393 protein-coding genes, 14 tRNA genes, 3 rRNA genes, 2 riboswitches and 1 other annotated feature (1 of these 413 cut by a window edge) are annotated in these 461373 nt (G+C 51.0%); of the genes, 124 read left to right on the plus strand and 286 right to left on the minus strand.

The window, feature by feature from the left end; all coding sequences use genetic code 11:
• Positions 1–221: 221 nt before the first annotated feature.
• Positions 222–386 carry a hypothetical protein gene (locus NYE29_RS03600; protein WP_179091764.1) on the minus strand — a complete coding sequence of 55 codons (165 nt, stop codon included), beginning with the start codon at positions 384–386 and terminating at the stop codon, positions 222–224.
• A 194-nt stretch (positions 387–580) separates the two neighbouring features.
• Here NYE29_RS03600 and NYE29_RS03605 point away from each other — a divergent pair, with 194 nt between their 5' ends.
• From NYE29_RS03605 to NYE29_RS03630, 6 genes are all read left to right on the plus strand, one after another.
• A complete protein-coding gene (locus NYE29_RS03605; protein ID WP_340894414.1) occupies positions 581–769 on the plus strand; it encodes a hypothetical protein in 189 nt (62 codons plus the stop codon).
• A gap of 157 nt (positions 770–926) precedes the next feature.
• A complete protein-coding gene (locus NYE29_RS03610; RefSeq protein ID WP_340894415.1) occupies positions 927–1835 on the plus strand; it encodes a helix-turn-helix transcriptional regulator in 909 nt (302 codons plus the stop codon).
• Positions 1825–2817, plus strand: a complete 993-nt coding sequence (locus tag NYE29_RS03615) for a hypothetical protein (RefSeq protein ID WP_340894416.1) — start codon at positions 1825–1827, stop codon at positions 2815–2817. Before NYE29_RS03610 ends, NYE29_RS03615 begins: the two co-directional genes overlap by 11 nt.
• Before the next feature lie 50 nt (positions 2818–2867).
• Complete coding sequence (locus tag NYE29_RS03620) at positions 2868–3836, plus strand: hypothetical protein (RefSeq protein WP_340894417.1); 969 nt, start codon at positions 2868–2870, stop codon at positions 3834–3836.
• 75 nt (positions 3837–3911) lie between these two features.
• A complete protein-coding gene (locus tag NYE29_RS03625; protein ID WP_340894418.1) occupies positions 3912–4331 on the plus strand; it encodes a MarR family winged helix-turn-helix transcriptional regulator in 420 nt (139 codons plus the stop codon).
• Positions 4332–4471: 140 nt separating this feature from the next.
• Positions 4472–5140, plus strand: a complete 669-nt coding sequence (locus NYE29_RS03630; protein ID WP_340894419.1) for a hypothetical protein — start codon at positions 4472–4474, stop codon at positions 5138–5140.
• Positions 5141–5250: 110 nt separating this feature from the next.
• Here the strand turns inward: NYE29_RS03630 and NYE29_RS03635 are convergent, their stop codons facing one another.
• From NYE29_RS03635 to NYE29_RS03660, 6 genes are all read right to left on the minus strand, one after another.
• On the minus strand, positions 5251–5715 hold the full coding sequence (locus NYE29_RS03635) for a GNAT family N-acetyltransferase (RefSeq protein ID WP_340894420.1): 465 nt from the start codon (positions 5713–5715) through the stop codon (positions 5251–5253).
• Positions 5716–6088: 373 nt separating this feature from the next.
• Positions 6089–6961: an IS3 family transposase gene (locus NYE29_RS03640; protein ID WP_340899599.1), complete on the minus strand. Its 873-nt coding sequence runs from the start codon at positions 6959–6961 to the stop codon at positions 6089–6091.
• Positions 6958–7254, minus strand: coding sequence for a transposase (locus NYE29_RS03645; protein WP_340893796.1), 297 nt, complete (start codon positions 7252–7254; stop codon positions 6958–6960). The genes NYE29_RS03640 and NYE29_RS03645 overlap by 4 nt, the downstream gene beginning before the upstream one ends.
• 138 nt (positions 7255–7392) lie before the next feature.
• Positions 7393–8232 (minus strand): AraC family transcriptional regulator, encoded by an 840-nt coding sequence (locus NYE29_RS03650; RefSeq protein ID WP_340894421.1) that lies wholly within the window; start codon positions 8230–8232, stop codon positions 7393–7395.
• Positions 8233–8403: 171 nt separating this feature from the next.
• Positions 8404–9372 carry a DUF4367 domain-containing protein gene (locus tag NYE29_RS03655; protein WP_340894422.1) on the minus strand — a complete coding sequence of 323 codons (969 nt, stop codon included), beginning with the start codon at positions 9370–9372 and terminating at the stop codon, positions 8404–8406.
• On the minus strand, positions 9369–9893 hold the full coding sequence (locus NYE29_RS03660) for a sigma-70 family RNA polymerase sigma factor (protein WP_340894424.1): 525 nt from the start codon (positions 9891–9893) through the stop codon (positions 9369–9371). Before NYE29_RS03660 ends, NYE29_RS03655 begins: the two co-directional genes overlap by 4 nt.
• 195 nt (positions 9894–10088) lie before the next feature.
• Between NYE29_RS03660 and NYE29_RS03665 the strand changes: the two genes are divergently transcribed.
• A complete protein-coding gene (locus tag NYE29_RS03665; RefSeq protein ID WP_340894425.1) occupies positions 10089–10268 on the plus strand; it encodes a hypothetical protein in 180 nt (59 codons plus the stop codon).
• A gap of 36 nt (positions 10269–10304) precedes the next feature.
• Here the strand turns inward: NYE29_RS03665 and NYE29_RS03670 are convergent, their stop codons facing one another.
• Positions 10305–10466 (minus strand): aspartyl-phosphate phosphatase Spo0E family protein, encoded by a 162-nt coding sequence (locus NYE29_RS03670; RefSeq protein ID WP_081965701.1) that lies wholly within the window; start codon positions 10464–10466, stop codon positions 10305–10307.
• Between the two features lie 225 nt (positions 10467–10691).
• Complete coding sequence (locus tag NYE29_RS03675; protein WP_340894426.1) at positions 10692–11108, minus strand: MarR family winged helix-turn-helix transcriptional regulator; 417 nt, start codon at positions 11106–11108, stop codon at positions 10692–10694.
• A 270-nt stretch (positions 11109–11378) separates the two neighbouring features.
• Here NYE29_RS03675 and NYE29_RS03680 point away from each other — a divergent pair, with 270 nt between their 5' ends.
• On the plus strand, positions 11379–12512 hold the full coding sequence (locus tag NYE29_RS03680; protein ID WP_340894427.1) for a stalk domain-containing protein: 1134 nt from the start codon (positions 11379–11381) through the stop codon (positions 12510–12512).
• A gap of 53 nt (positions 12513–12565) precedes the next feature.
• Positions 12566–13345, plus strand: a complete 780-nt coding sequence (locus tag NYE29_RS03685) for a TatD family hydrolase (protein ID WP_340894428.1) — start codon at positions 12566–12568, stop codon at positions 13343–13345.
• A gap of 49 nt (positions 13346–13394) precedes the next feature.
• Here the strand turns inward: NYE29_RS03685 and NYE29_RS03690 are convergent, their stop codons facing one another.
• From NYE29_RS03690 to NYE29_RS03710, 5 genes are all read right to left on the minus strand, one after another.
• Entirely contained in the window at positions 13395–13964 is a 570-nt protein-coding gene (locus tag NYE29_RS03690; protein WP_340894429.1) for a histidine phosphatase family protein, read from the minus strand.
• A gap of 607 nt (positions 13965–14571) precedes the next feature.
• Positions 14572–15846 carry an MFS transporter gene (locus NYE29_RS03695; RefSeq protein ID WP_340894430.1) on the minus strand — a complete coding sequence of 425 codons (1275 nt, stop codon included), beginning with the start codon at positions 15844–15846 and terminating at the stop codon, positions 14572–14574.
• 94 nt (positions 15847–15940) lie between these two features.
• On the minus strand, positions 15941–17080 hold the full coding sequence (locus NYE29_RS03700; RefSeq protein WP_340894431.1) for a winged helix-turn-helix domain-containing protein: 1140 nt from the start codon (positions 17078–17080) through the stop codon (positions 15941–15943).
• Between the two features lie 171 nt (positions 17081–17251).
• Positions 17252–17929, minus strand: a complete 678-nt coding sequence (locus NYE29_RS03705; RefSeq protein WP_340894432.1) for a YjgB family protein — start codon at positions 17927–17929, stop codon at positions 17252–17254.
• Positions 17930–18089: 160 nt separating this feature from the next.
• The gene (locus NYE29_RS03710; RefSeq protein WP_340894434.1) at positions 18090–24938 is read right to left on the minus strand and encodes a chitobiase/beta-hexosaminidase C-terminal domain-containing protein; all 6849 of its coding nucleotides are present in this window, start codon (positions 24936–24938) and stop codon (positions 18090–18092) included.
• A gap of 286 nt (positions 24939–25224) precedes the next feature.
• On the opposite strand from NYE29_RS03710, the gene NYE29_RS03715 reads away from it, so the two are divergent.
• Genes NYE29_RS03715 through NYE29_RS03725 form a run of 3 tightly spaced genes read left to right on the plus strand, consistent with a single transcriptional unit; the run spans position 25225 to position 28412 of the window.
• A complete protein-coding gene (locus NYE29_RS03715; protein WP_340899600.1) occupies positions 25225–25776 on the plus strand; it encodes an RNA polymerase sigma factor in 552 nt (183 codons plus the stop codon).
• A complete protein-coding gene (locus NYE29_RS03720) occupies positions 25760–26098 on the plus strand; it encodes a hypothetical protein (RefSeq protein WP_076113697.1) in 339 nt (112 codons plus the stop codon). The genes NYE29_RS03715 and NYE29_RS03720 overlap by 17 nt, the downstream gene beginning before the upstream one ends.
• Positions 26088–28412 (plus strand): hypothetical protein, encoded by a 2325-nt coding sequence (locus tag NYE29_RS03725; RefSeq protein ID WP_340894438.1) that lies wholly within the window; start codon positions 26088–26090, stop codon positions 28410–28412. Before NYE29_RS03720 ends, NYE29_RS03725 begins: the two co-directional genes overlap by 11 nt.
• 97 nt (positions 28413–28509) lie before the next feature.
• Here NYE29_RS03725 and NYE29_RS03730 read toward each other — a convergent pair whose 3' ends face one another.
• The 5 genes from NYE29_RS03730 to NYE29_RS03750 all read right to left on the minus strand — a co-directional run bounded on the left by NYE29_RS03730 (position 28510) and on the right by NYE29_RS03750 (position 33499).
• On the minus strand, positions 28510–28950 hold the full coding sequence (locus tag NYE29_RS03730) for an RDD family protein (RefSeq protein WP_340894439.1): 441 nt from the start codon (positions 28948–28950) through the stop codon (positions 28510–28512).
• Between the two features lie 117 nt (positions 28951–29067).
• Entirely contained in the window at positions 29068–30909 is a 1842-nt protein-coding gene (abc-f, locus tag NYE29_RS03735; RefSeq protein ID WP_340894441.1) for a ribosomal protection-like ABC-F family protein, read from the minus strand.
• Positions 30910–31374: 465 nt separating this feature from the next.
• Positions 31375–31866, minus strand: coding sequence for a GNAT family N-acetyltransferase (locus NYE29_RS03740; RefSeq protein ID WP_340894442.1), 492 nt, complete (start codon positions 31864–31866; stop codon positions 31375–31377).
• Positions 31867–31878: 12 nt separating this feature from the next.
• On the minus strand, positions 31879–32322 hold the full coding sequence (locus tag NYE29_RS03745; RefSeq protein WP_340894443.1) for a DUF4362 domain-containing protein: 444 nt from the start codon (positions 32320–32322) through the stop codon (positions 31879–31881).
• Between the two features lie 265 nt (positions 32323–32587).
• A complete protein-coding gene (locus NYE29_RS03750; RefSeq protein WP_340894444.1) occupies positions 32588–33499 on the minus strand; it encodes a L,D-transpeptidase family protein in 912 nt (303 codons plus the stop codon).
• A 206-nt stretch (positions 33500–33705) separates the two neighbouring features.
• Between NYE29_RS03750 and NYE29_RS03755 the strand changes: the two genes are divergently transcribed.
• Positions 33706–34155 carry a hypothetical protein gene (locus NYE29_RS03755; protein WP_256718240.1) on the plus strand — a complete coding sequence of 150 codons (450 nt, stop codon included), beginning with the start codon at positions 33706–33708 and terminating at the stop codon, positions 34153–34155.
• A 100-nt stretch (positions 34156–34255) separates the two neighbouring features.
• On the opposite strand, the gene NYE29_RS03760 is transcribed toward NYE29_RS03755, so the two are convergent.
• Together NYE29_RS03760 and NYE29_RS03765 are read right to left on the minus strand one after the other, a co-directional pair.
• Positions 34256–35224 carry a sugar kinase gene (locus tag NYE29_RS03760; protein WP_340894446.1) on the minus strand — a complete coding sequence of 323 codons (969 nt, stop codon included), beginning with the start codon at positions 35222–35224 and terminating at the stop codon, positions 34256–34258.
• Entirely contained in the window at positions 35221–36276 is a 1056-nt protein-coding gene (locus NYE29_RS03765; RefSeq protein WP_038586865.1) for an SPFH domain-containing protein, read from the minus strand. Before NYE29_RS03765 ends, NYE29_RS03760 begins: the two co-directional genes overlap by 4 nt.
• A gap of 282 nt (positions 36277–36558) precedes the next feature.
• Here NYE29_RS03765 and NYE29_RS03770 point away from each other — a divergent pair, with 282 nt between their 5' ends.
• Both NYE29_RS03770 and NYE29_RS03775 read left to right on the plus strand, forming a co-directional pair.
• On the plus strand, positions 36559–37587 hold the full coding sequence (locus NYE29_RS03770) for an ABC transporter substrate-binding protein (RefSeq protein WP_340894449.1): 1029 nt from the start codon (positions 36559–36561) through the stop codon (positions 37585–37587).
• Between the two features lie 186 nt (positions 37588–37773).
• A complete protein-coding gene (locus NYE29_RS03775; protein WP_340894451.1) occupies positions 37774–39393 on the plus strand; it encodes an AraC family transcriptional regulator in 1620 nt (539 codons plus the stop codon).
• Between the two features lie 24 nt (positions 39394–39417).
• Here NYE29_RS03775 and NYE29_RS03780 read toward each other — a convergent pair whose 3' ends face one another.
• Positions 39418–40113 (minus strand): copper homeostasis protein CutC, encoded by a 696-nt coding sequence (locus tag NYE29_RS03780; RefSeq protein WP_340894453.1) that lies wholly within the window; start codon positions 40111–40113, stop codon positions 39418–39420.
• A gap of 143 nt (positions 40114–40256) precedes the next feature.
• Here NYE29_RS03780 and NYE29_RS03785 point away from each other — a divergent pair, with 143 nt between their 5' ends.
• Entirely contained in the window at positions 40257–40766 is a 510-nt protein-coding gene (locus tag NYE29_RS03785; RefSeq protein ID WP_340894454.1) for a GNAT family N-acetyltransferase, read from the plus strand.
• A 392-nt stretch (positions 40767–41158) separates the two neighbouring features.
• Here the strand turns inward: NYE29_RS03785 and NYE29_RS03790 are convergent, their stop codons facing one another.
• The 5 genes from NYE29_RS03790 to NYE29_RS03810 form a co-directional block, all read right to left on the minus strand.
• Positions 41159–42127: a sugar phosphate isomerase/epimerase family protein gene (locus tag NYE29_RS03790; protein ID WP_340894455.1), complete on the minus strand. Its 969-nt coding sequence runs from the start codon at positions 42125–42127 to the stop codon at positions 41159–41161.
• Entirely contained in the window at positions 42128–42859 is a 732-nt protein-coding gene (locus NYE29_RS03795; protein ID WP_076113685.1) for a ThuA domain-containing protein, read from the minus strand.
• A 343-nt stretch (positions 42860–43202) separates the two neighbouring features.
• The gene (locus NYE29_RS03800) at positions 43203–44279 is read right to left on the minus strand and encodes a Gfo/Idh/MocA family protein (RefSeq protein WP_038586849.1); all 1077 of its coding nucleotides are present in this window, start codon (positions 44277–44279) and stop codon (positions 43203–43205) included.
• A 39-nt stretch (positions 44280–44318) separates the two neighbouring features.
• Positions 44319–45236, minus strand: a complete 918-nt coding sequence (locus tag NYE29_RS03805; RefSeq protein ID WP_340894457.1) for an AraC family transcriptional regulator — start codon at positions 45234–45236, stop codon at positions 44319–44321.
• Between the two features lie 148 nt (positions 45237–45384).
• Positions 45385–45837: a YhcH/YjgK/YiaL family protein gene (locus NYE29_RS03810; RefSeq protein ID WP_340894459.1), complete on the minus strand. Its 453-nt coding sequence runs from the start codon at positions 45835–45837 to the stop codon at positions 45385–45387.
• 281 nt (positions 45838–46118) lie between these two features.
• Between NYE29_RS03810 and NYE29_RS03815 the strand changes: the two genes are divergently transcribed.
• Entirely contained in the window at positions 46119–46727 is a 609-nt protein-coding gene (locus NYE29_RS03815) for a hypothetical protein (RefSeq protein ID WP_340894460.1), read from the plus strand.
• 69 nt (positions 46728–46796) lie between these two features.
• Here the strand turns inward: NYE29_RS03815 and NYE29_RS03820 are convergent, their stop codons facing one another.
• The 3 genes from NYE29_RS03820 to NYE29_RS03830 form a co-directional block, all read right to left on the minus strand.
• Positions 46797–47924: a family 10 glycosylhydrolase gene (locus NYE29_RS03820; RefSeq protein ID WP_340894461.1), complete on the minus strand. Its 1128-nt coding sequence runs from the start codon at positions 47922–47924 to the stop codon at positions 46797–46799.
• A 105-nt stretch (positions 47925–48029) separates the two neighbouring features.
• Complete coding sequence (locus NYE29_RS03825) at positions 48030–49802, minus strand: sensor histidine kinase (RefSeq protein WP_340894463.1); 1773 nt, start codon at positions 49800–49802, stop codon at positions 48030–48032.
• 20 nt (positions 49803–49822) lie between these two features.
• The gene (locus NYE29_RS03830) at positions 49823–51403 is read right to left on the minus strand and encodes a response regulator (RefSeq protein WP_340894464.1); all 1581 of its coding nucleotides are present in this window, start codon (positions 51401–51403) and stop codon (positions 49823–49825) included.
• Positions 51404–51716: 313 nt separating this feature from the next.
• Here NYE29_RS03830 and NYE29_RS03835 point away from each other — a divergent pair, with 313 nt between their 5' ends.
• The 3 genes from NYE29_RS03835 to NYE29_RS03845 all read left to right on the plus strand — a co-directional run bounded on the left by NYE29_RS03835 (position 51717) and on the right by NYE29_RS03845 (position 55235).
• Positions 51717–52580, plus strand: a complete 864-nt coding sequence (locus NYE29_RS03835) for an ABC transporter permease (protein WP_038598724.1) — start codon at positions 51717–51719, stop codon at positions 52578–52580.
• Between the two features lie 44 nt (positions 52581–52624).
• The gene (locus NYE29_RS03840) at positions 52625–53518 is read left to right on the plus strand and encodes a carbohydrate ABC transporter permease (protein WP_038586830.1); all 894 of its coding nucleotides are present in this window, start codon (positions 52625–52627) and stop codon (positions 53516–53518) included.
• A gap of 73 nt (positions 53519–53591) precedes the next feature.
• Positions 53592–55235, plus strand: coding sequence for an ABC transporter substrate-binding protein (locus NYE29_RS03845; protein ID WP_340894466.1), 1644 nt, complete (start codon positions 53592–53594; stop codon positions 55233–55235).
• Positions 55236–55387: 152 nt separating this feature from the next.
• On the opposite strand, the gene NYE29_RS03850 is transcribed toward NYE29_RS03845, so the two are convergent.
• Positions 55388–55912, minus strand: a complete 525-nt coding sequence (locus tag NYE29_RS03850) for an NUDIX domain-containing protein (RefSeq protein WP_340894467.1) — start codon at positions 55910–55912, stop codon at positions 55388–55390.
• 199 nt (positions 55913–56111) lie between these two features.
• Here NYE29_RS03850 and NYE29_RS03855 point away from each other — a divergent pair, with 199 nt between their 5' ends.
• Together NYE29_RS03855 and NYE29_RS03860 are read left to right on the plus strand one after the other, a co-directional pair.
• A complete protein-coding gene (locus NYE29_RS03855; protein ID WP_038586821.1) occupies positions 56112–56849 on the plus strand; it encodes a glycerophosphodiester phosphodiesterase in 738 nt (245 codons plus the stop codon).
• A 4-nt stretch (positions 56850–56853) separates the two neighbouring features.
• Complete coding sequence (locus NYE29_RS03860; RefSeq protein ID WP_340894469.1) at positions 56854–58086, plus strand: SLC45 family MFS transporter; 1233 nt, start codon at positions 56854–56856, stop codon at positions 58084–58086.
• On the opposite strand, the gene NYE29_RS03865 is transcribed toward NYE29_RS03860, so the two are convergent.
• Together NYE29_RS03865 and NYE29_RS03870 are read right to left on the minus strand one after the other, a co-directional pair.
• Positions 58083–58937, minus strand: a complete 855-nt coding sequence (locus NYE29_RS03865) for a GGDEF domain-containing protein (RefSeq protein WP_340894470.1) — start codon at positions 58935–58937, stop codon at positions 58083–58085. The genes NYE29_RS03860 and NYE29_RS03865 overlap by 4 nt on opposite strands.
• Positions 58938–59059: 122 nt before the next feature.
• Positions 59060–59638, minus strand: coding sequence for a histidine phosphatase family protein (locus tag NYE29_RS03870; RefSeq protein WP_076113674.1), 579 nt, complete (start codon positions 59636–59638; stop codon positions 59060–59062).
• Between the two features lie 252 nt (positions 59639–59890).
• On the opposite strand from NYE29_RS03870, the gene NYE29_RS03875 reads away from it, so the two are divergent.
• From NYE29_RS03875 to cysC, 21 genes are all read left to right on the plus strand, one after another.
• Positions 59891–61039 (plus strand): phosphodiester glycosidase family protein, encoded by a 1149-nt coding sequence (locus tag NYE29_RS03875; protein ID WP_076113673.1) that lies wholly within the window; start codon positions 59891–59893, stop codon positions 61037–61039.
• Positions 61040–61179: 140 nt separating this feature from the next.
• A complete protein-coding gene (locus NYE29_RS03880; RefSeq protein ID WP_076113672.1) occupies positions 61180–61878 on the plus strand; it encodes a response regulator transcription factor in 699 nt (232 codons plus the stop codon).
• On the plus strand, positions 61875–62876 hold the full coding sequence (locus NYE29_RS03885) for a sensor histidine kinase (RefSeq protein WP_340894472.1): 1002 nt from the start codon (positions 61875–61877) through the stop codon (positions 62874–62876). The genes NYE29_RS03880 and NYE29_RS03885 overlap by 4 nt, the downstream gene beginning before the upstream one ends.
• A gap of 207 nt (positions 62877–63083) precedes the next feature.
• Complete coding sequence (locus NYE29_RS03890; protein ID WP_340894473.1) at positions 63084–64703, plus strand: spore germination protein; 1620 nt, start codon at positions 63084–63086, stop codon at positions 64701–64703.
• Positions 64700–65803, plus strand: a complete 1104-nt coding sequence (locus NYE29_RS03895) for a GerAB/ArcD/ProY family transporter (protein WP_076113669.1) — start codon at positions 64700–64702, stop codon at positions 65801–65803. The genes NYE29_RS03890 and NYE29_RS03895 overlap by 4 nt, the downstream gene beginning before the upstream one ends.
• Complete coding sequence (locus NYE29_RS03900; protein WP_340894475.1) at positions 65800–67083, plus strand: Ger(x)C family spore germination protein; 1284 nt, start codon at positions 65800–65802, stop codon at positions 67081–67083. The genes NYE29_RS03895 and NYE29_RS03900 overlap by 4 nt, the downstream gene beginning before the upstream one ends.
• A gap of 12 nt (positions 67084–67095) precedes the next feature.
• The gene (locus tag NYE29_RS03905) at positions 67096–67329 is read left to right on the plus strand and encodes a hypothetical protein (RefSeq protein WP_076113668.1); all 234 of its coding nucleotides are present in this window, start codon (positions 67096–67098) and stop codon (positions 67327–67329) included.
• Between the two features lie 10 nt (positions 67330–67339).
• On the plus strand, positions 67340–68437 hold the full coding sequence (locus NYE29_RS03910) for a GerAB/ArcD/ProY family transporter (protein WP_340894477.1): 1098 nt from the start codon (positions 67340–67342) through the stop codon (positions 68435–68437).
• Positions 68438–68593: 156 nt separating this feature from the next.
• Positions 68594–69364 (plus strand): ABC transporter ATP-binding protein, encoded by a 771-nt coding sequence (locus tag NYE29_RS03915; protein ID WP_076113666.1) that lies wholly within the window; start codon positions 68594–68596, stop codon positions 69362–69364.
• The gene (locus NYE29_RS03920) at positions 69339–71285 is read left to right on the plus strand and encodes an ABC transporter permease (protein ID WP_340894478.1); all 1947 of its coding nucleotides are present in this window, start codon (positions 69339–69341) and stop codon (positions 71283–71285) included. The genes NYE29_RS03915 and NYE29_RS03920 overlap by 26 nt, the downstream gene beginning before the upstream one ends.
• Positions 71286–71397: 112 nt before the next feature.
• Positions 71398–72354: a helix-turn-helix transcriptional regulator gene (locus tag NYE29_RS03925; RefSeq protein WP_340894479.1), complete on the plus strand. Its 957-nt coding sequence runs from the start codon at positions 71398–71400 to the stop codon at positions 72352–72354.
• A gap of 127 nt (positions 72355–72481) precedes the next feature.
• Positions 72482–72940, plus strand: a complete 459-nt coding sequence (locus NYE29_RS03930) for an SRPBCC domain-containing protein (RefSeq protein WP_340894480.1) — start codon at positions 72482–72484, stop codon at positions 72938–72940.
• A gap of 259 nt (positions 72941–73199) precedes the next feature.
• Positions 73200–73454: a FeoA family protein gene (locus NYE29_RS03935; protein ID WP_076113662.1), complete on the plus strand. Its 255-nt coding sequence runs from the start codon at positions 73200–73202 to the stop codon at positions 73452–73454.
• Positions 73451–74182 carry a FeoB small GTPase domain-containing protein gene (locus NYE29_RS03940; protein ID WP_038586779.1) on the plus strand — a complete coding sequence of 244 codons (732 nt, stop codon included), beginning with the start codon at positions 73451–73453 and terminating at the stop codon, positions 74180–74182. The genes NYE29_RS03935 and NYE29_RS03940 overlap by 4 nt, the downstream gene beginning before the upstream one ends.
• Positions 74160–75569 (plus strand): nucleoside recognition domain-containing protein, encoded by a 1410-nt coding sequence (locus tag NYE29_RS03945; RefSeq protein WP_340894483.1) that lies wholly within the window; start codon positions 74160–74162, stop codon positions 75567–75569. Before NYE29_RS03940 ends, NYE29_RS03945 begins: the two co-directional genes overlap by 23 nt.
• A 219-nt stretch (positions 75570–75788) precedes the next feature.
• Positions 75789–76634, plus strand: coding sequence for an STM4015 family protein (locus NYE29_RS03950; protein ID WP_076113660.1), 846 nt, complete (start codon positions 75789–75791; stop codon positions 76632–76634).
• A complete protein-coding gene (locus NYE29_RS03955; RefSeq protein ID WP_340894486.1) occupies positions 76631–77911 on the plus strand; it encodes an STM4014 family protein in 1281 nt (426 codons plus the stop codon). The genes NYE29_RS03950 and NYE29_RS03955 overlap by 4 nt, the downstream gene beginning before the upstream one ends.
• Positions 77912–77975: 64 nt before the next feature.
• Positions 77976–78761 (plus strand): STM4013/SEN3800 family hydrolase, encoded by a 786-nt coding sequence (locus tag NYE29_RS03960; protein WP_340894487.1) that lies wholly within the window; start codon positions 77976–77978, stop codon positions 78759–78761.
• 38 nt (positions 78762–78799) lie between these two features.
• Complete coding sequence (locus tag NYE29_RS03965) at positions 78800–80191, plus strand: STM4012 family radical SAM protein (RefSeq protein ID WP_340894490.1); 1392 nt, start codon at positions 78800–78802, stop codon at positions 80189–80191.
• Positions 80188–81060 (plus strand): STM4011 family radical SAM protein, encoded by an 873-nt coding sequence (locus NYE29_RS03970; protein ID WP_340894492.1) that lies wholly within the window; start codon positions 80188–80190, stop codon positions 81058–81060. The genes NYE29_RS03965 and NYE29_RS03970 overlap by 4 nt, the downstream gene beginning before the upstream one ends.
• Complete coding sequence (gene cysC / locus NYE29_RS03975) at positions 81057–81827, plus strand: adenylyl-sulfate kinase (protein ID WP_340894493.1); 771 nt, start codon at positions 81057–81059, stop codon at positions 81825–81827. The genes NYE29_RS03970 and cysC overlap by 4 nt, the downstream gene beginning before the upstream one ends.
• A gap of 1045 nt (positions 81828–82872) precedes the next feature.
• Here cysC and NYE29_RS03980 read toward each other — a convergent pair.
• Positions 82873–84294 carry an aminotransferase-like domain-containing protein gene (locus NYE29_RS03980; protein ID WP_340894494.1) on the minus strand — a complete coding sequence of 474 codons (1422 nt, stop codon included), beginning with the start codon at positions 84292–84294 and terminating at the stop codon, positions 82873–82875.
• Between the two features lie 186 nt (positions 84295–84480).
• Here NYE29_RS03980 and NYE29_RS03985 point away from each other — a divergent pair, with 186 nt between their 5' ends.
• The 4 genes from NYE29_RS03985 to glpX all read left to right on the plus strand — a co-directional run bounded on the left by NYE29_RS03985 (position 84481) and on the right by glpX (position 88265).
• Positions 84481–85431: a DMT family transporter gene (locus tag NYE29_RS03985; protein WP_038586760.1), complete on the plus strand. Its 951-nt coding sequence runs from the start codon at positions 84481–84483 to the stop codon at positions 85429–85431.
• Between the two features lie 343 nt (positions 85432–85774).
• Positions 85775–86395, plus strand: a complete 621-nt coding sequence (locus tag NYE29_RS03990) for a helix-turn-helix transcriptional regulator (RefSeq protein WP_052092453.1) — start codon at positions 85775–85777, stop codon at positions 86393–86395.
• 17 nt (positions 86396–86412) lie between these two features.
• A complete protein-coding gene (locus NYE29_RS03995; RefSeq protein WP_038586753.1) occupies positions 86413–87255 on the plus strand; it encodes a pyruvate, water dikinase regulatory protein in 843 nt (280 codons plus the stop codon).
• Positions 87256–87269: 14 nt separating this feature from the next.
• Positions 87270–88265, plus strand: coding sequence for a class II fructose-bisphosphatase (gene glpX, locus NYE29_RS04000; RefSeq protein ID WP_076114426.1), 996 nt, complete (start codon positions 87270–87272; stop codon positions 88263–88265).
• A 129-nt stretch (positions 88266–88394) separates the two neighbouring features.
• Here glpX and NYE29_RS34510 read toward each other — a convergent pair whose 3' ends face one another.
• Complete coding sequence (locus NYE29_RS34510) at positions 88395–89219, minus strand: general stress protein (RefSeq protein ID WP_445322151.1); 825 nt, start codon at positions 89217–89219, stop codon at positions 88395–88397.
• Positions 89220–89563: 344 nt separating this feature from the next.
• Between NYE29_RS34510 and NYE29_RS04010 the strand changes: the two genes are divergently transcribed.
• The 4 genes from NYE29_RS04010 (at position 89564) to NYE29_RS04025 (ending at position 93103) form a co-directional block, all read left to right on the plus strand.
• Positions 89564–89875, plus strand: a complete 312-nt coding sequence (locus NYE29_RS04010; protein ID WP_076114424.1) for a (2Fe-2S) ferredoxin domain-containing protein — start codon at positions 89564–89566, stop codon at positions 89873–89875.
• A 143-nt stretch (positions 89876–90018) separates the two neighbouring features.
• Positions 90019–90867 (plus strand): AraC family transcriptional regulator, encoded by an 849-nt coding sequence (locus tag NYE29_RS04015; protein WP_340894498.1) that lies wholly within the window; start codon positions 90019–90021, stop codon positions 90865–90867.
• Between the two features lie 210 nt (positions 90868–91077).
• A complete protein-coding gene (mgrA, locus tag NYE29_RS04020; RefSeq protein ID WP_340894499.1) occupies positions 91078–92067 on the plus strand; it encodes an L-glyceraldehyde 3-phosphate reductase in 990 nt (329 codons plus the stop codon).
• A gap of 127 nt (positions 92068–92194) precedes the next feature.
• Positions 92195–93103: an aldo/keto reductase gene (locus NYE29_RS04025; protein WP_340894502.1), complete on the plus strand. Its 909-nt coding sequence runs from the start codon at positions 92195–92197 to the stop codon at positions 93101–93103.
• 112 nt (positions 93104–93215) lie between these two features.
• On the opposite strand, the gene NYE29_RS04030 is transcribed toward NYE29_RS04025, so the two are convergent.
• Positions 93216–93950, minus strand: a complete 735-nt coding sequence (locus NYE29_RS04030; RefSeq protein ID WP_083675959.1) for a ZIP family metal transporter — start codon at positions 93948–93950, stop codon at positions 93216–93218.
• A gap of 85 nt (positions 93951–94035) precedes the next feature.
• A complete protein-coding gene (locus NYE29_RS04035; RefSeq protein ID WP_340894506.1) occupies positions 94036–94551 on the minus strand; it encodes a GNAT family N-acetyltransferase in 516 nt (171 codons plus the stop codon).
• 351 nt (positions 94552–94902) lie between these two features.
• On the opposite strand from NYE29_RS04035, the gene NYE29_RS04040 reads away from it, so the two are divergent.
• Positions 94903–97839 carry an S-layer homology domain-containing protein gene (locus NYE29_RS04040; protein ID WP_340894508.1) on the plus strand — a complete coding sequence of 979 codons (2937 nt, stop codon included), beginning with the start codon at positions 94903–94905 and terminating at the stop codon, positions 97837–97839.
• Positions 97840–98275: 436 nt separating this feature from the next.
• Here NYE29_RS04040 and NYE29_RS04045 read toward each other — a convergent pair whose 3' ends face one another.
• The 4 genes from NYE29_RS04045 to NYE29_RS04060 form a co-directional block, all read right to left on the minus strand.
• Positions 98276–99469 carry an IS256 family transposase gene (locus tag NYE29_RS04045; RefSeq protein WP_340894509.1) on the minus strand — a complete coding sequence of 398 codons (1194 nt, stop codon included), beginning with the start codon at positions 99467–99469 and terminating at the stop codon, positions 98276–98278.
• A gap of 754 nt (positions 99470–100223) precedes the next feature.
• Positions 100224–101189 (minus strand): peptide-methionine (S)-S-oxide reductase MsrA, encoded by a 966-nt coding sequence (gene msrA, locus NYE29_RS04050; RefSeq protein ID WP_340894510.1) that lies wholly within the window; start codon positions 101187–101189, stop codon positions 100224–100226.
• Between the two features lie 62 nt (positions 101190–101251).
• Positions 101252–102049: a hypothetical protein gene (locus tag NYE29_RS04055; protein ID WP_340894511.1), complete on the minus strand. Its 798-nt coding sequence runs from the start codon at positions 102047–102049 to the stop codon at positions 101252–101254.
• Positions 102046–102966 (minus strand): ATP-binding cassette domain-containing protein, encoded by a 921-nt coding sequence (locus NYE29_RS04060; protein WP_076113509.1) that lies wholly within the window; start codon positions 102964–102966, stop codon positions 102046–102048. The genes NYE29_RS04055 and NYE29_RS04060 overlap by 4 nt, the downstream gene beginning before the upstream one ends.
• 146 nt (positions 102967–103112) lie before the next feature.
• Between NYE29_RS04060 and NYE29_RS04065 the strand changes: the two genes are divergently transcribed.
• Together NYE29_RS04065 and NYE29_RS04070 are read left to right on the plus strand one after the other, a co-directional pair.
• Positions 103113–103886, plus strand: coding sequence for a LytR/AlgR family response regulator transcription factor (locus NYE29_RS04065; RefSeq protein ID WP_340894517.1), 774 nt, complete (start codon positions 103113–103115; stop codon positions 103884–103886).
• Complete coding sequence (locus NYE29_RS04070) at positions 103883–105184, plus strand: ATP-binding protein (RefSeq protein WP_340894519.1); 1302 nt, start codon at positions 103883–103885, stop codon at positions 105182–105184. The genes NYE29_RS04065 and NYE29_RS04070 overlap by 4 nt, the downstream gene beginning before the upstream one ends.
• A 26-nt stretch (positions 105185–105210) precedes the next feature.
• On the opposite strand, the gene NYE29_RS04075 is transcribed toward NYE29_RS04070, so the two are convergent.
• The 10 genes from NYE29_RS04075 to NYE29_RS04120 all read right to left on the minus strand — a co-directional run bounded on the left by NYE29_RS04075 (position 105211) and on the right by NYE29_RS04120 (position 111851).
• The gene (locus tag NYE29_RS04075) at positions 105211–105540 is read right to left on the minus strand and encodes a hypothetical protein (protein WP_076113506.1); all 330 of its coding nucleotides are present in this window, start codon (positions 105538–105540) and stop codon (positions 105211–105213) included.
• Positions 105527–105703, minus strand: a complete 177-nt coding sequence (locus NYE29_RS04080; RefSeq protein WP_156130817.1) for a hypothetical protein — start codon at positions 105701–105703, stop codon at positions 105527–105529. Before NYE29_RS04080 ends, NYE29_RS04075 begins: the two co-directional genes overlap by 14 nt.
• On the minus strand, positions 105700–106008 hold the full coding sequence (locus tag NYE29_RS04085; protein ID WP_144024455.1) for a hypothetical protein: 309 nt from the start codon (positions 106006–106008) through the stop codon (positions 105700–105702). Before NYE29_RS04085 ends, NYE29_RS04080 begins: the two co-directional genes overlap by 4 nt.
• A gap of 232 nt (positions 106009–106240) precedes the next feature.
• The gene (gene groL, locus NYE29_RS04090) at positions 106241–107872 is read right to left on the minus strand and encodes a chaperonin GroEL (protein WP_038586705.1); all 1632 of its coding nucleotides are present in this window, start codon (positions 107870–107872) and stop codon (positions 106241–106243) included.
• A 189-nt stretch (positions 107873–108061) separates the two neighbouring features.
• Positions 108062–108343, minus strand: coding sequence for a co-chaperone GroES (gene groES, locus NYE29_RS04095; RefSeq protein ID WP_340894527.1), 282 nt, complete (start codon positions 108341–108343; stop codon positions 108062–108064).
• 494 nt (positions 108344–108837) lie between these two features.
• Positions 108838–109602 carry a twin-arginine translocase subunit TatC gene (gene tatC / locus NYE29_RS04100; protein WP_038586700.1) on the minus strand — a complete coding sequence of 255 codons (765 nt, stop codon included), beginning with the start codon at positions 109600–109602 and terminating at the stop codon, positions 108838–108840.
• Between the two features lie 111 nt (positions 109603–109713).
• The gene (tatA, locus tag NYE29_RS04105) at positions 109714–109956 is read right to left on the minus strand and encodes a twin-arginine translocase TatA/TatE family subunit (protein WP_038586698.1); all 243 of its coding nucleotides are present in this window, start codon (positions 109954–109956) and stop codon (positions 109714–109716) included.
• Between the two features lie 128 nt (positions 109957–110084).
• On the minus strand, positions 110085–110570 hold the full coding sequence (locus tag NYE29_RS04110) for a MogA/MoaB family molybdenum cofactor biosynthesis protein (protein WP_076113505.1): 486 nt from the start codon (positions 110568–110570) through the stop codon (positions 110085–110087).
• Positions 110571–110745: 175 nt separating this feature from the next.
• Positions 110746–111219, minus strand: a complete 474-nt coding sequence (gene moaC, locus NYE29_RS04115) for a cyclic pyranopterin monophosphate synthase MoaC (protein WP_076113504.1) — start codon at positions 111217–111219, stop codon at positions 110746–110748.
• Positions 111210–111851 carry a 5-formyltetrahydrofolate cyclo-ligase gene (locus NYE29_RS04120; RefSeq protein ID WP_340894529.1) on the minus strand — a complete coding sequence of 214 codons (642 nt, stop codon included), beginning with the start codon at positions 111849–111851 and terminating at the stop codon, positions 111210–111212. Before NYE29_RS04120 ends, moaC begins: the two co-directional genes overlap by 10 nt.
• 278 nt (positions 111852–112129) lie before the next feature.
• Between NYE29_RS04120 and NYE29_RS04125 the strand changes: the two genes are divergently transcribed.
• Entirely contained in the window at positions 112130–114085 is a 1956-nt protein-coding gene (locus NYE29_RS04125) for an ABC-F family ATP-binding cassette domain-containing protein (RefSeq protein WP_076113502.1), read from the plus strand.
• A gap of 478 nt (positions 114086–114563) precedes the next feature.
• Here NYE29_RS04125 and NYE29_RS04130 read toward each other — a convergent pair whose 3' ends face one another.
• The 7 genes from NYE29_RS04130 to NYE29_RS04160 all read right to left on the minus strand — a co-directional run bounded on the left by NYE29_RS04130 (position 114564) and on the right by NYE29_RS04160 (position 121287).
• Positions 114564–116138: a 2-isopropylmalate synthase gene (locus NYE29_RS04130; protein WP_340894530.1), complete on the minus strand. Its 1575-nt coding sequence runs from the start codon at positions 116136–116138 to the stop codon at positions 114564–114566.
• A gap of 407 nt (positions 116139–116545) precedes the next feature.
• Positions 116546–116837: a binding site (T-box leader), on the minus strand.
• A gap of 448 nt (positions 116838–117285) precedes the next feature.
• Complete coding sequence (gene tsaD, locus NYE29_RS04135; protein ID WP_340894532.1) at positions 117286–118335, minus strand: tRNA (adenosine(37)-N6)-threonylcarbamoyltransferase complex transferase subunit TsaD; 1050 nt, start codon at positions 118333–118335, stop codon at positions 117286–117288.
• The gene (gene rimI / locus NYE29_RS04140; RefSeq protein ID WP_038586681.1) at positions 118332–118856 is read right to left on the minus strand and encodes a ribosomal protein S18-alanine N-acetyltransferase; all 525 of its coding nucleotides are present in this window, start codon (positions 118854–118856) and stop codon (positions 118332–118334) included. The genes tsaD and rimI overlap by 4 nt, the downstream gene beginning before the upstream one ends.
• Positions 118853–119686 (minus strand): tRNA (adenosine(37)-N6)-threonylcarbamoyltransferase complex dimerization subunit type 1 TsaB, encoded by an 834-nt coding sequence (tsaB, locus tag NYE29_RS04145; RefSeq protein ID WP_340894533.1) that lies wholly within the window; start codon positions 119684–119686, stop codon positions 118853–118855. Before tsaB ends, rimI begins: the two co-directional genes overlap by 4 nt.
• A complete protein-coding gene (tsaE, locus tag NYE29_RS04150) occupies positions 119683–120174 on the minus strand; it encodes a tRNA (adenosine(37)-N6)-threonylcarbamoyltransferase complex ATPase subunit type 1 TsaE (protein WP_445322152.1) in 492 nt (163 codons plus the stop codon). The genes tsaB and tsaE overlap by 4 nt, the downstream gene beginning before the upstream one ends.
• Before the next feature lie 300 nt (positions 120175–120474).
• Entirely contained in the window at positions 120475–120660 is a 186-nt protein-coding gene (locus NYE29_RS04155) for an H-type small acid-soluble spore protein (RefSeq protein WP_076113499.1), read from the minus strand.
• A 402-nt stretch (positions 120661–121062) separates the two neighbouring features.
• On the minus strand, positions 121063–121287 hold the full coding sequence (locus NYE29_RS04160) for a hypothetical protein (protein WP_340894534.1): 225 nt from the start codon (positions 121285–121287) through the stop codon (positions 121063–121065).
• Positions 121288–121403: 116 nt separating this feature from the next.
• Between NYE29_RS04160 and ku the strand changes: the two genes are divergently transcribed.
• From ku to ligD, 3 genes are all read left to right on the plus strand, one after another.
• The gene (gene ku / locus NYE29_RS04165; protein ID WP_076113497.1) at positions 121404–122372 is read left to right on the plus strand and encodes a non-homologous end joining protein Ku; all 969 of its coding nucleotides are present in this window, start codon (positions 121404–121406) and stop codon (positions 122370–122372) included.
• Between the two features lie 36 nt (positions 122373–122408).
• The gene (locus NYE29_RS04170) at positions 122409–123356 is read left to right on the plus strand and encodes an ATP-dependent DNA ligase (RefSeq protein ID WP_076113496.1); all 948 of its coding nucleotides are present in this window, start codon (positions 122409–122411) and stop codon (positions 123354–123356) included.
• A gap of 72 nt (positions 123357–123428) precedes the next feature.
• The gene (gene ligD, locus NYE29_RS04175) at positions 123429–124313 is read left to right on the plus strand and encodes a non-homologous end-joining DNA ligase (RefSeq protein WP_076113495.1); all 885 of its coding nucleotides are present in this window, start codon (positions 123429–123431) and stop codon (positions 124311–124313) included.
• 181 nt (positions 124314–124494) lie between these two features.
• On the opposite strand, the gene NYE29_RS04180 is transcribed toward ligD, so the two are convergent.
• On the minus strand, positions 124495–125403 hold the full coding sequence (locus tag NYE29_RS04180) for a YitT family protein (protein WP_076113494.1): 909 nt from the start codon (positions 125401–125403) through the stop codon (positions 124495–124497).
• Between the two features lie 168 nt (positions 125404–125571).
• The gene (gene cls, locus NYE29_RS04185) at positions 125572–127002 is read right to left on the minus strand and encodes a cardiolipin synthase (protein WP_340894537.1); all 1431 of its coding nucleotides are present in this window, start codon (positions 127000–127002) and stop codon (positions 125572–125574) included.
• Between the two features lie 315 nt (positions 127003–127317).
• On the opposite strand from cls, the gene NYE29_RS04190 reads away from it, so the two are divergent.
• Together NYE29_RS04190 and NYE29_RS04195 are read left to right on the plus strand one after the other, a co-directional pair.
• A complete protein-coding gene (locus tag NYE29_RS04190) occupies positions 127318–128553 on the plus strand; it encodes a M23 family metallopeptidase (RefSeq protein ID WP_340894539.1) in 1236 nt (411 codons plus the stop codon).
• A gap of 13 nt (positions 128554–128566) precedes the next feature.
• Positions 128567–129016 (plus strand): bactofilin family protein, encoded by a 450-nt coding sequence (locus NYE29_RS04195; RefSeq protein WP_076113491.1) that lies wholly within the window; start codon positions 128567–128569, stop codon positions 129014–129016.
• A 75-nt stretch (positions 129017–129091) separates the two neighbouring features.
• Here NYE29_RS04195 and NYE29_RS04200 read toward each other — a convergent pair whose 3' ends face one another.
• The 5 genes from NYE29_RS04200 to NYE29_RS04220 all read right to left on the minus strand — a co-directional run bounded on the left by NYE29_RS04200 (position 129092) and on the right by NYE29_RS04220 (position 139179).
• Positions 129092–129880, minus strand: a complete 789-nt coding sequence (locus NYE29_RS04200; RefSeq protein ID WP_076113490.1) for an ABC transporter permease — start codon at positions 129878–129880, stop codon at positions 129092–129094.
• Complete coding sequence (locus tag NYE29_RS04205; RefSeq protein WP_038598699.1) at positions 129873–130790, minus strand: ABC transporter ATP-binding protein; 918 nt, start codon at positions 130788–130790, stop codon at positions 129873–129875. Before NYE29_RS04205 ends, NYE29_RS04200 begins: the two co-directional genes overlap by 8 nt.
• Positions 130791–130949: 159 nt before the next feature.
• Positions 130950–135545, minus strand: a complete 4596-nt coding sequence (gene gltB / locus NYE29_RS04210; protein ID WP_076113489.1) for a glutamate synthase large subunit — start codon at positions 135543–135545, stop codon at positions 130950–130952.
• Positions 135546–136016: 471 nt separating this feature from the next.
• Positions 136017–138371 (minus strand): YhgE/Pip domain-containing protein, encoded by a 2355-nt coding sequence (locus NYE29_RS04215; RefSeq protein ID WP_340894541.1) that lies wholly within the window; start codon positions 138369–138371, stop codon positions 136017–136019.
• 226 nt (positions 138372–138597) lie between these two features.
• On the minus strand, positions 138598–139179 hold the full coding sequence (locus NYE29_RS04220) for a TetR/AcrR family transcriptional regulator (RefSeq protein ID WP_038586643.1): 582 nt from the start codon (positions 139177–139179) through the stop codon (positions 138598–138600).
• Between the two features lie 394 nt (positions 139180–139573).
• Between NYE29_RS04220 and NYE29_RS04225 the strand changes: the two genes are divergently transcribed.
• Positions 139574–140761, plus strand: a complete 1188-nt coding sequence (locus NYE29_RS04225; RefSeq protein ID WP_340894546.1) for an MGDG synthase family glycosyltransferase — start codon at positions 139574–139576, stop codon at positions 140759–140761.
• Between the two features lie 105 nt (positions 140762–140866).
• On the opposite strand, the gene NYE29_RS04230 is transcribed toward NYE29_RS04225, so the two are convergent.
• From NYE29_RS04230 to thpR, 3 genes are all read right to left on the minus strand, one after another.
• Complete coding sequence (locus NYE29_RS04230) at positions 140867–141550, minus strand: metal-dependent hydrolase (RefSeq protein ID WP_340894548.1); 684 nt, start codon at positions 141548–141550, stop codon at positions 140867–140869.
• A 56-nt stretch (positions 141551–141606) separates the two neighbouring features.
• Positions 141607–142497: a cell wall hydrolase gene (locus NYE29_RS04235; protein ID WP_076113485.1), complete on the minus strand. Its 891-nt coding sequence runs from the start codon at positions 142495–142497 to the stop codon at positions 141607–141609.
• A gap of 82 nt (positions 142498–142579) precedes the next feature.
• Positions 142580–143158: an RNA 2',3'-cyclic phosphodiesterase gene (gene thpR, locus NYE29_RS04240; protein WP_076113514.1), complete on the minus strand. Its 579-nt coding sequence runs from the start codon at positions 143156–143158 to the stop codon at positions 142580–142582.
• A 117-nt stretch (positions 143159–143275) separates the two neighbouring features.
• On the opposite strand from thpR, the gene NYE29_RS04245 reads away from it, so the two are divergent.
• Positions 143276–144232 carry a D-2-hydroxyacid dehydrogenase gene (locus NYE29_RS04245; RefSeq protein ID WP_340894551.1) on the plus strand — a complete coding sequence of 319 codons (957 nt, stop codon included), beginning with the start codon at positions 143276–143278 and terminating at the stop codon, positions 144230–144232.
• Positions 144233–144373: 141 nt separating this feature from the next.
• Here NYE29_RS04245 and NYE29_RS04250 read toward each other — a convergent pair whose 3' ends face one another.
• From NYE29_RS04250 to NYE29_RS04260, 3 genes are all read right to left on the minus strand, one after another.
• Positions 144374–146149, minus strand: coding sequence for a methyl-accepting chemotaxis protein (locus tag NYE29_RS04250; RefSeq protein ID WP_076113483.1), 1776 nt, complete (start codon positions 146147–146149; stop codon positions 144374–144376).
• A 269-nt stretch (positions 146150–146418) separates the two neighbouring features.
• On the minus strand, positions 146419–150705 hold the full coding sequence (locus tag NYE29_RS04255) for a glycosyl hydrolase (protein ID WP_340894552.1): 4287 nt from the start codon (positions 150703–150705) through the stop codon (positions 146419–146421).
• Between the two features lie 408 nt (positions 150706–151113).
• Positions 151114–152523, minus strand: coding sequence for a deoxyguanosinetriphosphate triphosphohydrolase family protein (locus NYE29_RS04260; RefSeq protein ID WP_340894554.1), 1410 nt, complete (start codon positions 152521–152523; stop codon positions 151114–151116).
• 195 nt (positions 152524–152718) lie between these two features.
• Here NYE29_RS04260 and NYE29_RS04265 point away from each other — a divergent pair, with 195 nt between their 5' ends.
• Entirely contained in the window at positions 152719–153492 is a 774-nt protein-coding gene (locus NYE29_RS04265; protein WP_340899605.1) for a polysaccharide deacetylase family protein, read from the plus strand.
• Positions 153493–153613: 121 nt separating this feature from the next.
• A complete protein-coding gene (locus NYE29_RS04270; protein WP_340894555.1) occupies positions 153614–154621 on the plus strand; it encodes a helix-turn-helix transcriptional regulator in 1008 nt (335 codons plus the stop codon).
• Between the two features lie 25 nt (positions 154622–154646).
• Here the strand turns inward: NYE29_RS04270 and NYE29_RS04275 are convergent, their stop codons facing one another.
• The 14 genes from NYE29_RS04275 to NYE29_RS04340 all read right to left on the minus strand — a co-directional run bounded on the left by NYE29_RS04275 (position 154647) and on the right by NYE29_RS04340 (position 167059).
• Positions 154647–155033, minus strand: a complete 387-nt coding sequence (locus NYE29_RS04275; RefSeq protein WP_340894557.1) for a hypothetical protein — start codon at positions 155031–155033, stop codon at positions 154647–154649.
• A 5-nt stretch (positions 155034–155038) separates the two neighbouring features.
• Positions 155039–155422: a hypothetical protein gene (locus tag NYE29_RS04280; RefSeq protein WP_076113478.1), complete on the minus strand. Its 384-nt coding sequence runs from the start codon at positions 155420–155422 to the stop codon at positions 155039–155041.
• A gap of 64 nt (positions 155423–155486) precedes the next feature.
• Positions 155487–155798, minus strand: a complete 312-nt coding sequence (locus NYE29_RS04285) for a hypothetical protein (RefSeq protein WP_076113477.1) — start codon at positions 155796–155798, stop codon at positions 155487–155489.
• On the minus strand, positions 155798–156364 hold the full coding sequence (locus tag NYE29_RS04290) for an RNA polymerase sigma factor (protein WP_340894558.1): 567 nt from the start codon (positions 156362–156364) through the stop codon (positions 155798–155800). The genes NYE29_RS04285 and NYE29_RS04290 overlap by 1 nt, the downstream gene beginning before the upstream one ends.
• A 180-nt stretch (positions 156365–156544) precedes the next feature.
• Positions 156545–157207 (minus strand): molybdate ABC transporter permease subunit, encoded by a 663-nt coding sequence (gene modB / locus NYE29_RS04295; protein ID WP_340894559.1) that lies wholly within the window; start codon positions 157205–157207, stop codon positions 156545–156547.
• Between the two features lie 31 nt (positions 157208–157238).
• Complete coding sequence (gene modA / locus NYE29_RS04300) at positions 157239–158021, minus strand: molybdate ABC transporter substrate-binding protein (RefSeq protein WP_340894560.1); 783 nt, start codon at positions 158019–158021, stop codon at positions 157239–157241.
• A gap of 211 nt (positions 158022–158232) precedes the next feature.
• Positions 158233–159126, minus strand: a complete 894-nt coding sequence (gene nikC / locus NYE29_RS04305; protein WP_038586603.1) for a nickel transporter permease — start codon at positions 159124–159126, stop codon at positions 158233–158235.
• A gap of 11 nt (positions 159127–159137) precedes the next feature.
• Positions 159138–160142 carry an ABC transporter permease gene (locus NYE29_RS04310; protein WP_038586600.1) on the minus strand — a complete coding sequence of 335 codons (1005 nt, stop codon included), beginning with the start codon at positions 160140–160142 and terminating at the stop codon, positions 159138–159140.
• Between the two features lie 13 nt (positions 160143–160155).
• On the minus strand, positions 160156–161823 hold the full coding sequence (locus tag NYE29_RS04315; protein WP_340894562.1) for an ABC transporter substrate-binding protein: 1668 nt from the start codon (positions 161821–161823) through the stop codon (positions 160156–160158).
• 266 nt (positions 161824–162089) lie between these two features.
• The gene (locus NYE29_RS04320; protein WP_340894564.1) at positions 162090–163079 is read right to left on the minus strand and encodes an ABC transporter ATP-binding protein; all 990 of its coding nucleotides are present in this window, start codon (positions 163077–163079) and stop codon (positions 162090–162092) included.
• Positions 163076–164065 carry an ABC transporter ATP-binding protein gene (locus NYE29_RS04325; RefSeq protein WP_340894565.1) on the minus strand — a complete coding sequence of 330 codons (990 nt, stop codon included), beginning with the start codon at positions 164063–164065 and terminating at the stop codon, positions 163076–163078. The genes NYE29_RS04320 and NYE29_RS04325 overlap by 4 nt, the downstream gene beginning before the upstream one ends.
• Before the next feature lie 247 nt (positions 164066–164312).
• Positions 164313–165278 carry a helix-turn-helix transcriptional regulator gene (locus NYE29_RS04330; protein WP_340894566.1) on the minus strand — a complete coding sequence of 322 codons (966 nt, stop codon included), beginning with the start codon at positions 165276–165278 and terminating at the stop codon, positions 164313–164315.
• 242 nt (positions 165279–165520) lie between these two features.
• On the minus strand, positions 165521–166111 hold the full coding sequence (locus tag NYE29_RS04335) for a hypothetical protein (RefSeq protein ID WP_340894567.1): 591 nt from the start codon (positions 166109–166111) through the stop codon (positions 165521–165523).
• A gap of 261 nt (positions 166112–166372) precedes the next feature.
• Positions 166373–167059 carry a M50 family metallopeptidase gene (locus NYE29_RS04340; RefSeq protein ID WP_340894568.1) on the minus strand — a complete coding sequence of 229 codons (687 nt, stop codon included), beginning with the start codon at positions 167057–167059 and terminating at the stop codon, positions 166373–166375.
• A gap of 273 nt (positions 167060–167332) precedes the next feature.
• Here NYE29_RS04340 and NYE29_RS04345 point away from each other — a divergent pair, with 273 nt between their 5' ends.
• Together NYE29_RS04345 and NYE29_RS04350 are read left to right on the plus strand one after the other, a co-directional pair.
• On the plus strand, positions 167333–167821 hold the full coding sequence (locus NYE29_RS04345; protein ID WP_340894569.1) for a hypothetical protein: 489 nt from the start codon (positions 167333–167335) through the stop codon (positions 167819–167821).
• 60 nt (positions 167822–167881) lie between these two features.
• The gene (locus NYE29_RS04350; protein ID WP_038586581.1) at positions 167882–168586 is read left to right on the plus strand and encodes an AIM24 family protein; all 705 of its coding nucleotides are present in this window, start codon (positions 167882–167884) and stop codon (positions 168584–168586) included.
• A 160-nt stretch (positions 168587–168746) separates the two neighbouring features.
• On the opposite strand, the gene NYE29_RS04355 is transcribed toward NYE29_RS04350, so the two are convergent.
• The 21 genes from NYE29_RS04355 to galU (NYE29_RS04455) all read right to left on the minus strand — a co-directional run bounded on the left by NYE29_RS04355 (position 168747) and on the right by galU (NYE29_RS04455) (position 194061).
• Positions 168747–169202 (minus strand): Dps family protein, encoded by a 456-nt coding sequence (locus tag NYE29_RS04355; protein WP_038586577.1) that lies wholly within the window; start codon positions 169200–169202, stop codon positions 168747–168749.
• Positions 169203–169443: 241 nt separating this feature from the next.
• Positions 169444–170916 (minus strand): potassium/proton antiporter, encoded by a 1473-nt coding sequence (locus tag NYE29_RS04360; RefSeq protein ID WP_340894570.1) that lies wholly within the window; start codon positions 170914–170916, stop codon positions 169444–169446.
• A 255-nt stretch (positions 170917–171171) separates the two neighbouring features.
• Positions 171172–173445: a copper amine oxidase N-terminal domain-containing protein gene (locus NYE29_RS04365; protein WP_340894572.1), complete on the minus strand. Its 2274-nt coding sequence runs from the start codon at positions 173443–173445 to the stop codon at positions 171172–171174.
• 217 nt (positions 173446–173662) lie between these two features.
• Positions 173663–174991: a UDP-glucose dehydrogenase family protein gene (locus NYE29_RS04370; RefSeq protein WP_340894573.1), complete on the minus strand. Its 1329-nt coding sequence runs from the start codon at positions 174989–174991 to the stop codon at positions 173663–173665.
• 44 nt (positions 174992–175035) lie between these two features.
• Positions 175036–176379 carry a lipopolysaccharide biosynthesis protein gene (locus tag NYE29_RS04375; protein WP_340894575.1) on the minus strand — a complete coding sequence of 448 codons (1344 nt, stop codon included), beginning with the start codon at positions 176377–176379 and terminating at the stop codon, positions 175036–175038.
• Between the two features lie 28 nt (positions 176380–176407).
• Positions 176408–176956 (minus strand): WcaF family extracellular polysaccharide biosynthesis acetyltransferase, encoded by a 549-nt coding sequence (locus NYE29_RS04380; protein ID WP_340894576.1) that lies wholly within the window; start codon positions 176954–176956, stop codon positions 176408–176410.
• A gap of 3 nt (positions 176957–176959) precedes the next feature.
• A complete protein-coding gene (locus NYE29_RS04385) occupies positions 176960–178039 on the minus strand; it encodes a glycosyltransferase (RefSeq protein ID WP_083675543.1) in 1080 nt (359 codons plus the stop codon).
• Positions 178040–178041: 2 nt separating this feature from the next.
• Positions 178042–179415 (minus strand): O-antigen ligase family protein, encoded by a 1374-nt coding sequence (locus NYE29_RS04390; RefSeq protein WP_340894578.1) that lies wholly within the window; start codon positions 179413–179415, stop codon positions 178042–178044.
• Positions 179416–179438: 23 nt separating this feature from the next.
• Positions 179439–180107 carry a CpsD/CapB family tyrosine-protein kinase gene (locus tag NYE29_RS04395; protein ID WP_038586561.1) on the minus strand — a complete coding sequence of 223 codons (669 nt, stop codon included), beginning with the start codon at positions 180105–180107 and terminating at the stop codon, positions 179439–179441.
• Positions 180088–180837 (minus strand): YveK family protein, encoded by a 750-nt coding sequence (locus tag NYE29_RS04400; protein WP_038586558.1) that lies wholly within the window; start codon positions 180835–180837, stop codon positions 180088–180090. Before NYE29_RS04400 ends, NYE29_RS04395 begins: the two co-directional genes overlap by 20 nt.
• 240 nt (positions 180838–181077) lie before the next feature.
• Positions 181078–182817, minus strand: coding sequence for a hypothetical protein (locus tag NYE29_RS04405; protein WP_076109979.1), 1740 nt, complete (start codon positions 182815–182817; stop codon positions 181078–181080).
• Between the two features lie 36 nt (positions 182818–182853).
• Positions 182854–184227, minus strand: a complete 1374-nt coding sequence (locus tag NYE29_RS04410) for a sugar phosphate nucleotidyltransferase (RefSeq protein ID WP_076109980.1) — start codon at positions 184225–184227, stop codon at positions 182854–182856.
• A 16-nt stretch (positions 184228–184243) separates the two neighbouring features.
• Positions 184244–185488, minus strand: coding sequence for a glycosyltransferase family 4 protein (locus NYE29_RS04415; protein ID WP_076109981.1), 1245 nt, complete (start codon positions 185486–185488; stop codon positions 184244–184246).
• 40 nt (positions 185489–185528) lie between these two features.
• Positions 185529–186656 carry a glycosyltransferase family 4 protein gene (locus NYE29_RS04420; RefSeq protein ID WP_076109982.1) on the minus strand — a complete coding sequence of 376 codons (1128 nt, stop codon included), beginning with the start codon at positions 186654–186656 and terminating at the stop codon, positions 185529–185531.
• Between the two features lie 22 nt (positions 186657–186678).
• Positions 186679–187887 carry a hypothetical protein gene (locus NYE29_RS04425; RefSeq protein WP_076109983.1) on the minus strand — a complete coding sequence of 403 codons (1209 nt, stop codon included), beginning with the start codon at positions 187885–187887 and terminating at the stop codon, positions 186679–186681.
• Positions 187888–187904: 17 nt separating this feature from the next.
• A complete protein-coding gene (locus NYE29_RS04430; protein ID WP_340894583.1) occupies positions 187905–189074 on the minus strand; it encodes a glycosyltransferase family 4 protein in 1170 nt (389 codons plus the stop codon).
• Positions 189049–190362, minus strand: a complete 1314-nt coding sequence (locus tag NYE29_RS04435) for a lipopolysaccharide biosynthesis protein (RefSeq protein ID WP_076109984.1) — start codon at positions 190360–190362, stop codon at positions 189049–189051. The genes NYE29_RS04430 and NYE29_RS04435 overlap by 26 nt, the downstream gene beginning before the upstream one ends.
• 118 nt (positions 190363–190480) lie before the next feature.
• Complete coding sequence (gene gmd, locus NYE29_RS04440; protein ID WP_038586541.1) at positions 190481–191476, minus strand: GDP-mannose 4,6-dehydratase; 996 nt, start codon at positions 191474–191476, stop codon at positions 190481–190483.
• Between the two features lie 20 nt (positions 191477–191496).
• A complete protein-coding gene (locus tag NYE29_RS04445; protein ID WP_076109985.1) occupies positions 191497–192435 on the minus strand; it encodes a GDP-L-fucose synthase family protein in 939 nt (312 codons plus the stop codon).
• A gap of 24 nt (positions 192436–192459) precedes the next feature.
• On the minus strand, positions 192460–193155 hold the full coding sequence (locus NYE29_RS04450; protein WP_076109986.1) for a sugar transferase: 696 nt from the start codon (positions 193153–193155) through the stop codon (positions 192460–192462).
• A gap of 3 nt (positions 193156–193158) precedes the next feature.
• Positions 193159–194061, minus strand: coding sequence for a UTP--glucose-1-phosphate uridylyltransferase GalU (gene galU, locus NYE29_RS04455; RefSeq protein WP_076109987.1), 903 nt, complete (start codon positions 194059–194061; stop codon positions 193159–193161).
• A gap of 709 nt (positions 194062–194770) precedes the next feature.
• Here galU (NYE29_RS04455) and NYE29_RS04460 point away from each other — a divergent pair.
• Entirely contained in the window at positions 194771–195853 is a 1083-nt protein-coding gene (locus NYE29_RS04460) for a glycosyl hydrolase family 28-related protein (RefSeq protein WP_340894587.1), read from the plus strand.
• A gap of 177 nt (positions 195854–196030) precedes the next feature.
• Entirely contained in the window at positions 196031–196399 is a 369-nt protein-coding gene (locus NYE29_RS04465; RefSeq protein WP_076109989.1) for a helix-turn-helix domain-containing protein, read from the plus strand.
• Positions 196400–196934: 535 nt separating this feature from the next.
• Here the strand turns inward: NYE29_RS04465 and NYE29_RS04470 are convergent.
• From NYE29_RS04470 to NYE29_RS04485, 4 genes are all read right to left on the minus strand, one after another.
• On the minus strand, positions 196935–199481 hold the full coding sequence (locus NYE29_RS04470; RefSeq protein WP_340894591.1) for a discoidin domain-containing protein: 2547 nt from the start codon (positions 199479–199481) through the stop codon (positions 196935–196937).
• A 198-nt stretch (positions 199482–199679) separates the two neighbouring features.
• On the minus strand, positions 199680–201194 hold the full coding sequence (locus NYE29_RS04475) for a glycosyl hydrolase (protein WP_340894593.1): 1515 nt from the start codon (positions 201192–201194) through the stop codon (positions 199680–199682).
• Between the two features lie 208 nt (positions 201195–201402).
• A complete protein-coding gene (locus NYE29_RS04480) occupies positions 201403–203811 on the minus strand; it encodes a PA14 domain-containing protein (RefSeq protein ID WP_340894594.1) in 2409 nt (802 codons plus the stop codon).
• Positions 203812–203823: 12 nt separating this feature from the next.
• Positions 203824–203904: riboswitch (cyclic di-GMP riboswitch) on the minus strand.
• A 137-nt stretch (positions 203905–204041) separates the two neighbouring features.
• Positions 204042–205415: a sugar phosphate nucleotidyltransferase gene (locus NYE29_RS04485; protein WP_340894595.1), complete on the minus strand. Its 1374-nt coding sequence runs from the start codon at positions 205413–205415 to the stop codon at positions 204042–204044.
• A 143-nt stretch (positions 205416–205558) separates the two neighbouring features.
• Between NYE29_RS04485 and NYE29_RS04490 the strand changes: the two genes are divergently transcribed.
• Positions 205559–205747 carry a hypothetical protein gene (locus tag NYE29_RS04490; protein ID WP_340894596.1) on the plus strand — a complete coding sequence of 63 codons (189 nt, stop codon included), beginning with the start codon at positions 205559–205561 and terminating at the stop codon, positions 205745–205747.
• Between the two features lie 22 nt (positions 205748–205769).
• On the opposite strand, the gene NYE29_RS04495 is transcribed toward NYE29_RS04490, so the two are convergent.
• The 16 genes from NYE29_RS04495 to NYE29_RS04570 form a co-directional block, all read right to left on the minus strand.
• Entirely contained in the window at positions 205770–207110 is a 1341-nt protein-coding gene (locus NYE29_RS04495; RefSeq protein ID WP_038586516.1) for a UDP-glucose dehydrogenase family protein, read from the minus strand.
• Positions 207111–207114: 4 nt separating this feature from the next.
• Complete coding sequence (locus NYE29_RS04500; RefSeq protein ID WP_038586514.1) at positions 207115–208215, minus strand: glycosyltransferase; 1101 nt, start codon at positions 208213–208215, stop codon at positions 207115–207117.
• Positions 208216–208313: 98 nt separating this feature from the next.
• Positions 208314–209453, minus strand: coding sequence for a glycosyltransferase family 4 protein (locus tag NYE29_RS04505; protein WP_038586511.1), 1140 nt, complete (start codon positions 209451–209453; stop codon positions 208314–208316).
• The gene (locus tag NYE29_RS04510) at positions 209447–210640 is read right to left on the minus strand and encodes a glycosyltransferase family 4 protein (RefSeq protein ID WP_038586508.1); all 1194 of its coding nucleotides are present in this window, start codon (positions 210638–210640) and stop codon (positions 209447–209449) included. Before NYE29_RS04510 ends, NYE29_RS04505 begins: the two co-directional genes overlap by 7 nt.
• Positions 210627–211481: a glycosyltransferase family 2 protein gene (locus NYE29_RS04515; protein WP_038586505.1), complete on the minus strand. Its 855-nt coding sequence runs from the start codon at positions 211479–211481 to the stop codon at positions 210627–210629. The genes NYE29_RS04510 and NYE29_RS04515 overlap by 14 nt, the downstream gene beginning before the upstream one ends.
• A gap of 227 nt (positions 211482–211708) precedes the next feature.
• Positions 211709–213094, minus strand: coding sequence for an oligosaccharide flippase family protein (locus tag NYE29_RS04520; protein WP_340894600.1), 1386 nt, complete (start codon positions 213092–213094; stop codon positions 211709–211711).
• Positions 213060–214553 (minus strand): O-antigen ligase family protein, encoded by a 1494-nt coding sequence (locus tag NYE29_RS04525; RefSeq protein ID WP_445322198.1) that lies wholly within the window; start codon positions 214551–214553, stop codon positions 213060–213062. Before NYE29_RS04525 ends, NYE29_RS04520 begins: the two co-directional genes overlap by 35 nt.
• Before the next feature lie 46 nt (positions 214554–214599).
• The gene (locus NYE29_RS04530; RefSeq protein ID WP_038586496.1) at positions 214600–215373 is read right to left on the minus strand and encodes a WecB/TagA/CpsF family glycosyltransferase; all 774 of its coding nucleotides are present in this window, start codon (positions 215371–215373) and stop codon (positions 214600–214602) included.
• A complete protein-coding gene (locus NYE29_RS04535; protein ID WP_340894602.1) occupies positions 215370–216716 on the minus strand; it encodes an O-antigen ligase family protein in 1347 nt (448 codons plus the stop codon). The genes NYE29_RS04530 and NYE29_RS04535 overlap by 4 nt, the downstream gene beginning before the upstream one ends.
• 9 nt (positions 216717–216725) lie before the next feature.
• Entirely contained in the window at positions 216726–217667 is a 942-nt protein-coding gene (locus tag NYE29_RS04540) for a glycosyltransferase (protein ID WP_340894603.1), read from the minus strand.
• 19 nt (positions 217668–217686) lie between these two features.
• A complete protein-coding gene (locus NYE29_RS04545; RefSeq protein WP_076109995.1) occupies positions 217687–218379 on the minus strand; it encodes a sugar transferase in 693 nt (230 codons plus the stop codon).
• 42 nt (positions 218380–218421) lie between these two features.
• Positions 218422–219309, minus strand: a complete 888-nt coding sequence (galU, locus tag NYE29_RS04550) for a UTP--glucose-1-phosphate uridylyltransferase GalU (protein WP_038586488.1) — start codon at positions 219307–219309, stop codon at positions 218422–218424.
• Between the two features lie 29 nt (positions 219310–219338).
• Positions 219339–219980 (minus strand): CpsD/CapB family tyrosine-protein kinase, encoded by a 642-nt coding sequence (locus NYE29_RS04555; protein WP_340894606.1) that lies wholly within the window; start codon positions 219978–219980, stop codon positions 219339–219341.
• Positions 219964–220704, minus strand: a complete 741-nt coding sequence (locus tag NYE29_RS04560) for a YveK family protein (protein ID WP_340894607.1) — start codon at positions 220702–220704, stop codon at positions 219964–219966. The genes NYE29_RS04555 and NYE29_RS04560 overlap by 17 nt, the downstream gene beginning before the upstream one ends.
• A gap of 409 nt (positions 220705–221113) precedes the next feature.
• Positions 221114–221749 (minus strand): response regulator, encoded by a 636-nt coding sequence (locus NYE29_RS04565; protein ID WP_038586479.1) that lies wholly within the window; start codon positions 221747–221749, stop codon positions 221114–221116.
• A gap of 23 nt (positions 221750–221772) precedes the next feature.
• Positions 221773–223218, minus strand: coding sequence for a sensor histidine kinase (locus NYE29_RS04570; protein WP_340894608.1), 1446 nt, complete (start codon positions 223216–223218; stop codon positions 221773–221775).
• A gap of 1074 nt (positions 223219–224292) precedes the next feature.
• On the opposite strand from NYE29_RS04570, the gene NYE29_RS04575 reads away from it, so the two are divergent.
• Entirely contained in the window at positions 224293–226224 is a 1932-nt protein-coding gene (locus tag NYE29_RS04575) for a glycoside hydrolase family 20 zincin-like fold domain-containing protein (protein WP_340894609.1), read from the plus strand.
• Between the two features lie 80 nt (positions 226225–226304).
• Here NYE29_RS04575 and NYE29_RS04580 read toward each other — a convergent pair whose 3' ends face one another.
• On the minus strand, positions 226305–227384 hold the full coding sequence (locus tag NYE29_RS04580) for a Gfo/Idh/MocA family protein (RefSeq protein ID WP_340894610.1): 1080 nt from the start codon (positions 227382–227384) through the stop codon (positions 226305–226307).
• A gap of 169 nt (positions 227385–227553) precedes the next feature.
• Between NYE29_RS04580 and NYE29_RS04585 the strand changes: the two genes are divergently transcribed.
• Both NYE29_RS04585 and NYE29_RS04590 read left to right on the plus strand, forming a co-directional pair.
• A complete protein-coding gene (locus NYE29_RS04585) occupies positions 227554–228489 on the plus strand; it encodes a hypothetical protein (protein WP_340894611.1) in 936 nt (311 codons plus the stop codon).
• Positions 228490–228593: 104 nt separating this feature from the next.
• On the plus strand, positions 228594–228836 hold the full coding sequence (locus NYE29_RS04590) for an NHLP leader peptide family RiPP precursor (protein ID WP_038598665.1): 243 nt from the start codon (positions 228594–228596) through the stop codon (positions 228834–228836).
• A gap of 18 nt (positions 228837–228854) precedes the next feature.
• On the opposite strand, the gene NYE29_RS04595 is transcribed toward NYE29_RS04590, so the two are convergent.
• Together NYE29_RS04595 and NYE29_RS04600 are read right to left on the minus strand one after the other, a co-directional pair.
• Positions 228855–230717 (minus strand): HAMP domain-containing sensor histidine kinase, encoded by a 1863-nt coding sequence (locus NYE29_RS04595; protein ID WP_340899607.1) that lies wholly within the window; start codon positions 230715–230717, stop codon positions 228855–228857.
• 161 nt (positions 230718–230878) lie between these two features.
• Positions 230879–232738 (minus strand): ATP-binding protein, encoded by a 1860-nt coding sequence (locus tag NYE29_RS04600; RefSeq protein ID WP_340894612.1) that lies wholly within the window; start codon positions 232736–232738, stop codon positions 230879–230881.
• A 323-nt stretch (positions 232739–233061) separates the two neighbouring features.
• On the opposite strand from NYE29_RS04600, the gene NYE29_RS04605 reads away from it, so the two are divergent.
• Both NYE29_RS04605 and NYE29_RS04610 read left to right on the plus strand, forming a co-directional pair.
• Entirely contained in the window at positions 233062–233241 is a 180-nt protein-coding gene (locus NYE29_RS04605) for a hypothetical protein (RefSeq protein ID WP_340894613.1), read from the plus strand.
• Between the two features lie 19 nt (positions 233242–233260).
• Positions 233261–233872 (plus strand): hypothetical protein, encoded by a 612-nt coding sequence (locus NYE29_RS04610; RefSeq protein ID WP_340894614.1) that lies wholly within the window; start codon positions 233261–233263, stop codon positions 233870–233872.
• A 116-nt stretch (positions 233873–233988) separates the two neighbouring features.
• Here NYE29_RS04610 and NYE29_RS04615 read toward each other — a convergent pair whose 3' ends face one another.
• On the minus strand, positions 233989–235215 hold the full coding sequence (locus NYE29_RS04615) for an MFS transporter (protein WP_076110006.1): 1227 nt from the start codon (positions 235213–235215) through the stop codon (positions 233989–233991).
• 140 nt (positions 235216–235355) lie between these two features.
• On the opposite strand from NYE29_RS04615, the gene NYE29_RS04620 reads away from it, so the two are divergent.
• The gene (locus tag NYE29_RS04620; protein ID WP_340894615.1) at positions 235356–236084 is read left to right on the plus strand and encodes a peptidylprolyl isomerase; all 729 of its coding nucleotides are present in this window, start codon (positions 235356–235358) and stop codon (positions 236082–236084) included.
• Between the two features lie 86 nt (positions 236085–236170).
• Here the strand turns inward: NYE29_RS04620 and NYE29_RS04625 are convergent, their stop codons facing one another.
• From NYE29_RS04625 to NYE29_RS04695, 15 genes are all read right to left on the minus strand, one after another.
• Positions 236171–237265, minus strand: a complete 1095-nt coding sequence (locus NYE29_RS04625; RefSeq protein ID WP_076110008.1) for a Glu/Leu/Phe/Val family dehydrogenase — start codon at positions 237263–237265, stop codon at positions 236171–236173.
• Positions 237266–237451: 186 nt separating this feature from the next.
• A complete protein-coding gene (locus NYE29_RS04630) occupies positions 237452–237781 on the minus strand; it encodes a hypothetical protein (protein ID WP_340894617.1) in 330 nt (109 codons plus the stop codon).
• A gap of 36 nt (positions 237782–237817) precedes the next feature.
• Positions 237818–238519, minus strand: a complete 702-nt coding sequence (locus NYE29_RS04635; RefSeq protein ID WP_340894618.1) for a pirin family protein — start codon at positions 238517–238519, stop codon at positions 237818–237820.
• A 167-nt stretch (positions 238520–238686) separates the two neighbouring features.
• Entirely contained in the window at positions 238687–239334 is a 648-nt protein-coding gene (locus tag NYE29_RS04640) for a nitroreductase family protein (protein ID WP_076110011.1), read from the minus strand.
• Between the two features lie 153 nt (positions 239335–239487).
• Positions 239488–239925: an RrF2 family transcriptional regulator gene (locus NYE29_RS04645; protein WP_340894621.1), complete on the minus strand. Its 438-nt coding sequence runs from the start codon at positions 239923–239925 to the stop codon at positions 239488–239490.
• 153 nt (positions 239926–240078) lie between these two features.
• The gene (locus tag NYE29_RS04650; protein ID WP_340894622.1) at positions 240079–240651 is read right to left on the minus strand and encodes a copper amine oxidase; all 573 of its coding nucleotides are present in this window, start codon (positions 240649–240651) and stop codon (positions 240079–240081) included.
• Positions 240652–240877: 226 nt separating this feature from the next.
• On the minus strand, positions 240878–241810 hold the full coding sequence (locus NYE29_RS04655) for a manganese-dependent inorganic pyrophosphatase (RefSeq protein ID WP_340894625.1): 933 nt from the start codon (positions 241808–241810) through the stop codon (positions 240878–240880).
• A 208-nt stretch (positions 241811–242018) separates the two neighbouring features.
• On the minus strand, positions 242019–243134 hold the full coding sequence (locus tag NYE29_RS04660; RefSeq protein ID WP_340894626.1) for a slipin family protein: 1116 nt from the start codon (positions 243132–243134) through the stop codon (positions 242019–242021).
• Between the two features lie 101 nt (positions 243135–243235).
• Positions 243236–243436, minus strand: a complete 201-nt coding sequence (locus NYE29_RS04665) for a hypothetical protein (protein WP_340894627.1) — start codon at positions 243434–243436, stop codon at positions 243236–243238.
• Between the two features lie 200 nt (positions 243437–243636).
• A complete protein-coding gene (locus NYE29_RS04670; protein ID WP_340894628.1) occupies positions 243637–245055 on the minus strand; it encodes an RtcB family protein in 1419 nt (472 codons plus the stop codon).
• Between the two features lie 126 nt (positions 245056–245181).
• A complete protein-coding gene (locus NYE29_RS04675; RefSeq protein ID WP_340894629.1) occupies positions 245182–245427 on the minus strand; it encodes a hypothetical protein in 246 nt (81 codons plus the stop codon).
• A 366-nt stretch (positions 245428–245793) separates the two neighbouring features.
• Positions 245794–246960 carry a group II intron reverse transcriptase/maturase gene (gene ltrA, locus NYE29_RS04680; RefSeq protein ID WP_340894630.1) on the minus strand — a complete coding sequence of 389 codons (1167 nt, stop codon included), beginning with the start codon at positions 246958–246960 and terminating at the stop codon, positions 245794–245796.
• A 635-nt stretch (positions 246961–247595) separates the two neighbouring features.
• A complete protein-coding gene (locus NYE29_RS04685; RefSeq protein ID WP_340894631.1) occupies positions 247596–247733 on the minus strand; it encodes a hypothetical protein in 138 nt (45 codons plus the stop codon).
• A 164-nt stretch (positions 247734–247897) separates the two neighbouring features.
• The gene (locus tag NYE29_RS04690; RefSeq protein WP_156130815.1) at positions 247898–248044 is read right to left on the minus strand and encodes a hypothetical protein; all 147 of its coding nucleotides are present in this window, start codon (positions 248042–248044) and stop codon (positions 247898–247900) included.
• Positions 248045–248192: 148 nt separating this feature from the next.
• The gene (locus NYE29_RS04695; RefSeq protein WP_340894634.1) at positions 248193–248999 is read right to left on the minus strand and encodes an AAC(3) family N-acetyltransferase; all 807 of its coding nucleotides are present in this window, start codon (positions 248997–248999) and stop codon (positions 248193–248195) included.
• Positions 249000–249199: 200 nt separating this feature from the next.
• Between NYE29_RS04695 and NYE29_RS04700 the strand changes: the two genes are divergently transcribed.
• Positions 249200–250183, plus strand: coding sequence for a ring-cleaving dioxygenase (locus tag NYE29_RS04700; protein WP_076110018.1), 984 nt, complete (start codon positions 249200–249202; stop codon positions 250181–250183).
• A 109-nt stretch (positions 250184–250292) separates the two neighbouring features.
• Here the strand turns inward: NYE29_RS04700 and NYE29_RS04705 are convergent, their stop codons facing one another.
• A complete protein-coding gene (locus NYE29_RS04705) occupies positions 250293–251006 on the minus strand; it encodes a hypothetical protein (RefSeq protein ID WP_340894636.1) in 714 nt (237 codons plus the stop codon).
• 100 nt (positions 251007–251106) lie between these two features.
• Positions 251107–251790 (minus strand): YjjG family noncanonical pyrimidine nucleotidase, encoded by a 684-nt coding sequence (locus NYE29_RS04710; protein ID WP_076110020.1) that lies wholly within the window; start codon positions 251788–251790, stop codon positions 251107–251109.
• Positions 251791–251886: 96 nt separating this feature from the next.
• Between NYE29_RS04710 and NYE29_RS04715 the strand changes: the two genes are divergently transcribed.
• Positions 251887–252846, plus strand: a complete 960-nt coding sequence (locus NYE29_RS04715) for an MraY family glycosyltransferase (protein ID WP_179091714.1) — start codon at positions 251887–251889, stop codon at positions 252844–252846.
• Positions 252847–252991: 145 nt separating this feature from the next.
• On the opposite strand, the gene NYE29_RS04720 is transcribed toward NYE29_RS04715, so the two are convergent.
• From NYE29_RS04720 to NYE29_RS04770, 11 genes are all read right to left on the minus strand, one after another.
• Positions 252992–254227 (minus strand): MFS transporter, encoded by a 1236-nt coding sequence (locus NYE29_RS04720; RefSeq protein WP_076110021.1) that lies wholly within the window; start codon positions 254225–254227, stop codon positions 252992–252994.
• 153 nt (positions 254228–254380) lie between these two features.
• The gene (locus NYE29_RS04725) at positions 254381–254854 is read right to left on the minus strand and encodes a MarR family transcriptional regulator (RefSeq protein ID WP_076110022.1); all 474 of its coding nucleotides are present in this window, start codon (positions 254852–254854) and stop codon (positions 254381–254383) included.
• A 649-nt stretch (positions 254855–255503) separates the two neighbouring features.
• Positions 255504–256022 carry a mismatch-specific DNA-glycosylase gene (locus NYE29_RS04730; RefSeq protein ID WP_340894637.1) on the minus strand — a complete coding sequence of 173 codons (519 nt, stop codon included), beginning with the start codon at positions 256020–256022 and terminating at the stop codon, positions 255504–255506.
• A 31-nt stretch (positions 256023–256053) separates the two neighbouring features.
• On the minus strand, positions 256054–256620 hold the full coding sequence (locus NYE29_RS04735; protein WP_076110310.1) for an RNA 2'-phosphotransferase: 567 nt from the start codon (positions 256618–256620) through the stop codon (positions 256054–256056).
• 59 nt (positions 256621–256679) lie between these two features.
• Positions 256680–259295, minus strand: a complete 2616-nt coding sequence (locus NYE29_RS04740) for a polynucleotide kinase-phosphatase (protein ID WP_076110311.1) — start codon at positions 259293–259295, stop codon at positions 256680–256682.
• Entirely contained in the window at positions 259292–260752 is a 1461-nt protein-coding gene (locus NYE29_RS04745) for a 3' terminal RNA ribose 2'-O-methyltransferase Hen1 (protein WP_340894639.1), read from the minus strand. The genes NYE29_RS04740 and NYE29_RS04745 overlap by 4 nt, the downstream gene beginning before the upstream one ends.
• Before the next feature lie 15 nt (positions 260753–260767).
• Positions 260768–261595 carry a nucleotidyltransferase domain-containing protein gene (locus NYE29_RS04750; RefSeq protein WP_340894640.1) on the minus strand — a complete coding sequence of 276 codons (828 nt, stop codon included), beginning with the start codon at positions 261593–261595 and terminating at the stop codon, positions 260768–260770.
• 329 nt (positions 261596–261924) lie between these two features.
• Entirely contained in the window at positions 261925–263970 is a 2046-nt protein-coding gene (locus NYE29_RS04755; protein ID WP_340894642.1) for a DUF6449 domain-containing protein, read from the minus strand.
• Complete coding sequence (locus tag NYE29_RS04760; RefSeq protein ID WP_340894643.1) at positions 263924–264826, minus strand: ABC transporter ATP-binding protein; 903 nt, start codon at positions 264824–264826, stop codon at positions 263924–263926. Before NYE29_RS04760 ends, NYE29_RS04755 begins: the two co-directional genes overlap by 47 nt.
• Positions 264819–265205 (minus strand): GntR family transcriptional regulator, encoded by a 387-nt coding sequence (locus tag NYE29_RS04765; protein ID WP_340894644.1) that lies wholly within the window; start codon positions 265203–265205, stop codon positions 264819–264821. The genes NYE29_RS04760 and NYE29_RS04765 overlap by 8 nt, the downstream gene beginning before the upstream one ends.
• A gap of 196 nt (positions 265206–265401) precedes the next feature.
• Positions 265402–267078 carry an MFS transporter gene (locus tag NYE29_RS04770; protein ID WP_340894645.1) on the minus strand — a complete coding sequence of 559 codons (1677 nt, stop codon included), beginning with the start codon at positions 267076–267078 and terminating at the stop codon, positions 265402–265404.
• A 151-nt stretch (positions 267079–267229) separates the two neighbouring features.
• Between NYE29_RS04770 and NYE29_RS04775 the strand changes: the two genes are divergently transcribed.
• Entirely contained in the window at positions 267230–267847 is a 618-nt protein-coding gene (locus tag NYE29_RS04775; protein WP_340894646.1) for a TetR/AcrR family transcriptional regulator, read from the plus strand.
• A gap of 114 nt (positions 267848–267961) precedes the next feature.
• Here NYE29_RS04775 and NYE29_RS04780 read toward each other — a convergent pair whose 3' ends face one another.
• Positions 267962–269092: a polysaccharide deacetylase gene (locus NYE29_RS04780; protein ID WP_076110315.1), complete on the minus strand. Its 1131-nt coding sequence runs from the start codon at positions 269090–269092 to the stop codon at positions 267962–267964.
• 505 nt (positions 269093–269597) lie between these two features.
• Here NYE29_RS04780 and qoxA point away from each other — a divergent pair.
• The 4 genes from qoxA to qoxD are packed head-to-tail and all read left to right on the plus strand — an operon-like array spanning position 269598 to position 273489.
• A complete protein-coding gene (qoxA, locus tag NYE29_RS04785; protein WP_076110316.1) occupies positions 269598–270614 on the plus strand; it encodes a cytochrome aa3 quinol oxidase subunit II in 1017 nt (338 codons plus the stop codon).
• Positions 270615–270657: 43 nt separating this feature from the next.
• Positions 270658–272601 carry a cytochrome aa3 quinol oxidase subunit I gene (qoxB, locus tag NYE29_RS04790; RefSeq protein WP_038586390.1) on the plus strand — a complete coding sequence of 648 codons (1944 nt, stop codon included), beginning with the start codon at positions 270658–270660 and terminating at the stop codon, positions 272599–272601.
• The gene (gene qoxC, locus NYE29_RS04795; RefSeq protein WP_076110317.1) at positions 272598–273194 is read left to right on the plus strand and encodes a cytochrome aa3 quinol oxidase subunit III; all 597 of its coding nucleotides are present in this window, start codon (positions 272598–272600) and stop codon (positions 273192–273194) included. Before qoxB ends, qoxC begins: the two co-directional genes overlap by 4 nt.
• A gap of 1 nt (position 273195) precedes the next feature.
• Positions 273196–273489 (plus strand): cytochrome aa3 quinol oxidase subunit IV, encoded by a 294-nt coding sequence (gene qoxD / locus NYE29_RS04800; RefSeq protein WP_081965692.1) that lies wholly within the window; start codon positions 273196–273198, stop codon positions 273487–273489.
• A 247-nt stretch (positions 273490–273736) separates the two neighbouring features.
• On the opposite strand, the gene NYE29_RS04805 is transcribed toward qoxD, so the two are convergent.
• The 5 genes from NYE29_RS04805 to NYE29_RS04825 form a co-directional block, all read right to left on the minus strand.
• Complete coding sequence (locus NYE29_RS04805; RefSeq protein WP_340894648.1) at positions 273737–275446, minus strand: methyl-accepting chemotaxis protein; 1710 nt, start codon at positions 275444–275446, stop codon at positions 273737–273739.
• Positions 275447–275645: 199 nt separating this feature from the next.
• Complete coding sequence (locus NYE29_RS04810; protein WP_038586381.1) at positions 275646–276332, minus strand: ECF transporter S component; 687 nt, start codon at positions 276330–276332, stop codon at positions 275646–275648.
• A complete protein-coding gene (locus tag NYE29_RS04815; protein WP_340894649.1) occupies positions 276305–278050 on the minus strand; it encodes an ABC transporter ATP-binding protein in 1746 nt (581 codons plus the stop codon). Before NYE29_RS04815 ends, NYE29_RS04810 begins: the two co-directional genes overlap by 28 nt.
• On the minus strand, positions 277966–278910 hold the full coding sequence (locus tag NYE29_RS04820) for an energy-coupling factor transporter transmembrane component T (protein ID WP_052091827.1): 945 nt from the start codon (positions 278908–278910) through the stop codon (positions 277966–277968). Before NYE29_RS04820 ends, NYE29_RS04815 begins: the two co-directional genes overlap by 85 nt.
• Positions 278907–279209, minus strand: coding sequence for a DUF4430 domain-containing protein (locus NYE29_RS04825; protein ID WP_179091725.1), 303 nt, complete (start codon positions 279207–279209; stop codon positions 278907–278909). Before NYE29_RS04825 ends, NYE29_RS04820 begins: the two co-directional genes overlap by 4 nt.
• A 22-nt stretch (positions 279210–279231) precedes the next feature.
• Here NYE29_RS04825 and NYE29_RS04830 point away from each other — a divergent pair, with 22 nt between their 5' ends.
• On the plus strand, positions 279232–279795 hold the full coding sequence (locus NYE29_RS04830; protein WP_340894650.1) for a hypothetical protein: 564 nt from the start codon (positions 279232–279234) through the stop codon (positions 279793–279795).
• A gap of 177 nt (positions 279796–279972) precedes the next feature.
• Here NYE29_RS04830 and NYE29_RS04835 read toward each other — a convergent pair whose 3' ends face one another.
• The 10 genes from NYE29_RS04835 to NYE29_RS04880 all read right to left on the minus strand — a co-directional run bounded on the left by NYE29_RS04835 (position 279973) and on the right by NYE29_RS04880 (position 304995).
• The gene (locus NYE29_RS04835) at positions 279973–285219 is read right to left on the minus strand and encodes a DUF4430 domain-containing protein (protein ID WP_340894651.1); all 5247 of its coding nucleotides are present in this window, start codon (positions 285217–285219) and stop codon (positions 279973–279975) included.
• A 263-nt stretch (positions 285220–285482) separates the two neighbouring features.
• Entirely contained in the window at positions 285483–286805 is a 1323-nt protein-coding gene (gene ltrA / locus NYE29_RS04840) for a group II intron reverse transcriptase/maturase (RefSeq protein WP_076108941.1), read from the minus strand.
• Positions 286806–287413: 608 nt separating this feature from the next.
• Positions 287414–288706 (minus strand): group II intron reverse transcriptase/maturase, encoded by a 1293-nt coding sequence (gene ltrA / locus NYE29_RS04845; RefSeq protein ID WP_076108940.1) that lies wholly within the window; start codon positions 288704–288706, stop codon positions 287414–287416.
• Positions 288707–289360: 654 nt separating this feature from the next.
• A riboswitch (cobalamin riboswitch) is annotated at positions 289361–289560 on the minus strand.
• Between the two features lie 458 nt (positions 289561–290018).
• A complete protein-coding gene (locus NYE29_RS04850) occupies positions 290019–293159 on the minus strand; it encodes a GAP1-N2 domain-containing protein (RefSeq protein WP_340894652.1) in 3141 nt (1046 codons plus the stop codon).
• On the minus strand, positions 293156–294418 hold the full coding sequence (locus tag NYE29_RS04855; RefSeq protein WP_038586374.1) for a hypothetical protein: 1263 nt from the start codon (positions 294416–294418) through the stop codon (positions 293156–293158). Before NYE29_RS04855 ends, NYE29_RS04850 begins: the two co-directional genes overlap by 4 nt.
• 499 nt (positions 294419–294917) lie before the next feature.
• Entirely contained in the window at positions 294918–295553 is a 636-nt protein-coding gene (locus NYE29_RS04860; protein ID WP_038586373.1) for a hypothetical protein, read from the minus strand.
• Between the two features lie 62 nt (positions 295554–295615).
• Entirely contained in the window at positions 295616–296893 is a 1278-nt protein-coding gene (locus NYE29_RS04865) for a VWA domain-containing protein (protein ID WP_038586370.1), read from the minus strand.
• A 439-nt stretch (positions 296894–297332) separates the two neighbouring features.
• Positions 297333–299738 (minus strand): transcription initiation factor TFIID, encoded by a 2406-nt coding sequence (locus tag NYE29_RS04870; RefSeq protein ID WP_340894653.1) that lies wholly within the window; start codon positions 299736–299738, stop codon positions 297333–297335.
• A gap of 4 nt (positions 299739–299742) precedes the next feature.
• On the minus strand, positions 299743–303132 hold the full coding sequence (locus NYE29_RS04875; RefSeq protein ID WP_038586367.1) for a tubulin-like doman-containing protein: 3390 nt from the start codon (positions 303130–303132) through the stop codon (positions 299743–299745).
• 69 nt (positions 303133–303201) lie between these two features.
• The gene (locus NYE29_RS04880) at positions 303202–304995 is read right to left on the minus strand and encodes a vWA domain-containing protein (RefSeq protein WP_445322199.1); all 1794 of its coding nucleotides are present in this window, start codon (positions 304993–304995) and stop codon (positions 303202–303204) included.
• 246 nt (positions 304996–305241) lie between these two features.
• On the opposite strand from NYE29_RS04880, the gene NYE29_RS04885 reads away from it, so the two are divergent.
• The 3 genes from NYE29_RS04885 (at position 305242) to NYE29_RS04895 (ending at position 308203) form a co-directional block, all read left to right on the plus strand.
• Positions 305242–305394, plus strand: a complete 153-nt coding sequence (locus NYE29_RS04885) for a hypothetical protein (RefSeq protein WP_156130813.1) — start codon at positions 305242–305244, stop codon at positions 305392–305394.
• Complete coding sequence (locus tag NYE29_RS04890) at positions 305387–306310, plus strand: hypothetical protein (protein ID WP_052091822.1); 924 nt, start codon at positions 305387–305389, stop codon at positions 306308–306310. The genes NYE29_RS04885 and NYE29_RS04890 overlap by 8 nt, the downstream gene beginning before the upstream one ends.
• Before the next feature lie 102 nt (positions 306311–306412).
• Entirely contained in the window at positions 306413–308203 is a 1791-nt protein-coding gene (locus NYE29_RS04895) for a hypothetical protein (RefSeq protein WP_340894654.1), read from the plus strand.
• Positions 308204–308300: 97 nt separating this feature from the next.
• Here the strand turns inward: NYE29_RS04895 and NYE29_RS04900 are convergent, their stop codons facing one another.
• The 7 genes from NYE29_RS04900 to NYE29_RS04930 form a co-directional block, all read right to left on the minus strand.
• On the minus strand, positions 308301–308660 hold the full coding sequence (locus NYE29_RS04900; RefSeq protein ID WP_038586356.1) for a DUF948 domain-containing protein: 360 nt from the start codon (positions 308658–308660) through the stop codon (positions 308301–308303).
• Positions 308661–308843: 183 nt separating this feature from the next.
• On the minus strand, positions 308844–309848 hold the full coding sequence (locus NYE29_RS04905) for a phosphotransferase (RefSeq protein WP_340894656.1): 1005 nt from the start codon (positions 309846–309848) through the stop codon (positions 308844–308846).
• 56 nt (positions 309849–309904) lie between these two features.
• A complete protein-coding gene (locus NYE29_RS04910) occupies positions 309905–310141 on the minus strand; it encodes a GNAT family N-acetyltransferase (protein WP_340894657.1) in 237 nt (78 codons plus the stop codon).
• Positions 310141–310527: a hypothetical protein gene (locus tag NYE29_RS04915; protein ID WP_340894658.1), complete on the minus strand. Its 387-nt coding sequence runs from the start codon at positions 310525–310527 to the stop codon at positions 310141–310143. Before NYE29_RS04915 ends, NYE29_RS04910 begins: the two co-directional genes overlap by 1 nt.
• Positions 310528–310569: 42 nt before the next feature.
• Positions 310570–311319, minus strand: a complete 750-nt coding sequence (locus NYE29_RS04920; protein WP_038586350.1) for a WecB/TagA/CpsF family glycosyltransferase — start codon at positions 311317–311319, stop codon at positions 310570–310572.
• Positions 311316–311579, minus strand: a complete 264-nt coding sequence (locus tag NYE29_RS04925) for a hypothetical protein (RefSeq protein ID WP_340894660.1) — start codon at positions 311577–311579, stop codon at positions 311316–311318. Before NYE29_RS04925 ends, NYE29_RS04920 begins: the two co-directional genes overlap by 4 nt.
• Positions 311580–311644: 65 nt before the next feature.
• On the minus strand, positions 311645–312421 hold the full coding sequence (locus tag NYE29_RS04930) for a Cof-type HAD-IIB family hydrolase (RefSeq protein WP_038586345.1): 777 nt from the start codon (positions 312419–312421) through the stop codon (positions 311645–311647).
• Positions 312422–312663: 242 nt separating this feature from the next.
• Between NYE29_RS04930 and thyX the strand changes: the two genes are divergently transcribed.
• Positions 312664–313371, plus strand: a complete 708-nt coding sequence (gene thyX / locus NYE29_RS04935; protein WP_038586341.1) for an FAD-dependent thymidylate synthase — start codon at positions 312664–312666, stop codon at positions 313369–313371.
• Here the strand turns inward: thyX and NYE29_RS04940 are convergent, their stop codons facing one another.
• From NYE29_RS04940 to NYE29_RS04985, 10 genes are all read right to left on the minus strand, one after another.
• Entirely contained in the window at positions 313372–313767 is a 396-nt protein-coding gene (locus NYE29_RS04940) for a MerR family transcriptional regulator (RefSeq protein WP_038586339.1), read from the minus strand.
• A gap of 37 nt (positions 313768–313804) precedes the next feature.
• Complete coding sequence (locus tag NYE29_RS04945; protein WP_340894663.1) at positions 313805–314812, minus strand: alpha/beta hydrolase family protein; 1008 nt, start codon at positions 314810–314812, stop codon at positions 313805–313807.
• A 94-nt stretch (positions 314813–314906) separates the two neighbouring features.
• A complete protein-coding gene (gene dnaN, locus NYE29_RS04950) occupies positions 314907–316043 on the minus strand; it encodes a DNA polymerase III subunit beta (RefSeq protein ID WP_340894665.1) in 1137 nt (378 codons plus the stop codon).
• A 29-nt stretch (positions 316044–316072) separates the two neighbouring features.
• Positions 316073–316306 (minus strand): ribbon-helix-helix domain-containing protein, encoded by a 234-nt coding sequence (locus tag NYE29_RS04955; RefSeq protein WP_038586333.1) that lies wholly within the window; start codon positions 316304–316306, stop codon positions 316073–316075.
• A gap of 247 nt (positions 316307–316553) precedes the next feature.
• Positions 316554–318047 carry an MFS transporter gene (locus NYE29_RS04960; protein ID WP_340894667.1) on the minus strand — a complete coding sequence of 498 codons (1494 nt, stop codon included), beginning with the start codon at positions 318045–318047 and terminating at the stop codon, positions 316554–316556.
• Complete coding sequence (locus tag NYE29_RS04965; protein ID WP_340894668.1) at positions 318044–318682, minus strand: cysteine hydrolase family protein; 639 nt, start codon at positions 318680–318682, stop codon at positions 318044–318046. The genes NYE29_RS04960 and NYE29_RS04965 overlap by 4 nt, the downstream gene beginning before the upstream one ends.
• Before the next feature lie 38 nt (positions 318683–318720).
• Positions 318721–319758 carry an ABC transporter substrate-binding protein gene (locus NYE29_RS04970; protein WP_340894670.1) on the minus strand — a complete coding sequence of 346 codons (1038 nt, stop codon included), beginning with the start codon at positions 319756–319758 and terminating at the stop codon, positions 318721–318723.
• A gap of 43 nt (positions 319759–319801) precedes the next feature.
• Positions 319802–320689: an ABC transporter permease gene (locus NYE29_RS04975; RefSeq protein WP_038586324.1), complete on the minus strand. Its 888-nt coding sequence runs from the start codon at positions 320687–320689 to the stop codon at positions 319802–319804.
• 78 nt (positions 320690–320767) lie between these two features.
• The gene (locus tag NYE29_RS04980) at positions 320768–321556 is read right to left on the minus strand and encodes an ABC transporter ATP-binding protein (RefSeq protein WP_038586322.1); all 789 of its coding nucleotides are present in this window, start codon (positions 321554–321556) and stop codon (positions 320768–320770) included.
• Between the two features lie 127 nt (positions 321557–321683).
• Positions 321684–322103 (minus strand): Na-translocating system protein MpsC family protein, encoded by a 420-nt coding sequence (locus NYE29_RS04985; protein WP_340894673.1) that lies wholly within the window; start codon positions 322101–322103, stop codon positions 321684–321686.
• A gap of 344 nt (positions 322104–322447) precedes the next feature.
• Here NYE29_RS04985 and NYE29_RS04990 point away from each other — a divergent pair, with 344 nt between their 5' ends.
• The gene (locus tag NYE29_RS04990) at positions 322448–323251 is read left to right on the plus strand and encodes an aminoglycoside N(3)-acetyltransferase (RefSeq protein WP_340894675.1); all 804 of its coding nucleotides are present in this window, start codon (positions 322448–322450) and stop codon (positions 323249–323251) included.
• A gap of 32 nt (positions 323252–323283) precedes the next feature.
• Positions 323284–323811: a DUF5673 domain-containing protein gene (locus NYE29_RS04995; protein WP_076110345.1), complete on the plus strand. Its 528-nt coding sequence runs from the start codon at positions 323284–323286 to the stop codon at positions 323809–323811.
• 94 nt (positions 323812–323905) lie between these two features.
• Here the strand turns inward: NYE29_RS04995 and NYE29_RS05000 are convergent, their stop codons facing one another.
• The 5 genes from NYE29_RS05000 to NYE29_RS05020 form a co-directional block, all read right to left on the minus strand.
• Positions 323906–325279: a sensor histidine kinase gene (locus NYE29_RS05000; protein ID WP_340894676.1), complete on the minus strand. Its 1374-nt coding sequence runs from the start codon at positions 325277–325279 to the stop codon at positions 323906–323908.
• Positions 325280–325289: 10 nt separating this feature from the next.
• The gene (locus NYE29_RS05005; RefSeq protein ID WP_340894678.1) at positions 325290–325964 is read right to left on the minus strand and encodes a response regulator transcription factor; all 675 of its coding nucleotides are present in this window, start codon (positions 325962–325964) and stop codon (positions 325290–325292) included.
• Between the two features lie 24 nt (positions 325965–325988).
• Entirely contained in the window at positions 325989–327023 is a 1035-nt protein-coding gene (locus tag NYE29_RS05010; protein WP_340894679.1) for a DUF4097 family beta strand repeat-containing protein, read from the minus strand.
• A 145-nt stretch (positions 327024–327168) separates the two neighbouring features.
• Positions 327169–327825 (minus strand): hypothetical protein, encoded by a 657-nt coding sequence (locus NYE29_RS05015; RefSeq protein WP_076110349.1) that lies wholly within the window; start codon positions 327823–327825, stop codon positions 327169–327171.
• A complete protein-coding gene (locus NYE29_RS05020) occupies positions 327816–328706 on the minus strand; it encodes a phosphotransferase enzyme family protein (RefSeq protein ID WP_076110350.1) in 891 nt (296 codons plus the stop codon). The genes NYE29_RS05015 and NYE29_RS05020 overlap by 10 nt, the downstream gene beginning before the upstream one ends.
• Positions 328707–328960: 254 nt before the next feature.
• On the opposite strand from NYE29_RS05020, the gene NYE29_RS05025 reads away from it, so the two are divergent.
• The 6 genes from NYE29_RS05025 to NYE29_RS05050 all read left to right on the plus strand — a co-directional run bounded on the left by NYE29_RS05025 (position 328961) and on the right by NYE29_RS05050 (position 336008).
• A complete protein-coding gene (locus tag NYE29_RS05025; protein ID WP_340894680.1) occupies positions 328961–329308 on the plus strand; it encodes a hypothetical protein in 348 nt (115 codons plus the stop codon).
• A 234-nt stretch (positions 329309–329542) separates the two neighbouring features.
• On the plus strand, positions 329543–331057 hold the full coding sequence (locus NYE29_RS05030; protein ID WP_340894681.1) for a PTS transporter subunit EIIC: 1515 nt from the start codon (positions 329543–329545) through the stop codon (positions 331055–331057).
• 1 nt (position 331058) lies between these two features.
• Complete coding sequence (locus NYE29_RS05035) at positions 331059–331931, plus strand: PRD domain-containing protein (RefSeq protein WP_340894682.1); 873 nt, start codon at positions 331059–331061, stop codon at positions 331929–331931.
• A gap of 260 nt (positions 331932–332191) precedes the next feature.
• Positions 332192–333649 carry a glycoside hydrolase family 68 protein gene (locus tag NYE29_RS05040; protein ID WP_340894683.1) on the plus strand — a complete coding sequence of 486 codons (1458 nt, stop codon included), beginning with the start codon at positions 332192–332194 and terminating at the stop codon, positions 333647–333649.
• 11 nt (positions 333650–333660) lie between these two features.
• Positions 333661–335223, plus strand: a complete 1563-nt coding sequence (locus NYE29_RS05045) for a glycoside hydrolase family 32 protein (protein WP_340894684.1) — start codon at positions 333661–333663, stop codon at positions 335221–335223.
• Between the two features lie 77 nt (positions 335224–335300).
• Positions 335301–336008, plus strand: coding sequence for a DUF4386 domain-containing protein (locus NYE29_RS05050; protein ID WP_076110355.1), 708 nt, complete (start codon positions 335301–335303; stop codon positions 336006–336008).
• Here the strand turns inward: NYE29_RS05050 and NYE29_RS05055 are convergent.
• Positions 335989–336573 (minus strand): Crp/Fnr family transcriptional regulator, encoded by a 585-nt coding sequence (locus tag NYE29_RS05055; RefSeq protein WP_340894686.1) that lies wholly within the window; start codon positions 336571–336573, stop codon positions 335989–335991. The two genes, NYE29_RS05050 and NYE29_RS05055, sit on opposite strands and share 20 nt — an antisense overlap.
• A 169-nt stretch (positions 336574–336742) precedes the next feature.
• On the opposite strand from NYE29_RS05055, the gene NYE29_RS05060 reads away from it, so the two are divergent.
• Positions 336743–337537, plus strand: coding sequence for a muscle M-line assembly protein unc-89 Uncoordinated protein 89 (locus NYE29_RS05060; RefSeq protein ID WP_340894687.1), 795 nt, complete (start codon positions 336743–336745; stop codon positions 337535–337537).
• Between the two features lie 442 nt (positions 337538–337979).
• Here the strand turns inward: NYE29_RS05060 and NYE29_RS05065 are convergent, their stop codons facing one another.
• Positions 337980–338906 carry an ADP-ribosylglycohydrolase family protein gene (locus tag NYE29_RS05065; protein WP_076110358.1) on the minus strand — a complete coding sequence of 309 codons (927 nt, stop codon included), beginning with the start codon at positions 338904–338906 and terminating at the stop codon, positions 337980–337982.
• 141 nt (positions 338907–339047) lie between these two features.
• Between NYE29_RS05065 and NYE29_RS05070 the strand changes: the two genes are divergently transcribed.
• Together NYE29_RS05070 and NYE29_RS05075 are read left to right on the plus strand one after the other, a co-directional pair.
• Positions 339048–339788: a glycosyltransferase gene (locus NYE29_RS05070; RefSeq protein WP_076110359.1), complete on the plus strand. Its 741-nt coding sequence runs from the start codon at positions 339048–339050 to the stop codon at positions 339786–339788.
• Complete coding sequence (locus NYE29_RS05075; RefSeq protein ID WP_076110360.1) at positions 339785–340501, plus strand: glycosyltransferase; 717 nt, start codon at positions 339785–339787, stop codon at positions 340499–340501. The genes NYE29_RS05070 and NYE29_RS05075 overlap by 4 nt, the downstream gene beginning before the upstream one ends.
• A gap of 109 nt (positions 340502–340610) precedes the next feature.
• On the opposite strand, the gene NYE29_RS05080 is transcribed toward NYE29_RS05075, so the two are convergent.
• From NYE29_RS05080 to NYE29_RS05095, 4 genes are all read right to left on the minus strand, one after another.
• Positions 340611–341609, minus strand: coding sequence for a Gfo/Idh/MocA family protein (locus NYE29_RS05080; RefSeq protein ID WP_076110361.1), 999 nt, complete (start codon positions 341607–341609; stop codon positions 340611–340613).
• A gap of 82 nt (positions 341610–341691) precedes the next feature.
• Positions 341692–342042, minus strand: coding sequence for a DUF1648 domain-containing protein (locus NYE29_RS05085; protein WP_076110362.1), 351 nt, complete (start codon positions 342040–342042; stop codon positions 341692–341694).
• Positions 342043–342091: 49 nt separating this feature from the next.
• Positions 342092–342421 carry a nucleoside triphosphate pyrophosphohydrolase gene (locus NYE29_RS05090; protein ID WP_340894691.1) on the minus strand — a complete coding sequence of 110 codons (330 nt, stop codon included), beginning with the start codon at positions 342419–342421 and terminating at the stop codon, positions 342092–342094.
• 44 nt (positions 342422–342465) lie between these two features.
• Positions 342466–342855 (minus strand): (deoxy)nucleoside triphosphate pyrophosphohydrolase, encoded by a 390-nt coding sequence (locus NYE29_RS05095; protein WP_076110364.1) that lies wholly within the window; start codon positions 342853–342855, stop codon positions 342466–342468.
• Between the two features lie 174 nt (positions 342856–343029).
• On the opposite strand from NYE29_RS05095, the gene NYE29_RS05100 reads away from it, so the two are divergent.
• A complete protein-coding gene (locus NYE29_RS05100) occupies positions 343030–345123 on the plus strand; it encodes a peptidoglycan D,D-transpeptidase FtsI family protein (RefSeq protein WP_083675590.1) in 2094 nt (697 codons plus the stop codon).
• A 262-nt stretch (positions 345124–345385) separates the two neighbouring features.
• Here NYE29_RS05100 and NYE29_RS05105 read toward each other — a convergent pair whose 3' ends face one another.
• Positions 345386–346120, minus strand: a complete 735-nt coding sequence (locus tag NYE29_RS05105) for a YceI family protein (RefSeq protein WP_076110366.1) — start codon at positions 346118–346120, stop codon at positions 345386–345388.
• Between the two features lie 190 nt (positions 346121–346310).
• Between NYE29_RS05105 and NYE29_RS05110 the strand changes: the two genes are divergently transcribed.
• The 3 genes from NYE29_RS05110 (at position 346311) to NYE29_RS05120 (ending at position 348967) form a co-directional block, all read left to right on the plus strand.
• Positions 346311–346991 (plus strand): response regulator transcription factor, encoded by a 681-nt coding sequence (locus NYE29_RS05110; RefSeq protein ID WP_076110367.1) that lies wholly within the window; start codon positions 346311–346313, stop codon positions 346989–346991.
• Complete coding sequence (locus tag NYE29_RS05115; RefSeq protein WP_076110368.1) at positions 346979–348379, plus strand: sensor histidine kinase; 1401 nt, start codon at positions 346979–346981, stop codon at positions 348377–348379. The genes NYE29_RS05110 and NYE29_RS05115 overlap by 13 nt, the downstream gene beginning before the upstream one ends.
• 90 nt (positions 348380–348469) lie before the next feature.
• On the plus strand, positions 348470–348967 hold the full coding sequence (locus tag NYE29_RS05120; RefSeq protein ID WP_340894694.1) for a hypothetical protein: 498 nt from the start codon (positions 348470–348472) through the stop codon (positions 348965–348967).
• A gap of 118 nt (positions 348968–349085) precedes the next feature.
• Here NYE29_RS05120 and NYE29_RS05125 read toward each other — a convergent pair whose 3' ends face one another.
• The gene (locus tag NYE29_RS05125; RefSeq protein WP_340894695.1) at positions 349086–349658 is read right to left on the minus strand and encodes a DUF6612 family protein; all 573 of its coding nucleotides are present in this window, start codon (positions 349656–349658) and stop codon (positions 349086–349088) included.
• Between the two features lie 67 nt (positions 349659–349725).
• On the opposite strand from NYE29_RS05125, the gene NYE29_RS05130 reads away from it, so the two are divergent.
• Positions 349726–351183, plus strand: a complete 1458-nt coding sequence (locus NYE29_RS05130) for an amidase family protein (protein ID WP_076110371.1) — start codon at positions 349726–349728, stop codon at positions 351181–351183.
• A 12-nt stretch (positions 351184–351195) separates the two neighbouring features.
• Here NYE29_RS05130 and NYE29_RS05135 read toward each other — a convergent pair whose 3' ends face one another.
• Positions 351196–351513 carry a YciI family protein gene (locus NYE29_RS05135; RefSeq protein WP_081965684.1) on the minus strand — a complete coding sequence of 106 codons (318 nt, stop codon included), beginning with the start codon at positions 351511–351513 and terminating at the stop codon, positions 351196–351198.
• A gap of 13 nt (positions 351514–351526) precedes the next feature.
• Positions 351527–352084, minus strand: coding sequence for a DUF1273 domain-containing protein (locus NYE29_RS05140; protein WP_076110372.1), 558 nt, complete (start codon positions 352082–352084; stop codon positions 351527–351529).
• A 225-nt stretch (positions 352085–352309) separates the two neighbouring features.
• On the opposite strand from NYE29_RS05140, the gene NYE29_RS05145 reads away from it, so the two are divergent.
• From NYE29_RS05145 to NYE29_RS05155, 3 genes are read left to right on the plus strand one after another with little or no spacing between them, the layout of a single operon-like run.
• A complete protein-coding gene (locus tag NYE29_RS05145) occupies positions 352310–353974 on the plus strand; it encodes a spore germination protein (protein ID WP_076110373.1) in 1665 nt (554 codons plus the stop codon).
• Positions 353975–353998: 24 nt separating this feature from the next.
• Positions 353999–355102 carry a GerAB/ArcD/ProY family transporter gene (locus tag NYE29_RS05150; protein ID WP_076110374.1) on the plus strand — a complete coding sequence of 368 codons (1104 nt, stop codon included), beginning with the start codon at positions 353999–354001 and terminating at the stop codon, positions 355100–355102.
• A gap of 25 nt (positions 355103–355127) precedes the next feature.
• Positions 355128–356288, plus strand: a complete 1161-nt coding sequence (locus NYE29_RS05155) for a Ger(x)C family spore germination protein (RefSeq protein WP_340894696.1) — start codon at positions 355128–355130, stop codon at positions 356286–356288.
• Positions 356289–356463: 175 nt separating this feature from the next.
• On the opposite strand, the gene NYE29_RS05160 is transcribed toward NYE29_RS05155, so the two are convergent.
• Positions 356464–358494 carry a beta-galactosidase gene (locus NYE29_RS05160; RefSeq protein ID WP_076110376.1) on the minus strand — a complete coding sequence of 677 codons (2031 nt, stop codon included), beginning with the start codon at positions 358492–358494 and terminating at the stop codon, positions 356464–356466.
• A 94-nt stretch (positions 358495–358588) separates the two neighbouring features.
• Here NYE29_RS05160 and NYE29_RS05165 point away from each other — a divergent pair, with 94 nt between their 5' ends.
• On the plus strand, positions 358589–359449 hold the full coding sequence (locus NYE29_RS05165; RefSeq protein ID WP_340894697.1) for an AraC family transcriptional regulator: 861 nt from the start codon (positions 358589–358591) through the stop codon (positions 359447–359449).
• 392 nt (positions 359450–359841) lie between these two features.
• On the opposite strand, the gene NYE29_RS05170 is transcribed toward NYE29_RS05165, so the two are convergent.
• From NYE29_RS05170 to NYE29_RS05185, 4 genes are all read right to left on the minus strand, one after another.
• The gene (locus NYE29_RS05170) at positions 359842–361848 is read right to left on the minus strand and encodes a beta-galactosidase (RefSeq protein ID WP_083675585.1); all 2007 of its coding nucleotides are present in this window, start codon (positions 361846–361848) and stop codon (positions 359842–359844) included.
• A 157-nt stretch (positions 361849–362005) separates the two neighbouring features.
• Positions 362006–363313, minus strand: coding sequence for an ABC transporter substrate-binding protein (locus NYE29_RS05175; protein WP_076110377.1), 1308 nt, complete (start codon positions 363311–363313; stop codon positions 362006–362008).
• Positions 363314–363372: 59 nt separating this feature from the next.
• The gene (locus NYE29_RS05180; protein WP_038586231.1) at positions 363373–364206 is read right to left on the minus strand and encodes a carbohydrate ABC transporter permease; all 834 of its coding nucleotides are present in this window, start codon (positions 364204–364206) and stop codon (positions 363373–363375) included.
• The gene (locus tag NYE29_RS05185) at positions 364206–365087 is read right to left on the minus strand and encodes a carbohydrate ABC transporter permease (protein ID WP_038586228.1); all 882 of its coding nucleotides are present in this window, start codon (positions 365085–365087) and stop codon (positions 364206–364208) included. Before NYE29_RS05185 ends, NYE29_RS05180 begins: the two co-directional genes overlap by 1 nt.
• 133 nt (positions 365088–365220) lie before the next feature.
• Between NYE29_RS05185 and NYE29_RS05190 the strand changes: the two genes are divergently transcribed.
• The gene (locus tag NYE29_RS05190) at positions 365221–367044 is read left to right on the plus strand and encodes a cache domain-containing sensor histidine kinase (RefSeq protein ID WP_076110378.1); all 1824 of its coding nucleotides are present in this window, start codon (positions 365221–365223) and stop codon (positions 367042–367044) included.
• Entirely contained in the window at positions 367041–368702 is a 1662-nt protein-coding gene (locus tag NYE29_RS05195; RefSeq protein WP_340894701.1) for a helix-turn-helix domain-containing protein, read from the plus strand. Before NYE29_RS05190 ends, NYE29_RS05195 begins: the two co-directional genes overlap by 4 nt.
• 65 nt (positions 368703–368767) lie before the next feature.
• On the opposite strand, the gene NYE29_RS05200 is transcribed toward NYE29_RS05195, so the two are convergent.
• The 5 genes from NYE29_RS05200 to yicI all read right to left on the minus strand — a co-directional run bounded on the left by NYE29_RS05200 (position 368768) and on the right by yicI (position 374726).
• Positions 368768–368971, minus strand: a complete 204-nt coding sequence (locus tag NYE29_RS05200; RefSeq protein ID WP_340894703.1) for a hypothetical protein — start codon at positions 368969–368971, stop codon at positions 368768–368770.
• Positions 368972–369323: 352 nt separating this feature from the next.
• Positions 369324–370196, minus strand: coding sequence for an IS3 family transposase (locus tag NYE29_RS05205; RefSeq protein ID WP_340899612.1), 873 nt, complete (start codon positions 370194–370196; stop codon positions 369324–369326).
• A complete protein-coding gene (locus NYE29_RS05210; protein WP_340894705.1) occupies positions 370193–370489 on the minus strand; it encodes a transposase in 297 nt (98 codons plus the stop codon). The genes NYE29_RS05205 and NYE29_RS05210 overlap by 4 nt, the downstream gene beginning before the upstream one ends.
• 544 nt (positions 370490–371033) lie before the next feature.
• Entirely contained in the window at positions 371034–372200 is a 1167-nt protein-coding gene (locus NYE29_RS05215; protein WP_076110382.1) for an SGNH/GDSL hydrolase family protein, read from the minus strand.
• A 204-nt stretch (positions 372201–372404) separates the two neighbouring features.
• Positions 372405–374726, minus strand: a complete 2322-nt coding sequence (gene yicI, locus NYE29_RS05220) for an alpha-xylosidase (RefSeq protein WP_076110383.1) — start codon at positions 374724–374726, stop codon at positions 372405–372407.
• Positions 374727–374852: 126 nt separating this feature from the next.
• On the opposite strand from yicI, the gene NYE29_RS05225 reads away from it, so the two are divergent.
• The gene (locus NYE29_RS05225; protein ID WP_038586210.1) at positions 374853–375770 is read left to right on the plus strand and encodes an AraC family transcriptional regulator; all 918 of its coding nucleotides are present in this window, start codon (positions 374853–374855) and stop codon (positions 375768–375770) included.
• A 62-nt stretch (positions 375771–375832) separates the two neighbouring features.
• Here the strand turns inward: NYE29_RS05225 and NYE29_RS05230 are convergent, their stop codons facing one another.
• From NYE29_RS05230 to NYE29_RS05315, 18 genes are all read right to left on the minus strand, one after another.
• Positions 375833–376918 (minus strand): ABC transporter ATP-binding protein, encoded by a 1086-nt coding sequence (locus NYE29_RS05230; protein ID WP_340894708.1) that lies wholly within the window; start codon positions 376916–376918, stop codon positions 375833–375835.
• 14 nt (positions 376919–376932) lie between these two features.
• Complete coding sequence (locus tag NYE29_RS05235; RefSeq protein ID WP_038586204.1) at positions 376933–377715, minus strand: ABC transporter permease; 783 nt, start codon at positions 377713–377715, stop codon at positions 376933–376935.
• Between the two features lies 1 nt (position 377716).
• Positions 377717–378574, minus strand: a complete 858-nt coding sequence (locus NYE29_RS05240; RefSeq protein ID WP_038586199.1) for an ABC transporter permease — start codon at positions 378572–378574, stop codon at positions 377717–377719.
• Positions 378575–378611: 37 nt separating this feature from the next.
• A complete protein-coding gene (locus NYE29_RS05245; protein WP_340894711.1) occupies positions 378612–379685 on the minus strand; it encodes an ABC transporter substrate-binding protein in 1074 nt (357 codons plus the stop codon).
• A gap of 45 nt (positions 379686–379730) precedes the next feature.
• On the minus strand, positions 379731–380900 hold the full coding sequence (locus tag NYE29_RS05250) for an amidohydrolase family protein (protein ID WP_340894712.1): 1170 nt from the start codon (positions 380898–380900) through the stop codon (positions 379731–379733).
• Positions 380901–381148: 248 nt separating this feature from the next.
• Positions 381149–381796, minus strand: coding sequence for a GntR family transcriptional regulator (locus tag NYE29_RS05255; protein WP_076110388.1), 648 nt, complete (start codon positions 381794–381796; stop codon positions 381149–381151).
• A 163-nt stretch (positions 381797–381959) separates the two neighbouring features.
• Entirely contained in the window at positions 381960–384083 is a 2124-nt protein-coding gene (locus NYE29_RS05260) for a class I SAM-dependent methyltransferase (RefSeq protein ID WP_340894714.1), read from the minus strand.
• Between the two features lie 50 nt (positions 384084–384133).
• Positions 384134–384688, minus strand: a complete 555-nt coding sequence (locus tag NYE29_RS05265; RefSeq protein ID WP_340894716.1) for a hypothetical protein — start codon at positions 384686–384688, stop codon at positions 384134–384136.
• 194 nt (positions 384689–384882) lie between these two features.
• Complete coding sequence (locus NYE29_RS05270; protein WP_340894717.1) at positions 384883–386802, minus strand: cellulase family glycosylhydrolase; 1920 nt, start codon at positions 386800–386802, stop codon at positions 384883–384885.
• A gap of 87 nt (positions 386803–386889) precedes the next feature.
• Positions 386890–387894, minus strand: a complete 1005-nt coding sequence (locus NYE29_RS05275) for a carbohydrate ABC transporter permease (RefSeq protein ID WP_076110392.1) — start codon at positions 387892–387894, stop codon at positions 386890–386892.
• Between the two features lie 24 nt (positions 387895–387918).
• The gene (locus NYE29_RS05280; RefSeq protein ID WP_076110393.1) at positions 387919–388818 is read right to left on the minus strand and encodes a carbohydrate ABC transporter permease; all 900 of its coding nucleotides are present in this window, start codon (positions 388816–388818) and stop codon (positions 387919–387921) included.
• Positions 388815–391394, minus strand: coding sequence for a DUF5696 domain-containing protein (locus NYE29_RS05285; RefSeq protein WP_340894719.1), 2580 nt, complete (start codon positions 391392–391394; stop codon positions 388815–388817). The genes NYE29_RS05280 and NYE29_RS05285 overlap by 4 nt, the downstream gene beginning before the upstream one ends.
• Positions 391395–391408: 14 nt before the next feature.
• Positions 391409–392029, minus strand: coding sequence for a YIP1 family protein (locus tag NYE29_RS05290; RefSeq protein ID WP_340894720.1), 621 nt, complete (start codon positions 392027–392029; stop codon positions 391409–391411).
• Positions 392010–393518 (minus strand): gluconolactonase, encoded by a 1509-nt coding sequence (locus NYE29_RS05295; protein ID WP_340894721.1) that lies wholly within the window; start codon positions 393516–393518, stop codon positions 392010–392012. The genes NYE29_RS05290 and NYE29_RS05295 overlap by 20 nt, the downstream gene beginning before the upstream one ends.
• Positions 393519–393531: 13 nt before the next feature.
• A complete protein-coding gene (locus NYE29_RS05300) occupies positions 393532–394416 on the minus strand; it encodes a carbohydrate ABC transporter permease (protein WP_038598596.1) in 885 nt (294 codons plus the stop codon).
• A 22-nt stretch (positions 394417–394438) separates the two neighbouring features.
• Positions 394439–395311, minus strand: coding sequence for a carbohydrate ABC transporter permease (locus NYE29_RS05305; protein ID WP_081966099.1), 873 nt, complete (start codon positions 395309–395311; stop codon positions 394439–394441).
• A 54-nt stretch (positions 395312–395365) separates the two neighbouring features.
• Positions 395366–398287, minus strand: coding sequence for an extracellular solute-binding protein (locus NYE29_RS05310; RefSeq protein WP_340899614.1), 2922 nt, complete (start codon positions 398285–398287; stop codon positions 395366–395368).
• A 152-nt stretch (positions 398288–398439) separates the two neighbouring features.
• Entirely contained in the window at positions 398440–399801 is a 1362-nt protein-coding gene (locus NYE29_RS05315) for an ABC transporter substrate-binding protein (RefSeq protein WP_340894723.1), read from the minus strand.
• Positions 399802–400286: 485 nt separating this feature from the next.
• Between NYE29_RS05315 and NYE29_RS05320 the strand changes: the two genes are divergently transcribed.
• Positions 400287–401291 (plus strand): LacI family DNA-binding transcriptional regulator, encoded by a 1005-nt coding sequence (locus tag NYE29_RS05320; protein ID WP_340894724.1) that lies wholly within the window; start codon positions 400287–400289, stop codon positions 401289–401291.
• A gap of 551 nt (positions 401292–401842) precedes the next feature.
• On the opposite strand, the gene NYE29_RS05325 is transcribed toward NYE29_RS05320, so the two are convergent.
• From NYE29_RS05325 to NYE29_RS05345, 5 genes are all read right to left on the minus strand, one after another.
• Entirely contained in the window at positions 401843–402718 is an 876-nt protein-coding gene (locus NYE29_RS05325; protein ID WP_340894725.1) for a radical SAM/SPASM domain-containing protein, read from the minus strand.
• Positions 402719–402759: 41 nt separating this feature from the next.
• Positions 402760–403746 carry a Gfo/Idh/MocA family protein gene (locus NYE29_RS05330; protein WP_340894726.1) on the minus strand — a complete coding sequence of 329 codons (987 nt, stop codon included), beginning with the start codon at positions 403744–403746 and terminating at the stop codon, positions 402760–402762.
• A gap of 170 nt (positions 403747–403916) precedes the next feature.
• On the minus strand, positions 403917–404690 hold the full coding sequence (locus tag NYE29_RS05335; protein WP_038586158.1) for an SDR family NAD(P)-dependent oxidoreductase: 774 nt from the start codon (positions 404688–404690) through the stop codon (positions 403917–403919).
• Between the two features lie 55 nt (positions 404691–404745).
• Positions 404746–405567, minus strand: coding sequence for an acetoacetate decarboxylase family protein (locus tag NYE29_RS05340; RefSeq protein WP_340894727.1), 822 nt, complete (start codon positions 405565–405567; stop codon positions 404746–404748).
• A 24-nt stretch (positions 405568–405591) separates the two neighbouring features.
• Entirely contained in the window at positions 405592–407532 is a 1941-nt protein-coding gene (locus NYE29_RS05345; RefSeq protein WP_340894729.1) for an NAD(P)/FAD-dependent oxidoreductase, read from the minus strand.
• Positions 407533–407651: 119 nt separating this feature from the next.
• Here NYE29_RS05345 and NYE29_RS05350 point away from each other — a divergent pair, with 119 nt between their 5' ends.
• Positions 407652–408935 carry a PucR family transcriptional regulator gene (locus tag NYE29_RS05350; RefSeq protein ID WP_340894730.1) on the plus strand — a complete coding sequence of 428 codons (1284 nt, stop codon included), beginning with the start codon at positions 407652–407654 and terminating at the stop codon, positions 408933–408935.
• Between the two features lie 240 nt (positions 408936–409175).
• Here the strand turns inward: NYE29_RS05350 and thrC are convergent, their stop codons facing one another.
• From thrC to NYE29_RS05410, 12 genes are all read right to left on the minus strand, one after another.
• Positions 409176–410564 carry a threonine synthase gene (thrC, locus tag NYE29_RS05355; RefSeq protein WP_340894731.1) on the minus strand — a complete coding sequence of 463 codons (1389 nt, stop codon included), beginning with the start codon at positions 410562–410564 and terminating at the stop codon, positions 409176–409178.
• A 120-nt stretch (positions 410565–410684) separates the two neighbouring features.
• Complete coding sequence (locus NYE29_RS05360; RefSeq protein WP_340894732.1) at positions 410685–411179, minus strand: CYTH domain-containing protein; 495 nt, start codon at positions 411177–411179, stop codon at positions 410685–410687.
• Between the two features lie 637 nt (positions 411180–411816).
• Complete coding sequence (locus NYE29_RS05365; protein WP_340894734.1) at positions 411817–413538, minus strand: adenine deaminase; 1722 nt, start codon at positions 413536–413538, stop codon at positions 411817–411819.
• A 22-nt stretch (positions 413539–413560) separates the two neighbouring features.
• Positions 413561–414625: an ABC transporter ATP-binding protein gene (locus NYE29_RS05370; RefSeq protein WP_340894735.1), complete on the minus strand. Its 1065-nt coding sequence runs from the start codon at positions 414623–414625 to the stop codon at positions 413561–413563.
• A 16-nt stretch (positions 414626–414641) separates the two neighbouring features.
• A complete protein-coding gene (locus NYE29_RS05375) occupies positions 414642–415430 on the minus strand; it encodes an ABC transporter permease (RefSeq protein WP_038586142.1) in 789 nt (262 codons plus the stop codon).
• A 4-nt stretch (positions 415431–415434) separates the two neighbouring features.
• Complete coding sequence (locus NYE29_RS05380) at positions 415435–416256, minus strand: ABC transporter permease (RefSeq protein WP_340894736.1); 822 nt, start codon at positions 416254–416256, stop codon at positions 415435–415437.
• Positions 416257–416259: 3 nt separating this feature from the next.
• Positions 416260–417222: a nucleoside hydrolase gene (locus NYE29_RS05385; protein ID WP_076110408.1), complete on the minus strand. Its 963-nt coding sequence runs from the start codon at positions 417220–417222 to the stop codon at positions 416260–416262.
• Between the two features lie 2 nt (positions 417223–417224).
• Positions 417225–418310: an ABC transporter substrate-binding protein gene (locus NYE29_RS05390; RefSeq protein WP_076110409.1), complete on the minus strand. Its 1086-nt coding sequence runs from the start codon at positions 418308–418310 to the stop codon at positions 417225–417227.
• A gap of 299 nt (positions 418311–418609) precedes the next feature.
• Positions 418610–418954, minus strand: a complete 345-nt coding sequence (locus tag NYE29_RS05395) for a hypothetical protein (RefSeq protein WP_038586129.1) — start codon at positions 418952–418954, stop codon at positions 418610–418612.
• Positions 418955–419105: 151 nt separating this feature from the next.
• Positions 419106–419300, minus strand: coding sequence for a hypothetical protein (locus NYE29_RS05400; RefSeq protein ID WP_340894737.1), 195 nt, complete (start codon positions 419298–419300; stop codon positions 419106–419108).
• Positions 419301–419416: 116 nt separating this feature from the next.
• On the minus strand, positions 419417–421573 hold the full coding sequence (locus tag NYE29_RS05405) for an alpha-galactosidase (RefSeq protein WP_340894738.1): 2157 nt from the start codon (positions 421571–421573) through the stop codon (positions 419417–419419).
• Positions 421574–421600: 27 nt separating this feature from the next.
• Positions 421601–424153, minus strand: coding sequence for a beta-mannosidase (locus NYE29_RS05410; protein WP_340894739.1), 2553 nt, complete (start codon positions 424151–424153; stop codon positions 421601–421603).
• A gap of 196 nt (positions 424154–424349) precedes the next feature.
• On the opposite strand from NYE29_RS05410, the gene NYE29_RS05415 reads away from it, so the two are divergent.
• The 6 genes from NYE29_RS05415 to NYE29_RS05440 all read left to right on the plus strand — a co-directional run bounded on the left by NYE29_RS05415 (position 424350) and on the right by NYE29_RS05440 (position 431664).
• Positions 424350–425690 carry an ABC transporter substrate-binding protein gene (locus tag NYE29_RS05415; RefSeq protein ID WP_340894740.1) on the plus strand — a complete coding sequence of 447 codons (1341 nt, stop codon included), beginning with the start codon at positions 424350–424352 and terminating at the stop codon, positions 425688–425690.
• Positions 425691–425814: 124 nt separating this feature from the next.
• Entirely contained in the window at positions 425815–426708 is an 894-nt protein-coding gene (locus NYE29_RS05420) for a carbohydrate ABC transporter permease (protein WP_038586119.1), read from the plus strand.
• A gap of 2 nt (positions 426709–426710) precedes the next feature.
• Positions 426711–427544, plus strand: a complete 834-nt coding sequence (locus NYE29_RS05425; protein WP_038586116.1) for a carbohydrate ABC transporter permease — start codon at positions 426711–426713, stop codon at positions 427542–427544.
• A 24-nt stretch (positions 427545–427568) separates the two neighbouring features.
• A complete protein-coding gene (locus tag NYE29_RS05430; RefSeq protein ID WP_340894741.1) occupies positions 427569–429389 on the plus strand; it encodes a cache domain-containing sensor histidine kinase in 1821 nt (606 codons plus the stop codon).
• A 26-nt stretch (positions 429390–429415) separates the two neighbouring features.
• Positions 429416–430912 (plus strand): response regulator transcription factor, encoded by a 1497-nt coding sequence (locus NYE29_RS05435; RefSeq protein ID WP_340894742.1) that lies wholly within the window; start codon positions 429416–429418, stop codon positions 430910–430912.
• 14 nt (positions 430913–430926) lie between these two features.
• A complete protein-coding gene (locus NYE29_RS05440) occupies positions 430927–431664 on the plus strand; it encodes a spermidine synthase (RefSeq protein ID WP_340894743.1) in 738 nt (245 codons plus the stop codon).
• 58 nt (positions 431665–431722) lie between these two features.
• Here NYE29_RS05440 and NYE29_RS05445 read toward each other — a convergent pair whose 3' ends face one another.
• From NYE29_RS05445 to NYE29_RS05465, 5 genes are all read right to left on the minus strand, one after another.
• A complete protein-coding gene (locus tag NYE29_RS05445; protein WP_038598585.1) occupies positions 431723–432064 on the minus strand; it encodes a nuclear transport factor 2 family protein in 342 nt (113 codons plus the stop codon).
• An 88-nt stretch (positions 432065–432152) separates the two neighbouring features.
• Entirely contained in the window at positions 432153–432794 is a 642-nt protein-coding gene (locus NYE29_RS05450; RefSeq protein WP_340894744.1) for a hypothetical protein, read from the minus strand.
• Positions 432787–433674: a serine/threonine protein kinase gene (locus NYE29_RS05455; RefSeq protein ID WP_340894746.1), complete on the minus strand. Its 888-nt coding sequence runs from the start codon at positions 433672–433674 to the stop codon at positions 432787–432789. The genes NYE29_RS05450 and NYE29_RS05455 overlap by 8 nt, the downstream gene beginning before the upstream one ends.
• A 50-nt stretch (positions 433675–433724) precedes the next feature.
• Complete coding sequence (locus NYE29_RS05460) at positions 433725–434360, minus strand: hypothetical protein (RefSeq protein ID WP_340894748.1); 636 nt, start codon at positions 434358–434360, stop codon at positions 433725–433727.
• A gap of 190 nt (positions 434361–434550) precedes the next feature.
• Positions 434551–434724 carry a hypothetical protein gene (locus tag NYE29_RS05465; protein WP_340894749.1) on the minus strand — a complete coding sequence of 58 codons (174 nt, stop codon included), beginning with the start codon at positions 434722–434724 and terminating at the stop codon, positions 434551–434553.
• A 220-nt stretch (positions 434725–434944) separates the two neighbouring features.
• Here NYE29_RS05465 and NYE29_RS05470 point away from each other — a divergent pair, with 220 nt between their 5' ends.
• Both NYE29_RS05470 and NYE29_RS05475 read left to right on the plus strand, forming a co-directional pair.
• Positions 434945–435697 carry a 3'-5' exonuclease gene (locus NYE29_RS05470; protein ID WP_038586099.1) on the plus strand — a complete coding sequence of 251 codons (753 nt, stop codon included), beginning with the start codon at positions 434945–434947 and terminating at the stop codon, positions 435695–435697.
• A 221-nt stretch (positions 435698–435918) separates the two neighbouring features.
• Positions 435919–436683: a MerR family transcriptional regulator gene (locus NYE29_RS05475; RefSeq protein WP_340894751.1), complete on the plus strand. Its 765-nt coding sequence runs from the start codon at positions 435919–435921 to the stop codon at positions 436681–436683.
• 117 nt (positions 436684–436800) lie between these two features.
• Here NYE29_RS05475 and NYE29_RS05480 read toward each other — a convergent pair whose 3' ends face one another.
• The 6 genes from NYE29_RS05480 to rbsK all read right to left on the minus strand — a co-directional run bounded on the left by NYE29_RS05480 (position 436801) and on the right by rbsK (position 442089).
• Positions 436801–437370: a PepSY domain-containing protein gene (locus tag NYE29_RS05480; protein ID WP_340894753.1), complete on the minus strand. Its 570-nt coding sequence runs from the start codon at positions 437368–437370 to the stop codon at positions 436801–436803.
• 106 nt (positions 437371–437476) lie between these two features.
• Positions 437477–438076 (minus strand): PepSY domain-containing protein, encoded by a 600-nt coding sequence (locus NYE29_RS05485; protein ID WP_340894754.1) that lies wholly within the window; start codon positions 438074–438076, stop codon positions 437477–437479.
• The gene (locus tag NYE29_RS05490) at positions 438073–439437 is read right to left on the minus strand and encodes a sensor histidine kinase (RefSeq protein WP_340894756.1); all 1365 of its coding nucleotides are present in this window, start codon (positions 439435–439437) and stop codon (positions 438073–438075) included. Before NYE29_RS05490 ends, NYE29_RS05485 begins: the two co-directional genes overlap by 4 nt.
• Positions 439434–440126: a response regulator transcription factor gene (locus NYE29_RS05495; RefSeq protein ID WP_340894757.1), complete on the minus strand. Its 693-nt coding sequence runs from the start codon at positions 440124–440126 to the stop codon at positions 439434–439436. Before NYE29_RS05495 ends, NYE29_RS05490 begins: the two co-directional genes overlap by 4 nt.
• Before the next feature lie 237 nt (positions 440127–440363).
• Positions 440364–441128, minus strand: a complete 765-nt coding sequence (aroD, locus tag NYE29_RS05500; RefSeq protein WP_340894761.1) for a type I 3-dehydroquinate dehydratase — start codon at positions 441126–441128, stop codon at positions 440364–440366.
• Positions 441129–441171: 43 nt separating this feature from the next.
• The gene (rbsK, locus tag NYE29_RS05505) at positions 441172–442089 is read right to left on the minus strand and encodes a ribokinase (RefSeq protein ID WP_340899620.1); all 918 of its coding nucleotides are present in this window, start codon (positions 442087–442089) and stop codon (positions 441172–441174) included.
• Between the two features lie 592 nt (positions 442090–442681).
• On the opposite strand from rbsK, the gene glgP reads away from it, so the two are divergent.
• Together glgP and katA are read left to right on the plus strand one after the other, a co-directional pair.
• The gene (glgP, locus tag NYE29_RS05510; protein WP_340894762.1) at positions 442682–444298 is read left to right on the plus strand and encodes an alpha-glucan family phosphorylase; all 1617 of its coding nucleotides are present in this window, start codon (positions 442682–442684) and stop codon (positions 444296–444298) included.
• 436 nt (positions 444299–444734) lie between these two features.
• The gene (gene katA, locus NYE29_RS05515) at positions 444735–446192 is read left to right on the plus strand and encodes a catalase KatA (RefSeq protein WP_340894765.1); all 1458 of its coding nucleotides are present in this window, start codon (positions 444735–444737) and stop codon (positions 446190–446192) included.
• 93 nt (positions 446193–446285) lie between these two features.
• Here the strand turns inward: katA and NYE29_RS05520 are convergent, their stop codons facing one another.
• The 21 genes from NYE29_RS05520 to NYE29_RS05620 all read right to left on the minus strand — a co-directional run bounded on the left by NYE29_RS05520 (position 446286) and on the right by NYE29_RS05620 (position 456688).
• Positions 446286–447239 carry a helix-turn-helix transcriptional regulator gene (locus NYE29_RS05520; protein ID WP_076110432.1) on the minus strand — a complete coding sequence of 318 codons (954 nt, stop codon included), beginning with the start codon at positions 447237–447239 and terminating at the stop codon, positions 446286–446288.
• Between the two features lie 182 nt (positions 447240–447421).
• Complete coding sequence (locus tag NYE29_RS05525; protein WP_076110433.1) at positions 447422–447949, minus strand: DUF2569 family protein; 528 nt, start codon at positions 447947–447949, stop codon at positions 447422–447424.
• Positions 447950–448154: 205 nt separating this feature from the next.
• Positions 448155–448225 (minus strand) — tRNA-Gly (locus tag NYE29_RS05530).
• 12 nt (positions 448226–448237) lie between these two features.
• Positions 448238–448311: transfer RNA gene (locus NYE29_RS05535), tRNA-Pro, on the minus strand.
• Between the two features lie 13 nt (positions 448312–448324).
• Positions 448325–448401: transfer RNA gene (locus NYE29_RS05540), tRNA-Arg, on the minus strand.
• 10 nt (positions 448402–448411) lie between these two features.
• Positions 448412–448486 (minus strand) — tRNA-Gly (locus tag NYE29_RS05545).
• A gap of 7 nt (positions 448487–448493) precedes the next feature.
• Positions 448494–448577, minus strand: a tRNA-Leu gene (locus NYE29_RS05550).
• Positions 448578–448591: 14 nt separating this feature from the next.
• Positions 448592–448667 (minus strand) — tRNA-Lys (locus NYE29_RS05555).
• 9 nt (positions 448668–448676) lie between these two features.
• Positions 448677–448751: transfer RNA gene (locus tag NYE29_RS05560), tRNA-Gln, on the minus strand.
• Between the two features lie 112 nt (positions 448752–448863).
• A tRNA-Asp gene (locus tag NYE29_RS05565) sits at positions 448864–448941 on the minus strand.
• Between the two features lie 4 nt (positions 448942–448945).
• A tRNA-Met gene (locus NYE29_RS05570) sits at positions 448946–449022 on the minus strand.
• Positions 449023–449105: 83 nt separating this feature from the next.
• Positions 449106–449181 (minus strand) — tRNA-Val (locus NYE29_RS05575).
• A 6-nt stretch (positions 449182–449187) separates the two neighbouring features.
• A tRNA-Glu gene (locus NYE29_RS05580) sits at positions 449188–449259 on the minus strand.
• A gap of 18 nt (positions 449260–449277) precedes the next feature.
• Positions 449278–449370 (minus strand) — tRNA-Ser (locus NYE29_RS05585).
• A 4-nt stretch (positions 449371–449374) separates the two neighbouring features.
• Positions 449375–449450 (minus strand) — tRNA-Asn (locus NYE29_RS05590).
• Between the two features lie 3 nt (positions 449451–449453).
• Positions 449454–449530 (minus strand) — tRNA-Ile (locus tag NYE29_RS05595).
• A gap of 57 nt (positions 449531–449587) precedes the next feature.
• Positions 449588–449704: ribosomal RNA gene (gene rrf / locus NYE29_RS05600) — 5S ribosomal RNA — on the minus strand.
• Between the two features lie 76 nt (positions 449705–449780).
• A 23S ribosomal RNA gene (locus NYE29_RS05605) occupies positions 449781–452707 on the minus strand.
• Between the two features lie 245 nt (positions 452708–452952).
• Positions 452953–454508: ribosomal RNA gene (locus NYE29_RS05610) — 16S ribosomal RNA — on the minus strand.
• The 16S, 23S and 5S rRNA genes sit together here with 14 tRNA genes alongside, the layout of an rRNA operon.
• Positions 454509–454818: 310 nt before the next feature.
• On the minus strand, positions 454819–456027 hold the full coding sequence (locus NYE29_RS05615; protein WP_340894767.1) for an Acg family FMN-binding oxidoreductase: 1209 nt from the start codon (positions 456025–456027) through the stop codon (positions 454819–454821).
• A gap of 13 nt (positions 456028–456040) precedes the next feature.
• A complete protein-coding gene (locus NYE29_RS05620) occupies positions 456041–456688 on the minus strand; it encodes a TetR/AcrR family transcriptional regulator (RefSeq protein ID WP_340894768.1) in 648 nt (215 codons plus the stop codon).
• A gap of 271 nt (positions 456689–456959) precedes the next feature.
• Here NYE29_RS05620 and NYE29_RS05625 point away from each other — a divergent pair, with 271 nt between their 5' ends.
• The gene (locus tag NYE29_RS05625) at positions 456960–457085 is read left to right on the plus strand and encodes a DUF4023 family protein (protein WP_076114486.1); all 126 of its coding nucleotides are present in this window, start codon (positions 456960–456962) and stop codon (positions 457083–457085) included.
• A gap of 93 nt (positions 457086–457178) precedes the next feature.
• Here the strand turns inward: NYE29_RS05625 and NYE29_RS05630 are convergent, their stop codons facing one another.
• The 3 genes from NYE29_RS05630 to NYE29_RS05640 all read right to left on the minus strand — a co-directional run bounded on the left by NYE29_RS05630 (position 457179) and on the right by NYE29_RS05640 (position 459416).
• Positions 457179–457874: a hypothetical protein gene (locus tag NYE29_RS05630; RefSeq protein WP_076114487.1), complete on the minus strand. Its 696-nt coding sequence runs from the start codon at positions 457872–457874 to the stop codon at positions 457179–457181.
• Between the two features lie 159 nt (positions 457875–458033).
• Complete coding sequence (locus NYE29_RS05635; RefSeq protein ID WP_076114488.1) at positions 458034–458561, minus strand: GNAT family N-acetyltransferase; 528 nt, start codon at positions 458559–458561, stop codon at positions 458034–458036.
• A gap of 57 nt (positions 458562–458618) precedes the next feature.
• Positions 458619–459416 carry a hypothetical protein gene (locus NYE29_RS05640; protein WP_340894770.1) on the minus strand — a complete coding sequence of 266 codons (798 nt, stop codon included), beginning with the start codon at positions 459414–459416 and terminating at the stop codon, positions 458619–458621.
• 598 nt (positions 459417–460014) lie between these two features.
• Between NYE29_RS05640 and NYE29_RS05645 the strand changes: the two genes are divergently transcribed.
• Positions 460015–461373, plus strand: the 5' portion of a protein-coding gene (locus NYE29_RS05645; RefSeq protein ID WP_340899622.1) for an acyl-CoA synthetase. The gene runs 183 nt beyond the window's last position; the window shows 1359 of its 1542 coding nt (coding positions 1–1359); the start codon lies at positions 460015–460017; its stop codon lies beyond the right edge, outside the window.

A 461373-nucleotide genomic window follows, 5' to 3' on the forward strand; every position in this document is an offset into this window, starting at 1 on the left:
TGTACATTCAACAACTGTTTTCTTTATCGGAAAGTGATTCTGCTTTATGAACAGATAAGTGGAAACGGCTTCGCCGTCCTCAAAAGGACGGTATCCGTTTCAGCGAGAAATAGAAGGATAATTTATAGCGTGAAGCATATCAATTCTTATCTTTCAACAAAAAAAGCCCGCACTCTGCACGGACTCCTCATCTTAATATGTATTCAGTTTTGGGGACAGCTTCATGAATCCTTTAACATTCCTATGATGATAAACGTAGAAATATAGAGCACAAACATAATGGCCAGCACGAGGCGCATCCGGCTTTTGTTCTTCACATATTTATTCATCAAAAACATAATGACAGCTATTGCAGCAACGCTCAGAATTGTGATGATATTGTTCATCCAAACTCTCCTTTACAGTAGATTCTGCTAAGTATATAGGGGAAATTAATTCATTTATATAAAAAAGAGCATAAATATTGTATTTTATCTCATTTATTTGGATCAGGATTTATAAGAGGTACGACATTTTATGTCGCACCTCTTGTTTTATACTACGAAGGTACCATTCAAACTGTGAAATGAGGTTCAAGATTATGCCGAAAACAAAACGGGGCCGCGTACTTTGGAACTTGCCGTCACGGGGGCGGGGGACATGCCCGATCTGTGAAACTACGCGCATTAAACTACTCTATCCAAAAGTGAAGAGCGATGGAACCGGAAATAAGGTATGCAAGCGGTGCAGTAAAGCGCCGCAAGTCAAAGTTGATGCTATAACAGGCTAAGCGTATCCTTAGTCGGGGGTGCCTCTCTCTTTTATGCGTATATGCATAAGACAGGTGCAGGCATCCTTGTTTCATTCCGCCGGGTTCCTTATACTCGAAGATAAACAAACACAGGGCCAAGCTCTGATTCCCATAATCATGAAAGGGAGCGTCTTACTTGAGCCATATCCACCGTATTCAATGGTTCGACCAGCAGATTAAGGCGGGGCGTTATCCGAACAGTAATCATCTGGCCGGGCAGTTCGAAATCTCCAAGCGCCAGGCTCAGCGGGATATCGAATACATGGCCTCTTCCCTCCGGGCTCCGCTGCAATATGTGGCGAAGCAGCGCGGGTATTGCTATAAGGATGACAGCTTCATGCTTCCCTATCTCTATATGACCGATCAGGAAAAGCAGATTCTGAAATATTTGGCTTACCGGTACAGCCGCTATAATTACGAGAATGGAGCGGCAGTACGGCGGATTGGCAGCCTGCTGGAGCGGCTTACCGATGACCAGGAGCCCGGTGTAGAGGCACAGCTGCCGATTTTTACGGTAAATGTACATGTACTGCAGTATATTGAGCTGCTGGAGCATGCCATCAAAGAATGTATAGTTGTAAGAATTGTTCATGATGGGCAGGAGGGTGAACAGGAAATCTGCCCGTTGAAGCTTGTTAACCACTACGATGATGACCATGTCATTGCCAAGACGGCAGAACATAGTCCGCCCCAGCACTTCCGGCTATCCTCCATCCGTTCTTTGAAGCTGACTGAGCGGCGGTTCAATGGAGAAGCCGACGGCGGACTGCGGCAGGAACAGGTCCGAAAGCTCAAGCCTTTTACGGCACAGATCCGCCTGGCTGCTCCACCCAAAGGAGAATCATGGCTCGGATTTCCGGTACATCTTATAGATAAAGACATTTATGAAGTGGATTTTTTCGATCCGGAGATGTTCGTGCAGCATCTGCTCACTACAGAATGGCTGCAAATTTTGGCCCCCCAATGGCTGCAAGTCAAAATAAGCAGCAGATGCCAAGCGATGCTTGATTTGCTGAATCCACAGGAGAATCCAAGTGAACCTTAATAATATTCAGATGAAACGTGAATCGAAGTCTTTTACAGACGCCTTATATGCCATCCTGACAGCCGCGCAGCGGTTTGAAGGACCAAAGTATATGCTCTCCGGGCTTAGCGGCATGGCCTTCAAATTCTCAGTGCACCGCAGGCTTCTGCCTATGTCGGTCACGGCATACGGCCAGTGGGGAAATGAACATGCACCTGCCATTGATAATCTGGGGATTCACACGGCCTATGACGGCGGACGCACAAGGCACAGCTCGTTCGAAGTGTATCAGCAGGCTGCCATCGCTTGGATCAAACAAAGCATAGATGCCGGTGTGGGAGCGTTGTATTGGATTCCGGAGTTCGGGGTAATTCACGGCTATGATGATGCGGATAAGGTATTTTATCTGCAGGACGGCTGGTCCGGGGAGAGCCAAGTGGTGTTGTATGACAATTTCGGCATCAACTTCACCTCCTTCTGGTACTGCCAGGTGTTCGGCAATCAGGTAGAGGTTCCCTTGAAGGATGCGGTGCTCGAATCTCTCCGTCTGGCACTCTATGACTGGGAGACACCTTACAAAACATGGCCGGATAAGGAAATCGCCTCAGGCCGGCTCGCCTATTCATACCTGATTCAAGCCTTGAAGCTGGGAGACTTTGATTCTTCGGGTGCCGCATATATTCTGGATTCCTACGTATACGCACGAAGGGAGATCAGGGATTATTTGCAGGAAGTACATCAGCTGATCCCGGGACTGGATGAAGTTCATCACATATACAGTGAATTGGCAGACCTAATGACGGAAGAACTTGCAGTATCTCTGCCTTCCTTTAATGGAACAGGTCAATTGGCTGAGCACCGTCAAGCCTCATTATGTGCAGCGCTGGCCAAAGCTGAGGCCCTCGAAGAACGCGCAATGGAACGGGTCCGGATTGTGTCCGAACGTTACCCTGACCGCAAACGTTCTATTGTGCCCAGATGGGGCGCACATTCGGCAAGGTAATATTTAAGCGCGTGCTATGAACAAGAACGGCGGAAAGAAGGAATTTATTCATGAGTAAAGTCATTCTCCATTCGCTTCAATACCGCCAGGAATCGCATTCGTTTACAGATGCCCTATACGGTATTTTGACAGAGAAAGGCTGGTTCACTTTGCCGAAATGTATGTTGTCCGGAATGACGGCGGCCTGTTTCCGCTTCTCCGTTCACAGGCAGCTCCACTCCGATTCGGCCACGGCCTACAATTGGATGGCGGAGCATCTTGTAGCTTGTGACCTGATTGGAGTAACCGCCTCCCAAATGGGCGGATTTAATTTCACACCTACCTTTCCTCTCTACCAGCAGCAGGCCATCTCTGATATCAAAGCATGCATTGACCGCGGAACGGGCGCAGTGGTATGGAAAGACCGGTTTGTTATTGTGAACGGATACCATGAACAAAAGCAGCTATTTTATTATTTGGACGGGATAGCAGATTCCTGCCAGGAACTCCCCTTCTTAGCATTAGGGCGGAACCTCTCTCCTTATGCCTACTATCAGGTCTACGAGAAGCAGATCGAGATAGATGTGCTGCAGGCCATTAAAGAATCTTTCATACAAGCGGTCTTCAAAGCGGAAACCCATGACATCATGCTGCCGGAGTCCGGTTATGCATGCGGGCTTGCGGCTTATGATGCCATTGTAGAAGCACTTCGTTCCGGCTGCTATGACGCTGAAGGAGCCACCGAAACATTTTTTGTCTACGCTGCTGCCAAACAAGATGCGGCAAAGTATGCACAGGAAGTCCTGGCGTACTGGCCAGCTGCAAAAGAGATCGCCGCACATTATACCCGGTTGTCGGAAATATTCGAGGCGATCACGCAGGTTGAACTTCATACGCAACCTCTCCCGCCTTCCGGGTTAAAAGAACTAATAACCTTATTCGGCGATGCCAAGGCAGCCGAAACCGCCGCCATTCAGTCGATCCGTCACTTGCTGCGTGAACCCATTGCCAACCGTTTTCACGATATTGGACTGCGCTAGCAGAAGCAGGTACGCTTGACAACAAAGTTATAGCTTCTATATATTTTAAGAACTATAACAAATTGGAGCGTGCCTATGAGCGCAGAAGAAGAGAAAACATTAGCTATCCATCAGGTGATGGATAGAATGGCAGCCGTCCAGCATAAATCCCAGGCCTTCGTTGACAGAATTAACAGGCAGGAATCCTTGACCCAGAACCAAATTATGCTGTTGTTCCAACTGCGGCTTACGGGAAAGCTGAATATCACCGATATCTCTGAACGATTCGTCATTACGCCGGGAGCCGCTTCCTCCATGTGCGATAGATTGGAAGAGGCAGCTCTAATTGAACGGGTACGCACCAAGGAAGACCGCAGAGTGGTCAATATCATACTTACGGAGCAAGGGGAACGGCGGATTCTTGATCTGTTTGACCGTTTCGCTACCGCAGAGCTGGACAAGATTGCCGATACACTCTCCAAAATTCAAATACTGATGGACGAAATTATTGAATAGCTCTCTTATCTGCGCAAGCACCGCCTCAGGCAACTGAAAGGCGGTGCTTTTTGAATGGATTATTATTTCATTGACTATATATTATTATATGTATATATTTTAATTATTAAAATAATATCCGGCAAAAGGGGGCTCTACTCATGATACATCTGGACAAACACACTTCGGTGGCAGATGCGTTGAATCATCCTCCGCTTAAAGTAAGAGGCTCTCTCATCCGCCGGGAGGATATCACCTCTGCCTCCGTAGATGTATTCGGTCACTTGAAAGCGCTGGGCAAGGTTACGACGGGACGGCTGAAAGTGTCTGGAGAATGCTCTATAACAGGTGCCTGTCTTGCTGCAAAGGTAGAGAATTTCGGAAGCCTGCGTTTACACAGCCTGCAAGCCGAACATATCCGTTCCTCCGGATATGTTGCGGCATCGGAAGCAATCCATACGCTGACCTTTCAGGGGGAAGGCGCTGTGCGGGTGAACAGCCTTACCGCGAAGGAATCCATTACGATTCTGCTCGGTTCTTCCTGTACTGCGGATCAGATCAGAACGGACGGAACCCTGATAGTCAGGCGCTCCTCTCTGCTGCTTAAGCGCCTAATGGGACCGTTCCGCAAATTGACTGCCCGCTTGATTCAAGGGGGAGCCATTGAGCTGGAGCACACCACAGCTGAGCTTGTGTGCGGGGAGCAGATCCGGGTTGGACCCGGTTGCGATATTCAGGAAATCCGCTACAGCGGAAGTCTGCATGTTGACCCGAAATCGAAAGTGGGCAGAGCTGTGCATACGAACGGATCTGGAGGGCCAGTATCATGAGCAGCCGCATGGATTCCCGACCCAATGCAGCTGCCTTCCTCGTAAAGGGCTTCACCCTGCTCGATGCCTATGAAGCTGCCTCCGGTATGTGAATTCCTAAATCCTGGAGGTCATCTTTCATACTCAACTATGGTTTCTCCGCTCGAGGCATCCTGAATCTCTCCGATCCGTATGAACCCAAGCTTCTGATAGAGATAATGATTTCTGACTGCCCAAGAGGGCGTGTCCAATGTCCATTTCTGTGCTGAGGGATAAGTGTCAAACAGGAAGCGGAAGGCCTCCTGGCCGTAGCCTTTATTCTGATAATGCGGGTCCATATAGATCCGTCCAAGATGACATTTCTCCCCGCCGGGAGCAGGAAAGACGATCATTCCGCCAATGATGGCATCATCGGCAAGCAGCTTGTAATAGTGGCCCTTCTGCATCATCTCTGCCTGCCAGGCGCTGGAATCATAGCCCGGCGGCCCGTCTTCTTCTTTATTTTGGAACTGGCGCGCGTCCTCGTTGAAGGTTTTCTTCTGTATTTCGGCTAAGGTCTTGGCGTCCTGTGGTTCAGCTAGTTGAATCGTAATCATATATGTTCTGGCTCCTTTGAATTATTCATCTTATTAGTTTAGTTGTGAAAGGAGTAACTGCTGTACCGCTGCAAAAAAAAGGGGTGATGTTTTGTTCCTTCGGTTACTGTATTCGAGGTTCATAGTCAGGGATTCAGCTGACTGGACGACAGTCTTGGATTAAAGGGAAATATGCCCGGAATATTGCGAGAACAGTCTCTTAATTGCATTTTATAGGGAATTCATCCCTATAATTCCATCATAAACACCACATACGACTGGATCCACAGAAATAGCGGGCAACATTCCCGTTCATTGCGAAAAAGTGCTGATTCCCTAAAAATTAGCGGACGTTTTGGACCTCCGTCAAGAAAGTGGACATTAAAAAATGAAATTAGGCTGCTTTTTGTTTGAATCTAGCTGCAAACTGAACCGGCGATACGTAGCCCAGAGCACCATGGATTCGCTTGCGGTTATAAAAAAATTCAATGTACTGGTAGATGCCATCATAGGCTTGTTTCTTCGTTTTGAATCGGGTACAGTACACAAACTCTTTTTTCAATAGGCTGTGAAAAGATTCAATGCAAGCATTGTCGTAGCAGTTGCCTTTGCGGCTCATGCTGGCCTTCATGCGGTATTTCACCAAACGTTTACGGTAGTCGGCTGAGGCATACTGTGAGCCTCGATCCGAATGGTGAATGAGACCTTTCTTTGGGCGTTTGGCCTTGTAGGCGTCTTCTAGAGCGCTCATTACCAGATCTGTGGTCATCCGGTCGTCCAGCCGCCAGCCTACGATTTCCCGGGTGCATAGGTCAAGCACGCTGGCGAGGTACATCCGTCCTTCCCGGCAGGGAATGTAAGTGATATCCGCGACCCAAGTTTGATTTGGTTTTTCGGTGGAGAATTGTTGGTTTAGCAGATTAGGTGCAACCGGTAAGGTGTGGTTGGAGTCGGTCGTGTTTACGCGGAATTTCTTTGCTACACAGGAGCGCAAGCCCAGCTCTCTCATGTATTTCCCTACGGTACGCTCACTGATCTTGTGGCCTTCGCGCTGGAGAAGAATCGTGATTTTAGGACTGCCGTAGCAGCCTCCTGTATCGTTAAAATGATAGGTAATTCGCTGGAGAAGCAACGCCTTTCGGGTCGCTTGTGGGCTTGGTTTTGCCGTTCTCCATTTGTAATAGCCGCTCCGCGATACCTCAAGGACACTGCACATCTTCTCCACACGAAACCGGGAGCGATGATCTTCGATGAACTGAAATCTCAGTTCTTTGGATTGCTGAAGATGTGCACTGCTTTTTTTACGATGGCCATTTCCTCCGCCATATCGGCTAGTTGCTGTTCTTTTTCCCGCAACTGTCGCTCCAGTTCTCGTACCCTTTCGGCGCTGGCCACGGGCTCGTCTGGGAACTGCCGGAACTTGCCCAGCCATTGATGCAGGGTTTTAGCGGGGATATCCAGCTCCTGGGCCAGTTCCGCCACCGTCTTAGTCTGCTCCTGGATGTACTTTACCGTCTGTTTTTTAAATTCATCATTGTAGCTTTTTCGTGTTCCACTCATGTGGACACCTCCTCGTTAATCTCATTATTCCTGTTCTCTTAACGAGTGTCCACTTTTAACTCTAACAGCATTTTTCCCGGTACTTCTGTTGAACGCTTGCGACTCTAAGTATCCAAATTTTACGTTCAACGTTTCTGATTACTCAATGGGAAAATAAAGATCCATCACCACAGATTCCCCGGTCTCCTGTACTTCCTCCAGCCAGTAACGCTCTTTGTCACAGGCTGTTTGGTATCCCCTGCTGTTCACCCAAGCCGCGAGCTTCTTCCAGCCGAGGGGTATACGCTCAAAAGGATCGGCAAAGGGCTCCGTAATCCGCAATATTGCGTACCTGCAGCCCTCCACATGCTTACACGTTATACCTTCAGCCAGTGCCGGAATATCCTGACCCAGTACAACCCAATATTCATACCCCCGCAGACCTTCCTGCTGCTGCTCTTCAGACACAGGAACATCAAAACCAAACCTTCTTGTCCCGGCGCCGATCCCCGTTTTCGCTGACCACTCACTCATAAATGTGATGACCTCCGCCTCAGGATCCTTGCTGATTCTTACGCCGCTGGCGGTAATCATCGTGTGGAGACTGTCAATTCTGACCTCACTTAAATAATCCATTAGAATGCCTCCTGTACTGTGGTTTAAGCTTTCCTCTAACAACGGTTTGGGAGGGATGGAGTAGTTAGCACTCCGGCATCTGCTTGGAATTTGGCCGAACTCCTGCAGAAATGCCCTGCTGAACGCACGCTCAGAGCTATATCCATAGTCCATGGCAATATCTAAAATCCTTCTTCCACGAATCAGCTCATTCATCGCATGGCAAAGCCGTCTCCTGCGGATATACTCCATTAAGGTGACATCCAGATGAATACTAAACAACCTGTGGAAATGAAATTTCGAGAATCCGGATACGCGTGCACAATCCTCAATCGTAATCGGTCCTTGCAGATTCTCTTCAATGTAATCAATTGCTTTCTGCATATACTCCGTATATCCCAAGCCGTTCACATCCTCGTTGCAACGATTACCTTCATTATAATCACCCGGCAAACAGACTACCGGACATTTATTGCTAAGTCCATTTATAGTGAGAAGCATATAAATTATATGTAAGCAAAAAGATCCCCCGTTAAGGAGATCTCCTGTTCCATCTCAGCGGATTGATTCAGCAATCTGCATGATTTCATCGCGGTCTAAACCTTGGGTGCTCAAGCTGTATAATACGCCGTCTGCTTCCCAATCCAAGCTTTTGCTATTCATTAACACTGCGTCGATCCCGTTCACCTTCACCTGCTCGATCTTGCCGTCGGTCGACATCTCATAGGCCGTTTCATGATCAGCATAAGACTGCTGCATCCAGAACTTTATGCCTTTCTTCTCACTGGTGAAGATCAAGTCGACATATTTGCTGCTGATCCCGTCCTTTCCCTTGTAAAGCTCTCCGTGGTCAAAGGCAATCCCTTCAGGTAAATATTCAGGCAGCTTCACTTCAAAAGCAGCGTATTTATTCAGCTCTGCAAGTGTCTTGACGCTGAAAATACCAGCGGCTTTTTCCTTATCCAGCACATCCTGCTCCTGCTGTGTGACAGGTTTGCCATCAACAAAATCCACAATCGGCTCGCCGTCCGCCGTAAAGATCTGCCCCCTCTCTATCTCCTGGTCAAAGGATACTACCGGATGGCCGTCCTTATCATAAATCTTGCCTTTCATCTCTTCCGGAATTTCAGGGATCTGGTCCGGATCCATCTCATTCGCGATGATATGTCCCAGATTAATGGTCTGAAGCACCCGGCTCAGAACCTCCTGTGCAAAGGATGGCTTGACCACAGCTCCGCTTACCGCAAATGCTACAAGCAGCGAAGCCGCAATCATTACCGGCCGTTTGAAGCTGCGGGAAGAGCTCCTTCTGAAACCAGCCTGCACTTTGCCGGTCCGGCTTCTAACCTTGGACCAAACTGCCTGCTGATCCGTATTGCGGCTGAAATCATGTTCGGCCAACACTTGTCCAAGCTCAAGCAGCTCACGGTATTCTTCGGACCCCTTCCATTCACCAGAGCCCGCTTTGTGAACACCGTTATCCATATCCCTCGCAAAACGTTGCGCGGTATCCTTGTTTTTCACAGTTCATCGACACTCCCTATTTCAGATTTGAGTTTTCTCATACTCCGGTAGAGAATTACGCCTACATTACTCTCGGAAATCCCTGTGAGCAGAGCGATCTCTTTATTTTTCAAACCGGCACCGAATTTAAGCGCTACGACATTCCGCTCCTTGACAGCCAGCTTGTTCAGCGCATGATTCAGCCTCGTATTTCGTTCTTCCTCCAGCAGCAAATCCTCGGGGGCTTTTTTGCCGGACACCAGCTCCATAACTGTATCCAGTGAGAACAGACGGGTTCTCTTCCGGCTTCTGTAATAATCGTTCACAACATTTCTGGCGATGGCAAACAGCCACACTTCAAAGGGCGCCTTCTCACCGGAAAAGCTGTCCAGCTTAGACAACGTTTTCTCAAATACCAGGCTCGTCAGATCCTCTGCCGTATAACGGCAGCTGACCCTGTAAGCTATATAGTTATATATCCGCTTATAGTAGGTTTCAAAAATCGTTGTAAACTGCTGGTCTGTCTCTGTATTTTCCTGCATTCTCTCTAGAATAAAAGGCTGTAACAATGCGCGCTCTTGCATCCCTTAAGCTCTCCCTTCCTGCAAAATTTCACTTGGCCAAGTAATTTACTCCAGCTAATACGTGTGTACGCGCAGTTTCATTACAGGATTGGGAATTTATTACGAAACGGGAAAACCAGAAAGAGAAAATTAATCATTTGGGGGATCACCCTCATGGTGCCTGTCTCTCCCTTGGCATCATGGATGATTTCTTTGCTCTATGCGGACTTTGTTGCACATGATGGATTTGCAGGGATTGCGCTGCTGCTGCTGCTGATTCCGCTTTTTTGCCTGGCCGGATTGATCGTTCTGCTTACAGGGATTTTCCACAAAAAAGAAACGGGCACTGTGTAGTTCCCAGCGGACCGTTTCTTTTCCAACAACTATTAATTATACATTATTATCTAATTTAGTATATTTATTGATCAACTCATCCAGTAACATAGATTGTTTAATTACACTCGGGTGCAGCAGGCCAAACTGCTGTTCCATCTGATTTAGTCTGGCCCGCTCCACTTCAATCTGTTTCTGGATGACTTCTATCTCGTTCATTAGCACTACCCCCCGTAAACATTCTAGAGGTTTATGTCAAAATATAGGTGAAGTTATACAATGCATCAACATATAAAAAAACGCCGCTTGCGGTTTAGTTCCCGTTAGGCGGCGGTAAAGAGTCGACAAATATATATTTCAGAGGCGGAAACGGAATTACCGTAAACAGACCGAGGAAGTACAAGAAATATTCTTGTACCGCCTCGGCCCGTCTCCTGCCATTCTTCACAGTTTAATCTTTTCTAATAAGCCTAGCAGCTGCTGCTTCTCTTCCGGTGCGAATTCCTCATAGACCGCTGCCAGCAGCGACTCCGATACGGATTCAAATATCGGCTGAAGCTCCCGGCCTTTCGCCGTAAGAGACAAGCGAAAGATCCTCCCATCTCTTTGATCCTGCTCCCGCTGGACGTATTCCATGCGCACCAGTTTATCCACCAAAGCTGTAATTGTAGATTTGTCCTTATCAATGTAGCAAGACAACTGATGCATCGTTATGTATTCCTGGACAAACAGCTGGTATAGAATATCTCCGTGCGAGGGGGCGATACCTTGAAGATTGTGTTTTTTCAATTCCCGTTCGATGAACTTATTGCCACGCCGGTGAATGCGGCCAATGACCGCGAGTACATTATTTTCATTCATAATCCCATGTTAATTTTAAGCAAAATATGTGTCAAGCCTTTCCCCGTAAAGCCGCACTTCCCGGCGTAGATTTCTTCAATATTCCGCTTCCAGCCGGTGAATCCCTGTCGATCAGGGTGTGATTCCGGGTACCTTCACTACGTTGGCCGCTGGCACCTGACCCATTCGTAACAGCCTTGTTGTTGCTTTGTTAACAGATCGTGATCTGAAAGCAGGTGTTTTAATATATAATAAAATAGACTGGAACGTTTATACTTTGGAGGTTAACCTATGAAAAAATTATTCGGCGCTGCCGCGATCGCCCTGTTTATTGCAGGATGTACGGCTGCGTCTCCTATAGATACTGCTCACGCCGCTTCCCCCTTACTCCTTGCTGTGGATGGACAACCTGCTCTCACACCGCTTCATCCCTTCTATTCCGGAGGAATCTTGTATGTACCCGCAAGAGTCTTGCTCGAATATTATCCCTGCCAATTGATCTGGGACAATGTCCGTAAACAACTGACCCTCAGCGATATCAGCTCCAATACAGTCCTTATACCCGGCAGCTCAGCCATGCAAATCACCTATACACAAACAGACGGCAGCACTGAAGAAATGCAGGAAGGACCCGTCATCGTGAAGGACGGACATAACTATATCCCGGCTGATACATTGTATGATCTTACCGGAGCTGAAAGTAGGCTTGAGACCACAGGGAATACAGTATCCATTGTGCCCGGAAGTGTCAGCACGACGGTTCGGGTTCCCAAGGAGCCGCTTGCCGTTGCAGCGAACAACTCCAAGGTCAAACTATACACCGCGCTAAAGAACGGCGACACTTATAAAGGATTCATACTTGAAGTGAATGGCCGGAAACATAACTTCAATTGGTCGGCTCCAAGAATCCACAACTCTCCGCCCGAGCTTCACTATGCCGATGTCGATAACGACGGGAAGCCGGAAGCAATCGTCATTCTGACGCGGGGTACCGGAACCGGAATTGTTGCGCAGGAGGTCCATGTCGTAAAGCCTGAACTGTGGAAAGAGCTAACCCTCCCTGCAGCAGATAAGGCAGCTGCAGCTGCTATCACCTCCAGTTTAACCATTGATCAGAAGGATGTGCTGATCCGCCTTGAGGTCAAAGGAACGGCACCGTCCAAGCTAACACTGCGGCTTACCGGCCGTGCAACGGATAACGGTTTGGATTATTTCGGCAAGGAGGCAGGAATCGGCGCTGTTACCTATTACCAAGTAGAGGGCGGCAAACTGAAGGCAGAGACCAGTGTAATGGTCGGAATGCAAGAGAGTATAGGAACACTCATGCTGGAGTACAAGGCAGGCGGGAAGGGAATGGAACTGGGTTCAATCAAATTTGAGCCGGATGCTGCCATTAAGCCGAACATGGAGCCTAAGCAGGGGTAATTGAACAAAATCAAGAGTCTGCCGGAGACAACAGAAGGAGGTTCAAGAAACCAATGATAGATGCCCATATCCATCTAGAGCAATATACTGACATGGAGCTGGAGTCCATGTTGCTTGAACTGCCAGGACTCGACATCGAATCGCTGATCGCAGTCTCGATGAACCTGGATTCCTGCATCCGCACGCAGAAAATCGCCGCATTATATCCAGTCCAGGTAAAACCGGCCTATGGCTTCCATCCCGAGCAGCCGCTGCCTCAGGAAACCGAGCTTTACGCACTGCTGGACTGGATTGAACGCCATGCCGGAGAAATGACTGCCGTAGGTGAAATCGGATTGCCCTACTATACACGGGCAGAAGCACTGGAGCGGGGCGAAGCCTTTGAGATGGAGCCGTATATCAGGCTGCTGGATACCCTGCTTGGCCTTGCAGCCCGCCTGAACAAGCCCGTTGTACTGCATGCCGTATACGAGGATACTCTGACCGCTTGCGATCTTCTGGAGAAACACGGCATTACCCGTGCGCACTTTCATTGGTTCAAAGGCCCGGAAGAAGCTATTGTCCGCATGATCGAACGCGGATATCATATTTCCTTCACCCCGGATATTCTCTACGAACCGGAGATCCGCGACCTCGCCCTCCGTTATCCACCCAAGCTGGTAATGGCGGAGACAGATGGACCTTGGCCGTTCGAAGGTCCTTTTGCCGGGAAGCCTACCCATCCGGCCATGATCCGTGAAGTTGCAGCCGCCTGGGGGGCGCTGCATGGTTATTCCGCCTCCCAGGCGGCGGCCATGCTGACTGCGAATACGGCGAGGTTCTATGATTTCTAGATAGATACACGCAAACGGCTGTGTAATTGCCAACAAGTCAGAGCTAGCCCTACAGCGGGATTCTTTCTACACCTGACAATTTCTCACCGGTGAATTCCATCCGGTAAATATCCGGCTTCTTGGTCTGCATCAGAAACTCCAGTCCATAGTCAGCGGAAAAATAACCCATCATTAAGGCCATCACCAGACCATGGGTGCCGATGACTATGTTTTCTCCCGGGTGCTTCCGCAGGATACCCTTAAGGACTTGGACCGCCCGTGCTTGGCATTCGTTATTGGATTCTCCGCCCGGTAAGGCAAAATCCGCGTCTGCATACATCTTTCTTAGCGAAGGATATAATTCGTCTTCTGGCAACGGGCGGTTGCCTTCCATCCAGATTTTTTCTTTCAGAGCTTCATCAGGAACAATTTCCTGGCCCAGTTCTTCTGCTAAATGTGCTATCGTCTGTACCGCACGGACATAAGGACTGCTGTAAAATGCATGGATCCCTTCACTCCGCAATCTTGCCGTCACCTGACGGGCATCTGCTTCACCTTTGGGAGATAACCCGCGTTCCCTCTCATCTCCTCCGGTTTTGGGAGACTCTCCGTGCCGTACCATGTAAATGAAAGTACTCATTTCAAATAATCCTCCTGAAATTGTATTGCCGGCATTGAATTCTTACAATAACTGTAACTGCCTACAAGCCTGCGGCTGAAGCATACGCTTCTCCTAACACTTTCGCCGGGAGAATTCCATGTCCTCCTTCAACAAGAAAAATAGACCAACCAAAGGTTTCTGGATGACCTAATACTACGAAAGAGCCACGCGGGCTTGTTGGATATTTAAGTTGATTATGGGAAGCTCTATAGGGGAAGCCCACAGGAGAAGCCGTAAGTGCACTTTGTACAGTTATATCAGGGATATTTGCACATACGGGAGAGTTAGTTGTATTCTGTACAGCTAGAAATCGGCTAATTTTAGCTGTACGAAATACAATTAAAAGTAAAATCAGGCCCTGGGGAGTCACTTTAGCTGTACGAAATACAACTATAAATCTGCCACCCAGCAAATGAGGCAAAGTGAGAGGTCCAGCTTACCAAAACACAACTAAAATAACTCCAGGCACTGCTGCCCTACTAACTAATTCGTCCGCTGAACCAGCTTAACTACGCTGTCACGCCATTTAGAGCCACTTCCACTTCTATTGAGCACACTTCTATCCAGCACACAAATATCGACCACACTAGCTGACCTGTTCTACGGAACTTACTCTCTCCTGCTTTGCAACTGGCCAAAGCACACGTCCGAACACTATACCGGTCAGACCCAGAACAGCTTGGATGATGCCGAAGTTGACGAAGATTTGACCAGGACCGGCAAGTTCGACCAGCAGACCTCCCAGCAGCGGGGCAACAATCATCACGGCACCGAGGATCGTGCTCTGAATACCGAATACCCGGCCTGTCATATGTGGAGGCGTTTCTTTCTGCAGGCAATAATTAAAGGCCACAATAAACATTCCGTTCCCGATGCCCAGTACGAATCCCAGCAGCAGCACCCAGATTACAGAAGCTCCAGGCTGGAGCAATCCCAGGCCAAGAACTGAACCGCCGATCAGCACATAACCGGTGCCAAGTCTCCAGCCATATCCCGTTCCCAGCTTCAGCTTGTTCATGACGAGGATGATGAGCACAGCCCCCGCACCGGAAGCGGCAACCATCCAGCCCAGCAAGGATTCATTGGTCGGCGAAACCATCCGGAACAAGCTGGTAAATTGAAAATCAACCATCTGGATCGCCAATGCCCCGGTAAGTCCGAACAGCATCGTATTCAGCAGCACTCGGCTGTGCAGCATAAAGCTCCAGCCTTCCTTCCACATGGTGCGAAGCGGAACACGTTCTTCCGGTGACTCGGGAACAGGATTTGTCTCTCCCGCAGGAATGTTTCTTACCGAAAGCAGCAGCAGATAGGAGCAGACACGAAAAATGGCATTCAGTAAAATGCACCACTGCGGCGTGAGCACTGACAAGGCTAATCCGCCCAGCAGCGGGCCGGCAATTTTGGAGCCTTGATTCACAATGCCGTTAAGCGAGGTTGCCTGAAGCAGCTGGTCCTCCCTGACAATACTCCGGGTCATGGACTGCTGTGCAGGCACATTTAACGTAGAAACTGCTGCGCGCAGCGACAGCAAAGGCAGCAGCCAGACCATGCTGGGAGCGAATAATACCAGCACGGTCAGAACCGCGGTGAGCAGATCGCATAACCGCATCAGCTTCAGCTTGTTCATCCGGTCGGCGGCCACCCCTGCCACGGAGCCGAGCAATACGCTCGGCATTGCTATGGCTACCGGAATCAGCGCCAGCATCAGCGGGCTGGCCTGCCAGCGGTAGCCGACAAGCACTTGAATGGCCAGTGTATCAAACCAATCGCCAAAGGTTGCTGTGGCGAAGGCGCTGTATACACGCATGTATACTTTGTTATGCAGCAGGCTGGTTCCCTGCTTAGTTGAAGCCTCCATCTGTCATTCCTCCAGGTCACATTTAGAATCTAAGAATTGTGTAATTCATGATCCTACTGTAACGGAGAATTGTCAGAGAATTATCAGAGAGCTTTCAATATTGCTGCAACACATCCTCCAAAGACTGGGCGAGCCGGTCGAACCCCAATTCCTCAAGCTTGGCTGCAAATTGATTATCATATTTGTGCTGCAACGCTTGAGGAGGAGGGAACATCCGGCAGAAGTGATATATCCGGTACAACGCATGAAGAGGCAGAGGAACGAATCCGGTCATTTCCAGCACCTGCAGCCCTTCATCCAGCAGTTTCTCTGCTTCACGCCACTGCTTGTTGCGCAAACGACATAGTCCTTTGACTATTTTATAGCTGCCAATCTCCCGCAAAAAAGGCTTGTCCAACAATACTCCCTCTATAGCCTCGTCCAGCCGTTCCAGCTCAGCATCTCCGGTTCCCGCCACCAGATGCACAAACAGCTCCACAATCATCGTAACCGGAATGAAATTTTCATAACCGGGTTCAGCAATGACTTGATAGGACCTTTCCAGACGTTCCAGCGCCCTCTCCGGCTGCCCCGCCAAGGTGAACAAATCCAGAATTGTGAGGATCTCCAATTCCACCTGATCAGGCGGAGGCAGCAGTTTTTTCCGGATCACCTGCTCACAGTACGCCAGCTTCGCCTTGGGTTCGCCGGAGAAAAAGTAGAACAGCAGCAGGTAAAAAAGCCGGTCCTTCAAAGGCACCTCTTTCGTATACAGCAGCCACTCCAAATCCCCTTGCACAAAGTGAATAACCATGGAATAATGCGGGTCCAGCTCATAGCCGAGTATGTCCTGCTGACGCGCGAGGGTGAGCATCGATTTGCCCTGGCCGTATACATGAAACTTGCCGAACACGTCACGCATCGTATCGCGCAGCTCCGGATCATGCGTGGTTGGCGTAATCATCACACTGCCCAATCCCGGTACTGCCAGACTATAACCAAAGCCCCGTACCGTCTTGATATCAAGTCCTTTAAGTCCGCGGAGCTTTTTGCGCAGCCGGTAGATATGATCATCCACTGTCCGTTCCACCGGATACTCCAGCGGCCATACTTTATCCAGAAGCTGCTCCCGGCTGAAGGTACGCCCCCTGTTATGGTATAAAAACTGCAGGAGCGCAAATTCCTTAGGCAGCAGCTCGATCATCATTCCTTCGGCCGACACTTTGTATTCGCTCCCGTTTAATTCCAGATGCATAGCTGAACCTCTTTTCCACGGATGAATCTATCACTTTATTATAACAGCCAGCCTTCACACAGCTCCAGCGGGAAAAAGGCAAAAAGAGCAAACCCGCAACTTCCTGCAGGTTTGCTCTTCTTTCTACTCTACCTATCGCGCTTTGCAGCAGCAGTATCTCTTATCCGCAGATTATCCCGCCATATTGTTAACTGCATCCTGTTCGGAAAATACAGAGATATGATCCACGGTGCCGGAGGACTCCGGAATAATAAATTTGAGCTGGTATTCCTTGCCGGCTTGGTAAATGTAGATCTTATCGCTGCCGTTCACCGCAGTGCTGTCCGGCTTGCCAAGTACTTCTTCAATCTGCTTCAGAGTCAACTTCTGCAACTCAGCAGCGCTTGAGCGGACATCGAAGATCCGGCTGCCTTTATTGAAACCAAATACGGCATGTTTGTCGCTGTAGACTGAATACATCCCTTTACCCGCCGAATCCTTCGTGTCCGGCTCTCCCCATGCTGCTTCGACCTCATCTATTAATCCGCTGTGCGCAGCATATTCTACACCCGGCACTTTGCCCTGCTTGGCAAGCTGGAGCAGTTCTTCCAGCTGCTTGCTGCTATCCTGCAGAGCTGCGGCAGAAGACCCTCCAGCTCCAGAGCTTGGTGAAGCTGCCGCTGCCGGCTCCTCGGTTGGAGCAGATGAAGCGCTCGCTTCCGGCTGTGAGGTTGCCGGTACATCCGTACCAGCCGCCGTTGCCGGCGATGCAGAGGCCGCCGCCTGTTGATCAGAGGAATCACAAGCCGCGAGCCCGATCACCCCTGCCAATATAAAGATGCCGGCTATTGCTCTAAATGTTGTTGTCATCTTCTCATCTCCTTGACTGAACTGCTAGTACTGACGGAGGGAATTAGGGAAAGGTTGCAGAGACACCCTAAATCTAAGAACAACTTTAGGCACAAGAAAAAACGCCACTTAGCTGCCTTAGCAGCCAAGTGGCGCAATTCGGAATGTTTTATCCGCTTGCCTAGATTAAATCCGACTGTTGCAGCAACCGCTGAATCATTGCGGCAACTTCGGCTCTTGTGATAGATGCCTGCGGATCTAATCGTGTGGAAGTTCTACCGGAAACAATTCCGGCGGCAACACTGTCTGCAGCACTGCCCACTGCCCATTTCGAAACGCTGCCTGCATCCGTAAAGGAACTCAGCAGCTCTGAAGCCTCTTTATTCTGGAGCTTATCTTTCAACGCGGTGATTTGCATTGCTTTTGCAATCATTGTCATTGCTTGTTCACGGGTGATCTTGTCCAGCGGACGGAAGTTGCCGTCTTCAAACCCGTTGATTAGTTTGTAGGCATACGCTGTCTGCACTGAACTGCTGTACCAATCCGAAGCCTTCACATCCGAGAAAGCACCCGTACCGTTCTCCAGTTTCAGACCTAACCCCCGTACAACGATTGCGGCGAATTCGGCCCGCGTAATCTCTGCAGCAGGATTAAACGCTCCGTTCCCAACGCCGTCAATAATCATGCGTGAGCCCATGTTGTTGACGATATCTTTTGCCCAATGACCGTCCATATCCTTGAATTCCAGCGGATGCCAGATAATCGAGTAGGTGCTGTTGGTCAAGCTATTGACGATGGCAAAATATTGTTGATCAATCTTAGCCACTTTTGTCGGCACATGTCTCACCGATCCGTCCGGCTCAACCACAACCCCGGTTGTAATTCTGTTCGGGTCCACACCATCCGGAAGAGCAATCATCCGCTCTACATAAGCGTTGAACTTCGTTATTTCAACCGTGGTATCCCCGTATTGAGCCCGGATTACAAAATTAAGTGGTGGAGCAGCAAGCGTAAACTCACCTGCAGCCGCCGAATTCTCCACTATTCTCAGCGTATCCGCTGTCGGCTTAGCGATCTCAATTTGAATTTTGATATCTTCAAGGGCAACTGACGCTCCAAGCTGTGTTGAAATAGACTCAATGTTGATTTGCGCCGCAGGAAGCGTGTAGGTGGCATTTCCGCTTTTAAACTCAAGCACCGCCTGCTTTTGTTCCATGCTCTTGATCATTTGACCGCTTAACTCGCCTATGACAATATTAGAACTGCTGATCACCGGAATCGTTATCAGAGCTCCTTGGCCTTCGACTGCCAGCCTTTCTTCCAGCTTCTTCTGATCAATTACGACAGTTGTAACACTCTGCCCGTTCACAGTGGAGGTTGTTGCTGTTCCTGCTCTTTCCACCTTGCCATTAACAAAAACATCAACTCCGTCGTTTGTCACTGGAGTCGTGATTACAGGCGGGTTCTCATTCCCTCCTCCACCAGATGGCGCGGATGGCGCGATTGGCGTAACTTCGTTCGATAGAGCGGATGAGGCACTGCTGCCTGCGCCGTTAATCGCTTTTACCGTAAAAGTATAGGCCATGCCGTTTGTCAGTCCTGTAATTGTAATGGGACCTGTTGTTCCAACCCCCACAATGTTGCCGGGCGAAGCCGTAACCTCATAACCGGTAATTGCACTGCCTCCGGTCTCTGCCGGGGCCGTAAAGCTTACCACCGCTTGTCCATTTCCGGCTACTGCGGTTATATCCGTCGGCGCGCCCGGAACCGTTTTTGGAGTAGCACTCAATTCGTTCGAAGCCGCGCTATCCCCTACTTCATTGGCTGCTTTGACCACAAAATAATAGGCTGTGCCATTATTCAATCCTGTCGCCTTATAGCTGTATACCGAACCGCTGACTGTAGCTATTTCATTGCCATATTCAGAGGAAGAAAGTCTCTGGAATATCTTGTACCCTGTTGAACCCGTAACCGGACTCCAGATCAGGTTGATCTCCCCATTACCGGTAAAAGCGGATTGCAGGAACGGCACACCCGGGATAGGCACCGACGTATCGGTTACTGTAATAACAAGTGTCTGCACTGCGCCCGCTGTAAAGTTGAACGTTAAGCTCGTCGTGCCTTCTGCCAGCGTAGCCAAGTAATCCTTCTGGAGGGTTACTGTGTTGCCTGACACGGTGTAATCACTTCCTGCGGCAAGATATGCCACACCGTTTGAGATGCTGGTGAGATTATTGCCATTCAGCATCATCGTTATTACAACATCCGCCTGTTTGCCCGTATTCTTATCGAAGCTTGCAGTCTTCGGACTGATTGAACTGTTATTGGCTGTTGAAATCGTGTAGCTCTCGCTCAGCACCAAGCTATCCGTCATCCCCGGTTTCACCGCGATGGCCTTAATCGTCTTCGCGCTCGTCAGGGTGATCGCTCCGTTGTACAGCGTACTGCCGATGGTTGGCGTTGTGCCATCCGTCGTGTAGTAAATCAGCGCGCCGATGGTTGTGCTGCTCAGCGTTACCGCCGTGCCGGACGCTAACTCGCCTCCGGCTGGGTTGGCTGTTGGCGCTGCAACCTGCTGCGCCGTAATGGTGTAGCTCTCGCTCAGCACCGAGCTATCCGTCATCCCCGGTTTCACCGCGATGGCCTTAATCGTCTTCGCGCTCGTCAGGGTGATCGCTCCATTGTAGAGCGTGCTGCTGATGGTTGGCGTTGTGCCATCCGTCGTATAGTAAATCAGCGCGCCGCTAGTGGTGCTGCTCAGCGTTACCTCCGTGCCGGACGCTACCTCGCCTCCGGCTGGATTTGCTGTCGGCGCTGCAACCTGCTGCGCCGTAATGGTGTAGCTCTCGCTCAGCACCGAGCTATCCGTCATCCCCGGTTTCACCGCGATGGCCTTAATCGTCTTCGCGCTCGTCAGGGTGATCGCTCCACTGTAGAGCGTGCTGCTGATGGTTGGCGTTGTGCCATCCGTCGTATAGTAGATCACCGCGCCGCTGGTGGCGCTGCTCAGCGTTACCTCCGTGCCGGACGCTACCTCGCCTCCGGCTGGATTTGCTGTCGGCGCTGCAACCTGCTGCGCCGTAATGGTGTAGCTCTCGCTCAGCACCGAGCTATCCGTCATCCCCGGTTTCACGGCGATGGCCTTAATCGTCTTCGCGCTCGTCAGGGTGATCGCTCCGCTGTAGAGCGTACTGCTGCTGGTTGGCGTTGTGCCATCCGTCGTATAGTAGATCACCGCTCCGCTGGTGGCGCTGCTCAGCGTGATCTCCGTACCCGACGCTACCTCGCCTCCGGCTGGATTTGCTGTCGGCGCTGCAACCTGCGCCATAATGGTATAGCTCTCGCTCAGTACCGTGCTGTCTGTCATCCCCGGTTTCACCGCGATCGCTTTAATCGTCTTCGCGCTCGTCAGGGTGATCGCTCCGCTGTAGAGCGTACTGCTGCTGGTTGGCGTTGTACCATCCGTCGTATAGTAGATCACCGCTCCGCTGGTGGCGCTGCTCAGCGTTACTGCCGTGCCGGACGCTACCTCGCCTCCGGCTGGGCTGGCTGTTGGCGCGTCCACTTGCGCCATGATCGTGTAGCTCTCGCTCAGCACCGAGCTATCCGTCATCCCCGGTTTCACCGCGATGGCCTTAATCGTCTTCGCGCTCGTTAGCGTAATCGCTCCACTGTAGAGCGTACTACTGTTGGTTGGCGTTGTGCCATCCGTTGTATAGTAAATCAGCGCGCCGCTAGTGGCGCTGCTCAGCGTTACCTCCGTGCCGGACGCTACCTCGCCTCCGGCTGGGCTGGCTGTTGGCGCGTCTACTTGCGCCATGATCGTGTAGCTCTCGCTCAGCACCGGGCTGTCCGTCATCCCCGGTTTCACCGCGATGGCCTTAATCGTCTTCGCGCTCGTCAGGGTGATCGCTCCGCTGTAGAGCGTACTGCCGATGGTTGGCGTTGTGCCATCCGTTGTGTAGTAGATCACCGCGCCGCTGGTTGCGCTGCTCAGTGTTACTGCCGTGCCGGACGCTACTTCGCCTCCGGCTGGACTGGCTGTTGGCGCGTCTACTTGCGCCATAATCGTGTAGCTCTCGCTCAGCACCGGGCTGTCCGTCATCCCCGGTTTCACCGCGATGGCTTTAATTGTCTTCGCGCTCGTCAGCGTAATCGCTCCGCTGTAGAGCGTACTGCTGCTGGTTGGCGTTGTGCCATCCGTTGTATAGTAGATCACTGCGCCGCTGGTGGCGCTGCTCAGTGTCACCGCCGTGCCGGACGCTACCTCGCCTCCGGCTGAATTTGCTGTCGGCGCTGCAACCTGCGCCATGATCGTGTAGCTCTCGCTCAGCACCGTGCTGTCTGTCATCCCCGGTTTCACCGCGATGGCCTTAATCGTCTTCGCGCTCGTCAGGGTGATCGCTCCGCTGTAGAGCGTACTGCTGCTGGTTGGCGTTGTGCCATCCGTCGTATAGTAGATCACCGCTCCGCTGGTGGCGCTGCTCAATGTCACCGCCGTGCCCGACGCTACCTCGCCTCCGGCTGGATTTGCTGTCGGCGCTGCAACCTGCGCCATAATGGTGTAGCTCTCGCTCAGCACCGAGCTGTCCGTCATCCCCAGTTTCACCGCGATCGCTTTAATCGTCTTCGCGCCCGTCAGGGTGATCGCTCCGCTGTACAGCGTACTGCCGATGCTTGGCGTTGTGCCATCCGTTGTATAGTAGATCACTGCGCCGCTGGTGGCGCTGCTCAGTGTCACCGCCGTGCCCGACGCAACCTCGCCTCCGGCTGGATTTGCTGTCGGCGCTGCAACCTGCGCCATAATCGTGTAGCTCTCGCTCAGCACCAAGCTGTCTGTCATCCCCGGTTTCACCGCGATCGCTTTAATCGTCGTCGCGCTCGTTAGCGTAATTGCTCCATTGTAGAGCATACTGCTGCTGGTTGGCGTTGTGCCATCCGTTGTATAGTAGATCACCGCTCCGCTGGTGGCGCTGCTCAGCGTGATCTCCGTACCCGACGCCACTGCGCCTCCGGCTCCGGTAGGATTCGCTGTTGGCGCATCCACTTGCGCTAGGGATCCGCTTGCCGACATCACCAATTGCGAATTCCCGGAGATAACAATTCCACCATTCAGCTCCATCAGGGCATAAATCGCATTGATATCAATGTCCGACAAATCAACTCCAGCATCCTGCCAGGTAGAGCCCTGGTCTCCTGTGTAGTAAATCCCCGGAACATTGTTGCTGTCGATTGCTACCATATAAATATTGTTTCCCTTTTGTCCCATCATCGTAGAAGCCCCATAGAAACTATAAGTACCAGTTAAAGTTGGGGCGCTCCATGCCGAGAGGTCCTCACTCGTGCGGGAGAATACTTCATAGGTTGTTGAATTATACCCGGTCAGGACATATTTACTTCCGTCATAAACAATATTATTAAAAGCTTCTGTGTGATTAGGATAAGCACCGGAGTGATTTACCCAGGTGTCCCCATCTGTTGAGGTCCAGATACTTGCCTGGTCTACATTACCACTGCTGTCATAGCCATACCCTAAAGCAATAAATTGATTATTATCATAGGTTACGGTATATATGGCATCAATGGATTGCACAGGCAGCACGGGCTCATTCCAGACCACCCCGTCAACCGACGTTTTTATTTTGGGCACCGAACCAGAGCCTGCCCCAACTGCAACAAATTTCCCGTTGCCAAAAGCGATGTCCGTCAAAGATGTGGAATCATTTATACTGCTCCGCACAGTCCACGCTGAACCATCGGTTGAGGTAGCCAGTGCTGCTGTCGTTTGACTCACATCGCCGATAGCCACGTATTTGTTGTTGCCATATGCTGCGGCTGTAAAGGTTCCTGTTCTTGAGGGTAAAGCGGCTTTACTCCATGAAGCCAAATCACCCGAAGTCCATATGGCCCCATCTCCACCTTCTTTGCCAACAGCGACATATTGGGATCCGTCATGGATAACTTCATAAAAAGCTCCCCCCCATTTATAGCTCCAATCCGAGCCGTTAGGGGATACCATCATTCCTTCATTTCCTAGACGGAAATACTTTCCGTTCACGAACATCGAGCTCTGAGTCACAAAATAATTCTTAAACGGCTGCATCGTCCACGTGGTTCCGTTCGTCGAGGTATACACAGCACCATAATTAGGAGCTTCATAGCCGAACATGTAATATTTTGTGCCATCATAAAATCCATTAAACATCTGATTATTATATTGAGAGGAATTCTGCTTAAAGGGGGCACCCAGCAAAGTGAAAGTTGAGAGATCTGTAGAGGTCCAAATATATGCCAAAGGATCTGAAATATAATAGCGGTCCTTCATCCATGTGATCATGTTTGTACCAATAGATGGTCCTGAAGGGCCTGACGGCTGTGCTACAGTCCAGGTTGTGCCATTCGTAGTGGAATATATTTTCCCGTTCCCGGTGCCAATAGCCAGTCTGGATCCATTATTTCCTGCCGTTATTCTCGTTACATAATCGCTAGAAGCAAGGCCAGTAGGGACGACTGAGGTCCAAGTAATTCCGTCTGCCGACGTTAAATATTTCCCCTCTGTTGTGGCGTAGAATGCACTGTTCCCGTTAAATTGAAGAAATTCAACATTCCCTATCCCCTTGCTCACATTGGAGGTGCGCTGCGTCCATGTTGTGCCGTCGGGTGAGGTCAGAATGACTCCCGCGCTCCCGCCTACGACGAATAATCCGTTTCCATAGGCTACCCCGTTAAAAGTGAATGAGCTCGGATCTGCCACTCCAGTGTAGGTGATGTCTGCTTTTGTTTTTACGTTCACCCAGGTCTCTGCATCCGCAGATTTAATAATCGCCCCGTAGTAACCTACTGCGATATACGTATTATTGCCATAGGCAAGATCCGACATTGCACTGGATGGTAAATTGTCGTAGCTTTTCAGCGTAAAAGAATCCGGTGCCGGATTAGCAGCATTTACAGCCTGCGGGTGAAACAAGAACAGCGTTAAAACCCCAAGCAACATCGTTCCAACAGAAAAATAACTTAAACCTCTTTTCATCATTAGCTGCCTCCATTATGTGATCTCGTCTATGAAACTGACAATTTTGTGAACAAACTTAATATCCCATAATTCGACATCCTACGCCTAAATCCTCTAAAAATTAATCATTTAAAAAAATAAATAAAAAAACAGCTATTTGGACAACTCCGCATAGTTGCTTTTGAGTTATTTCGATCTACTATTCAACTCTTATTAAGTATCTCAGGAAAAAATCGCCTGCTTACGCAACCATAACCCACCAGCACGCATCTTAATAGTAAAGGGAGGGGAGCTTCATCTGGATATTATAGAAAGAATTATTGCTAGGGATGAGTCGGCTCTCCGCCTGTTGATGGAGCTTTATGGTGATATGCTGCTCAGAACCGCCTGCCTGCTGCTTAAAGACCAGCAATCTGCCGAAGAAGCCGTGCAGGATACCTTCATTCAGGCTTACGCCAAAATGGTCCAGCTTCAGGATCCGCAGCGGCTAAAGGCCTGGCTGGTTTCCATTGTTGTCAACCGCTGCCGGATGAAGCAGCGGACGTGGAGCTGGCGGAGCATTTTTCCTGCGGCAGAGAGCGGACAATGGATGGAAGAGTCCGGTGCCTCCGCTGGAGCGGAAGAACATTTTATGGTGGAATGGCATCATGTGCGGTTGGTTGAAGCCGTCCGAAGCCTGGATTACATCTATCGTGAAAGTCTGACCTTGTACTATTTCCATGAAATGAGCATCCGCGAAATATCCGCGGAGCTGAATACAGCGGAGAATACGGTTAAATCCCGTCTGGCCAGAGGCCGGATACTGCTTAAGCAGACTTTGGAGAAGGAGGGCATTTCCTATGAATACGGATCGTGAACAAATCAAACAGCGGCTTGATGAGGAGCTCCGTCCCGTCACTTTCACAGGTCATGAACAGGTACTGCGGCAAACCCACCCTCCTACGGGCCGGGCCCGTCTGCTGGCACTGTGGAACAAGGAGCTGGAAATTCCGCTCAAAGCTGTTGGCGCATGCACGGCACTCCTCGTAACAGGAGCACTGCTGTTATATTCACCGCATACCGGTACTGAAACCCAGCAAGCTGTTCAGCAGCCGGGACAACGTGAATTAATCAAAGCCGGAGGCAATATGTACTGGAAAGACATCTATGAGCGGGCGGTGAAACGGTATGATAATTAGATTAAGGGTCAAACATCTGGTGCTGTTTGTGCTGCTGCCCCTCTCTCTGTTGGCTATAGTAGCTGTTGTACTGCCTTTCTCACGATCCGGAACAGGACCCCCCGCCTTAACGGCTTCCACAGCCAAGGATGATCGAATAAAACTTCTCAATACTCTAAATGGCAGCACCGGCAGCAAACGGATGGAGCTGATCCGCACAAAGATCATTGAACCCGGCAATCTGGATACTTCGTACAGCTTCAATGTGTATATCGGAGCTTCGATGACCCAGTCATCACAAAGTGAAAACGAAGAAATTTATTCCCCTCTGCTGCCCGGAGACAGGATCAAATTCCTGCAGGAGTATATTATGCAAGGCCCTGCTGACTATTCCATGCTGAATGCGGTCAAGCAGCTGCTCTATGAGTACGACGTGATTGGCACAATGGATGATGAGGCTGACCAGGCACTGGCAGCTGCGGTGGAGCGGATTAGCAGCACCTCTTCCTTGTCAAAGGAACTGACGCTGATCCGGGCAGAACGGGCACTGAACAGCGGTAATTTCACAGCGGCGGAAGCCCTGCTGAAGCAAGCGGATTTCCTTGTCCAGAACAACGATCTGGAAATGGATGCCCGTACGGCCTGGCTTGGCGGACGACTGCTTTTTGCCCAAGGGAAAAGCCGTGAGGCATTAACTCTGGTTACAACCGCGCTGGAACAATACCGGGTGGGATGGAAAGAACTGAAAAAGGAATATGGCGGGGACGAACTACAGTCAATCCATTCAGGAGAAAGCGGCAATGACAGCAGCGCTGAAGCCTTCGAGCAGGGAACTACTGACAGCGACATCAGACTTATTGCCCTTCGGACGGCACTGCAATCTGCTGTAGATATGGGTATCCATACACCGGCGACCCTACAGGGTACACTCACCAAAAGCGATGGAACCCCGGTGTCGCGGGCCGGCATCTTTCTCCGTGCAGAAAGTGAGGTCCATCATAGTGTTATGCGCAATACCGAACCCTATCAAATCGTTACCGATGAGAGCGGACATTATCAATTCAGAGGGGTTATTCCCGGCTTCTATCAGCTTCAGATCGGCGTCAGCTTTGCCCAGATCGACGGTTGGGCCTGGCCTGTACAGTCTGATGACTGGATTGAAATCAAGCCAGGGGACGATTTTACCGAAAATATCGTTCTGCAGCCGCTGCTTGAACTTAAATCTCCTGTCAATTCACAAGTAGTTACCGGTTCCTCCGTTAAATTTGAATGGGAGCCGGTCAAAACTGCGGCATATTACAACCTGAGCGGCACCGTTAATATAGAAGACGGCTCATTCACTACCATAGTTCGGCAGAACATTAAGGACAACAAGGTATCCATCCCGGCGGAAGAGTTATACGATGCCGGCGGCTTCTCCATCAGCGGCGGCACAGATAACTGGAAAACTATTGAACCGTCCTCCCTGCTTGGGTTCGCAGACCCTGAAGGCCGGTTCTCGTGGACCGTCGATGCTTTTGATGAGCAAGGCAAGCTGCTTACCCGCAGCAACGGCTACCGGCTGAACGATGATACCGTGGGCAATCTGCCTTTCTTCTACTACAAGTCGCGTACACTTACTGCCGCAGACAAGCTTGTTAAGGACAAGAAGCTCGAGCAGGCACTGCAGGCCTATCGCCGGGACTACGCCGCAAATCCGCAGGATGCCCATGCTCTGAAAATGCTGACTCATCTCCTGACAGCCAAAGCCTCCTATGCAAAAGATAAACAAGCGGAGGATGCGACAATACCCTTGTTAATCCAGCTCGTTCAGCTGCGTCCGGATGCCAATTTTACCTTTTCACTTGTAGATCACTACTTTGACCACGCCGACTGGGTGAACTATAACAAATATTACTCCATGTATAATGAGCTTATTCAGGAAAAACCAAGCTCTTATGAGATGGCCATCCATGCCACCGCACTTATGTTTCAGGGGCAATTGGCAGAGGCCCGCAAGCAGTTTGCCGTTGCGCTGGAGGAAGACCTCAGCCACCGCTTTATCGGCAGCTATCTGGCGGCGGAACTAGCCGCCGGCCAGCCGCTCACCTCGGTGCTGGAGCTGGCGAAACGTTATCCTGAGCACGGATATCGAACAAGCGGATACCGCTGGCCTCTGCTGATCTCGAAGCTTCAGTCTGAACGGGAAAAGCAGCCGGAGGTTTTTGACAACCTGCTGCAAGAGAAGCTTGCTTCCTATGTCGCAGGGGAATCGGAGGCATTGCAACAGTGGACCAAGGAGGGTGAGTCTACAGCGCTGAAAAACTTCATGAGGGCTGTTCTTGAGGTTAGTTAAGGAGTTTTCCGGCGATATTCTGCCCCTCTTCATTCGTTGGCATAAGCAAGGGGATAGAGCCGGGTAGTTGAACAACCCGTTTCTATCCCCTTTTGCCTTACTTCAGTTCATCCAGTGCGGCTTTATTTACTACATATGTTCCGGCCATCATATCGTGTAAGGCCCGGTTGTAGCGGGTAACCACAATAATCAGGCAATCGGCAATAATAATAAGGCCCAGAATCTCATTAAGACCATTGTTCAGATTTGCCCAATCGGAAAAATAGCCGGACAACGAAGAAATCATCTTTTCATCAGAAGTTATAACTACTGCAAGCAGCGAGTTGATCAGATAAAGGCTGTAGCGGATCACCGACTGCTTCACCGTAGGATAAGAACCGCTTCCGTTTACAATTCTTGTTTTGAGCAGCAGCCTCCCCGGTGTCCCGCCATACTTCACAACCATAAAAATATTGAACGCTGCCAGTGCCCCCCACTCGATCAACAGCGGAATTAAAGAATTGTAGTTCTCCGCCGACGCAAGCGACCATCTATTCAAATAATAAAACTACTCATTTCAAGCCTGGTTTCCAACGTTTGCTCCATCGAATATTTAACGCTCCCCCTGAAGTGTTTTTACTACTTCTTCATTCTAAGAAATTATTCGCCAAAATATTCAATTTCCCTCCAGCAGCGTCCCGATGGCTTTCCGCAGATTCACAATCTCCGCCATCAGTTCCCGGTTCTCTTCCTCTGTCTCCAGGGCATCGCTCCGCATTAGCCGGGCCAGGCTCATCTCCAGTAACTGCAATTCTCCTTCACGCATCTGCTCCTCAGGGGTCAGCACCCGGCCGCGTTTCTTTGCAGTATATTCCTCATAAGTGCCCGGGAAGAACTGCGGGCTCCGCCCATGCTCCAGCAGCAGCAGCCGGTTGGCGACCTTAGTGTGCAGATAACGGTCATGGGAGACGATAACCAGCCCGCCCGGATAGGCCGCAAGCGCCTCTTCCACCCGTTCCCGGGTGTCGATATCCAGGTAATTGGTCGGTTCATCCAACACCAGCAGATTGCCTCTGCCGAAGTAGAGCCGGAGGAACGCGACCCGGCATTTCTCGCCCATACTAAGATCGCCAATGTGCTTAAAGACATCTTCCCGGGGGAATAAAAAGCAGCCCAGAATCGTCCGCGCCTCCGTCTGCGTCATACCTGGCAATTCCAGCAGGCTGTCAAGTAAGGTCGATTCAGGATTGAGATGATCCAGCTCTTGAGCAAAATACCCGATTTGAGTACGCGGATGTTGGGTCACTTCACCGCCGGAGGGCTGTGCAACTCCTGCGATCAGCTTCAGCAGCGTGGACTTCCCGGCACCGTTCGGTCCCAGAACGGCAAGCCGGTCGCCCCGCCGCAAGGAGAGATTGAAGTCCTCCAGCAGGGCCGGGTTGTCTCCATAGGCACAGCGGATATTGTGTAAGCTCAGCAGCGCATCTCCCTTGAAAGCTTCACTCTCCAGCTTCATGCTCAGCTCGGGTGCTGCTTTCGGCAGCTCCACGCTGTTTTTCTCCAGCCTTGCCAGGCTGGCCTCCTTGGCATGGAGGCGGGAAACATTTTTCTTCGATTTCGAGCGCAGGAAATCGTTCTGCCCGGCGGCGCGGTGCGCCTGCTGGAACCATTCCGCGTAACGGCGGATGCTCTCCAGCAATTGCTCTTTCTCCTGCTCCTGCTTTTTGTATTGCCCTTCAAGCGTGCGGGCCTCCACCGCTTTCTGCTCGCGGTATTCCCTATAGGCGCCGGGATAACGGCGGCAGCCCTGTGGAGTCAGCTCCAGCACAGCAGTAGCTGTCCGGTCAATGAAAGTACGGTCATGGGAAACGTACAATACCGTACCGGGATAGCTCCGTACCCATTCCTCCAGCCACTCCATCGTCTCATTGTCCAGATGATTCGTCGGCTCATCCAGAACCAGCAGCTTGGGCTGCCGGGCGAGCAGCGCAGCGAGCTGAACCCGTGTCTTCTGGCCGCCGCTGAGCAGGCGGTACGGCTGGCTCCATAGCGCAGGATCAAGCTTCAGCTGTCTGAGGCATTTCTCCACCTTGGCTTCCCAGCCATAGCCGTCCAACTGCAGATAGCTCTCATAGATTTCTCCATATTCAGCCACCGCCTCTGCATCGGCACCTTCCGTATCCTGAAGCTGTTTGCCCAGTGTCTCCAGTCTGCATTTAAGCGCAGCTAGCTCTTTCCAGCCGGAGAAAACATACTCCAGCACAGTCATTTCAACTGAAATCTCCAGCTGCTGGTCCAGCACACCCCATTCCTCCGCTGGCAACCCGTAAGAGACACTGCCCTCCTCAAAGGCCAGACGGCCGAGCAGTCCTTGCAGCAGCGTCGTCTTGCCGATCCCGTTGCGCCCGAATAACAGCACGCGTTCCCCTTCTGTGATTTCAAACGACACACCTTCAAATAGGACAATGCCATTCCACTCTTTGCGTATATTTTTGGCTTTTATTAAGGTCTTGGTCATATTTATTCCTCCGCTTCATCAAATACCGAAACTAAAAAAACCGCAGCCAGCGGCCTGCGGTAGAGTTGTGTATGAAGGGGGAGAGATGCCAGGAAACAGTGGTGCGGACGTGGCCTCCCCTGTTTAATTGCAGGGCAAGCCGTCAACACCAGCTTCAATCCTCTATTAGCATCGTATAGGCCCCGAACGACACACGTATCCCTGACCGTACACCCTGCAAGGGCGTCCCGTGGCTTGTGCATAAGCACATCACAAGTTAACTGGTCTGTTGCTGGGAAACGTGTTAGTTATTCATCAGTCGGGTGAACCTCCGTAATTGTCCGAATTTATTATTGGTTACAGTATATAAAGCCTGCCCACGATAAACAAGGTCAAGAATAATTATAGTTAAGAGCTACCTGTGATCAGCATCAACTCCGAGTTGGATCTCCCTATAGATTCGGCCCCTCCTAGATTGAATTAATTCTATAGCTCTTTTTGCATTGCGATCCCTACGAGCTTCTCGCCATCCGGTTTGACCAGTACCTTATATCCGCAGGGGTTGAACCCCTGCTTGCAATAGAACAGCAGTGCTCTTGTATTCGTATTGTGGCAGTATAACTTCATCGTCCGGACTCCATGCTCCTGCTTGGCGGTATCCATCATGGTTTGGATCAGGTAAGCCGCAACCCCTGTGCCCCGGTAGCTTGGACTTACAATCACATTGCCCAGCCAAATTGTATCGCTCTCCTCATCCTTATCATAAAGATTGGCATAGGCAAACGGCTCCGGTGCATCCCCGGATACGATGACTGTCGGACTGTATCTGTTCTCAAGCACCTTCAGGATTTGCTCCGCCGTCAGCGGATAGTGGAATTTGGGGCTTACTAAAAAAACTTCTTCGGCGTCCCGGACAAAAGCACAGATGGAGTCCAGATCCTCCTGTGCTAAAGTCCGGCTGGTCAAATTCAGCGTCATACGGCTCACTCCTCACTTTAGTTGTTTTCCTTGTATCCTCAGACTGAAAGCATCCGCCAGATCACTATTTTTGCCGGAGCATCCAGTCAGCTTATATTCAATCTTCTTACTGGTGACCTCTTTACTGGTTCCTTTGCAGACACTGGTTCTGACTTTACCTTTTGCGTACTCATCGTGGGTATTATCATATATAAATTTCACTGTTTCTCCATCATAGGCAAGATCAATATAGATCGGGTCTGCTTCCTCCGTGTACTGTGTAACCCTGACCTTATCGGAGTGGTTCTCCTCTAAATTGCCGAGAAATTCATCCAGTCGCTCCGCATTGGTAATCATCCCATGGAGGTCTACAACATCTCCGCGTTCCGCAGCTTCGTCAGGACCATAGGAACGGCTGCAGGCCAGCAGCATAGTTGTGCAGATTATAACGTAAAGAGTTGTAAACAAAGCTTTCATCGAAAACCTCCTTTTGCACTTACCTACCTATAACTTCAATATTTATTCTGTAAATCCTGCCCTATCCCCGGTGACAGGATCAGTCGCAACCCTGGTGAATATTTGGACTTCCAAAAAGCGGACACTACCGTTACTCCAGTTCCAAAATTCCTCTTCACTGCTCCTTTCCTTTATCTAAAGTTTTTAAGTTCAATCTATATATGTTAAAAAGACCGCAGCCGGATGCCCTCCCGTCTGCGGTCATACAATTACGATGAACGTTACATTAGTCCGCGAAAGTCACTGTCTGCTCTTTCGGCTTCCAGGTGAACTGCAATCCGAATAGCCCGGTGACGTTGTCCAGCGGAATGAGCAGCCTGCTGCTCTCCAGCCGTGAAGCTGTTATTGCAACCACTTTTCCATTAACTACCGCTTGAGCAGTCTGAGGTTTATGAATCACGGTGCGATCCCCGATGGTAATAATAAGTGCACCGGTCCCTGGCTGAAGTTTCAATGTTCCGCCCCAGAGAGCGACGGATTCTCTTAGAGGTATAAAGACTTTGGAGTCCTCCACTACAAAAGGATCCTTTAGCTTTACACTTTCACCGTGAATGATGAACGTCCCGGCGAACACTTTATGGCCGAGGGTATAACCTGCTTTGGTAGCAATGGTTTCCATATCCGATGAGGAGGACGTAATAATAACGGTTGTATTCTTGGCCACCCGCGGATACAGCCAGTGGATATCGTCATTATGCATCCGGATGCAGCCGGCGCTGACATATTTGCCGATGGAGGATTCATTATTGTTGCCGTGAATGGCATAGGTTGTGCCCATCGTGCCGTTCACTTTCAGTCCGAGCCAGCGGTCACCGAGCGGATTGGCCGGATCTCCGCCGGGAATCTTCTCCTTGTAGTAAGGTCTGTTCTTGACCTTGACCACAATCGGAAAGCTGCCTTCAGGGGTCAGGCTTTTAGTTTTGCCCGTTGCAACCGGAAAAATTTTCTCCAGCTTGCCGCCGCTGAAATAACCGAGTTTGTTTGTCTTCTTGTTGACAATGATCAGCTCTGACGACGCTGCCTTTGCTGCCGCCGCTCCGGTAAAGCAAGCCGTAAACAGCAGCACAAACATTAGCGCCAGCTTGAGACTGCGTGCCCAATAAGCCTTGCACCAGCCGGCCGTATCATGCAGATTCATGTTGCCCCACCTCCAGGTTATGGGTGATTATGGAAACTCATCTACATAGACGAAATCAGGGTTCATTAGTTGCACCGCTGCCTGTACCTATTCGTTCTTGTTTGTCCCATACTCCCGAAAACTGAATAGGTATGAATATTCCGCCGACCCCTCAGAGATAATAAATCCGCAAGTTCAAACTCAAACGCCCAAGGAGGCAAATTACTTTGAATTCAAACCTTTCCAGCCAGATTAGTCATTGCGAGCAAATCATTCAACAGCTTGTGAGCCAGACACAGCAAGCCAGCCAGAATTATCAGCAGCTTCTCCAGCAGGAGCAGCAAAATGCGGTAAGACTGGAAGAACTGGCCCAACGTGAGCACAAGGCGAGTCAAATTATTCAAAATGCGCTGCAGGGCCATAACACAGCCATTCAGCAGCTGCAGCAGGTTACACAGACGCTTAGACAGCTTGAGCAGTCCTCTCAATTTGCCGGAAATACTACAGGCGCTCAAAGCTTTAACCCGTCCTTTAACCCTTCCTATGGTCAACAGCAGCCTATGCATGCGGTGCATACCCCGCTGAACCCGTCGTTCAATCCGATGCCATCGCATACCGGTTCTCCTACCGGCCAGAACTATGGCTCATTGATGAATCAAGGACGGAGCTTTCAATAGGACTTGCTTATCTTTCGAAAAGGCTGTCTCCGGCAGATTATTCTGCTTGAGACAGCCTTTTGTGCTTATCTATACGGCAAATCGGCTGTTGACCCTAGCTTCACACTACCAGTCTTCCTCTTTTCTCAGCCAGACTGATGGTTGCCTCCACCCCGGAATTGAACTCCAGAAAGTCGCTTTCAACTCCATCGCTGAAAATGACTCCGTCCTCCGGCATCTGCGAGGTAATCCGCAGCGGCTGCTGAGCGCCGATCTGCCCGAAGACAACTCCCGCGGAGGTCGTACAGCTGGGGAAAGGTTCCCGCACCGTGAAATAAAGATGCGGATGATCCCAGGCCAGCCGCTGCCCGGAACCGGCCAAGCCAAGTATTGCCTCCGCTTCCGCATCCACTTGCAGCCCGGCTGCGCTGCGGACAATGCCCGTCGCTCCGGCGAGGACGCTCTTGAGCCAGCCGGTGGAACCCATCCCGGTGGAGACAATGATGCCGCTGGAGGACTGCTGCTCGGTTACATCATTCAGTTGAAGCTGGTAACGTGCAGACACATGGGTTTTGCGGCCGATGAACAAATCATTGACGCCGTACAGGCTCTGGCCGTCATTAAGCTCCGCCCGGGCAAGCGTCACTTCGCGCACCTGGCGCTGGCCCCGGAACACCTCAGGCAGAAGGAGCCGCAGATCCTTGACGGTAAACGGCAGCAGTACTCCATCCCAGCGCTGCGGATCGGGATTGACACCGATCAGCGGCTGCTCCCGCAAGTATTTCAGTGTATTGGCTACAAGTCCGTCCTGCCCAAGTACAACCACTGTATCCTCGTCACCGAAGATGAAATTCGGGACATGCTGCCGCTCCAGCAGCTGAACTCTGCCTATGGCGCTCAGCTCAATCACTGCCGTCTCGACCGCCTTGCGGTAATGATGATCCTCGCTGATATAGTCGCTGAAATCCGCACCCAGCCGCTCAATATAGAACTGGGCCTGCTGGATCGTATTGTAGCGGACCACCAGCTCTTCCAGCCGTGTTTTGCGTTTGATCAGAATGGTTTTATTCTCGGACATCCGTCCGCTCATCGCCCTCCCGCTCCTCTCGCCGCACCCGCACCGTTTCCGGCCGATCCGGCCATAATTCCCTGCAGAAGATCCGGGGTAATGTTCAGCTGGCCGATCTTCCCGGCATTCTCAGCCAGTTCCTGGAAGGCGATGGCGATCAGCTTATCCGGCTTCATGCCGACATTGGTCAGTGCCTGCAGCACATTTGGCGATACCCCCTGCAGCGAATTCATGACCGCCGACAGCTCGTAGGCTTTGGCATCCGCTTCCGCTCTTTGGTTGGCCACAGTGAGTTCGATCAGCTCCTGCTTCTTCTCTTCCAGTGCGGTATCGAAGCTGAGCTGCTCTTCCTTCATTTCGTTCTGCTTTTGCTTTACTGAACGCTCTGCATCCAGCTGGGTCTCACGGATCTGCTTCTTCTTCGTCTCAACAGCAATCTCCGTATTCAGCTCATTCTCCTTCACCCGCCGCTCCTGCTCAATGGAGGCATTGCGCCGTTCATACAGCGCATTGTCTGCGCTGCGGAGAATTTCTTCTCTGGCCTGCGCCTCCAGTGCACGAAGGGTCTCCTTGTTCGGAACAATCGCCAGAATCGACAGCCCCATCAGCTCGATCCCCAGCTTCTCAATTTCCGCGTTCCGTTCAATCTCCCCGGTAATGGTCTTGGCCAGACGTTCGCTTGACTGGATGGCTTCCCGCAGGGGCAGTTGCTCCAGCTGCTTCTTGGTCAGCACCTTGGCGATGTTGATGACCCGCTGGGCCAGCTTGCCGGGATCATCGGACAGGTACGTGTTCTTTTTCAAATTGTAGGTATAATTGAGGATTTGTGTGGTCTTGCGGTAATCGACGATCCGGTAGGTCAGCTGGCCCTGGACGGTCACCGTCTGGTAATCGCTCGTAATCTCTTCGAACATAAACGGGACATCAATCGAGGATACCGGCACTACAACAACCGACGTGGTCGGCACGTAATAATGAAAAGAAAGACCGATGCCTTCACGAACGACTTTGCCGTTCTTCACCTTGAGTACATAATCACTGGGCTGGAATTTCACGAATCGGAATCCGAACATAGTCAAAACCTCCCGGTTTATGTTATTAACATTTTGTTATTAACAACAGTTTAGCATGAATATTTGATATTATCAAGTTGTTAATAACATATCGTAACTTAATTTATTTTGAAGAAGCGCAACTAGTTCTCCCCATCCGGGAGCAACAGATTTGTACAAAATGAAAGGACAGTTTGAATTTTGTCCATTGAGTAAAGAACGGGTTTCCTTTAAGATTGGTTTCTAACGAGAATGATTATCATTATTGTTAATCGTTATATATTTCTGGGGAGGCAAGATTCTATGAAAAAGGCAAGACAACCCTTCGCCGCGTTATGTGTCATCTTCGTGATGAGCACCCTTCTGCTCGCGTGCGGAAATTCAGAGGAACCATCTGCCGGCAATGCTGCGGCTAACTCTGCCGGCAGCAATACAGCCGCGAGCGCATCACCTGCTCCGGAGGCATCCGACGCTGGCACTGGTGAAGCTGCAGCGAAAACCCGCTCCTATACGGATTACAAAGGCCATACAGTGGAGATTCCGGTTACACCGAAACGTGTAGTTTACTCCGGAGAAACCTATGGTGACTTACTGGCATTGGGTGTGCAAGCAGTCGGTTATCCGCTTTCGATGGGCGATGGCCAGGTGTTCGAAGACCAATTGAAGGGTGTCGAGGATGTAGGATTCCCGATTAACCTGGAGAAGACTTTGTCGCTTCAACCCGACTTGATTATCTATGCAGGAACGGACGAAGCGGATTTCGAGGCATTGTCCAAAATTGCACCCACTGTAATCTTCGATACTTTCGCCCCGCTGCAGGAACGGATGGCGGAAATCGGCGGACTTCTTGATAAATCGGCTGAAGCGGAAGCCTGGCTGGCCCAGTACAAGTCAAAGGAAACCGCCATGTGGGAGCAATTGAAAAGTGACGGTCTGATGAAAGAGGGAGAAACCGCAGCCGTCTTCACCTATTATCCCGGTGACCGGCTGTTCGTAATGGCCACAACCGGACTGTCGCAGGTGCTGTATGGTGAGAATGGCTTCAAGCCAACCCCCGCGATCCAGAAGGTACTTGACGAAGGTATGGGATTCCAGGAAGTATCTATGGAGGCGATTGAACAATATTCCGGAGACCGGATCTTCCTGCTGACTCCTGTTGCCGATGAAGCCAAGCAATCCACAGAAGCAATGCTGAAAAGTCAGGTGTGGAAAAGTCTTCCCGCTGTTAAGAACGGCTATGTCTACACACAAGACATTATGAAGACATCAAGCGATGCAACTACCCGGGAATGGCTGCTGGGAGAAATCCCTAAATTGCTGAATAATAAATAATTCATCCCTTTTTAAGGGTCCCGGTGTTTAAACGGGGACATATATAAAACAAAGAAGCTTGTCAACGCCAGTTGATAAGCTTCTTTGTTTTATATACAATGTATTTATTGATAATCATTCTCATTATTGAAGGGAGACCGTACCTTGCAGCATCCCTCATCGCCACCTCTCCCTCTTCGCTCGCTATTGTTTCAGCTGTCCAACGCCGAACTGATTATTCAGCCTGCCGACTCCTGCCCAGTACAGCAGACACCACTCTGTCATACGCTTCTTGTCTTTACGGGCGGCAGCGGAGTGCTGCATATTGGCGGCCAGATTGCGCCGCTGAGTGCCGATAAGTGTTACCTGCTGTCTCCCGGAACCTCCTATAGCGCGGACAATCCGGAGATGACCCTGTATTATTACCTTATCTCTTTTACAGCCATTCATGCGGCCGAACTTCCGGAGCGTTATGCCGGGGAGTTGCTGCCGGGCAGACGGGAATTAATCGTTCATCCGTTCACCAGAGTCATCCGCCTGGCGGAAGAACTGGCGATGAAGGAAAACAGCGGCGACGATGTGCAGCACTACAAGCAGCAATTGAAATTTCAGGAACTGCTGCTGCTGCTCTTCGAGCACAATTATCCTTCCGGACAGCTGCCAAGTCCTGCAGAATCTGTGGAAAGAACTGTGGAGTATATGCAGAAGCACTATATGGAGAGCATCACGGTGAAGCAGCTGGCAGAACTTGCGGGCATCTCGCTCTGGCAGTATACTCCGCTCTTCCAAAAGCTTACCGGCACAAAACCGCTCGATTATCTGACCGAGCTGCGCATTCACCATTCGAAGCAATTTTTACTGGACTCCGCCGAACCCCTGCGGGAAATTGCCCGGCAGGTTGGCTTCTCTGATGAATATTATTTCAGCCGCCGCTTCCGCCAGAAGACCGGGGTCACCCCCGGACAATACGCCTATACGCAGCGCCGGAAACCGACGGTCAAGGATTGGACTGGCCATCAGGTGGAAATCCCTGAACGGCCACGACGCATTGTCTATCACGGAGAAACGCTGGGCGATCTGCTCGCGTTAGGCGTGAAGCCTGTCGGCGGAGATGAGGCTTTTGCGCGGAACAGCGTTTATAAGCACCGGCTCAAGAAGCTGGCTAATGTTGGTTTTCCGCTGGACCCGCAGCTGACTGCCTCATTAAACCCCGATCTGATTATCTTCGCCAACGCGGATGAGCGGGCATACCGGGTCGTCTCAAGCATAGCTCCGGCACTGACCTTCGATTCTTTCGCACCACTCGAACAGCGGATGCGGATACTGGGAAGCTGGCTGGGCAAGCAGCGTGAAGCCGAGGCTTGGCTGGCATCCTTCCATGCCAAAAACGCCGCCATGTGGCAGCGTCTTTACGAGGAAACACTCCAGCCCGGAGAGACGGCCTCCGCGCTGATATACGACCACGGAAACCATCTGTTCGCCATGGGAAGGACCGGGCTTTCCAGTGCCCTATATGCCCCTGGCGGCCTACAGCCGACTGAGGTAATCCGGGGCATTCTGGATCAAGAGCTCGGATTCGCCGAGGTCGATCCGGCGCAGCTGCATGCCTATGCGGGAGACCGGATCTTCATGCTCATTCCGGAGCGTAAGGACTCGCGTGAGGCCATGGAGCAGCTGATGCGGAGCCCGCTCTGGAACAGCCTTCCCGCCGTGCGGAAAGGCCAAGTCTATCTGCTAGAGAACGCGAAATGGAACTCTGCAGACGCGTTAACCCGGGAGAAGCTGCTCAATCTGCTGCCCAAGCTGCTAGGCGGTCAGCCGGTATGAACGAAGGAGCTGCCTACATTCAGTTCACTTTCCCCATAGATCCAGAATCGAACGGACTTCCTGCAGCCGCCCGGGATCAATCGGCCGCAGCGGATCGCCTTCTTCTCTTACGGCGGACCCGAAATGCACCCGTTCCACAGCTGTTTCACCCAGAAACTCCCTCAGGCCAGAAGCTGTGAGGCCGCTTCCGGCCAGAATGGAGACGGATTTCGCGGAGGATAAACGCTCAAGCACCGCAATCCTTTCCGCGCCTTCGGGCGCAGTCCGCTGCCCTCCGGAGGTCAGAATATCTGTCACCTGAGGGTAGCGTGACAGAATCTCCAGGGCTTCGAGCTGATCCTCGGCCTCGTCAAAGGCCCGGTGGAAGGTCACCTCCATGCCGTCTGCAGCCTGAAGCAGCTGCTTGAGCTGCTCTTCATCCACCGTCCGGTCGCGGCGGAGCATTCCCATGACCACCGACAGCCCTCCTATGGCGGCAATATGGCGGATGTCGCGCAGCATTGTCTCCACATCCGCCTTGTCATACCGGAAAGACCGGGCATGCGGCCGCACCATGACTCTGACCGGGATGCCCACGGCTTCGCGCACGCCTTCCATCAGCCCCAGGCTGGGAGTCAGTCCCCCCTCCAGGATGCCTGAAATCAGCTCAATCCGGTCTGCTCCATGCCGTTCAGCAAGAACGGCATCATTTACGGTCGTTGCAATGACCTCTAACAGCATTGCTCCACTTCCTCTCCTTGATTATATTCATCCCTGCCTTTTTTCTTTTGTTAATCTACATCCCATAAGTATAATGAGAATGATACAGAATTCATCCTATTGTATTTAGCTGTTACATTTTATTGGTGAAAGGAACTAATCCGATGACCCCTAAAATCAATGTTGTACTATTGGAAACATTACTGCCGGAGACAGAGCTTGAATTGAGCGGGCTGTTGACAGAAGTAGTGGAAGATGGCGCCTCGATCGGATTTCTCCCTCCGGTCACAGCTGAGGAGGCTTCAGCCTATTGGAAAAGCGTCCCTGATCCGCATGTGCTGCTCTGGACAGCAATGGAGGGCGACAAAATCGCGGGTACAGTGCAGCTCCATTTAGCCGCCAAAGCCAATGCCCGGCACCGCGCGGAAATTGCCAAACTGATGGTTCATCCGGAGCACCGCCGCAAGGGCATCGCCGGACTGCTGCTCGATACCGCCGAACAAGCCGCAGCGGCAGCAGACAGAACACTGCTTGTGCTGGATACGCGGGAAGGCGATCCCTCCAACCTGCTCTATCAATCACGGGGATACATCGAGGCAGGCCGAATCCCGAATTATTGCCGGTCAGCCAACGGGCAACTGGATGCTACGGTATTATATTATAAGTTAATTTGAACAAAAAAAGGCACACTCATCTTTGCCAGGGCACATGTCGAAATAGAAGCTATATAAGCTGAACTAAAGAATGATGGCATGCTTACTGATGAAACGCGGGTCAATGGTTTCACCAATACAGTAAGTTAGATTATTAAGTTCACTCTATATAGTAAATAAGCTTGCTCACTTAAGGCTGGATAAAAAAGAACCTGCATCATTGTATAACGTGCAGTATTTTCACTAGCCTGAAGCGATCGGACACCTTCCAACATGTTGCGTGCGTGCAGCGGAATCAAGTGCACCTTTACCCTTCATTCCGCCTTGCAGCTCGCGTGCGGTTAAAATAAAAGCCGGTGTTTCTGCGAATCGCAGAAACACCGGCTTTTGCTATAGACAGAGCTATAATCCCTTTACGCCCACCACATATCCAGTGGCTGGTCGCGGATAAGAATGGACTGCAAATTGGTGACAGCCCGGTAGAATCCTTCATCCACTGACATCAGCGGATCTTCATGCTCAATGCTTACCACATAGTCGTAGCCGTAAGTGCGCAGCGCACTCATAATATCCGACCATTCGGAGATGCTGTGCCCGCAGCCTACGGAGCGGAAGGTCCAGGCCCGGGTCTGGACATCCCCATAAGGCTGCATATCGGTCAGGCCGTACATGTTGATGTTATCCTGGTCAAGATAGGTATCCTTAGCGTGAAAATGATGGATCGCACCTGCCTTGCCGAGAATCTTGATCGCCCCTACCGGATCAATGCCCTGCCACCACAGATGGCTCGGATCGAGATTCGCACCAATGGCATCGCAGGTAGCTTCTCTCAGCTTGAGGATCGTATATGGCGTATGGCACAGGAAGCCGCCGTGCAGCTCGATACCGATCTTGACTCCATGCTCTTCGGCCAGCTTGCCGATTTCCTTCCAGTACGGAATCAGCTTCTGTTCCCACTGCCAGGTCAAAATATCGCTGTATACGGTAGGCCAAGGAGTTACCGGCCAGTTAGGTGCTTTGGCGTCGTCACTGTCCCCGGCAGTACCTGAGAACGTATTGACAACCGGTACGCCCATGAGCGAAGCCAGCTTGATCGACTTGCGCAGAATTTCGTCGCCTTGGCGGGCTTCTTCCTTATCCGGTGAAATCGGGTTATTGTGGCAGCTGAAAGCGCTGATGATAATCCCGCGTTTGGTGAATTGTTCGAGATAGGCCTCGCGGGCCGATTCGCTGGCCAGCAGCTCGTCGGTCGGACAGTGCGCATTGCCCGGATTGCCTCCCGAGCCGATTTCCACGGCATTCAGACCAGCAGCAGCAATTTTATCGAGCATCTCTTCGAGCGTTAAGCTTCCGAATACCGGATCAAATACACCTAACTTCATTTATATTCCCACCTTTTCTCTGATTGGCTCCAAAGCTTCGGAATGGCCGTACACCGGATAATCACGTTTGGTCGGAGCACACCAATTGACGCCATTGATAATCACTTTTTGAATTTCCTTGTTGTAATAGGTCGGATGTGATTCATGGCCCGGTTGGAAATAAAAAATCTTCCCGCTTCCACGCCGGTAAGTCGAACCGCTCGGGAACACATTGCCCCCCTCGAACCAGCCTACAAAGATGAGGCTCTCCGGTGCCGGCACATCAAAATGCGCCCCGTACATCTCTTCCTGCTCCAGGTCGATGTATTCGCCGATGCCTTCGGCAATCGGGTGGCTCGGGTCCATTACCCAGAGACGTTCCTTCTCTTCTGCTTCGCGCCATTTCAGGTCGCAGCTGGTGCCCATCAGCTTCATGAAGATTTTGGACATGTGGCCGGAGTGAAGCACAATCAGCCCCATTCCCTTCAGAACCCGGTTGTACACGCGGCTTACAATCTCGTCGCTGACCTCCTGATGGGCAACATGCCCCCACCAGACCAGCACATCCGTATTCTCCAGCACCTCTTCCGTCAAGCCATGCTCCGGCTCGTCCAGGGTTGCTGTTGCTGTATCAAAGCCTGCTTCCTGCAGGAATCCGGCCAGTTGTCCGTGAATTCCCTGCGGATACACCCGGCGGATTCGTTCCTCCTGCAATTCATGACGGTATTCATTCCATATGGTTACTCTGGTCACTTTGGACACACTCCTAATTTGAGATAAATTCAGGGATATGCTGAGTTATCCGTTAATGCAAAATCGATAAGCATAAAATACATGTGGGACTTTAATGTCCTACGTTTCTTAAAGCGGGAAAATCACCCGCTAAATACATGGCTATGTTCATTTCTCGACACTTAAAGGGAAATTGGCCCTTTAATTCTGCCGGGTTCGGTGAATTTGAAAGATCCTTGAAAATTAGCGTGCTCAATTCCCCTTACTTGTCATCTGGATCTGCCAGACTCTCAATTAGCGGGCCGTTTTCCTGTTAATGTATGAAGCATGAGGCAGGATATCCTTCATTATTACTCAAAATTCTTTAGTCAAAAAACACCGGCATTCCGGTCTCTGACGATTTGTAGATCGCCTCCAGAATACGTGTAACCACCAGCGCCTGCTCCGGTTTCACCACTGGCTCGGTGTCGTTCACAATGCTGCGGATCCACTGCTCGGCTTCAACCACTGCAGGATCATCTCCGGCACCGTCGTAGAAGTCAACGCCAGCCGCATCAAGTCCGATATACTTCTCGAACGTCTTGCCATAAGCCTCTCCGTTAATGCGCAGCCCCTTCTCCATATCCGCTCCGCCTTCCGTGCCGCAGAGCGCGGTCTTGGCTTCGCCGACATCCAGCGTGTTCAGCGCCCAGCTGGCTTCAAGCACGATCGTTGCGCCATTCTCCATCGTAATGAAGCCGATGGCGGAGTCTTCAACGGTGAATTTCTCCGGGTCCCACGGCCCCCAGGCGTTTGCGGCATTTTTGCGGCCGGACAGCTTGTGGTAGGCATTGCCCACGGCATACTTCGGCTTGTAGTTGTCCATCATCCACAGGGTCAAATCAAGAGCATGGGTGCCGATATCGATCAGCGGACCGCCGCCTTGCGCTTCTTCATCGAGAAATACGCCCCAGGTCGGAACCGCACGGCGGCGGATGGCCTTCGCTTTGGCATAATAAATCTCTCCAAGCTCGTTGTTCTCGCATACGGCATGCAGATACGCTGAATCAGCTCTGAACCGGTTCTGATATCCGATCGTCAGCTTCTTGCCGGTGCGCTTCGCAGCATCAATCATCGCCTGGGCTTCCGCAGTCGTCTTGGCCATTGGCTTCTCGCACATTACATGCTTGCCGGCCTCCATGGACGCAATCGAAATCTCCGCATGGGAAATGTTCGGCGTACATACGTGAATCACATCTATGTTTGCATCCTTAAGCAGCTCTCTATAATCGCTGTATACCGCAGCGTTGGCATCTCCGTAATCCGCTTTGGCCTGCTCGGCACGTTCAGGAACGATATCGCAGAAAGCTACCATCACCGCACCTTCCACTTTTTTGAGCGCAGGCATATGTTTGCCGTTCGCGATGCCGCCGCAGCCAATAATTCCAACTTTTAAAGTCATTCTCTCTTAACCTCCACTTGTTGATGTAATATCTCTATCTTACAAATCCGCGGAAGGGCTTTCTTCCTGCAATCTTGCCCTGTTATTCCTGAATATTGTCTTATGGTATTTCAGGGGCGATATCCCCGTCGCTTCCTTGAAAAAATGATGAAAAGTCTTCACGCTGCCAAACCCCGCCGCTTCCGCCACGGCAGACATGGGCAGATTCTGATTGAGCAGAATCCACTTGGCTTTATTCAGCCGGTATTCATTCAGAAAGGCGACAAAGGTCATGCCCGTATTCTTCTTGAACAGCTTGGTAAAATAATACGGGCTGAAGCCCATGTGCCCGGCTACCTCGTTTAGCGTAATCGGTTCCTGGTAATGCTGCTCGACATAGATGAAGATCCGCTCCAGCCGTTCCAGCGTTTCCCGCGACTGAATCTGAGTATCCTCCGAGAACTTGGGCCCTCTGTTGCTTCTATTCTTCGGCACTTCCCGCATAATAACCGTCAACAGCTCGAACAGTCTCGCCTTGATGAGATAAGCATAGCCTTCACGCCGCTGCGTATCCTCCTCGTATATGCTCTCCAGAAGGCCAATCACCTTCGTTGCTACCGCTTCCGGCCAGCTTGAACTGGATTGCTCCATCTCTGTGAACAGATCACGAAGCGAATATTCATTGCTGCCGGGCGCAGTAACCTCCTGGAACAGTCCGAGATCAAACTGGATCACAAACCGTTCACTTTCAGGCGAGGCGAGGAAATAGTGCACATCTCCGCCATTGATAAACTGTATTTCACCCTGTTCCATGCGGATCGGGGTATCATTTATTCCCAGATTTAGTCTTCCCTTGGTGACATAGATGATTTCGATTTCTTTATGCCAATGCGGATATGTGAGATCGTCACCTCCGCAGACTAAACTGCGGAAGGGGAAATGCTTATCCACATCCGGAAGTTCGAGATAAATATTCATTAGCGCGGCTCCTTGTCCGGGTAATTAGCTGTAATTAAAATTTCATTGAACCCCACTTTATCTTATCCCCCGGCAGAGGACACATCAAGAGGCGCAAAAAAGAGCCCCGCGGGGCTCTTTTTCACACCATATTTATATCGAAAACAAATCAGAGTTTAATCTTCAAAACAACCTTCCGCACCGCTTCCTTCTTCCCCGCTTCAATCCCTGTCATATGCCCGTCCTGCGGATAGCAGACGACAAGCGCTCCCGGACCTACGGTTACCGCCGACACCAGCTCGCCCGTAAAGAACACCGCATCTTTCTCGGCGCTGTATTCATCTCTAACCTTAAGCTGCTCAATAACGGAATAACCGATGCGCTCCGTACCTTCAAGAATATAATGCAGATCAAGATTGATCCGGTGGGCTTCCCAGAAGCAGTCTCCGGTGTCCTTGGTCTCGTATTCATTGATGAAATAGAACATTTCTTCATTCACATCATGGCGGCCTGCAGCCAGTCCTGCAAAGTCCGTATCCCGCAGAAACTGCAGTCCACGCTGAATTTTCTCTCCGTAAGCAGCCTCATTCTCCAGCAAATGCCCCAATGTATCCACTATCATGCCCGAAATCCTCCTATATTCTCTTATATATCCCCGTTTTGCGGAATAGAAAAAGAATAGTTGATCTCTCGCGGCAGGTCTATGTATTTGTTCACGTACCCCCGGCATAGATTCTTAATAAGCTCGCAAAACTTAAGTCTATGCTTTCGAAGTGGGTTTTGTTCGAAGTGGATTCAATGAGGTCTAAGCTCACAAAACTTAAGTCTATGCTTTCGTAGTGAGTTTTGTTCGAAGTGGATTCAATGAGGTCTAAGCTCGCAAAACTTTTAGGAGGCGGTATAATGCTCATTATCCTGATGTACATGTTCGCCGCACTGGGTGTAGGCTTGCTGCTGGCGGCAGCGGTGCTGCGGCATAAACTGTCCGATCCTTCGTCTGACTTGAACAAGCTGATCCATACACTGGCTGATTTTAACCTTAAATTCAGCAAGCGGTTCATCACTCCAGACAAATCTCATATCATTGCCCTGGATGAAGGAGGCAAGCAGCTCGCTATCGGCATGTATTCCCCTGACAACCATGAAACGGCCTCAGCTGCACTTTACACCTTTGATGTGATCCTAGGCTCTGAAATTGTTGAGAACGCCCTCACCCTGACCAAAGTCAGCAAAACCAGCCGGATTACCAGCAGCGGCGCAAAGGCCGGCACAGGTAAAATGCTGAATGCTGCCGCAGTCTACGGAACCGCTAACAGACAGGAAGACGGAAAACCCGAGGAAATTATTGAGCTTACGCTTAAAATCTACCTCAGCAGCAAGGATACGCCCGTACTGTCGATTCCCTTTCTTCCAAGGCAGGTACCAGCCAAAAAATCGGACCTGGAATACTCCCAGGCCCTTATGGAAGTACAGCATGTGCATGAGATGATCCGGGATATTGTCTCAGCATAGTTACTGTGCGGTCATCACCGCAGTTGCGTTCTATGCCGGCGGGGTAAAGCTAAAGTTCAACTTATATAGCTACCAGTTTGCGCGCTTATTGATATTCTTCATATCCGTATTCGTCCACTTGCCATAAATGAAAAAAGCCAGATTTGAAATGTCGGGGAAGTTGGAGCGGATTCCCTGTTGTACGTTTTTATACTGGGCATCGGTCCAATCGGTATCTAACGCGGCAATGATTTCGGCATTGCCGATTTTTTGCCGGGTCTGGCTTAGTATACCTTCGCTGTCATAAACCCAGCTTTGCGGAAATTCCCAATCGTCGAAATAGGCCATCGGAGAAACGAAATCCATGTATGGCATAAATTTGGCGGCATCCTGTCCGACTTCCACAAACTCCGGCGGCAGAATATAAGCCCCGAAAAAGAGTCCTGGCGTAATCCCGTCCAAATCGTTTTTCACATCACGCACATACTCCCCAAGCTTGGTCGTTCTCCACTCATTCCACTCCTCCCGTTTCGCATTATCCGAAGCAAAGTTAATGGTAATCGGATCATAGCCGTATTGATTTTTATACTGTGTTCTCGTGTAATCACCCATATCCATGTTGTAATTGTCAAAGCGGAGCCAGTCCAGGACAATGCCATCAACATCATAATTTGCCGCAACTTCTTTGATGATGGAGCGCTCATAGGCTTGCCCACCAGGATGGAGCGGATTCACAAAATATTCAGTGCCATTGGAGCCTGTAAAAGGTTTCACCTTGCCGTCCACAAGCGCGCGCATCTGCCACTCGCTGTTCTTGTCAAAGGCCGCACGGTCGTGGAACTGCGGAATCCATGCCCTCACCTGAATATTCTTTTTATGTGCCTCAGCAATAACATCCTTGACTGCGTCAAAATTGGAGTATCCCGAAGCGACCGGTGCAATCTTGCTCTTATAAAATGCATAGCCGGACGGAACCTCCTCATCCTCATCCTGCTTCACACTCAAATTGATGACGGAAATATTGTTTTTTGCCGCATTGTTCACGAAGCTGACTACATCATTATGGTTTTTGAAATTGGCGCCTGTCCGCACGATGATCTCGGATACGAAGGGTCCTGTTTGGGCAGATGTTGTCTGGGCCGGAACACTCAGCATAAAGCTCAGCAGCAGCGCGGGCAGGGCCATCAGCAAAGTCCGTTTTCTTTTACCTTTAGTCATTGTTTTCTCCGCCTTTCTATAATTAGATGGAGTGCAGATTAGATGTTACGAATTCCTTATTCCTCCTCCTTCCCAGACAGACTGAAAGCTCGGAAAGCTTCTGCCTTATCCCTGTGTCCCGTCGTTGCCGGTGAGCTCTGTATGATGAAAGTAAGGGATAGTGATTTGAACAGTTGTTCCGATTCCAAGCCGGCTGTAGAGAAAGACACCGTATGAATCGCCAAATTGCAGCTTGATTCTCTGGTCGACGTTGCGGATGCCATACCCCATCTTGATCCCGCTTGGAGAGAAAATCTGCCGGATGGTTTCCTTAGTCATACCGATGCCGTCGTCAATCACCTTGAATACAATTCCCTGCTGACCAGCCTCCGCCGTAATGCGGATATGAATGGTCTCCCCGTAAAAAGCATGCTCAAGAATATTCTCCACAAAGGGCTGCAAAATCAGCCTTACAGTATCAAAACCCAGCACCTTCTGGTCAATATCGAAATTAAAGTTGAGATGATCCTCATATTTGATTTTCTGGATGTCAATATAGGTCTGTACATGCTGCAGCTCCTTCTCGACCGGGATCATCGTCCTGCCCTCATTCAGTGTCAGCCTGTAGAATTTCGCAAGGCCGCTGACCATCGAACGGATTTTACTGATCTCACCGAACTGTGCCAGACGGTTTATGGAAGAAAACGAGTTATACAAAAAGTGGGGATTGATCTGTGCCTGAAGAATTTCCAGCTCTGCTTCCTTCTTGTGCAGGTTGGAGAGGTATACTTCCTGAATCAGGCGGTTCATATTCTCCCCCATATTATTTAGTGCCAGGGAGATCTGATTAAATTCGTCATTTCCCCGGTAACTAAGCCTTTTATGCAAATCCCCTTCTTGAAAGGAACGGAGAACAGACACAATTTTGACGACACGCCGGGAAAAATAGCCGGACAGCAGCATACCTGCTGCGGAAAAGAAACCGATCATGATCAGGCAGACGAGAATGGTTACGCTTTTGACCTTCTGGATATCCTGCTCCAAAACTTCATTGGGGATATTGACCGCAAGCGTCCAGTTCAGCTCCTCGACCGGCGCCTTGATTTGCAGATAATCCTTGCTCTCCAGCAGTGGAATTTGCTCGGGTTTCATATTTTTATCCCCTGAAGAAAGGTGGATAATGTCATGATTTTCATTTTCTATATACACTGTACTGCCCTTGCGGAACTTATCATCTTTCACACTTTCAAGAAGATCGGCAAGCTTGACGGTAATCCGGACAAAACCAAATGGACTCGGTGCAGTGGGCTCATACGTGTCCATTAATCTGCGGAGCAAGGAAATATTCCCGTAGGACTCATCATCTTCGATCTGGCGCCACTGCATCGTTACCCCGTATTGCTCCCGGGGAAAACCGCTGAACCAGGGCTTGCCCAGAATCCGCTTTTGGTGAAACAGCTGGTAGAACCTCCCCTTCCGCAGCGGGTCCATCCCTTCGTAAGAATAGTAAACCTCGGGTATAGTCTCATTCTGAATATACAAGGACAGTGCAATGTTGCGGTTAGAGGAATGCACCGTATTTTGCAGCATCGGGATCAAATAGCTCTGCAGCGTCTCAAAGCTGTACCAGCCGTCATCGTAGCGCCTTAAGGAATCCGCCAGTGTGCGGTCATAATACAGTGAGTCCGTCAGCCGCTTGGTATCCTCCACCTTATAACGGATATTATCCTGAATCTGCTGAAGCGTGCCCCGGATATTGGCCTTTGTCTGTGTTCGGATGGATTCAACCGCCGTGTTATAAGCAAAGGCACCGACAAAAGCAACCGGGACAATCAGCAGTACAATATAAGAAATCATCAGCTTGTAGCCGAATGACAGAAACCGTTTCTTTTGCTTCATAGGCCGCTGTTCTCCTTTGTTCAGCACTGCTTACGGTAATCCCCCGGTGTCATCCCATATTTGTCTTTAAACTGCCTGCTGAAATAAGTCAGGTTTTTATAGCCAACCCTTCCGGCCACCTCGAAAATTTTATATTGGGGATTCTGCAGTAAAGTGCAGGCTTTCTCCAGCCGCTTCTCCACCACGTAATCGCTGAAATTAATGCCCGTTCCCTGCTTGAACAGCACCCCGAGATGATTCGGGGAAAAGCTAAACAGATTGCTCACATCCCGGAGTGCGATATTCTGGTCCAGATGCTTCTCCACATAGGCGCAGACCGATTCAAGCAGCTTATTATTTTTCTTTTGCTTCTTTACATGCAGTGTTTCAGAGATTTCAAATACCCTCCGTCGCAGCCAGGACTGGATATCATCCATGGTTTCGAATTTGAACAAAATGTCCAGGTTCTCCATTCGCATGCCCAGCATCTGGAACAGATTCTCGTTCAGTCCTGCCAGATAGGCATCCAGCCGGGAGATAATCTGAATGGCAAAGTTGTAGACGGTAGATTTGGACTTCATCCGGCGGACCAAGGCGAATACATTCTCAAGTTCATCGTGCAGCTGGACAAGCCTGTAATTCGACATTGCGGCAAACAGGGCATCCAGCGTCATTTCGAGACTCTGCACGTCCTCCACGCTGCCTGACTCCAGCTCGGAAAATTGGATCAGACGGCTTTTGCCCGCAAGCATTTTATAATCAAGCGCCTGCTTCGCCTGCTGATAAGAGGTGTGAATTGAAGCGGTGGAAGCTGCTGTGCTGCTCAGGCCTATTGTGATGGTGACCGGAAACCGGAGCCCAATAAGTTCAATTAAACCGCTGAGCAGCGCTTCACATTCCGCCAATTCCTCCATCTGCAGTACAAGCGCACATTCACGGCTGGAAAGCCTGCACAGCGACCAGATCCGGCACTCTGTGCAATAATCCAGTACCGTTTGATACAGCTGATTGACGATCTGCCTCGCCTCCAGCTCGCTGTATGCATTCAGCTTCCAGGCCACATCATCAATCTCAATCACGGCGACCCGCTGCGGAGCAGATGGGCTAATTCCGCATTGCACAAGGACTAGATCATCCATGGTTTCTGCTCCGTCTTGCTGACCATCCAGCAGGCCAAGCAGCCTGTTGTTCTTAAGTACAGGCAAGGTCTTATAGTAATCCGATTCCAGTCTCGACTGCTGGGCCTCATGATCCAGCTGGGCCTTCACCTTCTGCAGCACCTCGATCATTTCTTCATCCTCTACGGGCTTCAGGACATAACTCTGCACATTCAGCTCCATCGCCTGCTTGGCATAGTGGAAGTCTTCGTAACCGCTTACAAATATGATTTTCAGCTGTGGGAGCAGCTGCAATGCTTCACGGGACAGCTCCAGACCGGACATAATCGGCATCCGGATATCGGTGATCAGAATATCAACATGATGATTTCGGATATAATCCAGCGCAGCGAAACCGCTGCTCACCACCGCTGCCACATTCATCTGCAGATCCTTCCAGGGTATAAAGTGCTGCATCCCTCTTAAATCCAGCACTTCATCATCTGACAGCAATACGTTATACATGTTTGACCTCCAATCCGGCCGTGTGATCAAAGCCAACAATTTCTATTGATCACATCATATAACATTTCATTTTTACCGTGTTGCAAAACCTTCATCCTCATTGCAGAAGTCTACAAATCGTTGTTCTTATCAGTGTTTTTGCCGGAACGGTTCCTATACTATGAATTTCAGCAGAGAAATTTGCAAAGGAAGTGTTCAGATGAAAAAAAGCATCGTCACGTCTTCACCACCGGGAGTCCCTCCGGGCGTACGACCGGAAGCCAGCCGCAAATCCTTCTGGTTCAGATTCTCCAGGCAGCTGGATCTTCAACTGATGGTCATCCCGGCAATGATTCTTATCGTGATCTTTTCTTATCTGCCGATGTACGGGGTGCTGATGGCTTTTCAGGATTACGATATTTTTCAAGGATTTCTGCACAGCCCATGGGTAGGCTTCAAGTATTTCCAGATGTTCTTCGAGGCACCCGAATTCTGGACCGTCATGCGCAATACGATTGTGATTAGTGCCCTGAGACTCCTCATCGGATTTCCGGCACCTATACTGCTGGCGCTTATCCTGAACGAAGTGATTCACTCGCGCTTCAAACGGATGATCCAGACCATCAGCTACCTGCCCCACTTCCTGTCCTGGGTCATCGTGTCCGGATTTGTGACCTCCATGCTGGCAACCGATAACGGAAGCGTGAACATGCTGCTGCAAAAGCTGCATTTAATCAGCGAGCCTGTCAATTTCCTGTCCATTCCCGGCTACTTCTGGGCCATCCTGATCGGAACAGGAATCTGGAAGGAGATCGGTTTCTCCGGCATCGTATATCTGGCCGCCATTGCCGGCATCAATCCCGAAATTTACGAAGCAGCCTCCATCGACGGAGCAAACCGCTTGAAGAAAATTTGGTACATTACCCTGCCCGGTATTTCCGGGGTAGTTACGATCTTCATGATTCTCGCAGTTGGCGACATCTTGAGCGCAGGCTTTGAGGACATCCTGCTCCTGGCCAAAAACCCTGTACTTCAGGACGTGTCCGATGTCATTGATACTTACGTCTACCGCGTTGGTATCCGCAACTCGCTTTTCTCCTACGCCGCCGCAGTCGGTTTATTCAAGTCGATAATCAGCGTCTTTTTGCTCACAGTTGCCAATCGGATAGCCCGTAAACTGGGACACAGTCTGTGGTAGTCTTCGGCATCGCAACTACACATTGAAATGCAGGTGATCACGGCATGAAAAACAGTCTTTCTGACAATTTGTTTCTCAGTCTCATTTACTCCATGCTCATTCTCATGGCTTTTGTAATGTTGTATCCGTTCTGGAATTCGATCGTTATCTCATTCAACGTGGGTTTGGACACGACGCGTGGGGGGATCACCTTTTGGCCCAGACAATTCACTCTGGAGAATTACATTGTAGTGTTTCAGGATAAGCGGCTAATGACAGGCTTCCTTATTTCCGTGCTGAGAACGGGGATTGGCACAATTCTATCCATTGCCTGTACATCAATCTTTGCCTATGGCATGTCCAAGAAACAGCTCATGGGACGGAAAGGGTATATGATCCTGTGCATCATCACGATGTACTTCAGCGGAGGATTGATCCCCTCCTTTCTGATTAACCGTGAGCTGGGCCTGATGAATAATTTCTGGGTCATGATTGTTCCGAATATAATCAGCGTCTGGAACATGATCATTTTCCGCACGTTTTTTCTCGAACTGCCGGAAGGCTTGGAGGAATCGGCGAAAATCGACGGCTGCGGCCACTTCGGCATCTTTTTCAAAATTGTCATCCCGATTTCAGGTCCGGTGATCGCCACACTCTCTCTATTTGCTGCAGTATGGCACTGGAATGACTGGTTTACGGCCAGCATTTACATCACTTCCGGGCATCTGCTCCCGATTCAAACGCTGCTTCAGCAAATTCTAAGCTCCAACATTATGTCTGAACAGATGATGCAGACCAATGCAGCCGCTCAAGGCCACATGGCCCGGCTCCAAAGCGTCACAACCAAATCGCTCACCATGTCCACCATGCTGGTAGCAACGGTACCGATTTTGCTCGTTTATCCATTTTTGCAGAAATATTTTACCAAGGGCGTCATGATCGGTTCCATTAAAGAATGAACTTGGATAAGATCGGTGTAGCCATCATAGCTCACGGCTTTTTCATAAAAAACAATCCCATGGGGGTATGAAGATGTCCATTTCAAAAAAATCATTCCTGCTGCCGGTATGTATGCTGGGTATGAGTATCATGCTTGCCGCATGCGGTGGAAACAGCGGTGAAGACGGGGCAAAGCCAAGCAACAACACTGCCGGGACTGATTCATCCCAACCTTTTGTTTTCGGAGAAACACCGCTCACCTTTTCCTTTTTCGGCAATTATGACTGGTATACGATGAATCCTTGGGGCCAGGATCCGGCGACTAAATGGATTCAGGAGAACAAGAAAGTAACGGTCCAGTCGATCCAGTCCGGCGGTGCGGCTCTGCAGAAATTCAATACAATGATCGCCTCCGGCGAGTTCCCGGATGTCATCTGGGGAGACCGCGGAGCCGAAGTAGAAAAGCTGAGAAAAGCAGGAAAGCTCGTTGCACTGGACCCCTATCTTGATAAATATCCTAATCTGAAAAAATGGGCAGGAGAAAAAACAATCAACATGCTCCGCTCCGAAGACGGCAAACTGTACCAATTCCCAAATTGGTACACGAAAAATCCGATGGGCAACGGTGGCTACGCTGTAAATAATAAGATCTACAAGGAACTCGGATCGCCGAAGCTGGAAACCTTTGACGACCTGTATGCCTATCTGAAGCTGGTGAAAGAGAAATATCCTGACATTATTCCATTCGAGGTCGGGATGCTAGGTCAAGGGATAGACTTTCTCTACGCCGGGATGGCGGAAGACCGGAATGTCGGGCAGGTCTCTCTGCGTGTCGTCCCCCAGGGGAATGGGCTGAAATCCCTCTTCAGTGATCCGGTCTACCGCGAAACCATGGTGTTCGCCAATAAATTGTTCCGGGAAAAGCTGATTACCCAGGATGCCATCACGCAGACCCGCGACCAGGTCAAGGAAAAGGTGAATAATGGCCGCATAGCAATCTACGGGGATTTCGATACCACCGTTATCGGCACGGAAGCGAACAGCATGCTGCGCGCCAAAGATCCTGAAGGCGGATACACGATGATCTGGCCTTTGCATAAAGCCGGCGTAGATCCGAAGAAGGTATGGGTCAACGAATTTGATTCTCTTGGCTGGAATGTCAGTGTCATCACAACACAGGCTGAGAATCCAGAAGGCATATTTGCCTATCTGGACTGGCTGACGGGTGAGGAAGGGGAGCGTATTATTTTCTGGGGGCCTGAAGGCATGTACTGGCAGGGCATCAATGAGAAAGGCGCACCCATCTACACAGAAAAATATAAAAATGAAGCCGAGGAGCGTTCCAAGCTCATGGCCATCTGGGATACGTTTCAATGGGCAGGAAATACGGCATTTATTGATGGAGCCAAGGCTGAAAATGAAATGAGTCTGCCTGAGGATAAGCGCGACTGGGCTACGGTCTCCCAAACCACAATCGCCTGGAAGACCTCATTTGATGCCACGGAATTCGGCAATATACAGCCCCTTCCAGATTCAGAAGAGGGCATGATCATGCAGCGTGTAGCCGATATCGCCGATAAGGTGCGGGCTAAAGCCTTGTTCGCCAAGGATGAACAGGAGGTGATCGCCCTGCTAGACAAAGCCGAGCAGGATGCCCAAAAGGCCGGTTATGATAAGCTCCTGAAGTTTGAAACCGGGAAGTGGCAGGACAATATCAAAAAGATAAAAGGGAATTAAACCGTCCCGCTATAAAAAGAACAAGGGTGTTCCCTGCCATGTAAATGGCCGCGGGACGCCCTTTGCTTTGTCAGGATGAGAATGGAAACACATCAATGAATACGGCTGTAGTCAGAAACAATTGGTCCAAGGAATGGACCGAGGCCGCGCGTTTAAGCTTCAGTGAGTTTAAGGAGATCAACCCTGCCTGCATTCAGCTTCTCAATAATCGCCAGCAGAAAGGTCTCTGCCAGACTGTTCTTTTTAATCTCCCGGGCCGCTTCTTCAAATGTGAACCACATCGCTTGATCCACTTCGGCACTCATCCGGCTCAAGTCTTCCGAAGCAGCCATGCTTATAAAGTTCAGCATCAGCGTATTGGACGGCTCAAAATAAAGGCTGCGCATATATTCATAAGCCACGATATCCAGCCCTACCTCTTCCTTTACCTCGCGGATAAGGGTGGCTTCCGCATTCTCCCCTTTGTTGACGTAACCTGCGAGCAGGATGTAATCCGGCCGGTTATACTGCTTGATTAGCAGAATCTTGTCCATCTCTTTGTTCAACACTGCGGTACTGATAGCCGTGCTAAAAACAGGAAACCGGAACATTCCGCATGCCCCGCAAAAAGGGATCAGCCCCTCCCCGCCGCATTCTTTCAAGATCAGCTCAGTTCCGCATTCTATACAATACTTCAAGAAACATCTCTTCCTCTCCAAGTACACTGAATTCTATTCTATTATACAGGTCCAGGGATATGTAATCGCTAGGTAAAATTTTAGGAATTCGCGTTCTGAGGGGATTTTTGGACAGGTTTTTTTTATCTGGTGTGGAATAAGAAGAGTAGCCTGATTCGTCGGGCTCTATTAAAAAAACAACTTGGAGGGACTGCAAATAATGAATCCGCTAATTAACTTTGCGCATCGCGGCGCATCCGCTGTGTGTCCGGAGAATACGATGTCAGCATTCCGCAAGGGCCTTACCCTTGGAGCGACCGGGATTGAAACCGATGTACAGATGACAAAGGATGGCGCACTGATTCTGATTCATGACGAAACGCTGGGCCGCACGACAAACGGCAGCGGGAATGTGAAAGACCACACGCTTAAGGAACTGCTTGACCTGGACGCGGGCTCCTGGTTCGGGGAAGAATTCAAGGGAGAGCTGCTTCCCACCCTCGAAGATCTTCTGGATCTGCTCAAGGATAGCGATACGGTGCTAAATATTGAACTTAAGAACGGGGTCTTTATGTACCCGGGGATGGAGGAAAAGGTTATTGCCGCCGTGCGGGAATTCAACATGAGTGAACGCGTCATATTGTCGAGCTTCAACCATTACTCCCTGGCTCACTGCAAATCGCTGGCACCGGAGATTCGCACCGGGATTTTATATGGAGAAGGCTTGTACCGCCCGTGGGATTACGCAGCTTCTCTGCAGGCGGATGCGCTGCATGCCTATCATTTCGCTGTGTTGCCGGAGTTTGTCTCCGAGGCGGCAGAGCATGGCATCGCCTATCATCCTTGGACCGTAAATGATCCGGAGCGCATGAAAGAATTAATCGCTGCCGGAGTGTCAGGAATCATTACCGATTATCCGGACGTGCTGGACAGACTGCTTACTGCTAAGGGAGAGTGATGGTGTGAAGAAAGTCTGGCTGCTGGGTTTCGGTTTTTTCAGCATCAGCATTACATGGAGTTTGTATAATGCGTTTGTACCTTTTTTCCTGGAGAAATATGTACACAGTGTAGCCTTGATCAGCTTCATGATGACCATTGATAACTATTTCGCCCTGTTTCTGCAGCCATGGATTGGCAACCGCAGTGACCGTACGGTGAGCCGTTATGGGCGCAGAATGCCTTATCTGCTGATCGGAATGCCGCTGGCTGCCGTACTGACGATGCTGATTCCGTTCCACACCGGGCTGTTCACGCTGCTGCTCTTTATGATGCTGATGAACCTGGCCATGAGCCTGTACCGTTCGCCGACCGTCGCGCTGATGCCGGATATTACGCCGGATAAGCAGCGCACCAAAGCGAACGGCCTGATTAACTTCATGGGAGGGATTGGGTCGATCCTGGCGTTTGGCGTCGGCTCATTCCTCTACAAGGCCAGCCCAGCATTGCCGTTCATTGTTGCCGGTCTCATCACGCTGCTCTGCCTGTTCATCGTGTCGCAGTTCATCAAGGAGGAACGGGATGGGGTGAACAAAGAAGCCGGACTAGGTAGCGAAGAAGTCACAGGTCTATCCGGAGATTCGCAACGCAGCGGTAACATTCCACGGATCAAACCTACACGCATCTCCTTAAAAAAACAGCTCGACCGGACCACTGTCTGGCTCTTAGCAGCCATCTTCTTCTGGTTCGTAGCTTATCAAGGAGTAGAGACGCTGTTCACATTGTACGGCAAACATCACCTTGGCCTCAGTGAACAGGCAGCCTCCTTCTCGCTGACGTTCTTTTCGCTGGCCTTCGTAGTGTTTGCGATTCCGAGCGGCTGGCTGGGCGGGCGGTTCGGGAAGAAAAAGATGATTGTCACCGGAGTCTGCGGACTGACGGCAGTTTTTGCCCTCGTGGGATTTGCGGAGAATTTGCTTGTGCTGCGGATTCTGCTGCTCGTTGGCGGGATGTTCTGGGCCTGCATTAATATCAATTCATACCCTTATGTAGTAGCGACAGGCACGGAGGAAAGCATCGGTACACGCACCGGAATGTATTATCTGGTCTCCTCGCTGGCCGCCATCACCTCCCCACCGCTGCTTGGGCTGATGATTGACCTTACCGACTACTCCATTCTGTTCTATGCGGCAGCGGTGAGCATGGCAATAGCCCTACTCTGCCTGTTCCTGATGAAAGGACGCAGCAAATTAAATTAATTGGCTTTGGAGCTGCCTGCCCAATTGACAGATTTAAGCGTGTTGCCCTGCTTGTGTATGGTATATCGGCCCTTTCCGAGCTGCTTGGCGCTGTACATTGCCGAATCGGCTTCCTTCAGCAGCGTCATCGGGTCGATCCTGCCATGGCTCAACGTAATGCCGATGCTGACTGAAACAAACAGTTCATGCCGTTCCAGACTGTAAATGCGGGTCGTTTGCTCCAGAATCTGCATAGCAAGCTGCTCCGCTTCCTTACGGCCGCAGCGCTTGGCGACAATTACGAATTCATCCCCGCCGTTCCGGAAGATATGCCGTTTGCCTTTGGAGGAGAACTGTTTCAGACTGCCGCCAACGGCCTGGAGCAGCAAATCGCCCACATGATGGCCAAGTCTGTCATTGATTGACTTGAATCGGTCCAGGTCAAGGAACAGCACCGCAAGCTGCTCATTCGGTTTGCAGTGGTCCCAGAAGTGATCCATCCCGTTTTTGTTCAAGAGGCCTGTCAAGGTGTCCCTGTAGGCAAGTTCCTTCAATTGCTCTCTTTCGGTCAGGATCTGGCGAAGCTTGGAGAACAGATACGTCAGGGCCAAGAGAGTCAGTGCATACAGTGCCAAGGAGATAAACAGGCTGCCCTCAGCCTGTTTCAACCCGGACTGTGACTGCTTGCCCAGCCAGTGCATTCCGTATAATCCGCCGCTGGCGATCAGTATTATCAGGCTCGTGCGCACAGCACGGGCTCTTTGATTTTTATAGGTGAAATTCCGGGTCAGCCGGAGAAGGCTGTACACAGTCAACGCTGCGATGAGAACCGAAAATAGAGCCAATATATAATTACGGGCTTCTTCCATCATGATGCGCACTCCCTTTTACATGAAAATAAATCTGATTAACAGTAATAAGCGATAAGCTTATTATCGGCAGGCGCAGGCTGATCCTGCATGGAATGTTTTGGAAGATGCCGCATGGATAAGGTCTAGCTCTCCATATGCTTCACACAATTATACAACTCGCAGGTCCAGCCGTTGTCCCCTTTAACAATGCGGGTGATAGAGGTATTCTTCAACAGCACGCTGACATCCAGTCCGGGAACCAGTCCGGTCAGGCTGCTCCGCAGAATCGCGCCGTGGCTGACAATCAGGATATTGTGGCCGGGATGCTTCAATGCAATCTCTTCAATCGCCTTGCTCCCCCGTTGCTTGCCTGATTCATTACTCTCCAGCCCGAGGTCCAGCGACTTCCATTCTGTCCCCCAGCGTTCCACCCGCTCTTGCTCCGTGGTGCCCTCAAGCAGTCCCCCGTTCATCTCCCTAATTCCCGGAATCACTCCCGCTACCTGCAGGCCCAGCTTCGCTGCGATCACCTCTGCCGTCTGTCTTGCTCTCAGCAGGTCGCTTGAGTAGATATAGTCCCAGTGTTCTCCGCTGAGACGCTCTGCTATAGCCTCCGCCTGCTGAAGTCCTTCCTCGTCCAAAGGGTTATCCGTATGCCCCTGTATCCGTCCTTCTTTATTCCAAGCTGTGCTGCCATGCCGAATCAAGCCGATTCTTGTCATTGTTGCTACCCGCCTTTATTAATAATAAGTAAGCTTACTAGATTATAAACGAACAGTCTGGAAGATGCATACGCCACCGGATATAAGAATCATCAGTTGATCACCATTCTGCCTGCACTGAAGCCTAAGTAATTGACGGTTAGACTGCCCTTATATGATAATAAGACCCGGTGCTTCATTCTGGAGCATGTTCCAAATTCATCCTGCATAGCAGATCATGCTGCCGCCACTTAAAAGGAGATACTGTTCATCATGAAAAAAATCATCGCCCTCATCCTTACCCTGCTTCTCCCGCTTTACGTTCTTCCTCCAGCATCATCAAGCGCCTCCGCGGCGCCTGCGTCCAAGCTCGCAGTTTATGTGGACAAGGAGAATCATGCTTTCATTCCGCTGCGTTTCCTGAATGATTTTGCCGGCATCCGGTCGATCCTCACTCCTGGCGGAACGATAGAAATTACAAAGGGCGAGGCTTCCCTCCACCTGATTCCGGGCTCGGCGAAGGCTTCCGTGAACGACAAGGCCGTAACCTTGAGTGAGCCGGTCTTCAGCGGCAGCGGCACGACGTATGTTCCGCTGTCTCTGGTCAGCCAAACACTGGGCCTTCAGCTGAAGTGGAATCCGCAGGCCTCGTCGCTCACGCTGACAGCGGACGAAACTTCCGCCACCTTGCCCGTACTCAGCGGAGCACTCCTTAAAGCGGAATCCCCGGCGGTAGTCAGCGGCAAACGCACCTTTAAGGTCGGCAGCCGCTCCTTTACAGTCCAGACAGTCACCGCTTCCCTGCTCCATCCCTCGGTGAAGCTGGATGTAGTGCTTGCCGGCAACACGGTCGGCAAGACGGAGTCACTTGGCAGCATTGCCAAACGCAGCGGTGCTCTCGTTGCGATCAACGGGACCTACTTTGATGCCTACACTAAAGGGGCATACAAAGTCCCTTATGGTTATATCATCAGCGGCGGAAAGATGCTCAAGAACGGCGCTGGAGAACGGCGGGCCGTATTCGCTTATGACCGCAATCTATTGGCAGAGCTGATTCCTGGTACTGAATTCGCATCGCGCTTCCAGAGCGGGACCATCGAAGGTGCGCTTCAGGCAGGCCCCCGGCTGCTGGTTAACGGGAAGGTAGCGGTGGATGTGACCGCCGAAGGCTTCAGGGATCCCAAAATCCGCACCGGCGGCGGAGCCCGCAGTGCGCTGGGCTTGACGCGCGACCACAAGCTGATTCTTCTGACCACCAGCGGGGCTACCATTTCGCAGCTGGCGCAGATTATGAAGCAGGCCGGTGCCTATCAGGCCATGAATCTGGATGGCGGCGCCTCCAGCGGATTGTATTACAACGGTAAATATTTGACAACGCCGGGACGTCTGATCAGCAATGCGCTGGTCATCAAAACCCGTTAACCCATCCTTCCGCAACATTCAAGCAGCCTCCCGCAGCCGGATCTTTTTCCGGCAGCCCGGGAGGTTGTTTGCGTCTGAATCCTGTTTTGCATAAATTTCCCTTAGCATGTTACTGTAATACTGGACAAAGGAGTGAATTCATGGAAACGATTCTGATTGTCGAGGACGACGCCAAGCTGGCAGACCTGCTAAGCAGTTATTTGTCAAAATATGATTTTTATACCGTTATCGTAGATGACTTCAATAGAGTGCTGGAAACCTTTGAGGAGAACACCCCAAGCCTGGTGCTGCTGGACGTCAATCTGCCCAGGTATGACGGATTCTATTGGTGCCGCCAGCTTCGCAAATCCTCACTCTGCCCCATCCTCTTTATTTCTGCCCGCGACAGCGGTATGGATCAGGTGATGGCGCTGGAGAACGGCGGCGACGATTACATTATCAAGCCATTCCAATACGAGGTCGTGCTGGCCAAAATCCGCAGCCATCTGCGTAGAGCTTACGGCTCTTACGCCCACAGCCAGGAAGAGCGCAAGCTTCAAGCCGGAGGACTGACGCTGTATACGGAGCGTTATGTGATCCAGCACAACGGGCTGTCCGCTGAGCTTACGCAGAAGGAAACCGTCCTGCTGGAAGCGCTCTTGCTGAAAGAAGGGCGCGTCGTCTCCCGTGAACGGCTGTTGGACCTGATGTGGGAGGATCAGCATTTCATCGATGATAATACACTTAATGTTTATATCACCCGTGTACGCAAGAAGCTCAAGGATCTTGGTCTTGACGATATCATAGAAACGATAAGAGGCGCCGGCTACCGGCTGAGCCTCTCCGGAGAAACGCCATGAGACTGTTTCTTAAGGATCACCGGCCGTTGCTGCTCTTCTATCTGCTCCAGATGATCCTCATCCCCGTGCTGTACTGGGTTACGGGCGAATACAGACCCTTCTCGATTGTTTTATACGGTATGGGCCTCAGCTTTGCAGTTCTCATCTTATATCTGGGCTACCGGTATGTTCAGCACTATAAGCTATACACCCGCCTGAGCGGACCCGGCGGAGCTCCGGGGGAACAGCTTATCCCGCTTGACGATGCGCCGCTGCCCGAAGCGGTGACGGAGATGCTGCAGCACAACCACCGCTACTATCTGGACCAGCTGCATTCCCATACCCGGCGGATGGATCAGCATATCGATTTCATCAACCGCTGGGTACACCAGATGAAGACGCCGCTTTCCGTCATCCAGCTTACCCTTCAGGATTTGGAGGAGGATGCTGCCAGCAGCATCCAAGAGGAGTTGGAGCGGCTCCGCAAGGGACTGGAGATGGTTATTTACACCTCCAGGCTGGAACGCTTTGAGGATGATTTCCATGTTCAGCCTCTATTGCTTCGCAAAGCCGTAAGCGAGACCGTCGCCGACAACCGCAGGCTGTTCATCCGGCGGGGAGTCCGTGTAGACATTACCGTTGACGATGGACTCTCTGTCTACAGCGACGCCAAATGGCTGAGATTCATGCTGGCCCAGGTTCTCGTCAACGCCGTAAATTATACTGCCGGGACAGACAAGACAGTAACCATTTCCGCGGAGCAGACGGGAACCGGGAGCGTCTTACAGATTAAAGATCAGGGCATTGGCATCTCTCCCGAAGACCTGAAACGGGTGTTCAATCCTTATTTCACCGGAGAACGCGGCCGCCAGTATCATGAATCCACCGGGATGGGCCTCTATCTGGTCCGTGAGATCTGCGCAAGGCTCGGGCATACGGTAGAGCTGCAATCCCAGCCCGGCGAGGGGACCACGGTTCGCATTACTTTCGGAGGAGCAGTTGATCCTCTTCGCGGCTGAACTACAGCATCCGCTCAGCCTCCTAAGGCTGGCTGGAGCTGCCACAAGCTTCACAACCGGGAGCATTCCGCCCGCCATGACCAAATGGCCGGTAGAGTGCTCTCTTCTTCATGTCTGCTAATCTCATAATGCAGTCAGAATAAGGAATCCGCTCCCAGGGGATAATACAGCAAATCATCCAGAATCCAGCAACGAGGAGGAGTATCGATGCCAACCCATCTGCAGCAAGGCCGCAAAAAAAGAACAGATCCCGCCCCGACTTCCGTGCCTGCACCGCAGCCTCTTCATCCCTCACTTGATATTACCTTGCAGGAGATTACTAAGCGGATCGGTCAAAGCTCCGACGTTGTTTTCCGCAGATTCACTAATGAATCTTTAAGCTCCCTCTCTCTTGCTTTTATATATATCGACGGACTCGTTAATGCGGATGCCGTCAACCAGACGGTGCTGCAGCCGCTGATGGAAATGGTTGCCCCCAAGAGCGGCGCCATTTCAGCTAAGGACGCCTTCAGCCTGATTAAAGATCAGATGCTGCCAGTCGGGGGTGTCAAGGAAGGTAAAACACTGGAAAGTCTGCTCCCCATGCTCTTCGACGGCTATACCCTCATTCTGTTTGAAGGACTTCAGGTGGCACTGGCTGCCGATACCTCCGGCTGGGAGAAAAGAAGCATCAACGAACCAACCTCCCAAGGTGTCATCCGCGGACCCAAAGAAGGCTTCACGGAGAGCCTGCGGACTGGCACCTCCATGCTGCGGCGCAGACTCAAAACCTCCGATCTTAGAATAGAAGAGTATAAGATCGGTCAGCGCACTCAGACCGGTGTGGCGCTTGTCTATCTGGAGGGTATCGCCAGCGAACAGGTGCTGGCGGAAATCCGCCGGCGCTTAAACGCGATTGAAACCGACAGCATTCTGGAGAGCAATTACATCGAGGAATTCATTCAGGATGGCGGACTGACTCCCTTTCCGACCATTCAGAACACGGAACGTCCGGATGCGCTTGCCGGAGGCATTCTGGAGGGCCAGGTCGGAATTATTATTGACGGGACTCCCTTTGCACTGCTTGCCCCATCCACTTTCTTCAATTTTTTTCAGTCAAGTGAAGATTATTATCAGCGTTTTGATATTTCTTCTTTCCTGCGGCTGATCCGGTATGGTGCTTTTTTTGTATCCATGCTGCTGCCGGCCTTGTATATCGCCGTGACTACCTTTCACCAGGAAATGCTTCCGACAACCCTGCTGATCAGCCTGGCCGCCCAGCGTGAAGGTGTACCGTTTCCGGCACTGGCGGAAGCTCTGCTGATGGAAGTGACTTTCGATGTGCTGCGCGAGGCCGGGGTCCGTATGCCGCGCACCATCGGGCCGGCGATTTCCATCGTTGGGGCACTCGTGCTGGGACAGGCCGCCGTTCAAGCCGGACTCGTCTCCGCAGCCATGGTTATCGTGGTATCGTTCACCGCCATCTCTAACTTTGTCATCCCGTCCCTGGCCATCGCCAATTCGATCCGCCTGATCCGGTTTGTCATGATGCTGATCGCCGCTACCCTTGGCCTGTTCGGCATCATGTCCTTTTTGATGGTGCTGCTGATTCATTTGGCCGGACTGCGTTCCTTTGGTGTGCCGTACCTGTCCCCGGTAGCTCCAATGACTCCGCGATATTTAAAGGATATCTTTATCCGCGTTCCGCTCTGGAGCATGACCATGCGGCCAAAGACCAATCTGGGCAAAGAAACACGCAGACAAGGCCCGGATCAAAAACCGCAGCCGCAAGAAGAGGCGCAGAACAATCAGCAAACCAGGCAGCCGCAGGAGGAGGATCCCGCTTGAACGGTAAAATCGGCACCACCCAGGCCGCCATGCTGATCGTCAACACTATCTTGCCGACAGCCACCGTCGTGCTTCCCGTCATCATTGGCAACTACGCGGAGCAGGACGCGCCGCTGGCAATTTTGTTATCGACTCTGGCCGGGCTTGTGTTCGCCACGATTGTCGGGACAGTCATCCGCTACAGCAATGGCGCACCGTTTCTGACCTGGATTGGCGAGAAAAGTTCTCCTGTTGCAGCTACGATTCTGGGCCTATTGATGCTGCAGTTCTACCTGGACACATCGGCTACCATTTTGCGCGAATTCGTCAATTTCATCAAAGACAATGTACTCATCGACACCCCGGTCACCGTAATGACCATCCTGATTCTGTTAATTACGATCTATATGGTCAGGCAGGGCCTTGAGTCCATCGCCAGAGTGAACACCCTCGTACTGCTGCTGTACTTTTTCTTCGTGCCGCTCTATCTGTTCGGGCTGTACCGGGACATGGATGTGCACCAGCTGCTGCCGGTCTTTGATCACTCTCTGGCCTCCTTGACACTGGCCGGCATAACACCGGCTACCTGGATGTCCGAAGTGGCGGTGCTGCTGTTTCTGGCTCCTTATTTGCAGAATCCGCAAAAAGCGCGCATCGCCGGCTGGGCAGGACTTCTCTTCGTTTCTGTGCTGATGATGTTTTCGCTCGTAACGACACTGATGGTGTTCGGGTCCGAATTCATCAAACTCAGCACATATCCGGGTTTTTCCACCGCCGGGGTCGTTCATTTCGGCAGATTTATCGAAAAGCTGGACATTCTGTTCATCTCTTATTGGGTCCTGTCCATCTATCTGAAATTCTCGATCTTTCTGTTTGCGACGGTCGAATGCTTCAAACAAACCTTTCGCGTAAACAGCAATCGGCCTTTTACCGGAGCCTTGGGTCTGATAATCGCTTTAGAGTGTCTCTTTACCTGGCAGAGCGCAGACCAATTGAATCTCTACAACAAGGAAGGGCGTTTCCCGGTCTTCTTCCTGTTCAATGTTCTCGTTCCGCTGGCTGCGGTCCTGCTACACCTGCTCCGGAAACCAAGATCCAAACCAAAGGGGTGGAAAACATGAAGCAGCAGCACACCGAATCCTATTCCGCAACTCCCGCGAGACCTCTAGCTTATGCCGCAAAAAAAACGCTCTGCATTGGTCTCTGCCTCCCCCTCCTGTCGACTTTGCTGACCGGATGCTGGGATGACCGGGAATTGAGTGAGCTGGGCATTACCTCCGGTTCAGCATATGACTGGAAGAATAACGAGTGGAAAGCCACATACCAGGTCATCAACCCTTCTTCCGGTGCCAGCAGCATGGGAGGCAGTGGAGGCGGGAGCACCAGCTCTCCACCGTTTGTCACCTTCTCGGTAAAAGGACAAACGATTATGGACGCGATTGAAAGAACCAATCTGACCAGTACGCGTGAGATGTTTTTTTCTCATTCGCGCATCGCCATCATAGGGGAGTCTCTGGCCAAACACGGCATCAGTCAACTGATCGACATGTTCCTGCGCAAGCAGGACGCCCGGGAAACTGTATATGTATTTCTATCCAAAGACGAAGCCGGAGATATTCTGAATCAGCTGATGCAGCTGACCAAAAATCAGGGAGCCGGTATCCAGCTCATGATTGAGCAGGAATCGAAGCTGCTCTCCTTTTATCCCGGCATCCGGCTGTTTGAACTGGCCATGGCCCTGTCCTCCGAATCCGGCAGTGCCGTGCTGCCGGAAATCCTACTTACCGGTGACCAGATCATGGATGAAACCAGTGAGACTGGACGGACCGACCTGCCTTCACGGCTGGCGCTCGGAAGGCTCGGAGTCTTAAAAGGTGAAAAACTGGTGGGATGGCTTACGCAGAAGCAAGCCTTCGGCTTGTCCTTTCTGACGAACAAAATTGATTCTGCCACCATCGCCTTCGCCTCCCGGCCCGAAATCAGCGACAAACCGGACGCCTCGTTCATCCTCCAGGATTCGACCACTTCCGTTCATCCCGTCTGGGATAAAGATCACTACATCATGGATGTGAACATCAAAGGAAGCGGCGTATTGCAGGAGCTTGGAAGCGTCATGGATTTGAATGAACGGACTTCAATAACGGGGATGGAGCAAGCCATTGAACAGCGCATCCTGGAACTCGTGGGCAACTCATGGAGTGCGGTCAAGACGCTGGGGGCGGACGTCACGGGCTTTGCCGTGAGGATTCACCGCAGTGACCGCAAGCGCTGGAAGCAGATTGAGAAGGACAAAAGCTGGGACCGCATGTTCCAGAATATTGAGATCAAACCGCATGTTTCGATCCAAATTGAACGGAGCGGACTCAGTAACAAATCCTTTAAATCCATCCAGCATAAGTAAAGGAGCTGCTCTATGAAAATAGCGATCACTCTTCTGCTTTATGCCATAGCTTTCGTCTGGGGCTGCACCTGGCTGCGCGGAGAAGGAAGCAAGCTGCACCGGCTATGGTTTGGCTGCATTCTGGTCTGGTGTGCCTATGAGAACATTTGCGGGATTACAGAAACGCCGCATTTCAATATGGCTACCTTATATATTACTTACTTTCAACCCGCCGGCAGATTCATTATCAAGTGGTTAGGAGGCTGATTTCGGAGTTATGCAAAAAAAGGAACAGGTGTCTGCCCTGCAAATTGCGTTTATGATTATGCTGTTCGAGATCGGCAGCACGCCGCTCTTCCTGTTGGGCGGTAAGGTCAAGCAGGATTCATGGCTGGCGATGTGCACAGGCTCGCTGGGCGGGTTCATCCTCCTTCTGCTCCTGCTGTGGATCCAGCACCGCTCGCCCAAGCTGGACCTCATCGGCATGCTTAAATTTCACTTCGGAGGTGTTGCCGGCTCTGTGATCGGCTTGATCTACTGCTTCTACTTCGCGTATCAGTCGATGCGCAATGTCCGCGATCTCGGCGAGCTGACGGCTTTGACTTTGCTGCCGCGATCTCCGCTGCCCCTCACGATGTTCATTTTTGTAATGATTGCACTCTATGCCATTTGGAAGGGTGCAGAGGTTGTCTTCCGGCTGCCCGAGGTGCTGCTCCCTCTGGTTCTCTTCTTTTATTTTCTGATTGTGCTGCTGCTTGGCATTATGGGCTCCATTGATTTCTACCGGCTAAGTCCAGTCAACGAGGGCGGATTCATGCCGATTGTAGAAGCTGCGCTGCCGGATCTTGTCTCCTTTCCCTTCGGTCAAATGATTGTATTCCTGATGTTGTGGTCCCTCTGGGAAAAACCCGGTGTGCCGGTAAAAAATACAGTGACCGCCTATATTGCCATCAGCATCTTTCTCATCTTCATGAACGCGCTGAATGTAGCTGTCCTCGGGCCAACGATTGCAGGGATCAGCCAGCTGCCTTTTTTGAAGACAGTCCGTACTTTATCAAACCTCAAATTTGTGGAACGGCTCGATATTCTGGTAACGACCCAGCTTTTTATCGGGCTGCTGATCAAGATGATGCTCTTCTACTTTTGCGCGGTTAAAGGCATCAGTGAACTGAGCGGCAAACCGGCTAAATGGTGGGTATTTCCCGTAGGAGCGGCAATCTATGGCACTTCCTTTCTGGCGAGGGACTATACTCAGCATATTGCCATCGGCCTGGGGCCAAGCCTTAAGATTGACCCGCTGTTCCAAATCGGTTTCCCGCTGCTGCTCTCAATATCCATTCTGCTGCGGGGATGGTTCAAACGAACATCCTCCTGACAAAAGCGAACATAACCTTAACCGCGCTGTAAGGTAACGTTAAGGTAAAACCATAGCATGCCGGAAGCTCATCCTGTACACTCGGAATCAGAAGATAAGCACCCAAGGGGCAACAGCGGGTGACACTCACGTTTCGGTTAGAAAGGAATGAATTCCATGAATGTGCTCGAAGTCACGGCAATGAATAAAGTATACCCGGGAAAGGTGCTTACGCAGGCTCTTACCGATATTCATCTCAGTATCGAACAAGGTGAATTTGTGGGAATTATGGGCCCTTCGGGCAGCGGCAAAACCACCCTGCTCAACATGGTCTCAACCATTGACCAGCCCTCCTCGGGTGAAGTGAAGATCGGCGGCAGCAATCCCTATCAGATGAACAAAAAAGAGCTGGCTCTGTTCCGCCGCAGAAAGCTTGGCTTTGTGTTCCAGGATTTCAACCTGCTGGAGACATTGACTGTGGGGGAGAATATCGTCCTGCCCCTGACTCTGGACAACCGCAAGCTGTCCGAGATGGACGCGCTGCTGCAGCGGGTGGCCGGGCGCCTGAACATCACGGACATCCTGAATAAGCGGACCTATGAAATTTCCGGCGGACAACGCCAGCGGACGGCGATTGCCCGGGCAATTATAACTTCGCCTGCCATTCTGCTCGCCGATGAGCCGACGGGAGCGCTCGATTCGAACTCCTCCCGGATCGTAATGGAGTCGCTGGAGGACATCAACCGCAAGGAAGGTACGACGCTGATGCTGGTTACGCATGATCCGCTGGCAGCAAGCTATTGCAACCGCATCGTCTTCATCAAGGACGGCAAGCTGGCTGCGGAAATCCACCGCGGCGACAACCGCCAGGCCTTCTTCCAGAAGATCATTGATACACTTTCATTCTGGGGAGGGAATAGTCATGAGCTTTCCTCAATTCGCGTTTAACAATGTGCGGCGCAACGCCCGGGCATATATGGCCTTTTTCCTCAGCAGCGCCTTTATGGTCATGATATTCTTTTCCTATTCGGTGTTCATCTATCATCCTGACGTGACCTCTATTGAGCTTGGGAAAAATTCGGCTACCGGGATGAAAATTGCTTCCTATATTGTCTTCATCTTCGCCTTCTTCTTTGTCCTGTACTCGATCAGCGCTTTCCTCAAGCTGCGGAATCTTGAATTCGGCATCCTGATGATCCTGGGCGCGCGTCCCGGGCAGATCAACAGACTGATTCTGCTGGAAAATATGATCATCGGCCTGCTGTCGATCCTGAGCGGCATGGCCGCCGGGATGCTGCTGTCCAAGCTGTTCCTGCTGCTCAGCACGAATATTATCGGGGTCACAGATATGCCGTTTTATTGGCCGGTAAAGGCACTTGTTATCACTTCCGTTTCCTTTCTGGCGCTATTCCTGACAAATTCAATCTTCACCCTGCTGTTCATCCGCAAGAACCAGGTGCTTGAGCTGCTCAAGGGAAGCGTGAAACCGAAGAAGGAGCCCAAGGTATCCTGGCTGCTCTCGCTTCTCGGAATTGCACTGCTGACAACAGGAGCTATTTCCATCGGGCAGGAGCTGTCTCCAAACACGCTGCTGATCGCTGCCGTCACAGGCATCGCCGGCACTTATTTCTTCTACTCCCAGTTGTCGGTGCTGGGCATCCGCCTGCTGAAGCTGAGCCGCAAACGGCTATGGCGCGGAACCAATCTGCTCTGGATCAACGAAATGAGCTACAAGGTTAAAGACAATGCGCGGATGCTGTTTCTGGTAACGGTTGTCACTTCATTGGCCTGCATGGCTGCAAGTCTTCTTCTATCCATCAGTTCTTCGAACAATACGACGTATTTGAACAGTCCGTTCGCTATCGACTATTCCGTTGACAATGGACACGATCCCGAACCCGGACTGACCACCATTCATGATGCCCTGGAAAACGCCGGATTGCAGTACACTGAGAACAAAGTGGAATTCATCCGGGGCAGTATCCGGGGCCTGAATGATGTGGACCAGTTTGACAACGTTCAATTGCTTCCGGTGTCCGTCTTCAATCAACTGGCGGGGCAAATGGATGTCACCGGAGTCCCTCCTTTGTCAGACGGAGAAGCTGTGCTGCTGCTTAACCCCCAGAATGCCATTTCCGAGTATAACGCCGGAGAGAAGTTTCTGCTCGCAGATCAAGTAAATGTGGAACTCGTCCTGAATCATCTCATCAATCCCCCGGTCATGCCTTTTGGCCAATACAACCAGCCCGTGATGATTGTCAGCGACAGTCTGTATGCAAAAGCTGCCGGTACGGCTAGAGCCAATGATCGTGAAATAAATTACTTTTATAAAATTCCGGCATGGGATGCACTGCTTCCCAAGACCGGGGAGCCGGAGACTGTCATCTCCAGCGAGCTGGTGCAATGGAGCAGGGACAGGAATCATGCGACTGACAACTGGCACACATTCATGAATGCACGGGCTGATAGCTATATGAATACCAAGCAGGGAACCTCAATGGTCAGCTTTATCGGCATCTTTATCGCCCTGATCTTCTCGCTCTCTTCAGCCAGCTTTCTCTATTTCAAGCTGCATACGGAGCTGAACGCAGATATGCGGATGTACCATGCACTCTCCAAGATTGGACTCAGCACCAGAGAGATGTCGGCTTCCGCCACCAGACAGATTGCACTGCTGTTCTATATCCCTATTCTTATTGCAGCCGTGCAGACTCTTGTAGTTGTCCGTCCCGTGCTGAAAGTGATGGATATCACGAATGTTACCGTTCCTGTGCTGATCACATCAGCAGCTTTCCTGGTTGTGCAAACCGTGTATTTCATCATTGTCAGATCCCGCTATATCCATAGTCTGAAGAAGATGATGGTGTAACCCGGAGGCGTTAGGCTACAATGAATGCTGTATCCTAGTGATTGAGAATAAAACGCCGCTGCTTGATTGCAACCAGAGAGCAAAATAACAGGCGTACCGGAGGTTCTGCCCGATGTCCAAAGCCGATCATATGCTGTCCATCCTGTGGATGCTGCAGCAGCGGAGAAGAACCGCTGCCGAACTCGCGGAGGAGCTGGAGCTCAGCATCCGCTCCGTCTACCGTTATATTGACGCGCTCTGTGCCAGCGGTGTTCCCGTAATTGCCGACGCCGGGCCGGGAGGCGGGTACAGCCTGCCTGAGCATTTCAGTGCAGCGCCCCTGTTCTTCGACACCGGGGAACAGAGGGCGCTCGTACAGGCCTCCGCTTTTGCCCGGGGCAGCGGATACCCTTATGTCGCAGCCCTGGACGGAGCGATTGCCAAGCTCAAACGCTACAGCAATGCGGCGCAGCTGTCGCAAATGGAGCGCCACGAAGCCGGCATGGAGATGCTCCATGCACCTGGCGCTGCGCTGCAGCCGCTGCTGGAGGAGTTGGAGGCTTGCATCGCAGGCAGCCTTACCCTGCAGATGGACTACCGCAAGGGAAACGGAGCGGATGTTTCTGCCCGGTCTATAGACCCTTACGGGCTGGTGCTGTGGAAGGGCCAGTGGTATATGGCCGGCTATTGCCATCACCGCCAGGAAATCCGCAGCTTCCGGGTAGACCGGATTGGGGGACTGCGGCGGACCGGGGATGGCTTTGTGCGCCCTGCCGGATTCTCCGCACGCGAGTTTCTGCTGCGCGGCCTGCTTCCCGGCCAGGATAAAGATTCCGCACTCGTGGCTGTCATCATCCAGTCCGCGGAAGCCGTCCTGAATGATCTGTGCAGCCATTGGCTGTTCGGCCATATGCTTGCGGAACGAACCCCGGAGCAAGCCAGCTTCCTGCTGGATGAAGCCTCGTTATACAGCTACGCCCCCTATTTCCTGCTGCCTTACGGCAAAGCGCTTAAGATTCTCGAACCCGCAGCTTTGAGGCAGAAGCTGGCAGCCATCACTGCGGACCTAGCGGATTATTATAAAGAATAATATCTTTTTCCGGATCACTGACCGCAGCTGTCAGTGATTCTTTTGTATAGTGAGCTTATCGCTGAGGCAAACATTCATAGGACTTTGCCGAGGCAAATGAGAACATAAAAGGCAGGAGGAATACAACATGAAAGAACTGAAATATCAATTCTATATCGGCGGAACACCAGCACAGGTGTGGGACAGCCTCGTCTCACCGGATAAAGTACAGCAAATCTATTACGGCAGCACGATCCACTCCAGCTTTACAGCAGGGGAGCCGCTGAAATATATCGGGCCGGGGGCAGATGGCCCCGACACCTTGCATGTATACGGCACAGTGCTGGAATTCTCCCCAGAGCAGGCATTCCGCTTTACCCACAAGGTCGGCCCCTCCTATCTCAAGAGCGGCGAACCGCATGAATCACGCATCTCCTGGCTGCTGGAGCCGGTTGGCGGCTGTACCAAGCTGACGCTGATTCATGATCAATGGCAACCTGATGATCCGTCCTACGGCCCCAGCGAAAGCTCCTGGTGGCAGATTCTCAGCAACATCAAGACCTTGGTAGAGACTGGCAGTACGCTAGATTTTGGAAGCTGGGAGTAGAAGCAGCCGGTTTCCGCCACACCCAATCGAATGTATAGGCACCTTCCTGAGCCATCCCCAACCCTTGGAGAAAAGCAGCAACAGCTGCCTTTCTCCAAGGGTTATTTATTTTTCCCTAAGGAAACTTTTTTGTTGCAAGGACAAAATTATTTACGTATACTAATATTGTGGCAGACTACAAGAATCTAACCCATGTGCATAACATAAATCAATAAATCATACATGCTCAATCATTCTGGATGGAACGGAGGAAAATCTTATGGCCGGAGCCGTAATTCCATTATCTGAAGCTGTGAACGGCAGTACGCTGCGTATCCGCAGCATAGAAGTGCAGGGTGTGCTGAGGAGAAGATTGCTCGACCTCGGGTTTGTCGTCGGCAATGCTGTCGAGGTACTGCGGCGCAGTCCGCTCGGAGACCCTACCGCCTTCCGGGTAAGCAATACAACCATTGCCCTGCGCCGGGAAGAAAGCGCTCTGATTTACGGAGAATTAATCGGAGGTGATGAAGCATGAACCGTTACACTGTAGCTTTTGCAGGCAATCCCAACACGGGCAAGAGCACACTCTTCAATCTATTGACCGGCCTGCGCCAACACACCGGCAACTGGGCGGGCAAGACCGTCATCACCGCCGAAGGCGAGTTTACCCACAAGAACAATACCTACTTGGCTGTAGATCTTCCGGGTACCTACTCCCTGTATTCCAACTCAGCTGACGAGGAGGCTGCAAGGGACTACATTATTTTTGAACAGCCGGATGTGACGCTGGTGGTGCTGGACGCCACTTCGCTGGAGCGCAATCTCAATCTTGCCCTGCAGGTGCTGGAAATTACCGGGCGGGCCGTTGTTTGCATCAACCTGATCGATGAAGCGAAGAAGCTGGGCATTGATATTAACCTGAAGGCCATTTCGAAACGGCTCGGCGTGCCGGTAGCCGCAATTTCGGCCCGGAGTGAAATCGGCATTGAGGCGCTGCTGGATCAAATTGAGCGTGTAGCTACTGGTACTTATACAGCGGAGCCGCTGCGGATTACGTATAGCGATGAGATTGAACAGGGCATTGCTGCGCTCCTTCCTATGGTAGAGCAGACGGTCGGTTCAAGGTATCCGGCACGCTGGATTGCCCTGCGGCTGCTGGATGGTGACGAAAGCCTGCTCGCTTCGCTCAAAGCCAATATGGGACAGAGGAATATTTCCGGATCGAAGGGGGTAGTGAGCCATGGAGTCACCGCATGTCATTAAGGGACCCGATCCGATGGATTCCCTGCTCTCTGCAGCGAAGAATCTCGCAGACAAGGGCGGAATCCGTGATGAAATCGTAAGCGGAATATATGGTGTATCTGCGGGGATCTGCAGAGATGCAGTCACCTACCAGGACAAAAAGAAACTGGGCAGCACTTATAAGCTTGATAATATTGTCACCTCCAAAATATGGGGATTCCCCATTATGCTCGCCGGGCTTGGCCTCGTCTTCTGGATTACGATTACCGGCGCCAACTATCCCTCGAGCTGGCTGGCCTCTCTGTTCGGCATCATCGAAGGTTATTTAACCGCCGGATTCGAAGCGGTGAGCGCTCCGGCCTGGCTGCACGGCGTGCTTGTGCTTGGCCTGTACCGCGGAACCTCCTGGGTTATCAGCGTCATGCTGCCGCCAATGATGATTTTCTTCCCGGTATTTGCGCTGCTGGAGAATTTCGGCTATCTGCCGCGCGTTGCTTTTAATATGGACCGGTTGTTCAAGAAATCCGGCGGGCACGGCAAGCAGGCGTTAACGATGTCGATGGGCTTTGGCTGCAATGCTGCCGCCATTCTCTCCACCCGCATTATCGAATCGCCGCGTGAACGGATGCTGGCCATTCTGACCAATAATTTCGTGCCCTGCAACGGCCGCTGGCCGACCCTTATTCTGCTGTCCTCCATGTTTATGGTGGGGGCTGCTACGACTGGTGCGCTGCGGACCTTCTCGACAGCCCTTGTCCTGATGGGAATCGTAATGGTCGGTATCACGGTAACCTTAACGGTGTCCTGGGTCATGTCCAAAACCGCGCTGCGCGGCGTTCCCACCCACTATACGCTCGAACTGCCGCCGTACCGCCGTCCGCAGATCTGGAAGACGATTGTCCGCTCCTCCAAGGAGAAGTCGCTGAATGTGCTGACCCGCGCAATCGTCGTAGCTGCTCCGGCAGGCATTATCACCTGGATCCTAGCGAATGTGTTCGTTGGCGGAGACAGTGTGCTGAACCATATGGCCGCTTTCTTTGATCCTTTTGCCCAGCTGCTCGGCATGGACGGCTTCATTATGATGGCCTTCATCCTAGGGCTTCCGGCCAATGAAATCGTACTGCCGATTCTGCTTATGGGCTACATGTCCTCCGGTGCTATGGTCGATGTCGAAGGAATCGGCAGCATCAAGGACATCTTCCTGAGCCATGGCTGGACGTGGTTGACCGCGCTCAATATGATGCTGTTCTCCCTGCTCCACTATCCATGCGGCACTACTCTGATCAACATCTACAAAGAGACCAAAAGCATGAAATGGGCAGTGCTCTCGGCCGTCATTCCGCTGGGCATCGCCATTGCAGTCACCTTCCTGGTCGCACAGGCAGCGCGCTTGTTCGGCTGGGTCTGACAGAATTCTTACGCGCCCGGCTTCTCCCGTATACAGGGAGGGGCCGGGCTGTTTTTGTGTATCCGCACATTTCCGGAGAAAGCGGAATTCCCGCTGCTGCTGCAACTGCCTGACAGGCTCCGTTCAAGGCTCCACTCCCGTGCTGTCCCGTAATTTGACTCCCTCCTTCCCAGATGTTAGGGTGAAATTGAAGCCATATTTTTCCGGGAGGGAATGTTAATGACGGAAGTAAAGCTTACTGTCGGGTACGACGAATTTGAAGAAGGTCAAAGAATAGGTACGGAGATTGAACGCTTGAGCGCAAGTCCTGAAGCGGCGCAACTAACCAGCCTCATCATTGGGGATTGGGGACAGGCCTATGAGAACAGCTCCGAGGAGGCTGTGTCAGCCCTTGTGAAATACAGCGGAAGCTTTCCGGCTCTGCGCAAGCTGTTTATCGGGGAGATGGGTTATGAAGAATGCGAAATCTCGTGGATTACACAAAGCGATCTTTCCCCGCTGCTCCCCGCTTATCCGGAGCTTCAATCACTCACCATTCAAGGCGGAAATGATCTGAGCCTCAGCAGTCTGCAGCATGACAAGCTGGAGGAACTGATTATTATTACCGGCGGACTTGGCAAAAGCGTTCTGGCAGAAATCGCCGCAGGACATTTGCCGAATCTGCGCAAGCTGGAGCTGTACCTTGGCGTGGACAATTATGGCTTTGATGGCGGACTGGAAGATCTCTACCCGCTGATCCAGCCGGATAAGTTCCCTAAGCTTACCTATCTGGGACTGAAAAACAGCGAAATTCAGGATGAAATTGCCGCGGCCGTGGCCGATGCACCCATTCTGGACCAGCTGCATACGCTGGACCTTTCGCTTGGAACGCTTAGTGACAAGGGTGCTGAGGCGCTGCTGGCCAGTGAGCGGATTAAAGGCCTGCAGGCACTGAACCTGAGCTATCATTATATGTCGAATGAAATGATTGCCCGCTGGAAGGCAAGCGGCCTGCCGGCCGATGTCAGCGACCAGCAAAAAAGCGATGACGAGGAAGATTGGCGTTATCCTTCCATCACCGAATGATGCAGGAACCGCAGCCGCTGATCCTGCTATGTTGTCCCGGCGACAGGCGCTCGGACGGCATCCAGCAGGCGCGGAGCCGCCTCGGGATGCCCCCGGCCCTGCTCATCCCGTACTCGGAGCTGCTGCGGGGAAGTTCGCTCGCCGAGCTGCTGGAGCAGACGCTGTACTTGCAGACCAGCGGGCGGTCGGGCCTGTGGCCAGAGCCTTCCGGGTCAGGTCCGGCAGCAGCGCCGCCTCTCCTGCGGCTGGATTCACCCGGCGGCAGCTTCGAGATTGAGCAGGGCCTCATTGCCTTGGGCGCACCGGATGCCGGGGAGCAGGATGACTCGCTGCACCCCTTCGGACATCATCCCGATCCCCATCCGCTGAGTCTCCAGGCCGCCGGGCGGCTGAAGGACATGCCCGGCGTGCTGCATCATCCATCTCAATGGTTCCGCGGCTACTGCCGGCTGCTGGCCAGGCTTCAGCGCGAGGCCGCAGAGCTGCTGCCTGAAGCCCGGTGGCAGAACCATCCCGGGGATATTGCCGCCATGACCGACAAACGCCGGACTCAGCAGATTCTGGCTGAGTCCGGCGTTCCGGTTCCCCGGCCCCTGGGCGGCGGACATCCGCCGTCAGACTATGCGTCCCTGCGGGAGCTGATGATCACGGAGCGGATGCACCGGGTATTCATCAAGCTGTCCTGCGGCTCTGCCGCTTCCGGCGTCATCGCCTATCAGATCAATCCCGCTACGGGAGCCGAAATCGCTGTGACTACTATTGGGGTCGAGCAGTATATCACTCGCCCTCCCGTGTACTATAATTCAGGGAAACTGCGGCGTTATACCGATTCCGCTGTCCTGACTGGAATCATCAACTGGCTCTACAGCCATGGCGCGTATGCTGAGCAATGGATTCCCAAGCCGGGCGCAGCCGGAGTTTCGTTCGACATCCGCCAGCTTGTCGTGCTTGGAGAAGCCTGCCATTCCGTTGCCCGGGTCAGCACCACGCCCATTACGAACCTGCATCTGCGCAGCCAGCGGATGTCTCCGGCAGAAGCCGGGCTCACGGAAGAGGTGCAGGAGCAGGTACGGCGTACAGCCGTGCAGGCCCTTGCCGCCTTCCCCCGCTCGGCTGTTGCCGGAATTGATATCCTCGTATCCTCCGGCAGTTCCCGGCGCACTTATGCTGCGGACGTAAATCCTTTTGGCGACTTGCTCTACGATGTGGAATATGACGGCTGCGACACGTATGAATGGGAAATGAAAAAGCTGAATGCCATTGCAAATCATGAATGAGAGACCTTATAGCGTATTGCTATTTTTAATCCATATCTATTAAGAAAGGGCGCTTATAACGGTTATGACAGATATGAATGCCATTGTTGGCACCCATGACATCCTGATGATCACACTGGATACCCTGCGCTACGATGCTGCCGTTCTGGAGGAAGAGAACTGCCCCAATCTGTGCGGCAGCGGTTCCTGGGAGAAACGGCATACGCCCGGCAGCTTCACTTATGCCGCACATCATGCCTTCTTCGGCGGTTTCCTGCCGACTCCCGCAGACACGGACAAAGCTTCGCATGTGAGACTGTTCCATTCCAGAAATACCGGGATGAAGACCCATCCGCACACCTGGCTGTTCGACACGCCGGATCTTGTATCAGGGCTTGCTGCCGAGGGCTACCGTACGGTATGTATTGGCGGGGTTATTTTTTTCACTAAAAAGGTCCCGCTTGCCCGCGTACTGCCCGGTTATTTCCAGCACAGCTACTGGCGGATGACCTTCGGTGTCACGAACCCGCGCTCCACGGAGCATCAGGTGAACCACGCCCTGAAGGTGCTGAACGATACTCCGCCGGATCAAAGGCTGTTCCTGTTCCTCAATGTGTCAGCCATCCACGGGCCGAACCATTTCTTCCTTCCGGGTGCCCGGAAGGATTCCGTGGACAGCCAGCGTGCCGCACTGCGTTATGCCGACGGAGAGCTGGGGCGCCTGTTTGAGCGCTTTCGCGAACGTGGCAATCCGGTCTTCTGCCTGGCCTTCTCGGACCACGGCACAGCCTATGGGGAAGATGGCTATCAGGGACACCGTCTGGCACATGAGACCGTGTGGAATGTCCCTTACCGGGAATTCATCCTCTAGATCAACAGCCGGTTCAACCCGGAAGAAAGGAGAAACGTATGACGTCAACCGGCAATTTCCTGCAGCATCCTAATGACAACGACGTAAGACCGTCTCTCTCTTCGGAGGAGCTTAAGCGCTGGAAAGAGCAGATTACCGCTAACCCTTACCGCAATTATCTCTATTCCTATCCGCACAAGACAGCCTATCGTGAATTCCAGCCTCCTATTCCGCTGGAACAGCTGTGGCTGGAAGAGCCTGCGGATTCTTTTTTTCTCTATATGCATATTCCGTTCTGCGGCGCACGCTGCGGCTTCTGCAACCTCTTCACCCTGCCGGACAAACGTGCAGATGTCCACGCCACCTATGTGGATGCGCTGGAACGGCAGGCAAAACAGTGGTCGGCCTTTACCGGCCATAAGCCGTATGCCCGGTTCGCGATCGGCGGCGGTACGCCAACCCTGCTGGCCGCCCCGCAGCTAAGCCGGCTGTTCCGGATCGCCCGGGAGATCATGGGCCTGGACACCGCCCTTGCTTCAATCTCAGTCGAAACCTCACCCGAGACAATTACGGAAGAGAAGCTCGCCATCCTGAAGGACAATACCGTGGACCGGGTCAGTATGGGCATCCAGAGCTTTGTCGCCGCCGAATCGGCGGCCATCTACCGTCCGCAGAACCCTGAGGTGGTATACCGGGCACTGGAGCTGCTGGGGAAATATCAATTCCCCATCCTGAATCTGGATCTGATCTACGGGCTTCCGGGCCAGAGCGTGGAGTCCTGGCTCTATTCGCTGAATCAGGCGCTCCTGTATGAACCGGAGGAGATTTTTCTCTATCCGCTCTACACCCGCGAGCATACGATTGTGAAGCCGGGAGATCTGCTGCGCCAGCAGGATCTCCGCCATGATTGCTATACTGCCGCTTGCCAGCTCCTCGCAGAGCACGGCTACCGCCAGTATTCTATGCGCCGCTTCGCTAAGGAAACGGCAGGCACCAGCAAAGCCATCCTCGGCTACAGCTGTCAGGAGGAGGGGATGGTCGGCCTCGGCTGTGGAGCCCGTTCCTATACGCGGGAGGTGCACTACGCCTCCCGCTACGGCGTCAGCCGCAAGGCAACGGAGAGCATCATTGCCGATTATGTGTCGTCCGAGTCTTATGACACGGCCGATTACGGCATTGTGCTAAGCCGGGAAGAACAGAAACGGCGTTTCATTCTGAAAGCTGTGCTGCACAGCGAGGGGCTGAAGCTGGCCGACTACAGCGGACGTTTCTCGGCTTCGCTGTGGAATGATTATCCTGAGCTTGACCTGCTGCTTCAAAATGGTCTGGGCGAAGTAGAGGAAGGTATCCTGCGGTTAACCCCTGAGGGTCTGGGCTACTCGGACTCCATCGGCGACTGGTTCATCTCGGGTGAAATCAGGGAACGTATGGAAGGATTTATTTTGCCATGAATGCCGTCCTCTACTACCGTGGGGCCCTCACCTCCTGTAATTATGATTGTCCCTACTGTCCGTTCGGCAAGACGAGAGACAGCGCCGCTACGCTTGCCAAGGACCGCGAGGGATTGGAGACCTTTGTCCAGTGGGCTGCGGAGCAAGGTGCGGCGGGCCACCGGCTGTCGATCTTCTTCAATCCTTACGGTGAAGGACTGATTCACCGCTGGTATAAAGAAGCGCTGATTACCCTCTCCCATCTCCCCCATGTGGACAAGGTGGCTATCCAGACCAACCTGTCGGCCAGCCTGGATTTTATCCCGGAGCTGAACCCGGCCACGGCTGCCTTCTGGGCGACCTATCACCCGGGCCAGGTGCGGGAGGAGCGGTTTCTGGCCCAATGTATGGCTGTCTATAAGCAGGGCATTCCCTTCAGTGTCGGCAGTGTGGGCCTGCGCAGCGCCTTTCCGGCAATTGCCTCGCTGCGGGCCGCCCTGCCGGATGATGTCTATCTGTGGGTGAATGCCTACAAAGACAAACCGGATTATTACACACCGGAAGATCTCGCCCTTCTCGGCGGCATTGATCCGCATTTTCATATCAATACAGTCGACTATGAAAGCTTGGGCAAACTCTGCAATGCCGGCAGCAATGTGTTCTATGTGCAGGGACCCGGTATAGTTAAACGCTGCTATAAGGACAGGGGCGTCATCGGCAACCTCTACCGTGACGGCCTGGAAGGCCTCGCTGCGGAGCGGAGCTGCCGCATGAACTTCTGCGACTGCTATATCGGTTACATCCACATGCCCGGGCTCCAGCTGGAGCAGATTTACGGCTCCGGCCTGCTGGAACGAATACCCTACGGAATCGCGGAGGTGCAGAGATGAGAGCAAATCGCGAAAGTGCTGGAATTGGAGTAGAGTACGAAGATGTCGATTTGGAAGCAGCGCACGAAAGTGTTGAGTTTCGAGTTGAGCAAGAAAGTGCGGGGCGTGGAGCAGATGCTGAAATTGGAGTAAAACACAAAGGTGTGGGATATGGATCAGGTACTGGACTTGGAGTAAAGCACGAGGGCACCGGGTTTGGAGCAGCGCACGAAGTTGCAGGGATTCGTTCAGGTCGCGGTATGACTCTGTGGCTCACCGGCTTGTCCGGGGCGGGCAAATCAACGATTGCCTCGCTTCTGACGGACAGACTGAGGGAACAAGGTCTGGCTGCCGAATGGCTCGACGGAGATGAGCTGAGGCGTGCGCTCGGACAAGGCCTCGGCTTCAGCCGGGAAGACCGGTTCGAGAATATCCGCCGGGCCGTCTACGTGGCCGGTATGCTGAATCGGCACGGCGTCATATCAGTGGTCTCGGTCATCAGCCCTTATGCGGAAATGCGCGACTATGCCCGCCAGTCGCTGCCCGGTTTCGCAGAAGTCTATGTAGATTGCCCTTTAGAAATCTGCGAGTCGCGGGATGTCAAAGGGCTGTATGCCATGGCCCGCCGGGGCGAAATCCCCTCCTTCACCGGCATTTCTGATCCTTACCAGGCGCCTGTCAGCCCAGAGTTAACGCTCCGCACAGCCGAGCAGACGCCGGAGGAAAGCGTGAATGAGTTATGGTCCTGGCTAGCACAAAGCGGGATCCTAACTAAGCTTAATAAATAGACCCAAAGCGCCCTGTCTGCTTGCTCGGACAGGGCGCTTTGGGTCTGGGTGCTTGTGGATGAGGGACTACTGCCTGGGCGCCTGCTTAGTTGAGACACTGTTGCGCTTTTGGAGGCCTGCTTAGTTGAGACGCTGATGCGATTCTCGAGGTCTACTTAGTTGAGGCGCTGATACGCTTCTGGGCGCCTGCTTAGTTGAGACACTGATGTGCTTCTGGAGGCCTGCTTAGTTGAGACGCCGATGCGATTCTCGAGGCCTGCTTAATTGAGACGCTGATGCGATTCTGGGTGCCTGCTTAGTTAAGACGCTGATGCGATTCTGGAGGCCTGCTTAGTTGAGGCGCTGTTGCGCTTCTGGCCGCCCACTTAGTTGAGACACTGATGCGCTTCTGATGGCCTGCTTAGTTGAGACACTAATGCGCTTCTGGATGCCTGCCTGATGGTACGTCTGTGCTATCGCCGCTGTTGTGCTTTCTTCAACTAATCACAGGTGCTTTCGGTGCATTTAGTGTTAACTAAGTCAGACTCCGCTACTGTGGATTTTTTGTTACCTTCCCACACGATCCTGTCTTTTCTGTTCCCTTCCAATTCCAAGCGGACAGGAAAGCCGCTATTGTGCCTGGCTTGGCCTTTTTCCATCCCTTCCGGACTGGAGTGACGTTATTTGCTGGATAAAGCCAATCAGCGGCAGGAAATCAGAAGAATAACGGCGCTGGAGTCCGCAACGCTTCTGAAATGGAGCTTTTACCACAAATAGCGCCGCTGGAGTCCGTCTAGAGTTATACATACTCGGCAGCAGCAGGCTACTATTGAACCCCCGCCGTACAAATCGCTCTACTCCCAAGCTACCTTCTGTGCATCCTCTCACATTTCTCAATACGACTCCGCGTGAACATCACCAAGCAACGCCACGCGCACTTCAATGTACCCTTATCACACACTTCTCCATGGTACCCTTATACACACTTCTCCATGGTGCTCTTATACACACCTGCTCACGCTCTTCTGCATACAACTTCATCATGTGCTTTCATTTACAATCTAGTTCATTTTTCTAATTGTCCGGCAAGCATCACCAGACGCCGGATGCCCTCCCGCAGCACACCTTCGCTGGCAAAGGAATAGCTGAGCCTCAGCCAGGATTTCATTTCACCGAGCGGATCGCAGATTTCTCCCGGTATGAAGGAGATCGACTGTTCCATACTGCGGTCAAACAACGCTGCCACAGAGATGGATTCGGGCAGCTTCACCCACAGGTTCAGCCCGCCCTCCGGCGCTGTCCACTCCCAGCCGGCAGACGCCAGCTCCTCCTCCACAATTTCCTTATGCACCTGGAGCGCAATGCGCAGCTTGCCGAGATGCCGCTGCAGCCGCGGCGAGGTGTAATAGTGCAGGAAAATCTTCTGGTTAAGCAGCGGAGTCCCGTTATCGGCCAGTGATTTGGCGGTAATCAGCCGCTCCATAAACGGATAACGGCAAGCGACCGCACAGATGCGCAACCCCGGAGCGACATACTTGCTGAAGCTGCTGATATAAATGACCCAGCCCTCCGTATCATAGGCAAAAAACGGCGGCGGCGGCTTCTCCCCGAAATACATATCGCGGAAGGGATCATCCTCCACCAGCAGGCAGCGGTACCGCTCGGCCAGTTCAACCATCAGCTTGCGCTGCCGCGCCGGAACGGTATATCCGGTCGGATTGTGATGGGTCGGGTTCAAGTAGAACATCCGCGGCTTGTGCCTGCGCATCAGCTCCTCCACCGCCTCCAGATCATAGCCCTGCGGTGTAATCTCCACTGGTATAAGCCGTGCACCGGCCCGGCGAAAAATATCCATAGCCACGCTGTACGTCGGCCGCTCCACCAGCACATTGTCCATCGGCCCGAGCACAATACCGGCGATCAGATTGATCGCCTGCTGCGCACCCGAGGTGATCAGCAGCTCCTGCGGCGACAGCTGCAGCCGGTGCTGATCGTGGAAATGGCGGCTCAGCGTTTCGCGCAGCTCCTCATCGCCCTGAACAGAGGAATAGGTTCCCATGACCTTCGGATAAAGGTCGAACACCTTTTTCACATAATCGGACAGGAACAGGTTCGGCAGCAGATTCGGATCAATAAGCGCCTGCGAAAATTGGTATTGGACCGGCATCCGCTGGATATCAGATAAGGGATTGGTCAGTGAATAAGTGGATACCGCTGCCCCCTCGCTTGAACCATCGCCCAGCGCCCTGTCGCCCGGAGATACATAATAACCGGATTTGTCTTTCACATAGACCTTGCCGTCCTCAGTCAGCACCCGGTAGGCCTTGAATACCGTCAGCCGGTGCACCTTCAGCTCTTCCGCCAGCAGACGGATCGAGGGCAGCTTATCATGCGCCTTCCATTCTCCACGTTCCATCCGGTTCAGTATGAATTCGCAGACCTGGCGGAACAAGGGATGGCTTTGGTCCGCCCCCGTAGCTTTTTTCATCGTAATCCACCCTCCCTGTGATAACCGCATATTGCAGCCTCTTCTGCAAATCCTCTTTCCCGTATTGTACCTCATTATTCCTCTCATCTGTTCTGCTGTCTGCAATCTGTTCTGTCCCCACCCCTATATGATTAACAAAATGATTCTACTGGGCTGCCATATTAACTTTACAAAGGGGAACTGGATATGATTCTGTTGGCTTACTCTCTTGTCTGTCTGATCTTCGGCACTACCTTTTTAGCGATTAAAATTGGTGTGGATGCCGGAGCGCCGCCTTTTTTCTCAGCAGGAATCCGTTTCTTTATGGCAGGAGCAATATTGTTCCTCTGGATGGTCTGGAAAGGCAAAGCAAGCTTCTCCCTGCTGCTGCGCAAAGAGATGCTGTTCACCGGAGCCGCGCTGACCTTTGGAACCTTCGCCGGGCTGTACTGGGCGGAGCAACATGTATCCTCCGGGCTTGCCGCCGTGCTGTCAGCTACCGGGCCGATGATGATTCTGCTGCTGCAGACCGCTTTGTTCCGTCAAAAAGCTCCGTCGTATTCGATCTACGGCTGTATCATCGGCTTCACCGGCGTTCTGCTGCTGGTTCTGCCCAGTCTGGCGATAGATGTCTCTCCCTTGTGGCTCATCGGCTGCGCTGCTGTGCTGATTGGGGAATGCTGCTATGCGGCGGGGGCAATTTACTCCAAAAAAGTAACCACAACCTTCTCCGAGGTTTCACCCGTCGCGTTGAATGCAGCACAAATGATATATGGCGGAGCGCTCCTGTTCATCCTGTCGCTTTTCACCGAAAATGTGCATCCCGGGTTTCTTCTCTCGTTCAAAACCGCCGGCTCGCTGCTCTACCTGACCGTTATCGGCTCAATGGTTGGACACACCTTGTTCTACTGGCTCGTCGCCAAGACGAATCCCGTCTTTCCGTCGACCTGGCTGTATATTTCGCCGCCGATCGCCGTTGGTGTGGGTCTTGTATTCTACGGGGAAGCTGTAAGCTGGATAACCGTCCTCGGGGTATTCACCATCATTGCCGGAACCGTGCTTGTGAATGCGGGAGCGTTGAAGCAGCTGATTTTCAAACAAAAACCGCCTGCCCCGATTCTTCAAAAAGGAAGCATTGAGGCTCTTCCACAGGAATAAATATTGTATATTTCCTAAACAAGAGAACAGCCTGGACCCCTGAAAAAATAATGGGCTCCAGGCTGTTCTGTTGTTCTCCTTCCCTATTTCCCAACACAGCTCAGTTCATTACCGTTCCTCATGGCTGAAATGAAAATTCAAAAAAAATATTATATATGACATACTATATGTTGCATTATTGATTATTATTGCGTATTATATAACCAAGTTAGGGGATTATATTACCATTAGGACGTCTAATTGAAAGGGGGATCTTGCTTAACAGAACTCCTTTTCTATAGAGGAGCACCTGATTGTATCCGGAAAGTGGAGGAAACCTGTGATTGAACTGACATCCCGTCAAATGCAAATCATTGACATTGTAAAAAAAAGAGCGCCGATTACCGGTGACCAAATTGCGGAAACCCTGAATCTCAGCCGGCCGACCATCCGCAACGACCTGTCCATCCTGGTCATGCTGGAGTACATTGATGCCAAGCCAAAGGTCGGATATTTCCCCGGCAAGAAAGCAGCTCAGCGTCAAGGCAGCAGCTCTCTGCTGCAGGAAACCAGAGTCAGGGATATCCAGAGTATCCCGATTATTATCCGCGAGACGACAACCATTCAGGATGCCGTGGTTACGCTGTTCCTGCAGGATGTCGGCACGCTTATTATTTGCGATGGCGACGGCAAACTGGCCGGTGTCGCCTCACGCAAGGATTTTCTGAAGGTAACGCTCGGCAATCCCGGCGCAGTATCCATGCCGGTGAGTATGGTAATGACCCGCCAGCCCAAGGTAGTAACCGTTTCTCCCGATGACCCGGTGCTTGAGGCCGCGCATAAAATGATTGTTCACGAGGTAGACAGTCTGCCGGTGGTTGTGCCCAGCGGCACGGAGGAAACCGGCCCCAAGCTTGACGTGGTAGGGCGCCTGACCAAAACCTCCATCGTAAAGCTTCTCCTCGATCTAGAAGCCAAAGGATAACGGAGGAATTGAAACGCATGGAGCAATCTTCACACTTCATTACGATCTGCTCAGATTCGATAGGAGATACGGCGGAGGCGGTTGTGCAGGCTGTCATTCACCAATTTCAGAATCAGCGGGTTACCATCAGAAGATACGGCAATGTAAGACATGAGGACGAACTGCGGAAACTAATGGAGGAAACGGCGCAGCTGCAAGGTTTTGTCGCCTATACACTGGTCCAGCCGGAGCTCCGGGAGATGATCCGTGAAGAGGCTGTCCGGCTGGACCTGAGGATTGTCGATATCATGGGCCCGATGATGCAGGCCTTCATCGACACTTTCGACGATGCGCCTCAGGCCCGGCCGGGACTGCTGCATCAGCTCGACGAAGATTATTTCCAGCGGATCGAAGCGATCGAATTCACGGTTGCCAGTGATGACGGACGCGATCTTGGCGCGATGCTTAAGGCCGACATTGTGCTGCTCGGCATGTCCCGCACCTCCAAGACTCCGCTCAGCATTTTTCTGGCCCACCGGGGCAAGAAGGTCGTCAATTACCCTGTTGTCCCCGAGATTGGCCCGCCGCAGCAGTTGATGAGTCTGCCGCCGAACCGGATCATCGGCCTTACGATGAAGCCGGAATATATGCTGAAGATCCGTTCGGAACGCCTTAAGATGCTGGGGTTGCCGGCAGGCTCCCAATATGCCAGCCTTGAACGCATTCAGGAAGAGACGGAGTATGCAGCAGGGCTTTTTGCCAAGCTGGGCTGCCCCGTCATAGATATTACGAACAAAGCCATTGAGGAGACAGCAGGAATTATTATGGGGTATATCTCCGATTCTCCGGAAACACCGGAAACATCCACACTAAAAATGTAATGGAGGGAAAGCATATGGAACGCGAATTGGCACTGGAGATTGTACGGGTAACTGAATTGGGCGCTTTATCCTCGGCCCGCTGGATTGGCCGGGGCGATAAACATGCGGCGGATGATGCTGCTACGACTGCTATCCGTTCCATGTTCGATTCCGTCTCCATTGACGGGACTGTCGTCATTGGCGAAGGCGAGATGGATGAGGCACCGATGCTCTACATCGGAGAACGGGTCGGGAACAAAAGCGGCCCTTCCGTTGATGTGGCTGTTGATCCGCTGGAGGGCACCGAGGTGGTAGCCTGCGGACTGCACAACGCCCAGTCGGTGATTGCCATTGCGGACCGGGGCAGCCTGCTGCATGCTCCCGACATTTATATGGAGAAGCTCGCCTGCGGCCCCGAGCTGGCCGGCAGGCTCAGCCTCGAAGATCCTGCCGGGGTTACGCTGCGCAAGGCCAGCATGATCACCGGCAAATCGCTCTCCGAGCTGACGGTGATGGTGCTTGACCGCAAGCGGCATGAGGAGCTGATCCGCAGCCTGCGCGAAGCGGGCGTACGAATCAAGCTGATCGGCCACGGCGATGTGGCCGGGGCTATCGCCGCCGCGCTGCCGGACAGCGATGTGGATCTGTACATGGGCTCCGGTGGGGCGCCCGAAGGCGTGCTTGCTGCCGCCGCGCTGAAATGCCTCGGCGGAGAGCTACAGGGAAGACTGCTGCCGGAGGGCCCTTTTGAGATGCAGCGCTGCCTGCATATGGGCATCGACAATCCGACACGCATTCTGTCCATGGAGGATATGGTCGGGACGGGCGATGTTATCTTTGCCGCCACCGGAGTCACCTCCGGTGAATTCCTGAACGGAGTCCGCTTCATCGGCAAGGAACGCGCCGAGACGCATTCTGTCATCATGCGGTCACAGAGCCGGACGATCCGTTATATCCGCAGCATCCACTTCCTGCCCGGCAAGGAGATTCCGCAGGGCTACTCGGCCAGACCGAATGCGGCTTTTATGTAAAGAGCCTAACCTGTAGCGCAGAGGATATTCCTTCATAACCTCAAAACAAGGTTTCCCCGGGGCCGAAAAGGATCTTGGGGAAACCTTGTTTTGAGTTATAGTGACCGGAGTTAAACAGGAAACTTTCGCTTAATGCATCCGGCTGTGGTCTCTCAGCAGTTCATCGCTGGAATCGAGCTTCACCTTGCCTGTTTTGTCCACCCGGGCTTCACCAGTCTGCACCTTGTTTTTGGACACATCAGTAGTTCCGGAATATACATTCCCTGTCATTCCCGGCTGGTTCACATCATCCAGCGCCCGTGTTTCAGGAAGATCATGAACAGGAGCAGAATTCATTGTATCCAGCCCCGTATCCTGACGTCCCTCCAGCCCTGATCCGTTAAATGCAGCATCCACTGTGTCTGTTACAGAATTGCGGGCCGTCCCCGTAACATCTCCTGCTGCAATATTATCATCCATATAACGGTCGGCATTGGCTGAATTGTGGCTGCGGAACACAGAATATACCTCTTCGGCCCGTGTATTGTCCGCATCTACCATAACCAGAATACGACCTTCATCTACATAATTATCATAACTTTCCGCTTCATCCTCAGGAATGCCGAGACCAATCAGTCCACCGACCAGTCCGCCGGTTCCTGCACCAACAGCAGCTCCTGCCAATGTCGCGGCAATCGGTCCTGCGGCGAGGATCGGTCCGATTCCCGGTATGGCCAGCGCCCCGATTCCTGCAAGAAGCCCGGTGACACCGCCCAGCAAACCGCCGGTAGCCGCACCGGATGCCATACCCTCTGGCGCCTTGGTGCCCATCTCATTGTTAATCGCGTCAACATCATCTTTGTTTCTGGCAATCACGGAGATATCCTCTGTCAGAAATCCTTGGTTCTTCAAGTCTTCAATTGCCCGTGAAGCTTCATGCTCGGTATAAAATACACCTACTATTTTCTTATTCATAACGATTCCCTCCTGATAGTTAAAGTTTGATGTTGCTTAATCATTCTTTCATAGCTCTTAATTAACCAATCGATCATGCGCTAAACTGCTTTACTTTAAATTCAAAGGAGAGTCCTCAATTATATTTCTCAAACAGGAAATACTCTGGGAAATAAGGGAAATGACACTTTTTGTTCAAACATCCGCTTGGAAAGTTAACTAATCTAACACTAATCTCCCGGATTTATCCTATATATGTAGCCTTTTAGAACAATGCTCTCTACCTCATTACAGAGTTTGCAAAAGAGACTATACTCCTCCTAAAGATACGTCCACAATTCCCACAAGATCGAGGAGGCTTAACCATGAATATGCGTTTAAAGGTGTTAAAAAAACATCTGCTCTTCTGCTGCAGCGAGCACTGCAACAATCAGGAGGTAGAGGATGTTATGCAGGCATTCAAGGAACAGCTGGTAGAGCAAGGCATCCATAAGACGGTTAAAATCAACAAAACCAGCTGTCTCGGGCTATGCGGCAACGGACCGTTTGTTATCGTTTACCCTGACGGCATCTGGTACTACAATGTGACGACAGACGATGTTCCGCGCATCGTGGAAGAGCATCTGGTAAACGGCGAGCCTGTGGAAGAGCTGGTGATGCTGAAAATGGAGGCATAATCCAGCCTGCTCTGCGAGTCCCTCCCCCTCCAAAAGGGGGCTGGGACTTTTTGCGGTTTATCCGCCGTTTCGAATCTATTGTATAATGAGAGCATATCCCGGGCGTTGTCCAGGACAACCTCATACAGGAAAGAGGCTGAAGCATGGCCATATTCAAATATAATTCACAGCGTCCGTTCCGGGGGAATTCCGATCTGCATCTTCATTATTGGGGACGGGAGCAGTGTGCCCCCGGTCATACCGTTGGACCCTGTGTACGCGATTTGTACAAAATCCATTTTATCCACGAAGGTACCGGCAAGGTGGCCGTCGGTGAAGAGACACATACACTTCAGGCGGGTCAGGCCTTTCTGACCTATCCGCATATTGTGACTTATTACGCGGCTGACCTGAATACGCCTTGGAATTATTCATGGATAGCTTTTACCGGAGAAGAAATTGAACACTTGCTGTCCAAAACCTCGCTGTCGCCGGAGCATCCCGTCTTTCCGATGGATGAACTGCTTATGCCCTCACTGTATGATCGGCTGACAGAGGCAGCGGACCGCAGTGACTGCCTGAATCTGCCGCTCAAAGCAATGATGTATGAGTTCTTCTCTCTCCTGCTGAGCAAGGTACCGGCGGCCAAGGATGTATTCCCGATTCCGCGCCAAAAAAGCATTTACGTCGAGCAATGTCTCCACTTCCTGCATGCCCATTACTGTGAAAATGTCACGATGGAGATGATGTCATCTTCCCTTAGGCTGGACCGCAAATACGTATCCGCATTATTTAAACGGACCATCGGCCTTCCGCCGCAGCAGTATCTGCTAAATTACCGGATCGCCAAGGCCTGCGAGCTGCTGATGGAAACCGATTGTACCATCGGTGAGATCTCGCGTTCCGTCGGTTATCAGGACCCGCTGCTCTTCTCCCGCATGTTTAAGAAGGTCAAGGGCTGTTCCCCCAAAGGATACCGCCTCCAGCATGCCGATAATGACATTGTTCTATAAACTTCTTCCTTGCTGACATACGTTTGTCGCCGTGCTTTCGCTACAATAGGAACGTATCCGGAAATGTAGTAAACGCTTCCGAAGCCAGTTTTGTACGAAGTGAGGCAAAGAAGCTGATGCTTACAAAACTTAGTGATGCTTCCGAAGCGAGTTTTATTACGAAGGATGTATGAAAGTAATGCTCCATAAAACTTTTAGGAGGAAAACAAATTGTACAACGCGAATCCTGAACGCTACGACCAGATGAAATATAACCGCACCGGCCGAAGTGGCCTGCTCCTGCCTGCCATTTCGCTCGGGCTGTGGCATAACTTTGGCGGCAATGACGTCTTTGAGAACGGCCGCGCAATGGTCCGGCGGGCCTTCGATCTGGGAATTACCCATTTTGACCTCGCCAACAACTATGGTCCGCCCGCAGGCTCTGCCGAGGAGAGTTTCGGCCAAATTCTTAAGAAGGACTTCACCGCTTACCGCGATGAGCTAATCATCTCCAGCAAAGCCGGATATTACATGTGGCCCGGCCCTTATGGCGAATGGGGCTCGAAGAAAAATCTCGTTGCAAGTCTTGATCAGAGTCTGAAGCGGATGGGCCTTGATTATGTGGATATTTACTATCATCACCGTCCGGACCCGAACACGCCGCTGGAGGAAACCATGAGTGCGCTGGATCTCTTGGTGCGCCAAGGCAAAGCGCTGTATGTCGGCATTTCCAACTACAGTGCCGAGCAGGCGCGCGAGGCCGCTCAAATCCTCCGCCGTCTGGGCACACCTTGCCTGATCCACCAGCCCAACTACTCCATGATGTCCCGCTGGATTGAAGACGGCCTGCAGGATGTGCTTGCCGAAGAAGGCATCGGCACCATCGCCTTCTCGCCGCTGCAAAAAGGCATCCTGACCGACCGTTATCTGAACGGAATTACTGCGGATTCCCGCGCAGCCGGACCCAGCGTATTCCTCTCGGAGAAGGAAATTACCGAAGAGGTCATCGGCAAGGTACGCAAGCTGAATGAACTGGCTGCCGCACGCGGCCAGAAGATGTCGCAGCTTGCCTTGTCGTGGGTGCTTCGCGGCGGCAAAGTCACCTCGGCACTGATTGGCGCAAGCAAGGTAAGCCAGATCGAAGATGCCGTGGCATCCTTGAATGCCCCTGAGCTAAGCGCGGAAGAGCTGGAACAAATCGAAAAGATTTTGCAGGGATAACCCGGAGCTTAATCCTAAAGACGGCAATCGCGTCCATACAGCCAGCAGGCTAGACGGCGCGCGATGGCCGTCTTTTGGCATAGGAATGGTATAATGGACACAAAAACAGCACAGAAAGGGTTGCAGAATGAACAAAAACCGTTTGGGCCAATCCGATTTATATGTAAGTGCCATGGGCCTTGGCTGCATGTCCCTGGGGACCGATGAGACTCATGCTGCGGCGATCATTCACGAAGCGCTGGAGCAGGGCATTAATTTCCTGGATACTGCGGATCTATATGATGAGGGACGAAATGAAGAAATCATTGGCAACGCGGTGCGCCATCGGCGTGCGGACGTCATCCTGGCTACGAAGGTCGGCAACCGCAGAATCCCCGGCAAAGAAGGCTGGAGCTGGGACCCTTCCAAAGCCTATATTAAATCAGCAGTAAAAGAGAGCCTTCGCCGGCTGCAGACAGATTATATCGATCTCTATCAGCTGCATGGAGGAACGATCCAGGACCCCATCGACGAGACGATAGAGGCTTTTGAAGAATTGAAGCAGGAAGGCCTCATCCGTTATTACGGGATCTCCTCGATCCGCCCCAATGTGATCCGGGAATACGTGCAGCGCTCCGCTATTATTAGTGTGATGAGCCAATACAGCATCCTGGACAGACGGCCCGAGGAAGAGCTCCTGCCTTTACTGGCGGAGCATGGAATCAGCCTGATCGCCCGGGGGCCGCTGGCCGGAGGTATATTGACCGAGCAAGGGCGCAGCCGGACAGGCAAGGCGTACCTTGATTATGAAACCGGGGAACTGCCTGGGCTGCAGGAGCATTTGATGCAGCAATCCACTGGTTCCCGTACCCTGACGCAAACAGCGCTTCACTATCCGCTGGGGCATCCAGCTGTGGCTGCGATCATCCCCGGCGCGAGCAGTCTGATGCAGCTGAAGCTGAATATTGCAGCCGCCACGGCCTCCCCGCTCTCTCCTCAGGAGCTTGAGGCCGTCCGTAGCGCAAGCAAACCAAACCGCTACACAGTACACCTTTAATTCAATACACGAAGAAGAGAAGAGGCTATCCCTTGACTGTTGCCGCAGCCGGGATAGCCTCTTCTTCATCAAACTCTGCTGAATTAAGCCAACATCTATAATATCCTCTACGTCAGCCAAAAAACTGTGTAATGTACAGCATGGCGAGCAGTCCGAAGATAAACGAATAGGTGGAGGGCCGCTCATAGCCATGACCATGACTCTCCGGAATCAGCTCCTTATAGACGATGAAGAGCATAGCTCCGGCAGCAAAAGCCAGTCCGTAACCTACGGCATTATTATGCAAATAGCTGGCCGTGCAATACCCGATGACTGCCGACACCATCTCCATAAGTCCGGTTAAACCGGCCATAAACAATGCTTTTCGCCGGGTTGCCTGCGAATTCATCAGGAAGATGGCCAGAATCAGCCCCTCCGGCATATTTTGCGCACCAATGGCAATCGCCACCATAGGACCCAGGCTGGCCTGCTCGCTGGCATAGCTGAAACCTGTGCTGAGACCCTCGGGAATGTTGTGGATGAACAATGCGATCAAAACAAGCAGCGCCTTGGAATCCATGTTGGTGAATCCGGGTTTGTTCTCCACGTCGATATGCGGGATGTTGTTCTCGATCAGATCGAGCAGCAGCACACCGGTAATCAGTCCCAGCGTCAGAGCGATGATCCCCGACTCCCTTATCGCCTGCGGCATTAGGCCAAAGGTAGACGCTGAAACCATAATTCCGGCGGTGAAGGCGACCAGCACATCCTTCCACAGCTCGGAAAGTTTTTTCACAAACAGGATGGGAACCACTCCGAGAACAGTCGCCATCGCCGACAAAAAGCTGCCAAGCAGCGCAGTCGCCAAGTCTTCAACCCCTTTTATGGACAGGACCTCTTAGACAAGCTTATGCTAGCGGCAGCTTTCATTATGTCTGCTTGTTGATTTTTCTCTAGGGTGATGGGATCAGCGGCAAGGTCATCAGGTCCTCGTCCAGATAACTGCCGTTGAGCTTCACCGCATTCCGTTCCGTCCCGTAGCAGGTGAACCCCAGCGATTGGTACAGCCGGATGGCTGGAAGGTTATCTGAGAACACTGCCAAATTAAGGATTTCAAGTCCCGGAGACTGCCTGGCCCTCACAATCAGCTCCGTCATCAGCAAATGCCCCAGCTTCTGCTTCCGTGCCGAGGGACTCACATACATGGCGTATACATTGCCTTTATGGCTGATCTTGTCCCTGCTCTCACGGACAAATGTGACTACACCAACCAGTTCCTCCCGCCCATTAAAGCCGCCAAGCGTGAATTTACCGTCCACCGCATGAAGCCTGGTCCGGGTTGTCTCTATCGGCATTCCCAACTCCGCTTCATAGGAGCTGAGGAAAGCCTCAGGATGGTTCAACAACGACTGCAGCCGAATCTCGCGGTATATTTCCGCATCAGCAGAATTAAGAACTCTTATGTACATAGGGTGTATCCCTCCTCGGCCTGAACTGGAAGATTAATTCCAGATTGTAGGCCATTCCTTTGAATTAGCATAATATATTTTTAATATTTTAAATATAAAAACCTATTTTTCCCTTCGCTTTTGCGCAATTTTATCGTTCAATACGCCTATTTTTTTACAAAAAACTACTTTTATCTACAATAAAAAGCTAATATCACTTAGGTAGACCTATTTTTTTTCAAAGGAGGGTTAGTCTCCTAACATTCACCTTTACAAAAGTACTATTAAACGAAAGCTGGTGTCGTATTGAGAAGGAAGAACAAGGTACGCAGAAATACTCTTATTGTACTATTATGTATTTGTTTAAATCTAATGTCCTTTGGTCAAGCTTTTGCCGCATCCGGTGCTTCCGGGACTTCCGTTGCAGCAAAGGACATATCCGGCCACTGGTCAGAGAACGTCTTAAAAGAATGGCAGCAGCAAGGGTTACTTTCAGGCTATCAGGATGGAACCCTTCAGCCTGACCACAAGATTACCCGCGCGGAATTTGCAGCTTTGATTAACAAATCTTTCGGTTATACAAACACAGCGGAAATTGCTTATAAAGATGTTAAAGCATCTAATTGGTTCTACGCGGATATTGCAAAAGCAACTGCCGCAGGATACATAAAAGGATACACTGATCAGACGTTTAGACCTAACCAGCCGCTTACCCGTGAAGAAATGGCAGCCATTGTGAGCTCTATTCTTAAGCTGAGCGCCACCGATTCACCTGCTGCATTTTCGGATACAGCTGTAGGCCACCAGTGGAGCAAGCTCCAGATTAATGCCATTGCTCAAGCCGGCCTTATGAGTGGAAATGATCAAAAATTCAGACCGCTCGACACAGCCACCAGAGCAGAAGCAGTCAGTGTGCTTGACCGTGCATTGAAGTTTGCAGCGGCCAAATCCTCTGAAAAGGTCGTTTATGACAAAGCCGGGAACTATGGCCCGGAGACAGGTCTTACTACAGTAAAGGGTTCGGTATATATCGAAGCGCCCGGAGTTGTACTGAACAACACGCTTATCACAGGTGATCTGGTGATTGGTGAAGGCGTTGGCAAAGGTGATGTGACGCTAAAGAATGTCACTGTTAAAGGCACCACTACCATTGCCGGAGGCGGTAAAAACAGTATCCACGTAGTGGATTCAGTCCTGGTAACCGTCATTGTCAATAAAAAAGACGGAAGTATCCGAATCGTTACTGAAGGTGCCAGCTCGGTTGAACAGATCACGCTGCAATCCGGCGCGCTACTGGAAGAAGGCAGCGGTACAGGCAGCGGCTTCGGTAATGTCGATCTCTCCGCAGCAATTCCGGCAAATGCACAGGTATCCTTAGCCGGATCCTTCGAGACGGTGGATGTTATGGCAACCTCCATTCAAGTAAACCTGAGTTCCGGTTCGATCGGCCAGCTTCAAGTGGCTCCCGGCGCCGGAAATACGGGAATTGACATTACAGGCGGAGCACGCATCAATGCTCTAATTCTAAATGCCATTGCCAGAGTAACCGGAACAGGCTCCATTGGCACTGCCTCAATCAATGCCAACGGTTCAACTCTTGCCCAGACTCCTGAGCATGTAAACTACGGCAATAATGCTACAGCTGTCATCGGCACTCCGGTTGTTTCCGGAGGCGGCTCATCCGGTGGTTCATCTGGTGACTCATCCGGCGGTTCAAACGGCGGTTCAAACGGCAGCAATCCAGGCACTGTAACAGAGACAGTGTATGGCTTCGAAGGCGTAATTACGGATGTAGACGATCAGCCTGTAGCAGATATGACAATCCATTTCCGTAGAGGCCTCGGAGCAACTACAGGCGAAATCGCAGCAACTGTGGTTACGGATGCGGCAGGTAAATATTTTGCCAATCTGGCCCCTGGAGTTTACACCGGTGAATTATCGAAATCCGGATTTATTACTACTCACGTTGTTGGTGCTTCGCTAAGTACTCATAAGAATATTAACCAGAATGCCACAGCAATTAAAATCCCTGCCAACGACGAAATTCGAATTGTACTCACTTGGGACTTGCTTCCGCTGGATGAAGATTCACATCTGATTGGTGCTGCACCCAATAATAGATCATTCCATACCTGGTACGGCGATAGAGTATATAGTTATAATAATCAAACTTATGCCGATCTGGACCATGATGATGTAGATTCTTACGGCCCGGAGACGACCACCATTCGTAAACGTGTGGATGGAAAGTACACCTTCTTCGTTCACAACTTCAGCGGAAACGGCACAGCCCAAGCGAACACTTTAACCGCTTCCGGTGCCAAAGTAGAAATTTACAACGGCCACAATGCTACGCCTGTTAAGACGTACCACATTCCTGTTACAGACACCAAGATGCTATACTGGTACGTTTTTGATATGAACATATCCGGCAGCGAATTGACCTTTGTGGACAAGAACATGCTGACAGACACGGCTCCAAAGTCTGATCTTGATCAAGACAATGGTCAGGATACTGAGAGTCCTACTGTTAATACAAACTTCCTGAGTGTAGAAAATCATGCCGGTGCCAATGACGTTGTAAATGTGAGAAGCCTTGCACCCGGAGATGTGGTTTCCGTCTACGCAGACGAGATTGACCACAGCCAGTTGTTGCAAACTGCAACAGTGGCCGAAGGCTCAACCAGCGTTAAGCTGACAGGTCTTGATTTCGGTGCAGACAGCACCACTGTCTATATTTCCTTAAAGAAACCGAACCATTCGGAGAGCCATGCTGTACCTATATCTGTCTACTCGGAAGCACAATATGCTGAACTGGAAGCAACGGTCGCCGCTTCATTTAAGGATCAAGTACTGCCTGGCACAATGACTGTGGGAGATGTCGTTTATCTGCCTGATCCACAGCAGCCGCTGCCAAGGGATCTCCGTGTAACTGTATTGAATTATGATGGCCCATCCACAGTGACTGATGATGTATACATCCTAAGAGACTACATGGTATGGTACATGAATTACAACGGCACCGCAGATCCTGTCGACTATAGCATCAAACTGGAATTAAAACGCGACTTTTCCGCGGTTACCAAAGAAATTATTATTACGGTCCCTAGTGTATTCACCGCGCTGCCTGATTCAGTTGAACTAGCCGAAAAAATGCTGCTGGATGGCTCAACTCATCCCCGCCTTGCGGAAGCTGTAACTGCTGCCAAAGCCGTTATAAACAACACCGAAGCAACTGCGGCAGATTGGCTCGAAGCCATAAAAGCTCTTCATGAAATTTTTAATCAGATTGCAAGAGAAAACGAATAGTTCATTAAGCAGATCCAAGTATACGTACAAATTAACACCAAACAGCCAGGCTTCCCGGAGCCTGGCTGTTTGGTGTAGCTATAGCTTCTGCATTTGGTTATAGCTTCTGCGTATTGATATCCGACTTTCGCTGCAATGAGAAATAACGTAATCAAACACCGGGGGGCCCGTAATGCTAGGCAGCACTGGATTATGCAAGTAAAAAGCAGAGGTTCCCCACTTGTATGATTGCAGAAAATGCAGCAGAATTGCTCATTCTCCAGCCAAAAAATGATTCTGCTGCATTTCCTGCAGTAGATTCTAGGCAGGATGAGGTTTTGAGGTAGCGTCAAGAAGTTTGTGTAAAGAGTAGAAGTACCTCCCCGGGTACGGGTTGGGGGTGTAGGTGTTTCTGGGGGAAGGGGGAACCCCGACCCCCAGAAACAGGATTTATCAGTTACTCCTCTCCGGGTGTGGGCAAGGAAGGGTAGCGCGCTTCAAATAGCTCATTTAGCTTCTTTTTGACGGTATCCATACCAAAGCCAGGGACGACCCGTTCTGCATGACGCTCATTGTAGTCTAGCATTTCTAGATACACGATTTTCTCGGCCGCATCCATATTCGTCAAACTGTTCATCGGTTTGAGGCGCTTGCGGATTTCCTTGTTCATTCGCTCAATGGGGTTCGACGTGTAGATCGCTTTGCGGATGGATTCCGGATACTTGTAGAACGTTAGGAGTGTGGACAACTGTTCCTCCCAAGACTGCATTTCCTTCGGATACAGCTTGTTCCACTTGGCCTTGACCGTATCAAAGCTAGCCCGGGCCACTTCCTCATCCGGTGCGGTATACACCGTCTTCAGGGCTTCAATGACATCGGTTTTGTGCTCGATTCGGATTTTGGGGAACGTGGCTCGCACTTTGTGCACGACACAATGCTGCACATCCGCCTGCGGGTACGTCTCTTTAAAGGCAGCATCGAGCCCTGGAAGTCCGTCAAATACACCCAGCAGCACTTCCTGCGCTCCGCGGGTGTACAGGTCTTTAAGGACCTCCCGCCAGCCATTCGAACTCTCTTGACCGCCAACGTAGAACCCCAGGATTTGACGTTGTCCTTCTTCGTCGATACCCATCGCAAAATAGACCACCTCCCCACGGACAGTACCCCGTTTGAGCTTCACGTACAGCCCATCCAGATAGATCACGGAGTAGCGCTTGCTTAACGGTCGTTTCTGCCACTGGTGGATATCGTCAAGGACGGTAGCGGTAATATTGCTAACGGTTGTCGGAGAGTAATGGCTCCCGAACATGCTTTCAATAAAACGGGCTACATCCCGGGTTCCCATGCCCGATTTGTACATCTGGATCACCGCCTCCTCGAGCCAACCGTCCCGCCGCTGGTACGGCTCAAACAGCTGAGTTTGGAAGAGGGCCTGGCGGTCGCGGGGGACCTCCAGACCCTCCAGGTTGCCGTATTTTGTATGCAGATCTCGCGTGTAGTATCCGTTGCGGCTATTGCGTGTACCTGCTTCCTCACTGGACATGAACGCCTGGATTTCGGCACGCATGATGGATTCCATGTTGTCTTTTACAAACTGAGTGACAAGATTTTCAAATAGATTATTCAGCTGGTTTTCGGGTAAAATAGTCATCGAGTAGGGTTCCTTTCTTGGTGGACTTCGCAATCCCGAGAATACCCTACTTTTTTGTTGCCTGACTAGGCTCCAAATCTTGGTACACAACTTATTTTACGCCATCGGTTTTGAGGTAATTTCGAGCAATTTGACTGTACGAAGTACAGCAGAATCCAAATTCCGCAAGCTAGCAGCCGATTCTATTGCACAAAGTACATTAGTTTGAAACCTACATATTCATGCTGCACTTTGCGGCTTGCAGGACAACTCCCCAGCTATGGATGATACATGCTGGACCTGAGGACTGTATTTGAGGGCTATTTTTGAAGGCTGCCTTCGAAGCCTGCATTTGAAGGCTGTGGCTATGCTCAGAAGGATAGTTGTACTCTGTGCAGCTAAAACGCACAAATCAGGCCCCTTCCATGAGTTAGATGTATTTCGTACACTTAAAATTCGCAATTCAAGTCAACTACGCTAGATCGCGCAAATATAAGTGTACGGAGTACAATTATCTGTAATTTGTCTTCAAAACCCCTGAATTTAGTTGTACGAAGTACACTTAGCCGACTTCAACTGCTAATGTTCCTGCACTCACTCCAATTTATACTGCTGCTGTTAACATTACTATTGCTGCTTTCACTCCGCACTTATCACCTAATTACCTAATTGCCTAATTACCTAATTGCCTAATTACCTACTCACCTGCTGATGCTTTAATCCTCCGGCGCCGCTTCCTCACTCCTACTCAATTCCTGCGTCCCTCAATCACCCGCTACTCAAACAGACTCAAATACCGCCCCAGGCCGTTTGCCTCCAGCTCCTCCTTGGGAATAAACCGCAGTGCGGCGGAGTTGATGCGGTAGTGCTGCTTTGTTGGCTCCGGGCCGTCGTGGAACAGATGTCCCAGATAGGCTCCGCTCAGCCTGCTCCGCAGCGCCGTCCGCACTTGACCGCTGCTGTAGTCCGCTTCCCTGCGGATCAGCCTCTCCTCAATAGGTCTGGTAAAGGCGGGCCAGCCGGTGCCGGAAGCGAATTTATCGGCTGAGCTGAACAGCGGATCGCTGCTCAGCACGTCAACATACAGCCCTTCACGGAAATGGTCCCAATATTCATTCTGGTACGGCGGCTCCGTACCCTTGTTCTGCGTGACTTCATATTGCTGCCCGGTCAGCTGCTTACGTAGCCGCTCCCGGTCTTCGCGGTTGTTCCAATGCTGTTCAGCGAATTCACCTCGGCCCGAGCCCTTTAGATACATTTTATAATCCATCGGATGGGTCTTATAGTAATCCTGATGCAAAGCCTCCGCCGGATAAAACGGAGCCGCAGGCAGAATCTCCGTCACAATCGGAGCTTTGAACCGCTTGCTTGCCTTCAGCGCCTCCTTCGAGGCTTCCGCCTTCTCCCGTTGCTCTTCGCTGTGCACGAAGACCGCCGTCCGGTAGGAATAGCCCCGATCCATAAATTGCCCGCCCTTATCAGTAGGATCTATGAGCTGCCAATATATCTCCAGCAGACGCTCATACGGGAATAGCTCCGGCTCATAGGTAATCTGCACCGCCTCAATATGCCCTGTCGTCTCTGTTCCCACTTCCTCATAAGTCGGATTGACTGTATGCCCGCCGGTATAGCCAGACACCACCGAAACAATGCCCGGCAGCTCGTCGAACGGCTTGACCATACACCAGAAGCAGCCGCCGGCGAAGGTGGCGAGTTGTTGTACAGCTTTGTCTCCATTCATCCAGAACAACTCCCTCCGAATTTAGTCCAGGCACTTCATCATCCGTCCATGCTGGAATTCCATTATATATGAATATCCTGCTTCTCCAAAGAAATCAGGGCCACCGGCAAGCAAACGAGAATAACAATAACCGGAATGAGCACCGCTTGAATGTAATCTCCCGCACCCGACAGCAGGATCTGCTCCGAGTCCGCTACATACATCCCGGAAAATTTCATGATTTGCGTCATCAGGGAATGATCCGATACCCATTTCAAGAATGCCGAAGACGAATCCTTGAGATAACCTGTAAGAAGTAAATTACCGAAAATAAAGAAAAAGGTTGCCACCACAGCGGAAGCCGCTTTACGGATCAGCACCCCCAGCATCATGATTACGGCGCAATAAGCCGCCAAATACAAGATATTCAACCCGAAAGTCCTGGCCGCCTGAATGGAGTCGTCTCTTAAGCTCTCCATCCCGATAGGAGATCCGGTAACGAGCGCCGCAGCCAGGTATAAGATGGAGAAGAGTCCGAAAAATTGCAGCAGCCACCAAAAAATCGCCAGCAGCTCCAGCATATATTTACCCATATAATACCCCGGCCGGCTCTGCCCCGAAGCGATTATATTCTGCACCGAACCGTATTCAAAACCTTCTGTAGAGAAAAAGCAGGCATGCATCGGGATAACCAGATATAGGAACAGGGAGAATGAACCGGCGAGCTTTAAGGGCTGCATAGGACTGCTTAATTCATACCCGCCATGGTTCCCGATGATCACAACCAGCAGAATCGATCCCAGCACAAAAACAGCATTGATGCTTTTGAACGCCAGATCTTTTCGCAAATAATAAATTTCAGCCTGCAAAAAATTCCTCATTGACCTTTGCCTCCAATCAGATCCATATAATAGTGTTCCAGATTAGGCGCGGACAGGTTGAACCCTTCAACCGGAATTCCCTGCTGCAGGAGAACCGTCATCAGCTGCTCCAAATCTGCGGCCGCCTTAGGAATTTCAATGGCCCCGGCAGTATTGATGGAGATGTCTTCAAGCTGCAGCTTCTCCTTCAGAAGAGACATAGCAGCAGCCTGATGAGGTGTTGAAATTGTGATCATTGACTGTGCCGATTGCAGTAATTCTCCGGCAGAGACCTCTTTGATCAGCCGCCCCTGATGTATGAACCCGTATTTTGTCGCCAGCAGCTGAAGCTCACCCAGAATGTGGCTGGAGATCAATATCGTTACCCCCTGCTCATGCGCCAGCAGCTCCAGAATCCTCCGCATGTCCACAATCCCCACAGGGTCCAGCCCGTTGATGGGCTCGTCCAGCACAAGGAACTTCGGATGGTTAAGCAGCGCGATGGCAAGTCCGAGACGCTGGCGCATCCCGAGGGAATATTGCGAGGTTTTTTTGCTTCCGGCATCCGTTAACGCTACAGTCTGCAGCACCTCCCCGATTCTTGCTTTATCCTGAATTCCGAAGATCCGGCAATAAAAACCCAGGTTCTCCTCGGCGTTCATATGCGGATAAAGAGACGGCGTTTCAATCAGAAACCCAACCTGCCGCCTGGCACGGATAAGCTCCTGCTTTTCCCGCTGCCCAAACAGTGAAACTTCTCCGCTTGTCGGGTGTACAAGCCCGCCGATCACCTTCATCAGCGTACTTTTTCCGGCACCATTCTCCCCGACAAATCCGTAGATATCCCCCTCTTCAATGGTCATATTCAAATGCTGAAGCGCAAACGCGGAGCCATACTTTTTAGTCAGCTCTCTGGTTTCGAACACAAGCGGTTTCAATCAGAACACTCCTTCATCTCGCTGATATGTCTACTGGGCAACCTTATCATGGGTAAGCGGTCCGGCCACACCGTCTGCTATTTTTAGGCAGGTTATTGTCGTTTTTAAGGAGCACTTCATAACATCTGGCCCGTTTTTCCCTGGAAATGTATAATAGAGCGATAAATACGGAACGGAGTGAAGGCATGATTCATATCGCCGTTTGTGACGACGATCTGCAGGCTGCAGGACAGATTGAGAACCTGATTTTAGATGCCCGGCACCAATGTTCGGAAGAGCTGGAGGTATCCCTCTATTACTCCGGGGAAAGTTTCGCCCAGGCTCTTCAGGACGGAGACCGCTTTGACCTTATTTTCATGGATATTGAAATGGGTGGAATGGATGGAATTACAGCGGGGCAAGTGCTGCGGGAAGATGACGGAAATGATCTTGTACAATTGATTTATATCTCCAGCCATGAGCAGTATCATCTGCAGCTGTTCGATGTGCGGCCGTCGGGTTTTATTAAAAAACCGGTTGATCCGGAAGCATTCATACATAAGCTTATTCCCGCCTTGCAAAAGGCCATACGCACCCGCCAGCAGGGCAAAACCAACTTCCTGCCGGTACAGCAAAAAGGAAAGGAGCTGCTGATCCCTTTTCGGGACATCCTCTATTTGGAGAGCAGCATCAGACGGGTTTCCCTTATCACGAAGGACAGGGAGATCCAGTATTACGGCATGCTTAAGGATGAGGAGCGCAAGCTGCCCGGCGGTCATTTCGTGCGGATTCACCAATCTTACATTGTGAACTTTTTCTTTATTAAAGAAATCAGTGCGAAGAGGGTTACGCTCGTCAGCGGCAAGGAGCTGCCGGTCAGCGAGAAGCACAGCTTATCCGTGCGGAAAGCCTACCTCAGCTTTAGGGGGACGCTCGTATGAATACCATGCTGCGGGAAGAGCTGCTGTATCTCATCACTTTTCCGCTGATTCCTGTAATCCTTCATTATTTCTTCAGCCGCAGCTTCACCTGCCGGATCAAGAGCAAACCTTATCTTGTCCTGATCTACGCTCTCTATATGGCTAGTCATCTCGCGCTGCATCACAGCCAGCTTCCGGACATGGTTCTGCTCACCGCAAATACCGGCTTGATCTTCTTGTTATCACTGCTCTACCGGGGGGATAACCTGTGGAGGGGGTATTCCGCCTTTTTTGTTACGGCTCTCATCTTTCTTGGCGAAGCCGTAATGCCGTTTGCGTATACGGATAACGGATACATAGCAAACCTCTTTCTTTCCAAACTGCTGGTATTGTCACTCGTATACCTTCTGCTGCGGATCACCAAAGGGGAAGGACGCGGTAATTTAGCGGGATGGTACTGGAGTCTGCTGTTGGTCTGCCCTGTTCTGAGCGTTATTACTTTGGTCTCGCTGTCGGACAACTTCTTCTTCCAGGCGTATCCCAACCTGTTCCCCGTGGTACCTACCCTGCTGCTGGCGATCAACTGCCTGATTTTTGTGCTCAGCGACCATATCCTATGTGTGCAGTCCGAGAGAAGCAAACGTCTGCTGCTGGAACAGCAGAACACCTACTATGTTAACCAATATCTGATGACCCGGGACAAGCAGGAGGAAGCCTTCAAATTTCAGCATGACTTCAAAAATATCCTGCTTGGCCTGCGCGCCGGGCTTGCCAAAGATGAAGAAACTTCCGTCCATGAACTGGACCGGCTGCTGGGCACAATTGGACAGCCTGCTGGCAGCTGCGATACCGGAAACCCGGTCATTGATGCGATGATCAGCTACAAGGAGCAGACCGCAGGCAGCTATGACACCCCCTTTCGCTTAGAGCTGAACATTCCGCCGCAGCTTGAGCTGGACACTACGGTGATCAGCGTCATTCTCGGCAATACCCTGGACAATGCAATTGAAGCCTGCCGGGAGACCTTTAATCAGGAGCGTTATGTCTTGATCCATATGCATTATCTGAATGACAGCTTGTTCATAAAAATTCAGAATCCGTATGCCCATGAAATCAGCACCAACCGTTATGGTGAAATCTCTTCGACCAAGGCCGATACACGGTCGCATGGCATCGGACTGCGAAACATCCGGAAAACTGTGGAGGAATGGGGCGGCCTGCTGGATATTTCCTATAACAGCGGTCTGTTTCAAGTCGAGGTCGTTCTGTTCCATATCCCAAGAAAGCTTGATAAAACTATGAGTACAACGATCATATAAAGACAAAAAAACCACCTCCAGGTGGCTTATTTGTCTTTATTGCTCTCCCAAATGTCCTTATGCGTCCAACCTGCATGCACTAGAAGGAGCAGGGTCAGGATCATAACAAACTCTCTGAAACTATTGGAAGTACTCTCTATGTTGTATCCAAAAACAATATTCAACCGGCCCCACATCAGATTGAGGCAGAGCAGCGCGACGGTAATGTAGGTCACCCATACACTGCGGAGGTACAAATTATAACTCCGCTGCGGGCCGCGTCCGATGAAATATTTACTGTAACGGATCACATAGGCGGTGAACACGAAAAATGCAATGGCTTCCAGTGTGAATATAGTTAAATCAATAATTTCCATGAAGGTCATCTCCTCTCTTGCCTAAGCCGGAACGGTGCAGGTCAATAAGGCTTTCGATATCATTCGATTCATAGGCTTCCTGGATTCTGCCTAGTTTTTCAATCTCCCGTTTTACACGACTGGGTTTGATCTCGCTCTTTCTGAATATATCGAGGAGCTTCACTTGTCGACGACCTCCTCACCATTGGTTTTATCGGTGCTCCCTCTTTCTATTAGAAGTTTGACGAGTGTACGATTGTATTGGTTAAGCTGTTTCTCGTTCTCCTCATCGCGTTTCTGATAGTTCTGAATGATCTTTTCCTTACTGGCTAACTGCCTAACGCTCCAGATTAATGCAATAGAGAGAAGGACATTGAGCACGACTGAACCGCTGTTGTCGTTAAATAGGCCAGTCAATGCGTTCAAATCCATCATCATCCCCCCGTTCGTTGTTGGTCTGAGATTCCTGTTGTTTTCGGGTCTAAGCATAATCTGCTCAACCTGTCCAACCTTTCGGCACAAGACATATCATGCTTCGAGCCGGAAGATCGTATATTGTAATCTATTCTTTTTTTATGATTTTGATTGGGTAAAATAGTATTTTGTTAGAATCGCTTCCGTTCCACCTGAACTATTAATCATTCCTGCTGCATCCGGACAACAAAAAAACGGGACCTGTGAAGGTCCCGTTTCTTTGGATAAATAAGGTTGTGTAGACGAATTACATCATGCCGCCCATACCGCCCATGCCGCCCATATCTGGCATTCCGCCGCCTTTTTCAGGCTCCGGTTTGTCAGCGATGACAGCTTCGGTGGTCAGGAACATTGCAGCTACGGATGCTGCATTTTGCAGCGCGTAACGAGTTACTTTGGCAGGGTCAACGATCCCTGCTTCGAACATGTTCACCCACTCATCGGTAGCAGCGTTGTAGCCGATGCCGATAGCTTCTTTTTTCAGACGGTCCACGATTACGGAACCTTCTTGACCAGCGTTTGCTGCGATTGTGCGGACAGGCTCTTCCAAAGCGCGCAGTACAATGTTCACGCCTGTTTTTTCGTCGCCTACTGCATTTACAGCAGCTACAGCAGCATATACGTTCACAAGAGCAGTACCCCCACCGGAGACGATACCTTCTTCAACCGCAGCGCGGGTTGCGTTCAGGGCATCTTCGATGCGAAGCTTGCGTTCTTTAAGTTCTGTTTCAGTTGCAGCGCCTACTTTAACAACGGCTACGCCGCCGGCCAATTTAGCCAGACGCTCCTGCAGTTTTTCCTTGTCGAACTCGGAAGTGGTTTCTTCCAGTTGGGAACGGATTTGGCTTACGCGTGCATTGATGTCCGCTTTGTCGCCGCTTCCGTCTACGATTGTAGTATTTTCTTTGGTTACACGCACTTGACGGGCGTTACCCAGTTGTTCGATAGAAGTGCTTTTCAGGTCCAGTCCAAGCTTCTCGGTGATCACTTGGCCGCCAGTCAGGGCAGCGATGTCCTGCAGCATAGCTTCGCGGCGGTCGCCAAAGCCAGGAGCTTTAACAGCAACAGCGTTGAATGTTCCGCGCAGTTTGTTCACGATCAGCATCGCCTGTGCTTCGCCTTCGATATCTTCAGCGATGATTACGAGCGGACGCGCCTGTTGTACGATCTTCTCAAGCAGCGGAAGAATTTCTTGGGTGCTGCTGATTTTTTTGTCGGTGATCAGGATGTACGGGTTCTCCAGAACAGCTTCCATTTTGTCCGTATCAGTGATCATATAAGGGGAAATATAGCCACGGTCGAACTGCATGCCTTCTACCACTTCAAGCTCAGTCAGGAATCCGCGGGATTCTTCAACGGTGATTACGCCGTCTTTGCCGACTTTTTCCATAGCTTCAGCAATCAGTTGGCCCACTTCATCGTCAGCAGCGGAGATAGCAGCTACTTGAGCGATAGCCTGGGAGTCTTCGATTGGTTTGGCAATATTCTGCAGTTCAGCAACAGCTGCTTTAACCGCTTTGTCGATCCCTTTGCGGATAACCATCGGGTTAGCGCCTGCAGTTACGTTCTTCAGGCCTTCACGGATCATGGCTTGTGCCAGAACAGTTGCAGTTGTAGTACCGTCACCAGCTACATCGTTGGTTTTGGTAGCAACTTCTTTAACGAGCTGTGCGCCCATGTTCTCGAATGCATCTTCAAGTTCGATTTCTTTGGCGATGGTAACACCGTCATTGGTGATCAGCGGGCTGCCGAATTTCTTCTCAAGCACCACGTTGCGGCCTTTAGGTCCGAGTGTAACTTTTACCGCATTTGCCAAAGCATCAACACCGCGCAACATCGAGCGGCGGGCGTCTTCACTGAATTTAATTTCTTTTGCCATTGTGTAATTAACCTCCTAAATTTTTGTGAACGTTACCTCACTGAATTGGCTTCGACAAAAATCACTTCGAAAGCACACGCTTAAGTTATGTGAGCGTTACTTCTTGAAACGGTATCGTGCAAAACTGGCGTTTGAAAGCATCGCTTAGTTTTGTGTAAGTAATTTAGCTATAACTTATGAACGGTCTTCTTAGTCAAGAATCGCGTGAATGTCGCTTTCTTTCATAATCAAATATTCTTTACCTTCGTATTTGATTTCAGTTCCGGCATATTTCGAGAAAATCACGCGGTCGCCTTCTTTAACTTCGAGTGGTATACGCACTCCGTCTTTCAATACACCGCTGCCTACAGCGATAATTTTACCCTCTTGCGGTTTCTCCTTAGAGGAGTCCGGAAGCACAATCCCGAAAGAAGTGGTTTCCTCTTGCTCGCTTGGTTCTACCAATACGCGTTCACCTAGTGGTTTGATCATGAAAAATAGCCTCCTTTGAAATTATGTTGTTTACCTTGAAAACATAGATAGGGTACCGGTGAATCCCAAGGATTCATGCGGCAGTTATGAAAATATCGTCTTAAGCGCAGCTTTTAAGCGCTAATCCCATATTTTCGAGCAGCATTAGCACTCAACCCTCTGTAGTGCTAACAACAATTTTTATGATACTCAACTTGGGGACGGATTTCAAGTCCTTTTACGTAAATTGTGATCTGTTTTTGGGAAAAATATGGTTTCGGAGGTTGTCCGACACATACTCTCTTACATTCTATCCAGCAGAAAATAAAATATGCTGCGGATTGCCAGGGCAACGAACGTTTCTCCGCCATTCGGATACTGAGCCTCGCCAATCTGCTGTTAGTATGGAGTTTCAATAGGATATGCCCTGTATCCCGCTGGCAGAAGCCAGCCCCAACTGCAGCAGCCGGCCACAGCCGCAGAGCAGCCCTGCGGGAGTCTTCTCCCCGCCGGGCCTACTCTTTCCTGACGTAGCGCGCCTCCCGCTCGTTGTCCATAGCCAGCTGCTTGCGGTAAACGAACGCAGACAGAAACACGCTGAACTCATACAGCACCAGCAGCGGGATCGTCACCAAAAAGTCCGAGATGAAATCGGGTGGTGTGATGACCACTGCGATGAAGACGAGCGCAAAATAGGCGTATCTCCGCATCTTACGCAGCCGCAGCGGATTGAGAATTCTCAGCTTCGTCAGGAACATAACAAGCAGCGGCAGCTCAAAGAGCAGAGCCAGCGGAATCACCAAGCTGAACATAAAGCTGAAATACTGTGCGATTCCGTAGGTTTCTTCCAGTCCCATGCCGCGGGTGATCGAGATGGTAAACGACAGCGCCATCGGAAATACAATGTAATAGGCAAAGGCAATGCCCAGCAGAAAAAGGATAAACACATAGGGCACATACCGCAAAGCCGCACTCCGCTCCACTTGCCGCAGCCCGGGACTGATGAAAGCCCACAGCTGATAGACGATGAAAGGCAGGGATACCGTTAGCGAAACTGCCATGGCAATCTTCATGTACATGCCAATGCCATCCCAGAAAGAGAAGGCATGCAGTACAAAACCCTGGGCATGGTCCGCATGGATCAGGTATAAATAGATCGGTTTGGCGACGAACAGTCCGCCTATGAGACCCACTACAAAAACAATCAGCACGTAGATAATCCGCCTACGCAGTTCGGTGAGATGTTCAACTACCGACATTTCTTCCGGTTCCAGAGTCATGACAGACACCACCCAATTGACATATGTATAGCATGATTAATGGCAGAAAAAAAGGGCGTCTTCCCAGTCTGAAACAGAACTGAGAGAAACGCCCCCGCGTAATGGATGGTATTACTCCGGCAGGCGTCTGTCCTGCGGGAGTTCTGTTGCTAATATGTGCGGGGCCGGCGGAACAGGAGCCTCACTCTTCTTGGCCGGCTCAGGTTCGCTGATAATTTCACGCGCCCCGTCCTTAAATTCGCGGAAGGTCCGCCCGACTGCCCGGCCAAGCTCAGGAAGCTTGTTGGGGCCAAAGAGCAATAGCGCTAAAATGACCAGTAAAATAATTCCGGGAGCACCAATACCGTTTAGCATAGTCATTCCTCCTTGTCACTTTGTCCGTTCATGATATCGTTAACAATAAATTAATAATACCATAACTTATGTCACACATCCATCTGTTATCCGGGATGATTTCTGTGACAGGACTGGAATTGACAACTTTATTGACGGTACTGGCCGGTTACCATGAGCAGTGCTTCAGGCAGTTGATCCATAATCGCTGCCAGATTCTCATGGACACCCTTCGGTGTACCCGGCAAATTAACGATCAGCGTTCTCCCGCGAATGCCGCAAATGCCGCGGAACAGCATAACCGAGCGGTTCTTCTGCATGACGGTACTGCGCATGGCCTCAGAGAGGCCGGGCACCTCCCGCTCAATCACACGCCGTGTAGCTTCCGGCGTAACATCACGAATCGCCAGATCAGTTCCTCCGGTAGTCAGCACCAGATCCGCCTGGAAATAATCCGTAAGTTCAATCAAAGCAGCAATAATCTCATCCTGCTCATCCGGCACGATCCGGTACTCAATAATCTCACCGCCGAGCTCCTCTTCCACCAGTTCCCGAATAACCTGGGCGCTCGTGTCTTCCCGTTCGCCCCTGGCCCCCTTATCGCTGGCCGTCAGGATTGCTGTTTTCCACGCCATAGGTTGTCCCTCCCTCTCTATGTATTATGTATGGAAGGCCTGCATTGCGCTGCCTCCTCGCACTTTCCGCCAAGAAGAACGGCTGCGCCGCCCTTTTTAGCAAATAAATACGTCCGCGGGTAATACTCTGAATGACACTCAGGTATCTGTTGTTGCGCTAAGCCTATTGCCACTCCTATGCTTCCAGCGCGTAATCTCCGTTTTTCCCGCCGCTCTTGGATACCAGCATCGTCGGACCGATAATCATGTCCTTTTGCAGCGCCTTGCACATGTCATATACAGTCAGCGCCGCCGCAGAAACCGCAGTCAGCGCCTCCATCTCCACTCCGGTCTTTCCGGTCGTCTTGACGGTTGCTTCTATATAGAGTTCATCTTCGCTGTTATCCGAGAAGCTGATATCAACACCGGTAAGCGGCAGCGGGTGGCACATTGGAATCCAGCTGGAGGTGTTCTTCGCGGCCATAATTCCGGCAACCTGGGCAACAGCCATAACATCGCCTTTGCCGATCTTGCCCGCTTTAATGGCCGCAAGCGTGTTCGGGTCCATCTGCACCTTGCTCCGCGCGACAGCTGTCCGCTTGCTAATTTCCTTGTCGCTGACATCCACCATGCGCGCTCTGCCCTGCTCATTGAAATGGGTTAACTCCACAGCTCCCTCTCCTTCCGGCAATGAATAATGCCGTCTTCCGTAATCAGCATGTCCATATAGGCATCATGGTCATCCATCGGCACTTCCTGCACCAGCTGCTGTCCGTACGCCAGTCCGGCCCATACCGGCGGTCTGGCGGATTCCGTAAGCTCCGCTTCCCAAGCTGCCCGCAAGCGGTCATAGTAGCCGCGCCCGTAACCGAGCCGTCCGCCCCGGGGGTCGAAGGCCAGCCCCGGCACGAATACAACATCCGGCACTCCCTCAGGGCACGGGAGCTCTATAGCGCCGGTAATCGGCTCTTGGATCCCGTAAGCTCCCGGCGCCAAATCCTCCCAGGAAGCTACCGCATGCAGGCTCATCCTTCCGCTGGCCTGAATTACCCGGGGTAGCACTACCTTACGTGCTTGCGCCCAAGCCGCGGTGATAAGCGGACGGGTATCCAGCTCCGAGCGGAACGAAACATAGGCCATGAATGAAGATGCTCCTTCCTGCCGGAGCCATTCTGATGCATGACTGCAGGCCAGAGAAGACCAGAACGTCCTCTGATCCAAGGACAGACTGTCACGGAGGGCGGCTTTCTCCGCGCGAAGCTCCCGCTTCCACTCAGCTAGCGGGAGCTTTTGGCCCGTCATAAGCAGCCGCCTCCTCTTGTTCATATACCTAGCTTATCATAGTTTGTAAACTCAGTTTACCACTCTTCTCCCCGGTTCGCCAAGGTAGCTTGAATCACGTTGTTATACGAATCATCACCCAACTATTTTTCGCTCCAGTACCCGGATTTCCCCTTCGGACGCTGGGGTCTACCTCTCGCGCCGCAAACGCTTTTCATGTAAACTATAGAATAAGTAAGTAATATGGCCGAAGCGTTCAAAGCCGAGGCGAAATAAGCAAGGGCGGAGGTTTCATCGGTATGCTTCTTCAAGCGACAGGAATTACGAAATCATATGGTATACAAAGCGTGCTGGACGGCATCAGTCTGCAAGTAAACGAGAAGGAAAGAGTGGGGCTCGTCGGCGTCAACGGCGCCGGCAAATCCACCTTTCTGCAGATTCTCGCAGGCGAGATGTCTTTTGACAGCGGGCAAATTCATAAATCCAAGGAAACCACAATCGGCTACCTGGCCCAGAACAGCGGCCTCCAGTCGGACAAGACCATTCAGGAGGAAATGCTGGCTGTCTTTGCTCCGCTGATTGAAGCGGAAGCCGAGCTGCGGCAGCTGGAAGCCAGTATCGCCGATCCCCGGCTCGCGGAGGATCCGAAGCGCTATGAGGACCTGCTGGAACGGTATGCCAAACGTTCGGATTGGTTCAAGGACCACGGCGGATATGAGATGAATACGCGGATTCGCAGCGTGCTTCATGGTATGGGCTTCGGTGAATTTGCACCGGAGACACCTATCGCGACGCTAAGCGGCGGGCAGAAGACGCGGCTGGCACTGGCCCGTATCCTGCTTCAGGCTCCGGATCTGCTCATGCTGGATGAGCCGACCAACCATCTGGATATCGAGACGCTCACCTGGCTGGAAGATTACCTGCGCGGCTATGCCGGCGGCATCCTGGTCGTCTCCCATGACCGGTATTTCCTCGACCGGCTGGTCACGACCATCGTTGAAATTGAACGGCATCAGTCCCGGAGATACACCGGGAACTACAGCCGCTACATGGAGCTGAAAGCTGCAGAGTATGAAATCCGCATGAAGCAATATGAGAAACAGCAGGATGAAATCTCGCGGATGGAGGATTTCGTGCAGCGTAATATCGTGCGCGCCTCCACCACCAAGCGTGCGCAGAGCCGCCGCAAAGCACTCGACAAAATGGACCGCCTCGACAAGCCGCTGGGGGATCTCAAGAAGGCCAGCTTCTCCTTCGAGCCTGATTTCATGTCGGGCAAAGAGGTGCTGCAGCTCCGTGACGTCGCTGTGGCCTTCAGCGAAAAATCGGCACCGCTGTTTCAGCACGCTTCCTTCGAGCTGCGGCGCGGCGAAACTGCGGCGCTGATTGGCCCGAACGGGATCGGTAAATCCACGCTGCTGCAGTGCCTGACTGGCACGCGCGAACCTTCGGCCGGAACGGTCAACTGGGGAACAAAAGTGAAAATCGCGTACTACGATCAGGAACAGACCCGGCTGAATCCGCGCAATACGGTGCTGGAAGAGTTATGGAGCGAGTACCCGATGCTGGAAGAAGCGCGAATCCGCACTATCCTCGGCAACTTCCTGTTCAGCGGCGAGGATGTCCTGAAGAAAGTCGCTGCCCTCAGCGGCGGCGAGAAAGCACGGGTAGCACTCTCGAAGCTCATGCTGCGCGGTGCGAACATGCTCATTCTCGATGAGCCGACCAACCATTTGGATCTGGTGAGCCGTGAAGTGCTGGAATCGGCGCTAATCGATTTCGAGGGGACGCTGCTTTTTATCTCCCATGACCGTTATTTTCTTAATAAAATGGCCGAGCGCGTTCTGGAGCTTCACCCCGGCGGCATCGACCAATATCTCGGAAATTATGACGACTATGTCGAGAAGAAGAAGGAGCTTGAAGACATCGCACTGGAGGAAGCCGAACTTGCCTCTGCCAAAGCGTCCCGGAATGCTGACATCGAAGCTTCAGCAGCAGAAAAAGGCACCGCTTCTTCCTATGAAGCCGACAAACAGGCCAAACGCGAGGAACGCAACCGCCAGCGGCGGATTTCCGAGCTGGAAGAGAACATTGCCCGGCTTGAGGAAGACATCGCCCGTGTCGAAAATGAAATGACCAAACCTGAAGTTTATCAGGACTATATGGCGCTTCAAGAACATGAAAGCGACCTGAAGAGCAAGAAAGCAAATCTTACAGAATTATTTAGCGAATGGGAAAACCTTGCTGACGAATAATGTAAATGTGTTAAATAAATATTTTTTAAGTGTTTCTGATTTGTTCAAAAATACTTATCCACAAGCTCATCCACAGATTTCGTGTATAACTCACGCTTCAAAAAGGCCCTTGGGGCCTTTTTTTAGGCGTAAAATCGCTATTTTCGTTGTCAAGGACTTTTTATCCACCGAATTATCCACATTATCCACAATTTCCACAAGAAATGTCCTCTGGAGAAATCAGCATTTTGATGCTTCAAAAAAAGGGCGTTATTGCTGATTTTACACGGTTTTTACACAACTCGGACAGAATATGTGGATAACGTTGTCCACATCTTGACAAAAGATGCATTCGCTAATTTTCTACCTTTTTCGCCAAAAAAATTAGAGGTGCTCCAGCAGTAAAAAGCCCTCATCCTGCTGTGCACAGGATGAGGGCCTTTCCATGTATTCCTCAGTCAGAAAACTCAACGGCCTGATGAGGATTCTTCGCGCTCCTTTAGGATTCCGCGGCCTGAAATTCCGCTGCCACCGGATCAGCCTCTTCCCCGGCAGACAGCAGCGCCGAATTGCACGCAGCAATGTAGGCAATCCCCGCCGCCATTACAATATCCTGATGGATCGCTGTCCCCCGGAATTTGCAGCCTGCCCATTCCACCATAACGGCAGCCTCAGCCTGGGCGTTCTCACCGCTGCCGAGCGAATGCAGCTCCAGACCGTCAAAGCGGATCTGTTCAGTGATGCCTTGCGCGATCGCTGCAATGACTGCCTCCAGCGGACCGTTGCCGGTGCTGGTATGCGAGGTCTCCTTGCCGCTTTTCAGGTGATGCACCGTAACAGCAGCTACACGGCGCGGCGCACTGCCGGCCAGCACCTGAACCTCGCCCAGCCCGTAGACCTGCGCCTGCTGCCCTGTTGTGCTGCTGACCATCCGCAGCAGTTCGTCGTCGCTGACAGCCTTTTGACGGTCAGCGGTCTCCTTGAAGGATTCGTAGAGCGCGTCAAGCTCTGCCGGATCCAGGGCAATACCGTACTTCGCCGCCCGGTCCTTCAGCGCATGTCTGCCGGAGTGCTTACCCAGAATGATCATGCTGCGCGGAATGCCCAGCCGTTCAGGGTCCATGATCTCGTAGGTGCTGCGGTCCTTCAGCAGGCCGTCCTGATGAATCCCCGATTCATGCTGGAAGGCGTTTCTGCCGACAACCGGCTTGTTGTAGGCAATCGGAAAATGCATCGCCCCGCTGATGATCCGGGAAGTATCGTACAGCTTATCGAGAACGATTCCCGTCTCTGCGCCAAGGACGTCCCCGCGGGTTTCCAGAGCCATAACCAACTCCTCCAATGCACAGTTGCCTGTACGTTCACCAACGCCGTTAACCGTGACCTCGATTTGGGTCGCGCCGCCCGCGATCGCTGCCAGGCTGTTCGCTACAGCAAGGCCCAAATCGTTGTGGCAATGGGCACTGTAGCTCACGTTCCCGCCGCCTCTGGCACCCAGCCGCACCCGGCGGAACATCTCTCCGTATTCCTGCGGCAGCGCATAGCCGACTGTATCCGGCAGATTAATAATAGTCGCCCCTTCTTCAATGACCGCTTCCACCATCTCGATCAGATCGTCGATCCCTGTCCGTGCGGCATCCATGGCGGTAAATTCCACGACATCGCAGAACTGGCGGGCATAGGCTGTCATTTCACGGGCGGCTGCAACCACCTCGGGTCTGCTCTTGCGCAGCTGATGGCGCAGGTGAATGTCGGAAGAGGAGATGAACAGGTGAATCCGCCGGCGCTGCGCGTCCCGGGTTGCCCGGACTGCGGCATCGATGTCACCTTTGACCGCGCGGGCGAAGCCGCAAATCTCTACGCCCTCCACCTTGCGGGAAATCGTCTCCACCGCTGCAAAATCACCCGGACTCGAGACCGGGAAACCCGGCTCCAGCACATCGACACCCAGTTCGGCGAGCTTGTAGGCCAATATTATCTTTTGCTCGGGAGTCAGGCTCGCACCGGGGGCCTGCTCACCGTCTCGCAGTGTCGTGTCAAAAATCTGTATACGTTTCTTCACCGGAATAATCATGGAATAACCTCCTGAAAGTGGGTTGCGTAACCGCATCCCCTTAGTGTGAGTATGCATTTTGCTGAGTTGGTCAGCGTGGTGGTCTGAGCTTTTGTATTACATTTTGGAATACATTTTGGATTACATTTTTGTATTGCCGCTTGTATTACATTTTGTCTAACACATTGTCATCCTGTCTGTCTCACACTTTGTCTTCCAGTCAGGTCTTACGTGTTCTTCCCTGGCACTTCCTGCGCAGAACCGCACGTCGACTTGCGGCTCTGCTGATTTCCCGCCCACTGCTGCCGGCAGCAAGTAGAGAGTGGACCTCCCGCAGCATGCGGAAAGCCGTCACTCTCAAACGCCGTTACCGGAGGTGTCCGGTCCCCCGTTCACCTCCTGAACAACGCAAAAACCCGCCGTCTCAATAAAGAGACGGCGGGTCACCCCTCCGCGGTACCACTCTTTTTGACACATAGGCTCCTGGTAATGCCAAGCCCAGCTGCGTCCAGCTCTTCCCCATGTATCGTGTCCGGTTCCATAAGGAACCGGACACGATACATGAAGGTCCGTTAACGGGGACAACCGTTGCGGCGTACCTCATGCCTTTCCGCCGCTCCGCTCCCGGGCGAGATTCAATGTTTTCCGGTGACTGCGTCGCACCACCCCGCAGCTCTCTGTTCACCTTCGTCATCTACTGCTCCCGTTCATTGCGTGTATTCATATTGATTTTGACCTCTGGAACCCTGAAAATCCATACAAAAAAGCCTGCCATCTCATTCAAGAGACGACAGGCTGTTAACCTTCGCGGTACCACTCTTGTTGATATCACGGATCAGCCAAACCTCTGCCATCCTAAGATATCCACTTTACAGCCAAGCAAGATCATCCGGCCTCATAATAATTCCGCCTGTCTTACCCGACCACCCTCTCACGGAGGTAACCCGTAACGGTGTACGAAAGGTACGGCAATCCTGCACGCCGTTCAACACTCCTGTGAACAGGAGGCCCCTGCTTCCACCGCTCCGCTCCCGGACGAGTTCAGGGCTCCTTCGACTGCGTCGCACCTGCCCGCAGCTCTCTTATCCCGGAGTTTCCTTACTGCTTCCATTCATCGCGTTTTGTTTCGTTTAATTGCCTTTGATTATACCCGCGGCTCCAGATGCTGTCAATAGGCGGCTACCGACCACTTCTCCAGCGACAAGCCGGGATCGGCCACCATGTCCAGCGGTGTGTCTCCGTCATGTACCCATTTGACATAGGCCGCCGCGCCGATCATCGCCGCATTGTCGGTGCAGTACACCGGCGGCGGGATGATCAGTTCGATCTTTTCCCTGTCACAACGGGCAATCAGCGCTTCACGCAAGCCTTTGTTCGCAGCAACCCCGCCGCACAGCAGCAGTTGTTTGGCCTCGCAGGCTTTTACGGCACGCACGGCTTTCTCTACAAGCACCTCGACAACCGACTCCTGGAAACCGCGGGCGATGCCGGCAACATCCGGCGTGAGCCCCTTCATCTTGCTCTGATTGACTACATTCAGCACAGCCGACTTCAGACCGCTGAAGCTGAAATCATAGGAATCCGGCTCTAGCCAGACCCGCGGCAGCGGCACAGCTTCCTCCGCCTCCCGGGCCAGCCGGTCTACATGGGGGCCGCCGGGATAAGGAAAACCAAGCGCCCGCGCCACTTTGTCATAAGCCTCGCCTACTGCATCGTCACGGGTGCGTCCAATGATCCGGAATTCCCCTTCCCGTTCCATATTCACGAGTTCAGTGTGTCCCCCGGACACTACAAGAGTCATGCAGGGATACTGCAATTCCTTGACCAGCCGGTTGGCATAAATATGCCCGGCAATATGATGCGTGCCGATCAGCGGCTTGCCCCAGGCCAGCGCAAGGCTCTTGGCCGCAACTACGCCAACCAGCAGCGCGCCTACCAGCCCAGGACCCTGCGTTACGGCAACTGCGGTCAGCTGTTGCGGCTCAACACCCGCCGCAGCCAGCGCTTCTTCGATGACCAGCGTTATAACCTCGACATGCTTGCGTGAAGCCACCTCAGGAACTACACCGCCGAACGCGCGGTGTGTCTCAATCTGGCTTGAAATGATATTCGACAGCACCTCGCTGCCGTCCTTGATAATCGCGACCGATGTCTCGTCACAGCTGGTTTCAATAGCTAATATAAGTACAGGCTGAGCTCCGCCCGTTTCTGTCTTCATTTCAGATCCACGCTTCCTTCCATCATTCCATGCTCCTCGTACTCCGGCAGATCCGCCCACATAATAAGCGCATCCTCACGGTTGTCGGAATAGTAGCCCTTGCGGGTACCCGCGGGCCGGAAGCCTTTTTTTCGATATAAATTCTGGGCTACCTCGTTGGAGACCCGCACCTCCAGCGTAATCGACTTCATGCCTAAATAAGCGGCTGTCTTCATCAGTTCATCCAGCAGCCTGTCCCCCCATTTGCGTCCCCGGTAGGCCTCGAGCAGGGCGATGTTCGTCACATGGGCTTCGTCCACAATTGCCCACATTCCGGCGTACCCGATAATATGGCTCTCCAGCTCCATAACCATATATTTAGCGAAATGATTATGCGTCAGCTCGTTGCGGAACGCTTCCTCGGTCCATGGCATAGTGAAGGCTTCCCGCTCAATTACAAGAATTTCGGGAATATCCTCCAGCTTCATCAGGCGGAAAATAAGCTCGCTACCCTGGTCTCTAATTGGCTCCGATTCCGTCATCTTTTGTTCAGGCTCCCTTCACTGCTCCGGCGCAGATTCGCTTCCGCTTCGGAAAGCTGGGTATAGTTCGGGATTAACCCGTGAATATCGTCACTTCCCGCCAGCAGCCGTTCCTCACCAAGGAAGCCTGTCCAGCGGCCCTCCAGCTCATAAGGTACGGCCCGCACACAACCTTCTTCCATCAATGTACGAAGGCTCTCCTCGCTGCCGTGCAGCTCGGTCTCCCCGACAAACCACAGGATACGCGGCTTTACGCCCTCTGCCGCTGCCTGCTTAAGCCGTTCTTCCAGCTGCAGCACCCAGTCTGCCATAAGGCGGATCGCATCGGGCTCAAGCCGCTTCGGGGACTCATCGCCATTGGCGGCAAACAACGCCGTATATGCTTGGCCCCGGCGCGCGTCGAGCAGCGGAATAATCCAGTCCGGGCCGTTCCCGGCCTTCTCCGGCACCTGTCCTCCGGCTTCCGGGCGCTGCTGCGCAAGAGCGGCGCCAAGGCCGCCCCAGGCCAGTGCATGCAGGCTCGACACGCCCGCTACCGGAACCTTCCAGGCCCAGGCCAGCGTCTTCGCTGCTGTAACCGCAATGCGCGTTCCCGTATAGGAACCGGGTCCGACTCCGACGGAGACTCCTCCCAGCATGTCGGGGGTAGTTCCCGAAGCCTGCAGCGCCTCCTGAATAATCGGCAGCAGATGGACCGAATGGTTCCGCTCCCCGGATGCATTAATTTCATGCAAAAGCCTGCCGTCTCCGGTGATGGCTACACCCAGGACAGCCGTTGATGTATCCAGCGACAAAAACCGCTTGCGCGGCTCTTTATTTTCATTCGTCATCTTTCTTTACCCCACTTCTGGATCAGAGCCCGGCAGACCTCGCCGTAAGGCTCTCCGATTCCGGTAACCGTGATCAGTCGTTCGTCCGGCCCGGCTGTTTCCATGTATATATGCAGATGCCGCGGCGGCATCAACTCTTGTATAATGCTGCTCCATTCCACCAGGCAAACGCCCTGTCCGTAAAAATATTCATCCAGCCCCAGCTCGTCCGCTTCCTGAAGCGAAATCCGGTATACATCCATATGATACAGCGGCAATCTGCCTTCATATTCTTTAATAATTGTAAAAGTAGGACTGTTTACAATCCCTTGTACGCCCAAATGGCGGGCATACCTCTGCGAGAATGCCGTTTTGCCCGCACCCAAATCGCCGTCCAGGCCGATAACCATCCCCGCCGTTGAAGCAGCAGCGACAGCGGCAGCGAGCAGCTCCGTATCCTGCAAGCTGTAAGAACGGTAAGTAAACACCGTTTCAACAATATTGTCCAAGCTGCAACTACCACCTTTTAGAATATACCTTACCGGTAACAATACTCTTAATTATATCGGTATGGTACTGCTACCGCAACAACCTGCTCTACTCCTTTCCCTCGGCAGCAAAGCCCCCGTTGCCGGTCTTTCTTATGCTGCAAGTGCAGTTATCCGTTCCCGGGCGCAGGAAGAGCAGGTTATGCGAGTCCACTTATTCTAACGGTTTCATAATCATGCATCGACAATTTGCCAAATACAAAAAACCGATTGAATAGGGGATACCCTTCAACCGGTTGGGTTCATTGCCTGCCATTAATTCTAACTTCCCTGCTCCTCCAGCCGTTCCACACCAACGGTATGCGTATTGGTCGGCCGAGAGCCGACCTGTACCGTAGCCATGCCATTATCCGCATCAACATGCTCAATCCATACCGGCTCTCCATCCAAATGCACGGAGATCATTTCTTTGGAGGCATAAATAGCCTTCGCCCGCTGTACATCCATTTTTTTGGCTCCTTAAAGTTTTGTGAGCATATGCTCCATTGATTATCATCGTACACAACTATATAAGTTGAACTTTAGATTTACCGAGCCGGCATAGAACGCAACTGCGGTGAATATTTGGACTTCCGGCCGCTGTTGTCTACAGATTTCTTGATGAATAACCGCTCTTAGCGATGGAAATCCGTAAACTTGCTTATGCTTTCGAAGCGAGCTTTCCTGCGGAAAGCTTTCAGGCGGTCACTATCGCTCCTACAGTTCCAAAATTCCCCTCCGCTGCTTTTGCCTCTAGGTAGTTCTTTAGTTCAACTAATATAGCTTCGGGAAGCTTGCTCTTTATTTTTGTAAATATACGTTTTTTCACGCCCTAGCTTGATTCTTTTCCTTCACAACATCACACTAAGGTCAATGTTCCTCTGTCTCCTCCTCGGCAGCAGGCGGCTCACCAATCGTTGCTACCGCATCGAGGTGCTCTGACTCATCACTTAACCCATTGTCCTCCCGTACCGCAATAATGTTCTCCCAATCCACGACCTCTGCCGGAATGTCCTGCTCCGATAAGCTGTCGATCCATTCATTCGGTCCACGCCCCATATAATACCTCCGCTGCGTTCCTGATTCTTTTTTCATCCTTCAAGGTTTGCTGACTTTATTTTTTCCCATGCTTCGCAAAAAATGCATCCGGCTAGAAAAAGCCCCGCCGCCCCATACTAAGCCAAAGCACTTATTATCAGGAGGCGATATCCATGCATACCGTTTGGAAAGGAGCCATCAGCTTCGGGCTTGTACATGTTCCGGTCAAAATGTTCTCCGCCACGGAGGATAAGGACATTTCCCTGCGTTATATCCACAAGGAATGCGGCAGTCCGCTGTCATACGTGCGCAAATGTCCCGTGTGTGACAAGGAAGTAGCCTGGGAAGAAATTGGCAAAGGCTATGAGTATGAGAAGGGGAAATTTGTCCTCTTCGACAAAGAGGAGCTGGATCAGCTTACCGAGGAGAGCAGCAAAAGCATCACCATTTTGGACTTTGTGGATTTAACGGAGATCGACCCGATTTATTTTCAAAAGACCTATTATCTTTCTCCCGATCAGGCCGGGATGAACGCCTACCGGCTGCTGATGGAAGCTATGCGCCAGACCGGAAAGATCGGCATTGCCAAAATTTCCATCCGCTCCAAAAGCAGTCTCGCCGCCATCCGCGTCTTGTCAGACTGCCTGGCGATTGAAACCATCTATTATCCCGACGAGGTGCGGCCCGTCTCCCAGGTTCCAGGCCTGCCGGAAGCCGGAATGGTCAATGACAAGGAGCTGGATATGGCCAAACTGCTCATTTCCCAGCTGTCCACACCGTTCGAGCCGGCAAAATATACCGATGACTACCGCCAGCGGATGCTGGATCTGATCTCCCATAAAATTGCCGGTGAAGAATTCCATATTGCTCCGGCGCGGCAGGAGAGCAATGTAATCGACCTGATGGCCGCGCTGCAGGCCAGCATCGAAGCGGTTCAGCATATCCCGACCGACCCCGGGCCCTCCCCGTCCGGTTCTGCGGCCAAACCGCAAACAGCCGCTGCCAGGAAAAAAAACGCCAAGGCCAAAACAACAGCCGCCGCTCCTGCAGCCGCTGTGCTTAACGAAGCAACCGGACCGATTCCGGTCATTTCACCTAAGCCGAAACGCCGCAGCGCCAAGAGCAAAGACACGGTTTCCTAAGCTTATTCGCTTATATTTCCTTTAGGAGGGGTTGCTATGAAGCTGCAGCCAGTCATTCCATTTGAGCCTGTACTGGCCGCGCAGCTTCCGTCCGGCGGCGAGTGGATCGCACAAATCAAATGGGACGGTGTACGCATGCTTTCTTATTACGATGGCAGCCATGCAGAGCTCATTAACCGCCGGGGCAACCGCCGCACGCCGCAATATCCCGAGCTGGCCGAGCCCCGCAGCTATTGCCGGGCCGGCTCTTTTATCCTGGACGGAGAAGTCATTGCGCTCAGTGGCGGCAAACCCTCCTTCCATGAGGTCATGCGCCGCGATAGCCTGAAGAATGAAGCAGCCATCCGGGCGGTTAGACCGCAGGTTCCGGTTCTATATATGGTGTTTGACATCCTGTATTGCAACGGACTATGGCTGCTCGATCAGCCCTTATCCAGGAGGCAGCAGTACTTAAATGAAATGCTGCTGCCCCATCCCCACGTCCAGAATGTGCCGAGCTATGCCAATCCGGCGGAGCTGTTCTCCGCAGCCCAGAGCGGCAGTCTGGAAGGCATCGTATGCAAGGACGTGAACAGTACTTACGCGCCGGGAGGGAAAGACAAACGCTGGCAGAAGCGGAAAATCATCTCCGATGTAACTGCCGTCGCCGGCGGGGTAACCTTTCGTGACGGGATTGTAAATGCGCTGCTCTTCGGCCTGTACGATGACAAAGGTAAGCTGCATTACATCGGTCATGCCGGAGCGGGCAGAATGACGGCGGCAAATTGGCGGAACGTGACTGCGGCAGCCCACCGCCTCACCGTCCCGAAGATGCCTTTTGCAGCACTGCCCCAGCGCAGTAAGGATGCGGTATGGATCAAGCCCGAGCTGGTCTTCAAGCTTCATTTTCTGGAATGGAACAGCTCCGGTACCTTTCGCCAACCGGTCATCCAGGCACAAGTAGATCTGCCGCCGCAGTCTTGCCGGATAGAGCAGAAGGGGTAATTAGAAACAAGGAATCAAGCGCAAAAATTGTGCACTGTAGCTATGTACGAGGAAGGAAGGGAGGAATCCGGCATGCCGGCAACGATCAAAGGCTCCATTACTGTAGCCGGACAAGAAATTACGATAACGAACCCCGATAAACCATTATGGCCCGAGGCAGGGATTACCAAACGGATCTATCTGGAAAAGCTGGCCGCACTCTCCCCTTATTTGCTGCGCTATTGCCGGGACCGGCTGCTGACGGTAATTCGCTACCCCCACGGCATTTCCGGCATGTCCTTTTATCAAAAAAACGCCCCGGACCCCCTGCCGGACTTTGTCCGAACGGCGGTACAGGACAAAATTAACTATATCGTGCTTCAGGGCTTGCCAGAGCTGCTCTGGCTGGGCAATCTGGCTGCACTGGAGTTTCATCCTTCCCTGCATTATGCGGGAAGCGGGCTTCCCTGTGAATGGATGATTGATCTTGATCCCTCCCTTGAGGTGGAGCCGCGGATCATGGAAGCGGCCGCTACTGTCGGTGAAGTGCTGAAATCACTGGGACTGGCTTCCATTCCGAAGACTTCGGGGGCCACAGGTGTGCAGATCATCATTCCTATTCGGCCTGGTGTTACTTTTGATGACTTGCGCAAGATCGGGCATTTTGTGGGACGTTATGTCACCGAGAAACGCCCCGATCTGTTCACCCTGGAGCGGCTGAAGAAACACCGCGGAGACAAAATTTATTTTGATTATCTTCAGCACTACGGAGGCAAAACCCTTGCCGCTCCTTATACACCGCGTGCCAGACCGCTGGCCACCGTTTCTACCCCCCTCTTATGGGAAGAGGTGCAGCGCAATGTCTCCCCTGCAGATTTTCATCTGCTGAATATTGAGGAACGCCTCAACCGCATGGGCGATTTAATTGTTGGTGTACCGCCTCAGCCGGTAGAGAACATTATCTCCCGGCTCCCTTAATTCTGAAGCAGCAATAAGCCCGCAACTGCCTTTTCAGGCTGCGGGCTTATCAGGCGTCCAGCTTTTGGACGGAAGGTATTATATATGAGAATACGGCGCTGCCAAACGCAACCGCCCTATTGATTACTCTGACTTTCGTAAATATACCTTCCTTCGGATAGCGTTCAGGTTGTGAGAATCGCTAGTGGATTGATTTTTTCTTAAAGCGGCCGCCTTTAACATCATGGATATTGCCAATTGCGATAAAGGCATCGGAATCCCAATCCTCAACAATCGACTTCAGTTTGGCTTCTTCCAAACGGGTGATTACCACAAAAATCACTTTCTTGTTCTCACCGGAGAAGCCGCCTTCCCCATCAAGATAGGTAACACCGCGTCCCAGACGCTCGGTCAGCGCTTCGCCGATATCACGGAATTTATCGCTGATAATCCATACCGACTTGGATTGATCAAGCCCCTCAAGCGTAATATCAATCAGCTTAAACGCAATATAGTAAGCAATTAGAGAAAACATCGCATTATTCCAGCCGAACACGAAACCTGCGCTTGAAAGAATAAACAGGTTGAAAAACATAACTACCTCACCTACGGAAAACGGCAGCTTCTTAGACACGAGAATGGCAACAATCTCTGTACCATCCAGTGATCCCCCGTAACGTACAACGAGTCCTACACCCACGCCGAGAATGACGCCCCCAAACACTGCGGCAAGCAGCGGTTCCACCGTTATGGGATTTACAGGATGGAGCAGCTGAGTACCGATGGACATTACTACTACGGAAAATAATGTGGATAAGGCAAAGGTTTTGCCAATCTGCTTATAACCTATAACCAGAAACGGCAAGTTAAGCAGCGTCAGCAAAATCCCGAGCGGGATGTCAAAAATATCGGACAGCATAATAGAAATACCTGTAATTCCGCCATCAATCAACTGATTGGGAACAAGAAAAATCTCCAGTGCAACAGACATCATACCCGCCCCGAGCACCATCATAATGATCCGCTGGGCCAGTCTGGCGGTCTTCAAAGCCCCCGACTTCTGCGGCTTCTTCTGTTCCTCATTCGTAAAGACATTTTGGCTCACAGTCATAGAACTCCCCCTATAAAAAAGTATAAACAAGAATAATCGAAAGCATAATTGTTAAGCTATACTTTCTTAAATTTCTTCTTATACCTATATTATATCATAAAAGAAGCTCAAATAAGGAACGGAACATGTTCGCGCCTTCGAAAAGTTAGGGTTTTGACCCTTTTTCCGTCATAATAGCGGCGAAAGCAGCTGACAGAGCCCTTGAATCAACTTGACATTTCGTCCCCTCTTGCTGAATTTTGCAGGGTCAATAAATTCGCTATGCTTGAGATCATTCTGGAACGCTGACTTAAGCGAATTAATGATCTCCGGCTGGAGCAGCACGGCGGTAAGCTCGAAGTTGGAGTAGAAGCTGCGCATGTCCAGATTGGCACTGCCCACAGTAGCCAGCAGATCGTCTATGATCATGACTTTGGCATGCATAAACCCCTTTTTGTAGCGGTAGAATTTCACCCCGGCATCCTGCAGATTCTCCAGATAGGATAAAGAAGCATTATAAACCAGCCTGTTGTCTGGTGTGGCAGGGATAATAATTCTCACATCCACACCGCTGAGCACAGCATTCTTAAGTGCCCGGCAAATCGTCGGATCGGGAATGAAATACGGGGAAGCAATCCAGATTCGCTGCCTGGCTGCACATAACGCGGCAAAATACATTTCCAGCGAGGCATCTATTGCTCCATCCGGACCGCTTGCCACAATCAGCACAGACTCCTGTTCTTCACAGCTGTGCTTTGGAAAAAAGCGGGGATGGCTCAGGGCGTCTCCTGCCGCCAATCTCCAATCCTTAAGGAATACGTATTGCAGATTATAAACTGCATCTCCTTCTAGCCGCAGGTGGGTATCCCGCCAGTAGCCCAGCTTGGGATCCTTGCCCAAATAATCATCCCCGATATTCAATCCGCCCGTATATCCTATTAGACCATCAACAACCAGAATTTTACGGTGATTGCGGTAATTAAAGCGGCGGTCCATGAGTGAGGTCAGCGGCGGCAGAAAGAAATGGACCTCTACGCCCGCATTTTTTAAGGTGCGGATAAATCTGCGGCTCAGCTTATGACTGCCGAGGCCGTCGCATAGCAGACGCACTTTTACCCCCTGGCGGCATTTGCGGATCATGACTTCTTGAAACCGCTCACCCGTCGCATCATCCCGAAAAATATAGAACTCCAGATGGATATTCTCCCGCGCCGTTTCCATCGCTTCCAGCATATCCTCATAGGCCTCTTGGCCGCTGGAAAGAATCCGGCACTTATTGCGTCCGGTAACTGGACTTTCCGAGAGCCCGGAGAGCAGATGCAGCAGTTCATCGCGGCCTTCAAATTCCGGGTTGCCGGTGTCTGACGTATTTTTCACAATCTGAATTTTGCCGGAGACATGGGCGCGAATTTCACGAAGCAGCGGCGTGCAGCGTTTGCCGATCCTACGGTTCTGCCAATAATCATGGCCCAAAAAATAATAGAACAACAGCCCGGCAGGCGGACAGCAGAATGTAATGAACAGCCAGGCCAGCGCTCTTTGCGGACGGCGGTGCTCCAGCAGCAGTATTACGGCAATCTGCAGAATAAAAAGGCATAAAATGATTGCAAATATTCTCAAGGCGCACACCTCCTGAAAGTCTATAATAGCTGTCTCCTGCCTGAGCTTCGTACAAGCCGGTTTCGGGCTTTGGCACCCGCATCACTATGTCCTCCATGAAAAACCGGGAATTAGCTGTACCCAAGCCAATTCTAGTACAGGTTTTGCCGTAACTCTCCTTCTTTATTCAACCAAACCGTTGTCATGTTCGCCAGAGGCCTGGAATACATAGAGTAGTAGGACAATTCGGATGAGCCCATTTAATAACTAACACTCGCAGGCACGGAGTTTTAGTTACCACGAGGCGGCTGCCACAAGCCGCAGAAAGGAGTAGCTATGAAGAGTCAGCCCGATCATAACCGGATTACACTGCTCGTCGTCCGCGAAGCCGGACGTCCGGTCAGACAACTTCAGCTATCGAGGCCGCTTGCCCTGGCCCTCCCGGCCGCAGCCGCCCTGTCTATCTCCAGTCTGGTCACCTCCATGCATTTTCATGCCTCCCGCTCGATTGCAGAGCTGGAATCGGAAGCAGCGGCTCTGTCCCTGACTAATCTTCGAATGGAAATGAAGGTCGCTGACAAGGACCAGACACTTCAGCAGCTCCGCAGTCAGGTGACTGAGCTGTCGGAGGAGGCCGAGAACATCAAAGACAAGCTAAAAAGTGTCAGTGAGCTGGAAGCGCAGCTCCAGTCGCTGATTGACAAGGAGAGCAGTTCCACCACTGGAACAGACTCTGGTAAAGGTACAGGCACAGACTCCGATACCGAAAAGACATCCTCCTCCAATGCATCATCAGGGACGCTCTCTCATGCCACAGCTTCATTGGACACCATAGACGGATCTGCTCCAGCCGTTACAACAGCGCTAAATGGTGTGGATTTCACGGCTGCAGCGGTTTCCAATTCTTCTTCGCTGTCTGGTGTAAGCTACCGGATCGGGGCGCTTTCATCGGTACTGGGCAATAAGGCAACCCCACAGGTAGGCGGCGAATATATCGCGGTCTATCAGGAGGATCCCTTGGAGCTGGTCCGGCAAACTAAAGATGATTTTGCCGAAATCCGCAGTATGCTTGAAGAGATGGTGAACAGCATCTCCACCACGATTACCCAGGCCGAGAGGGCAAACAGCGTTCAAGCCAACCTTCAGGCCAAAAAAGCGCTCGCCGAAAAAGCCCGCTTGGCACCGGCCGTGATCTGGCCCACCCATTCCAATGTGATCACCTCAAGCTTCGGCTACCGCTCCGACCCTTTCAAGGGCGTTTCCGCCTATCATTCCGGCATTGATATTGCCGGTGATATCGGTGATCCTGTCTATGCAGCAATGGCCGGTGTGGTCACCGCCTCCGATCAGATGGGTGCAAGAGGAAAATACATTATTATCGAGCATGCGAACGGGCTGGAGACCTGGTATATGCATTTGAACGGAATGACCGTCAAAGCCGGTGACAAGGTCAACAAAGGCGAGCAAATCGGAATGCTGGGCAATACGGGGCGCAGTACAGGTCCCCATCTTCATTTTCAGGTGGTAAAACAGAACAAGGCGGTGAATCCGCTCAATTATGTAAAACCCTAAGGAGGAATTAATAGTGTGGAATAAACCAAAGCAGCAGGCATCCTTTAAGTCTACTGACTCGCTGATCGGTCTTGGAGGTACACTGGAGGGCAAGGTGCAGTGTGATACCAACTTGCGGATTGAAGGCAATTTCAGCGGGGAAATTCAGTGCCAGGGGACAGTGACCGTAGGTGAACAAGGAACGGTCCGTTCCAGCATTAAAGCTCAGGAGATCATTATAGCCGGCAAAGTGTTCGGCGATGTTACCGCCGACCGCCGCCTCACCATGACTGGAACCGGACAACTCCACGGCAACATCCTTGCAGGGACGCTCAGCATTATGGAGGGAAGTGTGCTTAACGGTTCCATAGGCATGGCAGAACAGCCCGCCCCGGAGAAAGCGGGCGGACTGCAGGAGGATAAGAATAAGGACAAGGCAGGTAAACGTGCCTCCAAGGCGCAGAGCAAGCTGGAAGCCGGCTAAACGGTTTGAACCTGTCTAGGCTCATTCCCGCAGCTTCCCATGTGCACCCGCCTCACAGTCCATCTACGTAAGGTCTTAAGCGGCGACATCCCTTTTACGGAACACGATCCAGGAAACCGCCAGAAACAGCAGATAATATACAGCCAGCACGGCGGCAGAGAACCCAAGGGTTACACCGCCAGGACCGGCATCGCTCAATATATATCCCCGCAAATCCATGTGGGTAAAGATCAGATACTTAGCCCACTCATACCTTTCCGGGCTAAAGATGACGATAAATAAATTTTTGGTAAACATAATAAACAAAGACAGACCGATCGCCAGTCCGCTTGCCCGGAATACACTCGATACCATAAAGGCAAGCGCAGCGGTTAGAAACAGCTCAACATAGCGGCAGAGCACATCGAGGAAGGAGTATTCAACCGGACTCCAATTTCCTAAGTTAGACGCTCCCGCTTCCGCTGAAGAGGAGAAGATCAATGACGAACCATAGGCGAAAGCAATTAATATTGCTGTGCTGAGCAGACTAAAGAGGATCATGGAAATATATTTTGAGAGCAGTATTTTGGAGCGGCTCCACGGGCGAATCAGCAAAAGCTTGATTGTTCCCCAGGAAAATTCGCCCGCCACGGAGTCGGATGCAACTACAACCGTGAAGATCGTATTCAGGAAAAAGGCAACGCTCACGGTCGTCTGAAAGCTCTCCCATAGTCCCATCCTGGACATATCACCACTGCTGGTAAAATAGAACAGTGCCGGAAACAGCGCACTCATTAAAGCCAGAATGAACAACATAATCCATGTACGGACACGGCTGTAAATCTTGATATTCTCATTATGTATGAGAGCAGCGAACTCACCCAATGCCTTCACCTCCTGTAATTTCCAAGAATTGATCTTCCAGTGAGCGGGACAGCGCCTTGATGCTGTAGACCTTGATGCCGCCTGCCACCAGCTTCGCATTCAGTTCGGCTACTTCCTCACGGCTCGCCACGACGGCCAGACCGCCTTCTCTCAATACTCCGCGGCCAATCAGGCTAAACGCCGCTTCCGGATCACTCACCTCAAACAGTGTTTCCCCAGCTGGCATCACTGCGTCTCCCACTGTCTTCAGCTGTTTCACATCTACAAGCCGGCCATTCTGGATAATTGCGACACTGTCGCACATCAGCTCCATTTCGGACAACAAATGGCTGGAGACAAACACCGTTGTTCCCTCATCTTGGCAAAGACGGCGCAAATAATCGCGAAGCTCACGGATCCCTTGCGGATCAAGCCCGTTTGTCGGCTCATCCAGAATCAGCAGCTTCGGCCGATGCAGCAGGGCCTGAGCGACACCAAGCCGCTGGCGCATGCCCAGAGAATAGGTTTTTACTTTATCATGAATTCTCTGTCCAAGCCCGACGAGTTCCACAACCTCATTGATCCGCTGCTTGTCTACACCCGGTACCATGCGCGCATATTGGCGCAAATTCTGGTATCCGGTCAAGAACTTATACATCTCAGGATTCTCAACAATGGCACCGATATTGGCTACCGCTTCTTCGAAATGATCCTTGATGCTGCGGCCGCAGATCAGAATGTCTCCCTGGCTGATCGAAATAAGCCCTACCATCATGCGAATCGTCGTCGTTTTGCCGGCGCCGTTCGGTCCAAGAAACCCAAAAATTTGACCGGACGGAATGTCCAGCGTTAAATTGCTGACCAGCGTTTTGGAACCTATTTTTTTGGTGACGCCCATTAGGCTGGCTACAGGCTTCGACACTTCTGCCATATTTGGCATTATTTCACTTCCTTTCATTAGTTTGCATTACTATATTACCACAGCTTACCTTTTTCATGAAAATCAAGAAAAATACATTACATAATAAAGGACCGTACCCTTTCATTACAAAAGGATACGGTCCCTTGTTCTTCGACAATTGCTTAAAGATTAGCCACCGACACGGGCAAGCTCACGCATGTTGGCTTCAAAGGCTGCCATTAGGGCAGCTTCGCCGGTCAAGCCGGTTTGCTCAACTTTGCGGATTTGCTCCATCATCCGTTTGTAATCCTTTGGAATCACCCGGGCAAAATTCGGCAGAGCCGCTTCCCAGCCATCCAGAATCCGTCTTCCCGCGGCACTGTCAGTAAGCTCCGTATGACGGGCAATCAGACTGTGCAGTTCAGCGATTTCGTCCGGTTCTTCGACCCGCTCCAGAAGCACCATTTCCAGGTTGCAGCGTTTGATGAAGTTGTTGTTCGGATCGTATACATAAGCGATACCGCCTGACATCCCCGCTGCAAAGTTGCGGCCGGTTTCACCGAGCACAACTACGCGCCCGCCGGTCATATATTCACAGCCATGGTCGCCCACGCCTTCAACGACGACATTCGCACCGGAGTTACGGACGGCGAACCGTTCACCGGCGATGCCGCTGATGTAAGCTTCGCCGCCGGTCGCTCCGTAAAGCGCCGTATTCCCGATAATAATATTGTCCTCAGCGGCGAAGGTTGCCTTCGGCGATGGCTTAATAATCAGCTTGCCGCCGGACAGCCCTTTGCCCACATAGTCATTGGAGTCGCCTTCGACCGTAATCGTAATCCCCTTCGGCATGAACGCGCCCAGACTTTGTCCGGCAGATCCGCTGAAATGCAGGCGGATCGTATCATCAGGCAGGCCTGCCGCTCCATATTTGCGCGTCAGTTCGCTGCCCAGAATCGTTCCTACCGCACGGTTCACGTTCGTGATTGGCAGCGAAGCTTCAACCACCGTACCGAATTCCAGGGCAGGTGCGGCCAGCTCCAGCAGCTTCGAAACGTCGAGCGTTTCTTCAAGACCATGGTTCTGGCGTTTGCTGCGGTAACGTGTGCTTCCTTCCGGCATTGCCGGAGTATGAAGCAGGCTGCTCAGATCGACGCCTTTCTTCTTCCAATGACTCGAAGCGCGTACGGCGTCGAGGCAATCGGTACGTCCAACCATTTCTTCAATGGTGCGGAAACCAAGCTCAGCCATAATCTCACGCAGATCCTGCGCCACGAACGTCATGAAGTTAACAACATGCTGTGGATCGCCTGTAAAGTTCTTACGCAGATCCGGATTCTGTGTTGCTACACCGACCGGACAGGTATCCATCTGGCACACCCGCATCATGATGCAGCCTACGGCTACAAGCGGCGCAGTAGCGAATCCATATTCTTCAGCACCCAGCAATACAGCTACTGCCAGGTCACGGCCACTAAGCATTTTGCCATCTGTCTCGAGCACGACACGGTCGCGGAGGTTATTCAGCATCAGTGTCTGATGGGTCTCAGCGAGACCAAGCTCCCAAGGCAGACCGGCATGGCGGATAGAGTTCATCGGCGATGCGCCGGTTCCTCCGTCATAACCGCTGATCAGAATGATATCGGCACGGCCTTTGGCTACTCCGGCAGCGATGGTACCGACGCCTACCTCAGACACGAGCTTCACGTTAATGCTGGCACGCGGATTGGCATTTTTCAGATCGTAGATCAGCTCTGCCAAATCTTCAATGGAATAAATATCATGATGCGGCGGCGGTGAGATCAGACCTACGCCTGCTGTGGAGCCGCGCACTTCTGCCACCCATGGATATACCTTGCGGCCCGGCAGCTGTCCGCCTTCACCAGGTTTGGCCCCCTGCGCCATTTTGATCTGAATTTCATCCGCATTCACGAGATAGTTCGAAGTCACCCCGAAACGTCCCGATGCGACCTGTTTAATCGCGCTGCGGCGGGAATCACCGTTGCTGTCCGGAATAAAGCGTGCCGGATCTTCGCCGCCCTCACCGGTATTGCTCTTGCCGCCGATGCGGTTCATGGCGATTGCCAGCGTCTCATGTGCTTCCTTACTGATCGAACCAAAGGACATCGCACCGGTCTTGAACCGTTTCATAATTGATTCTGCCGGTTCCACCTCTTCCAGCGGAACTGGCTGATTTGTCGATTTGAATTGCAGCATGGAGCGCAGCGTCTGATGTTTCTCGCTTTCACCCTGAACAAGCGCTGCATATTTCTTGTACATATTGTAATCGCCGCTCCGCACGGAGTGCTGAAGCAGGTGAATGGTCTGCGGGTTGAACAGATGCTCTTCCCCGTCGCTGCGCCATTGGTACTCGCCGCCGGAATCAAGCACTTTATCGTTGCCGTCTTTGTCGGTGAAGGCGCGGTTATGATGAATCAGCGCTTCTGCCGCCACTTCTTCAAGGCCGATACCGCCAATACGGGAAGGCGTCCAGGTAAAGTAACGGTCGACAAATTCCGAATTCAGTCCGACAGCTTCAAAGATCTGTGCGCCACGATACGATTGAATAGTAGAGATACCCATTTTGGACAGTATTTTCACTACGCTCTTTGTCGCAGCCTTAATGTAGTTCTTCACAGCCTTCTCATGCGAAATTCCGCGCAGCAGGCCCTGGCTAATCATGTCATCCAGACTTTCGAAGGCCAGATACGGATTGACCGCACTTACGCCATAGCCCAGAAGAAGCGCATAATGATGGACTTCACGGGGTTCGCCGGACTCCAGCAAAATGCTGACCTTCGTACGTGTTCCCGAGCGGATCAGATGGTGATGCAGGCTGGATACAGCCAGCAGCGCCGGGATGGCCGCATTCTCGCGGTCCACACCGCGGTCGGACAGAATAAGAATATTATGTCCTTTGGCCATTACGCGGTCAGCAGCCTCATTCATGCGCTCCAGTGCGATACGCAGTCCTTCCGCTCCAAGCTCAGCCGGGAACAGAATCGGAATGGACATCGATTTGAAGCCCGCACGGCGGACATGGCGGATCTTGGCGAAATCCTCATTCGATAAAATCGGCGATTCCAGCGAGATCTGTCGACAGCTCTCCGGTTCTGGTTTCAGCAGGTTGCGTTCCGGTCCGATTGTCGTAGCGGTTGACGTTACCAATTCTTCACGAATTGCATCAATCGGCGGATTGGTTACCTGTGCGAACATTTGTTTAAAGTAGTTGTAAAGACGCTGCGGACGATCCGACAGCACAGCCAGCGGAGCATCATAGCCCATGGAGCCGACAGCTTCGGCGCCGGTTGAAGCCATAGGCTCCAGCACCTTGCGCAAATCCTCAAAGGTGTAGCCGAAGGATTGCTGCAGCTGCTGCACATTGTCATGTTTCGGGTTCGGCAGTTCAGGTGCATCCGGAAGCTCGTCAAGTCCGATCAGATGCTCATCCAGCCATTGGCGGTAAGGCTGCTCGGAAGCAATGGACGCTTTCACTTCTTCGTCAGAAATAATCCGGCCCTGCTTCGTATCCACGAGCAGCATCCGGCCTGGTCTCAGGCGGTCTTTATATAGTACATTCTCTGCCGGAATATCAAGAACTCCTGCTTCAGAGGATAAAATAATCATATCGTCTTTGGTTACATAATAACGGGCAGGACGCAGGCCGTTACGGTCAAGAATGGCTCCGATTTGCACACCGTCGGTGAAGCCCATCGCGGCAGGCCCGTCCCACGGCTCCATCAAGGTGCTGTGGTATTCATAAAATGCCTTCTTCTGCTCATCCATGCTGTCATGGTTGCTCCAAGGCTCAGGTACCATCATCATGGCCACATGCGGCAAGGAACGTCCGCTGAGATACAGGAACTCAAACGTATTGTCGAACATAGCGGTGTCGGAACCGTCCGGATTAACAACCGGCTTGATCTTGCTGAGGTCTTCTCCGAATACTTCACTCTTGAACAGCGACTGGCGGGCGTGCATCCAGTTCACATTCCCCCGCAGGGTGTTGATCTCACCATTGTGGATCATGAAACGGTAGGGATGGGCACGCTCCCAGCTCGGGAACGTATTGGTGCTGAACCGGGAGTGGACAAGCGCAATCGCGGATTCCAGCTCTTGGTTCTGCAGATCCAGATAGAACTGGCCTACCTGCTCAGTTGTGAGCATGCCTTTATATACGATCTTACGACAGGACATACTTGGCACGTAGAAGGACTCACCCTCTTCGGTACCGCCATAGCGGATTGCAAGTTCTGCGCGTTTGCGGATTACATACAGCTTGCGTTCAAAAGCCAATTCATCCTTGACGCCTGCGGAACGGCCGATGAATACCTGACGGACATAAGGCTTCGCTGCCTTGGCAGTTTTGCCCAGCATTTCGTCAAAGGTAGGCACATCACGATAGCCAAGCACCACTTGGCCTTCTTCTGCAATAATGTCGCTCAAGAGCGCCTCGTGGCGGGCCCGGATCTCCTCGTTATGAGACAGAAAGATCATACCCACGCCATAGCGGCCCTGCTCCGGCAGTTCAAAGCCAAGCTTAGCAGCTTCCCCTGCAAAGAAACGGTGCGGAATTTGCAGCATGATGCCGGCTCCGTCACCGGAGTTCGGCTCGCTACCCTGGCCCCCCCGATGCTCCATATTGAAGAGCATAGTCAAAGCGTTACTTACAATATCATGGGACGGTGTGCCTTTAATATGGGCAACAAATCCCATGCCGCATGCATCTTTTTCGAACTGGGGATCATAAAGGCCCTGTTTGCCGGGCAGTTCAGTGTGTCTCATTGTACGCAACCTTTCTATAATAAAGTAGAAGTTATCATCGGAAGAACCCTCTTGCCGATCTGCATAATGGCGGCATCACTTTCACAAAAAATATAAGGAAAAAGCAAAGCGCAAAGCTCTACTTACATTATATTTACAGGAAAATATTTCAGAGAAAAATCTTAATAATTATTCAAGGCAGATTGGTTATATTATTTTATCATCGACCTGACATGAGCGCAATTTAAACTTTTTTATGAGTTTGATTAACAATTGCTTTTGCGGTACAGCTTTAGTGAATAAAAGCGTAAAAAATCTTTACAATGCATAATTATTCATTAAAACCGAATAAGTTCTTATGCAATGAAAACGCTTATTTCGTTTTCTTTCCATAACATGTCATTTTAATGTCGCATATCATTTCCGCAATAAGCAAAGAACGCCCCTTAAGGAGCGTCCTCTGCTTATTGTTATATTATTGCTATTAACCGATTATACAGTCAAAACTTGTTCACTTTTCATAGCAGCTTCACTTTCATGACTGCGGGTCATGAAATAGGTGAACGTAAGGGCCAGGAATACAAGGCCGTAGATCGCAAGCAGTCCTGCATCGTTCCACATTACACCCGTATCTCCCGTGGAAATTACTGCCTTGAATCCTCTGACGCTGTAGGTCATAGGAAGAAGCGGATTGAAGAATTTCATCCAGTTCGGAATCAATTCAAGCGGGAACGTACCTGCACTTGTCGTCAATTGGAAGATAAGGATGACGATGGCTACAAAACGTCCCGGTTGATCCATCCAGGTTACAATCGCCTGGATCATCCACATGAAGGCAAGACTGGTAATGAAGATAAATGCGTAGAAGAGCGGTACATTCTGCACTTCAAGACCCAATCCGTACAGAACAATAACTGCAGCGAGCAGCGCCTGAAGCACACTCATCATCGTGAATGTAAGCGTACGGCTGACAAACCGGTTGAACCGGCTGGCACCGATCACTTCGGAATCGCGCATTGGAATAATAATCGTGCTGATCAGTGCACCTACAAACAGTCCAAGGGACAGGAAGTAAGGCGCAAAGCCTGTGCCGTAGTTTGGCACGGCATTCACTTTAACTTCTTCAATCTCCACAGGCTGGGCGAACATTGAGACCAACGCGTCGGTCTTATTCACCGAACTGGTCTGTGATGCGGCATCGCCAAGCTTCGTTGCAAGTTCTCCTGAACCGGCCTTCAGATCATCAAGACCATCCTTCAGCTGGCCTGCTCCATCGCTTAGCTTCTTCGAGCCATCGGCTACAGAGGTCAGGCCGCTGCTCAGCTGTCCGGCTCCGTTCAACAGTTTCGAAGTTCCGGCTTCCAGCGCCTTGCCGCCATCGGCCAGCTTCGCACCGCCAGCTGCAGCTTCGTCCAGCTTCGCGCCGAACTGCTTCATCCCTGCGGCAAGTGTAGTTCCGCCGGTTTCCAGCTTCGTTGCACCGGCCACGAGCTGTTTTTGTCCTTCCAGCAGCTGCGTGCTGCCGGCATTCAGCTGCTGCGCTCCGTCATGCAGCTGACTGACTCCAGCATCCAGCTGCTCAGAACCGGTATGCAGCTGTCCTGCACCCTGCACAAGCTGCTCCTGTCCGCTGTGGAGCGCTGATGCGCCTTCCACGAGTTGCTGCTGACTTTGATCCAGCTGCGCGCTGCCTTGAGCGACTGCCGTACTTGCAGCCAGCAGCTTTTGCACATCAGGGCTGGCTGCAAGCTGAGGATTCGATTTGGCCAGCTGCTGCAGGCCATCGGCCACTGCTTTGGCTCCCGCGCTCACTTTCGCGCTGCCATCCTTGGAGGCCTTCAGACCGGCTTCCAGCTTCGCACTGCCTTCGACGGAAGAAGTAAGTCCCGCTTCCAGCTTCGCACTGCCATCGACAACCGACTTCGTGCCGGCTTGAAGCTTAGTCGTACCTTCTACAGCTGATGCTGTACCAGCCTGAAGTGAAGCTGCTCCGGTTTCCGTCTTCTTAAGGCCTTCACTCAGTTGTTTGCTGCCTGCTGCAGTCTGTGATACACCAGCCTGCAGTTTCTTGTGTGCAGCGGACAATTGCTGGAGTCCGCCTGCCAGAGTGCTGCTGCCGTTCTGTATGGCGGCGGCACCCGTATTCAGATCGCTCACACCTTTCGTAAGCGGCGCTACACCATCGAGCAGTTTACCTGTGCCCTCGGTCAGTACTACCAGGTTATCCTTCAGCTTCAGCGCGCCGTCATCCAGCTTGCTTGCACCATCGGCAATTTTTGTTGCGCCGTCTCCGGCGTCGCCAAGCCCGCTGGCGATCTCCGTAATTTTATCGAATACGGATTCTGTATAAGCTTCTGTTATTTTGGCCGATACTTTTGTCTTAATATCCTTTACCGCAGTTCCGCCAATTTGGCCGGCAAGGAAATTGAAGCCTTCGTTCGGTTCATAAATAATTTTGGCCGGCTGGGGATCAGTACCCAGCAGGGTTGTTGCATTTGCTGAAAAATCTTCAGGCACAATGATCGCCATATAATAAGTACTGTCGTCAAGTCCCGCTTCTGCCTGGTCACGGCTTACGAAATTCCATTCGAACCCGTCGGTTTTCTTAAGTTCTTCTATCAGGTCATTCCCGGCAGTTAGCTTTGAGCCTTCGTAGTCGGCACCTTTATCTTCATTTACGACAGCGACCGGCAGTTCATTCATTTTACCGTAGGGATCCCAGAATGCTTTCAGGAACAACCCGCTGTACAGCACCGGAACGAATAGGACAACAAACATTGGGATCAGCACTTTAGGATTCTTCAGCACTGCCCCAAGGTCCTTGAAAAACACGGATAAAGATTTCATTCTGGTTCTCTCCTTATAATCGTTTGCTCTCTTTTAAAATGCTATGAATCTTCAACTCTTGCTATTGTATTGAAAGTTACAGTAATACCATATGACTGTTTTCCCCAATTGGTCAGTCCAGAGTAAAAAAAAACCTTTCCGGTTTTTGTTCCACTGCCGCCTAAGTAAAAGAACATCCAGGGAAAGCAGACGGTTGACGATGCCATCCCTATTCCAGCTCCAAACTTTACTTTGCTGTTGCCAGCCCTTCGGACAAGAACAAGTGAAAATAATGTTTGATTTGCTCTTTGTTCAAAGGCACATGCACCTTGTTAAGTTCAGCAGTCAGCACAATGTAAAGTCTAAACATTACAACAGATACGATCTTGGGGTCGCAAGGTTTGATTTCGCCTTGACGAATCGCCTGTTCCACCTCCCGTTTCAAATAGTCAAGCACAACACTCTCGATCTTGTCGAGTCCTTCACCAGCCTGCGGCGTTCCGAAATCGCGACTTTCCTGGGAAAGCTTAATGAACAGCTCGTGTTCGCTTCGAAATTCCAGCAAAGCATCCAGAACCCTGTGCAGGTTATCAAAAAAAGGCTTATCCTTTTTGATTTCCCGCTCGGCGATTTTTTTCATTTCGACAATGACATCACGCAGGATTTCATCGAACAGCTGCTCCTTATTCGTGAAAAAGGTATAAATCGTTCCTTTTCCCACATTCGCAATCTTGGCGACTTGATCCATTGTAGTTGCCTTATAGCCAAATAATGAAAAACATTTCGTCGCGGCTTTAAGCACCTGCTGCCTTCGATCTACCACAGCCACCCGTACACTCCCTTTCCTCGGAAATATCGCTGTAACCGCATTTTGACCAATTTACTAATCCGGTCATTCGGTCATTACTTACTTTAACATGATGCCTCCGCGTTTGCAATACTTTAACCAATGTATATTTTTTTAATTTATTGCAGTGATTTAACTTTCTATTTACGTCTTATCTGTATAATGTAAGAAGAAACGTCTGTCTCGTCTTTGAAAAAGGGCGGTTTCCCTGCGGGAAATGGAAGAATAGAATGGCCGGACACACATAGTCTTATATTATGAGATTAACAGCTAATTTCGCTGTATAATAGAAGAGATGATTATATAGAGGTATCTCCAATCCGCCAAAGAAGAGAACCCGCAATTCTACCTATGAAGGAAAGTAGCAGGTGAACTTATGCGAAAGAAAAGAGTACTGCTGTTTTCGGAAGGCTTCGGTACGGGCCATACAGGGGCAGCCTATGCTCTCGCCGAAGGAATAAAGCTGTTGAATCCGGATGTACAATGCCGGGTCATCGAGCTGGGAAAATTCCTGAACCCTACGGTCGCTCCTTGGATTCTTTCCGCTTACCGTAAAACAGTCAGCAGCCAGCCCAAGCTGGTTGGCATGATGTATAAGACCCAATACAATAAATCACTGAACCGGTTGACGAAGCTGGCGCTTCACCGGGTTTTTTATACACATGCCTTACAGGTTATCGAGCAGCTTAAGCCGGATTTAATTATTTGCACACATCCCATTCCCGCAGCCGTTATTTCGAGGTTGAAGCGGCAGGGGTTGAATGTCCCGCTCTTTACACTCATAACAGATTATGACGCACACGCCACCTGGGTCAACGCTGAAGCTGACCGGTATCTAGTCTCTACTCCGCGGGTAAAATCAATTCTGACCGGCCGCGGGGTATCTCCCGAGCTTGTGACGGTCACCGGCATACCGGTGCATCCGAAGTTCTGGGAGCGTTCCAACAAGACCCAGCTCCGCAAGGAACTCGGGCTCGCCGATATTCCTACCGTGCTCATTATGGGCGGAGGCTGGGGACTCATGTTCGGCAAGGATGTTATGGACTCGCTCACGGCCCGAATGGATGATATCCAGCTGATCTTCTGCATGGGCAGCAACGACAAGCTTGTGGCCAAGATGCAGGCCAATCCCCTGCTAAACCATCCCAACGTGAGGATACTTGGTTACAGCAGTGAAATCAATAAGCTGATGGACGCCTCCGATCTGCTGATTACGAAGCCCGGTGGAATGACCTGCACGGAAGGCCAGGCCAAAGGAATACCGATGCTCTTCTACAGCGCCATTCCCGGCCAGGAAGAGAAGAATTGCCAGTATTTCGTGGAGCTTGGCTTGGCCGAGGTGCTGGATTCGAATGTCGTGGACAAATGGTTCTCCCTCCTGCTGCGTGAATATGCCGGACTGGAGGAGCAACGGAAGCGCCGGCTGGCTCCAGAGCGCCAGCAACCGCATAATTGCGCCTCTACGGTACTGCAGCTGCTGGGCAAACCGGCTGACGGAAAAACCGATTTGCGGGGAGCGCGGACACCGGCCCGCAATGAAGAGGCCGTCTATATTACCCCTTAAGCTCGAATGTTTGCCGCCAGTTCTGCCTGAACTGCAAAGCCAAAAGAACCTCCAATCCATCAAAGTATGGATTGGAGGTTCTTTTATTATACCGTCAGCGGGAGTTTAGATCTCCACACTTTCCCCTGCATGCAGCGGATAGCCCTGAATCCCCTCCTGCCGCAGCCGGTCACAGAACTCTGCGCCATCCTGGGCAATCGCCGGAAATGTATTGTAATGCAGCGGAATTACTTTATCCGCACGAAGCCATCTTGCTGCCAGCAGCGCATCGTCAGGCCCCATCGTAAGCATGTCCCCGATAGGCAGCGCCGCTATATCAATTGCGTTTCGTTCTCCGATCAGACGCATATCTCCGAACAATGCCGTATCTCCGGCATGAAATAAGGTTTTGCCTCCGATGGTCAGCAGAATGCCCGCCGGTTGTCCGGCATATATCCAGGTATCCCCTTCTGTAATGGAGGAGGAATGAAAGGCCTGGGTATATTTCACGGTAACTCCTTTATAGGAATGGCTGCCGCCGGTATTCATGTGTCTGACCTGCGCACCTTTGATGCGGCAATATTCTGCCAGTTCATAGACAGCAAAGATCGGACAGTCGTTCTTCGCGGCAATCTCCAGCGCATCTCCAAAATGATCGGAATGTCCGTGGGTGAGCAGAACCGCATCGACCGAAAGCTCATCGGGTGAGATCCCCGAATTCGGATTTCCCGACAAAAAAGGATCAATAATAACTTTGGCTTCCTCCGTCTCAACAAGCAGCGCCGAATGACCATAATAGGTGATTTTCATAGAGTGATCCTCCTAAAAGTTTTGCGGAATTATGCTTCTAGTTCATTGAAACCAAATTATTTATAAAAGGTATGATTGCCGATGGTCTTAGCGTACTCCTGCGAATGGTGGACCGTCAAATCCTGTGCCAGCTTCAGCGACAAGAAGAAATACGTATCATCCGTCACCTCTTTAACTCCAGAGAGCGCAGCATTTACCGCTTTAATGCTGTCCTTATTAGGTTTGACACGTTTAAGACGCCCGTTTGCCACAGGACTGAACTGGCTTTTCTGATAAATGACCTTGTAAATGGTGTCGGGAAAATTGGCTGACCGCAGCCGGTTCAGAACAACGTTGGCAACTGCCACCTTGCCCTGGTACGGTTCGCCTTCTGCTTCTGCCATAACGATTTTTTGCAGCAGTAGCAGGTCTTCATCGGATACGGCGTAGCTCCAGGTTGCTTGCGCTTGCTGTTCCTGGCTTAATAACTGCGTCCGGGAGAAGAACAATTTAGCGGGGGGATGTTGCTGAGATGCCGTTTTCGCTTGTTTTACGGTCTGGCTCCCCTTGGCTGCCGCCTGTCCGAGCGCTTTCTGCGCTGTTGCCGGCGGTGCCTTCACCACAGTGGCCTTAGTCTGAATGGTTACCTTCTTGGCTGCGCTTTGCGGCTTCAGCTTATCGGGAGTGAACCAATTCACGGCTGGCTTGCTGTTCCAGTTAAGCCTCAGATCGGCAACTGTGGTGTAGAGCATGGGTTTGGGTGATTCGGTTATCCTCTTGACACCGGTTGTGGCAGGATGCGACAGGACAGATGCGGCAGATGCATGGGTTGTCTGTAATTTATTCATTGGTACTGTATTTTTGCCCTCTGATACACGCTCGGAGTTCATCAGGCTTATTGAAGAGAAACACACTAGAATAACGCCAACGAGCAGCGCAATACAGCGATTTTGTTTAAAAATAACCATTTTTCACCTCCTATTTTACGGCACATTCCTATTGTATGTAACCGAAAATGGAAGCTTTGAAAACTTTCTTGTCGATTTTAATTTAGAAAAATGTCAATTTTTCAATCATTTCATACATAGGAATGGCATGCATTCTAGTAGCATACACCACAAAAGCATCTACCGTCCAGTCCTTTTCCGAACAATTGTTCTCCTTTTCTCCTCCACAGTGGCGTAAATCCGGCAGCTCTTCGGCGCTGAAGGGCTGCTCACCCCGGTATTTCCGGGCCAGGGTAATATGGGGATTATACTCCCTTGTCTCGGCTTTAAAACCCAAGCCAGAAGTCGCATTAACCACGTCCCGCTGCAGTTCCGCAAGTCTCGCAAGCTCGCCGGAAACCCCTGCCCAGAGCACCTTAGGCGCATGCGGAAGACCAAAAGTCCCCCAGTTCTCCAAGCTTAATCGAAACGGCTTGCTCTTTCCGGATATTTCCTCGAGCGCTTTGAGAAGTGCAGGAATTTCTTTTCTGGGTGTGTCACCGAGAAACTGCAGGGTAATATGATAATCTTCAGAATGTGTCCATTTTGCAAATTTCAGCTTTGCGGAGCATTTTTCAGACTCTTTTTCCAATAATTCACTCAGGTTTGAAGGGACTTTTACGGCAATAAACAAGCGCTCCATATCTCGCTCGGACCTATTACGCTCCATAAAAATTTCACCTTTCCAGACAGATTTGTTATCCTTATTCTATACATTATCAGCCAATCCTATAAAAAAGTATAACGGGAGGGAACCATCATGACGAAATCCATTGTTTGTTTACAGCCCCTTACATCCCAGCAGCAGAAGCTCATTCTCGATGCCGCCCCAGGTTATACCCTCACACTGGGAAACGCCAAAAATCCGGATTTGGAGCTTCTAGCCAATGCAGAAATTGTAATCGGCTGGGGCAAGGGCATCAGCGACACGCTGCTGCGGCCGGATTCACCGCTGCGTTGGGTTCAGACCTGGTCGGCAGGTGTAGAGAAACTCCCGCTTGATCGTTTGGAGGAGCGCGGAATCCTGCTCACGAACGCCAGTGGCGTTCACGCCGAGCCGATCACAGCTGTAATCTTTGGCTTTATGCTGCTCTTCACCCGTAATTTGCATACAGCCGTACGCAACCAGCAGAACCGCCGCTGGCATTCGGAAGGCAATGAAAGTGAATTAACCGGCAAAACAGCCGTCATTGCCGGCACCGGCTCCATCGGCAGTGAAACGGCAAGAATCGCCAAGGCTTTCCGGATGAAGACCATCGGCATAAGCCGTTCCGGTAAACCGGTTGCCGATTTTGATCAGGTCTACACCACTGACGAGCTGCCTGACGCAGTCCGCCAAGGCGATTTCGTAATCAACACGCTGCCACTCACCGACGAAACACATGGGTTGTTTAATGCGGAAATCTTCTCCAAGTGCAAGCAAGGCACTTATTATATCAACATCGGCCGGGGAGCCACCACCCATACCGAAGACTTGATGGCCGCGCTGAAGAGCGGCCAATTGGCCGGAGCGGGGCTGGATGTCTTTGAGACCGAACCCCTGCCGCAGGATCATCCGCTATGGGGAATGGAGCAGGTGGTGATTACCCCGCATTGTGCCGGCACAACAGACCGGTATGCCGACCGCGTTGTTGATATTTTCACAGACAACCTGCAGTCCTATCTGCAAGATGGCGCCCCTTCGCGCAATAGGGTTAACTATAGCCGCCAGTACTGACGGCAGCTCACTCTATTGACTGGCAGCCAAACAGCGTGCAGTTAACCTTCTACCGTCACGTTTATAATAAATACAAGCAAAAACAGCCCCTCACAGGCACATTTACTCCTTGCGTAAATGAACCCGCGAGAGGCTGTCTTCTTATACCTGAAAGCGCGTTACCGATTCACTAAGCTCGGTCAGCAGTGTTTTCAGTTGCCCTATGCCAGCTGCAACTTCATTGGTGGCGCTGAGCTGCTCGTGGGCCGAAGCTGAGGTTTCCTCCACACCTGCCGCCGATTGCTGGGCAAGCGCTGAAATATGCTGGCTGAACTCGTTCATCGTTTCGCTTGCTGCGGTCATCTGCTGAAGATTACCGCCCATCTCTTCAATGGTGCCGGACATAACATGCACCGATTTGTTGATGTCATCCAAAGCTTCGCCTGTCTCAGCAATTTGCCGGCTGCCTTCTTCTGTCCTCATGACCCCCATGCGCAAATGTTCGACCACCTCTTTGGAGTCCAGCTGAATGCCTTGCGTAATCCCGGTAATTTCCGATACCGTCCGCTGCACATCCTCCGAAAGCTTCCGTACCTCTTGCGCCACAACCGCAAATCCGCGCCCGCTGTCTCCGGCTCTGGCTGCTTCAATCGCAGCGTTGATTGCCAGAAGATGCGTCTGTTCGGAAATGCTGCGGATCGAGCCAACCAGCCGGAAGATTCCCTCATTCTTGCGGTTCAGCTCCTCCACCGTTTCCATGGATTGTGATACGGCTTCGGCGATTTGCCCCATTTGTGCCACTGAGCTCTCCATTAATTGTTTGCCTCTGTCACCCTTTGTCCGCACCTGCCCGGAATGAAGCGACAGATCCGTACCTTTGACTGCAAAAGCCTCAATCAGCATATTCAGATCCTCTATCGCTTTGGATGCTTCTACAGCTGCCTCCGCCTGGCTTCCAGAAGCTTTGGCCAACTCCTCCATAGTAAGGGCAATCTGCTGGCTGCCCTCCTTTGTATCGGAAATATTGCGGACCAGCTCATCCCCCTGCCTCGCGATAATACTGGAAACACTACGGATCTGATTCACAATCTCCAGCAATGTCCGGTTCGTATCGTTTACCGTCCTGGCAAGCAAACCGATTTCATCCTGATTTGCAAGCAAGGTATCCTCTGACGTCAAATCACCGCCTGATATTTGTTGCAAATGAACGGTTACCTGCTTCAGCGGATTGATGATTGTGCGCCGGATAACCATATTAATCAGACCGATCACAACCAGCACTACCACTACAGTAATCAGATTCACAATAATGGAAGTATGAAAAATCTCAACGGAACGCTCGCCCTCTTCAGACGCGGCTTTCTGGCTGAGATCAACCAGAGCATCCATATCGGTCTGCATCGAATTAAACGCCGTAATTCCTTTTTGCGAGACCTCCAGTGCCAGTTCTTCGTCGCCTGAGCCACTCTGCTTGATCGCCTGGTTGTTAATAGTCATAAATTCATCCCATTTATGACTCAGCGACTGCAGCAGCTCCTTCTGCTCCTTGTCCCGCAGCGTATTTCTATAGTTGTTCATAGATTCAGCAACTTTACGGATAAATTGGTCACGTTCCGTTTCCAGCTTCTTTTTCTGTGCAGCATCGGTGCTTAAAATATGCTGCATACTGACCGCCATGATATGTTCGGTGTAATAATTGACATTATGTATTTCTTCCAGAGCAGGGACCATTTGTTCAACAATATTTCCGGTATTCTTTTGCATACCGTTCATTAAATAGAGAGAGGTTCCTCCGATAATCAAGACCAGCAAAGCCAAAACAACGTACCCGGAAGCTATTTTGAAGCCGATGCTTTGCTTCCCCTTGGATGTTACCCCCTTCAATGTCCCATTAACGAATTTGTTTACAGATCCCTTAAGTCCCAGATCCTTTCTCATTTGCGCATCCTCCTCAAACTTTTCCGAAAACCTTACATGTAATTCCATTCTGTTACATTTCATTTTCAAGAATGGGCAAACAAACAGATCTACCTTATATTTCGGCAGATTGAAATAAGAATTTTATATAATGTAAGATATTCATTGCATACTCTTTAGAACATACCAAAAGACCCAAAGCACACCGCATAGGGGCTTCGGGTCTTCTGCAACGCACTGAGTCTGCGGGCTTTCACCTTGAGTCTTTAGCCTTATTCATTTGAAACCGGTTAATCAATATCCGACCCGGCTGCGGCAAGCGTCACTTCCTGCAGATACAACTTCGCTGTTCCTTCGCCGTTTGTGATCCCTTCAAGCTTGATGCCGATCGTCTTTACGGCAGTCAGGTCAACCCCTTCTGCTTCAGCGGCGGACGGCAACGAAATGCTCAAAGTTGTATACCCGCTGGAGTCCACTGTTAAGGGCGCTCCGCTGTCTGACCATACCCAGCCAGCTCCTGTCTTGATGAACAGGCGCGCTTTAGCCGCGCCGCCCGACAGTTTGACCTTTGCGTTTATCGTATGGAGACCCGCAATATTCAGCTTCACCGGATCTACAGCGAGTTCAAAGGAGCCGTTATCAACCTGATCGAACTGAACCCCCACCGCCTGCTCCTCCTCCGAAAATTCCGGAGCTTTGGCGCCCGCTTGATCATCATTTGCCGTCACCCAGCCTGTGATATCTTCAGCGCTTGTGAACTGGTACAGAACTCCAGGTGCATGCGCATCCGGCTGTCCGCCAGTCCCGCCTGACATATCCGGAAGTGCCGGGTCATATACCGCTTTAATATCATCAAAGTATAGAACACCTTCATGGGACTGCCCATCCATAGCGTTCACATACAGATTGAAGTTTTGCACCTGCTTCAGTCTTTCCTCTGTGAGCGCACCGGCTTTACCCCAGCTCATTTCGGTCAATTTCTTCAGGCTTAGCACAACCTGCCCGTTCTGATCCGGAGTAATCACGGGATAGGCTTCGAAATATCCGCCGTCAATGACCAGCTGGACAACCAGCTTGAGCGGCTCTTCCTTTTCCGCGTAAGAGCTGCTGCCGTCGGAAGCAACCCACAGACTGACCGCGTTGTAAGCGGACCAATCCAGGGAACCAAGGTTCTTACCGATTCCTGTATAACCGGCACTATCAATGCTATAGTGCATTTTCAATCCATATCCCCCGGAATTTTCAAGGTCCGCACTTAAGGCTACGCTGACATCGTCGCCGCCAGCTTTAGGGTATTTTGCCGCAAGTGCATCATCGCTTGCACCGTAGGATTCATAATCATCCACCAGCGCATGGTCTGCCACCGGCGCGCGGTAGGTATTGTAAAGGCTGATATCATCAACATAAATAGGCAGAGCTCCTTCAGAGACCAGTCCGCTCCCTACAATGGAAATGGCCAGACCGGTTGCCGCTGCAGACTTCTCGGCATTATCCAAGTCAATGGAGGCAGCAAACCTGTAGTATGACGAGCCGTCCACCGTTACTTTTTCCAGGCTGGATAACGTTTTATAACTGGAATCCATGCCGTACTTGGTATTCCAATCTTCCGGAAGTTGAACGACGCCGCGGATAGCGGCATTTCCGGTTTCATTCTGGGCAGATTCGGGAATCAGCAGATTGAATTTCACACGGCCCACTTTGGCCAGGTCTACCCCGTCCAGTGCCGCAGATGTAAGCTGCAGCTTCAGCTCCTGCCAGGTATCCCCGGAGGCCAATCCTTCCGAGATATTCAGATTCAGCTTTCCGTCTCCGTCCAGAGCCGCATGCTTGAACTCCGTCTTGATCGTCTCGCCGTTTCCGGCCAGACCGGACCAGCTGCCATTGTTCTGGATGAGCTGGAGATCGTCAGCCGTGTTGAACTTGATCTCTTTAACCGGTACCTCGCCGATCTTCACAAATACGGAGATGCTTTGCGTAAGCAGTGTGTCACCCGGTCCATAAGCTTTTACCGTAATGTCGGTGGAACTGCCGTTCAAGCTGGAATCCGGCTGCCAGACCGCAGCGTAATAGCCGTCCGCTCCCAGTGTCATTTCTTGTTCAACTGTGGACTTTCCGATTGTATAAGTGACCTTAACCGGTGTGAAATTTGCCGTTTTCGAACGGATGACTGTCGCGCCTTCAGTTACCGTACCGACATTATTCGGTGTAACGATATGCAGGAACGGTTCTTTCACTGCAGCATTGACCGCGCGGGAATACTTGTTGTCATCCTTCACATCCCCCGCAAAGGCAGTAGCAGCATCATTATAGAAATTCACAAAATCCGGAAGAAGCTCGTGATCGTCTTTATTCGGAACATTCTTGTAAGGAACATACAGATTATTGCCTTCGCCAAAGTTGGCCCAGGTCAGCATGTAGGAAATCTTCGCCGCATCCGGATCCGCCTTGATGGCGTTCAATAACTTCGTAAACCACTGCAGCTCATTATTTCCCGTTGTTTTCATTCCTGCGGCGCTGTATCCGTATTCCGAGAGGGTCACAATCTTACCCTTATCTTGAGCCAGACCGGAAATCATCTTCAAATCTTTCACAAGGCCATTCAGGAAAGACTCGGAACCTGCGTTGTCCTTATTGTCATATTGGTCCATACCGAGAATATCCACATATTGATCGCCCGGATAAGTCGTCAGATATTCACTTTCGTTGCCGTTAAACGGACCATTCGGGGAAAATACATACAGGAAGTTGTGGACTCCCTTAATGTCCCGCAGATATTCAACAGTGTATCGGTACAGCTCTGCATATTCGCTTTTGGTAGTCGTTGCTGCCCCCCACCAGAACCAGCCTCCATTCTGCTCATGGAACGGACGGAACAACACCGGAATCAGGTTGCCGTCGTCATCTTTGAGATTGCTCGCGAAGTCGGCAATCCGGTCGAGATAGGTGTTAAACCCGCTGTTCTTATCACCGCCCGGCAGAATACGCGCCACTACCGATGAGGTTGCCCCCGGGGAATTGCCCGTATCATTAAAGCTGCCGCCAGTCACAAAATTATAAGGATGCGTACTCAGCGTCAAGATGCCGCCCAGCTTATGCGCCTGCTTCATCGCAGCGTTGAGACCCAGCCTGCTGGCTTCATGATTCCCGCTGACTCCGGGAGGAGCTTCGTATCCGTCCAGACTGAGCGTATCCCAGCCAAACACAGCCGGATAATCGCCTACCGAGCTGTACACATCCGAGATTACATTTCCTGCTTTATCCTTGCCGGCAAAAGATACAGTCGTATCATGCTGATGCCCGAACATAATCTGTTTGCCGCTGGTTTCATCCAGATAAGCGAACAGGGATTTCGTTGCGGCGGATGCAGCCGGGTCAGCAATGTTGACGGTAACGGCAGGCGTCCCTATTCCTCCGGTGCTGCCTGAACCATTAGAGCCGGATGTGGTTCCGGTGGTGGTTCCGTTTGTTGTACTGCCAGAGGTCGTAAATCCGCCATTTCTTACAGAGAAGGTTCCATTCGTCAAAGCTTGTCCGTTAAAACTGACAGAAGAAGCACGAACATCAAGCTTGCTGATCGTCCCCTTGCCTGTTACCGCCGTACCGGAAGCGCCGCTGCCGATGACAACCTCAGCAATCTCCGCTTCTGCGCCCAGCTCAAGAATTGCAGCGCTTTCAATAGCCAGCTGACCAATCGTTGTATGGCCTTCAGCAATGATGCCGATTTTCCCGCCCGGACGGTTCAGGTTGACCGACGCCAGCTTGGAGTTGTTGAAATGAATCGAATTCTCACCACCGGAAATATAAACCGCGCCTTGAACAGTTACATTCTCCAGAGCGGCTTCTCCGCTCTCAATGCCAGGGGCCAAATACAGATTCCCCGAGATACGGGCATCCTTTAGCAGTACTCCGCTGCGGTTGATCAGAACATTGCCCTGAATCTCGCCCCCGGCAACAGTTCCAGCCTCGTGATAGTAGCGGCTGACCAGCCTGTCGACAATGCTGAGCACTTCTGCTCTTGTGATAAGGCGGTCAGGCCGGAAGGATCCGTCCGGATAACCGTTCAAAGTACCCTGCAGCGCCTGGATCGCCTCATTCGCATACAGGCTGATGCCGGAACTATCCGTAAAAGCAAGAGCAGCAGCGCTGTTGCCCGGTGTAAGCGAAAAGACCGAAGCAAGCAATACAGCAGTATCCTGGCGGGTCAACTTTGTATCCGCTTTCGCTTTATTGTCCGGGAAGCCTTTATAATAACCGGCCTGCTTCGCTACAGCCAGATTTTTGGCATACCATGCGCCTGCCGGCACATCCGAGAAATTGGATTCGGGCAGGGCACTAAATCCGAAAAGCTTGTTAATAATACTCGTCAGCTCAGCGCGGGTAACATTGTTATCGGGCTTAAAGCTGCCGTCCGGATATCCTTGCAGCACTCCATTCCCCTGCCATTTCGCGATGCTCTCTTTGGCCCAGTGGGTTGCAAGTTTTTCCTTGCGGGCACTGCCGGCCAGTGCAGGTACAGCCATCGAAAACATCATGAGCGCCGTAAGAAACAGCAGGAAACTCTTCTTAAACTTCTTCAAGACTTCATCCTCCTTTTGTGTAAGGGCTTTCAATAATAATGATAACTCCCCGGTAATATTAGCATCATTATAATAAATAAACAATAACAAAATAAAATAAATACATTAAATCTAACCTTTATTCTTCGAAGTTAAAACTTTTCTCGCACCAAAAAACCAAAAACCCCTTAATTAAAAAGGATTGATTAGGTGTTCTAGAAATTAAAATTCAACTCCACTCATTCGTATTATCACCAAATATATAATAACAAAACAATAACAATACACAGCAACGAAAGACCAGAATTCTAAAACAGGGACCATAAATCAAAAGCAAAGACCAGAAAACGCACAAACAGGGCTCTCTGGAGAGCCCTGTTTGTGTTAAAAAGGTAGCGTTCTTAACTTCTTATCCAAGCTTTGCCTGTCCTAGTCCAGATCGTAAATAGAACCGACCTTCAGACCATAAAGCTCATTGTAGATTTTCTCAGCAAAAGCATCTGTCATTCCGGCAATATAATCAATCACCATATGCTCCCACGTCCAGATCGGCCTCTGCGACCGCTGATCCTTCTCAAAGCGCTGCAGCCAGTCGCTCGGAATAATCGCCTTCGACGTTTCAGGATCGAGGAATGCGCCCCAAAGCCGCCGCAAAATCCACTCGCTGCGTTTCTGCAGCCGCTGCACACGCAGGTCGCGAATCATCGTGACCCAGGCGAAGCTTTTGAGCACGCTGACCGTCCGCAGCATGTCCTCATCCTCTTTGCCCTCCTTGATAAAGGTGACCTTCTTCCAGTCTCCGTCATGAATCACGCCTAAGCTGGCGACAAAGGTGCTGACCCAGTAGGCTTTAACCTCACGCCGGGTGCGGGAGTAATCATTTTCGCAGGTCGGCATTTTCTCCATCCATACCCGCAGGAATGAGCTCAGCACCTCTTCAACTTTGGCATGAATAGCCTCCGACTTCCAGCCTTCCCAGAACAAATCCTCCAGCGTGGTAATCTTCTCGACGATCAGCCGCTGGATATAGGCATCATGCATAAAGTGCTCATGGACCTCGATCTTGCCGGCCTTTATGCCATCCTCCAAATCATGGGCGGAATAGGCGATGTCGTCGCAGAGGTCCATAAGCTGGGCTTCCAGCGTCTTCTTGCCTTCCGGCACCCCCCATTCCTTACGGACTTCCCTGATATAATCCCATTCATGAAGATACATGCCTTTCTTGAGTACCGTGCCGGGAAAAGGATACTTGTTGATACCCAGCAGCACTGCGTCGGAAAGGTTCAGGCCGTCGATGTTCTCGCGCTTCTCCAGAAACATGATCAGCCGGAAATTATGGGCATTGCCCTCAAAATGCTCATATTGCCGTTTCAGATTTTCGTGGATCGTCTGCTTCTGCAGCGGACCCGCGCCGGATTTCAGCGCTTCCTCCTCAGTCTTTTTGACCACAAGCTGCTCCAAAATATTATCGAGCACTTCTTCCCCTTTGTGGCCGAATGGCGGGTGGCCGAAATCATGCGCGATGGCTGCACATTCCACCACTTCGGGATCGATTACAAGACCCGGGTTGTCCGCCTGCCCTGTTTCCACCTCCGGGTAAGAGCGCAACAGGCTCTTGGCGGCTTCACGGGCAATTTGCGCCACTTCCAGTGAATGAGTCAGGCGCGTGCGGTAATAATCGCCGGTTCCGGCGCCGAACACCTGTGATTTGCCTTGCAGCCGGCGAAAAGTCGGCGAATGAATCAGGCGCGAATAATCGCGTTCATATGCGGCTCTAGAGGTTTCCAGTCGGGTAATCTCCGGATATTGCCGATGCTCTCTTTTCTCAATAAGTGTCATATCCGCTGCCCCTATCCATTGATCTGTATTTAGTACTTCATTATAAGTCATTTTCGGCAGAACTTTCACTCTAAAATAGAAAGTTGAGCAACTGCCCGGCCGCAGTGAATAGTTTGTAAGGTGCATGGAGCATTCTAAAGCAAAATAACCCGGTTCCTTTGCCACGGGTCATGTATGGAGTGAAAGGTGAATCTTATGAAAACAGGCTGCAGAATAACCTATACCACAATAACAGCATTCATGCTTCTGCTTGGGCTTACTAACAGCGCGCTAGCCAGTCCAAATATTAAAAAACGCTATTATTATGAGCAGCGCGGGGACATGATCTGGGAGGTTCCCACCAGTCAAAAAGTAATAGCACTGACCTTCGACGACGGACCCGATCCTTCCGAGACCACTCAGATTCTGGATGTGCTGCATAAATACAATGCCAAATGCACCTTTTTTGCTATCGGCAAAAAAATCGCCGCCTATCCCGAAGTAGCCAAGCAAGTGATTGCCGAGGGGCATGAACTGGCTAACCATACTTACAACCATGTGTATTTCAAGAAGCCTATTTCCGAGCAGCAGATTCTGCAAGAGCTGGAGTTGACCGAAAAGGAAATCGTAAAGATCTCAGGCAAGCACAGCAGCCTGTTCAGACCGCCTGGCGGCATGTACGATGATACGCTGATTGATGTATCCAACAATATGGGCCTGAAGCCGGTGCTGTGGTCCTGGCATCAGGATACCCGCGACTGGAACCGTCCTGGTGTATGGAGTATCTACAGCAAAGTCATCCGCAATGTAAAAAACGGCGATATCGTACTGTTCCATGATTATGTACACGGACAGTCGCAGACGGGTGAAGCGCTCAAAATCATCCTGCCTGAGCTTGCAAAACGGGGCTTCCGGTTCGTAACCGTTTCCGAACTGATTGAATTATCCGATGCACAGCAGGTGAAGCATGGCCGACATCTTGCTTTTTGAATACTTTTGCCGGCCTTTCCGTGGCTCTTTAATTGCGATTGACCTCAAAATGAGGTAGTCTTGAGCTATTATTATGACTTTATGATCGCTGCTGCAGTCCATCCTTTAGGAGGCTTTATCCATGTCTGAGAACACTTCCTATACTACCGAGGAAATCGCCCGGTTATTGAAGATATCCAAGCTGAAGGTTTATGATTTGATCAAAAAGGGCGAGCTGCCCTCTTACCGTGTCGGTAAGCAAATGCGTGTCGACCTCTCCGATCTGGAGGCCTACAAGCAGAATTCGCGCAGCGGAGCTTCGGCCGGTCTGCCTGCGGGCGATGCAGCCGCACTGCCCCATACTCCCTTTGCGCTGCCGCCAGCCACTTTTACAGCACCGCTTCACTTTTCCCAGCCGCCTGCGTTTACCGGTAAATCCGCCGGAGTCAATGTGGTCATTACCGGGCAGGATATGTCGCTGGACATTCTGGCTACCCACCTGGAGCGCAGCCAGCCCTCCTCCCGGCCGCTTCGTTCCTATGCCGGCAGTCTGGACAGCCTGATTGCGATGTATCATGGGGAGTCCGACATTGTCAGCACCCACCTGCTCGACGGAGATACAGGAGAATATAACCTGCCCTATATCCGCAAGCTGCTTGTCGGCTTCTCCTATGTAGTGGTGCATATGCTGGCGCGAAGTGCAGGATTTTACGTACTAAAGGGCAATCCGAAGGACATCCGTGACTGGTCGGATCTCCAGCAGAAGGGCCTCCGGCTGATTAACCGCGAGCGCGGCTCCGGTGCGCGGGTGCTGCTGGACGAGCAGCTGCGCCTGCACGGTATCCAATCCGCCCAGTTAAGCGGTTATGACACTATAGAGAACAGCCATTTGGCTGTAGCCGGAATGGTGGCACGGGGTGAGGCTGACGTCGGCATCGGCACAGAAAAAGCCGCCAAGATTATTGACGGCATTGAATTCATTCCGCTCATTCAGGAGCGTTATGATCTTGTAATGATCAAGAAGCCGGAGCATGACCAATGGATCGGGACAGTCATCGAAATTTTACGGTCATCGGCTTTCAAGAACGAACTCAGCTCCATTCACGGCTATGACCTTACCGATACCGGAAGGGTCATTTACGAGACTTAAGCGGAAAGCAGCCAGCCAGTAATTCCTACTCGGCTTCAGTGGAATATTTAATTTTATAACTTCCGCTGGTCCCGGTGCCGACAATTTCCAGCTTGTATTTACCGTCCTTTTTAATCTCCACCTGCTCTTCTACAGCCTCATTCGTAGAAAGCTCTTTCACAAGCTCATGATCGGGATCATACAGCTTCATGGACAGCTTGCCTTTATCCACTTTGGAGGTATAGTCCAGCAGCAGAGTTTCCCCTTCTTTGAGCTTCAGCGTCTTTGTTTCCGTACCTGACAGCAGCTTATAGGATGCCTTAATTTGTTTACCACTGCTTGATCCAACAAACATCAGCCTTTTTTCACAGCCCGTAAGCAGCAAAGCAAATGTCAATACTGCGAGTATCAGCAGGCTCCACTTTTTGTTCATTTCATTCACTCCCCGGTTCTAATCATGTGCCCGCAATGCGGGCAATATTCCTCTTTAGCACTCACGCTGCCGTCTCTTTTATGCTGCTGTCTGACCACAAAGTAGATCAGCAGCCCGATTAAATTGGGAATATAGATTACGGCAGTCATCCACAACCAGGTGTTCATCCCCATACGCGAAGCATCCCTGTAGATGAATACGGCTATAGCTCCATTCAAACCAATGAGCAGCAGCACGGCCAGCCCCATAAACAAAAACCAGCCACGGTCCTCGCTAAAGACATCCGACATATAGGGAAACATCCAATATCCCATTAAAGCCAGAGTAAGCAAGAAGCCGGTTGTAAGAACCCAAAAAAGCAATTTGCCAAGCGGCTTATGTCGCTTCATATGCCGTCCTCCTTTGAGAATAATGCGGATGTCTGGTGTCCGCCTGCCCCATATACCTGAAAAGTCATGCCCGGGCTGCTGCACCCGATCTGCCGGACAGGCAGAACAGCAGCGCTGCGGCGGCGGATGTCTGAATGAGACCGAAGGCCAGCAGCAGGGCCAGCTTCCACAGCAGAGGAACAGGACCCGTCAGCACGCAGGCTCCCAGCAGCATTAGCACAATAACTTGAATCACCACGACAGCGATAATGCTTCTTCCCAATCTTTCTGCAGCCGTTATTTTCCGGAGCGTATCCGCAACAAGCCGGGGAGGAGCCAGGGCCGGTTCATTAAAATATTGGCTTAGCAGCTGATCCTGCACTTCCTCTTCATTCATCACGTTTCCTCCTTTACATGCTGCATGGAGGTTTGCAGCAGCTTCTTCCCTTGATTGAGCCTTGACTTGACCGTTCCCACGGGAATGCCAAGCATCTCCGCAATCTCCTCATAGCTGAATTCGTTGTAATAATAGAGAACCAGCGGCGCCAAATACCGCTTGGATAACGCACGCAGCCCCTGCTCCAGCTCGGCGTTCCGTTCATTCCGCAGCAAGGCCTCTTCCGTGAGAGGCGACGAATCCCGGATGTTCAGGAAATCCGCCTGGAAAGACGCCTCACCCAGAAAACGATGCTGGAGTTTTTTCCATCTGCGGTAGCGGTCCCTATGCAGATTGACCGTAACCTGAAACAGCCAGGCTTTAAAGGAACGCTCACAATCATATTTCTCCAGCTTGCGGATGACCCGGACCCACACCTCCTGAAACAGGTCCTCGGCATCCTGGGCATTCAGGGTAAGGTGGCGGCAAAACCGGTACAAATCATCCTTGTATCTGTCGACGAGCAGTCCCAGTATTTCACGGCGGCCGGACCGGCACCCTTCAATGAGTTGTTTATCGGTAATCATGTGCCCCCGCCCACCCTTTCAATTAACATTACGAATGAACTCCAGGCTTTGTTCGAAATTTCACATAATCATTTATTAGCCGTCCTCAAATGTTCTGTTCTCTCTATGATCATAGTAAATAACCTCCGGTCTCACCATGATGCTTGATGGCAAAACCGGAGGTTATCCGCATAGTTCGATTCAAGAACGGCGATTGACAAACATCAGCATAACGGCTGAGATTACGATAATCGAGCCTACCCACATCCAGGCCAGCGTCATGTCGCCGCCGTCGACGGCCACATATATGGCGGTGGGCACCGTCTGTGTACGGCCGGGAATATTGCCTGCTACCATGATCGTAGCTCCAAATTCACCAAGCCCGCGGGCAAAGCCGAGCACATACCCTGCAGCCAGAGAACGGCTGGCAAGCGGCAGCGTTACATAACGCAGCACCTGCAGTTCACTGGCACCCTGCGCACGCGCCGCATCCTCAAGATCCTTTTCCACATCCTCAAATCCGGCCTTAACGGTCCGGTAGACCAGCGGAAACGCCACAACCACCGCAGCAATAACGGCAGCCCCCCAGGTAAAGAGGATGGTATGCTCTGTGAACTGCTCATAGAGCCTGCCAATCCAGCTCCGCCGTCCCAGAATGACCAGAAGCACAAAGCCGACCACGGTAGGGGGCAGAACAAGCGGCAGCAGCAGAATGGTCTCGACCAGACTGTATCCGGGGAACCTCCGGCCCGCCATCTTTTTGGCCGCGAAGGTTGCCAGAAGGAATACGAGGATGCTCGTGATTACAGAGATTTTGACCGAAAGCCAGACCGGGGCGAAAAAATCAGTCCAATTAATCTCCATCCGCTTTCACCCCGCTTAAGTTCGATTAGAATTACTTGGCCAGCTGAAAGCCGTAGCCGGTAAAAATATCACTCGCCGCCTTGGCTTGCACGTAGTTATAGAATACTTTGGCCTCTGCCTGATGTTTGGAATCCTTAACGATCCCGACCGGATAATTGATTGCTTTGTGCACCTGTGCCCCTACCGTAAGGGCGATCTTCACCTTCTTGGAGGTTAGGGCATCCGTCTTATACACAAATCCGGCATCAGCATTGCCTGTTTCCACGTAGGACAACACCTGGCGGACATCCTTGGCGAATACTAGTTTGCTCTGCAGCGTATCCCATATATTCTTTGCGGTCAATGACTGCTGCGCATATTGGCCCGCCGGCACCGATTCCGGTTGTCCGACAGCGACCTTCTTGAACAATTTATCTGTTAGCTGTGTGATTGTTGTAATCTTGGCTTTGGAATCCGAAGGCACAATGAGAACCAGCCGATTCTTTAGAAGTTCCGTATGGTCTGAAATGAGTTTGCCATCCACCAGCGCTGTCATTTGCTTATCTCCTGCTGAGAAGAACAGATCGGCCGGAGCGCCTTGTTCAATCTGCTTCTGCAATGTACCGGAAGCGCCATAGTTAAAGACGAGGTCGATATCAGGATGCTGCTTCTCATAAAGAACGGCAATCTTGTCAAGACTGTCCTGCAGGCTGGCTGCGGCAGATACAATGATTTCGGTTTTCTTCTTCGCCGCCTCTGCCTGTCTCTCAGGTATTGCCGACAAGCCCACAGCAAGCATTACAGTCATGACAACCAACGCTAATTTCTTGAACATTTCCATTCCTCCCATTTATATATCTTGTATATTTAGATGATATTCTAGCATAACTTTTTTCGTTTTTCTATACGTTTGGTTATGTTTGCTTATATTTAGTTATGATTGATACAGATTACACCTTAACATGCATTTCTATTTATAATCGGCTTCATAGCAAAAAAGCCCCCAGGCGTGTAAACGCCTAAGAGCCTCCCTGGACTTCATTATTTTAACTCTTCATCCGCGGATCAAGCACATCGCGCAGTCCGTCTCCCATCAGGTTGAATCCGAGTACAGTCAACATGATGGACATCCCCGGAAAAATGACCGTCCACGGCGCTTTCTGAATGAACTGGCGCGAATCGGAGAGCATCTTGCCCCATTCCGGATCAGGCGGCTGCGCACCAAGGCCAAGGAAGCCGAGGGCTGCTGCTTCGATAATGGCCGTTGCGATGCCCAGCGTCCCCTGTACAATGATCGGCGTCAGGCTGTTCGGCAGAATATGAGTCAGCAGAATACGCGTATTCGTCATCCCGATCGCTCTTGCCGCCGTGATGTATTCCTCCGACTTCAAGCTGAGCACCTTGGCCCGCACGAGTCTTCCATAGGTCGGGATATTAACAATCGCAATGGCAAGCAGCGCATTCCGCAAAGAGGGTCCGAGTATGGCCACAATTGCAATCGCGAGCAGAATACTCGGAAAAGCCAAGAGGATATCAAACATTCTGGAGATCAGCATATCTACCCACTTGCCATAGAATCCGGCCAGAACCCCCAGAAACGTACCGACAATAATAGAACCGATCACTGAAGAGAACCCGACCCAAAGCGAGATACGGGCACCGTACAGGACCCGGCTAAACAGATCTCTTCCCAGATCGTCCGTGCCGAACCAATGGTCAGCCGACGGTGCCTTTAGCCGGTTCACCAGCTCCTGCTCCTTGAAGCTGTACGGCGCGATAAGCGGGGCAAACAGCGCAATCAGCACGAAAAACAAAATAATACAGAGCCCGAGCATAGCCGTCTTGTTTTTGCGGAATGCCCTCCACGCATCATGCCAAGGTCCGGAGCCCTTTTCGGCAGGCACCTTCGGGGGCGTTACATTAACTGTTGCCTGTGCCACAGATTCACCCCTCACTTGTAATTGATGCGTGGATCAACGACGGCATAGAGCAGATCCACAAGCAGATTAATGATTACGAAAATAAAAGCAATAATCAGAATACCGGTCTGAATCACAGGATAGTCACGCGAGCTGATCGCCTCAAATATATATCTTCCCACACCCGGCCAAGCAAAGATCGTCTCTGTCAGCACCGCCCCGCCGAGCAGAGCGCCTGTCTGCAGCCCCACCACAGTCAATACAGGAATCAGCGAATTTTTTAGCGCATGCTTGTATACTACGAGAAATTGCGATAACCCTTTGGCTTTTGCCGTACGGATGTAGTCCGAATTCATTACCTCCAGCATGCTGGAGCGGGTCATCCGGGCGATAATCGCCATCGGAATCGTGCCCAGTGCAATGCTTGGCAGGATCAGATGTTTAACAACCGTCCACAACTGGTCCCAGCGGCCTGCCAGTATCGTATCAATCACGTAGAGATTGGTGATGCTCTCCACCGGATTGCGCTGGTCCATCCTGCCTATGGAGGGCAGCCAGTGTAATTTCAGCGAGAATAACAGCTGCTCCATCAGACCAAGCCAGAAAATCGGCATGGACACACCAATGAGCGCTATAATCATTGCGGTATAATCAAACCATGAATTTTGCCGCCAGGCGCTTAGAATACCGGCATTGACTCCCACAACAGTGGCGAACAGCATACTCGCCGCCGTAAGTTCCAGGGTAGCGGCCAGATAAGGCATAATCTCTTTGGCGATTGGCGTTTTGGTACGGATCGAGGTGCCCAAATCACCTTGCAGCAAATCGCCCATATAATTGAAATACTGCTGCAGCCACGGCTTGTCGAGACCCAACTGTTCCCGCAGCGCCTGCTTGGACTGCTCTGTTGCCTTTTGTCCAAGAATCGTCTCTGCCGGATCTCCCGGAATCGCATGGATAATTGAGAAAACAATGATTGTCATCCCAATCAGCACCGGGATTAAAACCATTACACGTTTTAATAGGTAGGAGTTCAAATCAGCTCACCTACTATTCGAAGTAGATTGTGCTGTAATATTCCGTACCTGTCGGACCAGGAACAAAACCCTTGAGGTTGGCTTTGGCAGCCAGCAGTGGAGTCGTGTGCACAAGCGGAATCCAAGGCGCATCTGCTTTGATGATTTTCTGAGCCTGCTTGTATAGGTCGGAGCGTTTGGCTTGGTCCGTTTCCTTCTGTGCATTGATCAGAACCGTATGCAATTCTTCATTAATATAGAAGGAACGGTTGTTGCCCGGAATTGCATCTTTATCAAGGAGCGTATACAGGAAGTTATCCGGGTCACCGTTATCACCGGTCCAGCCGAGCATGTAGATGTCATCTTTTTCTCCGACTTTTGTGTCGTCAAGGTAAGTAGCCCATTCAGGGGACTCGATTACCGTCTTCACGCCAATTTTTTCCCAATCGGCTTGAATCGCCTCGGCTACCTTCTTGCCGTCAGGCATATAAGGACGGGAGACCGGCATAGCATACAAGGTTACCGGATCCGGCAGACCCTCAGGATATCCGGCCTCAGCCAGCAGCGCTTTTGCTTTCTCCAGATCATATTCATAATCATTCACGGCATCGTTATAGCCCCATAGTGATGGCGGCATCGGGTTAACGGCCGCCGTTGCCTGGCCTGAGAAGAACGCTTCGATAATGGCCTGCTTATTCACCGCATGGTTCAGCGCTTGTCTTACCTTCACGTTGTCAAAAGGTTTCTTATTGAAGTTGAAGCCGAGGTACGAGACATTAAACGGCGGGCGTTCAATCTTCTGCAGCCCGGTGTTGCCTTCCAGTGTGGACAGATCATCAGGGCTAAGGTCTTCCATCAGGTCGATTTCACCATTCTGCAGAGCAGTGAAGCGCGCAGAGTTATCCGGAATGGAGCGGACGATAACTTTGTTCAGCTTAGGAAGCCCTTCTTTCCAGTAGCCCGGATTCTTGTCCAGCGTAATGGAATCATTGTGCTTCCATTCGGTGAACACAAACGGACCTGTGCCTACCGGCTCATTCTTGAAGTTTTCCTTCTTCTCCTTAATGGCTGTAGGGCTGGCAATCCCGAAGGAGGTCATGGCGATATTCTGCAGGAAAGGGGCCTGCGGCTGATTAAGCACAAATTGCACGGTTGTGGCATCAACAGCCTTCACCTCTTTAATGACACGGCTTCCGTCCGGACCGAACATGGAGTCATAGTAGTCAAAGGAATCGCCTTCGAATTTGTATTCACTTGCCGGATCACTCCAGCGCGTGAAGTTAAACACGACAGCCTCGGCATCAAAGTCTGATCCATCATGGAACTTCACACCCGGATGCAGCTTGAAGTTGTAGATTAAGCCGTCGGCTGAGACTTCCCAGCTGTCTGCAAGTGAAGCCTGCACCTCAGAGGTCCCCGGTTTGTATTCCAGCAGAGAGTCAAATACCTGATGGGCAATCTTCAATGATTCACCATCGGTTACGATTGCCGGGTCCAGCGAAGCCGAGTCACCGCCGCGCCCCAATATCAGTGTATCCTGTGACGTTGCCGCAGAATCAGGAGAGCTTTCCGGTGCGGCAGTTGCCGCTGTATTGCCCCCCGCAGTTGATTCTGTGCTTGCATTATTGTTGCCTCCGCAGCCGCTTAACGTTAATACCGCCCCCAGCGTCACTGCCAGTGCAAGACTACTCCATTTCTTCATCTCTAGAAAACTCCCTTCCTTCATTAAAAGTATTAAAGCGTCTATATGGAGCTGCGCCAAAGCGCTGCCATATACCAAGTCCACTAATTGCATTCATGAATGGTTGCTCGCTCTGAATACCAAGTGGAAACGGCTTTGCCGTCCTTTTTAAGGACGGTACCGTTTCAGCGAGAAAATAGAAGGATAAGTTATCATGTGAAACATATAATTTCTTATATTTTAGGATAACTCCTGCCGGAGTCTTTCTAAGATGTCGTCAAGTCTTGTTAAGCCAGCCGGGTGTCAGCAGCATCATATAAATGGCATGCGGTTAGATGCCCTGGCCCGGTCTCGATCAACGGTGGTCTTACATTGCGGCATACGTCCATCACCCGGGGACAACGGGTATTAAAGGCACAACCGACAGGCGCATTGGCCGGACTCGGCACTTCACCCTGCAGAATAATCCGTTTCTTGCGGATATCGGGATCGGGTTCGGGAACAGCCGACAGCAGCGCCTGTGTATACGGGTGCTGCGGTTCGGCATAAAGCTTGTACTTATCGGTAATCTCTACAATCCGTCCCAGGTACATTACGGCGACACGGTCACAGATATGCTTCACCACACTGAGATCATGGGCTATAAATATGTAGGTAAGTCCAAATTCCTTCTGTAAATCCTGCATCAGATTAATGACCTGAGACTGGATGGATACATCCAGTGCGGACACAGGCTCATCCGCTATAATCAGCTTCGGCTGCAGGGCAAGCGCCCGGGCGATTCCAATCCGCTGCCGTTGTCCGCCGGAGAACTGATGCGGGTAACGCTGGAGATGTGCCTTCGCCAAGCCGACCACATCAGCCAGCCGCTCGACAGTATCCCTCCGCTGCCTGGCATCGCCGACACCATGTACAATCATTGGCTCTTCCAGAATACGCTGCACCGTATTCCGCGGGTCAAGGGAAGAGAACGGGTCCTGAAAGACAATCTGCATCTCCCTCCGGCGCTTGCGCATTTCTTCCAGAGTGAGCCTGGTGATATCCTGGCCTTCGAACCAGACCTCCCCTGCTGTAGGCTCGATCAGCCGCAGCAGCGAACGCCCGGTTGTCGATTTGCCGCAGCCGCTTTCCCCCACCAGTCCAAAGGTCTCGCCTTTGTATACGGAGAAGGAAATATCGTCCACCGCTTTGACAGCCCCTTGCAGCTTGTTGAAGAAACCTTTATGAATCGGATAATACTTCTTGAGGCCAATAACCTCGAGCAGGTTCTCGCTCATACAGCATCCTCCTGTTGGCTGTCATGCAGCCAGCATCTGCAGCTGTGCCGGTCTTCCTGCAGTGACAGCTCAGGAAGCGACTCGCGGCAGATGTCCATCATATCCGGACAGCGGGGTGCAAACCGGCAGCCCTGCATATCTTTACTGAGAATCGGCACATTGCCGGGAATGGAATACAGCCGTTCCCGGACCTCGTTCATTCTTGGCACAGACTGTATAAGCCCCCTCGTGTAGGGATGGAGCGGATTCTTAAAAATATCGCGCACACAGCCTTCCTCTACGATCTTGCCGGCATACATAACAGCAACCCGGTGGCACATCTCCGCCACAACTCCAAGATCATGGGTAATCAGCATGACCGCAGTGCCTTGTTCTTCATTCAACCGCCGGATCAAATCCAGAATCTGCGCCTGAATCGTTACATCCAGCGCGGTTGTGGGTTCATCGGCAATGAGCAGCTCCGGACTGCAGGAGATCGACATCGCGATCATCACCCGCTGGCGCATGCCGCCCGACAACTGGTGAGGATACTCATCAATGATCGCTTCCGGCCGCGGTATTCCTACTTTGCGGAGCATCTCGACCGCATGCTCCCGTGCTTCTCTTTTCGATAAGCCGCGGTGAAGCCGCACAGTTTCGATAATCTGCTGACCTACCGTAAACAGCGGGTTAAGCGAAGTCATTGGCTCCTGGAAGATCATCGATACCGAGTCTCCGCGGATCTTTCGCATTTCTTTTTCCCTAAGCGGCACAAGATCCTGCCCTTTTAATAGAATGCGGCCGCCTACAATCCGGCCGGGAGGATTCGGAACCAGCTTCAGGATGGACAATGAAGTGACGCTCTTGCCGCAGCCCGATTCACCAACCACTCCAAGAACCTCGCCCGGATCAATATACAAATCGATGCCGTCCACAGCAGGAACCTCTCCACGATCCGTAAAAAAATGAGTATGCAAATCCTCAATTCTCAAAATTGGCTGGATCAAAATGAACCCTCTCTTCTATTAAAAATTGAACAAAGGTCAAATGACAGACAAGAAAATCTCTCTAAAAGAGAGATTCAACCGCGAATATCTTACATAATAAGTTAGTTTTTAGTATTAAATCGACATAGTTGTTATTTATTGTATAACTTTACTATATAAAACCATGGTAGACAAGGAAAATTTACAAGATTAACTAACCTCATAGGGTTTAAGGGTATAATTAATGACAAAACAAAAAGATCCTGCTCTATTTATAGACCAATAGCCACCTTTCCAGTTGAACCCTCATCATATCCCTATAGTAAAACGGCTCCACAATCTCCGCTTCCTCTTCGAATTTCATGATCCAACGAACAAATCCAATATCCTGTTCAACAGCTACCTTAAAGTGGAGAAAGCGGCTCTGGCGGTCCACCTTGCTCGGCTTTACAAACAACTCCTCATATTTGATCCAATCCATCATCCGTTCCGAAAATTTCACCTTGAATTCGATCTCCAGACTGTCTTGGTCCAAATGCCACTTCTGCTTCATAAAAGACTGCAAATCAAATTGCTCCTTGGAAAAAAAACGGTTCAACGGCCTGACACTCGAAAACCCGTTGATGTGAAAAGCCCGGATCATGCCAAAGCGATGGCAGAAACCGATTAAATGATAGCGGTTCTCCAGCGGAACCAGACAGTACGGATCGATCTGCATCTCCTTCTCTTCATAGGCATTTTCACTGTAATCTGCCTGAAAGCTTCGCTGTTTCATTATAGCCAGCAGAATTTCCGTCAGAAAAGGCGAAGGCTCCCCCTGTGAAGTCCCCCTCTCTGTCCAATGCTGCCCGGCTTCTTTTTTTACGCTTTCCATCTTCTCTTCCCTTTCCGCCTTCTGCTTATATTCCGCAGCCATGATTTTTTCATAGGCGTCTTCAAAATGCGCAGGTAGCAGTGGCTTAATGTCATTCATAATGCCGCGGAGCTGTGAAAATGCGGCCGATTCTTCTTCCGACAAATCTAAAGGATAGAGTGCAAAGTTCCCGATAAAAGCATATCCCTTCCCGTGCCCCAGGTGGGTAATAGGGATATGCATGGCACTTAGCGCATCCATATCCCGGTATATCGTTCTCTCACTGTTGCCGCAGCGTTCCGCCAGCTCACGGGCTAAAATTCCGGGTTTGGCCTGAACTAGCGTAATGATGCGCATCAGCCGGATTAATCGGTCTGTCATTTTCAGTTCCCCTTGATTTATGGTAAAATAGACCCATTATTTTAAATAAATTAGTTATATATATCTAAAAACAGGGATGTAATAACCTCGTTACAAAAATATAATAGAACTATTTTACTATATTACCACATTAATATATCGCTCTATCTGTCAGCTATTCTGGTTTGCACTCAGCGAAATAGTGCAGTTATGTATGTGCCCTAGTTACCGGTTGATGGATCTTAAACTGTGTATTCCTAGAGTCACCAGACCTGAATCCCCACCTCCAACTGCTTGTACACAGCCTCCGCCTCTTTAACCAGCTGCATGTCTCCAGATTGGGTTGCCAGCAGCAGCAGATCATCCGCCTGTCTGCGCAACTTATCATAGGAAGCTGGGTCGGATGTCTTAGAACTTAAGGCCACTGCTTCTTCCATCACCATCGCTGTCTTGAGCAGCTCCAAATGCTTGGCTACATGAAAGCAGCTGACCGTGCCGAGCACATCGGTATGGTGGGTATACTCTAGGCTTAGCTTATGCAAGGGCAGCTCGCGGATGCGTTCCACCGGGGGTTGTTTATATTGCCACTGCAGCCAGAGTGCTTCATGGTTTCCGGCTGGCATCGCCGCCATAGTGAATTCCAGCGCTATATATTTCCTCCCTCCCGCATGTATTTTACCAAGCTTAAGCAGCAGCGATCTGCCTTCCCCTGCCTCCACTACACATCCATAACATGCCTTCAGACTTACATGCGCTTCAAGCCATACTCTCAGTTCAATTTCACGGGCAACGACTTTGCGGCTTTTCTTGCGGGTTTCCACACCTTGGACCATGCCTTCCCACTCGACTAGCAAAACTACATCTCGAGCAGCTCCTGCAAAAATCCGGTTTTGACTCCATGTAAATATGGGCTGGATACTTGCTTGCATATTTCCACCTCTTTCTTTTTTTGGATCTTCTATTAATGTACCAATAATGGCGGACAACTCCTTGTCATGGAATATATGTTCGGACCTAGAATATCGACAAAAAAAGAGCCACTCCACTAAAAAGTGGATTGCCTCTTTGCGAAAGATCGTTCTTTTGTCTAAAGATGACGAAAAATTTGTGTAATTTCACCTATTCCCCAGCTTGCCGTTCCGGCGCTCTTCCTTGAACAAGAAACCCAGTGCCCCTTTGGCGCATAGCAATGAGAATAGAAGAAACAGCACTGCCCAAAAGATGGCCGGCAAAGGAGTCAACCTCGCCAGATTGGCCGCATCCCCTGCACGGGAGGGTGTAAATGCCGCAGACGACACCAGAAAAAGTGTACCCATTACGGATTCCTCAAGTGTGAGAAACGCCAGAAACAAGTAATAATATTTGCTGATCTTAGGCCAGAGAAACATCATTGCCAGATTCAGCGCAATAAACCCGGCCAGCCACATCATGCCGAATCCGCCCCGCACATATAAAATCAGCATTATGAGTGCTATGGCGGTCGATAGCATCAGCCCCCATTGCAGCCGGTTTCTTCTATATAAATAGAACAGCAGCAAAGAGAATAACGAAGCCAGCGGATATCCGGCCAGCGATACCAGTATCGCTTGTGCTCCCGCACCAATGGCCGAATAGGTGACCCCGCTGTGATCGGCGTACAGCTCAATGCGCAGCACACTTCCCGAGAGCAGCAGGGTCATGAGCGCATGGCCGAACTCGTGAACCATCGTATCCAGATTGCGGAACAAGGAAGAGAACGGGATTAACCGTGTCAAACAGGCAGAACCTGCCAGAAACAATAGCGTCTTGAGCCATTTATTCATCACATCAGCCCCTTTCCGTTCAAAGTATACGATAATTTGTACACCTGTGGTAGCAAAACTGAAACCTGAGTGTCTTAAATGCTGTATTACTTTTATGGTTATTGCCGCAAGCCCCAGGGTAAAAAAAGCTTAAGTCCCTTTATATCCATAACTCGGGACAAAAATGTGCTTTATCCGCCAAATGATGCCAAGCTTCCCCTGTAAGGTACCCGGAAGTTGTCCGGCTATGTTAAAATAAAAGTAATATTAGCCTATACCAGGTGGTGATATGTAATGAAAAAACATGTAATGAGCAAATTGATCAAGCTGTTAAGTTCGGCCCTGCTGCTGTTTGGGATAACGGCAGCCCTGCCGGCTCCTGCGGCTCAGGCCAATTACTTCAGCGATATATATAAAGGATTGCAGAATTTCTCGGAATTGCCCGGTGAAGTTAATCAATTGCAGGAAAGCTACCAGCAAACGGTGGATGAGCTCCAGCAGACCAAAAATGATCTGGGCGAAACAACCCAAGCCTTGGGACAGACGCTGCAGGAGATGGAGACGTACCGTACCCAGAACGAGGCTCTTCAGGAGCAGAACCGCCAATTAAGCCTGGTGGTAGATGAATTGAAAAACGACCGTACGGCCCGGGAAAACTACTATAACCGGATTAAAGTTACGGTCATTACCGGGGTTGCCCTTATATTCGGTTATTTCCTGCTCACCCGGCTGCTTCGCTTCGCGATGCGCTACCGGTCCAGAAGAAGCGACCGGCTGCGGTAGTCCGCAAGGAGAGCGCTACCCACAGAAACAAGAAGTCACAGGAACAAGGAAGTGTAAGCTATGAACGTTGATGTCCAGGATGAAGGCGACAGCGGCAGCGGACAAGCCGTTGCCTTTACTGTTGGAGAGAACGAAGAGGTTCATGTGCTGCACCCGCAGCAGATTATTGCTTATCAAGGTCCCTCTTCAGGCCGGGCGGACCGGCTGATGGATGTCAAGGGCATGTACCGCAAGCGCAAGCTGATCCGCTCGGATCTCTCCGGGCCCTGCCGGTTCGTTGCCGCACTCCCTCCAGGCTATCGGATCAAAACGCTGCAGCTCGACGGAAAAAGTGATCTGCTCTATGATTTCAGGCATCTCTTCTTCTATAGTAAAGGGGTTACGATGCAGACCCGGGTGCTCAGCATGAAGAATATGCTCGTGACACGCGATGTCATCAAGGTGAAGTTCTCCGGCAGGGGCAGCATCGGCATCTTAACTGAGGGAACGGTATGCGAAGCCGAGCTGCATCCCTTCGACCCGCTGTATGTGGATGCCGGAAGCGTCATTGCCTACCCCGAGAATGCCAAGCTTGAGCTGACCGTCTACGGCAATCATCTGGCCAGCCAGCATATGAGCTATCATTGGAAGATGACAGGCCACGGACCCGTACTGTTCCAAGCCGGTCGCCAGAGCCGGCGCTTTGAACGCGACAATAATGAGGACGGGATTATCAAACGGTTTCTCCGTGAGGCGCTGCCATTCGGCGGAGTGTTTATCAAGTAGGGATAAATATAAATCTTGATTAACAAAAAGAGTGCCCGTGCGTATCACGCAAGGGCACTCTTTAATTTACAGACAATGCACACAACCCATAAACCCGGCCACAGCTTCTATACCGGGAATCACGGGTTGTTCCTGATTGCTTCTACTTGGTCACTTGGTCTTATGCCAGGTAAGCATTCAGCATCCAGGCGCTCTTCTCAACACTGCTTCTGATACCAATCAGCAGGTCGGCAGTCGGTTGATCGCTCAGCTCTTCTGCTGCCGCGATGGAATGCTTCAGCTCTTCTGCAACAAGGGCAAAATCTTTTACGAGTTGGGTAACCATTTCTTTGGCGCTTTCGCCGCCGACAGCTTCCTTGAGCTCAGAGAGGGCCAGATATTGGGTCATAGTAGAGGCCGGTTGTCCGCCGATAGCAAGCAGGCGTTCAGCCAGCTCATCCACATAACCTGCAGCTTCATTGTACAGTTCTTCGAATTTGGCATGCAGTGTGAAGAATTGCGATCCGCTCACATACCAGTGGTAATGATGCAGTTTCACTCCGAGCAGGGTCCAGTTCGCGGTTTGGCGATTTAAAGCAGCATGCAGTTCAGTCTGGCTCTTTACTTGTGTACTCATTCTAATAGCCTCCTATGGTTTGTATATATGTTATTGTATTTAGACTTGTTCTAAATCTATATACAATATAACATGAAGTTATGCTTTTTGCAACGATTACGACGATTTTGTTGCTGCAAATTCTAGCATAACTTTCTGTTATACTCCTATTATTTGTATCACATTGGAGCAAAAGCACCTATATTGACACAAATCACCTCGCTGCGGCACAAAAGATTACATCAACTACAATAGCCTAAACCTAGGTAGTTTCCGCTTGCGCCGCCTTGCCTTTTCCGCTCCGGAAGATCGCCCGCATCTCGTCGCGTTTGGACTTCGGACTAAGCACGTAGACTGTATCTCCTGCCTGAATGACGGTATTGCCATGCGGAGTGACGATATTCTTATCCCGTATGATCGCCGTGAAGAGAATATCATCAGGAAGCCCCAGCTCTGCAATCTGCATCCCGGCAATCGGCATAGAGGGCTGTATTCCGATATGATTGAATTCCGAGTCCGTCTTGCCAAGGGCCACAAGCTCCATGAGGGAAGGCTGCCCCGCTTCTTCCCGCCCGACCAGCTTCAATCTGGAAGCAAGCGGTGAAATCGTCGTCCCCTGAATAACAGCCGATGTAAGGACGACGAAGAAGACGACATTAAAGAACAGCCGTCCCTGCGGAAGACCCGCCAGCAGCGGATAGGTGGCTAGTACAATCGGCACGGCGCCGCGCAGGCCAGCCCACGAGATCAGAGTTTTTTCCCGGAAAGAGAATTTGGCAAAGAGCAGGCTTATAAATACCCCGGCCGGCCGGGCAATTACCATTAGGATGACAGACAGCAGCAGCCCGTCCCAAGCGATATTAGAAAGCTCCTGCGGGAACACCAGCAGCCCCAGCAGAATGAACATGGCAATCTGCATCATCCAGGCAAAGCCGTGATTGAAGTTCATGATGGTGCGGTGATACATCAGTTCGGAATTCCCCAGCGTCAGGCCAATCACATAGACGGCAAGCAGTCCGCTGCCGTGTACCATGGCTGTGAGGCCATAGGTCAGTACGGCAAACCCTATAGCCATTACCGGATACAGACCGGTGGAATCCAGGTTGATTCTGTTGATCAGATATGCGGCCAGCTTGCCGATGATGATCCCCAGCAGCAGGCCAATCCCCATTTCCCATACAAAAGACAACAGCAGGCTCCAGATGGCAGTATCGGGATGCTGAATCCATTCAATCAGCGATACGGTCAGAAATACGGCCATCGGATCATTGCTTCCAGATTCAGCCTCCAGTGTGGAGGTCAGCCTTTTGTCGATATTTTTGCCGCCCAGAACAGAGAATACGGCGGCTGCGTCCGTTGAACCGACAATCGCTCCGAACAGCAGGCTTTCCGCCCAAGGCACTCCCAGTATGAATTTGGCGAAAACGCCTACTATGGCTGTAGTCAGCAGCACACCCACCGTGGCCAAGGATAGAGCCGGCGCCATAATCGGCCGGATATCCTTCATGCTGGTCTGCATCCCGCCTTCAAACAGGATCACGACCAGTGCAAAAATCCCGGCAATCTGGGTCAGGGATGCATTGTTAAAATAGACAAAGTGGCTGAGTACCATCCCCACCGCAATAAATAATACGAGCGCCGGCATGCCGAACCGTGTAGAGAATTTTGTGGAAAGCACTCCTACAAGCAGCAGCACCGCCAGCAGCATAATAATCTGATCTGCAAGATGAGTCATCGTTTACTTCGCACCCTTCTGATATGAAATCAAGCAGACGTTACCGCTCCTTGTGTTATTTACGTTATTAACCTCAAAAGTCTTTTCTTGAGTCAGCTGCGGTAAAGACTGCCGGGTGCCCTGCTCTGGTCATCTACACTTCCACACTGAATTTATAATGCTCAAACGGCCGTACATCATACATCTCTTCTATTAACTACATAACAAAAGCCTGACCATGAAAGGTCAGGCTTACGACTCATTTAACATTGAATATTATAATTCAAACTCCTCCGTTGAATCTGAAAGGCCGCCATTCTGTGTCCCCTTGTTATTTGCCACGGCAAGAATATACAGTTTATATTTTTTGCCTTTAATAATGGGACTACCGTTGACGTCTATTGTTGATGCTGTAATTACCGGATTCGTTCCGTTAGGAATGATGAAGTTGTAAGAGGAAGCAGTCACCCCAATGGCATCACCCAGGCCAAAACCCTGCTTGGCCGGAACTACTAATACCCGGTATTCAGAAATATTGGTCTCATTGGACGATTTGGTGAAGCGGGCCAGTATTCTGCTGTCGTTCACTTGATACGTGACGTTGGTTACAGAAACCACAGGGGTTTTGGACGACAACGTAATGTCCGAGGATGCCTGGGACAAGACATTAGAACCTGAATAATTCCCACTACCAACAGATAATACATATACTTTATAAGTGGTTCCCTCTTTGATCCAATTGCCGCGCACATCTCTGGAGGATGAATTTAATATTTGACTGGTGCTAATCTCTGATGTGCTCACCGCTGTATAGTTGGAGCTGGATATACGATTGGCTTCGGATACGCTGAAGTTGCTGTAATATGAGGTTGGCACCACCATGATCAGATATTTGCTGATGTACCTTTCGTCCACAGCATGAGTAAAGGATACTTTCATATCCCGTCCATCACCATTGTCGCTAACGTCGCTTACTGTTAGATTAGAAACGGCTCCCATACTGAAGTCAGTCAGCAGCGTAATAACTGATGATGCGCTGGAAAGCACATTTGCACTTGAATTGCTTCCAACCGATAACACGTACACTTGATAACCAGTTCCATTTTTGATCAAATTACCCCGTACGTCTCTGGTTGATGAGGTCAGGATTTGATTGGTGCTGCTTCCTGATGTACTCACCGCTGTATAATTGGAGCTGGATACATTATTCGCTTCAGATACGCTGAAGCCGCTGTAATAAGCTGTAGGTACGACCATAATCCGATACTGGTTAATATTAGCTTCGGCTGTGGGATGGACAAAGGACACTTTCATATCCCGGCCGTCTCCATAGTCATTAACATCACTAACGATGAAGCTTGAGATTCCTGTAGTGGACAACGTAATCGCGGATGACGCAGGAGACAGTACTTGATTGGACGCATTCCTGCTATCTACCGCCATGACAAACACCCGGTAGCTCACACCCGACTTTATAAGGGCTCCATCGACATCCCTGGATCCTGAAGCCAAGACCTGAGAAAGATTATTTCCCGTCTTGCTGACTTGGGTGTAGTTAGAGCTGGAAACTGCGTTTGCTGCCGCCACATTGAAATTTGTATAATTCGCTGCTTTGACTACAAATATCCGGTAAGAATTGACCTTCGATTCATCCGGCAACTTGTTGAAGCTGACGGACAAATCCCGTCCATCGCCATTATCCCCGACATCATTCACTTGTATATTGGTTGGTGCGGATACAATATTATTCACCAACGTAAGCGTTGCAGAACTATTCGAAAGGGCACTGGTATTATTCCCTTTGCCTACCGCCAAAACATAAGCAATATACGGTTGATTGACTTTAATTAATTCACCGCTGATATCCCTCGACCCAGCGTTCAGTTTAAACGCAGGATTAGCTCCGATAGACAATACCGTAGAATAATTGGACGGTGCTATCTGTTGGGCGGATGACAAGTTTAATGTGTTCCCCGCTTTCACAATCAGTACCCTGTAATGATCAACAATGGACTCATCTGCCGCCCGGACGAAGCTGACCTGCAGATCACGTCCGTCACCGCTGTCACTCACATCCTGCAGGACTACATTGGATGCCGGACTTACGCTTCCACCTTTACCTCCGGAAGTCGTTATGGACACAGTTCTCGCTTTGGAATTCCATACCACTTCCTGACCCAGAGCTTCGCTGACGAACCGTGTTGGAACCAGCGTTCTGCCCTTCAAACTTTGACCAGGCACATCCAGGATAACAGGCTTATTGTTAATCGTGGCAAGTGTGGAGCCAAGCTTCAATACAATCGTTGTATCCTCTTTTGTTGCTGTTACTGTTTTTGTCTGCTTATCCCACGTGGTGGTGGCATCAAAGGCTTCAAAAATGGCCCGTAACGGCACCAGCGTTCGTCCACGCACCGATATAGGGGGTTGATCAGTAGGTAAAGGAACACCGTCAATCACAATTTTGATAGGTGCATCTGCCTGAGCCGGGGACTGCAGCAGCATCGGGAACACCAGCAACCCCGCTAAAATCGAAATCCATAACTTCTTCACAAGCTCACCCTCCTGGATAATAAATAATTCCATTTTCTTGACTATCCCTTTGACGCATCAACCGGTCTAAAAGTTTCTCGATTTACTGGTTACAATAAATTAATTCAATTTCCACTCCCAGGCCAAGTATTCAGGGATATGGAAACGCAAAAAAAATCCCCGCCACACTTACGGCAGGGATTCATTTCGTGATCCGGCTGGAACGCCCCTTGCAAAGCTACACGACTTCCGGAATTTCAAACGGCTCCTGAAGCGAAGGCCGGCCTACCGGGTAATACCCGAAGCCCAATCCGCTTACCTGCTGCTCCGAGAAGGCGTTTCTGCCATCAATGAGGACGGTGCCGCTCATGGCTGCTTTTACCTCGGCCAGATTGATCTCTTTAAACTGCCTCCACTCTGTCAGCAGGCACAACGCGTCGCTGTCCTTCGCAGCTTCCAGCGCCGAACTGCACCACTGAATTCCGGAATGATTCCGCAGCCGCCGGAAATTATCCATGGCCACCGGGTCGTATACCTTAGGAGTGGCACCAAGCTGAATGAGCCGGTCGACGATCTCCAGTGCGGGAGCCTCCCGGACATCATCGGTTTCCGGCTTGAAGGCCAGCCCCCACAGCGCGATGGTTCTGCCCTCCAGGCTGCCCAGTGCCTGATGAAGCTTGCTGATGACACTATAGCGCTGTTCTTTATTGACTTCCACTACTGATTTCAGCAGCTTGAAATCATAATGCACATTGCCTGCGATTTGGATCAGCGCCGTTGTATCCTTGGGGAAGCAGGAGCCGCCATAGCCAATACCCGCTCCCAGAAACGAGGGCCCGATTCGTGTATCCAGTCCCATTCCCTTGGCTACCTCCGTGACATCGGCCTTTACCTTCTCGCAAATGTTGGCGATCTCGTTGATAAATGAAATTTTGGTAGCCAGAAAAGCATTGGAGGCGTATTTAATCATCTCCGCACTGCGGATGTCTGTGATCAATATTCTGGTGTTCAGCGGCTCATGCAGTCCGCTCAGCAGCTTGGAAGCACGCTGGCTGTCCGTCCCGATGATAATGCGGTCCGGAGCCAGCGTATCCCGGATAGCTGTTCCTTCACGCAGGAACTCCGGAAGCGAAGCAATATCGAACGGCCCTTCGTATAACTCGCTCAGCAGCTCACGGACTCTGTCATTGGTGCCTACCGGCACGGTGCTCTTCACGCAGACTACTTTATAACCGTTCATGGCCGCGCCGATCTCCCTTACGGCTGCATCGACGAACCGCAGATCCGCTTCACCGCTCGGCAGCGAAGGCGTTCCTACCGCTATAATCACCAGCTCTGCATCCGCCACTGCACCGGACAGGTCTGTCGTGAAGCGGAGCCGGCCCGCTTCCATATTTGTGCAGGACATCTCCCCAAGCCCCGGCTCATAAATCGGAATGCCGCCACTCAGAAGCAGTTCAATTTTCTCCGCATCCTTATCGACACAATACACCTGATGCCCAAGCTCTGCATAGCATACACCTGACACCAAACCGACATACCCTGTTCCTATCACAGTAATGTTCATGTCTCTGCTCCTCATCAAAGTTTTGTGAGCTTAAATAGAAGAACTTATCCCCTGGCGATATCGCCGAGAGCCATCCTCGTCTCCCGCTGCTCCGCCTGTTTGGCAAGTGCCGCCTGCCTGGACAAGGCATGAAGAACCAGCGCAAAGCTGCAGACAAATCTTGTCCCCATTCCGATGCAAATGCTCCACGCGGCGCCGGTTGCCCCATAGACCGGGATCAGCAGGAAGGAGCTTGCGATAATGGATACGCAGGTCAGCAGAAATACCGGAATTTGCAGCTTAATATAACGGGAGACGGTTAAAGCTGCACTGAGACAGCCTGTCATGTACCAGATCGTACTTGCCAGCATGATAATAATGAAGACGTTGTTGTACGCGGCATAATCGGGACTGTAGAGCAGGCTGAGCAGAAACTCACCCATGAAATAGGCAGCGGAAAGACCCGCAAGTCCGAGCAGCAGGCATAGGCCCATGATCTGCAGGAGCAGCCGTTTGAACCGCTGCAGGTTGTCCCGGTAGTAGCGCGACAGCCTCGGACTCGACGCCTGTGTCATTGCATTGACAAAGGTGCCTCCCGCCATCATGATGTAGGCGATCGCAGAATAGTAGCCGAGCGCTTCCTCACCGCCGATATGCTGGAGAAAATAACGCGGAATGCTGCTGTTCAGCGAATCCAGCGTAGCGGTAATACCCAGTGGCAATACAAGCAGGAGCAGCCCCTTGAGCGTAGTCCGCTCCCCTTTCCCGAAATCCTTCCAGAGACTCACCAGGCGGCCCTTCTTCGGTCTCCCTTCCGCCGAACCGCTGTGCAGCATGGCAGCCCCGTTCTTCATGTCGTAGAACAAGAGAATCCCTAGCCAGGCAAGCGCAAGCGCTAGAGCTCCGGCGGCAATGCTTTGGGTCAGATAGACGCTTATCCCAAGCACAAGGACAGAGGACAACCCTTTTAGAATCATGGATTTCCCGACATACTCCATCTTTTCATTCCGCTGGAATAGTCCGAAATAAATGTCCGAGACGGATTCGACCATTTTGGCCGCGCAGACGAACCAGACCACAAGAAGCGTATTCAGGGATAGCGGAATGAATGCAGTAACAGCGAGAATGAGGAGGAATACGGCCGTCATCGACAGCAGTCTGAGTGTTAAATATTGCTGGAATGAATACTGGTTGTTGGCATCAGTAGCCTGGAAATCACGAAGCTGGAAATTTGCAAACAGAATGACCGGAGCCGTAATTGACAGAGCCAGCACATACTGGCCGACCATGGCCGGGCTTCCGAGCTTCGCCAGCAAAACCACCATCCCCCATTGGGATAACGAATAAATTAAATTTCCGGTGAACAGCCACGAAAAGTTTTTGCCGGAGGCCTTCTTCATCATTCTCATTGCTACTCTCCTTTAATGGTGCAGCCTTTCAGCTCGTGAATCGTTCTTTGAAATACACGGCGGGAAATCCGACATGAACCTGGTTCGCGGGAATATCTTTCATCACGGTGCTCCTTGCCCCTGCAACCCCCATTTCATAGATTGTTACTCCGGGGTATACAAAGACATGGCTAGCCACCCATGCTCCGTCTTTCAGCTCTATCGGTTTCGTAATGAGACCGAAATGGGGATCATTCAGCTTATGGCTGCCTGTACACAAATAGGCGTTCTGGGATATCACACAATGGTCACCGATCACGATGCTGTCCAGACTGTACAGCTCCGCATGGTCTCCAATCCAGGAATAATCACCGATCTTGACCTTCCAGGGATACGTGAACTTCGCCGAAGGCCTTATCCTTACCCCTTTGCCTACCTGTGCGCCGAACAGACGCAGCAAAGCGCTGCGGAAGTCATGCATATTGTGCAGCGACACTCTGAACACGGTTGCCTGTATCAGCCACCACAGCATTACTACAGCGCCGCTTCTCCCTCTAACGAACCAGGATTGATCATACTTCGCTAAGTTCATCTTCATTGTTCAGACCTCATCCATAATTAGTTCCAACCGCTTTAGATAGTCCGCTTCCTTATACCTGCGTAGAATCTTACTCCGGTTCTCATCAGCCATTTGCTTCATTCCGCTCCGGTCCTGAAGCAGTCCGGCGATGACTCCGGCAATCGCCTCCGGCGACTGCGGTTCGATCAGAAAGCCGTTCTCCTCGGATACGATGTCGGGAATGCCGGCATGTTTCGTCGAGATAATGGCCAGTCCGTTGCCCATTGCTTCAATTATGGAGATCGGCTGCCCTTCATTGGGATAGTAGGTCGGAAGCGCAAAGATATCGCAGCGCTCCAGCAGCCGTTTCTTGCGCTCCCCGGTTACCACGCCATGGTAAGACACTTTATCCTGCAGCCCGTTCTGCTGAATGTAGGCCAGGAACTCCTCCTCATCCTCCCGATTGAAGAAGCTGCCGGCAAAATGAAAATGAATGTCCCGGTCCCTGAGCCGTTCCGCTGCCATCAACAGATCGAAGTATCCCTTGCTCTTAATGAAATTGCTCAGGTATACCACCTCAAGCGGCTTTCCGGTTTCCATCAGCCTGAAGATTTTGCTCTCATATTCCCATGAGGTTAAGAGCTGGCTGTCCTCAATGCAGTTCTCGCAAATTCTGATTTTCCCGGCATCGACAATCCCGGCAAACAGGCATTCCAGACTTTTGCTGAGGACAATCATCACATCCACTTTCGCGAGCAGTTTCTTGTTGATGGCCCGCTGCAGGGGATTAAACTGGCTGTACAGCTGTCTGAAGTAGCCGCCGTGATAATGAATGACCACTTTTTTGCCCTTCCTGAACAGATTGGCCAGAATAAACATGTCCCGCAGATTGCCCCACTTGGATTGTGAAATGGTAAAGTAAAAAATATCTGTGTCCTGGCGGTTGATCATGCTCATATGAGCAGCAACTTTCTTATTGTCCTTAATATCCACATGGGTAAGTTCGTATTTTTCGTTAAAAAGCCGGGAATTCAGAAGTGTCTCGAGTGCTTTGGACAATCCGTGCACAGGCGGGGGAAATTGGCCGATAATGCAGATTTTCTTCATTATGATCACCTTCATTGTCACTTGGGATAATGTTCTGACCTCCGCAGCTGGACCCACGGGCCCGAATGCATCTTAGCCATCTTTCTTTTATTCTCTGTGCTCTCCGCCTTGCCAATCCGCAGCCGGGACACCTCCTCGCTCTGCAGAATAGCCACCCAAAAGAGCACCTGGATGAAAGCAAAAGAATCAAATTGCAGAAGCGAATACAACAGCAGGACGACCATCAGCTTCGGGAAATTGCCCTTGTGGCTGAGCCTTACTAAAGAGAGCAATAATAAAATCAGCATAATCCCCAGCAGGCCGAATTCCGACAGCAGCCGGGTGTACATGTTATATTGCGGGAGGGTCAGATTGTATTTAGCGTCCCTAAGCTCCTCGTTCTCTTCAAGGGTATCAGCGGGAATATGGTCCAAATTATGCATAAAGCCGTAATAGTAATTCCCCATTCCATACCCGAACCACGGCTTATCGAGAAAGGATCGAAAACCCAGACTGGAGTAAGTGCTTCTGATGCTGAATGAATTATCTTCCGTAATACTGGCAGGATCCTCGTAGATATGCAGAATACGGTAGTAATGATCGGATTTTAATTGAAAGAGATTGTTAACAAACACGATATTCAGCAGAACAGCAGCAGCCGCAAGGTACATCATAAACTTCATGAATAACATCAGGAACTTTTCGGGCTTGCTGGTAACAATGACATACACGACCACAAAAAACAGCAGATCCAGATAATAACGGATAGACAAGGAGAGCAGCGATAACGGGATAAAGATCCATAGCAGGACTTTGTCGGATTTCGTTAAATAATTGTATTTCTTCAGGATGAGATAGGCCGGGAACAGCAGCAGATTGGTATGAAGTCCGATGTAGGATGGCTCCGAGAATGTAAAATGCAGCCGTCCTGCGGTGACGTAAGAATCCCTCTGGACGAAAAAACCGATTACACTGCTTAGCGCGCCGCTATGAAAGGCATACATATATACAAGCTGGAGCAGACCGATTATGACGGCCAGCCAATATCCTCTGAACATCCAGCGGAACAAGGTCAGGAATGAATCCTTGCGGTATTCGCTCGAATGTACATATATTCTGAAGCTCAGATAGATGATAATGCCGGCGGCCAGAGAAACCACTGCATCCTGAAGCCCCGCAAAGGAGTAATTGTTCTGCAGGCCCAGGATTGCGGAGATCAGGACTGCCGATACCAGAACGATAAAGATCCAGATCTCCTTTCTCTGGAACTTCATCCGGATCAGTACCGGAATCTTGAGTACACAATACAGTACGATAAAAATCAGAGAAACCGGCTTGTATGCTCCGCCGAACATATAGGGGAAATTGTCCAGCGGGAGCAATGCAAAAGCGAGATAAATGAAAGCATTCATAGCTATTCTCCTGTACTCTTCTTCTAGTAGATAAAACGGCCGGCATTTTTGCGGTTGACGTTGCTCAGGACGGCCCCAAGCACCCGTGCCTTAACCAGCGCCAGACTCTCTCTGGCCTTAAGCGCAGCGCCATTCTTCACCTTGCCCGGCTTGACTACCAGCAGGACGCCGTCACACTGGGCCGCGATGATCTGGGCATCGCTGTAGGTCAGCAGTGCGGGGGTATCAATCAGGATAAGATCGAACTTCCCGCTAAGCTCAGCCAGCAAATCTTTCATCCGCGGCGAGGTCAGCAGCTCCGCAGGGTTGCCGGAAAGGGGTCCGGCCGGAAGCAGCGTCAATGTTCCGTCAAGCACAGGCACAAGCACTTCCTCCAGCAGAGCCTGGCCATTTAGAACCGCGCTGATTCCCGGGTTTTGCTCTACATTAAATATGGAGTGCTGGGACGGGCTGCGCAGGTCCGCATCAATCAGCAGCACTTTTTTCCGGCACTGCGCGTAAGCCATCGACAAGTTGGCAGCAGTCGTGCTTTTGCCCTCGCCGCTTAATGCCGAAGTAATCATGAGCGTCCGGATGCCTTCATCCTGGTGCGAATAATCAAGAGTAGTCCGCAGCTTGCGGTAGGCCTCGGCAGCCGGGGAATCCAGACTTGGATCCGCAATCAGATAATGCTTAGACTTCGAACGTGACATTCTTCTTCCTCCTCGTCGGCTTGGCTGTATTTCTCGGGGCTGCCACCCGGTCCCGCTGTGTAATCGCCGGGACTGCCGAATACGTAGAGAGACCCAGCACATCGCGGATATCCGCTTCCGTCTTGATCGTATCGTCCAGGTAATCGAGCAAGAACATAAGTCCCGTTCCGATCATCAGGGACAGAACGAGTCCGATAATCATATTGAGCAGCGGCTGCGGTGATGTGGGATCTGGAGTATCAGCCGGATTGGCTTCGCTGAGGACGCTGATATTATCTATTTTCATCACCTTGGGCACTTCTGACTGGAATATGGCAGCCACTGCATTCACAATTGCAGCTGCCTGAGCGTAAGAAGTATCCACTGTCTCCAGGGACATCACCTGGGATTCCTCGACGGCGGATACAGTTACCTTCTTCAGCATTTCATCGGATGTGAGGCCAAGCTGAGGATACTGCTGGACGACCAGATTCATGATCCTCGGCGACATGATGATCTCCTTGTAGGTCGCTATCAGCCGGATGTTGGAGTTGATGGTGCTTAGATCCAGCTTGCCGCCAAGCAGTTCAACCTCCTGCTTGGGGGTTACAATAAGCTTCGTTGACGCCGTATACTGCTTCTCGGTGTATTCATACGTGTATATCCCCGTGGCGGTAGTAATCACAACAACAAGCAGGACCAGCAGCCATAATCGCTTTCGGATTACGGTCCAATACTGTTTTAACTCCACTCAAATTCCTCCATTCGAATTATTAGAACAAATAAACAAATAATAATTATTCAATACGCGACCCACAAGGCATAAACTATTGCTTTAACCCGTTTCCATACCTCTTTACATGCCCGATTTCAACATTCCGCAATTTCAGACAGTCTCTAAGGCTCTCAAAAAAATACCTCGATAAGAGTATTTGTCGACTCAATTATATTCGCTTCGAATAACATTGTAAACAAATAAAAATTTTCAGTTTTACAGCATGCTTTCCAGCATAAACAGTACGTCGGATCGTATGGCTGCAAGCTTCCTCCTGCTGGCAAGGCTGTCAGAAGCATGGCTGCCGAGGAACAGCTGAATGCCCGGCTGTGCAGATACCGGCCGCAGACCATACCAGGACCCGTCCTCCATTATAAATTTGAGCGCGTCATACCGCGGCATATCCAGCGCCAAATGTTTGCCTTTGGCCAGTTGGATATGCTCCCGGGCCCGGAAGTCATACAACTGCTCAACCTTTAATCCGCCCACTACTCTTAACGCATCCTTGCTCAGCCGCCCCATGATAAAGCTCACCCTCTGCCGGCCTTCAAGTCCGCGGTATGTAAGCTCTATCCTGTCATCTGCGAACCAGCCGTGCTCCGCATACAAGTCCAGCAGCTCTTTGCCAAGTGTTCTGCCCCTGGACTTAAAATAGGCTGACATCTCGGCAATCAGCACAGCATACTGAATGGCGTCACTGCCAGCAATGGAGCCCCCGACCGCAAATCCGCCGTCCTCATCGTAACCGAACAGAAAAGGGAGATTGCCCGAGCGGCAAAATTTCCCCAGCGATGCCCCTCCGCCAAAACCTCCGGTAACATTGATCGTCTTAATCCCCTCTTTTCGGGCAATGGCCGAGGCAAGATCACTTGTAAAAAAAGACTTAAGCAGCACTCCACCGGCAGTGCTTCCCCCTCTGTTGTTCTTTTGCCGCAAAAGATAGTGGAGAAGAAGCGCCGCCGTTTCACTGTGGCTTAATACAAGATACTTGCCCATTTCCGTCTTAATGGACAAGGCCAGCTCACTATACTGCGGGTTGAACGCCAGAATCAGATCGGCATTCATCTCCGCAGCCGCCTCATTCGCCAGCCGCCAATCGTACAGCTCAAAGTATTGGGAGGACGACTTCGCGCTCTGCAGCTTCGGGTCCTGAACAACATGTACCGAGGTAAAGCCGGAACGCAGAAGCGTGCTGCGCAGCAGTCCTGCCTCCTCCTGCCCCGGCTGGATATAAAGGATACGCACAGAAGCGCCCATGATTTGATTGATTTCCCGGGAGACTGGAATCCGGTCCACATCTTCCAGATAGGCGCTGGCGACTTCCTCCCCGGTAAAGACAAGCCTGCCCGTACGGGCCGCCTCCTCTACATTCATCAATCCGATATGAAGCCCGTCTTCCCACTGTTCCATGTAACTGGCCACGCGCAGGTTGGTCTCCGTTTCTACCGGCATTCCATGCTCATCGTAAAGGGTGCAGCCGCTGTATCCGGAGGCCTCCCCCCCGCTCGACATGAGCAGACCTCCGGCAGCATGTAAATACCGTACGGCGAAGGCCAGTTCACCTGCTGGAGAAGGCTGGCGGAACAGATAACATTTCACCTCATGATTCGCCAGAACAAGCGCCGCCTGCTCCGCAAGCCCTTTGGAAAAGGACGTTGAATCATAGCCGATGGCTATACCTCTCTGCCCGGCGGCAAAACCGCGGCTTTTGATCTCCTCAGCCAGTCCCCGGCAAACGCGGCGGATCGTAAATATATTCATCCGGTTCGTTCCAACCCCGGTAATTCCGTAAATGCCGTGATCCTCAAGCTGCAAATCCTGATAGAAGCGGTCGATAATTTCTGCAGACTTCAGCTCATTCAGCTCTTTGCTGAGATAAGCGGGCAGCTCTGCATTTTTCCAGCGGTTATAACGCCTCTGAACGATTTCCTCCAGCTGATCGGCGATTGCATGCATGTGTTGGCCTCCTTTGGGTTAGGATGATTCGACTATTCAGGAGGTTTTGAAGCAATGCTGTGACATCTCATCCCATGTAGGATACAGCTCGAGCATCCGGTTAGGTTCCCGTACCTGCCCGCTTTGGACCACTATCATCTCCAGGTCGGCAGAAGCTCTGAGCGTATGCAATGTCTTCATCGGAATATGCAGCACATTGCCCGGGCCGATAAGCATGAAATTCCCGTTCTGCACAAACTCTGCCTCTCCCTTGATAATGGTCCAAACCTCTTCCCGGCTGGTGTGCATCCGGTAACTGAGGCTTTTGCCGCCAAGAATGCATACCCGTTTGGTAACGGCACAGCGTCCGTCCTCATACGACTGGTCATCCAGTATTCTCACCCAGCCCCATTGACGCTCTTCATACATCGGTCCCTGATTATAATCAATGTAGTCCTTGATTCTCGGGCTTTCGCTCTTGTCTGTGACCAGAATCCCATCCGGGCTCACCGCCACAACAATATCGGATAAACCGATAATGGATACGGGGATATCAATCTCATTGATCAGGTGGGTGTTGCTGCAATCCCCGCTGATCGTTCCTCTGCCGATTTGATTGTTTTTCATCTCTTCTGTAAGAGTGTTCCACGTCCCGAGATCCTTCCAGTAGCCTTCATAGGGAACCACAGTGATATGGGCTGCCTTCTCTACCACTTCATAATCAAAGCTGATCTTGGGCAGCTGGTCATAGTGCTCCGACAGCTCCTCGTAGTTCACGGGCAGGCCTTGCCCGCTCAATATATCAATAAGATAGCCGAGCCTAAAGGCAAACACTCCGCAGTTCCACAGGGCGCCCTGGGCAATCAGATTTTTGGCCTCCTCTTCCTGCGGTTTCTCACGGAAATGGCTGACTTTCAGGCTGCCGCCGGAGGAATCCGCACCGCTTTCAGGGATGATATAGCCGTATTTGGAAGAGGGATACGTGGGCTGCACGCCGATCAGTGCAAGATCAGCTCTCGTTGCCGACACAACCTCCTCCAACTGCTTGACGGTATCAAAAAAGCGGTTTTCCACAAACGGGTCCACCGGCAGAATGGCGATCACTTCATCCGGATCCACTCCGATGAAGGAATACAGATAGGCCGCTGTAAGCGCGATGGCCGGGAAGGTATCCCTGCGTTCCGGCTCGATAATCAGAGGCACATGCGGGCCGAGCTGGCTGTGCATCATTTCAATCTGCGATTTCCCCGTAGCTACAAACGTGGATGCACCCAGTCCGCTGCGCTCAATCTGCCCCCATACCCTCTGGACCATAGAGACCATTTCCTTCTCTTCGTTCTCCAGTACTTTGAGAAACTGCTTGGAGCGGGAATCGTTGGATAACGGCCACAATCTTTTTCCGGAACCCCCGGACAATAACACCAGCTTCATGAATTCCCCCACCTTTTTATGAGATTTTTAAAGACAGCAGCAGCTCTCTATAACGTTCAAGAGACAGTTCCCTTCTTAAATACTGTTCCAAATACGCTCTTCCCCGCATCCCGCAGGCCTCCAGCTCTTCACGATCCCATTCATAAAAAGCCAGCACGCTGCGGACAACCTCCTCATAACTGTGAGGCTCGACGAGAAGACCGCAGTTGCTTTCCCGAATCAGCCGATACGCCTCACTTCCGTTCTCAAGGACACCAAGCACCGGCTTGCCTGCAGCCATGACCCCGTAGATTTTACTGGGAACGGAGACCCCCTTGATTCCCTTCTGATTAACTACCAGATGTACATGGGCAGCGTTCAGGGAGTACACCAGATCCTCTTTCGGCTGGTAAGGCAGAAAATAGACCTGCGAGAGTTCGTGCTCCGCCACATATTCCTGCATCTTGGCTTTCACCGCTCCCTCTCCGATAAAGACGAAGGCGAGATTATCGAGATGACGGAAGGCTGCCGTCTGTTTGATCAGGTTCTCCAGATCGTAATAGAGCCCGAGGTTTCCGGAATACATCACAATGAATTTATTCTGCAGGCCATGCTTCTCAAGGAAGCCCTGGACCTGCGGATGTTCCCTGCTTAAGGGAATAATCTCCTGTTCATTCGTCCAATTGTTAATGACGGTATTCTCTGTCACCTTCTTGTTGGCAAACCGTCTCAGCAGGGTCTCCTGCATATCCTGGCCTACCGTAATAATGTGATCCGCCAGCTTGCAGTTCAGGGTGTCCACCCACTGGGCAAGCTTCATCAGCCTGGCATTCTGCATGAAGCCGACCGCCTTCGCCTGCTCCGGGTTGAAATCCTGGATATTATAAATATGCTTCGACCGTTTCAGCAGCTTGCCGATCGTTCCGATCAGCCCCCCGAGGATCGGCGGTTGTGAGATAGTATAGATAAAATCCACGTTTCTTTGCTTCAGCACGGCAACAATGGCATAAAAAAAGTAGGTAACGATATATCGCAGCCTACTCCATTTATTCAGCTTATCGACAACAGGAAGACGGATACGGATAATTTCAATATTCTCCAGGTGGTCGGTAATGAATCTTCTCTTCTCTGTGTTCGCCTCCCCGGAATAGCCGGGCTGCGAAGCAATAACGGTAATTTGAAAGTCATTCTGCAGATGCAGGCACAGCTCGGTCAGCAGTTGGCCGGTGGAAGCATAATCCGGGTAAAAATAATTGATCACGAACACAATTTTCGGCTTCATAGCCTTGCACCTCTCTCGAAATAATCTTAGCCTTACCTTTTTAATGGCTGGGCCGGCTCGCCATCCGGATGGCCCGGACCACTGATTTGGCATAGGTCGTGGGATGCAGCTTCTTCCACATGCTCAGCTTGATCTTCCTGTCTGCTTTTAAATAGGATACATTGTCGAACAGCCACTGCATCGCTTCATCCATACTGGCCGGGTCCAGAGGATCGGCGATGATCCCGTTCTCCTTGTCGACAATCAGATCACTCGTCACGCCGGCATATTTGGAAGCCAGCACGAAGGTGTTGGAGACAAGCGCTTCGTTGACCACAAGCCCCCACACCTCAATCAGCGAAGGGACCAGCAGGCAGTCGGCCGCCGCCAAATATCCGGTCAGCTCCTCCTTCTGTTTGTAGCCCTCGAACAGCACCTTCTCTTCCATGCCGTACCGCCGGACCATTTCCTTCAGCTTCTTCTCATCCGGTCCCGTGCCGATAATCCGCAGCCTCCAGTTCTCTTGGTTCAGCCGGGCCAATGACTGGATAGTCTCCTCCAGGCCCTTCCGCTTGATCAGTTGACCGACAAACAGGAGATTCAGCAGCCCCTCCTCTTCCTTATGGGGCTTAACCGCGAGGCGTTTCCGGTAGTAATAGCGGATATCCACCGTATTGAAGCCGACAGCCATTTTCTCATCCGGAATGCCGTAGTGGTTCAGGCATCTGGCTGAGTCCGAGCCATAGGTTACAAAGGAATCCGCCGAACGGAAATACAATCCGCGCACCGCATTCATCGCCCGGTTCTTCACTCTGCTGCTCTCCAGCGTGCTGCCCCACCAGACTACGAACTTTTTACGGAAGAGCTTGGCGTAGAACAAGCTGACCCAATAGCCAATCGCGTCATAGCTCGTGGTGATAATCACATCGGGATTCAGGCGTACCAGCTTAAAGAATAAGCCCGGGTTGATATGCACCCCGAAATCCATACGCTGAATGAACAAATGGAACCCGCGCAGGCAGCTGTACCGGAATCGCATATCCTGATAATCAATATTCCATTCCCGGTTGGCTTCCTTCTCCTCCAGAAACCAGACCGTAAGATCGATATCCTCCGATGCGTCGATCGTGTTATAGACCGGGATACGGTACGGGGCGATCTGATAGGCTATCAATAGTGTTTTTATCATAAGACCCTACCTTTTCTTGATCCTAACGGATGTATTCCAAAGCGGGTTGAACAAGTAATGCCGCCCCTTCGGGTTGTGGTTCCTCTTCGCCCTTGTACGGGGCCATCAGCAGCAGATAGAGCAGCGGGGCATCCAGCAGCGGTTGTGAGATCAGCGAAGTCAGAATAATGGGAATGACTGCGAGTAAATACCGCCTGCGGTCCCCGGCAGCAAGCGCCGGCACCAGATAGACAAGCATCGCGAGCAGCACGCCGGCCACGCCGATCATGGAAGAAGCTGCTACCAGGTTGATCCCCGCGTTGGGAATACGGGTGTTGTACATGCCTTCACCGAACGGATTGTTCCCGAGCGCTTCCAGCCCTGCTTCTGTAGCCATGGTACGGTCAGAGATGGAAGCGCCATGCGTTTCCGTCTTGTCGTTGATCCCGATAAACGGGGCGTACATGACCACCACATAGGTGAAGCAGAGCAAGACGACGCCTCTCATCACTTTTTTATTCATAAAGAGATACAGCACAAGGTTGGCGAAGAGAATCGCAAGCCCTGCCGTTGAGAACGAAGCGATAATCCCCAGCAGCAGTGTTCCTTTAATCCATAACCGGTTCAGCCGGATGGACTTCAGATTGAACAATGACCAGATCAGGAACATCTGCAGAATGCCCGATTCCCTGAACAGCCCCAGCAGCCGCGGAAACCGGATACCGTCTACGGTGTAAACGCCATACATGACGGTGAAGGGGAAGTAGGTCATCCCTGAGGAGGGATAGTCCCCGATTTGGATCCGGAACAACTCCAGCTGCTCCAGGTGAGTCACAAATACAGCCAGCGCGATCGTCACATAGTAGGACACAATGAATCCAATAAAAATGATCACCATGCTGCGAAAGAAAATATAGTTGGCCCTTGCCTCGCTTAGGATGAAGGCCGCGACGAGAACTACGGTGCAGTTCAGCACTGCAGCTTTCAACACATTCAGCAGAAAGATGGAGTTCATCAGCATGGCGTGGCCCAGCAGGTAGCTGAACAGCAGCAGTACCAGGAACAGCACAAGCCGATGAGGGCCCTGAATGGATATTTTCTTCATGGGATGCACCCGGCAATCAATGAGATGAAACAAAAAGGCAAACATGGCCGCTGCGATTCCCAGTATGGAGTAGCTCTCTCCCAAAGCCGTGGGCTTGATCAAAAAGGCGGTCACCAGCAGGAATCCGATTTTTAAAACAAACGCCATTTACATTATCCTCCCTCCTACCCGGCAAGCTCCTCGAAATACCGCTGCTCGAAAATACCCGGCGACAGGAGCGCCTTATACTCCGAGCTTTGTGATTTCCGGCGGAGTTCATCCATGTTATGTATGGCATAGACGATTTTGTCGCCAAGATCGCTAATATCCTCCGCCCGGAAGCTGACCCCCAGTCCATAACGCTCAATACAGTACCCGATCTCCCCGTGGCTCGGTCCAATAATCACCTTGCCTCTCGCCGCCGCTTCGGTCAGCGGTCCGCTTTGGCCGGAGAACATTTTGCGGTAAGGCAGCACAATGATATCCGCCCGCTCGAAATATAACGGCACCTCATGATCCGGAATATATTCCAAACATAGCTCAACCTTGTGCTCCAGTCCCTTGTCGCGGATGATCTGCTCCAAATCGCCGCGTGTGAAATCCTGCTCCCTGCCTGCGACGAGGATAGAGAACGGCTGGCTGCTTAGTCTCCCGGCTGCTTCCAATAGCAGGTCAATTCCCTTGTCATACCGCAGGCCGCCGAAGCAGAGTAAGGTCGGCACAGACTCCGCAGCGCCTTGGCTGGCATGGGTGCCGGGCGCTTGAACGGTTTCCTGCACCACAGCAGGATGCAGGTTGGGATACACGATAGAGCTTACTCTTGACTGCTCCACGCTGGTTAGTTCCAGCACCTGCTTCCTCAGATAATCCCCGTGGACAATAAGCTTGTCGAGATGTTGACGCCGCAGCAGATTCCTCAGCAGCCTGCGCTTGCTCTCTCTTGGCGGATACCAGTGAAGCGTCGCTGTTATTTTCATCCCCCTCAGCGCAGGAATCAGGAACACCAGCGGAATGATCAGCGTATCCAGATATAACAGATGCAGAACGGACTTATGCTTGTAAGCAAAACGCAGCACCTGCAGCAGAAGCAGCGCACGGACCAGCATGGACGGCATATAACGGTGGTACCGCCTTTCCACCGCCCGCTGATAACTGATCCCTGCTGCCTCAAGCTCCGCCTGCCTGCTCTCCTCCAGTCCACTGGAATAGTATGTGACTTCACTGGAGGGCGCCCCCTTCAATACCCCCTTCATCACAGCCAGATTATATTGATAATGATGTCCGGTATTCAGCAAATCAAAGAACAGGTACTTCTTCTGATGATTCTCTTCAGATGCTTTCCATCGTCCCTTCACGAACCGGTTCCCTCCTTTGACCGCTGCCATTCAGAACCACTTTCTCCACGTAATACAGGGAGAAGACAACCAGCGGTATGCCGACAAATTTGCCCAGGCCGATGCCTATGGCACCATATCTCGGGATCAATAGAACAAACAGACCCATTGTCACCAGTGTGGTGAGAAGTGAAATGGCAGTATTAAGCCTGACGTACCCGGTTCCATTCAGACAATAATAGGGGACTACACCAAGTGCACCCAGAGATACCGACAATACCAGCACCTGGAACAGCACATAATGGGCTTCAGCAAACTCCGGGCTGATCCATAGGGACAGAATCGGCTTGGCCAGCACAAAGGCTGCCAAACCCGCAGCTCCTACGAATGAAATGGCAATGACCAGTGACTGATGATAGGTCCTCCTGATTTCCCGGCGGTCATCACTCTTGGAAAGTGAACTGAATTTAGGCAGTAAATATCCTCCGGCCGCAGCGGGAATTTCATGGATTTTCACTACCACCTGCATGCAAACCGTGTAGTACCCCAGTACTTTGGCACCCAGAAATCCCCCGATAATCAATTTGTCCATCTGGGCATTCAGCGTGCTGATCAACATTTGGCCCCAGGAATAAATCCCGTAATGAAACAGCCTTCTGAAGCTGTCCCGCTCGAAATAGGGAGCAAATCGAAGTCCGGGAAGCGCCTTGCGTGTAACGAAGACATTGCATACCGCCAGCAGCACCGTAAACACGAACATCCACTGCACCAGCAGATACAAGTCTCCATACATGACGGCCAGTATGGTGAAGCCAATCGAGCTTGCCAGGTTGAATACGATATTCACCTTGCTGTTCAGATCGTAACGCTGCTTAGCCATGTAGGCACCGGAAAGAATGCCGTTGATGATCCGAATGCCGATGATTCCGCTAAGAAAATAGGAGACGGACAGCACGGTATCCAGCCCTTCCGCCTTCACCAGCAAAGGAAAAATATAAGTGCCGAACAGAAGAAGAAAAAAACTCGCCGACACCGCCAGAATGACCGACAGCGTAAGCGTTACCCGGAAGAGGGCATTAAATCTCTCTTCGCTGTCACTCTCGGAGCCCAGCTTGATCAGCGCATTGCCGAGGCCGAAATTCGATACCGCCAGCACATTAAGCACCGATTGGATAAGAATCCACAGCCCGTACTGCTGATCACCCAGATGCCTGAGCAGCAGCGGTGTTGAAATGAACAGAACGACAGGAGTAATACAATAAGAAAGCAGGCTGTAAATGACGTTATTGAAATCGCGATTGCGTCTCAACCCTGCCAGCCTCAATCTCAGTGCGGTCACAGAGCACTCACCCGCTTTCAGCCTTCACAATTTGATTAAAGGACGGCAGCGCCGTCCCCTGTTAGATCACCTATGCTGTATCGAAATATTAGTTCACCAAAGTAAAGGCATCGTGGTAGCGGATCTCAGCAGCGACGCGCTTCATATCTTCATCCACCATCATATGAATCAGCTCATGGAAGCCGACTTCTAGCTTCCAGTCCAGCTTGGTTTGCGCCTTGGAGGAATCGCCCAGCAGCAGGTCGACCTCAGCCGGACGGACAAATTCAGGATCGATCACCACATACTGCTCATAATCGAGTCCGGCATACGAAAAGGCCACCTGAAGCAGCTCACGGACCGTATGCATTTCACCTGTCGAAATAACATAATCATCCGGCTCCTCCTGCTGGAGCATCAGCCACATCGCCTTGACATAATCCCCGGCAAAGCCCCAATCCCGCAGGGAATCCAGATTGCCCATCCGCAGCTCGCTTTGCAGCCCATGCTTGATACGGGCAACAGCGTCGGTCACCTTGCGGGTGACAAACTCCAGTCCGCGTCTTGGCGATTCATGATTGAACAGAATCCCCGAGCAGGCGAACATGTCAAAGCTTTCCCGGTAATTGACGGTAATCCAGTGGCCGTACACCTTAGCTACACCATAAGGGCTGCGCGGATAAAAAGGGGTAGTCTCCCGCTGCGGGGTCTCTACGACCTTGCCGAACATCTCACTGCTTGAGGCCTGATAGAATCTGGCCGTCGGCTTCACAATCTTGACCGCCTCCAGCATATTGGTAACGGAAACGGCGGTGATCTGACTCGTCAGCAAAGGCTGCGGCCACGATGCGGCTACGAACGACTGCGCCCCCAGGTTGTATACCTCATCCGGGTCAGCGATTCTCACCGCTTCAATCAGGGAAGCCAAATCGGTCAAATCTCCGGAAATCCAATGAATGCGATCTTTAATAGAGTACACATTTTCATAGTTGGGCGTGCTCGTTCTTCTCCGCAGTCCGAATACCTCATAATCCTTGGAGAGAAGAAATTCCGCCAGATAGGACCCGTCTTGCCCTGTAACGCCCGTAATTAAAGCTCTCTTCATTGATGAATTCCCCCGCATCATTATTTTTTCACAGCATACGTATGTTGAAAATCAGCGTACACATCGTGCAGCCCGTCTTCGAGCCCAATTCTTGCTTTCCATCCAAGGGCATTGATTCTGGATACATCAACCAGCTTCCTTGGGGTACCGTCCGCAACGGATGTGTTGAAGGTGATTTCCCCTTCGTAGCCGGTAACCTTTTTAATCAGCAGTGCAAGGTCTTTGATCGCAATGTCATCACCCACACCGATGTTCACGATATCATTGCCCTCATAGTGCTCCATCAGATAGAGACAGGCTTCGGCCAGATCATCCGCATGCAGGAATTCACGTTTCGGATTGCCGGTGCCCCACACTTCCACCGACGGGCTGCCCTGTTCCTTGGCTTCATGGAATTTGCGCAGCAGCGCAGGCAGCACATGGGACGAATACAGATCAAAATTGTCATTCGGCCCGTAAATGTTCGTCGGCATCACAGAAATGAACCGGGTGCCGTACTGCCTGTTATAAGACTGGCACATGTTGATGCCGGCAATTTTGGCCACTGCGTAGGGCGCATTGGTCGGCTCCAGCTCTCCGGTCAGCAGATATTCTTCTTTGAGCGGCTGCGGAGCCAGCTTTGGATAAATGCAGGTCGATCCCAGGAACATCAGCTTGCTCACCCCGTTACGGTAAGCCGCATCAATGACATGGGTCTGAATGAGCAGATTGTCGCGGATAAATTCCGCAGGTTGTTCGTTGTTAGCTGCAATTCCGCCCACTTTGGCCGCAGCAAGGAATACATACTCAATCTCCTGATCCTCAAAAAAACGGTCCACCTCAGCGCCGTTGCGCAAATCCAGTTCTGTTCTGGAACGGAGGACAAGATTATGAAAGCCCTGCTTCTCAAGTGCGCTGACGATGGCCGAACCGACCAGACCGCGATGCCCAGCTACATATATTCTCGAATGGCGATCCATACGCTTCACCCCGTTATAAATGATTTAGAATGCATTTTTCGATCTCACGAGCTGCCAGGCCGTCATAAACATAATCTTGAGATCCAGGCCCAGCGTTCTCTGCTCAATGTAGAGCAGATCGAGCTCCACCATTTGCTTAAAATTCAGTCCGCTCCGCCCGCTCACCTGCCAAAGCCCTGTACATCCCGGTGTGACCGATAGACGAAGCCGGTCGTATTCCGAGTACTTCTCCACTTCCCGTGGAAGCGACGGCCTTGGGCCGACAAGCGACATATCGCCCTTAAGCACATTTACCAGCTGGGGAAGCTCATCAATGCTTGTTCTGCGGATAAATCTGCCTACCCGGGTCACCCGCGGATCATTTCTCATTTTGAACATGGGGCCGCTCATTTCATTTTGGTTCAACAGGTTCGGCAGAAGCGCTTCCGCATCGGCAATCATCGAGCGGAATTTATAAATCCGGAACAAACGTCCTGCCTTCCCGACCCTGGTTTGACCGAAAAATACGGAACCGCGGGGATCTTCCAGCTTGATAACCAGCGCAAGAATAAGGAAAAGGGGGGACAGCACAAGGAGTGCCGCCGCAGATGCCGCAATGTCAAAGACCCGTTTATTAAATAGATATAATGTCTCCGGCCTGCCTCCGGCACGCCTTACTGCCGGATAGTACCTTTTAGCATACAGGGCCGCTTCCTCTTCTCTTTGACTGGAAGGTATCATCTATTATTCACCTCTTGACTTTGCATACGTACTGGTGTGTTCTCTATCCACAATTTCCCCGAGAGCACTTAAAAGTTCATGCCTCAGATCCTGTCTTCTCAAGGCAAAATCAATCGTCGTCAGAATAAACCCGAGCTTCTCGCCCACATCGTACCGTACTCCCTGAAAGTCATAGGCATATACGCCCTGCTCCGTATTGAGCCTTTGAATGGCATCCGTTAACTGAATTTCACCGCCTGCTCCGGTCTCCTGGCTCTCCAGGAAATCAAAGATGTCCGGCGTAAGCACATACCGTCCCATAATCGCCAGATTGGAAGGCGCCTGGCCTAGAGCCGGCTTTTCCACAAAACGGTCCACCTCGTACAGCCGCCCTCTGGCCCGCAGCGGATCTACAATACCGTAACGGTTCGTTTGATCGGCAGGTACCGTCTGGACGCCAATGACTGATCTCCCAAGGCTTTCGTACTGTTCAATCAGCTGTCTGGTGCACGGAACGTCGCTTTGCACAATATCGTCTCCCAGCAGCACGGCAAACGGCTCATCTCCGATAAAGTTGCGCGCACACCATACGGCATGACCCAGCCCCTTGGCTTCCTTCTGCCGGATATAGTGAAGAGTCACCTGGGAGGAACGCCGCACCTCTTCCAGCAGCTCCAGCTTCCCTTTCTCAAACAAGGTATGCTCAAGCTCAAACGCGATATCGAAATGATCCTCTATGGCGCGTTTTCCTTTTCCTGTAACGATGATAATGTCCTCAATGCCCGCAGCAATCGCCTCTTCCACGATATATTGAATGGTCGGCTTGTCTACGATCGGAAGCATTTCCTTCGGCATTGCTTTGGTAGCGGGAAGAAACCTGGTTCCAAGCCCAGCTGCTGGAATAATAGCCTTTCTTACCTTTTTCATCCCGAACACATCCCTTGTTTCTTTATTGACGAACTGAATTCTTGCAATAAGCGGGCATTTAACCCTTCCTCACGTCACACCCTTGACGATTAACGTCTAAGGTATCAGCACCCACAGCATGACCGAGTGTCTCCAATGATATAGGTACAGGAGGCATTACCTTTGATCCTGCGAAAAATACAGGCAATGATATACGGAATCTCAGCGTTTGTCCGCTGTTGCTGCCGCACCAACAGTTGGCGGGGCACATATGCTAATGAAGGTTGACGTCTGCCGTTCCAAAGAGGACTGGCCTCCCTCTCATGGTTCTCACCGAGAATAAATGTTTAATAATTTAAATAAAGTTATTCATATCGCGACCAAGTAACTAAAAAAAATATTCCTTGCCTAATCTCTATCAAGTGAAAACGGCTTTGCCGTCCTTTTTAAGGACGGTACCGTTTCAGCGAGAAATAGAAGGATAAGTTATCGTGTGAAACATATAAATTCTTATATTTTTAAAAGCGCTTATCCCATTTCCTTTCATGTTCCCTTTCATTCTTCACATATTCTGACATCGAATGATTATCGCCATATATTATTCATTAGGAGTATTTGTCAAAATTATTATATTCATTTAGAATAACTTTGTAAACAACTAATGTTTTCTTTTCAGGAAAAAAAGTTTTTCAAAGTTACTCATAAACCATTTCATTAAGGAGAGGGATTCATGATGCGCTGGAAAATAGCTTTGCCCCTGGTTGCCGTCCTTACTGCAGCTCTGGCTGTGGGACTCATTTGGAATAAGGCTCCGGAGAAAGCCTGGAGCAGCGATACGGGCGCAGGAAGTGTTCAGGCTTTTGCCATTCCGACGTTTAATGTGAAGGACTACGGGGCCGTAGGGGACGGAGTCACCAATGATACGGCGAGTATCGCCAAGGCTGTAAAGGCTGCGCAGGATTCGGGGGGCGGCACGATTTATTTCGACAGAGGGACTTATCTAATCAACTCTATTCATATCCCTGAAAATATATCCGTTCTAGGTGCAGGCAGAAGAGATGCTACCTTGATCCGCAATGATAACAAGGATGAAGCCGCCTTGCGGCTGCTCGGCAAACAGAGTGTTCAAGGCATCGGGATTAAAGCCCGCATTGGCATTATGCCGAACGGGGACGACATCAACATTATCGACGTCAGATTCGAATGCAGCGTTCAAGGGATTCAGAATGCGGTAACAGTCAACCGGCTAACTGTATTTAACAGCCTGTTCGAAAATTCCGGCTATGGCATTCTGTCGAATATAAATCCGAGCTACGAGGTTAAGATCCTGAATACCCGGTTTGTGAATATCAAAGGAGACGGGATTGAAATCAATGCTCCAAGCCGTGACTGGGTCATCGAGAACTGTGTATTTGATACCAACACCAGCCCTTCCCGCTGGGCGGGATTTGGAGTAGGCGTTGCTTTGTCCGCAAAAGACATTGTCATTAAAAACTCCAGTTTTATTCATATCCGGGGACAGGGTGTTCATGTTGAAGATTATGCGGAGGTAACGATTGTCAATTCAATCTTTAAGAACAACGGCTCCGCCAATTATACCGGTGATCCCAAAGCGGATATCGCGGTATTGTCGAATGCAAAGGTGAAAGTGTACAACAGCAAATTTATGGCCTCTACCGTTGGATACAGCAAAGTGGCTATTTATAATACTGATTTGCCTGTGGGGGGAACAATCACCGTATACAACTCCACGTTCCAGAGCAAAACCGTAAACAAACAGGTGACCACTGTTAATTCTATATTTCTCCCTTGAAAATAGAACACTCGTAAAGTACCGGGGGGTATGCGGGGGAGTTTCCCAAGCGGGTTGACGGCTGTAAAAGGGATGGATGTTCGTTCAGTTATGTTTATGGTATAATATCCAAAAATGATTCAATACGAATTACGCCTATATCCAATCATGTTGGAACCCGCAATTGGAGGCATGCAGATGTTTGCTAAACGGTTGAAACAGCTACGAAAAACAAGAAAATTCTCAATGCAGGAGGTTGCTGAAGCGGTTGGCGTCGCCAAAAGTACGTATGCCGGGTATGAATCCGGATACCGTCAGCCTACCCTTGAAAATACTCAACTGATTGCCAAGAAGCTTCACACTACCTCAGATTATCTCATCGGCCTTACCGATAACCCCGACCCCATGGAAATCACGAACAATGCCAGAGAGATCCTTAACCAGCATCAGCTGCATTGGGACGGCGTTCCTTTGGAAGAGCAGGATTTGGAGCTTGTGCGCATGCTGCTGGAGCGGGTAGTTCAGAACAGGGCGGCCGCCGGTTCTGGCGACAATGGTCAACAATGAATCAATATCCATCATAATCACGGCGGTTCCGCTAGTTAAGGGAGCTGTCGTGATTATTTTTTATTCCTGCTCCTCTTGCAATTCTTATGTATACTTCTCTAGTCTGCTGAATACATTTCAACATATTCCTCTGCAGCCTAGTCAAAAATGAGTAAAATGAGTCAAAAGTACTTAAAATATTAGTTTTATCACCGACACATAGTGACATTCTTTTTTTTGAATTAGTAGTAAAGTAGGCTTACATGAATTACCTAATTTTAGATATTCGCGGAGGAGCTTAGTTGATGAGATTAGAATTTTCTATTCGCAGCTTGCTAAACCAGTTAGGAATGAAGCACGAAGGCACAATAGACCTAAAAGAAAGCTTCCACGCGTTGTATAAACACGGACATATCTCCGAAAGTGAATTCATAAATCTTTGCCGCAATTTCGATAAGAACGGAACAGGGCAGTCCTCGGTTTCCTTATAAATTTCTTATAACTTCATGCCCTCATCAGTTCTCTTAAAAATGCGGCCAGCCCAATCCCAGCTTCTCTATTCTCTTGAAAAAATCTGCAGCTCCTGAATGGACCAGTAATTTCCTCCCGAGCCGGTCTGCAGAATCTTGATGTACCGCGCATTCACCTTGGCAAACTCTATCTTGGTCTTCTCCAGCTTCCCTTTTCCGGAAGCTATGCGCTTCCAATTGCTGGCGTCATCCGATACATAAAGCTCATATCCCCGTGGATAATCATAAGAAGATAATGTGTAATCCATTTCCACCGCTTCTATACTATGTTCCTTCCCGAGATCGACCTGCAAATACTCTCCGGAGGCTTGATGTTTACCCGTATCCCAGCGTGTGCGCCGGTCTCCGTCAATCGCATTTCCGGGATAGGACGCCTCGGTATTAACATTGGAGGATGCCTTCCACTGCGAACGGTCCAAAGGAACCAGTCCTGTTGCTGTAATCTGTGTCTTCTCCGACATGACGCTGGAACCAGGTACCCTAACCGCGTACGTATATAATGTTCCTTCCTGCAGCTTGCTGTCGGTGTATTCCGTATCCTTTATCCCCGTTGCGATAACCTTCAGGTCTGTGCCTGAGCCGTCGGCCCGGAGCACTTCATAGCTTGCTCCAGGGGCCTCCAGCCAGTTCAATTTTACGGACAAACCTTTGACTGCAGCAGCTTTAAAGCTCTGCGGTGCAGCATCCGCCACCTCGGAGGATGGCTCCAGGATATACTGCACCGCTTCGCCCGGAGCTAAAGTCTCGGTAAACTCCAGTACAGGTGTAGCACTTTTGCCGGATACATAGCTGCGTGCCGCCTCGTATGAATCACCGCTGCCGAACCGTTCACCTTCATATACGGTTTTCTTCGGCATATTTACTTTCACATGAACCGTCTGCGGTGTATCCTCAAAATTGACGAAATTGACCAGCACCTTGTTGGAGGTGGCTTTGCTTCCGGGTTGAGGCTCAAGTGTTGAGGTATCAACAGCACGTACATATAGCAGCTTGTCGGCTAGATCATCCTTATTGGTAATTTCATAACTTAACGGGGCTCCGTGGGTAGCATAAGCCAGGCTTAGCCTTCTCATAATGCTGACCCGGGAATCCTCGCCTTCTTTGGTATAGTAGATCTCTGTTTTGGCCGGATCATGCTCTTCCAGATTGAATCCATACTTGAACAGACTGAAATTCTTGAAGAAGGCGGCATGCTGGATGAACATATCCGCGTAGCCGATATGACCGCGCATAATCCGGTCGAAGACCGCCGATGTCCGTTCGGCTGCCCCGTATTGGTAAGCATCTACATGTGTGTCTGAAGTGCCGAACTCCGTCGTCAGCATTTTTTTGCCGAGGCCGTCCGCAGTTCCGCCAAAGGTTTTCAGATTCTCGGTAAAGCTTCCTCCATGGCTGAAAATATAGGATTCGCCATAAGAGTGTCCATTCGTTAAATCCGTCACTTCCTCCAGCTCGTTGCGTTGTTCCGAATCACGTTCCCAACCGTCCGGATCGCCGCACTGTTTAAGCGTGCCTTTCTGGTTGCCGCAGGAATCCGTACTATAACTCGGCCAATAGGCCCAACCTGGTGCCACAGTTTGCAGATGGGGAGCTATAGTTTTGCCCTTCTCGTTCAGCCAGTTGGCAATCGCCAGGTTCACTGCCTTCGAACGATTGAACAGGCCGGGTTCATTGTCCACCTCATAATATTGGAAGTACGGGCTGTACTTCTGGAAATAATCAGTCAGTTTCTTCTCGGCGTCATCCGGCAGTGAGCCATCCGCCTTAAGCTTAATATCACCGGTATACAAATACAGCGCAACGGCCTGCATGTTGTAATCCTTGAGCACCTTGTAGTACTCCTCCATATTCGAACAGGAGCGGCCGACATCGCTGGCACAGCTGGTGCGCATAATATTGCCGCTGTAAGCTACTCCAAGCCATTTCATAATATAAGGCAGATGCGTAACTGCGCCTTCGTCAAAATAAAATTGCTTGTTGTTCACCATGGTGCCCGTCAGTGTGTAGCTGCCATGAATCGGCTCCTTGATTGGGGCATTCAGCGACTCCAGACTAAGGTCATCCCAGGTCCACCAGTTGTATTTATCCTCCAAATCGGAGGAATAGATCCCGCGGGCCACCTGCAGCTTTAGTTCGTTGGTTCCAGCCACCAGCTGCTCTTTCGGGATATATAGCTCATACGTTTTGCGGAACGTATATTTGCTGTCTGTACCGGCAACACCTGCAATCTGGATAATCCCCGACAGCTGCCGGTTGGAGAATACGCTCATTTGCGGAATGGATTTATAGGCATCTATGATGCTTACGCGAAATAAGACCCCGTTGACCGGGATCTTATCCAGCTTATACATAATCCTCAGCTCAGGATTAGTGTCGCCTCTAAGACCGGAGGGCACACTTTGGAGCTCCGCAGTCTTGGCCGAAACGGAGGCAACCTTAAATGCCTCCTTAGCGGCCGAAGAGCCGGCAGCCGCAAATTCACCAGCTGTTCCGTCGTGCTTGCCCAGTTGCCACAGCACAGTTCCGTCCGGCAATGCGGGTCCTGCATCTTTCGCTGCGGACAATTTGGACATGTCAACCTCCACCTCGGCCCTCTTCGTCCCGTCATCTCCGAAGATAGAAACAGACAATAGAAACAAGAGGGTTAAAGCTGCGAATTTTAACAGTAGATGTAGAGGTTTATTCTTGTTCTTCTTAGTTCTAGTCCTCATTCCTTGTCCTCGCTTTCTTCCGGGGTGCCTGCCTCACAATGACTTATTGCTTTCATTTCATTATTTGGAAGTCAACGCGCCTTTGGGAATAACCGCCTGCTTCTGGCTTGGGCTCTTCCACATAAGGCGAATACTGGCATCTCCACTGTTCTCGTAATATTCAACCTTGATGTCGTACGAGCTTCCCGCTTCCATGACTATGCTTCCCTCACGGCTGACACCGCTTTGCTTCTTCCAGCTGTCGATGATCAGTTTGCCGTCGATCCATACACGTACCCCATCATCCGAGGAGGCTATGAAATTATATTTCTCATTGTAAACCGGCTTGATTTTGCCGCTCCAGCGCACCGAGAAAGCATCCTTGCCAATTCCTGAAGACGGTGAATCTCCATGCCAGTTGAAGTCGATCTTATTGTCGTTGCGGACCAGAACGGCTTTGCCCGACAGCTCCATATTGTTGAAATATTCTCCCGTCAATCCGGTTCGGGATACCGGGGCCGGGTTATTGTTTTTACCGACCAGCATTAATTTATATTCATCCCGCGACACGGTATAATCATTGCTCATAAAACTCTTAATCTGCTCGAGGTTATTTTTCTCGGTCAGCATTTTTCCCCATGTCATGGTATATACCCATTTACTCTGCGTTCGGGACAATATGAGCGGGTCTGGCAGTTCTCCGCTTTCACCGATCCCGATCGGCTTGCCGTCAGCCAGCTTCAGCAGCTTCTCATAATAAGACTGTCTGTAGTCATTGTTATAAATATCCGCCGCCAGAACGTCAACCTTCCCGGCACCCGGATAATACGGCTCATAGCCATCCGACCACTCATTGGGTGCATTCGGATTCCATACCCACAGGAGATTATCCAGCTTGTGCACATTCGCCAGACGGTTATACATAATATCCCAAAGTTCGGTGAAGTTGTCCTTCTGCCCCCACCAGAACCAATTGCCGTTCATCTCATGATAAGGGCGCCATAACACAGGCACTCCCGCATCGCGCAGGTCTCCCAAATATTCGGCTACCTCATCAAGCTCAGCGATCAGGTTCTTATACTGCGGGGTGCCCGGTGTAACATAAGCATCAAAATCCTCTTGGCTCAGGCTCATATGCACATTAGCCCATTCCGGGGAGGTGCCCGGCAAATTCTGATGGAAGGTCATCGCCACAATTCCGCCGCCCTGGTGCCATTTGATCGCACTCTTCACGACATTCTGGCGCTGCTTCACGATGGTGCCCTCCGGCTGGTTGTTAATCGCTCCCAGCTCATAACCATGCAATACGGCATATTGTCCGCTTGCATTCTTCAGCTTATTGTTGAATTCATCCGGGGTCTCCAAATAGTCATGCTGCCCGGATATCATTCCCTTGCCTCCAAGATCAACCAGATAGCTGAGCAGATCGGCAGCCTCCTCCGAAGCTGAGGGATTGATGGGAGTGATGGCAGCAGCAGGTGTAACTATCGTCCGGGGAACCGGAAGACTCCTCGCTTCTGACCAGGGCAGCAGGGAAAATATTAATATAAGAGGTAAAATCGTATTAAACAGGCGGTACTTGCGGTAAGTGTTCAAATCGTAATCTCCTTTCTCCAGCGAAATGCCGCCACGGCACACAGGATGAGTTCCCTATGCAGGTTCATACATCCCGAGGCCAAATGGGGGCTATAGCTTAGTAGCCCTGCTGATAAGCAGGGCCACTAAGAGTGGACTTTAGGAATTATAATTGTAACGTCTTAACCAGCACCCGCCGGTGAATACAGAAGCTAACCAGTCGCTCTGCTTAGGAAGCGGAAGGAAGAAACAGGGCGCTCGCAGGAACAGTACCCTTCACTTGGCTTGGGCTTTCCCACATTAGACGCGCTCTGGCATCCCCTTGATTCTCGTAATACTCCACTTTAATATCATATAGCTGCCCGGCATTCAGGCTGATGCTTCCCATGCGTTCGGTTCCACTCTGTTTCATCCAGCTGTCAATCACAAGACTGTCATTGACCCAAACGCGGATGCCGTCATCTGAAGTAGTATAGATTGTGTACGTTTCACTGTAGAGCGGCTTAATCTTGCCGCTCCAGCGTACGGAGAAGAAATCGATGCCGATTGCAGCATCCGGGGTGCCTAGACGCCAATTGAAATCAAGAATGGCGTCGTTACGTACAAGTGCCGGAGTGCCTGACAGCAGCATATTATTGAAATATTCTGCCTTTAGCCCATTCTCAGCAGGTGCTGCTGTCGGTGTTGGTGCCGGCGTCGGTACCGGTGTTGGTGTTGGTGCAGGTGTTGGTGCTGGCGCCGGTGTTGGCGCAGATGTCGGTGTTGCTGTTGGCACCGGTGCTGGTGTTGCTGTCAGCGCAGGCGTTGCTGTTGCCGTTGCGGCTGGTGCTGCTGTCGTCGCTAAAGCCGGTTTTGCAACCAGGCTGGGTGTACTGTCCAATTCTGTCTGGCTGGCAGCAGCTGCCCCGGCATTCACAAACAATGCGCTGGCCGGAACCGTCCCTTTGGCTTGGCTTTGACTTTGCCACATTAAGCGGATATTCGCATCACCGGCATTCTCGTAATACTCGACCTTGATGTCGTACAACTGACCGCCTGTTAAAGCGATGCTCCCGGTACGCTCGGCTCCGCTCTGTTTCATCCAGCTGTCAATGACAGCTTTACCGTTAATATAAACGCGGATACCGTCATCCGAAGTGGTAAAAATCTGATAAATCTCACTATACGTTGGCTTGATTTGACCGGTCCAGCGGACAGAGAAGGAATCTACACCGATTGAAGGATCCGGCGAACCCTGGCGCCAGTTAAAGTTAAGCAATGCATCATTGCGCACCAAGGCCGGCGTACCGGAAAGCGTCATGTTTTTGAAGTATTCTCCCTTAAGTCCGCTCAACACAGGCGCTTCCACTGAATCATTAGAGTCAGGCGTTGGCGTTGCCGTCGGCTTCGACGTTGCCGTTGCCGTCGGTGTTGGCGTTGCCGTTGGTGTTGGTGTCGCTGTCGGTGTTGCCGTTGGTGTCGGCGTCGGCGTTGGCGTTGCCGTTGGTGTCGGTGTTGGCGTTGCCGTTGGTGTCGGCGTCGGCGTTGCTGTTGGTGTCGGCGTTGCTGTTGGTGTCGGCGTCGGTGTTGCCGTTGGCGCAGCGGCTGGTGCACTCCAACTCTTATATTTATTCCGGGTCAGTGTATAGCTATCATTCATGAAACTCTTAATCGTAGTTGTGCTATTTTTCTCATAGAGCATTTTTCCCCAGTTCATCATGAAAACGAAATTTTTCTGGGAGAGCTTCAGTTTGGCCGTGCTGGGCATCTCACCGTTCTCACCAATACCTATCGGTTTACCGGCAGCCAGACTAAGCAAACTGTCATAGTACTTATTCATATAGTCGTTATCATATATATCTGCTGCAAGAACATCCACTTTGCTTGCGCCCGGATAGGTCAGCGCATAAGGATCAGACCAGGCATTCGGTGCATTGGGGTTCCATACCCACAACAGATTGTTTAATTGATGAACGTTCACGAAACGGTCATACATAATATTCCACAGTTCAGCAAAATTACTTTTCTTCCCCCACCAGAACCAGTTGCCGTTCATTTCATGATAAGGTCTCCAAAGTACAGGAACGCCCGCATCCCGCAAGCTTTTGAGCGACACCGCCACTTTATCCAGATCCGTGATCAGGCTGGCGTATTCTGTCGTGCCCGGCGTTACATACCTGTTAAATTCCGCTTGGGTGAGCGGCTTCTGCACATTGGACCAGAGGTACGCCGTCCCCGGCAGATTCTGATGAAAGGTCATTGCGACAATGCCGCCGTTCTTGTACCAGTTGATCGCGCTGTTCACCACATTCTTGCGCTGCGATGCAGCCGTACTCTCCGACTGGCCGCTAATTACGCCAAGCTCATATCCGTGAAGAGCAGCATATTCTCCGCTTGTTCCCTTCAACTTGTTGCTGAATTCATCCGGGCTCTCCAAATAATCGTGCTGTCCAGAGATGATCCCTTTTCCGGTAATGGAATAGAGGTTACTAAGCAGCTTGACAGCTTCGGCTGAAGCGTCCGGATTAACCGGCACTGCTGTGCTTGATGAGGCTTCTGCGGTTGAAGGCGACAGCCCAAATCCTAAAGGCACAGCGGTTAACAATACGGCAAGAGACAGCAAGGTGGACAGCAGACGAGACTTACGGTAAGTTTTCAAAATCATCTTCCTTTCGGTAGCCAGGCTGCCACTCTTGCGAAGGCCCTATGGCTTTGCGTCCCTATCTTTCGATTAGGTTTGCCTTTGTCGTTTTGGAAGGATTAATCCCTCTTACCGTAAGTATCGTCCCTATGAAGTTTTTATTTAGAGCATTAATAAAAATAAATTAATAAATGGTTCTAAATGCCTGTTTTGGATTTGCAACAATTGGTTAAATAGATTATTTAGGCCTAAGAGATAAACTGTTGCAAAGCTATATCTTCCCAATCCAAGGTGATGCGGATGTTATCCTCTTCTACCAGTTCCGAACCGGTCTGTACCTCGATAAACTCTACATCCGTCAGCGCAAGAATCGCATGTTTGGTGCCTTCCGGTATACGCACCACATCTCCCGCCTTCACATTATGCATCTTCTCATTAATCACAATGCTTGCTTCACCGCTGACAAATGTCCAGATTTCACTGCGTTTATGGTGCAGCTGGTAACTGATATTTTTACCCTCTTCGATAAAAATCCGTTTGGTCAGCACTTCATTTCCCTCATCGTATTTCACATAATCTATGACCTTATAATGGCCCCAGCGGCGTTCTTCGTACATGGGTCTTTGTTCAAAAGACTTCAGCACTTCCTTGATTCTCGGACTCTCCGCTTTATGGGTAACCAAAATCCCGTCCGGGCTGGCAGCGATAATCAGATCCTTCGCGCCGATCACCGTAATCGGAATATCCAGCTCATTAATCAGGCATGTGCCTTCGGAATCCGCCGTCACGAACCCTTTGCCTACATGATTGCTGTTCATTTCTTCAGTTAGCGTGTTCCAGGTGCCCAGATCCTTCCAGAATCCGGCATAAGGCTGAACTACGATTTTCTCCTCTTTTTCCACCACTTCATAGTCAAAGCTTATGGAAGCAAGCAGTTTGTACTGCTTCTGCAGTTCCTCGTAGTTCAGCGGCAATCCCTTGCGCTGCAGAATATCAAGCAGATAGCCCAAGCGGAACGCAAACACGCCGCAGTTCCAGAGGGCATTCCGGCTGATCAGTTCCTCGGCCTGCTTACGGTCAGGTTTCTCCTGGAAGTGGCTTACCTGCAGATAACCGCTTGCTCCCGCCTCTGCGCTGGTAGGAATGATATATCCGTATTTTTCTGAAGCATGCTCGGGTACTACACCCATCAGCGCCAGGTTCGCTCCGCTCTCCTGCATCGTTTGCTCAAGCTGCACTACTGTATCGAAGAAGGCGGCTTCCACATAAGGATCGACCGGCAGGATGGCCACGGTCTCGCTTGGCGAAACGCCTTCCATGGAATACAGGTAGGCTGCTGTCAGGGCAATCGCCGGAAACGTATCGCGGCGTTCCGGCTCAACGATGATAGGCACCTCGCTGCCAAGCTGGCTTTGAATCATTTCCACCTGACTGCGGCCGGTAGCCAGATAAGCCGAACCCGACATATTAGCTTCCTCCAGCTGCCGCCATACCCGTTGCACCATGGATTCCGGCTCACCCGTCGGGCTCTCAAGTACCTTCAGAAATTGCTTCGAACGTGAATCGTTGGACAAAGGCCAGAGACGTTTTCCTGAACCGCCTGATAGAAGTACCAGTTTCATATGGAACCCTCCTCATTATGTGTTGACGCGAAAATATCGGATTGTTATTGGTTGCTTCAAACGTGAAAAGCATAAGACTTAGCTGTTATGAGAGTCACTGCAAGGAATGTTTGGACTTTCGGCCGCTGTTGTCTGCAGATTTCTTGATTTATACCGCTGTTCGCGGTGGAAATCCGCAGACAAAGGCGGACGCATTCGCTCCTACAGTTCCAAAATTCCTCTCCGTTCCATTCCAACAGCCTAGCTATTCGCTTCACCCGCAGGCGAAGCTCCCTGCTAAAGATCCGGCTATTGCCGCTTGGCTGGCGGCAGGTAAGAGCGAAGTGCTTTAGTAGAGTAGAGCAAGCTTGAGGCTTAGATCGCGCCGGCCACGCTGGCCGAATACCCGCTCAGTCCGCCCATTTGCGGGCGTCCGACGGAATGGTACTCCAGGCCGGTGCCTTCGATCTGCTCCTTGGAGTAGACGTTGCGGCCATCGATCAGAACCTGGCGGCGCATACTGCCCGCCAAGCGATGCAGGTCGATATCCTTGAACTGGCTCCAGTCGGTTAGCAAGCATACGGCATCGCTGCCTTCTGCCGCCTCTTCCGGCAGGCCGCACCAGCGGAGCTGCGGATGATCGTATTGCATTTTGAAGTTATCGGCGGCAATCGGATCATAGAGCTTCACTGTAGCTCCCTCCGCTACCAGCGCTTCGACGATTTCACGGGCAGGTGCCTCGCGTACATCATCAGTATTCGGCTTGAAGGCCAACCCCCAAATTCCGATAACCGCGCCGCGCAGGCTGCCGAGCGACTCATGAAGTTTGGAAATAATCATAAACCGCTGCCCTTTATTCACCTCAACCACCGATTTCAGCAGCTTGAACTCATAGTCCACGTTGCCGGCGATCTGGATCAGCGCATTGGTATCTTTCGGGAAACAGGAGCCTCCATAACCGATTCCGGCCTGCAGGAAGCTTGAGCCGATTCTCCGGTCCATCCCCATGCCTTCCGCCACTTCGGTTACATCAGCTCCCACTTTTTCACAAATGTTGGCGATTTCGTTGATAAAGGAGATTTTGGTTGCCAGGAAAGCGTTCGATGCATATTTAATCATTTCCGCACTGCGGATATCCGTTACGAAGATATTTTCAGTGAAGCCTTGATGAAGCTGGCGCATCGTTGGCTCCAAAAGCGGATTATCCAGACCAATCACAATCCGGTCAGGATGAAGCGTATCGCGGATCGCCGAGCCTTCACGCAGGAATTCGGGAGCGGAGACGATATCGAAGGGATGATTCGTGTGGGAAGCAATAAGATTGCGGATTTTCTCATTTGTGCCAACCGGTACGGTCGACTTGGTCATGATGATTTTATAGCCTTCCATCGCTTGCGCAATTTCTGTGGCTGCTCCCTCAATATACGTTAAATCCGCTTCGCCGCCCGGCAGGGAAGGCGTTCCTACAGCGAGGATGACGATATCAGAAAGGCGCACCGATTCCTGCAGATCCGCCGAAAAGGACAATCTGCCCTCACGGAGATTCATTTCGATCAGCGCCTCAATACCCGGCTCATAGATGGGGGATTCCATCCGGTTTAATTTATTGATTTTCTCCTCATCCTTATCGACGCAGATGACATGATTCCCGTTAAGTGTAAAACATACGCCAGATACAAGACCGACATAGCCGGTACCGATTACTGCCAGCTTCATATAATCATCCTCCTTTAAGAAAATTAACGTAGGCCTGTTCCACATACTGCTTGAACTGGACCATAAACGTCTGTTCATCGAATTTATGCGCATGCCCCATAATCTTGCTGATGTCCCACGCATAGGACTCCACTTCGTGGATAGCCTTCAGCAGATCATCCACTTCCTGATTCTGAAAGAATACGCCATTTACATAAGGGACTATGGTATCCAGCGCCCCTCCGGCCTGATAAGCAATGACCGGTCTTCCTGCGGCATTCGCCTCCAGGGGCGTAATTCCGAAATCTTCTTCTCCCGGAAAAATAAACGCCCGGCATTTCGACATCAGGCCCGTGACCTCTTCATCCTCAAGCCGGCCCAGAAAAGTTACATTATCTTTGGCCATTCCTTCCAGACGCTTACGGTCCGGCCCGTCGCCGACGATATAGAGCTTAAGGCCATTCCGGCTAAAAGCCTCCACTGCCAGGTCGATCCGTTTGTAGGATACAAGCCGGGAGACGATCAGGTAATAGTCGCCGATAGAGCTGGAACTTGTGAAGCGGGCTGTATTTATCGGCGGGAAGATCACATCGGCATCCCTATGGTAATAGTTCTGAATCCGCGTCTTCACTACGGAAGAGTTGGCCACGAACTGGTTTACATTTTTGGATGTCCGCTGATCCCAGGTCTTGAGCCGCTGCATATAGACCTTGAGCAGTCTTTTGAACAGTCCGGAATTCGATTGCCGCTCCATGTACGTGTCATAATCCCAGGCAAAGCGCATTGGCGTATGACAGTAGCATAGATGAAACGTGGATTCGGGAACCTTTATGCTTTTCATAAAAGCACTGCTGGAGCTCAGGACGATATCGTACCCGCTAAAGTCCAAATCACGAATGGCCATCGGATAAAGCGGCAGTACCCCTTTAAAATTGGCCTTCACTCCCGGGATCTTCTGCAGCCAGGAGGCCCGGATATCCGCATCTTTGAGGTTGTCGGTCAGGCGGCTTCCGTTAAAAACCGTCGTGAAGATCGGAGCCTCCGGATACATGTGGTGGAAGACCTCCACAACTCTTTCCGCTCCGCCCATTTGGATTAAGTAATCGTGCGCTATCGCAATTTTCATGTAAATCATCCTCAAAGTTTTATGGAGCAGCATCATCAAGTAGTGAATGCATGGAAGGAACGGTGCCCTTAAGCTTTAGCATTGTCCGGAAAAACAGCTCAGGTTGCGGCGAGCAATCCTTTGTAATAAGCGACGATGTCCTTGACCGTATTCTCGATGACAAAATGCTCTTTTACCCGCTTCATTCCACTTTCCGCCATCCTTCTTCGCTCTTCGGGATGGTTCAGCATCCAGGTGATGGAGTCTGCAAGTACGACTGGGTCTCCAGGCTGGATCAGCAGTCCCGTTACACCGGGAACCACAATCTCTACCGGGCCGCCTTCATTGGAGGCGATTACCGGCAGTCCAGCCGCCATGCCTTCGACGATAACCTGGCCGAATGGCTCGGGGGTAATCGAAGTGTGAATCAGCAAATCAGCAGTTTTCATAAGGCCTTGTATGTCATCCACATGACCCAGCAGTTTGACGTTGGTAAGCCCATCCTGCTGCATCTTCTGAATTAATTCCTGTTTATATTCCTCTTCCCCGAACAAGGCATCACCGGCCAGCCAGAACTGGACACGGCTGTCGTCCTTGAACGCTTTGGCAGCCTCCAGCACGATATGCTGGCCTTTCCAGTGCGCCAGCCGGCCCACCAGCAGGACGTTGAAATCCTTCTGGTCCCGTCTGCCGATGCTTTCACCGATTGCTTTGGCAAAAGCGGAGTAGACCACCAGTGTCTTCTTCGAGCGCGGCAGCTCCAGCGCATTCAGCGTGGAATGGGAATTGGCAATCACGCCATTGGGAAGCAGGCGTGACAGCAGCCGGATCGCCTTGGCGACAACCGGCTTCAGGTACGGGGCACCGATATGGTCCCGGATATGCCAGATCAGCGGCACTCCCGCTTTCTTCGCGGCAACTGCACCGTAGAAGGCCGATTTCAGGGAGTTGGTGTGCACACAATCCACCTTTTCCTGTTTGAGCAGCGGCGCCAGCTTGCGGCCGTAAGCCAGCAGCTTGAACGCCGCAGCCGGAGCGCCGAGATTGACGGCATTTCTGCCGCGGCTGCGGATGCTCTCATCAAGCGGGATGATGCGGACGTCGATGCCTTTTTCCCGCAGACGTTCAGCCAGCGCCCCTTCTTCAGCCAGGATGACCAGCGGCTGAATCTCTTTGCCGATGTTGGTGAGAATGTTGAACAGCGCAACCTCTCCTCCGCTCCACTTGGCGGTGTGATCAATATAAGCGACTTTTAGCATCCTGCAGCCACACCCTTTCCCAATGTTTGAAGGAATACCGATTCCACTTGATCGCCCACATGCTGCCAGGTGTATTTCTCCAGCACATGGTTTCTGCATTCGTCACGGCCGGGAAGCAGCTTGCGGTTGCTGAGCATATGGATCATGCCTTCCGCCATATCATCACTGGTTGAACCCTTGAACAGCAGCTCCGGGCGGAAGCCCTGCAGAATCTCTTTGTTGCCTCCGACCGGAGTAGCCATAACCGGAAGACCGGAAGCCAGTGCTTCAACGGTGATAAGTCCAAAGCCCTCGAGTGCCTGTGAAGGAACCACGAACATGTCAGCAGCCTGGTAGTAGGAAGCCAGTTCATGATCGGGAATGTAGCCAAGCAGCCTGACTTTGTTACTGAGACCATAATCGGAGATTTTTTCTTCCAGCTCTCCGCGTAGCGGACCTTTGCCTCCGATCAGCAGAATCGCGTTCGGGAACCGCTCGGATACCTGCTTCCAGGCTTCCAAAAGCTGCAGCAGCCCCATCCGGTTCATCAGCCGCCGGACCGTCAGTACCGTCGTTGCTCCCTCCGGTAAATTCAGCGTCCGGCGGACAGCCAGCCGGTTGCTGGCAGGGATGAACCGCTCCACATTGGCCGCACCCGGGATCACGATGATTTTGTGCAGCGGCACACCGTGCAGACTGTGCAGCATATCGCGGAAATATTCGCTAAGTACAATGAACTGGTCCGCCAGCTTGTAGGCCTTGCGTTCAATAGATTTGGCAATCGTTGTTTTGACCCGGTGCTTAATGCCCTGGCCTTCGATCTTCATCTCTTCATTCCATGGGCCATGAAAAGTCATGACCACCGGAATCCCCCGCTTCTTCGCTTCCATCGCCGGCCCAACGCCGTAGGGTGCGAAGTGGGTATATAGAATATCAATGCGCCCGCTCCCGCTGCCCATCAAATCTGCAGCTTTACGCTGAAAAGCATCCTTACGCTTCCAGATCGTTTCCTTGGGATCTCCGGCGTTATGAATAATCAGTTCCTTCGAGGTGGATGGCGTCTCCTGACTGCAGATCAGCGCATGCACCTGGTTGCGTGAGGAGAGCTGCTCGCAAACGGATTTAAAATAAGTGTTAAGCCCGCCGGGCTGTAACGAGGGCCAACTGAGGCCTGTCGTCATAATGTTTAATCCGTCACTGTACGGCATAGCTTCTCTCCCCTTTCTTTTCTTTCTCGGCCTGCCCCTGTGCGTTGTGCTGGGCCAGCTTGCCGGAGCTGTTCAATTCGTAATGCTTGAAGCCGACCATGAATTCATACATCACCCAAAATACGGATACCGCGAACCCTGCAATGCCTTTCTTGAACAAACCATGCAGAAAATATTTCTGCAGGAACCGTGCCGGCGGCCGCAGCAGCAGATTTCTCAGCTTAAACGGCTTACCGCTCGCATAAGCGCTCTGCGCTTCCAGGTCGGTGTATTTATTAAACCGGGTTACATGGTCATTGATGCTGCGGAAGCCCTGATGCCAAAGCGTTCCGTTCAAGCGAACCGTCCGTTCCTCCAACACCTCGGGCATTTCATGCACCAGGGAGTTGCGGATGCCGTACTCCTTGCGGTTGTACAGCCGCACCAGATATTCACCCTTATCCAGCCATCTGCCCAGAAAATCACCGATCCGGTATAGCGAGTAAGCTACGCCCCGGTCCGTCAGCGCCGGCTTGCGCTCAAGAATATCCTTCGCCAGCTCATCGCTGACCACTTCATCGGTATCAATCAGGAAGACCCAATCATGGACGGCGCGTTCCACTCCGAATTCTCTTTGCTTCGCGTATCCGGGCCATGGGTTGACGTATACCCGGCAATCCAGGCTTTCGGCCAATTGCACCGTCCCGTCTTTGCTTCCTCCGTCGATTACAACCACCTCGTCGGCGAAAAGTCGGCAGGATTGAATTGCTTTGGATATTCGAATTTCGTCATCCTGAGCAATGATGACAGCAGATATCGGGTAACTCCCCGGGCCGCCAAGCACGCTTGTCACTGAATCCATGAAGGTTTCCTCCTTTTTCAGTCCGGTGTGTTTCGTCGATCCGAGAAATATTTGGGCTTCCGATCACTGTTGTCTTCCGATTTCCTTGATTGGACCGCTGTTCGCGGTTGAAATCCGAAGACAAAGGCGAACGCTAACGCTTCTACAGCTCCAAAATTTCTCTACTCTCCGCTAACACCGTCCATTTTTATTTAGCAGCAGAGCAGCTTGCTTTGTACCGCCGCTCGCTAACTCTGGGTATCCGCGGGTTTTTTATGAATATAGGAATTCATCGTCGTCTTCATCCACTTAATGTCGTCCCCGTTGATCAGCAGCCGCGGCAGCTTGACCTTCAGGTTGTATTTAATATTGAGAATAATGAACAAGAACCGCAGTACAGCCGATGACAACATCGCCACCCCTGCTCCGAACAATCCAAACTTCGGCACCAGCAGGAAGAGCATCGGGATCACCAGGATCAAGCCCACTCCCTGAAGAATGGATACGAATTTCGGTTTGCCAAGCGCCATAAAGACCTGAGCCAGAATCAGTGTGCCTCCGCTGATCGTAACTTCCAGCAGCAGCAGGCGGAATACGGTCAGCGCCGTATTGAAATCCTTCCCGTACAGCAACGGAATAACGAAGGGGGCCACCAGCATCAGGAACACCGCGCCGAGCAGGGTGCAGGTCGTACTGATCCGGAATGCTTTGAAGGTAAGGGCGATCGCCTCCTCCTTCGAGAGCTCAGAGGCCTTTGGAAAAAGCACCACGGTGATCGAGTTCGAGAAGAAGTTGACCATCCGTGACAAGCTCACTGCTACTGCATACAGTCCCAAATCGGCTGGCCGCAGCAGACCGGCAATAATGATCTGGTCGATATAGCCGGAGAATTGGCCGAGCAGGTCATTTCCGTAAGAGCCGAGGCCATACGTGAATAATCTTTTGAAATTCAGGTATGCGTCCTTCAGCTTCACCCTGTAGGTGCGGAGCAGCAAGATTGTCATTCCGATAAACAGCGGTACTGATGGAACCAAGTAAGCCAGTGCCGTAGTAAATGGATTCATATGATCCGTGAGGATCAGAACGCCAATGGCCGCCAGCGTCAGCAGAGGAACCAGATATCGCATCCAGTTAAAGGTCTTGTAATCCCCTCTGAACTGAAATGCCGCGTTGTTAATCTGCGAGATCACAATCAGCGGACACAGGATCATCGACCATTGCGCAAAAACCACCACCTCCGGACTGAAGGATTCCAGCCAGTAGGGTAGGACAAAGATTCCCACTGTCATGGCCACCATGCCAAACCCAAGGCCGATCATCAGTGCCACCCGGTAGAGCACCCCGGCCTCATCCGGATTCTTCTTGGCATTGTAGATCAGCGCCGAGGGAATACCGAAGCTCATACTGAACGCCAGAAACTGGGACCAGTTCACCATAGCTGTCTGTTCCCCGCGGCCTGTCGGCCCGAGATAGCGGGCAGTCAGCACACCCGTCAGCATATTGACCAGCAGAATCAGCACGCTGACGAACATGGTTTTTACGGCTGCCGAGCTGTTGTCCTTGCTCTTTGTGAATTTCTTGAGCGAGGACCAGACTGTGCTAGTGGGAAGTGATTTCGCGTTCAACTGCTGCATGTGGTGTTCCCTTCTTTCTGCTCTCAATAATCTCTTTGGCGCCTAGCCCAAGGCCGATCAGCATCCATATCAGATATCCCTTGAGTCCGGGGAATCCGTTGTCAGACACCAGGCTGACTACCGCCCCCATCCATGCTGCCAGCGATAGCCGGGCATAGGGCTGAAGACTGTCCTTGCTGGTGACTCTGACCACAATCTGTTTAATGACGGCCCCAAGTGCGCCGAAGAAGAATAAGGCGCCCAGTACTCCAAAGGTAAGCAGCAGTGCGATAACGCCGTTGTCCATGTTGCCGTACTCTCCAAGCTCCCCGCCGTTGCCAATCTTTGTTCCTTGGCCTACACTGCCGATTCCCTGGCCAACCGGATTAGCGGCTACCATCGGCAGCATGTTCTGCCATAAGCTGAGCCGTTCATTATAGGAGTGGTCTTCCTGTACGGAGGTAAGTGTCTCCATGCGGGCCACCAGCCCCTCTGCTCCCGGCAGCTTGGGAACGATCCAGATCAGCGCTACGGCGACAAATCCCAGCTGAAGCAGGGTTTTCCACTTCCCTTTGGAAGGAGAAGAGGCGATGTACACCAGCAGCATAACCAGCAGGACCAGCCAGGCGGAACGCACCAGCGTGGTCAGCAGACAGACCACAACGAGCAGGACACCGATCCAGCGCAGCGTGCCTTGCCATCTTTTCTCCAGAATCATCGGGACGAGGGCGAATACCAGGAAGGTCGCCGCCGGTCCGGGAGAATTCAGAGTGGAAAAGACGCGAATTTCCAAGGGATACGGTGTTCCGATGGACATCATATCTGCATTCCTCATCCAGAAAGCGTCCCAGGGAGGAACCGTCAGATATTGGATGATGCCGTAGATCGCCACCAGGACTGCGATATTGGCAAAAGCGTACAGCAGCCGGTCAATATCCTTAGGCTTGAAACGCGTTACCGCGAAGAACGGAATCAGCAGCAGCGGTACGATGTAGTTAGCCAAATCGTATACCGAGCCTATGCCGTTCTTCGCCAGACCGATCAATGCGCCGTAGGCCAACGCTACCGAGAACAGCAGGATGATCCGCGTGGAGGATTTCCGGATTCTGTGGATTTCCTTCAGCACCGGAATCGCAAGTGTTGCTCCCGTCAGCAGAGGCGCCAGGCTGAGCAGGGATACCGAGTGGTATACCCCTTCGTACCAGTCGGCGAAACGCCGCAGCTCCGGGGCCACCGCCCAGATCAGCAGAGTATAGGCGATCAGGTGTTTTGGCTTCAGCAGCGCCAGCAGGAAGGCGGGGAATAGAATCCCTGCCAGAATGACCCCCTGCAGACTGCTGGAAGAACTGAGCTTCGCACTGGCGAAGCCGATCAGCAGCGGAAGCCCCAGGCACATAACGCAGATCAGCGTCATCATGACACCTGACTTCACCGAAGTGAGGGATGGCAATGTCCGGTTGCTTTCATTCTGGCTCATCATCTTCATTTCCCCACCTCCGCCCTACGGCCATCCAAAATTCGTATATTTACTCAAATCTTCCGCCCTTGATCTTATCCCGCTTGCGCAGCTCTTTAAGCAGCAGGACCAGGAACTGGGCATCATCGACAAGATATCTTTTCCACAAGCGCCCCGGTTCCTGGCTCAGACGCCAGAACCATTCAAGCCCTGTTTTCTGCATAAAGTCCGGCGCCCGTTTGACGGAGCCAGAGAGGAAATCAAAAGTCGCTCCCACGCCGATGGAAATCGGCGCCCGGTATGAGGTGTAATGCCGGTAGATCCATTTTTCCTGCTTCGGTGCGCCCACACCGACGAATACAATATCCGGCTGGGTTTCGGTCAGCATTTGGATAATACGCTGATTCTCTTCCTCGTTGTGCTCAAAACCGTAGGAGGGAGAATAACAGCCGACAATGTTCATGCCGGGATAAGCCGCCTTTAAATTCTTTGTCGCCCGCTCAGGCACACCTTCCGCCGAGCCCAGAAAGAACAGCCGGTACTTTCTTTGCTCGAAGGCGTCACCCAGGCGGCTGAAGAGATCTGATCCGGATACCTTCTGCTTCAGCGGCTTGCCCAGCATCTTCGAAGCCCAGATCAGCGGCATTCCATCCGCCACTACGGCACCTGCTTCGGAATACACCGCCCTAAACTCTTTGTCCTTGCGAAGCTTGATTACATGATCGACATTGCAGGTCAGGATGTAGGATTGATTCCTTTCCTTAATGGTCTTGTCGATGTATTCAAGCAGATCCATGAAATCGTAGTTATCGAAATTGACATCGAACATATTCACTTGGTTCATCGTATCACTTCTTTTTGTGGGGAATCGGTTGGCTGTGAAGATCGATACAGGCAGTTCAGGTACCAACAGAACGGAATAATGGATTGGACCGTCGACAGCGTGTTGTCGGAAAAAGAATAAATTAGGAACGCTGCAATAAAGAGCAGATAGTAAGGTTTGACCGGCGGTGCCAAAGCTCTGTAAACCAGAAGAAACACAGCCAATAAGGAAAGCAACAGCAGGATGGCGCCGATATATCCTCCATCGAAATAAAACCGGATGTACTCGTTGTGCGGAACCACAAAGCCTTTGTACAGCGACCCGTCATTGGCTACAGTCACTGCACCGAGTCCTCTGCCCGCAAGGGGCGAATCCTCCGCTTTGTGCAGGAAATATTCCCAGGCCTCCGCCCGTCCCGACAAATCAACACCCGTTTCGGTCGTCCGTTCGAAGGAGCGCTTCTTGATGTTGTCCAGCTGCAGATAGACAGCCGAGACAATCAGGAGAAACGAGCACAGCAGCGGAATCAGATATTGCGTTCTCCCCTTTAAGTACTGACGGGAAATGTCGTAAAAATAGTAGAGAACCATCAAAACCAGGGCTAATATCGGTCCCCGCGTCCCTGTTCCGATCAGAATTAGAAAGTTCAGCGCCAGCATGGTGTAGAAAAACTTGATATGCTGCGGACTCCGTTTCACCTCAATAAATGCGATGCCCACTCCCATAAAAGCCAGCATAGCCAGATGCGCTGGAATGTTCGCCCCCTGTATCCGTATAGCGCCCGTGAACTCGATATCGAGAAATGAATGGATATGAGCCGCCTGCAGCACCACTCCAGCCAGCACGCTGACCAGCGGCAGCAAAGTGATGATGCGGATTTGCTTCTCAGCCACTTCTTTCTTCCAGTTGATCAGGAGAAACACGAAGGGAAGCGACAGACCGATAAAGGCTTTTATGGCAATGGATGAGCTCATCTCCGGCAGCCAGATCGAGAAGCCAAAGGTGATGAACACCAGTGCCACCATGGCCCAGAGCGGAGGACTGAGACGGAACTTCAGGCCATTGACCAGAATGCAAGGCACCAGAAGCATCAGGATAACCAGCTTATAGAGGGAAAGAATTTCAATCCCGAACATGATGCCGTTATACAAGAAGTTAATGGAGATCGCCGTCGTCAACAGAACGAAATAACTGATCAGTTCAGGACGAGAGAGAGAGACAACCAGCAATATAATCAGGAGTACGGCAGCTACCGCAATTGCCGGCTGGTAAATGACCGCTGTTCCGAGGAACAGGGCAGACACCAGGTAGAGCATTCCGTATGGCAAAGCGTTGATTTTTGAGCCCCACCCAAAATTAGTCATTGTCTTCCCTCACCCCGCTGCAGATTGCCTCTTCCGGTTCCAAATCATATGAAGAGTTCCCCGAATGCTCTCCAGCCGGCATCTGTTCAGAAGCTTTCTTCCCTTGCTTCTGGAGAGGATCGAATCCGCCATGATATAGACTACTTTGGCGGCCGTCTTGACCAGCAGGATCAGATTGCCCTTCACACCTTCGCTTTTCATAGCGTTGGATATGCCTTGACTGTAATATCTTTTCATAATCCAATCTTCAGTCAGACGGCCTGCCGGTACGAAATGATCGACCGCCATCTGAGGATGATAGAGAATGGAATGTCCTTCTCCCTGTATTTGACCGAATAACCAGGTCTCTTCACCGGAGAGAAGTGAATCTCCCTTTCTTCCGAGCTCCAGAGGAAACAGGCTGATGTCAAATACAAGCTTACGCATAGCCATGTTGGCTCCGCAGGGATGCAGCCGTTTCGGATATTCCCTCACCCGGTCACCCAGATCTACAATCGTGTAAGGCAGTTCAAACGGCTTAATAAGCCATTCAGGCCGCTTACTTTCAAAGATCGGAGCGATTTTCCCGCCCATGGCCATTACTTCCGGATGTTGTTCAAAACTGTCAACAATCGTTGTTATCCAGGTTCGGCAAGGAATCGCATCATCATCAAGAAAGGCGATGATTGGCGACTTGGAAGCCAGAATCCCCGTATTTCGGGCTGCCGACAACCCCTGTACCGGTTCCAGAAGATAACGGATATCCATCTCTGCTCCTTCCGTCTCCATAAAGCGTTTGGTGACGGACGCCGTATCATCCTTGGAGTGGTTATCCACCACGATAATCTCTGCCTGATGCAGATTCTCCAATGACAGCAGCGATTGAAGGGTCTTGACTAGCAAAACCGATCGGTTATAGGTACAGATAATGATGGAAATCTTAGGTACCTCTCCGTATTCAAGCATCGGCATTCACCCAATTTCCATATTTTTAATAAGCATTTTTGGATCCGAGCAGCATCAGGGCGGTTTTCGCAATGATTTTGAGATCCAGCTTCGTGCTCCGGATCTGGATGTAGGTTAAATCCAGCTGCACCATCTCGTCGAAGCCGACGCTGTTTCTGGCGTTTACCTGCCAATAACCTGTGCAGCCAGGTGTAACTATGAGCCGCTGCTTGTCGTATTCCGAATACTGCGCCACCTCTTCAACGAGCGGAGGACGGGGGCCAACCAGACTCATATGGCCCATCAGCACGTTCCAGAGCTGAGGCAGTTCATCAATGCTCGTCTTGCGCAGAAATCTTCCCGTCCGTGTAATCCGGGGATCATTCTTGATTTTGAACATTGCGCCGCTCACTTCGTTATAAGCCATCAGATTCGCCTTCAGCTCTTCAGCATTAGACACCATAGATCTGAACTTATACATTGGGAACAGCTTCTCTTCTTTGCCTACCCGGGTTTGCCGGAAGAACACTTTGCCTTTCGGATCCTCCAGCTTGATCAGGACAGCAACAAGAGTGAATAGCGGCAGCAGTACGAGAAGGCCAAGAGCGGAGAAAAAAATGTCGATAATCCGCTTCATCACCAGATAGGAATCCATACCTTTATTCCCTTCTTTGGCATGCAGCATGTAAAGTTTCGGCAGGACGGCCTCATAGTCTTCCGGCAGTTTTTGCATGCTCATTTCTCCTCATTCCTCCTAAAGGTTTTGTGGTTCTCCTCATTTTTAGCTAAGCGTGGTTTGTCCGGCCTTGCTGAGCCATTCCGACATGGCATCCATTACCGGATAGCGCAAGTCCTCACTCTGCAGGGCAAATTCCAATGTGGTTAAAATATATCCAAGGCGTTCGCCGACATCATATCTCGTACCATCAAAGTTATAGGCATATACCCGTTCGCTTTGATTGAGCTTCTGGATCGCATCCGTGAGCTGAATCTCGCCGCCAGCACCTTTTTCCTGCAGGTCCAGGTATTTGAAGATCTTAGGAGTGAACACATAACGGCCCATTATTGCCAGATTGGAAGGTGCTGTACCCAGGGCCGGCTTCTCGACGAAGTTGTTAACCCGGTAGAGTCTTCCATCCTGCAGATCCGGTTCAATAATCCCGTAACGGTTAGTGAATTCATCCGGAATTTCCTGAACACCAATCACTGAGTTCTGTGTTTCTTCATATTGGTCGATCAGCTGCTTCAGGCAAGGAACCTGTCCGGTTACGATGTCATCACCGAGCATAACGCCAAAGGGCTCGTCTCCGATAAAACGTCTTGCGCACCATACCGCATGGCCCAATCCCTTTGGTTCCTTTTGACGGATATAGTGTATTTCTACTTTAGAGGAACGCTGAACCTCTTTAAGCAGTTCAAGCTTGCCGTCCTCCAGCAGCCGGGATTCCAGTTCGAACGCATTGTCGAAATGGTCCTCAATTGCACGTTTGCCTTTACCGGTAACGATAATGATATCCTCGATACCGGAAGCGATGGCTTCCTCTACGATGTATTGAATAGTTGGCTTGTTGATGATCGGCAGCATTTCCTTAGGCATTGCTTTCGTCGCGGGAAGGAAGCGCGTTCCTAGCCCAGCAGCAGGGATAATTACCTTTTTTACCTTTTTCATCGCACTTACCTCCTAAAAGTTTTGTGAGCTCATTTACTATGATTCATGGCAATGCCAAGAATTTTGGTTCCGGTCTGATCCATGAGCGTCTTCAGCTTGCGGAGCGCTTCACGCTTCGATTTGCCGTGCCTTGCCACGATGATGACACCGTCCGTCAGCGGGGCCAGGATTCTTGCATCACTGAACTCCACAGCCTGCGGCGAGTCGAGCAGGATAAGATCGAAGCTTGTTTTCAGCTCTTCCAGCAGAGCTGCCATTTTGTCGTTACCCAGCAGATCCGGCGGACTGACAGCGGTAATACCGGCAGGGATCACGGCCAGATTCGCCAAATTTCCGTAAACTGCGACATCTTTGGTTTCCTCAGTGCCGCCCAGATAAGCGGCAAGCCCATGGCTGCCTTCCACTTCAAACACGGAATGCAGTCCGGGATGTCTCAGGTTGCAATCCACAACGGCAACCCTCTTGCCATCCTGAACGAAAGAAACCGCCAGATTGGCCAGAATGGTCGTCTTGCCTTCTCCGCCTTCCGCTGAAGTGAAGAGCAGCACTTTGCCTGCGTTTCCGCCAAGCAGTCCCAGCTGGCGGATATAGGTGCGCAGCGAGCGGAAGGATTCGGAGATATGCGAGGACGGATTCAAGTCCGTGATCAAACTTTTATTCAGCCGCAACATAAGCGCCCTCCCCTACTCTCGAATTAGCATTTGCTGCTTTACCCAAATCACGTTTGCGGATGGTAGGAATGCTTGCAATGACCGGCAGACCCAGGTCGAATTCGGCTTCCTTCTCACTCCGGAGCGTTCCATTGAGTGTTTCCATCAGCAGGATGATCCCTATTGCAGCCATCAGCGAAACTACAAAACTGATGATGATATTCATGTTGGCGCCACCGTTGATCGGTCCGGGAACATCGGTTGGGTCAGCAGGCGTCAGGAATGTTACATTATCAAGCTTCATCAGTGTCGGCAAGCTGCGGATAAACGACTGTGAAACCGCGTTTACTATCCCAGCTGCTTTGCTGTAGCTTTTGTCCTGCACGCTGATATTGATGACCGAGCTTTTCTCTGAAGATTTCACCTGCAGCTTCGACGCCAGCTGGTCTTCCGTCAGATTGAATTCCGGGTGATCCGCTACAACATTCTTCATAATCGTGGGGGATTTCATGATTTCCTTATAGCTCTCGATGAGGTTAAGGCTGAAGTTTAGATTGTTTAGATTGTTGCTCTCGGGTACATTTGCGGTGTTATTGACCAGCAGCTGTCCGGAGGCGGAGTAGACGGGTACGACGAAGTTCTTGCTGACGTAGAAGGTGGTGGCGCAGGAGATTAATACAAACACCATGATTAACCATAACCTTTTCTTTATCAGGTTAATGTAATCCAAAATCGTCTTTTCCACAGTAACCCTCCTTCCGCATTAATTCTGAAAGCAATCATGAAAGTTTCAGATATCTTACTTTTATTCTATCAACCCGTACGACTTGCCACATGGGTCATACCATCACTTTAATCTTCACTTTCGTGTGAGTCCTATTGGCACTTAAGTAGACCACTATGGTATACTTTAGTAGTATGCGCTTGGTAAATTGTAACAACTTATGGAAGGAACCCCTACACCAAGCCACCATATTGCGCTGAAATGTCCAAGAAAAAACGGCCTCACCGTCCTTTTCAAAAGGAAAGCGCAGCCGTTTCCGTGTAAAGTATCCCGGTTCATCTGCAGCTTGGAACCCGGAAGATAATAATTCGCACAAAAAAACACGGACATCTAAGTCCGTGCTCCATTCTTTAAGCCATCATAGCTTATCTTAATCATATGACATTTCATATTTGGTCAGCCCGACTGCATTGGCATACAATGCTGCTTGCGTCCGGTCGGCAACCTGCAGCTTCGCCAAAATTTGGCTCACATGCTTCTTGACCGTAAATTCGCTGATGAACAGGCGCGAGGCGATTTCCCTGTTGCAGGCACCCTGACCCAGCTCAATCAGCACTTCCTTCTCTTTCGGTGTTAATTCATCTGTCGGACTGCTGCCGCTCATCCGCATTTTATCTTCCATTAGGCCGGGGTCATAATACTTTCTGCCCTTATGGACCAGTTGAATCGCAAACAGCAATTCCTCCGGCAGCGCTTCTTTCAGCACATATCCATCAACCAGCACTTCTTCTGCCTTCAGGAAATCCTCCCGGCTTGCCGATGAGGTCAGCAGAATAAACTTGCTGGTCAAACCGTGTGCACGCGCTGCTTTGATTACGTCCAGTCCCGATTCATCGGCAAGCTTCAGATCAATCAGCACAAGATCAGGCTGCGTCTCCTCAATTACAAGAAGAGCTTCTTGGCCATTCGTTGCCTCGCCGGCAAAATGCAAATTGGGCTGCATCGAAATCACAGCTGCCAATCCTCTTCTCACCAAAGGATGATCATCAACAATGACGATTTTCACTAGAACGACCTCCTGCCTAAAATTTATGCATTTTTTAATTCAGCCACACCGACAGGTATCGAAATTAAAATTTTTGTGCCTGCATTCTCACTGCTGGACAATTGAAAATCGCCCCCAAGAGACTGCGCCAGATATTGCATATTCTTCATACCCAGTCCGCCTGTGTTATCCTCAGACTCCGTCAACAGCAGACTCGTATCAAAACCTACTCCATCATCGATTATGGAAAGTCTTATCCATTTTGGCTTAAGTGACAGTTCAACATCCACCCGGCTGGCCGCACCATGACGAATGGCATTGCCGGTCGCTTCAGAGATAATCCGGAAAAGCGCTTTGTGGTAGGGATACGGGAGACTGAAGTCATCGCCCGTGATCTTTAGTTCAATCTCCACATCATTCAGTCTGGACAAGCTCTTCAGATGAGACCTTACCATACCCAGCCAGGTTGGACCACCACTCTTCTTGGAGCTAAGACTGTAGATTGTAATCCTCAGCTCCTTGGCCACCTTGGTCGCCGAATCATGGATGAGCTCTATCTGCTCCTCCAGCTCGGAATCAGACATTTTCGGCCAGGTCTGCTTCAGCGAGTGTGTGGCATAGACGATGCCGAATAAACTCTGTGAGACACTGTCATGCATTTCATCCGCAATCCGGTTCTGCTCATTCGTGATGATCAGCCGGTTCTCGATGACACCCAGCTCATGGCGTTCAAGAATAATTGCACTAAGCTCCGACAGAAACATCAACTGCTGGATATACCACCGGCGGCCTTCAAGGCCTTCCGAGGACTCCAGCTTCACGCCGATCATGCCAACAAAGCGGGTGCTCATTCTCACCGGCATCAGCAAAAAATCTCCGAGCCCCGGCAGGCTCTTGAATACAGGCTCGCGCTGCAATCTCCATTCATGCTCATGCTTCTCCAGCTCCGAGAAAAGAAAACGTTCCTCTTCCTGCTGCCAGCCGGTCTGCCGGCTCTGCGGTGCAGGCTCACCGCTTTTCTTGGCGAACCAGAACAAGGCTCTGTCAAGTTTGGTAAGCTTTACCACATAATCCGTAATAACCTGGCCTATGTTCATGAAGTCATGCTGGCTTGATGTTTCTACGATATGATAGAGCGATTTAATGTGCTCCATGGTTTCATTGGTCCGCGCGTTTGCTTCTTCCCGCTGCCGCTTGATCCTGTTAACCATCTGCATAATTATAACCGTAAGTACCAGTGCTAGAAACAGGTTGCCATTTGCCAATGCAGCTTCAGCTAAAGTTTTTCCGGCAGAATTAAGAAAAACATAACAAAATACAGCGAATATGCCAATATACGCAAGCAGCAAACTCCATCCGAAATAGATGGATAACGAACCCGCAGCGATCAGCACAGGGTTAAGCACGTACAGTCTGAAGGAGCTGTCATATGCACCGGTTAACAGCGTCAGTGCAATAATACCCGCCATTTCTACACTTACAGCTACCATAAGGACACGCGGTTTATTCCGGAACCTCCGGTAATACATAGTGAATAGTTGGGCAAATAAGAACAAAATTATTATTAAAAGGGATTTATTAATTACGGAAGGTCCCGCATGGTCCAGGAGGTACATCAGAGATGTGAGGGACAAAGAAAAGTATCTGTAAAATGCTATCATCCTGTCTTCCGCAGTTGTTTTGATTTTCATCCCACCACCCTATTCTCCATTTTTTGGAAAATTCGAGCTTATTTAAGCTTTGTTAAAAGCATCATACATGAGAAAAATCACAATAACAAGTTTCACTATTTACTGACAGCGTTTTCTTTTCAAATAAATAACAGAATATCATTCATTTTTTTTCGAAGTTTCACTCAGAGATATCCATATTTCCAAAAGATAGCGTATTTACTTTCAAAAATGGGTGGACGGACACGTTAAACAGCCTGTCCGCTGAGGGACAGGCTGTTCGGCTGATATATGAATCAGGTGCATCATTAGGCCAGTCATTCCGCATTATACTCGGCTGCAGCTGGGAAGGATGTATGCAACTCAGTTAGATTACAGATACAAATTTGATAGCGCTGTTCGCCAACGATATGATACCCGGTGGACAGAATGCGTACAGAGCAGTTTTTTTGTACGTCCACCTTATGGAGACTGCGGCAACTGATGCAGTAAAATTCACTCATGGCTTCATCTCCGGCATAACATAGTCTTTAAGAACTATCATAAAAATTACTAATATTATCTAAATAATAGCATTTGATTTTTGTGAGTGTCAATATAAAGCTGCATGATCCGACATTCGTCCGCAACAAAAGAAGAAATATGTCGTCTTATATATAGATACTTAGAATTGCTTAGAAATAAAAAAGATCATTATAAAGCACATAGTTAAACATTACCTTTGCTCCAAAAGTCCCTATACCGTGTCACCTTGCGATCGACGCTTTGTACTGGGTAAGGACTGATTATATAATCCATGACCTTGGACATACTTTGCATTCCTTCCTCTGTTTAGGGGTGATATGGTTGTTAGGAAGATGATCATATTCTACATGAATAAGAGGTGTCCACACTATGCCTGAAATTCGCACTTTACAGCTGCTTCCCCATCCACGGACAATCACGCGCTCAGAAGGCTACTTCCGCCTTCCGGCCAAAGCAAGCATTGTTCTCTCCGGTGAGGCGAACCGTTCCGTTCTCCCTGCAGCCCGTAAGCTTCAGCTTGTCATTTCTCAAGTTCTTCAGCTCAGCCTGCCTTTGTCAGTAGGTACACGTCCGGCCGTTTCCTCCGCATGCAGCTTTAGCTACAACCGCCTGCTGCCTGCAGGCGGTTATGAGCTTGTCATCGAAGAGCATGGAATCTTCATTACTTACAGCTCTCCTGAAGGGGCCTATTATGCAGTGGCAACCCTGAAACAGATTCTGGAACAATCCGGCAGAAACGTGCCCTGTCTGCATATCCGGGATGAACCGGACTTTGCCGCAAGAGGACTGATGATTGATATCAGCCGCAACAAAACGCCCAAACTCGAAACCCTTTACCGGATCGTTGATCTTATGGCCGATCTGAAGCTGAACCAACTGCAGTTATATATAGAAGGTTCTCCTTTTGCCTATGAGTCGTTTCCCCAGGTTTGGGAGCTCGAAACGCCTATAACCGGTGAAGAAATTCTGCTGCTGGATGCTTACTGCCGCGAACGTTATATCGAGCTGGTTCCCAACCAGAACAGCTTCGGCCATATGGAAGGATGGCTGACCCGGCCGGAATTCAACGCACTGGCCGAAAGTCCTGAGGGGTTCATGCTGCCAGACCATATGTATGACAGTGATTTATATCCGGAGGGGCTTTTCATGGAGCCGGGCACCTTCGATACTGAAGACCCTAAAGTACTCGAGCTGCTGGGCACAATGTATGATGACCTTCTTCCTTATTTCACCTCGAATCAGTTCAACGTTGGCTGCGACGAGACTTATGAACTGGGACTTGGCAAAAGCAAAGCCGCGGCAGATGCAGCAGGCAAAGGCACGCTCTACTTGTCATTTCTGCAGAAGATTCATGAGCTCGTTGTGCAGCGGGGCAAAACGATGCAGTTCTGGGGTGATATCATCATCCAGCATCCTGAGCTAATTCCCCAGCTGCCAAAAGACATTATTGCCATGGAATGGGGTTACAGCGCAGACCACCCATTCGAGGCGGACACACTGAAATTCCGCGAAGCGCAAATCCCGTTCTATGTCTGCCCGGGAACCAGCTCCTGGAATTCCCTTACCGGACGCACCGGCAATATGCTCGCCAACTTGCATAACGCCGCTGTACACGGCAAAAACAACCGGGCTATCGGCTACCTCATTACGGACTGGGGTGATTTCGGACATTGGCAGCATCTTCCGGTGAGTTATGCCGGATTTGTCTGCGGCGCTGCGCTGGCCTGGAATGTCGACAACAATCTTAATGCCGATGTTGCAGGGTATCTGAGTACCTCGGTCTTTCACGACCGTTCGGGAAAAATTGGGCAATTGCTGCTCGATCTCGGAAATTACTACAAGCTTGAATCCGGCATTTCCCGCCCCAATGATTCGGAAATGTCCATGCTAATGCGCAGTAATCTGGACAACATGGGGATTGTAAATAAACTTACCGCTGAGCATTTCGATAATTTGGAGCAGTACATCAGCCATATTGAAGATCAGCTTGAAGATCTTACGCTGGAATGCACGGATGCCGAACTTGTCACCCAAGAGCTTAAGAACGGCATTCATTTTGTAAAACATGCCGTGCAGCTTGGCCGCATCAAACAGCTGCTGGCTGCGGGACCTGCCGGAATTGATCCGGCACTGGTGGACCACCAGATCCATGATCTCGACCTCCTGCTGCATCATTACCGGCAATTATGGACCCGGCGCAACCGGCCCGGCGGCTTGGAGAAGAGTGTCGCGAAACTTCTCCGGCTGCGCGGCGAGTATGCACAATTAGCTGCACAACTATCCGGTTCGCAGCCGTTGTAAGCTCATACGATTACATGCCAAAAAGCACGGCAGGCGGAAACATCTCCGCCCAGCCGTGCTTTTGAATTACATCTGCTGCTTCAGCCCTGCTCTGACCACGGCTGGCTATGGGAAGTCACCGTTTCTCCGCTCGCCGCCGCCTGCTCCAGCAGCAGTGCCAAATACTGATCCTGGCATCCTTCGGCCAAACTGTAGAAAGAAGGCCCTCCTTGAACATGTCTCTGCATTCGGACAAGGCTCTCTGCAATGGCAATTTCATCGTCCGTGAGCCTGGCCGGGGCAAATGGATTCCGGTACAGCCATTCGCCGTCTCCCATAATCCCTTTGAGATAAAAGCCCTCCAGGTTTCCCCCATGCCCGGCATCCATCCGCCGCAGCTTGCAGTAGAGCGGCGTATCATAGCTCTGGAGCCAGGACACCTCATCGTTCAACAATTCCCCCCGCTCCCCGCGCACCAAAATCCGGTTGCTGCGGATCCATGAAAAATACTGGTCGCCGGTGAAATCGAACACGCCTAGCCGGGCTCCAAAATCCAGAGTGGCCAGCATCTGCCCCGTCTGAACCATCACCTCGGCAACCGGAGGTCCGCTTCGCTGCGGTCCCTTTATAATAGAAGAACAAAAATTCTGTGCACGAATTATTGGATTCTCGAAGCCGATGCCCAGCAGCTGCCGGATGAGGCTGATTCCGTGATATCTGTGTGCAGCCGATACCTGGGCCTGGCTGATCGTGCCAAGCCTGCCGGAAGCGGCCAGCTTGATTCTTGCCGCATGCATCGGCTGGAACAGATACTGCTCGGCAATCTGGATGACGGCAGAACGGCCCACCCGGTTCCATAGCTCCGTCAGCTGTTCCAGATCGGGCGCCGGCGGCGTCTCCGCAAGCACCGGAATACCCGCTTCCGCCAGCTGGATGATATATGGTTTGCTAACCTCTCGTTTCAGACTAATTACCGCAAAGGAATAAGTACCCGCTGAGATAAACTCTTCAATTGAAGTGTAGACCTTCACTCCCCACTCCCTGCTTAGGACATCGGCTTTCTCCTTATTGCGCACAAACATGGCGCCCACAGCGAATTGTTCCGGCAGCTGTTTGGCAATACGCAGATAGAACTCCGCCCGCCAGCCGCCGCCGGCCAGCCCAAACACAATCTTCTCCATGTCCATCCCCCTTTAGCAATTCCCGATCCGTGGATAAGATGAATTATAGTACTCCATTACTATATCACCCCATAAATTATCATTGAAATCCCAGGTTAGTAGGACTATAATCATGACGGATAACCCCATTTTTTCTAAAAAAAATAAAATATTGACAGGGGAGCAGCCTATGGATTGGCTTCATGAGTACGATGAGGAGCTCCGCGCGGTATTTGGCGATGCCAGTGTCATCATCACAGGATTTCCAGAACCGCTTCGTACACAAGGTTTGGCCTATCTTCATCAGTTTAACGTATTTAAAGCAGGAAGCCACAAAAATTACATATGTTATTTACTCCCGTTCTGGCTGCGCTCAGAATACGGTCTTACGTCAGAGCAAGTGCATCAGATGTCGCTGGGAAACGTCTTAATTATGCTCTATTTCTTCCTGCAGGATGATCTGATGGACAGCAAAGAGCCAACCGCCGCAGAGCAGCTGCCGCTTGCGAACCTGCTGTACGTGGAATTCCTCCATATTTACCGGCCTCTTTTCGCCCCGGACTCCTCGTTCTGGTCCTATTTCAAACGTTATCTTTTTGAATGGGCAGACAGTGTGGCAGGCGAGGCCAGCAGTGACTATTTCCTGAACGACCGTGTCAAAATTGCCCACAAAGCCAGTCCGCTTAAGCTCTGCAGTACAGCCGTCCTGCTACTTTCGGATCATGCTTATCTAATTGCGGATTCGGAAGAGATGCTGCATAAGGTACTGATTACACTGCAGATGCTTGATGATTACGAGGATTGGGAGCAGGATTTGGCGGAGGGCAGCTATAATTGCCTGCTGTCTCTGGCCCGTTGCCAGCTTCAGGAGGGTCAAGGCCCGCTTACAGCGGGGAAGGTCAAAGATTTCATCTTTACGGAAGGCGGGCTGGCGTCCTACGCTGAAACAGCGCTCGCCAACCACTGCAAACTCGCAGAATACCGGCTGAAGGCTCCCCATCTGGTAGCTTTCCACCATGTGCTGGTCCAGAATCTCCAGCATATCGCAGCAGCTATCGAAGCAGAGAAACAGCTTTTGCAGGGAGGAGGACTCAGCTACTGGTTATCCAAAAATAGGAATACATAATAAGCACTGCAACTCTATTATGATCATAGAAATAGCAATAGATTAATATAAAATCCTATGTTATGCTCATGAGGTAAATATAACCATTCAGGGGAAGGGTGATTATTTTGTCAGAAGCAATTCTTAGAAATCAAGTTATTCAGAAAGCATGGGAAGATCCAAGTTTCAAGCAGAAGCTGCTCTCAGACCCAAAAGCAGCCCTCAAAGAAGCACTAGGCATCAATCTTCCCGACCATATTACGCTCAAGACGGTAGAGGAAGGCTCCAATGAGTTCTATCTGGTTATTCCTCCCAGTCCTTCTTCAGGCATACTGAAGACCGACGTTACTACACTCGGTTCTTGGTAGAACATCAGATTTAAGACTTCATAAGGAGTTGGAATCACCCGGAGCTTCTGCCAGCGGCAGAATGATGATGGATTCGGTTCCTGCTCCTTTTTTGCTTATAATGCGGACTTCACCATTCATGGCCTCAATGATGCGGAAAGTGACCATAAGTCCCAGGCCTGTGCCCTTCGACTTGTTCGAGAAATACGGCTCGCCAAGCCGGTTCAATACGCCCGGTTCCATTCCCTCCCCGTTATCCTTCACATGAATATACACCCTGTCCCCTTTGGCATATACCGACATATGGATGGTCCCCTCCTCTCCGAGTGACTCGATGCTATTCTTGATGATATTAATAAAAGCCTGCTTGAATTTGGAGGAGTTGCCCTTCACCCAACAATGTTCCTCCACGTCCAGCACCATCTTGCCCCCGTTCAAATGGCATAGCGGAAGCAAGATGCTCTCGATATGCTTGAATTCATCATGAACATTAAGGATCGAGACCTGCTCGAATTCCGGTTTGGCAAAGGTCAGGAAATCCGTAATGATGTTCGCTGCGCGGTCCAGCTCGCTAAGGGCCATGAACAGAAACCTCTGCTCATCTCCGTTCGATTTCTCCATCAGCAGCTGCAAAAATCCTCGCGTAACCTGAAGCGGATTGCGGACTTCATGTGCTACGGATGCAGCAAGCTCGCTGATAATTTCCATTTTTTCTGAACGCTGCAGTTCATTGTTGAACAGCTCCAGCTCCCGGGAATATTTGACCACCTGCTGATGGTTCAGGGCCAGCCTGCGGCCGAGAATAATAATGAGCGAGAGAATGAACACTACCAGCGCCCATTTCCAGTAGAACAGATCATAATTGCCTTGGCGGATATAATACCATACCAGCTCGGCTACTCCAGTAAAGGCTGCAGTTCCGAAGCCGATGGCAAAAATGATCGCATCCTTATTTCTCTTCAAAGAATAGATAATGACACAGGCAATGAGGAGAATGAATTGAAGGATCATTAGAAATCCGATGATAGTGACTGATATAAAATAGTACAGTTCAACAAAACGGTTATCCGACAGTCCATTGATCACTAGACAAACGATGCAGAATAAAGAATATGCTGTCTGGAATTTGCGGAACTTACGGATGATGCCAAACCTTCCGCCGCCGAATATTTTCTCAAACAGATAGGTCAGCGCAGGCAGAAGCGACAGTAACGCCAAATCCAGAAAGACTATGCTCACCGGACCTAAATAACTGTAAAAGGTATAAATAAACGGGGAATACGTGATCGACAGCACTCCGGTGGAGGCAATGACGATAGATAAAGAGGCCGCTATCGAAAAGTAATCCTTGTTGAGATAAAACGCGCACACAAACAGGACTATCGCCACAAACAAAAAGGCACCGCCCAGAATAACGTCTATAAGCCCGTTTTTGATATAGTCCTTAATCAGAACTCCGTGTTCCCCAATGATCACTTGATCCTTGATCCCGATTCGATCCTTAAGCGTTTCAGTCCATATGTACAGATTCTTCCCGTTGTCCCCACTGCTCAGGGGCACGAGCAGTGAATAATTATCCTTAATATAACTGCGGTCAGCTTCAAAGATGAGGCGATCCTCCACGTACACTTTAACATGCAGTGCATATAACGTATCGATATAGACTGAGGGTGAGACATATTTGAATTCCGGAAGCGCAATTCGTGTCCATATAGAAGAGATACCGTCTGGAAGCTCCGTTGTTTTCCCGCTGGACCCGGCGCTCAGCCACCCTTCTTTATCCGAAACAGGAACCAAATAACCTTTGTCCCCAGCCTTGTTGCCCCATTTGATTTGCCAATTTGTGATTTCTTTAGAAGCATAATGACTTTCCGCTGATACCGTGAGCGAACCGCAGATCATAAAAAGCAAAAAAAATGCTGCTATTATATGTAAACTTTTGACGATCAAGCGCATGTAAGCACCTCAGAAGAAAGTTTCAGAAACAAAGTGTTCTGTATTGGTATTATTTCGCGCTGGCCGTTGCCTATCCCTTCATAAAAACGAAATTTACCAAAAAAATTCTAAATTCTTCCGGCTGATGGCAATTTAACAATCACTTCGGTACCTTCATCTTTTGTACTGTGAAATTGAATGGACCCGTCCATCGCTTCTATAATACGGAAGGTAACCATGAGCCCGAGCCCTGTTCCCTTGGTTTTGTTCGAATAGTACGGCTCTCCCAGCCGGGCAAGTTCGCTAACCCTCATGCCTTCCCCGTTATCCTGCACACTGATAATAATATGCTGACCTGATTTCCAGGCGGTTACTTGAATCAACCCATCCTCCTGAAGCGATTCAATGCTGTTCTTGATTAAATTGATAAAAGCCTGTTTAAACTTGGAGGCACTGCCCTTCACTTGAAGATCGCTTTGCAGGCGGAGCTCTATCTCACCACCCTGCAGATTGGCAAGTGGCATCAAAATGCCGGACACATGCTTCAGTTCCTCCGAGACCTCAAATACATCCACCGTTTCCTGCCCCGGTTTGGCGAAGGTCAGAAAATCCGTGATAATCAAGGAAGCCCGGTCCAGCTCCTCCATGGCCATTTCCAGGTACTCCTTTTCCTTCTTGCCGGAGCGTTCACCCAGAATCTGCAGAAACCCCCGGGTTACCTGCAGCGGATTACGAACCTCATGGGCAACCGAAGCAGCGAGCTCACTGATGATCTCCATCTTCTCCGAACGCTGCAGGTCGTTGTTGAATTTCTCCAGATCCCGGGAATATTCCACGGTCTGTTCATAATTCCGGGCCAGCCTTCTCCCGAGGATAATGATCAGAGAAAGGAGGAACCCAACCACTCCCCATTTCCACCAATACAAGTGGTATCTATGTGTGGATGAAAAGTACAGGATCAGCTCACTAAGCGAAGGAACCGCGAAAATAACAAAGCCTATCGTGAAGATAAGAGCTTCCCGGTTGCCTCTAAGAGCATGAATAACCGCAAGGACCAGCAAGTAAAAGAATTGCAGGATCATCATGATGCCGACCACTTGAACACTCATCAGTCTATACAGGTGGTCCAAGCGGTAGGAAAGTAATGTATTCAGCAGCAGAAAACCGAGACAGAATCCCGAATAAACCAGTTGGAAATTACGAAACCGGACCAGCCACAGGCTTTTTCCACGTCCGAATATCCGTTCAAAATACAATGTAAATGCCGGCAGCAGTGTGAGTAAAGCCAGATCAAAACAAACCTCAATCCATTGGTCATGGCCGTGCAAGACGAGCTGCAAAAAAGGTGAGTAGGTGATCAGCAGCATACCGAAGGAAGCAATAACAAGCACAAGCCATAAGCCGCCCGAGAAAAATTCCAGCCTGAAAAACAGCAGGCACATCAACAGCGCAACAGCCATAAATATTAGGGCCGCACCGATGACAAGATCGATCAGATCCTGTTTAACATAATGGGCAAGGAGCTTGTCATAATTCCCTACCCTGATGCCGCCTTCTATACCGAAACCTTTGCTGCCGCCGCTGCTCCACAAATAAAGCTGGCCGCTTTTATCTTCTGCTGACAAAGGAATCAGCACTTTGCTGCCATTATAATTGACCATATCTGCCGAATCGTAAATAAGAACGTTATTCTTGTAAGCTTTAAGCGTATTTCCATACACTTTATCTATAAGCAATGCCGAATTTGCCGCTGTCGGAGGTAAAGTGAAGCGTATCCAGGCTCCTGTCATCCCTTCATTGGTGAGCGGCCTGGATGAACTTGCTGTCTGCTTTATCCAATCCTCATCAGGTGCAGACGCAGCCTCTTCAACATCCTGTATATTTGAACTTCCCCACTTCAGCTCCCATTCCGGCAAGGCAACGCCTGACCGCTCGTCCCACTCCATGACGATACCGATAGGCACTATAGCGATCAAAAGCAGCAGCATGAATATCGCAACTACTCTCTTTGATGATGGCAACTTCATCTTGGCTCCTCAATAAATCATTAGTGGTATTTATATAGTTCATATGATTCTTATTTTCGACAACCTTCGCACTATACCTGCCTAATCTTGCAAAAAACCTCGAAATAAGTAGTTTACCCTTGGTTACACGGTTAAATGGCGCCTGGATTGAATATATTAAGATCAGGCTGAGAATCTCCTCTATACCCGTTCTGATTTCTAATGGACAGGCTGCGCCGGGGTGTACAGATTCGGCGCCGGATAAACGGGTAAAGAACTATTATAGAAGTCGAGGAGGATAGGCTATGGACAAGAAGGAAGACATCACTGCAGACCAACCCTCTGACGAGGAGGGGCTGGTAACCGAGCGGGATATCGATGAACAGTTCGGCCTGTTTCAGGAAGGGTCATTTCCCGGCGCCCTGCCGGACGACGACCAGCAAGCAGCAATTGACCATGCTGTTCCTAAAAAGGGACAGACTTAAGCAAAGGAGTTGAACGGCTATGGGTAATGAATTTAATAAAACTGAAGCCGATTTTGCATATGAGCGTTATACAAAGATGGGAGAAATCTCCCCGGAGCAGGATATTCCGCTGGAAGAACTACGGCCGCTCGGTACGATTACTGAACAGAGCACAAGCGGCAGCGGCACGGATCAGGAAGATAGACGGCCGCTCGAATCTGCATTTACCAGCCATGAACCTGTCGGTGCCGCTCCCATTGATTTCGATGGCGTAGTGGATGACGGTGCCGATCCGGCGCTCGTAGAAGACCACATTCTGGCTGCTGACATTGGCCTCAGTGCACCTGAACCTGCTCTTCGTCCGCGGGCTGAACGACACGGAGAGATAGCCGCTTCACCGGGAAGCCGGCGGGATGAGCTGCTTGAATCCGATGCCGTCTTCGCCGCCGGAGCTGCAGGACTGACGGGCAGCGTCATTGATTATGCCGGTGACGACGAAATCCTGGACGATGAGGAAGAGGATCAGCCACTGGAGGATATTCCCGACGCCGACGAGCTTCAGCCCGGAACCGCTGTGGACCCTGCCTCACCTCCCCTGGATGTAATGCCCGGGACCGATGTCCTAAACGGATCAAACGGAGAAGAAGAATAATGTAGGACTGACGCCAAGCGCCGCCGGAACTTGTTCCGGCGGCGCTTTTTCCATTAAAAATGGACCAAGCCGACAGCTTATCCTAATCCGCACCTCACTGCAGCGTAATCCGGCTGCTATTTCGGCATCGCTGCCGGTTCTCCAGAATGACGGGCTGCGATGACTTTCGCCTCCAGCTTACGGGTCTTCACCAGCACCGCCGCTACCAGCAGCATCACACCGTTGATGACAAACACCCAGCGGATGGGAATGAACGCGCCAAGCAAGCCGCCGATAATCGGACCGGCCATCGTTGCCAGCTGCGAAGCCGCCTGATTCAGTCCGAATGCCCGCCCGCGGAATCCCGGTTCAATGGTCTGGACTATCATTGCGTTAACCGAAGGAAGCACTCCGGCATAGAACAGCCCATAGGCAAAACGCAGTACCGCAAACTCTACATAACCTGAGACAAAATACTGAAGGATGTTCCCAATTCCCCCGCCGATCAGGCCAATAAACAGGACAAGTCCGAAGCCTTTGCGGCTGCCTATTCTCCCCCATTGCGGTGCCATAATCACAGTAGCGATCCCTACGGCGGAGAATACAATTCCCGAGCTTAGTGTAGCGGTGCTTTTGGAAATGCCCATATCAAGCAAATAAATCGGCAGCAGCGGTTCAAGGATCATTACCGAAAAAGTACTGATGCCGGCCAGCGACAACAGGGTAATAAAGGCGCGGTTGTTTCTCGCCTCCCGGATGTCATCCCTGACCCGTGATCTGGGTGCAGAGCGGTCGTAGTTCTCCTCTTTGGCGAAGAAAGTAGCGATTAGGGCCGAGACCAGAACGATCGCCGCCGAGAACAAAAAGGCGCTGCGGTTGCTGGTATAATAACTCACCACGCCGCCAATGAGCGGTCCGATGATGCTGCCGGTAGCTCCCGCAGTCGACATGATGCTCAGCGCATAACCGGTCTTATCCTCGGGCGTATTGGTGGCCACCATGGCGATGGCTGCCGGAACAAAGCCCGCCAGCAGCCCCTGAAAAATCCGTACAATCAGAAATACATATGGGTCATGGACGAAGAAATTAATTAAGTATAAGGCCGCCAGACTGAAGCCCGAGCGGATCAGCATCGGTTTGCGGCCATATTTATCAGCCAGTGAACCCCAGTAAGGTGAAATCAGCGCACTGGCCAGGAAGGTGATGCCGAAGCTGACCCCCGACCAAATCTCCAAATGACTCGTGACCCCTAATTGGTCACTCAAAAAAATTGAAAGGAACGGAATCGAGATCGAATAGGCCGTACTGCAAAAGAAAACACCCACCCAAAGCACGATCAGGTTCCGCTTCCACGAAAACTGCATGAAGCACACATCCCTTCTGTTATACCTTGGAAGCATCTACCTATTCTACCCCTCTTTTAAACTTGTGCCAATCCCGGCCCTCGCACCTCACTTTGCAAGAAGTGGGACAAAGAAGGTATGATAATGAAGAAGAACATGAGATGAACAAGGAAAAAGGAGAGATTACGAACGTGAAGCTAACAAGAAAAAAAACCGTCATCCTTCTGATGATGATGACACTGCTGCTGATCATTGTAGCCGGATGCGGCAACAAAAATGCGGCAGGCAATACTACAAACAGTGAAGCCAGCCCCGCTCCGCAAAAAGAAGCCGCTGCTGCGGCTACCGAAGGTGTCCCTTCTGCAACAGCCAGCCACCCGGTCGTAACCATAGAGATGGATAACGGCGGCGTTATCAAAGCAGAGCTCTATCCGGAAGTCGCTCCAAATACCGTCAATAACTTCATCTCCCTCATTAAAAAGGGGTTTTATGACGGAACCATATTCCATCGCGTGATTCCCGACTTCATGATTCAGGGCGGCGATCCTGACGGTACAGGCATGGGCGGACCGGATTACAGCATTTCCGGCGAATTCTCCGGCAACGGGTTCACCAACAATCTGCTGCATACAGAGGGTGTTCTTTCGATGGCCAGAAGCCAGGATGTCAACTCTGCCGGATCGCAATTTTTCATTATGGCAGCCGCTTATCCGAGCCTGGACGGAAGCTATGCAGCTTTCGGCAAAGTTACAGAGGGTCTTGAGGTAGTGGAATCCATCGTCAACCTGCCGCGTGACGATTCGGACCGCCCGGAAGCGCCTCCGGTGATGAAGAAGGTTACCGTAGATACGCTCGGCGTCACTTATCCGGAACCGCAGAAGGTACAGTAGCCTTTGATGGTTCATCTGCTCTACAAGCAAAAGCCCATCTCCGCTTAACCGGAAATGGGCTTTTGCTTATTTATTTAGAACAACCTCTATCTTCTGCTGATGGCGTGATGCTCATTCCGCAGGAAAGTGCTGCGGCTTGTGCGAAGCAGAGCAATCCGCTCTTCTGCCAACCGGTCTGCTGCGGCATAAGCCGGTATTCCATTGGCCTGTGAAATCTCCAGCACACGGGTAATGCTGCCATAGATCTTGGCAATTTTCTTATAGGCGCGTTCCTTATTATAGCCGTTCAATTCGTCAGCAACGTTGATTACGCCACCGGCGTTAATGACATAGTCCGGCGCGTAAACAATGCCCTTAGCGTGTAAGGCATCACCATGACGCGGCTCCTTCAGCTGATTGTTGGCCGCACCTGCGACAACCTTCGCCTTAAGCAGCGGCAGCGACTCATCATTTATGGTTGCACCGAGTGCGCAAGGGGCATAAATATCGCACGCTACCGAGAGGATGTCCGCAGGATCAACCGCTTTGGCCCCATAGGCCTCTACTGCCCGGGCCACAGCTTCCTTGTTAATATCCGTTACAATAAGCTGTGCTCCCTCTTCGTGAAGATATTTGCACAGTGTAAAGGACACGTTGCCTACACCTTGTACTGCCACCGTCTTGCCAGCCAGCGAATCACTGCCAAAAGCCGCCTTGGCTGCGGCCTTCATCCCTTGATACACCCCGAAGGCTGTAGCTGGTGAAGGATTGCCGGAGGAACCGTAAGTGGCCGAAATCCCGGTAACATAATCCGTCTCCTGATGAATGATATCCATATCCTCTTCCGTGGTGCCTACATCCTCCGCTGTGATATAACGGCCGTTCAAACCTTGTATGTATCTGCCGAAGGCCCGGAACATCGCCTCGTTTTTGTCTTTTTTGGGGTCGCCGATAATCACCGTCTTCCCGCCGCCGAGATTTAGCCCCGCCACAGCATTCTTGTACGTCATACCTTTGGCCAGCCGCAGCGCATCGACAATCGCCGCTTCCTCGGAAGCATAAGTCCACATTCTTGTTCCGCCCAGTGCGGGCCCCAGTGTTGTGTCATGAATCGCAATGATCGCCTTTAACCCTGATGCCTGATCCTGACAAAACAACAGCTCTTCGTAATCGTCCCGCTGCATTGCTGCAAACAATTCCATTTTGTTCATTTCTCCTATCTCATCTCTTTGGTCGTGTTACGTTTCATAACAAAGCTAGTACACCAGGAGCGGATTGTCAATATCATTTGTCCTCTCTCCGTGGATTTTTTGAAAAAAACGACTTTATCAGACACTAACTTCACCTGCGATGTGATATTAGTAAAAGAAATAGCAGAATTGACACTGCTATTCCCAATATTGGTCGGGCCGGTACTCAATCTCGGACTGGACCGCTATCGTTAGACATCCTGAAAAGGCGTCGTAATCTACAGCGTTGTCGCCTACATAATACCAATGCTTGATAACCGGCCCCTCCGCAGGCTCCTCGAAGCGGAACACATTGAGCTCGGACTTCAGCTCCACCACAGCCGCCCCTTTATCGGAAGCTACCCCGCAGATCGTAATTACCGTCAATTCGCCTTGCGGATCAAACGTATAGGTCGGGCCGTCCGTGCTGCTGACCAGCAAACGTCCTGTTACCGAATGCTTAACCAGTACTCTCTCCTGCTGTGCCATTATATGTCCCTCCTTGTAACTGTACTTCGCAAGCGGCTACGGTAGATCAATCACCATAACCAGGATATTCTCTTCAGCGGCAAGACTTAATGCACTGACCTCTTCAATCCGCGCCGAATCCTCTGGCTGCAGCTCGACATCCCCCTGCAGCTTCAGCCGTCCTTCAATTAGATATATAAAAATGCGCCGTCCCGGCTCCTGTTGAAAAGATAATACCTGGCCGGCTTCCGCCCGGCCGAGATAAATCGTCATATCCTGGGCAATACCCACGACCTCTTCCGAAGGCTCTGCAGCCACCACAGGCAGCAGTTCCCCTTCAAGCTTCGCCGGATCAAAGCGGCCGGTGCTGTAAGAAGGTGCCGTTCCGCGGGTACTCGGCATAAACCACAGCTGCAGCAGCCGTACCGGCTCGCTGTCCGAAGGATTATGCTCCGTATGAATAGCGCCGGTTCCAGCCGACATGCGCTGAATGCCGCCAAAGGTTGTTTCTGCTACATTACCCAGATTATCCTCATGGCGCAGCCTGCCGGAAAGCACGATGGAGACGATCTCCATGTCGCTGTGCGGATGGGCACCGAAGCCCCTGCCCGGCGCGATGGTATCATCGTTGCAGACGCGCATCGGACCAAACAAGGTATTATCGGGATCATAGAAATCACCGAATGAGAAGCTGTGGCTGCCTTGCAGCCAGCCGTGATCGAAACGGTGGGCGGATTGTACCGGATAGACTTGAATCATGTGATCCCCTCCTGAAAGTTTTGTGAGCATTCCTTCATAGATCTGCTTCGAACAAAACTGGCCTCGAAAGCATCTGCTAACAATATTTTAGCAGAAAGCACCGCAAAACAAAAAAACCGGCCAGCTTCCGCTGACCAGCCCCTGCTTCCCTTGACAGGTGAAGCTATTTAACCCTGAAATCCGTTCCAATGGGTAACCTGCTCCAGCGGCAATCTGACGGTTGGCCGTCCTTCCACCGCTGCCTTGCCCAGAGCAATCAGCATCACTGTTGTATAACGCTCAGGGATCTGGAAAAGCGCTCTGAAGCCATCGGGGTTGAAGCCGCCCATAGGCACAGTGTCATAGCCTTTCGCTTTGGCTGCAAGCATAAGCTGCATGGATACCAGGCCGCCGTCAACACGCGCGATGTTGTTCAGCACCTCAACCGGCATGCTGGAATATCCATCCCGGCTTCTCTTCGCCATGGCAGCTCCCACCTCCGGAGTCACATATCCGGCAGCCTCCGCGTATTCGTAAATAGCCTCTGCATTGCGGTATGCCTCGGAATCGCCAAGCACGGCGATAACGGCAGAAGCTTCTACCGTCTGCTGCTGGTTGTTGGCGATAGGGAGCAGCTGTGCCTTCAGCTCCTGATCCGTAATGACGATGAACCGCCATGGCTGCAGATTGGAGGAGGATGGCGCAAGAACCGCCTCTCCAAGAATCTCCTTGATCTCCTCCTCGGAAATCTTCCAGGATGGATCATATTTACGCACCGAATGCCGTTCGCGGATCACCTTGTTAAATTCCACTTCCGTTTTCAATTCCGTTGACATCACACTACTCCTCCTCTTCCTAATCCGGTTTATATTCTGTGTTTATTAACACACAGTTAAAAGCAAAAAAAAATACTCTCCCTGCGGCAACTCATCATGATGCGTTTAACTGTATTTTAATATGCACAGTATAATTCAAATAAATGAATCCTGTCAATAACCTGCTTTGCGCACCATATCGGCAAGCGTATACTGCTCCAGCACGTTAAGCACACTGCGATCCATTTCCTCCAAAACATCTCCGCAGGCCGCCTTCATCTGCTCTCCAAAAGCATTGATGCACATCGTATCTTTTACCGCTTTATTGCGGGATTCCCCCACTTCCAGCGCCAGGTATATTTCCGCAAGCGTCAGCTCCTCCGGGGCACGGTTCAGCAAATATCCGCCATCCCTGCCTTCCCGGGTCACCAGAATATGCTCTCTGGTCAGCTTCGCCATCGTGCGTCTCAACAGCGTTGCCTCCGACGAGAGAAGCTCGGCGATCTCGCAGCTTGAACAGGTGTCGCCTTTTTTCGCCAGGATCACAAGCGCCTGCAATACCAGTCCAAACGATTTATATTGAAGAGCTCCGCTGTTTCGCGTTTTTGTCATTATTCCCGCTCCTTTCGCCACATTCATGTAAGCTTAGTATAGAGCCCATCCCCAATTTTGGCAAAGAGAAAGCCCTGCCGGCATCGCAATACGATCTCGGGAGAGCTTGGCCGTTCGCGGAACCGGAAATTCCTGGATATCCGTACGTTTCGTTTAGATTGTAGAGATTTGGATTTCAGAAACAACCGCCCATTCCTTGGAAGTAGTATCCTTCAAATACACCTGGATCTTATAGTTTCCCTTTGCATTAAAGGTGCTGGAGAATTCAGCGGATTTGAACCAGAAGCTGTCCTTCTTGTCCTTGACCGATGCGGCATCAATATTTTCTGTTTTACCCTCCGGATCGCTGATGATTATTTTCAAATCCGATATATCGGTCTTCAGGCTGTCCACCTGCACCAAGACCGAAAATTTGTTGCTGACACCACTTCTGACCTTTCCAAAGATCTTCCCCTGATCATCAAGCAACGCTATGTTAACATTCGGCTTATAGACACGGACAGCCTTGGCGGATTCGTCCCAGAACATAAGCGCCTGCAGCCCCCCAACCAGCTGCTGGGCCGGCAGATAGGTCTCTCCTTCAACTGATAATCCAGCTTGTTTTTGCAGCACATTGTTCAAATAGACCGCTATATCCGGTTTGCCGGGCGCGGCATAAAGCATGGTTCCGCCTGAAATCATCGTTACACAAAGTGCTGCCAAAACCCTCTTTTTCATCTTCCCCATTCTTGCTCCCCCTCTCTATGACTATGCTGTTTATACCCTTCAGAGGGCAATTAGTTGCATAATATTAGAAAACAGTATAGCCGAACATTTGGTAGATCCAAACGGCGGCAGATGTGCATTGCTAAAAAAACCGGCTGCACCCGTCCTGTTAAGGATGGCACAGCCGGTTTCTCTGAAATCATATGATTAGGAACAGGACAACGTCCAGTCTTCCATGCAATTGTTGTTACAGCTTGGCAATCGTTTCAGTAAGCACTGGCACGATTTGCGATTTGCGGGAAACTACACCCTTCAGAATGGCTTTGTTATCTTCCAGCTTTACATTATAAGCCTGCTCTACAGCACCTGCAACGCGGCCCAGAGCCAAACCTACGGAATCGTTGTTCAGGATATCTGTAACAACGAACAGGAACAGATCAAGTCCTTTGTCAGCAATGATCGTATTCAGCGCGGCTTCCAGCTCTACCTGCTTGGAGAGCACATCGTTCACGTCCACCGCATTTACCTGGGCAATTTCCACTTTGTATTCACCCATTTTGAATTCCTTGGCATCCAGGGAAATCAGTTGTGCAATGCTCTTGTCGCTGAGGTCTGCTCCAGCTTTAAGCATGGAAAGTCCATAGCTGTCTGCATCCACACCGGCAATTTCAGCCAGCTCACGCGCAGCTGCCACATCTTCTCCGGTGCAGGTTGGCGATTTGAACAGCAAAGAATCGGAAATAATGGCGGACAACATCAGACCGGCGATTTCCTTCGGAATCGCTACTCCGTTTTCTTTGTACAGCTTGTTCAGGATTGTTGCTGTGCAGCCAACCGGCTCGGCACGGTAGTACAGCGGATGAGCCGTTTCAAAGTTGGCGATCCGGTGATGGTCGATAACCTCAACAACCCGCACCTGATCAATATCATTTGCGCTTTGCTGCCGTTCATTATGGTCAACCAGAATGACCTGTTTAGCTTCGCCTGCCACATTCTCTACCAGACGCGGAGCTGCCACTCCAAATTGATCGAGCGCAAATTGCGTCTCGCCGCTTACTTCTCCCAGACGAACCGGCTCGGCATCCCAGCCCAGTTCTTTTTTCAGTGCCGCATAAGCAATTGCTGAACAAATCGTATCCGTATCCGGATTTTTGTGTCCAAAGATCAATGTTTTTTCCATTTCCAATCTCCTTACTTTGTTTTTTGTGAGAATAATATACCATACATTGATAGGGACTAGCCAGATTGTGCAGCAGAACTTAAATTTGAGGCCACCATTTATGCTTATAAATTATATGCTTATACAAGAATAACCCGCCTACGAAAAAAGTCCGCTGGCAGGTTATCCGGCAGTCAGGGAAATGAAAATGCAGAATAAAAACGCCGTACTACTGCTTCCCGTCACCGTCATGGATCAGCAGCTGGCCGAGCCTTTCCGCCAGCGTACCTCCGCCGACCAAAGAGACATTGCCGATCCGCTCACTGATTTTCTCCAGAAACTCAAGCTCCTTCAGACGGTATAGCGTTTTGTTCTCGTCCATCAGCTTTGCCGTGTTCAGCAGACTTCGCGTGGAGGCTGTTTCTTCACGCCGGGTGATCAGATTGGCCTGTGCCTTCTTCTCTGCCAGCAGCACGGTATTGAGAATATCCTTGATCTCTCCCGGCAGAATAATATCCTTCACTCCGGCGGAGTGGAACTGTACACCATACCCTTCACTCTGCTCCTGCAGCCGGGAGAGTACAAAAGCCCCCACCTCCTGCTTCATCCGCAGCAAATCATCAAGCTTCAGGCTGCCGACGTATTCACGGAGCACCAGCTGCAGGCTGATATACATTTGTTCCTCCACCGATTTGATCGCCAGCGTCCGCTGCGGATTCACAATCGAATACTGGCAGACAAAATTGAGCCTGAGGCTAACCTTATCCTCTGTCAGCATCTCCTGACCGGTCATATCCATTTGCTGCTGGCGCAGGTCAACGGTTTTTACCGCCACCTTCACCGGACCTCTCCAGAAATCATATTTGCCCGGAGGCAGCTCCCGCTGCAGCATGTTATTGAAATAAAGAATGCCGATTTCATGTGCGGCTACCTCAAAGCTCTGAATCGCATATGGAAAACACGGCAGGATGGAGCGGTCAATCTCCGCCGGAATCTCCGGCTGGCGGCTATCGGCGCGGATGAACCGGTGCGTGCTGAGCTTCGTCCAGAAAGCATGCTGGCCGGGAGGAAGCAAGGTTCGGAATCTTTCGTCCTCATAATGCAGCACATATTCATAATCCGTTACGTTCACAATCTCCAGGTCACGCAGCAGCGCTTCGTCCTGCATGAAAACTTTCAACGCTTTGCCCGGGACGCTGAACGGCTCGCTTAATTTCAACTTTTCGATTTTCTGATCCGTAAAGCCTGTCAACCAGTATGTACCGTGCTCTAAATATTTGTCGTAGCTGCCTTTCTTGAACAATAGTCCGCGTTCATCGGCAGCAATCGTGATTTTATTTAACATTAGTTCCTCCCGAATCCGCCTTGATTCTCTGACTTGAGGCGGTTCCTCTGACCGTCGACCCCGGCAAAGAGATTCTCCCGGTTGCGGCCGCGGAGCCGGTCTTAAGGAGCGGGAGAGGCAAGTTCTCGAAGGAAAGGTTCACGGCATAACATCTTGAGGCCTGCCTGCAGCCTGAAGGTAATGTAGTGTCCTGACCGTCTATCCGTGCCCGTTCCCGGCTCCGGTATCCGCCGGCTGCATAGCAGCGCTTCCGGCGCCTGCCCGAAGGACAGGCCGAGAATCTCCGGCAAAGGTCTACTCATGTGCAATGCTCAAATTTTACCAAAGTCGCTTAAAAGGCGATGGGGATTCGAACCCCGAAGGAGGATAAGTCCCGGATCTGCTCTGCAGTATACCCGGCCATACAATGGCGGGCACTGCGGGATCATCAGAAATCCCCGCTAAGCACGCAGATCGTAAATACCCAAATCTATTATAATTTGTAAGTACCTCATTAATAAAGCTAAATTCCTTTAATCACAGCCATCGGCTTGCACTTCGCGACCACATCGGCTAAATCCGCCCCCGTAATGCTGTCGATGATCTGGTCCACATCCTTATAGGCCTGCGGGCATTCATCCAGAATCGTCTCCAGGGAACGGTGGTTGACGATGATCTCCTCCTCCGTGCCCACCTTCAGCGACTGGCTGAACTCATCAACTGTCACTGCCAGCCGGGTAGCTCTTCTGGAGCGCACTCTTCCCGCGCCGTGGCAAATGGAGTAGAAGTTCTTCAAGCCTTCCTCCCGCCCGAGCATGATGTACGAGGAGGTACTCATGGAGCCGGGAATCAGTGCGGGATGTCCTGTGTCCTTATACACAGGTGTGTTAAGGAAATGGCCCAGCGGCAGCGCACGGGTTGCCCCTTTACGGTGCACCAGCATCGGCTGGCCGCGGTGGAACTCCTTCAGCGCGTAGTTATGCATCAGGTCATACAACACCGGCATTTCAAACTGCGGCCCATACAGTTCCCGGAAAGCTTCCTGCACCCCGAAAGCGATCATATGCCGGTTGGTTACGGCAAAATTCAGCGCAGAGTACATCAGGTTCAGGTAGGCCTGCCCTTCCCGGCTGCTGATCGGCGCGTAATTCAGGTTCGGATCAGGATTACTTACGCCCCACAGATGCATCGCTTCCTTAATGGTTTTCGTATGCTCCCGGCCCACCGTTGCGCCCCAGGCCCGGGAGCCGGAATGAATCATCACGACAACCCCGCCGTCAAACAGCCCCCACTTCGCCGCCAGCTCCTTATGCTCCTCAGCAATCTCCAGATATTGAATCTCACAAAAGTGGTTGCCGCTGCCCAGTGTGCCAAGCTGTCCGTGGGCATTCTTGCGGATTTTGGGCGGCAGCTGCTCCAGCGCCGCATGGTCATAGCGGAAATTACTTTCCTCCACATGCGTGATCCACTGCGGCGAAGGAATATATTTATCGGGCAGGCCATTTAGGCCGTTCCGCACAACCTCCATAATGTCGATGTCGGCATAGTTGCTGTTGACGCGCTCGTTCGTCGGCACATACTTTTCAATCGCTTCAATCAGCTTGCGGCGGACCGCTTTGTCCTGCAAATCCTTCTTGAGCAGCGGTGTGGTGTGTACCCGCATCCCGCAGCCGATATCCACGCCGACAATCGAAGGGGAGACCATACCGTCCTTCATATTCCAGACTGCCGTGGTGCCGATGCAGGTTCCTACGCCCACATGCGCATCGGGGGTGTAACCCATATACTTATTGCGCGGAATCTGCAGGTTGTTATCAGCCATCTCAAAGATTTTGTCTTCAAACGATCCGTAAATTTCCTTGTTGGCGAACACATGCAGCGCTCCGTGCGGAAGCTCCAGCTCATAATGATTGCCGCCATGGGTTTTGCTGTTCCAATTCATTTCATTCTCCTCCTGAACGTAAAGTTTTTTCGACCCCAAAATAAAAAACTGCCGGTTCACGCGGTTCGCCGTCCTCTTCAGGAGCAGCAAAATCCAGCGTAATCCGGCAGCCTCAGCTCTTGTTCCTCATAGCTGCAGCGGCGCAGCCATGCTGCGCTCTGCAATCGGAATCCCCCTTGCCTTACGCCTCGCAGGAGAGATACCGGGAAGATAGATGCCGCCGGACAAGTAAACATAACGCTCATCTCGATGAACAGCATATAGCGGGCAGGCGGGATCCTGCGGCTGCGATAGCTGTAGCGGTTGCTCCTGTTTCTTTTCCTGACTCTGTTTTTTTATAAATTGTTCATGCCAACTCATCTTTGCGTTCATGGTTCTCTCTCCTTTCACGAATGGGTTCAACCGTGCTGGAATGCTTAAATTTAGGGTAAGCTAGCTCATACACAAGTGGAAACGGCTTTGCCTTCCACAAAAGGACGGTATCCGTTTCAGCGAGAAATAGAAGGATAATTTATAGCGTGAAGCATATAAAATTTTATATTTACAAAAAGACTGCGTCCCTCCGCCTCTTCCCCCAGCCGTCAAAAGGCCAGTAGGGTAAGACGAGGGATTACTCCCTCGGACTCCCCGTCAAACCGTGCATGCGGATTTCCCGCACACGGCTTTCCTTCGTCAGTTCCCCATCTTCAGGAGTGAGTTTCCTTCATCCGTCGCCGAATTGCCTATTTCACTCCTGAATTAGGAACGTGTGGTGAGTAAACTTGTTAGAAATACCATCCCCGCCGATTCCAGTACTTTGTTTGGAATCAGCCGGTTTGACACCGTAGATTTCTTTTGGCGCATAAAGGCTCGCACCCTCATTCGCGTCCATTCATCCAGACGTTGAAACTTTTTCTTCACATTCCCTATACCGAAATAATTTCCAAACCCTCGGGTGATTTCGTTTAACTTCTTGAGCATTTCGTTCAGGTTGTTTCCTTGCTGCCTACGGGTTGCGTTTCGGATTTTATCCTTATATTTCTTCACTTTCGCCTCCGGCAAGGTCACATACTCTTTCCGGAAGTCGAATCCCAGAAAACGAAATCCTTCTTCGAAATCCACTACTTTTGTTTTCTCCGGGTGCATCCGCAGTCGCAGGTCTTCTTCCAGTATCTTCTTTGCTGCCAGATACGCCTCTTTTGCCTGCTCCTTCGTCTTGCATAGGATCACTGCATCGTCCGCATATCTGACTACGGCAAATCCCTGCTCCTTCATTCCCCAGTCAAACGTGTTCAGATAGATGTTTGCCAGCAGCGGCGAGATGACCCCGCCCTGTGGAGACCCGATTTCCGTTTCATGGAACTGATCATCTTCCATGACTCCCGCCGTCAGCCATCCGCGAATGAGCGTCAGCACTTTTCCGTCGGTGATTCTCTCTCGTACCTTCTCCATGAGTCCTTCGTGTGGGATTTCATCGAAGAAAGATACAATATCCAGGTCTACTACGTGTTCATATCCGGTACGTTTGGCCCGCTGAATTGTTCGTATGGCTTGATGCGCCGAGTATCCTGCCCGGAAGCCAAAACTATAGTAATAAAAATCCTGTTCAAAGATGGGCTCGATAATTTGACGTACGGCTTGCTGACATACGCGATCTCGGATCGTGGGAATGCCTAGCGGCCTTAACTTCCCATTTTCTTTCTCGATGTAATGCCGTCTCACCGGATCGGGGAAGTAACGCCCTTGCTGCAATAACCTTTGGAGTTCCCTTAGATTCGTGCTCACCTTCTTCTCGTACATCCCGATGCTAACGCCATCGATTCCACCTTTTCCCTGATTCTTCTTCACCGATAGCCAAGCTTCGTACAGATTGTTCATTTGGTACACTTTATCGATTAAGGAATAGTAACGTCTTTTGGGTTTCATTGGTGTTTCACCACCTTTACCGCTACTCACCAAGCTGGTCTTGTTTCCGCTACAGAGGATCGATTCCTTGCTTGTTCCATCCGAGCAACTGCGTGTTAGAAAAAAAAATCAATCGCTCCTGCTGCCTAGAGATGTACTCAGGTCGCCCGTTTGCCTGTATCCCCAAGCGCTCTTTCGCTCTCGGCGGGACGCACCCTCTTGGTCAAACGCTCGTTGGTTTAGGCGCTTACGATCTCCACTCACGAACACTCACAGTCTTTGACGAAGCACGTTCCCTTGGCCTCTGTCTCTCCTCTTTTGAAGTAAGAGCAGGTTATGCGACACCACTTTTTTTTCTGGCGTTTGTCTTCCAGAAAAAAAAAATTCCAGGCGCATACTCATCCGGGTTTTCTCCTCCAGTCTGTTACCAGCTTTCATTGGCCCGGACTTACTCACTACTACGGAACGATCCGCCATCTCGTAGCCCTTCGGCTTGGCTTTCCCTTTCGGTTATACCTCCCCTACCTTGTCCGCGTTTGCGCCAAGGAGACTACGAGACTTCCCTCAGTTATCTGCATCTTCTGTTCCATCCATCCTGACCCTAATCACGTCGATGAGACTTACAGGTCATATCCCTTTGTTTGTTTTCCTGTAAGCTATACGATTCCGTATAGGTTTCCCCGTTTTCTTGGCGGGTCACCCAGCATCGCCGCCACCTCTGGTTCACTGCATTCCGGGCTGGACTTTGCCTGCAGGCCCTTCGGATTCCCCCTCGCGAGAGACACCCTGCCCATCCAACAACTCAGGTTGCCGGACGTCTACTTCGGCTACGGCACTTTAAAGGGTAAAGTTACCGGGTGGATTTGAACCACCTAGATGGTGCGACTGTGAGGCGCACAAGAAAAAGGCTGCGAGATACGCAGCCTGGGTTCCCAAAAACTCTGTGCACAGTTGCAGGTTATGCCTGCATACTGCCGAGCAAGGGGGAGCTGCGCAATACAATCGTATCGTCACTATAGGAGACAAATGATGGCTCATCACCGGATAGAATTCTCTCGCTGAAGCCTGTTTGATCATTCTGTTCAAAGCGATTGAGTATCATCATTGTTCCTGCACCCCCCTGGCCCATTCCGACCCGTAAATTTGTTGCCAGCTTACCATGTTATTCCAGATGATGTCAACTGCTATATAGTTTGAACTTAAGATCGCGGTTGAAATCCACAGACAAAGGTTTTTCAGCCACTATGCAGTCATCAAGGGATCTGACGCTTGGTCTTCGGCAGCGCCTCTGGCACTGCTTCGCCGTTCAGCGGTTCGTTATCCGAGAAGAGATCGGGATTCACAGCCAGCATCCGGCTTAGGATTTCAGTTGTTTCTACTGTGCCGCAGATCATTGCCACGGCATCCCCAAAGCTGCCCTTGCGTAAAGCACCGCCCGCTTGAAGCACCTGCTCCACCTTCCAAAAATGCTGCGACCAGGACAGTCCGCAATGTCTGCGGGAAGGAACGGCGATTTCTTCGCCTTCGGGCGTAACCGTGTAGAGCAGCTCATGGTCATCGGTCATTCTGCCGGGAATATCCACCCATTCCTCGATGCCATGGATGAACGTATTCCGCCGTAAATCGACGCCAAGCAGCATAATGTCGGCTTTGCGGTCGAGCAGCTTACCATAGACTGAATCCCGTGAGCAAGGCGTATCCCGGCTTTCCTCTCCGGCAATGAACGCCTGCGCATCCTTGCCCAGGGCGGCCACGGAATGGGTCGGATGCCAGGAACGGATCACTCCCGGACGGCGGCGGAACAATTCCGGCAAAATCCCGACGCAGACAGGGGAGTTTAATACATCAAATCGCGGATTAGTGGCATTAATATACGACCAGGTGTGTGTCGGCAGCACAAGCAGCCCGTCCTTCATATACTCACTGAGCACATCCAGTACCGTGTCTGCACCTCCCTGCACCTCACCGATGCTTTTTAACGAAGAATGAACGAGCAGTGTCCCCGACGGGTTGATTTCAAGTGCCTTCAACTGTTCAAACAAGCCTGTTTTGGTGTGCATTTTTGCTTCTCTCCTTCACGAAATTGTACAGATCATAAATCCTCTATTGCAAATTAGGTTATTAACTGATAAAATTATAGTAACTTAATAATATTCACAAAAGTTCAAATCTGTATACTCGCCGTTGTGTTCTATCCGATTTCCATATGAACCGAACGATTCCAATACATGCTTAGTCAACTAACAGGAGGTAATATACCATGAGTTTAACATTAAAAGGACTTCACCACGTATCCGCGATTACAAAGAAAGCACCGGAAAATTTCAAATTTTATACCGAAGTGCTTGGTCTGCGCCTGATTAAAAAGACCGTAAACCAAGATGACATCTCCGTGTATCATTTGTTCTACGGGGATGAGCTGGGCAATCCGGGGACAGAATTGACTTTCTTCGAGCTTCCGAATGCTGGACGCAACCGTGACGGCAATAACAGCATCTCTGCCCTTTCACTGCGTGTGCCGGATGATAAGGCGCTTGATTATTGGAAACAGCGTTTAACCGAGTTCAGCGTAGAGCATGATGAAATCACTGAGCGGGGCGGCCGCAAGACATTGGCCTTCCGTGATCCTGAGGGACAGCGTTTCAATCTGGTCTCGGACGAGAACAATCAGGGCGTGCCCGGCGGCAAGCCCTGGGACAAGAGTCCTGTTCCGGCAGAGCATGCCATTGTCGGTCTGGGCCCCGCACATTTAACCGTTGAAACAGCGGAACACACTGCCTTGGTGCTGGAAGATCTGCTTGGCTTCCGCCGCAAAGGCAGCTATCCTTCGCCCGCAGCCGGGCAGCCGGACATCATTGTATATGAAACCGGAGAAGGCGGTTCCGGCACAGAGGTGCATTTGGAGGAACGCAATGACCTTCCCCAGGAACATCTCGGACGGGGCGGTGTACACCATGTGGCCTTCCGCGTGGACAACGAAGAGGAATTAAAGCAATGGATCGAGCGCATCCGCACAGTACAGCTGCCCAATTCCGGGTTCGTTGACCGCTTCTACTTCCGCTCCCTCTACTTCCGCGAGCCTAATGGCATATTGTTCGAGCTGGCTACGGACGGTCCGGGCTTTGCCACGGACGAACCGCTTGAGCATCTGGGTGAATCGCTTGCCCTGCCGCCGTTTTTGGAATCGAAGCGCGCACAGATTGAAGCTCATCTGAAGCCGCTTGATACCCGCCAGCAATCTTAAGCCGGCTGTCTGTTAGTTTTTAAATACTGAGGCACGCCTCTTATATAACAAAGCCGCATTCTCTGTGAATGCGGCTTTGTTCATACTGCTGAATTCTACAGCTGGATATTTAGATTTCCGACCAGGTAACGGTGAAAACGTTATAGCCGGGCTGTGCTGTAGAAGGTCGGCCTGAGATGGAGACCGGGCTGATTCCGCCCAGTTTGCCGGTAATCTTCACAGTTGTTGCAGTTACCGTCTCTGATGCATTTTCCGACCGTTTAATCCGGGCATATTCACTATACACGAACCCCATCGTAGCCAATGTCTCCTGGGTCATATAAGTAAAGGAGGCCTTCATGACTCCGCCCGAATCCGTATCCAAAGTTGTTGTAACCACGGCATCTGCCGGAATCGGAAAATCCTTCGGCAGATTAGCAGGCCGCTTCACACCCGCCGCCGGAGTACTTGTGCCGCTGCCGGAGTTCCCGGAACCCGCAGTACCTCCGGTGCTTCCAGAGCTGCCAGTGCTTCCTGACGCTGCTCCAGTTTCGGCCCCGCTGCCGATTCTCACTTTGGAATTAACCGCATCATAGGCAACAGGCACGTCCAGGGCATCTGCGATGGAGCGGATCGGCAAATACGTCGTCCCCTCATAGGTGATTGGAGCCAAGGTTTTGCCGTTGGCATCCTTCAGCCAGTAGGGAGTTCCGTCCACAACAATACCGAGTCCATGATTCAAGTAAGCCTTGATCTGCTGCAATTTACTTCCTGCGTATACGCCAGCAGAACCGGTTACGGCCATGCCGGCTACAATTGTGGCAATCAGCCATTTTTTATTCATAGCAATCCTCTCCCGTATATTAGAATGATGTGAAATTGAATTTTGCGTCTTAATACTATTTAACACCGGGAGAGCTTTTCAACCTGCTAAGTCTCCAACTTCAGGCGATAATTCCAAGAAGCTCGGACAGATCCCGGATTTCATATGTAGGCTTAATCCCCGCTTCATTGGCTTTCTCCAACGGATTGAACCAGCAGGTGTCGATCCCGTAATTCATTCCGCCCTGGATATCCGATGTCAAAGAATCGCCCACAATCAATACTTTTCCCTTATCCGTAATCCCAAGTTTGGCAAAAGCATAATCGAAAATCCCGGGCTCCGGCTTCTGCGAGCCTGCCTCCTCGGAAATAATAATCTGCTCAAACGTATTGCAGAGTGGCGAACCTTGAATTCTGGACAACTGCACATCTTTGATTCCATTCGTGATAATCGCAAGTCTGCAGCCGGTGAGCTCGCCGCACAGTTCCACCGCCCCCTGAATCAAATAGGTCCCCTCACCCAAAAAACGCAAGTAGACTTCGCTGAAGGCCTCCGGACTGTATTCGAGCTTGTGGCGCGCAAACAACCGGTTGAACCGTTCCACCCTGAGCGCTGCCGAGGTAATCAGCCCCTGCTCCAGATCCTTCCACAGCGCCTGATTGATCTCGCGGTAGCTGGCCGCATATTCCTCCGCCCCCGCCGGCAGCCCGAAATGGGCAAACACATTTAGAAAAGCCTGTCCTTCCGCCATTCCATAGTCAAACAGCGTATCATCGGCATCAAATAAAATAACCTCGTATTTCATAATTCCCCTCCAGTTTTATGTTTCGTCGACAAACGATCTGCTTCTGCGATATAATTTAGACAGACCTGCTTAAAAAAATCAACGGTGGTGATTGTCATTTTATACGTTTTATCGTTTCTGGTGTCATTTTTCATCGTCTATTGGCTGATTCCTCCGCTTAGCAAACTGGCTTTCCGGCTTGATTTTGTGGACAAGCCCCGTCAGGATGTCGAACGCAAAATACATAGGGAGCCCATCCCTCTGACAGCCAGCTATGCCATATTTATCGGATTTTTCATTACATATCTGCTGTTTGCCCGTGACTTCTCACTGGAGACACTAGCCCTGTTCATCGGCGGTGTGCTGCTGCTGACTATAGGCACCATTGATGACTGGTACAAAACCAAGGGCAAGGATTTCCCGGCACTGCCCAAGTTTATCGTACAGATTGCAGCGGCGATCCTTGTTTTTCTCTCCGGTAATGCCTTTACCGGGTTCATTAATCCGTTCTCCGGGGATTACATCTCCCTGCCGGTTATTCTGCAGTTCGTGCTGACGATTATCTGGATCTTCGGCGTAACTACTGTCATTAACTTCTCTGACGGCATGGATGGATTAGCCGGGGGACTCACGGCCATTTCGGCAGTCACTCTGTTTATTGTCGCTGTGACCAAAGGGCAATCTACTTCCGCAATCATGGCCATTGCTCTCGTCGGAGTTACACTTGCCTATCTGCGCTACAACAAGGCACCAGCCAAAATCTTCATGGGCGACGCAGGCGCCACCTTCCTCGGCTTCATTCTGGCCGTGATTGCGCTGGACGGCGCGTTCAAGCAGGCAACGGTGCTGTCGTTGTTCATCCCGATTTTAGCGCTTGGCGTGCCGATTTTTGATAATATCTTTGTCGTCGTCAAACGCTTCATTCAAGGCAAATCGATCTATCAGGCCGACGCCACCCAGGTGCATTACCGCCTGCTCAAGGCCGGTCTTAACCAGAAGCAGGTTGTTGCCGTGCTTTATCTGGTCAGCGTGTGCCTGTCGCTGTCCTCGATCATCCTGTTGCTGATCGAGACTTAACAGACGGCTTATACTCAAACCGCCGGGTTTGCCTGAGCACGAAAATAAGAAAAACACCCTTAAACATGCAGGGTGTTTCAGACTGTAGACCAATAGGGTTTCAGAACTTGTCCCTGAGTTCTGAAACCCTATTATTTTATGTTTTTTACATATTCACCTGCGTTCTCTTATATAAAACTGGTATTGCCGCTGCTATAAGGATCATACCCATAAAAGCGGGTGCGGCAGACCCAAGTGATACATAGATTTGACCTCCAATGACAGGCCCAATCATTCTTGCTAAAGCCTGAATAGATTGGCTCCCCCCTTGAATCCTTCCTTGTTCACTAGAATCGGCAGACTTGGAGAGCATCCCATTAAATGAAGGCCCAAAGATCGAATCACCAAAACCAAATATAAACATGCCAGCGATAAAAAGAGGATAGAGTGAGAACAAAGCAGATAGCGCAATAAGACTGTAGCCTACAATCTCTGAAATCATTCCAAGAACTGCTATCTGTTTATCACTAAGTTTTGTCAAAAGCTTTGGCATTATGAAACCTTGTGAAACGATGTCTTGGGCGCCCATAATTGAAAACACAAGACCGATTAGTGCAGGCTTCCAACTGAAAGTATCCATTGTAAATTGGGATAAAACCGCCTGTAAAGATCCGTTGGGTATCCAAAGTAAAAACGCCGAGACAAGTAGCCTTTTTAAGTTTTTCGTGGAAAGCAGGTTAGCAAGCTGTGTAAATGGATTCAGTCTAACAAAGGTAATCTCTTTCAGTCTATTATTCTTGCCAAGGCTCTCAGGCATAAAAAAGAATCCATAAACAACATTCAATAAAGTTATTATTGCTCCAAAATACATGGGTACAGCATAACCAAACTTGGCAAGTAATCCGCCTAGAGTTGGGCCAATTACGGTGCCTACACCTACAACCGCACTCACCCATCCAAAGTATTTGGTTCTCTGCTCTGGAGGAATGATGTCTGCAAAATATGCGAAAATCGTGCTTATGCTCCCGCCTGTTATACCTTCTATTATGCGCCCGGCAAATAGTACCCATAGAGCTCCGCCTATGCCAAAAATGAAGTACCCGATTGCGGAACCCAAAAGGCATACTAAGAGCAAGGGACGACGGCCATATTTGTCGCTCAAAGCCCCAAGTACGGGGGCCGCAAAAAACACGCAGAGGGCATAAACAGAGGTCAGCAGCGTAACAACTATAGCTTGTTCTCCCGGATTGCTTGTATAAGTCTGCACTAAGAATGGGACGACAGGCATTATGATGCTGAAGCCTATTCCGCAAAGAAACACAGAGATAAGACCGAATATTAAAGCGTGTTTATCTACGGTTTGTTCTGTGTTCTGTTCATTGTGTGATCTAAATATGGACATTAAATCCTCTCCTCAAAAGCCGTTATTTCGTTTCCTTGTCAACAAAATAATATCTCCGTTTTGTTTCCTTGTCAACAAATTAAACAGCAAAAAAAAGGCGGCCCGTTCTCAATAGAGCCCGGCTGCCTGTGGTTTCATTTTCATTATTCCAAGTTATTCCGACTTAAAATCTATACCCAGTTTTTTTATTTCTGCATCTAAATGCCTACTATATTTTTCCACGAAGCTAAGCATACTGTCAAATTGTTCCTCAGTTACCTGCTCAAATATGGCTTTATCCCGCTCTTGAAACTCTTTGTGCAGGTCCTCATGGATTTTATAAATTACCTTCCCTTGCTCAGTAAGCCTAAAATAGATTTCTTTCTTGTTATCCTGCTTCTGGTAGCTTTCGATAAGGCCTTTTTTTATGAGCTTCTTAGTCATTTTACTTATGGCACCGCGAGTCATATAAAAGGACTCCGCAAGTTTTGTTACGTTGGAATCTACATTTTTTTCAATGTATTCGATGCAATGGACTTCAGAAGACTTATAACCCTTAAGACTGTCTTCCATCTTATCCTTATTAAGCCAAACCATCTTGTTATATACGTCCCTGAAGCCCATTATGACCTGTTCTTCTTTGTTCATGGCCTGTCCTCCCACCCGCTCAGTGCATTAACAATATAATATAGTATTTTTTGTTTCTATTTCAACATTGTCAAAATAATTGATTAAATAACCAATACACGAATGGAGGGAATATAGTGTGATTTTAAAACAGATTCACAATGAATTTGACAAAGCAAATAGGGTTTTGAAACAGAAATAATTCGTTTCAAAACCCTATTTGTCTACAGTCTGAAACACCCTTAACCTCCAGGGTGTTTTTTTATTGCGCTGCGTTGCCCCCGCGGTGGCGGGCCAGTTGGCACTGGTTATTGCGGCTGCTTTCCGGGTTGGTGCTGACTGCTGCGACCGGGGTTCAGCTTAGATTCTGGACCCATAATTGTACTTCGTACAACTAAATAGGCAGAAATCACCTCTTGTCACCGTTTAGTTGCACTTCCTGCAATTATAATCGCAAGAAAGGCCGTTACAGACGCATATCCTCATTTATAGCTGTACGGAATACAATTAACGCCTACAGCATGCCAAAACCCTCTTATTTAGTTGTATAGAATACAGTTATCCTAAAACACTTACTTTTGGGATATATCGCCACCTATCATCCTTCCTACCGTCCACCCTCCGATTCCATCCATCCTCACTCCCCGTGTGCTGTCAGACAAACTCTAAGTCAGTCATCCTTATGGGTGAAATCATACAACCTCCGGTAAATAGCCACAATCTCCGGCATCGGCATCCGGACGAGTCCGCTCGACGACGGGGCGACGAACTCGCGCACTCCATCCACTACCGGTTCTATATGCTCCTGAAATCCCCAATCTGCTTTTGGTTTACGGCTGAATTCAGTGTAGACGCCCTTGCCTACAAAGCAGGCTACCTCCGGCCGGTAGAGCGCCAGCTTGGCACGAAGCAACCCCCGCCCCTCGGCATACTCCTCGCGGGTAATATCCTCGGCCCCGCGGGTTGGACGGGCTACAATATTCGTGAAGCCGTAGCCGAGCTTCAGCAGTTCACCGTCCTCCGAGGCATCATAGAGGCGCGGCGTCAGTCCTGACTGCTCAAGAATCCGCCAGAAATTATTGCGCGGATTCGCATAATGATGCCCCAGCTCGCCCGAGCGGAGACTTGGATTGAATCCAATGAAGACGATCTGCAATCCGTGATCCAGGTGATCCGGCACATCTTCCATATCACATTCCTCCTGTACTGGAGATTTGGTGCTATTGTTCTTCCGGTGCACTTAATGGCGCTATGCAGGCGGGTGGAACCGGCTCAGCCAGCCACACCTCATTTCCGGCATAATAGAAGGTTACACCAGACTCTACAGCCTTAACCGTATCCACGGCGAGCAAAACAAGCTTGCCCCTGCGGCTTCCGGCCAGAGTTGCGAAATGCAGCCCCTCCGATAAATGCACATATTGCCTGCCCATCGGCTGCAGCCCCTCTTTTACAATCGCCGGCAGCGCATTCTGGTGAGTGCCATGATAGAGCACGGACGGCGGTGTTCCCGGTTCATAGGCAACTTTGGTGTGGCTGTGTCCGTATCTCGCTTTGACCCGCTCCCCCTCAATGGCGAACCGCTGCTTCTCACTGTTCGTGACCGTTTGGCGGATATCTTCTTCTGTAATATGAGACCACTTCGGGGCTGCGTTTATCACTGCGAGCAATTCCTCCAGCAGACAGGAACCATCCTCCGGATCTAGAAATAGTCCATACTGCTGCGGAGTATGCCGAAGCAGCTTGGTCATAAATTTGCTGAGCGAAACCTCAGCGCTATGGTTTAACATAAATTGCACCTCTTATAATCACTGTATAATCATTTTGTATGGGATTCCATCCCTATAGCTTACAACCGCGGATCCACCGGCTCAGATTCCAGTGCCAAAGCAGCAAGCACACATTCATGAATCCGCTCCAGCGGCTCTTTGCGGATAAAACGTTCCACGGACTCGGCGCTAAGAGCACATTCCATCAGGGCGTGCCGCTCCTTCTTGCCGGTCTTGCGCAGTTTTAACCGTGTCAGATTGTCAGGCTGCAAATAATCGATGCCATATATGATGTGCAGGTATTTGCGTCCCCGGACTTTGATCGCAGGCTGAATCATCGAGCTGCCATTTCGTGATATGAAAAGTTCCGGCTTGATCACGATCCCCTCATGACCATTCTCCGTCATCTCTTCCCACCAGGCGATAACCTCAGCTTCATCGGCTTCACTTGCGACAGTCCGGTATTCAGTCTCCATAAAGAGCGGAGAAACACCGGCAAGTTCGCGGTTTTTCTCCATATGCCAGAGATGGCTATGATCAAAAAAACTCTGGCCGCTATGCGCCAAGGTATGAAAAGGAGCAATCCTGATTCCTTCCAGCCCGCTGACATCCCAGCAGTATTCTTGAAAAGCTTCACGGAATACACGGGCATTCCTCAGCTTCTCGTCCATTTCCTGTACCCAGCCGGATACATCGCGCCCGTTACTCTCCGCTTCTCGCAGCTTCTCCGCAAGATGTCCGCGGTCCATTACGGCGGCTTCTGCGACATGCGCATACTGGGAAGCGATCAATTCACGAGCCTTCAGGTTCCATGGAATAATTTCGGCATCCAGCAGCAGCAGATCCGTATCATGGCGGACAAAATAATCCGCTTTCCGCAAATCGGCATTCAGCTTAGCCAGTACTTCGGACTCCGTTTCCTTGTCAAAGAATGCCCGGCCCGTCCGGGTATAAATCGTACCCAGTGTGGGACGTCCCACATAGGATACTGCCGCTTCCTTGTCGCGAAACAGCATCAGGATAGCCCTGCTGCCCATGTGCTTTTTCTCGGCGATCATTGTTTCCACACCCTGTTTGCGATAATAGGCAAAAGCCTCACGCGGATGCTCCAGGTAAGATTCATCTGCGGATACTGCCGGAGCCGGACTCATGGTCGGAGGAATATAAACCAGGTCCTCCAGCGGAATCGTAAAATGGGAGACGGTATCAATGGCTGCTTTGACGAATTCACCGCGCACAGAAAGTTCACCATAGGCAGCTGTCATAACGGAGTACCCTTCCACAAACTTCCGCAGGTTAGGCGGAGAGAAACGGCCGCGTTCCCAGCGGATCAGCGGGCTGTCCGGGTCCTGGGCGTAATCTCTGTGCGCCTTGACAGCAACAAACTGCTGTTCAGGATACCGGTAAGCCGTCAACGAGCCGCCAAAGACTGCGCCTTGATCAATGTTGACCGTATTCTTAACCAGAGTAGGGTAAGGTCTCGGATCATGCCCCCAGACAATCAGCTCACCGGAGTCATGCTGCACATACCATTCCTTGCGTACAGGAGTGCCCTTCCCCTCACTTCCTTCTGTATCACCGTAGCGGCAAAAGTCCTGAATCCGTTTCGACTGCCTGCCGATAAACTCATCGCGGATTCCGGCATGGGCAACAACCATCCGCCGTATACCACCCCGTCCATACACCAGATGACTGGGGGCGGAGAGCAGGAACTGCTTCAACTCTTCTCTAAGTTTACTAGCCGCAGCCTCACCCTCTGCCAGCGCATACTGCTCCAGCTCGGCGGCAAACTTCTCATCGCCATGGCTTAAGGTAACCTTGCGCCCCCCAAGATACCGGGCAATCTTCCAGCCATGGTTGCTGTCGACCATACGTGAGATTCCGGCGTCGCTGTGCCGCTTCCAGAATCTCAGTGCATCCAGTGAGTTGGGACCACGGCTCATTACATCACCTACAGAGATTAGTTCTCTGCCTTCAGGATGGCGGTACAATCCGCTCTCATCAGCGATATAGCCCAGCTGATCAAGCAGTTCCAACAACTCATCGTAACAGCCGTGAATGTCGCCGATCACATCAATCCCTGCACCCATTTCAATCAGCAATTCATTCTGCTTGCGGACAAACTGCACACTTTCCGTTTCTTTCAACATATATGTGAAATCAAAGCCTTCATCGCGCAGCCCTCTTAGCGAACGCTTGAATTGGCTAAATTGCGCCTTGACCCGCTGCCTGCCGCGAGGCAATTCACGTCCCTTATCCCGTTCAAGCAGGATCTGTTCCGGCAGATCGAGCACCCAGGCCGTACAGGGCAGATCATAATCTGCTGCCATCTCTATATATTTCTTACGGTATTCGGGCAGCAAATGTGTGGCATCCACCACCGTCAGCTTCCCCATCCGGCAGCGCATGGATATCATTGTGTTCATCGCTTCAAAGGCCAGTTTCGACAGCAATTGATAATCGCCATACAGAATATCCGCTTCTTCACGGGGATGGCCCTTCCAATCAATAAAATCGATATCACCCACTAATGAGCGGTAATCGTCGGAAGAGACGATCTCTGTCTGCAACAATATGCCTTCTTGCACCAATCTGCGGAGCAGAGTCGTTTTGCCGCTGCCGGAAGGCCCCACCAGTACGACGATGCCTCCATGAGGAAACGGAATGACCCGCTGCCCTTCCTGTCTCTCTATCATTGTGATGTTTCCTCCTTCGTAAATATGGCTATCTGCGTCGGGCAACCGAAGCCTTCCATGTATTCGCCTATCCCCTTCAGCTCCGCAGAGTAACCAAAGGCTGTCGTCCAGCGGGAACACCAGGCGGAAAATGCTTCTCTCCCCCATTCAAAACGATGGTCGCCATGACGCATCTCTTCCTGCTCCATCTCGTACACCTCGTTGTATTCCTTATTCGGGGTAGTTATAATCAGGGTCTTTGGACCATATTCGGCGAAAACAGTCTCCATCACCCGCGCCAGCCGGTGCTCATCGATATGCTCAATTACCTCACAAAGAATCATTACATCCTTGTTCCGCAGCGACTCATCGAAATAGAACAGGGATCCGGTTACCGGCTTAGGCACGATAGTTCCTTGCCTGCCTTCCAGCTTGGCGAACCGGTCCATGGCTCTCAACTGAGCTGTGGCAGAGGGCTCAACTGCTTTAATATCACGGACACCAGGCACGTTGGCGAGTATGGCAGAGAGCTTGCCTTCCCCCGAGCCGAAGTCAACAATACTGGCTTTAGCTTGCAAAGCTTCAACGGTAGCGGCAATAGCTGCGTAACGCAAATCATTCAACCGGACTTTCGGCTCTTCTGGAGCCTCGGATTCGAAGGATTGATCAGGTAAAGCATTTGGCGCATCCATTGAACCTTTAACAGCAGCTTCCTTTTCATTTTCATCAACAAAAGCTCCGCCGGAATTCTGAGTGCGGCCCTCCAGCGCCTCGAACTGCTTAATTACCCCAGCGAAACGCAGCGTCCGTTTCAGAATCAGCGCTCGCTGAGGATGATCCTGAAGCCAGCCTTCGCCATAACGCCTGATTTTATCAACCTCATCCTCACTGATATAGTAATGCTTGTAATCATCCAATGCGGGAATGAGCACAAAAAGCTGCTGCAAGGCAGTCTGGAGTGTCTGAAATCCTTTTAGTTTAATATAACGGACAGAACTGCGGTTCTTGAGGTCAAAGGAATACTCCGCCTCTCCCCGCTCCAGCACCACTTCATAACCAAGCGCAGTGAACAACTCTTCAAGTGTACGGTCAGGCAAATTGGAGGCTACAGGTCCAAAAGAAAGCTCGAGTGCAAGGCGTTGGCCTACCCAGGGCAGATACGCTTCTTTCGGTTTGCCGTTCAATGCAGTACCCAGTGCGGGACGGATATAGGTGCAGAACAGACTGCTGGTTACAAATTCACGGTCATTGATATATTGCGTGATGTCGTTGTGTGCGGAGGAAGAACCCTTCACCAGCTCAATTGGGTCGGGTGTTACATAGATGACCGCCTCCGTCTCTTCTTCGGAAGAGACTGTGAACACAATACGCACTCTGGCTTCTTTTTCAATCCGGTCATACAGATTATTCGGGTTTTTAGCGAGCAGATGAGAGAGCATTCCTGCTCCTGTTCCTGTCGCCTTGATGATTAAATGCATAAGGTTGATCTCTCCTTAGGTTTCGCTTTGATTTCCCCCGCTAGAAGTCCAGCGGTTGTCTTCTCCCCATACTTCCAGCAGCGCGGCCCGGAACAGTTCATCCAGGGCTGCATCCGCTACACCGCCCCCGCTTCCAAATTGCGAAGCTGCAAGCTCGAAATGCGCGATCTGCTGCTCCAGATAAACGTTAATGACTTCCAGACGCGGCTCCAGATCCAGCTCTTCGCCGGACATTTTACGGTGTAGCAGATCCTGTACAGCCTCTCTAAGCTCGGTTCCTTCAGGAATCAGATCCAGGGCCAGCACATTGAAATCCAGTGGCGGTACCTCCTGGTATTTCTCGATCCAGGCACACGCGAGCAGCGGACGGAGAACGTAGAAATATTTCTTAATTTTGACCTCGCTGCCTTGCAGATAGGTACGGTAATTCCCCCGGGCCATGTTCAGATAATGATAGATACAGGATTTGGGCGAGAAGCTAAGCGGTGACAGCTTGCGGATACTGTCCGCCACCGTGTAATTTTGCTCATACCGGATGGGGGATTGCAGCCATTCCAGCAGCGGCGGATTGGATTTGCGGAAGAGGGTCAGCCCTTTCTTCAGATCCCAGCCGTTAATATCAAGCAACTCGCTGATCGGCCGTTCAATCACATCCCGCTGCTCAAAAATCGAGAGATACGCCTCGGGGCGGCGCAAATACAGAAAGCGGACGTCATAATCACTGTCCTTGGACGGAAACCCCCAAGCGCGGCTGCCCGACTCACAGGCATACAGAATGCGTACATTCTCCTCCGCCTCAATGCCACGCAGCTCGCGGAGGATCGATTGATGAATTTCAGACATGCTTCATTCTCCTTTCGGACTCTGCCGAAATACAAAAAAGCCATGGACTCCATTCGTCCATGGCCAGGCACCATCATATAGCAGAACCACAGTTAGAGTATCCCCGGCAACCGCCTTACAGGCTGCTGACCGGAAATAACTAAACGCTGCTAACGCTGAACAGTAACCCAAGGCGGACAGATGAATGGAAGATAGGTAATAGCATTATGCGAGTGTAGATTATTCCCTTGTTCAATCATCCGTCCAGACCTCCTGCCGTTCTTGTATTTTCCAAAAGCATAATCCACTCATCCAGTTTCTGTCAACCCGCTGAGGCTAAAACCAGAATCTTAAGGAAGCAGTGATTTTATAGCGGGCGTAAGGTCTTGCTTCCTCAGTGATATATAAGTCACTTCTCCGTACTTATACTTCATCTTTACTACATATTCGCCGGTTTTTCCGCTATAATAGCGTTCTTTTCCCAGAATATCGCCGATAATCTTCTTATCCTTGGTGACCGCCGCAAGACCTTCGCTGCGCGCCAGATCAAAATACCGCTCAATATTATTCCTGCTTGCCGCGTCAAGCTTATCAATATACCCATCCTTTATAATTTCGATGGATTCCACTTCCTGTGCCTGGGTACGAATTTTATCCGCGTATCCCTTTTCGGCCAGCCAGCCCTCAAGCTCATGATAGGAGGGTTTCCACTCATAGCCATAATAGAGCTGGTAGCCCTTTTCATCCGGCTTACCTATCGTTTGGATAGAAGCCTTGGAAACCCGGTTGTCCAGCTGATCTTCATAGGACATGTTCAATATCTCCCGTTTCAGAATTTCCTTGAATTCTTTAACCTCTTGAGGATCGGAGATCGAAATCGCTTTATTTTTGTTGCTGATTCTCAGACTCTCCACATTATCGCCAAGCCGGGAAAGCATATATTCGTTACGCTTGAACTCCTTGTTCTCCATGATCGCCTTTAGCTCCGGTTCAAAGCCGGCTGATGGAATCCAGTAAGACCGCAGCAGCTGCCGCCCATTCTTCAACTGGTAAGCAAAGCTGAACTCCCTGCTGCCGATAGAATTACCCAGAGAACGTTCTTCCTCTCCAGGCCGCACAGTGACAAGTGCCTGATGCAGCTTGCGTACAGCCTCAATATAGCTTTTGTCTTCATTGAAGACTTCCTTCTCTTCATAGGGACGGTTCTGAACTTCCATCGGGCCTTGCCCTGGTTCGGTCAACATCCAGAAATTGCTCCCGGCATAAGCCGCCGTGACCTTGTCCGCTGCCGGCACCCTGCTCTCATAGCCGGTAATCCCAGTGACCGGAACATAGAGCAGGAGTCCCAGCAGGATAGTATAAGCGGCGAAGTCAGCGAATACCCTGCGGGTCATGATCTGCCATGTCTTGCGAATGATCATTTCAGCTACAACATAGCCGATGAGTGCTCCGGCAATACAGCCGCCAATAAGCCAGCCTGTCTGCTGCGGCTTCACATTGCCGAAATAAGACACGGAAACCAGCATGGTGCAGAACATCACCCCTGCTTTGAACAACGGATTGAAATAGGTGAAGGCAATCGCCTGCCCAGCCTTTTCGCTATGCCGTTTGCGGTAAAGCACAAAGGACAGCATAACTACTAAGAGAGTGATCACGAAATATATCCATTTCTCTCCTGTACTGACCTTATCGTATGCATTGCTGAGTCTCACAATCTGCAGAACCGGCGACCAATTGACCATTCTATACTCATCATTATAACCGCCTGAATACCCGTACAAATACCTATTAAGATGCATCCCAGTCAGCATTAACAGCGCGGAGGGAAGAACGAGCAGGATATAAACAACAACCCCCTGGAGAATAGTTTGGCCTGTACATATTCCAACGAAGGCAGTGAAAACGAACAGAAACAAGGTGAGGATGGTAACTGTCAGGCACCACTCCCAGACTTCCGCTCCTTGGTAAATGTACATATTGCCGTCCAGCGGTGCCACGATTGCGGTAACTGCAGCAGTCAGCCAGACCGGAAGAAGCAATAGAATCAGGCCGCTCCATGCATGGGCAGCAAGTAAGTGCTCCCGGCGAAGCGGCAGGCTGTGCCACAGATCCGATGAAGGCTTAGACTGCAGAAAACGGAAAAGGAATAGACCGGCTACCACTGGAATCGTAGCGATAAAGAACACTTGCATATCACCGCCGATACCGAACAAACTCTCGGCTTTCTCAGGCTCCGCATTCGGATTGCCGCTCAAGAACATCTGGAGCGGAAGAAAGAACATCAGACCTAGCGTGTATATAATTCCGATCCAGCCATGCTGGCGCAAGTTTTGGCGGATTACGCTGCTGTTAAAGAAGAATCGGCTGCGCGTCATAATCGGCATCCCCCATTTCATATATAAAGATTTCCTCAAGTGTCAGGGGCAATAGATCCAGTACATACGGATCGTACACCCGAAAAGCCTGCCCGATCCGCTCGCGGTCCCCTTTTACAATATAGAGATTAACGCTGCCACGCTGTTCCTGATGAAGAATCTGCAGCTTAGCTGTCAGTACCGATGCATGCCGTTCATCCCGGAACGCCACCTGCACTTTATGCGTGTCCGCTTTGAGATCGTCCAGATCCTTCTCCACCAGCATTTTGCCGCCGTGCATAATGCCGACATGATCGCATAGATCTTCAATTTCCCGCAGGTTATGTGAGGAGATGATGACGGTCATCCCCCGTTCGGCCACCTCCTGGAACAGCAGATTCTTGATCTGCCGCCGCATGACCGGGTCAAGCCCGTCGATCGGCTCATCCATGATAAGCACATCCGGGGAGCAGCTTAGGGCGAGCCAGAAGGACGCCTGGCGCTGCATACCCTTGGAGAACCGGCTGAGCTTGCGGCCTGTATCGAGCCGAAACATTTTCCCAAGCTCCTGAAAGTGCGCCTCATTCCACCCCGGATAAATAGAGCGGTAAAAGGCGGCCATGCTCTTGATTGATGCCTGCGGGAAGAAATAAGGACTGTCCGGCATGAAAATGATCCTTTGCTTCACCTCGGGGTTTTCAAAGACCGGCTTCCCTTCAAACTTAACCGTGCCCTCTTCCGGCCGGTAAATACCGGCGAGCGTCTTCAGCAGTGTTGTTTTACCCGCACCGTTCGATCCGAGCAGTCCGTAAATTGCTCCTTTATGTACAGTCAGCGAAATGCCGTCAACCGCTTTTTCTCCCTGAAAAATTTTGCTGACGCCGCGAATTTCAATCATGTTTCTCCCCCTCTCTCTGATCCAGCACCTGGCGGTACAGCGCACCTATCTCGCTTTCGGTAAATCCGAGGTAGACGGCTGCTGCCATCAGGCGCAGCAGCTCATTCCGCACTTCCGCCCTCTTGCTCTCGTTCAGCCCCTGCTGAAGCGGAGCCACGAAACTCCCCTTGCCCTGCAAGGAATAGATGTAGCCTTCCCGCTCCAGCTCCCGGTAGGCTTTCTGAATCGTATTCGGATTTACGGTGAGCTGCGAGGATAAGATTCTCACCGAGGGAAGCTGTTCATCTGCCCGCAAAATACCATGCATAATCATTTCTTTGATCTTGCCGGTCAGCTGCTCATAAATCGGCTTGCGGCTGCGGACATCCAATTCGAACATGACAGTTCTCCTTTCTGATGTTGTATCACAAACTGTGTCTAGGTGTATTAACTGTACTACTATTATTAGTACAGTTGGATATACATGTCAACCTCAAAACAAATTAAATTAGGCCAACCAGAAATTACCGGCTGACCTAATCTTATAAAGCCCCAAGGGTCTTTCTTCTATATATGCACGATATACACGGAGATCACTATTGCTGCGGCAAAGTAAGTTCCCCAGGAACCCCGGCCCCCTTCCGTTTCCGGCGTTTGTCGCTGAACAGCGCGAATACAACACCCGGAAGCATAATGAGGCTGGCTAAAACGTAAGTTCTGCTGTATGCCTGTTCAGCTTCATGCTTCATGTCTTCTCCTGCACGCGTCAGGACGAGCTCCATCTCCTGGATTTGCCGGCTCCGGTCAGCGGCAAATGCCTGCTGATCCGAAGGGCCAAGCCCGGCAGCAGCAAGTTCGGCCTCCTTCAATACCTTCTCGGAGGTTTCAGCCGGTGAGCTTTCCACATTTGCCAATGAACCCGCCGCATCAGCAATCACTGTTTTGAGAAAGGGCTGGAGCACAGCATCCTTCTCCACCGCCTTCACTGCGCGGACAGAAGCCGCATTCAGCCCGTCGCTGGTATTTTGCTGCAGCACAGTAACGATAATAGCCACCCCGATCACACCCCCCAGTGACTTTGCCATATTCGTAATCCCCGATGAGATCCCCACCTTCTCTTCAGGCACGTTGCGTACGGCTGAAGACATCACCGGTGCCATGGTGAACCCGGTGCCGATACCGGCCACAACCAGACGGATCAACACTTCCGGAAGCGTTGAGTCTGCATGCAGTCCGCTTAATGAATACATGGCTCCGGCCATCATAATCATTCCAACCGCCCCAAACAGCTGGCTGCCGTATTTATTGGATAACGGCCCGGAAAGGGCTGAACTGACGATCGAGCCCACCGCGATCATGGAAAGTACAAGTCCAGCCCGCAGTTCGGTCATCCCCATCATCCGGGTCAGGAAGAAAGAGGTCAGCAGTGAGATATTCATCAGCCCCGCACCAACAAAAAGCATAGTCAACGTTGCACCGTTGAACGGGGGAATTCTCAGCAGCGACAACGGGAGCATCGGCTCCTTCCCTTTCCACTGTGTGAGGAAAAAGAAGACGAGAAACAGAACCCCTGCAGCCAGCAGTAGCAGCGTCATCCGGGAGTTCCAGCCATAGTCCTGAACTTTAATCAGCGCATAGGTAATAAAAAACATCGCCCCGGTTATTCCCAATGTTCCGCCATAATCAATGGATCGGCCTGCGGTGTCATCTCTGGATTCCTGTATAAACAGACAAGTAAGCACCACGCTCAGCACCCCCAGCGGCACATTGACAAAAAAGATCCATTGCCAGTTCAGATTTTGCGTAATAATCCCGCCAAGTGCCGGCCCGCTCGCAGCCGCAACGCCTGAAACGGCCCCCCATATGCCGATGATCAAGCCATGCATCTCCTTTGGAAAGGTTGTGGTTGTCAGCGGAATGGTAACCGGAACAATGATGGCCCCCGCAAGTCCTTGAAGGACTCTTAATCCAATGAGCATCCCAAGTGAAGAAGCAAAGCCCGCGAGCAGCGAGGTCAAAGTAAACAGCACCACACCGGTGATAAATATTTTCTTCCGTCCGAATTGATCAGCCAGTCTTGAAGCCGTGAGAATAAATACAGCAAACGCCAGGTTATAACCATTCATCACCCACGAAATTTGCGATACGCTGCCGCCAAATTGCCTCGTCATTTCAGGCAAGGCAATATTTATAATCGTCGTATCCAGCAGCGCCATGAAGAAACCCAGAACAATTGCCGTAAAAGAAAAAGCCCTACGCATTCTGATGCTCAATTTCATCTCTCCTTATATGTGAACTTTTGTTCATGTTCGAATTATATGAACTACAGTTCATGTTTGTCAATAACAAATTTGAACTTTGGTTCATCTTTTATTGACAGTCAAATACTGCTCCTCTACAATCGGTTATAAGGGGGCTTTAACCATGAGTGAAATGGAAGACAAGACAAGAACACCGCGGCAGGACCGCAGCATCAAGACCAAGGAAGCCATCGTTCAAGCCGCCATGAGGCTTTTCTCGGAGAAGGGCTACCATCAGACCAATACGAAGCAGATTGCTGCAGCAGCGGGTGTTTCCACCGGCAGCTTCTATTCCTATTTCATAGATAAACGGGCGGTATTTATTGATGTGCTTAAGAATTACAGTGAAGCGCTGCTGGCAAGGATAGAAGCCTACATGTCCGAGATTAACATTCAGAGCCCTGACAAGCATGCACTGCTGAGCCATCTGGTAGACAGCCTCATCCTCTCGCACGAGGTCTATACCGGATTCCATAAGGAACTGTCTATTATGTATCTCAGCGACGAGGGTATCAAAGAGCTGATGGACGCACAGTATGAGGTCGGTCGTGTCCTAACGCTCCAGTATCTGCAAATGGGTAAGGATGAGCTTAAGATCACTGATTTGGAAGCCGCTGCCTTCCTCGTATTCGAATCCATCAGTGCCATAGTGGATGTCATCGCCTTTTCCTCCCATCGTATTGGAACAGACAGAATAAAGTCCGAGCTTGTCAAGATGCTTGTCGAGTATTTGTACGTATAACCACACCTCAAACACACAGCGCAAAGAGGCGGCTTGAGCAGATCACCGATAATCTGTTCAAGCCGCCTCTATTGAAATATTATGCTATGCCTTGCCCTTGCCGAAGTGCGTCTGTCAGCGCTTATCCTTCCAGAAATTCAGCGGCTCCATATCCTTCGTAATAATCTCAAAGGTATAGCCTTCCTTCTTCAGTGTTTTGAGTACGTCCGGCAGCACTTTCAGTGTAGCTTTCTGATCATGCATCAGGATAACAGGATTGCTGTTGGACTTTTGCAGTTTATGGACCTGTTCCATAACCGTATTATAGATCCTGGCGCTGTTCTCCTTGTATTTCCAGTCGTTCGAGTCCACATTCCAATCCCACAGATGGAAACCCTGGCTCAGCACTCTGTCCCTGAAGGATTTAGTGAAATAAGGTTTACTTCCGTACGGCGGACGGATCAGTGTTGTGCTGGAGCCGGTGATCTTCTTCAGCACTGCATTATCAGCTGACATTTCGGCAAGTGCTGCACCCGGAGAAGCATAAAACTTCTCTTTGCGGTGAGTCATGCCGTGGAGTGCGAGTCCGTGGCTTTCCTCTTCAATTCGTTTCACTGCCGATGGATACCGGTTCATATTGGGTCCAAGCATAAAAAAGGTCGCCTTTACCTCATTTTCGCCCAGAATATCCAGCAGTTGCGAAGTCGTTGCCGACGGTCCGTCGTCAAAGGTAAGATACACTATCCTCCCTTGCTTGCCCGGGGTTGTCTCCGGAGCCGGCTTTGCGCTGACAATCGGCTTTAATTCGCTCTTGAATTGGCTTACGAACGCCGCATCATCCAAAGCCGCCGATGTATCCCGCACTCTTAGTAAATATTTATCCGGCTCAAAGGTTATCATATACCCAAGATAAGTACTTATCCGCAGCGGAACCATCAGCGATCCATTCTGCACAAAGGTACTTATTGGAACAATGGTATCATTCTGGAGTTTGGCGCCTCCGTCATTTTTGAGCAGTAAAAGGGATTTGCCGCCTCCGGCGATCTGAACCCCGTCCTGAAGCATGGAAATGTTCCACTTCAGCTTCTGTGCCAAAGCGCGTACTGGAACATAATAGTTACCTTTTACAGAAACAGCTTCTATTTCCGTCAGTGTGTCGTTCACACCAAGACGTAATGAGGCATTCGTTCCGGCTGCGATTGCCGTGTTCTGTAGAATACCAAAACATAAGAATAAAGACATGAATAACAGCATTGTTTTTTTCATTCGCACAAGCAGTAATCTCCTATCTATGTATATTTATCTATACTTTATCACACATAGATAGATTTGAATTTGAGAGATTGTAACCGCCCAAAGAATATCTTGTTACTTTTTCACAGTGACAAAAGACATATTCTTAATATTTATCAAAAAATCGCAACAATCGTCGAAAGCTGTCGCGGCCGCAAAAAGCGGTTAAAATCAGGCTTTATTGCTAAAATTAATTGTGACGAAATTAGTAACATTTGTGAAAAAGTGAACAAAATTTGAACAACCTTAAAATTACCTTAAACCGCACCACTACAGTGATCTTTGTCATACCTTACGACATTTGTAACAATTCGATCACACATATTTAACTTGTTCGCCATTATTAAGGCCTTATGTGGATTTAATGTTAAAATATGTATTTTGCATTATGGGTAAGTAGTTCTTACTATAGATACAGGTTAATGTTTATTGGCTAATGAACGGCAATGAAAAGAAGTATTGAAGGAAGGAGTTCTATATGAAAAAAAAGGGTCCGTTATACGCTTTGTTCCTCAGCCTAATCCTTCTTCTGCCGGGATGCAGTTCGCTCACCGTTCTGAATCCGAAGGGTCCGGCCGCACGCACTTTATCTGACACCATCATCCTGTCCATTCTGGTGATGATCGGGGTCCTGGCAGTTGTCTACATCTTATATATATTCGTACTGGTGAAATACCGGGCGAAAAAAAGCAACGAAGGTTACATTCCAGAACATGAGGAGGGCAACAAGGTTCTCGAAGCCATCTGGATTATTATCCCGATTATCATCGTAACCTTTTTGTCAGTAGTGACTGTAAAATCAACCCATGCGGTTGAGAATGTCGCGGAGGAATACAAGGACCAGAAGCCTTTGGTTATTTACGCCTCTTCCTCCAACTGGAAATGGCATTTCAGCTATCCTGAGGAGGGAATTGAAACCGTAAACTACGTCAATTTCCCGATTCACCGTGCGGTAGAGTTCAGACTGTACTCTTTCGGCACCATCACCAGCTTCTGGATTCCACAGCTTGCCGGACAGAAGTACGCGATGAGCGACATGCTTACAAAACTTAATCTCTCCGCCGACACCGCAGGTTCATTTATCGGCAAGAACTCGAACTTTAGCGGTAAAGGCTTCGCCCACATGGAATTCGAGGCGCTTGTGATGAGCGACAAAGAATATGCCGAATGGGTCAAAGAGGTTAAGGATACCGCGCCTAAGCTTACGGAGGATGATTTCAAAGGCCTGCTGGCTGCCGAACATCTTGGACGCAAAACCTATTCCTCCACCCATTTGGAGTTCAGCCCGCCGCCGGGAGACCATAGCGAGCATATGAGCGGCGATGGTACGGAAATGGATATAGATAACGGAAATATGGATCATCAGGATAACAAGGACATCCACCCTTCTCCTGAACCGTCCAGCCAGACCGAATTTGACAGCGAGCCCAACCCTGAGGTGAATGAGCCGCTTCCAAGCTCACCTGTAGAAGAACACACACACGAGGGCCACTAACTCGTTCACAGTTTAATGTAACAACCTGAAAGGAGCTACCCTAATGGATTTAGACAAATTTAAGGTTCACGGCGAACCCCTGATATATGGAGCAATGATCAGTATCGCTCTTGCGACCATCGGGATTCTCGTTGGGCTTACCTATTTCAAGAAATGGGGATACCTCTGGCGCGAATGGCTTACAACTGTAGACCATAAGAAGATCGGGGTTATGTATATCCTGGCCGCACTGCTTATGCTGTTCCGCGGCGGTGTTGACGCCATGATGATGCGTCTGCAAACGGCAGCGCCGGAAATGAAATTCCTCGATGCCCAGCATTATAACGAGGTCTTTACCACCCATGGTCTGATCATGATTCTGTTCATGGCCATGCCGTTTATCATCGGTTTAATGAACGTGATTATCCCACTGCAGATCGGCGCGCGAGATGTGGCCTTTCCGCGGCTGAACGCGGTCAGCTTCTGGCTCTTCTTCATGGGAGCTATGCTGCTTAACATTTCGTTCGTAATCGGCGGCTCGCCGGATGCCGGGTGGTCGGCTTACTTCCCGCTAGCGAGTCTGGAATTCAGCCCTACGGTCGGTAATAACTATTACTCCCTGGCGCTGCAGATTTCCGGTATCGGGACACTGATCACAGGCGTTAACTTCATCGTGACGATTCTTAAAATGCGTGCACCAGGCATGACGCTGATGAAGATGCCAATGTTCACCTGGTCCGTACTGATTACGAACATTATTATCGTATTTGCCTTCCCTGTGCTGACTGTGGCACTTGCCCTGATGATGTTCGACCGGCTGTTTGGCTCTCAATTCTTCACGATGGCTAACGGCGGGATGGATATGCTCTGGGCCAACCTGTTCTGGGTGTGGGGACATCCGGAGGTATATATCGTTATTTTGCCGGCATTCGGTATTTACAGCGAAATTATCGCCACCTTCTCCAAAAAGAATTTGTACGGCTACACTTCCATGGTCGTCAGTATGCTGCTTATCTCCCTGCTGTCCTTCCTGGTATGGGCTCACCATTTCTATACCATGGGCCAAGGGGTTATGGTCAACAGCTTCTTCTCCATAACAACTATGGCGATAGCTGTGCCTACCGGGGTTAAGATATTCAACTGGCTGTTCACCCTCCGAAAAGGGCGAATAACCTTTACGACCCCGATGCTGTACACATTGGCTTTTATCCCGATCTTCACTATCGGCGGGGTTACCGGCGTTATGCTGGCGATGGCCAGTGCCGATTATCAGTATCATAATACGATGTTCCTGGTTGCGCATTTCCACTACGTGCTGATTCCGGGCGCCGTGTTCGCCGTTATCGCCGGGTTCCATTACTGGTTCCCTAAAGTATTCGGCTTCCGCCTGAATGAACGTCTGGGCAAACATGCCTTCTGGTGGATTATTATATCCTTCAATGTCACCTTCTTCCCACTGTTCTTCCTGGGACTAATGGGTATGACCCGTCGGATGTACACCTACTCAGAAGAGACCGGCTTTGGTCCGCTGAATATGCTCTCCTTCGCCGGTGCTGTCGGCCTGGCGATCGGATTTGTTATTCTGGTCTACAACATCTACTGGAGCACACGCTACATGCCAAGAGACACAACAAGCGATCCATGGGATGGCCGTACACTGGAATGGGCTACACCAAGTCCGATTCCTGCTTATAACTTTGCAATTGTGCCAAAAGTTCAGACGCGTGATGCCTTCTGGTCCGCGAAGCAGGATAATATTCCGCTCTTTGAAGATAAAATCACTAAAATCCATTTACCAAACAATACCGGGAAGCCATTTATCCTGGGTGTAATCTTCTTCTTCCTGGGCTTCTTCCTAGTATTCAGCATGTGGATTCCTGCCATCGTGGCCGGAATAGGCATCATCATCATGCTGGCTGCCATGTCCTTTGACCGGGATCACGGCTTCTACGTTTCAGCTGAAGAAGTTATTGCTACTGAAAAGAAACTGCGGGGTGAGACTGTATGAAAATAGATGCGTCCAAGCCGCTGGAATATTCAACAGAGGAGAACAGCAACAAGATTTTCGGTTTCTGGGTATTTCTCGGAGCTGAAATTCCGCTCTTCGCCACTTTATTCACCGTTTATTTAGTAATGGTCGACCGTTTCGCCAGCGGACCAAGCGGAAGCGAGCTGTTTGAAATCGGCCCGGTGCTGATTGAAACCTTCCTGCTCCTATCGAGTTCGTTCACGATCGGGCTTGCGATCCATGCTATGCGTCACGGCTACAAGAAGGCCATGATGGTCTTTATGGCAATCACACTGCTGATGGGCCTCGGCTTTATCGGCATAGAAATTGATGAGTTCTTCACCTATGTTCATGAAGGGGCTACACTGCAAACCAGTGGATTCCTATCCAGTCTCTTCGTATTGCTCGGCACGCACGGTGCCCACGTCAGCTTCGGCTTCCTGTGGGGCGCAGCGATTATGATCCAGATCTGGCGTCAGGGCATTAATCCGGCTACCGCCAATAAAGCCTTTATCTTCTCGCTGTTCTGGCATTTCCTGGACGTTGTCTGGATCTTTATCTTCAGCTTCGTCTACCTGAAAGGACTGATGTGACATGATGAAGCAACTGTTCCCAATTCGCCATGTGATGGGTTATCTGGCCTCTCTGGTCCTTTCTGCCGCTGCGCTGGTTGTCATCTATGGTGATCTGTCCGATGGGGCAAATATGGCGGTTCTGCTGATTACAGCCCTTATCCAGGCTTCTCTGCAGCTCTTCGTATTCATGCACATCGGGGAATCCGCAGATACCAAGAAAGAGCTTTATATCAATATCGCTTACGCTTTGTTCGTCGGATTGGTTACCATCTTCGGAACCCTGTTCATCTTCGTATGGGGCTGGTACGCTTAAGAACAAGATAAGCTGGACAACACATTCAGGTCCACTCCGGTCATCCGATCCGGGGCGGGCCTTTTTTTTGTTTTGCTGGATGTTCAAAACATTAATCGCAATCTCAGATGTCTTTCAGTTAGCGCTGGTGAGTGATTCCGGCGAAGAAATGAACATGCCGCCATATATAAAAGGAGAGGCCACCGGAACGTGAAAGTTCCGGTGGTCTCTCCATATGTAGCCTATATCTGCTGCTGCAGCTCTGTATTTAGAGTTTGAACTTGGCCAGTTCCTTCTGCAGGTCCTCGGCAAGTGTGGCAAGATACTGGGCAGAAAGCGACATTTCCCCCATCGCAGACAATTGTTCCTCACTGGCAGCGCTTGTATCCTGCACTTCCCCCGCGCCTTTGCGGGAAATCTCATTGGCGTGTTCCATGGCCTGTGATACGGCCTGCGATTCCTGTGAGACATGCCCGACAGCCTCTCTGATGCCTTCCGTCTGCCGGACGGCATCATTAATTGAATGCTGTATTTCCTCAAACGCCTGCGAGACCACTTCACTCTGCGCAAGACCCTCTGATACCAGTTGTGTTCCAAGTGCCATTGAATCTACCGCACTGGCGGTTTGCTGCTGAATGTCAGTTATGATTCCGGTAATCTGCAGCGAGCTGCTTCCTGTAGCCTCTGCCAGCTTGCGGATCTCTCCGGCAACAACAGCGAAGCCCCGGCCATGCTCCCCGGCTCTGGCCGCTTCGATTGACGCATTCAGCGAAAGCAGATTGGTCTGGGTGGCGACTGCATTAATGGTTGTAATAATCGTACTGATCTCCCCGGACAGATTGCCCAGATTGCTGACTATTCTCTGACTCGATGCAACACTAGAGTCAATTTCCTTCATCTGTGCAAGGATCCGCTCAACAGCTTCTGCGCCGCGGTCTGTCGAGACAGCAGCCCCGGCCATCAGTTCAGCCATCTCATTGCCGCTGCGCTCGACGGCGGCAATATCCTCCGTCATGTTCTGCACGGATGCTGTCGTGCGGCTGATGTTCTCGACCTGGACATCAAATCCCACGGCTATTTCATTCGAGGTTTCGGCGATCATCTGCGAAGCGCGTGCGGTCTGTTCTGCACTGGCACTCATTTCCTCCGACGAGGCCGACAGCATCTCCGCACTTTCCGAGACCCCTTGCATCATCACTTTCAGACTATCCAGCATCGAATTGAAGGAAAGGTTGATCTGGCCGATTTCATCCTTGGCTGTATAGGATGCAGCTACGGTCAAATCGCCCTCTTCTGCCCGCTTCATCAATCCCTGCAATTCTTTGAGCGGCTTCGTAATCAGCCGGGTGATTATAATACTGATCAGAATACAGAGAATCAAGGCGGCAGTAATCAGAATCGTGCTCACAGTTGAGGATGTCTTAGCGTCGGCTAAAGTAAGCACATTATGCTCAGAAGCATCCTCTAAAAGCAACCGGGCTGTGTCATCCAGCAGACCGACCATCAGCTTCCTGGACTCGCTAAAGGACACACCCGAGAAAATTTGATAGCCTTCACTATTAAGATTCTTATTGGCAAGCTGAATGATATTATCGCGCTGTGTCCGGTAATCCGGCAGCAACGACATATACTCGTTGATTTTATTGCTGATTTCAGTATCCTTGAAGGCAATTAATTTCAATTGCTCCAGCAACTCATTGTTTTTTGCAATGTTTTGCTTAATCCCCTCGGTCAGTTCTTTGCTCTTGACGGTTTCCTTGGTAAGCAAAGCTTCCAGCAAAAAAGACTCAATCGACCGGTTGTTGGCCCGCAGCTCCGTAACCAGGTAAATCGGCTGCAAATTCCCGCTATAGGTCTCTTGGGATCGCTTGGCCATTTTTTGGGTGGAGGTAATGCCCGTTAGTCCTAAACCGATCAGTATAGCAACGACAATTACCACAAGCAGTGCCATTTTATATTTCACTTTCAAATGTCTCATGTCCTTTTCCCGCCTTTTTGTATCTTGCTGTGTTATCTTATTCATCGGCGAAAAAGGTCGAAATAATGATGATTAATCACGAAAAATGTCGAAATAAACAGAAAAATATCCTAATTTAAGAACACTCAGACTTCTTAATGACTGAAATAACATTCCAATGTAATTTCACGCAACAGAATCCATGAGATCAGCGGCCTAATCATTCCTGCAGCAGCCCGTATTTCTTGCGGAACCGCTCCAGCACCTTGGTCCAGCCACCGGCCAGAATTGCCAGGAAAAATACATTGGACAGGGCATGGGCCAGATCGAAATAAAAGCTCGAGACGTATGCGGATAACACAAGCCCCCAGCTAAATGCATCCGGCAGGCTGATAATGTACCAGATATTCATAATCCAGCCGAACAAAAAACCCCAGATGAAGCCGAAGAGAAGCAGGCCGCCTCGTTTCTTCATCCACCAGGTATTCCTCAGCCAGCCCGCCGTCAGGCCCGCCATCCCCCAGGCAAACATCTGCCAGGGCGTCCATGGACCTTGCCCGAAATAAATATTGGATACAAGTGCGGCTACCGCCCCGATGATAAAGCCAGCCTCAGCCCCAAAAACATAAGCGGATAAAATGACAATAGCAGACACTGGCTTCACACTCGGCAACGCGGCAAAAGGAACCCTGCTGACCGCAGCGATTGCCGACAGCACGGCCAGCAGCACCAGCTCCCGCGATTCCAGCGGACGCCGCTCCAGCCGGATAAACAGCGGCAGCAATGCCGCTGCAAGCAGCACGAGGCTGAGCAGCATATAATGACGGTCCTTCAGCGCTGACGTAAGTGCCAGACCGGCCAGAAATACACCTAAAGCAATTAACAGCGGAAGCCGGAATCTTGCCATCTTCTCATCACATCCTCAAGAGTCAATGCTTGCGGCAGCAAATCCCGCACCATGCGGTTTACCACCGTTGTATAGAAATAGTTGCTGCTGAAAAACTCCGCCGGAGCTCCCTCTGCTGTAATGCTTCCATCAAACAGCATCGCGCAGCGGGTTGCGTATTTTGCAGCAAACTCCACATCATGCGTCACGATAATAATGCTTATGCCTTGCTCCAACAGCTGCCTTAGCAAGGCTGCCAATCTTTCCTTCGCCCCGGGGTCCAGCCCCTTGGTCGGCTCATCCAGCAGCAGAACGCCGGGCTTCAGCAGCATTACCATGGCCAGCGCCAGCTTCTGCTGCTGGCCGCCGCTGATATCATGCGGATGGCTGTCCAGTACTTGATGAAGCTGAAATACATCCAGCAGGGCTTCTATCTCCCGTTTCTCCTCCTCAGGAGACATGCCTGCATACTGGGCCATATGCCGCAGTTCCTCCGCTACCGTGTCATGGCTGAAATAGAGCAGCGGGTTCTGGGCCAGAAGTCCGGACTTCAGCCCTTTGGCAGACTCGACCTTGCCGCGCTGCGGCTTCGCCAGCCCGCCCAGAACATGCAGCAGGGTCGATTTCCCCGCACCATTCCCGCCCATGATAGCCAGCAGCTCTCCCCGGTGAAGGGACAACGTCAGCTTGCGCAGCACCTCCGGGCCGTCCTTCTCATAACGGAAGGTGACTTCCCGGCAGCTGAGCAGGGGTGCTGCGGCATTGGCTTCGCCGGTGAAGCGTGAAGCTGCACCGGCTTGTGATGCTGTTGCACGGCCTGCGGTCACAGGCGAAAGGACGCCCGCAGCGGAGTGTGAGCCGCTGGTAGCCGTAGCTCCAGCAGGCGCTGCTGCTGCGTGTGAATGCAGCCAGCGTTTGCCCTCACGCACCGTCAGCGGAATGGATTCCAGCGGAACGGATGAGGCCTCCGGTGACAGGGCGAGGAATAACCTCGACGCTGTCGGCAGGTAGGCCTGATGACTTGCGTTCGGTCCCTGCCCGGCTCCCCGCACGAATCCGCGGGGAGTGTCCTGGGCCTGCAGAACACCATCCTCCAGCATCAGCACCCGGTCGGCCAGCGGCAGCACCTCCTCCAGCCTGTGCTCGCTGATGATGACCGTCATCGACAGTTCCTCATTCAGCCGCTGCAAGGTCTGGATAAACTCGCGGGCAGCGACAGGATCAAGCTGTGAGGTCGGCTCGTCCAGCAGCAGCAGCTTGGGCTGAAGCAGCAGCACGGAGGCCAGATTCAGCAGCTGCTTTTGTCCACCTGAGAGCTCATGCACCGATTTGTACAGCAGCGGCTCCAGCCCGAACAGCCCGGCGATTTCCGCCAGCCTGCTGCGCATGACCGATGGCAGGTAGCCCATATTTTCCATCGCAAAAGCCAGCTCATGCCATACGGTATCCATCACAATCTGCGCATCCGGATTCTGAAATACAATCCCGATATCCCCGGCTGCTGTCTCCGCAGGCAATTCCGCCAGCGGCTTCCCTTGATAGCTGATGGAACCGCTGTTCAATCCCACCGGAGCAAGCTCCCGTTTCAGATGGCGCAGAAGTGTTGTTTTGCCGCAGCCTGAAGGGCCGAGAAGCACAACGAACTCGCCCTCCTCTATCGTAAATGAGAGCTCATGGAGCGTGTCTCTCTCTGCATCGGGATACCGGAAGGAAAATCCTTCCGCCGCGATGATCGCCATAACCATTTCTCCTTTCCTTCCAGCCAGAGGGGGATTCCTACGAACAGGCAGAAGCCGGCATACATGACCGCCTCGCCTGAGCCCCAGGCCATAGGTTTCATCCGCGGATATATCTCAAAGATGCCGTACCCCTGCAGCCAGCCAAACAGCGGAATTATACCGCTGAGCGAGAGCAGAGCCAAGACGGTCTTGTCCTGCCGGTCAAGCCTGTAAATCCCGTACACACTGCGTTTGCGGATGCCGTAGCCGCGTGCTTTCATCGAATCGGCCGTCTGCAGCGCCTCCTCCAGCGACCAGGTCAGAAGCACCTTGAGCAGGGTCATGCCGTCCCTCATTCTTTTGCGCAGCTTTCCCTTGCTTACATCAATGCCTCTGATCTGCTGAATCAGGGAAATTTGCCGCAGCCGCCGCTGAAACAAAGGCACAAAGCGGATCGTCATCAACGTCAGCAGGGCCGTCTTAGGCGCTGCCCCGGCGAACAGGTACATGAATTTATCCGCCGTTACCGTGTAGTTATAAGAAATGAACAATATAAAAATCGTCAGCAGCACGGTCATCATCATCAGTCCGTAGAACACCGCTTCCAACGTAATCGGCTGATCCATAAAATAAAACAGGATGTGCGAGCCCCGGTGCGAGAACAATGGATTAATCACGGCCACGGAGCCGGCCATCAACAGGTAAAAAGGCAGCCCCCGCAGCAGCTTCCGTCCCTGTCCCTGCAGCAGCAGAAGGCCAAGTAAACCGGCAATTTCCGTTACCAGAAACAGCGGATGAAACAGCAGGGCAGCGAACAGCAGCAGCCCTGCATAGTATAGCAGGGCTACCGAAGGATGCATGGAGCGAAAGCCGCTGTTCATGGCGCTTTGGCTCCCAGATCTTTGCCCAGATCCAGGGTGTACAGCCACTCAATAGCATCCCCGGGCTGTACAGTATAGCTTCCGGCACCTTTGCCCGGAAACTCCCCGTTCACCTTGTACATCCAGCCGCTCTCTGCCCCATGGTCGAATTCATACAGATTGTCTATTCCTTCCACATAGGCGAAACCCTTGGAGCCCTGGTATTCCATCTGTATTTTGTTCTTGCGGGTAATCCGTTTCAACAGCTCCAGCGCACTTTCGCCCTTCTCAATTTCAAAGGCTGCCGGAGCCAAAATCACGCCGTACTCCTCATCCCCTGTGATGGAGACGGTAGCTGTGCTCTCCGCAGCGGCGGGCTTCGCAGGCGCTGCCGCTTCGGACGGCGGCTGCGTAACGGCAGCCGCTGGACGCGCGGTGGCTGCCGGCTTATTCGCGCCGGCAGATGGACGCGCGGTGGCTGCGGGCTTGGCAGAGGACTCTGCCGGGCCCGCACTGGCGCCGCCTGCTGCGCCGGATGCCGCCGACGCCTTCGCGGCGGCTGCTCCGGCGGTGCCGGCTGCCGGGCTATGCGCAGCCGGCGCCGTAGTTCCTGCAGGCACGGGACTTGTCACCGTGCCTGCAGCGGTGTCAGGCGGCGTAGATGCCGCCGCCCCTTCAAGAGCCGCCGACGCCTTCGCAGAAGGCGAAGCGGTGCTGCCCGCCGGTTCTGACGGCGGGGCCGTGTTCGCTGCGCCTCCGGTTTGCGGAGACGCAGCGTTATCAGGGGCGGGGCTTTGTGTAGCGGTGGTATTTGCTGCACTGTTCAGATCAGAACCGGCAGACTGCCGCTCGCCGGAAGAACAGCCGGCCAGTAGCAACGCCGCCAAGAGAAGAAGCAAGGGATAAAACAACCATCGTTTGGATTGCTTGGACATTAATTTTCACACCTCCGAAAAAAGGGAAAGGAACGGAGGCTGTCCTGCTGCTCCCCCGTTCCGTTCCTATACTCTATGTTTTCTTTTGAAGCTTCAGTCCGATGAACCTGTTACTCCGCTCAATCGCCTTCTTAAAGATGGATTACACTTAAGGCAATCTTACGGCTACGACCGCCGCCATTTCTCTGGTTACGGCACTTGATGGGTCAAATCCTCCATTGAAGCCGGTCATATAACCGGACTCCGTTACCGAATGGACCGCTGACAGCGCATAGCTGCTGATCCGGCGCTCGTCTGTGAACTTCGCAGTCTGCGCCGAAGCCGCAGAACCGTTCTCCAGCTTGAACGCTCTGGAAATCATCACAGCCATATCCTCGCGGGTAATCCAGCCATTCGGATTAAAGGTTGTATCCGTAACTCCGCCTACCCATCCGAGCTCTTTCGCTTTAAGCACAGCTCCATAATACCATGTGCCGGCTTTTACGTCGCTGAATACTGGTGCAGCCGAAGCTGCAGCAGGTGTCTGATCTGTCAGTCTCAGCAGCAGCGCAGCGAATTCAGCACGGGTAATATTCTGCTTCGGTGCAAAAATCAGGCTTGATCCGCTGACGCCTTCCATCAGCTTTTGCTCATAGGCCTTGTGAACGGAGTCCAGCGCCCAGGCTGAAATTTTGCCCTCATCGGCAAAGGACACACTGCCGGAATCGGCTGGCGAGATGCTGAACAGCTTCGCCTCTCCGGCCAGGAACCGGTTGTACGCAGCCAGTGCCAGTAATGCCTGTTCGGTAGCCAGGCTGTTCTCAGGCTGCCCAGCCGAATGAGCATAGCCGCCAGTGCTTTGTCTGAACGAAGCCAGATGGCTGAGAAGTCCGCCCTTAGCTTTAATAAATCTGGAGTCATTAGGACCAACTCCGGCAGCACTCAGGGCAATGATGACCTGTGACGTGCTCTCGCTGTTTTCTGCTCCCGAGAGCTTGAAGCCGCCGCCTTCAAGCTGCTGCTGTGACAGCCAGCCGATCGCTTTATCCGCAGCCGCTTTTACTTCCGCCTGGTCATTATGGGATGAGAGTGCAGTAACCGCCATAGCGGTAATGTCCACATCATCGGTGCTGCCAGCTGTCAGCGGGAATCCGCCGTCTTTGCTTTGCAGTTCCAGGATGGACTTGATCAGCCGTTCCTTAGTCCACTGCGCATTCGCAGGTACAGTATAAGAACCGCTGTCCAGCGCAATCAGGGCAAAAATGAGGCCGTTGCTGCCCTGGCTTACCATATGGTCATTGTTATAAATTTTCTCAATCAGATTATACCCGCCAATATTCTGCGGATCACCGCCGGCAGCGGCAACAGCCAGCGCCAAACGTTCATAATCCGTAACCTTGCGGAACTCCCCTTTATTCGCGGCAAGCTGCTCCTTCACTCCGTTCAAATAAGCGGCCGGTACTGTGTGGCCGGAACGGGCGAGTCCAATCGCCTGCCAATCGCTGATCTCTTCGGCTGCCGTGATTGCCTTGGCAGTAGCTGCAATATCGCTCTTCAGCTGCTGCGGCTGCGGCTCCCATTTACTGCGGTCCACTACGGCAAAGGCCGTGAAGTGACTGACCTTTCCGGTGATCACCCCACTTTGCGCATCCAGCGCAGCGGGAACCGGAATCCAGCGGCCGGTGCTTTCGTCAAGCCATGCCAAAGCCAGATTGGCAGGGTTTACCGCCGTAACCGGAACTGTAATCGAGAGATCTGCCGGCTTCACAAATTTCGTACCATCCGGTTTGAAATCATAAAGTCCCGATACCAGCTCAGCGCGTTCTGAATTAGTCTCGCGTACGCTGATCTTCACATTGCCGGACACGGAACCGGCTGGCAGCTGCAGCTTCACTTCACCGCCGCTGTCCTGCAAGGTTGCCGCCGCACCCGGAGTGACCTCCTGCTCGAAGACAGCCACGTTTGCCGCCAGCTTCTGCCTAAGGGCAGCCGCTGCTGCTGGAGTCATTTTAGTGCTCAGGTTCGAAACAGCTGTCGTCTGTCCTACTTGATTCAGCGGAAGGGTATTATCCGGGGTGATGTCCACATTCACCGTGCTGCCGCCCGTACCTGCTGCTGCACCTCCAGTGCCGGAGGAACCTCCAGCCGATCCCTTCAGATCATCTCCGCCATTAAGCGTATAACGCCAGGCTACGGCATCTCCGCTGCTCAGCTTATAACTTCCGGAACTGTAATCCGGGTAGACACCGTTTACGGAGTACATCCAGCCGCTTTTCTCACCGCGGTCTCTTTCTGCCAAGCCATCAATCGCTTTAATGTATACACTGTCTCCGCTTCCGCCGCTGACAACCTTGCTTCCAAGCTGGCGGATCAGCAGGCTGTATGCAGTCTCTCCCTCGTTCAGCGTCATCTTGGTACCAGCCAGAATGGTTCCCTTAGTAGTGTCTCCAATGACTGTGAGCGTGGCCGATGCCGTCTCAGGCACTTCTACCGAAGCTGTAACGGTCAGCGGCTGCGTGTAGCGGGCAATCTTAGGCGTCCCGCCTTCGACATAACCGGTCACGGCCAGCGTGTATGTTTTGGCAGGCAGGCCTCCCTCAAAGGTTGCAAGCCCTTGCTCATTAGCAGCGATGGTTTTATCGCCAACAGTGACCTGCACTCCCGCAGCCGGTGAAGTCACCGGATCAGAAGTATACGTGTCATTATTCCAGACCCATTTCTTCTGCGTAACCTTAGCGGTGAATGCCTCACCCTGCTTCGGCTGCGCAGGCGAAATCTGTACCGAATCTACTACCTGCGTATTTTCTCCGGCATAGTAGACAAGCACTTTGTCGGAAGTCTGCAGAATGTAATCATTTAAGCCCACATCCGGATAAATCCACGCCCCGCCGCGCAATACGGCAAAGGCCCAGTAACTCTGATTGTTATAGGCTCCGTTCTCGATTCCATTAATGCCCCCTACAAAGATGCCGAAGGAAGATTCCGTAACCTTTAGCGGAATGTTGTTCGCATCTGCCAGCTGCTGCAGCGCATCAAACGCGTTGTATGCTTCCAGCGTGCCTTCAGCTACCGGACCCTGTGGCCCTTCAATGGACAGATAGGAGGTTACATTGCCCGGAGCTACCTTCAGCGAATCCGTATAGCGGGCAATATTTGGTGTGGCTTCCGCAACATAACCGGTTACGGCCAGCGTGTATATTTTGCCGGACAAGCCTCCTTCAAAAACTGCAACGCCTTGGCTGTCCGTAGTGACTGTTTTACCGCCAATGGTTACCTTCACTCCGGCTGCCGGTGAAACAACCGGTTCGGAAGCAAATGTCGTGTTATTCCATACCCACTCCACCCCGGTAACGGTCACTTTAAACGTTTCTCCCGGTTTTGGCTGCGGTGGAGATACTACAACTGAATTTACTACCTTCGTGTTGGCACCGGCAAAATAGACAAGCACCTTGTCCTGCGCCTGCAGTTTGAAATCACCCATACCTTCGCTTGGGTAGATCCATTTCCCGCCGCGCGACACCAGGAAGTTCCAATAGCCGTCATGAGTTCCGTTCTTAATCCCATTAATGCCCGACACATAACTGCCGTAGGAGGACTCCGTAATCTCCAGCGGAATATTTCCGGATGCCGTAAGCTTCTTCAATGCTGCCAGCGCGTTGGATGCTTGCAGCGCTCCCTCAGCGACCGGCCCCTCAGGTCCTTCAACCGACAGATGGACTGGTACATTCTTGGAGATTACCTTTACAGCTTGCGAATATTTAGCGATAGTTGGTGCATTGTCCGCAACATAGCCGGTTACGGTTAGCGTATAGTCTCCTGCCGGAACACCTTCGGCAAAGACCGCTTTGCCGTCTTCACCGGTTGTTGCCTTCCGGTCTCCGACCGCCACTTCCACACCAGATGCACTTGAGGTTACAGGACTCGAAATATTTGTGGCATTGTCCCATACCCATTTTATCTGGGTAACCGTGACTGAGAAAGGCTCCTCCTCACCCGGCTGCGACGCGGACAGCGTCAGTGAATTCACCAGCTGCGTATCGTTGCCCGCATAATAAACGAGGACCCGGTCTGCTTCCTTAAGTTTAAAGTCCTTCATTCCTACATCAGGATCAATCCATGCCCCGTCCCGGGACACAGCATATTTCCAGCCATCCCAGCCGCCGTAGATTCCGGCTTGGATACCGCCGATTCCCGTCACATAGCTGCCCGATTCATTCTTAATCGGAAGGCCCTTCTGGGCTGCCACTTTCTCCAGCACCTCGAGGACATTACCTGCGTATGCCATCCCTTCTCCCAGCGTGTTCTGCGGCCCTTCAATTACAAGGGGAACATACACTAACGGATTCGGAACCGCAGGCTTAGTGAAGTCATACAGCTTGCCGTTTCCGCCCCCGCTGTACAGGGTGTAGGCCACCAGCGCCTGCAGCCCCTGCTCTGTAGCAAAAGCATTTACATTTCCGCCCTGATTATGGGCAAACCCGCCGCCCTCTACGCTGAAGCTGAGCAGTCTGCTTATCAGATCTGCTTCACCCTTGGTGAATTCTGCTCCTTCCGGGTCTACCCCGAAGGAGGCAAGGCCGATAATGACCTGTGCCGCGCTTTCGCTGCTGCCTCCAAAGCCACCGTTGCTGTCCTGCGCAGCAGACAGCCAGGCTACTGCTTTTTGCCCGGCAGTTGCAACCACCGGATCACTCTTATGCGCAGCAAGAGCCGTCAAAGCCATCGCCGTCATATCCGGCTCGCTTGCCCCGGAAGTCAAGGCGAACCCGCCGTCTGCATTTTGCTTGGACAGGATCTCGCTCAGCAGCGCCGCTTTGCTCCATTTGGCATCCGCCCCAATAGTATAATTGCCTGAATCCAGTGCCAGCAGCGCATAGACCGGATTGTTCAGCGTCTGGCCGCTCATTTTGTCACTGTTATAGATACGCTCAACCAGATTAAAACCCGGCTCAGAGCCGTTTCCGGCAAAATTTGCCGGATCAGCCCCCACGGCTTGTACCGCGAGCACAATCCGTGCATAATCAGTGACTGCAGCAAAGCTGCCGTTGGCCGTCCGCACTTTTTGCTCCAGCAGCCGGACATAACTTTCCGGTACTTTGTAGCCCGCCTGTGCGAGGCCAACCGCCTGCCATTCTGACGTCACACCGCTGCTGAGCATATACTCGGCAGCCGCATAGGTCGCTCCGGCAACGGTAATCTGCTGCTTCGCTGTTAATGCAGCTGCAGCCGGCTCTGCGCCAGACTCGTCTGCTGCATACACAGCAGCCGTAACACTTTCCGTTCCCCCGGACGCGGTAGCGGCAACCGCCCCGGCAAACACTTGTCCTGAAGGAACAAGCGCTGTTCCCAGAATCGAAATAACCAGCAATAAAGCCAGGCCAAGCATAAAGGACTTGGCAGAGAGAAGAGTCTTCATCATTAACCTCTTTCCGTGAATAAAATAGTTGAAGCGCAGCGGACAACAAGAAGAAACGGCTGTGCTCTCCCTTTCAAAAGGACGGGGCCGTTTCTGCGAGAGAGGAGGGTAGAATACAGCACCCGGCTTATACTTCATCCTCTAGAGTAAAGGGCTGGGTTCAAAACCAGCCCCTCCGGGTAGAAGGGCCACCCAACTGGTGACCCGAACCCCCACAGAACCCGGCGTGCGGATTTCCCGCACCGGGCTCTTCAGAACTGGTTTTACAGCATCGCGTATGTCTTCAACCGTTGATATGGGATGAAGATTTTCGGTCGCATCAGTGGAAACAATGAACGTAGTCGCTGGTATTCCTTCCAAGTCACGTAGCTCTTCCGGCTTCGTCTACTGAGTACCTTCCGCCAATAGGTGACGGCTGTGGCGTACACTTTACTCAGACACCTCATGTTGCCTGCCATTCCATAGTAAGCGTAATGTCCTTGCAACATTTGGTTAATCTTCTTTGCCTGTACCTCCAGCGGTTCATGCTGCATTCTTCTCATGGTTTCCTGCACGTTTCCCATACTTCGCTTCAGTCGCTTCTTCTCTGTCTTTCTGCCCACCATGAAATTCCCTTGCCGGTTTCGCGTACAGTAATGCGTAAACCCTAGAAAGTAGAGCGTATCCGGCTTCTTCTTCCCTTTTCTTTGGCTATGTTTGCTCGCAAATCTCCCAAACTCGATTAATCTGGTTTTGCTCGGTTCCAACTCCAGCTTGAACTTATGAAGCCGATTTACCAGCGCTTCCTGAAAACGGATGGCGTCGCTTCGGTATTGAAAACATACGATAAAGTCGTCGATATACCGAATTAGATAGGCTTCGCCTCTAAGCCGCGGCTTAACTGCCTTCTCAAACCATAAGTCCAGCACATAGTGCAGGTACACATTGCTTAAAAGCACACTAATGGAGCCGCCCTGCGGCGTACCTTCTTCACTGGCGTGGACTTTCCCGTCTTCCAATACGCCAACTTTGAGCCAGCGCTGGATCAGCCGGAGGATTCGCGGATCACCCATGCGATGTTCCACAAATTTCATCATCCACTCATGATCCAGGCTGCCGAAGAAATTCTTTAAATCGGCTTCGAATACCCAACCCACCTTTTCTCCGGCTATGATCTCATTCAGTGTTGCTAACGCGTTGTGCTGCCCTCTGCCCGGTCTGCCTCCAAATGAACAATTTAGAAAATCTTGCTCATAGATAGCGGTTAGTATCTCTGCTGTGCACCGTTGTAAAGCTCGGTCTGCCACGGCCGGGACACCTAACGGACGTTTCTCCTTCTTTCCAGGCTTCGGTATCCAGACTCTTCTTACGGCTGGCGGTTGGTAGCCTTTCCGGTGTATGGACGTGAGCATTTCTTCTGCCCACACCTCGAAGCTTTTCACAGCCTCGTCTCGGGTAACCCCATCCACACCGGGAGCCGTTCGTCTGGGAATATGCTGCAGACAGTCTTGTAGCCGTTCTTTAGAGATGTGGTGGGTAAGCGAAGTGAACTGAAGTTTCGTATCTTCTCGTGCTTTTGCTGCTATTCTTTCCAATCCTGTTGTCATGGCTAGGTTCTTCCTTCCGTTGTATGAAGGCCTGTGTCCTCCCGTTGTATGGAGCCCATGTTGCCTTAGAAAGATTCCATTTCTGCTGACCGCTTCCCCATGTAGCAGGCTCTCCCTGCCTCGGAGTACTATCCGTCAGTAAGACTTCCGGCAAGTCTTTGAGCCTCCCTTGCTTTGTAGGCTTGTTCGGCTCTACCAAAAAAAAAAAAAATTGGAACTGCCGGATCTCCCTTGTTCCCAAGAAACCCTTGGACAGCATGCTGTAGGTACGAACCCCGGAAGCCCCGGTCACCCTCTTGCCCTATCGATGATGCCGGTTCTGCCTTCTCCACAGAGAAATAGGATCGGCTGCTTCAACCACGTTTGATTTCGGGGCTAATTATCCTCTTCACTTGATTCCGGCCTACTGTCTCCCTGTCTACGCTTCGCCGTACATGTTACCATGCACCACGCAAGACTCGGTACAGGACTGCTGGCTAGGCTTTGTCCTGATCACCATTTCAGGCGATACGTGTTTCTTGAACTTGCAAGGCGCAATCCTCATCAAACCGTACGTGAGGTTTTCCCTCATACGGCTTTCCGATGTTCGTCATTCATGGGCATGCAGGTTACAACAGCGTTTTTAGTCCATATTGCATGGCTAAGTATTTGACCTCCGACCGTGATCCCCTCCATCTTCTGCGTTGTCTTTTCTTGGCGTACCACCGGTTTAATCGCTGCAAAGTATACCAATCCAACTTGGCTAACCTCTTTTGACTGTAGTTCGTGTAGTAATAGTTTCTCCATCCTTGAATCTTTGGATTGAGCCATTCTACATGTTCCGCGAACGATCTCGAACGCATGCTGGGTGGTGACAGTCTTTCCTTGACTACCCCTCGAATACGCTCCTCCGCCTTTTTCGTTAGCCACTGCTGCGTGGTGGTGTACACCTTGCCTTGGGAGGTTTCTGCTTTGGTTTTCCGGTGATGCATCCCTAAGAAGTCGAATCCTTCGTCTCCTGTCCACAGTCCTACAATGCGGGTTTTGGTCGGGTGTAGGGTCAACTCCAGACGCTCCATAATTTTACGTATAAGTTCATACGCATGGTCGGCGTCCTTCTTGGTTTTGCAGACCACCACAAGATCATCTGCATACCTCGTGAGTTCACCTATTCCGCTCCCGTGTTTCTCCCACAGTCGGTCGAAATAGTTCAGATAGATATTCGCCAAAAGCGGTGAAATGACTCCACCCTGCGGTGTTCCTAAATCGGAACGCCTTACGGTTCCTTCTTCCATGACTCCCGCCTGAAGCCACTTCCGTATTAACTTCAGGGTCCGCCTGTCATTGATACGCATCTGTACTAATTTCATAAGCTTCTCTTGATTAATATTGTCGAAATAGCCTTGGATATCCACATCGACTACCCAATTTCCTTTGCGGTTGCAGGCTTTCCGGATTCGTTCCAGCGCTCCTTTTGCACTTCGCTTCGGGCGAAATCCGAAGGATACTTCCTCAAAATCCGCTTCAAAGATGGGTTCAATCACGAGTTTCGTTGCCATCTGTAGGACTCGGTCGCGCACGGTGGGTATGCCCAGCGGCCTTGGCTTCCCATCCTTCTTCGGGATATAGTGTCGCCGTACGGGCTGCGGGTGGTAGGTGCCTTCTTTCAATTCTCGCTCACAGTCCTTGAGGAATCTCGTTTCTCCTTGTTCCTCGATATCTGCTAGCGTCACGGCATCTACTCCTGCGGCTCCCTTGTTGGCTTTTACTCGTTTCCACGCTTCACACAGGATGTCCCACCGGTAGACTTTGTCATATAGTGCATGGAATTTACGCTTGTTGTTCTCCTTGGCCGCATGACCTAGCTTTTCTTGGAGTTCTTGAACTTTTTCCTTGGGTGTCGTTAGCCGTTTGGCATTCACTCACTCGTACCTCCTCCAAAAGCATAAACAAAGCAGGGCTCCTTCCCTCCCTAAGGTTATGTTGTCCTTAGGTTCTTCGGTACTATGAGCCCCTCGGACTCCCTTCCTGCAGACGATTCACTTCGTCTTTTGGACTTATAGAATGCCTCTTTACGGTTTCCTAAAAAAAAATCCCGTGCAGGGGAGGGTCTCCCCAGTTCACTGCACGATCTTTCAGCCCATGCCGTTCCCTATACGCCGGAGGGTTCTTCGCTGCTGCTCCAAGTTCTGTACAGCTTCCTTGGCCTTCGTCCAAAGACACGAGACTCGGCTCCCTCTCTTCCCCTTTGCAGGGCCTTTTTGACGACGCGGCAGGATTCACTTGATGTTGCGGCCTGGGGTGTTGCTCGCCCTGCCTCTGACCGGACTTTTGTCGATGCGCTTTTACACACAGATTTCGCCATATGCAAGCATCCTAGCTACCAAGGTGGCTTGGTCCCTCCTTGGGTTGGACTTTCACCAACTAGATCATGCGTGCTTCTGGGCACGCCATCCCTCAAAAAAACCGCCCCTGCTAAGGGCGGCCTCGGAAGAATACAAATGAAGCACGGCGGTGCTCAAGCTCCGCCACCACATCCATTTGTAATGTTCCGCATTCTTACCCCACGAAGAATAGAAACGTTCAAGAAAAAGGCAGGTCTCCTGGCTTATGCTTCACCGCTTCCCTCCGCCTTCCCGTCCTTGCTTCACAGGACAGTGGCACCCTTAAGAGTCGCTCCGCATTTACAGTGGCGGGACCGCGCCGGACTTGCACCGGCCTTCCCTTTTAAGCAAATTCTATGGATAGAATCTGCACCCTTTTCACTAGACTATCAAATTTTAATATTCATAATCATATCCACTATTCCCTTGTATGTCTATAGAAAAGCTGTTCCAATGCCGCCCGTTGCCGGCTGATCCCTTTTCGAAAGCATCAAACACACTCTTCGTTGCTCCCAACCTGTCTGCACGCAGTTCATCATTAGTAGCAGAAAAAATGCCCGCTAAGTTTTAGCTACTCCCACATTAATAAGGATTAGGCGGATTTACACCCGCTATTATTTCGCAAAACACGTCATGTGGCTCAACCGGATAATTTAGCGGTAATATTTCGTCTTATACAACTTATTCTCAATCTATAGTCCACATTAAAGGGAAATATTCCCTTTACTGGGTATAATCCGCAATAACCAACACCGGAGTTTAGTGTAAAGAAAAAAATCCTGAACGCGCATCTGCCCTGCTCTTTCCGGGCAAAACATGCGGTTCAGGATTTTTGTCTGTTTATATCGCTTTACTCAGGAGCATCGGTTGCTGTTCCGCCATCATCCGTAGGCGTTGGAGTCGCAGTTGCAGTTGCAGTAGGCTGGGCACTCGGTGTAGGGGCTGCCGTAAGTGCTGGATCCGACTGCAGAGTCAGCTTGTAATCGCCTGCGATGATCATGTTGCCCTCGGCCAGCTTAGCCCCCGGTTCCAGATCCACAGTGACTTGGTACGAAGCTCCCCCGGTCACGCCCGGCGAAGGCGCGGATGACACAGCCGGGGACGCGCCGGCTTCTGCTCCAGCGTCCGCGTTCCCTGTCGCGCCGGCTTCTGTTCCGGCGTCCGCGTTCCCTGTCGCGCCGGCTTCCGTTCCGGTGTTCGCGTTCCCCGTTGCGTCGACTTCCGTTCCGGCGTCCGCGTTACCCGTCGCGCCGGCGTCCGCGTTACCGGTCGCGTCAACTTCCGTACCGGCGTTCGCGTTACCCGTCGCGCCGGCTTCTGTTCCGGCTGACGCATCCGGCGTTGCCGTTCCACTGCTGCCGTTCAAGCCGGCGGCTCCCGCATCCGGCGACGGAGTCAGGCATCGGCTCGACGTCGCCGTGACCTTGTAAACCTCCGGATCCCCACCGGAGGCTGCTACACTGATCTCCGCCGGAGTAAAGGCGGTGCATTCTTCAGCGTCAGCAAAGGTGAACACCAGCCTGCTGCCCGTGCCTTCTCCGCTGCCGCTAAGATACACGGCAGCAGGCGGCTGGCCGCCGTCCGGTGCTGGGCTGCCCTCCGGCAGAGCCGTGTCCGGGCTGTCCGGCCGCAGCAGGCTGATGGCGATAATGACGCCAATCAGTACGATCCCCAGAATGGAGCCGGAGATCAGGAGTTGAAATCGGCTGCGGCTAACCCACCGCGCCAGCGGCGAAGCCAGCTGGGAGCGGGCTTCGTTATATACATTTTGCAGAGCAGGCCCGGCAGCGGAGACATAGCTTTTGCGGAAGTCCCTGCTTTTGAAGGCTTCACGGTCGCTGTTCAGGAAATACTTTAGAATCGCCCGGCGGTAGCCCGGGTACAGCTTCTTCTTCGACACCGTGAACAGCCGGTTGTTCTGTGACCAGGCCAGGAAACGGTATACCGTTTCTTTGTCGCCGTCCGCTTTGCGCTTCACGAGATCCAGCAGCGCGTCATAATCCAGCGGGCCGCTCTCGCGGTCACTATTGTGATAGAAAGCGAGCGGCAAGCGCTCGAACGGCTCTACACTTCGCGATTCCTTCAGCCAGCGCCGTCCGAGCAGCTGTACATCATCCAGCTCCTTTGGTGACAATCCGGCAAAAAGTTCCTCATCCGGATTCTCCTCCCCGAACCAGCGGTAGGCAGCGCGCAGCGCATTGGATTTTTGCCTGCTGATGGAATCAAGCGGCGGCTGCCAGTCCGCCGTATCCCGGTAGCGCAGGAACGAAATCTCCAGCAGCTGCTCCTGTGTCAGCTCACTGAGCGATACACGGTTCAGCAGGAAGCGGTCCGCTGCCGCCATCAGCTCCTTCAGCAGCGAAAGCGCCTCAGGGTTGAACCCGCTGCCTCTGCGGCGCTCTTTTTCCGCCTTCTCTACAGAGTCGTGAATCGAGGCCACCGCCGAAACCGGATCTTTGTCACGCTGCAGCTTCTCCAGCAAATAATCGCTGATTGTATCACGGACAAACGACTGCTGCAGCGCCTCCGGAAGAAACCGGCCCCAGTGGGCGACAAACCGTAAAATGTCAGACGATTGGGCTGCAGCAGCCAGCCGGGATTCCATATACGGTTCCAGCAGTGCCTTGCGGAAAATAGGCTGGGCCAGCACTCTTTTGAAAAAGGCTGCACTCAGCTCGTCATTGCTCTCAATGATAGTGTAAGCCGCAGCCAATGTATCCTCCCGGCTCGCAGACCGGGCATTCAGCATGCCGTTGATGAAATACTCGACCACTTTGACCCGGTAATTATGGCCCTTCAGCACAAAATACTCCATAAAACGCTCCATAATCTCCGGCTGTGGAATCCCCTTTTGGCGGATCAGGTCATACTCACGGTCGAAGCGCTCCAGGAACATATCGTTCAGCCGTACCCGGGACTCCAGCGCCCCCTCTGGCTTGAGGTAGGACAGCAGGCCGCTGAGCACAGCATTTTTGTTCTCCGTGTACAAGCTTTCATTGCCCTGCTCAATCTCATAAAAAACCGCCAGCTCATTATAGAGCGCCAACTGCAGCTTGCGGTCCACGTGCTCACCGAGCAGCAGCGAATCGGCAAACCGGGCAAAGTCATCTAAACTGCCCTTGTTCTTCAGCATTTTCCATACCAGATCGGCATAAGGCTGCTGCGAGTCGCCGAAATCGGCATTCAGGGTCCGGCCTGAAGCCAGATCAAAGATGAAATCCTTCTCGATACTGCGGTCTCCGGGGCGGAGCGAGCCTTTTTCTACAAAGGTAAGATCGATATATTTGCGGCTTTTTGGCTCGTTTGCATAGGTGAGTACCCCTAGCCTGCGGCGGAAATCATACGGCAAAGCCCCGTAAATAATCTCCGTAAGCTCCAGCGCCCGCTGCGACAGCTCTGCGATGGGAACATCGAGGGCAACATAACTTTTTTTCTTGCTTGCCACAGAGATCATGACCGCCTGCAGCAGCGCCTTGAACAATGCTTCGCTGAACCCGAGACTGCGCAGCACCGTTAGCGGATCAGCCTGTCCCTCTCGCTGTAGGGCCGGAATATCGGCCAGCTCCGGTAAGGTTCCTCCAAGCTCTCCTTCATAACTCCCGGCAAAATCGGCATGCAGCCAATCCCCATAGCTCTGAATAATTTCCTCGGCGCGTGTCGGAGGCACTACAAAGTTATGGGCAAAAAAAGCACTCCGCTGTCCGGTAAAATCAGTCGCCTGGTAGCGGCTTTGCCCGATCACCGTGTCGTTTGTTTCCGTATGGAATAAATGCAGCGCGGGCGGATACAGCTCCTCATTTTTTTCGCCGCGCGCCGCCAGCTCAGCCGGGGCATCATAAAGGCAGAAAGGATGAATGATTTTTTTGACAAAATTATTGTCCAGGCTCTCCGACTTCGCTACAGTATCGAATCCTTCGGTTGCCCGGTATACGCCCCGCCGCTCGCGGGTATACATTTGCTGGGTGATCCTGGACCCTGAGAATCTGTTCACGGCCCGTCGCTCCCCTCAATATAGTTCAGCTTATGCAGCAACCAGATAAAAGGCTCGTCCACACGGATCGGGCTGACGACACCCTCTATCTTTTGGTTGACCGGATTGCTGCCCAGCGCGGAGACGGCAAAATACCCCGTATTGGCAAAATACACATCCATCGTATCTTTGAACGGACGGTCTACCTTGCCGATAAAGCGGCGGATTTCACCGTCGATGTTCTGGAATTCATCCAGGTTCAGCGTGTTGCGGTGCACATAGTTGTTGAATACATTGCTGTTGGACTTGATGTAGTCGCCATCTTCATCCTTCAGCGAATGCAGCATGTCGCTTTTGGCAAGCACGACGGCCGTCGGGATATCGGTCTTGCTCTTCTCCTGGTAGGCGATGAAATCGCCGAACATCGTCAGCACCACATCACGCGGCTCATCATACTGCGAGACCCATTCCCCGGGACGGTCGCCGTAATTAATCTTGATCTTCTCCCGGATAGAGCGGATCTGCAGCGGATCGACCATGAACAGGATTCCCGCGGAGTTCTTGATATGCTGGCCGTGCAGCCCAAGGTAATCCTGATCGACCATGCCTTCACCGGCAACATCGAAGAACACCAGTGTCAGCGGCGGCTTCTCTTCATCCTTGAACACAAATTGAAAAATAAACGGCTCCTGCATCTTCTCCTTCTGTGTTGAGGCCAGCAAATCACCGCGCTCAAACAGCGGTTCTTCGTACAGGGTGCGGAACTTGCGGCTGATTTCAGCATTCAATGGCATGCAGGCCGCGTCGAAATGCCCAGCCGTCGTATGCTGCAGCGTATGGATCAGCGAGGTCATGTACACCGACTTCCCGACCTGGGAAGCGCCGATGATCGAGATAATGTTGCTCGGCACCTTGCCTGCGGTCACAGGGAGCTCATTATGGCAGGACGGGCACAGCCGTCTGCGCGTAAGCACACCATAGCGGTCGGTGAGACCGGTCAGCACATGATCAGTATAGTGGTGATATTCCTCGGGAATATCAGCCGGATTAAGCACAGCCTCCATATCATCGACAGTATCGAGGCCGAAACGCTCACGGTATTTATTCAGTGCATCATCTTCGCCGAGCGCATAGTTCTCATCATCCTCACGGCTGTGCATGGCCCGAAAAACAACGTCCTCCGGCGAAAACTTGGTGAAGCAGTACGGACAGACAATATCATAAAAAAGCGGCCGCGCCTGCGGCTGATTTTTCTTCTTAAATCGGCTGAAAAAAGACATCTCTCATCCTCCTAAAAGTTCTGTCTGCATAACTTGTTAGTAAGTGCCTACAAAACTAAGTTCCAACAATTTGATCTACTATGACCTGCTGTAGTCTAATCTACTGTAACTGCTTCGCTTTACTTTACTCTTCTCTGCCTCGCTCTGCGTCCGCATGTAGCTTAATGATAACTGCACTTTGTACAGCTATATCAACGCTCAGACCCACCGCTCCACTTTTACCTGCACTTTGTGCAATTATAGAAGAGTGAATGGCATACTTTATCGGCTTTCCCGAAATATAGATGTACAAAATACAATTAAACCTGCTTAGTAGAAGAAATCGATCGTTTTAGTTGCACGAAATGCAATTCCAGCCACTTCAGACTCCAAAAAGCAGGCCATTCAGACTTACTTACATTCCCGCAAACGCGCGCACCACAGACGTACGAAGCTTACACCTCAAGATACTTACGACCCAAGCAAGCTGCGGACTCATAATTACAAGCTCAACACCGGATTACTCCGGCACCAGCTCATAATACAATCCGTACTTACGGCCATCCGTGAAAAAGATGCGTACAAAATCCTCCTTGCCGATTTCAATCGGCGGAAGGACGCTTCTCCCGGCGGGGAAATCCTGCACAAACGGAAAAAGGATGCCGTCCTCTTTAGAAGCCGGATGCCCGCCCCGTTTCTTGACGTAGCACAGTACATCCTTCGGCACCGGCACTTCGGCGGAAATCGTCATATGTACTGTTTTCAGCTTGCCGAACAGTGCTTTTTTCTGCTGGATGGAATAATAAATCCGCGCCTTGCCTGCACTGACCAAGGCACGGTTCTCGCCATCCGGCTGGCGCACCAGCAGGGTCTCTCCGTTCTCGGTGAGCCGGACAAATATGGTATAAACCACCTGGCCGATATCATCCAGCCTGTCGCGGTATCCATTATTCGCTTTGTACTCCTCGCGCGTATACAGCTTCATGCCGGAGGGCGGAAGCTCTCCGCTATCCGGCGCTTCTGTAGACGCCTTGTGAATACAGACCGCCTGCACGCCATCCGGCCAGCGCCATCGCAGCGTACAGAACCGGTCCTCCACCCGGGAGACCACATCCGCAATAACCGGCGTGGAGGAATGAGCCTCGGCGTACCTCATGACTGTAAACTCCTTTCACTATCCCTATCGTTTTGCATGTTCACTATCTGCTGTCCATACTTTTAGAATCCCTTGCTGCCCCTGTTTCTGCGCGGTGAGTGGAAGCCCTCCGATGACGGTGCTGAGGCTGCAGCATTTCTTTCACCTCTGCGGGATAATCGTCCCTCCCCAACCGGCACAACAAAGGTGAACAAGGAGAGAATCGCAGCCAGAACAAGCAGGGCGATCAGACGGATGATTGCATCCCAGTAAGAATGCCCGCTGAGGCCGAATTCAAGGATCAGACCGGCGAATAGACCGGACACTGCGCCGCCTACTCCGAAGCTTTTAGCGAGGTGGCGGTTATCGAACACAATACCAAGGCCAACGCCCAGAGTTATGCCGATCAGCATAAGCGCCAAAATACGAACTACTGCATAATACGGACTGTCGGCGGTCGCATCACTGCGCTCAGTGAGCAAGGTCCGGTCTCCCAAGCGGTCATAAATTTGCTGGAACACATCACCCAGCCGGTTCGCATCTGTAACATCATAGTATTGCCCGCCGGTGACGGAAGCGATGTCTAGCAGCAAATTGGAGCCTGATGTATCGTCCAGCGCCAGTCCAATAGTATTAACCGCGATGCCGCGCTCCACGTACTCGTTGAGTTCCGTAGCGGTATTGAACTGACTGAACCCGTCGGACAGCAGGATTACCATTGCTCCGCGGCTGGCTTTGTCGTCACTGTTAATAACGTTCATAGCTTCTGTGAGTGCACCGCTGATATTCGTCCCGCCCTCCGTCGTCTGCAAACTGCTGATTACAGCCGATACTTTCTCGCGGTTCGCCGAACTGGAGAGTGAAATCAACGGCTGAACAACCGAAGACTCGTCGCTGAAAGTTACTACAGCCACCTGATTATCTTCGTCCATTTGCCGCACCAGCGCATCCGCAGCCGCATAGCGGCTGTTGTCAGGATCACTCTGCATCATACTGCCGGAGTCATCAATGACCATTACGACATTTTTGATCGGCTTGATTCCGCCGAAGTTCAGCTCGTACACAAACTCTGTTAAAACGCCTACTCCAAGCATCAGAACGAGCGTCAGCGGGAGCAGCTTCCAGGACAAGCCCAGATAACGCTGCTTCCAGGACAAGCCGTTCAGCCTTGGAGAGATCATCTCCGCAATCAGACAGCCAAGCCCAACCCCAAGTGCCACAATAGCAAAATAGATTCCGACAAGCACAATCGACGGCAGGTCATAGGGCCTGCGGCTAAGCAGCAGCTCACCGAGAACAAAGGCCACTCCACCGCCCAGCAGGCTGAAGAAGAACAGGAGCAGATTGATTTTTCGCTGCATCGTTATTCATCCTTTCCGGGAACAACTAAAATTTGATATTTATAATTACCGGAGCAGCCAGCCGGTCATGCTGTTGGCATTCTAATCCATGGCAAAAACGGCGGCGAAGGAACTCCCTTTGTTTATTGTAATGATACTCAATGAGCCTGGCTATGAAATTACAGTATTAGCAAGTGGAAATGGCTTCGCCGTCCTCAAAAGGACGGTATCCGTTTCAGCGAGAAATAGAAGGATAATTTATAGCGTGAAGCATATAAATTCTTATCTTTTTAAAAAAAGTATACTCTGGAGCATACTCCTAACGGTCTCTTCTTGGATTGATACAGTAAGGGGATGACACAAGCGGTTCTGCTGCACTTTTTACAATAGAAACACTCGCTCATCTGAGAAGAGAAGCACACACAGCCGTCCATTCTGTGCCTGTGCCTGTGCCTGTACCTTAGCGCAACTCCGGGAGCTGCTCAGCTTCAACGCCGTGGAGCCGGTAGCCGCTTGTGGCGTAGGTCTCATAGTAGACCTTGCCGTTGCGGTAATAGAGCAGGTCCTCCAGATGGAAACCGCCCATCAGGTTCAGCTTCTCGACTCCGCTCCGGCGCTGCTCATGCACGAAGCCGAGCCGGTAGATGCGGGTCGTCTCGTCTGCACCGAAGGCGTAGCGCAGGAACTCGGATGCACTGTCGCCGAAGAAATATTTCTCCTCATGCCGGTGCTCCTGCGTGTATTCGAACAGGCGGACATTGATGTTCGCCTCCTCTTCCAGGCTCCGGTACAGCCGCTTGAACAGCTCCTCCTTGGACACGATCTCGCGGTTCTCATAAGCCGCCGCGACATTGGCCCGCCGCAGCAGCTCTTCCTCAAAAGGCAGCGCGAACGGCTCTGCCGCCAGCAGTTCCCTCTGGCAGATCTCAATCAGCCGTTCCGCGACTGCCGCTCCGCCTTGCTTGAGCAATTCCGAGAGGCTGCCCATAAAGCGCTCGCTGAAGAAGATGCCGGCACCACGGCGCGCTTCCATGTCCTTCATGACCTCTTCCGTGACGGTACGGTAATACTCCATAATGTTCCGGTCCACCGTCTCGTTGCTGCGGCCGATGCTATTCAGTGCAAGACTGCGCAGCTCTTCCTCCAGCGCCTCCATCGTCTGCACCTTAGCCTTGCTCTCCAGGTGCAGCTGTTCCAGTGCGGCATCATATCGGAGGCAGAGCGCAAGCTCGCTCTCAAGACGCAGAATCTCGTACCTTCCGCCATAGACCCGTTCAAATAAATAATGAATGAAATTGCGCACCGTCCGTTTATCCAGCAGCGGCACCCGCTGGAACGGCTGGCGCTCCACGCTTTCCGCGTAGAGCCGCTCCAGCTCCTCCTGTGCGGAGGATAACGCTGAGCGCAGGCCGTTCATATGCTGGCGCAGCGCATGCAGCACACTGCCGCCGGCTTCGCCCTGCCCGGCGGTCCACTCCGCCAGCTGATAGAACGTCACTGGCGGAACCGCCGTCTCCTGGGCCGACAGAACAGCGGCCCATTCACGGGCAGGATTTACGGCTGCTGTGCGTCCGGCGGATACCTCCGCAAAGTTGCGGCGGAAATAAGCCTGCCCGCCGTCACCGAAGAGCAGGTCCTCCGCTTCGCGCAGCGACAGCTGCTTCAGTTCGCTGAAGGACGGTCGTCCGTGGCTCATCAGCCCGGTCATTTCCGCAATTCCGGCTTCATCCGGCAGCAATGCCGCCGCACGTTCACGCAAGGCCTCCGGGTTTAGCCCAAGCAGCGACTGCCGCTCACGCAGACTCCATGCAGCGCTGCCTCCGCGCAGTTCTTCCGCAAGATAGCGGAAAGCGTGGTACAGCACCGTCAGCGCAATCTGCTTATTGGGTCTGCGAACGGCGGAAAAGCCGGCGGATGCATACCCCTGCCTTCCCGTACTGCCCCTGATGCCGCTCTTAAAGGTCATATTGTTATAGCCGCCATGTCCGGTTGCGTGGTCCGTGGAAGGCCGCACACGGTTCTTCAGCAGGCTGATATGGGCGATAATCTCATAATTATCGTCCATGCCATGCGGGGACATCATCCCCCGCTCGTTCTTATCAGAGAGCAGATAGACGAGATCGAACAAGGCGGAGGGGCCATGGGCGACCGGAATCGACAGCCCTTCTTCGGTTACAAGCAGCGGCGCTTTGAACGTATAGTCCGTAAGCTGCATCCCGTCCAGCTCACGCAGAAAAGCCAGCCCTACCGAACTGGAATACCCGAAATTCTCCCCCTGCTCCCGCTCGTTGATCAGGGCGTAAAGGTCAGTCTGCACCGACTTGAACGACTGCCCGAGCACTGCTCGGGCCAGCAGGGCAACTTCCGGCAGCAGCACATTAAGCGGGTCATCGACCCGCGTAATGATGGACAAATGGATGACGTCAAAGGAAGAATACAGCCGCCCATAATCCGCTATGCTGTTGCCGAGCTGCCGGAGGGTCCGGTTCATCCCAGCCAAATAACGGCTGTCTTCGTGAAATTCGCGGTAGATGTCATGGCGGACCGTGCGGGGATCGCGCCCCGCCGTTTCCGGCAGGGCCATGCTCATCACCCGCTCCCTTCCGCCTTCACCGCCCTGCACCTGACTGTGGCCCTGTTCCTTGCCGCCTGCAGGCGCTGCATGCAGTGCCATCACGCCGCCGGCATTATCCCATTTCCGTTCGCAGCTGTCCAGCACCGGTCCAATGGCCGGTGATACCTTGTCGCCCAGGAACAGAAACAAGGCCGGGTAATGGATGCTGCTGCGTCCATCCCCTTTGCTGCGCTGCGCCTCTTCCTGTGCCGCATATTGCTGGGCATAACTTAATGCTTGTGCTTTAATCATAGGCTTACTTCAGCTTTCTGCGGATGCTGCCAAGCTTGCCGGTCAGGCTCTTGTAGAAGCTGTACATTTCATCGCCGTCCGCATGCTCCACCCGCTCATATTCCAGACTGTCACGCGCCTCCAGGAAGGAGACATACATGCCTTCCAGCTTGTAGAGCAGCGGGGTGACATCCTCCGCAGCGGTCATTTCACCGGCGCGGCGGGCCGCCTTGCGCAGCAGCAGACTGCGGCTCTTCTCATCCAGCGAGCGGAAATGGCGGTATACCGCATACTCCACATAGCTGCGTTCCTTCATTAAGTTGGCAAAGGGTTCCCAGGCATCTTCGTCCTCGTCACGGTCATAGACGTAAAGCGCGCCTTTTTTGGTGATCGTATCGGTGTACAAGGCTTCGATGAACTGATCCAGCCATTTGTCTTCGTCGATATATTGATGCAGCAGTGCCTCAAGCTCAGCCGCCTTCGCGGTCAGCGCCTCGTACTTCGCCAGCTCTTCACGCACACGGGTAATCAGCTGCGGGGAACGGATCAGATTCTCCTGGGCCAGTTCCTTATTAATGCTGCCAAAGATATCCTTGATCCCTTCGCGCTCCAGCCCATTCTGGCGCAGCGCCTTCAGCTCGTCGGTTGCCTTCTTCACTTCACCAAGATTCGGACGCGAGGAGTCAAGCTGCAGATCATAGCCGCTCAGGAATTTAGCCAAGTCGAACGGCTTGGTGAACACGACCGAGAACCGGCTGCTCGTATTTTCATCCAGCCCTTTTTCGATAATAACCCCGCTCTCCAGTGCTTTCGCGAAATCGGCGCGAACTCTGGCGTTGTAATCACGCACACGGGCGTTGACGTAGGTATCGCCCCATGATTTTTCCGGAATCGGGGACGGCAGGTAGGTCCAGTTGTTCTTGTCAGTCATCACCAGATGGCGGCCGATGCCTTCCTTGTCGAGGATGGTCCGCTCATAGTTCTCCTCGAACACCCGCAGCGGCGTATACACAAACAGCGGTACCCCATTGCGCGTATTCAGCCAGAAAATCCGGTTCTTCACCTGGCTTTCCTTGATCGTAAACTGCGATTTGCCCAGCGCATTATTCTGATAATTGCGGATCCCCTTCAGGATGCCCGGTGCCTTAACCGGCACAGATACGAATCCCCACGACGGGAAGTGCAGGCTGCCGGAGCTGTTGCTGAGATGGAAAATCGGCACGGCGTCCTCATCCAGGCGTCCGGCGATAATCCGCTCCACGAACTTATCCAGCGGCTCCTCGCGGCCGTATTTCATGACCAGGAAATCCTCCATCGAACGGGTAATGAGATCGCCGAACTTATCGCTCAGGAATTCGGAGATGGAACGCACAATGTCGATCTCCTGTTCTTTGACCCAGCGGCCGGAATGCTTCAGCATTTCCCGCGTGAAGTCACGGATCAGGTCATCACCGTCCTTCTGGTCCATTACCTTCGAGATCGTCGCCGAAATATCCGGCACATTGACGATATTCCAGTAGTAGGTTTTGTTGCCTTTATGGTCGGCCTGCTCTTCACCGTTAATCAAAATATCGCCGTTCTTCTCAAAGATCGTGCTGAGCGCACTGAGAATCTCCGTAAACACACCATAAATCCGGTTGTTTTCTTCATTCAGAAGCTCAAACAGGTCCTCGTAGAATTCGATCATCTGCTCCGTGCGCTCCACATCAGCATGCAGCCAGTACTCGTTGATTTTGGCTTCGATATAGGCGTTTTTCTTCTTTTCCTTGGAGACAAAAGCGCTCCGCGCATCTCCCAGCTTCTCTTCCGCACTCTCCTGCGCCGTCTCGATATCGCGCGGAAGTCTCAGCAGGCTCTCGCGCAGCGCTTCGATATAGGACTGGATCAGCTTCAGAATACAAAAGCCCTTCTCGGTATAAAGCAGGCGAGAGACATAAAACGGTCCCTGCTCAGGATGAAGGAAGATACGCTCCAGCTCCTCACCGAAACGTCCGGTGATTTCGCCCGGCAGCTGCTTTTTGGCCTTGATATATTCTTCACGCGCCCGGGACAGGAAGTTCTGCTCCAGCTCCGTATCCATGTCGACCACCTGGTTCTTGATCACATTGGCATGGCCCAGACGTTCACTGTTCTGGTAGCCGGGCAGCGGCTCCGGCACGCGGGATTCAAAGGTTTTGATCATGGTGTCGAGGTCGATGCCCAGCTTGCGTGCCAGCTTCTCCACATCCTCCTGCCCCGGTGCCTGCTGGAACATCTTGTCCATCTTGTCGAACAGGCGGAAAGCCAGATAGGTGGTCATTTCCTCAATCGGCAGAACGGCGGAAGAGGCCCCGATAATGTTGTATTCATAGTTGGCCGGATAGGTCTTGTTCATCTGCGCAATGTTCGTGCGGATGTTGCTGATATAGTCGTGGATCGCAAATTCCTCACCCGACTGCTTTTCCTCGCTGGCCATAAAGTTCGTAATATTCTCCGCGGTTACATTCATGCAATAATCGTAGGCGTTCTCCAGCAGCTTGCCTTCGGTATTAGTCGCCGAGATCAGATGGCACAGATTGAACGGAGGCAGCGGCGAATTGACCGTCAGTATATTGCCGTATTGCTGGCGGAACCGTTCACCCCGGCTGTCCACATTCATCCAGTAATCCAGCTCTTTGAGCGCCGCATACCCGTTCTTGCGGATATATTCGCGCGTATGCTCGCTGAGGCTCTTGTTTGCCAGGTTCACGTCCGGCGTGAACAGATATCCCAGTGTGTTCACCCGGTCAACACCGGCCGCGCCGTAGTCGCGTTCAATAATCCCGCGCACGATATAAGCAATATCAAGGAACGAGCCGCTTCCTGTTCCCCCGGACAGACCGGTGAGCAGGAATACCATCAGCTTCTTGCTGGTGCCGACGGACAGCGTCTTGATCTTCTTGTCGATGGCGCCCACAACCTGGTTGATCTTCGTAAACAGCAGCAGCCGTCCAGCCTGGCGTACCCCTGCGGCACCGTTCATTCCGTCGGTAATGCTCAGCTCAGGTGACAGCCATTCTGTAATATACGGGTCGAGAATGCTGCGGTTCTGCAGCAGTCCGCCGATCTCGGCATTGGCCAGCAGCACAAATTCATTCTGCGGATCGAGGCCGATGCCTTTGTATTTTTTACCGCGGTCCTGCTCATTGGTCTCAAATGCCAAAAATTCCACATTGTCCGGCTTGTCGCGTTTCTTCTTGGAGAGCGGATCTTCCGGCAGCTTGAAGCGGCGGTTGATCTGGTATTTCAAGCGCAGCAGGGCATCAATGCCCGTGCCGCCGAGGCCGATGATCAGGATCGGATTATCGATCGTGTCTACTCTGATTTTGTCGCTGACGATCCCTCCGCCAAGCGATACATCCAATTGCTGAATATGCTCTCTCACTACCGGTTTCATAGGTTTTCCCCCTAGTCAATTTGAAAAATTCCAGTTACAGGAACTCCCCATACCACTAACTTCTCAGCCTTATATTAAATACTCCAGCAAAATCGTCTTGTCTACCGTCTGCAGCGTCACGGAAATACGGTCGCCGCTCTTCAATTCTAGTCCGCGCGAGGTATCGGCCACACGGCCCGATCTTTCCACGGATATACCTTCCCCGCCGCGCAGCAGCAGGCGGTCATTCTTGCCCGGTGTGAAGACGAGCTTCTCGCTCTCCTTCAGCTCTGGTGCCAGCTGCAGCAATTGGTGAAGGGTGAATTTCCCCCGGAACGCCGAAAGCTTCTTGTACTGTGGATAGGTCTTCTCTCCGGTATTCCCGTCGAGTACCTCCACCACCATCTGCCCTACAAAACCTCGGGTCGAATTCTTGCGCAACAGCCAGAACGCAACAGCCGCAGCGAGCAGCAGCACGATGCCCCCAATGATAAAATATGGCGTCTTTGAGGAAGACTTCTCCAGAGCAGGTTCTTCACCACCCGGCTTTGTTCCCGCTGCCGGTGGGCTTGTAGCAACCGTCCCCGTCTTGGCGTTGATCTTGAGCACGTCACTCTCACGGTAGAAGCTGCTCTCCTCCGCCCGGACCTTCAGCTCATACTCATGGCTGTCCTTGAGTTCAAAGGTGCCTTTGAAGACCGCTGCGGAGTTATCCAGCGGAATCTCCTGCACATCGCCTGTATCCAGATCCGTGGCGAGCAGTACCGCCTTCATATCTTGATACAAATTACTGAGCGTTACCTGAGCACCATTGCTGAACAGGTGCGAGGAAATCTCAACTTTATCGCCCTTCTTGTAAGTTGCGGCGGAAGGCAGCGCATCGATCTTAAGCTCCAGATCATAGTTGAATACGAGATTGATATCGATCTTATCCTTCGGCACACCCTTCACCTGGAGCTTCCAGTCCCCCTGCTCCGGTGAGATCAGCTTGATCAGGCTATAGCTGCTCGATTTGGACAGCAGGACATCGTCCGACGGGATAGCTATAGACTTCCCCGAAGGATCCGTCAGCTTCGCGGTAACCGGCTGGGAGGACATAATGGATATATTCGCTTCCAGCACACTGCTGTTAGGAACATTGACCGTAACCTCCTGATAGCTTCCGTTCGCCGTAATCGACTGTACAGGCACGACCTTCAGCTTCAAATGGCTGGCAAAAATTTCACTTAGGATCTGCGGCAGATCATCGGCCGAATCCGTTGTGAATGCCTTGCCGCCTGTCTTGTCAGACAGGCCTGCCAGAATTTCTTTATTCAGCTTGCCATCAGCATTGAGCCCTATAGTATAAACCGGGTATCCTTTCTGCTTGGCTGTTTCTATGGCAGCATCCAGTTCCTGATCCGACTGGCTCTGGGTCCGGCCGCTTGATTCATCCAAATCATTGTTGCCGTCAGCCAGCATGACGATCATTGGCTCATGACCCGGGTCACTGCCGTTCTCCAGCACCTTGACGGCCTCTTCCATCCCTACGGCGATATCCGTATACGCCCCGCGGCTTAAACCGTCGATGAAATCCTTGAGGTCCTGCTTGTCGCTGGCAGAGCTGATTTGCAGCAGCGCCTTCTCCCGCTGCACCTTATCGGTGTAGGCTACGATACCAACCTTATCGCCTTGGGCAGACAGCATATCTATAAACATTTTCATCGCTTCGTTCGCGATCTTGTTCTTGTCACTCTTATTCATGGAGTTGCTGACATCAATCAGCAGTACGGCGTCAATATGAGATGGCGCGGCAGATGTTGCAGCGCTGGCCTGCAATGACGCAAAGGGCGCAGCGGCCATGAACAGAATCAGCAGCAGTAAAGGCACAACACGCTGCAGCATCGTTGGACTTGTTCTTCTTAGGTGTAAATGTGTACGAAGCATAAAGATGGCTCCTCTTGTGTTATATTCGGGTTATGCGGCAGGGTAACGGTATAGCTAAAATCTGTAAATAGTATGCCATTATGATATAATTAAACCTTGTAAACTTCAACTTTAGGACCGCAGGACCGGCAACCGGGTGCATAGAATCGTCATTCTATCAGCCCCTCCAGACCGCTGTACTTCCAAGAAGAAAGGAAGAGTTCCATGATTTCATACGTCATTCTCGGGATTACGTTTCTATATGCCGTAATTCAGATCTCCTTGTATGCTTCACGCCAGCGCAAGCCGCTTACCCGTGACGACATTGACGAGAGGCTGCTCGCCGCACTGAATGGAGGCGATCCTGCCCGTGAATAAGAAGAAACCCGTAACTTTCCGGCCTTTCAAGGCTCCGCGTTATGCGCATGATAACCTGCGCGTCTGCCGCCATTGCGGCCGTTATACCGCACTAGGCGAAGAGCGCTGCGGCAAATGCGGACGTGCCGCCCTGACTCCGGTGGAGAAGCAGGCCACCTCCATCGCAGGACGCAAAATGCACACCCGCCTGCTGCTCATCCTGCTGCTCACCCTGGTCTCGGTCTATTTCGGCGAGAGCTTGCAGCAGATGGTGCTGTGCGCTGCCGGAGGAGTCGTTCTAGCCGGACTTCTATTCTATACGCAGCGGAAGGTAAGGCAGAACCAGAATCTTTATGCCCTCAATGAACTGCTGGGACGAAATATCATTAACATCAAGGAGGGCCTGGAAATCAACCGTCAGGAGGCTGTATCAGTACTGCGCGAGAATGATGTGCTGGCCTACGAGAAGCTGCGCGAAATTTCCATCCTGCTGCGCGGCGACCGGATTGCCCGCCAGCGTATTGCCCTTCTGCACGGTTTCCAGCTGCGTAAAGATATGTACCTGGAGCTTGAACAGCTGCTGCTGAAGGATTTCGAGCCACTGCTCGCAGAATATATCGGCGAAATCGCCAAGGTCCGCCCTGACCTTATCAAAGACCGTACGCTGCGCTATGTGAAGAATTATGAAGCTCAGATTCTTGAAATGGATAAAGGTGCGGCCATCCTGGTCGGTGTCGCCGGAGCGGCTGTACGCCTGAAGCGTTACGCGCTGCTCTACTCCGGAATGATCGGAAGATACATACAGGATCTGCCCAAGGACCGTTTCCTGCGCTTATCCAGGCTGATCTCCGCCAGCCCCTATGAAGCCTGGAACGGCCTGGATCTTAAGGTGGCGGAAGTCCGTGAAGCCAAATACCGGTGGGACCCTGAATCTTGAGTAAAGTACTGCAATATTTAATAGTACTTTAAACAAGAAGAAGCGGCTGCACCGTCCAAAGTCAGGACGGTACCGGCTCCGCGAGAAAGGGGCTACTATAATATGACGTTTAAACAAGCCATATCCCTGCGGAATATATTGATCATTTTGTGTACATTCATCCTTATTCTGCTTGGACAGAAGGCATTTAGAATCGAAGACAAGATTAAGGCCGTGCATGAAGGCGACCGGCTATATGCCGCCGGCGATCTGATTGCCGCAGAGAACCAGTACCGCCTGGCAGCGGCGAACCCTTCCATCCTCTATAAGGAAGACGAGGTTGCAGCGAAGCTCAAGGAGCTGGCTCCAATAACAGCGATCCGCAGCGGGCTCAAGACACTGGTATTAAAAGTGTCCCAGCAGCTGGATACAAAGGATTTTACCGGGTTCATGGAGAGTTATGCTGCTTTGCTTAGCCTGAAAACTGAGTATATGCAGCCGGGAGGGTCTTATGAATCCTATTATCGCCAGTTGTCGGCGGATTCAGGCCTTTCCGGCCAGTTCTCAGCCGGGTTCCAGCAGTTCAAGAGCCAGTTTCTTACCGAACTGGGGGCCAGTCAAAGCGGCAGCGGCAATGAAGACAGCGGGGACAGCTTCAAGTGGAATCTGCTGCGGATTCCCGATGCCTTTTATGGAGGGAGCCCAGCCAAGGAGAAGCTGCTGGCCGGGTCCTTCCAAGCTCATGATACGGTTAAGCTCAAGGAGCTGGCGGCGGCTGGAAGCTTCGATGCTCTGCTGAATTCCGCCTTGTCCATGATGGATGCCTACAACAGCCACACCTATAATGCCTCATGGGTACAGGAGCAAACTGAGGCCAGCGCAAAGAAGATGCTCAGCGGCGATCTGGACAGTGATTCCTATGCCGCCTTTACCGGGCATGCCGTAAGCTACCACAAATATGCTGCCTCTGCCGGCATTGATTCATCCAAGGTGCTTACGTTAATAGACAGCAGCTTAGCGAAGCTGATGAAGAGCGCCGCACGTTTGGTCCGCGGCGGCCAATATGCTGAAGCGATCCAGCTGTACAGCGACCTCACCGGACTTCAGGACACTGCAGAAGACATTGCCGCCGCCAGGATCGCCTGGAATGCTGCGGAGCCTGTCCGCCTGCTACCGGGCGGTGAGGAGCAGGGCAAATATGCCCATGTTGTCTCCGTCACCGGAAGATACGGAGCCAAGGTGGCCGTAGCCGGAACAGACAGCAGCGGAGTCCTCTACTTTGCGGATATGAGCGAGGACGGGATTGTCTCGACAAGGACCGGTGAAGTCATTGCGGGCTTCGAGAATCTCCGCAGTCTTGCTTTTGATGATAAGCTGTCAGCCCTCTCCGAAGTGCCTGTGGTCGTCGCCGAGAGCAGCCGTGAGGATGGGCGCACCTCTTTTACTGCCTATCAGATTAAGCCGGAGGGAATCTCCCAGCTCTTCTCGTTTGCCGGAAACAGCTATACGCTGCAGCCGGATGATCATGCTATTTACGTTGAAAATGCAATTGTAGACAATGGTGGAGACGGCCTGACCGCGGTATACCGATTAACAGAGGGCGTCTACCAGTTCTCCGAGATTCATCAGGAACAGGAATATCCACAGATTTCCGCTATCGAGCTGGAGCTTCATCCCTTTGAGAAGGTTACCCTTCACTGCGATATATATATTGATTCTTCGGGCAGATCCGTTGCAAGCTCCGATGGACGTCTTATTGTCCTTCAGGGAAATACCGGATCGGTTACGGGGTTAGCCCTGGTGAGCGGTCAGTTCTTGAACAGTTTCGAATACGTAGAGACAGATACAGGAATGCAATACTTGCCCGTGTTCGTGGCAGACTCCTTGGAAAGCATGAGTGTAGTACTCCCTTAAGCTGCCAATAATACTTCTATTAAAAAGACGTAAGAAAGTAACGGAGGATTGCCGTTAGTCTCTTACGTCTTCTTTTTCGGGGATTGTCCAAAAAAATCTATGATCGCCAAACAGCTGCAGCCTTCTTACGGCGTGCTGCGCTCCCGCTTCCTACTTTTCTTTTCCGGTTCAGCAGACGTTTATAACGCTTCTGCGTATACAGAACATCGGCGGCCGACGTAATCGTTTCCTTAACCTCACCGAGCACCTCTTTGGTCTCCTCTACGAATGCCTTCATCCGCTGCACCTCGGATTTCACACTATCCGACCGCATTTTCACCTCATCCTTAGTCTCCTGAATATTGGCCTTGATCTCATCCACCGGCTCCTTTAAGCCGTCTACCGAATGTTTAACACCATCCAGCGACTGCTTCAAGCCGTCGATACTTTTCTTAAGTTCTTTCAGCGGATTACCCAAACGTATCCCTCCTAATTTCCCTCTATATAAATTGAACTTATAATTCTTCTATTTTAGGATTGTCCGTGACTCCAGAGAATATTTGGACTTCCGGCCGCCACTCTTCCCTAAATGTAATTCTCAAGCTCAATCTATACACTAATACTTACCCAGAACGGTTAAGGAGGATTCACCGTCTGCTGCTTATGAACTGAATAAAGGCTGGGTCACCATCTTCATGTATTTTAGCAAATCCGCTTTTGCCTGTTCATTATGCTCCCACACCCCAAGGTTCCAGCACATAAAACGAAGCCCCAAGTATCGGGAAGCTATGGAGAACAGCTTTGCATAACGTGGCTCTGGAATGTCTAAGCCGAAATTGCCCAGATAGGTCCGGTAAGCACTGGCCTGCTGCAGGCTGCCGCACCGCATCGGAATGTCCATAAACAGTGAGCCGTAGCGGGCCTCCTCCCAGTCAATAAAATACACGTTCTCATTGTTATGCACCAATACGTTGCCGGGATTAAGATCATTGTGGATCATCGTATGAGTGCTTGCCTCATTGATCACAGCAGACATCTCCTCAACGATGCCATTGGCGGCTTCCTCTATTCCGGAGATGACATTCAGCCCAAACGTCCTTTCAAATGCCGGATTGTCCTTAGCGAAATTCCACGAATATCTCCATTGTTCATTGATTATTTCTGCAATATAGGCCTCATCAACCATAGGCAACCACGGCAAATCTTCCCTGCATCCCATATTGGCCCGATGAATATAGGCCAGCGCCAACATTTCTCTGTCCTGAATTGGTGCAATATCCAGCTTGGCGTAATCCGTATCAACGTCCACGTCCTGAATAACCAGCAAACTGCGGCCCTCGTTCAGCGGATGGTTCGACAAGCTGTACGGCACATTCGCTGCCTGTGAATATAATCTGGACAGTGCCGACCGCTCAATAAAGGTGGCTTGCTTGGAATACAGGTAGATGCCCGGTACCTCAAGAGAGATAGTTGTTGCTGTTCCGATGGGATCGGTTTCATTTTCAGCTGTCATTTTCCAATTTATTTTATGCCGCGACAATCCAACTGCCTGTGATCCCGCGCCTACAGGAATATTCTCAATACCCAGTACTTGAATATCCGGGGAAATGAAGCAGTATATTGTATCTTTTATCAGTTCGGTCAATTTACTGTTATCTATACTCATAGGTCATCTTCCTTTGCAACGAATACAATAGCGATAATCATGAACAAAAGCTCTTTCTAGCGGCGGTAGGTATGCTCGGCAAAACAGGCGGTTTCAACGAAGTGATTTCGCTCATAGAGTCTCTTGGCTCCGGCATTGCTTCCGGCCACCCGCAAAAAAATATTCCCGTCACCCTGCTCTCTCATACGGTTGATGCAGTGCTTCAGAATAATTCCGCCATACCCGCGGTTCTGGTAATCCGGCGCTACAACAATATCGCGGATATATTCCCCTTCCGTAATATAAGCACCCACTAAAGAGCCTCGTATCCAAAACGAACGGACCCGGGACTCCGCTTCGTAAGCGGCAAGAGTCCTCTCACGAACTGAACGATCTCCGTATTTCTCCCGTATACATTAAAGCAGATCTCCCTCTCTTCGCTTGCCTGTAAATAGGGGTTAATCTCGCTCTCCATCACCTCCAATAATACATCGGGCTGGCCGCACTGCCTGAAAACTGCATAGGCAATGACGCAATCCGCTCCCTCCACCAGACAGAAGACACCTTGATTGGGACCTGATTCCCCATAGTACATAACCGACACAGCCCCATCGGCAAAAGCAGCCCTAACATAACCTTCCGCTCCCGACGAAATCATTGAAATCAGTTGCAGGATCTTATTAAATTCCGTCTCATCCATCTTCCTTCCGCCCTCACAATCTGTTATCGTTACGAATCCCCGTCACTTTCTGAGCATTGTCCGGTACACAAATTTGGGCAACGCGGACTGCCTGCGCCAGCGGGATTTCTGTCCTTTGGCAACGGGAGCGAACAACAACCGGTGCGCCCATTCCAGGTTAAGCTTCTTCCAGATCACCGGTGCCGGCTTCACTTTTCCCGAGATTACGTCCAGGCTGCCGCCAACTCCAAAAACAAGCTTAACGCCAGTCAGCTCCTGCTTATGCTTATACAGCCATTTATCCGAATACGGTGCGCCCATGGCAAGAATGAGAACATCCGGCTTGCTGCGCTGAATGTCTGCAAGTATCCCCTGCTCCTCTGCTGCATTAAAAAATCCATGATGCCTGCCGGCAATCTTCACCTGCGGATAGGAGGCGTTAATCTTCTCTACGGCCTGTCTGCTGGTGATTTCATCGGTTCCCAGGAAATAAAAGCTCCAGCCCAGCTCATTGCCCTTCTCCAGCATCCTGAGCAGCAGGTCATAGCCTGTTACCCGCTCGGGGATCGGCTCGCCTTTTCTTCTGGCAGCCAGTACGATGCCGATCCCGTCAGGCACGATTAAGTCCGCCGAGCTGATGATTTCCTGAAGCAGTTCATCGGTCTGACTGGCTAACGTAATCTCCGGATTGGCCGTTATTAGATGAAAGAGCCTGTCCTGTTTATTCTGAACTTGCTCGGCTAACCGAAGCGTAGTTTCCTCAAGCGTCAGCTTGGAAAATGGAACACCTAGAATCGAAACGATATCATTCATAAATTATTTCCCTCCCAGTCCTCCAGCACATTCCAGCCCATCGCAGGTTCTCCATGGAAGGAGTGCAACGAGCCTACATAAACATGGTTGTTATGAATCCCTGTCTCCAGGTAATGCCGCATCACTTCTTGCGTTGAGGCGGTTACATGCTGATCGGCAATTGCACTGCGATCCACCCACAAGAGCCGGCCTTCTTCACTTTCAATTAAGGTGCTATCTGCCAGACCGCTTTTGCAGAAGCAGCACCTCCTGTTTATCATTAAATAAGAAAGCTACTGCCATTGGTCTAATCCGCACCATCATCTCTCCCCTAAATGGACCCTATTTAAATGACACCATACTTTTGCAGAGCGTAAGCAATCCCTCCTTCACTCGCCTTTTTAGTGACGAAGTCTGCTTTCTGCTTGAGCTGCTCTCCTCCATTGCCCATGGCAATTCCTAAGCCTACATATTCCAGCATATCGATATCGTTTCCCCCGTCTCCAAAGGCGACAGCCTCGGCAGGAGATAACCCGAAGTGCTCCAACACCTTGCGGATCGCCGTTGATTTGGAGACCTCTGTTTCTTCCAACACATTCATCACATAACCGTGGAACCGGACAAACCGGAGCCTCGGGAACTGCTCTATGTATTTTTGGGCTTCATGTTCATCCGCATATAGGCACATGCAATATATTTCTTCGGACAACGAACCCATAGTTTCAGGATATTCCGTAAGACTTAAAGTCTCCTGGAGCGCCCTCTTCATCCGGTCATCTTCGAACCCGAGGCCGTTCATCGTGAGCAAATCGGTGAAATAAGATAAGCCATGTCCATTATTTCCGGCAAATACCGAGAGCTCGCGGACCGTCTCACTCTTCAGCAGCGACTTATGAATCACTTCCCCATTGCTTTGGACAAGTGCTCCGTTCGCGGAAATAATGGTATCCACACCAAGCCCTCTGAACTCTTCGCACAGACTGTACGGCCTTCCTGTAGCGACCACGACCTTTATTCCTTTCGCAGCCAGCGTTCCAAGCGCTTCTTTGGTGCTGGACGGCATACATCCGTCAACTTCACTTAAGAGCGTGCCATCCACGTCAAAAAACACTATTTTGTACATCCTCCAGAACCACTCCCTGATTCATGCGCTATGAAGAGTATCCTCGCACTCCAAATATTTACATACTCATTCTCACCATACCAGCAACTTGGACTTCAAATCAATGGAGAATGTATCTTTAGTGATTTCAGATTAAGTGGTAACGGACGAACGCAACACAAAAGACACCCTAAGGGTGCCTTGTTTGCAGGAAATGCCACCTGCACAGAGGAATAAGAATAAGAGAAAAAAATTGGAGGTAATTGCTCTTGAATATTGATGTTCTCGATAAAGGTTATGTCCGGCTGGTGAATCATATGGGTTCCGATCTCACCGTTGTTAATGCGGCGCGGGTATCCTATGCCAAACAGTCGGATGCACTCACAGAAAAAGATCTGCGGCTCATTCAATTTCTGGCCAGAGAAGGACATACTTCCCCCTTCCGCCATGCCGTGATCCAATATGAAATCTATGCTCCGCTTATGGTCGCCAGACAGTGGTGGAAATACGTCATCGGCTCGGCCCATTATGAAGGAACCGGTGACAGCCTGGAGGCCTGGAATGAATCAAGCCGCAGGTATATTACGGAAGAACCCGCTTTTTATACCCCTGCCGCCGGGCAATGGCGAAGCGCACCCGCGAACTCCAAACAAGGCAGCGGCGATATCGTAGCCTGGGAGCTTGGAGAGAAATATACCCGGGAGCTCATGAACTATGTGGATTTGGGGATTCAGAAATATGAGGCTGCGCTGGCAGACGGAATCTGCGCGGAACAGGCAAGGCTGTTTCTGCCTGCCTATGGACTCTATGTCCGCTGGTATTGGACGGCTTCGCTGCAATCCGTAGCGCATTTCCTGAATCAGCGGCTGGAGCATGACGCCCAGAAGGAAATACAGGACTATGCCAAAGCCGTACTTGAGATTGTGAAAGCATTGTTCCCGGTGACGATTGACGAGCTGCTGTCCAAATAACTATTCCTTATCGTGAATGCGGAACGACTGCAAATAATTGTGGATATCCTCCTGAGGCGTCTCAAGCAGGCCTGCAAGCATGCTTTGAATGGAGCGCATTGCAGCAATTCTTTCATCGATTTCCAGTATTTTATTGCGGACCCGTCCCTTCAGCGTCTCGGCATCCATCTTTTGACCGAGCATTCCCAGCACTTCACGGATTTCTTTCAGCGAATACCCCAGGGATTTGGCATCCCTGATGAACTTGATCTTCACCAGATAATCCTCCGTATAAATCCGGTAACCATTTGCTACCCGCCCGGGGACAGGCAGGATGCCACTATCCTCGTAATAGCGAATGGTTGCCATGCTTACCCCGGATAATTTCGCCAGCTCTCCGCGTGTCATGCCCTCCATGACTGCTCCCCCCTGCCTTCTCAGTTTTATCTGCTGATTACATTCTCTTGCGGGTATACTCTTGATCAAACTTCACTTCGGGGGAATCGGCTGATGGCCCGTCCAGAAGAGATTGCGGTTTGTTGTTTAAATATTGATCGAAGAAGGCTCTCACATAAGATCTCGTAATATCAATATTTTGCACCGGATCGATATCTTTAGCGAACAGCGACGGCGACAGCAGCGCGATCTCCGTGAAGCTCTGATGAATAAAATGATCAACCGTCAGATAATAAGTGTCGCTCGTGCTTTTCGTCATAACTGATTTCAGATCGGGGGCAAACTCCTCGTAAAATACTTTGTCCTTCTTCGTCACTGACGGATCGAGACTTTGAGCGGTACCTCCGGACATCATGTACATAAACGGCTGCTGCAATCCGGTATGGGCAACCTCCCCCCAGAATCCGCCTTCCAGACTTACGCCTGCCTTGAACCGCTTGTCCTGTGCCAGCGCCTCCGCAGTTGTCGCCCCGCCATAGGAATGGCCGAATATTCCGGTCCGGTCCAGATCCAGTCTGCCCTGAAACAAACCGTTCGGATCCTGCGCATTCCATTCCGTAAGCGTGTCGAGTACAAAGCTGGCATCGGCTGCGCGAATACCTACTCCTGTGACATTATACTCATAAAGCTCTGCAGAGGTATCAAACTCGGGATCAGGTTCATAGAAGACCGAATGTCCATCCGGGAATGTGACCTTAGCCGATGTATAGGGATGATCCATCCCTACTACAATATAGCCGTGGCTGACCAGTTCCTCGATGGCCGTCATGCTCTGAAACCGGGTGGAACGAATGCCCGGCGAGAACAGTAAAACCGGATAGCTCGCCTCGGCTGCGGACAGCTTCGCTCCATCGACGACATGTGTAGGAATTTCGGTCACATGACTGAACAGCTGCTTGGGCAGGCCAAATACCAGACTGATAGCTTCTCCGAGCTCGGAAGGATAATGCTCCTTCACCTTCCCCTCAGCCTCTTCCGGGTCCACAGGATACCAGACATTCACCATAAGCTGAAGAACAGCAATGATTGCGGATAAAGCATAAACCCTGAAGTATACTTCAAGGTCAAGGTGCCAGCGATATGAAGTTTATGCACGCGGCTCAATCATGGGTCCTTACAGGAGTGATCAGGAATAGCGCGGGCGAAAGCGGGTCTGTAGTCAGGATGACCACCGGGCTTTCTTTCCCTGTGTATCTTACTCTGAGGGACCCGCTATCCAGGCAGCGCAGGATATCCAGCAAGAACCTGCCGTTCAGCGCGATGGTGAAGTCATCCCCCTCCATGGCTTCCAGGCTAATTTCGTCCCGGACCTCTCCTATGTCCGCCGTACCGGATAATAAAACCAGCTTGCCGGAAGCCGCTGTAAGCCGAATGATGTTTCCGCCTGCCAGTATGGACACCCTTTCAACTGCTTGCAGGAAACCATAGGGGCCAATGAGCAGTTCGGATTTGCAGGATTGTGGAATCACATTTTTTACGGCTGAGGGGAAGACCCCCTCAATGAGGACGGACTGTACATGCAGCTCATTTGCCGTGAAGCTGATTTGATGTCGGCTCACTGCAATTTCTGTTGCGGCTTTGTCGTCGCTAAGCATCTTTACGATTTCATTAATATTTTTAGCAGGCACAATAACATTCGTTCCGTTGTTTATGTTATACCCGGTATGCAGCGTGCGGGAAGCAAAACGGATTCCGTCCGTTGCCATCAGGTTGAGATTTTCCCCGGTAAATTCAAAAGAAACTCCCGTCAGTACCGGTCTGGAATCGGATGTGGAGGCAGCCACGCACACCTGTCTTATCGCCGATCGCAATACGTCATTCTGGATGTGAAACTTGCAGGCAGGCTCAGCATCAGTGGAAGGGGAGTGTACGGGCGGGAATTCCGCAGGGTCCAAACCGCATAGCCGGACATGCGAATCGCCTGAAGTAATGCTTAGGATAAAAGGTTCTTCGCTCTCAAAAGCTATCCACCCGGCATGAAGCCTGCGGATGATCTCACTTAAATAACGGGCCGGCACCACAATTCCGCCGGTTCTTTGCACATTCATCGAGTCCTTATCCTCGGGAACCCTGTACTGGATGGTCATACTTGTATTGCTTGCCGTGAACACCAGAGCCTTCTCATAAGCCTGAATATGTATTCCTGACAGAATTGGATTTGGGCTATTCGCAACAACAGCCTTAAGGACATGCTGCAGAGCATGAAGCAGTGTTTCCTTTGTCACATTGACCAGCATTGCCCTCACCTGTCCCTTGTAGTGAATGATTATGAATAATAAGCAGTAATGATATTCCGGATCATTTCCGAGCGGGATAATGCTGTAGCTGTACAATCTGCTTCAAGCTTGTTCCACAGCTCCTCCGGCAATGTCAGGGATACCTTTTTGGTGCACCCGATACCTTTCCTGCCTGCTCCCTCCCGGAGACCGCCTCTTCCAGACAAGAAACCAAGTTGACCGTCTTTGTTGGAGACACCAATTTTGATCGCATTATCGCTCATAGCATTTCACCTTTTCATTTGATTATAGGAACCTTTTTCATAATCTTGATAATTTAATTCTAGCATACAGTCCACTCCCTGGCAATGCATGGAATGATCCGGAGCGGAATAGAACTGCGCTTGGCTGCGCTGATTCCAGGCCAAAAACCTCCGCCTGCCAAGGCGAAGGTTCATGGGTTAAGGCATAACCGGCTGATTCTGAGCGGATAGGCTAAGCCGGGAATTGTATTTGGAGACACGGCAGGTTTCAGCGCGGCGACCAAGGCAGCTGCTCCACTCCCTTGTCCTTATTGCTGCGGCGAAGGGAATATAGCAGCCAGATACAGGAAATACCCACTCCCGCTGCACAGACCAGAAACACAGCCATGTACATTCCTCCTCCCGATCCGGAAGTGCCGCCGCCAATGACCAGACCGCCCGCTGCTGTGCCGAACATCATTCCGATATTGCGTGACAGCGCCAGCACACTGCTGACCCGGCCAAGCTGGGATTTCTTCGCCAGCCCCATGACGATGCTGGTATTGGGCGAAGTCACCATTCCCATCGAACAGCCGAGCAGTACCACCGGCAGAATCATCGCTCCGGCTCCAAGCGCAGGGGCAGCGAAACCAAGTGCCAGCAGCGTCACGCTCATGAGCAGCAGCCCGGCCGCAAGGATGCCGAGCGGACCTTTGCGGTCCGCGAAGCCCCCGCTTATAGGAGCTGTCACCACAAGCGCGAGAGGGTACCCGATCATGATCAAGCCGACCAGCGCAGGCTCTGCACCGGCCAGCCGCAGCAGCGAAGGCAAAGCCAGCTGTGCGGCGAATGCCGCCATGTATGTGATGACCGTAATGACAATTCCGGCGGCAAAGTTCCGGTCAGCGAATAGTCCAAAGCCGCTATCAGCAGACCGGCGGGATTGAGTAGTCGCCGCGGCTTCCGGCGACTCTGCAGCGGCAGCCGTTTCAGCGGCTTCATCTGTGTTCCCCTTGCGGGAGAAGCGCGCATGTGCCGCAAAGCCAGCGGCTGTAACGGCTGAAGCTGCGAACAGCAGCAGCACCGGCAGAGACAGGAAGGAAGAGCGGCCGCCGAGATCAAGGGCAATCATCAGCGAGGATAGGCAGGCCGCAAACCATACGGCTCCGCCAAGATCGAGCCGCCCTCCAGCCGTTTCGGTATCCTGCGGGATCAGCCGCTCAGCAAGCAGCCCTACACCCCCTGCCACTGCAGCAAGCAGCCAGAAGTTGCTCTCCCAGGAGAACCACTGGATCAGGAAACCTCCCAGCCCCGGCCCGGCCATGGAGCCTGCGGCCACAAAGGTACTCATCAGCCCAAGTGCCCGGCCCCGCTGCTCTGCGGGAAATACAGAGACAATAAGTGCCATATTTGTTGCCTGGTACATGGAAGCGCCCACGCCTTGAATCACCCTGAAGCCCAGCAGCATTACGGCATTCGGAGCGAGTGCGCAGCCCAGTGCGCCCGCCGCAAAAGCGAACAGACCGAAGTTATGCACCTTCCGCCGGCCAAGCCTATCTCCCAGCCGGCCCATCACGGGCAGCAGGACGGAGATGACCAGCAGATAAATACTGACCACCCATTGGGCAGAGGCTACCGGTATCCGCAGATCCGCCGAAATGTCGACCAGGGCGATATTAAACATTCCGGCGGAAAGATTGGACAGGAACGCCCCGAGACAGATGACAATCTTAACTGCCGATGGGTTTACCTCCCGCTTGGAAGTCGTAGCCGAGAAGCTCATAGTGCGTTTTGCAGCGCAGATTGATGCCAGATGTTCCAGTTCTCCTCGACTTCCGCGACTGAAGCGACTACCCCGAAATAGCCCTTCATGTTCTCCAGCGTCATCTCATGCGCCGCCCGGGAATATGAGGCACAGGCGTCCTCCGCCAGCACGATATGATAATCCAGCATAAATCCGTCCCGCGCCGTCGATTCCACGCATACATTGGTGCTTACCCCTGTCATGATAAGCGTCTCGATCCGCAGCGAGCGCAGCACGGAATCGAGTCGGGTATTAATAAACGCGCTGTACCGGTGTTTGTTGACCACAATCTCCTCAGGGAGCGGAGCCACCTCATAAAATCCGGCCCCCCAGCTCCCCTTGCGGCAGACTCCGAGCGAACCCCGCCCGGAACGCGAAGCCCACACAGGAGAGTCGGTCGCTTTTTCATGAAAGGTCTGGATAAAAATAACGGGAACCCTGTGCGCTCTGGCCGCATCAATCAGCGAATGCAGACGCGGCATCATCGCCTTTACACCAGCCACATCGTTTCCGCCTGCGGCAAGCGCACCGTCCGGGTGGCAATAATCATTCTGCACATCTACTATGACCAAAGCCGTCCGATCCGGCATAATCAAATCTGCTGTCAACTCCATCATCGTCACCTCTTTAGTTTTTGAAGGCCATGCGGCGCTTACTTCTCTGCGGTCTTCTTTACAAACTGCATATCGACAAGCCCGTCATACGTATATTCGCCTTTATAAATCCCGGTCTTGATCATTACATTCATATCCTTGTCCAGCGCTTCCTCCGAGATGATTCCGTCCGGACTCCAGAGCTGGTCTTCATAAGCGCGGTCAAGTGCCGCCTGCGCCGCCGTATCCGAAAGGGTCGGGAATTCGGCCTTCAGCACTTTCATCGCCATCGTCTTGTCCTCCTGGATAGCCTTTAAGGCTTTGACCACGGCGTTCACCGCCTTCTGCACCGTTTCCGGGTCCTTCTCAAGGGTAGATTTCTTCACGCTCAATACGGAATACGCATAATCGCCCATATCATGGAATTTATAAAATGGCTCGTCCCACACGCCTTTATCCATTCCGTCGCTGATCTGCGGCTCGGCACCGTTCGCAATGTCAGCCGCACCCTGCTGGACCATGGCTACAACGGTTGAGCCATCCGCCGGTTCCAGCAGACGTACATCCTTCTGCGGATCAAGCCCCAGCTCCAGCAGCAAATACTGGGTCAGAAGGTTCGGCGTTCCGCCATGCCGTCCGGCGTTGATTTTTTTGTCCTGAAGAAAGGCCTTTAGCTCTTCATCGGAGCTTCCTGCCGGAGCCGTCCCTTTCTTCGCCATCAAATACACATTGGCACGGTTGACGACATTGCTTACCGAAATGATCGGGTCCGAATTGCCGGTATTCGCCAGCGCATTGGATTCCGGACCGCCGATAACGCCCCAGGCATCCCCGCTGACCACCGAAGTCACATGCGTGCCGCCGGTAGCCTGCAGCATTTCGACCTCAAGCCCTTCTTCCGCAAAATACCCTTCGCGCTGCGCCACATACAGCGGCAGATAACCTGTATAATGCAAAGGTTCGGCAATCACAAGCTTCTTTAGACCTTCCTTGCCGGCTGCGGCTTCGGCGCTTTCCTTATTACTACAGCCCGCAAGCAGAATTATGACGGAGACCAGCAGCAGGACGGCGGACAGCTTTACTTTTTTCAACTTCATGATTTGTTTCTCCCCTTTATCTTATGAAATAGAACAATCCGCCTTACGCCTTCTTCATTCCGTACCCTTTGGACAGCCACTTCTCCAGCAGCACTACCCCTGCATACATGACCATCGACAACACCGACAAGACCACTACCCCCACCCAAACAAGGTTGATATCAAGAATCGTCCCGGCATAAATGACCATGCGGCCGATCCCGTGACTGGAAGCAATAAATTCTCCTACAATGGCTCCGGCCAGCGAAAGTGCAATATTAATCCGCAGACTGCTGATCATCCAGGGCATCGCCCAGGGAATGACCACTTTCGTAAAGACCTGATGGCGTTTCGCGCCCAGCGAGTACATCAGCTTCTCCATATCCTTATCCACACTCTGCACCCCGCTGTGTGCCGACAAGGCCGCAACCACCACCGTCATGGCAAAAGCCAGCGCTACCTTGGAGAAAAACCCGATGCCCAGCAGAATCACAAGCACAGGGGCCAGCGCCAGCTTCGGCATTGCGTTCAGCAGAATGAGGAACGGTTCGCTGATTCCGGCAAATCTCTTCGACCACCAGAAGGAAAGACCAAGCAGCGAGCCCAGCAGGGTTCCGCCGATAAACCCCAGAATGGTGGAACTTGAGGTGTAGGCAATATCCTCAAGCAAAGTCCCCTCCGTAATCTGTGTCCAGGTCGTGCTAAGGATGCGGAGCGGGCTGCTCCAATAGTAGGAATCCATCCAGCCGATCCGTGTAAATAGCTCCCAGCAGAGTACAACCAGCAGCGCTACCGAGAGACGCCCGATGCTGATAATCCTGCCGGTCCGGCGCTTCACCGCCTCCTCGTCCTGAATGAACGGCTCCGCCTGCCTTTTGTCCGGCTTCACTGCGCTGTTCCCGGACGCCTCCAGTTTGTGAATGACGTACCCTTTCTTCTGCACACTTTCCATCCTGTTTCCCCCTAAAGTTTTGTGTGGTTAGTCTTCATCGATATTCTTCGTACAAAACTCACTTCGAAAGCAGTATACTTACGAGATATGTGCAGCCGGCTCTTCGCTTCCGCCGCCGGACAGCAGGTCCAGCAGATGAGCCTTAAGCTCCATAAAGGAAGCCGATACGGTATCCTCTTTATGTCTCGGACGCGGCATGTCCACAGAAATCTTGGAAATAATTCTGCCCGGGCGGCCGGAGAATACATAGATGTCGTCGGACAGGTAGATCGCCTCGTCAATATCATGAGTGACGAATAATACCGTCTTTCTGAAGTCCTCCCAAATTTCCAGCAGCCAGTTCTGCATCGTCAGCCGGGTCTGGGCATCCAGCGCGCCGAAAGGCTCGTCCAGTAAAATAATGTCCCTGTCATACAGAAGCGTGCGGAGCAGCGCTGCCCGCTGCCGCATGCCTCCCGACAGCTCTGCAGGATGATGGCTGCCGAAGCCTTTCAGCCCGTAGCGGTCCATCAAAGGTTGGGCTCTGGCAACCGCCTCTTTGCGCGGCACTCCGCGGATTTCCATCCCGAGAATAATGTTGTCCAGAATGGTCCTCCAGGGCAGCAGCATATCCTTCTGCAGCATGTAGCCGACATGTCCGGTCTTCCCGATAATATCTTCACCGTCTGCCAGGACACGGCCGGTTGATGGAGGCATCAGTCCGGCAATAATGTTGAACAGGGTAGATTTGCCGCAGCCGCTGGGACCGATAATACTGACAAATCTCCCTTCTTCAATGGATAGATTCGTTTCCTGCATGGCGATAATCTCTTTGCCGTCACGGCGGAACCACTTGCTTACCCCTGAAATTTCAATCTTGGCCTTCATCGCTTCATCCCCCTCAGAATTTTGTGATCATGTGCAGAAATTCAATGGATAAACAAAAAGCCGCCAGTTTTAGACACAGCCCCAGGGCTATTGTCTGAAAACTGACGGCAGGCCGGCTCTCCCACATTCAGAGTTCCAGCGTAACGTTCAGGTAATGCTCCAAATCCTTCTCCAAAATTATGATCGTACCGGAATATTCGGTCTCCACATCATAATCTTTAAGAACGGCTTTGATATTCAATTGAAATTCATCCATAAAAGCCTGCTTGATCTGACGCTTGAATACCTCATGCAGCACCAGATTAATTTCCCTGCTGGCCGAAGCATCATGGGTATCCAGCACCTTCAGTACAGGTACACGGCTGTTGATGGATAAAATGATAATCTTGTTTCCTACAAAATCAACCTTTTGCTGCTTAACACCGGCGTTGAACATCCTCTTATTGATTTCGTTATAGATCCGTAAAATATCCTGTTTCCATTGTCCGGCGGAAGCGATCATGGCGATCACTCCTTCATAGCTAATAATAATGTTATAAAATATCACGGGAACATTGGTAACTACGTCACCGCCTATTGCTTATACATCATTATAGATAAAAAGATAGAGTTGTCAATAACTTAATGTTATATTAAATGACATTTAACTAGAAAATATTTTCGGATGTAAGTAAACATTACTTTCATTTTACTCAAATTTCTACTTCCCACTTCTTTACCTGTAACTTGTTCCGCCCATGGGTTAGTACAGTGTAATTCGCTATTCCCAGCTGGTATTTCCGTGGTATAATTTAGTAAATTTCCGAATTCAAGGGCACTGTTTTCCGGAAGCACCCGGAGACAACCCCGCAGCTTATGCGGGGTTATTTTTGTATAAAGGTGGAATTATCTATGACTGAGCTGCAGGAAACAAGAGCCATTTTAACGAAGGAAGACCTGATCCAGCAGTTTAAAGGCTGCGGAGTGGCAGAAGGGCAAACCCTGTTTGTTCATGCCTCGCTAAGCAAGCTGGGTTTTGTCGTGGGAGGTGCGGAGACCTTAATCCGGGCGTTACTGGAGATAGTGGGGGAAGACGGCACTTTGGTCATGCCTTCGCAAACCTGGAAAAATCTCGATCCTTCGACAGGCGTCCACTGGCAGGAACCGGCAGAATGGTGGCCTGTGATACGGGAGCATTGGCCCGCCTATGATAAAGAGGTTACTCCGGCCATCGGCATGGGTGCCGCGGCTGAAATGCTCCGCAAATGGCCGGGAGCCCAAAGATCGGATCACCCCGCCCGCTCCATAGCGGCAGTAGGCAGACATGCAGCCTATATTACGGCGGACCATGATTTGAGCAATATTTTTGGTGCCGGATCGCCACTGGACAAAATTTATCAGCTAAATGGTTATGTCCTCTTGGTTGGCGTCGGCCACGACAGGAATACATCCCTGCATCTGGCCGAAGCCCGGGCTGATTTCCCCGGTAAACACATGGTAGACGAGAGCAGCGCAGTTCTGGTGGACGGCAAGCGGGAGTGGCTTACTTATTCGACCCAGTCGGTGGATGACAGTGATTTTGTCACGTTAGGGAATGAATATGAGCAAGAAATCAATCTCAAGATTCATCACATCGGCAATGCCGAAATACGGCTGCTAGCGCAAAGACCTCTGGTCGACTGGGCCACGGACTGGATGGGGAAATTCAGAGCTTAAACAGACAGGATTCCGAAGAACGAGGCGGTAGTATGACGATTCAGTCCATATTTATAATGGTGCTAAATTTGACTTATTGTGTAATCAACCCGTGGTTTCTCTACTATGCCTATAGACAATACAAGGCCAACTGGTCGGCAGCCGGGCAAATTCGCGTCTATGATCCAGCCAGACTTAATCCACATAAATTATTGCTTGTGGTCACTCTGCTATACGTGAGTACAATTGTGGTTCTGTGGCTGTTGTACATGTTCAAGGTCAGCCATGTGATCGAGGATCACTGGTTCTCCTATGTTTTCATGCTGGTTCTTCCGGTTGTCGCCAACCATGACCGAGTACTTATGTACATCGGAGAATACGGCATCTCCCAAGAGGGGAACGTGATCCCCTGGGAATTTATCAGCTATTACAAATTCGGCAAATTGAATACGGTCACAAATCGTTTGTTGCTGGAGATACATACAAAGGATAATGTGATATGTGGATTACTTCCATCTGAATCTCAAGAAGAAATAAGGCAGTTTTTGGAGGAAAATAAGATTCAATCAAAGCCGGCATAGTTAAGACATACCGCCATATAAATGCAGGAGCCCTCTCATCCTGAGAAGGCTCCTTGAGGTCTGTACTCATATCCTGAACAAAAATCGTCAACATTTACCCTTGGACAAACCGCAGCGTCACTTTCGTCCCCTGCCCCGGCGTACTCTCGATTACAATGGAACCCCCATACCGCTCCATAATGGCTTTGGCGATGGCAAGGCCAAGCCCGGAACCTCCCTGAGTCCGGTTCCGCGATCCCTCTGTGCGGTAGAAGCGGTCGAAGATATGCGGCAGCTGCTGGGAGGAAACCCCCATCCCCGTATCCGCGACAGACACAATCACTTGTCCATTTTCTATGAAATGCTCAAGACTTACCGTACCGCCTTCAGGCGTATACTTCAGCGCATTCTCTACAATATTGCGCAGCACCTGATAGCTTGCGCTTGCAGGCATCCGGATCAGCAGCGCTTCCCCGCTGCGCTCCTCTTCATAACACAGCTTCACTTCAGGATTCACATGTACGGTCTGGGGAAGCAGCTCATTCAAGGTTGCCTTAAGATCGCAGCCTCCATCACCGGCAACGTCCGGCAGAGGTTCTTCCGTTTCGGCAAGCAGCAGCAGTTGGGCGATCAGCTCCTTCATTCTTCTGGTTTCATCCATCATGAAGGCGAGCGACTCTTCCAGCACATCCGGCGATTTCTTCCCCCACCGCTGCATCATATGCGTATGCCCCTCGATGATGGCGAGCGGTGTCTTGAGCTCATGCGAGGCATCGGCGACAAAGCGCCGCTGCTGGTCAAAGGAGACACTAAGCTTATGCATGAGCCCATTGAAGGTTGCTCCCAGTTCATAGAGCTCATCCCTCGCGGCAGGCAGCTGCAGCCGCCGGGATAAATTATTGGCTCCGATGCTCTGAACCTCCCCTATCATGCTGCGAATTGGCTTCAAGGCTGAGCGGGCTACAAGCCATCCAGCCACAACTGCTATTCCTGCTGCGATTAATAAGCCAAACAGCAGAATTCTGCCTACTTCCCGCACCGCTGTCGCTGTCCTTGAATACCCGCTGTCTGTAAGCCGCAGCTTAACAGACCCGTATGCGGGTAAATCCATGTCACTTTCAGCCTTGTATCTGACTTCTTTATCTACTCCCCCTATCCCCGCCTCCGCCAATACCCGTTCCTTCGAATCCAGCATTTGGAGCCGCTGCCCCTTGTCCAGGTCAGCCGCAAATGACGACAAATCCGGTTTAAGCACCGCTGCGGCTCCGCTGCCTTTTCCAATTCCCGGCTTAAGCAGTGAAGGCAAGAAGGAAACCTCCCCAATCTGAAGCTCAAACTGCCTGAGCTTGGCCTCCAGCAAATTGACTTCCTGGCCTTCTGTCCACTGACTGAACATGATATATACAAAGCCGCTGAGCACGATTGCCACCATAAGAGACGCTAGCGCAATGGATGCGCTGACTTTACGGGAGAACGTCCAAGTCTTCAAGTCCGCCACCTCAATCCCTTAAGATATAGCCGCTTCCGCGGACGGTATGGATCAGCTTTTCTCCAAAGCCTTCATCCACTTTCATACGCACATACCGGATATAGACATCCACGACATTCGTCTCACCTTCGTAGGAATAACCCCATACCAGATTCAGCAGCGCCTCGCGATGCATCAGCCGGTTCTTGTGTTGCAGCAGACAGTGGAGCAGCTCAAATTCGCGCTGCGACAATTCAATGTCCTGACCCGCGCGGCTTACACGATGTGAGGCTACACTTAACGTCAAATCTTTGGCACTGAGCATGTCCCCGGTCTCCTTGGTCTGAAGTCTGCGCTGCACCGAACGCATGCGGGCGAGAAGCTCCTCGATGGCGAATGGCTTCGGCACATAATCATCCGCACCGGTATCCAGCCCGCGGACCCGGTCACTTACGGTATCCCTCGCCGTGATCATAATAATCGGCGTTTGCTTTGCTGAACGGATTCTTTTGCATACTTCTATGCCATTGATTCCGGGCAAATTCAGATCAAGCAGAATAAAGTCAAAGCTCTCACTCAGGGCTTTATCCACCCCATCAGGCCCATCACTTGCAATCGTAGTCTCATAGCCCTCATACGAGAGTTCCAATTCCAGCAGCCGTACCATTGCCATTTCATCTTCGATGATTAAGACGCGCTCCTTCACTCCTGCCCTCACCTCTCCACTTGCTTATCTGGTTTTCATTAAGGATAACCCGGCCATGGAGGATGCTTCTATACGATAAGTCCCTTTGCCAATGGTTCCGGTCACGTGATTGTTTTTTACCGCCAGCGGAAAATCAGTCTGCGGCTCGCCAAAGGCCGTCTTCCCGTCGACCTCCACCTCCGCGCTCCCGGGCCAAGCCAGGTACACATTTCCTACATTTGAGGAAACTGCCCAGTTGCCGCCAACCTTTCGACTTTCAATGCGGATGTTCCCGGTGGATGATACGGCTTCGATCGTGGAGCCGGCTTCTTTGGAGGACAGGTTGCCGTTCATGGTCTCCATGTCGAGCGGTCCGGCGATCTGATTAGCCACAATATCCCCATTCATCACGGTGGCCTGAACAGCCTGCTCCGCATCAGACACATGAATGGTGCCATTGTCGCTCCGCAGGGAAATAGTATTGCCGATGCCTTTGGCATCAACGTTGCCGTTCGCTGACGAGAGCTTAACTGTGCCGATGCTGAGAACCTTTGATAAGCTGATGTTGCCGTTGCTCATATTTGCCTGCAGATCCGCTGCCATTTTCTTGGGCAGGGTAACGGTCAGATGAATACTTGCCTCCTTATGATGGCTTCTGCCATAACGTTCACTGTAGGCCTCAATATCCAGAACCGTCCCCTCCTTCACCCGAAGCTCAGTCTTCTCCGCAACAGCCGCCGCCTCCTTCTCACCCGCTTGATCTACAACCACCGTTGTATGAATTTCAATAGCGCTCCCGCTGCCCTGCTTTATTTCAATTGAGCCATTTCGGTTCTTGATAGCAACCGATTGGATGTTATCCGCTAAGGAGATGCTTGTCATGCCTTTGTCAAAAGAAAATCCCGCTGCCGTAGCCTTTGCCCGCACAAGCGGCGTGGTCTTGAAATCCGCTTCGGACAGCTGCCGTGCAAAGATGATCCCCGGGCCGCCCCGGCCCGTATAAATCAGCACCAGTACCAGGGATAATCCCGCTCCCGCTAGTAGACACTTCATTAAACGCTTCAATATTGAACCTTTCATAGTCATTCCTCCGATTCTTGTGATTGATCGACCTTAGGGTACAACACAATCCATGAGAAAGACTTTGCAGGCAGATTAGAGTTTGATGAGAGCAGGCTGCAATCGAAAAACCACTCCTTTGGCGGAGTGGTTTCGAATACTAATGCTAACAAAGGTTATCTTTTATAAATTGATTAATGCTATCAGCATATTCATCCCATAAATAATCCTGATTCTCAATAATTAATTTCGGGATGTCCCAAGAGTCAACAATTGCTCTTACAAACGCCTGACTCCCGCCCCACAACTCAGCGGCTTCCTTAAAATCATCATCCGTATGCAGAGCCACCGGCCCCCATTCGTTCCCGCGCACACTGCAAATAAACCGCCATTGCCCTTCAACATTCACTTGGTAAAAGTAGATGAGCAGCGGTTCCAGTGGTGATAATATCTCCTGCAGTGCCGACGAGAAATTGAGCAATTGATCATGATTCATGCCCATATGATAAGCGCAGTTTATGGCATCCTGAAACAATACACTTTCAATAATCGTGATATCCTGCGTACTGGCCAGCCTTTCCTGAACAAAAGCCCTGAACAGGGCTTGCAGCCCTTCTATGAATAGATCTGCCTGTGCATCATCCTCAAAGGAGCTGAATTTGTAGCCCTGTATGAACAAAGGATGGTTGTCTTCAAGCTCCAGAATACACCGGTTGGATACATTCCACGCAGACAATTGATCCGAGAGCATCGTCGCGCAGGTCGTTTTCCCGGAACCCGGCATGCCATCAATAATAATAAGTTTTTTGTTGTTCAATTCCATTTCGTATTCTCTCCTCTGTTCCAAATGTCCACAATGGGAATGGATTGTTCAATCCTCTGTTTACTCTCCGCGATCCAGTCCTTAAGCCACTGATTATTTAAGCTGCTGAAGGATTCATCCCCGTCGTAATTGCGGAAAACACCGATATATACGATCATTTCTCTCAGCATTAGAAATAGCGGGATTTGGGCCATCCAATAGTCCTCCAGCGTATTCTCACGCGTATAGCCTTTCATAAAATGAGCCATAAACCGGCGGGCCTGGTCCTCCCGGCTGTCCTTTCCTTCTTCACCACCGTACACATAGACGAGATAATACAGCTGAACCGCGATATCCTCTGCAAACCAGCTGTACTCGGCTTCATCAAAATCAAAAGATGGAGGAATCAGGTCCATATTTTGCAGGAACCAATTCCCGCTCCAATCCTGTCTTTGGTTCTGAGGATCTTGTGGCTGATAGTTTTTGGACAAGGCATGCAGTTTGCCAGTCAGTTGCCCCAGTTTTTCATACAGCAGATGATCTTGAAGACATTCCGGGTAGCTGATTGTTCTGCCACGGGCTTTTTCGAAGCAAACGCAGCTATAAGATCCATCTCTTTGCTCAATAACTTCCACTAATTCACCGTTCCTGGACAATAGGGGTGTGGAGACAGAAACCCCTTCATTCGCCAGAAACAAAATCCAGTCCAGCTCCCCTAGGATCAGCTTCTTAGAACGGTTAGAGCCTGGAGTGATTCTCAATATGCGGTCATGCCTATCCTGCTGAACCTCATAAACCATATTCTGGCTGCCTCCAAGGTAACGGAGCTGGCCGCTGCTTATGCTGTAACAACTGGCTGCGATTTCAAGCATTGGATGGGTAAAAGAATCTTTCGTTCTCATACGAGTGTACCTCCATAGAATTAGAAATCAGATGAGACGGAGGTATAAGGGCAAACCAATCAGCCCAAACCACAGACAGGCAAAATCCGCCGTCCGGTGCTTGGGCATCTGTATATAACAAGGCAAAGCTGTCCCCTGCCGCTAAATCCGGGCATAAAAAGGCCTCCATCTCACCAGTTGATTGAAAAACGGCAAATCAAATAAATCCTTGACTGCAGGATTCAAAAAATTGATAGGCGCCATCTTATCTCAACTTGATGAAACGAAAACCTCGTGACATACATAAGCCTCTTTTCGAATTGCTCTATTTCAGTCTATCGTATCCAGATGCTGGATATCTGTCAACAAGCAGAGGAGACCTTCCTCGGCAAAGGACGGCCTCTTCTGTTCTACCTTTTCATCGCCCTGACTACTTACCAGTTATTCCCGTTCCTGAAACAGTAAAGCTTGTGGAAGTATTCAAGAACTTGCCCGAAGGTGCTCCGGTAACCGTAATGTTATTGAAGACCGAGCTGCCGCTGGCGGAGCTTTTGCTCGGTATTCGGGTAGATGCGGTATTTATACGCTTGATGAACGATCATGTGCGACACCCCCTTTTATAGTATTTTCTTACAGTGCAGCACGTATGTTCGCTTATTCCTCCCGTTTCTAAATGAGCAGTGCTTCTTTCCATTTGGAAAGTGATCGTTTTTCGGCTAACTAAGTTTCAAACTAAGGCGGAATACCTGTTTTTTCTTGATAAGGTGGTAATTCCTGACCATTGATTTTAGAATCGATCATTGTCACAATTAGATTCCTGAGATAGCCGCTGAGCAAAATGGTTGGGAGGCACAGTAATGACGCAAGGGAATATCCGCCCGGAACAGGCTGGTGAGATTGCGAAGGAGATCCGCGGTTCGGCAAGGGAATTGGCTGTACATCTGATTAGGCTGTCCGGAGGATCCGGCAATGTATTAGAAGCCATTCACTGCACAACCCGGCTTCGCCTTAGACTGTGGGACTGTTCCCTAGTGGACGAAGCCGGCCTTTCCGGCATGCAGGAGGTTCAGGGCGTGTTCTTTCGAGCCGAACAGCTGCAAGTTATACTGGGATCGGCCAACGTCTTCAAGGTGCACCGCCAGGTTGTCCGCATCCTTCAAAACGGCGGGCCAACACAGCAGGAAGAGGTTCAGTCTGCCGGACCCTCTGAATCCACAAGCCCGGACAGCACTGCCGGGTCCAAGCGGGCTCTACTTCCTTATATGTTTAGACAGATTGTCGATGCGGTAAGCTTTTTTTCCGATATCGTCGTGCCCATGATTCCACTCTTTGTCGGGGTCGGCCTGCTGCTGGGCCTGCTTAGTATGATGGAAGCCTTCGGCTGGGCGCAGCCGGAGAGTGTCCCGTTCCGAACCTTGTCATTGTTGACGGGTTCAGCATTTCAGATTTTGGCTGTGATGTTTGGTTATCACACGGCCAAGCGGTTTGGAGGCACCCCTACGCTCGGCGCTGCAATCGGCGTTGTCATGACCCGTCCTGATCTATTGCAGGTCACCAGATTCGGAGGAGCACCGATAAGTTCCGAGAATTTATTATTAACGCCGCAGTTCGGGTATCCAGGAGCCGTAATTCCTACGATTCTTGCGGTATTGCTAATGAGTCTAATTGAGAAGTGGCTGCGCCGGATTCTTCCGTCATCGACTGCTGTTATGCTGATCCCCTTTTTAAGCCTTGCCGCCGGGGGCAGCATTGCGATTCTGGTCATTGGTCCACTCACCTACGAACTGAGCAGCTCTCTTAGCAGCTTGCTGGAAGTGGTGTTCAGATACGGCAGTTCGTTTTTCGGTCTGCTGCTTGGCGGAATCTACAGTTCTGTTGTCGTGAGCGGTCTGCATCATGGCATTCAGGCAATTGAAATCGGATTGATCACCAATCCGGACGTCGGCGTCAATTTCCTGCTTCCCATCTGGTCTATGGCGAATATCGGCCAAGCTGCGGCCGGACTGGCCGTGTATGCCAGAACCCGTGACAAAGCATTGAAAAAAATAGCCCTGCCCGCGTCAATCACCGCCTTTCTCGGCATCACCGAACCGGTCACCTTCGGTGTCAACCTGAAGCTTGGCCGCCCATTCTTAGGCGCTGCTTTGGGAGGTGCCGCCGGAGGGGCTTATGTAGCTTATTATCAGGTGGCAGCTGATTCGTTCGGCTTAACCGGAATTCCAATGATCGCCTTTACCGTCCAGCTCGGGCAGCTGAATCTTATCCATTATTTGATTGGTTTTCTACTGGCAGCAATAACAGCCTTTACGGCCACCTGGATTCTAGGGGTTGACAAGCGACTTCTTAAGGAACAAACAAGCATAGGAGAATAACATGAAAATCAAAAAAATTCTGAACAACAACGCGGTTGTGGTAAACGACCTTGGAGAGGAAAAGATTGTCATGGGTTCCGGTATTGCTTTTCAGAAAGGGAAAAACGATATTATAGATCCGTCCCTTATTGAAAAAGTGTTCATTATGGATGACCCGGATCAATACGGCCATTTGCAGGAAATGCTGGGGACACTGCCTGAAGAAGAGATTACCGCGTCCGAACAAATTATTTCTTATGCTGAACGTGAACTGGAAGTGACGTTTAATGAGCATATTCACATTGCACTGACAGATCACCTCTCCTTCGCTTTGGAGCGGATCGCTAAAGGAACGATGATCCAGAATACGCTGCTGGATGAAATCCGCATTTTATATCCGAGAGAGTTCCAGATTGGACAACAGGCCAAAAACATTATCTATGAAACACTGCAGGTCGAAATTCCCGAGGACGAGGTCGGATATATCGCCATGCATATCCATACTGCCTGGAAAAACGCCGGAGCTCACGGAACAGATGCCGAAATGGCAGCAATGATCCGTGATATTGCTGAAGGTGTGGAACAAGCTGCCGGTGTTACGCTCAAACGAGGCTCCGCCAATTACGAGCGTCTGGTGACTCAGCTTGAAAACATCCTGAAATCTGATGAAACCGGCAAGCTTCTCAATGAGTTGAACCCTGAAATTGTGCGAATTGCCAAAGAACGCTACACCCGGGCCTACTTGCAGGCCAAGGAGGTTGGCGATCAGGTTGAAGAAGATTACGGGTATACTTTCATCGACAGCCAGCTGGTATTTATCGCCATGGAAATTGATCGGATCTGTACACGGTCAATGGATGGTAATATATTGAAATCAAATAACACAGGACTTTAGACCCTTGATATCAAAACAATATCGAATACCCCTAGTATCATCCTCAAAAAAAATAGGGATTTCAGTCTATAGCCATTTTCCGTTATAAAATTATAGAATTAACGCGACAACAAAATATGTCGGGATTGTTACTGTTAAGCAGGCAAGACCTAAAAATCCGTTTGGGAATCGATGCGTTTTACGTATCCCCAATGGTATTTTTAGGTCTTTTTTTCTGTTTAAAAACAACAAAAATTCGTAACTAAAAGGAGACCGGGAGAATGAATATCAAAAAGATGGTAAGACAAGCAACAGCAGTAACCTTTACAGCAGCTTTACTTACAGGTGGCGGGGCTTCAGCTTTGGCCAAAGAAGATAACAGTAAGAATTACAAAGAAGACTTTGGTTTTTCCCACATTACCCGCGCTGACATGATGAAAATACCGGAACAACAAAAAAGCGAAAACTTTCAAGTTCCTTCGTTTGATGCTTCCACCATCAAAAACATTCCTACTGCAAATATAGTGGATGAGTCTGGCAATGCCCTTGAGCTGGATGTTTGGGACAGCTGGCCGCTTCAGAATGCAGACGGAACCGTTGCCGAATATAATGGCTACCATATCGTGTTCGCTTTAGCGGGAGATCCTGAAAAAGGATGGGACACCTTCGTATACATGTTCTATCAAAAAGTAGGCGACACTTCGATTGATAGCTGGAAAAATGCCGGCAGAGTTTTCAAAAATAGTGATAAATACGTTTCAAACGATCCGATTCTAAATAACCAAGCCGAAGAATGGTCCGGTTCTGCAACCTTGACCAAGGAAGGCAAAGTCCGCTTGTTCTATACCAACCGCCAAGGCTGGGATCCGGCGAATAACTTTTTCGGCAAGCAAACCTTGACGACAGCTCAAGTGAATGTGTCCAAGCCTGATGCGGATACGCTGAAAGTGGATGGCGTGGAAGATCTCAAATCAATCTTTGACGGAGACAGCAAGTTCTATCAAAATGTGGATCAAGCATTCAGTGAAGGCAACTATGACGATAACCACACGTTAAGAGATCCTCACTATGTGGAAGATAACGGTCATAAATATCTTGTTTTCGAAGCCAATACCGGAACGGAAACAGGTTACCAGGGAGAACAATCGTTAGACATCAGAACTTATTATGGAGGTAACAAACCCTTCTTCGAAGCTGAAAAAAATAAATTGTTGTCCGGTCCTAAGAAATCTCTTGCGACCTTAGCGAACGGCGCACTGGGTATTATTGAGTTGAATGATGATTACTCGCTCAAAAAAGTGATGAAGCCGCTGATTGCCTCCAATACCGTAACGGATGAAATTGAACGTGCGAACTTATTTGAAATGAATAACAAATGGTATTTGTTCACCGATTCCAGAGGCTCCAAAATGACCATTGATGGAATCGGCGCTAATGATGTATATATGCTCGGTTATGTAGCAGATTCATTGACGGGTCCTTACAAACCGTTGAACAAAAGCGGGCTTGTACTGCATATGGACCTTGATCCTAATGATGTTACCTGGACTTACTCTCACTTCGCGATCCCGCAAGCGAAAGGAAATAACGTGGTAATCACAAGCTATATGACTAACAGAGGTTTGTATGAGGACCAGCAGTCCACTTTCGCCCCAAGCTTCCTGTTGAACATTAAAGGCTCGAAGACCTCGGTAGTTAAAGACAGCGTTCTGGAACAAGGACAATTAACGGTTAACTAAGAGGTATCCATTTGAGCAGCCATAAGCGGACGTTTACACGACAGCTCGTTATAGGGATCATTGGTCTAAGCTTTGTGATCACTCTGGGGACAGCGGGTTATTATTTGGCAAAGAGCAATCCACTGAAGCAAGACAATGATTCTGATCCAAAGCCAACCTTACGGGCCAGCTATCATTTCACAACGCCAGACAAGTGGAAAAACGACCCGCAAAGGCCCATTTATTACGATGGTGCCTACCATTACTATTATTTGTATAACGGTGATTATCCGAGTGGGAATGGCACGGAATGGCGGCATGCCACATCCACAGATCTGGTGTATTGGAAGGATGAAGGCATCGCCATCCCCAAATATAGTAATCCTAATGGCGATGTCTGGTCAGGTTCGGTTGTTGTGGACGAGGCAGGTACCTCAGGTTTCGGAAAAGGCGCTCTGGTCGCGATTGTGACGCAACCCTCCGCCGAAGGGGGAGAACAAGAGCAGTATTTATGGTATAGCACCGACCGGGGAAAATCATTTAAGGCTTACAGCAACACTCCTGTTCTGCCGAATCCGGGGACTGCTGATTTTAGAGACCCGAAAATCATGTGGAATGAGCATTCCCGCAAATGGATCATGGTCATGGCAGAAGGCACAAAAATAGGTTTTTATGAGTCTCCGAACTTAAAAGACTGGCACTATACAAGCGGTTTTGTAACGGAGAACATCGGGCTTGTGGAATGTCCCGATCTGTACGTGATGCTTGCGGACGACGGGACCTCTAAATGGGTGCTTGGGGCCAGCGCCAATGGGAAAGCATCAGGAAAGCCGAACACCTACGCTTACTGGACAGGAGCTTTTGACGGAAAGACATTTGTCCCTGATCGGCAGGAACCACAGTGGCTGGACTATGGCTTTGATTGGTATGGCGCTGTAACCTTTGAAGACGGGACTAACAGCGGTCCCCCTGCTCACCGTTACGCTTTAGCCTGGATGAACAATTGGGAATATCCCCATAATACGCCGACGCTGCACGAAGGCTTTAACGGAATGGACTCTATTGTTCGTCAAATTGAACTCAAACAGACTGGCGAGGGCACTTATCATCTGGTTTCGCAACCGCTTGAAGCCTTAAGTAAGGCGGCGGATTCAACCGTCTCCTATAAAGAAATCCAAGTAAATGGCTCTACAACACTTCCGTTCACAGGGAACTCGTATGAGCTTGAGGCCGATATGTCCTGGTCTGAGCTCAACAATATGGGATTTAGACTCCGGGAATCCACCGATAAAAGCCGTCATGTAGATGTCGGAGTTTCTGTAGAGGGCGGTTACACCTACGTCAATCGGGCTTATACAGGAAACCCTGACACGAGTGGACGATATCTTGAAAGCACGTCTCCATTCGATGCCAGCCAGAAGAAGGTTCATCTGAGAATTTTTGTCGATAAAACAAGCGTCGAAGTCTTTATTGATGAGGGTATCATCGTGCATTCCAGTCTCATTTTCCCGGAATTAAACGATCAAGGCATTACCTTATTCTCAGAAGGCGGAACAGCGGTCTTTAAAAATGTTGTGATTAAGCAGCTCCATTAAGCTCTTGATTTAAGTCAATGCTCCGTCATAATTAGCCGTTTACAATGAAATCAACAATGTAAACAAGGAGGTTAATTATGACTACCCCAGTTAAAGAAGGATTGGAACTGCGGAAAACAGCACTAACTGCCGGCATATCACTTATCATCATGGCGATTGCAGCATATTTTTCCTATGGTTATGTTCATGGAAGTCTGGTTGTACAAGGCGATGCCAGTGCTACATTGAACAATCTCAGGTCATCCAATATGCTTTTCAGGGCTGAAATCTTTGGCTGGCTCCTCATCCTGATCTGTGACATCGTAGTTGCCTGGGCGTTCTATCTTATCCTGAAGCCCATTGATAAAAAGCTGTCCTTGCTCGGTGCATGGTTCCGTCTTATCTATTCGGCTATATTGGGAATTGCCATACTGAGTTTGCTATTAGTGATGCTTCTCTCGAGCGGAGCAGACTATTTATCATTATTTACAACCGGTCAACTACAGGGATATGTGATGCTGTTTTTGGAAGCTTTTGAATTGATCTGGTCGGCCGGTTTGATCATTTTTGGAGGGCATCTAATGATTGTGGGTTATGTCGCTTTCCGATCTGACACCATCCCTAAAGTCATTGGCATCTTATTGTTAATTGCTGCAGCAGGATATATTATCATTCACTTCTGCAACTCGTTTCTTCCACAATACGATGAGTTCATTACGATCCTTGAATTTGTATTTAATGTGCCAATGATTGTTGGGGAACTGGGGTTTGGGATATGGCTGATGATCAAATCTTCTCCTGATTAATCCGCTTTTTAATTCTGCTTAGTGACTCTGGGGTAACCCCAAGATAACTCGCCAACTGATGCTGGGGTACACGATCGACTAAATATGGCCGTTTCAGTAAAAGTGTCTTGTAGCGTTCTTCAGGTGTAGAACCGATAAATGCAGCGAATTCCTCTTGGACTTCACCAAAGTTCGCCTCTACCATCCTGCGTGTCATGGACTCCAATTGGGAGTGTTTATGATACATGTCCTGTTCGGTATCAAGATCACCCACGACCAATATGGAGTCCTCCAGACATGTTAAAGAGTACTCGGATGACTTATCATGTTTATGACGATTGAAACTTGAAATGCCTTGTTCTTCTGTGTAGAAATTAGATGTGAACTCTTTTCCCGCCTGATCTATGGAGTACTGTCTCACACAGCCCTTCATCACAAAATAACATTTAGTGGGGACATCTCCTTGTCTAAGGAGCGTTGTCCCTTTTTTGTATTCCTCAATATGAATTTCCTTAACAATTGCCTGTTGCTCTTCTTCATTAAGAGATGTGAATCTGGTCAGGTACTTTAGCAATATTGTTTTCACTTTACACCCTCTCATCCCCTGCTTAAGCCATTATGATTCCTATTATTCCTGACTGCTACTTTCATTATAAGCTGCCTTTACTAATTAACAAAACGGCAGATAAGACCGATATATATATACATATCTTTAACTTTATTTAGTATATACATCTACAAATTGGAGGTTCCGTATGAATGTATCGCGTTCTATTCAGCGTTCGCCCCTTCCATTAGTCGATCACGGTCGGCTACAGCGAAAGGGGGCAGAACAGAAGCCCGGTCCAGACATGAAGATTCCAGCAAATCCGCAGACAAAGCTAATTGATCAATTGACCGAGCAAAAGCAGTCCCTGATCGACAGACGTTCCGAGTATGTGGGCAACGCCCTTAAAAGAGGGGATAGTCCCGAAGTGGTTCAGGCCGAGCTAGCTTCCCTGGATGAGCAAATTCAGCAGCTGGACGAGCAAATTCGAATGAATTCTCTCGAAAACCAGCGCAAGACACAGGGTTTGGATGAAGACACTAAAAAAAAGAAGGAGGAGGAGCTTTCCCAAAAATCGTGGAGCCCGGACAAACAAACGCCTGAGGAACAGCAGCTTGCCTATACAACGTACACCTTGAACGGCGTTATATCCGCCCATAATGATTTAAAGCAAAGCGATTCTGTGAGAATGGCGCAAATCACTTTGCGAACTGAAGCGAAATCCTTGGAAAATAGTAACCCTGTGAAGTCTGCAAGACTATTCCAAAGAGCTTCCAATCTGGATCAGAAACTCATGAACATTGCTAAAAGCGCCCAGGATAAAATGACAGAAGCTGTACAATCAGCCCCTTCGCCAGTTAGTCCGAACGAATCTCCTGCGGACGTGCAAGACAAGAAGGATCCGGCAGCTGAAGGCGCGTCATCTACGCCGGAAATACAGATCTATGCAGAAGCAAATAAGGAAAAAATCCCTCCGGGCAGCCAGATTGACCAATTAGTCTAAGGCGTGTCTTCAAACCGCTTCCCCGCCAAAACCTGCTGCTGTAGGCCCTAAAGAATCATGGGTACAGTACCATTTTCTGATCACATGCGGAGAAAGGCGTTTCGCCACTAGGTAGTTTTTTCGGTGGAGGCTTACGTCTCGGTGTTTCAAAGACTTCGCTCTTCTTCCGAAGGCGTGTGTGTGAGACTGGAAAGTGTATTCCTGGCTCTGAGTACAAACGGACCGAGTTGCACTTATTTGGTGCTTTTAGCCTGTTACAGGAGGACAACGGACTCCAGCGCAGTTATTTCTCCCTGCTGGCCGTTTTTAGCTAGAATGCAGAGCAGATAAGGTCGCCTGGGTCCGCAAAAGAGAATAAACAGGGATTTTACTCTCCATAGCGCCTCCTGAGTCCGTCCCGAGTAAACGAACCCGCTGCGGGCTTTTGGGGCCCTTATCCCGCTTATCTCCCCGTGCGCTCTGTAAACAGCCGCCCCGCGTAGTCGCTAATCAGCGCCTGCATCGCCAGCTTGCCGGCCCAGCCCGCCGGGATGCCGCTTAGACCATAATAGGCTCCGGCAATTTGGCCGTAGACTGCGCCGGTAGTATCGGCGTCATTCCCCAGATTAACGGCGAGCAGTGCACCTTCGGCGAAGCTTGCCGATTTGTGAAAAGCCCACAGCGCCGCTTCCAGCGATTCAACGACATAACCTGTACCTTGAATCTGCGGAGGCTCCTTCCGCTTATAAGAACCGGTATAAATGTCGGCAAGATGCGGTGTCAGCAGGTCCTGCTGAAGCCATTCGGCAAATGCATCAGGGGCCAGCATTTCTTCCTTGCGCCAGCCATGCAGCCCGGCGAGGATGTAGGCGGCCATCAGGCGGCATGCGCTTAGACACTCTTCTGCGGCATGGGTTGTCCTTGAACTGCGTGCCGCAAAGTCTATGGCAGCTGCAGGATGCTGCGCATAGTACATGACCACCGGTGCCAGGCGCATGATCGAGCCGTTCCCGGCTGAACGGGGATCCTCCGATCCGCTGTAAGCTTCCCCCGTGTCCTCGAAATGCTGCAGTGCCGCCCGCGTAGCGTTGCCGATATCGAAGCATTCCCCCGTGCTGCTCAGATAACCCTCGCGGAACCACTCTGTATAGCGCTGCATCTGATCAGCAGCGTCAAAGCCCTGCTTCGCCAGCAGACTTTCCGCCAGGCAAAGCGCCATCGAAGTATCGTCTGTCCATTGTCCGGGCAGCAGTTCAAACACGCCGCCTCCTATGATATCCTCCATAGGCACAAACGTGCCAGGGGCCTTGAATTCCACTGTGGTCCCCAGTGCATCTCCAACCGCCAACCCTTGCAGACAGCCTTGATAACGATCCATATCTAATCCCATTGCAGTACCTCCTTTGCATGATTTCCTAAATATCAACGTTATACCTAATAGGCAGTACATTGTCGCGTCATCTGCCGTTACCGCCATTGTCCGTGCACATATATATAGTAAAGGAAGATCACGGATAAAGGGAGCGATGTAATGGAAGCCGGTGCCGCAGGCTCTTTAAACAAGCAGGGAGTTTCCATTATCACCTGCACGAACCGCCAAGGTTATTTGCGTAACTTGTTTAATAATTTCAATAGACAGAAATACCGGACAAAAGAACTGATCATCATCGTGAACAACAATAAGATTCCGCTTGAGTCCTACTATAAGCAGGCCAAAAAGCTCCGCAATGTACACATTTTCCGGATCCCTGCCTCTACCTCTCTCGGCGCTTGTCTAAACTTCGCTGTGCGGAAGGCGAAATACAGCTATATTGCCAAATTTGATGATGATGATTATTACGCCCCCTATTATTTGACGGATAGTTTGCAGGCCTTGCGCAGAACAAAGGCCGACGTAATTGGCAAGCGGTCGCATTATATGTATCTGCAGGGCTCCAAAACACTGATTCTCCGCTTTCCACATGATGAGAACCGGCCCGTAAGCAAACTCCCGGGAGCTACTCTTTTCATTAAGCGCAACGTATTAAGCAAAGTGAAATTTCCGGATCGAAACGTTGGGGAAGACGATCTATTTTGCATCAGGAGCAAAAAAATGGGCTACAAGGTGTATTCCGCAGGAAAATACAACTTTGTCGCCATCCGCCGGAAAAACTCCTCTAATCATACCTGGATCATCAGCGATAAAGAGTTAATTGCTCATCATAAAACGATTCCGTCTGTGAAAAATTACAAAAAGTTTGTGCAGAAAAAGCCCAAGGATATCCGCTCATGATTTCCCCATATCTTGCTTACGAGAAGGATGCGGTTTCGGTCATTACGTGCACCAAACGGCGACAAAATATGGACACCCTTTTCCACAATTACGACAGACAGAATTACAGGAATAAAGAGCTGATCGTGATCTTGAATCATCCAAGCCTGAAGCTAAGCGATTATATCAGGGCCGCGTTACCATATCCTAATGTGAGGGTGTATAGCCTGCCCGGGCATGTCTCGCTGGGTTCCTGCCTGAATTATGGCGTGAAAATGGCCAGATACGGGCTGATTGCCAAATTTGACGATGATGATTATTACGTCCCTGGCTATCTGTCCGGCAGCCGCCGCAGTATGGTGGATACCAATGCCGATATTGTCGGCAAACGCGCCCACTTCATGTACCTGAACGGTAAAAAACTGCTCCTGCTCCGTTATCCCAAACGGGCTGATCAATATGTTTCTCAGGTACAAGGGGCAACCTTACTCATCAAACGTGCTGTTTTGGAGCAGGTGGATTTTCCAGATCTAAACCGGAATGAATGCGTGAAGTTCTGCTCCCGCAGCCTCCGCAAAGGATTTAAAATCTACGCGGGAAGTCCTTACAATTTCCTGGCGATCCGCAGAAGGAACTCCAAAGATCATACCTGGATAATAAGTGATAGATCTTTGCTCAAGGGAAATATGAAGGTACTGAAGGTGCGGGATGTCAAAAAGTATATTTGCCGATAATCTTTCCGTATATAGGGAAGCTCCTGTCCGACTCCCGATATACAGCGGCCCCCGGAGTGATGTGAACATTCTCCGGGGGCCGCCAATCTGTTATAACAGTATTGCTCTCTTATTCACCAGGATACTTAAGTCCCCATTGTCCACGGACCTGATCCAGCAGCTTCATGATGGCTACGGACTCATCGAGCGTCATCACCGGGCTTTCCGTAAGTCCCGCCTGGAGACAGCGTCCCACTTCCTCGGCTTCAAAGGAATATCCGATCGAGGTACGGTCATCCTCAAAGGTCTCGACCAGCTCACCGCCGATGTAAAGCTCAGCTGACTTAGGATTCACCAGTGTTCCTTTGACAAGGATATGGCCCTCTGTCCCGAATACATGGGCTTCCTCCAGCATTTTGAGACGGATACCGCCATTCAGTGAAGCGCTTTTGCCGTCGCCATAGGACAGCAGCAGCGAGAAATGCTCATCCACCCCGGTATCACCGATATGTACGGTGCTGGAGATGGTTTCTGGATGAGGCCCAAAGACCATTGAAGCAAATGAAATCGGATAGATGCCGACATCCAGCAGCGCACCGCCGCCGAGCGCCGGGTTCAGCAGACGTCCTTCCGGATTCCAGTCGGAACGAAAGCCGAGATCTGCCTTCACCAGACGAACATCACCGATCCTTCCGGAAGATAACCATTCTCTGACCTTGACGTTCGCAGGAATGTAGCGGCTCCACATGGCTTCCATCAGGAACAGCTTCTGCTCGCGGGCATACGCCACAATTTCTTCCAATTCACTGCTGTTCACGGTGAACGGTTTCTCGCACAGCACGGCTTTGCCGGCGCGCAGCGCAAGCAGCACATTGTCCTTATGGAACGGATGAGGTGTGCCAATATAGATGGCGTCCACTTCCGGATCGCTCACCAAATCTTCGTAAGTGGCATGGGCCACGGGGATGCCGTGATTTTTGGCGAATTCATCAGCGCTTGCCTGCGTACGTGATCCCACGGCATAAGCGGTCCCGTTACTGGCATGAGCCAGATCTGTAGCGAACTGGTGGGCAATCCAGCCCGTGCTGAGAATGCCCCATTTTACTTTGTAAGCGTTATCCACTGACACCAATATCTCCTCCTTGGGACTATTGCTAGTCCCTTTGATTCTATCAAACTGCGCTTCTCCTGTAAAAGAGTTAGGGTTGCGCCTATGCCATAGCAAGCAGCGCACATATACTAGTCGCGGAGCAACCCACTGTCACAAGCAGCGTTGCCGCATTCCAGGTCCGGTGCACTACAGCGAGATTCTCAATGTAGCTGCGCATGAACACTTTTCGCAGCAGCCAATGCAGCAGCCGGATAAACACAAAACCGCACCAGCCGAACAAACTGATCAACAGCACCTCGTAGCTCCCTTTGTCTACAAACCGGTCAACTACATCCCCATCATAGTGAATTGGCACAAAATCCGGCATCCGCGGGTAAAGGTAGATGTAAAACACAATGGGTATAATTGCAGAAATAATACATAGCGTAAAAGTCACTTTCTTTTTGAACATGGGATGTACCTCCTCACCAAAAATCATGCGGCAACTCCCTCATTGTCCGCTAGTGTGCTTCCTCCAGCTGCAGCAGCAAAATCCGTTCCTTAAATGCTCCGCGGCGCTCCGCCTTCTCTGCACGAATGTTCTCCAGAACTTTGCTGTCCGCTCCATGAGTTTGTGCCAAAGCGCGGATGACCTCCAGCATATCGGCCAGCTCCTCCAGTGCATGCTCATCGCTTTCGGCCTTGAAGTACTCCGCCGTTTCTTCGCGCAACTTCGCGCGCAAATATTCTATGTATTCTTCAGGTTCCAGTATTCGGGAAGTACAGCTTCGTCCCTGAGAAGTTATCAGCCCCGGAATGCCGTCACGCACAAGCTTCGGATATTCAGCCAAAATCAAACAACTCCCTTAAATTTATATATCGGCTCAGCTCAGCATCAGCAGGACTCTTTCAGCAATCTTTCTACGAAAGGAACATCGGCCGGAGCAAAAACAAAACTCTCCAGTTCAGCAGGCAGCACCCAGCTGTACTCATCATGATCGCTGAGACTGATCTCCCCTTCCAGAAACTCCGCTTTCCAGGCAATCAGCATGATCTGCACACTGCCATAGTTATGCTCATTGACCCCGTAAGCCCCGGTGGGACGTATGGTGATATTCAACTCCTCCATCAGCTCTCTTCGCAGACACTGCGGGACATCTTCGCCGGCCTCCAGCTTGCCGCCGGGGAATTCCCACAATCCGGCCTGCGACTTGCCCTGCCGCCTGCGGGCAATCAATATCTGCCCTTCTTTATTATGTATAATCGCCGCTGCTACTTCAATCATCGTTTTTCCTCCTATAGTTATCCGTTTTTAAACTAGATGGTATATTGTGGTACAATATGGTAAAGTCTGATTTTCATTCAATAATCTATCTGCAAACAGGCTCAATTTACTCTGTAGGGGAGGCTGCATGTGAAGTCTATTTTCAAATCAAATTCTTTATCTGATGACCAAAAAATGAACCAGTCGCTTAGTCTGCGCATCAATGTGTTTTTCTTCAGCACGTTTATTATATTCTGCATTATTATTGTCCGTCTTGCCATTCTACAGTTTGTCGAAGGGCCTACCCTCAAAGATGAGGAAACAAGCAGGGATACGAAAAGTGTACCGCTTGCTTCAATCAGAGGGACTATTTATGCCCAAGCTGGAGAGAAACTGGCCTATTCGACGTCGGTGCAGACCTTATATTTTACTTTAACAAGAGAATATTCCGAAACCTCGACGGACAAGAAGACCAAAAAAACTGCCCGTACTCCAGAGGCCGTCGCCAAGGCCGGCCTTCTTGCAACTGAGCTTGCAGCTGATTTCGCAACACATGGGGCCAAGGTACCTAAAGATGAAGTACTAACCAAAGAAGCAGTGCTGAAAGCCATGGACCTGGATTCCAAAGTTTATTCCGGCTTTATACTGCGTCCGATCAAACGCGGTCTAACGAATAAAGAAGTGGCCTACTTCATGGAGCACAAGGACAAATACCCCAATCTCACGGTAAGTGAAGAGGATGAACGTCATTATGACAAGGATACGGTAGCTTCACAAACGATTGGATATATCAAGCCGTTCAAAAAAACGGACATGGATATTTATAGAAACATCCTGGCGGCGATGAAAAATGAGGGAGACCCCGGTCTGGCTTACAGGGACGATGAGTTTGTCGGGTACGACGGTCTTGAACTCCAGTATCAAAGAGAACTGCGCGGGCGCAACGGATATCTGATGGTAGGCGTTAATGCACAGAACATAGCCGAAGGCATTGAGGAAGTGGTTCCACCCGTCAAAGGCAATGACCTGTGGACCACGATCAACAAAAATGTTCAACTGAAGACAGAGCAGGCTATCCTGGATCAGATTGAATGGGTGCACAGAAATCCGGTACAGGGAAAGGTTCATCCCGACGCCAAGACCGGCTACGCTGTTGCCATGGAGGTTGATACCGGTAATATTGTAGCTATGGCCAGCATGGAGGACTATGACACCAATCTGTGGACCAAGGGTACCCTTCCGCCATCGGTATGGAACGAACTGATGCTAAATTATCTGAACGGTACTATTACACCTATTTCTTCCGGGCGGTCCGGCCACAACTTCGAATCGGCAGTTTTCCTGGGTTCTGTCATCAAGCCGCTGACCGTATTGATCGGCCTGAACGAAGGTTTCATTACAACAAGCACGACCTACACGGACAAAGGCAGCACGACCTTCGGCAGAGCAGGACACGAAACAACCGTGCGCAATGCCGGCGGTCATCCTTACGGATACTTTAGTTCCCCTGCCAAAGCAATTGAGAAATCCTCCAACGTATTTATGATCGATATGATTGGCAAAAAGCTTTATGAGAAATACCATGAAAAAGGTGTCAAGGTCTGGGATAAATATATGAGAGATTTTGGACTTGGTGAATTTCCGGGTAGCGGACTGCCGGGAGAACACAAGGGCATCATCGATTATTTTGACGAAGCTGAGAATGGCAGTCCGCAATCGGCGCTGGTATTTGCCTCCTTCGGGCAGCAGGGGCGTTACACCGCGCTGCAGTTAGCACAATATGCTTCCACCTTGGCAAACCAGGGGACACGGATCAAACCCCAGCTGGTCAGTAAAATCACAGATTCGGCGGGCAAAACCGTAAAGACGTTCGGGAGGGAAGTGCTGAACGAAGTGAAGTTCGATAAGTCCTACTGGCGGGAAGTTATTAAAGGAATGAATACTGACGTTAAGGCATTTGAGGGTTTCCCCTATGACTTTGCACGCAAAACCGGAACCTCCCAGCAGGAATACTACAGAAAAGTCAATGGAGTCAATACGAAGTTTACAGTCGACAACGGGGTATTTATTGCCTTTGCTCCGCGTGAGAATCCGAAGCTTGCTGTGGCTGTAGTCATCCCCGAGGGGGGATTCGGCTCGAACAGTGCCGCACCGGTCGCCCGCAAAATTTTTGACGCGTACGATTGGGAATATGGCCTGGACGGCACACCGAAGAAGAGCATTCCCCCTAAGGAAGATGCGGCTGACAAGACTGCCAGCGATGGAGAAGCAGCGGAAGAGGGGCATTAGTCAGAGCAGCCCGGCCTGATATCCGTAACGCAATGGCCGGGCCGGTAGGACCGATTCAAAGGAGATTAAGTGACTCTCAAAGTTTGAGGACTTGTTCGAGCCCCTCCTCTTCTTAAAGCAAGTGTTTGAACCACAAACAAAGAGCAGGGTTTCTCCAATAACGGGAGAAACCCTGCTCTTTTCCTTTTACAGCCCTGCACTGAAGTTGACTTCCACTTATAAGAGCGATAGGCACAAACAGTCGTGATAGACTCTGTATATTCTATTTAGTAAGCGTAAGTTCCAAGCGTACTTCGAGATTGTTCTCCGTATCCAGTACGATGGAATGTGGACTTACCATGCCGAAATCCTCAAACGTTACGGTTGTTGTTCCCGACAGCAGAAGCTGTCCTCCGCTGTATACGGCCTGTGACTGGAAAGTCACGTCCTTCTCAATCCCTTTGACCGTGAGTGTCCCTTGCATTTCCACGGGTACTGCGGTGCCTTCCGTCCATTCTACCGGCAGTTCGGAGAACGACTTCACGGTGAAGGTCGACTGCGGGAACTGCGTTACCGCGAGGTAATCATCGCTTTTGACATGCTCATCTCTTTGAGCGTTTTCGGAATCCAGCGCGCTCATCTCCAGAGTCCCTTCCCCGGTCATTGCGGCGGCATCCTCAAGATTCACATTCCAGGTTCCCTGAACTTTTTCATTTACAAAATTCACTGTCTCTTTGGAGGTCGTCACCGACCAATAGACCTTGGAAGTGTCAGCAATACTCCAGGCCCCGTTCAATTGTTCCGCTGTAACAGCAGCACCGGAAGCTGTTTCTCCACTCGCATTTGCATTTGCGTTCGCGGCAGCCGTGCCCGCACTATTCGTTCCCTGTTCCTGTGCAGGAATAACAGACTCGATTTCAACGTTATTGCCCAAACTGTTGTTCAAGAAGGCAAAGGCCGTAACGGCTCCGATGATAACGACTCCTGTGGCAATCCAGACCCATGTTTTTTTGTTCATCCTTATTCCCTCCATCCATTTTCTATGCGCCCTGTTAGGCTTGTTTCCCATTCTAACAAAGCAATATGTCGGGAATAAGTCAAAGCACACGCCTGCACAATGTGGTAAACTTGTCGTAAATTTTAATTAAACTGCAGCCGCTGTCCGTATGGCAGTCAACCTGCCGGACGTGTTCAAGGAGGCACTAGATATGAAGTCGATTCTAATTGTTGAAGATGAGGAAGCCATTGCCCGGGTGCTTAGTGCCTATCTCAAAAAAGCCGGCTTCCACGTAACCCGCGCCGCCGACGGACGCGCCGCACTGGAAGCCTTTGAAGTTTCCCCTCCCGCTCTGATCCTGCTCGACATTATGCTGCCGAACATGGACGGCTTCGAGCTGCTTGGCCTGATCCGCGAGAAAAGCAGCTGCCCTGTCATCATGCTGACAGCCCGGGACGGCATCAATGACCGGCTGGCCGGATTAGACGGCGGCGCTGACGATTATATGTCCAAGCCCTTTATCCCGGAAGAAGTAGTAGCCCGCGTAAACGCAGTGCTGCGCCGCCCTTCCCAGTGGTCTGACGGCAGCCGTAAACGCCATTTCGGCAGTCTGTTCATCGACTTTTCAGCACGCAGCCTCTTCCTGAACGGTGCCGAGGTCAGCCTCAGCCCGCGCGATATGTCGGTGATGTTATTTTTGGCTGAACGCCCGAATCAAATTTACACTAGAGAACAGCTGATTGAGCAGGTATGGGAAATGGACTATGAGGGCAGCGACCGTGCCGTAGACCTGTCGATCAAAAGACTGCGCCAGGCACTCTCGCACTGGCCGGCGGATGAAGGGGAGATTCGCACGCTCAGAGGAACGGGGTATCAATTATGGACAACCTGAAGAAACGCACCTCCATCCTCTTCTATTGGACTGTCCGCTACCTGCTGATTATCAGCATCGGACTCCTGCTCACCGCACTCGTCACTTTCTGGTGGATTCAGCAGGAAGCGATGAACAACCGCATGCAGACCACCGGTCTGCTGGCTCAGGAGATCGCCGACCGCAGTGTCGGGACGGACGGAAACATGAACATCAGTCCGACTCTGAGCAAGCTCGTTGAGGACCGCAAGCGCTTCTTCAAATTAACAGTGGAAATGTGCGTGATCATTACAGATAAGGAGGGACAGCTGTTGTTCTCCGAGCCGCCGCTAAGCGATGAAGCGATGCGGCATAAGCTTAATGATACGTTAAACGATTCCCGCAGCCCGGAGTTCAAGGCTGCTGTCGCCCAAATCCAAGGAGACGGTGAAGCGCTGGGGCAGGTCATTGTCCTGCAGTCCAAACGTTCCCTGCGCCATATCCCGAAGGAAGAGATCACCTTCTTCTTGATTCTCGTCGTCTTTCTGATCATCTTAAGCTGGCTGACTATCTATCTCCTCTCCAGCAAGCTGGCCAAACCGATTCAGAATGTGGCCGCCGCCGCCGCACAAATCAGCGGCGGCCAGTATAACATTGTTCTGGAGACAGGGGCTAAGGAACGTGAGATTCACGAGCTGCTGATGTCCTTTCAGGAGATGGCGGGAAAGCTGCAGCAATTCGAGCAGTCACGCGCGGTTATGCTGGCCGGAGTCTCCCATGAGCTGAAGACACCGGTCACTTCGATCAAAGGGCTGGTCCATGCCGTCCGTGAAGGTGTGGTCGAAGGGGAGGAAGCCGGGGAATTCCTTGATATCGCTTTGCTGGAAGCAAGCCGATTGCAGCGTATGGTCGCTGACCTGCTCGACTACAACGCCCTGACTGCCGGTATTGTCGCCGTCCGCCACGACAGGCTGGATGCAGTTCCGCTGCTCGAGGAAATCATCTATCAATGGAAGCTGACACAGAGCGCAGATGTCAACGAACCTCTGCTGCACATGCCGGAGAAATCCCTGTTCCTGCGGGGTGATCCGCTGCGCATCCAGCAGATTATCGTCAATTTATTGAATAACAGCGTGCAGGCCAAGAAACCGGGAAGCAGCCTCCAGCTCACCATCAGCCTCCTATTGGCTCCAGCCGGACACGCCGAAATTACTGTGGCGGACAATGGAACAGGGATTACGCCGGATAATAGAGATAAGGTCTTCGAAGCCTTCTTCCGCAGCAACGACAAGCAAAGCACACTGCGCGGACTGGGCCTCGGTCTGACCTTCAGCCGTCTGCTCGCCGAAGCGATGGGCGGAACACTGGTGCTGGGCAGCGGCCATGAACAAGGCTGCCGCTTCGTGCTGACACTGCCCGTGGCGCCCTGACACCCTAACAAGAGCCAGCGCAAGAAGTAGTCCGGGCGCTCCTCCGCATGGTATAATCACTTACAATAAACCGTGAACCGGAGGCTGTATATGCTTACTTTTGAACAAAAATTAGCTATTCTTGATTCCTACCCCCAGCTTGAACGACGTAATGTATCGCTTGGGCGGGTGAATTATCACTTCGAGCAGAGCCGCCATGAGAAGAAAACTGTTGCTTCCCACCTGCATCCTAACGGCAACGGCTACGTGTTCGCCGGGCTCCTGCGGGGCTACGAAAGTGATGACAAAGGTCTTGTGAATATCCGCGACTATACGGAGTCTGAGCTGCGCGAGCTGCTGGATGCGTCGATCACCTCTTTGTCCATGTATATCCCGGAAGTCACTGCACCGGGCAAAAGAAAAAAGAAAACTGCCACAGTTACCGATACCCTTTGGGTTAATGGAGACGGACATACGTTAAGTCTGAAGCTGGAGGAAGATCTCTGGTACCTCTACGCCGGGCTTCAGCTTGAGATGGCCTTCGAGACGATCCAGGAAGCTGAAGAGTATCTGACGGAAGAAGGTTTTGTCCCTGCCCCGGCGGAATAGCCCTATATTCCGCCCCTATTAAATCAACAAAGCAAAGCCCGGAAAGGTTCTTATGACCTTTGCCGGGCTTTGCTTTGTCTTGCGATTGTTATTATTTACTCTGTTGCAGCCGCGGTTGTTACTTTACTGCTGCTGTTGCTGAAGGCGTCTGTATTTCCTTTGCCTGCAAAGCTTCCTTCGGGACCTCGATGGCCTTGATTTCATTATGCTGCCCGATCTCATTTTTCATCTTCATATCTATGCTGATTTTCTGGCTGTCAGCGGTCATATCCATGACCATATCCACATCCGTGCGGGTGGGCAGGTATGTTTTTTGATTAACTCCATAGACGATTGTCATACTCTTAATGTCCATCTGATCCATCAAAGCCGTCATTTGCGGGTCCGCGCTGCCGCTCTGGTTCATATAGCTTTTCGCCAGTTCCTTCACATTGTCCCCTGATACCTCAGCGGTTAGAACGTAATCCTCGCCATCCTCGGTGACCTTCGTAAATTCTGTGATGGACTTAAATTGTTCCAGCTGCTTCTCAGGACTGGCCGATTGCTGCATAGCAGACATTACTTGCTCAGTCATTTCAGCAGGCATTTTTATCCACTGTCCATTGACCAAGCTAAAAGAACCGGCATCAGTAATATACTGCTCCATCTTTTGCTCTCCCTGCCCCGGGAGTCGTAAAAAGAACGCTGTCAAGACACGGCAAACTATGGTTAGATGAAGGAGAACGACAAACCAAAGAGAGAAAGAAGCGTGAACCTGTATGAGTTTTGAAATCGTAGAGGCTACAATAACGGAGATTCAAACTGCGCTTGCTGCCGGAGAGATCACTTCGAAGCAGCTGGTGCTCATGTATCTTGAACGCATTGCCGACCATGACAAAAATGGCCTGACGATCAACTCCGTGCTGGAGATCAATCCGGATGCACTGTTCATCGCAGAATCTCTGGATGTAGAACGTTCGCAGCAGGGTCCCCGGGGGCCGATGCACGGCATACCAGTCTTACTGAAGGACAATATCAATACAGGGGATAAAATGCATACCAGTGCGGGATCGCTGGCTTTGGCAGATTCTTTTGCCGGGGAGGATGCCTATATCGTTACTAAACTGCGCGAAGCCGGGGCTGTTATTCTGGGAAAAGCCAACATGACCGAATTCGCCAATTTCATGACGAACGGCATGCCTTCGGGCTACAGCTCCCGGGGCGGACAGGTACTGAACCCTTATAACATATCAACACCGACAGGCGGCTCCAGCGCCGGTTCTGCGGTTGCGGTAGCTTGCAGCTTCTGCACAGTGTCCGTAGGAACGGAGACCTCCGGCTCCATCCTCAACCCCGGTAATCTCGGCTCGATCATTGGGATTAAGCCGACCGTAGGCATGATCAGCCGCTCCGGCATCCTCCCGCTGTCCAATACACAGGATACTGCAGGACCTATGGCAAGAACCGTCCGCGACGCCGTACTGCTGCTGAATGCAATGCTCGGCAAGGACAGCGGCGATGCCGCCATGGGAACAAGCGTGGGCAGACTGCATGAAGATTATACTGCCTTCTTCGACCCAAACGGGCTGCAGGGGGCACGCATTGGAATTCCGCGGGATTATTATTTCGAAGAATTAACGGAAGAGCAGCTGGCATTGTTCAACGCTTCCGTGGAGAGAATGCGTGAGCTTGGAGCGACAATTATCGACCCGGCTGAGATTAAGACCGCACGCGAGATCAAATATTCCTCCGTTGTGCTGAATGAATTCAAAACCTCCATCAATGCCTATCTTGCCCGTCTGGGTCCAGGCGCTCCGATGCGCACACTGAAGGACATTATCGACTTCAATCATGCCCATCCGGTCGAGACGCTAAGGTTCGGGCAAGCCACGCTGATTGATGCTGAATACACCTCTTCCGGCACCTTGACGGAACCGCAATACCTGCGCGACCGCGCCACTGACCTTAAGCTATGCAAGGAACAGGGGATCGACGCCACCATGAGCGAGCACCGGCTGGATGCTCTGCTGTTCCCGGCCGACTTCGGTGCGCGGATTACCTCAAGAGCGGGATATCCGTCCATCGTCGTGCCTTCCGGCTATACATCGGCCGGCGCCCCCTTCGGCGTTACCTTCTCGGCGCAAGCCTACCAGGAGCCTATGCTGATCAAGCTGGCTTATGCGTACGAGCAGAATTATAAGGTCCGTAAAGCGCCTTCGCTGCGCAGCTTTATCTAACCGGCACTTTCGTTAATCCGCAGCTATGCCCATATGCTTGTTGCCTTCATGCGACAGGTCCCAGGTGCGCAGCTCGTAGCTGCGGACGCCCGAGAGGATGTAAGGGTCACGTTCGGCAATGGCCACTGCTTCTTCGCGCGATTCCGCGCGGATAATGACCATCCCGCCAGGAGCATCGCTGAACGGACCACACATCACCAGCTGCCCGCTGCGTTCCAGCTCCTGCAGATGGCGCACATGCCCCCGTATAATTTCCATATCCCTGCGGTCCTGTTCGGTCGGGCTTAACAAAATGACATAACAAATATCTTCTTCATAAACAGAATTCATTGGTATTGCCTCCTCATTCATATTCACGTTGATTTTCTTCATCTGCGATATTCTGGATTTCCTCGGCATGCATCAGGAACAGGCCATAATCCCCCTCCGCATGCAGCTTCAATGCCCGCTCCTTAAAATACTTCGGGCTTCCTTCGGCAGCGTCCTCATCATAGAAGAGCAGAATGCCGTCGCTCTTGCGGAACAGCAGTTCATCCCTGGCCCGGAATTGCCAGCTTCCGTCATAAGGAGCATTGCTTACAGCCCCGTAGTAATCCGCTCCGGCAATGATCCGCCGGTATTCATTCTGCTTCTCCTCCTTCCATTTCTCTTCCGGTGCGGCATGGGCTGTAATAATGCCCAGCTTCAGTCCGGGATACTGCACTTTCAGCTCAAGCACCACCTCGCATGCCCAAAGATCCACCCCGTATTGTCCGGGCGTAATGATCCATTCCAGCCCCTCTTCAATGAGGGGAATCAACCTGCCTGCAAGTGCTTTTTTGATATAAGGAATACCTTGATGTTTGCTGTCAAAAATACCGAGCTCATGCGCACGGTACCCTGTTACCAGTAAGGTTTTCATCTGCTGCCTCTTTCCTGAACGGGTAATCTTGTTGCTCCTCTTTATTATGCATTATACAACATTCCTCTCCGCTAATTGATATACCTGAAGACATGGGTGCGCTCTTAAAATCAGAGGCATCCGTTTTTTGTTTAATAATATTTTCACAGAAATGACTAAACCGCAGCAAACTTTGGAAAACTTCATTTACATAGTTGTTTACTCTTAGAGCTGGGGGTGATTTCATTGCTCGCATCGATCTTATCCTACATCCCGGGCTGGGGAGTTTTTTATCAGGCTGGAATTGCTCTGCTGGTCCCCATAATTGCCAGCCGTCTATACAAAGCCTTGCATTCCTATGTAGGCAGCGGAAGAGGACCGCAGTCCTCAGGCAACGGGAACATGTCTAACCGCAGAGCACAATCAAATACCGCCCTGCCGCAGACCGCCTCTCCCGCAGCGGCCTTCAGCGGAAATTTCGCTGCCGACCTTCACTCTATTAAGGAGGCTATCGGCGGAAACAGTGATCTCCACTTCAGAGAATTCACGCTAACAAAGCTGCAGACTCAAGGAGTGCTTATGTATGTGGACGGCATGCAGAACGACAGGCTGCTTAATATGCAAATGATGCAGTTTCTAATGTTTGAGGCCACCGCCGATAACCTGTCTGCTTCCGGCATCGCCGAACATCTGCTGCCCTTCAGCAATTTGCGCGAAGCCGGTAATCTGGAAGATCTCAACAAATCCGTCCTGTTCGGACATGCCGCTCTGCTGATTGAAGGAATGCCGAAGGGATTGCTGATCCAACTTCCGGGAGGCCCGAACCGTGCGATAGCAGAACCTGTCTCAGAAGCACTGCTGCGCGGACCACGACTCGGCTTCTCCGAGGTGCTGAGCGAGAATACTTCCATGCTGCGCCGCCAGGGATTCAGCGACCAGCTTGAATTGAAGACGTACCGGGCTGGCAGCAGCGTTCAAAGGGATTTGGTGGTTGCCTACATCAAGGATATTGTCAATCCGGAGCTGCTGGAGGAAGTACAGACCCGTATTTCCAAAATAGATATCGACTTTCTCGCTGAATCGGGGTATATCGAGCAGTTGATCGAAGACAACTACCTAAGTCCTTTCCAGCAGGTCCAGAGTACCGAGCGACCTGACAGAGTTATAACTGCCCTGCTGGAAGGCCGCATCGCCATTCTTCTGGACGGGACGCCTTTCGCGCTGATTGTGCCGGTGACATTCAGTATGCTGCTGCAATCTCCGGAAGACTATTATGACCGGTGGCTGCCGGGATCATTTCTGCGGATGCTGCGTTTCGCCGCCGCCTTTCTGGCACTTATGGCTCCATCCCTTTACATTTCCTTCATTTCATTTCATCCGGGGCTTATACCCACGGAGCTGGCAATCTCGATTATCAAGACCCGGCAAGGGGTACCTTTCCCGTCACTGATCGAGGTGCTGATTTTGGAGATATCGATTGAAATTTTACGGGAGGCCGGGATCAGGCTGCCCAAGCCCATTGGACCGGCTATGGGCATCGTCGGCGGTTTGATTATCGGGGATGCGGCGGTGCAGGCGGGTATTGTTAGTCCCTTTTTGGTCATCGTTGTCGCCGTCACCGCCATTTCATCCTTCTCCATTCCGATGTACAGCGCCGGGATTACCCTGCGGCTTCTCCGTTTCGCCGGGATGATGTTTGCTGCGGTTCTCGGCATGTTCGGCACAATCCTGTTTTTCCTGCTGATCTGCAGCCATCTTACCAGGCTTAAGAGCTTCGGAGTGCCTTACCTGACGCCGGTATCGCCGTTTCGCCCAAGGGATTGGAAGGATTTGTTCATCCGTGCACCAATTGCACTGATGAAACGCAGACCTGCCATGATGAAGACACAGAAACCCAAACGGAGGTCATAATCACATTCAAGAGGGGGCCGCACTATGTTTACTCGTTCAGACGATAAAATCACCGCTTCACAGGCTGCTGTGTTCCTGAACAATACCGTGCTTGGCGCCGGTATACTTACGCTGCCGCGGAGTGTGAGTCAAAGTGTGAAGACTCCGGATTCCTGGCTGTCCGTGCTGCTGGGTGGTGTGATTGTTATGGCGGTAATTGCTCTAATGGTGAAGATCAGCCAGCAGTTTCCCGGTAAAACGGTTTTTCAATATGCCGGGAAAATCATTGGCCGGGTTCCTGGAGGTATTCTATGTCTGCTTCTGATTATCTATTTCTTAATCATCGCAGGGTTTGAAATCCGCTCGCTTGCGGAGGTCACACTGTTTTTTCTGCTGGAGGGCACACCGATATGGGCAATCATCCTTCCCTTTATCTGGGTCGGCACCTATCTCGTGTACGGCGGCATTAATTCCATTTCCAGAGTCTTTCAAGTCGTGTTTCCGATCAGTATCATGATTCTGCTCACTTCTTACGCGTTCAGCCTGCAGCTTTTTGATATGAAGCATTTGCGTCCGGTTCTGGGCAACGGCATTCTTCCCGTGCTCAGCGGCCTAAGGTCAACAGTGCTTGTCTATACCGGCTGTGAAGTCGTCATGACACTCGTTGCGTTCATGCAGAATCCCCGGCAGGCGCTAAAAGCGATGCTGGTGGGAATCGGCATCCCGCTCTTCCTGTATCTTCTCACGGTAGTTATGGTCATCGGAGGCCTCTCGATAGATTCTGCTGTTACAAGCACTTGGCCCACCATTGATCTCATTCGAAGTTTTGAAATCCCGGGATTTTTCTTCGAGCGCATGGAGTTTCCGCTCATGGTGATCTGGCTAATGCAAATGTTCTGCAACTTCAGCAGCTTCTTCTTTCAGGCCTCCCTGGGCATCTCCCAAATCTTCCGCCTTTCCATTCATCCGGTGATTTTTGCGCTCGTTCCGGTCATTTTCATTTCCGCTATGGTGCCTAAGTCTCTTAGTGATGTGTTTACCCTCGGCGACGCCATCGGCAAAATGGGAATCATACTGTTCCTTTTGCTGCCGGTAATGCTCTCAGTGATTTGGCTTATTCGCACGAAAGGATTGAAGCAGCATGTGTAAGCGGACATTTCCTCTCATCCTCTGCATGCTCCTGCTTCTGGTTACGCAGACAGGATGCTGGAGCAGCAGAGAGATTGAAGACCTGGGACTGTATTCAGGCCTTTCCTTGGACACGGGCAATCTCACTACCGCAGAACAAAAGCTGGAGGAGCAAGGCGGTACCTATTCCAAGAAAAACTTGGTTACGGTAACGATACAGATTGTTCCAGTTAAATCGACAGGTACAACGGAAAAACAGGGGGGCCAGCAGACCGCTCCTTATGTCAATGTATCGGGGACGGGTGATTCCGTGCTTGAGATCTTCCGTGAATTCTCGATTCGCAACGAACGGCCGATCATCGGGCACCATCTCAAGGTCATTATAGTATCGGCTGATCTGCTCAAGCAGCAGAGTATGGATCAGCTTATGGATTTTGTGCTCCGCGACAATGACATCCGTCCGAGTACGATGGTGTTTATCAGTCAAGGCCGCGCAGATGACACGCTCATCTCCAAGCGAACCGATGCAATCCCTTCCTTTCATATCAAAGAAATGATCAGTAATCGATTCAGGACAAGCAAGGTGCTGAGTCCGGTCATTTTGTCACAATTGGATGCACTCATGCATTCCAAGAAGAGTTATGCTCTGCAAAACCTCATTACAGTGGATGGAGATACGGAGTTTTCGGGTGCTGCAATTATTAAAGGGGATACTGGCCACTGGATCGGAACCTTGTCAGAGGAGGACACGGAGTGCCTCTCCTGGCTGACCGGTAAGGGTACAAGCGGTGCGATCAAAGCCTATGACTGGGATAATGAGCCGATGACCTACGAAATGAAGGCAATGAAGAGCAAAATCAAGGCCATTGTAGACGGGGACGACATTTCATTCGAAGTTTCTATTCGTACCGAGGGCCGACTGATAGAAACCTGGAACAAAAAGAGTTATCCTACTTCAGCTGAGTATTCAGAAAAAGTCGGCCGTGTATTTCAGGAGAAGCTGGCGCAGATGATGCAAAAGCTGATGCAGAAGCTGCAAAACGATTATAAAGCGGATGTCGCTAGCTTCGGCGAAACGCTCAGCATCCAGCATCCTGCGGAATGGAAGAAGGTTATGGAGCATTGGGACGATACGTTCAGCCGGTCGAAGATAAGTTTCAAATATGACTTGAAAATAACGGAATTCGGTTCTTTTACTGAAGAGTAAACATGGAGTTTCAATATGCTGACCTTAGCCGCACAAAGGCAAAAAACAGCAGAGCAGCGATTCTCCCGTGAAGGGTGAACTGCTGCTCTGCTGTTTTTTTACAGTGTGAAAATAACCAGGACTGCCTCATGAATAGAAATATCCACTTTGGAGACAGCCCTTATTGCACTCTCGTTTAGTTCTTGTCAGACAAAATCAGGACGCCGCGGCCTGGAACAACGGTGGAGCCGCTGAAACTCTTGCCAGTCAGCAGGTCGGTGCGTTCAGCTGCGCCGATGTCTGCACTGAGATCGCCTTCTTTGTGGTTCAGCAGGAACAGATAGGACACGCCATCTTTCACACGCTGAACGGATTCAATGCCCTCAGGCGCGCTTACCAGCGGCTTGATGCCGTTCTCTTCGCACAGGTTGGCAAGGAATCCTTGCAGGAATCCAACTTCAGGACTGCTGGCCACATAATAGGCCTTACCTTCACCAAAGCTGTTCGCAGTCAATACCGGCATGCCTTTGTAAAAGTCCGAGCCGTACTGCGCCAGCACTTCGGCACCTTCAGAGTGAATCAGATCGCATAGCAGACCGCATTTGTAGGAACCGCTTAACGTTCCCCATTCCTTGTTCATGACGATTTCATTGCTCATGCCCGGCAGCAGGGCATCAATTTCCTCGGCCCAGATGCCGAGCACCTTGCGCAGTTCTCCAGGATAACCGCCCACCGTAACCAGATCATTTTCGTTCACGATGCCGCTGAAATAAGTGGTAATGAACGTGCCGCCAGCCTTCACAAAGGCTTCAACCTTCTCGGCAAATCCCGGCTTGATCATATACAGCACCGGTGCGATTACAATCTTGTACTTGGACAGGTTCTCTTCAACGCCAATCATATCAGCTTCGATATTCTGCTGGTACAGTGCGTCATAATATTTGTGCACTTCGTTAACATAGTCCAGTGCTACGGATGGTCCGCTCGATAGATCAAGCGCCCAGCGGTTTTCCCAGTCGTAAATAATCCCAACCTGCGCCTGGCTGCGTGCATCCAGCAGTTGATCCCCAAGCTGCTCCAGCTCTTTGCCAAGCTCAGCGCATTCACGGAAGACCCGGGTGTGCTCATGTCCTACATGCTCAATAACCGCGCCATGATACTTCTCGCAAGCGCCGATGGAGCGGCGGAGCTGGAAGAACAGGACGGTGTCAGCGCCGCGCGCTACAGCCTGGTAGCTCCACAGGCGCATTACGCCCGGGCGCTTCAGAGAGTTGTACGGCTGCCAGTTCTGCTGGCTTGGCGTTTGCTCCATCAGCATGAAGGGCTGGCCGTTCTTGAGGCCGCGCATCAGGTCATGCGTCATGGCCGTGTGGCTGACCGGTGTATCCAGCGATGGATAGTTGTCCCATGAGATCACGTCCAGATGCTTGGCCCATTCGAAATAATCGAGTTCGGGATAGAAGCCCATCAGGTTGGTAGTAACAGGGATGTTAGTGCTATGCTCCTTGATGGCATCGTATTCAATCTTGTAGCATTCCAGCAAACTGTAAGACATAAATCTGCGGTAATCGAGGGAAATCCCCTGGAAGTTGGTGCGGTTGCCGTTCCATTCTTCGCTGAGTTCATTGGGAACGACAATTTCTTCCCAATCATAGAAGGTATGACCCCAGAAACGGGTATTCCAGGCTTTGTTCAAGCCATCCAGTGAACCGTAGCGTTCCTTCAGCCAGACACGGAAAGCAGCGGCGGACTGCTCGGAATAGTCATAGCCGCCGTATTCATTGGAAATATGCCAAGCCACAAGACCCGGATGATCCTTATAGCGCTCAGCCAGCTTACCTGCCAGTTTAGCCGCATATTTGCGGTATACCGCACTGTTCGGATTGGAGTTATGACGGCCGCCGAACTTGCGTTTTCTGCCCTGCACATCGACGCGGGTCACTTCGGGATAACGGTGAGCCATCCAGGCTGGATGTGCCCCGGTTCCTGTTGCCAGACATACATAGGTTCCATTCTTATATAAGCGGTCCATCAATTCATCCAGGCCGGAGAAATCATAAGTGTCTTCCGACGGCTGAATCAGTGCCCAGGAGAATACATTAATTGTCGCGACATCAATTCCCGCGAGTTTGAACATCCGTTCATCCTCAGCCCATACCGGGGCATCCCACTGCTCGGGATTGTAATCTCCACCATACCAAATCTTTGGCAATTTATCGTTGATCACACTTCGCACATCCTTTATAGTATAAGTATATATTTATTCTAAACGGTTAACGTGTCGCTTTAAATATAAAAATAAGGTCCTTGCATATAACAATATGGAACTACGGGAGATGATGATTGTGCCAGCGACAGCGGTACGCAGAATTGTGTTTGCCCAAGAGGGCGGACAGCAGTTACCCATTACTCTGGACAGTATGGGCTTTAACCCCGATCAGGAAAAAGTATCCCGCCCCGAAGGCTACGACACCTATCACTGGCTGCAGACGGCCCAGGGCGAAGGCATTATATATTTTGAGAACAAAAAAATCACGCTCTCCGAAGGCAGCGGCGTTCTGCTGCTGCCCGGAACTCCGCACCGCTATGAATCGCTAACACCACATCTATGGTGCACCTATTATCTCACCTTCGGCGGCAGCTCAGCCCGGCACATCCTGGAGTCGCTGGGCATGGGCGCCAATTCCTTCTACCGGTGGGAAAGCGAAGCCCCGCTTCCTCATATGCTGAAGGAGATGCTTGACCGCCATGACGCTTCGGGCGATATGTTCAGCCTGGGCGTCTCCACCGACGCTTACCGCTTCCTGCTTACCTTGAGCAAATACGGCCGGCTGCATAACAATACTTCCATTTCCCGCAATGTGGACAAGCTGCAGCCGCTGCTGAAATGGATGGATGTCCATTATGGCGATCCCGATATCGGACTTTATGATCTCGCGTCCCAGCTTGAGGTGTCCGGTCGTTATCTTAACAGCCTGTTTCTGCAGACCTTTGGCCTGTCTCCCTACGCCTATTTCGTCCGCCTGCGCATCCGCAAGAGCAAGGAACTACTCGTCACCCAGCCTGACCTGACGGTAAAAGCTATCTCAAAGCTGGTTGGCTTCCGCGATGTCAGCCACTTCGTGGCCACCTTCCGCAAGCAGTCGGCGACTACACCGGAGCAATTTAGGAAGCTCCACTAACAGCTAACAAGCGCGAAGTGCTATTGGTAAACTGGTGAGGCGTGGGAGGAGATTTATACTCACTCCGAGGAACGCTTGGACATTCAGCCGCTGCTATCTTCAGGAATCCTATCTCTCACTCCGCCCACAATTACTTCTGCTGCACTTTGTGCAGCAGATCCGGCCCGATTTGGCCTTTATTCTGATTCTATTGCATTTCATGCAGCAGATTCAGCGGAATTCGATCCAAATAGCCCTTTGGTTGAATTCTGCTGCACAAAGTGCAATTGACTTGCTTGCCCCTGCCTTGTACGCGGAATCTACTGTACAAACTGCAATGAAATAGTTAATGAAAGCCAACCTCGCTCCCCTGAGCCTAACTTACAACGAGTCTGTTACTTTCACTCTTCCTGCTACTCCGCCAGCTCCAGAATCTCCACCCCGTAAGCCTCCATCTGCAGCTCGCCCGAGCGGATCTCGCCGTTACAGAGCACGCTTGAATAACTGCCCGGAAGCGGCACGGTTTGCGGCATCCGGTTCAGGTTCAGCAGGAACAGGAAGCTGCCGTTCTCTCCGCTGCGGATCGTGGCCTGCACGCCATCCGGCAGACCGGCAAAGCGGGTTACTCCGTACTTACCGGCCAAATCGGCAAGCAGCAGTGACCAGTAGCGTTCTTCGGCATGGGTTCCGAAGTAATACACCTGCCCTTTCCCGAAGCTGTTGACAGTGACAGCCGGAATTCCGGCGTAGAAATCATCGCCGTACCAGGCGACAGGCACCGCCGTGACCGGTGTCAGCAGATCGCACCACTGGCTGCATTCGAAGGAGTTCCCTTCAGGGTCCACTAGGGTATGGACTTCCAGGCCGACAGGATCATATTCGCCAACCCGGACACCTGCTGCCCGGCTTAACAATCCCGGCAGCGGCTGCATGACGCAGATGTTGTTGCTGTCCTTAACGCCGCTGCGGTTCGTCAGAATGAGTACGCCGCCTGCCGCCGCATAAGCTTCAAGCTGCTCCGCAAGCGTCTCGCCCAGCACGTACAGGCTTGGCGCGATGACGACCTTATAACCATCCAGTGGTTCCCCGGCACGGATTACATCGCAGCCAATCCCGAGCTTCGTAAGTGCCCGGTGAGCCTGCTTGATGTTCTCGTAATAGTCCAGACCCTGGGCCTGTGGCTGGATGTCCAGCGCGGCCTTCTGCTCATGGGAATGCAGAATCGCCACTTCATGCTTCAGCACAGTACCCTGCAGCCTGCCGCTGAGGCCGTTTACTTCTCCGCAGAGCTGGCTGAACTCAGCGAATCGGCGGCCCGGAACATTGCTGTGGTCAATCAGGCCATGCCAGTATTGCTCGGCCCCGGCGACAGCACTTCTCCAGCGAAAATGCACGATCGTATCCGCACCTCTGGCAATCGCCTGCCAGGCATAGGCGCGGATAAAACCCGGATACGGTGTCCGCCACATCGGCATCCAGCAGCCTGGTGAGCCGCTGAGCTGCTCCATGATCCAGAAGTTCTGCCGTTTGATCCCGCGTGTGACGTCCAGAGACAACGCTCCGCTATAGGGCGTTGTCTCTTGTTTGTCCGGTGAGGTGTTCGGATAATAGTCGAATGCCGCCACATCGAGGTCGGTGCCCACTGCATACATATCCAGCCGCTGCGGATAACTGTGAAAGTTATGGGTAATAAAATGCTCCGGGCAAATCCTCCGCAGCGAATCAATCTGCGTCTTCTGGAACCGGACAACCGAATCCCATTGAAAACGCTGAAAATCCAGCAGGAACGACGGATTCTGGAACGGCGAGCCGCCCAGCGGTACCGTCAGCTCATTCCAGTCGCTATACTCCCCGCTCCAGACTACCGTTCCCCATGCTGTGTTCACGTTCTCCAGCGTGCCGTACTTTTGCCTAACCCAGCTGCGGAAAGCTTCATAGCAAGTCTTGCAGTGGCAGTCAATCATACCGAATTCATTGTCGGTCTGCCAGCCGATCACAGCAGGATGACCGCTGTAATGGCGGGCCAGCTTTTCGATAATCCGGCTGCCATATTCCCGCAGGGAAGCGCTGTTATAACAGCGGTGCCCGCGCACGCCAGGATGGAACGTCTGCCCATCGGCAAAGACCGGAAGTACATCCGGATAGGTGGTGGTGAGCCAGCGCGGCGGAGTGGCAGTCGGTGTTCCGATCACAACCTGCAATCCGTACTGATGGAACAGCTCCATAGCCCGGTCCAGCCATGCAAAATCAAAGAAACCTTCCCTTGGCTCTAAACGGCTCCATGCGAATTCAGCAACCCGGACCACCTTGACCCCGGTTTCCTTCATTAACTGAATATCCGCTGCCCACAAGGACTCATCCCAGTGTTCCGGGTAATAATCGACGCCGACCTGCACTGCGTTATAACTGTTCAGTGTCATATCTTCCTCTCCTCCCGTTCTCATCCATCCATTTCCACTTTCCATCCTATCAAAAAGACGCCCCCGCTTCACATCAATGATGCGTTGGACGGGGACGTCCGGCAATCCACTTTATCCAATTACGGCCCTTATAGGGCTCTCTGTTTACGGTGAGACGTTATTTCTTCAGCTTGTCCCAAGCAGCCTGCATGCCTTTTTCCCAGCCGGCTTCGTCGACTTTATCGGCAACCAGCTGTTGAATGACGCTTGCGAATTCCTGTGTTACGCCATCAGGGAATTTAGAGGATTGCAGACCGTACACTTTGCCATCCTGTACATATTTCCATACATCCGAACCCAGCAAACCGATGTCTTCCGGAGTAGCTTCGATTGTGGACAAGGCAGGGATGAATTTCCATTTTTTAGTGATGTATTCTTTACCCATATCGGAAGTTACCAGCCAGTTCAGGAATGTCTTAGCTTCTTCTTTCGATCCGGATTCTTTGTTCACAACCAGGTTGGCAGGAATCCCAACAGTCAGCTTGTTATTTTTCTCAGCATCATCATTGATCGGCATAGGGAACATACCGATGTTCATGTCAGGTGTAATGTTGTCTACAAGTGTTTGTGCCCAGTTGCCTTCCTGCATCATAGCGGTTTCGCCGTTAGCGAACATCGCCAGGTGAGTGTTGGCATCAGTAGTTAGTGGGTTTTTTTGTCCGTATTTCACAGTCAGCTTAAGCAGGTTGCTCCAATCTTTGAATACTGGGTTGCCCACGATCGTGGAAGTACCTGCGTTAAGTCCGCTGATGAATTCATCTACATTATCTTGTTGTGCAAAAGCTACGCTGATGCCCTGGTTACCCAGCAGCCACCACTCTTGATAAGCGTTGCCGAAAGGAATAACATCGATAGCCTGCAATTTCTTAGCTGCTTCTTCAAGCTCAGTGATTGTTTTTGGAGTTTCAGTAATGCCGGCTTTTTCGAACAGGTCTTTGTTGTACACATAACCGATACCTTCAAGGTTCATTGGCATACCGTAGGTTTTGCCGTCTTTGGTCATGGGTTCAGCCGCCAAAGGAATCAGATCCTTCACCCAAGGCTGGTCGGACAGATCTTCCAATTTATCGCCCCACAGATCCATTTCGGCATAACCGCCGTTGGAGAAAATGTCAGGTGCATCGCCGGAAGCGAATTTGGTCTTCAACGCTGCTGCATAGTCTGCGCCACCGCCGACAGTTTGGATATCCAGCTTGATGTTAGGGTTTTCTTTTTCAAATTCAACCTTCAGTTCATTGAGGCCTTCAACGATTTCAGTCTTGAATTGGAAGATCTTAACCGTTTTAGTTTCGCCGCTTTTATTGCCAGCGCTTCCATTTTGAGCAGTATTTGAAGCAGTATTGTTATTGTTGCCACCGCATGCCGCGAGCACAACAGACATCAGCAGGACGCTGGACATCATCAGTGCAGAACGTTTCTTCATCATTCTAATTTCCCCCTTGAATAAATTTACTAGCTTTAATATTTGGAACGGGGGGCCCGGTGTTAACCTTTCACCGAGCCAGCCGCTATTCCTTCAACAATGTAACGCTGCATAAACAGGTAGAATACTACGATTGGAGCTACACCAAGCGCAAGCGCCGGAAGCGCCATATCCCATTGCTTCGTGTACTGCCCGAAGAACGAGAAGGTTGCCAGCGGAATGGTCCGAAGTTCCGGTGCCTGAAGAATCAGGGACGGGAGCAGGTAGTCATTCCAGATACCGAGTGCATTCAAGACGATCGTGGTCATCAGCATCGGTTTCAACAGCGGGAGCACAATCCGGAAGAAAGCACTGATCGGATTACAGCCATCCACGGTTGCCGCTTCTTCAATCTCAAGAGGCACCGATTTGATGAAACCATGGAACAGGAAGATCGCCATCGGAACACTGATCCCCAGATTGGTGATAATCAGTCCGGCGAAGGAGTTATTAACTCCAATAATATTAACGACTTTCAGGATCGGAATCATGATCGTCTGGAAAGGAACCACCATTGCCGCTACGAACAGAAGCAGCAGAATCTGATTGAACCGTGTGTTGGCGCGAACCATACGATAGGCAGCCATAGCACTGAACAGCGAGATAAAGACAACACTGATGACTGTGACTATGATCGAATTGCGGAAAGCTTCAGAGAAGCGGGCCAATTTCCATGCATTGGAATAGTTGGACCACATGAAGACTTCCGGCCAGCTTGCCGCGTCGCTTAGGATTTCACCGAACGATTTCACCGAGTTCGCCAGCAAGAAATAAAACGGAGACAGGAAGAGCAGTGCAAGCAGGATCATGAACACTTCAATCCCGATATTCCATCTGCCTTTTGACTTTGCGTTCATTAAGCTTCGACCTCCTTGCTCTTCGTAACACGGACCTGAATCACAGTAATAATCGCCACAATTACGAAGAACAGCAGTGCTTTTGCAGTACCCAGACCGTAACGGTTGTTCAGGAAGGCTTCATTGTAAATATTCATAGCCACGGATTCCGTTGATTTGAACGGTCCGCCTTTCGTCAAGGAAAGGTTAAGGTCGAACATTTTGAAAGACCAGGAAATCGCCAGGAACAAACCGATGGTTACAGCAGGCATGATCAGCGGCACTACAATGTTGCGCAGCACCTGCATCCGGGAAGCCCCGTCAATCTCAGCCGCCTCCAGCACCTCTTTCGACACATTGCTGAGCGAAGCGATGTAGATTACCATCAGATAACCGGAAGACTGCCAGACAAAGACCATGACAATCGCCCAGAAGCCGGTTGTTGCATCACCGAGCCAAGGAAGATTGAAGAAGGACCAGCCAGTCATACCCCCGAGTGTTGAGAACCCTTTGATGAAGATAAACTGCCATATAAAACCAAGCAACAATCCCCCGATAACATTCGGCATGAAGAAAATGGTACGGAGCATATTACGTGTTTTTAAAGGTTTAGTTAGCAGATAGGCCAGGAAAAAGCCCACTACATTGGTCAATATAACCCCCAGCACAGTAAATCTTACTGTAAACCAGAAGGATGACCAGAAATCCGGATCATTTGTAAAAATCGCTTTAAAGTTATCAAAGCCAACCCAGCTTACATTACCAGATACGCCGTTCCAGTCTGTAAAGGAATAATACATCCCCATTAGAAATGGAATAATCGTAATCAGGGTAAAGAACAATAAGGCCGGTCCGACGAAAAAAAGCTGTTGACCAAATTGGGACAACTTATTGCCGCGCATTTACCCGTCCCCCTTTCTTTTACTCACTTACTTGTTTATGATCTAAACATATTATCCGTTTTTTTGCGGACTCCTTACACCTACGCAAGTGATCTTTGAGGTGTAAAATATTGATCGGAAGTGACAAGAATCGATGAAATGGAACAATATCCGCACCAAGCTGATCGTTTTTTTACTCCTGCCAACATTAGTCTGTATTATGGCTACGATGTACATCAGCTATTCCTATACGACAGAGTCCTTAAGGACCCGGGCCGTGGATGAGAATAAGAATCTGCTGTATCAAGGCTACAAAAATATTAATAGTCTGATCCAGGAAGTGAGCCGGCTGTCTCTGATCGCCTATTCGGATTCCGACTTCTACCGCTTGCTTGAAGCCGGATATGACGACTTGACTGCCGATATTTCGATCTATTCCTCGCTCAATTACATCTCGACCTCCATGCCTGATATTTCACAGGTGTATCTGTACGGCGTCAAAGACGGAAAGGCAACACTGGTGACACAAAATACGACACCCAAACGCTGGCAGGCAACCGCTCCTTATGCTGATTCCCAAAACACCGGCGTCTCCCAGGTAGCTGTACAGAGCACTCACATGAGCACCGCCTACGGGGTGACTTCACCGTTTCCGCAGTTCACTTCAGAGCCGGTGTTCACGATGCATAGAAGAATTGAGAAAATCCCGTCCTCCAAGGTCCTCGGCTATTTGTCGGTGGATGTGAGACTGACTGCACTTACCGACATTGTGGATCAATTGTATGAGCAGAATCAGGAGAACGTCTATCTGGTGGATGACAGCGGAACGCTGGTCTACAGCCACGATACCGCCGCTCTGGGCAAACCGCTGAACGCTACCTGGTATAATAAGCAGATTGCAGCGAATGACCGTGATCAAGGGTATTTTGAAGAAGGCGGGGCTGTATTTATTTATCAAAAAATTGAAAGCCCCGGCCTCAACTGGACACTGGTGAAGCAAATTCCGGTATCCTACCTGTTCCGCGAAGCCAAAGAGGCGGCGCAAATCAATATCCTCCTGCTGGTCCTGCTGATGATTATGATTATCGCCTTGACGATCCTCATCTCTTTCCGGATCACGGCTCCAATCAAGCAGCTCAGCCGGTACATGACCCAAGTTCAGACCGGTAATCTTGAGATTGACATCCGCCCAACGGGCAAGGATGAGATCGGCGTGGTGACTGAACATTTCCGCAACATGATGGATACGATCAACAACCTGATTTTGCGGGAATACCGGCTGGAGCTGTCCAATAAAACCAATGAGCTGAGGGCACTGCAGGCACAGATCAACCCGCATTTCCTGAACAATACGCTGCAGATTATCGGCACGCTTGCGCTTGAACTGAAGGTGCCGCAAATCTATGGCCTACTCTCGGCATTGGCCAAAATGATGCGGTACAGCATGTATAATGATGAGAAGATCGTGACCATCCAGAATGAGCTGGACCATGTCAAAGCCTATATCGAGCTGCAGAAGGAACGTTTTGAAAATAAGTTCAGTTTCCGCTACGATATGGAAGAATCGCTGCTCCATGCCCTGATGCCGAAGATGATTCTGCAGCCGATTGTGGAGAATTATTTCAAACACGGCTTTAATCTGTCCCGCAATGACGGATTTATTGAGATCACAGCAGCCAAGCTGGAGTCCGGGCGGATGGAAATTAATATTCAGAACAACGGCCACTCCATCCCGCCGGCCCGGCTGGAAATGCTCCGCAAGGAGCTTCAGCAGCCCGGTTCACTGGACGTCGCCACACTGAAAAGCAGTGACAGCAAACGTGATGCTCCGGGCGCAGGCATCGGCCTGGGGAACGTGCTGGCGCGGCTGCGGCTGGTATGCGGGGATGATGCAGCCCTAACCGTGGACAATCTGGAGACAGGCGGAGTTATAGTCAGACTGGAAATTGAAATATTAGTGGAGAGTGAACGGATATGAAGGCGCTTATAGTAGATGATGAAGCAAGAGTCAGAAAAGCGGTAAGGCTCCTGGTCGACTGGGACGCTCATCACATTGATGAGATTCTGGAAGCGGGAAACGGCAATGAAGCGATTGAAGTCATTCGTGAGGCGAAACCGGCTCTAGTCATCATGGACATGATGATGGAATCGGGCAGCGGAGTTGAGCTGATGACCTGGGTCAATGAATTCGCCGGCAACACCAAATTTATTGTGGTCAGCGGGCATAATGATTTTGACTTCGTACGCCAGACTGTCCGCAACGGCGGCATTGATTATATCCTCAAGCCGATTGAAGCTGAAGCGATCAATACTGCGGTCTCCAAGGCGGTAGCCGCCTGGCGGTCCGAGGAAGAGGAACGCAGCCAGCGGCAGCAGCAGAGCATCCGGCTGAATGAAATCAAACCGATTTACGGGGAGAAACTGCTCTCGGCACTGATAGACGATCCCATCAATTCCGAAGCTTCGCTGCGCAGACTGGTAAGCGAGGGGGTTATTCCGGGGAATGCCGAATCCTCCCGGCTGATCCTCGTACAGACAGACAGCGGGAACAATCCGCTGCTGAAACGGTTCGGCGGTGACAGCGAGCTGCTCTATTACGCCATTGTGAATATCTGCAATGAATTCCTGCATCCGCAAAGCAAGGGCATCGCCTTTCGCTATTGGGGCGGCCCTCCGGAGATCGCAATCATTCTGTGGGATGTGCAGGAATCTGTAGTGGAGCTGATTAGCCGGATCAATCAGGGCATTTACCGTACCCTGCAGTTCCGGATGCACTTTGGCATCAGCAATACAGGAAGCCTGCCGCACCGGCTGCCGATGCAACGCACAGAAGCCGCCGAAGCATTGCTCCGGCGGAATTTGTTAAGTCATGAGGATTATTGCCATTTCCCTTCTTCAACCGATGCACACGGCAAGACCGTTAGTCCATCCGGGGATGGGAGCGCCAGCCACGGATCTCCCGTCATTTTCGCCCATGTTCAGGAGGATTGGAAATTGGCTGTCATCAGCGGAAACAACGAAGCACTGTCAGACGCCGCGCAGCATTGGACCCATGAACTAAGCCGCGGAGGCGTCGTTACTCCCGAAATGCTGAATGCCTGGAAGGCAGATGTCCTGCTGTTCCGTATCCGGCTGGTGCGGGATGCTTTGGGCGTACGGGCAGACGCCGCTCTGGCAGAGCTGGAGCATGCCGACCAGTTGAACCCGGCTCCTTATACCAACGGATATTCTTTCTCCTTGTTTGCCTGGCGCGATTGGTCCTTTGCCCTGATGCAGCGCCTGTCGCAGGAGCTTTCGGCCAGACAGGTCAAAGAGAGCAATCCGATGTCAGACATTGTCCGGTACGTCGAGCAGAATTATGCATCCGACCTCTCCCTGCAGGAGGTAGCGGGCAAATTCTACGTTAGCCGTGAATATGTCTCCCGCAAATTCAAACAGGAATATGGCATCAACTTCTCCGACTATATCGGCAATGTCCGCATTGAGAAGGCCAAGCTGCTGCTGCAGAATCCCAACCTGAAGCTGTCACAAATCTCGGAAATGGTCGGTTTCCATGATGTGAAATATTTCAGCAAGGTATTCAAAAAGCAGGTCGGCAGCTCCCCGAAGGACTACCGTATCCAGAAAAACATTTAAGATTGCAGGAGCTGCCGTAGCAGCTCTTAGTAGCTCTTAGTAGCTTTTAGTAGCTCTTTAGTAGCTTAATAGCTCTTAGCAGCTTTTTGTAGCTCTTTGTAGCTCTTTGTAGCTCTTCGTAGCTCTTTGTAGCTCTTTGTAGCTCTTTGTAGCTCTTTGTAGCTCTTTGTAGCTCTTTGTAGCTCTTTGTAGCTCTTTGTAGCTCTTTGTAGCTCTTTGTATCTACCATTATCCGGTAACTTTTCCGATTCCGGATGCTGACTGTCCATACGATTGGTGTCGGTACTCAGCGCTTTAACGGGAATATGCAAACTGGAAAGAACCCATGTGTATCTATGTGAGATCTCGTAAGATTGCCGCGAGACTCCAATGAGATTTCAGTGAGCTCCCAGTGAGTTCCAAGTGAGATTCGGAGACCATGGATGACGGTACCCAAGGAAACCGGCAATACGATACACTTAGCGGAGAATCCTGCCGCTATTTTGCTCGAAATGCCCTTTTTGGGAGCATTAAAGGAAAAATTTACCGGTAACTTGAGCTAGTTACCTGAATTACTCCGAATCAGCAAATTTAGCGGGAGAAATGGACCTCCGTCAAGAAAGTGGACACTAAAAAATGAAATTAGGCTGCTTTTCGTTTGAATCTAGCTGCAAACTGAACCGGCGATACGTAGCCCAGAGCACCATGGATTCGCTTGCGGTTATAAAAAAATTCAATGTACTGGTAGATGCCATCATAGGCTTGTTTCTTCGTTTTGAATCGGGTACAGTACACAAACTCTTTTTTCAATAGGCTGTGAAAAGATTCAATGCAAGCATTGTCGTAGCAGTTGCCTTTGCGGCTCATGCTGGCCTTCATGCGGTATTTCACCAAACGTTTACGGTAGTCGGCTGAGGCATACTGTGAGCCTCGATCCGAATGGTGAATGAGACCTTTCTTTGGGCGTTTGGCCTTGTAGGCGTCTTCTAGAGCGCTCATTACCAGATCTGTGGTCATCCGGTCGTCCAGCCGCCAGCCTACGATTTCCCGGGTGCATAGGTCAAGCACGCTGGCGAGGTACATCCGTCCTTCCCGGCAGGGAATGTAGGTGATATCCGCGACCCAAGTTTGATTTGGTTTTTCGGTGAAGAATTGTTGGTTTAGCAGATTAGGTGCAACCGGTAAGGTGTGGTTGGAGTCGGTCGTGTTTACGCGGAATTTCTTTGCTACACAGGAGCGCAAGCCCAGCTCTCTCATGTATTTCCCTACGGTACGCTCACTGATCTTGTGGCCTTCGCGCTGGAGAAGAATCGTGATTTTAGGACTGCCGTAGCAGCCTCCTGTATCGCCAAAATGATACGTAATTCGCTGAAGAAGCAACGCCTTTCGGGTCGCTTGTGGGCTTGGTTTTGCCGTTCTCCATTTGTAATAGCCGCTCCGCGATACCTCAAGGACACTGCACATCTTCTCCACACGAAACCGGGAGCGATGATCTTCGATGAACTGAAATCTCAGTTCTTTGGATTGCTGAAGATGTGCACTGCTTTTTTTACGATGGCCATTTCCTCCGCCATATCGGCTAGTTGCTGTTCTTTTTCCCGCAACTGTCGTTCCAGTTCTCGTACCCTTTCGGCGCTGGCCACGGGCTCGTCTGGGAACTGCCGGAACTTGCCCAGCCATTGATGCAGGGTTTTAGCGGGGATATCCAGCTCCTGGGCCAGTTCCGCCACCGTCTTGGTCTGCTCCTGGATGTACTTTACCGTCTGTCTTTTAAATTCATCATTGTAGCTTTTTCGTGTTCCACTCATGTGGACACCTCCTCGTTAATCTCATTATTCCTGTTCTCTTAACGAGTGTCCACTTTTAACTCTAACAGCAAAATTCCCGTTCCACTATGAGTTGACCTCATAGTCAAAGAAATAGCGGGCACTATTCCCGCAATATATGCAATCAGCACCCAGGCCGCAGCGCCGCCTGCTGTATGCGGCCATACTCACCAGCAGCGGCCTGCCTTCGAGCCGCCGCCTGTAGTCCCGCCGGCGGCCTGCCTTCGAGCCGCTGCCTGTAGTCCCGCCGGCGGCCTGCCTTCGAGCCGCTGCCTGTAGTCCCGGCGGCGGCCTGCCTTCGAGCCGCTGCCTGTAATCTCGGCGGCGGCCTGCCTTCGAGCCGCTGCCTGTAGTCCCGGCGGCGGCCTGCCTTCGAGCCGCCGCCTGTAGTCTCAGCGGCGGCCTGCCTTCGAGCCGCCGCCTGTAGTCTCGCCGGAGGCCACCCGTTAGCTGCACCCATCACCCGTAGTAACTATCTTACGTCTACGTGTGCGGACAACGCTGACCGATTACTCCGCTCCCCGCTTCAATACCATGCCAAAAAGGCTTCAGCAACGGCCTTCCCGGCGGTGCCGTTCGGATGCGGGTCATATTCGCCGCTCATGTACTCCGCTCTGATTCTGTGCTCAGCCGGGGCCGGCATAGCCAGCACGGAGGCGATGTCAAACACGCGGCTGACACCTGCAGGCGGATTCGTCAGAATCTCCATATTGACCTTACGCCACGCCTGCTCCCGCTCTTCCGCAAAGTTGAACGGCGGCACGGTGCTCAGAATAACCTCTGCCCCTCCATTCGCCTCTTTGATCTTGGCGATAATATCGCTTAAATCCCTGAGCAGCTCTTCTGCCGAACGCTGGCCGATATCAAGATCATTGACCCCGAGCACGATCAGCACCTCATCCCCCTGCTTTGCTTTGTTCATCCACGGGCCATCTGCGGCTACATCATAAGCCCGGCCCCAGCCGGAGCCGATATTCCACAGTCCGTAATCCGTTCCCAGTCCCTCGGCAATCCGCGCAGCCCAATAGCTGTATTGATCCTTCTCCGTCCGTACCCCCTGCGTGATCGAATCGCCCAGGAACACCAGCCTCTTCGCCACTTGTTTCTTGTAGCCGATATAGCTTGGCAGCACCAGCAGCTTGTCCGACAAGCTAAACGCCTCTGCCGATTCCTGCCCGGCCAGATTCCCCGGCCCGTCATAGGCTGAGACCAGAATTCCTTCCACGTTGTAGGGCAGCGTTTTGCCGGGGGATGACGTCTTAATCGTCCAGGTGAACGCCAAATAATGTCCCTCCGACAGTTCCAGGCTTGCTTCATCGCTCCAGAAGGTTTCTCCAGCTTCAACCTGCTTCGTGCGGCTGCCTGCAAAGGTTAGCGGAACCGAAGTCCCGGCGGTTAACGTTCCATCCGGAACACTTCCTCCGTCTGAGAAGTATGCCGCTTCAATGCTCCATTCCCCGCCCGGCTCGCTTCCGTTTGCATCCTGCCCCAGATCCCAAGTCGAATCCACGCTGTTACTGTGCCAGAATTTAAGCGTCAGGCTGCCATTCTCCCGCAAACGGATGTATGTCCGGAAGGTATGGGTGAACGGCTCCGGCGAGTTCATGATATAGTTGGCCGCGCTCGATAATGCTGTAGCTGAAGAGTAGTCCGGCTGGCTGTACACTCCATTGTCTTCTATTATCCTTGTCATATGTAATCCTCCATTATTTAAGCATATCTTAGAGCATCTTAAATTAATTACCGTGTGTTCACAGCATTCAACCTATCTTCACAGCATTTATCCTATCTTTCACATCATTGATCACGTAACCCTCAGCATCCAAAAAGCTCTCTGATGAAATCAGGGACGGAGGTCCCCTGTCATCAGAGAGCTTAAATTATATGCTGTATAAACCTATTTCAGTGTAATGGTGAACGATACGGATTTGCTTCCGGCGTTTACCTTCACTGTAGTCTCATCCGCTTGGTCTGCACCTTCTACGGAAGCGATAGTGCCCAGATCCTTCACTGCCAGCGTGAATGCTTTGCCGCTGCCTTCAGCAGCTACCGTTACAGTATTGCCTTTGCGTTCAGCCTTCACGGTCAGCTCAGGAGCGCCCTTGATGTCACGGACGGTTGCAGTCGTTGCCGCTCCGTCTTCCAGCGAGTACAATCCGAATTTCACGCCATCGGCAAAATCATAATCCGGACGGGTATCTACACTGCCTGTTGCAAGCAGCGAGTTCTGACGGACGAACAGCGGCAGACTGAAGAAATCATGTGTTTCCTTGCGCCATGATCCGCCCTGCACAGTTTCACCGTTAAGCAGGTGTGTCCAGCGTCCAGCAGGCAGATAATATTTCACTTCGCCGTTCTCCTGGAAGATTGGAGCCACCAGCAGGGAATCACCCAGCATGTATTGACGATCCAGCACTTCGCAGGTCGGATCTTCCGGGAATTCCATCACCATCGCCCGCATCGAAGCCCAGCCTTCTTCATGCGCCTGACCGGCCACATCATACAGGTAAGGCATCAAGCTGCATTTGAGCTTGGTGAAGAAGCGGGTAACATCAACAGCTTCATCGTCGTAAGCCCAAGGCACACGGTACGAGGTGCTGCCGTGCAGACGGCTGTGGCTGGACAGGAGGCCAAACGCCAGCCAGCGTTTGAAGACATGCGCCGGAGCCGTGTTCTCGAAGCCGCCGATATCATGACTCCAGAAGCCGAAGCCGGACAGACCGAGGGACAAGCCGCCGCGAAGGCTTTCTGCCATTGATTCATAATCTGCGTAGCAGTCGCCGCCCCAGTGAACCGGGAACTGCTGCCCGCCGGCGGTTGCCGAACGTGCGAATACTGCCGCTTCATTTTTGCCAAGCTTCTCTTCCAATACATCGAAGACAACCTTGTTGTACAGCTGAGTGTAGTAGTTGTGCATTTTCTGCGGATCGGAGCCGTCGAAGTACACAACATCCGTCGGAATCCGTTCGCCGAAGTCCGTCTTGAAGCTGTCTACGCCCATATCCACCAGGTCGCGCAGGTATCCGGCATACCACTCACAAGCTGCAGGGTTCGTGAAGTCCACAAGCCCCATGCCTGCTTGCCACAGGTCAGTCTGGTAGACATCGCCGTTTGCTTTTTTGATCAGATAGCCGTTCTTTTTGCCTTCTTCAAACAACGGTGAACGTTGTCCGATATAAGAGTTGATCCAGACGCAGATTTTCAGGCCTTTTTCCTTCAGGCGTTTCAGCATGCCAACCGGGTCCGGGAATACACGGGAGTCCCACTGGAAATCGGTCCATTGGTATTCACGCATCCAGAAGCAGTCGAAGTGGAAGACATGCAGCGGAAGATCACGCTCAGCCATGCCTTCTACGAAGGAGTTAACTGTTGCTTCATCATAGTCGGTAGTGAACGAAGTTGTCAGCCACAGGCCGAAGGTCCATGCCGGAGGAAGCGCTGGCTTGCCGGTTAGGGAAGTATATTTGCTGATGACCTCTTTGATCGTAGGTCCCTCGATAACGAAGTATTCCAAGCTTTCGCCGGCTACGCTGAATTGGGCCTTTTTCACTTTTTCCGAACCGATTTCATACGAAACTAGCTCAGGCTGATTCACAAATACGCCGTAGCCTTTGCTTGTTACATAGAACGGAATGTTCTTGTACGCCTGCTCGGAGCTTGTACCGCCGTCTTTGTTCCAGATATCAACAACCTGTCCATTTTTGACAAAAGCAGTGAAGCGCTCACCCAGACCATAGACGAATTCACCTACGCCGATATCCAGCTCTTCACGCATGAAGGTGTTGCCGTCCTGATCTGTGATGTAAGCCATGGATTTGTAACCACTGCCTGTAATGCGCTCGTCGCCGCGGTAGAAATCCACTGCCCATTGCTCGCCCTTGCGGATGACTACGCGCAGCCCGCCGCTGATCAGCACGGTTTCCGAATCAGTTTCTTCAATTTGTACGTGGTCGCCAGTTCCCTTGGTCAATTCGAAAGCGGGACCGCGGTCAATTACGCCGTCATTATGAATGATCTTCACGCCTACCACACCCGGAAGCGGAGAATGGAATTTTACGGTCAGCAGCGTGGAGTTAAGGGTTGCTGCGCGTCCTGTAATTGGAGTGGTTTGGGTAATTGCCGTCAAACCCTCAGAAGTTTTTTCCACTACATAGTTTTGCACTGCGCCGTTGATGTTGATTCCGTCGCGAACCAGCCAGAGGCCGTCTGTAAATTTCATGTGTGACTTGCCACCCTTCAATTTGGTGTTTATAGTTGCATTATAACGATAATAAAAATACAAAACTAATATAATATAGCTCATTTATAACACTATTCTGATGTTTTTACCGAAAGGAGCCCAATTATGGACCGCACATCACAACGTTTGCTTAAAGAAGACCGTGTGCATGGTGATGTTATGTTCCCGCTAGCCGCCTATTGGATCGAGCTTCCGGCCGGAACCCATGTCCTGGATACGCACTGGCATGAGGAGGCAGAGTTCTTTATGCTGCTGGAAGGCGAGATTCTGTTTCAGGTCGATACCGATTATTTCCCTCTCAGGGCCGGTGAGGCCGTATTCATCGAATCCGGCGATATTCATGCCGCCTATGTGCTGAAGGAAGGCCCTTGCAGGTTCTGTGCACTTGTCTTTCACCCCGATCTGCTCGCCAGCGCCCAATATGATGCCATTCAGCATACAGTGATTCTGCCGCTGCAGGAGAAACGCCAAAGCTTCCCCAGACATCTTACACCAGAGATTGCCTGGCAGCAGGAACTGCTCCACCATCTCGAACGTTTGATGGAGGCATATGCTAATAAAATGCCCGGATTTGAGTCCTTTATGAAAGGGACTTTGCTTATCATGCTCTCGCAGATCGCGATCGAGGGCCGTTCTGTGAACCATACCCAGTCGGAGGGTGCGGATACAACCAAGATCAACCGGCTGAAGAAGGTCATCCTCTACATCCAGGACAATTATCAGGAGCCAATACGAACCCGTGATTTGTCCGAGCTTATACCCATGAGCGAAGGACAGTTCTGCCGCTTCTTCAAGGCAATGACCCGCAAGACGCCGGTGGATTACATCAATTCCTACCGGATCCGCCAGGCCGCAGATCTGCTGCAGCAAAGCGACCGCAAAATATCCGACATCGCCATGGATGTCGGATTCGATAACGTCAGCTATTTCATTAAGGTGTTCCGCAAGGCGATGAAATGTTCGCCTTCAGAGTTCCGCAAAGGGGCAGTACAGGGTGCCGGGCAGTCGCAGCTGTATCCGTGAGATGAATGAGCCTCGTTGAAGGGTTACAGAACCATGCGATATGCGGCCCCCTTCCTGACATATCAGAAGGTAAGCGTTTCGTGAACCGGCCACTCGACCACCGCTTCTTCGCCTACCCGCAGATCAAGCTCTCTTCTCGTGTTCTGCAGCCGGATAATAAATTGCTGGTCCAGCGACTTGATTACAACTCCGATCAGATAGGAAGAACCCGAGTAATTGATAAAGGCCACTTCACCCGCCAGCGTATTAAGCCCATGCCCGGGTACCGGATGAGGTTCCGGGCTTTGACGCCGCACAGAAACAGCCTCCGGCCGGACCATAACATATGTCGGAGTGCCCCCGTTCCCGGTTTTCTCCGCAGAAATGGGGTTTCCCTTCGTCAGTTCGAAACGCCACATGCCTTCTGATTCCATGACATTGGTGATCAGAAACAAGTTCGATTCTCCCACAAAATCAGCCACGAACGGGTCGGCAGGATGCATATAAATCTGCTGCGGCGTTCCGGTCTGCACGATATTCCCACCGTTCATTACGGCAATACGGTCAGAAATGACCATCGCTTCCTCCTGGTCATGGGTAACAAAAATCCCGGTAAAACCATACTCCCGCTGCAGCACGCGGATTTCAATTCCCAGCGCCTGACGCAGCTTGGCATCTAGGTTACTGAGCGGCTCATCGAACAATACGAGCGGCGGTTTAAGCACAAGAGTCCGGGCCAGCGCAACCCGCTGCTGCTGTCCGCCGGACATTTGCGCGGGGAACCGTTCTGCAAAATCGTTCAGCCGCACGGAATGCAGAGCCGCCTCCACGCGTTCTCTGATTTCCGATTTCGGCACACCGTGACGCTTCAGTCCAAAAGCTACATTTTCAAAAACGCTTAAGTGAGGGAAAAGGGCATAATTCTGGAAGACTAGTCCAATGTTCCTTTTATGCGGAGCAATGTTTGTGAGTTCCCTGCCATCCAGCCGGATAGAACCCGAGGTCGGATCATGCATGCCTGCAATCATGCGCAGGGTTGTCGTTTTCCCGCACCCGCTCGGTCCGAGAAGCGACAGCATCTCACCGCTCTCTACAGTAACATTCAGATTGTTGACTACGGGTTTTTGCCCGTAATTTTTTACGAGATTTTCGATGATCAGTTGGCTCATGGTGTGCCTCCCCGCTATGTTTTTTTGCCCCACCGCATAATGCCGATCCCCAGCAGCCCAATCAGAATCGTGCCTGTAATAATAATGGAAGATACTGCAGCCAGCGAAGGTGACAGATTGAACTGAATATCCGAATAAATGGTCATTGGCAGCGTATTGATACCTGGACCCGTAAGGAATAAGGCGATAACCAGTTCATCAAAGGAAAGCACCAGACTGAGGAACGCACTGGCGAGCAGCGAGGGTCTGGCAAACGGAAGTGTCACCAGGAAGAAGGTTTTCAGCGGCGAAGCGCCGAGAATGATCGAAGCCTCTTCCACCGACCGCTCCATCCGCGAGAATCCGGCCAGCATGGTCCGCACGACATAAGGAATAATTAAGATGATATGGGCGAGCAGCAATCTCAGGAAGAACATCCGTATGCCCAGATAACTGAAGAAAATCAGCAAGCCGATGCCGAACAGCAGCGTCGGAATGACCAGAGGGGACAGAAACAGCCCTTGCAGCGCATTCTTCAGCCGAAATTCAAACCGCTGTATGGCGTAGGCAATCATCGTCCCAAGCGGCAGCGCAAACAGCGTAGTCAAAACAGCCAGCTTAATACTGGTCAGGAAGGGACCGGTGTACCTCCCGCCTGTCAGCACCTCTTCATACCATCGCAGGGAGAAGCCTTTGGGAGGAAACACCAGAAACTCACCGGAATTAAATGATGAAATGAGGATGACAAGCAGCGGTGCCATAATAAATAGATAGATTAGAGTATTTACTATAGTAAGGAGCGGAAATTTCCTTCTCATATCAAACGACTCCTCCCGGCTTCCTGCCGCTAAGCATCCGTCTGTAGAGACTGGTTACCCCAAGCATGGTCAGCAGTAAAATGACGCCCATAGCAGAAGCATAAGGCCAGTTAAGTAGGTTAATTGTCTGGTTGTAGATTTCTGTAGCCATCAGCTTCACCTTGGCCCCCCCGATTAGGGACGGAGTGACGAAAAAGCTTAATGTAATTGAGAAAACAAGCAATGTTCCAGCAATAATCCCCTGTTTAGAGAGCGGCAGGGTGACGAACCAGAATACCTTTGTTTTCGACGCACCCAGATTGGCAGCCGCACTTTCGAGATTGCGGTCCATGCCTTCCAGCACCGAGTAAAGAACGAGCACCATATAAGGAAGCATGACATGCACCAAAGCAATAATAACACCCGCAGGAGTATACAGTAGCTCAAGCGGCTCCTGGATCAACCCTATTCCGAGCAGGAATTGATTCAGAATTCCTTTGCGGCCCAGAATAATAATCCAGCCGAAGTTGCGGATTACGGCGCTTGTCAACAGAGGGAGCGCGATTAAGATGAGCAGCAGGAAACGGTGTTTGGGCTGAGCCCGGGATACCCCATACGCGAGGCAGTATCCCAGAATCAGACAGATGAAGCTTACGGCAACGCCGATGTACACCGAACGCCAGAGCATTTGCAGATAAAACGGATCTGTGAAGAATCTTCCGTATTGCTGCCAGACGAACGCCGCTTCCATGGCTCCGGATGAGTCCGTTTGATAAAAGCTGAGCATCAGCAGCCGGGCAAGCGGGAGGACAAACACCAGCAGGAAAATTATCAGCCCGGGAGCCAGCAGAATCCAGTAAGGGGGAATGCGTTTCAGCATGGCATTGCAGCTCCCTTCAAATAGTAATGATGCAGTGCTACTGTGAAATCAATTTGCTCCACTTCTCCATCCAATCTGCCTTGTTGTTGTTCACCTGCGCCAAATCAAGATGAATCAGGCCGTTAAACGTATCTTCGCCATTCGGAAGGATGCCTTTCAGCTCATCGGACAACTCTGTCTGGCTATTGGTCGGGGAATAGCCGCCACCCTCAGCAGTCAGCTTCTGAATCTCCGGACGCAGCAGGAAGTCTATATATTTCCGGGCAAGCTCAGGGTTCGGGCTGCCTTTCACCACTTGGGCAGTAATATAGATGCCGACGGCTCCCTCCTTGGGAATCGCAAAGTTAATGGGAATTCCCTGTTTACCAAACGTATAGGCATAACCGGAATCGAACGGGGCTATAACTGCCTCATCCTGGGCGAACAAATTGCCGACTTCGGGACTGGATTTCACAATTGCCGCGGCATTGGGCAGCAAAGTCTTGATCGCATCAAGTCCGGGCTGAATATTATCTTCTCCGCCGCCGTTCATCTTGGCGAGGGCTACCAGGAACTGATTGCCGTAGGTGTTGGAGATATCAACCAAACCGACTTGTCCTTTATATTCTTCCTTCCACAGATCATTCCACGAGGCTGGAGGAGTTGGGATTGCATCACGGTTATAAATCATGCCAAGAGCTTCATAGCCGAAGGTAGGTCCATAGCCTTCAGCACTGCGCGCTTCCGGGTACAGCTGGTCCAGGTTCTCCATCTGCTCCGGGTCGAGCTTCATAATCAGATCCTCTTTGGCTGCAATCTGCTCCTGTCCGCCTGAGAACAGCACCACATCAATGGTTTGATTGTTCTTCTCCGCACGAATCTTGGCCAGCGCATCTGCCGAATACAACGTTACGACTTCAACCTCGGCATTGTACTCCTCTTCAAATTGTTTGATATAGGCACGCTGGGTTTCTTCAATCGCTCCGCCGAAAGAGGTGACCACCAGCTTGCCGCCGGAAGGCTTGTCCGTGGCTGCCGCCGCTGGAGCATCCTTACCCGAACTGCAGGCTGTCGCCGTAATCAGAAGTGTCAGTATACCTGCCGCAGCTTTTCCATAGAACCATTTCCGCATCGCACATATCCCCTTATCGTTCAGATGATGGTATATTCCCTTGGTTTAGCCGTTTGATCTTTCGCCCCAGTTGCGGATATACAGATTGCGTGCATTTTCCGAGAGAACCAGGCCAGCCGCAGTATAAGCATATTCTTCATCAATAATTCCATCTGTCACCAGATCCGTCAGCATTTTACCCAGCTCTTTCTTGATCATCCGGCCACCCAGCCAGCTGACTTCGGGAATCGTGAAACCGTCGGAGCCGTACATCACTTTCGTAAAAGGAGCCATTTCAAAGATTTGCCGCAGCTTCGGCTGCACGCCTATGCTGCTGAAGGGAATCATGGAGGACAAGTCGAGATACACATTATGATACTGATTGACCAGGTAACCGGCTTCTTCAACAAACGGATATGCGGTATGAATGAAAATAATCTTTACAGCCTGATAGTGCGGATCGCTGACGATACTGTGCATCAGCAGCGGACTTGCGAGCTTCACATCCAGCAGCGGGGCATCGCCTGCTCCCGAATGCATCTGAATTGGAATGTCATATTCCATGCACAGCTCGAACGCAAGCAGTACGAGATAGTCACGGACATCTTTTTCAGCTTCAGTATTGTCCGGTGATTCCAGGAACCGGCTGTAGCTGGCTGCGGCCTGGCTCTTGCTGATCTTGTTTATTTTCAGTCCGGTATGGTAGGCAATTACGGTCTTAAAAGCAATAGCCCCCTGATTCTCCACCTCGTCCCGCAGCTCCCGGATGTAGGTCTCTTCCAGTTCCCCGAAGGGTACCTTCTCCTCGAACAGCCGGTGATAGGTAGCTTCCACCCGGTGAATGCGGCGGGTCGGAATGGACGACGAGGTCTGATGGAACCAGTCAAGCTCATCCTGGGCCAACCGCGACCCCATAACCGGGAAACCGTAGTCCACCAGCAGTGATTCCAATCCTACATCCTTGAAAAGCATGTCTACATATTCTTTGGGATTGGCTTGATAACGCTGATTGCGCTGCAGGATCAGTTCGTCATCTGTCACGCGGGGATCAAGCCCAAGCAGCTGGATCATCTCTTTACGGACAATTTTGAATAACAGAGTGTTTCGGGTATCGCGGCTCTTGGGGGGGATCAATGAGAGGGTGAAGCAATTATCGAAACTCTTCTTCTCTCTGGTCGGCATGAATGGATGACAATGGTCGTCAATGATGGGCAAGCGGCTGATATCAATCGTCATGGTAATCCCCCTTAATCTTTTGTAAACAAATTGTTTTTGTTATTGTATACAATAATACGTACAAGGATGGTTCTTGTCAACAAAAGTTACATTAGGGGGATGAAAAGATATTTTTATCGAATTAAATGTAATATAACATGACACACAACAAAAAAACCACTTGTTTACGCCCCATTGGGGGCGCAACAAATGGCTTGTCCATACGATACCAATGTGTTTTAAGCTGCAAAATGAACCTTTCAGGATACCTACAGCTTATCGTTGTATCCGTAGTTCACCAGTTCATTTCTGGCTCTGTTCCAATTCTGCTGTGTATAATACCTGGCTTTCTCGGAATCTTTAGCGATGATTGCATCGAGTATGAATTGATGCTCCTCTGTCGCCTTCTCCAAATTGACTCCCGCCACAAACCGGGTCTGAATTTGGTAGGTTTTGTGGAACAGCTTTTCCACATGATAAATGAGTAGCTTATTAGGGCACATGCGGTGCAGGGTCCGGTGAAATTCGATGTCATATTCCTTCCACTGATGGAAGTTAGACAGACTTTTTTGCTCATTCATTCTGCCGATCAGTTCCGTAAGCTGGTTAACATGCTCAGAAGAAGGCTGTTGTGCGGCCAGATAAGCGATCATCCCCTCAACGGCTTCCATCATTTCGTAACATTCCTTCACATCTTCTGCTGTCAGTACACTGACATACGCGCCTTTTCGAGGGTAAACGGTCACAAATCCTTCTACGGACAATAGTCTGATCGCTTCTCTTACCGGAGTCCGGCTCATATCCAGCTTCTTGGCGTATTCTTCTTCTATAATGGGCTGGCCTTGGGTTAGCTGGTTCTCTTTGATATCCCGAAGAATGCTGTCGTATGCAATTTGCGCTTGGTTCTGCTTGCCCATATACACAGTCTCCTTCACCGGTCATGATCATCACAACAATACGCTGATTATAATACTATCTGAATACATCATCTGTAAAGTTAGATCATCACTGCGAGGCAATTCCTCCCGAATCATTTCTACACGCTGCACACCCTGCTTCAGCCTTCCTGAGATCAATGCCTTATGCTTTCCGGATCACAATAAAGCAGGTACTGTCCGGCAACGCCACCTCTTCGCCGCTTTCGTCCATAACGACCACCCTGCCCTGCAGCGCCTCCGTATAACCCTCCTGCAAATAGTGCCGGAACACTTCAACCTTCGCCCGTTCGCCTAGACTGCGCTTGATAAAATCGGCATACTGGCAGGGAGTGAAATAACCGAACTGTTCCTGGACCTCATGGATATACGCTTCTTCTCCCCAAGTGTAGGTGTACAGAAATTCCATGGCATCATTTACAGGCATCAGCACCTCTTGTTCACCGGTCACCGAATACTGAATTTGGCGTCCGGCAAAATCCTTGGCGTAACGTGCAAGCCAGGCCATCCCGTCCTCCTCCAGAAACCGTACGCGGCGCTGATCACTCTCCGGCTCGCCCATAATCCCGTCGCGGATGATGATCACACCGCCGGCTGACAGCACATCAAAGGCGCTGCGCAGAGCTGCGGCCACTGTCCCATGATTAAATTTGACGCCATCCAGCGGCACATACGAATACAGCTCATGCAGTATTGATGAGAAAATAACGGTGTCTACGCTGCCCGTGTCCACGAAATCCGTCAGGTTCAGCGCATCGCCCTGCAGTACCTCCCAGCGGTGCCCTTCCCGCTGCTTGCGCTGCCGCAGCGCTTCAATCACATTGCTGGAAATATCAATGCCGACCGGAGTGACATCCGGCATACGCGCTTCAATCAAATCCAGCAGTACACCTCCGCCGGGTCCAATATCCAGCACTTTGCTGCCGGTGACATACTCCAGAATCACTGCTTTATAATCACCTGTATCATTCATCTGGCTCAAATAGCTGTCCTCGTTATGGAACCGGTCAAAGGCATCGCGGCGCAGATCGAACAGATCGAACAGCAGCAGTACCGCCCGTTCATACAAGGCAGACTTCTCGGCTTCCATACAGAATTCGATCAGCTTCTCTGCGGCGGGTGAGAATTCAAAATCAAAGAACACCGTATCCGGCAAGTGAGCCTGCCGCCGAAGCCGGTGGGCAAGATGCGGATTACCGGAAGACGCGGTTCCGCTCGTGATATCCTGCCAGGTTAATTCCGACAAATACTTCTCGATAATCCGCTTCTTGTACACATTTATCTTCTTCACGCCTTTGTAGTCATAATGGAGCGAATTCATGACAGCCTCAAAGCTGATATGATTCAGACCGGAAAGTTCGGCGCCGCAGGCGGTCAAAGCTATCACTTTCAGGAATTGCTCCAGCGAGAAGGTCTGGAGTGCCGACTCCACATACCAGAAGGTAAGGGGCTGCAGCGGTTCCAGCAAGGAAGGCCGAAACCCTTCGGACTCCAGCCTGCTCCATTCGCTGCCGAAATCCTCCCCTTTGGCAATCGGCCCCGATCGCATACGTTCCAGCCGTTCCTCCATCGGCAGCGGGACATCCAGAGCGCCTGATGCAATTGCCGCAATCAGCTCCATAACCTCCGTGCGCACCTCCTGCCACAGCTCGGGGGAAACGGCGGAAATGATGCAATGGTTCAGCGCGAACAGCAGCCGTTCCAGCTCATCTGCAGTCAGAAGCCCTTCCTCCACCATGGCTGACAGCGGACGGTTTGCGGACGGCGGAACCTCACCGCGAATCTGCTGCCCGATCAGTCCGTGAGTCTCGATCAGCCGGTGTACGATCATCGTCTTCTCCGCATCTGCTACCCCTGCCGCCGTGAGCTGGCCCGCTTGCGGTTTATGCTCTGTTGCCGGATCTCCCCCGGCATACCGCCAGTACAGCTGCGCCGAGCCGATATTATGTACGAAATAATTAATGCCTTCCAGCTGCCACATCCGGCGCTGGCGGGAAGTTCCGCCTTTTGCCGTCTCCGACCAGACCAGTGTCTCCTCGGCCAGTTCCTTGATCCAGTAGGACAAAGGCAGGCTATCCAGCAGGCGTAAGCTCCGTTCCACATAATCCAGCACAGGATTCTGTTCATCCAGTTCGCGCAGCGATTCCACCCGCTCCAGATTGACAATGGTTTGCTCAGCCTGAACAATATATTTCAGCCAGGGAAATGCCTTTGCGGGCAACTCTTCCCTTTCACGGTACGATTCAATCGCTTGCAATGATTTCAGCATGTTTGTGCCTCCCTATGTAATTGAACAACTCTCTCTATACCATAGCCCTGCTACCGGCCATTTGAATCAGAATCGGCAGGAAGTATTCCGGCGTTCTCATGACAAACAACACACCCGTGCCAGCATAAAAGAACATGATGTTGACCACATACAGGATATTCACCCGGAAGGGTCCGTTCCGCTTCTTGCTCCTCCCGCCACAACTGGCCAACAGCAAAATCGATTTCCGTCTCCTGCAATTCGTTTACAAGCGTCCTAAACTGATTAAGTGCGGGTTCGAGCATGGTTACATTGGGCGTATAATCGAGCATGCCCCATCCCAAGCAGCGGATGGCCCCTTCAATGGTTGTGTCTAAAAAGCTCTTCTCCAGTTGCATCCGGTCTCTTGACCATGGCATTTCCGAGATTGTAAAGCCGCAGGTACCACTTCCCAGTACAGATTGATCATGCTCGGCCAGCCATATAACAAAATCCTTCTCATCCGATGTTCTTGCAATCCGCGATCCACTCAGTGCAAGTACGGATATCACTACGGAAAATAAGCCGTTTGAACACCTAATCTCCTGATCCGCCTCTGCGTCTGATCTTGTTATGGTATTAGCCATTTCGGACCACCCTTCAAATTCCCCCGAAGAAATTGCCGATATAACAAACAGCAAGCTTCCAAAGAGAGGCCTGCTGCTTGTCGTATCGTTTATTTATACTGGTTCTGCAGGATAATCGTATTCTAACCTGCCAGAGTAAAACCTGGCAAGAAGACTTGTTTGTACTGTATCCAAATGAAATCCCATTCGCAATATTATCGCCTCTTTGCTCTCCACCAGTACATTCCCGCACCTGCCAAGACCAGGAGTGAGGCTACCGCCACCGGGATGCTCAGGATATGATTTCCTTCATCTGATGGAGAGTCATCGCCGGAGAGCTGTGCTGAAACGGCCGCTGCTGCTGAATCGCCAGAGCCTGCCTGTGTATCTGCCGGTGTTTCGGCTGCTTGTTCCACTGCTTGTTGTTTTACTGTCGCTCTCTTCTTCGCTTCCTCTGCGGATACCCCTACGATCTTCCCGCTTGCTTTTGTAATCGTATACGGGATCACTGCGCCGCTCCAGAAATGCAGCTTCAGCTGCACTTCTCCATCCTTCACTTCCTTCCAGAATTCGTCCGTGAACTTGATCTCTCCAGTGGTATAGTCCGGATAGAAGATACGTTTGTACTCCTTGAAGGGAGTCCAATCATTGGGACCGGCATTGCCGCCAGCCGTATAGACGGCTTCCAGTGTCGCCAGGCTGTCCCCGTTGAACCAGGTCGGGATCGTGAATATCCCCTCCGGGGCTTGCGCACTAATCAGGCCGGGCGTGTCATAATAAATAATATTTATTTTCCAGTCGGCACCCGCACTGAACGTAGCGGTTAAGGTCGCATTCATTCCATACTTCTTCGTGACAAGCTTTTGCAGCAATGCAGACTTGAGGATTAAGTTTTCTCCGTCAAGCTCATAATCCGTACCTTTCACTAACGCATTTTCCTGATTGAGCAGAGAGGTGAAGGTATTCCCGTTCAAATTCAGGGGAATGACCAGATCCTTAATTTCCGAATCTTTAAGAATATAGACCGAATCCGTTTCCGCGTTGGAGGAACGGCCCTTCCAGCCCTGCTTCATCACCTGATGAAGCTCCTCATCCACCCACTTGAGGGTGCGCCTATCGAAATGCTGGCCGTTATCCCACAGCATCAGCGGCATCTTTTTTTCCCGGGAATAGTAGGTGACGTATTCAAAAAACTTCAAAATTTCGCCATGCTGAACAGTATCCAGCGATTTATCGAACCCAAGCAGGCCAAACTCCCCCACGATAACAGGAATCCCTTTGGCGGTGAAGGTGTCGTAAGCCCGGTCGAAAGCCTGAATCAGATCCTCCCTGGCCGTGTTATCGAACGTGGTCGAACCTCCAAGGTTCACACTGAACGCATAATATCCATAGTAGTGGAACGTTGCAATCAGCCTATCGTCGTTTAATTTCGTAATGGTTTTGGCTAACTCATCCAGTCTGGCCCGGGTTGGAGCAGCCGTAAGAGTAGAAAGCACGAGCGGACGCTTATTGTTATTTCCGCCGGAATGACGAACGATAGCATGAAAAGAAACATTCAGTTCATCCAGCATCGCAAAATATTCAGGGGTGTCCTTGCTCCAATCCTCGGAAAAGCGCGGTTCATTCAGGCTCTCAAACATCAGCGTGTCCGGATAATCCTTGAAATGCCCCGCAATCTGCGTCCAGGCCGCATTGAATCTGGCAACCACTTCATCATGCTCCGCCTCCATGTTCAGGACCCAGCTTGTATCGTGATGAAGGTTAATGATGACATGAAGATCCGCAGCCAGCGACCAGTCGACGACTTCTTGAATCCGTGCCATAAACTCTTTCTGGATCACATAATCAGGAGCGTCGCCCATCCGGTGCTTCCAGGTAATCGGGATGCGGATGCTTTTATAGCCTTCAGCAGCAATTTGCTTAATAAATGCCTGGGTTGTACTCGGGTTTCCCCATGAAGTTTCCTCACCCGTAGCCTCGAAGGTGTTTCCTAGATTCCAGCCCGGTCCGATGGCTTCGACGTAAGCTTGCATGGCACTCCTCTTTTCTTTGGTTTCTGCATGCGCAGGTAGAGCCGTCACCGTCACGGCCAGCAGCAACATACAAATCATGACGAACAAACGTTTAGGCTTCATTATCCGGCTCCCTTCCTAATAAAAAATGCTGGAGGCACATTACGCGGGTCTCCAGCATTTCATTTCCCCATGAAGCAATGTATTCTGTTAACCAATAATACCGCTGCGCTCAACGCTCTCTACGAAATAACGCTGCACCACCATATACAGCAAGATCAGCGGGATAATCGCCAGCAAGATGCCGGTATCAATAATCATGGCCACATGGTTTGGATCTGCCTTAATACTAGAGCCGCCTGCACCTATCCCAAGCAACCCCGGAAGCAAGGCATTGGCCTGAGCCGCCAGCGAACTGACCTTCGTAGGCATAAGCGCCACCTCACTCATGAAGAGCGAGGTAAAGAAGGTATCGTTATACTGCCAGACAAAGCAGAACAAAATAACTGTGATCATCGGGGAGACTGCATTAGGCAGCATGATCTGCAGAAATGTTTTAACGCCTCCCGCGCCGTCAATCAAAGCGGCTTCCTCAATTTCTTTCGGCATCCCTTTGAAGAATTGGCGGAAAATATAGATGAATAAGCCTGCTTTTAATCCGATCGCTGTCGCTGATGTAATGATGGAAGGCCAATACGTATTGAGCAGGTTGATGCCTTCTTTGCCTGTGATCAGATGAATAATCCCCAGAATATCAAAGCTTCGGAAATGCAGGTACATAGGCACCATCAGTGTGCTGGTAGGTACAAGCAAGGTTAGAATGACGAGCGCGAACAGGATGTTGCTTCCCGGAAAGTTGAACCGGGCAAAGCCATAACCCGCCAAGGCGCAGGAAGCCGTAGTCAGCAGCGTTGTCACTACGACGAAAAGCAAGGTATTCCCCAGCAGCGGAAAATAATCCAGAATCTGCATCGCCATCTTGATGTTATCCAGCGTAAAGTGGACCGGTATCATATAAATCGTCGGGTTATAAATATCTGCTTTATCCTTGAAGGAGATGGAGAATTTCATAAGCAGCGGGTAAATAATAATAAATGAAATCCCGATGACAAGCGCGTACCGGAACAATGCATACAAAATATCAACCGCCTTACCTCTGACCTTCTGAACTCTATAGTGTTTCGCTTCTCTGTGAACGGGTTGAGGAGATTGCATAGCCGTACCCTCCTTTGCTATTAATCAGTTGTAATGCACTCTTTTAGACAGTACGTAACCAACGATAATCAGGATGAGGCTGATAATCAGCGTATAGATCCAGGACATCGCCGCACTGAGACCGAAGTTTTGTGTGGTGAATGCGGTTGAGAATATCATTTGGGTCACGCTACTACCCGAGAAGGAGTCGATAATGGTATAAATAACGTTGGTCAAGATGAGCGGACTCACTAGCGGGAATGTGATTTTCCAAAAGGATTCATAGGCGGTTGCCCCTTCAATCTTCGCCACCTCATACATCGCCCCGGGAACAGACTGCAGCGCGGCCAGAAAGATCAGAATTTGTACGCCCGAACTCGTAATAATCTCATAGATCCGCAGGATCGCGTCTACAATATAATCCACGAATGACAGCGGCAGCCCGATATCACGCAGAATCATAACCATCGACATGACATTGTACTGTGAGCCCGATTGGCCCAATTCGTTGACAGCCGTCGCATCACCAACCAGATTGATCAGTCCGGACGCTTCTGCCGCCGATATCGCGTTAGAGGCCAGAATGACCGGCAGAAAAAATATGGCCCGGGCCAGAATTCTACCCCGAAACTTCTGATTCAGCAGCGTTGCCGAGAAAAGGCTGAAGAACAGGATCATCGGAACGTTAAGCACCATATCCCTGACAGATTCGGTTAATACCCGGTTAAAGGTTGCATCTACGAACAAAGCATTGTTGAAGTTGGACCAGCCTACCCAATCTAATGAGAAGCCCGATGGATCTACAGTTAATTTACTGAAGCTGAATTTGATGGACTGAATGAGCGGAGTCGCGAACATGAACACGAACCCAAGCAGCCACGGCGCAATAAAGGCTATTCCCAGAAAAGAGCGCTTGTGATTTAAGCTGAGCTTACTTCCTCTCATGACTGCTCACCTTCTATCCCATATTGTCCGGCTCCGATTGCGAACCCATGGACGGTGACATCCTTATCTGTGTGATTCACATAGATCGAAATACCATTACTGTACTGCACCTCCACAACACCCTCCTGATGGCGTATATGGTTCACGATTTGCGCATTCTGTACGGGGGAGAGTACTTTATTGACTTCCTTGTACATCGAAACCGCCTGATCGTACCAATCTTTGTAATAGGTCGCATACTTGCTGTCAAAATGAGTGAACTTCAGCTTGGAGGAGGGTTCATAGGACCACGAGAAATAGGGTGCTGCACCCAGCTCAATTGAGCGGAGCATCTGCTGCTTGAGATCCTGCTCATCACTCAGATTAACCGGAGTCCCTGCATAGTTGATAAAACCATGAACAACCATTTCATAAAAAGGGATCTCTTCATCGGTCAGCAAAAATCCGCTGGAGGATGCCGGTACATTGATCAGATGATCGGAGTAAGGCCATGCGTAGGCATTCCCCCCTGCGATCATGGTTTGATCGATGTTCTGGTCGAGTTTACTAAGCTGCTCTTCCACGATTTGTTTGGCCGTTTCCCGCTGTATAACACGGCTAACCCGGAAATCCGAGCTGAGTACATTGCCGAGATCCCGCAAAGATACGCCATTCATCCCGAAGGATTTATACTTGTTCATAAACTCGTCAACATAATAAGGCAGCTTGGCAGGGGACAATAAATAGTAGCTTCCGAGCGTCATATCCATCCCGTTGTATGCCCGATTGTATGGATAGAGCTCTGCCTCTTCCCTTGTCACGAATCTGGATGCGTCGGAGGAAGGTGTAAAGCCGCTATCATTATGGTAAATCTGCTGGAAGGCCACATCGGGGAATAATGTTCCACCTGATTGCTCCAACTTTTCCGTTAATGTAAGGAGCTCCGACTTGCTTCCCAGCACATCTTCAGTCTTCAGCTTATTGGGTGTAGCATGGTTTACACCTTTGGAAGACCAGCCTGTATAGCGCATAAGCAGCCGGTCAATGCCATCCTGCTTCAATTGATCGGCAATCTGCGCAGCCTGCTCAAAGGAGGTCATTGCCACCTCGGACCGGTAAGGTACGCCAAGAAATGACTTTTGTTTGTCGACAGCCCCCAGCATTTCCAGATAAAAAGGAATGCCCTGCCCCTCCTCTAAAGGCTGCAGTGATTTCTCCGTCACCAGCTTATTCCGGTACAACTCAGCCATTCCTGAATAGCTGGCCTCGTCATTGTTCAGGAAGCTGTAGCGAACTTGAATATCGCCTTTGTAAATTTCCTCATTCAGGAGTTGTATTTCCTGAATGGTAGATCCGGTGTACAGCTCAAGCTCATCCTCACCCCGTAAGGTGTAGCTGCTGTGAATGAAATTGTACGAGTTCTTCTTGCCGCTGATATCGGCGGCTATGCTGGCTATGGCATCTCCTTTTTCGATCACGGCGAACCAGGCAGCATCACCAGCCTTTAATCCAAATACCGGCATTCTGGCATTCTCACTGACTTGCCCGCGTCTATAGCTGTTATCATTCGGGTCGGGGCCATACACACGCTGTACATACTGCTCTTCCTTCACTTTTCCATTATTCAAATGGATCAGGCTGCCGGAACCGTCAGGAACGAGCATATAGCCATCGGTCTGCTGATCGGCAGCACCGAACATATTGAGCACCTCAAGGCTGCGAATCTGATAGTCCCCGCTTTCCTTGACTTGGCTCACAGGGACGGATACAACCAGAGTTCCCCCGTCTAACCGGTATTCCAGCGGAACGACAAAATTCGGCTTGGTCGTTCCGGCCCCGTCCCCCACTCCATTCTCCTGATTATCGAAAGCCAGGTCTTCTGCAGAATAACCGGACTTGGTAAAGGCCGCTGTCATTTTGCTCAGCACCAGCGGTTTGGAGACTTGTGCATCTATGCGCTCCAGCACCTCCGGGTCGCCCTCTTTCGGGTAGTAGCGGAGCCCCACGTATTTTGCCGTGGGTTTATCGAGCTTGGACAGAACCTTTTCTTCCATTCTCGTCTTGCTTATATACTTAGGCAGTGCGTCGATTCCGATCGATGTATCTCCAATCGTATACACAATACGAAGCCCATTCTTAATGCTTTCGGCAGTAAACTGTTTGCTGCTGATGCTCTGGGCGAAGTTGGTATAGGATTCCAGCGTGCCTACAGCATCACGGAACAACACTGTTAACTGCGACGACAGCAGTTCTTTCTCGAACCCCGAAGCCAGAGCATCCTCTTCGCGGTTGACAGGATTGCTGTACCAGATATGACCTTGGCGTTTATCCTTAACCGCTACTTCCGTGGTTTCAGGATTGTAGTATAAAGACAGCTCCGTATCGTCGGCTACCAGTTGCATTCCCGGTACACCCTTGGACGAATCAGACAGTGCAGTTAGCTCGCTTCCGGCTTCCAGTTCAGCAGTTATTTCCATATAGGAGGAGGCTTCAACAGCCTTTACTCCGCGGGATGTGAAGAACAGGGCAGAACCGGCAAGAATTAGAATTGCTGCGGCACAGGCGAGTACCGCAACCAGCATTTTACGATTTTTCACAGGTGCGGCCTCCTTTACGTACGGAATGTTAATTCCCGATAAATGTTAACGAAGAACTCGATGATTTGCTGGAGCATGCTTAATACGAGCGTCCCCAGAAATATGACAATTCCCATGACAACAACCGTGAGCAGCATCGTTACCACTGTTTTGAGCACGGTATATTGATGGACGGTCATAATACCAACGAATAAAAGAGCTACAAACCATATGGAGGAGATCGACATCATCAAATAATAAAAGGCCGTTTCTTCCTCCGCCATAAACCGGCTTGCAATAATCATCGGCGTATAAATGATCACGATGGGAACAAGCGCATAACCTGTGGCCATCATAATTTCTTTGAATTTCCCTTCCCCATCCATTAAAGTTGTGATCGCCCAGTTTGATAAGCACCACAGAAAGAAGGGAAATACAATCGTTAATAATTGTATGATACTATTCAGATGACGCGGATCATTATAATTGACAAGGAATCCTGCGAACTGATTTTTTAAAATCATCGAAATAACTACAAGCAGTAAAATCGTCAACGTTACCCGGATTTTACCTTTTCCTTCATACTTCATATCCCAAAAGCTATCAAACGGATGCACAATGAGGTGCAGCGGGAATTTAATGAAATCCTGCCTCATGGGCTTTACCCTCCTTAAGGTTTTGCGAAGCCTGCCGGGATCTTCCTGACAGCCGCTTTCTTCTCCAGAAGCGAAAGAGCCTGAAAGCAAGCCATCCTGACACCAGGACCATTATCACGGTTAGAAATGTTCCGAAGTGCTCCTGCATGACTTCCCTGCGATACCGTTTGAAGGCAACAGAATAACCGTCGCGGTCCATTCCGAGCTTGAAATATTTCAGCGCCTCTTTATTGCTTTTGTCCATCAGCAATGATTTGCCAATGCCGATATAAGCGATATCATAGTTGGAATTCAGCTTCAGAACTTCCTTCCACACCGGGACAGCCCGGGCATCCTCGCCATTATAGTGATACCCTACCGCTTGATTGACACTTGTGCCAAACCGGGTTGGCTTGAAGATAACTATGTTTCCTTTGCCGCGGTCAAGTACAAGCTGGTTCCCGCCAGAGAATTCTATGGCTGCCGGTATTTTGAAGGTTCCGACCTGGTTGCCTTTACCGCCGTACACATAGAGAAGGTCACCTTCATCGTTGTACGTGAACACTTTGCCCTGGTTAGCATCAAGAGCACTGTACATCCCGTTGGCAAGAACTTTAATATCCGTGAACTTAGAAGGTCCTATAGAGATGCGGAACCTGATATCACCTTTAACATCAAAGTATCCGAATCGCTTCAGCACATCCTCACCGGATGGATTCAGACGTTTTATCGGTTCCTTCGAGCCCGGATCAATGTTCGTGGCATACAGAAACCCTTTAGAATCAACATCAATATTGGAAAACTCTGTAGGCACAAACAATGCCATCTGCGCTTTCTGCGCCTTGGTGGAGAGTAACCGCCATAAATATTCGGTATAGTCACGCTTCACCTTGTTCGTACCGACATAACCGATAAATTCACCGTTTTTATCAAACTGCATAATCCCTTCGAATATCCCTTTAGCGATGACATAGACACGTTCCGCCTGGTCTACGGTCACTTTAACAGGAATAAACTTGAAGTCAGCCGGTAAAATATCGGACTTCGGGTGCTCTATCATCCGGAGCAAGTCCCCGCCCGGGGACAGAACAACAATGCGCCCGTTATCCGTATCGGCAATAAACAGATTGCCTTCCTGATTAACATATAATCCGCTTAAATTCTTGAATTTTTCCGCTTTGCCCTTGTTATCGAAGCCGCTAATAACCTTATTGACCTTCCAGTCGCTATCCAGACAAATAATCCGTCCATTCCCGCTATCAGCAATATAGATCAGTCCGCTTGCCGCAACGACCATATCGCCGGGGTCCAGAAAATCGCCCACACCGAGTTCCTTTCCGGATAGGGTACGGTCAGGTATATAAGCAGCAGGAGCAGGTACCGCCTCTTCCCAGTAATTATAGTTGTAGCTCTCATAGGGCGTAGATTCAGCAGACGCCGGCGCAGGAGCTGCATAACCTAACAGCAGGGATGCTGCCATAACCGCGGGCAGCCATTTTTTTGCTATCAACTGTCTTCCCCCCTTAGTCCTTCATTCCCGAAGTAGCCATCGTCTCTATAATCCGGCTCTGCGAAAAAACAAACAGAGTAATGGGTACGCTCATTAAAATGAGAGCTACCGCCGCCGCTGCACCGGAACGGGCAATCCCCCCGGCCACCACTTGGCCCGCCGCAAAGTGAAGCGACTTCAGCTGTTCACTGTAAATGAACCCGTTCCCGTCACTGCCCCATAGAATTTGGAATAATAGAATGATGAGCGTCAGCCAAGCCGGCTTTACGTTAGGCATAACGATGGACCAAAAAATGCGGTATTCGCTTGCCCCGTCTATCTTAGCGGCTTCCAGCAGCACATCCGGAATCTGTTCCATAAATTGCTTCATTAAATATAAACCCAGTGAATAAGCAAACGCCGGAATAATGACTGCCCAGTAAGTATCAATCAACCCGAGCCAGGACATGATCATATAGTTTGGCATCGCGGTTACTGCCGGCGTAAACATAAGCGACAAGACAACGATGCTGAACAATATCTTTTTGCCGGGAAAATGATGTTTAGCGAGAGGGTACGCCGCTGCCGAGGCCAGCAATACATGACCGACAATACCCGTGCCGGTAATAAATACCGTATTGAAAATATACCGCGAGAACGGAACCCAGGAATTTCCGAGCAGGTTAAACAGATCTATAAAGTTGTTCATCGTTGGATGGCGGACAAATAACGTCGGCGGGAAGATAAAAATTTCATCCAGCGGCTTGAACGCATTATTAATAGCGTAGACAAGCGGCAGAATCATAAATGCTCCAAATACGGTGAGCAGGGCGAATAAAGATAAAGTGCCCCATGCTGAACGGTTCACCCGCTTTTTCGGCATTCGGATCGACCGGCTTAACCGTTGTTTTGCATTCATTTGAAAGGGGATATTCATGCCTCTATTCACCCACCTTTCTAAGCAATTTTTGAACAATTAGGTTCGATCCAACCATGATCAAGAACAACACGGTAGCAATAGCTGAAGCGTAGCCCATTTCAAATCGGGTTGTGCCAAAATCAATCAAATGTGTGACGATGGTTTCCGCTGCATAGTTCACGCTCGGGAACCCTGCCAGCGCAATCGAAACATCAGCTACGGCAAACGCGGTCGTTATCTGGATAACGGCACCGAACATCAATTGCGGGCGCATGGAAGGCAAGGTGATGTACCAAAGCTCCTGCCAGCGATTTTTGATCCCGTCCACAGCTCCCGCTTCATATAACGTTCCATCCACGGTCTGCAGGCCTGCAATGAACGTGAGGAACCCTGTTCCGAGACTGAGCCATAATTGAACAAGGATGATGATAGGCATAATGTAGCCTTCTGTTTTGAGCCATTGGATCGGCTCCAGGATAAAGCCAAACTTCAGTAATAATCCGTTCATGATTCCATACCGGTCCCCGGAGAAGATCATGAGCCAAATGAAATAGACATTGCCCGAAATTGAAGGCGCATAAAAGACAAGTGTCATTACAGCTCTAAGCTTTGGAGACAGCTCATTAATGATCCAGGCAAAAACAAAACAGGCGATATAACTAATCGGCCCTGTGATCACTGCGAATAACAGTGTGTTTTTGAGGGCAATCAGAAAGACGTCATCTTCCAGAAATAAGCGGGTATAGTTCTGCCAGCCTATAAACTTCGGAAACTCCAACATATTGAAGTATGTGAAGCTAAGCACGATCGAGACCAAGACAGGCAAGACCGTAAATACGGCGAACAATATCATATACGGCGCCATCAAAATATACGAATGCTTATTGGCTCTCATTTCCCGCCACTTCAGGCTCCACCAATTTTGCACGCTTGACCCTCCTCCTTACCGCTATAGACCAAACTCTTTCCGTTTGGTGGTGATTTCGTCCTGAATATATTGGACATAGTCCATAATGGATTCCCGTGCTTCCACGCCGCCGACTACCGTTTTGTAGAAAGCGTTGAATAAATGTCTGCCCGTGAAATATCCGCCCGGAACTTCAGGAACACCTTCGGCCCACTCGAACTGGGCTTTCAAATTTTCATAATCGGCAACGGGCCAAGGCAAGCTGTCCAACGCTTTGATGTTAGCGGTCGGATAACGGGCTGCCGCCCCCATCAACCCTTCCATCTCACGTCCGAACACCGTTTGCGTCTCTTCACTCGTCCACCATTTCATAAATTCCCAAGACGCCTCTTTATCTTTGGCCTTATCCATCATCACGACAGCACTTCCCCCGCTGGATACCGTCCGGTCCAAGGTGCCATCTGTTTGCACAGTTCCCGGGATCGGCACGAAGCCCCACATCCCCCGAATCTCCGGAGCAAATACAGAAAGCTGGTTATACAGTGTGTAATCGGCTATGCCGAAAGGCATTTCTCCTGTGCGGAACCGATTGGCAAAGTCATATTCACGTTCAAGCTTGTAATCGGTGTAAAACTCCGTCCATTGCTTGAACGTTTCCATCCCGGTCCGCGAATCGAGATCTGACTCCTGTCCGCCATCCCGGTAAAATTGTCCGCCATTCTGAAATAAGAGAGCGGCGTACATCGAGTTAGGCGGGATGTTCTGCCCTTGGACTGCGGATTGAACCACAACCGGCAGTCCAAACTGCATATGGTTCTTACTGAGCACAGCAAGTAATGTAGATACCTCATCCCAAGTCTGAGGCACTTGCAGATGAAGCTCCTCCAAAATGTCCTTCCGGTAGAAGAGCATATTAAAGGTCTGGGTCTCAGGTAAGGCATACACTCCGCTGTCATATCTGTAAGGTACAATTGCGCTTTCCCGGAAACGGCTGCTCACTTCATCAAAGTCTGCAAACTGTGTCAGATCTGCCGCCGCATTGCGCATTGCAAAGTTAACAGGCAGATCATTGCCGATCTGCATCGCTACATCGGGCCCTTGCCCGGCTAAGGTAGCCGGAAGCAATGTCGTCATGTTGACGAGCTTCAGGTTGACATTAATGCCCGTGGCGGATGTGAATGTCTCATCAATCATGGCCTTCATCGTATTCGCCTGATCCCGTCCGCTTCCGATCCAGACGGTTACTGATTTCTGGTCATCCTCTTCCGACACATTTCCGATTTGGTTGTAATCGGTAAAGAAGGAAGCGAAGAAGGTAGCGGTCTCATGCTTAAACTTCGAGCCAAAACCCATACCTTTCTTGGGAAACTTCTTATCGGGAGAAGCTAAGTAAAGCGCATCTACTTCAAGCGGCTGCTCTCTTGCTGTCTGTACCCATGTTCCAAGTCCTCCGGTATTCGTCTTATATGCGGCCAGTCTTCTTGGAATGGTGTCCGGATCATCAATTAATTCGCCCAACTGCTGTGCCATTGTTTTGAGCAGCGCTTCCTGATCACTCGATTGTCCTGACAACTGGACCAATTGCTTGGCAATCCCGGTTAACCGGTCCCGTTCGGCACCAAACACCTCAAGCATGTCAGGCACTTTTTTATCCAGCTGGTAATCACGGTATTCATCCGGCTTGGTTCCCGTAATCATCAGGATCTTGCGGTACATGGAATTGAGATTGTACAGGCTGTCCTCTACCTCGCGAATCAAAGGGGCGAACTCGCCAAGGCTTACCTCAAGCCTCACAACATGTTTGCCCTTTTCCAGCTTGTATAAATAGGGTTCGTCCCCACCCATAATGTCCAACCGGTAGGAGCTTTTATATCGAAAAGGAACCTTTGCCATTTCCTCAAACGGCACTACTCCGTCTATGGTCAGCTTCCGGGTGGAATAAATCCCCCTGACATAATTTTGCTGTGTCTTAAAGGCCATTTTATATAATCCGGTCTCAGGGACATCAATTACCCATTCAATCCACTGGCCGGGTATTCGCCAATTCAGCCCGCCTATGGTATTGATTTTGATCTTGGAAGAACTGTAAGGATGAACCGCGGCACTGGAACGCTCGCTAAGCGGGTACAAGGTCGGCGATGATTTGGCAGCCGCATCCTCTCCCTCGATCCTCAGGAGCTGACCGCTTGAAGCCTGAACACCATCGGCATCCAATTGCTTCTTTACTTCCTTATAAGGCAGCGGCTCCGCTTGCTTAAACAGCTTCAACTGCTTAAGAACGACTGGTTCTCTGGAAGATTCCAAAGTTATCGTGTGTGAGCCTTTAGAGAAATAAAATAAAAAGGGCTCATTCTCATAGCCGTTGGAGTCTTGGAACGCTTTTTCGCTCCAGCCCGGTTTCTCAATCTGTCTTGGCCTCAGATCATTGCCCTGATTGTCCTGAACCAGCTGATCCAATTGGTCAACCCAAATACGGTCAAACTGCAAGAAAGCTGCTTCCCGAAAAGGGAGCTTGCCGTCAATATATAAGGCGCGCTCAATCGCTGAGCTTTTCCCTTCAACGGGATAATACAGCATGGATAAATTATAGAAGCCCTCTTCCGCGACTTGAACATTCCATTCGACCCTGCCGGTTTCCCCCGTTAATAGAGATTGGCCTGCCATGCCTTCGTAATCCGGCAGCTTCTCGAAGCCGTTGCCCTCAACATGACTATAATTAGCTGCCTCCAGTACAATTTCTTGATCAGGTCTGGAAGCCCCCTCATGTTCGGTTAAATAGGTTACGTATTTATGCTCATTAAAAGCCGCTGTCTCCACTGTAGCCGTTGTTTCATTGGGTACTTGCTCCACTGCGGACGTTGCTTGCGCACTTGCATCTACCTGTACATTTAAGCCTGCCGGAAGCGTGATCAACAATGCCATTGCAGCAAGCGTTATATTCTTGGCCATTTTGGATTGACGCATTTTACTTATCACCAGAAGTCCTCCTTACAAGCGCAAGCGGTTATCCCCCTTTTACGGGAGAGCTTACGTGCTGTGGTGAAATCTTATATTCATACAACAGGGGGAGCCGCCAAGACATCCCCCTGTTCTTATGACGATACGAACCGCTTCTGTTACTTGCCTAGCTTGGCAATGGAAGCCTCCGCCTCTGGCTTATATTTCTCGGCTGTTGCTGTAACCGATTGATTGTTTACAATAATGTCCTTCATGAAATTGGTGGTCGGGAATTCCGGGTAAGCGGTTTCCAAAAGAATCTGGCCTGTGTTGTTGATATGCTCATGCATCATAGCTACATCTTCTTCATGAGTGTAGATGCTTTCCAGCCACTCTTGGCTCGGGAAATCTCCGGTTTGAGTAATGTCATAGGTATCTTCGAAAGCCTGGTAGACAGCCTGTGGATCTTTTACGCCTTTAGGAATGAAAAATGCATTTTTGCCGTTATCAGCATAGGTAAGCTCAGGAGAGCCAGAGGGTCCATTCGGGAACGGAACAACACCGAAGTCGAAAGTCAAATCTCCCAAATTCCAAATCGGAGCCGGGAACATCGCTACATCGCCATCTTTGAAGGTATTGAATTCGTCATAGCCAACTTTGTCTGATCCTTTGACTTTGACAACGTTTTCAACGTTGTACAAACGGTTTATAAATTCAGCGGTTTCAATGACTTTGGGATCAGTCAGACCTTGTGTACCTGTGGCTTCATCCACAATCTTCCCACCGTTAGCTGCGGAGAAGTTACGCAGGATATCGATAGCCCAGCCCGAGAATCCATAAGTGTCGATTTTACCGTCATTATCCGTATCCTTAGTAGCTTGTTTGGCAACTTCAATGAATTTATCCCAATTCCATTGTCCATTGGCATAAAGCTCCTGCAAATCGGGAAGCCCCAGTTTTTTGAACAAATCGCGGTTGTAATGGAGGCCCGCACCGCCGGTGCCGGGTTCAGCGAAGGCATAGAACTCGTTTGCAATTTGAGGTGCCTTAACCAGTAGTTTGGCTTCATTGTTGATATTGGAAGCAGCTGTAGTATATTCGCTTACTTTCAGCAGCTGTCCCTTGAGGATTGCAGGCCATGCCGAGTTGTACTCCATAATAACGATATCGGCAAAGGGCTCACCCGTAAGCGCGGTAGCCGTGAATTTAGGCATGAACTCTTCGAAAGGAACATTTACAAATTCGAACTTGCAGTTATACTTTTTCTCTACTTCAGCAATTTTGGCAAGCCGTTCCTTCTCGGAAGCAGAATTGCCTGCAGGCTTCAGGTCCCACCAAGCCGCTACCTTAATTACACGTCCGCCCATGTCAACCGGCGCTGCCGTTGCTTCTGCTGTTGCTTCTACCGCTGCTTCTGTAGCTGCAGGCTCAGTAGTCGCATTTACTTTTGTATTGTTGGCAGCATTGTTTCCGCCACTGCAGGCGGTAAGTAAAAAAACAAAGCATAATAATAAAACTGAATACCCCTTTATCTTTCTCATTCGTCAAACCTCCCGTTAATGATATGAATACGTCAGTGCTGTCCCCTTCTGGATAAAGCGCTTACACGACTGCATAAAAAAATAACAGAAGCACAGTTTCCTACGTTTGTTTGGAACACCACCTTTATTTGTTATTGTATTTTGTTTTTCTTAACATAACAAATATTACCACCAGCCAAGAAAACGGTCAATCATCTTTTATCCATAATCTCACTTTTTCCATGAAATAGGACAAGTTATATCGCAAATAAGTCATTAGCTTGTACATTATAAATAACAATGTTATATTTTACATAACAAAAATAACAATTTTAAAAAACACTAAGCAAAAATATAGCCCTGAAACAAAATAACAAAACCATCCCGAAGGAAGCGAATAACCAAATCCAAAAAAACAAGTGTTAGCCACTCATTCTTCATGTAAAATTGTAATGTAATTGTCTTCGGGAATTACAAAATAATCTGATTAAAGTAGGATGATTTGTATGCGACGTAAAGTAACTATCCAATCCATAGCTGATTTTACGGGGCTGTCGAAATTTGCAGTGTCAAGGGCATTATCCGGCAAACCCGGAGTCAGTTCACAGACGAGAGATACGATATTCAAGGCCGCCGGACAGCTTGGTTACTTTAAAGACTCTAAGTCTGCGCAAACTCCAGGCGAGCTGGTCGAGCTGGATGCCCGCAAATGGTCTGGCACAGTTCTTGTTTTATTTCCAAACATCCGCTACCAGAATCCGGAATCTTTGTATTGGGGACCGGTATTTAGCGGTATCTCTTCCAGATTGAATCAGCGGGGCATTAACGTATTAACATTAACGGAACCTAAAGACGACTCGATGTTTTCTCTTCTTAACCCTGAAGCGATCATGGGTGTGATTACGGTAGGTTCCATTTCAACACCTATTCTGGTAGAGATTCGTAGTCTGGGCATTCCGGTCATGATGGTGGATCACTCCGACCCCAGCTTTCATTGCGATTCCATCTTTACCGATAATCCGTCATGCATGAAAGAAATGATGAACTTTGTCATTAATAAGGGCTACCGGGACTATCAATTCCTTGGGAACATACGTGATGCCCATAGTTTTTATGAACGATTCCTTGTCTTTCGGGCAGCACTCGAAGATAACGATATCGAACTTAAGCAGGTCCCTTCACTTAACGGACCCGAAATTGATAACTTCAGAGAAACCTTCGCGGCTGCCATTACCGAACACGGACTGCCCGAGGTCTTTGTATGCGCAAACGATATTTACGCCTTGTTCGCCATGGAGACGATCGAATTTATGGGCATGGCTATACCCGACACTTTGGTGTTTACCGGTTTTGATAATACGCACCCTTCCATACCATTCCTGGCGACCGTTAATGTCAATAAGGAGCTGCTTGGTACAAGAGCTGTAGATCAGCTGCTGTGGAGAATCCTCAATCCAGGCACGAGTTATGAAAAAACACTTATACAGGCAGATGTGATCCTCAAAGACTAGAGCGTGTCTTCAAAATGAAGAGCTCTGGGGAAGCAGGGATTTAGTATTGAAAGTAGGGTCCCTAAAGCCCGCGGCGGGTTCGTTTACTCGTAACGGACTCAGGAGACGCTATGGAGAGTAAAACCCCTGTTTGTTCTCTTTTGCGGACCCAGACGGCCTTATCAGCTCTGCATTCTATCTAAAAATGGCCATCAGGGAGAAATAACTGCGCTGGAGTCCGTTGTCCTCCTGTAACAGGCTAAAAGCCCCAAATAAGTGCAACTCGATCCGTTTGTACTCAGAGCCAGGAATACACTTTCCAGTCGCAACTACGGTGAATATTTGGACTTCCGGCCGCTGTTGTCTTCAAATTTCTTGATTTTAATCGCTATAAGCGGTAGAAACCCGAAGACTGCTTATGCTTTCGATGCTAGCTTTCCTTCGGAAAGCTTTCAGGCAGACACTACCGTTCCTCCAGTCCTAGCAGATATAAGTTAAACGTCTTTGTTCCATCCAAAAAAGAGAACCGGAAAGTCCCGGTTCTCTTTTTTGGATACAGCAACTACAAAAGCTTAAGTTCCAAACCGCTGCCGGTACCCGCATTTGCGGCACAGCTCCTCTACGGCTTCCCTGCGGGAGAAGCCGTAGAACAGGTTGTTCGCCCGCTCGCCCTCGACAATCTCGGAGAAGGGCTTCTCATGGATGTTGCCGAGGTTGATGACACCCTCGCCATCAAGACAGCACGGCACCACCGTGCCGTCGACCAGCACCGCCGCCTGGCTGCGCAGCGCATGGCAGAAGCCTTTGCCGTCGTCCTCCGGCTCGTGCAGGGCAGGCCATCTGAACTCATGGTCCTGGTTGAGATAGATGCGCGGGGCGATTTTGACGCCAGTGCCCGGCATAACCTTCTCCTCAATCTTGAAATCCAGCTGAAACGCCTCCTCCAGCAAGGCCAATGTCTCGCGGTTGCGGCTTCGTTCCAGATTGGTCAGGTTATCCTCCGTCAAATTCCATAGCCGGAAGGAGATAATCACACCCTGCGCAGAAACCTCGCGCACGAACGAAATGATCTCCCGGAGATAGCCCTCGCGGTTCTCTGAGCCAGCATGTCCGTCGAAGCTGTGCAGCGAGAAGTTCATCTGCCTAAGCGCCGGCTTGCCGAGAATTTTCGGCCCCGCCTTATGGATCAGCGTGCCGTTGGTCGTAATGTTGACCTTGAAGCCTTTGGCGTGGGCAGCGTCCAGCAGCTCGCCGATCTTCGGATGCAGCAGCGGCTCGCCTTTGACATGAAGATAGATATGACTGCTATGTGGCTTGATCTCGTCCAGAATCTTATTAAAGGTGTCGAGCTTCATGAAATTCTTCTGCCGCTCCGTGGGCGGACAGAAGCTGCAGGCCAGGTTGCAGACGCTTGTAATCTCGATGTACACCTTTTTGAAAGTCTTCAAGTTCTGCTCCCCTTTTCCCTCTGTAATCCCAGCGGTTTCAACTATAGATCCGAGGCGTAGCGGAGGCCGATCTGTGCTCTGGCTTCCTCCATTACCTCCGCAACCGCGAGCGAATTGGCATGGCTGTTGGTGTTGCTCTCGCGGTGTCCATTCCTCAGCAGATGGATGAATTCCTGCACCTCATAATACATCGGTTCGAATACCTGCGGCAGCGTAAGCTCCTCGACCGTACCGTCGCGGTAATGAATCTTGACCTGATAGGGCTGGTTGATCTTGTCGATCACCATCGTTCCGTTCTCCCCCTGAATCTCGGCAGGCAAATAGGAATCGGTAATCTTGGAATGCATGACAACCGCATCCATATCGGCATAGCGCATAACCATACTCCCCTCCCCGTCCACTCCGGAAGAGAGCATAATGCCCGTAGCCTTAATCGAATCAGGCTTGCCAAACAATGCCACCAGCGGATACAGACAATAAATGCCCAGATCCATAAGCGAGCCGTTCGAATATTCCGGATTAAAAGCATTCAGCACCGTTCCCTGCCGGTATGCATCATATCTCGACGAATATTGACAATAACTGGCGAAATACCGCCGCACTTGACCCAGCTTGTAAAGGTTGTCTCTAATAACGCCGAAATTCGGCATGAAGGTTGATTTCATTGCCTCCATCAGCAGCACATCATTGCTGTTCGCAGCTTCAATCATCGCCCGCAGCTCTGTGCTGTTGGAAGCGGCCGGTTTCTCACATATCACATGCTTGCCATGGTTCATGCACACCAGCGCCTGTTCGGCATGCATGGAATTGGGACTGGCGATATATATGGCGTCCACTTCGCCGCTGGAGACCATCGCCTCCAGATCTGTGTAAATGGCAGCTCCCGCATATTTGGCGGCAAAAGCGCGGCCCTTCTCTTCTGTGCGGGAATGTACGGCTGTAAGGAGAAATTCCTCATTTTCCAGTCCGGCCTGAACAAAGCGGTCTGTAATCCAGTTGGTGCCTACGACCCCGAATCGAATTGTCATGATGATCCCGTCCTTTTTTTGTTCTCACTAATCTCTATATGCTATTTTCTCACTGTCAGGGTGGTCATGTCCACTTTTAACGGGTAATTTCCGACAAATTCTGATAGGATCACTATGTGAAAAAAAGCACCTGCATAAATGCAGGCGCTTCTCCTCACAACACTTTTAAATTATATAATCGTCCAGCCTCCGTCAACGAACAACGTTTGCCCGGTAGTGTAGCTGCAAGCATCCGAGGCAAAATACAGCACGGCTCCATTCAGCTCACCGGGATTTCCGGGACGGCCCATCGGGCATACGGCGTTGTACATTTTCAAAGCCTGCTCCGAAAAGAGCGTATTCTCCGTCATTTCACTCTTAAACAAGCTCGGTCCAATCGCATTGACAGTAATTCCGTGCTTCGCATACGTTGCTGCCACACCCCGGGTCAGGTGAATCACTCCGCCCTTAGCCGCGTTATAGGAATGGGTAGGGATGGACGCCGAAGCGGTAAGCCCCAGCATGGAGGCGGTATTGACAATCCGGCCGTATTTCCGTTCCTTCATATGGCGGATAACATGTTTGGACATCAGGAACACGCCCTTCAGATCGGTATCAAGCACCCGGTCCCAGGCCTCCTCCTCCAGTGCTTCAATCGGCACGGAATCGACGATACCGGCGTTGTTCAGCAGGATATCAATTTTGCCGAACTCGGCCATCACCTTTTGAACCGCAGCAATAATCTGGTTTTCTTTGGTTACATCACATTCGATCGGGATAATCCGGCGTTCCGGATACTTCGCCGTGATCTTCTCAGCCACCGCCTTCAGCTTGTCATATCTTCTCGCCAATATCGCCACATCAGCCCCTTGATCCGCGAGCATTTCCGCAAACTCCACACCGATCCCGCTAGATGCGCCTGACACGATTGCCGTTTTCCCCGTTAAGTCAAAAAGATTGTTCATCGTAAACCCTCCTAATAGTTTTGTAAGCCTGTTCTGATAATGCCGTGTTCTCGACTTATATGGACGATGGGGTATGTTCCGGCTGCAGCTTGTTCTCCCACCAGTCCCAGCGGAGATAGCAATAGGGCAGGAACTCCATCGGATTGAGTTGTTCCAGCACTTTGCCTTTTTCCAGCACATTCGTGCTGACGGTATAGACCGCTCCCAGCATGTTCACGACTTCAAGCTCGCTCCATGGATCATGCTCAGACTCCTGGAAGGTAATCGAAGCTTCGGCAGCCTTATACACCTTGACGTCACTGACCAGCCGCTGGGTCACCAGCGTAGGCATCAGATCAAAGCCGCTTCCGTCAACCGCATTGGCATACTTGATGTTGTATAAAGGAATGTCTTTGCCGTAATACTCCTCCAGAATCCCTCCGGCCTTGCCGTCATTGAAGCGGTCCTCCATAGTGGCCTTTATGTTGAAAAAGTCAACGCCATGCCGGCTGATCGCACCTTCGAAGGTACGTTCCGAGCTGTTCATGCGGATATCGGCCATCTTCTTAGGCAGGCCGCAGACCTCGCGGCCCATCGCCATACCGATATCGCTTGTAATCGGCATGGACAGACAATAGTTGCCCAGCTGTCCGTTATAGTCGGCCAGCACGAACAACCCGGCTTCACGGTAAGGCGGGCAGAAGTTCGTTGCCGGATAGTCGGCCACAAACGCATTGACGAGCGGACGGCTGGCAGGCTTCAGCGGCTTCGGCAGCAGGCGTTCGATAATCTCCGGTTTCGTCTCCCAATACACCGTAAGCATCTCTGCATCATAGAAGGTAGTCGGTCTGCCTCCATACTTCTTGATATCCGCAAAACTTTTCACAAAACTCCCCATCATTGAATCCTCCTTTATTTAGTATCAATTCAGTACAAAAGCTGTCTCGAAGCCGGACTGAATCGCCTGCCCGATTCTGCCGGGCTTGCCGGCATCGCCAATTACCTTCACCTTCGGCAGGGCCAGCTTGAGCTCTTCCGTGAATGAACGCTCAGGTGCAACTCCAATGGACAGCACTACGGCATCCGCTTCCCTCACTGAGGTTTCACCCGTGGCGCTGTTCTCCAGCACAATGGCCCCGTCCCGCACTTCTACCAGCTTCGTCGAAGCCAGCAGCTCCACGCCGCTCTTTTTCAGCCGTGTGACAATGTCAATCAGGTTCGGAAGATACGCATCCGGGCCAACCCGCGGCTGCATTTCCACTACCGTGACCTGATTGCCGAGGTCGGCCAGATACTCCGCCGTCTCCAGTCCGGTCATGCCCGAGCCGATCACTACCGCCCGCTTGTTCTTGATTACAGCAGCTCCGCTTAACACGTCGACAACTGTGCAGACCGCTGCCTTATCCACTCCCGGAATAGCAGGCACAATCGGCCGTGCCCCGGCAGCGACAAATACCGCATACGGATTCAGCGACTTCAGCTGCTCCAGCGTAGGCTTCGTCGAAAGCCGGACATCCACATTCAGCTGCTCCAGCTGATGCTGCATATTGTCGATGAACCAGTTCAGCTTCTCCTTAAGCGGCGGGCGGCTGCCCAGCTCCACGCTGCCTCCCAGCACATCCCGTGCTTCGAACAGCACCGGCTTGAACTCCCGCAGCGCCAGAATCCGCGCAGCCTCCATGCCTGCCGGACCGCCGCCTATCACTGCCACAACCTTACCGCCGCCATCCCGCGGCGGCTCGGCGAATTCAAGCTCCCGCCCTACCCGCGCATTGACGGCGCACTTAATGACCTTGCACTCCATTACTTCCTGGATACAGTACAGGCAGGAGATGCAGGTTCTGATCTCGGCTTCGCGGCCTTCTGCCGCCTTGTTCCCCCACTCCGGATCGGCCAGCTGGGCTCTGCCGAGCGCCACGAAATCCGTATTTCCTTCCTGGAGCAGGCTCTCGGCAAACTCCGGTTTGCGGATTACATCACAAGCAATCACCGGAATCTGAACGGCCTGCTTCATGGCCGCAGCAAGATGTTTTTTCCATCCTTGCGGATAGGAGATCGGCTCAATGATCGTATTTGATGACTCATAGGTGCCAGCGCTTACATTTATGCAGTCCACACCGAGCTGTTCCAGATGTTTCGCTGTGAGCAGCGCTTCTTCCAGCGTAATACCCCCGGGCACAAATTCATCCCCGTCGATCCGTACGGATACCGGGAATCCGGCCCCGCAGGTCTGCTTGATTCCTTGAACGATCTCGCTCAGGAACCGCATTCTGCCTTCCAGTGAACCGCCGTATTTGTCGGTCCGCAGGTTGGTCAGCGGGCTTAGAAACTGCCCGATCAGATACCCGTGGGCACCATGGATTTCCACACCGTCGATCCCTGCAGTCTGGGCGATAACCGCGCCGAATACGAATTTGCGCACCAGCCCTTCAACCTCTTCCGTAGTCAGCTCCCGGGGCATTTCGCCAATGGCTGATGACATCACTGCGCTAGGCGCCACAATCTGCTTGCCGCCGATCAGCCGCCCGTGATTCTGCCGTCCGGGATGCTGCAGCTGGAGAAAGATTTTGCTGTCATGGCGGTGTACGGCTCTGGCCAGCTTCTCCAGCCGCGGAACGAACAACAGATCACTTGCATTCAGCTGGTTGGGGGTTCCCACACCCGTTTCGTTGTCCACCCGCGTAATCTCTGTAATAATCAGGCCGCAGCCGCCGGCGGCACGTTCTTCATAGAAGGCAATCATTTCATCCGAGGCTTCGCCGCTGGCCGCTGCCAGTGACGTGCCCATCGCCGGCATTACAATCCGGTTCTTCAGGGTAAGACGTCCTATTTTTCCTGCTGCAAACAGTTTCTCATATTTCATCTGCTTAGCACCTCCACCTATAGTGTAAGGCTCTAGTTACTTTGTGAATATATTTACAAGCGCCAAAAATCACTTCTTTATAGTGCAAATTGCACTATGATTATTAGGGGGCGATACCAATGGATGTTACCTTAAATGAGCTGCAGCGTGAAACAATCGAAGTTGAGCACTATACCGCATCTTTGTTCACAGCATACATTTCTGGCGCAGGCCTTTCGGCAATTGTGAACACAGCCGCAGGGCTGCTGGGAAATCCCGTGATTGTGTTTGACGCAAGCTTCAAGATTGTGGCCCACTCCGGCCAGGAGGATATCGACGATTATCTGTGGAACGAGAATATCCGCAAGGGCTACTGCTCTTATGACTTCATTGCGGCTGTGAACCGAATGGAAAGTGTAAGGCGGGGCAAACAAACGGATGCTGCGTATGAAGTTACCTGCGAGGAGACTGCCAATACCAAGCTGATCTCCAAAATAAAAGTAGGCGGCAAGCAAGTCGGCAACGTGCTGCTGCTCGGCTGCAAGAGCCCTTTCCGGCCCAGAGATCCCGAACTGCTGGCGATTGCCGCCACCATCCTTGCGGAAGAAATGGGCAAGAGCAGCTACTACCGCAACGCCAAAAATATAAAGGTGGAGGATTTCATCTGCGGACTGCTGGATCAGCAGCCTCAGGACCCCGGCACTATCCGGGACCGGATGTTATCGGCAGGCCTAAAGTTCGGCACACAACTGCTTGTGCTGCTGTTCGATCTAACCCGCTATGAGGGATCGGGCCGTTATGACGATTATTTAAGAGAGCGTTTACAACAGCTTTTCCCCGGCAGTCCATGCAGCTATTATGAGGGCCGGATCGTGATGATCCATGACGGAAACCTCTCCAAAGAGCTTGCCCGCAGCAGGCAGCTGCAGCAATTTCTGGACCAGACTGGCATCACCATAGGTCTCAGCAGCATGTTCTCCAGTCTGACCCAGTGCAGAATGCACTATCTGCAAGCCTTAAGTGCAATCCGCATCGGCCGGATTCTCTGCCCGGGGCAGCAGTTGACCTACTATGCTGATGTCCAGCTCTATGAGCTGCTTTCTGCCGAGGTGATGTCCGGCGAGGAGCAAGTGTATCGTCATCCGGAGCTGCTCAAGCTGCAGGAATACGATGCCGTCCATCAGTCCACTCTGTACCACACCTTCTTTGTTTATCTCAAAAACAACCGGAACATGCAGCTCGCTTCCGACGAGCTGTATGTTCACCGGAATACACTCAGATATAAATTGGATCATATCGCGAGACTGCTGGATACCGATTTTTCCGATTCGGAAAAAATGCTCGCCTATTACGTCTCCTACAAAGTCGCTGATTTCTGCGAGAAAGCCAGGGAACAGCAGTTGGCAGCGGTGCGTGGCGTATAAACGTAAAACGCAGCATGATCAGATCACAGCCTTATGTGTACTTCGCCAAGTGGAAACGGCTTCGCCGTCCTCAATAGGACGGTATCCGTTTCAGCGAGAAATAGAAGGATAATTTATAGCGTGAAGCATATAAATTCTTATATTCTAAGAACGCCAAGAGCCCCCTTCTTCTGGTGAAGAAAGGGGCTCTTGGCGTTTATATGAATCAAGGGTGTCTAGTTCAGCCAACAGCTGGCTTGTTTATCCGTAAAAAGCTTGCAGCTGCCGCACAATCTCCGCCTTGTCATGCTCGACTACCGTCATATGCTGCGGCTTCTCGAACAAGGCCGAAATCTGCGCCGGGAAGTCCTGCTTGATACCAGTCAGGGCAATCGCCTCATCGAATTTGGCCGGATGCGCCGTTGCGAAGGTAATCGCCGTTTCGCCTGGGCCGCTGAAGGCCTCATAAGCCGCGATGCCGCAGGCTGTATGCGGATCCAGCAGATAGCCGTATTCCTGCTCGTATTTGCCGATGGTATCGAGGCATTGCTGGTTCTTGACCCCAAGCGCGGCAAAATCAGCCTGCACCTGGTTGAACAGCTCGCCGTCCACCGTAATTTTGCCGTCTGTTTGCAGCTGTGACATATATGCAGACAGCTTCACTGCATCTTCATCCAACAGATAATACAGATAACGTTCGAAATTGCTCGCCACCTGGATGTCCATCGACGGGCTGTAAGTCCCGGTAAAACTGCCTGGCTTGTATTCGCCGGTCAGTACGAACCGTTCGAGAATGTTGTTTTCGTTGGTGGCGATAATCAGCTTGTTGATCGGCAGGCCCATCTTTTTAGCCAAATAGCCTGAAAAGATGTTGCCGAAGTTGCCGGAAGGCACGCTGATATTGATCTTCTTCTCATCGCTGCCTTCAATTTGCAGATAGGCGTAGAAATAATAAACGGTCTGGGCCAGGATACGCACAAAGTTAATGGAGTTAATCGCCCGCAGATGATACCGCCCCTTGAAATCCAGGTCTGCGAACAGCTCCTTAATTACCTTCTGGCAATCGTCGAAGTTGCCTTCCACGGACAGGTTCAGCACATTGCTGTCATCCACCGTCGTCATTTGCAGCTCCTGTACCTTGCTTACTTTGCCATGCGGATGCAGGATGCAGATCTTGATCCCTTCCTTGCCGCGAACGCCCTGAATGGCTGCCGCTCCGGTGTCACCCGAGGTTGCGCCGAGGATATGGATGATCTCGCCCCGCACCTTGGAGATATAGGAATACAGCTCACCCATAAACTGCAGCGCCACATCCTTGAAAGCAAACGTAGGTCCATGAAACAGCTCCAGCACATGTAGCGAATCGTTAATCTTGCGTAGTGGCGTAACCTCCGGCGCACGGAAATTTCCGTAGCTGGTGTATACCATTTCTTTTAGATCCTCGTAGGGAATTTCGTCGTTGGTATAGTAGGAGAAAATCTCCAGGAACAGCTCCTGAAAGCTCAGGCTTCTCCACTCTTCCAGCGTTTCCGGGGAAATCACCGGGATCTTAAAAGGGACCATCAGCCCTCCATCATCCGCAAGCCCCATCAGAACCGTATCAATAAAGCCTCTGGCTTCCACATTTCCTCTTGTGCTTATATACTCCATACCTGTCTCATCCTCCTGAACCCCTCTTTATTTAACCTATATAGTAACACGTTTAAGCGTTAAAGTCCGTTATTTATGTGTCAACTTTTGCGATAAAAAATCAGGGCTGAACCGGCTGCACTATTTATTCTGCAGCTGCTTCCAGACGGTTTTGTTGCTGTACTTCTTCTCTACGCTGACATCCTCGCCGAACCAGTCCGGGGCGGCGAAGCTTTCTGCTTCCTTCAGCGAATCAAATTCAACCTCAAGCACCGTAAGCTCCAACTGGGTGTAAAGATCAATTTCCACCGTAGTACCGTTCCATACACCGGTAATCCGGGTTTTGACCAGCGGAATAGCCTTAACCGCATCAATCATCTGATTATAGATTCCTTCCGAGATGTAATATTCAATCTCCTGGCGGCTGATCCCCTTGCCATCCTTGAAGGTATGTGTAAAGGTAACCTCTCCTGAATCCAAATCGGTAATTTTGCGCACACGCAGTTCCTGCCCGTCTTCGATCGCGAGATAGGTCTGATCTATGCTGTGCCTGGTGAGTACCGTAAGCTGTCCGTCCTCTATAAGCCGCTCCGGATATTCCGGCAGCAGAAACTTGCGTTCGATTTCCATAGCCATGCTGTTTGCTCTCTCCTCTTCCAGTTCCGCTTATATTTTATATTATTAATCATCATAGGGTCGTGTCATACGCAAGTCAATCGCAAAAGCCGAATCTTATGGGAAAAAGCCGGTGCGAGCAGCCAGCATATGCTTATGCTAAAACCATTTTTGCTGAGTCCGCGTTTCTGCCTGAAAGGTTGCTTGTTGAGCTGGTACGGCTGTTGCTCCATAGAAGAATTAGAACCTTGCCACATCATAACTGCACTTCGTGCAACTAAAAAGGCGCATATCAGCGTTAATCAAAATATAATTGCACTGTGTACAGTTAATTATCGCCGATACCAGGAAAAGTAAGCTTACTGTCCTTTTTAAGTGTACGAAATGCAATTATCGCTGAAAATAGGCTGCTGCAGCTCTTTTTAATTGCAGTAAATGCAATTATGTACTTCTGTGAGCTTGGCGCTGGTGAGCAGCCGCCGATTTTGAGCTATTATGAGCTATCATGAGCTATTATGAGCTAGGAGCTATATCAAGCAGAGATGCCTCGTTGCAGCATACAGACGTTAGATTCAGTATTCACAAGAAGACGGGGCATCCCCTGCTGGGATACCCCGTCTTCTTATCTCAATGACTTTACCGCTGCTTCTAGCAGCGGCTACTCTTCTCCAAGCGGAAACAGCAGCGGTACCACCCGTCCGGCGCCGACATCAATCAGGCCGTGGTCCGTGATTTTGAGTGCAGGACTGACAGGGAGCGAATGGGTGCTGATCGACATAATCGGGTTGTAATGATTATAACCCAGCGATTCCATCGCCGTCCGCAGCGCGAGCACACGCTCAGCCGTCTCTGCAAGCGGTGCTTCGGTCAGGATACCGCCAACCGGCAGCTCCAGCAATGCGAGCACCTCGCCATCACATACGACGCAGAAGCCGCCTTGTGCAGCTATCACTGTATTCGCCGCCAGGATCATGTCCTCAGAGTTATGACCTACGACGAGCAGATTGTGATTGTCATGCGAATACGTAGTCGCAATGGCACCGCGTTTAATCGTGTCGCCGCCGATCAGGCCGTAGGCGCGGTTGCCGTTTTTGCCATAACGCTCAAAGGTGGCAATCAGGCCATAGCCGCTTTCCTGCCACTGCAGCTGGCCGCCCTTAACCTCGGCCGCAGCGTGCTTCTCTTCGGTAAACGTGGACACGTTGTTGACCATCATCACCCGGCAGCCATAGCGGCCGTCCGCCAGCTCCGATGACACCGCGAAGTCACTTGCAGCCAATGGAGCCAACTGCACGCTGCGGTAGAAATGGGCCGGGAACCGCGGCCCCCGCTCCACCTGAGGCAGCGGCTGCATGCGGGCGTAGACCTGGACGCCCCGTTTGTAGACCTTATCAATAGCGAAGCTGTCCAGATCCGACAGCAGCACATAATCGGCGGCTTTGTTCGGGGCGATCACGCCGCGGTCAGCCATCTTCATCCGCCGGGCCGGGGTGAAGGTGGCCGCATAGACCGCGTCCTCCGGGGCCATGCCCATGGCGATGGCTTTACGTACCAGATGATCAAGGTGCCCGGTCTGCACCAGGGAATCGGTCATCACATCATCGGTCACGAAGCAGAAATGCTCGCTGACCGCATGGCTGATCAGATACTCCATCACATCCGGGGTCATCGATTTCTCCTGAATCTCGATGAACATCCCGGCTGCAATCCGTGCGGTCAGCCCTTCAATGCTCTGGTGGGTGTGATCCGAATCAATCCCGGCATAGATCAGGCGGTGCAGATCAAGGTCCAGCAGCTTCGGCGTATGCCCCTCGATGACAAGACCGGGATAACGGCTGCGGACATGCTGGATGATACGGTTGCTTTTGCAATCAGGGTCGCGGATGACATCAACATAATTCATCACTTCGCCCAGACAGATCATCTGCTCCGTCTCCATCAGCTCGTCGATATCGGCAATTTCAATTGAGCCGCCCGTTGTCTCCAGCGGAGTCGCCGGCACCGAGCTTGGAATCGCGTAGAACATGTCCACCTGACAGTCCCGGCTGGCCCGGATCATCTCATGTACGCCCTCTACGCCGAATACATTGGCCATTTCATGCGGTTCTGGAACAATTGTAGTTACCCCATGCTGCAGAATACCGTAAGAGAAGGTCTCCGGCGTAATCATCGTGCTCTCGATATGCAGATGGATATCAATCAGGCCTGGCACCATATATCGGCCTTCCGCCTGAATGACTTCCCCGGCTGTGAACGTCTCCGCGCCGAGCGCCCCCACATAGAGAAAACGCCCCTCCTTCACGGCGACATTCGCCGTCTCGAACCGTTTATAGTAACTGTTGTACACTTTAGCGTTCAGTATAAGTTGATCTGTAATCATCATGTATGCTCCTTATGAAGCGCTACTGCACCAGCACCAGCTTCTCTTTTGGAAAATAAACCGTAACCTGCTGTCCTTGAATGAAAGGCTGCTCCATTTCCTGATTAACGGTGAATACACCCAGCTCCGTCTCCACCTGGTATTGATAGCTGCGGCCGAGATACGTGCTGATCTGCACCGTGCCAGGCAGGGTGTTGCCGGCGGCGTTTGGATCAGGCGCAGTGCCGAGCAGCTGCAGATCATCAGGGCGGATGGCACCAAGTAATCCGGTATTGCCTTCCCCGCCCGGCCGTTTGGCCGCCTGGAACTTCAGCGCTCCCCGGCTGAGCTCAATATCCGATCCCTCGTCATTCCTGCCCTCAAAGGAAATGAAGTTTCCGAACCCGATAAACCGGGCCACAAATTCACTGGCCGGGTACTTGAAGATCGCCGATGGCTTGTCGAGCTGCTCGATCTTGCCATTATTCATCACGGCTACCTGATCGGAGATGGAGAAGCATTCCTCCTGGTCATGGGAGACATAGACGGTCGTAATGCCCAGCTCCTGTTGGATGCGGCGGATTTCCACCCGCATGTTCACCCGCAGATTGGCATCGAGGTTGCTGAGCGGCTCGTCGAACAGCAGCAGGTCCGGCTCGATGACCAGCGCTCTGGCAATCGCTACCCGTTGGCGTTGTCCGCCGGAAAGGGCAGCGGGCAGTCTTTTCTCAAAGCCGCCCAGGCTGACAATTTCCAGCATCCGGGTAACCCGCTTCTTAACCTCCGCTTCCTTCAGCTTGCGCAGCCGGAGGCCGAACGCCACATTGTCATAGACTGACAGATGCGGGAACAGCGCGTAGCTCTGAAACACAAAGCCGAAATTCCGCTTTTCCACGGGGATCTTGGTATAGTCCTTCCCGCCGAACATAAATGCTCCTGCTTCCGCGTTCAGAAAACCGGCGATCAGCCGCAGTGTGGTCGTTTTGCCGCAGCCGCTTGGGCCGAGCAGCGAGAGAAGCTGCCCCTTGGCCAGCGACAGATTGAAATCCTCCAGGATCAAACGGTTGTCATACGCAACCGATACATGATCAAGACTTAATAGTGACATTGCGTTATGCCTCCGTTTATCGTTTGGTAAAATAAGCGAATCCCATCAGACGCTCAATGACGAACATCAGCGCCGCCGTCAGCACCATCAGAATGACTGAAATCGCGGCAATCGTGGGATCGAAGTAATTTTGCACATAGGTCAGCATTTGAATCGGCAGGGTACTGATCCCCGGACCGGTCATGAACACGGAAATGTCCACATTGTTGAAGGATTCCAGAAAAGCGATCAGAATGGCCGCCAGAATACCGGAACGGATATTGGGCAGGACCACTTTAAAGAATGTGTACAATCTGGAAGCCCCCAGGCTCTGCGCCGCTTCTTCCACAGCGAAATCGAAATTCTCCAGACTCGAGGCAATCACCCGGATAATAAAAGGCAGCATGATTACCGTATGTCCGATTAACAGTCCGGCTACAATCGGCAGCCCGTACACTACAATCAGGTAGCGCAGCAGCGTGAAGCCCAGAACGATGCCGGGAATCAGGACGGGGGACAGAAAAATCGCATTCAGCGTATCCCGTCCGCGGAACCGGTATCTGCTCAGCGCATAGGCCGCAGGCACACCCAGGAGAAGCGCCAGCAGATTGCCGAGCAGCGAGATCACAATCGAGGTCTTGAAGGTCTCCATGAACGCGCTGACCTCGAAGATATTTTTGTACCACTTCAATGAAAAGCCCTCAGGGGGGAATTTCAGGACTGTGCCCGGCTCAAAGGAAGTAACGGAAATGATGATGAGCGGACCCAGCAGAAAAATAAAGACCAACAGCGTATACAGCGACAGCGCGCGGTTTCCTTCCTTCATGTTCTCACCCCTTCGGATTTAATCGGTTGGCCCAGCCGTTCATCAGCCCCACGACCACAAATGTAATGACGATCATAATTACGGCAATAACCGAAGCCGCCTGCCAGTCATTCAGCGTCATGGCATTCTGGTACAGGAAGGTGGAGACCACCCGTTCCTTACCGCCGAGCAGCGCCGGCGTGGTATAGGCCGTCAGACTGCCGACGAAGACGAGAATTCCGCCGATGATCAGCCCCGGCACTGTCAGAGGGAAGGTGATTTTGCGGAACGCCGCAAACGGAGAGGCGCCCAGACTGCGCGCCGCCCGGACCAGCTCATGGTCCAGATTCTCCATGACCCCCAGCAGTGTGATGATAATCAGCGGCAGGAATAAATGCACCAGCCCGATCATCATTGCCGTAGGCGTATAGAGAATATCCAGGGGCTTCTCGATCAGCCCGGTGTTGACCAGGAAGGAGTTGATCAGCCCCTTTTTGCCGAGAATAATCATCCAGCTGAAGGAACGCACAACGGGACTGGTCAGCAGTGGGAAGATCGACAGGGCCAGCAGAAGGCTCTTCTTCCGTGCGCTTGCCCGCGAAATATAATAAGCCGCCGGATATCCGAGCAGCATGCAGACCAGCGTGGTCACAACACTTACCCGGAGCGTAGTCAGCAGGATGCGGTTAAAGTACCCGTCGCGGAAAAAATGCAGATACCCTTCCAGCGTCAGCCTCCCATCCTGCACGAAAGTGGAGGCAATGGTCAGCGTGATCGGGACCAGCATGAAGGCTGCCAGGAACAAGAGGCCCGGCAGCAGCAGATACATTGCTCTTTTGTTCTTCATTTTCTAATGACTCCCGTCCTTCTTCGGCTCTTGATTCAAGCTATCAATGAAACACTCCAGAAAAGCGGCCGCGTCCACCTCCAGGCAGACAGCGGCATTTACCGGCTTGCCCAGCCGGTTCTGGAAATCGCAGACGGTCTGGCCGTCGCACAGCTCGCTGCGGGTCTCCACGTCCACATAATAATCGTGCACGGTGACGAACCCGCGGTTCAGTGCCACGCCAACCGCCAGCGGATCATGCAGGGCACAGGCCTGCACACCGTTGCGCTCATAATAACGCTCCCGGTAGCCGGAGGTGCTCTGCTCCACATAATCGCGGATTGCCGGAATGCGCAGCTTCGCAATGTCCTCCGCGCTAAGCAGCGCACGGCGGGTCACATCCAGCCCGACCAGCGTCAGCCGGGGGAACCCGGCAGCCAGTACCTGCTTCGCGGCCTCCGGATCGACATACATGTTGTATTCCGCCGTCGGCGTGATATTGCCGAAGCCCTGCACCACGCCGCCCATGACGATTACCTCGGCGGCATGCTGCGTAAGCTCCGGGCATTTCTGCAGCGCGCGCGCCAGATTGGTCAGCGGCGCGGTCATGATCAGCGTGATTTCGCCGGGCTGCGCCAGCACCTGGCGGATGATGAAGTCCTCCGCAGGCTCTGTTTCCGCCTGCTTTGTTACCGGCATATCACCCAATGCACCGCCGATGCCATCCGCACCGTGCACACGGTGCTCAAAAATCGCTTCGCGGGCCAGCGGCTTGTCCGCTCCGCGGTATACCGGAATCTGCCCGGACACGCCGAGCAGCTGGAGAATTTTACAGGTGTTCAGGGTTGCCTGATCCAGCGAGACATTGCCGCTGACCGTGGTGATGCCGAGAATGTCGAGCTGTCCGCTCGTCACCGCCAGCATAATCGCCAGCGCGTCATCCACCCCAGTATCTACGTCCAGAATGACTTTTTTACGCCCCGTCATCCTTAGCCGCCAATCTCACGGTTGAAGCGGTCCGTCCACTCTGTAATGTGCTCGTTCACGAAGGACATATCCAGCTTGCGCAGCTTGCCGATGACATCCGGTCCGTACGTTACGCCCACAGCTTCTTCAGGTGTCAGCATTACGTTCATATTGACTGGGGAATCGACCTTTGCTTTGGCGGATGCCGCCTGCACTTCATCGCTCAGCTGCCAGTTGATGAATTCTTCGGCAAGCTCTTTATTGTTGCTGTCTTTGACGACGTTGACTGTATTCATTACGGCATAAGCACCTTCAGACGGTGCGATAAATTTGGCGTCAGGCACAGCAGCCTGCAGATCCTTGAAGTACATTTCCATAATCGGACCGCCGGCAATTTCCTCCTGGCCGAACATGTTCACATACTCGGAAGTCTGGGCGTAGTATTTAACAACGTTACTGTCCAGCTCCTTCAGCTTCGTGAATGCTGTATCCTCGTTGAAGTCCGCATTGCCCGCCGCAAGAGATGCCGCATCTACAACCATTGGACCTGCTGTAGCTGTAATTGCCGGCATCGCCAGGTTTTTCTCAAACTTCGTCCACAGATCGCTCCAGCCGGTTACGTCGCCTTTAACCAGTGCCGGATTATAGGCAATTCCCAGGCGTCCGATCGTATACGCAGGACCATATTCTGCACCCAGCGGGGCTTTGGCGATATCATAAAGGTTCTGGAGATTCGGAATCTTGCTGCTGTCGATCGTTTCGAACAACCCTTCATTAATTGCCTGCTGCGCATAATAGTCCGACAGATAAATGACATCCACATCGGAGCTGCCTTGACGGATTTTGTTCAGACGCTCGGCGTTGTTGCCGATTTCCACCACGATTTTCACATTGTGCTCTTTCTCAAACGGCGCATAGACCGATTCCTTGAAGAAATCTTCCGAAAAGCCCCAGGTGGAGACAACCAGTTCCGTAGGCTCGCCCGATTGTGCCGCTTCGGGTGCAGCTGCGTTATTAGTTCCTGTGTTGTTCGTCGAGGTATTGTTGCCGCAAGCAGCAAGCACAGCAGTCAGTGTAAGGGCAAGGCCCGCATTCATTATTTTTTTCATTAGTAAATAACCTCCCAAGTGTAATATGCTGTACAAATCCAGTCTTCATCCTATAGTTGCGGCAATTTCAGTTCTCTTTATTCCAGTGAGCTTCTGGCGGAAAACGGTTTGGCAGCACCTCCTGCTGGTAGTAAAATCTTGATTCCCCTTATTTTTTCATAAAAAAAAGAAAAGCATTCTTGTAGGAACAAGAACACTTTTCTTTGTATAAACAAAGCAAAGAGCTACCCGTAATAGAAGGACGGTCTTCGCTTAAGATAGATCAAAAACGAAAATCCGCGGATATCATGTTGAATCTGTCATTCTCCGGCCAATATCATATTCGTAAAGGCCCACCCCGTTGGTGCGTCGTAATCCCTGAGCAGAACCTCAATCGTTAGTCCCATTTCTGCTTCAAGTCTTTCCTTAAATCTCTTCTTAAACAGCAGTGACATCCGAAAATCCACTTCCTGCTTAAGTTCAGGCGCCTCGCCTTCCAGGGCGGTCGACCGGGGAGATCTGCGGTGCTTGGCGTGAAAGGTAATGACCCGCTGATCGACAGTAACGCGGAGCAGGGTCGTCCCGAAACCAAACAAATCCTTAGAGACCTCATTGTAGATCTGGCACATTTTCTTCTTCTGCTCGCTGTTTTCCAGTTCTGCCATGAAACCACCTTTGAAAACAGAATATCGTACAATTCCTTCGATAGCAATTGTTATTATACATAAATATCGCATTTTCGGCAACAAAAAAGCAATAACTCACATGAAAGTTACATTAAACACGAACAATTAGTGCTTTTAAGCGGGTAACCGTTCAGAAAAATGTGCCGAATTCAGACGCACTTTTACTTCTCATTCCACCATACAGCCCGCCTACGCCAAATTCAGATGCACTTTTACTTCTCATTCCACCATACAGCCCGCCTACGCCAACTTCAGATGCACTTTTACTTCTCATTCCGCCATACAGCCCGCCTACGCCAAAATCAGATGCACTTCTACCTCTCATTTCCCCATATTGCCCGCGTGTGCCGAATTCAGACGCACTCTTACCTCTCAGTGGTCCCCCATACAAAACAAAAGAAGCCAAGTCCCCCTGGCTTCTCCTGTTCTCCTAAATGCTAATTATGCTTGTGCCTTTAAGTGGAAACATCCGCTCACATAGTCCTGCTGGATGTCCGGCAGCGCAAGCCCGGCCTGCATCAGCCGGTCACCGCCGTATACTTCACCGCTGTCTGTAAGCGTGTAGTCATAGTCGGGGTTCAGGCCGCTGAGCAGCAGGCTGCGGCGCGGCGGGTAAGGCACAGCCATTACCCGGAAGTAATAGACCAGCGCCTCGCGCTGATCGTCCGAGACGAACATCCAGGCCGTCTCGTTGCCCTCGAACGGACTCTGCAGCCGGTACAGATTGCCCTGCTGCACCAGGCCGCGAATTTCCTTGTAATTCGCTACCTGCTCTTTCACCAGCTCTTTCTCCTCGTCCGTGAACTTCGTCAAGTCAAGCTCATAGCCGAAGTTCCCGGACATGGCGACATCCCCGCGGAAGGACAGCGGCGTGACGCGTCCAACCTGGTGATTCGGCACCGCCGAGACATGCGCGCCCATCGCACTGACCGGATACACCAGGCTGGTGCCGTACTGGATCTTCAAGCGTTCCGCGGCGTCGGTGTCATCACTGGTCCAGGTCTGCGGCATATAGTAGAGCAGACCCGGATCGAAGCGGCCGCCGCCGCTGGAGCAGCTCTCGAAGAGAATATGCGGGAAGTCCGCCGTCAGGCGCTCGATCAGCTCATACAGGCCCAGCACATAGCGGTGGGCAGTTTCCCCCTGGCGCTCAGCCGGCAGGCAAGCCGAGCCGATCTCCGTCAGGTTGCGGTTCATGTCCCATTTGACATAAGCAACCGGCACGGTGGAGAAGACCTTGCTCAGCGCATCGTAGATGTACTCCCGGACCTCCGCACGGGTAAAGTCCAGCACCAGCTGCCAGCGGGCTTCGCTGCGGCGGCGTCCCGGCACATGAAGGCACCAGTCCGGATGCTCCCGGTACAGCTCGCTGTCCGGCGAGATCATTTCCGGCTCCACCCACAGGCCGAACTGCATACCAAGGTCGTTGACCCGCTTCGCCACATCAGCCAGTCCGCCCGGCAGCTTACGCAGGTCCTCGGTCCAGTCGCCAAGCGAGGAGTTGTCGGAATCGCGCTTGCCGAACCAGCCGTCATCGAGCACAAACAGCTCGATGCCCAGCTTCGAGCCTTCGGCGGCGATCTCCACCAGCTTGTCGGCATTGAAATTGAAATAGGTTGCCTCCCAGTTGTTCACCAGAATCGGCCGCTCCTTGTCGCGGTACATCCCCCTTACCAGACGGGTGCGGTACAGGCGGTGATAAATCCGGGACATGCCCCCAAGGCCTTCATTCGAGTAGACCATAACAACTTCAGGAGTCTGGAAGCTTTCTCCCGCAGCCAGATGCCAGGAGAAGTCAAAAGGGTTCAGCCCAATGCAGAGACGGGTGGAACCAAAGGCATCCACCTCCGCTTCAGCCGTAAACCCGCCGCTGTAGACCAGTGAGAAGCCGTATACCTCGCCCTGGTGCTCGTCTGTACCCGCCTTGGCCAGCGCGGCAAACGGATTGTGCTGATGGCTGCTCATTCCACGGCGGGACTGGAGTGCGGTAGTGCCCTGCTCCAGCCGTCTGCGGGTCAGATTCGCTTCCCGCGACCAGCCGCCGGAAAGATAGATCAGATCAAACTGGCCGTCCTCCGGGAAATCGACGGAAGCGCTCAGTGCGCGCAGCAGGTCAAGCGGCGCCTGGCCGTCATTAACAAATTCTACCGAGCGGGCAATCACATCCGTGTCACGATATACGGTATAGCGTAAAATGACGTTCAGCGACGAGTAATCATCACGCAGCGTAATTTCCAGCGTATCTGCTTCTTCAGGGGACTCCACATACACGGAAGGAAGTCCGGCGAGCGTTGGCTTGCCCTGCAGTACACGGTATCCGGTGTACTGCAGCTCAGTAATCCGCGTGCCGTCCGCAAGCTTGGCCTGATAAGCCGGCACACGGAAATCTCCCGTGCCGTACTGCGGGTATTCCTGCGGAAGCCGGTCCAGGCCGGTGCCCGCCCCGAGATGCGGCAGACCACCCAGATTGCCGTCATGGCGCAGTTTTTTACCCCAATAGACATGCATCGGATAGTTATTGAAGATGCCGATAATATAACTCATACCCTTGCTCTGTAAATGAAATATCCCCTTGTCTTCCTGTACCCAAATTGCCATGGTCCGGTTCCTTCTCTCTACTGTTTTTTACCCCAGGTAATCTTCCTTCACATAGTCAGCCATCGAATGAATCTCAAGCCCCTTTGGCGCTGCCGGAATGAAGTCACGTTCTCCATTGCCCCGCAGCATAAACTGCACCGTCTTCGGCTCACCCGGAAGCAGATCAAAGAAGTTATCCGAGAAGATACCTTCCTCTACCGCCGTCAGGTACACCCCTCTGGCCAGCACATCGCTGCTGACCGCAAAGTCCAGGCTGCCCGGAATCTCGGTCACCGTAAGAACCGGCCGGTTCAGCTTGCTGTCCTTTGCCGCAGCGAAGTAATGCTCCTTGTGCTCCAGCAGGGAGCCATCCGCCAGCAGAGAAGCCACCAATACCACCTGCTTCGGATCGTTGCCCTGCAGCAGTTCCGCAGTCGGCACCGCGAAGACCACCGCAGCCGAATCGGCCTCCAGCTGAACCGGCTGTGTCCATTCACGCAATAGCAAGCCGCTGAAATCATACAGCCGGAGTACCAGTTCACCAGCCAGTGCCTTTTGAAGATCTGAAACGGCATGCACTTGCAGGTTCTCCCCATCCATCTCTTCAATTGAGAGCAGAAGTTCCTGGAAGCTTTTGCGCACCGTATATTGCAGTGCCTTCCAGCGGCCGTAATAATCCATGCCAGCCCAGGAAGCCACCGGCCAGCAGTCGTTCATCTGCCAGTACAACGTTCCCATGCAATACGGTTTGTTTCTTCTGTGGCTTTCAATAGCAATTCTCATCGCCTCTGCCTGAAGAATCTGACTCATATACAGGAATGACCTGAAGTCCTTCGGCTGCGGCAGGTAGATGTCCATATACTCTTTAATGATCAGGTTGCCCCGTCCATTCTTCTGGTGAGCCAGCATCACTTCCGATTCCAGCTCCATATCCTCTTCCTCCGCGTAGCTCAGTACCGATTTCAGCTCAGGGAAGGACTGGAAGCCGTATTCGCTCATGAAGCGGCCTACCTTGACGTTATAGTTCTCAAAAGGCTCAATCCCGTGCCACACACCCCAGTAATGAATATCGCCCTCACCCATGATCCGCGTCGCATGCTGGTCTTGAGCAGTAGTAAGTTCACGAAGCGGAGAGGATGGCCAGTAATCAGCACCCGGATGATAAGCCGCTACCGCTTCCGGCAGAATGCGGTGGAAGATTTCTTCATAATAACCCCAAAGCGTTTCGCGGATCTCGGCGCTGTAGCCTTCTTTCCAGCCCCAGCCCATGTTATCCTCATATTGCGACCAGGCGGAGTCAATCTCATTATTGCCACACCATAGGGCGATGCAGGGATGATTGCGCAATCTGCGTACGTTGTATTCTGCTTCCTTCCGTACATTCTCAAGAAAAGGCTCATCTCCCGGGTACATGCTGCAGGCGAACATGAAATCCTGCCAGACCAGCAGCCCATACTCATCGCACAGCCGGTAAAAAACTTCCTCCTCATAGATCCCGCCGCCCCACACCCGCAGCATGTTCATGTTCGACTCTACCGCTGTGGCAATCTCGTGCCGGTAACGTTCCTCCGTTATTTCCGTGGTGAAGCTGTCGTTCGGAATATGGTTGGAGCCCTTTGCGAATACCGGAACGCCGTTCAGCTCAAACTGGAATGAAGCGCCCTTCGCATCAGGTTTGCGGATCAGCTTGATCTCCCGCAGCCCGGTAGTTACTTCTGCACTGGACAATACCGTAGCGCTATCCAGCAACTCTGCCTGGAAGGTAGTTAAATGAGGCGTGCCCAGCCCATTGCACCACCATAACTCCGGCTGGTCAACGACAATATCCATCTCCACAGTGTGCTTGCCGGAAGGAACAGAAACCGCTTGCATCCATTCCTGTCCATTAGCAGTCGTGATCCGCAGCATTCCCTCGCAAGCTTGCGGAGCTTCAATCTCCACGACAGCTGTAAGCCGCGCCTCTTCCCGCTTGACTTCATTCTGGCGGATATAGAGATCCGTAATGGCTGCGGCATCCCGGCCTTGCAGCACCGCTTCCCGCCAGATTCCGCTGGTAAGAAATCTCGGGCCCCAGTCCCAGCCATAATGATAAGGCGCTTTGCGGGCAAACACGCTAATCCGCTGTTCTTGCAGTCCGCCCAGCTCTGATTGATCATTAGGTGCCGGCAGATCATACCCCAGCTGCGCCAGCTTCGGCAGGTCTTCCTTAACTACGGAACGGAATTTCACGAGAATTTCATTGTCACCGGCCACTAGCAGCCCTTTGACATTTACAGTCCAGGCCCGGAACATGTTGTCTGCTGAAAGCGCATGCACATTATTCACAAAAACATCGGCATAGGTGTCCAAGCCCGCAAAGACCAATTCCGTAATGGCCAGACTCTGCCATTCTTCCTCCAGCCGCAGCTTGCTTCTGTACTCCCAGTCCTTCTTGTCGATCCACTGCAGCTCATGCTCGTTCTTTCCATAAAAGGGCTGCGAAATAAGTCCATTGCGGAGCAAATCCGTGTGTACCGTTCCCGGCACAACCGCCGGAAGCCACGTTTCGTCACCGCAAGCTCTAAATTCCCAGTTTGTTAATTCAAGATGATATGGTTTCATAAGTCCTCCCTATTTCAGCAAAATTCATTTGTTTCATTATATTTTGTTATCTTATTGTTAGCAACAAAGTAATTATAAACCCAGAAAGAAAACAAATAAAGACAATAAATAATAATTGAATACATTTAATGCTGGAATCAATGACGCTATAATGATAATGTAAACGCTAACATCAAAACGAAAAGGGGACAACGCAATGAGAAACAAGTTATTTTCGTTATTTTTTGTTATCACCATGACCTTCTCTTTATCTCTGACAGGCTGCGGATCGAACAATAATAACAATGCAGCTAAAGCCACAGATGAGCCGGCTGCAACCAAAGCACCAGAGAATTCCGGCAGTGAAGCAACTACTGAGCCGGCGGCTGGAAGCGGTTCCGACATTAGCGGAAAGATCACCTTCCTGACCAACAGAACCGATATGATCGGCAAAGAGTATGACGAATATGTTAAACGCTTTAACGAGAAGTATCCGAACATAAAGGTCGAGTTCGAAGCTTCCCAAACGGACTACAACCAGCAAGCCAAGGTCAGAATGGCCAGTGGTGAGCTTCCCGATGTGATGTTCATTCCTTCCATTCCCAACTCCGATCTTCCGAAATATTTTGCTTCCCTGGACGATCTCGGCCTGAATGATCAGATCACCTTTAAAGATTTCAAATCCTATGAAGGCAAGCTTTACGGAATTACCACAGGTAACTCCACCACTGGGATTGTCTACAATAAAAAAGCCTTCGCCGATGCAGGCATCACCGAGGTTCCGAAGACTTGGGATGAATTCCTCGCTGCCTGCGAAAAGCTTAAAGCCAAAGGTGTCGTTCCGCTCGCTTCCAACTTTAAGGACAAATGGCCGCTTAACGATTGGGTGTACTCTGTTCCCCGCGTGATTGCAGGCAACCCGGATTTCCCGAACGAAAAGCTGACCTCCGAAACACCTTTCACTATGGACAACGGCTACGGAAAATCACTCAACCTGCTTAGAGATCTGAACGAAAAGGGCTATCTGGAAAAAGACATCAACTCCACCAACTGGGAACAATCGAAGAAGGACATTGCCTCAGGCAAATTCGCCATGTACTTCCTTGGCAATTGGGTCATTAATCAAGTCATCGGCGCCGGCACTACTTCTGACAATGTAGGTTTCTTCCCGCTTCCTTATGATAACTCGGGCACCCTTACTGCACCGCTCAGCCCTGACTTCTTCTATGCTGTGGCCAAGGACAGCAAAAATCTGGATGCTGCCAAAGCGTTCGTGAAATGGATGATCGAGGATTCCGGTTATGAGGATTTTGCCGGATTTATCTCCCCGCTGAAAGGCAAAGAATCCAAGCTGACTCAACTGAAGGAATTCCAGGCGACTGGCGTAACCCTGCAAGAGGGGACAGTGGATGATGCCAAGGTAACAGAAATTACTAACAAGGCACAACTCGACCTGCCGGCTATGGTACAGGAATTCGTCCTGGCCAAGGACCCGCAATCCGTCTTCGACAAATGGAACAAAGCCTGGGCCAAAGCCAAAAAAGACCTCGGCTATTGATCTTTAGCAAGACCAGCAACGTTAGAACCTAGCAATCCCCCGGCGCAAAATGGATTATCGCTTTCTCCGGATAATCCATTTTGTCGTCATTGACCAAAGCGCTATTCAGAAAGAAGGTTAATCGATGTTCGGAACATTATCCTATAACAAGCAAAAGCTCATTATCATTGTATCCTTCCTGCTGATTCCACTGCTCCTGCTGGCGACATTCACTTATTATCCGGCCATTAAACTGGTCTATTACAGCTTTACCAACTGGGACGGGTACAGCCCTGAGAAGCCTTGGGTCGGTCTGGACAATTACCGCGAGGTTTTTGGCAATCCTGATATCTTCAAGGTGTTCACCCATAACTTTGCCTACTTTGCGATGGGGATTGTCCAGAATATTGTCGCCATTTATTTCGCCGTTGTGCTGAACAGCAAGCTGCGGGGTAAAAACGGGTTCCGGATTATGCTCTTCCTGCCTTATATCATGAACGGTGTAGCCGTGGCCTTCATGTTCGGCTATGTGTTTGATACTACCAACGGTTCACTCAATATGTTCCTGAACAGCATCGGCCTCACCGGACTAGGACAGACCAGTTGGCTCGGTACTGAAGGACTGGTGAACTACTCGCTCGCTTCCACTGGTTTTTGGCGGTTCATGGGCTACAACATGGTCATTTACATTGCCTCCCTGCAGGCGATTCCGAAAGACATTTATGAAGCGGCCAAAATAGATGGTGCAGGCTCGTTTCAGACGTTGTGGAGAATTACACTGCCGAATATGAAGCCCGTCATTCAATTGAATTTATTCCTGACCGTAACCGGCGCGCTGGAAGTGTTCGATCTGCCGTTCGTGCTGACCAAGGGCGGCCCGGCGGGTGCCAGCCAGACTTATGTTCAGCGGGTAGTGGATACCGCCTTTGCTTTTAATAACTACGGCCTGGCCTCAGCGATGAGCGTTATCCTGATCTTCATTGTCGTTGTCGTGCTCTTGCTGCAGCAATTGGTTCTTAACCGGGGAGGAGATAAGTAGCCATGGAACATTCCAAACTTAGCCTAAAAGACATTTTTAAATACTTCACGCTGCTTATCGGTGTATTCGTCGTACTCTTTCCGCCTTATGTCGTGGTGGTCAACGCCTTCAAATCAACCGAAGAATTTAACAGCAGCAGTTCCATGGCTCTGCCGCGCAGTTTCTTCAACTTCGATAACTTCGTGACTGTGTTTCAGCGCGGCGGACTGCTCAGCGGCTTCGGCAACGTGCTGATTATTATCATTATTACATTGACCCTGAACATTCTGTTTGGGACAATGGTTGCATATGTACTGGGGCGGTTCTCTTTCAAGTTGAAGCCGATTGTATTCGGCGCTTATCTTGTGGCGACCATCATTCCAAGCATTACTACTCAGGTAGCGACCTTTGGCATCATCAAAAGTATGGGCCTCTACAACACCTTGGGTGCTCCGATCGTACTCTATATCGGAGCAGACGTCATTCAGATCATCCTGTATTTACAGTTCATCCGCAACATCCCCGTTGATCTCGATGAGAATGCGATGGTTGAGGGTGCATCCCTGTTCAAAATCTACCGTTCGATCATCTTCCCGCTGCTGTCACCGGCGACGGCAACACTGATTATTTTGAAGACGATCAGCATCTACAATGACATGTACATCCCCTATCTATATATGCCAAAACAAAGCCTCGGCGTCGTTACCACCGTCCTCATGCGTTTTCAGGGGGTCAATACGGCCGATTGGAATTTGATCTGTGCAGCCATTCTGCTTATCCTGCTGCCGACAGTCATTCTTTACTTCTTCCTGCAGCGTTATATCTTTGAGGGGGTAACCAGCGGCGCCGTCAAATAGGGGGTACAGAAAGGAATAACCATAGTGGTCTCTTACATCCGGAGAATTGTGCGCAGCATATGGCTGTTCCTGGCCAACCTGCCGATGGAGCGAAAGCTGATTGTCGTATTTATTTTTCTGATCTCCCTGCCAATCACTTACGTCAGCTATCTTTCTTCACGCTCCACCTTCAACTCGGTGCTGTCGAGCTCCACAAAGAGTGCCGGACAGATGGCAGACAGCGCTTCGGATACCATAGACCGGTATGTTGCTGATCTCAAGCGGTACACGGCGCTGCCGCTGTACAATACCGATGTTCAGTTCTACCTGGAGCAGCGTAATACCGATTGGGAAAAGAACACCAGCATGTCGATGTTCCTGAGCTATTTGAACCATACGAAAGAACAGATTATTGCCGTATACTTAGTGGACAAATACGGTTCCACCTTTTATGACAGGGCTCCCGGCATCAATGAATTATTCCCGGCGGAACGGCTGGCGCAGTGGCAAAGCCTCACCGAGGGGGCCGGTGCAGCTCCGGTAGTCCAAGGCAGGCATACGATCCGTGTAAACTCCGGTGACCACAAAGAGGTGTTCAGCGTTTTGCGCACCATTACTTCGGTCAGCACGCTCAAAAATATCGGAATCCTTGTCTTCGACATTGACATCAACAACCTCTTCAAGGGGATCGTTGATCCTGTAAACGCCGTCACCCAGGGCAATACGCTGATCGTGGACGACAAGGGCGAATTAATGTACGACGGTGAGCATGTGGACGGCCAAGAGACTCCGAAACAACGGGAACATGCACAGATGCTGCTGCAGAAAGTTACCGCTCCCAATGGCCATTTTCAAATCACTTTGGATGGCCTTGATGTTCTTGCAGTGTACAGGGTATCCCAGAAGACCGGTTGGACGACCATTGTTTCCATTCCGCTGGACCGTATCCTCTCCCCGGTGGAGAAGAACCGCAACCGGCTGATTTTCACTACCCTGTCGATTATTGCCTTCGCGCTCGTCGTTGCCACCTTTATTTCCTATGCACTGACCAAACCGCTGAAGTCGATGGTCCGTCTGATGAAGCAGGTGCAGCACGGCAATCTGGATGTCTGGCTGCATCCGAAATATAATGACGAAATCGGGATGCTCGGCAGCCACTTCAACCGGATGATTATCCGGGTCAAGGATCTGCTTCAGGAGGTCTCCCTTACGGAGAAACGCAAACAAAAGGCAGATATGCGGGCGCTGCAGAACCAGATTAACCCGCATTTTATTTACAATACGCTGGAATCCATCCGCATGCTGGCGGAGAGCAGTGATGACCCCCGCGTCGCGAAGCTCACCTATCTGCTTGGGCTGCAGATGCGTTACGGCATTGTCCGCAGTGAAGAAACCGTTACGATCCGGCATGAGCTGGATCATGTGCGTAATTATTTGCATCTGCTGCAAATCCGCTTTCCGGATAAATTCCGGCTCAATATCCATGTGCCGGAGGAATTCCTGCCGCTGCCGGTGATCAAGCTGGTCTTCCAGCCGATTGTCGAGAATGCCGTTTTTCACGGGCTTGAACCTAAGGAGGGGCCGGGTACACTGAACATTACGGCTTGGGAGGAGGACGGTAAAACTGTATTTTGCGTCGAGGATGACGGAATAGGTATGGATGAGGATACCCTGCGCGCTTTGAACAACAGTCTGATGGGCGGGGCAGACGGTGAAATGTTCGGAATCGGTCTGCGAAATGTGAATGAGCGCATCCGTCTGCATTACGGTAGCTCCTTCGGATTACACGTGCAGAGTGAACTTGGCACAGGAACCCGTGTAACTTTAAGAATCGAGGATCTTTCGGACGATCACAGCGAAGAATAATATCATTCCAAAAAGGGGGACTCGGCTTGCTGCGTATTGCGATTGTAGATGATGAAGTTCTGATTCGCGAAGGTCTGGCACGAATGATCAGCAAAGAGAGCAGCACCTTCGTTGTCGCCGGTATTTATCCGGACGGCAAACATTTGCTTGATGCGCTCCCCTCGCTCCACCTTGACGTTGTTATAACCGATATCCGTATGCCGCAGATCGACGGGCTGGAGCTGATCCGGCAGCTTAAAGCGAACCACCCCGGGATTCGCAGCCTGCTGATGAGCGGATTCGTTGAATTTAATTATGCCCGGGAAGCTATCCGCAGTTCAGCGGTAGATTATCTGCTCAAACCTATCAATAAAGAACAGCTCTTCGAAGTGCTGTATAGTCTGGAGAAGGAGCAGAAGCTGTTGCGGGAAAAAGAAGAATGCCAGCGCACAGGCCTGCTGCACTCCCTGCTGCATATCGAAGAGCCCTCTGCCGTTCTTCTAAGCGGCCTTACCTTGCCCCAGCCTTATTTCACGGTCTATGTCCTTAAAGGAAGCTCCCGGGAAAAAGTCTGCGGAATTGCAGACAGTCTGCGGCAAGAGAAGGCGTTCCTCCTCGATACGCTGGAAGTGCAGAAAGGGCTGCAGGCATGGATCTGTTATTCCGCACAGCCGCTCACCCCTGAAGAATCACACGAAATCGGAGAGATTATCAGCATTGCAAGCAAGGACCAGCGTCTCCATGCGGGGGCCAGCCGCTCCTACGATGATCCCGGCAAATTTAGAACAGCCTATCTTGAAGCCAAGCTCGCCTGCGATGCAGGGATTTATAGTCCGCTGCCGCTGCATTATGTTACGATTAAAGAGCTCCAGGCACCGGTGCAGGCTGTCTGTGATCCCTTCCCTCCATTCCGGGAGCCGCTGATCCATGAGCTGCAGATTCTAAATGTGGCCGGGGTGCTGGAAGGACTGCACAAGCTGTTCTCTGTGCTGGAGCTGCAGCAGGCTTATCCCGACTTGATCCTGCGCGCCTGCCGGCAGGTTGAGGATACTGCCCGCAAGGAGCTGCAGGAATTTGAGGCTGTCTACCGAAAAGACTGCAGCCAGCGGCTGGAAGAGCAAATCGAAGCCTGCATGGCCTTTGCTGAAATTGAGGAACTCTTCGCCTCCTCCTTCTCGGCTGCGCTGAACGAAATCCGCAAGCACCGGCTGGAGATGGCCGGTACGGCCGTTGAAACAGTCAAGCGCTGGGTAGCGGCCCATTATAATCAGCATGCCGATTTGAACATGCTGGCCGGTATAGTATTTTTGACACCAAGCTATTTAAGCAAGCTGTTCAAGCAGGAGACCGGGCTGACTCTGACCGATTATGTGATTGAAATCCGCATCCGCAAAGCGAAGCAGCTGCTGAAGAATGCGCCGGATCTGAAGGTGCACGAAATCGGCACCGAAGTCGGCTATCCCGACCCTGCTTATTTCAACAAGCTGTTCAAGAAGGTTGTCGGTGTTACACCGAACGAATATAAACGCATTTCGCTCGTATAAGGAGAATGATACCTTTGCATCCAGAGTTCCTGAACTCAGAGAACAACCCCGAAATCCAGGTGTACGAAACGACAGAATTATATGGCGAGAGAGGCAGATTCCGCGTACTGCAGTTTTCGGGAGACGCCATTCAGGGCGCCCTTGATCTGGACCACCCCCGGCGGGTGGTCTTTGAATATCCGCGGGCAATGATCCATCTAATGGAGGCTGGCGGACCTTATTTCGAAGATGTATTCCTGATTGGACATGGGATTGGAACGCTTGCCGGTTATTTTGCGGAGAAGCGCTTTAAAGTGGCCGAAGTGAATGCGGAGGTCGTGAAGCTGAGCCGGCAGCATTTTGGCTACAGCCAGGACAATGTCATTGTCGGGGACGGACGGCGCATTCTGGAGGGCGAGCCGGAACTCCGCTATGACTTCATTCTTCTGGATGCCTTCACCGCTGACGGCACTCCCCGGCATCTGGTCTCCGGTGAGTTCTTCGCCCTGGCCCGTTCCAAGCTGAACAGCCGCGGCTCCATCATCATGAACCTGATGGGCAGAAGTGAAAAGGACCGCCTGATAGGGGCCATCCACACGACTTTAGCCGGGGAATTCGCCTATATCAAGGCCTTTGCCCTCCCTTCGGAAGGAACCGCCGACATCCGCAATATCATCATCATGGGCAGCGGCAAGCCGATCCGCTATCAAGCCCGGCAGATGGCCGGGTTTGTGGAAGTCACCCTTGGGCAGGGGCATGTGATCCGGGACTAAGCATGGATAACCTATAAACAGAGGGTCTCCGTTGGGGAACCCCACAGCCTGATTAACCCTATCCTCTCACCGGAGTTCCTTGATGAAAAAACATCTGCCACCGCCCATCCCTGAATTTCCAGATTGAACTGCGCAGTGTCTCTCCACCCGTCTCTTCGTTCATGATCCGGTAGGTGGCCAGCACAGCCTCCCCGGATAACGGATGAAGTTCGAACCCGCTCAGGGTCATTCGGACCTCGCCCGCTCCTTCTTCGCCCATCAAGTCCCGCTTATGCCATACCTTCCCGGAGCTTCCAAATTCAAAAAAATCGTCTGCCAGCAGTCGCGACAATTCATCCGGCGAAGTGCGCACCTCGGTGTTCAGCAGCTTCTCTTCCAGTTCACAGATCTGCTTGGCCATTGCGTTCAGTTCCTTGTATCCTAAGTCTTTTTTTTCAAGCACTGTAATCCTTCTTTCTGCCACTATTCGTACCCGGCGAAATCCGGCCCTACAATACACCGTTCATTCCACCAAATATCCGGCCAAAAACATTAAAATAGATCATGATAAAAGACAAAATAAGGGCTATAGGCAGAATGGACAAAATTTGAATTTTGTTTTTCGGAATGCTAAGTAACAAAACAACTATCATTATTAGATATATCCCCATAAGCCATGGAATTAAATAGAAATGATGGTGAACGGGTAAGTAAGCGTTACGTAATTCAAACCCTTCTGACAGTAATACTGTGATTGGAAGGGCCGAAATAAGATTAGAAAACAATCCGCTCCCGCGTGCATACCACATAACATAAGCACAAACAGGAGATACCACTGCGCATAACCCCCAAAAAACAATTTCTCTCTCCGGGAAAAAATGCAGCACAAACGTTGTGTAAAGATAATAAACGGTAAGCATCGACCCGAAAAAGGCAAATATGTTAACAGCCGCTAATTTGGGAGAATAGCTAAAAACGGATAACAGTGTTGCAACAAATACCCATATACCAAGACGTCCTCCGAGATTGTCAAATATCGGGTTTATATTCGGATTATCCACAAGTTTTGCTGCTAACCCCAAAGTAACACCGATAATAATTGCCTTTACTATCGAAAAAACTATTTGTTTTGCAGTGGATTTATTATCCATCGTTTGCTTCCTTCCTCGCCTTATCCCATTCCGCCTTGAACTCCGAGACACTCCGGTAACGCTGATCCCGCTCCGGATGTACGGCCCGCATCGCAACCTTGTACAGTTCCGGTCCCGCCTCCCATTTATCCCTGGAACGGTCACTTTCTCCACCCAGCAGTACAAAAGCAGTAGCCCCCATATTATATACATTGGTGATTTCGTCGATTGGGGCATCCAGAAGGTACTCTTCCGGTGATTTGAACCGTTTGGAGCCCCATAGCTGCTCTCCCATGCCGTTGAAGAAGGGCTTAGGCTGATAGAAATCAATATCGCAAATTGCTGTACGGTCCTTAGTGAAATCATAGAGAATGCTTCCGTCATAAAAATCCACAGCCACATATCCTTTAGACTCTATGTATTCATGAAAGCCAAAGATGACCTCCAGAGAATCCAGCCGTTTCTCCGTCGACAAGGCCCTAAAGCGGTAAAAAGGCGATTCGGGAGCACTATACTTGGCCGCTCCGCCAAAAGCCCAATGCGAATGCAGGCACTCGCCTTCCGTCCATTCAAAAACAACTGCATATCCCGTTTCCACAGGACCATGAGATAACAACTGGATTAGCGACGGATGCCGCAGCTCCTCATAGAGAGGAACCGCCTGAATCAATCTTTCAACCGCTTCCGCAGGATCACCATGAAATTCCATCGTTTTCACTCCGGCGAACTTCACAAAATACTTGCATCCGTCTTGCTCAACCCCAAAGCTGATATTTCCGGAATCCTGCTCATCAAACACCCGGAACACCCGCCCCATTGCCGTCAGCCAATCAAAAGAGTAGGCCTCCTGCAGTTGAAACGTAGCCTCGTCAATTACAAATCTATATCCGTTTCCGCTCATCGTCAGCCTCCTGTACATTTGCTCTTCCCTTAAGTTTCATCTGCTGCAATTCAGGAACTGAAGTACAGCTCCAGCATGGCAAAGCTCTGTTTCAGACTCAGGCTTCCATCCACCTCCAGCACTTTCAGCTTCCGTGCTTCAGCCTCCTCCTTCACTCTCGCGGCAAACAGGGCGTCCCGCTTCATCCAATTGCGGAATGCGATCCCGGGGTTCTCAGTCTCCTGCAATATGTCATGAATCCACTCCCGCCTGCTGTAATGCTCCCATTGGAACTGTTCCGTAGGGACAATCCAGATCGCCTTGTGATTATTCTTCATCAGTGGAGCTACGAGTCGGGGCAGCAGCTGGTTTCCTTCCACCACAACCGCTTTCTCTCCCAAGCGTGCCAGATCGAGCAGCACAAATGAGAAGTCCTCTTCGAAGCATTCGATATATGTATTCAGTTGCTCCTCTACTTCCCTTGTATAAAAAGCCTCGTTCATCGTCAGCCTGGTGACCCGGTGCATTGCAGGCTGCTGCTCCCGCGAAATCTGCTGCACATGCTCATGAAAGTGCTCATCGCAAGCATACAGCGCCAGCCCGTATTTATCAGCATACATTTTAGCCAGCGTGCTTTTGCCGGCACATGCCGAGCCGCCGATCCAGTAAATCTGTTGGTCCTGCATCTGATCCTCCCACTGCTCCAACTTAGGATTTCCCTCCCTGAAACAAATTGTTCAGTGCGTTCAGCTGTTCTTTCTAAAATTGAGTATTTCCGCTCTCTCCAGAGCCTCAAAATTCAAAGTGTAGTCCTTATTCCCCATCAAAACTTGAATGTTATTTAAATGCTCTTCACTGGATACCTTACCCACAACCTTCATGCATTCTTTATTAATATCAACAGAATAAACCGTCCCCCCGGCCATTTAGAGCTTTTGATGCAGCAAAGGTGTAGTGTCCGAAGCCACAACCGTAGTCCAAAATTTCCGCATCTTCTGCAAGTCCTAAACCTTGAAATAAAGCAACCCCTTCTCCGTTCTCCCACTGTTTAACTGCAATTCCCCAATTCATGCGCATCACGCTTACTTATTCTTCCAACCCCCTCCCTTATCCTTCTTCCCTTTTACCGCGGCTCCTCATCACTCTTCAATACAAAAACAGCCTTAGCCGCACACCCCGGACGGCAATTCCCCGTCTTATTTCCCATTCCTCCGCTTTTTTTGCTAAAATAGAAGGGTCGGCGCATTCTTCAGCTTGTAAGGCGCCAGTCACTGAAACGGAGGCATTACCTGTGGATTATATTATTCTGGACATCGAATTCAACGGCCGCAAATTTGCCAGCGAGCATCCTATGGAGGTCATTGAGATTGGAGCCGTCCGGTTAGACGCTTCATTGCAAGTTAAGGATGAGTTCTCAGCCTTAATTAAACCTATATACTTCTCCACCCTGAATTCGTTCATTAAGAAAAAAACCGGCATTCCCCAAGAGGATATCGACGTCGCTGACCGTTTCCCCAAGGTCATTACCGCCTTTAGAGCCTGGCTGGATCAGAGCAGTGACGGAGTGCTGCTTCTGACCTGGGGCGGCGAGGATATGAAGCGGATCATTCAGGACATCCGGATGCACAAAATGGATGATTCCTACTGGATGGCTGCAACCTATTTTGATCTCTTGAAGGGCGTGCTCCGTGCACGCGGCCTCAGCAATGACATCAGTGTCGAAGGTGCGATGACCCTGTTCGAGCTTGAGCCTTCCGGTTCCGCGCACCGGGCGCTGGACGATGCCAAGATGACCGCGGAGATTTTCCGCGCTGTCTTTAACGACCTGGATTTTGAGCGGTCCCAGCATTACAAGGACACCTTCTCCAACGCCAGAGAACGCAAGACGGTCAAGATCGCCATCAAGGCAATGATCTCCCAAAAAATTGTTCCCACCTGGGAACTGGTCGCCGAACATTACTTCCCGGGTGAAGATGCGCTGGCGGATCCCCGGAAGCTGGCAGAGCTGCGGGAATATTTCACGGCACAGGTCGGCAAGAAATAATCCGGCTTCGTGTGTAATACAAGGTTAGCAGCAGTTTCCTTAGTGGACATACTATAGGGAGCTGCTGTTTTTTTGAGCGATATTCCCCACAAAAGAGTGTTTGACATTGCCGTTGCGTGAAGGTGTAGAGTGATCTTGTAAGCAGCAAGCTGCAGCTTACAAGTGTGCAATTGGGTCCAAATAACACTACGCTGAAACAAGTTATGGGAGGTACAGCCACTATGGAATACACGGTGCAGAAGCTGGGAGCTTTGGCGGGCATCAGTACGCGGACATTGCGCTATTACGATGAGGTTGGGATTCTCAAGCCGGCGAGAATCAACTCCTCGGGATACCGCATCTACGGCCAGGCCGAGGTCGACCGGCTGCAGCAGATTCTTTTTTACCGGGAACTGGGCTTAAGCCTCGAAGGGATCAAAGAAATCGTGACCGCACCGTCCTTTGACGGCACCCGGGCACTGCGGGAGCACCATGACCAGCTGCTTCAGCGGAGAGAGCAATTGGATCAATTAATCGCAAACGTCGAAAAAACACTGGCCCAAAGTGAAGGGAGAATAACCATGAGCAATGAAGAGAAATTTGCAGGCTTTAAGCAAAAGCTGATTGACGATAATGAGCGTACGTACGGAAAGGAAGCCCGCAGCAAATACGGGGAAGAAGCTGTAGAGAAGTCTAACCGCAAGCTGAAAAATATGACCGAAGAGCAGTATGCCGCCATCCAGCAGCTTGAAGCAGACATGTTCGCAGCCCTTGAGCAAGCGATGGAGGAAGGCGATTCCGCCAGCGAGCTGGCCCAGCAAGCCGCTGAGCTGCACCGCCAGTGGCTGTCCTTCTACTGGGACACCTATACTAAAGAAGCTCACGCCCACGTCGCACAAATGTATGTGGATGACGAACGCTTTACCGCCTATTATGACAAGCGGCGTCCGGGTCTGGCCGAGTTCCTGAGAGATGCTGTGCACGTCTATACAGGTACAAAGCAGTAGTCTTCCACTCCGCTTGCCCGGAGTGATACAGCAGTTGTATGATCTATAAAAGCGGGGCAGCCGATATCCGGCTGCCCCGCTTTTATATAGTGTTAATCCCTCTGCATTTTCATGGATTCAATCATCATCGTCATCAGAATCTACATCCGTATACAGAACCTTCGCAGTATAGGCATCGACTCCCACTTCAGTCGTCACTTTGCCGTTTCTGATCTCCACTTCATATACGAAACTTCCATTGTCCCCATCAAGGTCAATTTCAGTAACTGTACCCTTTGCGGAGGCAGAAGCTGCTTCTGCCGCTTTAGCTGCGCTGATCATCGTTCCGCTTTGTGATGTGGCTGCTGCGTAGTTGTCATCATCGTCGTCGTCATCGGTTTCTTTGCGCACACTTAAGATTTTACCTGTGTAGGCATCAACCCGAACGTCAATTTCCTGGTTGTTATGACGGATCTCAACCTCGTAATACGAACCGCTGATTCTCTCCTTCAGATCAATACTCTCTATTCGGCCCTGCGCTGACTTCAGCGCATACGCCTCCGCCTTGTCCACGCCAATCAGTGTCTTGCTTTGACTTTGTGAAGCGGTCGATCCTGCGGAAGCACCCTGAACCTCGCTGATGCTGTATGCACCCCCGAACAGAATGGCTGCCGCCGCTACACTGCTCCATAATTTCATCTTCATCATTTATTGCCGCCTCCTCATGTTCAATCTGTGCTGCTCATGTATTCAATATACACGGCCCAAATGAGAGAAAGGCGACAGTAACATTAGAAATTGATGAGAATTCTGCTTAAGGATGATCCTCATCCGGTTCTTCCCAAGCTACGGACATAATGTTTCCGGAGATCGCGTCCACCTGGACCACCGCTTCACGCCCATCCGTTGTATTCACTTCCACCAGATAAAAGGCGCCTGATTCGTTAATTTCGGTATCCACATCATCCAGTTCTCCCGGCACCTCCTGCAGCGCCAGCTTAACTGCCTCGTCTTCCGACACTGCACGCGGAGCAGTCGGTGAAGGGGATGGCAGGGCGCTGCCGCCTGCCGGAGGGGCCGAAGAAGGCAATGGTGTGGGCCGGACCTCTGCGGAAGCGGCTGGCTCCAGCAGGACAATGGAAACAATCTCACCTGTTGCCCCATCCAGCTCCAGCTCATAGAGACCCTGGCCGGTTTTCAGCTCCGCTACATAGTTGCCGGATTGCAGGGTCAGGTTCTCTACGCTGCCGGAATACTCTTTCAGCACAGCCTGCTTCGCCTGCTCTTTCGTCAACAGCTGTGCGGATTCATTTGTGAATATTTTAAACGCAGCAATGGACAGAAGCAGCGCGGCAGCAATAATAATGACGGCTTTGTATATGAATTTTTTGCTCTCAGGTTTCTTTATTTTCATTGTCTTCCCCTGCTCTCAGCCGCAATTCGGATCATAACCGATGTTCCGGCGCCTTCCACACTCTCCATGGACAGCTTGGCTCCAATGGCTTCGGCAATTTCCGCAGCAAGTGACAACCCCAGCCCTGCCCCTCCGCCCTGGCGGCCTCTTACCTCATCTACTCTGTAGAAGCGGTCGAACACTCTGGGCAGCTCCCCGCTCGGAATCCCGATGCCCCGGTCAGTAATGACAATGTGGCTCTCCTGCCCGGAGGCTCCAAGCGTGATGGTTATGGCTTCATCGCTGTATTTGCGGGCATTGTCCAAAAATATGAACAGCAGCTGGCGCAGCTTCGCTTCATCGCTGAATCCCATGACCTCCCCCTGTGCATTGACGGTAACTTCTCTGCCATATGCATTGCGGAAGACTTTGGCCGATGCGGTGGCCAGCTCTTGCAGATCAACAACCTTCATGGACAGATCCCATTGTTCGTGGTGCTTTGCCAGCAGCAGCAGCTGCTCGGTCAGCTCTTTCATCCGAATCGCCTCGGAATGGATGGCTTCAACGGATTCATTGAACAATTCAGGATGGGTAAGTCCCCGCCTTTTGAGCAGGCTGGCGTAGCTTTCAATCACCGTCAGCGGGGTACGCAGCTCATGCGAGGCGTCGGACACGAATTTCTCCTGCTTCAAATAATTACTCTCCAGCAAAGCGATCATATCGTTGAACGTGCGCCCCATTTCAACCAGCTCATCTCTGGATGTGTCTTCCAGCGTTAGTCTGCTGAATTTCCCGCTGTTCTTGATCTCCCGCATCGTAGCTGTCATTTGCACAATGGGACGCATAATCAGCCCGGATAGCACACGGCTGGAGAGCAGCAGCGGAAGCAGTGCAAAGGCGGTTGCCCCCGCCAGTACAACCCGCAGCACGCGGAGCGTATTCATCGTACTCTCCAGGCTTTTGGTCATTTGGACATTCATCACGATCCCGTCTATCCAGATAACCGGAGTCGTCACGAAAGCATAGGAACGGCCATCCACCTTGATAATCTCACTAAGCTTGTCTTTATAATATACCGGCTTCAGCCGGCTGATCTCCTGTTCCGACGCCGAAGTCACGGGCGCCGGTCCGCTTCCGTCCGGAGCCAGCAGCCGGAGCATTCCCTCAATCGGCACGTACGCCCGGAGCAGCTCCGGGGCAGCTACACCGGTTCCAACTCTTCGCATATCGGCAGCGATTTTGGCAGTCTCGGCAGCGGCCTGATCCAGCTGATTATCTGTCGACAACCGGCTGAACATAAAGTAAATGACGAGGTTCATAATGACAAGGAGTACAGCAAACAGCACGCTGGAATAAAGATAAATTTTGCTCCGCAGCTTCATGGGGAGTCCTTCAGAACATACCCGATACCCCTGACGGTATGAATAAGCTCGCTCTGATCCCCTTGGGTAAGTTTCTTACGGACATAACGGATATACACATCTACGACATTGGTATCACCGTAATAATCGTACCCCCAAACCGCGGTCACAATCTGCTCTCTATTCAGCACCTGGCGCTTGTTCTTCAGCAAGAACACCAGCAGATCGAACTCCCTCGGGGTGAGGTCAATCGTTCTGCCAGCCCGAACAACTTCACGCGTGGTTTCGTTCAGCTCAAGATCATCCGCTTTTAGCCAGCTGCCTGTCTCCTCAATGTTTCGGGTAGACGCAAGCCGCAGCGCAGCGCGGACACGCGCCAGAAGCTCCTCAATTTGAAAGGGCTTGGTGATATAGTCATTTGCCCCAAGGTCAAGACCGGATACTTTGTCTTCCACCGAGCTTTTGGCAGTCAGCATCAGTACAGGGGTAAGCGCATCATTGACCCGGATACGGCGCAGCAGCTCAATTCCGCTGAACCCGGGAAGCATCACATCAAGCAGAAGGAGGTCCGGCTGCTGTGCCTGATAGATTTCAAGCGCCTGATGGCCGCTGCCCGCAATAAATACGCGATAGCCCTCGCATTCCAGCTCAATCTGCAGCAGCCGGGCGATTTTTTCTTCATCCTCCACGACCAGGATGGATTCCGTCATTGGCAGTTCTCCCTTTCTTCGTTCCGCAAGTGGATGATTTAACTACTTGGCTGCCTTCATTGTAGGGCATAACCGGGCGCTGATTCAAACCCTGCCGCACCTTGAAGATGATTTATAGTGTGAACCATATATATGTTTAACTATTAACTATCCAAAAAAGGTGTTCCCGCCGTTTCAATGGCTTAGAACACCCCATTCTAATTGTTTCTATTGCTGCCGGACAATAAATGAACGGTTCTATAGGCTGTGGTGCAGCAGCTCCAGCACCTTCCGCAGCTCGGCAACCGCCACCTGTCCAGGGGCAGATGGCTTATGGGCCGCGCCGAAGGTAAGCGCAGAACCGAAGATTTCCCCGGCTAGGCGGCTGATTACGCCCTCTCCAGCCATGGACATCGTAATGATCGGACGGTCCGCATACTGCTCCTGCATCCGGTTTGTCGCAGCCAGCAGTGTCAGCACATCTGCCGCGCTGCATGGCATAACGGCGATCTTCGGCAGATCTCCGCCCAGCTCCTGAGCCTTGCGCAACCGGGACACAATCTCCTCCTCGGGAGGTGTTCCCTGGAAATCATGGTTCGACACAATCACGAACACCCCGCAGTCATGCGCGGCAGCGATTAGCGCCTGCACATCAGCTTCCTCATTGAACAGCTCCACATCAATGATATCGACGAGTCCACTCGCGGCTGCAGCCTTATTCAGCCGGATATAATCCTCCGTGGCAATCTGCCGCTCCCCGCCTTCTCTGGCGCTGCGGAATGTGAAGATCAGCGGAAGGTCCGGAAGAATAGCCTGGATCATTTCCAGTACTTCCGTAACTGCCTCAATATTGTCCACTCCGGCAAAAAAATCGCTCCGCCACTCCACCACATCCGGTGCCAGAGCTTTCAGTGCCTCCGCTTCTTCCTTCAGCTCCGTCAATGTTGCTCCGGTCAGCGATACGCAAATCTTGGGCATCCCCTCGCCCAGAGTCACATTCTTAACCGTTACAGTGCCACTCATTTACTTCAGCTCCTCATCTATCCGATCTATATCTATCCCCGGCTTACCGTTCAGCTGCTTCTTTCAGGAACTGCTCGACCTCCGGCAGCTTCGGCAGCGACGGAATTGCCCCTTCTTTGCCTACAGCCAGCGCACCAACTGCATTGGCGAACCTCACCGCTTCTTCCAAGGCCACACCGCGGGTCAGTTGGTAAGCCAGCGCCCCGTTAAAGGAATCGCCTGCCGCAACCGTATCAACCGCCTGTACCGGGAATCCGGCAATATGCTGCGCGTTACCGGATTCATTCACGATCAGCGCCCCCTTGGAACCCAGAGTGACAATGACGTTCCGCACCCCTTTCCCCAGCAAAATACGCGCCGCCTGCTCAGCCGCCTCCGTACTGTTTACTTCAATACCGGACAGGATTCCCGCTTCGGTTTCGTTCGGGGTCAGATATGTCACATGTCTCAACATTTCCTGGCTAAGCTCTCTGGCCGGAGCCGGATTCAGAATGACCGGAATGCCGTGGCGCTGCGCAATGGAGGCCGCCTGTTCACACATTGGAAGATTCGTCTCCAGCTGCATCACGATCATTTCAGCTTCGCTGATTACATGCTCAAGCGCCTGAATATCTGCTGGGCCAAGTTCAATATTCGCTCCCGGCACAACAATAATCCGGTTCTCCCCTTCTCCATCGACCACAATTGACGCGACGCCGGTAGCCTGCGAGTTACTCTGGGCAATATGCCGGACATCAATATGCTCCTGCCGCATAATCTCCAGCAGTTCACTGCCAAAGGCATCCCGGCCGACACTTCCGATCATCGCTACCTCGGCACCAAGACGCGCTGCGGCTACTGCCTGATTGGCGCCTTTTCCTCCCGGTGACAAGGCGAAGCCTTGTCCAAACAAAGTCTCCCCAGCCTCAGGCGCCCGGCTGGTGCGTACCACCATATCCATATTCAAACTTCCGATCACCACTATACTCAAGCTTTACACCACCATTAGTTATTTTGAACAATCTGGATTTACAACCTATACTTATCTTAAGCCGCTGCGGCCATAATTTATCCGCTTTCGGTACAGGACCTGAATATCCTTCCGGTCGGGACCATGCTGAAATGTCACTCTCACATCCATATAGTCTGCTTCAGCGGCAGCAATCACTTCAAAGGGTAATATTGTCCCTTCCTTATCTTATGGCCTGAGGCCGTCTTTATCAAACTTTTCTGTTTATATAGATTGAACTTGTGGTTTTAGAGTACAGGATCAGTCGCAACTACGGTGAATATTTGGACTTCCGGCCGCTTTCGCTCCTCCAGTTCCAAAATTCCCCTTCGTTGCTCCTTTCCTTTATCTCAAATTTTTAAGCTCAATCTATATAGTATTTTCTTGAATCCTTACGTTTGTTCTTCACAAAAACTTCGTTATGCTTTTTGACTGCAAGTGTGCTAGAATAGGTGTGCAATCGCTTCCAGGGAAGACTGCATCATTTTGAGCAAACGTTTGCACCTTAGTTTGAGCCTACAGCAATACCAGATTATAATCTAATTCGTATTAGGAGGCTTATCAAGTGAACGAGAAACAATTACCGTCAGTCGCTTATTTCAGCATGGAGTATGGCCTGCATTCCGATTTCAAAATGTACGCCGGAGGCCTGGGCATCCTGGCCGGAGATTACATCAAGGGTGCGAAGGATATCAACGCTCCTATCATTCCGATCGGGCTGAAGTGGAAGCAAGGGTACACGGATCAAAAGATTGATGCCCACGGCAATCCGTATGACTCCTATCACAACTATGTTTATGATTTTCTTGAAGATACAGGGGTTAAAGTAACAGTTAAAGTAAGAAAAATCGATGTTGTCTGTAAAGTGTGGAAGACTGAGCAGTTTGGCAACAGCCCGCTGTACCTGCTGGACACGGATATTCCCGAGAACGGTGATGCCTGGATTACAGGCCAACTGTACGGCTGGTTCGGCGAAGAGCGGATCGCTCAGGAAATCGTTCTTGGGATTGGCGGCGTTAAAGCGATGCGTGCACTGCAAATTCCGATTGATGTCTATCACTTCAATGAAGGACATGCAGCACTGGCCGCCATCGAGCTGATCCGTGAAAAAATGTCCGGCGGCAGCACCTTTGAGGAAGCCTGGAAAGCTACCCGTGAAGAGGTTGTGTTCACTACTCATACACCAATCAAGGAAGGCAATGAAACGCATCCGCTCGACCGCCTCGAGTATATGGGTGCATTCAATGGCTTAACCCGCGATCAAATGGAACGCATCGGTGGAGATCCTTTCAATATGACTGTAGCCGGTCTGCGGCTGTCGCGCATTTCCAATGCAGTGGCCCAGCTTCATGCCGATACTTCGAACAAAATGTGGAAGGAAGTTGCCGGCAGATCGGAGATCATCGGCATTACCAATGCTATTCATACCCCTACCTGGGTGGACGAACGGATTACCCGCACCTTTGAGGAGAACGGCGACCTTTGGGCCACGCATAAAGAAATTAAAAATGAGCTGATCGGGTTCATCGAGGAACGCTCCGGCATCGCCCTGAATGCGGACAATCTGCTCATCGGCTTCTCCCGCCGCGCCGCTCCTTACAAACGGAGCGACCTGATTTTCTCCCAGCCGGAAGTCATTGAGCCTTACCTGAAGGACGGAAAAATCCAAATCGTCTTCTCCGGCAAAGCCCATCCGCTGGATGACACCGGCAAAAAAATCGTCAGCAATCTCGTGGCGATGATGAAAAAATATCCAAAAAGTGTCGTTTTCCTGGAAAACTACGATATGACCATTGGAGCACAGCTGACCCGCGGCTCCGACATCTGGCTCAACAATCCGCGCAGACCGCTGGAAGCCAGCGGCACCTCCGGGATGAAAGCGGCTATGAACGGCGTCCTCAACTGCTCGATTCTGGATGGCTGGTGGCCGGAAGCTTGTATCGACGGCGAGAATGGCTGGCAGATTGGCGATGGCTTCGAGACCACCGATTTCGAAGTGCTCGACAAGCATGATAGCGACGCGCTTTACGATACCCTCTTGAACCGCGTGCTCCCTACCTTCTATGACAACCGGGAGAAATGGGTACAAATGATGCGCAAGAGCATCGAGACCACTCGTGTTGAATTCGCGAGCAAACGTATGCTGGATGAATATTACAGCAGAATGTATATCAAAGGCTAAGCTGCGTATTTTTCAGCATCAATCATTAGCTATACTACTTCTCTGACGCCTTAGCCTATCCTGCCTTTCCCCCTGCTCCCGTCCGCTGCTGCGGATGGGAGTTATTTGTATGCGGTCTTCTTTATAGTGATTGCCTTAATGAAAGCAGTATGAGTCTGCGCTTTTTCAATCTCACTTCATCCTCCATAGCTGCATTGGATTCGCCTTACTTTCCAACGACAATCATGCATATCCTTAACTGCACCCTTGATAACTTGTTGATTATAACCCCACTTTCCTTCATCAGCCGTACCTCTCTTCCGTTATCATGATTCCAACATTCCCGCATATTGTTAATTAAAATCATTATAAAAAAGAATTGCTTTTCCCGGTTTTTTTGTTATTATAGAACTTATACTAAATCTAATATCAAATCTATTACGAGGTGATTGTATTCATGAGTCAGAGCAATAACAAACTTACAACAAGCTGGGGTGCCCCTGTCGGAGACAACCAGAACTCAATGACCGCAGGCTCCCGTGGACCTACCTTGCTGCAGGATGTTCATCTGCTGGAGAAATTGGCCCACTTTAACAGGGAGCGTGTTCCTGAACGTGTTGTCCACGCCAAAGGAGCCGGTGCTCATGGATATTTTGAAGTCACTCAAGATTTGTCACAATATACCAAGGCAGCATTCCTGGCCGAAGTCGGCAAACGCACGCCAATGTTCATTCGCTTTTCCACCGTTGCCGGAGAGCTGGGCTCTTCCGATACGGTCCGTGATCCACGCGGTTTTGCAGTAAAGTTCTACACAGAAGAAGGAAATTATGATCTCGTCGGCAACAATACACCGGTTTTCTTCATTCGCGATGCGATCAAATTCCCGGATTTCATCCATACCCAGAAACGTCACCCGCAGACTCATTTGAAGAATCCGAATGCTGTTTGGGATTTCTGGTCTCTATCTCCTGAATCCCTGCATCAGGTAACCATTCTTATGTCCGACCGCGGCATCCCGGCTACACTCCGTCATATGCACGGGTTCGGCAGCCACACCTTCAAATGGGTGAATGCCGAAGGCAAGGCTGTCTGGGTGAAATACCATTTCAAAACTGAACAGGGCGTAAGAAATCTTGATGTAAATCTGGCAGCACAAATTGCCGGAGAGAACCCGGATTATCATACAGAGGATTTGTTCAACGCAATTGATAAAGGAGATTTCCCGGCATGGAGATTACATGTGCAGATTATGCCTGTAGAGGATGCCGACACGTACCGTTTCGACCCATTCGATGTGACCAAGGTATGGTCGCAGAAGGATTATCCATTAATTGAGGTTGGCCGTATGGTCCTGGACCGCAATCCGGAGAATTATTTCGCAGAAGTAGAGCAGGCTACCTTCTCTCCTGGTTCTTTTGTTCCGGGCATTGAAGCATCCCCCGACAGAATGCTGCAAGGCCGCCTATTCGCCTATGCCGATGCCCACCGCTACCGGGTAGGTGCGAATCATAACCAATTGCCGATCAACCGGCCTATTGCCGAGGTCAACAACAATCAGCGTGACGGTGCAATGAACTCCGGCAGCAACGGCGGCAGCTCTGTGTATTACGAACCTAACAGCTTCGGCGGAGCAACGGAATCTCCGCAGCATAAATCAGCTCCATACAACGTTTCCGGTCAGGCAGACAGTGTCCCTTATGATCACGATGATCATTATACACAAGCCGGCGACCTCTACCGGCTGCTGAGCGAAGAGGAACGTGCGCGCCTTATCCGCAACATTGTTGGCGCCATGACTCCTGTGGAGTTCGACGAGATTAAAATCCGCCAGATCGGCCACTTTTACAAAGCCGATGCTGAATTCGGTCAGCGTATCGCCGAAGGTCTGGGATTGCCTGTACCTCAAGCTGAATAAAATATATGCAAAACCCCGGACCTTGAGGTTCGGGGTTTCTTGTTGCCCTAAAAATGACAGTGTTTGGATCAGGGATAAAAGGATACTCTACTCCTATTCCCTATAAATACTCATCCAATGCTCCAGCCGGTGCTTTAGCTCCACTCTGGCCGATGTCGGCTCCAGGATTTCCGCATTTGGCCCGTATTGCAATATCCACTTCATGAATTCTTTTTCATTGTTCACAGTCACTTCGAACAGCAGACTGCCATCCGGCTCATCGCTCATCCGTGGATGAACAAACAGTTCCTCTTCCTTAATATAGCGCGCAATCTCCGGCTGGAACCGCACCTTGAACTTTATGTTTTTATTGCCGCGGTCAATGGACCATGTATTTTTCAAATATTTCTTAATATTGAAGTTCCCCTTGTCAAAGCTCGCCTCCATTACCTCCACGTCCAGAAAACGGCTGATTCTGAAGGTTCGGATGGCCTTTTTAAGATGGCAATACCCAATGAGGTAAAAGCGCTGATCACGCGGAATCAAATAGTAGGGATCAATCTCACGTTCCGTTGTCGCATCGCGCGACTGCGAGTGATATACAGCTCGGATCCGCCGCTGCTCCACAATCGCCCCTATAATCGGCTGTAGAAAATTCCGGCTTTCTTTACGATAGGCGGGTGTGCCCATCTGAATGATGTCGGCAATGTTCTCCAGAATCCCGTTCTGCCTGGATTTCTCCTTCATATGTGTACCCATTACTTTGTCATAAGCTGTATGGAAACCCGGAGGGATTTTATCCTCATTAAGTACAGAAGGTAAAAGAGAGAATGCCAACGCTTCCTGCTCGGAAAAATCAAGCGGATAGAGAAAGAACTTGCCAAGAAACTTATAGCCGGTGCCTCTACCCTCATTCGTAACGGGCGCAAAATGGCTGATGATCTCAAGATCCCTGTAGATCGTTCTAACGTTCACATCACATCTGAAAGCCAAATCTGTTGCCGTAATACCAGGATTAGATTGAATCGCATTAATAATTCTGAAAATTCGTATTACTTTATCTGTCATTTGAGTTGCTCCTTAATACTTCCTGATCATTGAAGCCCGTTATCGTAAATCTAATATATCAGCTTCACAGACCCGTTGGCTGTCACGAAACACACTTCCGGCAGACAAAAAACACGAAGGAACTATCTTCCAACGTGTTCGTCAAGCTGCTATTAATTAGTTTACTTTCCCTTTACGATTAGCTATTGATCAAATGTATTCTCAACTCTTTCAGATAAAGTAAAGTAAGCAGTCCAGATTAGATTTTTTATTACAGAAACGATCGTCACCATAATTAAAGGTTCACCTCTATAATAATTACCCGAATAATAACTTAGCCAACAATTTGCAATCGAAATCAGTGATATTACGATCAGGTATCCTCTAACCCAATGAATGGTCTGTTTCTTCTTAAAATAGAACAGAATTATTATGACGAGCAGCATCACAATGTCAAAAGGATTTTGCAAATATGCAAGCCAATGCGAAAAAACATATTCTGGCGATAACTCCCAGCTTTTCTCTGTTACTTTCATTATTGATGAAAATTCATCCAAAACTAAATCCTTTGAAAATTTAATTATCACTATCATGAATCCCAGCCAAATGCTGATTTGAAAAAAAATGAGCCAGCCCCCAAAACCTTGGTGCCCATACGCTTTATGTATCTCTGTATCGTTTGAAATAGAACTGCCCGATAATGCATCTAAATTGAATTTCGAATCCACCATTACTTCGTCCCTTCAACTTTATTACTATCCCATGTAAAAATGGGCAATTATAACTTATAATCGGTTTATTGGAACTTATTATGTATAGTATTGTCCCACTCCAACTTTCCTAATTTCACTAGACTGTAGCTGCTGCATGACTCTTGAGCACACAGCACAAAAAAAGCCTTGCATATCGCAGGCTTTTTTTGTGGTTATTCTGTTAAGCGGGTGATGGGAATCGAACCCACGCTATCAGCTTGGAAGGCTGAAGTTCTACCATTGAACTACACCCGCATAGGTGTACAATCGGGATGACACGATTTGAACATGCGACCCCCTGGTCCCAAACCAGGTGCTCTACCAAGCTGAGCTACATCCCGTTGGTATTAAAAATGGCGCGCCCTGAGAGATTCGAACTCCCGGCCTTTTGATTCGTAGTCAAACGCTCTATCCAGCTGAGCTAAGGGCGCAAAATCTATATGGAGCGGACGACGGGAATCGAACCCGCGACCCTCGCCTTGGCAAGGCGATGCTCTACCGCTGAGCCACGTCCGCAAAAACATGGTGCGCGTGAAGGGACTTGAACCCCCACGTCGTAAAACGCCAGATCCTAAGTCTGGTGCGTCTGCCATTCCGCCACACGCGCACACTTTAAAGAAATGGTGAGCCATGAAGGACTCGAACCTTCGACACCCTGATTAAAAGTCAGGTGCTCTACCAACTGAGCTAATGGCTCTCATGAAAATGGCTGGGGATATAGGATTTGAACCTATGCATGACGGAGTCAAAGTCCGTTGCCTTACCGCTTGGCTAATCCCCAATATTTATAATTAGCTAAAAACACGGAACAGGGCGGATACTCTGCACTTCGTTGCGAGATTGCAAAGTAATTCTTGCGAAGCTTATACTTCTGATCCCTGATGCCATACTAATGGCGGAACCGACGGGATTCGAACCCGCGATCTCCTGCGTGACAGGCAGGCATGTTAGGCCAACTACACCACGGTTCCAAATTGGTTGCGGGGGCAGGATTTGAACCTGCGGCCTTCGGGTTATGAGCCCGACGAGCTACCGGGCTGCTCCACCCCGCGTCAGTAAAAGTTATTGTTCCCTTGCGGTCCCAGAAAAACACCTGGAATCCATTGCGAAGCTTCTGCTTCTTAGGGAAATGTTATGGTGGAGGCTGAGGGGATCGAACCCCCGACCCTCTGCTTGTAAGGCAGATGCTCTCCCAGCTGAGCTAAGCCTCCATGATATGACCCGTATGGGATTCGAACCCATGTTACCTCCGTGAAAGGGAGGTGTCTTAACCCCTTGACCAACGGGCCATGCTTGTTGAAAATTTGTGGCGGAGAGAGAGGGATTCGAACCCTCGAGACGCTTGTGGCGCCTACACGATTTCCAATCGTGCTCCTTCGGCCAAACTCGGACACCTCTCCATAATGGCTCCCCGAACAGGACTCGAACCTGTGACAACTCGATTAACAGTCGAGTGCTCTACCAACTGAGCTATCAGGGAAAATGGTGGGCCTTAGTGGACTCGAACCACCGACCTCACCCTTATCAGGGGTGCGCTCTAACCAGCTGAGCTAAAGGCCCTTCTACCGTATACAAATATTAAGGGCAAAAAAAATACCACAGTGTGTGTGGTTGTCCGCTTGGCGGCGTCCTACTCTCCCAGGACCCTTCGGTCCAAGTACCATCGGCGCTGGAGGGCTTAACGGTCGTGTTCGGGATGGGTACGCGTGGAACCCCTCCGCTATCGCCACCAAACGGGCATTTACAGCGTAAATGCTTCAGGAACCTTAATTCCTGAAAACTGAATCCGAAACGAATCTGCGTCTTACTGTTGGATAAGCCCTCGACCGATTAGTATTGGTCAGCTCCATGCATTGCTGCACTTCCACCTCCAACCTATCTACCTCGTCGTCTTCAAGGGGTCTTACTAATTGGGAAATCTCATCTTGAGGGGGGCTTCACGCTTAGATGCTTTCAGCGCTTATCCCGTCCGTACGTAGCTACTCAGCCATGCTCCTGGCGGAACAACTGATGCACCAGCGGTACGTCCATCCCGGTCCTCTCGTACTAAGGACAGCTCCTCTCAAATTTCCTGCGCCCACGACAGATAGGGACCGAACTGTCTCACGACGTTCTGAACCCAGCTCGCGTACCGCTTTAATGGGCGAACAGCCCAACCCTTGGGACCTACTTCAGCCCCAGGATGCGATGAGCCGACATCGAGGTGCCAAACCTCCCCGTCGATGTGGACTCTTGGGGGAGATAAGCCTGTTATCCCCAGGGTAGCTTTTATCCGTTGAGCGATGGCCCTTCCATGCGGTACCACCGGATCACTAAGTCCGACTTTCGTCCCTGCTCGACTTGTTGGTCTCGCAGTCAAGCTCCCTTATGCCTTTGCACTCTTCGAATGATTTCCAACCATTCTGAGGGAACCTTTGAACGCCTCCGTTACTCTTTAGGAGGCGACCGCCCCAGTCAAACTGCCCGCCTGACACGGTCCCCGTACCCGTTTAGGGTACCAGGTTAGAACCTAGATACGATCAGGGTGGTATCCCAACGGCGCCTCCGCAGAAGCTTGCGCTCCTGCCTCTACGGCTCCCACCTATCCTGTACAGATCGTACCCAAATTCAATATCAAGCTGCAGTAAAGCTCCATGGGGTCTTTCCGTCTTGTCGCGGGTAACCTGCATCTTCACAGGTATTAAAATTTCACCGGATCTCTCGTTGAGACAGCGCCCAAGTCGTTACGCCATTCGTGCGGGTCAGAATTTACCTGACAAGGAATTTCGCTACCTTAGGACCGTTATAGTTACGGCCGCCGTTTACTGGGGCTTCGGTTCACAGCTTCGGATTGCTCCTAACCGCTCCCCTTAACCTTCCAGCACCGGGCAGGCGTCAGCCCGTATACTTCGCCTTGCGGCTTCGCACAGACCTGTGTTTTTGCTAAACAGTCGCTTGGGCCTTTTCACTGCGGCCCCCTCGGGCTATTCACCCTACCGAGGCACCCCTTCTCCCGAAGTTACGGGGTCATTTTGCCGAGTTCCTTAACGAGAGTTCTTCCGCGCGCCTTAGAATTCTCTTCTCGCCTACCTGTGTCGGTTTGCGGTACGGGCACCTTCTCCTGGCTAGAGGCTTTTCTTGGCAGTGTGAGATCATGACCTTCGCTACTATAATTTTCGCTCCCCATCACAGCCCAGCCTTAATGGTGTGCGGATTTGCCTACACACCAGCCTCACTGCTTAGACGGACATCCATCAGTCCGCGTCACTACCCTCCTGCGTCACCCCATCGCTCATAGCGGATTACGGTGGTACAGTAATTTCAAACTGTTGTCCTTCGACTACGCCTTTCGGCCTCGCCTTAGGTCCCGACTTACCCTGAGCGGACGAGCCTTCCTCAGGAAACCTTGGGCTTTCGGCGGATCAGATTCTCACTGATCTTTTCGTTACTCATACCGGCATTCTCACTTGTATGCTGTCCAGCGCTCCTTACGGTACACCTTCAACCTGCATACAACGCTCCCCTACCCCAGATACATAGTATCTAGCCATAGCTTCGGTGGTGTGTTTAGCCCCGTTACATTTTCGGCGCAGAGTCACTCGACCAGTGAGCTATTACGCACTCTTTCAATGGTGGCTGCTTCTAAGCCAACATCCTGGTTGTCTGTGCAACTCCACATCCTTTCCCACTTAACACACACTTGGGGACCTTAGCTGATGGTCTGGGCTGTTTCCCTTTTGACAATGGATCTTAGCACTCACTGTCTGACTCCCGGCAAGAAGTTAATGGCATTCGGAGTTTGACTGAGCTTGGTAACCCTTGCGGGCCCCGCACCCAATCAGTGCTCTACCTCCACCACTCCATTCACCGAGGCTAGCCCTAAAGCTATTTCGGGGAGAACCAGCTATCTCCGAGTTCGATTGGAATTTCTCCGCTACCCCCACCTCATCCCCGCATTTTTCAACATACGTGGGTTCGGGCCTCCAGTGCGTGTTACCGCACCTTCACCCTGGACAGGGGTAGATCACACGGTTTCGGGTCTACGTCCACATACTAAATCGCCCTATTCAGACTCGCTTTCGCTGCGGCTCCGGCTTCTCACCTTAACCTTGCATGTTAAACGTAACTCGCCGGTTCATTCTACAAAAGGCACGCCATCACCCATGAATAGGGCTCTGACTTTTTGTAAGCACACGGTTTCAGGTTCTATTTCACTCCCCTTCCGGGGTGCTTTTCACCTTTCCCTCACGGTACTGTTTCACTATCGGTCGCCAGGTAGTATTTAGCCTTAGCAGATGGTCCTGCTGGATTCATACGGGGTTTCACGTGCCCCGCACTACTCGGGATCCGTCTCGGAGAGAACACAGTTTAGGCTACAGGGCTTTTACCTCTATCGCGGGCCTTTCCAGACCTCTTCGCCTACCATATTCCTTTGTAACTCCATGTGAGACGTCCCACAACCCCAAGGGGCAAGCCCCTTGGTTTAGGCTGTTCCGCGTTCGCTCGCCGCTACTGACGGAATCACTATTGTTTTCTCTTCCTCAGGGTACTTAGATGTTTCAGTTCCCCTGGTCTGCCTCTATCTCCCCTATGTATTCAGAGAGAAGTAACTGCGAATTACCACAGCTGGGTTTCCCCATTCGGACACCCCCGGATCAAAGCTTGCTTACAGCTCCCCGAGGCAGTTTCGTTGTTCGCCACGTCCTTCGTCGGCTCCTGGCGCCTAGGCATCCTCCGTGTGCTCTTATTAGCTTAACCAATGCGTTTTTCCAGAAGGAAAATCGCTAGCATCGCTATAATATAAACTTGTTTACACAAGTTCAGCTTAAAGGAATGTTCTAAAACGCAAATTCGTTTCGGTATCCAGTTTTCAAGGATCAAGGTATTACTGAGAGCTTAAACTCTCAAAACTGACCAACGAGTGAGTAACAGGCCTAAACCTGAGTTTTGGAAGCTAAGCTTCCGATTTGAATGTCACCGTTGCAGGTGACGATTCTCCATAGAAAGGAGGTGATCCAGCCGCACCTTCCGATACGGCTACCTTGTTACGACTTCACCCCAATCATCTACCCCACCTTCGGCGGCTGGCTCCCTTGCGGGTTACCCCACCGACTTCGGGTGTTGTAAACTCTCGTGGTGTGACGGGCGGTGTGTACAAGACCCGGGAACGTATTCACCGCGGCATGCTGATCCGCGATTACTAGCAATTCCGACTTCATGCAGGCGAGTTGCAGCCTGCAATCCGAACTGAGACCGGCTTTGCTGGGATTGGCTCCACCTCGCGGCTTCGCTTCCCGTTGTACCGGCCATTGTAGTACGTGTGTAGCCCAGGTCATAAGGGGCATGATGATTTGACGTCATCCCCACCTTCCTCCGGTTTGTCACCGGCAGTCACTCTAGAGTGCCCAGCACTACCTGCTGGCAACTAAAGTCAAGGGTTGCGCTCGTTGCGGGACTTAACCCAACATCTCACGACACGAGCTGACGACAACCATGCACCACCTGTCTCCTCTGTCCCGAAGGCCGCCACTATCTCTAATGGATTCAGAGGGATGTCAAGACCTGGTAAGGTTCTTCGCGTTGCTTCGAATTAAACCACATACTCCACTGCTTGTGCGGGTCCCCGTCAATTCCTTTGAGTTTCAGTCTTGCGACCGTACTCCCCAGGCGGAGTGCTTACTGTGTTAACTTCGGCACCAAGGGTATCGAAACCCCTAACACCTAGCACTCATCGTTTACGGCGTGGACTACCAGGGTATCTAATCCTGTTTGCTCCCCACGCTTTCGCGCCTCAGCGTCAGTTACAGCCCAGAAAGTCGCCTTCGCCACTGGTGTTCCTCCACATATCTACGCATTTCACCGCTACACGTGGAATTCCACTTTCCTCTTCTGTACTCAAGCCACCCAGTTTCCAGTGCGACCTCAGGTTGAGCCCAAGGTTTAAACACCAGACTTAAATAGCCGCCTGCGCGCGCTTTACGCCCAATAATTCCGGACAACGCTTGCCCCCTACGTATTACCGCGGCTGCTGGCACGTAGTTAGCCGGGGCTTTCTTCTCAGGTACCGTCACTCCGGTAGCAGTTACTCTACCGGACGTTCTTCCCTGGCAACAGAGCTTTACGATCCGAAAACCTTCATCACTCACGCGGCGTTGCTCCGTCAGGCTTTCGCCCATTGCGGAAGATTCCCTACTGCTGCCTCCCGTAGGAGTCTGGGCCGTGTCTCAGTCCCAGTGTGGCCGTTCACCCTCTCAGGTCGGCTACGCATCGTCGCCTTGGTGAGCCGTTACCCCACCAACTAGCTAATGCGCCGCAGGCCCATCTCCTTGTAGCAGATTGCTCCGCCTTTCATCCTTCGTCCATGTGAACAAAGGAATTATCCGGTATTAGCTACCGTTTCCGGTAGTTATCCCAGTCAAAGAGGTAGGTTGCCTACGTGTTACTCACCCGTCCGCCGCTAAGTTAATCCGGAGCAAGCTCCTTCATAACTCCGCTCGACTTGCATGTATTAGGCACGCCGCCAGCGTTCGTCCTGAGCCAGGATCAAACTCTCCAAATTGGTATTTAGAAAGAGCGATTGCTCATTTTGAAACATCTGACGAGAATTTACATTCTCTAATTTTGGATCTCACTTGCGTGATTTCCATACTCACTCGTTGTTCAGTTTTCAAAGATCAAGCTCGTTGTCAGTGTCGATTATCTCGTCACCAGCAACTCTTATAATATATCACATCCAACCGATCAATGCAAGCTCTTTTTTTCAACTTCTTTTTCGAGCCCGGCGTTGATGTTTCGCGGCCAGAAATAGAATATATCATGTATTCGAGAACATTGCAACACTTTATTTATATTACCCCTTTTCAGCTTTATTATTCTGAAGATTCGCTGATTAGCAATTCGTGCACATCTCTTCTTAGACTTAAAGGCGCTCCCTTTACTGGAGTACCGATACGCACGAGCATTTGAATGGTCTCTCCATCCGCTGCATAACTGCGGTGAATATCGCTGTATAGCCGGCTCATTTCGGGATATTCCTCCAACGCCTGGCTTAAGGGCTGTATGGCAAGGCCCAAACGGTGAGCGGACAGCACCAGCCTGCTGTATAACATTCCGCTGCGGACCTGGCTCAAACGGCTGTTGTCGGCAGAACGAATCATGGCAAAGGCAGGCGTGTTGTTTACGGAAGTTTCAGTCGATGTGATGAACTGCTTGGAAGCAGCCTCTCCCTTGTTCAGTGAAGGAAACAGTGTAACCAGACCTTGCAGCATATGACGCATAAGCCCATCCGTTCCCTGCCCCTCTACGGAGAAGCCATAACGATATTTATTCTTCTCTTTTTCATTAGATCGGAATATCCTTGCAGACTCTTCCATGACCGGCTCGACGCCAGCCTCAACAATAGATGCTTCTGTTATGTATGTTGCAAGCCGTTTCTTATTATCTGTATCTTGAACAATTTTTATGGAAATATTTTCATTATCTTGAAGACCCTGCAGCTCATCCACCAGCTCGGGACGCAGTGCATCCGATCGGTAAGCCCCTCTGTTGGTGTCCGAAAGGAATAAATACGGGTAGAGCGGATGGCTCACGGAGTTCATTCTGGTGAGAGTGATGACCGCTACAGGTTTGGTACGCATACTCTGCACAAGTCTCTTCTCATCATAGTCACCTTCAGGAAACAGCTCAATCGCTGTCTCATAACCCAGTTCTTCTCCGGCAACCCTGACATATTCTAAAAAAGTTCCCTGCGAAACCATGAACTGCCGCGCATATGGATCAACTGCAGGCGATAAACGTTCACTATCCGCATACAGAGCAAACTTCAGCGGATTGCTGCTGTCCAATTTGATCTTCCAAGGCTGCATGTTGTGGCTGCTGGCAGCCAAAAGCCCATGCGCCGCCAATTGCACCCTAGGGTCCGTGATTGCAGCAGAGTAGCTTGGCTTCCAAGGCTGCAGATACTTCTGCTCCCGGAAGACTCCACTGATGAACATTAATGAAGCAAAAGTTATGACAATCAAAACGACAATCGCTGAAAGAATGAGAATCACCCGTCTTCTCCACCTTATCCCTTTCACGTTCTCTCCCCCTTTAGTGACGTATAGACTCAAGCATGAGAGTAAATGCTGCCGAAACCAGCTCATCCGGTGTTGTAGAATGCATGTGGCGGATGTATTTTTCCTTCTTATGCGCAGTATTCAGTACACCAATTACACAAGACCAAAGTACAAGCGCTGTTTTTACCACATCCAGGTCCTTGCGGATCTCCCCCTCATCCATCCCCTGACGCAAAAGTCCAACCAAATATTCCGTCATTTCTTCACCCAGGGCATAACATTCATCCCTCGCCTCGTCCGTCACCCCACTCTCAAAATCGATCTCTGCGGTCTCATATTCAATAATGGCCTTGAAGTATTCCGGATGCTGCCTGCTGAAGCTGTAAAAAACATCTCCCATTTGCCTCAGACTCTCTATAGCTGTAACTGCGCCTGCATTCTGGATCCTCTGCTTCAGCAAACCGATCATCAGCCTATAGCCCCGAATCATAATTTCAAAATAGATTTGCTCCTTGCTGTTGAAATACACGTATACGGTTCTTTTGCTGAACTCAGCCGCTTTAGCCACATCGTCCATGGTCGCCTGATTGTATCCTTTGGCAAAAAAGACATGCTCCGCCGCTTCCAGGATGTCATTTCGGCGGATCTGTTTTTCCTTCTCCCTGCGTTGATCGATTCCCAATGGTTTTGCCGCCTCCACATTACACTACAGTGTTGTTAAGTAAACTATCAGTTTACTTTGCTCCATTTTAAATGTTTTGTCAACCATTGGATTGCTCCAGAAAAGACCAACTGCATGTTTAACAGACACTTACCGCTCAACGTGAATGATTTGATGCCTATATGGTTACAGTAACAAACAGCAGTTTGGTTAAGGCCTATGCTTCCGAAGCGAGTTATGTACGAAGTGGACCCGAGAAGCGGATGCTCACAATACTTTTAGGAGGTTCAGCATGAATACTCACGAATTTGTGGAGAAGTTTCAGGAGAATCAGCGGAAAGCGGAGAAAAACAAACGCCGGGGGAAAGGGTCACCCGAATCGAAGCTGCCCAATATACAACATAGTACGAATAAATAGACAAGAGGATGTCTACAAAGCGAGTGGCTTTGACAGACATCCTCTTTTTTTTGCCGAGTGCCTTTAGTGGTCCTACGTCCAAAGGTCTGGCGCTTACTTGCTAAGTTTCGCCACGTTTACGGCTACATTCTCCAACTGTGCTTTACTCAACGATTTATCCGGGGAGCTGATGGTGACATAGCGGTCTGCTACTTTGAAGGTCATCATCGCAAGATCACTAGGTGTGTACCATTTGCCTTCCGTTCCATTCGACAGCTTCACTGTAGTTCCATCATAGGAATCAGAGTAATCGCGGGGAGAAACAACTACTCTCATATGTTTGAATAGAAAGCTTACCCCATCCTCGCCGCCGCCAATTTTCTGGAGAGCATCACCGCTGGTCATTTTGAGTGGAGCATAAGCAGTCTCAAAACCCTGGAAGTTTGCAAATGCCTTGGTGATCTCCTGTTTTTGTGCAGCGCTGTATGAAACGGCGGCCAACGTAACAGATGAGCTGTTATTGGTACCTATGATCACCTGGTTGGATGAGGCGTCGAAGGCCACCGGCACCTTCAGCACATCCGCCATCGCACGTACAGGCAAGTAAGTCGTATTATTATAAGTAATAGGAGCCAGTGTTTTGCCATTACCGTCTACCGGCGTATAAGCCGCTCCGTTTACTTGGAAGCCAATGCTATGGTTCAGATAAGCACTAATCTTTTGCAGATTTGTTCCTGCGTACACACCTGCCGAGCCCGTAACCGCCATACCGAATACCATCGTTGCTATGATCATTTTTTTGCTTTTCATTGAATATCGTCTCCCTTGCGAGTTGGTTTGTTATGTTCTTTGCTATAGTTCAATTTAATCATGAACTTGTTTCTAACTTGTATCCGGATTGTAAAGAAGGATTTCCAAACAGAACTGCCCGCCTATCCTAGCGATAGCGCGGGCTGTTTATGGGAAGAATCAGTATGGACGACTGCCTGGTGCTGTAACTTTATACACCTCAGTGTACAGGATTTCCCTGTACTGATGGAATTCCTCCTGGTTTATCGGGCGGGGATACGTCATAATACGCAGCGGCAGATCAGCCTGTCCTGTACGGAGCGGGGGCTGGTTATACTCATAGGCATTGAGGTGAAAGCCAAGCCGCTCATAAAACCCGATTCTCCGCCGCTCCAGTTCCCCGCTTGGCGGCTCTACCTCCAGCAGAATAGGAACGTCCGAACGGCCGATATAATTGAGCATCAGCTTTTTGCCGAGTCCTCCTCCCCTGATGCCGGGATCTACTGCTATATGCTCGACAAAACGCAGAGCCGGAAACTCCCACGCCGCCAAAAAGGCGAGCGTCCTCCCCTTGGTGTCCTGCTCAGTGAACAGGCGGTAGTTAGGGTTATGCAGCAAAGATCGCTGCCCGCTGTAGGTTCTGATCTCACTCACTGGAAAAGAAGATTTCATAATACCAAATATCTCATCAAAGGTTGTAGGGCCCATAATCAACTGCCTGCTTTCTGGTAAAGTGTGTATCGTTTAGACTGCTGTACAGGAGGTTCAGACCTGCTGCAGCTTGACGGAATATGACCTGCCATTATATTGAAACTTAATCATATCTTTATCTAACGTAAACTGTTTCATTTGCATCTTCCGTTCCTGTTCAAAGGAATATACATATACCTCATATTCATAGCTGCCATCGCCATCAGGACACTGGCTCACCGATACATATAGCTTGTCCTGTTCCTCGATTCCCCAACTATAGAAGTAACCGCCTGCGGCACGAAAGGAGAGAATTTCAATATTATCTGCCGGATCGCCGGTTTTCAGCGCCCAAGCCTGGTTCCTCAACGCCTGTGCGCCTCCCCGGAACATGGTGTACGTATGGTAGACTACATATTCACCTACACCCTGCAGACTATTGAGCTTTGTATATTCATCGGAAGCCTCAGGCAATGCCAGCGTCCAAAGCTTACGGGCCTTCGCAGCATTCAGCTCGATATCCGCCGGATCGCTAAGATAAATGGTGAAAGGCTCCAGCGGAACACCTGCCGGATCAGTACCTTCCCCCTCCATTGGGGGAGCCGGTGACCAGACGATCCCGCTTGAGGTTGCCGCCGCAAAATTATAACGCTTCGTCGCAACATTGTGGCCTGGGAAGAAATAAGTCGTTCCATTTAATTTAATAGAGAGTGCGTCTGATACCGCCGCTGAGTTAGACGGTCCAGGAACAGCCGGTATGACGGTAGCGGCAGGATTAGCTTGGGCCACCCGGGAAACGATAGGTGACGGAATGGACGAAGAATCCGCTGAAAGATTACCGGCAGCCGCAGGCCGGCTACTGCAGGCTGACATTAAGCAGGACATTGTTAAGAATCCCGTTATAACAGGGATCGGTTTAAAAAGCATGCTGGAGTCTCCTTATCTTTCGTGAAGTTCTTTAATCTATATATTATAAGTCTTCCAAAGGTTGAATGGTCTCAATTTTGATAATTTTTCTCAAAATATGACTATAAATTACATTTCCCCCCTCACAGATGTCTTTGTAATGCAACTGCGGATGGCGTTACACCTAAATCCAGGCTTCCGCTTCGCTCAGGAGGGGATAACCAAAGCACGAATCTGCGAATAACTCTCAAGCCTGCGCAAATGCCGAGCATATTCTGCTGGCCCCAAGCGAATCATAATCCTGCTCACCCTGCCCCAAGGTACTATACACAAACATTAAATTCTATGATCGTTTCTCTTACGCCGTCATCCTTTTTATAGGCATTATAACAAAATAGTCACAGAACCTTCTCTTAGCCTCCTTCTCATTACCTCTAATTAGCATCTGGTACTAAGTAAAGTGCTATACTATAGAGTATGGATATACCATTATGTTTATATAGGAGAGGTTCATTTGGACAATCAGCATTGGATCGCACCGGAATTCTACAATCTGACTTCGGAAATGGAACAACATCCTTCCGATAAGATTGCGCTTAAATGGTTGCATGAGGATGGTGCTTACGAGGAAATTACCTACGGGGAGCTGCTAGGACAAGCTAACCGGCTTGCCGGCGGCCTTAAAGAACTCGGACTTCAACAAGGTGACCGCGTGCTGGTCATGGTTCCGCGCCGCATTATTGCCTACGCAATCTATCTCGCCTGCCTTAAGCTCGGACTCGCCGTTATCCCTTCCTCCGAGATGCTCCGGGCAAAGGATTTATCCTACCGCCTGCGCCATTCGGAAGCGAGAGCTGTAATCGTCTGGTCTGACGTTACCGCAGAAGTTAACAAAATCGCCGAAGATCTGCCGGCCTTGGACTACCGTCTCTCCGTATCCGGAAATGAAGATGAGCTTGGTGAAGGCTGGATCAGTTTGGAGAGCCTTATGGCGGACAAGCCGGATGCTTTCCCGGCCGTAGCCAGCCGCCGCGACGATATTGCCATCCTTGCTTATACCTCCGGCACTACCGGCAACCCTAAAGCCGTAGTTCATACACATGGCTGGGGATATGCACACCTGCGGATCACCTCATCCCTATGGCTGGACATCCGCGAATCAGATACCGTCTGGGCAACTGCAGCACCGGGCTGGCAAAAATGGATCTGGAGTCCGTTCTTAACTGTGCTCGGCAATGGTGCCACTGGTTTTGTCTACAATGGTCCATTCCATCCGGACCGGTATCTGCAGTTGCTTCAGGATCAAGCTATTCAGGTATTATGCTGCACCCCGACGGAATACCGCTTAATGGCCAAGACGGAAGGACTGCCGCAGTATGACCTGTCCAAACTGCGCTGTGCCGTATCCGCCGGCGAACCTCTGAACGAGGAGGTCATACGGACCTTCCAACAGCATTTCGACATTACCATCCGCGACGGCTACGGCCAGACGGAAAGCACGCTGATCATCGCTGCGCTGAAGGATCAGCCTATCCGTGTCGGGTCCATGGGCCAGTCCATCGCGCCGGGCATTGTCGAGGTGATTGACGAGGAAGGGCAGCCGGTTTCTGCGGGTGTTGTCGGCGATATCGCCGTGCATTTGAGCATGCCTGCCCTGTTCAAGAACTATTACAAAGACCCTGAACGCAAGGCGAATTGCTCCCACGGGGAGTATTTTGTCACCGGAGACCGGGCGCGCAAAGATGAGGATGGCTATTTCTGGTTTGAAGGCCGGGGAGACGATATCATCATCAGCTCAGGCTATACCATCGGTCCTTTTGAAGTAGAAGAAGCCCTGATGAAGCATGCCATGGTTAAAGAATGCGCAGTTGTGGCCAGCCCTGACGAGATCCGCGGCTCGATCGTAAAAGCCTTTGTCGTGCTA

The sequence above is a fragment of the Paenibacillus sp. FSL M7-1046 genome, from assembly GCF_038007405.1.
Classification (GTDB): Bacteria; Bacillota; Bacilli; order Paenibacillales; family Paenibacillaceae; genus Paenibacillus_AQ.

Excerpts from the sequence above, each read along its gene's own strand:
- NYE29_RS03600 (WP_179091764.1), bottom strand. The coding sequence starts at position 386 with ATGAACAATATCATCACAATTCTGAGCGTTGCTGCAATAGCTGTCATT.
- NYE29_RS03605 (WP_340894414.1), top strand. The coding sequence starts at position 581 with ATGCCGAAAACAAAACGGGGCCGCGTACTTTGGAACTTGCCGTCACGG.
- NYE29_RS03620 (WP_340894417.1), top strand. The coding sequence starts at position 2,868 with ATGAGTAAAGTCATTCTCCATTCGCTTCAATACCGCCAGGAATCGCAT.
- NYE29_RS03625 (WP_340894418.1), top strand. The coding sequence starts at position 3,912 with ATGAGCGCAGAAGAAGAGAAAACATTAGCTATCCATCAGGTGATGGAT.
- NYE29_RS03630 (WP_340894419.1), top strand. The coding sequence starts at position 4,472 with ATGATACATCTGGACAAACACACTTCGGTGGCAGATGCGTTGAATCAT.
- NYE29_RS03635 (WP_340894420.1), bottom strand. The coding sequence starts at position 5,715 with ATGATTACGATTCAACTAGCTGAACCACAGGACGCCAAGACCTTAGCC.
- NYE29_RS03645 (WP_340893796.1), bottom strand. The coding sequence starts at position 7,254 with ATGAGTGGAACACGAAAAAGCTACAATGATGAATTTAAAAAACAGACG.
- NYE29_RS03650 (WP_340894421.1), bottom strand. The coding sequence starts at position 8,232 with ATGCAGAAAGCAATTGATTACATTGAAGAGAATCTGCAAGGACCGATT.
- NYE29_RS03660 (WP_340894424.1), bottom strand. The coding sequence starts at position 9,893 with ATGCAGGAAAATACAGAGACAGACCAGCAGTTTACAACGATTTTTGAA.
- NYE29_RS03665 (WP_340894425.1), top strand. The coding sequence starts at position 10,089 with ATGGTGCCTGTCTCTCCCTTGGCATCATGGATGATTTCTTTGCTCTAT.
- NYE29_RS03670 (WP_081965701.1), bottom strand. The coding sequence starts at position 10,466 with ATGAACGAGATAGAAGTCATCCAGAAACAGATTGAAGTGGAGCGGGCC.
- NYE29_RS03675 (WP_340894426.1), bottom strand. The coding sequence starts at position 11,108 with ATGAATGAAAATAATGTACTCGCGGTCATTGGCCGCATTCACCGGCGT.
- NYE29_RS03680 (WP_340894427.1), top strand. The coding sequence starts at position 11,379 with ATGAAAAAATTATTCGGCGCTGCCGCGATCGCCCTGTTTATTGCAGGA.
- NYE29_RS03685 (WP_340894428.1), top strand. The coding sequence starts at position 12,566 with ATGATAGATGCCCATATCCATCTAGAGCAATATACTGACATGGAGCTG.
- NYE29_RS03690 (WP_340894429.1), bottom strand. The coding sequence starts at position 13,964 with ATGAGTACTTTCATTTACATGGTACGGCACGGAGAGTCTCCCAAAACC.
- NYE29_RS03695 (WP_340894430.1), bottom strand. The coding sequence starts at position 15,846 with ATGGAGGCTTCAACTAAGCAGGGAACCAGCCTGCTGCATAACAAAGTA.
- NYE29_RS03700 (WP_340894431.1), bottom strand. The coding sequence starts at position 17,080 with ATGCATCTGGAATTAAACGGGAGCGAATACAAAGTGTCGGCCGAAGGA.
- NYE29_RS03705 (WP_340894432.1), bottom strand. The coding sequence starts at position 17,929 with ATGACAACAACATTTAGAGCAATAGCCGGCATCTTTATATTGGCAGGG.
- NYE29_RS03710 (WP_340894434.1), bottom strand. The coding sequence starts at position 24,938 with ATGAAAAGAGGTTTAAGTTATTTTTCTGTTGGAACGATGTTGCTTGGG.
- NYE29_RS03720 (WP_076113697.1), top strand. The coding sequence starts at position 25,760 with ATGAATACGGATCGTGAACAAATCAAACAGCGGCTTGATGAGGAGCTC.
- NYE29_RS03725 (WP_340894438.1), top strand. The coding sequence starts at position 26,088 with ATGATAATTAGATTAAGGGTCAAACATCTGGTGCTGTTTGTGCTGCTG.
- abc-f (WP_340894441.1), bottom strand. The coding sequence starts at position 30,909 with ATGACCAAGACCTTAATAAAAGCCAAAAATATACGCAAAGAGTGGAAT.
- NYE29_RS03740 (WP_340894442.1), bottom strand. The coding sequence starts at position 31,866 with ATGACGCTGAATTTGACCAGCCGGACTTTAGCACAGGAGGATCTGGAC.
- NYE29_RS03745 (WP_340894443.1), bottom strand. The coding sequence starts at position 32,322 with ATGAAAGCTTTGTTTACAACTCTTTACGTTATAATCTGCACAACTATG.
- NYE29_RS03750 (WP_340894444.1), bottom strand. The coding sequence starts at position 33,499 with ATGAATCTGCATGATACGGCCGGCTGGTGCAAGGCTTATTGGGCACGC.
- NYE29_RS03760 (WP_340894446.1), bottom strand. The coding sequence starts at position 35,224 with ATGAGCGGACGGATGTCCGAGAATAAAACCATTCTGATCAAACGCAAA.
- NYE29_RS03765 (WP_038586865.1), bottom strand. The coding sequence starts at position 36,276 with ATGTTCGGATTCCGATTCGTGAAATTCCAGCCCAGTGATTATGTACTC.
- NYE29_RS03770 (WP_340894449.1), top strand. The coding sequence starts at position 36,559 with ATGAAAAAGGCAAGACAACCCTTCGCCGCGTTATGTGTCATCTTCGTG.
- NYE29_RS03780 (WP_340894453.1), bottom strand. The coding sequence starts at position 40,113 with ATGCTGTTAGAGGTCATTGCAACGACCGTAAATGATGCCGTTCTTGCT.
- NYE29_RS03785 (WP_340894454.1), top strand. The coding sequence starts at position 40,257 with ATGACCCCTAAAATCAATGTTGTACTATTGGAAACATTACTGCCGGAG.
- NYE29_RS03790 (WP_340894455.1), bottom strand. The coding sequence starts at position 42,127 with ATGAAGTTAGGTGTATTTGATCCGGTATTCGGAAGCTTAACGCTCGAA.
- NYE29_RS03800 (WP_038586849.1), bottom strand. The coding sequence starts at position 44,279 with ATGACTTTAAAAGTTGGAATTATTGGCTGCGGCGGCATCGCGAACGGC.
- NYE29_RS03805 (WP_340894457.1), bottom strand. The coding sequence starts at position 45,236 with ATGAATATTTATCTCGAACTTCCGGATGTGGATAAGCATTTCCCCTTC.
- NYE29_RS03810 (WP_340894459.1), bottom strand. The coding sequence starts at position 45,837 with ATGATAGTGGATACATTGGGGCATTTGCTGGAGAATGAGGCTGCTTAC.
- NYE29_RS03815 (WP_340894460.1), top strand. The coding sequence starts at position 46,119 with ATGCTCATTATCCTGATGTACATGTTCGCCGCACTGGGTGTAGGCTTG.
- NYE29_RS03820 (WP_340894461.1), bottom strand. The coding sequence starts at position 47,924 with ATGACTAAAGGTAAAAGAAAACGGACTTTGCTGATGGCCCTGCCCGCG.
- NYE29_RS03825 (WP_340894463.1), bottom strand. The coding sequence starts at position 49,802 with ATGAAGCAAAAGAAACGGTTTCTGTCATTCGGCTACAAGCTGATGATT.
- NYE29_RS03830 (WP_340894464.1), bottom strand. The coding sequence starts at position 51,403 with ATGTATAACGTATTGCTGTCAGATGATGAAGTGCTGGATTTAAGAGGG.
- NYE29_RS03835 (WP_038598724.1), top strand. The coding sequence starts at position 51,717 with ATGGTCATCCCGGCAATGATTCTTATCGTGATCTTTTCTTATCTGCCG.
- NYE29_RS03840 (WP_038586830.1), top strand. The coding sequence starts at position 52,625 with ATGAAAAACAGTCTTTCTGACAATTTGTTTCTCAGTCTCATTTACTCC.
- NYE29_RS03845 (WP_340894466.1), top strand. The coding sequence starts at position 53,592 with ATGTCCATTTCAAAAAAATCATTCCTGCTGCCGGTATGTATGCTGGGT.
- NYE29_RS03855 (WP_038586821.1), top strand. The coding sequence starts at position 56,112 with ATGAATCCGCTAATTAACTTTGCGCATCGCGGCGCATCCGCTGTGTGT.
- NYE29_RS03865 (WP_340894470.1), bottom strand. The coding sequence starts at position 58,937 with ATGATGGAAGAAGCCCGTAATTATATATTGGCTCTATTTTCGGTTCTC.
- NYE29_RS03870 (WP_076113674.1), bottom strand. The coding sequence starts at position 59,638 with ATGACAAGAATCGGCTTGATTCGGCATGGCAGCACAGCTTGGAATAAA.
- NYE29_RS03875 (WP_076113673.1), top strand. The coding sequence starts at position 59,891 with ATGAAAAAAATCATCGCCCTCATCCTTACCCTGCTTCTCCCGCTTTAC.
- NYE29_RS03880 (WP_076113672.1), top strand. The coding sequence starts at position 61,180 with ATGGAAACGATTCTGATTGTCGAGGACGACGCCAAGCTGGCAGACCTG.
- NYE29_RS03885 (WP_340894472.1), top strand. The coding sequence starts at position 61,875 with ATGAGACTGTTTCTTAAGGATCACCGGCCGTTGCTGCTCTTCTATCTG.
- NYE29_RS03890 (WP_340894473.1), top strand. The coding sequence starts at position 63,084 with ATGCCAACCCATCTGCAGCAAGGCCGCAAAAAAAGAACAGATCCCGCC.
- NYE29_RS03900 (WP_340894475.1), top strand. The coding sequence starts at position 65,800 with ATGAAGCAGCAGCACACCGAATCCTATTCCGCAACTCCCGCGAGACCT.
- NYE29_RS03905 (WP_076113668.1), top strand. The coding sequence starts at position 67,096 with ATGAAAATAGCGATCACTCTTCTGCTTTATGCCATAGCTTTCGTCTGG.
- NYE29_RS03910 (WP_340894477.1), top strand. The coding sequence starts at position 67,340 with ATGCAAAAAAAGGAACAGGTGTCTGCCCTGCAAATTGCGTTTATGATT.
- NYE29_RS03915 (WP_076113666.1), top strand. The coding sequence starts at position 68,594 with ATGAATGTGCTCGAAGTCACGGCAATGAATAAAGTATACCCGGGAAAG.
- NYE29_RS03920 (WP_340894478.1), top strand. The coding sequence starts at position 69,339 with ATGAGCTTTCCTCAATTCGCGTTTAACAATGTGCGGCGCAACGCCCGG.
- NYE29_RS03925 (WP_340894479.1), top strand. The coding sequence starts at position 71,398 with ATGTCCAAAGCCGATCATATGCTGTCCATCCTGTGGATGCTGCAGCAG.
- NYE29_RS03930 (WP_340894480.1), top strand. The coding sequence starts at position 72,482 with ATGAAAGAACTGAAATATCAATTCTATATCGGCGGAACACCAGCACAG.
- NYE29_RS03935 (WP_076113662.1), top strand. The coding sequence starts at position 73,200 with ATGGCCGGAGCCGTAATTCCATTATCTGAAGCTGTGAACGGCAGTACG.
- NYE29_RS03940 (WP_038586779.1), top strand. The coding sequence starts at position 73,451 with ATGAACCGTTACACTGTAGCTTTTGCAGGCAATCCCAACACGGGCAAG.
- NYE29_RS03945 (WP_340894483.1), top strand. The coding sequence starts at position 74,160 with ATGGAGTCACCGCATGTCATTAAGGGACCCGATCCGATGGATTCCCTG.
- NYE29_RS03950 (WP_076113660.1), top strand. The coding sequence starts at position 75,789 with ATGACGGAAGTAAAGCTTACTGTCGGGTACGACGAATTTGAAGAAGGT.
- NYE29_RS03955 (WP_340894486.1), top strand. The coding sequence starts at position 76,631 with ATGATGCAGGAACCGCAGCCGCTGATCCTGCTATGTTGTCCCGGCGAC.
- NYE29_RS03960 (WP_340894487.1), top strand. The coding sequence starts at position 77,976 with ATGACAGATATGAATGCCATTGTTGGCACCCATGACATCCTGATGATC.
- NYE29_RS03965 (WP_340894490.1), top strand. The coding sequence starts at position 78,800 with ATGACGTCAACCGGCAATTTCCTGCAGCATCCTAATGACAACGACGTA.
- NYE29_RS03970 (WP_340894492.1), top strand. The coding sequence starts at position 80,188 with ATGAATGCCGTCCTCTACTACCGTGGGGCCCTCACCTCCTGTAATTAT.
- cysC (WP_340894493.1), top strand. The coding sequence starts at position 81,057 with ATGAGAGCAAATCGCGAAAGTGCTGGAATTGGAGTAGAGTACGAAGAT.
- NYE29_RS03980 (WP_340894494.1), bottom strand. The coding sequence starts at position 84,294 with ATGAAAAAAGCTACGGGGGCGGACCAAAGCCATCCCTTGTTCCGCCAG.
- NYE29_RS03985 (WP_038586760.1), top strand. The coding sequence starts at position 84,481 with ATGATTCTGTTGGCTTACTCTCTTGTCTGTCTGATCTTCGGCACTACC.
- NYE29_RS03990 (WP_052092453.1), top strand. The coding sequence starts at position 85,775 with ATGCAAATCATTGACATTGTAAAAAAAAGAGCGCCGATTACCGGTGAC.
- NYE29_RS03995 (WP_038586753.1), top strand. The coding sequence starts at position 86,413 with ATGGAGCAATCTTCACACTTCATTACGATCTGCTCAGATTCGATAGGA.
- glpX (WP_076114426.1), top strand. The coding sequence starts at position 87,270 with ATGGAACGCGAATTGGCACTGGAGATTGTACGGGTAACTGAATTGGGC.
- NYE29_RS34510 (WP_445322151.1), bottom strand. The coding sequence starts at position 89,219 with ATGAATAAGAAAATAGTAGGTGTATTTTATACCGAGCATGAAGCTTCA.
- NYE29_RS04010 (WP_076114424.1), top strand. The coding sequence starts at position 89,564 with ATGAATATGCGTTTAAAGGTGTTAAAAAAACATCTGCTCTTCTGCTGC.
- NYE29_RS04015 (WP_340894498.1), top strand. The coding sequence starts at position 90,019 with ATGGCCATATTCAAATATAATTCACAGCGTCCGTTCCGGGGGAATTCC.
- NYE29_RS04025 (WP_340894502.1), top strand. The coding sequence starts at position 92,195 with ATGAACAAAAACCGTTTGGGCCAATCCGATTTATATGTAAGTGCCATG.
- NYE29_RS04035 (WP_340894506.1), bottom strand. The coding sequence starts at position 94,551 with ATGTACATAAGAGTTCTTAATTCTGCTGATGCGGAAATATACCGCGAG.
- NYE29_RS04040 (WP_340894508.1), top strand. The coding sequence starts at position 94,903 with ATGTCCTTTGGTCAAGCTTTTGCCGCATCCGGTGCTTCCGGGACTTCC.
- NYE29_RS04045 (WP_340894509.1), bottom strand. The coding sequence starts at position 99,469 with ATGACTATTTTACCCGAAAACCAGCTGAATAATCTATTTGAAAATCTT.
- msrA (WP_340894510.1), bottom strand. The coding sequence starts at position 101,189 with ATGAATGGAGACAAAGCTGTACAACAACTCGCCACCTTCGCCGGCGGC.
- NYE29_RS04055 (WP_340894511.1), bottom strand. The coding sequence starts at position 102,049 with ATGAGGAATTTTTTGCAGGCTGAAATTTATTATTTGCGAAAAGATCTG.
- NYE29_RS04065 (WP_340894517.1), top strand. The coding sequence starts at position 103,113 with ATGTATAATAGAGCGATAAATACGGAACGGAGTGAAGGCATGATTCAT.
- NYE29_RS04070 (WP_340894519.1), top strand. The coding sequence starts at position 103,883 with ATGAATACCATGCTGCGGGAAGAGCTGCTGTATCTCATCACTTTTCCG.
- NYE29_RS04075 (WP_076113506.1), bottom strand. The coding sequence starts at position 105,540 with ATGGAAATTATTGATTTAACTATATTCACACTGGAAGCCATTGCATTT.
- NYE29_RS04085 (WP_144024455.1), bottom strand. The coding sequence starts at position 106,008 with ATGCTTAGACCCGAAAACAACAGGAATCTCAGACCAACAACGAACGGG.
- groL (WP_038586705.1), bottom strand. The coding sequence starts at position 107,872 with ATGGCAAAAGAAATTAAATTCAGTGAAGACGCCCGCCGCTCGATGTTG.
- groES (WP_340894527.1), bottom strand. The coding sequence starts at position 108,343 with ATGATCAAACCACTAGGTGAACGCGTATTGGTAGAACCAAGCGAGCAA.
- tatC (WP_038586700.1), bottom strand. The coding sequence starts at position 109,602 with ATGACTCTGGAACCGGAAGAAATGTCGGTAGTTGAACATCTCACCGAA.
- tatA (WP_038586698.1), bottom strand. The coding sequence starts at position 109,956 with ATGCTAAACGGTATTGGTGCTCCCGGAATTATTTTACTGGTCATTTTA.
- NYE29_RS04110 (WP_076113505.1), bottom strand. The coding sequence starts at position 110,570 with ATGGCGTGGAAAACAGCAATCCTGACGGCCAGCGATAAGGGGGCCAGG.
- NYE29_RS04120 (WP_340894529.1), bottom strand. The coding sequence starts at position 111,851 with ATGACGGGCCAAAAGCTCCCGCTAGCTGAGTGGAAGCGGGAGCTTCGC.
- NYE29_RS04125 (WP_076113502.1), top strand. The coding sequence starts at position 112,130 with ATGCTTCTTCAAGCGACAGGAATTACGAAATCATATGGTATACAAAGC.
- NYE29_RS04130 (WP_340894530.1), bottom strand. The coding sequence starts at position 116,138 with ATGATTATTCCGGTGAAGAAACGTATACAGATTTTTGACACGACACTG.
- tsaD (WP_340894532.1), bottom strand. The coding sequence starts at position 118,335 with ATGAAGACAGAAACGGGCGGAGCTCAGCCTGTACTTATATTAGCTATT.
- rimI (WP_038586681.1), bottom strand. The coding sequence starts at position 118,856 with ATGACGGAATCGGAGCCAATTAGAGACCAGGGTAGCGAGCTTATTTTC.
- tsaB (WP_340894533.1), bottom strand. The coding sequence starts at position 119,686 with ATGACGAATGAAAATAAAGAGCCGCGCAAGCGGTTTTTGTCGCTGGAT.
- NYE29_RS04155 (WP_076113499.1), bottom strand. The coding sequence starts at position 120,660 with ATGGATGTACAGCGGGCGAAGGCTATTTATGCCTCCAAAGAAATGATC.
- NYE29_RS04160 (WP_340894534.1), bottom strand. The coding sequence starts at position 121,287 with ATGAAAAAAGAATCAGGAACGCAGCGGAGGTATTATATGGGGCGTGGA.
- ku (WP_076113497.1), top strand. The coding sequence starts at position 121,404 with ATGCATACCGTTTGGAAAGGAGCCATCAGCTTCGGGCTTGTACATGTT.
- NYE29_RS04170 (WP_076113496.1), top strand. The coding sequence starts at position 122,409 with ATGAAGCTGCAGCCAGTCATTCCATTTGAGCCTGTACTGGCCGCGCAG.
- ligD (WP_076113495.1), top strand. The coding sequence starts at position 123,429 with ATGCCGGCAACGATCAAAGGCTCCATTACTGTAGCCGGACAAGAAATT.
- NYE29_RS04180 (WP_076113494.1), bottom strand. The coding sequence starts at position 125,403 with ATGACTGTGAGCCAAAATGTCTTTACGAATGAGGAACAGAAGAAGCCG.
- NYE29_RS04190 (WP_340894539.1), top strand. The coding sequence starts at position 127,318 with ATGAAGAGTCAGCCCGATCATAACCGGATTACACTGCTCGTCGTCCGC.
- NYE29_RS04205 (WP_038598699.1), bottom strand. The coding sequence starts at position 130,790 with ATGGCAGAAGTGTCGAAGCCTGTAGCCAGCCTAATGGGCGTCACCAAA.
- gltB (WP_076113489.1), bottom strand. The coding sequence starts at position 135,545 with ATGAGACACACTGAACTGCCCGGCAAACAGGGCCTTTATGATCCCCAG.
- NYE29_RS04215 (WP_340894541.1), bottom strand. The coding sequence starts at position 138,371 with ATGAAATCTTTATCCGTGTTTTTCAAGGACCTTGGGGCAGTGCTGAAG.
- NYE29_RS04225 (WP_340894546.1), top strand. The coding sequence starts at position 139,574 with ATGCGAAAGAAAAGAGTACTGCTGTTTTCGGAAGGCTTCGGTACGGGC.
- NYE29_RS04230 (WP_340894548.1), bottom strand. The coding sequence starts at position 141,550 with ATGAAAATCACCTATTATGGTCATTCGGCGCTGCTTGTTGAGACGGAG.
- NYE29_RS04235 (WP_076113485.1), bottom strand. The coding sequence starts at position 142,497 with ATGGTTATTTTTAAACAAAATCGCTGTATTGCGCTGCTCGTTGGCGTT.
- thpR (WP_076113514.1), bottom strand. The coding sequence starts at position 143,158 with ATGGAGCGCTTGTTTATTGCCGTAAAAGTCCCTTCAAACCTGAGTGAA.
- NYE29_RS04245 (WP_340894551.1), top strand. The coding sequence starts at position 143,276 with ATGACGAAATCCATTGTTTGTTTACAGCCCCTTACATCCCAGCAGCAG.
- NYE29_RS04250 (WP_076113483.1), bottom strand. The coding sequence starts at position 146,149 with ATGAGAAAGGATCTGGGACTTAAGGGATCTGTAAACAAATTCGTTAAT.
- NYE29_RS04260 (WP_340894554.1), bottom strand. The coding sequence starts at position 152,523 with ATGACACTTATTGAGAAAAGAGAGCATCGGCAATATCCGGAGATTACC.
- NYE29_RS04265 (WP_340899605.1), top strand. The coding sequence starts at position 152,719 with ATGAAAACAGGCTGCAGAATAACCTATACCACAATAACAGCATTCATG.
- NYE29_RS04270 (WP_340894555.1), top strand. The coding sequence starts at position 153,614 with ATGTCTGAGAACACTTCCTATACTACCGAGGAAATCGCCCGGTTATTG.
- NYE29_RS04275 (WP_340894557.1), bottom strand. The coding sequence starts at position 155,033 with ATGAACAAAAAGTGGAGCCTGCTGATACTCGCAGTATTGACATTTGCT.
- NYE29_RS04280 (WP_076113478.1), bottom strand. The coding sequence starts at position 155,422 with ATGAAGCGACATAAGCCGCTTGGCAAATTGCTTTTTTGGGTTCTTACA.
- NYE29_RS04285 (WP_076113477.1), bottom strand. The coding sequence starts at position 155,798 with ATGAATGAAGAGGAAGTGCAGGATCAGCTGCTAAGCCAATATTTTAAT.
- NYE29_RS04290 (WP_340894558.1), bottom strand. The coding sequence starts at position 156,364 with ATGATTACCGATAAACAACTCATTGAAGGGTGCCGGTCCGGCCGCCGT.
- modB (WP_340894559.1), bottom strand. The coding sequence starts at position 157,207 with ATGGAGATTAATTGGACTGATTTTTTCGCCCCGGTCTGGCTTTCGGTC.
- modA (WP_340894560.1), bottom strand. The coding sequence starts at position 158,021 with ATGTTCAAGAAATTAGCGTTGGTTGTCATGACTGTAATGCTTGCTGTG.
- NYE29_RS04315 (WP_340894562.1), bottom strand. The coding sequence starts at position 161,823 with ATGAAGAAATGGAGTAGTCTTGCACTGGCAGTGACGCTGGGGGCGGTA.
- NYE29_RS04320 (WP_340894564.1), bottom strand. The coding sequence starts at position 163,079 with ATGAGCGAGAACCTGCTCGAGGTTATTGGCCTCAAGAAGTATTATCCG.
- NYE29_RS04330 (WP_340894566.1), bottom strand. The coding sequence starts at position 165,278 with ATGACAGACCGATTAATCCGGCTGATGCGCATCATTACGCTAGTTCAG.
- NYE29_RS04340 (WP_340894568.1), bottom strand. The coding sequence starts at position 167,059 with ATGAATAAATGGCTCAAGACGCTATTGTTTCTGGCAGGTTCTGCCTGT.
- NYE29_RS04345 (WP_340894569.1), top strand. The coding sequence starts at position 167,333 with ATGAAAAAACATGTAATGAGCAAATTGATCAAGCTGTTAAGTTCGGCC.
- NYE29_RS04350 (WP_038586581.1), top strand. The coding sequence starts at position 167,882 with ATGAACGTTGATGTCCAGGATGAAGGCGACAGCGGCAGCGGACAAGCC.
- NYE29_RS04355 (WP_038586577.1), bottom strand. The coding sequence starts at position 169,202 with ATGAGTACACAAGTAAAGAGCCAGACTGAACTGCATGCTGCTTTAAAT.
- NYE29_RS04360 (WP_340894570.1), bottom strand. The coding sequence starts at position 170,916 with ATGACTCATCTTGCAGATCAGATTATTATGCTGCTGGCGGTGCTGCTG.
- NYE29_RS04370 (WP_340894573.1), bottom strand. The coding sequence starts at position 174,991 with ATGAACATTACTGTGATAGGAACAGGGTATGTCGGTTTGGTGTCAGGT.
- NYE29_RS04375 (WP_340894575.1), bottom strand. The coding sequence starts at position 176,379 with ATGAGAATGATGAAGAAGGCCTCCGGCAAAAACTTTTCGTGGCTGTTC.
- NYE29_RS04380 (WP_340894576.1), bottom strand. The coding sequence starts at position 176,956 with ATGAAGATGAACTTAGCGAAGTATGATCAATCCTGGTTCGTTAGAGGG.
- NYE29_RS04385 (WP_083675543.1), bottom strand. The coding sequence starts at position 178,039 with ATGAAGGTGATCATAATGAAGAAAATCTGCATTATCGGCCAATTTCCC.
- NYE29_RS04390 (WP_340894578.1), bottom strand. The coding sequence starts at position 179,415 with ATGAATGCTTTCATTTATCTCGCTTTTGCATTGCTCCCGCTGGACAAT.
- NYE29_RS04395 (WP_038586561.1), bottom strand. The coding sequence starts at position 180,107 with ATGTCACGTTCGAAGTCTAAGCATTATCTGATTGCGGATCCAAGTCTG.
- NYE29_RS04405 (WP_076109979.1), bottom strand. The coding sequence starts at position 182,817 with ATGCATGCAATCGCCGATCAGCTGGAGGAAATCGTTCAGAGGCGTTAT.
- NYE29_RS04410 (WP_076109980.1), bottom strand. The coding sequence starts at position 184,227 with ATGAAGCTGGTGTTATTGTCCGGGGGTTCCGGAAAAAGATTGTGGCCG.
- NYE29_RS04415 (WP_076109981.1), bottom strand. The coding sequence starts at position 185,488 with ATGAAGCCGAAAATTGTGTTCGTGATCAATTATTTTTACCCGGATTAT.
- NYE29_RS04420 (WP_076109982.1), bottom strand. The coding sequence starts at position 186,656 with ATGATAAAAACACTATTGATAGCCTATCAGATCGCCCCGTACCGTATC.
- NYE29_RS04425 (WP_076109983.1), bottom strand. The coding sequence starts at position 187,887 with ATGGCGTTTGTTTTAAAAATCGGATTCCTGCTGGTGACCGCCTTTTTG.
- gmd (WP_038586541.1), bottom strand. The coding sequence starts at position 191,476 with ATGAAGAGAGCTTTAATTACGGGCGTTACAGGGCAAGACGGGTCCTAT.
- NYE29_RS04445 (WP_076109985.1), bottom strand. The coding sequence starts at position 192,435 with ATGGATCGCCATTCGAGAATATATGTAGCTGGGCATCGCGGTCTGGTC.
- NYE29_RS04450 (WP_076109986.1), bottom strand. The coding sequence starts at position 193,155 with ATGATACCTTCCAGTCAAAGAGAAGAGGAAGCGGCCCTGTATGCTAAA.
- galU (WP_076109987.1), bottom strand. The coding sequence starts at position 194,061 with ATGAAAAAGGTAAGAAAGGCTATTATTCCAGCAGCTGGGCTTGGAACC.
- NYE29_RS04460 (WP_340894587.1), top strand. The coding sequence starts at position 194,771 with ATGATGCGCTGGAAAATAGCTTTGCCCCTGGTTGCCGTCCTTACTGCA.
- NYE29_RS04465 (WP_076109989.1), top strand. The coding sequence starts at position 196,031 with ATGTTTGCTAAACGGTTGAAACAGCTACGAAAAACAAGAAAATTCTCA.
- NYE29_RS04470 (WP_340894591.1), bottom strand. The coding sequence starts at position 199,481 with ATGTCCAAATTGTCCGCAGCGAAAGATGCAGGACCCGCATTGCCGGAC.
- NYE29_RS04485 (WP_340894595.1), bottom strand. The coding sequence starts at position 205,415 with ATGAAACTGGTACTTCTATCAGGCGGTTCAGGAAAACGTCTCTGGCCT.
- NYE29_RS04495 (WP_038586516.1), bottom strand. The coding sequence starts at position 207,110 with ATGAAGCTGGCAGTAATCGGTACCGGCTATGTCGGTCTTGTATCTGGC.
- NYE29_RS04500 (WP_038586514.1), bottom strand. The coding sequence starts at position 208,215 with ATGAAAATTGCGATAGCGCACGATTACTTAATCCAAATGGGCGGAGCG.
- NYE29_RS04505 (WP_038586511.1), bottom strand. The coding sequence starts at position 209,453 with ATGCTAAAAGTCGCTTATATTGATCACACCGCCAAGTGGAGCGGAGGA.
- NYE29_RS04510 (WP_038586508.1), bottom strand. The coding sequence starts at position 210,640 with ATGCCGTACAGTGACGGATTAAACATTATGACGACAGGCCTCAGTTGG.
- NYE29_RS04515 (WP_038586505.1), bottom strand. The coding sequence starts at position 211,481 with ATGGATTCAGTGACAAGCGTGCTTGGCGGCCCGGGGAGTTACCCGATA.
- NYE29_RS04520 (WP_340894600.1), bottom strand. The coding sequence starts at position 213,094 with ATGCAGCAGTTGAACGCGAAATCACTTCCCACTAGCACAGTCTGGTCC.
- NYE29_RS04525 (WP_445322198.1), bottom strand. The coding sequence starts at position 214,553 with ATGATGAGCCAGAATGAAAGCAACCGGACATTGCCATCCCTCACTTCG.
- NYE29_RS04530 (WP_038586496.1), bottom strand. The coding sequence starts at position 215,373 with ATGAACCAAGTGAATATGTTCGATGTCAATTTCGATAACTACGATTTC.
- NYE29_RS04535 (WP_340894602.1), bottom strand. The coding sequence starts at position 216,716 with ATGACTAATTTTGGGTGGGGCTCAAAAATCAACGCTTTGCCATACGGA.
- NYE29_RS04540 (WP_340894603.1), bottom strand. The coding sequence starts at position 217,667 with ATGCCGATGCTTGAATACGGAGAGGTACCTAAGATTTCCATCATTATC.
- NYE29_RS04545 (WP_076109995.1), bottom strand. The coding sequence starts at position 218,379 with ATGAGCATGCAAAAACTGCCGGAAGACTATGAGGCCGTCCTGCCGAAA.
- galU (WP_038586488.1), bottom strand. The coding sequence starts at position 219,309 with ATGAAAAAGGTAAAAAAGGTAATTATCCCTGCTGCTGGGCTAGGAACG.
- NYE29_RS04555 (WP_340894606.1), bottom strand. The coding sequence starts at position 219,980 with ATGTTGCGGCTGAATAAAAGTTTGATCACGGACTTGAATCCGTCCTCG.
- NYE29_RS04570 (WP_340894608.1), bottom strand. The coding sequence starts at position 223,218 with ATGGTAGCTGTAAGTGTAGAAATGGCGGGTATTATTGCACTGACGCTG.
- NYE29_RS04575 (WP_340894609.1), top strand. The coding sequence starts at position 224,293 with ATGCCTGAAATTCGCACTTTACAGCTGCTTCCCCATCCACGGACAATC.
- NYE29_RS04580 (WP_340894610.1), bottom strand. The coding sequence starts at position 227,384 with ATGGAGAAGATTGTGTTTGGGCTGGCCGGCGGCGGCTGGCGGGCGGAG.
- NYE29_RS04585 (WP_340894611.1), top strand. The coding sequence starts at position 227,554 with ATGGATTGGCTTCATGAGTACGATGAGGAGCTCCGCGCGGTATTTGGC.
- NYE29_RS04595 (WP_340899607.1), bottom strand. The coding sequence starts at position 230,717 with ATGATCTGCGGTTCGCTCACGGTATCAGCGGAAAGTCATTATGCTTCT.
- NYE29_RS04600 (WP_340894612.1), bottom strand. The coding sequence starts at position 232,738 with ATGCTGCTGCTTTTGATCGCTATAGTGCCTATCGGTATCGTCATGGAG.
- NYE29_RS04605 (WP_340894613.1), top strand. The coding sequence starts at position 233,062 with ATGGACAAGAAGGAAGACATCACTGCAGACCAACCCTCTGACGAGGAG.
- NYE29_RS04610 (WP_340894614.1), top strand. The coding sequence starts at position 233,261 with ATGGGTAATGAATTTAATAAAACTGAAGCCGATTTTGCATATGAGCGT.
- NYE29_RS04615 (WP_076110006.1), bottom strand. The coding sequence starts at position 235,215 with ATGCAGTTTTCGTGGAAGCGGAACCTGATCGTGCTTTGGGTGGGTGTT.
- NYE29_RS04620 (WP_340894615.1), top strand. The coding sequence starts at position 235,356 with ATGAACAAGGAAAAAGGAGAGATTACGAACGTGAAGCTAACAAGAAAA.
- NYE29_RS04625 (WP_076110008.1), bottom strand. The coding sequence starts at position 237,265 with ATGGAATTGTTTGCAGCAATGCAGCGGGACGATTACGAAGAGCTGTTG.
- NYE29_RS04630 (WP_340894617.1), bottom strand. The coding sequence starts at position 237,781 with ATGGCACAGCAGGAGAGAGTACTGGTTAAGCATTCGGTAACAGGACGT.
- NYE29_RS04635 (WP_340894618.1), bottom strand. The coding sequence starts at position 238,519 with ATGATTCAAGTCTATCCGGTACAATCCGCCCACCGTTTCGATCACGGC.
- NYE29_RS04640 (WP_076110011.1), bottom strand. The coding sequence starts at position 239,334 with ATGTCAACGGAATTGAAAACGGAAGTGGAATTTAACAAGGTGATCCGC.
- NYE29_RS04645 (WP_340894621.1), bottom strand. The coding sequence starts at position 239,925 with ATGACAAAAACGCGAAACAGCGGAGCTCTTCAATATAAATCGTTTGGA.
- NYE29_RS04650 (WP_340894622.1), bottom strand. The coding sequence starts at position 240,651 with ATGGGGAAGATGAAAAAGAGGGTTTTGGCAGCACTTTGTGTAACGATG.
- NYE29_RS04655 (WP_340894625.1), bottom strand. The coding sequence starts at position 241,810 with ATGGAAAAAACATTGATCTTTGGACACAAAAATCCGGATACGGATACG.
- NYE29_RS04660 (WP_340894626.1), bottom strand. The coding sequence starts at position 243,134 with ATGTTAAATAAAATCACGATTGCTGCCGATGAACGCGGACTATTGTTC.
- NYE29_RS04665 (WP_340894627.1), bottom strand. The coding sequence starts at position 243,436 with ATGAGTAGACCTTTGCCGGAGATTCTCGGCCTGTCCTTCGGGCAGGCG.
- NYE29_RS04670 (WP_340894628.1), bottom strand. The coding sequence starts at position 245,055 with ATGAATTGGAACAGCAAAACCCATGGCGGCAATCATTATGAGCTGGAG.
- NYE29_RS04675 (WP_340894629.1), bottom strand. The coding sequence starts at position 245,427 with ATGAACGCAAAGATGAGTTGGCATGAACAATTTATAAAAAAACAGAGT.
- ltrA (WP_340894630.1), bottom strand. The coding sequence starts at position 246,960 with ATGAAACCCAAAAGACGTTACTATTCCTTAATCGATAAAGTGTACCAA.
- NYE29_RS04685 (WP_340894631.1), bottom strand. The coding sequence starts at position 247,733 with ATGGGCAGGGTGTCTCTCGCGAGGGGGAATCCGAAGGGCCTGCAGGCA.
- NYE29_RS04690 (WP_156130815.1), bottom strand. The coding sequence starts at position 248,044 with ATGATGATACTCAATCGCTTTGAACAGAATGATCAAACAGGCTTCAGC.
- NYE29_RS04695 (WP_340894634.1), bottom strand. The coding sequence starts at position 248,999 with ATGCACACCAAAACAGGCTTGTTTGAACAGTTGAAGGCACTTGAAATC.
- NYE29_RS04700 (WP_076110018.1), top strand. The coding sequence starts at position 249,200 with ATGAGTTTAACATTAAAAGGACTTCACCACGTATCCGCGATTACAAAG.
- NYE29_RS04705 (WP_340894636.1), bottom strand. The coding sequence starts at position 251,006 with ATGAATAAAAAATGGCTGATTGCCACAATTGTAGCCGGCATGGCCGTA.
- NYE29_RS04710 (WP_076110020.1), bottom strand. The coding sequence starts at position 251,790 with ATGAAATACGAGGTTATTTTATTTGATGCCGATGATACGCTGTTTGAC.
- NYE29_RS04720 (WP_076110021.1), bottom strand. The coding sequence starts at position 254,227 with ATGTCCATATTTAGATCACACAATGAACAGAACACAGAACAAACCGTA.
- NYE29_RS04725 (WP_076110022.1), bottom strand. The coding sequence starts at position 254,854 with ATGAACAAAGAAGAACAGGTCATAATGGGCTTCAGGGACGTATATAAC.
- NYE29_RS04730 (WP_340894637.1), bottom strand. The coding sequence starts at position 256,022 with ATGGAAGATGTGCCGGATCACCTGGATCACGGATTGCAGATCGTCTTC.
- NYE29_RS04735 (WP_076110310.1), bottom strand. The coding sequence starts at position 256,620 with ATGTTAAACCATAGCGCTGAGGTTTCGCTCAGCAAATTTATGACCAAG.
- NYE29_RS04740 (WP_076110311.1), bottom strand. The coding sequence starts at position 259,295 with ATGATAGAGAGACAGGAAGGGCAGCGGGTCATTCCGTTTCCTCATGGA.
- NYE29_RS04745 (WP_340894639.1), bottom strand. The coding sequence starts at position 260,752 with ATGCATTTAATCATCAAGGCGACAGGAACAGGAGCAGGAATGCTCTCT.
- NYE29_RS04750 (WP_340894640.1), bottom strand. The coding sequence starts at position 261,595 with ATGTCTGAAATTCATCAATCGATCCTCCGCGAGCTGCGTGGCATTGAG.
- NYE29_RS04755 (WP_340894642.1), bottom strand. The coding sequence starts at position 263,970 with ATGAAATGGGGGATGCCGATTATGACGCGCAGCCGATTCTTCTTTAAC.
- NYE29_RS04760 (WP_340894643.1), bottom strand. The coding sequence starts at position 264,826 with ATGATTGAAATTCGCGGCGTCAGCAAAATTTTTCAGGGAGAAAAAGCG.
- NYE29_RS04765 (WP_340894644.1), bottom strand. The coding sequence starts at position 265,205 with ATGTTCGAATTGGATGTCCGCAGCCGCAAGCCGATTTATGAGCAGCTG.
- NYE29_RS04775 (WP_340894646.1), top strand. The coding sequence starts at position 267,230 with ATGAGTGAAATGGAAGACAAGACAAGAACACCGCGGCAGGACCGCAGC.
- NYE29_RS04780 (WP_076110315.1), bottom strand. The coding sequence starts at position 269,092 with ATGAAAAAAACAATGCTGTTATTCATGTCTTTATTCTTATGTTTTGGT.
- qoxA (WP_076110316.1), top strand. The coding sequence starts at position 269,598 with ATGAAAAAAAAGGGTCCGTTATACGCTTTGTTCCTCAGCCTAATCCTT.
- qoxB (WP_038586390.1), top strand. The coding sequence starts at position 270,658 with ATGGATTTAGACAAATTTAAGGTTCACGGCGAACCCCTGATATATGGA.
- qoxC (WP_076110317.1), top strand. The coding sequence starts at position 272,598 with ATGAAAATAGATGCGTCCAAGCCGCTGGAATATTCAACAGAGGAGAAC.
- qoxD (WP_081965692.1), top strand. The coding sequence starts at position 273,196 with ATGATGAAGCAACTGTTCCCAATTCGCCATGTGATGGGTTATCTGGCC.
- NYE29_RS04805 (WP_340894648.1), bottom strand. The coding sequence starts at position 275,446 with ATGAGACATTTGAAAGTGAAATATAAAATGGCACTGCTTGTGGTAATT.
- NYE29_RS04810 (WP_038586381.1), bottom strand. The coding sequence starts at position 276,332 with ATGGCAAGATTCCGGCTTCCGCTGTTAATTGCTTTAGGTGTATTTCTG.
- NYE29_RS04815 (WP_340894649.1), bottom strand. The coding sequence starts at position 278,050 with ATGGCGATCATCGCGGCGGAAGGATTTTCCTTCCGGTATCCCGATGCA.
- NYE29_RS04820 (WP_052091827.1), bottom strand. The coding sequence starts at position 278,910 with ATGAACAGCGGCTTTCGCTCCATGCATCCTTCGGTAGCCCTGCTATAC.
- NYE29_RS04830 (WP_340894650.1), top strand. The coding sequence starts at position 279,232 with ATGGAGACGGTAGCTGTGCTCTCCGCAGCGGCGGGCTTCGCAGGCGCT.
- NYE29_RS04835 (WP_340894651.1), bottom strand. The coding sequence starts at position 285,219 with ATGAAGACTCTTCTCTCTGCCAAGTCCTTTATGCTTGGCCTGGCTTTA.
- ltrA (WP_076108941.1), bottom strand. The coding sequence starts at position 286,805 with ATGACAACAGGATTGGAAAGAATAGCAGCAAAAGCACGAGAAGATACG.
- NYE29_RS04855 (WP_038586374.1), bottom strand. The coding sequence starts at position 294,418 with ATGTCTTTTTTCAGCCGATTTAAGAAGAAAAATCAGCCGCAGGCGCGG.
- NYE29_RS04860 (WP_038586373.1), bottom strand. The coding sequence starts at position 295,553 with ATGAGGTACGCCGAGGCTCATTCCTCCACGCCGGTTATTGCGGATGTG.
- NYE29_RS04865 (WP_038586370.1), bottom strand. The coding sequence starts at position 296,893 with ATGCAGCGAAAAATCAATCTGCTCCTGTTCTTCTTCAGCCTGCTGGGC.
- NYE29_RS04870 (WP_340894653.1), bottom strand. The coding sequence starts at position 299,738 with ATGATTAAAGCACAAGCATTAAGTTATGCCCAGCAATATGCGGCACAG.
- NYE29_RS04875 (WP_038586367.1), bottom strand. The coding sequence starts at position 303,132 with ATGAAACCGGTAGTGAGAGAGCATATTCAGCAATTGGATGTATCGCTT.
- NYE29_RS04880 (WP_445322199.1), bottom strand. The coding sequence starts at position 304,995 with ATGCTGCAGCGTGTTGTGCCTTTACTGCTGCTGATTCTGTTCATGGCC.
- NYE29_RS04885 (WP_156130813.1), top strand. The coding sequence starts at position 305,242 with ATGATTTCATACGTCATTCTCGGGATTACGTTTCTATATGCCGTAATT.
- NYE29_RS04895 (WP_340894654.1), top strand. The coding sequence starts at position 306,413 with ATGACGTTTAAACAAGCCATATCCCTGCGGAATATATTGATCATTTTG.
- NYE29_RS04905 (WP_340894656.1), bottom strand. The coding sequence starts at position 309,848 with ATGAGTATAGATAACAGTAAATTGACCGAACTGATAAAAGATACAATA.
- NYE29_RS04915 (WP_340894658.1), bottom strand. The coding sequence starts at position 310,527 with ATGGATGAGACGGAATTTAATAAGATCCTGCAACTGATTTCAATGATT.
- NYE29_RS04920 (WP_038586350.1), bottom strand. The coding sequence starts at position 311,319 with ATGAATGATATCGTTTCGATTCTAGGTGTTCCATTTTCCAAGCTGACG.
- NYE29_RS04925 (WP_340894660.1), bottom strand. The coding sequence starts at position 311,579 with ATGATAAACAGGAGGTGCTGCTTCTGCAAAAGCGGTCTGGCAGATAGC.
- NYE29_RS04930 (WP_038586345.1), bottom strand. The coding sequence starts at position 312,421 with ATGTACAAAATAGTGTTTTTTGACGTGGATGGCACGCTCTTAAGTGAA.
- NYE29_RS04940 (WP_038586339.1), bottom strand. The coding sequence starts at position 313,767 with ATGGAGGGCATGACACGCGGAGAGCTGGCGAAATTATCCGGGGTAAGC.
- NYE29_RS04945 (WP_340894663.1), bottom strand. The coding sequence starts at position 314,812 with ATGGTGAATGTCTGGTATCCTGTGGACCCGGAAGAGGCTGAGGGGAAG.
- dnaN (WP_340894665.1), bottom strand. The coding sequence starts at position 316,043 with ATGCTGGTCAATGTGACAAAGGAAACACTGCTTCATGCTCTGCAGCAT.
- NYE29_RS04955 (WP_038586333.1), bottom strand. The coding sequence starts at position 316,306 with ATGAGCGATAATGCGATCAAAATTGGTGTCTCCAACAAAGACGGTCAA.
- NYE29_RS04960 (WP_340894667.1), bottom strand. The coding sequence starts at position 318,047 with ATGAGCTTCTCGGCTACGACTTCCAAGCGGGAGGTAAACCCATCGGCA.
- NYE29_RS04965 (WP_340894668.1), bottom strand. The coding sequence starts at position 318,682 with ATGGAGTTGACAGCAGATTTGATTATGCCGGATCGGACGGCTTTGGTC.
- NYE29_RS04970 (WP_340894670.1), bottom strand. The coding sequence starts at position 319,758 with ATGAAGTTGAAAAAAGTAAAGCTGTCCGCCGTCCTGCTGCTGGTCTCC.
- NYE29_RS04975 (WP_038586324.1), bottom strand. The coding sequence starts at position 320,689 with ATGGAAAGTGTGCAGAAGAAAGGGTACGTCATTCACAAACTGGAGGCG.
- NYE29_RS04980 (WP_038586322.1), bottom strand. The coding sequence starts at position 321,556 with ATGAAGGCCAAGATTGAAATTTCAGGGGTAAGCAAGTGGTTCCGCCGT.
- NYE29_RS04990 (WP_340894675.1), top strand. The coding sequence starts at position 322,448 with ATGACTGAGCTGCAGGAAACAAGAGCCATTTTAACGAAGGAAGACCTG.
- NYE29_RS04995 (WP_076110345.1), top strand. The coding sequence starts at position 323,284 with ATGACGATTCAGTCCATATTTATAATGGTGCTAAATTTGACTTATTGT.
- NYE29_RS05010 (WP_340894679.1), bottom strand. The coding sequence starts at position 327,023 with ATGAAAGGTTCAATATTGAAGCGTTTAATGAAGTGTCTACTAGCGGGA.
- NYE29_RS05015 (WP_076110349.1), bottom strand. The coding sequence starts at position 327,825 with ATGGAATTGAACAACAAAAAACTTATTATTATTGATGGCATGCCGGGT.
- NYE29_RS05020 (WP_076110350.1), bottom strand. The coding sequence starts at position 328,706 with ATGAGAACGAAAGATTCTTTTACCCATCCAATGCTTGAAATCGCAGCC.
- NYE29_RS05030 (WP_340894681.1), top strand. The coding sequence starts at position 329,543 with ATGACGCAAGGGAATATCCGCCCGGAACAGGCTGGTGAGATTGCGAAG.
- NYE29_RS05035 (WP_340894682.1), top strand. The coding sequence starts at position 331,059 with ATGAAAATCAAAAAAATTCTGAACAACAACGCGGTTGTGGTAAACGAC.
- NYE29_RS05040 (WP_340894683.1), top strand. The coding sequence starts at position 332,192 with ATGAATATCAAAAAGATGGTAAGACAAGCAACAGCAGTAACCTTTACA.
- NYE29_RS05050 (WP_076110355.1), top strand. The coding sequence starts at position 335,301 with ATGACTACCCCAGTTAAAGAAGGATTGGAACTGCGGAAAACAGCACTA.
- NYE29_RS05060 (WP_340894687.1), top strand. The coding sequence starts at position 336,743 with ATGAATGTATCGCGTTCTATTCAGCGTTCGCCCCTTCCATTAGTCGAT.
- NYE29_RS05065 (WP_076110358.1), bottom strand. The coding sequence starts at position 338,906 with ATGGGATTAGATATGGATCGTTATCAAGGCTGTCTGCAAGGGTTGGCG.
- NYE29_RS05070 (WP_076110359.1), top strand. The coding sequence starts at position 339,048 with ATGGAAGCCGGTGCCGCAGGCTCTTTAAACAAGCAGGGAGTTTCCATT.
- NYE29_RS05075 (WP_076110360.1), top strand. The coding sequence starts at position 339,785 with ATGATTTCCCCATATCTTGCTTACGAGAAGGATGCGGTTTCGGTCATT.
- NYE29_RS05085 (WP_076110362.1), bottom strand. The coding sequence starts at position 342,042 with ATGTTCAAAAAGAAAGTGACTTTTACGCTATGTATTATTTCTGCAATT.
- NYE29_RS05095 (WP_076110364.1), bottom strand. The coding sequence starts at position 342,855 with ATGATTGAAGTAGCAGCGGCGATTATACATAATAAAGAAGGGCAGATA.
- NYE29_RS05100 (WP_083675590.1), top strand. The coding sequence starts at position 343,030 with ATGAACCAGTCGCTTAGTCTGCGCATCAATGTGTTTTTCTTCAGCACG.
- NYE29_RS05105 (WP_076110366.1), bottom strand. The coding sequence starts at position 346,120 with ATGAACAAAAAAACATGGGTCTGGATTGCCACAGGAGTCGTTATCATC.
- NYE29_RS05110 (WP_076110367.1), top strand. The coding sequence starts at position 346,311 with ATGAAGTCGATTCTAATTGTTGAAGATGAGGAAGCCATTGCCCGGGTG.
- NYE29_RS05115 (WP_076110368.1), top strand. The coding sequence starts at position 346,979 with ATGGACAACCTGAAGAAACGCACCTCCATCCTCTTCTATTGGACTGTC.
- NYE29_RS05120 (WP_340894694.1), top strand. The coding sequence starts at position 348,470 with ATGCTTACTTTTGAACAAAAATTAGCTATTCTTGATTCCTACCCCCAG.
- NYE29_RS05130 (WP_076110371.1), top strand. The coding sequence starts at position 349,726 with ATGAGTTTTGAAATCGTAGAGGCTACAATAACGGAGATTCAAACTGCG.
- NYE29_RS05135 (WP_081965684.1), bottom strand. The coding sequence starts at position 351,513 with ATGAATTCTGTTTATGAAGAAGATATTTGTTATGTCATTTTGTTAAGC.
- NYE29_RS05140 (WP_076110372.1), bottom strand. The coding sequence starts at position 352,084 with ATGAAAACCTTACTGGTAACAGGGTACCGTGCGCATGAGCTCGGTATT.
- NYE29_RS05150 (WP_076110374.1), top strand. The coding sequence starts at position 353,999 with ATGTTTACTCGTTCAGACGATAAAATCACCGCTTCACAGGCTGCTGTG.
- NYE29_RS05155 (WP_340894696.1), top strand. The coding sequence starts at position 355,128 with ATGCTCCTGCTTCTGGTTACGCAGACAGGATGCTGGAGCAGCAGAGAG.
- NYE29_RS05165 (WP_340894697.1), top strand. The coding sequence starts at position 358,589 with ATGGAACTACGGGAGATGATGATTGTGCCAGCGACAGCGGTACGCAGA.
- NYE29_RS05170 (WP_083675585.1), bottom strand. The coding sequence starts at position 361,848 with ATGACACTGAACAGTTATAACGCAGTGCAGGTCGGCGTCGATTATTAC.
- NYE29_RS05175 (WP_076110377.1), bottom strand. The coding sequence starts at position 363,313 with ATGATGAAGAAACGTTCTGCACTGATGATGTCCAGCGTCCTGCTGATG.
- NYE29_RS05180 (WP_038586231.1), bottom strand. The coding sequence starts at position 364,206 with ATGAACGCAAAGTCAAAAGGCAGATGGAATATCGGGATTGAAGTGTTC.
- NYE29_RS05185 (WP_038586228.1), bottom strand. The coding sequence starts at position 365,087 with ATGCGCGGCAATAAGTTGTCCCAATTTGGTCAACAGCTTTTTTTCGTC.
- NYE29_RS05190 (WP_076110378.1), top strand. The coding sequence starts at position 365,221 with ATGAAATGGAACAATATCCGCACCAAGCTGATCGTTTTTTTACTCCTG.
- NYE29_RS05195 (WP_340894701.1), top strand. The coding sequence starts at position 367,041 with ATGAAGGCGCTTATAGTAGATGATGAAGCAAGAGTCAGAAAAGCGGTA.
- NYE29_RS05200 (WP_340894703.1), bottom strand. The coding sequence starts at position 368,971 with ATGGACAGTCAGCATCCGGAATCGGAAAAGTTACCGGATAATGGTAGA.
- NYE29_RS05210 (WP_340894705.1), bottom strand. The coding sequence starts at position 370,489 with ATGAGTGGAACACGAAAAAGCTACAATGATGAATTTAAAAGACAGACG.
- NYE29_RS05215 (WP_076110382.1), bottom strand. The coding sequence starts at position 372,200 with ATGACAAGGATAATAGAAGACAATGGAGTGTACAGCCAGCCGGACTAC.
- yicI (WP_076110383.1), bottom strand. The coding sequence starts at position 374,726 with ATGAAATTTACAGACGGCCTCTGGCTGGTTCGCGACGGAATCAACATC.
- NYE29_RS05225 (WP_038586210.1), top strand. The coding sequence starts at position 374,853 with ATGGACCGCACATCACAACGTTTGCTTAAAGAAGACCGTGTGCATGGT.
- NYE29_RS05230 (WP_340894708.1), bottom strand. The coding sequence starts at position 376,918 with ATGAGCCAACTGATCATCGAAAATCTCGTAAAAAATTACGGGCAAAAA.
- NYE29_RS05235 (WP_038586204.1), bottom strand. The coding sequence starts at position 377,715 with ATGAGAAGGAAATTTCCGCTCCTTACTATAGTAAATACTCTAATCTAT.
- NYE29_RS05240 (WP_038586199.1), bottom strand. The coding sequence starts at position 378,574 with ATGCTGAAACGCATTCCCCCTTACTGGATTCTGCTGGCTCCCGGGCTG.
- NYE29_RS05245 (WP_340894711.1), bottom strand. The coding sequence starts at position 379,685 with ATGCGGAAATGGTTCTATGGAAAAGCTGCGGCAGGTATACTGACACTT.
- NYE29_RS05250 (WP_340894712.1), bottom strand. The coding sequence starts at position 380,900 with ATGACGATTGATATCAGCCGCTTGCCCATCATTGACGACCATTGTCAT.
- NYE29_RS05255 (WP_076110388.1), bottom strand. The coding sequence starts at position 381,796 with ATGGGCAAGCAGAACCAAGCGCAAATTGCATACGACAGCATTCTTCGG.
- NYE29_RS05260 (WP_340894714.1), bottom strand. The coding sequence starts at position 384,083 with ATGCTGAAATCATTGCAAGCGATTGAATCGTACCGTGAAAGGGAAGAG.
- NYE29_RS05265 (WP_340894716.1), bottom strand. The coding sequence starts at position 384,688 with ATGGCTAATACCATAACAAGATCAGACGCAGAGGCGGATCAGGAGATT.
- NYE29_RS05270 (WP_340894717.1), bottom strand. The coding sequence starts at position 386,802 with ATGAAGCCTAAACGTTTGTTCGTCATGATTTGTATGTTGCTGCTGGCC.
- NYE29_RS05275 (WP_076110392.1), bottom strand. The coding sequence starts at position 387,894 with ATGCAATCTCCTCAACCCGTTCACAGAGAAGCGAAACACTATAGAGTT.
- NYE29_RS05280 (WP_076110393.1), bottom strand. The coding sequence starts at position 388,818 with ATGAGAGGAAGTAAGCTCAGCTTAAATCACAAGCGCTCTTTTCTGGGA.
- NYE29_RS05290 (WP_340894720.1), bottom strand. The coding sequence starts at position 392,029 with ATGAGGCAGGATTTCATTAAATTCCCGCTGCACCTCATTGTGCATCCG.
- NYE29_RS05300 (WP_038598596.1), bottom strand. The coding sequence starts at position 394,416 with ATGAATGCAAAACAACGGTTAAGCCGGTCGATCCGAATGCCGAAAAAG.
- NYE29_RS05305 (WP_081966099.1), bottom strand. The coding sequence starts at position 395,311 with ATGAGAGCCAATAAGCATTCGTATATTTTGATGGCGCCGTATATGATA.
- NYE29_RS05310 (WP_340899614.1), bottom strand. The coding sequence starts at position 398,287 with ATGCGTCAATCCAAAATGGCCAAGAATATAACGCTTGCTGCAATGGCA.
- NYE29_RS05315 (WP_340894723.1), bottom strand. The coding sequence starts at position 399,801 with ATGAGAAAGATAAAGGGGTATTCAGTTTTATTATTATGCTTTGTTTTT.
- NYE29_RS05320 (WP_340894724.1), top strand. The coding sequence starts at position 400,287 with ATGCGACGTAAAGTAACTATCCAATCCATAGCTGATTTTACGGGGCTG.
- NYE29_RS05330 (WP_340894726.1), bottom strand. The coding sequence starts at position 403,746 with ATGACAATTCGATTCGGGGTCGTAGGCACCAACTGGATTACAGACCGC.
- NYE29_RS05335 (WP_038586158.1), bottom strand. The coding sequence starts at position 404,690 with ATGAACAATCTTTTTGACTTAACGGGGAAAACGGCAATCGTGTCAGGC.
- NYE29_RS05340 (WP_340894727.1), bottom strand. The coding sequence starts at position 405,567 with ATGGGGAGTTTTGTGAAAAGTTTTGCGGATATCAAGAAGTATGGAGGC.
- NYE29_RS05345 (WP_340894729.1), bottom strand. The coding sequence starts at position 407,532 with ATGAAATATGAGAAACTGTTTGCAGCAGGAAAAATAGGACGTCTTACC.
- NYE29_RS05350 (WP_340894730.1), top strand. The coding sequence starts at position 407,652 with ATGGATGTTACCTTAAATGAGCTGCAGCGTGAAACAATCGAAGTTGAG.
- thrC (WP_340894731.1), bottom strand. The coding sequence starts at position 410,564 with ATGGAGTATATAAGCACAAGAGGAAATGTGGAAGCCAGAGGCTTTATT.
- NYE29_RS05360 (WP_340894732.1), bottom strand. The coding sequence starts at position 411,179 with ATGGCTATGGAAATCGAACGCAAGTTTCTGCTGCCGGAATATCCGGAG.
- NYE29_RS05365 (WP_340894734.1), bottom strand. The coding sequence starts at position 413,538 with ATGATTACAGATCAACTTATACTGAACGCTAAAGTGTACAACAGTTAC.
- NYE29_RS05370 (WP_340894735.1), bottom strand. The coding sequence starts at position 414,625 with ATGTCACTATTAAGTCTTGATCATGTATCGGTTGCGTATGACAACCGT.
- NYE29_RS05375 (WP_038586142.1), bottom strand. The coding sequence starts at position 415,430 with ATGAAGGAAGGAAACCGCGCGCTGTCGCTGTATACGCTGTTGGTCTTT.
- NYE29_RS05380 (WP_340894736.1), bottom strand. The coding sequence starts at position 416,256 with ATGAAGAACAAAAGAGCAATGTATCTGCTGCTGCCGGGCCTCTTGTTC.
- NYE29_RS05385 (WP_076110408.1), bottom strand. The coding sequence starts at position 417,222 with ATGACGGGGCGTAAAAAAGTCATTCTGGACGTAGATACTGGGGTGGAT.
- NYE29_RS05390 (WP_076110409.1), bottom strand. The coding sequence starts at position 418,310 with ATGAAAAAAATAATGAATGCGGGCCTTGCCCTTACACTGACTGCTGTG.
- NYE29_RS05395 (WP_038586129.1), bottom strand. The coding sequence starts at position 418,954 with ATGGCAGAACTGGAAAACAGCGAGCAGAAGAAGAAAATGTGCCAGATC.
- NYE29_RS05400 (WP_340894737.1), bottom strand. The coding sequence starts at position 419,300 with ATGAGAGGTAGAAGTGCATCTGATTTTGGCGTAGGCGGGCTGTATGGC.
- NYE29_RS05405 (WP_340894738.1), bottom strand. The coding sequence starts at position 421,573 with ATGGCAATTTGGGTACAGGAAGACAAGGGGATATTTCATTTACAGAGC.
- NYE29_RS05410 (WP_340894739.1), bottom strand. The coding sequence starts at position 424,153 with ATGAAACCATATCATCTTGAATTAACAAACTGGGAATTTAGAGCTTGC.
- NYE29_RS05415 (WP_340894740.1), top strand. The coding sequence starts at position 424,350 with ATGAGAAACAAGTTATTTTCGTTATTTTTTGTTATCACCATGACCTTC.
- NYE29_RS05420 (WP_038586119.1), top strand. The coding sequence starts at position 425,815 with ATGTTCGGAACATTATCCTATAACAAGCAAAAGCTCATTATCATTGTA.
- NYE29_RS05425 (WP_038586116.1), top strand. The coding sequence starts at position 426,711 with ATGGAACATTCCAAACTTAGCCTAAAAGACATTTTTAAATACTTCACG.
- NYE29_RS05445 (WP_038598585.1), bottom strand. The coding sequence starts at position 432,064 with ATGGCCAAGCAGATCTGTGAACTGGAAGAGAAGCTGCTGAACACCGAG.
- NYE29_RS05450 (WP_340894744.1), bottom strand. The coding sequence starts at position 432,794 with ATGGATAATAAATCCACTGCAAAACAAATAGTTTTTTCGATAGTAAAG.
- NYE29_RS05455 (WP_340894746.1), bottom strand. The coding sequence starts at position 433,674 with ATGAGCGGAAACGGATATAGATTTGTAATTGACGAGGCTACGTTTCAA.
- NYE29_RS05465 (WP_340894749.1), bottom strand. The coding sequence starts at position 434,724 with ATGAATTGGGGAATTGCAGTTAAACAGTGGGAGAACGGAGAAGGGGTT.
- NYE29_RS05475 (WP_340894751.1), top strand. The coding sequence starts at position 435,919 with ATGGAATACACGGTGCAGAAGCTGGGAGCTTTGGCGGGCATCAGTACG.
- NYE29_RS05480 (WP_340894753.1), bottom strand. The coding sequence starts at position 437,370 with ATGATGAAGATGAAATTATGGAGCAGTGTAGCGGCGGCAGCCATTCTG.
- NYE29_RS05485 (WP_340894754.1), bottom strand. The coding sequence starts at position 438,076 with ATGAAAATAAAGAAACCTGAGAGCAAAAAATTCATATACAAAGCCGTC.
- NYE29_RS05490 (WP_340894756.1), bottom strand. The coding sequence starts at position 439,437 with ATGAAGCTGCGGAGCAAAATTTATCTTTATTCCAGCGTGCTGTTTGCT.
- NYE29_RS05495 (WP_340894757.1), bottom strand. The coding sequence starts at position 440,126 with ATGACGGAATCCATCCTGGTCGTGGAGGATGAAGAAAAAATCGCCCGG.
- aroD (WP_340894761.1), bottom strand. The coding sequence starts at position 441,128 with ATGAGTGGCACTGTAACGGTTAAGAATGTGACTCTGGGCGAGGGGATG.
- katA (WP_340894765.1), top strand. The coding sequence starts at position 444,735 with ATGAGTCAGAGCAATAACAAACTTACAACAAGCTGGGGTGCCCCTGTC.
- NYE29_RS05520 (WP_076110432.1), bottom strand. The coding sequence starts at position 447,239 with ATGACAGATAAAGTAATACGAATTTTCAGAATTATTAATGCGATTCAA.
- NYE29_RS05525 (WP_076110433.1), bottom strand. The coding sequence starts at position 447,949 with ATGGTGGATTCGAAATTCAATTTAGATGCATTATCGGGCAGTTCTATT.
- NYE29_RS05625 (WP_076114486.1), top strand. The coding sequence starts at position 456,960 with ATGAATACTCACGAATTTGTGGAGAAGTTTCAGGAGAATCAGCGGAAA.
- NYE29_RS05630 (WP_076114487.1), bottom strand. The coding sequence starts at position 457,874 with ATGAAAAGCAAAAAAATGATCATAGCAACGATGGTATTCGGTATGGCG.
- NYE29_RS05635 (WP_076114488.1), bottom strand. The coding sequence starts at position 458,561 with ATGGGCCCTACAACCTTTGATGAGATATTTGGTATTATGAAATCTTCT.
- NYE29_RS05640 (WP_340894770.1), bottom strand. The coding sequence starts at position 459,416 with ATGTCAGCCTGCAGTAGCCGGCCTGCGGCTGCCGGTAATCTTTCAGCG.